This window comes from Chitinophaga parva (assembly GCF_003071345.1).
GTDB lineage: Bacteria > Bacteroidota > Bacteroidia > Chitinophagales > Chitinophagaceae > Chitinophaga > Chitinophaga parva.
The window spans coordinates 2,018,504-2,428,333 of record NZ_QCYK01000001.1 but is presented as its reverse complement, the minus strand read 5'-3'; the positions used below and the strand labels follow the sequence as shown (position 1 = coordinate 2,428,333).

Here is a 409,830-nt window from a genome sequence, read left to right as displayed (position 1 = left end):
CCGCTTTCCTGCGACTTGAGAATGCCTATAATCTGGCTCTCCGTGAATTTGCTCTTTTTCATAATTCTTCCCTTTTAAAGGTAGCACTTTTATATTTTTATGTGCTACCGTTTACAGGGAAGCTTTCCCTTCAATTACAGATTTTATCCGAACTTCACACTTTAATTATAAAAAATGGATAATATAATTACCTGGATATCTACTTGGATGAAGCAACAGTGTGATGGGGAATGGGAACACGATTATGGAGGAGTAAAAATATCCCATATTGATAATCCTGGGTGGCAAGTAGACATTGACATTAATGGTACAGACTATGAAAACATTGATATTGATGTCGTCGAGTTTAACAATGGGGATGATGACTGGTATTTCTATAAAGTCAAAGAAGGTCATTTTTTGGGATATGGCGATTTATTCAAATTGGAGACACTTTTGACCGCCTTCAAAACAATAATAGAAGGCTAAATCAATGGGGACTATTTCACTAAGTGTGTAAGTTTAAAAATCGAGGTGGATAGGATAGGTTAGATTTTCACCCTGCCATCGAAAATAGTTAAAAATTGATTCAGGATCATGCCCCAGTTTCTAATGGGCATGGTCCATTTTTTTGATGCCTACCGTAAAGCCAGGTATACAGACTTCATCACTGCTTCGTCATTGGGGAAGGAAGCTTGTTTTTCGTGTATTTTCTGATTTTACCGTTCAAATTTTCAATCAGGCTTGTGGTGTAGATGATGTGGCGGATCTCAAGCGGAAAGTCAAAAGATACGGTTAATTCCCTCATAGTTACCCCGCCAGCTTTTGATAGTATAAGCGTACTTACTAGCCTATTTGCTCTCCAAGGTATCGAGAGCAGCGATGGCCGCTTGCCGGGTAGGCGCCACGTAGACTTTCCTTAAGTCTCTGGTAACTGTTTCTTATCCTTCCAAACCACATATCGACAGCTGTTGCGGATTTGATGTACTACACATGAATCTTTTGCTGCTGCCTCCCCCCTTGCCGGGAACCTCTCTTTGCAGAACGAAAAGATTAAAGCAATGTATGAATGGTGCAAAAAGACTAATGTTACGTTTACGCCAACTTTCTTTTTAAATGGATATCAACTACCTGAAAACTATTCAATTTCCGACCTTAAGTACTTTCTTTCAGTCTAGCTGGGGGTTCAAACGCTTAAATTAAATCAGGGTTTCGAAGATCCATGGTTGAACGCATCAAATACATTAATTGGGATGATCGAGATAGCCCCCAAGCCGTTGAATCCTCACGGCAGGTTACTGTTTATTTAAAAAATGCAGGTCCGTTTAACAGACCATAGACTAGATGCAGGAGGGTGGGCATTATGTTTCACACGGACCGGAAAAGGCGATGCGCTTTGACCCGGACATCGAGCACATTATCATCCGGCTTCACTACGGGTTCCTGGAAAATGACTCCCAGGCCGGGCTAATAACCAATTGGGCCGGCAGTACGGGTTTCAACGGAATCATGGATGAAAATGCCTGGAAATTCCTGAAGTCGCTCCCCGCCCGCACCGCAACCCTCACACCCGAAATACCACTCGCTAAAGCCTCCAACCCGCTGATGGGACGGAGCTGTCATCTTGGCGAAACTGCACGATACTGTAGGCCCATCTGCGCCGCTGCTACCTTTTACAATCAATTTTGGCTATCTTGGTCCCAGATTTTTAATACACACGGATGTTATGAGATGAAAGCGATAACCGTTGATAAGAGCTGGATCCAGGAAGTCGGCCATAAAAATGAAAGGGCTTTTGAACAGCTGTTTACGTTGTGCAAAGACAATGTATACACCATTGCGCTTGCATATATGGAGGACGCCGTGGACGCGGAAGCCGTAGTACTGGAAGTATTTCTCCGCGTCTGGAAAGCTGGTGAAAAGCTGCTGGAAGTGGCCGATTTTAACGCCTGGCTGTTTACCATCACTAAGAACTGCGCCCTTACGGCCCTGAAGAAGGAAGCCCTGCGCCGCAAACGGGAGCTGGAATTTATTGATACCAACACCGGCGGAATCCACTACACGCCGGAAGACAGCATGGCCAGCGACCTGCAGGCAGTATTGCATGCCGCCATGAACAAGCTCACCCCACAGCAACGCAAGATATTTGAACTCTCCCGTCTGCACGGATATGACCGCGCCGCCATTGCCAAAAACCTGGGCATCGCCCCCGCCACCGTTAGCGCCCACCTGACCATTGCCCTCAACACCGTTCGCTCCTTCCTCGAAAAAAATGCAAAGAACATCTCATCTGTAGGCCCCTTGTTAATCCCGCTTTTAAAAATTTTTTACAACAACTAATAATCGGCCCATTCAACGTAAGTCTATATGTACAATAGTTTATGCGACATATGGATCAAGAACGAATTTCCCTGCTGCTCCGGAAATACCTGCAAAAGACCGCCACGCCTGCAGAGCGGGCCGAGTTCTTTTCGCTGCTGGACAGCCAGTCAATAGAGGGCTTTGAGGATGGCATTACCCCGGACGACTTTCCGGACGAACACCTTATTACACTCTCTGAAGCATCATCCAGGAAAATCCTGAACCAGGTCCTGGAACACCACCAACCGGGCCGCATCCGCAAAATGCGCTGGTGGCGTGCTGCCGCTGCTGCGGCGGTACTGGCGGCATTAGCCGGCAGTGCTGCTTACTTTATCCATCCCAACACATCTACCGGAACACTGGCCGCAGGCCAGATAGGCGGTGCCAACGACCGCCATCCTGGTCACACTGGCGCCACGCTCACGTTGTCTAACGGCCACACCATTGTGCTGGATACGGCCCATAATGGCCAGCTGGCCAGCGGCTTCACCAAAACAGCCGATGCGCTGCAGGTGAATGATGCCACGCCTTTATATGCCACTTTAACCACCCCTGCCGGTCGCCAGCAAAAGGTGGCCCTCAGTGATGGCACCATTGCGTGGCTGAATGCGGGTTCTTCGATCACGTTCCCGTCGTCTTTTGGCAAAGGGGAGCGCCGCGTAACTATCACCGGCGAAGTATTCTTTGACATTGTCCGGGATGCATACCATCCGTTCATTGTAAACGCCGGCCACGACGAGATCCGCGACCTGGGCACCCGCTTTAATGTGAACGCCTACAGCGATGAGCCCAGCATCCGCACCACGCTGGTGCAGGGAAAGGTACAGATCAATGGCCGGTACATTCTGCAACCGGGTGAGCAATACAGCGAAGGCCAGATCAGGAAGGTAGATACTGACGCCGCCACCGCATGGATGGCCGGCTACTTCCATTTTGAACATGACGACATTACCACCGTGATGCGCCAGATTGCCCGCTGGTACGATCTTTCCGTATCCTATGAGGGAAAAATGCCTCCGCAGAAATTTGGTGGCGACATTCAACGCAATCTTATGCTCTCTGAAGTACTGGAACTGCTGGGCGGCACCGGCATCGATTACCAACTGCAAGGGAACAAGCTGATCATCAAATCCCGTTAGAAAGGAACGGTACACCACTGGTAACATTCTATATCTATTTTATTAAACCAAACATCTTCGATGTATGCTACGAAAAGGACTACTGCTCGTTTGTCTGCTGATCTACTATTTGCCAACCATTGCCTGGACACAAGTCAATGGCATTACGTATTCCGTAAAAAACGAACCACTCGAAAAGGTCCTCAATGACCTCCGCAAACAAAGCGGCTATGTATTTTTCTACACGTATGCCGCGCTGGAAAAGGCCGGCCAGGTAACGCTGAACGTAAAGGACGCCGATCTGAAAGACGTGCTGGACCTATGTTTCAAAAACCAGCCCCTTACCTACACGATCAAGGACAAAACGGTGCTTATTCAATTAAAGGAAAATGAACCGGTTTCCGGGCACCTGCAACAACACCCGGTGCACGGCAAGGTGGTAGATTCCACCGGTGCGCCACTGGCCGGCGTTTCCGTGACAATCAATGCATCCAAAACAGGCACCATCACCAACATGGATGGTGAATTTGACCTGGAAGCCGATGCCAATGACATCCTCCATTTCTCGTATGTGGGCTTTGAAAGCCAGTTTGTGAGTGTAGGTAACAACACGAACATGTTCATTCACATGCAACCGCACACCGCTGCTATCAATGAAGTGGTAGTACTGGGTTACGGCTCCGCTCGCAAATCGCAGGTAACTTCATCCGTGTCTACCTTAAAATCGAAAGATGTAGCCAACAAGCCCATCCCCAACCTGAGCAACAGCCTTATTGGGCGCGTGTCCGGCGTGATCACCACACAGGCCTCCGGCGAACCGGGTTTTGATGGTGCGGGCATCCACATCCGCGGCATCGCAACCACGGGCAATAACGGCCCGCTGGTGATCGTGGATGGCGTACCCAGGAGCTTCTCACAACTGGATCCAAACACGGTACAAACCATGACCATCCTCAAAGATGCATCCGCCGTGGCTCCTTATGGTGTGGGCGGCGCCAACGGCGTAATCCTGATCACCACCAAGCAAGGCGCTACCGGCGCGCCACAGATCACCTACAATGGTTACGTGGCAGCGCAAGCGCCTACCCGCTTACCCAAGATGGTGAACGCTTACCAATACGCACAGATGCGCAATGAGGCCAATAAGAATGATGGCAATCCACCGGCATTTTCTGACGACGACATCCGCAAGTTCCAGGATGGCTCTGATCCGGACGGCCACCCTGATTCACAACCGCTCAAAGAAGTGATCCGCGATAACTCCCTGCTCACGTATCACAACTTCACCATTTCCGGTGGTAGCGAAAAGATCAAATATTTTGCAAGCGGCGGCTACCTGTACCAGGGTGGTATGTGGGCTACTGATTATGTGAAGAAATTTAACGCCAGCCTTAATTTACAGGCCAAAGTAACCAACACTACCGAGGCTACCGTAAGTGTACTTGGCTGGGAGCAAAATGGCTACTACCCTACGTATAGCGCGGATTTTATGCTGGGCCAGGCATTCCGTACACCGCCCACCTCCGCCGTGTATTACACCAATGGCCTGTGGGGTAGCTACATTGGCCAATCGCTGGTGGGTGAGATCTTCCACAGCGGCCAGCAGGTGAACCAGAACAGCACCATGCAAACACAATTGTCCATTGAGCAAAAGCTCCCGTTCATCCCGGGATTAAGTATCAAAGGCGTAGCCGCCTATGATCCCACGAAAAATTTTGTGACCATCTGGAAAACAGGTCCCATCTTTTATAACGTGGACACCACCAAGCATCCATACACCTACAACCAAGGGCAGCAAGACAATGCACAGCCTACGTACAACCAGACATACAACCAGAATAAAGCATTCACCTACCAGTTTTACCTGAACTACCACAATACCTTTGGTAAACATGATATTACAGCGGTGGGCGTAGCAGAATCGCGCAAGCAGCTGTACAATACTTTCAGCGCTGGCAGGATCAATTATGCACTGGACCTGCCCGGGCTTGACTATGGCAGTTCTGACCCGGCAGACCTTTCCAACGGAGGTTATAATACAATGGCAACCCAGCTGGGTTATGTATACCGTGTAGCATATGCCTATGAGGGCAAATACCTCCTGGAGGCAGACGGCCGCTATGACGGCAACTACTATTTTGCACCCGGTAAAAAGTTCGGTTACTTCCCTGCCTTCTCTGCCGGTTGGGTACTTTCCAAGGAGCATTTCGTGACGGAAAACCTACCCTGGGTAGACCTGCTGAAACTGAGAGGTTCCTGGGGACAATCCGGTAACCTGGCGGGGGCCGACTTCCAATACCTGAGCGCTTATGGCCTGTATGGCAATGCTGCCGCACTGGATAAAAAAGCTACTTCCGGCCTGTATGAACTCACACAGGCTAATCCCAACATTACCTGGGAGAAAGCCCAGAAATCAGATATTGGTTTAGACGCCTCCTTCCTCCACAATGCGCTGGGTTTTGAAGTGGATTATTTTTACGAGAAGCGCAACAACATGCTGGTGAGACCCGCTACCACGGTATCCAATGAATATGGCATTTCACTACCGTTTGTGAACGCCGGTATTATGAGTAACCATGGGGTGGATCTTTCTGTGAACGTAAACCACCGCTTCTCAAAAGACCTGAACCTGAGTGTGCTGGGGACTTTAACTTATGCACACAATAAGCTGCTACAGACGTTTGAAACAAATGCCACTTTCAATAATCCCAACCGCCGCCGGACTGGCCGCCAGCTCGGTACACAGTTTGGCCTCAAAGCACTGGGATATTTCAAACCGGAAGACTTTGATGCCAGCGGCAACCTGAATGCCGGCATACCCGCGCAATCCTGGGGCCCCGTGCACCCTGGCGACCTGCGTTATGCAGATGTGGGCGGTCCTGATGGCAAACCCGATGGCGTGATAGACAGCTATGATGAAACCAAGATCGGTAATCCCAGCACCCCTGCTTTGATTTACAGCGTGGAGCCAAAAGTTTCGTTCAAACAGTTTGACCTGGACCTGCTCTTCCAGGGCGCCGGCATATCCAGCACCACCATGTATAGCTCCATCGTATGGCCATTTTACGCCTCCGGCTCTGCCACTGAACTGGAATACCGCGACCACTGGACGTTGGACCACCAAGATGCCCTGTACCCACGCCTTACTGGCACCCCCAGCAGCAACAACACGCAAGGCTCTTCCTGGTGGCTGCGCAAAACCAGCTATGTACGCCTGCGCAACCTGGAACTGGGATACGCATTGCCCAGCCGTTTGATCGATCACCTGCACATCCATGGCGCGCGTTTCTATGTATCCGGGCAGAACGTGTGGACCTGGACGCCCCATATCAAAGAGACCATTGACCCCGAATCGGTGAATGGCCAGTACACCAACTACTACCAGCAAAGAGTTTGGTCTTTTGGCGCCAACATTACTTTCTAACATCAATGCATTGACGATATGAAATTATATAGCAAAATGATCCTGCTCGGCGCACTGGCGTTTGGTATGGCATCCTGCAAAAAGAATTACCTGGAAGTGGTACCCGGTGGCGAGGTATCCGACGCCACCGTATGGCAGAACTCCAACAACGCCGACCTGTTCCTGAACGACGTGTACAACCAGCTGTACGATATGAACAACACGTACCAGTCGCTCGAAGAATTTACCGACAATGTCATGTGCGGCGCATCCTGGTTTGATGCGCAGGGCATCCTAGGCGCGGGTGCGCTGGCGCCCAACAACCTGCCCGGCGAACCGGCAAACCTATTCAGCTGGACGGCCAACTACCAGTACATCCGCAAATGCAACCTGTTCATTACGAAAGTACGCGCCAACGCAGCCAATTTCCCGGCCGACTGGGTGAAGGAGCGCCTGGCGGAAGCCCAGTTCCTGCGCGCTTATTATTACTCATCGCTATGGGCAACATACGGCGGGGTGCCCATCATCACCGTACCGCTGAACAACCTTACGCAAGGCGATTCCATTTATTATGCACGTAGCACTTTTGAAGAAACCTACAACTTCATCACTACGCAATGCGATTCCGCCGCTGCCGTATTGCCCCTCACTGTAGATAAAGGCACCGGCCGTCCTACCAAAGGCGCAGCGCTCACGCTGAAAGCCTGGTGCGCGCTGTTTGCCGCCAGTCCACTGACCAACGCGGCGCAACCGCCCACCGGCAATGACCCCAATCACCTGCTGACCTTTGGTACGGCTGACAATGCCCGCTGGGCCACTGCGGCCGCTGCCGCCAAAGCTGTAATGGACCTGAACACCTACAGCCTGTTTCCTGACTATAGCGGTATGTGGCTGGGTGCCAACAACGATAACCAGGAAGATATCTTCTCCAAACAATACATTGCCCTTACCAAAGGTGGCCAGCGGGAAGGCTTCTGGGGCCCCTGCATTGTGCATGGCACGGAACAATCCTGGTCCAGCGCCGTACCCACGCAGGAGCTGGTGGACTGTTACTACATGGCCAATGGCAAACGCATTACCGATGCGGGTTCCGGCTACGATACGGCCCACCCGTACCTGAACCGCGAACCCCGCTTCTACCAGTCTATTGTGTTCGATGGCGCACCCTGGCAGGGTGACACCATCTTTACCCGCATGGGAGGGAACAACCAAATAGATTTGGGTTCTACCAGCGATATCACCAATACTGGGTATTATATTCGCAAAACGGTGGATGAGAGCATAACCGGCCAGGCCAGCCGGGCAGACAAACACCCGGGTGGCGAGAACTATAAGATCTTCCGCTACGCAGAAGTATTGCTCAGCTACGCCGAAGCCCAGAATGAAGCCGCAGGCCCCGATCAATCGGTATACGATGCGGTGAACAAGATTCGTGCAAGGGCCTCCCTCCCTCAGCTGGCCACCGGCCTTAGCCAGGCAAAAATGCGCGATGAGATCCGCAATGAACGCCGCGTGGAGCTGGCCATTGAAGACAAACGCTGGTGGGACATCCGCCGCTGGAAGATCGCTGATGGCACTACCGGTGTCATGAACACGCCCAGCCATGGTATGCAGATCAGCCGCGCCGGCAACAATCTTACTTATAAACAGGTAAAGGCAGTTGACCGTATTTTCTATGCCAGGAACTACTGGATGCCGGTACCGCAGGATGCACTGGACACCAACTCAAAACTGGTGCAAAGCGCCGGCTACTAATTAAACCAACAACCGTTAAAAAATAATGTGGAGGAAACTATTCTTTGTAGCGGCCATTTGCGGGCTCTCCGGCATTGCCAGGGCCCAGTCAAATGACCATATGTTTACCGGCGCACCGGCAGCCAAATCTTTTATAGACGTAGATGCACATGGCTTCACGATCAATGGCAAACGCACCTTCCTGGTGTCAGCTGGCCTCGAATATGCACGCATTCCGCATGAACTGTGGAAAGACCGCCTGTTGCGGCTCAAACGCGATGGTTTCAATTGCGTGGAAATCTACACCTTCTGGAATTTCCACGAAGCGCAGGAAGGCCAATTCTCCTTTTCCGGCGATCATGACCTGGATGCCTTTTTAAAGCTGGTAAAGCAGCTGGATATGTACTGCATTGCGCGTGTAGGCCCTTATTATTGCGCGGAGTGGGACTTTGGCGGCTACCCGCACTGGCTGCGCTTTAAACCCGGCATGGTGGCCCGTACTGCCGATACGACTTTTGTAAAATACGTGGACCGCTTTTTTGATAAGCTGCTCCCCATTGTAGCAAAAAACCAAATTCACAAAGGCGGCGCTGTAATATTGGTGCAGTTGGAAAATGAGCATCCTTCTTCCTGGGGCTCTTACCTGGCCAACGATTACTTTAAACACCTGCAACAAACCGCGTTGCGGCTGGGCGTGGAAGTGCCCTATTTCTTTAGCGGCATGCACCACGGCCACGATCCGGCGGAGGATAAAAAGGACCTGTTTGATCCCAAGCGCCCATCGCCATGGTTTTCCTCGGAGTATTGGAGTGTTTGGTTCGATAAATACGGTTCCGGGCAGGCAGAATCCGATGTTTTTGGCAGGCGTACGTGGAAGATCATTACCCGTGGCGGTAATGGCTACAACGTATACATGGCGCATGGCGGCACCAACTTCGGTTATACCAATGATGATGAAGATGCGGCCTCTTATGATTACGGCGCTGCCCTTGGTCAAACCGGCGACCTGCGGCCGATGTATTACCAGTTCAAACGCAATGCGCTCTTTGCCCGCAGCTTTGAAAGTATTTTGGAAAACAGCCACGCTTCGCATCAATTTGACGATATCGCTGGGGAACAGGAACTGGGCATTACCACCCGCAGCAGCGACGCCGGCGATATCATTTCGTTGGACAATAATAACGCGGAAGAATCGCGAGTAACGTACGTAAATATCAACGACAAGGCTTACCCTTCTGCCGGCAAGCTGGTACTGGATCCTATGGAAATACTGCCGTTGGTGCACCAATTCAGGCTGGGCAACAACGTTACCGTGGATTGGGCCATCACCCGCATACTGGGCGTGCAAAAAACAGGGCATACCACAACGATAGTGGCGTATGGAAAACTGGGCAGCTATGGCGATATCCTTTTCCAGGTAAAAGGTAAAGTCACGCTCCAAAATAACGCGGCTGATTTTCACGTAACCGGCCAACAGCTGGCCCTACAGCTCACCTATGCCGCCGGCAAGCCCAATGTGTACAGCTTCCATGCAGGCGATGAAACCATCCGCATAGTAGCCCTGGACACGCAACTGGCAGACCGCACATGGTTCATCAATGAAAACGGCATCAACGCCGTGGTGACAGGCCCGGCCTACCTGGCCGATATCTGGAAAGCGAACGGCCAGTTACACATCACAGCAGAACAGCCATGGTACGGTACCGTAGCACCCTCAGCCCATACATGGGTGTATGATGACGGGGGTGAAACAACCTTGAACAACGGCCCCCTGCCCACACAGTTCCCCAACCAGCTCCCCCTTACAGCTGATTGGATCGCGCACGATGCCACCATTCCCGCTGCCGCTGGTTTCAATGACAAAACATGGCTGGCCAGTGAAACGCCCCTGCAAATGGGCGCCGATGGCGACACCAGTGCGTATGCCTGGTACCGTGTCAGGAAGCAACTGCCCGCAGCGGGCTTGTACACCGTGGATATCAGCAAAGGCAACGGCCGCTATATTGCCTTCCTGGACGGTGAAAAAGTAGCGGAAGGAAATGCATCGGCTTTATCCTTCACCGCTAAAAAAGGCGCACACACGCTGGCTATTTTCGCTACACACGATGGCCGGGATAAATTGGTGAGTTACGTGGGCAAACTGGATTTGGATGTAAAAGGTATTGCCGGTACGGTGCTACTGCACTACGGCGCTATTCCCATGCTTTCGCAATGGAAATTCCTGGCGGGCGGTGATTCCGCGCAGCTGCCGGCCTCCTACCTGCACGCCGTTAACTACCGGGCCGGCAAAGATGCATTTGACGGGCACAAAGGCAATGGCTGGTTTCATACCAGCATCGCCGCTGGTGCGGATGCCATCTTCTTCAACAGCGTCGATGACAATGCCGTGGTATACATCAATGGCCGCAAGGCCGGTACACAAAACGGGTGGGGCGTACCCTTTTCCGTAGCAGTGCCCAAAGACTTGAAAACAGACAGCATTGCTATTGATGTTTTTGTACGCAACGACGACGGCCGCGGCGGCCTGGATGCAAAGATTAAAGCGGTATACAAGGCAGACCAGGTACTCACCGGCTGGCGCATGCGGGGCGGCCCTGGTACGTTTGAAGCCTTTACGCGCACGGTGCCCACACCTCCAAAAGGCAGTACCACTGGCACACCGATATTTTACAAAACCACTTTTAAGCTGGATGGCATTCCCGCCGGTGTGCATCCCATGTGGCGGGTTACTTTCAAAGGCCTTAGCCATGGTTTCATTTGGGTAAATGGCCACAACCTGGGCCGTTACCCGGAGGTACTCCCGGTGGATGGCCTGTACATCCCGGAATGCTGGCTGCGTGAAGGACAAAATGAACTGGTAGTGTTCGATGAATATGGAAACAGTCCTGCCGCCGTGCAAATAAAAGCAGAACAGCAGGCGTCGCGCGCTGCATATGATATCAGCGAAGCGACCTATTAATTTATCATTGCATAACGCACCTGAAAAAGGCCGTCTCCTATGTTTGCAAGAACATGGAGACGGCCTTTTCTTTTGGAAGCTTATTTAGATACCTGTAGATCTGATTTTCAAGGTGAAAAAGGGTGAGAGCAGCGGGCTGCTTTTAAAGTATGTAGTTTTTGAGACACTGCCTCCTCCTTTTTTAGCTCTTCGAGTTTGAACAGCATGTTAGGAACACCGCACGGCGGCTTATCCAGAATTTCCAATCAGGAGACAGAACGAAGCGAGATTTTTCACCTTTTAATTTAAACTATCGCAAAGTTTGGACCCGGAAGGAAATCAGACAATTGGCGTGAACCTGATCCTTTATTCAGGAAATGAGGCAGTGACCCGGGAACGCGACCAATTGGTGCAGGAAAGAACTATTGTAAAAAACCAGCTGCATGCTGAACTCTCAGAAGCAGAACCCAATCGATCCAGCATTAACAGCATAACGTGGCTCCAGAGTTAAATACCTACCCTTTAGTAATAATTGATCTTGTTCATCTTTGCATTCCATATCGTGAATAAGCAATCAGCTTACACTTCCTGCTTATTCCTGCCCTATTTTGGTTAATAGTATAGCTACAGAGTCAGGTTTGGAGAGGAACGGCGAGTGGCTGGTGTTCAGTTGGTAAGTTGTTTTCAAACCGGCAGCATTGATCATCTTATCCTGCAGATAAGGTGATACCACGTGATCCTGCAGGGTCTTGATATATACTTTCTCAACAGAACCGAAATTGGCGCCAGTCAAAGTAACCGGGTTTGTAAAAGGAATCGCCGGTTCTGACCGATAGTTTTGCAGTACAAGGTTCTGGACCTGGACAGAGCCGTCCTGTATAAATGCATTTATGATCTGGTCGTGCTTAACATCAAAGGTACCATCGTTATTGGAAATAAGCACCCCGTCAACCCCCAATTCCGAGTCCTTATCCACGGAAGCAAGATCATACAATGACTGTCCCGAAGCCGGTAAATAAGCCGCGATGTAAACAAGCTTTTCTATCTTTGAAGGTACCTGTTCAGCCACAGCTGAAATAATCATCCCGCCCAGGCTATGCCCAACAAGGATCACTTTTCCGTCTACTTTTGATACCGCATCGATAACTTTGTCCCGGTAAATGTTTAAAGTCAGGGTGGAGGGAACGGTAGAATCGCTTCCGTGGCCGGGCAATTCCACAACGGTCACATGGTTGCCCTCTTTAATAAGGCTGGCCTTTACGGCATCCCATACGTATGGGGCCTGCCAGGCGCCATGAACCAATACATAATTTTTCCCAATGGGTTTTACCTCATCATTCTTCTTTGAACAGGAAGTGAAAATAACAGCGGCGGAGGCTACAAGCAGTAAGGCCAGTATAATATTTTTCATAATTTTAGGTGCGTTTTTTCTAGCACACCACAAAACTCGAACTAATCAGGGTGAATAATTTTAACCCGGGTTAAGATCGTAAAGCGTATTTAAAATTGAAGAACATTTCTGCCAAAGGCCATGGCCAGCCAACCAACTAATATCGATGTCGGGTACAACACTCATCTAAACCACAACTATTCATATGTCAAACAGCACTTCAGAGATCACTTTACTGCGCACCGTCCTTTGCGCTTCCGGCATGAAACCTGAAGCATTCGAGCTGTCACTCCCCTACTGGAGCCTGAAGCAATACAAAAAGGGCGAGTTTTATAATGAGTATAAAAACGTGTGCAAGCACCTGGGATTTGTCATCAACGGTGTGTTCAGGATCTACCGGGTAAACCATGAAACAGGGGAAGAGAAAAACATGCTTTTCTTTACAGATCACCAGTTCGTAGCTTCCTATAAAAGTTTTTTAACCCAAACCGCATGTGACTATTATACAGAGGCAGTAGTTGATTCAACCATATTGTATATCCATATCGACCAGCTGAATGCGTTGTATGAGAAGTCGCATCAGTGGGAACGGTTTGGCCGCCTGGTTGCCGAAAAGGCCTTTTATGAGGTGATGGTGAACACAGAAGGCTTTTTATTTAAATCACCGGAAGACCGCTACCGTGAGATGCTGGAGAAACACCCGGATATTTTTAATGCGGTGCCGCTCTATCATATTGCTTCTTATTTGGGCATACAAGGCCCATCCCTAAGCCGGATCCGCAAAAGAATGGTGGGTAAATAAGCAAGCACTTTTCCGGAGATGGCCGTCAATATTGCGGTTTCACGCTGTCATTAGCGAAAGGCCGGGTACAAAATCCTGCTTTAAAATCCGATTTTAACCTGGGTTAAAATTATTCCTTCTGAATAGTTCGAGTTTTGTGGTGTGCTAGAAAAAAGGCACCAACATCATGAAAACAGCAATATTACTCCTGGCTATGAGCGTATTTGGTTTCACTACGCAAGCCCAAAACACTATCTCCAAAAATTCAAAAACTATTGTACTTGTTCACGGCGCATGGTCCGATGCATCTTCCTGGGATGCGGTGATCCCGTTGCTGAAAGCACAAGGCGAAGAAGTGATCAATGTAAACCTCGCCGGCCACGGGAAGGACACCACGTCCTTTGCAGCCATCACTTTTCAAACTTATGTAGACCAGGTAAAAGCAGCCATCGGCAACCGCACCAATATCGTTTTGGTGGGACACAGCTTTGGTGGTATGGTCATCAGCCAGGTGGCAGAAGAAATGCCCTCCCAGGTGAAAGAACTGGTATACCTCGCCGCGGCGTTGCCCGGTGACGGCGCCAGCTTGTTGTCGCTCGCCAAGCAGGATTCCGGGTCCCATATCGGGAAAGCCCTCACTATTGACCAGGAACATGGTGCAGCTATCATCGCCCAAGATGCTGTAGCAGATATCTTTGCCGCCGACGCGCCCCAGCAAGTGCAGGACTACCTCTCCGCTAATATCAAGCCTGAGCCCCTGGTACCCCTTGCCACACCGGTTCGCCTGACCGACAAGAATTTTGGTAGCGTTAAAAAGGTCTATATCCATACTATGGATGACCATGCCATCAGCTACCCTGCACAGCAGTTTATGGTGAAAGCCGGTGAAGTGGCCAAGGTTTATAGCCTCCCCAGCAGCCACACTCCATTCATTTCCATGCCCGGCAAGCTGGCTGCTATACTCTTAGCCGAGAGCAGATAACAATCTATTGAACATCAGACCAGGCACCAGCCGGACAATCGAAAGATCCTCCACTGGCTTTAGTGATACATCAGGCATAAGCCAACTTAAATGCTTATGCTTGATGTTTAAATAACATCCACTCCATTCACTCCATCAACAAAAAAATAAAATGAAAAATATAATGCTACTGCTCCTGTTAAGTGTAATGGCCCTGGGCACCTCAGCACAGCAACCGGCCGGGCAGGTATACCAGGACACCGCCAGACTCCATGGTGATAGTATCGTGTTTCCTTTAACCCTGGTGAATGCGTACCCGTTCGTGTCAGTAGAGGTGAATGGTGTTCAGGGAAAGTTCATGTTCGATACCGGGCTTAATTCAGATCTTGAAATCAATGACAACGCGGTGGACCTGCCGGGCAAAAAAGCGGTTAAAACTGGACAGGTAGGCAGCGGCCAGTCCTTTATGCTAAATATCAATGACACCATCGCCCAGGTCAGGTTCAAAAATGGATTGACGTACCAGCATCTTCGTCATATCACCAGTGCTAATTTCGATTTTCTGCAACGTAATATTACCCCGGACTGTATCGGGTATATTGGCCACCATTTCTTTGACGGGTATATATTTAAGCTTGACTATTTAAAAAGAAAGCTTACGTTTTACAAAGCCACGGATCAAAGAAAAACGGTAAAAGATTTTTTAAACGGCGAAAAGGTGTTGGCCATCCTTCATTTTGAAACCAGGCGGCTGCCCAATCACCCGATGGTCCGCGTAAGAATTGGAAACGTTGATTTACTGGGATCTTTCGACACCGGCCAATATGGTTTGATCCAATTGGACAGCGAGGCGGCGAAAACACTTGAAGCAAGCTCCCTGCTGATCCAAGACGGAAACGATAGCAATGATGACCCCATTGTTAATGTGAACGACATTGTCCTGGATGGGAATTTTCAAACAAGCCTGAAAGGCATTTACCCGTTCACCTATGAACAAACCGCTCCATTCCGGAAAGGCATGCAAATAAGGGAGGCCAGCTACATCTGCTTTGGATACCGGTTCTTTGAACAGTACAAAACGGTTTGGGACTATGAAGAAAAGAAGATCTACGTTTTGGCGCAATGATAACGCTGTTGACAAATCGCTCAAACCTGGTCAACGGTTCAAAATACGTCCCATCCCGGGTATTGAACGGAACCTCCCCGTTTTTTTGAAAGGGCTCATCGAAATCGATGCGCCCTTTTTGTAGCCCGGAAACGGCCACACTGACCGGGTGTTCCAAAAACAGAATGCCACCAGAATCACACAATATCATTGCCTCCAAAAATTAACAGTTATGATCAGGAAGATTGCCGGCCTTTGCGCCGGCTGGATGATGCTGGCAGGTATGGCAATGGCACAAGACAATTATGAAATACAGGTGTATGGCTCCCAAACGGTAAACAAGGGTTATACCATGGTGGAGCTGCACAGCAATTATACTGCAGATGGAGAGCGTACCTACAAAAACGATGTACTGCCTACACAACATATGTTGCATGAAACCGTAGAGATCACCCATGGCTTCACCCCCTGGTTTGAAGTAGGCTGTTATTTCTTTAACGCCATCGGCGATATGAACCGGACCAATTATGTAGGGAGTCATATCCGTCCGCGCGTACGGGTACCAGACAGCTGGCAATGGCCCGTAGGCGTAAGCCTCTCCCTGGAAGGCGGCTTTCAGAAAAGAGCTTACAGTGAGGATGACTGGAGCATGGAAATACGGCCCATTGTAGACAAGCAACTGGGCGATCTGTACCTTTCTTTTAATCCCACTTTCGACAAATCCTTCCATGGTATCAATAAAAACCAGGGCTTTGAATTTGCACCCAATTTCAAGGCCGGCTATAACGTCACCAAAACCATCGCACCCGGTATTGAATACTATGGCGGCTGGGGTGCCCTGAACAATCTTCCCCCGTTCTATAGGCAGGAGCACCAGCTCTTCGCAGCGGTAGACCTGAACGTATCACCCGTCTGGGAGATCAATGCCGGCTTCGGGTGGGGCCTTACCAGCGGCACAGACGACCACATTTTTAAATTAATACTTGGCCGCCGTTTTCATTAGTTGATCATTATCGTGTGAAAAGCTAGTTTCTGGCAGAAATCAATATATGTGGCGGCCCCATGTTTACTGCGGGCCATGGCTATTGCTTTATCCTACTCCATGAAACGTAGGTCATTGGCCGCTGCAGTTAAATCCCACTTGGGATAAAAATGAACCCACTCACCGCCCCTGCCGGGTCTCCCGGATGCGGCCCGCACCAAGATCACACCCCCCGTTGACCACCGTCATACCTGCTTCGCTCCACCGTAATTAGCTTTACCCTAAATTCCAACCCATGGCCAGAAACATTGGGACGCTCGATCAGGCCATCCGCCTGTACATAGCGCTCATGATAGCATATGCCTGCTACATGCACCTGCTTACAGGTACCGCCGGCATCGTATTGGGAAGCTGGGCTACCGGTATGGCAGCCATTACCCTTACAGGCTATAGTCCATTTTATCACTGGTTAGGCATTAATACTTGTCATCAGGTGTGAACCTGGTTTAAAAATCACTAAATCTTGTATCATGAAAAAAGCACTCCTGGTGACTGATGGAATGCATAACATCAGCAACGCCTTTGATTTCATCAGCCGCATGCACGCCGTAAGCCCACTCATGCTGGCGGGCGCCTTCCTGGCCCAGATGGATGTGGCCAATACCTGGACCTATGCATTCCCCGAGGGGGCCATTTACAGCCCTCCTATTGACGATGATGAGGTAGCCATTATAGATGGCAACATCGAAGATTTTAAGCACCGGTGCGATGCCCGTGGCATCCGCTATCGCGTGCACCGGGAGCTCTACAAAGAAGCGCTTCCCACGCTCCGGCTGGAAAGCCGCTTTGCGGACATCCTGTTTATGTGCAGCCAGGATTATTATAACAGCCTGTCCAATAATGTACCCAGCGACTACATGCGTGACATCCTCCATGATGTAGAATGCCCCGTGGTTTTAGTGCCCGAGCAGGCCCATTACCCTGAATCAATTGTGCTGGCATACGACGGCAGCCGGTCTGCAGCTTATGCCATCCGCAGTTTCGCCAATCTCTGCCCACAATGGACCAAACTCCCGGCATTCCTGGTGTATACAACCCGCGACAAGCCGGATGAAATTCCTTTCCAGGAGTACGCAATGGAACTGGCCCATGCTCATTTCCCCCAATTGTCCACTTACAGGCTCACGGGTGAAAGCGGGGATGATTTTTCCGACTGGCTGTCACGGCGGGAAAACCCGATCCTGGTAACCGGGGCCTTTGGGCGATCTGGCCTGTCGCAGCTGTTCCGGCGCAGCTTTGCCGCGGCAGTAGTAGCGAATAAAAAGATCCCGGTGTTCATTGCACATCAATGATTAAGATGGATATGTTGTCTCAAAGGAAGCTTGTTAAACAGCAGGCTTCTTTTGCTTTTATCAAGTCCCTGCCAGAGGCTTGTATTAAAAAGACCTGGAAATGATATCCGTCAAATACCGTATTGACCGGCATCACTTATACATCACTGGCAAGTCATTGGGCACATAGCCATCCCAATTTAATTTACCAAAAAAATTTCTGATCATGAAAGCACTTGTATATCACGGTCCCGGCCAGAAGGCATGGGAAGAAAGACCAAAACCTGCGCTGCAGGCCCAGACAGACGTTATCGTAAGGATCTCCAAGACCACCATCTGCGGCACGGACCTTCACATCCTGAAAGGCGATGTACCGGAAGTAACGGATGGCAGGATACTGGGGCATGAAGGGGTAGGCATTATTGAAGAGGTAGGTAATGGCGTAACGAACTTTAAGGTGGGTGACCATGTATTGATCTCCTGCATCACATCCTGCGGGAAATGCGGCTATTGCAAGCGGGGAATGTACTCCCATTGTGAAGATGGTGGCTGGATATTAGGCCACCTCATAGATGGCACCCAGGCAGAATTGGTGCGTATTCCCCACGCAGATAACAGTCTCTATAAGATACCGGCTGGCGTGGACGAAGCGGCGCTGGTAATGCTGAGCGACATATTACCTACGGGCTTTGAGTGTGGTGTACTGAACGGGCAGGTAAAGCCCGGCGACACCATCGCCATAGTAGGTGCAGGGCCCATCGGCCTGGCTACGTTGCTCACTGCGCAGTTCTATGCGCCTGCATCGATCATTATGATAGATATGGATGTACACCGGCTTTCCGTAGCGTTAGATTTTGGCGCCACGCATACGATCAACGCCACCGGTACGGATGTACTGGCCGCCATAAAGAAACTCACGGATGGCCGGGGAGTAGATGTAGCGATAGAAGCCGTAGGTACCCCGGCCACGTTTGAACTTTGCACGACGCTCATTGCACCGGGTGGCCATATCGCCAATGTAGGTGTACATGGCAAGCCGGCTACCCTTCACCTTGAAACACTCTGGGCACAGAATGTCACTATTACCACGCGCCTGGTAGACACGATCACCACGCCCATGTTACTCAAGTCTGTAACAGCCCAACGGTTAAAGCCGGCCCAGTTGATCACACACTATTTTGCGTTGAACGATATCCTGCGGGCTTATGATACCTTTGCCAACGCCGCGCGCGAAAAATCCTTAAAAGTGATCTTGACAGCCTGATAAAAAAAAGCGGGCCTGAGCGGCCCGCTTCCCTTTACTTTATGCAAATAACCGGTGGGCGTTCCCCAGCCTGTTCAGGTGTTCTTCCGATAACAAACTACCATACGGATGCAGTGCATCTGCCACCGCGCAGCGCATACCAAATTCAGCCGCCTGCAGCATGTCAGCGCCTTGTTCCAGCCCATGCAGCAAACCTGCCAACAGGCTGTAAGACTTTCCAGTGATCTTGCCCGGTGCCACTATAGCGGGTGGCAACAATAAGCCCACATGAGCACCTGTAAGCAACACCCCTTGTGTGCCGAGCGTTACCAGCATCCATTCCGTCATACCTGCCTCAATCAGCGCATGGCAGCTCCTGCTGATCTCATCCGGGGTAAGGGCACTTGCGTTAGAAAAGCCGCAAAAGGAATGATAATCCGTTTGAACCAGGAAACTGCCGGCATGCAATGCATCCTTCAATCCCGGGCCGGTTACCTGCAACATAAGTTGCGCCCCTTTGCGGCATGCCATATCCTGTAATTGCAGCCATATGTCATCCGGTAGCCCGGAAGGCAGATCACCACTAACCACCAGCCGTTTTATCTTCGCCAGGCCTTCCAGGTATTGCAGCAGCTGCGTACATTCACCGGGGTACACCATCGGGCAGGGTGGCGCCAATATAAACTGCTCATGGCTGTCATGCACATTAATGATCTCCCGTTGTTGGGTGGCATTTCGCTGATGGACAACGCGGCCGCCTAAACGTTCTGCCTGCAACAGGGACGTCAGTAATAACGCATTTTCACCACCTGCCAGGTAAACGGCATGAGATGGCGAGCCTAAAAGCCGGAGGGTGCGTGACACTTTTATTCCACCACCACCGGCATTGTAACTGGCTGTACTGCAGTGTAGTACACGGCCTCCCTCCATCCGGTTCAACGTGGTGCGCTTTTCAATGTAAGGAGCCCATGTTAGCGTGACGATATCAGACATAAATACGCAAATTAATGTGAGGCACGTGGCAGTTCCGGTGTTAAGTTTTTAACCGGTTGTTCCACCGGGGGTTGCGCGGTACACTGGTGGCTCCTCCCGCCTATTGCATTTTGTTCTCTTAGCGGCAGGTAACAGGTATCCTTGGTACTGAAATAGCAATTTTTCCCCTTCCGGAATATTTCGACGGTCAAACCAAATAACTCCATGAATTCCCGCTCCAATTGTTCAACAGTCTTACTATCATCCACGTCTATCCAACCGAAACTATGCTGCATGCGGATATCATCAATAGGCGTTTCCGGGGCCACCTCGGAACCCACCTTCTTGTCTGCGCCCATAAGAGGGAAATGGATCTCCAGGAATGGAAAGGCTTCCCGGAAGCGCTGCTGGACATTTTGCACCAGGTCTTCTTCGCTGATATAGATTTTCATAACCTTCTTTTTAGAACATTACTAGGTGAACATCCTAAAGGTAACCAGCAGCAAGGCCTCCTGGCAATGACGTTGACCACTTACCCACCTGATGCATATCACTTATCTCACCTGTACGCGGCACCGCATGGGAAGCACAGGCATATTTCCCCAGGGCAGCCCAAAAGCGCCTTTCCGTGCGGCTAAAAATTATACCGGCCAGGCTGTAAGGAGGTTTACAGGATCTGTCCCTGCTTACCAGTGCCGTCTTTCCATCTTTGCAAACGCGGCAACATGTCCATTGCCTGTTTTATTACATTCCCGGGCAGCTGTTGCTTTTTCATCTCCTCTTCTGCTATCTTCTTCATACGATCCAGTGTCATATCAGGATCGGTGAAATGTCCATTCTGATAGCAGTATTTGCAATAGAGATCGCTTTTTGATCCATTTGCTTCAGTCCCCCTGTCTTCCGGGTTCTCAATCGGGAGCGTACAGCTCTGGCAAAATCTTTGAAGGTTCATGTGAGTAGAGTTTTAGCTGAAAGAATCACTTGCTTCATAAGTCAAGTTCACGATTAAAAACGCTCGGCACCGCACGTGTAATCTATCTCCAGTTCGCCTGAAAAATAATAACCGAGAAATATACCTGAACTCCCCTTTCCACCAATGATGGTGGGTAACCCAAAGGAATTATAGGCCACTGCCGCCTGGCGGTTATTAATACTATAATCCCGGTCGATCAACTGCCAGATGGGGTGCATACGGTGCGGGTTCGTATGTGTGTCATAGGATGTATAGGTTACACTGTCCACTCCCCCGGTACCCGTAAGAGACGTCGCCACCAGGTTTCCCTGCGGGTTATAATAATATAAATCTGTGTAGACGGCCGGATAGGGACGAACATCAGTTTCGATCACTTTTATGATCCTGCCATATATATCGAAGGTGAAATCTGAAGCCCTTACGCCAAAAAAAACCGAATCTGGTAACGGTCCGTTACCAATAATTCCGAAAAGATAAACAGAATCCGTCCTGGGCAGATAGCTGTAATTGCCATCATTATACTCATAATGATGCCATGTTTCAAACGTAGCGTTATCGCTATATGCCCCGATAATGTCCGTGAGCCTATCTCTTTTATCATACCTGAAGAAATAATTGGGAGCGCCGGTTCCAACCCGCGTCCTGGTCATGCTAATAGGATTGCCCTTACCGTTGTACGAAATCATAACGGAATCTTCTCCAAGTATCTCTCCTTTCAACCCGGTGATCTGACAACCGGTTGGATGCGGGTAGGGAAAACGAACCTTCTGGCAGCCATCTAAAACAAGTGCGCACAGTAATAATCCGCAGACCGGGGTAAATAAACTTTTCATAACCATCTTTTTTCAAGGTTTAAAAACAACGATTACCCATACCATAAACCCTGTCTTCCACTAGGGCTTACGTTTATTTTTCCGGAAGTAACCTTTCAACAGGAAATTATGACGGACCGCTTCAAGGTCCTCTTCCAGCTTACTCCCGGAGTTTTTGAGATGTTGTATGATCACACGTACGTCGCTGGCCGTGCTTTCATCGTTTAATATCAGCCCGGCCACACTGGTAGTATCCAGCAGGCGGCCACCAACCTGCGCCAAGCCAGCAGATAAAGGGCTTAGCTGTTCAGCGAAACTGTTTGCCCTGTTTATGACCGATTTCAATTCGATAACGGCAACTCTTACAGAATCATACAGCGTAGTATCCGCCAATAACCGATTAAGAGAAGAGCCCTTATCATTGGCCCTTGCGGCAAGGCTTTCAATGTTTGTCACCGCCCGGCGCCCATCGGCCGACAGTAACCGGAAGTTCGTCAGGGCAACCCGGAGATCACTGGCCATTCCAGAATCGTTCACCAGCGCTGCAATCGTCCCTTTTCCATCCTTTACCTGCCTTGACACATCCCTGATGTTGCTCGTGATCTCCAGCAGGTTCTTGTTGCTCATTTGCAAGGTCGCCAGCATATCTTCATTTGTAATCGTATCTTTTTGCACCGCGAGATATGCATCGTTCTCAATGCCTGCTGCCTGAACCGATCCGCCCTCTATGATAACGATCTTATTCCCTAACAGGCCATCGCTTCCGATCTTTGCCGTTGCGTCCTGTTTGATAAAAGACTGGGCTTTTCTTTCAACACTGAGGGTAACCTGTACCCTCGAAGGCGCCAATAATTCAATGCGCTTCACCGTGCCTATTTTCACTCCATCGAACCACACATTGTTGCCTTCCTTTAAGCCGCTTACCTCTTTAAACTCAAGCCGGATGTAACATTTCCGTCCAAAGGCCTTTCGCTCGCTGCCCAGTGTAAGCACCGCCAGCACAAAAATCACAATTGCCAGCATCACAAATATCCCGACTACAAATCCGTGTCTATGTTTCCTTGCTTCCATTTCAATCCTGTATAAAATTATAGGTATAGAAGCCCGCTATATCCGGGTCGTTTGTTTCAAAAACCTCCTTGAAGCTTCCAATGCGTTTAAATACACCATCTACCAGGACAGCAATACGGTCCCCGGTGTGCTTTGCGCATGTAAGGTCATGTGTTATAATAATAGAACTGGTCTGTCGCTTCTTTTGTACCTCATTTATAAGATGTATAATTTCTACGCTTGTAATGGGATCGAGCCCGGATGTAGGCTCATCGTACAGCATGATTTCCGGCTGTAACATTAATGTACGCGCAATACCTGCTCTTTTGCGCTGCCCACCCGACAACTCCGCCGGCATCTGGTCGATGGCGTCGAGCAACTGTACATCTGACAATACAGTTCTTATTGCCTCGTCCACCGTCTTTCTATCTATATTCTTCCGGCTGCGCACAAAAGGAAATTCAAGGTTCTCCCGTAGGGTCATACTATCATACAATGCACTTCCCTGGAACAGGAATCCCATTTTTAACCGCAGGTCATCCAGCTCCCTGATTGTCAATGCGGATATATCCCGTCCCAAAACATCCACTTCGCCGCGGTCAGCAAACATTAGTCCTGCTATGATCTTTATCAGCACCGATTTCCCGCTCCCCGACCTGCCAAGCACCACCACATTCTCACCTTTCTTAACATCCAGGTCAACACCTTTTAACACACCATGTTCTCCAAATGACTTAACCAGGCCTTTGATAGAGATCTCTACCTTCCCCGGATCGATGTATGGCGCTTCTTTTCTCATAACGAACGTATTGCATCAACGATTTGAACAATGATCATTTCTTCAATGAAAACAAGGAACATCGACACCACCACGGCCGAATTTGCGGCCTTCCCCACTCCCTGCGTCCCCTGTGTGGTATGATATCCTTTATAACAACCCACGACCCCAATTGTAAACCCAAACACCAGCGATTTTACGACGGAGGCAGAGATATCCAGGAATGAAATGCTACTGAATGCATCGCTGATATAGTTCCTGAAACTGGTCATCTCATTATTGTACACATTGAGGAAGGAGCCGAGAATACCTACAAAGGCATTATAGATCATCAGCCCAGGCAACATAAGTGTAGTAGCTACGATGCGACTGACCACCAGGAATTTAAACGGCTTTACACCGGAGACCTCCATTGCATCAATCTGCTCTGTAACATTCATTGATCCCAGTTCCGCCCCAATGTTGGAGCCTATTTTACCGGCAGCAATCAATGCGGTGATCAATGGTGCCAAAGCACGGATAATAGCAATACCGATGAGGGAAGGCAGCCACGATGTTGCGCCAAACTCGGCAAGCGACGGGCGTGATTGTTTAGTAAAAACGATCCCTGTAATAAAACCGGTAAGCGAGATAAGTGCTACGGACTTGTATCCAATATTATAGCACTGCCTGATAATCTCTTTAAACTCGTAGGGCGGCAGGAATACCTCTTTAAAAAAACGTGCAATGAAACTATAAACATCATACACATCTTCAAATTTTGCCCTTATTTTTTCCAGCGATATCGCAGTGTTGCTCATATGGGTCCGATTTAAGCGTCTATCCGGCAATAACAAAAATAAGCGACTGATATGGGCATTTGAATGACCCACATCACTTGAATACATGATGGTAATTTCGGCATCACCACAATACCCGGCCCCTGGCGTCAAGGTCATATGGAATGCTGACGATCATCATCGGCGGCCAGCCCTCATCCGGTTAACTTTACTTAAAAATCATCCATATGCAAAAAATATTATTTGTCACAGACGCTCTTTGCCTCCGCGAAAAGTCGGTTGAATTTGCGGCCTATCTCTGCAAGTTGTCCCACTCCAGCCTTACTGCCATATTCCTGGAGGACACCCTTTTTGATACGCGCACGGAGCATACAATCCGCGCCTGCGCAATGGAAGCCGGCGTCACCCTGGATGACGCGCCGGTGGAAACCATGAAAAGGAGGAGTTGCGCACAAAATATAAAACGGCTGCGCGCCGCCTGTGCAACACAGGAGATCACCTGCAACATTTACCGTGAATGTGGGGAACCGGTAAATGAAGTTATCCGTGAAAGTGTCTGCGCGGACTTTATCCTTGTAGATGCGGATACTTCGTTCCGGAATTCGCCGGACCCGGTGCCTACCGGTTTTGTAAAGGAATTACTTAACTATGCCCAATGCCCCGTGATCGTGATGCCGGAAAGTTTTGAGGGTATACAGCAACTGATCTTCACTTATGACGGCAAACTGTCTTCCATATTCGCCATCAAGCAATTCACCTACCTTTTCCCGGACCTTAACCGGCTTCCGGTTACACTGCTGACCATTGACGCAGATAATAAGATAGCACCTGAGGATCTCCGGCGGCTACAGGAGTGGCTGGAAGTGCATTATACCAATATCACCTGGATAAATTATGAAACCAGTGTACGCGCCGGCCTGATGGAAGAACTGATCTACAAACATGGTGCATTCATCGTGATGGGTGCCTATGGCCGGAGTGTCTTCTCAACTGCCTTCCAGCCCAGTCATGCCAAACAGGTACTGGAACTGGTAACACAACCCGTATTCATTACACACAATCATTGATCTATGAAAAAGATCATCGTGGCCTTTGACGGCCTTAAATTTTCAGACAATTCACTGCAATACGCACTGATGCTGGCCAAAAGCATGCCGGCCCACGTGGTAGGCATTTCCCTTGAAAGCATGCTGTACAACAGCCTGGCGCCTTACGAAATCCTGCATCAATACACCGGGAACGATGAGGCAGACCGGGTTATCCAGGCAGATACCGCCTGCAGGGACGCCGCTATCGACTATTTTGAATCTGCCTGCAGGAATGAGGGGGTGACCTGCACAGTGCACCGCGACCAGCGCTTTGCCATGGATGACCTCCTGCGGGAAAGTGTATATGCAGACCTGCTGGTGATAGACAGCCGCGAAACGATGTCCGTTGAGAAAGAGAACCCTCCCACGGGCTTCATACGCCAGCTGCTCACGGAAGTGCAATGCCCGGTATTCCTGGTCAATGAACAATTCGTGGACGTGGATAAAGTGATCATGCTGTTTGACGGTTCGCCATCTTCGGTACATGCTATCAAAATGTTCAATTACACGGTACCGGCACTGAACCTCCTGCCATTGGAAATACTAACCGTGAATGCCACCCACACCGGCAACCACACACCTGACAGCCATCTCATGAAAGAATTCATGAAAAGACACCATCCTAACGCCCGCTACACCGTACTGCAGGGACATGTAGAGGAGACGATCCTGGATTATCTCAAAACCCAGCCGTTTAACACGCTCATCGTCATGGGGGCGCAACAACACGGCGGCCTCTACCGTCTTTTTCACAACCAGCTTTGCAATACGCTCATCAGGCAGGTCAAATGCCCGTTGTTCTTATCCCACTGCTAACAACTATAATCAACAGCAGGAAAGCGGCTACCTCCTCCAAGGCAGCCGCTTTCCTATTTGGTACCAGCATCCCGCACACATTGATCCACTTTAGCGGTCGTATTGATCATGATCATCGGTATTAAGAGCCTACAAGCGTACCTTTTGAGTAATTCATATCGTAATACGCTAAAAATACTATGTCATGGAAACAGAAACCTATCCCATTTACGTGGAGCACCGCGGTGTTCATTACGAACTGCCGGTAGAGATCAGGACAGACGGCGACTGCCGGAGTATTAGTGTACTGGTAGATGGTATGCATATTTTCTTTTCGCGTGATGAGCATGACGGGCTGAAACCAGCATGCCATGGCGATCTTGACCCTGACCTGCTTTACTGCATTGGCCGTGCCGTACAGGAGCAGCGGCCTACTGTAGCCCGGGACAACTTTTAAGGGATATATTCCGGCATTTCATCCACGCCTAAATTGCATAGCCATGAAAAAAGCGCTATTGGTAACTGATGGCCTTCATGACATCAGTCACATTGGAAACTTTATCATACGCTTGCACAGGGAAGCTCCGATCTGTTTAACAGCAGCCTTCCTTCCGCAAATCGTAATCGCCAACACCTGGACATATGCCTATCCGCTGAGCGCACTCTACGTGCCACCCATCGATGAAAATGATATTTCCAGCGTTGATGATACCATTGCCCACTTTAAGCAGCTCTGCGCTACCAATGGTATTGAAGCCAAAATATGCAGGGAGCTAAAAAAAGATGCATTGCCTATTGTCCGTCGTGAGAGCCGCTTTGCAGACTTCCTGCTGCTGAATAATGCTGACTATTATAACAGCCTTTCTTTCAGCACGCCCAACGACTACCTGCGCGAAACCCTCCATGCAATGGAGTGTCCCGTAATATTGATACCAGAAGAAGCGGAATATCCTGAAACCGTGATATTGGCCTATGACGGCAGTGCCTCCTCGGCATACGCCGTCCGTAGTTTTACCACGTTATTTCCTCACTGGTGCGAGCTGCCTGCCATGTTGATCTACCTGAGTGAACAAGGAGACAAGGATCTACCTTACCAGGACAAGATACTGGACCTGGCCAGGGCACACTTTCCCAACCTTACGGTACAATGTATCAGCGGAAAATCACCTAACGAGGATGAACAATGGTTAAAAACAAAACGGCCCATACTGGTCTCCGGCTCCTTTGGCCGCTCGGGGCTTTCCCAGTTATTCCGTCGCAGCTTTGCAGCGTCCCTGTCTGAAGGTAAAAAGATCCCATTGTTTATCGCCCATCAATAATACCTGTTGGTCATATTCCAAAGTCATCATTATGAAACAGCAAACAATCCGGCGTATTTTCCGTCACCAGTATAAAAAATTGCTGACCTGCCTCCAAGCTATGCACCCCGGTTATACGCCGGAAGCAGTCCATACATTCCGCGTACAGGTAAAAAAGTTCCGTGCGTCCCTTCACCTGCTATCTGCCGCGAGGCCTGGCCACCGGCCTTATAAGCTACCCAAAAAACTTAAAGCAGCCTATACCATAGCCGGCCGCATCCGGACCTATCAACTCCAGGCAACGATGATCAACGCACAACAGGGGCTGTCTGATTACGCAGCCGACATTGATGCGCATGTACTGCGGTTACAAGCCATCGCCGCCATGCAGACCTATTCTGTAAAAAAACTTAAACATGCGTTCACCCAGTTAGAGAAACGCCTTCCTCACAAGGTTTCAGGCCGAGATATGGAACGTTTTTTCAAGAAATGCCTTCAACCATTGCAAAACGATCCGGTCGCTCCGTATGCGATCCACCCCTTGCGCCAGGGCCTCAAAGACCTGCAATACAACCTGGCTGCGTTTGAACATGATCTGCCGGCGTACCGGGGGCCGGCATCGGCCATAAATGCAGCAACGCTCAGCACTTACACTGACCTGATCGGGCAATATTTAGATAGCCATGTATACCTGCAGCTCATCCATAGTGACCGGAACATTTATCCCCCTGCAGGAACCACCCGGCAGCGTTTACAGCAACTGGAAAAACATTGGCTTACCGTGCAGCGCCAGCTTTACCGGCAATTAATGGACACCTTGCCCGGCCTGGGAAAGGCCGTTGCAAACGAGCAGCCGCCTGCCACTACAGACGCGCAGCCGCCGGCAGCCAGCCAGCAACTTATTTAAAGGTTCTCAACATTTCGTTATACAGCTCCGTTCCTCCCCAGTTGCCCGCTACCATCAACCTGCGGATCGTATACAATCCCGGTGTTTCGCCTGGTTTCCCTGCCAGCTGAAATGCGGCTTTATATTCATATTGTTTTACGGCACTTACGGCAGCTTCGTTCCACGCGCCGAACGGCCATGCTAAATATACCACCGGCTTCCCGGTGATGTGCTCCAGTGCCTGCTTAGGTTTTCCAAGTTGCACTGGCCAATCCTTTACTGTCTGTGTCCGGCAATCGGGATGATCCCAGGTATGCGCGCCGATCACATGCCCATGCGCGCTCAAGGTGGCAATTTGCGCTGCAGACAAATAGCGCGGTTTACCGATCGTTACTGTCATAATAAAGAACGTGGCTTTGTATCCCATGCTGTCCAGCAGGGGCGCCACCAGGGTGGCCTGCTCCTGGTTTCCGTCATCGAAGGTCAGCAATACTGGTTTGTCCGGCAATTTTGCCGCACAGCAAAGATGATCATACAACTGGTCGGGCGATATCACATGAAAATTACTGTCTGCCAGCATCTTCAATTGTGCGCGAAAATTATGAAGGCTGATGCTGTAGGCCGGTGCGTGTCCTTTCATGTCGGTATATACATGATGATAACAAAGTACCGGAATTTGCCGGCCTTCTTCCTGCCGGATGGGGGCGTTATTTCCAGGCGCCAAGGATGTCCTGTTAATACATACCAATGAAAAAACAAGGACGGTCCACATCATGGATTGGGAGTAGCTATTCATGGGGATTTTTATTGATACTGAATGTAAATGGGTTGTGGCGTTAGCGCCAGCACCTGCTGCGGGGTCATTAATCCCGTACTTCTTTTGTCACGTACGTCGTTTATGTAGAACAACTTGAAGCCGGTGAACTGCACCGGCTGCCCGGCTATCCAATGCACATAGGTATCGATCTTCCTGCCCGGGAACCCAAATCCATCCATATTCATCACGATCTGCACCTCGGGACACGTGCGGATATTGGCGTAATTGGTGACCATTGCCTGCGTAAAACGGTGTACGACCAGGATCTTCGGTGGGATTCCCTCTTCCCGCACCAGGTTTGCCAGCCAGCCGGATGCATAATTAATATCCGCCGCATCAAATGTACCAATGCTGGCGCATGGAACACTGCCATCTTTCATAGAATACTCGGGGTCAATGCCCAGGTGCACCTGTGGCATGGCAAGATACTTTTTAAGTAACGGGATCTCATCCTGGAGGTGGCTATGTCCTACCTGGATATCCAGGAATACCAATGCATGGGCACGCGCCGCAAGCTCCAGTATCTTATCGATCTGCTGGTCCGGCATGCGAAGATTGTACCGGCCGGCAGGGCCGGGAGTTCGTTGGGCGGTAACGGCGATGTAATGCAGCGCCGGTACTACCGGCGTGGTAGTATCAGCATCTGTCCAATGCTGCACTTCCTCCTGCAACTTATCCAGCATTTGTTCCGGCGGTAATGCGCCCAGTATGCCCATTCCTCCGGAATACAGGTTTCCATAAAAAGCCACCACCCGCTTAAAAGGCAGGATGGCGCCGCGAAGCGGGTATGCCGCCTTCACCGGCCAGCGTGATGATGCCGGCCAATGCGCCAATCGTTGTAACCTGGCATTATAGGCAAGTGTATCCACCAGGATGGTGGTATCGGCCGGCAGCGGGGTTACAACCAGCCGGTCCTTCTTAAATGCCTGTTGCAGGCGCTCTGTTTTCTGGCAATCATAGCCCGGCAGCAGTATCAGGCATAAACAGGTTAGGAGATATCCCTTGTGCATAGACAACATATAAAACATGACAGATACCAATGAAAAATGAAAAAGGGACAAGCCGGCCGTCATGCTGTACAACTTGTCCCCGTATATGATCAGAGTGCGTATTCCTCAGCCGCCAGTTCAATCTGGTTATCAACGGTGCTTACTCCCGGTGCAGACCAGGCGGCAATGGCAGCATCATCCTTCTCAGCAAAAGATCTCACCTTGCCAGTCAGCGTCACATGATTGCCGATAATATCAACCTGTATCTTATCGGCGTCCAGGGCTGCGCTCCGGTAAAAGGCAGATATGATCTTGTTTTTAACATCCGCCGGTGTAGCGCGTTGCGCCACGGCGATGTAATTATTAATGTGCCGTATACCAATGAGATGTTCAATAGAATCCTTGGCTGCATTGCGTTGGAAGAACCAGTCAACCTGTCCTTCCAAAGTGACATTACCATCTTCTACTTTCACTTTTATCTTGTTTTGCGGTACGGAAATGTTCCACTTATACGTTCTCAGGATCGCATCTGCAATTTCAGTATCGGTCTTCTTGAAAAGTGGCGAAAGTCCTACCTGGATGTCTTCCGCAACCGCTTTTACTCCTGCTACTTTTTTAGCATCATTTTCCGCGGCTACTTTTTTTGCATAGGAGTCTACTATGCCGGACAGGGTAACGATACCGTCCCTAACCGAAACCCCGATCTCTGCCGCATCCAGCATGGGGTTCCATTGAAGTTGATCCATCACGTCCTGCTGGATCTGGTTATCTGTTTTCATGTTGAAAAATTTTGGTTAAACAATTGATTGTTTTTCACATGGCCGAAATTATCCCGGATATGCAACGCTGGCAATGACCGGCATCACCAACGCTGCTAATTCATGGCAACCTCAAAGCGGGCGCGCCATTGAAGTGCAAATCAGCGCGGCAACTGACCTGCATCATCATCCGTGAAAAAGGACTTGCCTACTTTTCCTGAAAAATTGCTATGAACATTCCTGCGCAAATGCCTGCAATGGTATTAACGGCCACCAACAGCGCGCTTCAATATACCATGGTGCCTGTTCCCGTGCCTGGGACGGAACAGGTATTGGTGAAAGTGATCGCCTGCGGTGTGTGCCGTACAGATCTTCACGTGGTGGATGGGGAATTGCCGCATCCCGCGCTTCCATTGATACCAGGGCACGAAATTGTAGGCCGCGTGGTAGCTTTAGGCAAGATGGTGACCAGTCTGAAAGAGGGCGACCTGGTGGGTATTCCCTGGTTGGCCTACACCTGTAACACTTGCCGTTATTGCCGGAAAGGATTGGAAAATCTTTGTGAGCATGCGCTATTTACCGGTTACACGGTTAATGGTGGATATGCAGGGTACACGGTGGCCTATGCTGCTTATTGCATCTCGCTGGACAGCGGGATGGCCGTTCCGGGTACGGCCCCGCTATTGTGTGCAGGCCTGATCGGTTTCCGCGCTTACATGATGGCCGGTGCAACTGCAAGACGCATCGGCCTTTATGGGTTTGGGGCGGCGGCGCATATTCTCGCCCAGGTAGCGGTACGGCAAGGTAAGGAGGTCTATGCATTTACACGGGATGGCGATGTAACCACCCAGGCCTTTGCCCGGGAATTGGGAGCCTGCTGGGCGGGTGATGCTTCGGCAACGCCACCTGAAAAACTCGATGCCGCCATCATCTTTGCACCAGCCGGAGAACTGGTACCCAAAGCGCTTGCGGATACAGACAAAGGTGGCGTCGTGGTGTGCGGCGGTATTCATATGAGTGATATTCCATCTTTTGCTTATAACCTGCTGTGGGAGGAACGGGTAGTACGATCTGTTGCCAACCTTACCCGGCACGACGGTGTCACCTTTTTCCACCTGCTGCCAGGTATGGATGTACATACCACTATTAAGACCTACCCCCTGCAGGAAGCCAACCTGGCTTTGCAACAACTAAGGGCAGGTGAGTTCCAGGGCGCAGCAGTGCTGGTAATGGAATGAGGCAACCTGCTGTCATACCGGTCATTGACCGCTATCATTTCTCTTGCCGGCAGCAACACCTAGCTTCGGGCAGATCCTGTTATCAATAACTTCACAGGATCTATCATGTTACTCACCTAAAAAACAGGTTATGAACAAGGTATTGTTAGTTTCAGACGGGTTACACAGCGCCAGTAACGCATTTGATTTTATTAACCGCATCAACGCCCATTACCCCGTTACAATAGCAGGCGCTTTCCTGCCCCGCAAATATGTGTATAACTGGACCTATGCCCTACCTGAAGGCGGTCTGTACAAACCTCCCATTGATGCGGGGGACGCTTATCTGGTAAACAGCCATGTCCGGGATTTTAAGGAACACTGCCGTGAGAACAATATATCATTCCGTGTACACCGCGAGCTTTACCAGGAGGCCTTACCGGCATTGAAGCTGGAAAGCCGCTTTGCGGACCTGATGTTCCTGTGCGGTGAAGACTTCTATAATGATCTTACCTTCAACACACCCAGTGATTATATGCGGGACATCCTGCATGGAGCAGAATGCCCGGTGATCCTGATACCCGAACAGGCAAATTACCCGGAATCCGTAGTGCTGGCCTATGATGGCAGCCGCGCCTCCGCCTATGCCATCCGGCAATTTGCCAACCTTTGCCCGCAGTGGAAGCAACTACCGGTGTACCTTGTATATGTAGCCTCAAAGGACACTAACGAGCTCCCTTATGAAACTTACATCCGGGAGCACACTGAAACTCATTTCCCATCGCTGAGCACTTACCGGCTCAATAAGGATGATCATGACGATTTTGCTAAATGGCTGGCCGGACCGCGTAACCCTATCCTGGTCACCGGTGCGTTTGGCCGTTCTGGTCTCTCTGAGCTTTTTCACCGCAGCTTTGCGGCCGGCATGGCCGCCGGGAAGAAGATCCCCTTGTTCGTAGCGCATCCTTAAAATCACAGGCATCCGCAGCGAAGCCTGGCTAATTCATCATCTGTTCCAGGCGTGGTATATCGGTGAGGAATATACATCCTTCCTTGATCGCCAGCAGGCGCTCTTCACGGAAGTCGCCCAGTGTACGTATCAGCGATTCCTTTGCCACGCCGGCTACCGCGGCCAGGTTGTCGCGGCTTACTTCCAGGCTGAATTGGGCCTGGCTACTGATATTATATTTTCTCCAGAGCGTCAATAATGCATCCGCCACTTTTTTCCGCAACGAGTTATAAGCGATGCTCAACAATTGTTGTTCCCTTTCAAGAATATTACGGGTAAGGATGCGGATGAATTTCTGCATCACTTCCGGGTTATGCAGGGCCAGTTCTTCAAAATCACTCCGGGGTATAACCGCCAGCTCCGTGTCATCGATCGCTTCTGCCTGATCACGGTAGACACTGTTTTCCAGCATGGGCACATACCCCAGGAATTCGCCTGCACCGAATAACCCGGTGATCAGCTCCTTTCCATTATCATTGCGACGGTAGGTCTTCACCTTACCTTTGAGTACATAAAAAAGGCTGGCGGGATGATTTCCCTCCGTATACACGATCTGCTTCTTTTTGTAACGGTTTATGTTCCGGTCCTGGTGCAAGGCGTCCAGGAGATCCTTGCCGGATACAGCTTGTATCAGGCTGCTTAGGCCGTCTATACCTATTCCATTATCCTGTTTGAGCCTCGCTGACTTCCTGAGCCGGCTCTCAATGGCGTTTAACAATTCTGTAGCATCAAATGGTTTTGTTATATAGTCATCTGCTCCCAGTTCCATGCCCTTGCGCATTTCGCTTCGCTCGGCGCTTGCTGTGAGGAAGATGAAGGGAATGTTCTCCATTGCTTCATTTTTGTGCAGCAGGTGCAACACGCCATACCCGTCCAGCACGGGCATTGTAATATCACAAATAATAATATCAGGATGATGCGCAAGCGCTAACTGGACCCCTATTTTACCATTAGCTGCAGTGAGCATATGATAATTGGCCAGCTCCAGTATTTCCGCGGTATTTTCGCGGATATCGTCGTTGTCTTCAATGAGTAAGATCGTTGCCATGACGAAATGATTATGCTTGGTAAATGATTGGACATATTCCTGGTACGGAAAAAATGCTCAAAGAGAGGCTACTGTCATCTCTGGGAATACCAATTCCATGATTGCTCCGGGCTAAATTAACACAGGATGGATGCTCTGTGACTTACATAGTCTGTTCAAGTGAAATAGAAGTGAAATGGACAGGGGTTTTGTGAAGTTATGGCTTTCGCTTAATATTTTCAACACCGTTAACACATATGCTGATCTATATGAAACTAAACTAAGGATTCCATATAAACGCTGACCATGGTCATCTTCCGCAATGATCCTGATCAGTTAAGGCCTAAGTAAATTGTATCACATGCCGGGAAATGGAAAGGCGCCCCGGATACCCGGGACTTATGCTTTGCCGGAAGGACACTACCATATGAGCGTGCTATTACAACACTGCAGCAGCATTGATCATTGTCATATGTGCGCCTGTACAGGGTCATTTGCAATGGCTTTTCTTCCGTCTAATTTTGACAGCGTAAACCGATCTTATCACCCCCGATAAAAAAGAGGATTTATGTCTACACAAGCATTAACCAAAAACAATTTCCTGCCCAGTACTTTCGATGAATTTTTCCGGCCCTGGAACACCTGGTTCGATGGCTTTGAGCTTCGTCCCAACTGGGCATCTGCCAGCCTGCCAGCGGTCAACGTAGTGGAAAGTAAAGACGATTACAAAATTTCACTCGCGGCGCCCGGGATGGAAAAAAATGACTTCAAAATAGTAGTAGAAGGAGGTAACCTGACCATCAGCGCGGAAAAAGAAGATGAAAAAGAGGTGAACAAAACCCGCTTCACCCGCAGGGAGTATAACTACAGCAGCTTCACCCGCAGCTTTACCTTGCCAACCGGTGTGAACAAGGAACATATTGCCGCCAGCTACGAAAAAGGTATTCTACAGTTAACGCTCCCCAAAAAAGAAGAGGCACGTCGTAACGGAGGCCCGGTACATGTCCCCGTTAGCTGACAACCGCCTGCAACTGCCGCTGTGCGCCCTGTAAGGCGCCAGCGGCGTTTTTTTACCCGCCAATATTTTTATATGCCTTACAGGTTATATTTCGCGGCAATAGCCTGCCTGCTGATGTTCCGTTTGCCAGGTGCCAGCGCGCAATCCGGTTTGTATGCGGCCACCGCTTTCCCGCGCCTGAACACTCCACCTGCAGCGATCAGCTGGATCAATGAGGAAGGCAGCCCACTGCTGGACACATTATACCGGTACCTGTTGCAGGCAGACAGCCTGGGCCTTCCGCCGGAAGACTACAACGTTAGCTATGTCCAGACTTTGTGTGATGGCCGCCAGCAATTACCTGACCAGAATGACACGGCTTTTGCTAACCAGGAGCTGACCTGTATTGCTACCCAATATTTTCATGACGTGGCTTACGGCAGGCCGGGCCTGTCTCCGGTAGATTTCAATGGTCTTCACTACACCCCCGAGCCTCCGCTCCCGGTCAGCGCCCAACTGGCCGATGCCGTAGCCGAAGGACGTTTCGGGCAATTCATGACCAGGATGGAGCCCGGTAACAGTCTTTACCGTGCGTTAAAAAAATCGCTGCAACATTACCGCGACATGATCACAGATACCCTGCGTGCCCCCCTCGCGGCCCGCATCCATGCTATCCAGGCTGCCATGGACCAGGTGCGCTGGGCCAGCCGGTACCTGGCCGGCCAACCGGTGATCATTGTAAATCTCCCCTCCGCCGACCTGCAATTTTACCGGAACGACAGCCTGTTGCTCTATACCCGTGTAATTCCCGGGAAACCCGCTACGCCTACCCATACCTTGTGCAGCACCATTACCAGCGCCGAGTTATACCCGTACTGGTCGGTGCCCCATCGCATCGCGGTGAAGGAATTGCTCCCGGAGCAGCGCCGGAACCCCCGTTTCCTGGAAAACAATCAATTCCAGGTGCTGGATGCCCGCGACCGCATTGTTAATCCCCGGCATATCGCATGGCAACAACTTGGCCCTGGCCATTTCCCCTATCGCCTGCGCCAGTCTACCGGTTGCGATAACGCCATGGGCATTATTAAATTCAGCTTCAATAGCCCATATGATATTTACCTTCACGACACGCCCTCGAAAACCCTGTTCATGTTTGAACGGCGCTTCTACAGCCACGGCTGCATACGGGTGGAAGAAGCCATGGCACTGGCCCGCATTTTACTGGCGGACAAACCTGAAGTGGCAAAATCCCTTTTATCCAACGAATGCCTCAAACACCAGGCCCCCGAGACGATCATGCTCAACCAGCCGGTATACATAATGGTGCTTTATAATACCGCCTGGCCCGATGCCTTCGGCAAGGTGCATTTTTATCAGGACATCTATAATTTGCAACATTTTAACATTTAGCCCCCGGGACGGCCAGGGGCGCCTCAAACCGGCCACAGGCAGGCGTTACCAAGGGTACAGATTCAATACAGAATTTAAGCTTACAGCGATACCAGCCAGTCCTGAGAGGCGGCGCTCACACAATAAAATTGCCGCCACGGTGTTAAATTACAGGCAATAATTACGCACCAGATGAAATTAATTACGATTGTCCTGTTTATGATGTTTGGCCCGGGTCTTACCTGGTCCGGCGATTTTGAGGCAGCCCGCACGGACGCTGCCAGTTCCCACAAATATCTGCTTGTAAACTTTTCGGGTTCCGATTGGTGCGGCCCCTGCATCCGACTGCGCAGTACCATCCTGGAAGCAAAAGACTTTGAGGCTTACGCGGCAGATCACCTGGTGCTGGTAAGGGCCGACTTTCCCCGCCAGAAAAAGAACCAGCTGCCCAAAGACCAGGTAAAACGCAACGAGGCACTGGCAGATAAATACAACCCTGACGGTAAATTTCCATATACTTTGCTACTGGACAGTAATGGAAAAGTGATCAAAACCTGGGAAGGGTGCCCCGATGAAACACCTGCGCAATTTGTAGGAGAAATAGAACAGCAATTACATGCCAGCCACTAAAGCCGCTACCAGTCTTTATAAGGAAGTGCTCCGGCTCATGGGCAACCGGTTTGAGATCACGGTGGTCAGTGGGAACGAAGCCTGGGCCAGGGCCCGCATTGCTGCAGCCATCCGGGAAATACAGCGCATTGAGACGATGTTAACCACCTTCCGCGACGACAGTGAAACTGCCGCCGTTAATGCGATGGCGGGTATTGCCCCCGTGAAGGTATCACAGGAATTTTTCCAGCTTGTAGAGCGCTCCATTAAAATATCCGGTCTTACACAAGGCGCATTTGACATTACTTACGGTGGTATCGACAAAAGCCTGTGGAATTTTGATACCAACATGACCTCCCTGCCAGATCCTGCAGTGGCCAGGCAATCCGTACGGCTTATTAATTATCGGAACGTACTGCTGGATGCAACGCACTGCACCGTGATGTTGAAAGAAAAAGGCATGCGGATAGGGTTTGGAGGCATCGGCAAGGGGTATGCGGCAGATAAAGCACGCCAGCTATTGCAATCACAGGGCGTGGAAAGCGGCATTGTGAACGCAGCCGGCGACCTAACCTGCTGGGGCACACAACCTAACGGAGCGCCCTGGACCATTGGCATTGCAGATCCGGACCAGGCAAGGCAACCCTTCTCCGCATTGCGCATCAGCAACATGTCTATTGCCACCTCCGGTAATTATGAGAAATATGCCACCATCAACGGCAAACGGTACGCCCACACGATAGACCCTGCCACCGGCCTGCCGGTTACCGGTGTAAAGAGCGTCACCATACTTTGCCCCAGTGCAGAACTGGCAGATGCCATGGCAACCCCGGTAATGGTGATGGGCGCAAAAGTGGGCCTGCACCTGGTGAACCAATTGCGCAACATTGCCTGCATTATCATAGACGACCAAAATCATCTCTCTCATACAAACAACATACATGTTACACAATAACAGCAGGCTCCGCACCTGGTTGGTGATACTTGCCTGTGCAGGTTTCTCAGCCTGTACCACGGTAAAGGCCTACCAAAAAAGCAAGATCAACGATTCTGAAATGGAGTTATCCGCACGCAGGTCGCAACAATTTGAACAGAACTTCCAGCTATACCGCGAAGGCGGCTCCGGTGCCAATGGCGGCAAGAGCGGCGGCGGATGCGGTTGTAATTAAATGTAAAGGAAGCAAGTAATGAAAAAAATATCCCTTTCCATACTGGCGCTATGGGCAGGCATGCTCACCACGCATGCACAAAGCCCGGCAGACAGCAGCCACTATGTAGCGCGCACCCTGCACCTGGATGAGATCAATTTTGTATCCGGCTACTATCACCAGGATGGTAATAACTCCGCCGTAACAGGGGGCATTGGTACGGAAAAACTCACCGACTTTGCCAACACGATCAACATCCAGGTGTCCAAGTTCAATGCGGCTGGTTTTAAACACACTTTCCAGTTTGAACTGGGCATTGACCACTACACATCGGCTTCTTCTGACAAGATAGATCCGCACACCATTTCATCTGCATCATCTGCAGACACCCGCGTCTACCCTTCTTTACACTGGACACGCTCCAATGAGAAAACAGGCAATGCTTTTGGTGTAAGCGCATCTTTATCCTCTGAGTTTGATTACCAGTCGCGCGGCATCGGCTTCCTTCTTACCCGTCTTTCAAAAGACAAGAACCGGCAGTTTGACTTTAAAGCACAGGCTTTCTTTGATACCTGGAAAGTGATCCTGCCCATAGAACTGCGCCCGCCGGGACAAGAAGGAGGGCCCTATGAAAACAAGCCACGCGATTCTTACAGTGCATCTTTTTCATTGTCGCAGGTGATCAATACCAGGCTACAGGCAATGATCATCGCGGAGCCTTCTTATCAACACGGGCTACTGGCCACCCGTTACCAGCGCAACTATTTTACAGACGGATCCGAACGGGCGGAAAACCTGCCGGACAACCGGTACAAACTGCCGATCGGTGTACGTTTCAGCTACTTCCTGGATGATCACTTTATTGTGCGTGCTTTTTACCGGTATTATATGGATAACTGGGGCATCCGCGCACATACCGCAGAAATTGAAGTACCGGTGAAATTTACGCCGTTCCTCTCCCTCAGTCCCTTCTACCGCTACAACACACAGCAGGGCACCCGCTATTTCAAGTCATACGGCCAGCACAACCCGGCGGAAACTTACTATACCAGCGACTATGACCTGTCCTCACTGCACAGTAATTTCGTTGGGGCTAACCTGCGGTTATCGCCTCCCAAAGGGGTATTGGGCTACCAGCATTTTAGTTCCTTGGAACTTCGGTACGGCCATTATATGCGGTCCACAGGGCTTACCAGCAACATTGTAACGCTGGCCCTGAAATTCAAATAACAACTTTTTCCCGGCGCCGTTCCAGCGGCGCCTTTTTATTACCATAGAAGCGCAGCAGTGCGCGTTTCAGTAGCTCGGCGCTTACCAGGTAAAGCACTACCAGCACGGCAATGTACAAAATGACGTGCCAGGGCGGCTGGGTAAAGCCCATATACCGGCCCAATATGCTATAAGGTAGCACCCACCCGAGCAGGAGGCAAGCCAATGCGCTCCACACAAGTGCACCAGCCGGTTTACTTTTATAGAATGGCACCCGGTCCGTACGGATAATGAAAACCACCAGTATTTGCGTAGCCAGCGATTCCATGAACCAACCGGTACGGAACAAAACAGGACTTGTCTTAAAATGATGATAAAGCAGGTAAAAGGTCAACAGGTCAAACAGGGAACTTAACAGGCCAAACCACAGCATGAACCGCTGCAGGCTTGGCAGGTCCCACTGGCGGGGAATACGCAGCTGCTCATCATCTGCAGTGTCAGTAGGGATGGCCAGTTGCGAGGTATCATACAGAAAATTGTTGACCAGCACCTGCGCCGGTAACATGGGAAGGAAAGGCAGGATCATGGCGGCTGCCGCCATGGAAAACATATTACCGAAATTGGAGCTGAGGGTCATGCGGATGTACTTCATGGTATTGCAATAGGTCTTTCGCCCTTCCCGGATACCATCCTGCAACACCTTCAGATCCTTCCGGGTCAGGATCACGTCTGCCGCATCCCTTGCCACGTCCACTGCACTATTCACCGTAATGCCTATATCTGCCGTTTTCAGCGCGGGCGCATCGTTGATGCCGTCTCCAAGATAACCTACTATGGCATGTTGCTTCTTTAGTAGTTGTATGATCCGGTTCTTTTGCTCCGGCAGCACACGCGTAAATATAGTAGTATGCCGGATGCGCTGGGCCAGCGCATCGTCATTTAATGCATCCATTTCCGTCCCCTGCAGGATATGGGTTACATTCAACCCGATCTTGTCGCACACCGCCCGTGTCACCAGGTGGTTGTCTCCCGTCAGGATCTTTATCGCTATTCCCATTTCCTGTAGTGCATCGATCACCTGCTTTACGTCAGCTTTGGGCGGATCCAGGAATGCCACAAAGCCCGCCAGTTGCAGTTGGCATTCGTCTGCAATACTGTACGGGCCCGTAGTTGACAACGTCCGTGTGGCTACCGCCAATACCCTGAATCCCTGCCCGCTCAAAAGCGTGTATTGCTGATTGGCAACTTCAATAGCCTCGGGGCTCAAGCCGCATGTTTTAAAAACTTCCTCCGGGGCGCCTTTTGTGATCAGGACCATTTCATTTTTCATCCGCACCACTACGCTCACCCGCTTACGGGAAAAATCAAAAGGAATTTCATCCACTTTGGTGTAATCTGCCGGTACTGCTACCTTGCAATCGAGTATGGCCGTATCCAGCGGGCTGGTTACACCGGTCTGGAAATAACTATTGAGATAGGCTAATTCCTCCACTTCCTTACTGGCCGTGCCAGCCGGCGTTACGCTGCACACCAGGGCAATGCGGTCTTCTGTAAGCGTACCTGTTTTATCCGTGCACAGGATCTCCATGCTGCCAAAATTGGGAATCGCCGTTACCTGTTTGATGATCACGCCCAGCCGGGCCATCCGGGTGGCCCCCCTGGACATTGTAACACTCATGATCATCGGTAACAGTTCCGGGGTAAGCCCCACGGCAATAGCAATGGCGAAAAGGAATGATTGCAGCAGGTCCTGGTGGCGCCACGCATTGACCACGAAAATGAACAGCACGAGGATAGCGCTTACTTTCAGGATCAACCATCCAAAATTACGGATGCCCCGTTCAAAGCCATTCATGGGTGCACGGCGGCTTAACGTACCGGCGATCTTACCCAACTCGGTGGCTTTCCCCGTTTGCGTGATCACCATCCTGCAATTGCCACTGATCATACTCGATCCCATGAACAGCATATTGTGGAGGCTATCAAGGCCGGCACCGTTTTTAATTACCCCTTCATTTTTCTCCGCGGGGAAAGATTCCCCGGTAAGCGAAGACTGGTTTACAAAACAATCCCTGCCCCAGATCATCCTCCCATCTGCAGGAATGATCCTGCCTGCTTCCAATTGTACGATGTCACCCCGGCATAGCTGGCTGGCAGGGACTTCAATATAAACGCCATCGCGCAGCACGAGGGCTTTATTGGCCAGGGTGTGCTGCAGGTCCTCCGCCGCATTGCGGGAATCCCGCTCCTGCCAATAATCCAGCCCTACACTGGCTAAAATGATCGCCATGATGATCATAGCGCTGACCGGCTCCCCCGATGAAAAAGAGATCACCGCCGCGATGAGCAGCAGGATCACCAGGGGGTTCCTGAAGTGAGACAACAATAACAACCATTCTTTTTCCTGCCTGGCTGCATGGATCACATTCAGCCCTTCTGCTTCCAGCCGGCGCTCCGCTTCCTTTGCAGACAGCCCGCCATCACTACTTCCGGTAATGTCCCATATTGCGGGCAATGATAATCCCGCGCAAGAGAAAATATCAGCGCCTGCTTTTGAACTTGCTGTATCAGGCATGGGTAATGAATAAGGGAAGTCCAGACTGGTACGCTAACCGGTTAGCGTCACTGTGATGAAAGAAACGCGATGTATTGCTCCGCCCGTACGCCCCGAGTGTAACAATAGCCTGGGGATGCTGTGCAGCATAACCAGACAATACGGTAGCTGGCTCACCTTCCATCACAACGAAAGAAACCTGCCCGTAATAGTGATCCAGGTATTCCTTCAACTGTTTTTCAAACGGCAACGGCTGTTGCTTTTCCTTCACATACAGCACTGTTACCGGAAGGCTGTGATAGCAAGACATTAGCTGTGTAAACTCCCGGATGGCATACATGGAGGAATAACTGCCATTAAATGTAAAGATCACTTCCCTCACCGGTGAAAGCACTTCAGGCAATACCACCACCGGGCATTCGGCCCCTGCCAGCACATCCGGCAATAGACTGGGCTCCGTTGCTCTCAACAACGTGGAAAATGAAGCATCGCGATTAATAAGTAACAGGTCTGAAAACCGGGTTTCCTTCAATAAGGACGCCACCGGTAAACCCGTTTCTTCGTGCAATTCCATTTTTATATGGTTGATAAGACAAAGATCTTTCAACTTCTTAAGCCCCTGCTGCACCCGTTGCTCTAATTCGGCTTTGGAGGGAAGGTCCAGCGCTTCAAACGTATTGGCAAATACTTCAGGATTTGCCGCGGCCAGGGGATACATTTCTGCTACCGTATGCTCAAGTAATGCAATGGTAACTTCCCCGTCCACCGTCTTTGCCAACTGGTAAAAGTTGTTCAGTTGCGTCTCATTGAACTGAAGGGCATCTATGACCGCAGTTATTATTTTCATGGTGACAAATTTTACAGAAAGTTAGCCGATCCTGTAAAAGTGGTCATTGACCAGTCTTAGCAAATGCGATGATCCCTATCAGCGGCAGGTTACCGCCGTCACAGTACCTTTCAGTTGTACCTGCATTGTCAACATTCTATACGTTACGTCATGAAAATAGAACGCTATCCCATTCATGTGGAATTCAACGGGGCCCAATACGATCTGCCGGTTGAGATCAGAACAGAAGGCATCGCCTACCGTATAGCCGTAGTGCTCAATGGCACGGAAGTCTTTTATTTACGGGACCACCAGGGCAGGATGATCGCCATGTATCATACCAGTCAATGTGATCCGGCATTATTGTATCTCATTGGCCAGGCCATACGGGAGCAGCGCCCTGTTCCTGCGTGAACGGGGTGCATCGCCGGGTGCACCACCAGCTTAAATTCATCAATGAGGCCGGCCTCTATCAGCATAACAAGAGCCGCTCTCCAGCAGCTTTTTTTATTCCAGGAAGAAGTGTAACAGGCCTTCCTGCACCGCTGCTGTATTCTCCTCTACCACCCAGTGGCCGGAGCCTTTAATATCAGCCGTTTCCACATGCTCCGCCACCAGCTTGCAGTGCTCCGTTAAGAACGCCGCCGCAAAATATTCACCACCCATGGCCAGTACCGGCATTTTCAGTTTTGTTTTCGCAAATTCCTGGTTATCCTTTGCATCCTGTTCAAACGCGCCAAACCAATGGAAAGCACCGGTGGTGCCACCTTTCACGGCATATGCCCGCACATACTCATTCACCTCCGCCGGCGTGAACGGATCTTTCACGTGCGCTACCTGGGGCCAGAAATTTGTCAGGAAAAGCCTTTCGCGGCCGGCTACCAGCTCACCGGATGCCGGCCAGGCGAAGAAACCAAACCACCAGGCCGATCCTTTTACCTGGCTCCATACCGGCTCTATGCCGGGCAGCAATGCATCCATGAGTGCCAGCTTGTTCACTTCATCCGGGAACTGCGCCGCATACGCATAAGCTACCATCAGGCCTATATCATGGCCCGCCAGGTTGATATGCTGGTAATGGAGTGATTGCACCAGGCCATGGATATAGGTGGCCATCGTTTTTTTGTCGTACCCGGTGTCCGGTTTGCCGGATTCACCTACGCCCGGGAGGTCTGGCGCTATTACGGTAAAATGTTTTGACAGCTCGGGCATAAGACGGGCCCACATGTACCAGTTTTGTCCAAAGCCATGCAACAGTACAAGCGGCTCCCCGGAGCCGCCCACCACATAGTGAATATCGATACCATTCACGTGCGCATAGGCATGTTTAAATCCCCCGGGAGGGGGTGCGGGTTGCAGGGAGGGGATGGTACTGGCCGCTTTTGGGGCAGACTGGCCCTGTACCGGTTGTTTGGCCCATACCATCACGATCATCAGCAAAAAGAGAACTCCGACATGTTGTTTTTTCATATGAGTGCGTTTAGTGTTTATAATCCTAAAAAATGTTCCGTTATAATTTTTCCAGCCAGGCAATGATATAGTCCGCGTCTTCTTTCCAGGTAGCCTGGCCCAGCACAAAATGGTTCCGGCCTTCAAATGCTTTATAGTCCGTCACGGACTGGCCCTTTGCATATTTCCGGTAGTTGGCATAATTGAGCGATGCCGGTATGGTATGGTCTGTAGTGCCGGAAGTGAGCAGCAATGGGGCATGTGGCTGTTTAAAATCAACGTGTGCCGCACTGGTAATGGTATCGCGCACGATCAGCTTCGATTCAGGAATGGCGTACTGGTAATACGCATCCTTTTGTGCATCGCAGTCCATCCCGTTCGTAAACGCATACTTCCATTGGTGGAACGACATCATGAAAGACTTACTGGTAGCGGTGAAAAACCCGAGTGGCCCCCAGCCTGCTTTCAGGAATGAGAATTTGAACGTAATAATGCCTTGTGGCGGCACGGAATGAATGGCCACACCCGCGGCTCCCAGCCCACGCTGCAGCAGCAGCTGCACGATGAGCCCACCGATGGAATGACCCACCAGGATGGGCTTTTCCGGCAGTCCCTTTGCAATACCGGCATAATACTCCGTCAGTGGCGCCAGGCGGTTAGCGGCTATATCTGCATTAGGGTGACTGTTGCGCAGCATCTCCGCACTGCCTTCTTTGTGGGGCCATGGCGGCGCCAGGGTAGTGTAGCCTTTGCCTTCAAAGTAAGTTCTCCATGCATCCCAGCAACTGTGATGCACAAAAGCGCCGGTAATAAACAGCACTGTAGTGGTTTGATTCGTTCTCATGGCAGTGATTAATGCACCAATGCAGGCAACGCAAATGCCAGCAATACAATCCATTGATAACGAGCCGGATAAAAAAAACAGCAACGTTGTTACCGCGGCATACCGCGGTGGCGGTGGCAGGATCGTGACATTTCGTGAATGCCAAAAATTTCCTGTAAACGCTGGGTGGAATATGTATCTTTAATCCGCCGGCACCGGCTCTCCCCAATTCTCATGGCACTGAAGAGCATTGATTAAAAAACACACCTCATGCGTAGGCTACTGATAGCGCTGATCTTTGTAGCTGGCCTGCATTCGCGTGCCCACGGCCAATTACACCTTACCAACGATACCACCACCATAAACCGCCTGCTGCAGCAAAGCGATGATTATTACCTGCACCGGGATGACAAAGCAGGCATAGACAGCGCCTTGCTGCTCGCACAACAGGCAGCCGCCATTGCCGCCACACACAAAGATGCAGCCGGCACCGGCAACAGTGATATGGCGATCTCAAAAGCTTTATCTAAAGCGCAGCAAAGGGACAAAGCGAAAGCATATGTGGCCCATGCCATCCAAGTATTTGCAGACGCACGGCTGCTCACGGACCTTGGCTTTGCCTATTGGGAAATGTCTGGCTACTACAACATTTCAGAGCAGCAATACCCCGAGAAGATGCGCTACATCGAAAAATCTGTTGCGGCTTTTCATGCAGCAGGCAATATCCGCAAGGAAGCAGACGCACTGCGGGAACTGGCTGATGCACGGCAGATCTACGGCGACTATGCACAGTCCCTGGTGGAATTGAAGCAGGCGTTGAAACTCTACCAGTCTATCAACGCCCAGGACCTGGAGCGCATGTATGACCTGATGGGCGATGTTTCCTGCAGCCTCGGTAACCTCAACGACGCAGTACAATACGGGCTGCTGGCTATCCAGGCTGCGGAGAAGGCCCATGATACCACCCTCCAGGTATGCACCGTTTACAACCACCTCGGCATCACTTATTATTATCTCAACGAATATGTTACTTCCGCCAGCTATTATGCAAAAGCGCTGGCGGTAGCGGAAAAGTATAAATCTTACAACGACATTTATCTCATCGGCTTCAATTATGGCAATAACCTGATCCGCCAGCGGAAGTACATGGAGTGCAACCAGCACCTGGGCAACATCCTGCGGAAATACCCAAATGCAGACACGCCCTACCTGGTGCTTTACACTACCAGTTTTCTTGCCAACTACAGTGTGCTGAAAGACATACCGAATGCACAACGGCAGTTTAACCGGCTGCAACAACTCACCAAAGGCCGTACACTGGAAAATGACGCGGCCCGGAGCGTGTACGGTGCGGAAATTGACTACCTGCTGGCAAGCGGGCAGCATGCGCTGGCCCGCCAGTACCTGGAGGCAGATGAAAAACTGCTATCCACAAATTCTACTTTGATACAACTTGCCGCCAACCAGATAGCATGGGTACGCCTGGACTCCGCAGTAGGGGATTTCCGGGATGCCTTCCGCCATTTCCACCGGTATGCTATTTTGAAGGACTCTATTTTCAACAAGGAAAAAACCCATCATATTGCACAGATGAATGTGCTCTATGAAACCAATAAAAAGGACCAGGATATTTTATTGAAAGAAAAGAACATTGAACTGCTGAATCAGAAAGCCAAAGTACAAAGCAGTGAACTGGTGAGGGCCAACCAAACGCGCAACTGGATCCTGGGTGTGATCCTGCTGCTGATCATCATCACCGGGCTGCTGATCAATTATTCCAGGTTAAAACAGCGCACCAACCAGCAACTGCGCGTGCAACAGAAAGAGATAGAAAAGAACAACCTTTCCCTGCAAAAACTGGTGGCGGAAAAAGAATGGCTGGTAAAAGAGATCCATCACCGGGTGAAGAATAACTTCCAGATCGTGCAAGGCCTCCTGGGCACACAATCCGGCTACCTGAAAAGCGAAGAGGCCGTAAACGCTCTTTCCGACAGTCAGCACCGGGTGCAGGCCATGTCACTCATTCACCAGAAACTGTATCAAACAGAAAAATTATCTGCCATCAACATGGCGGAGTACATTCCCGAACTGGTGAGCTACCTGCGGGACAGCTTCAACATCAAACCGGTCATCCAGTTTAACCTGCAGGTAGCACCGGTGGAACTGGACATCGCACATTCTATCCCCCTTGGCCTCCTGCTGAATGAAGCCGTTACCAACGCCATCAAATACGCATTCCCCGGCAGCCGGGCAGGCATTATTACCATCACCCTTAAAAGGAACCGGGACCATGAACTGGTATTGCTGATCAAAGACAACGGCGTAGGCCTCCCGGCAAATTTTGACCAGGACCACGTATCGTCTATGGGCATGCGGCTGATGCAGGGCCTTACCGGTGATATGGACGGGCACCTTTCTATACACAGTAACGGGGGCACGGAGATCCAGGTTGCCTTCCCTTATCATTTTACTACCAGCGATGCATCTTATTCCGCCACCGCTGATTTAACTAACCTGATATGAAACAGAAAATTCTCATTGTAGAAGACCAGTTTGTAGAAGCGGATTATTTCCGTCTCATGCTGACAAAGGGAGGATACACTGTAACAGGCACAGCACGCACCGTTACAGAAGCGCAGGAAATGATCCGCAAAGACCGTCCTCACTTTGTGTTACTGGATATCCTGCTCAAGGGCCGGCAAACAGGTATAGACCTGGCCAGGCAACTGGCGGAAGACCATCTGCCTTTCGTATACCTGTCTGCCAATTCCAACGAAGAGATCCTGCATGCAGCAAAAGCTACGCAACCTTACGGCTTCCTGGTAAAACCCGTGCGCGAAAAAGACCTGCTGGTGATGCTGGAAATTGCCAGGTACCGCCATGAGCACAGCGTTGAAACCCAACACCGGAAAGAAGCTACCACGCAGCAAAACATTGCCCGCATCCTGGCCAGCACTGCCGGCTGGGAGCAAAAAATGCTCGATCTCACCACTACCCTTCAACCGGGTATACCGTTTGATTACCTGGTGGCCAGCCCGGATGATGCTACCCGGTTGCGATTGCCGTGGATCAGCTATTTGCGTGTGGGCCTCAATGAATATCAAAAAATAGATGCAACGGCCCTTCACAACATCACCGGTAAAACACCGGAAGCCCGGCGGCATGCACAAGACAGCGCAGCCCTGCCCGCTTTTTACAATGCAGGTGCGCTGCCTGCCGTTTATGAAACTGCTCCATTACACCGGTTATTAACGGGCACCTTCAACATGCATTCACTTTTCACCATACCCGTGCAACTGGCAGGCGGTAAATCCTTTACCCTGGACCTGTACAGCCGCAAGCCGGATGCTTATCACAATGATCATGTTTCATTGTTAACCCGGGTACAGGATGCACTGCAAAAAGGTATTGAAAAACATTTGTCCGGTGCAGTTACCGGTGCATCAAAGGCCACTGTTGCGATAACAGCACCCACGGAGGCAAAAGGTTTTGAAGGCATGGTAGGCCATAGCGCGGCCATGCTGGGTGTGGTGGACCATGTATCACAGGTGGCGCCCACAGACACCTCGGTGATACTGCTGGGGGAAAGCGGCACCGGCAAGGAAAAGATCGCAGACTGCATACACGCCTTATCACCCAGGCAGGGAAAGCCATTCATCAAAGTGAACTGCGCCGCCCTGCCGGCAAGCCTGATCGAGTCAGAACTTTTTGGTCATGAAAGAGGCGCCTTTACCGGCGCCAGTGAAAAGCGCACAGGTAAGTTTGAAAAGGCAGACAAAGGGACCATCTTCCTGGACGAAATAGGGGAAATGCCGCTGGAACTGCAGGCAAAATTATTGCGGGTGCTGCAGGAGAAAGAAATTGAAAGAGTGGGTGGTACAGATACCATCCGCATTGATGTGCGCATTATTGCGGCTACCAATAAGAACCTGGAAAAAGAAGTGGCCGAGGGGCGCTTCCGCCTGGATCTTTATTACCGGCTGAATGTATTCCCGGTAACGCTGCCCCCCCTGCGCCAGCGGTACGAGGATATTCCTGCGCTGGCACAGCATTTCATTGCACAATACAACCGCAAAACAGGCAAAAAGATCACCGGCTTCTCTGCGCATGCGCTTAAAAAAATGCTGGCCTATCACTGGCCGGGGAATATCCGGGAACTGGAGCACCTGGTAGAGCGGCATGTGCTGCTGGCAAAGGGCACGGTGATCGAAGATGTGGCGCTGCCCCACCCATATGAAACCAGCGCCCCTGGTGGCATGGAGCCCTCGCGGATGAAGACCATCCAGGAAAACGAGCGGGATTACATTATTGCGGTGCTGCGCAAATGCAACGGCAGGGTGTGGGGACAAGGTGCGGCTGCGGAGATCCTGAACCTGCCGCCATCTACCTTGAAAACAAGGATGAAAAAATTGGGGATACGGAAGGAGTACAGGGAATGAGTACGTTACCATTAAAGTGGAAAATGCGAACCGGTAATGAAATTTTCCTACTTTAGTGAGGCTATCTATCATGCACGCGGGCTTACTTGACGATAAAGACCTATTCCACCAGATTGCCGGGGGCGATGAAACTGCCTTCCGGCAGCTCTTTCACCGCTACGTGCCCGAGCTGCGCCCGCTGGTGCTCCATCTCACCCGTACCGCCGCCGTTACTGACGATATTATCCAGGAAACCTTTTTGCGTTTATGGATCAACCGGGACCAGTTGCCCGCCATAGAAAGCCCGCGCGCCTGGCTGCTGCGCATTGTTTTCAACCAGTCATTCTCTTTCCTCCGTAAGCAGGCCGTGCATCACAAAGCCCTGCATGTGCTGGCAGACGGACCCTCCGGCGCCGATGCCAACACGACGGAAGACGCCGTGGCCTACACCGCCATGGCCAAAGCAGTGGGCGATGCCATCAGCATGCTGCCGCCCCAGGCCAAACGCATTTACCTGCTCAGCCGCGAGCGCGGGCTGAAGATCCCTGAAATAGCCGCCCGGTTAGGCCTTTCACCCAACACGGTCAAAAATTCCCTGGTCCGTTCCCTCCAGTTCATCCGCAAGCACCTCGAAGCGGCCGGCCACCTCGTTTCCGTGTTGCTGGCCGCCTGGCTGTGGCCTTAAAAAAAAATTTGGGGACGATAGGTCCTAAATGTTTTGCAGCGCGTCTGTTCTCATAGACGCGGGCTTTTTTTGTGCCGGCGCAGGTCCACGTTAAGATATCCACGTTCATACTGATCTCGTCATTTAAAAGATAAACAGATTGTCCACTCAAGATCGCTTAGCATACCTGGTACAACAGGTGTTGCACGGTAATGCCACTCCCCTGGAATTACAGGAATTATCAGACCTCGTAGCGGAAGATATGACCGGCGCCACGGCGCAACAGGTAGAAATATTGCTGCGCAATATCCTGCCTGCCGCAACGGATGCCTATGATGAAGCCCGCTGGGACCAGGTAGCCGGCAGTATCCTGGCGGCAGACCACCCGGCCGGCATCACGGCGCCACCCGCCAAAATAATCCCGCTACACCATCGCACCCGCCTGGTAGCCGCTGTGGTAGCGGGTTTGCTGGTAGTGGGCGGCGGTTATTGGCTGCTGCGCAAACCAGCTTCCAAACCGGTGGCCATGGCGCCGGTAACAGCGGTGCAGGATGTGGCCCCCGGTGGCAACCGCGCCATGCTTACGCTGGCAGACGGTACGCAGGTGCCGCTGGACAGCACCGGTGGCAGCACGCTGCCCCGGCAGGGCAATACCCAGGTGGTGAGCCCCGGCGCCGGACAACTGACCTACCGGCAAACTGGCAACAACAACGCCCCCGCGCCCTTCAACACCTTGCGCACGCCCCGTGGTGGCCAGTTCCAGGTAACACTGCCCGATGGCACCCAAGTATGGCTCAATGCCGCCAGTACCCTGCAATACCCCGTTGCCTTTACCGGTACGGAACGGCGGGTAACCCTGCAGGGCGAAGCCTATTTTGAAGTAGCCGGCAATGCCAACCATCCCTTTCATGTAAATGTGCTGACCGGTGCAGATAGCATGGATGTAGCGGTGCTGGGAACCCACTTTAACATCATGGCGTATGAAGATGAGCCGGAGGTGCGCACCACGCTGCTGGAAGGCGCCGTGCGGGTAAGCAGCCATGACAATAACAAGCAGCTACACCCGGGGCAGGGCGCGCTGCTGGACAAAACGGCCGGCCATCTTACTATAGAAGAAGTAAACACAGAAGAAGCTACCGCCTGGAAAAATGGCTACCTGCAACTGGCGGGCAATGACATACAATCCGCCATGCGCCTCATTTCGCGCTGGTACGATGTGGACGTTGTATACAAAGCGCCGGTGCTGGCGCACTTTCGGGGCATCATACCCAGGAACGTACCGGTATCGCAGGTCTTAAAAATGATGGAACTGACCGGGGAAGTACATTTTGAGATCAAAGGGAAGCAACTGATCGTATCGCCCTGACAATTTTTTTCTGCCACGTTATAAAAAATTCCACGCACTAATGAGTCCCTGAAACCAAATCTTACCAGCCATACAGGCACAAAAAAGCCGGGGCGTTGCACCGCACCGGCTGAAGTCCGGGCCTGTAATCACAATCGCGTAGACAATTATCATTATTTCACCCAAACCATACAAATGTATGCTATTGACGCTTCTTTCCCAAAGCGGCCGGGGATGTTATGCCTGGCCCCGATGGATTCCACGATTATCAGCCAAAACGTTACTGATCATGAAACTAACGGTGCTTTTGATGACCATTACCCTGCTGCAGGTACATGCGGCCGGGTATTCACAAACAGTTACCCTTTCCCAACGCAATACATCTCTCGACAAGGTATTTAAAGCGATACAGCAGCAAACGGGCTACACTTTCCTGTACACGGATGAGCAACTGCAGCACAGCAAGAAAGTGCAAAGCCTGCAGCTGAAAGATGCCCCCCTGCAGGATGCGCTGGATGCCTGCTTCCAGGGCCAGCCGCTTACCTACACCATTACGGATAAGATCATTATCATCAAGCGTAAGGAAGGGCAGGCAGCGCCCGCAGATGCAGCGCCGGACAAGGAGATCAAGGGCCGCATCACCAACGAAAAGGGAGAGCCGCTGCCGGGCGTAACCGTGCAGGTAAAAGGTACCAACCATGGCGTGGTGACCAATGAGAATGGCGAGTACGCCATTAAAGTGGCAGATGACAACGCGGTGCTGGTGGTTTCTTCCATTGGTTATACCAGAACGGAAGTAGCCGTGGCAGGCAAAAGTAACCTGCCGGTAGTACTGCAACCCATGGCCTCCAAAATGAATGAACTCGTGGTAGTGGGTTATGGAGAACAGCGCCGCGGCGATCTTTCCAATTCCATTTCATCTGTAAGCGCAGCGGATTTTAAAGACCAGCCGGTAAACCGCCTGGACCAGGTACTGCAAGGCCGGGCCGCCGGTGTACAGGTGACCAATTCTGCCGGTTCACCCGGGGGCGCCGTGCGCATCCGCATACGCGGCTCCAACTCTATCAACGGCGACAACAGCCCCCTATACGTGGTGGATGGGTTTGTGGGGGCAGACTTTGCTTCCATCAATCCCAATGACATTGCCTCCATTGATGTGCTGAAAGACGCCTCGGCCACTGCCATCTTTGGTAGCCGTGGTGCAAACGGTGTGATCATCGTTACTACCAAAAAAGGCGGCAAAGGGGCGGTGAAAGTGGATTTCACCAGCCGTCTCTCCTCTTCTACCGTGATCAAAAAACTGGACCTGCTGGACGCCGGCGACTATGCCGAAACGGCCAATGCACATGCCACCGCCGTGGGCACCACCAAACCTTTTACGGACGCGCAGATAGCCCAATACCGCGCCAATGGCGGCACCAACTGGCAGAATGAGATCTTCCGCACCGCGCCCGCACAGGAGTACCAGCTGAGCCTTTCCGGCGGCACGGACAAATCCGGCTACTTTATTTCCGGTGACTACCTGGACCAGGATGGTGTGATCCAAAATTCTTTCTACAAACGCTACACGCTGCGTTCCAACATCAACGCCAACCTTTCCAAATGGGTATCCACCTTCCTGAACATCACCGGCTCTTACAGCACTTCTCAAAACACGGATATTCCCGCCGATGGCGCCAGCAGCCCATTGGCACAGGCTATCACGTGGTCTCCCACGGTACCGGTATACCAGGCTAACGGCAAGTACACCGTTTCCGACCCGGTGGGCTCCATCTTCTACAACCCGGTGGCCCTTACCACGGACCGGCTGGCAGTTACAGACCGCATGCTGGCCAACCTGATAGGCGGTTTCCGCTTCAACATCCTGGATGGCCTGAGCCTGAACGTACAGTACGGGGGTAACTATAACGAATACACGAATAAATCCTTTGGCGGTAAGACCACCAATTCCGGTACTTCCACCGCCAGTGTGCGCTCCAACAAAGAACTACGCCTGCAAAACACCAACACGCTGAACTACCACCACCTGTTCCAAGATGTGCACAGCCTGGATATCACAGCGGTAACGGAATACCAGCAGTCGTCCCTGGAATATGCAGCTGCCGGCGCGTCTAACCTTACCTATGAAAATTTCCAATGGAATAACCTGGCGCTGGGCACACCCGGCAGCCCGGCTTCCGGCTATTCCAAGGCCAGCCTGTTTTCCCTGGTAGGCCGCGTGAATTATGGATATAAAGACAAGTACCTCATTTCTGCCGCGATCCGCCGCGATGGTTCTTCCCGCTTCCAGGGCAGCAATAAGTTTGGCTATTTCCCCTCCGTATCTGTAGGCTGGGTGATCTCCAACGAGCCTTTCATGGAAAACTTACCGGCCATCAGCATGCTGAAACTGCGTGGCAGCTGGGGCCTTACCGGTAACCAGGCCGTGAGCGCTTACAGTACTTTTTCTTCCTATTCCAACCGTATTGCCTCTTTCACCAGCTCCACTTTCCAAAACGGGATTATTCTCAACAACATTGGCAATCCGGACCTGAAATGGGAAGCTACCGAACAGAAAGATGCAGGCATTGACATCGGCCTGTTCAGGGACCGGGTGAATATCACTGCTGACTATTTTGTAAAAGATACCCGTGACCTGCTGCTCACGGAGACACTTCCCCTTTACCTGGGCGGCAACAGCATTACCCGCAACGTGGGCACAGTGCAGAACAAAGGCTGGGAATTTTCCATCGAGGGAGACGTGATCACCCATAACAACTTCAGCTGGAAATCCTCGCTGAACGTGTCTTTCAACAGGAACCGCGTTAAGTACATCGGTGACAACAGGACCATGATCTTTGATCCGAACACGCGTAAAATAGGTGGTGGTATGTCGCCCCAGTCCGAGTTTGTAGTAATGCCGGGCAAATCCCTCGGCTCCATCTGGGGCCTCACTTACCTGGGCACCTGGAAGCCCGGTGATGGCAAAGCCGCTACCTACGGCGCCAAGCCCGGTGACTCCCGCTACCTGGATGTGAACGATGACGGGCTCATAGATGCAAACGATTATGGGGTGATAGGATGTGGTATCCCCACTACTTCCCTTGGCTGGAACAACACCTTTACCTACAAGGCGTTTACCCTGAACCTGCTGTTCCAGGGCCTCATGGGCTTTGACCGCCTGAACTACAACAAGGCGGCAGCCATGTACTACGGTGGCGATGCACGCGAAGCAACACTGGTAGACATCAAGAACCGCTACATCCCCGGGGTGAATGAAACCTCCGATATTCCTGCCTTCAGCAGCACTAACCGCAACTTTACCCAGAGCACCCGCTTCCTGGAAAAAGCAGATTTCGTGCGGCTTAAGAACGTGAGCCTGTCCTATGACATCCCTAAATCCAAACTGAAGAACATCATGGCCATCAAGGTATTTGTAAGCGCCACCAACCTGTTTACACTTACCGGTTACAGCGGCATTGATCCCGAGTCCAATTCATCTGACGGTGATATCCGCCAGGGCATTGACTTTGGCAGCTACCCGAATGTAAAGACCTTTACCGGTGGCCTCACCCTCAGTTTTTAAACTATAACGCAAACGACTAAACGACCTTACATGAAAAAGATATACCTGGTGGTTTGCCTGCTCCTGGCAGCTGGCTGTAAACAGGAGCTTACGGAACATCCTAAAGGACTGGTGGGCGGTGATGCTGCATTGAGCAGCCAGGCCGGCCTGGAATCTGCCCTCACCGGTGCTTACGGCAGCCTGATGGTGCCCTGGACCAGCGGCTTTACCACCGTGTCACAGATAGCCATGACCATGGGAGGCGATGACCTTACCACGCATCCCGGCTCCAACAAAGAAGAGTTCCGCGAGTTTGACCGCTTTAATGTTACCTCGCTCAACAGCAGGATGACGCCCATCTGGCTGGGTTGTTACAAAACCATCCAGTCCACTACAAATATCATCAACAATTATGACCAGGTGCAGGATGGTACGGAAACCACTATCCATACCATTGTGGGTGAAGCCTATTTCCTGCGCGCGCTTTGCTACTACTGGCTCACCCGCCTGTGGGGCCCGGTGCCCATCATCCCGTCTGAGATCTATTCACCGGATTACCTGCACCTCACCAAAAGCCAGCCTGCCGATATTTATAAGCTGATAGAAGCAGACCTGGCCCACGCGGAAGAATGGGTACCCAACACCAAACGCGATCCGGGACGGCCCAACAAAGGCTCCGTGAAAGCGCTGCTGGCAGATGTGTACCTCACAGAAGCCGGCTGGCCCCTGAAAGACAACTCAAAGTATGCACTGGCCGCCGCCAAGGCCAAAGAGGTGATCGATAACAAGGGCGCCTACGGCTTTGACCTGTACCAGGGCGGCTTCCTGAAGATCTTTGTAGGCGGTACGGTGGAAGATGTATTTGCACTGTTCACCCGCGGGCAATGGTCTACCTATAACTCTTTCTACGGCCTGTCTACCATGCCGGAAGACCAGGGTGGCTGGAGCGACTTTTTCCCGGAACTGAAGTTCTTTAACAACTTCCCGGCTGGCCCGCGCAAGGATGATACATTCTCCACGGAATTTGTAGTGAATGGCAACACCATTCCCTGGCAGTCTACTACTACCAAGCATCCCTACTATAAAAAGTTCACCATACAGCAGGCCGGCGACAAAGCCACTTATATGTCTAACAACCCGGTGATCATGCTGCGCTATGCGCACGTGCTGCTCATTTATGCGGAAGCACAGGCCAGGGCCACCGGTACACCCAGTGATGAGGCCTATGCTGCCGTGAATGCAGTGCGCCAGCGTGCCGGCCTTGCAGATCTCCCCAAAGGCCTGTCCGGCGCCGATTTTGCAGCCGCCGTGGTGCAGGAAAGGGCCTGGGAATTTGCCGGTGAATGGAACCGCTGGTTTGACCTCGTGAGACTGGACCTGGTGGCTGCCGCCAATGCGGACAAAGACCCCGCAGACCTGCAGCCCAATGGTACCATTACCCAGGCGGACTACTGGATGCCCGTACCCGGTGTAGACGCCGCCGTGAACCCAAACCTGTAGCATAAACTTTCTTTACAACAGTATCCCCATGCAAACATCCATTTATCCATAATAACCTGCCAGCGCAGTCACCCACTGCGCTGGCTTTTCTTCATCCTGATAAACGAAACGTTATGAAAAACATCGCTACACTTTTTGTGTTGCTCCTCGGCGTGCTCGTATGTGGCAGGCTGCAGGCACAATACCTCCTGCTCGATGACATGGAAGGCCACGGGCCCTGCTCCAGCAGATGGACTTACTATGCCGGCGACAATGCAACCGGCAAAGTACAATTTGGCGTGGCCAATCCCAATCCTTCCGGCCTTAATACCAGCCCGCTGGTGGCCAAATTCACCAAAGACACCACCTGCTTTGAGTACATGACCGCAGGTTGTACCCTCTCTGATTCCTTTGATCTCTCTACCAACAGTAAGTTCCGCATGCTGGTGTATGCCAGCACCCAGGATGAGATCATGTTCAAACTGCAGCACAACAACGACTACGCCACCGCGGTGTACTTTACCTACAAGGCAAGTCACATCAACACATGGGAGCAAGCCACGTACGACTTCTCCAGCGTGAAAACGCGGACCAATTTTAACCGCATAGAGGTGCATTTCATTGATGGCAAAAAAGCCAATGGCATCCTGTACTTTGACCTGGTAGAAGGGCCCAATCCTACTGCCATTACCCTCAAAGATACCAGCATAGCCATGGGCCAGGAAAACGGCGCCGTGCTTACCGCTACGGTACATGGAGGCTCGTTTGCCGATACCCTGCACCCTGCCGGCTGGACGGCCACCAACCTACCCTCCGGCGTAAGCATCAGCCATGTGACGCGGGTAAATGACACTACGGCCCTACTTTCCTTAAGCGGCAATTCACCCGTTAATTATTCGAGGGCCATCCTGAAACTCACCATCGCCGGCCAGGAACTGGACAGTGCTAACGCCAGCGCCTATACGGCAAGAGGGAACGTAGTGTTCCAGGGGAACCCTAACTGGACCATGATCTTTGATGAGGAATTCAGCATAGACGGTGTGCCGGATGTGAATAAATGGAAAATAGACCCACAGCCCAAAGGATGGATCAATGGGGAGCAGGAGGTGTACACCGACGCCACGCATGACAATGCCCGCGTAAGAAATGGCCACCTGGTGATCACCGGTAAAAAGGATTATCCCAATGGAACTACCACTGAGCCATGGTCTTCCGCCCGCCTGATCACGCAGAACAAAGTGGATTTCCAATATGGCAAAGTAGATGTAAGGGCCAGGCTGCCCCGCGCACGCGGCTCGTGGCCGGCCATCTGGCTGATGCCCACCACCAGCGCATATGGCGCCTGGCCCAAGAGCGGGGAACTGGATATAATGGAACATGTAGGCAACAACTTCGGTACAGTGTTATCCACCGTGCATACCCAAAACCGCAACTGGACCAACGGGGGCCAGGTGTCCGCATCCAAAGTAATACCCGATGTAGATACGGTGTACCACGTATACAGCATGGAATGGAATGCCGATTCCATTGAATTCAGGTACGACAACCTCCACGTGCTCACCTACCCGAACCCCCATACCGACTGGAAAGACTGGCCCTTTGACCAGAAGTTTTTCCTGATCCTGAATATCTCCATAGGTGGCGGTATGGGCGGCACCATCGTGGATGCAGACTGGCCAGACAGTATGCTGGTAGACTATGTGCATGTTTACCAGAAAGGCCTGGGCACGCCGGTGCTGGATACCGTAACCCTCACACCCGCCACGATCTCTTTCCTGCCGGGCATTACCCAGCAGTATACCGCCAAAGCGCTGGATCAGAACGGCTTTCCCATGAACATCACACCGGTATGGAGCATTACCGGAACGGGCAACAGCATTACGACAACAGGCCTGGCCACGCTGCATGACAGCGCCACCATCACTGCCACCGCCACGGTGAACGGCGTAACCAAAACTGCCGTGGCCTATGCCACGCCCAGGACCGCGACGTACAAACCCATTCCCGCAAAAATTGAAGCCGAACAATTTGGTAACAGCAATGCCTGTTGCACAGAAACCACGGCCGATGTGGGCGGTGGTGCAGATGTAAGCTACATTGGCACCGGCACCTGGTTCGAGTACGACATCGCCGTACCGGATAGCGGTGCCTATCGCATCCAGTTCCGCGTGGCGGCCAACAGCTTGTCGAGCCTCAACATCATGATGGATGCTGTAACCCTGCAAACCGTGGCACTGCCCGCCAGCGGCGGATGGCAGAACTGGGAAACGGTGACCTCCCTGCCCATCCAATTACCGGCAGGCAACAAAACCATCCGCATACAGGCCAACAAAGATGGCTGGAACTTCAACTGGCTGCGCTTTGTGCGCGCAGACTCCATTACACTGGCACAACTGGATGTACAACCCGCCACGGTGAACCTGCACACCGGGGATATACAACAGTTCACCGCCAGTGGCCGCGGACAGGATAGCAGTGTGTTCATCGTATCCCCCACATGGTCTGTATCCGGCACGGGCGCCAGCATCAGCAGCACCGGCGCATTTACCGCCACCGCGCCCGGCAATTTTACGATCACCGCTACAGAAGCCGGCATCACCGATACGGCTACCGCACATGTGACCGCACTGCCGGTGCTGACCCGCATTACGCTGGCGCCAGATACTGTAACTGTGCCGGTAGGTGCCTCCCAGCAGTTCACCGCCATTGGTTACGACCAGCGTGACAGCGTATTGGCATTCACGCCCGTGTGGACAGTAGACAATGCTGGTAATACGATCTCGAACACCGGTGTTTTCACCGCCGGCAGCACCCCGGGCACAGACAGTGTCACCGTATCACAAGGCGCCATCAGTGCCAGCGCGGTAGTGACCACGGCTTATACTTGTACAGTAGACCATAAATATGAAGCGGAAAGCGCCTCTAACAAGTCTTCCAACCCGTACCTGGAAAACTGTACGGATGTGGGGGGTGGCAAAGACTACACGAACCTGTGGACGAATGACTGGTTTGCCTACAGCACGCTCGTAGTGCCCGTGGCAGGCCGTTACACCATCAGCTTCCGCGTATCATCCACCGTAGCCTCCAAGCTGTGGGTAGGCCATAGCGGCTATAACTTTGGCGTGTATGATATTCCGAACACCGGTGGTAAATGGCAGACGATAACAGACACCATCACGTTGCCGGCGCTGAGCTATACCGGCATCCACGTGCAATCCGGTAATTTCAAATTCAACTGGTTCAGCATCAGCAACTGTGCGGTGGCACCACCCGATAGCCCTGCCGTATCGCAGGCTATGATGGCGGCTTACAGCCAATTAAAACCGGTAGTGGAAACGGCGGACAAGAACAACGTAACGTTGTATCCCAATCCTACCAACGGGCAGATCACACTGCAGGTGAAAGAGCCGGTGTATAAAATACTTTCGCTGGTGGATATGCAGGGAAAGGTGATCCGCAGATGGAATGTGAAAGGGCAGACACGGATCAGCCAGAATATTGGGAGCGTGCCGGTAGGGATGTACCTGCTGAAGTTAGAGAATGAACGGCAGGCGACAACGTTCAAGGTGATCAAGCGTTAACGAAGGCGTTTATTGACCACCCCGGCTGGTTTACAGCATATGAAGTGGCTGCATCAAAAAAGATGCAGCCACTTTTTTGTTTAAGTATACGTCGTGAAAATTTTCTGTATTGTAGCAGAAAATTTTCCACTTTGAGCAAATGGGAAACACCGGCCCAATAGGTGGACAGCTTTACAAATTGACACCAGCAAACAACGCAACTTATCATTGGTTGGGTTGGTATATGTTTTGGAAACACTGGTGATATTATGAATAATATATTATAGACTAACGCGTTGTGGCATTAAACCGCCAGAGCATGTTTGATCCAGGTCGCCTGGCCGGCAAACAGGTATTCCCAATAATGTTCCTGGTAAATTCCTGGTCCATATTGAGCTTCAGCATTGCCAGCATGTCATCCGGCGACTCGCCGAAAAGGCGCTTCCACTCCGTGGTGTAGTGCAGCAGCGCCGCCATTTTTTGTTCCAGGGTAGTCAGGATTTTAAAGAATGAGAGCCTTCCATTAACCGGCGACCGCAGTACGTAAAGATTTTCCCATTCCGCTGTCACGCCCCTGATCTTTTTGGCTTCTGCCCTGATGGCTGCCCGTAGATCTTTTTCCTCTGTACGGTATTTATGGTCGAGATCAGACATTCCCATTAAAGCGCGACGGGCGTTACGTTGTAACCGTCTGCACGAAGAAGGTTGATAAGACCGGTCGTAAAGGCAAGATGGTAAAAGCCTACCGCTACTACAGTGGGTTGCTGCTGCATATAGTGCTCTATCTTTGGCAGCCAGTTTTTATTTCTGTTGGCAATCGTTTTTGAGAATTGTTGTGAAAGTGCTGTGGGTTCTGTAGCGCTGAGCTGGTAGTCCAGCTGCAGTGTTTTGTACCGTTTTATAAATTTTGCGATGTCAGATTGCGGATTGGAAATGTCCCACTCGTCCCACTGGCTTACCGTGCTGATGTACCGGTCCAGCAAAGCCTTTGCAGCAACGGTGTCGCCCGGCCTAAAATACAGGTCTGTTGCCTTCTCCAGTGCATACGTTGCTTTCGCGGCTGCATGAAACGACTCATAAAGTTCGCGGTCCATTTGTGCAAAGGCGGCCGTACCAGACCTGCGTAACAACATTTCGCGGATGCCGCCAATGAAATCATAGACCGATATGTGCAGCACGTCCGGGTTGTCCAGGCCTTCTGTAGGGCCAGCGGTGGCCTTGAAGAAAGAATCCATGAGTGCATACTGCCGCTTGTCCAGCAGTGGCAATGCCTGGATGTCTGTAGTGGTTGTAACACCGTCGCTATTATCAGATGGATATAGTTCCGTTAACAGGCAACGCGATTGTTGTAAAATGGCTCTGATGGCAGGAATGCTGTCCAGGAAAGACTTTCCTACCGCATGGCAGGTGCCGATCAGGTAGCCGGGATGCTGCAATTGTTTACCCGTTACCTTCCAGGCGATCGTATGTTGGCGTTTAAAGGTAGAATCAACAGTACCGTTCATCGCAAACACAGAAGCGTTTATGGCACAGAAAATATGAAGGAATAACAGGACGATGCATAGTCTCATACACAAACAATATACTGTTCAGGTCCGGCATGGCCGGCGCCTGTTCAATGGTTGACATTATACAGTAAAGATACCTGAGCGTTTGATCGAAATAGGCCTGACAGGTTGAAGAATAACGTTCTCGACAGGAGCTGAACAACAACGAAACAACAGACGTTAAGAGTAACCGATGGTCTAAACAACACTAGCAAGTGCGTAATGAAGGTAGAAAAAAATTGAATAAAAAAAGAAAAATCCACTTTTTTTACAAGATAGGTTTGCCAACTACTGATTTTGCTTAATGCTATTTTAATGTGCAGAGATGTTTTGGCTGCCGCCAGTGCCCGTAATTAGTCAATATTGAATACTGCCACCTGAATGCAGTGTTAAAGATTATAGGTGTTGTATACGCTTTCATTATGTAGGCAGGATTCCTTATTTATTGTATATTGAAGGAGAATGAAGACGGAAGTCAATAAGAGCGATAATGCGCTCCGCCCTGCCTGGTTTTCCATTTACATCCATTCCTCCACTACACATGCGGAAAGCATGTGAAAAGTCGTTATTAAAAAATTTAATCCGGATCTCCGGGGGCTCGCATTGGTCAATAACACTGGCGCTCAGCAAAGTGTAAGCCTGGTATCAGGGTCTTTAAACGATGCATCCGGTTGTGTATAGGGGCATAAAATTCTTTGAGGTTATCATAGCCATGTACCGTTGGTAAGTTTCCTGTGCACTGGGCGGCACTTCCGGTTGGTACACGCTTTCATAATGAAAATGGCCAATGCTGGCCAGCGATGGAAGATCGTCCGGCAACCAGGTATCGATCAGAGGCAGCATCAACATGTTGTATTCACCAACCTGCGCCACGCAATTGCCAAAGTATACGAGCTCCGATTCAATATAATCACTACGGTTGTTGTAACCGGTCTTCTCCATCACAATGGCCCAGCGTTCTTCATCTGCAAAGAGGTGGATGTAACTGCCGGCTGTTTCAAAATAGCCGTGCTCCAGGTCCAGCATGAAGGTATGTTGGGACCGTGCCCTTGGAGGCACCAGCCAGGGTGGGCCGGAAGGCGCATGCAGATCGAGGAAGGGTTCATCCAGTTGGTCCAGTATTTCTTTTTCGGTGAACATGGGAGAGGAAATTTGCAGATGGTTAAATGTAATGCAGGATAGTAAAGTACTACATCCCACTTTATTTCGCCACCTCCAAAGCGTATCCACGACCAGCAGTGGCATCCGAAATATCGTCTACTACTCAACAATCTGTATATCAATACCTTACATCTCAGGCACGCGGGTTGTAAACCGCATGGCACAACGGGGACCTGATATGCGTTGAAGCTCAGTTCCAACGCACGGCGCCGTTTTATTTGAATGCATTTTTAAACCTGGTGTTAACGCACTTTAAACAACCAACGTATGAAAATTGTAGTAATTGGCGGAAGTGGCCGTATCGGCTCACAGGTAGTCAACAAACTCACCCAACTTGGACATGAAGCCATTGCCGCATCCCCCTCTTCCGGTGTAGACACCCTCACCGGCGAAGGGCTGGACCAGGTGCTGCAGGGAGCAGACATTACCGTGGACGTGGCCAACGCTCCTTCTTTTGAAGACAGCGCCGTTATGAATTTCTTCAAAACCTCTACCGCCAACGTGCTGAAGGCCGCACTGAAAGCCAGCGTAAAAAAACACGTGGCCCTCTCCATCGTGGGGGTAGAACGCATGCCGGACAATGGTTATTTCCGTGCCAAAGTGGCCCAGGAAACACTGATCCGCAACTCCGGTATTCCTTTCACCATTGTACACGCAACCCAGTTCATGGAGTTCATCGGCGGCATTGCGGATGCCAGCATGATCAACGGCGAATGCCACCTGAGCACGTTCCCCTTCCAGCCCATAGCCGCGGCAGATGTGGCCAGCCTGCTCACTGACATAATACTGGAACCTGCTAAGAACGGCGTGGTGGAAATAGGCGGTCCTGAAAAAGTGGCCATGTCCGAGCTGATCGGAAAATACCTCCAGCTGGTGGGCGACAAACGCCCCATCGTGGCTGGCCCGGATGAAATATACTGGGGTGAAAAGATCGATAGCCATACCCTGGTTACAAGCGAGGGCGCGCGCCTGGGCACCATCGACTTCAAAACCTGGTTCAGCCAGCAGCCGGTAAAAGCTTAAGGCTGCTGCATAGGGATTAAGTATTATGTAGCAAGTAAAACGGGCAAAATGGTGTAAATTATAAGACGTAATACCTGCTACTGATACTTAATTCCATTTCTTTCTCAAACCACGGCACATGCATAAAACCAAGAAGAGAATCCTGCTGATAGGCGGGGGATTTGCGGGCCTCAACTTTGCCCGCCAGCTCTACCGGTCACGGGACTACGAAGTTACCCTGGTGGATAAAAACAACTACAACTATTTCACCCCGTTGCTCTACCAAGTGGCCACCAGCTTCCTGGAACCTGCCAGTATCAGTTATCCCTTCCGCAAGCTGCTGCGCAAGAAGAGCGTTAAATTCCGGATGGGCGCAGTAGTGAAGGCTGATCCCGTACAACATACGGTTACCCTCAATGACGGTGCGGTGCTGGCCTACGATTACCTTGTATTTGCGGCTGGTACCAAGACCAATTTTTTTGAGAACGAAAGCGCGCGCAGGCATGCCTTTCCGCTGAAAGGTATTGACGATGCACTGTTCATGCGTAATGAACTGATCCGGGGCCTGGAAAGGGCTTCGATTGAAACCAACCCGGTGCTGCGCAAAAGAATGCTCACCACCGTGATTGCCGGCGGAGGTCCCACCGGTGTGGAAATGGCAGGTATGCTGGCAGAGCTGCGCAAGTTCATGCTCCGCAAAGACTATCCCGAGATAGATCCGCAGGAAACGGCCATCTACATCGTGGATGCCTCTCCAAACCTGCTGGCACCTATGAGTGACAAGTCGCATGAGCGGGCTTACCGTACCCTGGAAAAACTGGGTATTATCATTAAGCTGAACACAAGGGTGCTGAAATTTGAGTACGGGCAGGTGCACCTCTCTACCGGCGAGGTGATTGGTGCGCATTCCCTGATCTGGGCCACCGGCGTTACAGCAGAAGTATTTGACGGCGTGGCACCACAGGCACTGGGCCGGGGCAACCGCATGATCACCGATGCCGTGGGCCGCGTGCAGGGTTACGAAGATGTTTTCGCCATTGGCGACATCAGCATACAACTCACGGACAAGGCCTTCCCCAACGGGCATCCGCAACTGGCGCAACCCGCCATACAGCAGGGCAAAACGCTGGGCCGCAATTTTAAACGGCTGGCCAGGGGCAAACCCATGCAACCTTTTAAATATTTTGACCGGGGCGAAATGGCCATCATCGGGCGGCGTACCGCCATGGCAGACCTCTTCAAGCACCGGCTGCATGTAGGCGGTATCCTCGGGTTGTTCAGCTGGCTTTTCATCCACATTGCATCACTGGTAAACTACAATAACATGATCCGCACGTTTTACAGCTGGCTGGTAGCCTACAGTACGCGGGACCAGGTGCTGCGCATGATCTTCCGCTCCGAAAGCCAGGACCACCGGTCATAAACTATACTGCATTTTTTCACGCTTAAATTTTCATTCAAGTGCCGCAGCTAGAGGGCGCCTCTTTCCAGGAGCGCCCCTTTTGTTGTTAATGCAAAAAAGGCCGCCAGGATTGGCAGCCTTAATACATTGTATTTTCAAAATCTAAATCACTTTAATGGTTGGAAGAATGTTTTTTCAGCCAGGCACCCATCGCCCGGAGAATTTCCGGTGCAATGGTTTCATCCAGCAGCAAAGATTCGCTGACAGTACAGGTTTGGCAATGTTGCTGCAAATGATTTACCCCTGGCATCAATAGCACGGTCACATCTTTATTGCCGCCGGCTTTCGCCAGGCTGTCAATGTTGTGCAGGGACGCCGGTGCTACAAAAAGATCTTTATCCCCGTTGAGGGCCAGGATGGGCGCGCGTACGGCCTCCAGGTAAGGCGCGGGATCAAAACGGATATTGCTCCGGTACCACGCACCCGTAGCCTGGCGGATGTAAGATTCCAGCGGATAAAAGAAATGCCCGCTGGTGGTATCTTTCCGGGCAAGGGCGCTGTCCTGCACACTCCACGCCGCGTAAGCGCTACGCAGGTACTGCTCCAGGCTGTCGCTCTCCGCATAAGTGTATGCTGTCTGGAACATCACGTTGTTCAAACTATTGAAGCGTTCCTTGCGGATGGCGGGAATAGGCGCCTTGCTGATCAACGCCTGGTTTTGCCACTGCAATGATTCCAAACCTTTGGAAGCCAGTCCTGCCAGGGTGATCACAAAAGCCACGTCCTTGTTGTGGGCAGCCGCCATGAAAGCGATGGCGCCACCTTCGCTATGCCCTATCAATCCTATGCGGTGGGCATCCACCTGGGGCAGGGTTTGCAAATAATGCATGGCGGCTTTCACATCCCCGGCAAATTCCCGCTGGGTAGTGGTCTCGTATACACCGCCACTGGCGCCGGTTCCACGGTCATCACTCCGCAACACCACATAGCCACGCCTGGTGAGAAAATCTGCCAGTACAGCAAACATCGGGTGCCCGGCCATCAGCCCGTTCCGGTCCTGCTTACCGGTGCCGGAAAGCAGGATCACCGCGGTATGCGGGCCCTTACCAGCGGGTAGGGTCAGTGTAGCTCCAAAGCAGATGGTATCATGTTTATACCTAACCTGCTTTACCATGTAGGGCAGTGGCAGCTTGGGCGCCTGTGGCAACACCAGTGGTTGTATGGCATTCACCTTTACTAACGTTAAGGGATATACGCCCTCATCCAAATATAATGCACCACTCATTGCCTGCGCGCCACGCTTCAGGGCGATGCGGCCCACGTAGTGCGGGAATACCAGCACCAGGCTGTCCTTGGCCGGATGCAGTATGCTATCCGGTTGCAAACCGTTCATCTGCCGCTCCGGCATGTCTATCGTGGTCTTTGCGCCTTCATGCAGGATCATCCGCACGGCGCCTACCCGGCCCTGCCACATGTTCTGCGCATGCAGCTGGCCGCCTGCCAGCAGCAGTCCCAGTATCCATCCTTTCTTACACTTCATCATCCTCACTTTGTTGTTTTAGCCAGTTGTACCATGGCGCTGATCTCGTCTGCCAGTTCACTGGGGCTGCCCTTATAACCTACCGTGATAAATTTGAGCCGGCCATCCGCACCAATGATCAGCTTCTGCGGGATGCCGGATAAATGAAATGCTTTGCTGTACTGGTCGTACACTTGTGACATGGCATGTTTGGCCACATCCCCGTTGTCAAAAAGCACCTGGAAAGGAAAGTGCTTATCAGCCAGGTATTGTTTAGCCTTTTGTTTGTAATCCGCTACTGCTTCCTGGGTGTCTACAAAATAGAATTGTACATTTTCATCTTTTTCCCATTGCGCGCGTGCCATGTTCATACCGGGAAAAGACGCCTTACAGGGTGCGCACCAGGAGGCCCAAAAATCCAGCACCACTACTTTACCCTTCAACTTGGAGAGTGTTACGGATTTTCCATTCATGTCTTTCATGGTAAAATCCGCGAGGCCTTCGTTCATCATCTCTCCTTTCAAACGCTCCATCATAGCGGCTGTGGAGGTGTTTCCCTTCAGTGCGTCCAGGTATTTTTCAAAACCATCTTTATTGCCATGCTCTTGTACATATGCATTGGCAGCCTGTTCCAATATCCAGGGCGTGGCCTGGTTATGGCGGATGGAGGTTTCAATAGCGGCGGGCATGGCAGCCGCCTGCCGGTTGGCCTGCAGCAGGCGGATGTAAGTTTCATTGATCTCCGCACGGCTGTAGGCTGCTCCACGTTGCGCCAGGGTGGCCATTTCCAGGGCTTCCGCATAGCGGCCGTTCTCCATAAGGATGCGGGCATACAGGCTGGCGGTGCGCACCTGTTCCGGGTCAAAATGTTTTTCCTTCCATTCACGGGGAGAGAACACCCCCACCCTTACATCGGCTGTATCCCGGTATTTGAAAATACTGTGCATGATGGTATCTGCCAGCGGCATGGCTGTTTGGGCGTCCATGGACTTATGATCATCGTAGGGGATCTCTACCAGCTTGTACATCAGGTTCTCTAAAGCGCTATAGCTGCAGTCCTGCACATAGGCATACAGCGGCTTATAATCTTTCTTCACGGAGGCTATAATGATGATGACCTGGTATACTTTCTGGTAATCCACCTCTCCGAAAGCCGGTATCGCAGGGTCTTCAAACTTAGCCGGCGGGAAACGCTGCAGGAAGCGCAGGTTGCGTGCCAGGGCGGTATCCATGTTACTGCTGGCCAGCTGTCTGAATGCCTGCTGGCGGGCTATGTAGCCATCCGGGTATTGCTGCATTTCCACGGCGGTCAGGGAATCTGCCTTGTGCGTCAGTCCCATTTTGCGATAGATGCGGATGGCCTTGTCGTAATTGACATCCGGCACCTGTGGACCTGCCAGCAGGTATTGCATGGCCTTTGTGATCTGGCCGGATGTAGAATCGTGCTGGTAACGGTAGTTGGACACCACGTAGCTTTCAATCAACTGGTCGCGCCCTTCTTTATGATAGGATAACTCCTGGCTCATCCAGTAGTAGGTAGCCGTGTCGCTGATATTTGTCCCGGGCAGGTAGCCTTCTACCGTGTGGCCATAATTGGGAGAGCGCATGAGGCCATAGCCTGCATAAGCGCCGGTGGCCACGGTCGCCTTGTCACTGAACAACATCTGCACGTAGCCGGTACCTGGCTCCACGTCTACTGTATCACCTTTAAAAAATTTAAAGAACACCACGCCGCAATCCGCAGGCGGCGTAAACGTAGCTTCGTACCCGTTACCCTTGCGCTGCAGGGCCAGGTCTATGGCCTTCCAGGAAAAGTGGTTGTATTCATACACAATGGCCTGCACGCTGTCTTTCCCTGCCAGTACGGTTTTTGACGGATCGTAATGCACGGTCATGGGTTGGGCCGGGAAAGGGCGTTCTGGTGTAATTTGTATGGCGCGGGGCGCATCCTGGCCATAAGCGGCCGCCGTGCCCAAAAGCAGGGCGGCCATGGTAAAGCATTTTAACATAAACAGGTTTTATCTTGGATTTTGTACCAGCGATGGGCTGAGTTGAATGTTGTACAATGGTATCGGGAATAAATAGCGCGGGCTGTTGGGCGCCAGCGTAAAGCTTTCACCGGTCAGCAGGTTTTTACGGGTAATGGTTTCCGCAAAGGCGGTTTCCTTGTTCAGGCGTTTCTGGTCAAACCAGCGGGTACAATGGAAGCACAGTTCCCGCCTTCTTTCTTCCAGCACCATGCGCAGCGCGCCGGCGGCATTGCCAGCCGTGAAGGGCACATAATGCGCGGCAGTAAAGCGCTTCTGGCGCAGGGTATTGAGGAGGTCCATGGCCTCCGTTACTGCGCCGGCGCGGGCCGCTGCTTCTGCTTTGATCAGCATCATTTCCGGTACGGAAGGCCCTATATTACGGGCGCTCGAGGTGTTCTTATCTTTCATGTATGCACGGTAGTAGTGCACGTAGTCAAAGGTGTAATCCGCGGTCAGGTAGGAATAGCGGGCATCATTGGCATCATACAATGAAAGCAAGGTATCGCTCATCAGGAACTGGTTGCTGTAGCTGTGGTAACCACCTGCTATCTTGGACAGGATCACCTCCGGGTCGTTGATCGTGTTAGGATACCCATAAGGCTGCAGCGTGGTATAATCCAGCAGGGTGGATTGCAGTTGCAATGCACTGTCTGCATACAGCCCGGCCTTTACATACTGGCGGGTTTGCAGGCAGGCGCGCGCCAGCAGTGCATAGGCGCCTGCTTTGGAAGGAAACAGGTTGTAGTTATTGAGCGGTGGCAGGTAGGGCAAGGCGCCTTCCAGGTCTGCGAACACCTGGTCATAGGCCTGCTGCACAGTACCCCTGGTAAGCGTGGCGCTCACGTTGGGCTCCAGCAACATGGGTACGCCCAGGTCTTTGCTGGCCGTGGCACTGTCATACTGCGGCCCGTACATATTCACCAGGGTAAAGAACAGGTAAGCGCGGTGTACCATTGCTTCCGCTTTTACTTCCTGCTTCTGCGCGGTGGAACCGCCCTTGCTATCCATCACATCGCGGATGGTAAGATTACAGCTGTAGTTAGCAGCATACAGGCGCTTCCAGTCATTATCTTCCTCAAGCACGGAGTAATAGTTGGGCCCCCACATGTATGCATTCAGGAAATCGATATTGATATTGTGCTGGATCAGGCTGTCCTTGATCGTTACGTCATCGGAAGTGTAGTCCGGCATATCCACGGAAGCATTCAGCGTGTAATAATCGTTCATCAGCTCCCGGTAGTTCTCATATTCGTCCGGGGCAATGGCGCCTTCCGTCCTGATATCGGTGTATTTGCTGCAACCCGTACCCAGCGCGGTGATCAGCAGCAGTGCAGTAAGCAATTTATTGCGGTTCATGGTGATTTGGTTGAAGGATTAGAAATTAACATTCAGGGAAAAGCTGTAAGCTGCGGAAGGTGGCAGCTTGATGCTGTTCACACTGGGCAGGAAATCCGGGTCCAGGCCATCTTTATTTTTTCTCCAGATAATAAACAGGTTGCGGGCAGTGCCGGTGATGGAAATTCCTTTTACCGGTGTGCGTCCCAGTACCTTCTCCGGCAGGTCGTAGCTCAGCGATGCTTCCCGCAGGCGGATATGATCGCCCGGCAGCACATTGATGTCTGCGTTTGCAAAACGGATGTACGCACTGTTGGACCCACCCGCCAGGCCCGGCACATTGGTGATCGCTTCGTCACCAGCCTTTCTCCAGCGCTTGTCTATCAGGTTGTTCATTTCATAATTATTCAATCCATAGCGGCCGGGATAATTACCCGGTGTGGGGCGTTGTATCACGTAGCCAAATTTATAAGTGGCCAGCACATAAAGGGAGAGGCGCTTGTAGCGGAAGGTTTGCCCCAGGCCGCCAAAGTAGGGCGGTGTAGTGCGGCCGGCCATTTTCAGGTCATTGATGTTGGTCACCTGCTTCACACTTGTAAGTGTATCGCCGTTTGTTTTATCACCACCATAGATCACGGGAGCACCGTTCTTGTCCAGCCCTTTGTAGCGGAATGCCATGAAGTAATCCGAGGGTTTGCCGGCAATGGGCCCGCCTACGCCGCCGGAGTTCAGCAGTGAGCTGGTTACATTAAAGCGGGCATCTGTGATCTTATTGGTATTGTAGGAAAAGGTCACGTTGGCAATCCACTCAAAGTTGCGCTGGTGGATGATCTTGCCGTTCAGGCCCAGATCCACCCCATGACTGTTCATGCTGGCGGTATTGCGTGTCAGCGTGGAGAAGCCATAGGTGTCATCTATCGGGAAAGTGGCAAACAGGTCGGAACCCTTGCGGTAGTACACTTCTGCAGAACCACCCAGGCGGTTGTCGAACAGTGAAAAGTCAATACCGATGTTGGTCACACTGGTCTGTTCCCACTTCAATGCAGGGTTAGACGGGCTCTGGATGATGGCATAGGTTAGAAAAGGCTGCTGGTAGTCCGGGATCAGTGAGACCTTGTCGTAAGGCAATACGGAGCTGCTGATATTACCATTCACTCCATAGGTGGCGCGGAGCGTCAGGCTATTCACCCAGTTCACATCCTGCATAAAGCTTTCCTTTGCTATTGCCCAGGAAACACCGGCAGACCAGAAAGGCTTGGCGCGATACTTACGGTCCACTCCAAAATTGTTGTAGTCATCGTAACGCGCGCTACCGGATAAGGTATATTTACTATTGTACGTGTAGGCCACATTACCCAGGTAAGAGAGGAAACGGCGGTGCTGGTTGGTATAAACATCTGAATAAGGTACAGTATAATAATAACCATCCACTGTTACATAATAGCTGCTGTAATCCACTGGTTTGGAAAACTGGCTAGCCGTGTTATAACCATACAGGGTGTTAGCGCTTGACCCATCAATGGTCTGGCGCACTTCCATGCCTGCCAGGGCATTTACCTGGTGCTTTCCTTTGAAGTTCTGATCAAAGTTCAGTTGCCCGCGCGCGCTATAATTGTTCCTGTTATAGTTCAGCAGGTTCAGTACCCCGCCCATGGGAATGCCGTATACCAGCTTGCCGGTGTTGGGATCAATGGAAGTGGCGCTGTTAATGAGGTTGCGGGTATAATAAGTACTGTCGCCGGAAAAATTCTTTGTATCAGAGTTCGATTTTTCCAGCATGTACTGCACGTTGAAAGAAAGCCCTTTGTAAATGGGCACATTCAGTGATAAAGTACCGGTATAGTTAGCCTCCGCGGTGGTGTAATCAGACAGGGCCTGCTCCTGCAAATAGTTGTAGCGCCAGGGCAGGTAGCCGGCAGCTTCCAGTTGGTCCAGGCGGCCGGAGTAATAAGCACGGGCGTAGCCTATACCATTGCCCTGTGCGTCGGCCAGCATTTCATACGGCTTCAGGATGCCAGCGGCGTATACGCTCACACCGGCACCACCCCGGTTGTAGCGGAACCAGCTACCACGCAGGTTTGCATCCAGGGTTACGTTCTTAAAGAATTTAAATTGCTGGTTGGCCGTAAGGGTAATACGTTCACCGCTGTTGCCTTTGGCGCTGGTATTTTCCTTATCGTAAGCGCCGGAAAGGTAATAGGTATGCTTATCCGTGCCCCCGTTTATATTCAGGTCGTAATGCTGGTTGGATGCGGGTTGCAGCAGGTACTGCTCTACCTGGGAGCGGTTATTCAATTTACTGATGGCAGCCAGTTTTGTATCGAGATCCGCCTGCGTGATCTCCCCTCTTTTCTGCTGGAAGATCAGGTCATCCACCTCCGTGATAGCCCTTTGGGAGGCGCCGGTGTACAGGGTGGGATCATAAATATAGTTGCGGGAAATGAGCTCTTTTTCGTAATCGATCATCTGGGCAGCATTCATCAGCGGCAGGGTGTTCAGCCGGGGCTTTGCATAGATACCGGCACCAGCGGAGAAGCTGAAATGCGGGGCACCGTCACCTGCTTTACCTTTCTTCGTAGTGATCACGATCACACCGGCAGAAGCACGCGCGCCCCAGATGGAGGCGGCTGCCGCATCTTTCAGGAAGGTCACCTGTTCCACATCATTCGGGTTAATGGTGCGGATATCAATGTTGGTAGGAAAGCCATCCACTACCACCAGGGGCTTGTTGCTTACGCCCGTGGCACCGCCTGCGGGCGTGGTAGTGGCGCCGCGCACGGTCATGGTGTAGCTGCCATTGCCTTCTACTTCGCCATACAGGTTGCCATACACAAAACTATTATCAGACTCGGTGAGGTTCAGCTGCACACCGGCCACCTGTCCTTCCAGGCGGTTGAGCAGGTTGGGCACGGGGATCTTCTCCAGTTGCTTAGCCGTCATCACGCCAAAGGAGCCGGTGGCGCGCTCTTTGGGGAGGTTTACATAGCCGGTGGAAACTACTTCCACCTGCTGCAGGGTCCCTACTCTTTCTTTCAGCGTTACGTTGTATTGCTTATCAGCACCCAGCATCACATTACGATGCTGGTAGCTCACGCTGGAAAAACTCAACATGGTTTCTCCTGCGGGCACCTGGATAAAATACTCCCCGTTATCATTCGTCACGGCTACTTTGTGGGAGAGGCTGCCCATCACCGTAATACCGGGAATACCTTGCTGCTCCTCATTCAGCACGCGACCATGAACATTGCGCGGCGCACCTGACACCGTATCAGCAAGGCTTTTAGGTGCTGCCACACCGGGTTGGCGCTTCAACACTACATTATTGCCCATTACTTCGTAAGAAATGGATGTACCTTTCAAAAGCTTGCCCAGGGCGTCTTCCAGGGGCATGTTGTTGCAATCAAACTTCACTGGCGGAAGGGAGGTAATGTCTTTAGATTGGTACCCGATGAACATACCGGATTGTTGTTGCAGCTGGCGCAGGGCCTCTTTCATGGTCACTCCATCCAGGTGAAGCGTTACCGTTGGCTTGCTTTGCGCATAGGACAGGGAAATGTGCAGGCATAGCAATGCCGTGAGCACAAGCACAAATTTTTTTGTCATCTCGTACTTAAATTTGGTTGATAGAATAAAGCGCGGTGCGAATCAATACACGATGAAACCGTCCGAACGCCTGGCGTATTTAGCATCCGCCAGTTCACATATAATACTCAGGGTACGCTCAATAGATGTGTTCTTCTTAAATCCTGTGGTGAGTAAGAGGTCGGCCAACCCCGGATTTGTAAGTGTTATGTTCACGCCATAGGCGAGTTGTAAATCTTTGAGAATGTCTGCCAGCGGCTCGTCATTAAAGTTCATATCCCCCTCCTGCCAGCCGGTGGTCTGCTCTGCCGTGAAAGCATGCTGGGCTACCTGCCCGGAAACGGTGGACAGGCGCAGTTCCTGGCCTTTCACAAGGGTAGATACCGCCTGCTCATTCCGTTCTATCCTTACCTTACCGGTCATCACGGAAACAATGAGTTGCTTGTGGTCCGGGTAGGCTTTAATATTAAAAGAAGTACCCAGTACCAGCGTATTCACACCGCCGGCAGCATGCACCACAAAGGGCCATTCCGCGGCGCGGGCCACATCAAAGTAAGCTTCCCCTTCCAGGTACACTTCCCTTTTATTTTTATCAAACTGCGCGGGATAACGGAGTGTAGATCCGCCATTGAGCCAGATGCGGGTGCTGTCGTCCAGCACCACTAGGCGTTTTTCCTTGGCACTGGTATGAATATCCGTGGTGGCGGCCAGTACGGGTGCTTTTACCCCTGCCGCTACCGGAGGCTTCAAACCCGCTACTGTATTGGGTTGTAGGCTTCTGTTCATCCACCACCCGGCGGCAGCTACCAGCACCAGCACGGCGGCGGCGGCACTCCACGCCAGGGTGCGGCGCCGGCTGCGTATAGGCACCACCGGTGTTTGCGGGTGCGAGAGCAGGTCTATTTCCCCCCAGCGGTTTACGTAAGAAGGGGAATGCACCTGCAGGCGGATATCCTCGTACAGCTCGTCCAGCAAGGGTTTCAGGGCTGCTGCCTGCGCAGGGTCCTGCAGCGTGTCAAATAAAAGATCACGCTGTTCCGGGGTGCATTCCCCGGAAATATATAACCTGAATAAAGCGGTAAACTGTTCGTGGTCCAATGTCAAATACGATTTATCTCCACGCCCTTCCGGGCCCTTTCCTATAACTGACGTTTGGAAAAAGCCGGTGTCCTATCAGGCCGGAAAATTTTTTTAAAATAATTTGATGTGGCCGGAAACGATCTTGCGCAGGAAGCTAAGCGCGGCCGTGAGCTGGTTCTTTACAGTATGGGGCGAGATCTGGAGCTGGTCCGCTATCTCATTGCGGCTCAGGCCTTCCAGCTGGCTAAGCTGGTAAATAACCCGGCGCTGGGGCGGCAGCTGGCTGATAGCCTCTGCCAGGGCCAGTTCGTATTCCTTGGCACTCAGGTGGTCAAAGGTGCGGCTTTCCTCCCACTGGTGGTCCTGGAAGTAGTCTGCCCGCAGTTTGCGGTCGTTGGCCAGCTGGCGCAATACATCAATGACCTTATTACGCACCATGCGGTACAGGTAATCCTCTACATTATTAATGGTATCAAACGTATCACGGCGGGACCAGAGTTTCAGGAAAACGTCCTGCACAATATCGCGGGCCAGGAGCTCCTGCTGCAGGGTTTTGAGGGCAAAGCAGTACAGGGGATACTCAAATTCGCGGAACATTGCAGTGAATCGCTCCTGCAAGATCCGCTCCTCCCCGGTTGTAAATCTGTTACGCTCCCCCATCTCTGTTTGCAAATATGACGGCTAAAGATAGTGCATAACCCGAAAGATTTCCCGAAAATAATGTCATCCCCGTCTCATTAACGTCTTAATAACACTTAAAGCTGGGCAAGACGCCGCGGGAAAATGATGGTAGTTCCCCTTACGTTATCGCTATTGCGGGGTCACCGTCTTTAGCTTTTCAATGAAGGCCTGCACAGCACTTTCCGGGGTAGCCCAGCTGGTTACCAGGCGGATGGCGGTGTTTTGGTCGTCTATCTTCTGCCAGGGATAAAATTCAAACGCCTGTAGCAGCTGCTCCATGATGGTGTTTGGTAAGACAGGGAACACCTGGTTAGTGGTGGATTCCGTAAGCATGGCATATCCCGCTTCCTTTAACGCCGCTGTCAGTACGGCTGCCAATCCATTGGCATAACGCGCCAGCTCAAAATAAAGATCATTGGTGAACAATGCCTGGAACTGCACGCCCAGCGCACGCCCTTTTGCCAGCAGCGCGCCGCGTTGTTTCAAATGGAATTTGAAATCTTCCTGCAGCAGCGGGTTACAGATCACGATGGCTTCACCGAAAAGCGCCCCATTCTTGGTACCACCTATATAAAATACATCGGTGCAGCGGGCCACATCCGGCAGGGTAAGATCACTCCCCGCAGCACACAGGCCGCTGCCCATGCGGGCGCCATCCATGAAAAGCCACAATTGGTGCGCTTTGCAGCATTCATGCAATGCCTGTAATTCCCCTTTGGTATAGAACGTACCTACTTCTGTGGAGTTGGAAATATAGACCATGCGGGGCTTTGTCATGTGCACCGCATCTACCGTGCCCAGGAAAGCCTTGATCTGCGCGGGATACAGCTTGCCATCCCCACTGCGGATCACTTCCACTTTATGACCGGTAGCCTCAATGGCGCCGGTTTCGTGCACGTTGATATGCCCTGTGTTTGCCGCTATCACAGACTCATGGGGGCGCAGCATGGCGCCTATCACCGTGAGATTGGCCTGGGTGCCACCGGAAACCAAATGAATGTCTCCGGCAGGGAATTGCATTTGCCGGCGGATCAGTTCTATGGCTTCCCGGCTGTAACGGTCATCACCGTAGCCGGGCTGCTGGTCCATGTTGCTGGCTGCGAGGGCCTGGAGAATGGCGGGGTGGCATCCCTCGCTATAATCATTTTTAAAGCTATACTTCTTCAAGACAGTCTGGTTTTGTACACAGGCGCATGGTGCGCATGGCCCGCAAAATTACAACTCAGTCGTGGTTATTCAGCTTTCGCATTAATTCCATGTACGCCGCCATCGGTTCCAGGCCTACCGCGGCCCGGCGCTTGTCCAGGTTATCCGGGTCTTCCACGGTGTACACTTCCGTTTTGACCTTTACGTTGCCATTGGCATCCTTCACCGTTTTGTACATCATCTGTGTGCCGTATACCTGGGGCTTGCCGGCGTTCTTGCGCGTGCGGTCTGTAAGGTAAGCCAGGTCCTTGCCGGAAGCGGCGCCCCTGGCCACCGCGGGCTCCATGGCCTGTAAGAACGCAGCCTGGAAGGCGGTATCAAAGTCCGCATGCTGGGCAATGAGCCAGAGGGTATGCGCGCCCCGCTCCCCCACCTCCGGCTTCCAGAGATAGCCGTAACCTGCCACGAGCCCCTTCACAATATTTACGTTGCGGCGGAAGGCCTGTTCTGTCAGCACGTGCGGCTGCTGGCCTTTGTAAGCACCGGGATAGCGGCTCTGGAAGCTGGTCATCCACTGATACTCCTGGTCTGCATATTCCATCTTCATTAATGGTACCAGCAGTTCTGGGTGCTGCACGCGCTGGCTGCGCACCACGGAATCCTGGTTGGCCTGCAAACGCGCTGTTACGGTGGCAAAGGCGGGCACCTGCTTTAGCGAATCAAACCCAGGCACTGCCCATGTTTCATAAAAACCGGAATCTGCCATGCGGCCAAGCAGGGATTGCAGGCCGGCTGTATTTTTTGCGGCCTCCAGGTTTTGCGCCTGGTTTACCGCCGCAGGGTGACTGTAATCCTGCGCCAGCACGGTATCATAGCGGATCACCGCCAGCCGGAAGGCGCCCGCAAAATAGGCGGAATCGCCTTCATTGATGGCCCGTTGCACGGCAGGGTGTTCTGCAAAGAAAAGCATGCGCTGGGCAGGCGCCAGGATGGGCGCTGTTAACAGCAGGATGAGCAGGCAGGAACGAGTTATCATACAGTATGGATTTAATAGAACGCCGGGATAACGGCATCCTAATATACCTTTATCTCTCCTACTTTGCGATACCCAACGGGGAAAAAAGTACAAAAATCAGCACCATTACCAGGATCAGTGCGCCGCTCCACAGGTGGCGGTTTTTCCAGGGCTGCAGGTCCACCACGTTATTCCACTGCTGCTCAAAGGGCGTTTCCCGTGGAAAACGCGCACCGATGGCCAGCATGAGCAACACGGTGATCACAAACAGCAGCGCCAGTACATGCAGGAAGTGCAGACCGGTATCTATCCACAATTGGGAAATGGCGTAGGTAACAATAAAAAAGGTAAGTCCCACCTTGGCCGCGATGGCCGGCATGCGCTTGTGTAGCAATCCTACTACAAGGATGGTAAAAATGGGTACGCTGAAAAAACCGCTCACCATTTGCAGGTAAGTATAAAAACCTTGTTTGGCAAACGCGATAAAAGGGGCAATACACATGGCCGTTACGCACACCAGCAACTCAAAACGCTTGGCAGTGCGCACCAGCTGGCGCTCGGTTACCGCCTGCTGTTTCCATGTCTTGAAAGGCTTGTACAGGTTGAGGATGAACAAGGTACTGGAACTATTGAGCCCTGCATTGAACGTGGTAAGCGCTGCGCCAAATGTAATGGCGGCGATGTAACCCGTCAACAAGGGAGGGCACACATCACTTACGATCTGGGGAAACACCTCCGCGGTGTTGTGCAGGTGCGCATACAAATGCACGGCTATGAGGCCCGGGATATTGAGCAGCAGCGGGGAAATGATCTTGCCCACGCAGGCCGCGGCAATGCCCTTCTGGCTTTCGGCCAGGTTGCGCGAGGCCAGCGCCTGCTGTACAATGTATTGCTCTGTACCCCAGTAGTATAAATTCACCAGCAGCATGCCGGTGAAGATCGTGCCGAATGGCACCGCATCGTGCGGGCCGCCAATGGCGTTAAGGTGCTCCCGGTGCGCGGAAAGCAGCATATCAAAGCCGGCCTTTACCGAGCCATGCCCCAGGTAGCGCAAGGCCAGCCATGGCAGCAGGATGCCGCCGGCAAACATGCCAATGCCCAACACCGTATCAGAAATAGCTACGGCCTTCAGCCCGCCCAGCACCGTGTACAGGCAGCCGATGCCGCCAATGAGCCACACCAGGATCCAGATGGTTTCCCAATAACCAATGTGAAAGGTTTCCGATACGTGGAACAACCCGTTGAATGCAATGGCCCCGCTGTAAAGCACAGAGGGCAGCATGTTCACCACGTAACTGACCAGGAAAATGATGGATACAAAACGCTTGGTGCCAGTGTCATAGCGCTCTTCCAGGAAATCCGGCGTCGTGGAAATGCCGCTGCGCAGGTACACCGGCATAATAAATTCAGAAACCACGAGCATGGCAAATATGGACGACAGGCCCCAGGCTATCACGCTCATGTTGTTCGTATACACCAGTTCATTCTCGCCTATGAACTGTACGGCGCTGATATTCGTAAAAAATAAAGCGCCACCCACTACCAGGAAACCCAGGTTGCGGTTGGCGAAGAACAGGCCCGTGCTGGTTTGCAGGTTCTCCCTCCTCGTTTTGTACCAGGAGATAAATGCCACGGCGATGGTGAACGATAAGAAACTTAGCAGCGAGACAATGTTCATAAGATCAAAGCGAATTACGTCTGATCAGTTCTGTAGGCAGCACTTCGTGGATAGGCTCCCGGCTCAACACCGCCCTGGCGGCTTGTTTGCCCATTTCCGTAAAGCTGGCGGAATAAGTAGTGATCCCGTTGCCCACGATCTCCTTCACCGGTTCATCATTGTGCGAGAGGATGCCAATGTCTTTACCGGGCCTTATCTTCTTGCTGTTGCAGTCCTTGATCAGGTTCCAAAGCTCCGCATTCTCATTCACATAATACACCACTCCTTTTTCCACGGAGCCCGGCACATACTCTTTCAGCACCTTACCCTTGATCTTATGCTTCTGCACAAACTTGTGGAAGGAGCGCACGATCTCCGGCGGGAACAATGAGTCCGGGTTGTGAAAGAATATCATCTGGTCAAACTGTTTGATACGGTCTGCCAGCTGCTCAAAAATGGAGAAGGATGATTTTTCAAACTCCTGCACCACGTAGTTGAAATCACCGGGCAGTGGCTCGTAACGGTCAAACATCAGGAGCTTGTTACGCGGGATATTGCCCAGCAACTCCTTTGTGCGCGGGTCGTGGATGGGCGAGATCACGTACATGCCATACTTGCCCTTCATGAGCGACAGCATGGTCTCAAACACTTCAATATTACCGTGATGGAAAAATACATCCAGGTGCACGTTGGGCCCCAGTTCATTGCGGAAGCTGCGGTAAAACTGCTCCTGGAAAGTATCGATGGTGTACATGAGCAGGGCTACTTTCAGCGACTGTTGGGTATTGTCGTCTGCCACAAAATAGCCCAGGCGGTTCTTGGATTCAATGAGGCCGCGGCTTTGCAGCTCCCGGTAGCCTTTCACCACCGTTTCCCTGGCAAAGCCCAGGCCGGAGATCATGGCATTTACAGAGGGCAATGCATCGCCTACGGTAATGATCTTTTCATCGATCGCGTTGATGATGCCTTCCACAAACCGCTCGTGTTTGGAATAGGAAGGCATCTCATCCAGCTCCTGTATCTTTTCAAAAATCGTTTTCATCAAGCACTGATTATTCTACGGCATCCAGCTGCAAAATGCGGCTGTGCAATTTGGAAGTGGTAAATACATCGAGGCCTACTTTCATGAGGTAATCACCGGAATACACGGCGTCGTTGAACTCCCGGCCCGGCTTGCCTCCCGGCATCAGGTTGATCTCACGCACGCGGTATTTTTTAGCGGGGTTAAGGCCCTGGCACTGTACTGCCAGCAGGTTTTCACCATAGCGGGGATACACATCATATGCATACAGGATAGCCTGCTGCTGGTCTGTACTCACCATCATAGACGCGGAATGATTACCCTCGTACGGAGAAACCAGGCGGTACTGGTCGCCCCCGAAGTTAGTGTTTTTAATGCGATCATAAGTAGCCACTGCCTGCTGGCAGAAGGTTTGCTCCTCGGGGCGCAGTTCCTTTACATTGATGTCAAAACCCAGCTTGCACTGCATAGCCACATCCACGCGGAACTTGATGCTGGCATCATGGTTCCAGCTGGTCACATGCGCAGCAATGGCCTTGCCGGGGAAGAACTGGGAATAGCCCCATTGGATAAAGATGCGTTCCACCGGGTCGGTATTATCACTGGGCCAGAATTCGGTGAAGTAGCGCAACCCTTCATAATCTGTGCGGCCACCGCCCCCACTGCACAACATCATGGGCACGTTGGGGTATTTCGCTTTAATGCGGTCCAGTACCTTGTACAGGCCCCGCACGTAATCCACATATAAGTTATTTTGACGGTCTTTCAGGTAAGGAGAGTAAATGTTGGTAATGGGGCTGTTGCAATCCCATTTAAAGTAGGCCAGCTGCGGGTTTTCCGTGAGCAGGTGGTCTACCACGCCAAACACGTGCTCCTGCACTGCGGGGTTGCTCAGGTCCAGTACCAGCTGGTTACGGTAGTAGTAACGCTCCCGGTTGGGCAGCATGATCACCCAGTCGGGGTGTTTTTCAAACAGTTCGCTCTTGGGGTTCACCATTTCCGGTTCTATCCAGATGCCAAATTTCACGCCGGTTTGCCCTGCATATTTCACAAGGGCGGGCACGCCGTTGGGCAGCTTTTCTTTGGTCGGCTGCCAGTCGCCCAGGCCCTGGTGGTCACTTTCACGGGGATACTTGTTGGCAAACCATCCATCGTCCAGCAGGAACATATCCACGCCCAGGAATTTTGCTTCCTGCATGCAGGAATCCAGCTTGGTTTCATTGAAGTCAAAACCGGTGGATTCCCAGTTGTTCAGCAGGGTCATTCTGTCACCGTTGCCATCTTTGAGCTGGTATTCACGTGCCCAGCGCTGCAGGTCGCGGCTGCCTTTGCCGGTACCATGCTCGCTGTAAGTAAAAATAAAAGCCGGCGTGGTAAAAACCTTGCCGGGGTCTAACACATAGTCCGAAGCGTAAGGGTTGATACCACTGATCACCCTCAGGCCATTTTCGTTATCCACTTCAAAGGTGAAACGGAAGTTACCAGTCCAGGCCAGGGTGCCCATGAGCACCTGTCCTTCCGTTTCACGGGGCGTGCTGCCCAGGCCCACGGTAAAGAAAGGCGATACGTGGAGATCCGCCCTGGATCCCAGTTTGGTGTCCACTTCCTTTTTACCGAAGGTGAGCTGGGTGGTGCTCATGTTAGCTTCATGCGCCCAGTCGCCGCTGAATTCTGTGAGGAAATATTGGGAACGTTTCCAGTACAGCATGGAAGAAGCATACCGGTTAATGCTCACCGCCTGCTTTTCGTTATGGCTGATCTCTGTCCACGATTTGATCACGTTCTCTTTTGCAAACGCCTGGTAGTGCAGTTTTACCTGCACGGGATACAACGCGTCCCTGAGAGAGATCACCGTTTCAGTTACATCATCGCTGATCTTTTGCACGTTGTGCGACACATATTGCAGCACGGTGGTCATGTTACCATCGTTATGCCGGATGCCGAATGCCGGTTCAAAAAAAGTTTCTGTGCCGGATACCGCGTATGCTTCCCAGGCCTGGCCATCCGTCTTTGATTTCAGTGCGGGCGACAGGCGGGCATATTCTTCACCATCTGCCAGGCGGGGGCCCAGGTAAAGCTGGTACAGGCGCCCGTTCTGCGCGGTTTGCAATACCAGGGCTGTTTCATTGGTGGTAATGCGGATCGTTTCTGACCATCCTTTAACGTGGGCTACAACAGACAAAGCAAATAAAATGCTGAACAGTTTCTTCCTCATGGAATATGAATTTAATGGGCAGCCCGCTGGCTGCTGATTTTCAAAAAGCGTACGTCTTTTGCAGGTATTTCCAGGGCCTGTGCAGCATCTACATCGCTATGCGACCAGAGGTCACGTACGCGGTAATGCCCACCGGCATGGAGCCCCAGCCTTTCCAGCGGCAACTGCACGGTACGTGCCTCATCGCTGTAGTTAAACACGGCGTAGTAGGTATTGCCTTTACCATCCGTGAGGGTAAACTGGTCTTCAGACCTTACCCCGGTACCTTCCACCGGGCGGAAGCTCTGCCCCATTACCGCTGCATTCACTTCTGCATTGGTGAGGAATTGCTTTGCCTTTGCTTTTCCTTCTTCACTGCCACCTGCACTGAAATCATCGCCGGTGATAAACAGGCCGGTGATCACGGCAGACGTGACGCGGGCACGGTTCTCCCCTTCTGAAGCCTGCTGCAACACCACGTGATCCGCATCATTGAAGCGGTAGATGTTCGTGATCCACCATCCGTAGGAAACCGCGTTCAGCGTATATTCCGTATCCTTGATCTTGTTCCATGCATCGCAGGCAATGCGGCGCGACTGCGCATACTGGGCCGGGAAGATGGGGGCAATGGACAGGTTAATGTACATGTCTCCGAAATATTTATCGAGCAACTGCATGCCATAGTTATAAGCCTGGATGCCGGATCTCACGTTGGGGTTGTACCACTTGTCTGCATTGATAGCACCATGTGCCATAAAATCCACTTTCACATATTGGAATCCACAACGGTGGAATAACGCGGAAACCTGCTTCATACGCGCCTCGATAGCCGGGTGCGTGGGATCAATGGCATACGCGCCATCCACATCCTGTGGCCGGCCGTGCGCATAAAGATAAACGTCTTTAAAGTGATAAGCTGGTGCTTCTTTAACCAGACCTTCCGGGTTTTTACCCCAATCCGTGAACGGGGTCCAGTAAATACCGGCCATCTGGCCATTGGCCTTGCAGTGGGCCACGAAGTCCTTCAGCTGCTGCTCCGTGAAACTATCCCACCCGGAATCCAGCCCCACCACGATCTCGTTATCGCTGTTGTGAAAGTGGTGGTTTTGCAGGTTCTCCTTGAAGAAGTCGGATACTTCTATGGCCTTTTCATAATTGATCTTGAACTGCAGCACGCCCCAGCTGTTCCAGCCCATGGGCACGCCTTTCTTCCAGGCCCTGCGCGGGGTGATAGTGGCATTGGCCTTTGCATAATCGTCCATGCCATTACGCCAGTCCGTGAACACGCCCAGCAGCACTTTCGGTGATTTGATGATATGGCCTTCTTCCGCGCCGTGGGGCAGCAGGTCGCGGGTAGTGGAATCGGCCGCACCGCCATAGCAGGTGAGCGTATAACCATTACCGTTAGTAACCTTATCCATGATCACGGCAGACTTCCAGAAGCTGTGCTCTACGGACCCCACTATTAGTCCCTTGCGGGTGGTGCCATTGAACACCGCGGTGGTTTCATAACTGATAAGGGTATTAAAATCCAGCGGGTGAGACTGGAAGCGGATCCATTTGTCGTTATCAAAAGGTACAAACAGGGCACGGTGATCACCGGCGCCCAGTACTTGTGTCATGTCAGTAAGATTTACCGGCGCCATATAGTTAGACGCAATGGTGCCGGCGCTGGCTTGCAGCGTAAAGTCAGTAAGCAGGTAATCCCTGCCGGGGTATTGATAAAAGGATTGCACCAACACAGGCAACTTCGCATCGCGGTAGGTTACCTGCAGCAGCGTACCGCTGCCAAAAGCATCTTTACAGGGTTTCATGGCCAGGGTGCTGCTGGTATAGTCTTTCGTGGTAACCAGCTGCCCGTTCCATTTGTAGGAGGCAAACAACTGCAGGTCCACATTGCCTGCGGGGCGGGTCAGGTGCAGCGTTTTGCTGCCCTTGTCATACACGATCTTCCAGGCACCGGGGGTAGCCGCATGGGCTATCCGCAACATCAAAAGCACGGCCACCGTGAGTATCAGGCGGGGGGCGGTGTTACGTAACTTCATCTTCATAACTATTTGCAATAACAGGCCCGTGGCATGGTGCTACGGGCCTGCGTTTTAAAAAGATCTGCTAGTGATAACCAGGGTTCTGGTCCGCTGGTGTGATCTGGTCGTTCAGCTTCATCTCCGTATCCGGGATGGGCAACAACATGTGGTATGGCTGGATCGTGTTAGACTGCTTTGCCCATTTGTTGCGGGCCTTGATCAGCTCCACGAACTTGCCGGTGCGGATCAGGTCTATACGGCGCCAGTCTTCCGCAAACAATTCCCGGATCCTTTCATCCATGATAGCCGTGCGGAAAGCATCCTGCGACATTGCTTTCCATGCTTTGTCTACCGGCAGTGTGCCCCCCCACGCGCGGGTGCGCACTTCATTCACCACCGCCACCGCGTCAGCTCCGCGGTTCAGCTCATTCAGGCATTCTGCGTAGCAGAGTTTAATGTCGCCCAGGCGCAGCACCAGGATGTCCTTACCGGAGTTCCACATGTTATTGATCTGGTTATCAGTGTGCTTGTCTGTGCGGTAGTCTTCATACTTCTTCACGTGCGGCATCAGCTCATCATAATCATTGCCCAGGTCTTCCCAGGTAATGGGTGCCAGGGTAGGCTTCTGGCCAAAATACGTAAAATCATAACGGATAGACTCATTCCGGCGCAGGTCACCGGCTTCCCACACCCCACCACTATCGGTAGGCAGGTAGGCGTAGGCCGTGGGCAGGATCTTGTCGTAGCCAGACATGTAGCAGCCATCCCCGAAATAAGCCTGTACCGCACGGGAACCGATCTGGAACTGGAGCTTGTTGTTATTGGGCTGATTAATGTCGAACTGGAATTCCAGGATAGACTCCGCGGTGTTCTTCTTGCTATAATCCCAAAGATCCGCGTAAGGCACCAGGGAATAGCGGCCCATCATTTTCTCAAAACAGGCAGCCGCCTTGGAAAAGTCGCGCAGGCCGGTAGATACGGGGGCCGACATGTAAGCCTTACCCAGCATGGCCAGGGCAGCGCCGGAAGTGGCCCTACCGGGATCGTTCTGATCCGGGCAGTTGTCTGCCGCCCGTTGCAGGTCTTCCAGGATGAAGGTCCATACATCTTTCAGGGGCTGGCGGCGCAGGCCCAGTTCTGATTCGCGGGCCAGGTCGCGGATGGGAATTTCACCCCAGTACATGGCCAGCTGGAAATCCAGGAAACCGCGGATAAAGGAGGCTTCGCCCACCAGCTTTGCCTGGCGCGAACCTGCTACCAGGTCTGGTGTGTTGAGGCCTTTCACTACTTTGGCCGCATCGTTCACAATGGGCCAGCGCAGGTCCCACTGGTTGCCGATATGATTAAGCGTGGAGTTCAGGTTTGCATCATAGCGGTCCAGTCCTCCTTTTAATGCATCACTTTTCATCTGGAAAGCGCCCTGCTGGGTTTCATCAGTGCCCATCATCATGATGAGGCCCTGCTCATCGGTGCGGATGGCCTTCCAGTTGGCATAGTCGCCTTTGAGGGCGGTTTCTACCAGGTCCAGGTCAGAAAAAACCGTATTCTCATCCAGCTTGGTCTGGCTGGTCTGGTCCAGGAATTTCTTGCAGGATGCGGTGGACAACATCACACCACCTGCTATCATGGACATTATTATTGTGCGTTTCATAGTTTTAACAGTTGAAATTTTAGAAACCTACATTCACTCCAAATACAAACATCTTGACGGGCGGATAGCCATAGTCGCCGGTTTCAGGATCAAAGCCCTTGTACTTGGTCAGGCAGAACAGGTTGGAGCCCGTTACGTACAGGCGCAGGTTGTTCATCTTCCATTTGCCCAGGGTTTCGTCCGGCAGCGTGTAAGAAAGCGTCAATGCGGACAGGCGCAGGAAAGAGGCATTCTGGATAGCATAGTCCAGGTCTGAAGGATTGAAGCGGTTATAGCTGGTGTTAGCGATCACACGCGGGACGTTGGTATTGGTGTGCTGCGGCGTCCAGCGGTTCAGCAGGTCTGTAGACGCCATGCTTTCGCCATTGCTGTTGATCAGCGTTTCATAATAGCTGCTGATCTTGTGCGCACCGTAAGAGTAGGTGAATACAGCATTCAGGCCAAAGGCTTTGTAGTTCAGGTTTGTAGAGAAGCCACCGTAGAATTTGGGGTCTTCTTTTGCCACCACCATCTTGTCATTCTGGTCTACAATTCCATCGGGTTTGCCATTGGGGCCGGAGATATCCTTTGCGAAAAGGTCACCGGGGTTCACCGTCTTACCATTGTAGTTCAGGTTTGCCCACTGGTCGCGGTTGGATTCCTGTGCAATGCCGCCACTCACCATGGTGTAAATGGTGTGGAGCGACTGGCCTACAAAAAGGTTGCCTTCGCGTTGTACCACGTTCTGGTCTGTGTTGTAGATGTAAGTAGCATCGCCATACAGTTTTTTCACCACGTTCTTGTCGAAGGAGATATTGCCGGCTACAGACCAGTTGAAGTCTTTCTTCTCAATGATAGCGCCTGTTACCGCCAGTTCCAGGCCCTTGTTATTCACGCGGCCCACGTTCTGCCATTCCTGGGTATAACCACTGGTGGTGGGCAGTTTACGGTTCAGCAGCAGGTTGTCGTTGTTGATGTAGAACACATCCGCATTCACCGTCAGCCTGCTTTTGAAGAAGCCCATTTCCAGGCCGATGTTGCTTTGCTTTTGCTTTTCCCAGGTAATGTTGGGATTACCACGGCGGCCATCATCAATATTGCCGCTATTGGTGTTATTGGTGATGATGGCGCTGCTGTTGTCCACTTTAGAACCATAGAGCGTCTGGTAAGCGTAGTTGGAAATATCCTGGTTACCTACCACTCCATAACCGGCGCGCAGCTTCAGCTGGCTGAAGATGTTCTGGTGCTTCATGAAATCCTCATTTATGATGCTCCAGGCGGCAGACACAGAGGGGAACAGGCCCCAGCGGTTACCTTCCGCGAAGCGGGAAGAACCATCATAACGGGCAGTAGCCGTCAGGAAATATTTGTCCCTGAAGCTATAGTTCACACGGCCCAGGAAAGAGCTCAGCGTATATGCATAGAAGTCGGAGCCCAGGATAGACTTGGCCGTGGCGGCGGCGCCTCCCAGGTTGTGATAACCCAGGTCATCGCTGGCAAAACGGTCGCCCTGTGCCAGCGTGTAGTTGGAATTACGTTTGCTGGAGCTGGTACCCACCAGGGCGGTCAGCTTATGATCGCGGTTAATGGTGGTGTTATAAGTAACGGTGTTATCCCACTGCCAGTAAGTGTCGCTCCATCTTTCATGCTTGGCGCGTGCATCGCCATTGTAATTGCGGATAGCTTCCTGGATGTTGTGCGGGGTAAATTCAAACCAGCTTTGCTCGCCGTAGTCCAGTGCGTACGTAGAACGGATCTCCAGGCCTTTGATGGGCGTGAGGGCTACGTAGTTGGAAGATGTTACGCGGCTGCGTGCGCGGTCGCGCTGGATGAGCAGGGAGTTGAACGGGTTGAAGTCGTTGTTATTCTGCTCACCGTGGGAGCGGTAGTAGATGGTCAGGTAGTCGTACGTGTAGCGTGTAGAATCATTGCGGTAAGGCGCATAGTTCAGCAGCGGGTTTGCGTTCAATGCTTTTCCATACACATCATCAGAAGGCATGTCGTCATTGGTGCGGGTAAAGCCCGTATTGGTACCTACTTTCAGCCATTTCTTCACATCGTAGTCCGCGTTGAAACGGCCGGTGTATTTATCCTGCTTGGTGCCATCCACAACACCTTTAAGGCCGGCATAACCCAGGCTGAGGTAGAACACGCCGCGGTCAGCGCCACCGGAGAAGCTCACGGCGTGGTTCTGCTGCACACCCGTACGGGTTACCTGGTCCAGCCAGTTAAAGCTTTGGTTTGCGTTGTGCGTGGCAAATTCCTGTGCAGAGAAAGCCACATTGCCCTTCAGCAGCACACTGTCGATATAGGTCTGGCGGTCTGCCGTGGGGTTATCTTTCATATAGCCGTTAGCGTAAGCGTCCGTGCGCAGGTCAAACAGCTGCCGGGCGTTCATCACTTTAGGCATCTGCGTAAAGTTGGACACGCCTACCCAGGCATCGTAGGTTACCAGGCCATCCCCACCGCGGCGCTGGCCTTTCTTGGTGGTGATCACCACTACGCCATTGGCACCACGGGAGCCGTACAAAGCCGTGGCAGAAGCGTCTTTCAGCACCTGCACGGAGGCCACGTCGTTTACGTTGATGGAGTTAAAACCACCCTGGTTGTTTTCCATCACCACCCCATCCACTACATAGATAGGATTGCTGCCCGCGTTGATGGTGTTGGTACCGCGGATCTTGATGGTGGCATCGTCACTGGGGCGGGTGCCATTGCTGACAAACACACCGGCAGCATTGCCCTGCAAGGCCTGGTTAATGTTGGTGGCCGGGCGCTGGAGCAGGGTTTTGGAGTCCACATTCACCACCGCACCTGTAAGGTCCGATTTCTTCATGCGGGCACCTACTACCACTACTTCCTCCACGGAAGCGGTAGCCTGCTGCATTTTTACCTGCAGGTTACTGCCGGCTACAAAAGGCACTGACTGGGCTTCAAACCCTACAAACGTGCATTCCAGCACGCCACTTTTCAAGGTGGTATGCAGGGAAAAATGACCGGCATTGTCGGTCGTGGTACCCGTTTGTGTGCCTGTGAGCTTCACGGTTACACCGGGAAGGGGCTCACCTTTAATATCCGTAATGGTACCGGATACGGTACTGCTGCCCTGGGCCAGCGCGGGAGCGGCGCCGGTGAGCATCGCTGCAACGGAAAGGAGCAGCCATAGCATGTTGGAAACAATTCTTGTATGCATAACGTGGCGCATAAAGTGTTGAAGGTTGTTTTTGATAAGCGGTTATGTATGAAATGACAATCTGTTGTGGACGCTACGGATTGCTTATTACTGGTATACGAGCTTGTTATTGGCATAGCGGAGCTGGAAAGCCTTTTCCTCAAAGGAGGGTCCGGCCAGTCATAACGTGCTGACTGTCTTTTTCAGTCCGTGGAATTATTTGGTTTGTTCTATTCTGTTCTACTCAACAAATATAAAATTACTTCCCGGTATTTTCCAAATAAAAAAATGGGCGGTGGGAACAATGGGGGTTCTTTTTGGGGTGCGCGGATGGGGGAAATGGAAGCTCTTTTTGGTGAGCGGGTAGATGAACAGGGCCTTGCCTATGGTAAGATGGATATGTTTTCCCGCATAAAAATACCCTGGCCGTAAAGCCAGGGTTATAAGACCCCTGCACCAGGAACATTAATTCTCCCCGGGATAGTCCTTTAGCTCATGCGCTTTCTCTTTTTTAAATTCCAGTTTACCAAAGCGGTAGTTCACGCTTACGCCAAATGAGCGCAGCGGTAGTTCCCGCACGCTGTAGGCGTCGTACACCGGCGTGTGGATGGTAGTTACCTGCCGCACATCATCTCGCAGGAAGTTAGTAGCCACCAGCCCTATATCCAGCTTACTTTTACCGATCTGTTTTTTCAGCGCCAGCGTATACGTGATGAACTGGGGCGCGCGGCCCTGGATACTGTTGAACGCAGAGCGGTAGTTGCCAAATGCTTCTATGATCAGGTGTTGGGGCAGCTTGTAACTCAGGTTGGCATTGGCCCTCCAGTTCAGCCCATTGGTGGTGTTGGAAGAGTCCAGGTGGTTCACCACGTGCCGGTTAAAGACCATCACATTGCCCCGCAGGTCCAGGTCGGGCAGCAGGGGCATGGAACCGGAAATGATCAGGCCTGCGTTATTTTCATTGCCAATGTTGGCACGGCTGGTCACCGACACATTGCTATAGGTGGAATCGCCCACTTTAAAGCTGGGGTAAAAAGTGGTGTAAGGCTTGATGTCCTGGATGTCCAGGCGCTCCATCAGGGCTACGTATAAATTCCCCCCGTTGGCAAAACTGCGGTTGTACCCCAGTTCAAAGTTGTCCGCTATTTCCGGCAGCAGCAGCGGGTTCCCCGTGGTGATGTTGTAAGGATCGCTGATGTTGAGGAAAGGATTCAGCTCGTCATATTCCGGGCGTTCTATGCGGTGGGAGTAAGACAACTTCACAAACGACTGCTCATTCAGCTTATGCGAGAGCGTGGCCGATGGCACAAAGGAAGTGTAAGAGGGGATATGGGTATCCTGGTAGCTGATGCTTACCTCTGTACGCTCCACGCGCACACCAGCCTTTACATCCAGGAATTTTTGAAAGAGGGAAAAAGAGGACGATACATACCCTGCATATACATTCATATTATAACGCAGGTTGTACGATTGCAGCGGGTCTTTCACATACCCGCCGTTGCCTGCATTGAGCACCGTTACGTCCGTAAGGTTGCTGATCTGCTGGAAAGTGCCTTTCACACCGGCTTCCAGCGTGGCATGTTCCCCCAGGGGCTTTGCATAGTCCAGGGAAACAATGTGCTGGTGGTCGGTACCGGTACTGGCATTGGACGTACCGGAAAAAGGCGCAGGGGCGCCCACGTAAGTCTGCTCCTGCCGGCTTTGCAGCGCCGGCGTGCCGTAACTGGCCGTGTACAACAACTCCAGGTCACCACCTTTGCCCGGCAACGTATGCTTGTAATCCAGGTTCCAGTCAAAGGCATGAAAATCGTTGCGCGCGGTGGAGGTGCGCTGGCTGTAAACGGCGCCCAACGGCTGTTTCCCCGCATCCAGGTTGATCTCCTGCTGGTTGGTAAACCCATCGCGCACACTGCTGAAATCACTATACTGGAAGCCGGCGCTCAGTACATCCTTTTTGCTGAGATTCCAGTCAAATCCAAGGCCTGCTTCATAACCATGCCGTTTTAAATAGGTATAGCCCTCCTGCACCAGGTGGTTATAAGTACTGTCGGCCGCATTGAAAGCCGTGCGGTCCTGGCTGTTGGGTGCCTTGGAACGCAGGGTGGCATTGCCGCTGAAGAAAGCGTTCATCCCAAAATTACCGCTGCGCATGTTCAGGTTCACCGACGTGTTTTCCATGCGGGTGCCCGCCGCCGCGGTAATGCTGCCATTCACGCCCTTCATTTTATTTTCCTTCATCACAATGTTGATGATACCACCGGTGCCCTGCGCATCATATTTGGCACCCGGGCTGGTGATCACTTCAATGTGCTGGATCTGGCTGGCCGGGATGGCAGACAGTGCGTCTGTGAGGCTGCTGCCAAAGATGCTGGAAGGCTTACCGTTAATGAGAAAGCGGATGTTCGCATTGCCCTGCAGCTCCACGTTCCCGTCCGCATCTACCGATACCTGGGGCACTTTCTTCAGCACATCCAGGGCCACGCCTCCCTGGGCGGTTACATCATTGGCTGCATTGTACACCATCTTATCGATCTTATTTTCGATCACCGGCGGCGTGCCATTGATGGTAACACCGCTGAGCGACTGGCTGTTGGCCTGCAGCTTCAGTGTGCCCAAACGCTGGCGGGGTATGGCTTTGCTGAGCACCAGGTTATCGAAGACCAAGGGTTTATAACCGAGGAATGTAACAGACAGTTTGTAGGTTCCCCAGGGCACTTTCTTTAACTGGAAGGCGCCGGTAGAATCCGTACTGGCACCAGTCACCAGCTTGTTATTGATTTTATCGGTGATCGTTACGGTGGCATATTGCACAGCAGCGGCGTTGCCTGCATCTACCACCTTACCGGCTACCAGGCCCTGGGCGCCGGTTTGCAACGCCACTCCCAACAAGAGCAAAATTGGAATAATACACTTCATGATCGGTATTAAGAAAGCGCAAATAGAATACCTAAAACTGTTTTTCATCTGAAGACGTTGCAGGAAAACGGCCCGGGTGGTAGCGCGCCTTCCATCTCAGCCTGTGCATTGCATCCATTAAAAAAGCGGCCGCATCAAAAATGATGCGGCCGCATATTGAAAGTTGGATGGGTCGTTTTCCTTACTGCAGTTCTCTTACCCAGATATTGCGGAAGCTGATCGGCTCACTCTTATCACCATGGGCTTGCAGCTTGATGGGCGCCGCACCATGCTTCACATAAGCAGGCTTGCCAATGTACTGGGTGGGGCCCAGCAGCTCGGTGTGGTTCTGCACCAGCACCCCGTTGAAGAACACGGTCACATAGGCCTTGGTCTTTACGGACCCATCCTCGTTAAAGGTGGGCGCGGTCCAGATCACGTCGTAAGACTGCCAGGTACCTGCCGGCAGGGAGGGATTTACCAGGGGAATAAATTGTTTATAGATGGAACCGGCCATGCCGTTCACATAGGTCTTGTTCTCGTAGTTGTCCAGGATCTGTAGTTCATAACCGGGATCGCCCTTGCCCAGGGAAGCCAGGAAAAGGCCGCTGTTGCCGCGGGCCTGGCCTTCGCCGGTGATGGTCTTGGGCACGCGCCATTCAATGTGCAGCTGGTAGTTGGTGAACATGCGCTTGGTCTCGATGTTGCCGGCTTTCTTATTCACCGTAAGAATGCCTTTGCTCACGATCCAGTCTGCGGGCTTATCACGGTCTGCGTTGGAAACCCATTCGTCCAGGTTCTTACCGTTAAACAGTATGATGGCGTCTGAGGGCGGGGCTTCCGTGCTGGCCCCTGCGGGTGTTACTTTTGCAGGTACGGGGCTCCATACTTCTGTGTCTTCGGGTTTTGATTGTGCGCTGGCCATGAGCGGGGCACAGGCCGCCATGGCAATGATGATGTGCTTGAAGTTTTTCATTTTACATGAATTGTTTGGTATCCGTTTATGCCGGCTTAAACGAGGCCGTTCTCGCGCAGCTTTTCAAAAACCTGCAATGTCCCGATCACCTGGTGGGGTTCCCGGGCATAGGCAGCGGGGCTAAAATACGCAATTGCTTCAATTTCGTTACCAGGAATAATCGGGTGGTCCAGTGGATATAAAAAACAGTCCTGGTCTATCCACACATGTGGCTCCTCGCCAAAGGCCGGGGCCTGGATGCGGCAGAACAGCTGCAGGCGGGCCGGGTCCAGGTCTGTATTAAGCTCTTCCCGGATCTCGCGCACCAGGGCCTCCACGGAGGTTTCCCCCGGGTCTGCCTTGCCACCCGGCAGGTACCAGGCCTGCTTATGGCGGCTGTAGGCCAGCAGCAGTTGCCCGTCTTTCACAGCCACCAGGCCGGCGGTGCGTAGTGTAATAGTTGCTTCCATTCAGATCACTTTATCTTTCCAGCGCCCGCTCATCATGTACCAGAAAGAGGGCACAAAGAGCACGATCCAGTACAGCATTTCACTGAGCCAGCCAATAGCGATAGGCAGGTTCAGTACTTCCAGTGTGGTATACACGTAAATGCCGTACACCAGGATAGAGAGGGTTTCGCTGATGAGGTTTATAATTGTATTGCCCGTGCCGGTTACAGCATTGAGCCAGATGGTGGCTATAGATTGCAGCACCAGTGCCAGTGACACCACGCGCACCACCGGGATGGCTGCCTGGATGAAGGCTGGCTGCTGCCCATACACCTGCAGGAAAAAGCCGGGTGCCAGGTTGAGGATGATGCAGATAACCACGGAAATGCCGAAACTCATGCGTACGATCTTCCACACCAGGCCAATGACACGGGTTTGCTGGCCCTGGCCAATGATATTGGCCACCATGGTATTGCTGGTAGCGGCAAAGGCCCAGGTCAGGCAACCAAACAGGCCAAAGATATTGCGCATGGTGTTAGACACGGCCAGCGCCGTTTCTCCATGGTGCTCAATAAGGATATAGAAAAATTCCCAGGTGGCAATGCTGATGGCGTTCTGCAGGATAAGCGGGGTGCTCTGGTTCAGGATCAGCTTCGTTTGTGCCTTGTTATAGCGGATATTGCGGAACAATTGTAATTGCCGGGTAATGCCGGTCCACCGCATCACGCCAAAGATGATGACCAGCCCCGCCGCTTCCGCGATGATAGACGATACGGCCGCCCCGTTGAAACCCAGCGCAGGCATGCCCCAGTGGCCTTGTATGAGGCCATAGTCCAGTACAATATTCACCACCGCTTCCGCCAGGGTGCCCACCACAAGAAAACGGCTGTTATTAGTGCCTACCAGCAAGGCATTGCGCATCTGGTAAATGTACAACAAGGGCAAACCCCAGATACGGATGTAGAGGAAATGCAGGGCCATTTCCACGTGCCGGGGATCGTGTAACGCGCGCGACAGTACGAAAGGTGCAATGCAATATGTCAGGAAAATGCCTGCCAGCGCTATGCCCAGGGCAATGCGCACACCCTGGTGGAAAAGGGTGCCAATTTCTGCAATGCGGTTCTCCCCCGCCCTGCGGGAAATGAGGGCCTGCAGGCCGCTGTTGAGCCCCGCTCCTATCACGGCAAAAATGAGGTAGTACACCCCCGTAATGCCCGCCACGCCGAGGGATTGCTCCCCCAGGCGGCCCAGGAAAATATTGTTGGTAATGAAATTGATCTGGGGCACCACGATAGAAGCCGCTATGGGCAAGGCTATCTGGAGGATCTGTTTATTCGTGACCTTGAGCTGTAAGTTGATATCGCGCGGATGCTGTTCCATGGTAATTGCCCGGCAAAATTACAGGGAATGGGGGAACTGGCAAGCGTCCATGGCGGATCAGGCCTGGCATACCCAATGTACCATATGCGGAAAGGGTGGCACGCCGCGCAGCGCCGCCTGGCGCTCATCGAAGCTCATGCCGTAATACTGCAGCATGGGCAGCCCTACTGCCCGGCCGGCCGCAAATTCAGCCACCAGGTGCGCGCCGCCACTCTTATAACCGTGCTCGTGGAAGACCACCTGCGGCGGCATATCCAGGTGCAGGCATACCGCGTAACTCCAGGCCAGCGCCATCAGTTCGCCACCACGGTGCAGGTCTGTATCAGGCAGGTCACCATCCATGTTCCCACGGACACCGGCGGGCAGCGTAAGCAGGTGGCCGGCTTCATGCAGCACGTCACCGGGATACAACAATTGTGCTTCATCAATGGTAAGACCGCCCTGCGTAATGCGGACACCCGGCAGGAAGGTAGGCGCTTCCAGCGGCGCAAAATCGATACGCAGGCCTAATGACAACAGGAAATCCGTGATACGAGGCAGGTAGTTCATAAACAAAAAAACGGAAAGCACAAACATACGCAGCAGGATGTTTACCTGCAAATGGGATTTGTAATAAAATGCGGTATGTCAACAGGTTTATTCAAATGGGGCATTTACATGGGTTTACACCGGCCGCAAAAAATAAAGAAAGGGCTGCATTCATCTGTAAGATGAAACAGCCCTTTTCTTGCTTTATACCTACCGCACGATCATGCGCCCAGTAATTCCTTCAATTTTTTATCCATTGCGTCATCATCTTCTCCCCCGCCACCATAACGGCCAATGATCTTTCCGTCCGGGCCGATCAATATCTTGGTGGGCAGGCTGTGGATGCCAAAATGATCGCTGATATCTTCAGGATTGGGCAGGTGCTTATCCCTTTTTTTCATATCCAGCCCACGCAGCACATGGCGCCAGATGCCAATGCCGTCCTGGTCCACCGCCTTTTTCCAGGCCGCAGGGTTACTGTCATCGTCAGACACACCAATGATCTCAAAGCCCTTATCCTTATACGCCATGTACAGTGATTTCAGGTGCGGATTTCCCTTGCGGCAGGGGACACACCAGCTGGCCCAGAAATCCAGCATCACGTACTTTCCTTTATAATCCGCCAGGTTAACGATTTTGCCGTTGATATCCGCCCTGCTGAATACATACGCCACCGCGCCGGGAGAGCCCATCTTCAGGTCATGCAGTTCTTTGGCTACAGACTTACCGTCCATGCTGGCGCGGATGCGGGGTGTCAGTTTGTTGAACGCCGCTTCTGCTTCCGGCAGTGTCAGCACGGAGACCAGCCAGCGCAGGTTCTGCACAGACACATAAGAATCGGGATGCTTATCAATGAAGGTGCGCGTGTTGCGCTGCATTTCCTCGTAGTAAGGTTCCATGCGTTCCTTGATGCCTTCGAGCGTTTCCTTGTAAGGCTTCAGCTCCGCTTCACTTTTCTTGGCGTGGATGGCCGCAATGTATTCCTCATTCAGCGTGTTGAAAGAATCGGAGTGCGGCTTTAAGCGGGCCTGTACATCCGCATTCATGGCCGTCAGTACATCCTGGTCCTGTTGTGCTTTGGAACCGGTGAGCTTTGCGTTTTTCAACGTGCCGTCCGTGCCTTTCAGTTGCAGGGCAGCAGGTTCCAGGAAAACGGAGCCCAGGTCACCCTTGCCATACATGGCTTCCTGCTTATCCAGGTACAGGCGCGCTTCTACGGGCTGGGGCACATTGCCTTTGAAAACAAATTTGCCATGCTTTGCCATCACGCTATCGGTGCCGTAAGTATCCGGCCCTTTGGGATAGCTCATGTATACGTACCGGTCTGCCAGGCCGGGAATGCTGGCCGTGAGGGTAAATGGTTTCGACGTTTGCCCTTGGGCGGCCAGTGTAATGAACAAAGGCAGTGTGAACAGTGAATATCTGATATGCATATGTGTCAGGATTTAGATCATTGAAGTACAGCAGCTAATTTTTCTTCCAGTGCGGCCCCTCTCAGGTCCCTGGCGATGATAATACCGTTGGGATCAATGAGGAAATTGCTGGGAATGGCGCGGATGCCGTATTGCGCCGCCACTTCATTCTTCCAGCCTTTCAGGTCAGACAGTTCCATCCAGGGCATGTTGTCATGGGCAATGGCTTCTTTCCATTTGGCATCGCTTTCATCCAGCGACACGCCTACCACGGTGAAATTCTTATCCTTGAACTGGTTGTAGTTTTTCAGCACATTCGGATTTTCCGCGCGGCAGGGACCACACCAGCTGGCCCAGAAGTCGAGCAATACATACTTGCCTTTAAAGTCAGACAGCTTCACCGGCTTGCCATTTACATCGTTCTGGGTAAAGTCCATGAAATGTTGTCCCACGGCGCTTTTGCGCAAGATCTCCAGTCTTTCCGCCAGTGCAGTGCCGGTGTGGGTTTGCTTCATGGCGGGGCTCAGTTGCTGGTACATGGCATTTATCTTTGCATACTCGCCCATAGTCGCGGCCTCTGCCACCAGGTCAAGGCTTACCACGCTGTTGGGATGGGCGGCAATGTACTTGGCGGTGCGGGCTTGTTTTTGTTCGCTGAGTGCATTCAGTTGCTTTTCCCACGCAGCTTTCGCAGCTTCATCGTTCTTTACAGATTCATATTTATCGTATAGTGCGTATTGTTGTTTGGTGATGTCTGCTACTGATGCTTTGTAGGCATCATATTCCGCCTGTGCTTTGGAGCCTTTGATTTGCAAAGCTTCCAGCGAATCTGCTTTACCATGGATGGTCACATGCGCATTTTCCATGAACAGTTCGTTATAGCGCTGTGCCATCATGATGTAGATCTTCTGTGGCTCGGGTACATTGCCTTTCCAGGAAAAGTGGCCGGCTGTCACTGTTACGCTGTCTTTCTGCGCGTCATCGCCTTTGGGGATGATGATGTACACTACGCTGTCTTTAAGGCCGGTGATGGTGGCATCAATACTGGCCCTGGGCGCCCCCTTCTGGGCAAATGCACTGGCTGCGCTGAGACAACCGGCAAGGAGAAGCAAACGTTTCATATTGTTTAGGTTTTGAATGGTGAAAGTTTATCGTTGATAACCCGGGTTTTGTTCGCCAAAGCCAGGGTTGTACACAAATTCCGTATGCGGTACCGGCAGTACCAGCTGGATAGGATCTTTGATGGTAGGCCGTACCTGCTTAATGGTGGACATGGGCAGGCGGGCCAGCGCCATCCAGTCCTGCCCGTCTTCGCCTACCAGGCTGCGTTGTATTTCCAGGAACACCTGGTTACGCATTGCCTCCGCGGTGGTGGCGTTGTTGATGGGGGTAAAATCCGTTACGCCGGCGTGTGATTGTATCAATTGCAGGATGGCACGGGCCTCGGCCAGGTTGCCGCCGCTGCGCACAATCGCTTCCGCTTTCAGCAGGTACACTTCTGATAAGCGGAAGGCATAGGCCGTTTCAGAGACCTGGGTGGAGGTGGTACCCTGCGCGATGTACTTCAGGAAATAATAGGTATCATTTGCGTAACGGTTGGTATCACCTATCATCCAGCTGGCGCGCGGATCGCCGGCCAGCAGGTTTTTCAGCGCCCCTTTAGCTACGTAAAGCGAGGAGTGGCCCGGCCAGTACTGGCTGCTTACATTGTAGTAATATAGTTCCTGATTGGCTTCCGGCTGTATGCCCAGGATCACTTCCTTGCTGGCAAGTCCTTTCAGGTAAAAGAGATCCTTTATGTTTGCTTCCAGCGCATAGCCACCATGCGCAATGATACTATCCGCCAGCGTGATGGCCATAGTAAAATCTGCCGCCTGCCCATGACTGAGCAATATGCGCATCTTCAGCGCCATGGCGGCATAGCGGTTTGCATAGTAATTGGCGTTCGTGGCCGGTGCGTGGGCAATCGCGTCATCCACATCCGCAAAAATGCTGTCGTACGATTCCTGTACACTGCTGCGCGCCTTGGAAATATTATTTACCGTTACAAAATCACTGCGCAATAAAATGCCATACTTGCTGCCCAGGTCAAACCACTGGCCATAATAGCTCAGTAATTTAAAATTGCTGTAAGCCCGGAGAAACCTGGCTTCCCCTATCATCTCGGCTTTGCGGGTACCGGTAAATTTATTGTCTGGCAGGCCCGTTACGCCATGGATCACGCCGTTGGCAGCATTGATCACATCGTAGGCCTCCGTCCAGTAAGGGTCTGCAAAAAAAGAATTACTGTACAGGTTATCTTCCGCATCATCAGCCCCATAGCCGTAGCCCATAAAGCCTGCATACACGGATGGTGCCACTTCGTGTTGCTGCCAGGTGGTATAGTTGTTATCACTCTGCACGTTGGCAAAGCGGTAATACGCCCCGTTGAGCGCTATCTGGGCCGTGTGCTGGTCCAGGATGGTATTGCCATCCACTTTGGCGTTTTCCGGTAGCTTGCCCAGCTCTTTTGCGCAGGAGGCCATCAGCAAAAAGGCCGCGCCCAAAGCAATATTGATAGTACTTTTCATGACTTATTTATTTTAGAATCCTACCCGGATGCCCAGGTTATACTGCTTCACCGTGGGGAAAGTGCTCACATCCGAACTGCCATCAATGGCGCTGTAAGGATTGTTGCTCACTTCCGGATCGGGGCCGGGATACTTGGTGATGGTAAAGAGGTTGGTAGCAGAGACATAAGCGGAAGCCGTACGCAGGTGCAGGCCACTGGCCACTTTGGCCGGCAGCTCATACGTGAGCGTAACAGATTTCAGCTTGATGTAAGAACCGCTGTAAATATTGTTGCTGGCGGTATAAGTGTAACCATTCTCACCCAGCAACAGGCGGGGGCGGTCGCTGCCGGGATTTTCCGGTGTCCAGCGACCTTTGATCCGCACGCCTTTATTCGTGTAGTCGGTAAAATACATGTCGGTCACATCCTGCAGGTAAAGGATCTGCCCGCCATAAGAGTAGGTCAGCAATGCAATAAGGCTGAAGTTCTTGTAGGTGAATGTATTGGCAAAGCCACCATAGAATTTGGCCTCGGAATTACCGATCACGCCCTGCGCTGCAAAGCCCGTGCTGTCCAGCTTATACATCGGGTCACCAATGCCCATGTAAGGCTCAAAGTACTGGTAATAGGTATACCTCGACTTGTAATCATTCAGGGTTTTTTCATCCTTGATGATGCCCTGGAACTGCTGGCCCCAGAACATACCCAATGGTTTTCCCTTGCGCACTACCGTGTTGCCAAAATAAAAGGCATCCGGGTTAGCTGGATCGGAAAAATCCTTGCTGATATCCAGCACCTTTGACCGGTTGCCGGAGATATTCATAGCGCCGGTCCACTGGAAGTTCCGGTTCCTGATGAAATCCGCACGCAGGTCTATTTCCAGGCCTTTGTTATTAATGGTGGCCACGTTTGCGATCACATTGCTGTAAGACGAACTGGGCGCCAAAGAACGCGGCAGCAGCAGGCCGGTGGTATTTTTGGTATAATAACCGATGGCGCCTCTCAGGCGGGAGCCGAACATTTCAAAATCAAGGCCCAGGTCTTTTTGCAGGGTATTTTCCCATTTGATATTCTCATTGCCCAGTTGCGTGGGCACCAGTGCGTTCGTCCGGCCGTAAGAACCCGGTGTGTATAGCGTGTAATACAGGTTATCCCCAAAGTTCTGTGTACCGGTGTAACCCGCACTGGCGCGTAGTTTCAGCTCATTGATCCAGCGCACGCCCTTCATGAAATGCTCTTCCTTCATGCGCCAGGCCACACCGCCGGAGGGGAAATAACCCACGCGGTTCTTTGACGGGAACTTGGAAGAAGCATCAGAACGACCGGTAAAAGTGAGCAGGTATCTTTCTTTAAACGCATAGTTGGCGCGGGCATAAAAACTCAGCAAGGTGTTCTGGCCGGAAATACCGGTAGATGGCAGCGTGAGTGCGGCGGAGGAGAGGTTGTTCAGGAACTTGTCATCGGGGAAACCCTGTCCCTGCGCGGAAAAAGAGTTGTAACGGTATTTCTGCCAGGAAGTACCCACCAGTAAGTTCAGGCGGTGATCACGGCTGAATTGCTTATCCCAGGTCAATGTATTTTCGTAGAAAGAATTGATATCTTCCGTTTGTGCCTGGCCCCCCACGCCACCATTAGAGTCGTCCACCCCGTTGGGCGATGCAATCACCGCGGTGCTGGGTACATAATTGCGCTGGTGGTAGTTGTTATAATTCACGGAGGCCGTGCTGCGGAATTTCAGGTCTTTCAGGATGTCATATTCCAATGACAGGGAACCCAGCAGGGACGCGGTTTTACCTTCATTGATCCCACCCAGCAGGGCCATGGGGTTCTGCACCCCTTCATAGTCATAGCCACCAATGCTGGAAGCCAGGAACTGGTGCACACTGCCATCAGGATTGAAAGCCGGCAACGTGGGTGGTGCGGATAACGCCGCCGCATACACGCCGTTGGTGATACTGTTCTTGGTGAAGCCGTAATCCAGGTTGGTGATGATACGCAACTTAGAACTGATCTCGTTATCCAGGTTGATCTTACCGGAAATGCGGCTGAAATCAGTTCCCTCCACGGCGCCCTTCTGGCCCGTGTAAGAGAGGGACGTGTAATAACGGGAGCCGCTGCCACCGCCGCGCACGGAGATATCTGCATTCTGGGAAAGCGCATTGCGCAGCACCAGCTTTAACCAATCCGTATTGGCGGTACCCAGGAAATCCGGGGTGTTCAATACGTTGTCCGCTTTGGAACTGGTTCCAAGGCCCTGCGCGGCGCGGGCTTCGTTCAGGTTCTTGGCCGCTTCTTTCAGCAGGGAGATGTAATCTTCCCGGCCCAGTAGCTTTTGGTGGACGGGGCTCGACACGCCTGCATAATAATTGGCTTCAAGCACCGGCTTCTGGTTCAGCTTCCCTTTTTTGGTAGTGATGATCACCACCCCGTTGGCCGCCTTGGAGCCATAGATAGCGGTGGCAGATGCGTCTTTGAGGATGTCGATGCTTTCAATATCACTGATGTTCAAACCCGCCAGGCTATTGAGGCCGCGGGAGAAGGAACCGCTCACGGCAGAATTAGGGTCATCGTTCCCATAACGTTCAATGGGGTTCACGATCTCCGCCTGGTTCTGGATGTACCGGTTCTGGATGGTTACCTGCACCCCGTCAATGATATACAGCGGGTCATTGCCGCCCATGAGGGAAGTACCGCCACGGATGCGGATCTTGGCCACCCCGCCGGGTGAGCCGTCTGCCTGCACCACCTGCACGCCGGCGGCCTTGCCAGCCAGGGCCTGGTCTATGCTGGCATAAGGCACATTCTTCACTTCTTCAGGATTCACCGATGCTACAGAACCGGTGAGGTCTTTTCTTTTAGTACTGCCATAACCTACTACTACATATTGGTTCAGGTCGTCCACCTTGGCCCTCAGGGTGATCTCTACCGTCACTTTACCGGCCAGGGGTACGCTCTGTGATTCAAAGCCAATGCTGCTCACGATCAGCGTAGCGCGGGCATCCACGTTGTGCAGCTGGAAGTGCCCTTCTGCATCCGTAATGGCGGCCCCGGTATGGCCTTTCACACGCACGGACACACCCGGTAATGGCGTGCCTTTATTGTCCACCACCTTACCACTGATCTCATCGCCCGGCAGGGTAAAGGCAGTAGTATGGTTGTCAAGAATAGACACCGGTTTGCGCGATACCACGATGGTATTGCCCTGGATGTCAAAGTTCAGCGGGGAGCCTTCCAGTACCTTTACCAGGGCTTCTTTGAGTGGTGTGGCGTGCAACTCGGCGTTCACCGGTTTGGCATCCGTAAGGTCCTGGTTCTTGTAGAAGAAGACATACCCCGTTTGTTGTTTGATCTGCTGGAATACCTGTTGCAGCGGTGTATTCCGGAAAGTGATGCTGATGTTCTGGGAAGTACCCTTGGCACATACGTGCAAGGCCAGTGCAGTCAGGAAAAATGCGGTCAGTCTCATAACTCGCCAGATTTTGGTAACAGGGGCAGGCCGTGGTTGAGCGGGCTGCGGAAGCCTGTGATCGCCAGGCTGGTGCATAGGGATGCCCTTCCTGTTGCGGACAACATAAATTTTCATACCTTTCGTTAGGTTTTTGGTTGACAATAACGCGCGGCCGCCTTTGGCGGCTACACCGTTGACTTGAAAAAAGGGGTTAACCAACTTGCCAAAACCTGGTGCGGACGCCAATCTGGACACCAGGTTTTTTTATGGACAAAACATGAGATACCCGTGTCCGGTGGACCTTATCAAATTTTCATAACCTAAAAATTACGGGGTATCGACTGGTTGGTTTTTAGTCGCGTGTTTACTGTGTGATGATCAACCGGTGACCATCGGCTTTAAAGTGAATACCGGCTTTTGTCAGTACATTGAGCAGCTGTTCTTCGGTAAGGCTCCTGCCTATCTCCCCGGTGAATGTAAACTCCGGCAGCTTCCCTTCATACATTACATCTATATTATACCAGCGCGCCAGTTGGCGCATTACGGCCGGTATATCCGCGTTGTCAAAAGAAAAATACCCGTTCTTCCAGGCCAGTACATTGTTCACATCTGCTTTACGCTCCAGTTCAATATCACCGGAACCTTTTGCCACGCGCGCCTGCTGGCCGGGGCTCAGCAACTGTGCAATGGTGGCGTTCTTCACCAGCACCGCACCTTCCGTGAGCGTGGTATTGATGCTCTGTTCATCATCGTATGCGTTGATATTAAAATGGGTGCCCAGCACCAGTACTTCCGTACCGTTTGTCTCCACGATGAAAGGCTGGGACGCGCTGGCGGCTACTTCAAAGTAGGCTTCGCCAGTGATGGTCACCCGGCGCTCTTTCCCTATAAACGCGGCAGGGTAAGTGATGGAGGAAGCTGCATTGAGCCATACCTCCGTACCATCTGCCAGCACCACGTTGTACTGCCCGCCCCTGGGGGTTTTCAGCGTATTATATTCCACCGTTTCATTGTTAGCTAACGTAGCCGCATATACGATCTTACCGTTCACCGCCTGGGTGATCTGGCTCTGGCCCTGTTGCCACTGCTGCCCGCGGTGCAGGCTGTCCAGCGCCACTACACGGCCATCTGCCAGGGTAAGCGTGGCCTTATCCGTACCGGCCGTAATGGGGACGTACGGTGTTGTTACCACGGAGGCTACCCTGGTGGCAGGCTGGCGCAGGTACCAGGTGCCCCCTACGCTGATAAGGAGGACGATGGCGGCAGCAGCGGCCACCCAGGCCACACGGCGGCCTTTTACGGCACGCATGGGGGCGGGTGCAGTAGCAGCCAGGATGCGGTGCTGCAGGCGGGCTTCCAGAATTGCTTCTGTTTCCCCGGCATCTGCCTGCGGGTACACGGTCAGCTCCTGCTCATCATAGGCATTGTACCAGGCCAGCAGGCGAGCCCGCTCTGCCGCGGTGGCAGTGCCATCCAGGTATTTGCGTGATAATATGGCCAGGTCTGTCTTATCCATCCGTGGTGGTTTAGTGAGGTGCTATAAAATGGATGTATCAAAAAAGAGGAGGAACCCTACCTCATCCTTAAAAAAATTTCCGGGTTGTGAAAAACGGGGTCAGAAAAAGCCATGCAGGTAGTTGCGGAACTGCAGGCGTAGGCGCTGCAGTGCTTTGGTGATATGCTTTTCCACTGATTTTTCAGAGATGTCCAGGTGGCGGGCAATTTCCTTGTTAGACAAGCCCTCCTGGCGGCTGTAGTTAAATACCAGGCGGCATTTTTCAGGAAGGAGTTGTAGCTCTTCCTCCATGGATTGCTGCAGGAAGCGCAGCTGGGCCGTTTCATCTTTCGTAGCCTGCATGGCTTCCGGCACGGTGTCCATACCGGCCAGGGGCTGGCGGCGCGAGAGGTGGGTGAACACCGCATAACGCGCCGCAGTGGCCAGGTAAGCCCCCAGGGAGCGCACCAGGTCTGCTTCCCGGCGCTGCCACAGGCCGGTGAGCACATCCTGCACTACATCCTCCGCCTGCTCCCGGTTATGCAGGCGATGGTAAGCAAGCGCGTACAGGCGCTTCCAGTAACGGCGGTATATTTCCGTGAAGGCGGCATGATCCCCTGCACGCATGCGTTGAACAAGTTCAGCATCTGAATGGTCGGCATAATTGTTCATCTCTACAGCTTGTGCGTAACGAATAATCTCTGGCGGCGGCAAACAAGGGTGAGCGATTTAAAATTTGGTTGCGGTGGTAAATCTGTAGTGTGGTAAATCTAGGGCTAAAATAGTACAAAAACAATAGGCTGCCACCTTTATTCCTGTCACCTTGCGGCCGGTGGCATTGCTATACCGGTAAAGATTTTGATGATTGCTAATTTGTTTATGCTTAGGAAAGGCCGCGTCTTGTCTAAGACGTGGCCTTGTCATTTTACTGCAAACGAAGAGGCGCCCTGTTTCCAGGTACGCCTCCACCACGTTATTACGAAAAGAATTAATCACGTCTACTTCATCCACCAAACCTTTGTAGTACGGGCATCGCCGCCCATGGCTGCTACCTGGTGGTTGTAATTGTCCGTATTGTTCACAGACTCTGATGCAGGATAAGTAAGCCTGCTGAAGCCTGTGTAGGCCGCGGGCTCCCCGTCCCGCGGGGTCTGGCCGGTGCGGCGCCACAGGTTAAAGGCCAGCCAGGGCTCGCGGTAGAAGCTCAGCCACTCCTGTGCGTAGATCTTCTTCAGGTTGGCTGCATCATCAGCCGTAAAGGCCACCTTGGGGTTGGCGAGCAGGGTGTTCAACTGCGCGTCTGTAGGCGTAGCGGGGGCTACGGCGGCCCAGTTGTCGTTCGTCACATTGGTATTGTGGGCAATGTTATACCAGAAATTCACGGATGATTTGATACCGGCAATGTATTCGGCCTGTGCCTGGGTGGCATCTTTGCCTACGCCCAGTCCGCGCGCATAGGCCTCTGCTTTCAGGAAATGTACTTCCGATGCGGTCATGAACAGTTCCGGCTGATAGTACAGGTCACGCACCAGGTACCAGTTGAAGGAAGAATACAGGCTGCCGTTCTTGTCTGTCACATCCGCGTCGCGGTTTTGCTGGTAAGGGTTTGCGTTGTCCACCACCCCGCTGCCTACTTTATAAGGTGCCCATTTGCCAGCCTGGTTGGTCTCAGCAAAGAGCCATGCGCGCGGATCAAAGATGCTGGCATCGGTGGTGCCATCTGCCATGAGGTTCCATACCGTGGTGCTCACACGTTCAAACCTATGGGAGCTAAAGGCCCAGAAGCGGCTGTCGTTCAGTATCCAGCCACCCATTTTTTCCGGCCACATGCCCACGTCATTGCCTTCCGTGATCACCGGCAGGTTATTGCTGATCACGTCTTTAATGATAGGCGTAGCCGTGGCAGGATCTTTTTCCACCATCTGTATTGCATAACGCAGTCGCAGTGAATTGCAGAGCGATAACCATTGGTCCATTTTACCCCCAAAGAAGGTATCGCCGGTACCGATGGCCACATAAGGCTTCCCGGCCGCGGTGGTCGGATTGGCATTGGTGTTGATATGTTGTGCGGCCCAGGCCAGGTTGGTGAGCAGGCTGTCGTAGATCAGTTGCTGTGCATCGTACTTGGGACGGTAGGACGCCGTGTTGCCTGTGTAGGCACGGCCGGCTTCGGAGAACGGCATATCCCCAAACTGGTCGGTGACCCGGAAGGTTTTGTACGCGCGCAGGATGTAAGTGATGGCCTGCACATTGTCCATCTCCGTTTTATCACCGCTGTAGGCATTGATCATGTCCTGGATCAGCTTCAGGTTTTGCAGGGCGCCGTAGTAATCATTCCAGACATCCTGTGCCCCATTTTCTATCAGGTAACCGGAGCTGCCGCTGAGGCCTCCCAGCTGGGTAGCGGGGTAGTACCATTCATTATGGATGGCTGCCTGCTCCTGCCCTTTCAGGAACAGGGTTTTGATCACGCCGTTTGTCAGCGGCGGTATGGTAGTGGTCGTGGGCTCACCTGGTGTAACGTTGAGGCCCTGGAAATCTTTGGTGCAGGCGATGAACAGGAGCGAAACACCTATGAGGGATGCGATTATTTTTTTTGTAGGCTGCATGTACACTTTTTTAAGCAATGAAAAAAATGCGGGTATTGGTTAGAACGACACCCTTACCTGGAAACCCATGGAGCGCACGCTGGGCAGGGAGGCAAACTCCAGTCCCTGGCCATTACCCGCGCCATTGCTGCCTTCGGGATTAATATGATCCGGCAGGGATGAATACAGGTAGAACAGGTCGCGGCCCACCAGTGATACGGATGCCTGCTGGAAGATCCTTGTCTTTCTTACAATGCGGTCCGGCAGGTTATAGTTCACCGTGATCTCGCGCATCTTCACCCAGTTGTCTTTGAGCACAGAAATTTTATCATTCCAGTCCGTGCCTTTCACGCCGTTCACCGTGGTGCTGCTCCATACGCCGTACTGCATGTATTTGTAGTAGTAATGCACCACGTTGGTATTTACCGTTCCGTCTTCAAACACCCCTGGCAGTACTACCCCCCAGTTGGTCTTGGTGCCGTTGGGCGTGGTGTAGGCCAGGCCGCCACCATCGCGTTCTTTCAGCGTTTCCGGCGCCTGTCCCTGCTGCATCATCGTAGCATAGGACCCGGACCAGATCTCACCGCCAAACTTACCATCCACCAGCATGCTTACAGAAATGCCGCCTTTGAAAGTGAAAGTGTTGGTAATGCCACCTATTACTTTAGGCGTGGCATTGCCAATGGGTACCGGCTGGTCTGTGCTCTGGTACAGGGTTCCGTTCATGGCCGGGTTACCAAAGGGATCCTTGATCATGAGGGGTAAGCCTGTCTTTTTATCATAGATGTGGTCATACCCGTAAATAGTACCAAACTGGTCGCCCACCTTTACAGAGATGGTGGGGCCATGGCCACCGCCGTCATTCCATACGCTGCCCAGGTCCACCTTGTTGGTGCCTTCAGACAGGGAAAGCAGGCGGTTGCTGTTGTGCGCCAGGTTCAGTGCCACGCTCCACTTGAAGTTGCGGGTATCGATGGGGCGCGCATTCACGATCAGTTCTGCGCCGGAGTTTTCCATCACGCCGGTATTCACGATCACAGAGCTTACGCCGGAAGAAATGGGCAAGGGGGAGGATACGATCTGGTTGTCGGACCGGCCATGATAGTAGCGCATGTCCAGGCTCAGTTTATTGCCCCAGAAACCCAGTACCAGGCCAAAATCTGCCGTTTTATTGGTGGCCGGTTTGTAGTTGGGAGCCTGCAACACGCCCGGAAGATTGGTAGCTGTTTGGCCCGCAAAAGTGGTGGTGGCAAAAGTGTAGTTCACCTGGTAAGGCAGGGGATCTACCGCCGCTTCTGCATACGCCGCGCGGATCTTACCAAAGCTCAGTACAGAGGGATCAATGTGAAATGCATCCGTGAATACAAAGCTGCCGCTCACAGACGGGAAGAAGTAAGACCACTCCCCTTTTGGTAAAGCGGAAGACCAGTCGTTACGGCCAGTTACATCCAGGAAGAGGTAGTCTTTGTAAGCCAGGTTAAGGAACCCGTATACAGAGTTCATTTTTTTCTGGAGAATGCTTTCGGTAATGGGATGCGGGTTGCCCAGGTAAGAACCTTCTTTCAAAGAATACAGGAAAGGCACCGCCCACGTATCATTATACCCAAGATCGCCATAGGCATCGCGCTGGTAAATGGTACCACCGGCAGAGAATTTTGCACTCAGTGTTTTGTGCAGCAGGTTCTCCTTGTGGAAGGTGGCCAGGAAGTCGAAGTTGGAGGCGTTATCCCGCTCCAGCCCGTGTGCATAGTAGCCCTTCAGGCCCAGTACATCCGTTGGTTTGTTCTTCGTGGTAAGCTCATTGCTGTTGTTATCCAGGCCCCCGCGGAACATTACGTCCAGGAAGGGAGTAGCCGTATAATTCAGCTGCACGGAGCCCAGCAGTTTGCGGCGTTCCATCCAGCTGTTGTTTTCATATATGTTCCATACAATGGCGCCACCGTTGCCAATAAAGGGAAAGCCGGTGAGCGGGTTCTGGGAACCATCTGCATTTTTATAGATGGGAATATCCTCTCCTTTGTAATCGCGGGCTACGTTGTAGAGCAGGCGTTTCTGCCAGGAGCTGCCATCATCGTTGCCCAATTGCGGTGCGTTGTGGTATTCATTGGTGAAGTAAGAAGTATTCACCTGCATGTTCAGGCGCTTGCTCAACTTGATGTTGGCCCCCACGTTAAAGCTGTTCTGGTTATAATCACTGTTAGGCAGGATGGCCGTGTTATCCAGGCGGGTGTAGGAAGCACGTACGGTGCCCCATTCATTACCGCCGCTCACAGAAATGTTGTGACGGGTCTGCATGCCATCGCGGTACAGCAACTTCAGGTTGCCCGGCTGGGGATCATCCGGGCGCATGGTCCCATCCCACCATTTGATCACGGTGCCGTCCATTTTATGGCCCCAGGAAAGGCCGGTGCCGGGCCATCCTACCTGGTCATAAGTATTTTGCCCATAGGGGCCGCTGCCGGTTTTCTGGTCTACAAAAAGACCGGTCCACGCATCGTTGGACATCATAGGCTTCCCATCCGAATCAGTAAGATACTGCGGCGGGTCCAGTGACACCATACCACCGGAGCCGTACTCGTTCTGCATTTTCAGGTAACGGTAAGGTTCCATCATTTTATACCCAAAGGAATAGTCAATGCCCAGGCCGGGACGGGCGCTGCCTTTTTTAGTGGTGATGAGGATCACGCCATTGGCGCCCTTACCACCGTACAAAGCCGCTGCGGTGGGGCCTTTCAGCACACTCATACTTTCAATATCCTCGGGGTTGATCAGGTTAATGGGGCTGCCCCAGTCTTTGGGCGCGCTGGTGTTAGACGCATCTGCATTGGTATACAGCACGCTGCCTGTGCCCAGGGTGCCATGCGTGTTATAAGGTTGCGGAACGCCGTTGGCCAGGGGCATACCATCCACGATGATAAGGGGTTGGTTATCTCCCTGGATCGTGTTGTTACCACCAATGATGATGCGGGTGGTACCACCATCCACACCATTGGGAGAGGTCACGTTCACACCTGCCATTTTACCCGCCAGTGCATTGATCACGTTGGGCGCATTGCTGCGGGCTATCTCGGCGCCTTTCACGGCTTCCTGTGAGTAGCCAAGGGTGCGCACACTACGCTGGATGCCGAGGGCCGTAATAGCCACAGAATCCAGGGAATGCACGGAAGAAGAGAGCACCACGTTCATGGTACCAGAGCTGCCCACTACCATTTTAGCCGTGGCAAAGCCCACGGAGGAGAACAACAGGGTTTCGCCTTCGTTGGCCTGTATTTCAAAATAACCTTTGGCATTCGTCACCGTGCCACGGGTGGTACCGGAGATCACGACAGACACGCCGGGAATGGGCGTGCCGTCGCTGGCGGTAACGGTACCGCTCACCATCTTGAACATTTCGCTGGCGCTTACGCGCAGCAAGGGTTTACCGCGGTGCAGTACGATCTGCTCGTGGATCACTTCAAAAGAAATATCAAGTGGCTGCAGGAGGCGGGTCAGCACGTCACCCAGCTTTTCATTATTAGCGCTTACGGCTACCTTTTGCTTGTCCGGCAGGGTACTGTTGCTGTACGTAAAGTTCACGTCCGCCTCGCTGGAAATGGCCTTGAGCACTACTTTCAGCTCACGGGCGGGCATCTCCAGGGTTAGTTTTTTATCAAGGATCTCCTGTCCATGTACCGTATGGGCAAAGGAGCAGGTAAAAAAGGCAGTCACCAGCAGTAAGGGAAGCAGCGCAACTTTCATAATCAATATGACAATACGATTTGATTTTGCATTTTTGTGCATAACTTCAAGGTGTTTTGTTAGATGAATAGAGCGTTTATCGGGCAAAACAAGCCCAGGCAACGCGTTGTATCAGAACGCTTGCAGGGAAATTACAGGGCGGTGATGTAGCAGCATCACTGCCTTTTTTTTAACGTGTGCTTTGTTATTTTACACCATAGGCGGTCTTTATTTTGGTTGATGATCTTTGGTTGTGGAATGAAATTGTACAGCGTACAACGTACAACGTACATTGGCGCGGAGGTAATGTTTTAGATCTCAGCTATTCTTGCTGTACTGTTACTGTGTTTAAATACGTAATGATTATCGAGGATTATCCAGGGAATAAGTTGTTTTAGATTTTGGCGGGCTTTTACGCGGTACGCTGTACGTTGTACGCTGTACGCTGTACGCTGTACGCTGTACACAACTATCCACAGGGCTTCCCTTCCAGCGCCATCGTCACCTGGCCGTCACTGATCTTGTAAGTGGCGTTAATGGCCGTGCAGATGATACGCAACTTATCTTCAAATGTTTCTGCCTGCAGGGAAGTGGTTAAGGTGCAGTGAGCAAACGCTTTTTCATCTGCATGGATGGGAATACCGTAGGCGCGTTCCATGGCCGCCAGGATGTCCAGTACCGGGGCATCTTCAAAGGTGAAGGTGTTTGCAGGGACCACCGGTTGTTCCAGCAGCCCAGGCTCATTCCGGCTCACGGCATCGGCCCGGAAGCTGTTATGCGCTACGTCGTAACGCACCCGGTCACGTGCCTTCAGCACACACAGTGGCTGCTGCAGGTTACCGGGGCGGTACACCGAGATCTTGCCCGTGCGTACGATCACTTCCGTATTGCCATTGGCCGCGGTGCTCACCCCGAAACTGGTGCCCAGTACGCGGATCACAAGGTGGTCTGTGTACACGGTAAAAGGACGGGAAGGGTCTTTGGCCACCTCAAAGAACGCGTTGCCTTTGAGATGCACCTCGCGGCGGTCCTGCTGTAAAAAGGCCGGGTGCTCAATGGAAGCCCCGGATTGCAGTACCACACTGGAGCCGTCTACCAGGTAGGCCATTTGGTTCTCCCGGCTGTTATTCATCCTGGTAAGGTTCTTTACCGCGGCCACCACACCACCGGTAGCAGCCGGCGTATGGCGGACCCGGAAGGTGTACCCCCCTATGAACAAAGCTACGGCCGCAGCCACGCCGGCAGTCCAGCGCAGCAGGTAACGGGAACGGCTATACGTAATAACCGGGGCGGCTGCAGTGTCTTCCCGCAGGGCGTGGTTCAACCGCTGGTAAAAGGCTTCCAGGGTGGTGTGAGGGATGGCAGGTTGTTGTGATGTATGCAGCTCCAGGACCAGTGTGCGGGCCTTTTCCAGCAGGGGGGCCTGCCCGGGATGGGATGCCACCCAGGTGGCCCAGTAACGCTCGTCAGCGTCGTTGGGGGCCAGCACCCAGCGGATAAACCGGTCGTCCCGTACATAGGACCATAACGCTTCATCGAATTGCTCCATGCGCTTAGATTATTGGCTTGTATAACAGTATATGCACAGAATGCCGCTTTTATACTCAAAAAAAGCAGGAAATTTTTAAAGAATTTTTGAAATGCGCGCTGGCAGCGGATCCAGGGGGAGGAAGGGATCGTTAGAACATCATATACAATGCTTCAATGAGCCGGAAGGAAGGAGTGGCCTTCAGGCATTCGCGGATGCGGCACAGGGCGGTATATTGCAGGTTGCTCACAGACTGGTATTTCATCTGCATCAGGTCTGCGATCTGGTGGTTACTGAAGCCCATGTAAAAACGGAGCAGGACGATCTCCTGCTGGCGGCGCGATAATTTGCTGATGGCGTCCAGCAGCAGGTGGGCGCGGGAATCATTGGTTTCCGCGTGGATGATGTGTTGCTCCACGGTGCTTTCCTCGTGGGGCTGGCAGGCAACAAGGTCACGCAGCTTTTCAGTGGTGTAGCGCTGCACGTGGTGGCCCCGGGCCAGTTTATTTTTGAGACACTTGCAGAGGTAGAACTTAATATTGTCCGTGGCGGCTATCTGCTGACGGCTATTCCAAAGCTCTATGAACAGGTCGTGCAGCAGGTCCTGCAGGCGGGTGGCATCTGCACAAAGGCGGGCACCGTATTGCAGCAGGCATGCGGTATACTGCCGGTACATCCCGGAGAATGCCTCGGCATCGCCCGCCCGGAAGCGCGCCCAGAGGGGATCTTCTCTTAGTTCATTGGTGTTGGTGGCTGGCATTGGCCTGTTATTAGTGGTAGCTAAGCTGCGATGTTTTAGATGTTTTGTTAGACCCTGGTTGAACTTATTATACGTGGAATTAAGGCATTGACTAAAATCAATGTTAATGTAAGTCTTTTTTTATACCGGCGCATGGTATTGGTGAAAAAAACATTTGTATTTCGATAAAAAGTATCAGCCTGGTGGCAGTACCTTTGCGCCATGCAGGAAAATTCATTACCACTCAGAACGGTGCAGGTGATCCGTTATGTAACGCCCCTGCGGGAAGGCGGCTCCCTTCCGGCCATCGCGGAGGCGGATGACGGCTTTTTGTATGTGCTCAAATTCCGCGGTGCAGGCCAGGGCGTAAAGTCGCTCATTGCAGAACTGGTAGGCGGTGAAATAGCCCGCACACTGGGCATCCGCATTCCCGAGATCGTATTCGCACAACTGGACGAGGCCTTTGGCCGTACCGAAGGCGATGAAGAGATCCAGGACCTGTTGCGGGCCAGCGAAGGCCTGAACCTGGGCCTGCACTACCTCTCCGGCTCCATGACCTACGATCCTTCCGTGGGCACGGTAGACCCGCTGCTGGCATCCAAAATAGTATGGATGGACTGCCTGCTCACCAACGTAGACCGCACCGCGCGCAATACCAATATGCTGATGTGGCACCGGGAACTATGGTTAATAGACCATGGCGCATCCCTGTACTTCCACCACTCATGGGATAACTGGGCCGAACGCGCCCTCAGCTCCTTCTCGCAGGTGAAGGACCATGTGCTGCTGCCCCAGGCTACCGAACTGGCCCAGGTGGATGCTGCATTTAAACAACTCCTCACGCCGGAACGCATCCGTACCATCGTAAACACCATCCCGGATGAATGGCTCACGGGCGATGCCCAGCCGGAACCACCCCAGGCCCTGCGCGACGTGTATTACCAGTTCCTCGTCCGCCGTTTAGAAAATTCTGAAATTTTTATAAAAGCCGCTAATGATGCAAGACAGACACTTATTTGAGTACGCCGTGATCCGCGTGGTGCCCCGCGTAGAGCGCGAGGAGTTTCTCAATGTGGGTGTGATCCTGTATTGCCGGCAAACACGCTTCCTGCAAATGCGGTACACCATTGATGAGCACCGCCTGCAGGTGTTTTCCTCCCATTTACAGATCGGCGAGCTGCGGGCGCTGCTATGCGCCATTGAACAGGTGTGCCTGGGCACGGCACTGGGCGGGCCTATTGCCCGGCTGGACGCGGCATCGCGGTTCCGGTGGCTTACGGCCACGCGGAGCACCGTGGTGCAGATGTCTAAAGTACACCCGGGTTTTAGCGTGGACCCGGCAGCCACGCTGGAGCGGTTGCACGGGGAACTGGTGTTATAGTTTATGTCCAGAATCCCCCCTTCGATAGTCATGTATGCACCCTGAAAACCAGCCATAATTACAGGAACTTGCTATCATAAAAAAACCACCTTGTTTATGGAAACGCAAGTACCTGTACACCCCGCACTGGCCGCACTGCCCGCACAGTTTGACGAGATGCGCATGCGGCTGCTGGCCACCGCAGCGGCCATACCCGACCCGGTTTATAACCGCAAGCCCACCAATGGCGGCTGGAGCGCCGCCCAAACCATGGAGCACCTGTTGCTGAGCGCGTCTGGTGTAGCCAACCTGCTGGCAGGGGCCCGCACCGCCCCTGCGCAAAGGGAGCCTACCCGCCAGTATGGTATCCTGGAGCAGGTTTTCAATAATTATGACCAGAAGTATCCTTCCGCGGAAAACCTGCTGCCGCAGGGGGAGCATTTTGAAAAAGCCACCCACCTGGCCGCCATGCAGGCATCACTGGAACAGATCTACCAGCACATCGGCCAGCCGGGGATCTTTGATGAGCTCGTGGAAATTGACCTCCCTGTGTTCGGGGTGATGACCCGCATTGAATACATTTACCTGGTAGTGCTGCACAACACCCGTCATATCCGCCAGGTCCGGGAAGCGGTCGCGTAACTGAAATTGAACAGCATGCTTTTTTAAACCTCCGGGGCGTCACAAGGGCGGCGGCCTGGAGGGTATTGGCGCTCCCCCACTCTCTCCCACCCCATTTTTTTCCTTTTTCTCCCCGTTTTTTACTACTTTTCACCGTCCGCAAGGAAAATGGTCTGATAAGGAAATCTCCATGCTGCCAACCCACGTTTAAATGTATGATGTTATGAATGTCTCCAGACGAGCTGCGCTCAAACAATTTGTGATCATTGCTGCGGGAGTGGCGCTGCTTCCCTCCTGTTTACAACACAGCAAAAAAAAGATCGCCGGGTTTGAAAAAGTACCCATCGACGAAGACCAGCTGGCCCTTATGAACGGCGTAGCACAGGTCATCATCCCCGATACCGGCACGCCCGGCGCCAAAGCCGTACAGGCCGATATGTTTGCCCTCACCATGCTCAATGACTGCTATAAACAGGCAGACCGGGAACGCTTCCTCAAAGGCATGCAGGCCTTCACCGACCAGGTGAAAAAACAATACAACAAGTCCTTCACGGAATGCACGCCTGAAGAACAAACCGCCATCATCAAGGCGGCCAACGGCGCCAGCGACCCGGAGACCAACGATGCTACCTACTTCTATAAAACGATGAAGCATCTGACCATGCAGGCCTATACCCAGTCTAAATACTTTATGACCGAAGTACAGGTATACCAGCAGATCCCGGGCAAATACATTCCCAGCCAGGCCGTATAATTTTTTATTCCCACCAAATCTTCCAAGCTACTACCATGGCTAACGACTCTATACAAAACAGGACCTTTGACGCCATCGTGATCGGTTCCGGCATCAGCGGCGGATGGGCCGCTAAAGAATTTTGTGAAAAAGGCTTAAAGACACTCGTGCTCGAACGCGGGCGCAATGTGGTGCACAACAAGGATTATCCTACCACCAACATGATGCCCTGGGAATTCACCCACCGCGGCCAGCCGCCCATCGAGATCACCGAGGCTAATCCTTCCGTGGCCCGCTGCTACGCATTCCGCGAAGACGCCATGCACTTTTTTGTAAAAGATAACGATCACCCCTATACGCAGACGAAACCCTTCGACTGGATCAGGGGTTACCAGGTGGGCGGCAAGTCTCTCCTGTGGGCCCGCCAAACCCAGCGCTGGAGCGACTTTGACTTTGAAGGCCCCGCCCGAGACGGCTTTGCCGTGGACTGGCCCATCCGCTACAAAGACCTGGCGCCCTGGTACAGCTACGTGGAAAAATTTGCCGGTATCAGCGGTGACAAAGACGGCCTGGACATGCTCCCCGATGGTGAGTTCCTGCCTGCCGTAGGCCTCAATGATGTTGAAAAATATTTCAAAGGCGTAGTGGCCAAGAACTACACCGGCCGCCACGTGATCTACGGCCGTTGTGCCCACCTCACTGATCCGCAGGAGATCCACAAACAACAGGGCCGCGTACAATGCCAGAACCGCACCCTGTGCCAGCGCGGATGCCCGTTTGGCGGCTATTTCAGCAGCAACGCCAGCACCATTCCCTGGGCCATGAACACCGGCAATATGACCCTGCGCCCCGACAGCGTAGTGCAGGAGATCATTTATGACGATGCCAAAGGCAAAGCCACCGGCGTACGCGTAATAGACGCCCACACCAAGGCCGTGACCGAATACTATGCAAAGGTGATCTTCGTGAATGCCGCTGCCCTCAATACCAACCTGCTGCTGCTCAATTCCAAAAGCAGCCGCTTCCCCAACGGGCTGGGCAACGACAGTGGTGTGCTAGGTAAATATGTGGCCTTCCACAACTACCGTGCACACATCAACGCCACCTGCGAGGACTTCAAAAATGTGCAGGACGTAGGTCGCAGACCCACCAGCGCCTACATTCCCCGCTTCCGCAACGTATACAAACAGGAAACCGACTTCCTGCGTGGCTATGCCGCCGGTTTCGTAGCAGGCCGTGGCCATCATATGGACACCAGCGGCTTCGGGCAAGACCTGAAAAACCAGCTGGCATCCAAGGAACTGGGCCCCTGGTGGGTGGGTTCACACATGATGGGCGAAACCATCCCGAAAGAAACCAATACCGTAAGCCTGGACACCCAGAAGAAAGACGAATGGGGCATGCCCCTGCTGGACATCAACATCGCCTACGACGATAATGATGAAAAGATGATCAAAGACTTCCAGGAGCAGATGACGGAAATGTACACCAAAGCCGGCTTCACCAACATCCGCGTGGACGATTCCAAACAAGCCCCCGGCCTGGATATCCACGAGATGGGTGGTGCACGTATGGGCCTGGATCCTAAAACCTCCATCCTCAATAAATGGAACCAGATGCACGCTGTAAACAATGTGTTTGTAACAGACGGCGCCTGCATGACCTCTACTTCCACGCAAAACCCGTCCCTCACCTACATGGCACTCACCGCCCGCGCGGTGGACTATGCCGTGCAGCAGTTGAAGAAGGGGGAGATCGCGTAAAATTGTACAATGTACAGCGTACAACGTACAACGTACGATCCCTTTACCAGGACCAATCTTGCGCCAATGATCGTTGTACGCTGTACATTATACGCTGTACAAAAAATAATTGCCCGCCGCCAGCGGGCAATTATTTTTCCCCCACACAGGATACCACAGGATGGCCGCACGGAAGCGGCTTTTTATTTTAGGAACCATTGCTCTTCTCATGAACCGATTTGTATTGTACACCGCGGCGCTTTTATTGTCCGCTACCTCCTATGCCGGCGCGCAGGCGCCCGCCGCGGCCACCTTGCGCTGCGAATACCTGGAAAGGCCCCTGGGCATTGATGCACTGCACCCACGGCTGTCCTGGCGCATGCAGGACGACAGGCCCGGCGCCCGCCAAACGGCTTACCTGGTACGGGTGGGCACAGATTCCATGGCTTTAGGAAAACAAAGCATATGGAACAGTGGCCGTATAACGGGAAGCGATATACGATGCACTTACAATGGGCCTGCACTGCAGCCTTTTACTAAATATTACTGGAGCGTAACCCTGTGGGACCAGTACGGGAAACCCGGCACCACGGCCGTTTCCAGCTTTGAAACCGGCATGCTGGATGCTCACCAGTGGCAGGGCGCCTGGATCAGCGATCATGCGGATGTGGACCTGAAACCGGCCGGCGCTTTCCGTAAAGTGTTCACTGCAAAAAAGACCATCCGCACCGCCCGCGCTTACCTGGCGGCAGCCGGCCTGTATGAGCTTTATCTCAACGGCCAGCGCATTGGTGATCACCGCCTGGACCCGATGTATACCCGGTTTGACCGTCGCACGCTTTATGTTACGTATGATGTAACGGCCCAATTGCAGGCGGGTGAAAATGCCATTGGTGTATTGATGGGCAATGGCTGGTATAACCACCAGAGCACCGCCGTGTGGGACTTCCACAAAGCGCCCTGGCGTAACCGGCCGGCCTTCTGCATGGACCTCCGCATTACGTATACGGATGGCAGCACGGAAGTAATTAAAACGGATGAAAGCTGGAAAACATCCCTGAGCCCCGTGGTGTTCAACAGCATTTATACCGGCGAACATTACGATGCCCGCAAGGAGCAAAACGGGTGGAATACCCCGCAGTTCAACGACAGCGCCTGGCATCATCCCTACTACCGCTCCATGCCTTCCAACCACCTGGTGGCGCAGGCACTGCCGCCGGTAACGCAGGCGGAAACCCTTATCCCTGTGGGCTTACAGCGCTTCAATGATTCCGACTACGTATATGACCTGGGCCGCAATATCGCCGGCGTAAGCCAGATCACGCTGGACGGCCCTGCCGGCACAGTGGTACGCCTGAAGCATGGAGAAAGACGGTATGCCAGCGGGCACGTGGACCAGTCCAATATTGACGTGCACTACCGTCCGAAAGATAGTACCGATCCTTTCCAGACGGATATTTACATCCTCAATGGCAAAGGCCCGGAAACCTTTATGCCCCGCTTCAACTACAAAGGTTTCCAATACGTGGAGGTCACTGCAAACCATCCGCTGCACCTGCAGCAGCAGGACCTGCGTGCTTACTTCATGCACAGCAACGTGCAGCCGGCAGGCCACATCAGCAGCTCAGATACCATGATCAATAAGCTGTGGTGGGCCACCAATAACTCTTACCTCTCCAACCTGTTCGGCTATCCCACAGACTGCCCCCAGCGCGAAAAGAACGGCTGGACAGGGGATGCCCACATTGCTTCTGAAACAGGGCTGTACAACTTTGACGGCATCACTGTGTATGAAAAATGGCTGGCAGACCACCGTGATGAACAACAACCCAATGGCGTACTCCCTTCCATCATCCCTTCTAACGGGTGGGGTTATGAGTGGGGCAACGGCCCGGACTGGACCAGTACCATCGCCATCATTCCCTGGAACATTTACCTCTTTTACGGTGATAGTAAACTGCTGGCAGACAGCTATGAAAACATCAAACGTTATGTGGACCACATCACGGAGATCAGCCCGGATGGCCTGTGCAGCTGGGGCCTGGGCGATTGGGTGCCGGTGAGATCAAAATCACCGGTGGAGTTCACCTCCACCTGCTACTATTATGCGGATGTGACCATCCTGGCCAAGACCGCCAAACTGCTGGGCCACCCGGCAGACTATGCACAGTACAGCGCATTGGCCACAAAAATTAAAAATGCATTCAACAATAAATACCTGCACAGGGATACCCATCAATATGCGGACGGTTTTCAAACGGAGTTAAGCGCCGCGCTGTACTGGGGCCTGGTGCCGGATAACGAAAAACCCGCCGTGGCAGCAAACCTGCAGCAGCGGGTGGCAAAAGACAGCTTTCACCTGGATGTGGGCCTGCTGGGCACTAAGAGCATTCTCAATGCGCTAAGTGAAAACGGCTATGCACAGGCAGCCTGGCAGATCGCCTCCCAGCGCACCTTCCCGTCGTGGGGATGGTGGATCCGGAACGGCGCCACCACCCTGCTGGAAAACTGGCCCCTGGACGCTGCATCCGACATTTCCCGCAACCATATCATGTTTGGCGAAATAGGTGCCTGGCTGTACAAAGGCGTGGCCGGCATTTACCCGGATGAAAAAGCACCCGGCTTTAAGAACGTATTACTGCGCCCCCATTTTGTGCAGGGCCTCGACCATTTTGAAGCGCAGCATGAAGGCCCCTACGGCAATATCATCTCATCCTGGAAACGCACGGATAACGGTATCGCCTATACGGTCACCATCCCGGCAAACAGTACCGCTTCGATTACATTGGAGCTGACAAACGGGCAGCAGGTGTATGAGCACGGCAAGGCACTGGGCAGTGCATTTAACAAGCCCGCGGGCACTTATACATTCGATATTCATTAGGTTAACGACTGTACCCCTACAAAAAGGCCTGCGTCTGTAAAAGACGGCAGGCCTTTTTATTGAAAATTGCAATCATGCTTTCCGGCTGCAGGCATACTCACCTTGTATTGAATTGTACCCCCACCTGGAAACCCCGTTCGTGCGCACTCCGCTCCAGGATGGTGTGACCGGGAAACGTTTGGCCCGGCACACCAGGCAGCGTTCCTTTTATATAGATCTCCGTTCCCGCATTCAACAGGTTAGCAGCCTTGGCAAAAAGCTGCCAGCGTGTACCGATCATCTTCCGAACAGTAAAGTCCAGCGTAGTATAAGCACGCTGCCAGTTATCCAGGTTATACCAGCCGGATATTTCCGCGATCCGGCGCCCGGTATACACCCCCTGCAACTGCATTTGCCAGCCATGCTGCGGGGAGCGCCAGCGCAGCCCCAGGTTGCCCAGGTGGGCAGACTGCCCCTCCAGTGGGCGCTCCTGTGTGCGGGTCACAGTAACAATGCCCGATGCAGGATCATCCGGCTTTTCCCGCTGTTTAAACTTCTTGGTTTGCGTAATGTGAGAAGCCGTGAACGTATAATTAGCCTGGATACCAAAAGCGCCCCACTGCTTTATTACAGCCAGTTCAAGCCCGTAATTGTTAGCGGTGGCATAATTACGTAACTGTTCGGTAAGCCGCGCGGCCGGCACATAAGACAGCCCGTTTGCAGGAATGGGATACAGCGTGTCCGTGGCGCCCAGCAGGGTTTTTTCGTAAGGATCTGCAATGCGCTTATAAAAGGCAGTTACCTGGAGTAATTCCAGTACGCCGGGCCGGTACAGGTCATACCGCAGGTCAAAGTTGCTGGCCGTACTTCTTTTCAGGAAAGGATTGCCTGCTATGTTATAATCATCATAGTTCATGTTGAAAAACGTGATGTCGTACAGGGAAGGCCTGCCCAGCGACTTGTACCACGACAGCTTTATGGCCTGCGCATCGCTCAGTGCATACCGGATGCTCGCCGAGGGCAGCCAGTCCCTGTAATGGATACCGATCCCGTTATAGCGCGAAGCGTCTGGGCTGGCGGCGGAATGCACGTGCTGCACCGTGGATTCTGCCCGCATGCCTGTTACCGCATTCAGCTTACCGGTATGGAAGGTTGCCTGGAGAAAGAACGCGCTGATATTTTCTTTAGCGGTATAAGTGCCTGCTGTGTTCACACTTCCCCTGGGGTTTTGTGGGCCGTTGTCATTCAGCCATACAGCATCGTAAATGCCAGTGAATGGCTGGCCATTGCCACTGGTAATGGCGGGGTTGAACAGGTAATCGTTGAAGAAATTATCCCGGCGGCGGTATTGCAGCAAGGTGCCGCCTTCCAGGTCCAGCTGCTGTTTTAAGAGGGCAGGTTTGAAACGCAGGCTCACGTGCAGGTCGTTCTCCCATTCTTTGTTGTGCATCCAGGTACGTTCCAGGGGGGCCAGCAGGAGGGGTGTTTGGTGTACCTGGCCATCAGCGCCCAGTATGCGGCCGGTATTGGCCGTAAGCTCCGCGCGGTCCGGGGCGTTTCCCCTGGCAGTGGAATGCACGCCGGCCCAGTCCAGGGTGAAGCCCTTTGCCAGCAAATGGTCTCCCTGCAGGTCCAGGTGTTCCAGGGATTGACGCAGGGTGCGCGCTCTCTGCATCACGGCAATGCGCCCGGTACCAGGGCCCGTGCGGCCTTCCGCCAGGCTGGTATCTACCGCGTTGCGGGTTTCCATATCTGTCTTATCCAGGTAAAGCTGGTACAATCGTAATTGGTGCCTGGGATTGAAACGGTAATCCAGGGTGGTATAAAAATACTTCCGGCTGCTGGTCTGGTAATAGGTGCGTTTGATGAAATCCGTGATGCCCGGAACATTGTTGACCTGGGGTTCATTGTTTTGCAGCACCAGGAATCCGTCGGCAGCGCTGTGGAGGGTTTGCACGCCGGTGGTGGCAAATATGCCCAGCTTCCCGGATACAAACCGTTTGCCCCAGCTTACATGGCCCTGCAGGTCCGGTGCAGCGGTATGGCGCTTGAAGGAGAGATTGCCCTTGCTGAAATCATTGCCGGTAGCATTGTAATCCGGCCCAAACCGTTCGTAGGGGGATTGCCGTTGTACGGCTTTATTATCGAAGCCGGTATAAGCCTGTTGCAGGTAAAACTGGTTGTAGCCGGTGGCTACCTGGAAAGAAAGTTCCTGCTGATCGGGCGCGCTGCGGGTTACAATGTTAATGCGCCCCCCGGTGGCGTCTCCGGCCATGGCAGGGCTCAGCGTCTTGTATATTTCCAGGCGGTCTATGATGGCAGCAGGAAAAAAATCCAGCGACAGGTAGCGGGTACGCTCATCCGGGCTGGGAATAGGCATCCCATTCACCGCGGTATAGCTATACTTGGGCGCCATGCCGCGGATGATCACATGGCCAGGTATGCCGGTCTCATTCTGTAACAGGGATACGCCGCTCACACGCTGCAGGATGTCTGCCACTGTGATGTCTGCCGCCTGCTCAATGGATGCCCGCGAGATCACGTGTACCAGCTGGGTGGATTGCTTTTCCTCTATGCGGCCGTGCACTTCGGAAACAAGGGCTGTACGGCCGGAAACATGCACGGTATCCAGCGTTACCTTTTGCGCAAAAGCAGCGCAGGGCATTCCACACACTGCTATTGCAAAAGGCAGGAGCCAAAAAAAGATCCGTTGTCCCATCAATACGGGTTGCCGGTATTATCCAGTTGGAATGCGCCAATATCCTTCCCGGGCGCCATAATGCCGGTAGCGCCATATACAGCATCCACCTTCACAGCAGCATTGGGGCTAAAGCCGGTAAATCCTTTACCTGCAGCCGGTGAACCGGGCCGGAGGTGGAAATTATAGCTACCCAGAAAACTGGCAGTGATAAAATCAAACCCCGCGCTTACCGGCAGCGGGTAATTTACAAACAGCGGGTTGTTGGCACCCGGTACGGTGTTGTTACCGCCATTGATATCCGTAGCCTGCTGTTGCGTAATATAGCCGGCAGGCAGGAACTGGGAAGTGATGCCGGTGTTATCACCATAGTTGTAGGTGTTGCCATAGCGGATGTTAGCCGTATCTGCCGCGGGTACACTGCCACCGCCGCCCATGATGGCAAGGCCAAAGGCACAGTTCACCAGCAGGTTGTTGTAACATTTACCACGCCCGCCGTTCTCGAAATCCAGCGAACCGCCCTCACCTACTTTGGCCTGGCGGTAACCGGTATTAATGATAGTGTTATTGTAGATGCAGGCATTGGCTTGCGGCGAAAGGCCGCCGGCATTGGCAGACTTAAAAGCATTGCCGGTACCACCTATCACCAGGTTGTACGCGATATCGCCTTCGCCACCGCTCTTTACGTTTACACATTCTCCCGCCTGGAATCCTACCTTTTCAAACGTGTTGCCAAAGATGGCGAACTTGCCACCCGCTACGCGCACCATATCATCAAAAGAACCATAAAGCTGGCAGTTTTCCAGCACCAGGCTTGCCTTGGGGTTCTGGGTAAAGATACCGTAGCGCGCTTTGTTAGGCCTGGCCGGGTCGGTAGCCGGTGCCAGGCCGCCCAGGTATTCCAGGCGTGCCCATTTGAGGATGATATCACCTGCGGTAACCCCGCCCTGTATGCCGCCCCAGTAGCCCTTAAAGGCGGGATCAGTATTGGGGCTTTGCGGGTCTTTGGAGGGATCCGAACGGAGGGCTTCATCTTTCACGGTGAACAATACCGGGTGCTGCTGTGTACCAAGTACCAGCAACGAACCGTTCAACACCAGCCCGGGTGCATGCCCCTGGGTGCCGATCGCATTGGCGCCACTGGACGGGCCGGTGAACAGGATCTTCACCCCACTTTGCACCACCAGGGTATCACCGGTATTGATCACTGCATCGCCGTAATCGCTATGCAGGTAGTAAGTGCCATTTGCTTTCAGGGTGCCTTTAATGCTGCGGCCATTGGACCCGTTCTTTGTATTAAGGGTATCGCCTTCGGCTATATAGCTGCCCTGCGTGGGCTCACCGGGTGTAATGTCCACGTCTGTTTTGGATTTGCTGCAGGCGGTCAGCAGCAGGGCAATGGCCAATACCAGGTTTCCGGTCTTGATTTTATTGATCATCATCATCAGATTTCACGGTGTTTACAAATGCGGCGTGCACAATGGGCGGCACCACCGCGTGCTCACCTTTTACGGCTTTCCAGGTGATGAGGTTCATCAGCTGGTCAGGGATCACGTCTTCTTTAGAGAAATCCAGCTTGCTGGAAATAGCTGCCAGCTTTGTGTTTGCCGGGTTTACATCCAGCAGGTTCACGTTGGCGGGCAGTGACTGGAAGGCAGTTGCATCCGCCTGGTCCGTGAAGCTGTTCCACATGGGCATGGCGGCAGCATCGTATTGTGTCATGGGCGGCATGCCGAGGATCAGTTCAATGGTGCGGATCACGGAGGAAGTAGTGTACATCGTGTGGTCCACGAAATGCCTTTTCACATAACCGCCTGCAATGTAAGCCGGGGAGCGGTGGGCATCCACGTGGTCCGGGCCGTTCTGGGCATCATCTTCCAGGATGAAGACCACGGACGCTTTCCACACCGGGCTTTTGCTGAGGTATTCCAGGAACATGCCTACTGCCAGGTCGTTATCCGCCACGTGCGCGAAGGGAGTGGGACGGCCGGCGGCCAGGCCCTCGGTGTGGTCAGTGCCAAAACGGATGGTCATCAACTGGGGCAGCGCATTGGCAGCCATCAGTGAATCAAAGTCCGCTTTCCAGACCGCAAACCGCGCCGTATCCGGGATATGCAGGTTAAAGCCTTCAAAGTTCTTTGCATAGTGGCCTTCCAGCACGGGGATGGCAGGTCCTTTTTTGCCGGCAAATTCACCATACGTGCGGTAGCTCACATGGGAAGCGCTGGCACGGTCCCAGATATATTGCTTATTGAGTGCAGTAGCGCCCCTGGCTCCCACGCCACGGTTACCGTAGCTCGTGGGCCAGTTCTTTTCCATGTAATCCGTGGCGTAAGCGCCCATGCTCCAGTTATGCCCGTCTGCACTCACTTCCCCGTCTACATAAAAATTATCCAGCAACACAAATTGCTGTGCAATGGCGTGCTGGTTAGGTGTGATCTTTTGTCCAAAGAGCACCAGGCTTGTGTCCCCATTGCCGCCGGGCATATCGCCCAGCACCTGGTCATACGTGCGGTTCTCCTTGATGATATAAAAAACATGCTTGATGGGCGAAGGTGCTCCTATTTTCATGGGAACGGGATTGCCCGGCATGCCGGCAGCTGCCTGCTCTTGTTCTTTATTGTAAGGTGTGTTATGATACACGGCCTGGGAGTACGCCGCACGCAGCTTTTCATCGGGTACGGGGATAATGCTCAGGGTGCCCATCAGCAGGCCACCGCCAATGTATTGTACCTTTTTAGGTTGCTGATCGTCCCCGGTATGGATACCTACGTGCTCCTTTTTATCTGTAGGATTGGGGCCCTGCGGGTTGGCGAAGGAAGAGAACCCTTTACCATTGGCCACGTACAATTTTTTGCCTAATACCTTTACAGCCGTGGGGTACCAGCCCGTGGGAATAAAACCTTTAGATGTGCCGGCGCCGGGTTTGCTTACATCAAACACCGCAAGGCAGTTATTGTCTGCATTGGCAATGTACAGCAGGCGGTCATCATTGCCCAGTGCCACTGCATTGCTGGTAGAGCCACTCAGCTTAGTAGGATACAGCGCGGCGTTCAGTGTTTCCAGTACTTTCCGGGCTTTCACGTCCAGGACGGAAACGGAGTTATCGTTGGCATTGGCCACATACAAATAGCGGCCATTGCGGGAAATGCAAAGGTCATTAGGATTATCGCCTACGGCAACGCTATCTGTCAGTGCCAGCTTGCCGGTGTTATAGACCATCACCTTATCACCTCCCCAAAGGCTGATATACAATTCTTTTTTATCAGGGCTAAGCAGGCAGGTGTAAGCCTCCGCATGCAGGGGCAGTTGCTGCAGGATCTCTTTGCTGTCTGTGTTGATGACATACAGGCTGTTGTTTTCTTTGGTCACCACGTACATACGGTGGGCTTTATCATCCAGCGCAATGCCCGTGGGCGATACCGTTGCCGCCGGATAAGGTGCTCCCAGCTTAAAGGTATCGGTTATGACCAGCTTATTATTGGTGATGGTATACCGGAGAATACAGTTGTCATTGCCGCCGGAAGCATACAGGTATTTTTCATCTGCGCTGAAGGCAATACCGCCCCACGCACGGTGTATCTCCACCTGGTCCAGCGCCTTATCATTACGGGCGTCCAGCAGCTGGATGGTCTGGGTGCTCTGGCCGTTGTTGGTAACGGCAGCATAACGCCCCGTGTTGCTGACGGCAATGTTCAGCGGGAGATCGCCCAGGGGAAGGCTGCTGCCGGCCGGTGTAAGCGACCAGCCATTGGGCAGGTGAATGCGTTTGCGCTCCAGGGACAACAGGTCCTGGGCCTGGATGCTATTGCCCAGCAAAGCCAGGCAGGCAGCCGCAAATAAGATTTTACGTTTCATCTTGATGATGGTTTATCAGCAGTAGTTGTTTCCGTTTTGTTTCCGTTGGTCTCAATGGACAGTAATGGCAGCCGTTAAAGAGGTGAAAACTATAAAAAAAAGCAGGGTGTTCATGTTATCAAATTATGAACCGGCCGTATTGCAGCCACCGTGGGGCAAAAACAAAGCGGCACCGCATCATAAGATCTGATACAGTCCCGCTTTATGGGAAATGCAGGTATGTTTTACAGGTCCTGCATACTTTGAATTTTATCCGGGTCCAGCAGGCTGCAGATCTCCGTAATGTGGCTGCCGTCTTCAGAAAGGGTGAACACCTGGCACACGACCAGGCGCCCGTTCACATAATACAGGAGGGCCGGCTGGTGGTTAAAGGTGGAAGGCACTGCTTCCATGTTACGCTGGAACTTACTGTAGATGTACACCATGAGCGGGCCCACTTCTGCCACACCATGACAGATCTTACGCACCAGGGATACTTTGCCGCCACTATCTGCGAAGAAGGTAATATCGCGCGACAGCAGTTGTTCCAGTGTGGCGGTATCACCCCTGCGGATGGCACCTATGTAGTTTTCCAGCAGGACGGCGCTTTCGGGGCGTGGCCTGGCAGCCTGCGTTATTTTGGCGGAAGGATTGATCTTTTCGCGGGCGCGGCTTAGCAACTTGCGCGAATTTTCCACTGTACTGGAAAGCACTTCGGCTATTTCTTCGTGGCTGTAGGCAAAGGCTTCTTTGAGGATGAACACTGCTCTTTCCCTGGGATTGAGCTGTTCCAGTAACAGGAGCATGGAGTAAGACACGATGTCCTGCATATTCAGGTTGGTATCGGCCCGCTCCGTGGCCACCGGTTCCGGCAGCCATACACTATCTGCAGGCACTGTTTTACGTTTTGCCCGCATGTTGATCGCCTGGTTCACTACACTTTTAATGAGGTAGTTCCTTTCATCTGCAATGCCCTCCCTGGGCGAGCTCACGTAACGTGCATATACTTCCTGTACCGCATCCTTGGCGTCTTCTACAGAGCCGAGGACATTATAGGCGTATGGAAATAAAGCGGCCTGGTAATCGTTCACGGTGTACATTTTAAGTAAAGGTAATGGTTAGGCGGCTTGGTAGGCCCCGGGCTTGTAATTCCCGGGTGTGGTCTTAAATATCTTGTTCAGGCGGTTCCAGACATTGATCTCTCCCACTGCCAGGGCCAGGTTGGCAATATCGTTCTTGGTAAAGTGCTTCAGCAGCTCATTATAAATATCGTCCCCTACTTCCTGCTGATTCGCATTGGTCAGTGCGTCTGTGAGGGCCAGGGCTGCTCTTTCCTTGTCCGTGTAGTAAGGGCAATCGCGCCAGGCAATGAGGCTGTGCAGGCGCTGGGGTGTTTCACCATTCGCTATGGCATCTTTCCAGTGCATATCCAGGCAGGGCGCACAGTGATTGATCTGGGAAGCGCGGTATTTGATCAGCTCCCGCAGGCTGGGTTCCAGGCCGGCGTTCTGCAGGTAGTTGCTCATATTGAACATAGTAGACAGCAGTTGCTGGGGGATCTCGTTGAAAGCAAAACGTTGTGACATCTTATTACAGTTTTTACGGTTTAGTAAAATTGGATTACGGTAATAAGACCGGGCAGGGCCCCGGAACGTGACAGGATTTTTAATTTTTTCGGGGGCCTGCGGCCAAAGGCAATGTGGGCGCAGATCTCCGGCGGGATTTTTTCCGGGCGCCAGCAGCAAACAAAAGCTGGCTAAGCCGTGTTTATTATGATGAATGATCCGGTTATAAAATCTTTATTTGGCAGCAAATAGTACAAATAAGAATGCCAGGCGGGGCGTTTTCGCCCTGCTTCTTTTTATATCCCCTGCCGGTCGGCCAGTGCGTCATTCTAACACAAACCCATTTTTTTCCACGTTAGGCGCCTTAAAAGAACGTTAAAAGCGTTATCTTAAAAAAATTAATATATACTTTTGTAAAAACCATATCCCCCAAGGTGCAGCGGTGCCCGGAAAATGCCAGGTTTCCGTACCGTTTGGCACGATTTCGGCAAAATGGGCCTGGGCAGCTACTCAAACTAAGGGCCTCCGGGCCATCTGGCACAGGGATAAAAAGAACGCATTACCAATTTTAAAACATTGAAAAACATCATATATAACCTGCTATAGCAAGATCTGCCATCTAATTACCAAAAATTGCAGCCCAGGCGTGTAACATTCTGCCAGTTAGGGCCGTTTCACCAGCGCTGCGAGGCAAATGATCCGGTTGTTGTTCCTGTATCTTCTCCGCAGGGGCCGCATACCAGGGAGTGCCCTTAAAACGTTCATCCTGGAAAGCCAGGCGTTTTACAGTACCAGTGCAAACATTGCATACACATTGGACATGAAGATTGCCGGCCAGTTGCACTATTCCTGAACACGAGACTAACAAATGAAGACATACTTTCGACTTTTATCTTTTGCCAAACCGATTGGAAAATACGCGATACCATATATCATCTTTACCCTGCTGGCAGTATTGTTCAGCACTCTGAACCTGGCGCTGCTGGCGCCTTTGCTCACGGTTCTATTTGATAACAGCCACCCCGTAGTGGTGCAGAAACCCGAGCATCTCTTTGATTTTATGAAGATGCTGAACTACTACGCCTATGTCATCAAGACACAGGGCGACATCATACAGGCTTTAAAGTTTGTATGCGGCATCATTCTCATATCAGTAATCCTGGGAAACCTGTTTCGTTACTTATCAGAACGTACGATGGAGAACCTTCGCATCAATACATTGCTGAACCTGCGCCGGACCGTTTTCAATAACGTCATGGACCTGCATTTGGGTTACTTCAGCAATGAGCGCAAAGGTGATATTATTTCCAAGATCGCATCAGACGTACAGGTGGTGCAGTTTTCCGTAACCGGCACCCTCCAGGTGATCTTCAAGGAGCCACTTACCCTCCTTTTCTACCTGGTGACGCTGATCGTGATCTCGCCCCAGCTTACGTTATTTTCCATCCTGGTAGTGCCTGTGGGCGGCATTATCATTGCCCGCATTGTAAAGAACCTGAAGAAGCAGGCCAGGGAATCGCACGAGACCTATGGCATGATGATCAGTTACCTGGATGAATCACTGAACGGTATGCGCATTGTAAAGGCCTTTAATGCCTCCCGGTATATGAAGAAGCACTTTGATGATGAGAACCGCCGCTATTCCGATATCATGCGCGCCATGGCCCGCCGCCAGCAGCTCGCCTCCCCGGTGTCTGAAACCCTGGGTGTGGCCATGGTGGCCGGTATAGTGCTCTATGGCGGCTCGCAGGTACTGGCCGGTAAGAGTGGCCTTACAGCTGCCTCTTTTATCACCTACATTGCCATTTTCTCCCAGCTGATGCGCCCCGCAAAGGCCATTTCCACTTCTTTCAGCGGCATCCACTCCGGCATAGCCGCCGGTGAGCGGGTACTGGCCCTCATCGATGAAAAACCGCAGATCGTGGATGCCCCCGATGCACAGGCCATCCATACCTTTGAGCGCGATATCCGTTTTGACAATGTAAGTTTTGCCTACGGCGATAACGAAGTACTGCACAATGTGAGCGTTACCATTCCCAAAGGCAAAACGGTAGCACTGGTAGGCCCTTCCGGTGGCGGTAAATCCACCATGATGGATCTCATCCCCCGCTTCATTGTACCCAGCAAAGGCCGTGTGCTGATAGATGGCCATGACCTGGAAAACCTGCAAACAGACCCCGTGCGCACGCTGATGGGCGTGGTGAACCAGGAGTCCATTTTGTTTAACGATACCATTTTCAATAATATCGCATTTGCCCGCCCCACCGCTACCATGGCGGAAGTGGAGGCAGCCGCCCGTGTGGCCAACGCCCACAACTTTATCATGGATACCGAGCACGGTTACCAGACCAACATTGGGGATAAGGGCTCCAAACTTTCCGGCGGCCAGCGGCAACGTATCTGTATTGCCCGCGCAGTGCTGCGCAATCCACCTATCATGCTGCTGGATGAAGCCACCTCCGCCCTCGATACAGAATCTGAAAAACTGGTGCAGGATGCGCTGAACAATTTGATGAAAAACCGCACCTCACTGATCATTGCGCACCGCCTTAGTACCATCCAGACCGCCGATCTTATCATTGTGCTGGAACACGGCCGGGTGGTAGAACAAGGCACCCACCAGGAACTGGTGAACCAAAACGGGCTTTATCGAAAACTGATAGACATGCAAACGTTTGCCGCTAATTGATGCAGCATAACTCTTGCATGATTTTAGCTGAAAAAATTTTACATATCGCTTAAAGAGACTAGCATGGAAAACAGAAATATCACCGTTGGTATTTTGATTTCAACCTACAACTGGCCCAGGGCATTGGATTGTGTGCTAAACAGCTTGTTACATCAAACCCGCCCCGCACATGAGATACTCATTGCAGACGACGGCTCCGGAAAGGAAACGGAAGAGGTGATCAATAAATACAGGCGCCTTTTCAAAGTGCCGGTAAAGCACGTATGGCACGAAGACAAAGGCTTCCGCAAAAGTACCATCCTCAACAAGGCCATGCAGCAGGCAGAGTCGGATTATATCATCCAGATAGACGGCGACATCATCCTGCACCATCGCTTTGTGCACGACCACCTGGTGAATGCACGCCCACAGCGCTTTGTGCAGGGCAGCCGCGTACTGCTGGACGATAGCCGCACCCGCGAAGCCATTGAACATAAATTGTGCAGCTTTGCCTTCTTTGGCAAAGGCATCAACAACCGCCTGAACGCACTGCGCATCCCTTTCCTCTCGGCCCTCATCAAAGCCGATCCCGAAAGCTCTAACAATATTAAAGCGTGCAACCTGGCCTTCTGGAGAAAAGACTACGTGGCGGTAAATGGCTACGACAACCTCTTTACCGGCTGGGGCTTTGAAGACCATGAATTTGCAGCAAGGCTGATCAATTCCGGTATAAAAAAAGAAAGGCTCAAACTGGCGGCGGTGTGCTACCATCTGAACCATAATATCAATTCCAAGAATTGGGTGGAAAGCAATGAACGCATCTACCACGAAACCCTGATCAGCAAAAGAAGAATGTCCGCAAATGGTCTGGCGCAGTGTTAACAGGCGCGCCAGGCCATCCACCATAACAAGGGATACATCACCCACTTGATGATACGGTACGTATTGGACCGGTAGAAATAAACCTTGTTGATAGCACCATCATAATGAAAGCGCTGCCCCATGCGCCACCACTCCCCTCTTTTCAGTATTCCCACCAGCATGCCCGCATCGTGCGCAATGCGCAACGCGGTCACGTAATAACAGATCTTGATGCTGGTAAGCCCCCGGCGCTTGAACACCTGCACACTGCTGGCAACCAGTTCTACCACCAGTATACCCACTATCAGCAGCAACATACTTTTTATGCAGGCCGGGCGTACCACGCTAATTATGACACCCAGTAAAACGGCCAGCAGTAAGGTTTCCGGCGTATTGAGCAAATCGTAATAGGCATAACGGGGATTGAGCTTCGGCAGCCAGCTGTTGCCAATACCATAGCGGTAAGGACGCTGGTAACTTACTTTATCATTGTTCCACCAGGGATGCTGCACCACCGCGGTGGGCAGGCTGCGGAAGTTCCGGTAGCCATTCCGCTGGCGCACGTTGATGAAGAAATCCACGTCTTCCCCGCCACCGGATTTAGGATACGCTGTAGAAAACCGCACATCGCCAATGGCGCTGCGCTTTACCATAATGTTTGCCGTGGCGCCCCAGGCAAAAGCATCGCGGTCCAGTGATATGCGGAAAATGTCCATGGAGCCGCTGGCCTCAATGGCTTTGGTAAAATCTGCCACCGGCTCGGGGAAAGTGATCAATCCCAAAAAACCAATTTCATCGCTGTGTTCCAGGGCTGCAGTGGCATACACCTGCAGCAGGTTTTCCTGCACAATTATATCATCGTCCAGGAACAGGACCCACTCCCCGGAGCCCGCTTCCATGCCGGTATTGCGGGTAATGGCCGCCCCGCGGTTCTCCGGGTTCACATGCAGGAAAACACTTTCATTGTCTATCAATGCACGGATGGCCATTGAAGGCTGTACGGCAGGATTGTCCACCACCAGGTAAATGCGCACGCGCGCACCGGCCGGGCGGGGCAGCTGGAGGATAGGGAGGATATATTTTTCTTCCAGGCGGAAGGATGGAATAACAATATCTATGCTGGTATTCATACGATCAGAAAAAATCCTTGTGCCCGTATAGATGACGGAGTTTAAAACGCTTGATCAAAAAATGCAGGTACATCACCGGCCCCATGCTGCGCAGGATAATGCCGGCCTTGTCTTTTTTAAACACCGTATCATTGAAATGTGCAGACAGGCCACCCATGTAATAGCCGGCTATATCCACCGGGAAAAAAACTTTTGGAAACCGCTTATCGCCCCACACACGCAGGTTCAGCGCATAGTCGCCATACACGCGGTATTTCAGCGGGTACTGGTATTTGGCAAACACGGTTTTGGGATAAAGGATCTGCTGGTGGTTCATGCAATACTGGGCCAGGCGCCAGGGCGAAAACGCTCCAACGCCCAGGGTGTAAGCAGGTTTCTCCGGCCCGTAAATGGGAATGGTATTGCCGTAGTACACCGTGTTCTCATCCTGCAGTTTACTGCAAAGCTCCACGAAGCCCGGCAACAGGCGGTCATCCGCGCCCATGAAATACAGCCACTTGCCACGTGCCATGCGGGCGCCTTTGTTCAATGCATCGTAAATACCTTTGTCCGGCTCACTTACCCATTGCAGGGGCACGTCCCTGAAGGCTTTCAGCAGGTCTACCGTATGATCTTTACTGCCGCCGTCTGCCACCACGATCTCCAGCCCCGGCATGTGCAGTGCCGCTATGCTGGCAAAGCAATCCGGCAAGAGCCGGGCCGCATTGAACGTAGCCAGGATGACACTTACTTTGATCTCTTCCATTTGCCGGCAAAATTACGTATTCCATGCCAGCTTACAATTGCTCAAAGATGTAAAAAAGCGGCGCTTCTTCCAGCACCATCCGCTGTATGCCATGACCTTCATCTTTCCATTTTACCAGGCGGATAAAACCATCCGCGATCTCAATGCCGGTGCAATCCCCATCACTGAAACAGCAGCAGCCGGTGTTGAAATAGCTGGGATGTGCCATGGTCTTTACCAGCTGCTTGCCGGCATATTCATGCTTACGCTTATCCAGCTCTGCCAGCAGCTGGGAGCGCACAGCGGGATCAGTGGTCTTTTCCAATTGTTTGGTAAGCCGGTCTATGTGATCCAGCGAAGCAAATACCGGTTTATGCGTATGCCCGGAGATCAGTAAAATATCCCGGCGGGTAGCACTCCACTCGTACATGATGATGTTGTGGGCATCTGTCAGTTCAAAAGAATCGGAAGGGGTGTTAAGGCTGATCTCCAGGTAGCGCTGAATGGGCGTCCAGATGGCGGCTACGATCCATTTGCTGAAAGCATTGCCGTCACTGCGCTGGTCGCCCTGGTGACCATGGGTGAGAAAGATGGAAATGGGCTTGCCGTTGGTGATGCCTTGCAGGATATACCCTTCCCTCACTTCCAGCGAGGAGCCGAAGACCGGCTTCAGGTACAGGTTCTGCGGCACTGCGTAGCCCCATTGCAGGTCGTGGTTGCCAAACACGCGATAGTACCGTTTAGCCTGCAGGAATTTCACTTCCACGGCCAGCGCGGCCTTGTTGGCGCCCATGCAAACGGTGGGTGTGTTCTCCCACAGTTCTTCACAATCACCCAGGTTGATATAAGTGTAATTTTCTGTGTAATAATGTTCGAGGGCCTGTATATAATTTTTCTCTGCCGGCATGAAGTCATCTGCAGCATCGCGCCCACCTTTGTGCTGGTCGGAGAAGATGATGAACCGGTCCGTATCAGGATGGAAGGGCAGTATGCTGCCGCGGGCCGATTTACCGTCTACAATGTCCTGGCGCAAAGCGGTGAGTGCCTTGAATACCGCATTTTTGTCCGGCTGGGACGAAAGCTTATCCGCGATCCGCATCATGGGTTTGCGGAACAGGCGTTGCAGGAGTTGACGCATGGGGAGAGTGGTGTGTTTGGTAAAAGATACTGCTTTTCCGGAAACCGGGCAATCCGATACCGGCCAGCAACAGGAGGCCCATATTCATCCCCATCACCCACATATAAGCTACTGCCCACCCGGCCCGTGCCGTCACGTCAGGGTCCACCACCACGCAGATGCCCAACGCAATGACCGTTTGCCGGAACGCAGTATACATGCGATACCGGTGATGGAGAGTTGTATAAACCTACTCCTACATCACAAAGGCCCCGATGGAAATCGGAGCCTTATTTCTTTTTGTACACCACTTAATCCTTTAACTTTATTTCACGGTCACGGACGGACCGCCGCGCCCATGAAGGGCAAATATTATTGGGTAACTGCTTAATTCTTGAGGTGGCCGGGCTGCTTCTTCCTGTTGTGATATATGTCAGCCGGCTACCCTACAAAGGTGCGCCAATCCAAGGGGCTGCACAATGGCAGTTTCTTTGGATTTCTTGTATAAATCACGGCGGAAGGCGGGCTGCTGGCTTTTCAGGCTAAAATTCCGATCTTCGCTGCCCTCATTTTTTAAACATCGTCATGAAAGTTTGCATTGCAGAAAAACCAAGTGTGGCCAGGGACATAGCGGAAATACTCGGTGCAAAGCAACGGAAGGAAGGCTATTACGAAGGCAACGGGTACCAGGTAACCTGGACCTTCGGGCACTTCTGCACCCTCAAGGAACCGCACGACTACTTTGACCGGTGGAAGTACTGGCACCTGGAAGACCTGCCCATGATCCCTGCTAACTTCGGCATCAAACTGATAGACAACGCCGGGGTGCAAAAACAATTCAAGGTGATTGAAACCCTGGTACAGGCCTGTGATGAGGTGATCAATTGCGGGGATGCCGGCCAGGAAGGAGAACTGATACAACGCTGGGTACTGCTGAAGGCACAGAACACCAAACCGGTGAAGCGCCTCTGGATCTCTTCCCTTACGGAACAGGCCATCAAGGATGGTTTCAATGCCCTCAAGGATGCTGCCCAATACAATAACCTCTACGCCGCCGGCAGCGCCCGCGCCATTGGCGACTGGCTGCTGGGCATGAACGCCACCCGCCTGTTCACCAAAAAGTTTGGCACCGGCAAGATCATCCTGTCCATAGGCCGCGTGCAAACCCCTACACTGGCCATGATCGTGGCCAGGCAAAAGGAGATCAACGCCTTTGTGTCTGAAGAGTACTGGGAACTGAAAACCATTTACCGGGAAACTGAATTTACCGCGGCCATAGACCGCCTGAAAAGCGCGGACAAAGCCGGCAAAGGCCTGGAATACCTGAAGCAGCACCCGTTTGAGATCACCTCTTTTGAAAAGAAGGAAGGCAAGGAAGGTAATCCCCGCCTGTTTGACCTCACCGCCCTGCAGGTAGAAGCCAATAAGAAATTTGCCTATTCGGCAGACGATACACTCAAGTACATCCAGAACCTCTACGAAAAAAAACTGGTCACCTACCCGAGGGTGGATACCACTTATCTTTCTGAAGACCTGCATCCCAAGGTAGCCGGCATTCTCCAGGATATGACGCCGTATGCCGCGCTCACAGCATCCATCCTGGCCAAGCCCATTCCAAAACTGAAATCTGTTTTTGACGATAAAAAGGTGACAGACCACCATGCCATCATTCCCACCGGCATGTACCCCCAAGGCCTGCCATTGGAAGAAAAACGCGTGTACGACCTGGTAGCCCGCCGCTTCATTGCAGCCTTTTACCCGGAGTGCAAGGTATCTAACACCACCGTGCTCGGTAAAGTAGGCCAGGTACCTTTTAAAGCCACTGGTAAACAGATCCTGGAGCCAGGCTGGAAGGAGGTGTATGCCAATGATGTACCGGAAAAAAAGGAAGGTGAAGAAGAAGAAAAAACGCTGCCCCTGTTCGTAGTGGGTGAAAGCGGCCCGCATACGCCCAAGATCCACCAGGGCAAGACCACCCCGCCCAAACCCTACACAGAGGCTACTTTGCTGCGGGCCATGGAAACCGCGGGCAAGCAGGTAGAGGATGAAGAAATGCGCGAGCTGCTGAAAGACAACGGCATTGGCCGCCCCTCCACCCGCGCCAATATCATTGAAACCCTCTTCCGCCGCCGCTACATTGAAAAGCGCAAAAAGAACATCTTTGCCACGCAAACCGGCATGGACCTGATAGATACCATCCAGAACGAATTGCTGAAAAGCGCTGAACTAACGGGTACGTGGGAACGAAAACTGCGCCTCATTGAAAAAGGGGAATACCAGATGGACACTTTTAAGCAGGAACTCATAGAAATGGTGCAGGCCCTCACCAAAGAAGTAAAGAACAATGCCTACAAGGTGATCACCCTGGCCCCGGAAACGCCGCCGGAGCCGGAAAAAGAGGCCAAACCTAAAAAGGAGCCAAAGCCGAAAGAACCCAAACCGGAAGTAAGCATGGAAAGCCTGCAATGCCCCAAATGCAAAAGCCATCCCCTGCGTAAGGGCAACACCGCTTACGGCTGCGCAAACTTCAACGTATGTGGTTTTAAGCTGCCTTTTGAGTTGATGGGCAAAAAGCTAACAGATAAACAAGTGATTGACCTCATCACCAAAGGCAAAACCGGTAAGATCAAAGGTTTGAAAATGCCCGGCAGTGAAAATGAAGTGGAAGGAAAACTGGTGCTCAACAAGGATTTCAATATTGAACTGGGATAAAACAAAAGGTGCACCGCTCATGGCCGGGCACCTTTTCTATGATGAGGAGTGCCACCACTAGTCTGCTTTTAAACTTTTTACCGGGCTTACCGTGGCTGCACGGATGGCCTGGAAACTGATAGTGGCCAGGGCAATGCATATGGCGGTAATGCCCGCCACCACAAAGATCCACCAGCTCAGGTGCACATGGTAGGCAAAGCCTGCCAGCCAATGTCCCATCAACCAGTGCGCCACCGGGAAGGCCACCAGCAATGCCAGTGCCACCAGTGCTATAAAATCTTTGGTAAGCAGGGCCACGATGCCGGCTTCTCCTGCGCCCATCACTTTACGGATGCCTATTTCCTTCACCCGCTGCTGTGTGGCAAACGTGACCAGGCCAAATAATCCCAGGCAGGAGATGATGATAGACAGGGCTGCAAAAATATTTACCAGGCTGCCCATACGCCGTTCACTGGCGTAAAGCCGGTTAATATCGTCCGCTACAAACCCGTAGTTGAAAGGATAATCATGGTACACCTGTTTGAACAGGGTCTGCACCCGCTCAATGGTGGACTGCAAAGCCGCGCCACTGGTGCGGATCACGAAGAAACCTCCAAAACGGTTGTGCCGTAAAAAAAGCGGTTCCACCGGTTCCTGTACCGGTTTAAAATTAAAGTCCTGCACCACGCCCACGATAGTGCCATGCTCATCACCCATCCCGATGGACTGGCCCAGGGCCGTAGCGGGTTGCATGTGCATGGCCCGCAGGGCGGCTTCGTTCACCACGAAGTTGCTATCGTCTGCCGGGCGCCCGTCTTCGAGGAAACGGCCGGCCAGCAGGCGCACGCCGAAAGTGCGGGTAAAGTTGCCATCCACGGAAAGCATGCCGGCCAGCATTTCCTGGTCCGGCGTTTTGCCAGGCCATTGCAGCTGGTTCACTTCATTGGTGAGCCACACCGGCAGCTCACTCACAATGCTATAATCTGCAAGGCCTGTTTGCTGCTGCAGGGCCGTTTTCAGGGCCTGGCTTTGGTTAAACAGGTCTCCTACCCGGGGCATCTCCACGTACAGGAGGTTGTCTTTATTAAAGCCCATATCCCGCTGGCGGATAAACTGTAACTGCTTATACACTACCACCGTGCACACCATCAGGATCACTGAAATGGAAAACTGCAATATCACCAAACCATTGCGCAGCAAGGATCTGCGGCCGGCGCCGGTCTTTTGTCCCTTGAGCACCTGCACGGGGTTGAAACGGGACAGGAACAATGCCGGGTAAGCACCACTCAACAGCCCCACACCCAATGCAATGCAAAGCAGTATGCCCAACAGCCGTGTATCCGTAAACTGAAGGTGCAGTTGCTTATCCGCCAGCTGGTTAAAATACGGCAGCAATGCATACGCCAGCCCGGAACCCAATATCAATGCCAGTAAGCAGGTAACAAAAGATTCTGCGATGAACTGCAGGAATAGCTGCCTGCGCAAGGCCCCCACCGTTTTGCGCAGGCCCACTTCCTTGGCCCGCTTACCCGCCACCGCGGTAGAAAGGTTCATGAAATTAATGCAGGCGATCACCAGCACAAAAATGCCCACCAGCAGCATGATGCGCACATACTGCGCATTGCCCTGGCCAGGTACATCCATCATCCGGTCCGACTGCAAATGCACGCTGGTCAAGGGTTGCAGGGAAAAAGTGGCGGGGGTGCGGCCATTGTCATGCTCCTTGTACAGGTCATTTATTTTGGACACCAGTTGCTTCAGATCTACGCCAGGCTGCAATTGCAGGTAGGTAAATGCAGCAAAGGTGTTCCACCTGGCAGACATGCCGGTCTCGGAAAATGGCAGCAGGAAGTCAAATTGCAGGTGGGAATTGTGGGGAATATCTTTCAATACACCGGCCACCTGTACATCCACGCCGGTAATGCTGTTATCGATATGAAGGGTTTTGCCCACCGGGTCCTCCTTGCCAAAATAACGCTGCGCCGCCGCCCTGGAAACAAGCACTACGTGCGGCTTTCCAAGCACGGTTGCCGCATCGCCTTCCAGCAGTGGATAGTTGAACATTTGCAGGAAATTGGAATCGGCATACAGTACATTCTTCTCTTCAAACTTACGCCCGCCGGCAGATACCAGGCGCTTACCCTGCTGCAGGTTTACCCGGGTTACATGCTCCACCCCGGGCAGCTGCCGCTGCAGCTCCGGTCCCATGACCCAGGGAGTTACCGCTGCCTTTGTACCCATTACATCACCTACCAGCCGGTAGGTTTGACCAGCGTTTGGATGAAAACGGTCATAGCTGTTTTCATCCTGTACCCACAAAAATATAAGGATGCTGCAGGCCATGCCGATGGCAAGGCCAAAGATATTAAGACCGGCAAACAGGGAGTGGCGGCGCAGGTTGCGGAGTGCCATCTTGAGGTAGTTCTTAAACATCAGGCGGGCAAATTTTTATGGAAAGCCTGCCGCCAAAAAGGTGCCACCCTTCGCCAAATAATGGTTATCAAATAGTTAAACACGATTTATTACTCCGTCACTGTTCGGTTTCGTACAATAGACGTCCGTCCCCGCTCACAGCCAGCCCCGGTGATGGGCGTACTGGATGGCCACAAAACACATGGAAATCCACACTACGGTAACGCAAAAACCGCCTATCACATCACTGGCAAAGTGCACGTGCAGGTAAATGCGGCTGAGCCCAATGGCCACTGCCAGCAGGAAAAAAAATATGGTACCTAACACCCTCGCATATACGGAAATGCGGGCATTCCACAACAGGTAGATCATGATACCACTGAATGTAAAAGCAGCCATAGTGTGCCCGCTGGGAAAGCTATAGCCGATCACCGGGTCCAGGTGTTTCAGCAGGGGGCGCTGGCGGTGGAATGCTTCTTTGAGTACAAAACCCAGCAACAGGCTCAGCACACTGATCACTCCCATGGTAATGGCATAGCGTCTTTTCTTTTTCAGTGACAGGTAGATGCCAATGCCCAGGTAAGCGGGCACCAGGAAGAGGAAAGTGCCCAGGGACGTGATGAACAGGGCAATGCGGTCATGCGCGGGGGAGCTGAACTGCCAGGCATATTCAAACACACGGCTATCAAACAGGTCTTCCTTTTCCATCACGATCTCATCTGCTATAAACATAAAGGCGCTGAGCGCTATCACGAAAAATACGATAGCGGTCAGCACCTCGATGGACAGTAATTTTACCAGGAAGTTCTTTTCTTTCGTAGTGGTCATGCCCCTAACATAGCACAAAAACCCGTTTTATTTGCGCTTCCGGAAGTTAAAGTTGCGGGAAATGTTGAACCCGAAGAAGATGTCGCCCTTGCCCCAGCTACCGTCAGCCTTTGCCAGATAATAAGGCGCTGCCATGCCGCCGGCATTCGTAAACACCAGCTGGAACACGTGCCCGCCGGTTTCAATATCCAGGCCGAGGGACAGGGTGTTGTACACTTTGTAAGACACCACCTGGTTCGGCAGGAGGTAATTGTACTCGGCGTCTATGCTCATGCGTTTGGTGATCTTCATGCGGCCCCCGGCAGACATCACAAACACGTTTGTTTTATCATCCGGTGTGGGCGTAAGATTGTAGTGGACCCAGGAAGGCATCAGCTCCAAAGACAGGTTGCGGCTGAATTTGCGGGCAATGAGCAGCTGCGAGGTGTAGCTGGTGCGGTATTTTGCATCCAGGTAAGGCTTGTCTGCATACTTCTGCGTGTAGTTGTTCACCACTTCGTTAAGGCTTACGCTGATGGGCATGCCGGTATTATACTGCTGCAGGATCTTCCATTTTACAGACCCGTCAAAAGCCTTGTCCAGTGAGCTTCTGCCGATACCTACAGACAAGCGGTCGCTGATGCCATAGTCCAGTCCAAAACGGATGGAAGCATTATCCAGCCCGAAAAGCTCATAAGCGCCCTGGTTCAGTTTACCAAACCGGTGCATGATCAGGAACTGGAGGTTTTGCCTGGCAGGCGACTCTATAGTAGGCATGTTGACCAGTTGAGTAGCCTTAAACGTACCGGTTACCAGTTCCTGATGCTGGTCTGCACTGGCACTGTCATTAAGCATTTTCAGCAGGCTGCTGTCCTGCGCCAGTAATGATTGGAAAGGCAGCAGCAGCGCGGCCACCAGGCCGTAAATATGTTTCTTGTTCATGGTCTTAAATTATTTAACTGCCTGGCAGGCGGCATTTACCTTCACATCAATTTTAGCGGCGATCTTTTCTCGTACCAGCGCGGGGATTTTAATATTATAATCATTGGGATCTACGCTGAACTGGGTTTTGCCCGTCAGCTTATCCCCCTGTACTTCCAGGGTGGCGGGCATCTGCACGTCTTTGGTAACCCCGTGGATGGTGAGCTTACCACTCACCTGTACAGGGTAAGTACCCGGCGTGGCAGGCACGTCGCCGGTATAGGTACCGGCAAATTGTGCACGGGGAAATTTATCGCTCTCTGCGTAGTTCTCATTGAAGTGGTCCTGCATGAGTTGTTTTTCAAACAGGAAGTTGCGCATGAGCAGGGTGAAGGCCACTGTTTTCTTTGTGCGGTCTATAGCCGCATACACCTGCTTGTTCTCTGCTTTGATATCTTCCATCGGCGTCTTGGAATAAAAGCCGGCTTCCCCGTTACGCGTCATGTAGGTCTGGGCTTTTGCGGGTGCCGCGGCCACACCGGCCAGCAGCACCATATACAGGTATTTCATATGGAGTTGTTTAGAACGTGATGAGATCAATTGTTTTGCGCACCGCGGTTGATCCAGTCCTGGATCTTGTTGATATCACAGTCAGATAACTTGGCGCCGCCTTCCGGCATGGCAGGATAGCCGGATGCGTGGGTGATCACACCATACAGGGTACCGTTATGCGCCAGTGTTTCCAGGGTGGCAAAATTATCCAGCTGCACACCGCCCATGTTCTGGCCGTTACCATGGCAGGGGTAGCAATTGTTTTGCAGGATGGGCAGCACATTGGCGGTGTAGGTCATGTTCACCGTATCACAGGTGTTTCCATTCCCATTCCCATTCTTTACCAGGTCCGATTCATGTGCTTTGGAGCAGGCCACGAGGTAAAGGCAAAAAGCTGCCAGGCCCATGGCGGGCAACAATAGTTTTTTCATAAAGATGTGTTTTACAAAAAGTGTCTGTGTTTTATTGATGTGGGCTAATGCCGGACCACTACGGCGTCTACCACGCTTACATCCATCAGGAACCCGTTGCAACGGCCTTTGATCTCCACGTCCTCTCCCGGTGAGGGCAGGTTACCTTCTTCACCCGCCGCCAGGGTACAGTTCACCCCACCGGTAGCGTCTCCTCCGGCAGAAAGCAGTACGGACGCATCTTTGCCTTCATGCTGCACGGAAAGCACGGTGCCGCTGATGGCGATCACCTTGTTCACATACATGGCAGTAGCTGCCTGCTCTTCCTTCATGAAGCCCAGGTACAGGTCTTTTGCTTTTACATGATAGGCTGCCTGTTCGCCGGCAGCGTTGTCGCGGGGCTTGTTATACAGGTAGTACCCGATACTGAAACCGAGCAGGCACAGGAGTAACCCTGCGAAAAGGAGATACTTTTTTCGCATGACGCGTGTTGATTAAAAAAAATGAAAATGAAAAAGTGTGCCTGCGGCGCTACCAGCGGATATTGCGGGTAATGCCAATGTTGATGCCTACACTGGTCACCGGCAGGCTGCCGATGCCGATGCCCCCGGCCAATGGTACTTTCACATAAGGCTCTATCCGCACGTTGCCAATACCGCCCACCTTGTGCTCATAGCCCAGGCCCAGGTTCAGCACGGAGAACCAGTTCTGCGTGGCAGTGTTATACCCTACCGCACGGTCATAGTAAGCGCCGTTGTTCTCAATGTCGTACTTGTACCATTCCCGGCTCATGAAGTAGGACGAGAGGCCTGCATTTGCATACCAGCTATGCTTTTGTGTGATATTAAAGTAATAGCGTACGTTCACCGGCACATCCACCATCTGGCAGTAGCCGTCCACGGTGAGGATGTTGATATCCGGGTTCTTCAATTTGCTTTTATCAAAATACTGGCCTTTGGAATAGTAGTTCTTTCTTTCCCAGGCCGCCCCCGTTTCCACCGCCCAGTGTTGGGAAATACGGTAGCCTACCACGGCGCCAAAGCTATACCCCAGGGAGCGGGCCTGCTGCATTTTCACCGTGCTGAAGTCCGGCGCCACCACGATCCCTGCATAAAAACCGGTAGGCACTTTACTGCCCGTACCTTTAAACGCCTGCACCGGCAGGGAGTCTGTGGGCCTGGAAAGCCCATCCGGCGCGGGATTAAAGGCAGGCGTTTTCCCACTCACGGCACTGATGGTTACCGGTGCAGCTACGGTGTGGATGCTGTCTGCATTAACAGGTGCAGCGGGCACGCTTTCCGTCACGCTGGCATCCGCCGCAGGCACGGGTACTCTTACCGGCACCGGGTTAATGCTCCAGCTATCCGGGCCGCTGCCGGCGGTGGCTGTGTGCACGCCTATCATCCAGCTTTTAACAGTGGTGTGCACGGGGTGCAGGTTTGCCTGTGCTGCCCGCGGAGTTATCTTACTTATTTTCGTAGGTTCGTTACCGTTAGTCACGCCGGTATTTGCCACAGGCGTCACGGTGCGACCTGCTGTTGCTTCTCCGGCCGGTGCTGCAGGCCGGTGTGCGATGGTGGCATTCGCCGCAGGCGCATTATCCTCCTTATTTTCCTGGTCAGCGGCTACGCCATGCTGTTGTATGCTATTGCCCGGCTCATTACCGGTAGCCGCTGCGGAGGAATTTGAGGTTGCTATATGGCTGCGTGTATCCGTAGCAGTGATATGTTCATTTTTGGCGGTCCCCATTTGCGTGGTTACCCAGTAGATCCCCCCGGCCAGCAGCAACGCAAGGAGGCCCAGGCCCCTCCACCAGCGCGTTTTGCGCGGAGGCGCCGGCGTGTCCGCCGGGGGCGGCGGCACGGCCTCATTTTCCGGGTGCAGCCTGCGGCTGAGCGCATCCCAATCCGCCCCGTCTGTTTTGAGGGGGTACCGGGACGCCGCGTTCCGGAACAGTTCGTCCATATCGTCGTCTAAAAGCTGCATACGTCTATTTCAGAGATATCGGTATTAAGTTTCTTGCGCAAATGTGCGCGGGCCTTTGCCAGGTTGGATTTAGACGCGCCTACGGAAATACCCAGTTCCTGGGCTATTTCCGGGTGCGTAAACCCATCTATTACGTACATATTGAAGACCACCTGGTAGGATGGCGGCAGTTCCTTTATGAGAATGATCAGTTCTTTGTAGTAGAGCCGCTGCTCTGCAGATACTTCTGCCGTAGGCTCCTCTTCCCACACGTATTCCGGGATGCCTCCTATTTCCGGCATCATGTTCTTGCTGCGCAGGGAGTCTATGGCCGTATTGACCATAATCTTCCTGATCCACCCCATCAGCATCCGCTGCACGTCCTGGCCGGGCGCATACTGGAACTTGTCGAAGTGGGTGAACAGTTTTACAAAGCCATCATTTACCACGTCCACGGCCTTATCGTACCGGTAAATATACCGGAAAGCGATCTTGCACGCGTAGGGATAGTACTGTTCGTACATCGCCCGCTGGCTCATGGGTTGTTTAGCTTTGCAACCCTCGATTATGGTCGTAAGATTTTCCAAATGAAATAAATGAGGCCGTCTCTTGTTTACAACCTAATAATACGACGGTGGGCCCGGCATGGTTGCCTGGGCCCTGAAAAAAGATATAATTGGCAGGAGAATAATTGACAATCAATGCATAACACTTGCCACACCCCTGCCGTCCAATACCGGCCCGGTAATGTAGCGGCGGCCGGAAACCAGCGCCAGCACCGCCAGCAGGGCCGCTGCACACATGGTGGCGGTCATTGGTAATGCGCCCGCCATATGGATCATGCTCACCGCCACAGACGCCAGCGCCCCTATGCCCATTTGCAAAGCCCCCATCAGGGCGGCCGCGCTGCCGGCATGCTTCTCAAATGGCGCCAGTGACAGGGCTGCCGTGTTCGGGTTGGTAAAGCCCACGCCACTAAGGTACACAAATAGCAGCACGATCAGCAGGGGCAATGACAGCCAGCCCTGGTAAGTACACAGCAACAGGCCCAGGCCTGCGGCCGACTGTACCGCGAGGGCCACCGGTACCACCTGCTGGCTGGTGAAGCGGCGCAGGGCCACGCTATTGAGCTGGTTAGCCCCGATGAAGCCGGCTCCCAGGCCGGCAAACATCAGCCCAAACTGGTCTTCCGTTAAATGATACAGTTGCATGAGCACATGGGATGAGCCGGAGACATACACAAACAGGCCCGCAAACCCCAGGGCACCGGTGACCGCGTAGGTGTAAAACTGGGGTTCTTTTAACACCTTCCAGAAGTTTTGCAGGATGGGCGCGGGTTTCAGGGAAAGCTCCCGGTTGGGCTCAAAGCGGGAAGGCAGCCATAAAATGCTGGCCAGCAGCGCAAGCACGCCCAGTGCACAGAGGATCACAAAAATATAACGCCATCCCAGCACACTGGTGACCCGTGCGCCCACCGTGGGTGCCAGCATGGGCGAGGCACCCACCACCAGCATGAGCAGGGCAAACACCCGCGCATTGTCTCTCACAGGGAAAAGGTCCCGCACCATGGTCATAGCGGCTACCGTAGCGGCACAACTGCCCACGGCCTGCACAAAACGCCAGGCCACCAGGCTATCCAGGGAATGTGTGGCCAAACAGCCCAGCGAGGCAATGATGTACACACCCAACCCAATGTACAGCGGGCGCTTGCGGCCAAATTTGTCCAGCAGCGGCCCATACAGCAACTGCCCCGCGCCAATGCCAATAAAGTAACTGGAAAGTGACAGCCCCACTTCACTGTCGCTAACGCCCAGGTCTTTACCAATGGCGGCAAAACCAGACAGGTACATATCTATTGAAAAAGGCCCTAAAGCCGTGAGTGCCCCAAGAATAAAAATGAGAAATGACGATTGGGATCTGCTACGTTCCATGCTAGAGTTTCCTAAGTTTCCTGTAAAATTGAACATATAAATCTGCATATAAAAATGCGTGACGGAGAATTGACAAGCCTTGTGTAATGTCAATGTCATACCCGGAAAAATTTGCGTATTACACACGCATATAAAAGCAACATGGAACAAGCGTTCCATACAAATCATACCGGAAGTTATCAAGACAAATACGCACCGCTATTTTTTTGATGAGCAGGCATAAAAAAGCCCGGCACCAGGGCCGGGCAAATGCAGTATCGCCGGGGAAACTTACTTGTACTTGGCCATGCGCACATTGCCAAAGAACACCTTGGCATCATTGTCCAGCCGCAGGGGACTACTGAAGTAAAAGTACTTCTTCACCCCATCCCTGAACACCTGTGCATCCAGGATCTTCTGCTTTTCCAGGTACACCTTCATGTTGTTGCCATTGATCTCGATAGACACATGCATCTTGTCATTGGCATAAGGCTCCAGGTCAAACTTCAGGGAATTATATTTATCCGTGGGGCCGGCAAAGGTCACCACCTCGTCTTTGTTGTAATACTCCAGTTGCACATTGGAAATATCGCCTTCGTTCCAGCCGGCCACACTGTTATTTTCCGCAATGCCGAACTGCACGGGGTAGATGTCCTTGATCTGGTCCACGCTGTTGAGAATATCAAACTCAATGCTGCAATGGCTGGGCAGGTAGAGGTTCTGCTTCAGTTTATAAGTGGAATTTACCTGTACCTGCAGCCAGGCGCCGGGGAAACCGGAGATATTCACCAACTGCCCGCTGCCATTGGTTTTCCATTCGGCCGGCAGGGCCCCCGCGGGCTGCTTGTCAAAACCGCTGGCATAGAGCACCGTATCGCCGGGCACAAAATCAAACACGCTTTCTACGTTGAGGCGTTTCCGTGGCTGGGTGCCGGCGGTAGTGCTCCCGGTACTGGCCGTAGCATTGTCCGTGCCGGTGCCGGAAGTAGGGGTGGATGAGGAGGAGGACATTTTCTTATCGATGGCGTCCTGGGCTTTTTGTGCGGCTTTGTCTTTAGCCTTTTGCAATACGTTCCCAAACTGGGCGTGTACAGTTACACTACAAACTACAGCGGCTGCGAGCAGCAGGCCACGCTTTACAAAGATATCGCTCATATGCGCTTTCCAATGCCTGCCATGCGCAGCAGGCTTCATTTTTATGGTGTTAAACAATAAAAGGTCTACGGTAAATGCCGGTTAAACAGGGGATAAAATTACTATATCCTGTTTAAAAAACGTCAGCTGCCCTCACCATATCAAAGATTTAACGTGCAAAAAATAGGCCGCGGCAAAAGTACCGCGGCCGTTTCCTTAACCTATATTGTTACACTTTAGAGTGTCCATTGAATGCCCGCTACAGCGCCCACAAAGAGACCCTGCCTGCCTTCACGGGTGTCATCGCTCCACACGTAGTGGTGATGTACATCTGCCACATCGCGGCGGTAGATGGTGTAATTGAAAGAAGGCCCTGCAAATACATCCAGTTGCTTCCATACCCGCAGGGTAGGATACAGCAGCAGGCCGGATTGCAGGTTGTGCGCCCCTTTGAAATCGGTGAGTTCCAGGCTGCTGGCCTCCAGGTTCAGCCGGAAAATGGGCGTGTTGATCAGGTGTGCACCTATACCGGCCTGCATGGCGTAAAGGTTACGGTCTGCATGTTTCAGGTTATAACCCGCGCCTATAATGCCATAAAGACGGTTACCACCGGAGCGGAAGGTCACCATTGTATTGAGCGACTGGTCTGTGCTCAGGCCAATGGTCATGTCACCATTGCGAATAATATTGATCAGCGCAATGGGATAATCACTGCTATCCGCAATGTTGACCAGCCCTGCGATCTGTGCACCTTTCACTTTCTTTGCCACGTTAATGAGGCCTCCAATCTGCATGTTCACCTCGTGGGCCTTGTTCACGATCCCACCTATCTGCACAGTGGCGGTATCGGCGGTGTTGGCAAGGCCGGAGAGCTGCAAGCCCTTGGCATTGCCATGGTTCACGTTTGCAAGGCCGGCTATACTCAGGGCATCTGCACTTTTGCTGGCATTTACCAGCCCGGCTACCTGCACACCTCCCTGTTTGTGGCCTATCGTGTTTACCAGGCTTGCTATCTGCACGCCCCTGGCGGTATCCTTTACATTGGTCACCAGGCCGGATAGGGTAAAGGCGGTCTCATTCGCAGAAATGCCCTGGAACAGGTTGAAGGAGAAATGATTCGTAAAAAGTGGTGCTTGTTTCCCGTTGGTACTGATGGGGTAAAAAATGCCCACCTCCCCTGTGCTCACATGTTGCTGGGCTATTGCGCCAGCCCCCATTATCACCAGTACAAAAAATATAAAGAAGGATCTCATTGCATAAGTTTTTAAAAGCGTAGGTAAAATGGATCTGCAGATCTGTTTTGTGTGCAGATATGACAACCATACCTACGCTTACCCCTATGCATGTTGATCTAAAAAATACAAATACCTGCGTGGAAGCCAAACCACCCGGAAGTCTTATCTGTGTAATGCGTGGCAAAGCTCACCGGTAATGATTTATACCCCTCTGCTCCCTGCAGCGCGCGGTAGCAAAAAGAATACGAAGGCCCTATGAACAACCCGAATTTCGGGGTAACCTGCCATTGCAATGATGGTTCCAGCCGCAGCAGGGCGGCGTTCTGCTTGTCTTTCTCCGGCTGGTCTTCATTATCCTTGCCCAGGTGGTAGATCTCGTTGGTCAGCTGCACCGGCAACACCATGCCGTGCTTCAGGTTGAACACATATCCCATCCCGAAACCATTATAAAATGCACGGTGGTGGGCAAAATCCACGCCGCCGCTCACCACGGTGTAAATGTGCCGGGCGCCGGATTGAAAGGCCACATTCAACGGCATCAGTTCCGTAGTGTACACCGATAATTTATGATAACCGGTACGCACATAATTCACGACACCAATGCTCACTCCATCCAGGGTGTCGGCTACGTTCACCACGGAGACCTGTACCCCCTTGGCCTTGCGCGCATAATTATAAATTCCTGCTATCTGCACGCCATCCATGGTTTTGCGGGTCTGGTTAAAAATGCCCGCTATCTGCACGCCATGGGTAGAATCTTTTACAATATTCATAATGCCCGCAGCCTGCATGCCGCTGGCCCATCCCAACGTAAGGTTCATAATGCCGGATAAAGACGCACCATAAAAATTCTTCCGGTTAAAGGCGCCTACACCATTCACCTGCATGCCACTGAAATTGCCGATGTCTGTATTAGTGATACCTGCCAGCTGCAGGCCACTGGCCTCACTGCGCACCACGTTAGATACGCCGGCTATCTGCACCGCCCGCGTAGTATCAAATACGTGGTTGAACACTCCCGCCAGCTGCAGGCCTTTCACACGGCCACCTACGGCATTGAACACGCCGGCTATCTGCACATCCCGCACATCCCCTTTGTCAATATTAAAAACCGTGGCAAACTCAAGCCCATTGAGCCCCGCACTGTACCCGCCTATGAGGTTGAACGAAAAACGGTTCACCACCTGTGAGCTCAGGTGCCCGTGCGTGCCCAGGCCCGGCACCAGTGAGTACTGGTAAGGCTTATCCATGAGGAACTTCAGGTTCAAGCTCTGCATGCGCGCCCGGGAGGAGAGGAAAAAGTGGGCCATCCAGGTTTTTTCCACATCGTTGGTCACATCCACCGGCTTCAGGGTGATCATGGGCGCGGGACGTATGGAAACAGTGAAGTCCTGCGCCATGGCAGGACTAGCAATGATGGTGGTATCCAGGTAAAGTTCTTTACTGATGCTGATCACGGGCATGGGCGGCTTATCCCGCGTGCGGATGCGGATGCGGAAATACCCCTGCTCATTGGTGAGGGTAGAGACCAGTTGCTCTTTTTCATACACGCTCACATTGGGCAAGCGGTGGCCGGACTGCTGGTCTATCACATACCCGCTGATGGTAAACACCTGCCCTGCGGGCGGCCTTTGCAAAATGAGGTAATTACCACTTTCCTTGTACAACAGGTTTCCCTGGAAAAGCAGGTCCAGCACCTGTTTCACCGTTTTGCGCGGGGCGTCCAGCGTTACCAGGCTATCGGCCGGTACCAGGTTACTGTTATACGAAAACACAAAATGTGCCTGTGCGCTGATGAGGTTCAGCACCTGTCCCAATGGCTGTCTTGTAACATTGACAGACACCACGCGGGACTGTATACTCTGTGCGTTGATAGAAGAGGCCAGGCAAAGCAGGCAGCCCAAAAGCAGCCACCAGCCGCCTTGCCGGCGTTTTATATATTGCATGTAAATTATTCTAAGACGATCTCCTTCCCTTGCTTCGTCACTTTAATGTTGAATGACTCTCCTACGATCTTCAGGACCGTGTCCAGCGGTGCCGCCTGGAAAGTGGTCGTAAGCGGCAGGTTGCGCAGCTCGGGATTGGCGATATGGATGTTTACATTATAGGCATCGTTCAGCGCATCCACCAGTTTGTAGAGCGGTGTATTATCACATACAAAGCTGTGATCACTGTAATAGCGGTACAGCTGATCCGTGTTGGAAGTCTTCACTGGCACGGATTCGCTGGCCGTCACCGTGGCCATTTCGTGGGCGGCCAGTTCCACGCGGTGGGTTTCCTTGGTCACCTCCACCCTGCCGGTTTCCACGATCACTTCCGTGGCGTGTCTGGTGGTCTTTACATTGAGCGAAGTACCAAGAATGCGCACGGCCACATCACCGCTGTGGATGATGAAAGGTTTCTGCGCATCCTGCGCCACCTCAAAGAAGGCTTCCCCTTCCAGCGTGATCTCGCGGGTGCTGCCCGAAAATGCAGGCTTGTAGCGGGCTTCAGAATTCTTATTGAGGGTGATCACGGTGCCATCCGGCAGGGTATCCCGCAGGGTGCTGTTATCACTGCGGAGGGCTATCTGCCTGGGCTGGCTGCCCATTATCCACCAGGCTGCGCTGCTCACTACCAGCAGGCCTATAACGGCAGCGGCTATACGATATATTTTATGCAGGGGTACCACACGGGTAGCCTGCAGCGGCGCGGGCTGTACACCCTGCACCCGGTTGCGCAACCTTTGCCAGGCAGCGTCTTCACTGATCATGACGCGGGGAGCCAGTTGCCGGCTTTCTTCCCAGATAAGGCGGAGATGCTCAAAGTAGCGGGCATTTTCCTCCTTCCCCACCCAGGCCTGCACGGCCGCCCGTTCGTCCGGGCTGGCCTCTGCCAGTAAGTATTTTACCAGCACATCGTCGTTTACTTGTATATTCTTTTTCACAGGGAAGGTTTAAAGATTTAAGAACAATAAGAGCAGCAGTGGCAAAAAGTCCACCAGCTCCGATCGCAAAATGCGCAAGGCCTTGCCCATCTGGTTCTCCACCGTTTTCACAGAGATCTGCAGCCGGTCTGCTATCTCCTGGTAGCGCAGTTCTTCAAAACGGCTCAGCTGGAATACCACGCGGCATTTCTCCGGCAGTTTTTTCATGGCCGCTTCCAGTTTCACTTGCAGCTCCCTTAACTGGACACGTGAGCCACCGCTATCCCCTACGGGCGATTGATGATGTTTTACAAACGACTGGTGGGCAGCCCGCACTTTCAGGTGGCGGATATAATTGAGGCACTCATGGTATACCGCACGGTACAGGTAGGCCGTAATGGACTGCTGGATCTTCAGGTCCGCCCCCTTTTCCCAGAGTTTGCAGAACACGTTCTGCACCATTTCCTCTGCCATCATCTCATCGTGCAGCATGCTGCAGGCATAGGCATACAGGCTTTTGAAGTGCTGGCGGAACAGCGCTTCAAACTCTATCTCGCCCCGGGTTTGCCCGGCTGGCGTTCCTTGTGGCTCATGTACTTGCATTCGTGTGGCTTGAACGGGGTCCTCCCAAACCGCAGCCCGCATGGAAAGTGGTATCATAGCGGTATGACACTCCATTTTCCGGCTACCCCTACCGGAAAAGTAAAAAACTTTCAGGCAGGGGCGGGTTTCCGTACCAATTAATTTTTCATGACAAATTTATTCAAGGGTGGCTGCGGATGAAATCCAGGGCCCTGCGCTCCGTCCAGTAGCTGGATACGCCAAAGTTCACGAAGCCCACATGTCCGCCATAGCGGGGCGTTTCCAGGTAAAACAGCGGGTGATGCTCCGCCATTTCATAGGGAAAACATTTGGGCCCCAGGAAAGAATCATCCTGGGCATTGATCAGCAGCGTGGGGATGGCCACCTGGTCCAGCACGCGGATGGCGCTGCTCTGGTACCAGTAGGTGTCTGCATCCGGAAAACCATGCAGGGGTGCGGTGTAGCGGTCGTCAAACTGGCGGAAGGTGGTAATATTTTCATAGCCTTCCAGGTTAATAGCGTCCGGGTAAAGCGCCTGCTTGGCCTTCAGCTTGGCCCCCAGGGAACGGATGAAGCGCTGCATATAAATGGCATTGTGTTTTTTCTCCAGTTCAATGGCGCTGTTGGCCAGGTCTATAGGCACAGAAATGGCCACCGTGGCGTGTACCAGCGGATGAATGTTCTTTCCCTGCTCACCGGTATATTTCAGGGCTACGTTACCTCCCAGGGAAAAGCCTACCAGGTAAAGCGCTTTATATTTCCTGCTGGCGGCCACGTGTTGCACCACTGCATCCAGGTCGGCTGTTTCGCCGCTGTGATAGAAGCGCAGGGCCTTATTGGGCTCCCCGCTGCAACCGCGAAAGTTCATGCCTGCCACATCGTATCCCTGCTGGTTAAAGAGCTGTACCATGCCTTTCACATATTTGCGGTGCGCGTCGCCCTCCAGGCCATGCAGCACCAGCACCAGCAGATCACTCCCCACCGCGCTGAAATCCAGGTCCACGAAGTCGCCATCCGGCATGGTCATGCGTGCCCGTGTGTACTGCACCCGCTTCACACGCCGGCACAGTGTAGGGTAAATGGTGAGCAGGTGTCGGTTGCGCATCCAAACGGGTGGCTTATAATCGGAATGATGAACAATTGGCATGGTACAAATATCCGTATATTAAGAGAAACTGTACCAAGTAGTGCCTGCAGCATATCCTGGGCACCCCACCGGAATCTGATTTTGATGGGATCCTGAAACCGGCCGCCAATATCTGTGACGTGCCCATGTCCGTGTTCTTCCTGCCGGATACCAACCGGCAGTATTGCGTTCCCGATAAAAACAAAAAGGCCCTACCTGTCCCAGACAGTAAGACCTTTTTTCGGGTAAAGCTGTGTGTCTAATATATTCCCGGTATCAGCAGTTTTCTGGAGTTAGCGGATGAAAGGCCACTTTCAGGGCAACGGCCTGCTGATATACCGTGGTGATGATCACATTTTAAAAAGAAAAGACCCCGCCTCGACAGGCGGGTTCTGTTGTTAATTGTTCTACATTTTACAGTATACACAATCTTTGTGCAAGGTTCCCAAACGCACACGCCTATACGACGGTGCAACTACGACTAATGATGCATGTTTTTATGTTTTTGCATAACCTGGTCTTAAAAATTTTTTACTCATCCCACCAGGTCCTGCTGGTCATCTTATCCCCGCCGGGGAGGGCCGTTTGCGCCGCCTTGTAGTTGGCTGCATTACTGCTGGCTTCAGACAGCGGGTAAGGAAGCCTGCGGGGGATGGTGCCGTGGGTGATATTGCCCGGGTAATTTACCGGCACAAGGGCCGGGAGCCCGGTACGGCGCCAGTTGCACCACGCCTCGTATTCATTGAACAAGGTGGCTGCCCAGAACTGGGTATTGATCATTTCCAGTCCTTTGGCCGCATTATATGGATGTGCGTTATAATAAGCTTCAGCGGCATCTTCCCCGATCACACCCGCTACTCCATAAGCTGCCAGTTCCCTCATTGCGGCCACCACGCCATTGTGGTAGTGGCTTTCCGCATTGCCCATGCCCCAGCGGGCGGCGGCATCTGCCAGTAAAAATTCAGACTCCGCATAGGTGAGCACAAACGTAGGCGCATCCAGCTTCACCACCAGTGCACTGGGCTGGCTGTAAGCATCCACCGTGTCCGGGAAGTCCGGCCGGCTATAAATACCGTAAGGACTTAGCCTGTCAGTATTATAGCCATTGGGCAGCCCCTGTTGCTCGCCGGCATTATGATGCCCGTTGATGCGCACTTCCGAAAGTACCGGCAGGCGGGGATCATCATTGCTCTTCATAAAATCCACGAAGGTCTTTGACAGCTTGGCCTTTGCGCGGATGGAAGCCTGCAGGAAATCCAGGCTTACGCGGTTCTGCGTAAGGCCCTGGCCTGCTTCATCGTGCATTACAATGGCATTATCTGCATTGCTTTGCATGGTATGACCACTTGTTTGTCTTACATATTCTTGCGCCGTGGCCGGGTCCCGTTTGGTAAGGCGCATGGCCATGCGCAGCAGCAACGTATTGCCAAATCGCTGCCAGGCAGCGATTTGATCGTCCCGGTCATGGAAAAAAAGATCTGTTGCAGGCTTATCACCGGCAGGGTCCAGGGCTGCGGTGGCCTCGCTCACTTCCTTGAGCAGGTCTGCATAGATGGCCTGCTGCGCATCGTACCGGGGGTAATACACTTTATCGTAGTACCCGCGCCCCGCCTCAAAGTAAGGCACATCGCCATAGATGTCTGTTACGCGCTCCATAATCATGGCGCGCATCATGCGGCCCATCTGGTGCAGGTTGTTATACTGCGGCTTGTCCCCGGTAAGTGCCACCAGGTCTGTAGCCATCTTCACCTGCTCACCATATGCCGATTCAAAATAATCCCCGGTATTGGCACTGGAGAAATACTTATCCCCGTAAAATTCATACGTGTCCAGCGCGGCCAGGTGCTGGATGAAAGCCCCGCATCCTCCCAGTTCCACGTGCGCCGCATCGCCCCCGCCCCGGGCACTGCCGGTATAAGTGAGCTGCGCGGCAGACAACAGGTTTTCCGGCGCATATTGTCCCGGCCCCGTGGAATCGGGATCTGTATTCACACTGTCAAAATGTTTCTTACACCCCATAAGGCCTATCAGCAGCAGTATATAGAGCATGATCCGTTGTTGCATGGGCTTCAGAATTTTATATTCAGGTTAAAGCCCATGGAACGGAAAGCCGGTACTGCTGCCAGTTCCAGTCCCTGTACATTGGAATTGCTGTAATTGGATTCCGGGTCTATGTTTGGCGTATGTTTCATGACCGTCCACAGGTTGCGGCCCACGGCGCCGATGGTCATACTTTTAATTTTATGATGAAAGGCATTTACCGGGAAACTGTAGTTCAACTGCACCTGCCTTAATTTGATAAAACTTGCATCATACACAAAAAGAGCGCTTTCCGCATAGGCTTTCTGTGAATAATAATCCGGGGCCAGTATTTGCCCGGTGCCATAAGTAAGCTCCCTGCCCGGCAGCGTCGCTTTAGATAATCCGTACGTATAGGCGTAATAGTTAGTAGCGGAAAAGATCTTACCTCCAAATTTGCCGTCTACCAACGCTGACAATGTAAAGCGTTTATAGCGCAGGTCATTGGCTACACCGCCCGTCCATTTATGAATACCGGAGCCCCAGGAGCGCAGCTCACCACGGCTCACGTTGTTGTTATACGGATCAATGACCACCTTGCCCTTTTCATCGCGGGCTACGTCAAACGCCATGATCTGCGAAGCCGCCTTGCCCACCACGTGATGAATGAAGGCCGTTTCCTCCACCTGGGAAGTGCCGATCTCCAGGTCCGTTTGTCCCGGCGCCAGCCGGTCCACCACGTTCTTATTCACTGCGCCGTTGAACGTCACCGTCCAGTCGAAATGCCTTGTTTGCACTGGTATACCCTTCACCAGCAACTCCACTCCGCGGTTGTGCAGTTCCCCTATGTTAAGCACTGCCCCGCTATACCCGGAGGTGATGGAAGCCGTTGCATAAATGATGCTGCGTGAAATGCGCTTGCTGTACACCGCTGCATCCAGGGAGATGCGTTTATGCAGGAAAGCCATTTCCACGCCCGCTTCCAGCTCCTTCACCGCAGAAGGTTGCAGGTCTTTATTAGGTATATATTCATTGACGATGGTGCCAATGGGAATGCCGTTGATACTGCCCGCCTGCCTGTAATTGAGCAAGGTCTGGTAAGGGTCTTCCGCCTCCCCGCCCACCGCTGCATAACCCAGGCGCACCTTGCCAAAATCCATCCAGGGCATGTGCCACCGCTCGGTGAATACAAAAGAGCCATTCACGGATGGATACAGGTAGCGGATCTTGCCAGGTGCCAGGGTACTGTACCAGTCGTTCCGCCCGGTGATATTAACGTAGCACATATTGTGATAAGCCAGGTCTGCCGCGGCATATACAGAAGCATTTTCCACCACCGGGTCAGAGATCTCCGGTGTTGCATATCCCCTCACATTGTTCATATTGTACACGTAAGGCGTTACAAAATCGTAACCCACCAGGCGGTGCATGCTGGATGCTGCCTTGCGGTAATTGGCCCCGGCATTGACATTTACCACCCACTGGCGCCAGTGCAGCTGCCTGCCTGCCAGGAGGTCCAGGTTGCGTTCTGTGGCCGTGTAAGACTGGTCTACCATGGTGCCCGGGTTGTAATAAGCCGTGCCCGTAGGGGTCACCGAAATAAAGTGGTCCGACAGGTAATCCTCGCCTATCCTGCCTTGCAGGAACCATCCATTGTTAAATGTATAACGGAGGCTGGCCATGCCAATAAAGCGGTTGCGGCCCATGGTATTGTAAAACTTACTCGTCGTAAAAAAAGGGTTGGTGGTATACTCCTCCGTGGAGATGAGTTTCTCATCTCCCGTAGCAGTGTACCCCGGCTCCCAGTTCCTGATGTCCACCGTGGTAGGGATGAACAGGGTGGCATAGTTGGGATTGGCCGGTGCGTCAGACACGCTGGGCGCATTGTTGATCCGCTGCACAATGTAGTTGGCTTTAAGATCAAGGCTCAGGTGCCTGTCCAGTTTATAATGAGTGGTCAGGGTAAAACTCTGGCGGTTAAGCCCGGAGCGGGGCACAATGCCGGCCTGACCAAGATTGCTGGCAGCAAAACGGATGGCGCCATCACTGCCCAACCCTTTGGTAAAGGCCAGTGTGTTCGTATAGGCGCTGCCGGTGCGGTAAAAGTGGCTGATATTATGCCTTACCGCGGCATAGGGCCTTTCCACGCCGTCAAACTGGATGGCGGGTTGTCCGTCCACCCGGGCGCCCCAACTGCTGAAAGCCGTTTCCAGTGCGTTTTCCAGGCTGGTGGGCTTGTGATTGTTTTCCCCCTGCCCGTATGCGTATTGATAATCGGTGTTGTCTATCACTTTTTCCAACACCGCGTTGGAATTTAATTCAATGTCCAGGTCTTGCCCGTTCTTTCCCCGCTTGGTGGTGATGAGCACCACGCCCTTGCTGCCTCGGTAGCCGTACAAGGCGGCGGCAGCCGCACCTTTGAGTACAGAAACGGTTTCAATATCATCCGGGTTAATGTTGCCAATACCATCCCCGCTGTCGTACCCACCCCAGTTGTCTGCATGGGAATAGGTGTTGTTCACAATAGGCGCACCATCTATCACATACAGTGGCTGGGAGTTGCCGTTGATGGAAGACACGCCGCGGATGATCACATTAGCAGACGATCCGGGGCCGGTGTTCACCGGGCTCACATTCACACCGGCCACCCTGCCTTCCAGGGCGTCCATCACGTTCGTGGTGCGGGCGGTTGCCAGGGTTTTCCCCGCTACTTCCGTTACGGAATACCCGAGGGCCCTGCGCGCTTTTTCCACACCCAATGCCGTTACCACTACTTCCTGCAGGCTCCGGAAATCCGCTTCCATGCGGATCTCCAGGGTATGCTGGCCTTTTACGGCCAGGTGTTGTGTCTGGTAGCCGGTGAGGGAGCAAACAAGGCTGCTACCTTCACCGGCATGCAAAAAAAAACGGCCATCCGTATCTGTGGAGGTGCCGTTGGCGGAATCAGCTACCCGCACAGATACATTCATTAACGGTACACCGCTGGCCTGGTCTACCACAAGGCCGCTGATCTCCTGGCCAGGATGTTGTCCTGCCAGGGGCTGCGCCTGCCGTAGCACAATATGATCACCTTTCACCTCGTACACGATATGAAAGGGAGCTAACAATTCATTGAGCACATCCCGCAATTTGCGGTGGGTGATGTGCAAACTTACGCGCTGCCGGTTCGCATCGGGGTCCATGGCATATACGAATTTTACGCCGGCCGCACTGCCTATGCGCTTCAGTGCTTCAGACAGGGATACCTGCTCCATATCCACTGTAACGCTACGTCCCAGCAGATCACCGGGTGCTGCTGTATCCTGGCGGAACACGCGGTACCGCATCTCAGGAAACGCCGGCAGCCCACAGCTCAAGATGCAAATGACGAATACTAATCTGCGTTTCATGGTGTAGCCCAAACAGGGATGAAAGGCCCGGATCGGAAAAAGATATAGGTTAAATGGAAAAATGTCTTTTCCATCATAATACGATTCATAAAGGCATGACTACTAGTGGCAGGTAAACTTTTTTTGATTTTTTTTTCCGCGGCGGGGAGCCAGGGTGTCAGAAACAGCCTTTGCCGTCAATGTACCAGGTACCGTTGGCTTCCCGGGCATGACCGTTGAGCGCTATTGCCATGCTGGAAAGGATCTCCGGCAGGGTTTCCTGTGTAAAATCGCCATAGAACACACATTGCTGCAGGGCTGCATTGACCACAATCTTTTTATTGAACCGGGTTTGCAGGATGCGTACCACCTGTTGCAGCGGCGTTTTATGAAATACCAGTTCCCCCCGGGTCCAGGCAACGTTGCTACTGTCTTCCACGGTGGACACGGTAAAGGCAGCCCCCTGGTAAGTGGCCTCCTGGAGGGGGCCCAGCGTGACAGGCTGGTTTGCAGGCGCGTCCTGCACCGCTACTTTACCGGAAAGCACGGTAACGGCTATACGCCGGTCTGCGGGATAATTGCTAACATTAAAACGGGTGCCCAGCACGCGGGCCTGCACGGCTCCAGCGGCTACAGCAAAAGGTTTGGCAGGATCGCTTGCCACATCAAAGCAGGCTTCACCCTCCAGTTTTACCAGGCGCTCGCGGCCTGCAAAGTCCTGCTGGTATTGCAGGGTGGTGCCGGCGTTGAGCCACACAGTACTGTGATCGGGCAGCTCCACGCGGCGCGGGGACTGTCCGGCGGCATTGCTTTCTGTATGCCATGCCAGCACGGGGGCCGGGTGGGGCCTCCATAAAAAGTAAGCGCCTGCGCCCATGCAAAGGGCCAGGATCGCGGCCGCCATACGGGGCCACCATCGCTTCATTGGGTGAACGGGCGGCTTGCTGCCGGCTCCTGCTGCTACCGCGGGTTGCTCGTCCCAGGCATTGTCCAGCATTGCTTTTAATTGCTCATCGTGCTCATGTGACTGCAGCCATTCAAATAATCGGTGCAGTTCTTCTTCCGTCAGCTCATTCTTCCTATACCGTTGGAAAAGGGCTTCCAGCTCTTTGTTGTACATAAACCGGGTTGTTTACGGGCGCTCGTTGTGCCTTGGCACTGCAATGGATAAAAAAATGGCCCAGTAGGAGAATGGACATTGGTCACAATAATAGGTTTGTAATAATAATACGCCAATTCGTATTATAACTACCAGTGTGCTCAAAAAAAATATTTGCCGGGGGAATAAACCGGCTGGTACTCAACCTGTCAGCTACAGATCAGTACCAGCAGTAAGGGCAGCCAGCAACCCGCGTGGGTTTTAAAATAACGGCGCACGGCCACCAGGGCAGCCGCCATATGATTGCGCACGGTATTGGCAGAAATGCCGAGTTCCAGTGCAATTTCATCATGGGTAAGGGCGTGGGTACGGCTCAGGGTAAATACCTTTTGTTGCTGTGGTGGTAAAATGGAAATAGCCTGTTGGTAAAGACGGTGATACTCTTTAAAATGTATAGCGCTATCAGCAGGTTGTCCTTTATGGAATTGCACGGCGTGCCACACCTCATTTTGCAGGGAGCGGTCGCGGGCTATTTTCTTGAGATGGTCAAAGGTAGCGTTGCGGGCAATGGTGCGCACCCAGTGGGCAAAAGGCTTGTCCGGGTCTATCTGTGCGCGGTGCAGCCATACCTTGGTGAGTACATCCTGTACGACCTCTTCGGCGGTGTGGCGGCACTTTACAATGCTGCCCACAAAATAGCAGAGTTGGTGATAATAAGATGCATATACCGTTGCAAAGGCAGCTTCATCGCCGCTGCGCAAGCGTGCGATAATATCCGGTGCAACAGTTGGTAACGTATCCATGCGTGATAACTGAAAAATGTTGGATGTGCAGTACAGTGTCATGTTGTGGTTCGTCCGGCGGCTTGCGTATACCAGGTGTCGGGGGACGGATCAGATTGCGTACGGCATGTTTGTATAAAAATAAAAAAATTAATATGAACTAATACAATTTTAGGATGTTTCAGGAAAAAAATAACGTTATTCCGTATAAACGGCCCCTATTTTACCGCTGGTCAGGGCGTTTTCATCTGCGAATGTGGTGGCTGGTTTGTGGCGGGCTAAAAAATCTTGCAAAAATATTTGGAGGATTGAGACAAGTCATTATCTTTGCAATCCCAAAACGCAATACAGCACTGCGTTTGGAGCCAAAAGGGTTCTGTTTTATTTGGGATAAATGCGGAAGTAGCTCATTTGGTAGAGCACGACCTTGCCAAGGTCGGGGTGGCCGGTTCGAGCCCGGTCTTCCGCTCCAGTTTTTCAAAAAGCCGTCTTGTTTAAAACAGGACGGCTTTTTTGCTTTTTGCCGGGTGAAAAAATTTATTTGCCTGAAACATACTACTGGCAAGCATTTGCAGCAGAAGGTGTGAAAAATTTATGTTTAAGATTTGGCAGTTCAATGCACTTTCCTATATTTGCACTCCCGAAACGCTTTACAGCAAAGCGTTTGGAGCCGAAAGGGTTCTGTTTTATTTGGGATAAATGCGGAAGTAGCTCATTTGGTAGAGCACGACCTTGCCAAGGTCGGGGTGGCCGGTTCGAGCCCGGTCTTCCGCTCCAGTTTTTCAAAAAGCCGTCTTGTTTTAACAGGGCGGCTTTTTTTGTTTTCCGGCAATGACCGCCGCGGGGCGGGGTTGTTGTCACCATTCCGGGCACGGAAAAAATTACACTTATATAAATCGCATTCCTGCCTAATTATTTTCCAGCTTCAGATCAATTTTCCAGATATCCTTTAATGCCCGCCTGGCGGCATGAAACCCACACATGCCATGCACGCCCCCGCCGGGTGGTGTGGAGGCAGAGCAGAGATACAGGCCTTTTTTGCCGGCGCGGTAAGGAGAAGCGCGCAGCGCAGGTCTTGTAAACAACTGCCAGATGTCCAGCAGTCCACCGTTAATATCGCCACCGATGTAGTTGGGATTGTAGGCCTGCAATTCCTGCGTATTGAAAGTGTGGCGGTTAATGACCAGGTCTTTGAAGCCGGGAGCAAAGCGTTCTACCTGGTTTTCGATGGCGGCGGTGCGGTCTGCGGTGCTGCCGGCGGGTACGTGACAGTAGCCCCAGAGCACTTCGTGGCCTTCGGGGGCACGGGTAGGATCAAAGCGGCTTTGCTGTGCCAGGAGCACAAACGGCTGATCTGCCAGGCGGCCGGCATTTACCGCTGCTTCTGAGCGGGCTATTTCGGCCGCGGTACCACCCAGGTGCACCGTACCCGCACGGCGGCAGGCTTCATCTTTAAAAGGTACCGGCCCGCTGAGAGACCAGTCTATCTTGAACACACCAGGGCCCGTACGGAACTGTTTTAACTGCCAGCGGTAAAAAGCGGGCAGGGACGCGCCGGCTATGTCTACCAGGTGCTGTACGGAGGTGTCGAAAAAGACTGCCTTGGCTGGCGGCAATTCATCCAGGGAGCGCACGTAATGGCCGGTTTGCAACTGCCCCCCGAGCGAGAGAAAGTAGGAAGTCATCGCGTGGGCAATACTTTGGGAGCCCCCCTTCGGAATAGGCCAGCCACCCAGGTGCCCATTGATCAGGAGCACCAGGGCCACCGCCGCCGTGGTGGCCTGGTCCAGCGAAAGGAAACTGTGGGCGGCCATGCCGGCAAAGAGTCCCCGGGCCGCGGGGGTTTGAAATGGCTTCATCAATTGCTGCACAGCGGGCAGGCCTTGCAGGCCAAAAGCCGCCATGCGCAGGGGATGCCGGGGAATGGACAACGGCCCCAGGATGCTACCGGCTATAGACGGCCACCGCTGTACCAGGGGCTCCATCAACCGGCGATAGGCCGGGCCGTCTGCCCCCAAAGCAGTAGCGGTGGCTGCCACGTCGTGCAGGAGCACGCCCGCGGGGCCATCGTCCAGCGGGTGGGCCGCCAATACGGGGGGCTGCAGGTACTCCAACCCAAAATCGGCCAGGGGCAAGGTTTTCAGGAAAGGAGAGCCAATGGCCAGGGGATGGATGGCAGAGCACACATCTGACCAGTAACCGGGCCCGGTAAGTTCCGCCGTACGCAGGCCTCCGCCTGGCTGGGCATGCCCTTCCAGGATGAGCACAGCAAGCCCCTGCTGCTGTAATGCTATACCGGCGGCCAGCCCATTGGGGCCTGCCCCTATCACGATCGCATCGTATGCCATTGCCTCGTTTTTTTGAAACTGTAAAATAAGAAACTAAAGGGTAGCAGCTGTCCTTTTTACACCGCCAGGAAGGCCAGCATGCCCTCCCTGTCATCCATGGATTTTTATTTATTTCGTAGCAAATCTTCTGCTATGCAACACTACCCCGATGTGGATACTTACATTGCCAGCTACCCCACCGCTACCCGGCGCCTGCTGGAACAAATGCGTACCACGATCCGTAAAGCCGCGCCCCAGGCAGAGGAGGTCATCAGCTATGGCATGCCCGCTTATTCCCTGGGCACCAAACTGGTATACTTCGGGGGCCACCAGCAGCACATAGGCTTTTACCCCACGGCATCCGGCATCCGGGAGTTTGAACAGGAGCTTTCCCGTTATAAATTTTCAAAAGGCGCTGTGCAGTTCCCGTTGGATAAGCCTTTGCCGCTGGCCCTTATAACCAGGATCGTAAAAATGCGGCTGAAGAAAGTAACGGAGCAACAGGCCCTGCCGACAGCTGCGGCCCCTTCACCTTTTGCCACCCTCGCCGCCCCGGCGCAGCGGGCGCTCCTGTCGCACCACATCAAAACATTAAAGCAGCTGGCAAAACACAGCGAGGCAGAGATCCTTGCCTTTCACGGGGTAGGTCCCGGCAGTATCCCATCCATGCGCAAGCTGCTGGCGGATGCAGGGCTGCATTTCAAGGCCTGACCTTCATCCATGCACATAAAAAAAAGCCACCGCATTTACTGCAGTGGCTTTTTTCAATATGTTTATATGTGCTTATTTATACTTCGGATCGTAGAGGGTGTTGTCCGGCACATTCACACTGGGCTTACCTTCGTAGTGGTGGGTATACAGGTTATAGCAACCAGCCAGCGCAAAGAAAAACATGCAGAACAGGCTTACATAAAACAGGAAACGGGAAGATGCTACCCAATTGCGTGTAAAATCTTTTTTATTCTCTACGGTATTTTCCATATCTATTTTTTTCGCACTGCAAACTTACATGATGTCATGTAAAAATCAAAGTAATTTCCTATTAATATATGTACCTGTCACTGCCGGGTCAGCTCAGAAAAGGTTTTCCGGCCTAAAAAATAATAGCGCCAGATCATGATCCCATGAAAAACGCCCTTCAGGTCAAAGAGTTTCAGGCGGGGCAACGTATCACCCGAGGCATCGTAATCCCGGCGCCAGTGGCGGAAATGCCGGTAGGCCAGGTAAATGGCCTTCATATCCCGGGGTTTGCCGGACACCAGGCTTTTGAGCCCGGCCAGGATATCCAGGAAAAAGCGCTGCAGGAAAATGATATTGCGTTCCGCCGGGTGCAGGTTCTTGTGCAACATGATCAGGTTGTTGCGGAAATTGAGGTACAGTTTCCGGGGATTGCCCTGGGGCAGGCTGCCCCCGCCCACGTGGTATACCAGCGACTGCGGGCAGTAGGAAATGCGGTAACCGGCCCTTTGGAGGCGCCAGCACAGGTCCACCTCCTCCATATGGGCAAAAAAGTAGGGATCAAACCCGCCCACCCCGTGAAAACACTCAGCACGGATGAAGAGCGCCGCCCCCGTGGCCCAGAAAATATCCTGGACGGTATCGTACTGGCCATGGTCCTCCTCCGTACGGTACAGGATACGCCCCCGGCAAAAAGTGTAGCCGAGGATGTCCATCCACCCACCGGCGGCGCCGGCGTATTCAAAACAGGCTTTATTGGCATAAGCCCGCAGCTTGGGCTGGCAGGCACCAATGGTCTTGTCGGCCTCCATCTGGGCTACCACCGGCTCTATCCAGCCGGGCGTTACCTCCACATCCTGGTTCAGGAGCACATAAATGTCCGCCTTCACATGTTGCAGGGCCTCGTTATAGCCGCCGGCAAAGCCCGTATTGACCGCATTCCGGATAATGCTGACCTGTGGGAAATGTGTCCTTGTATAGTCCACGCTGTCGTCGGAAGATGCATTATCCGCCAGAATAAGCTGTAAATTACCGTAGGTAGACCGGCAAACGGACGGAAGGAACGCTTCCAGGAATTTTCTGCCGTTCCAGTTCAGGATAACGACCGCTACGGATGGCAATACCGGCAATGATTTTTCGTTTATGCGTGAACAAATGTTTTTGCGTTGCAAATATGCAACAAAGACACAGATAATTTAGCTTTACGCAAAATGCTTTTGCCCCGGCATCCGGCTTTTTCTTAATTCGCACTATGTTCAAGCAATACCTCGGCGGTAGACTTTTTTTATATGCCAGTGCCATATTCATTATCGCGGTCACGATCTGGTTTGTCAATAACCTGAGCGCCCGGATAGAACAGGAAGAAACCAAGAAAGTGGCTACCTGGGTGGCTGCTACGCGCACCCTCTTCGTTTCATCGCCTACCGATGCCAATTTAAACCTGGCCATCGAGATTGTGACGAACAATAATACGATCCCCCTCATTCTCACCGACCAGGATGGCAATATCATCGACAGCCGCAACCTGGACTCTACCCGCATCATGCGGGATCCGCACTATCTGGCCCATGAACTGGCCGACTTCAAAAAGCAACACCCGCCCTTCCGCATGGAGATAGATCATAACCTGAAGCTCTATAACTCCATCTACTACGGTGATTCCTATATCCTGAAAATGGTTCGCTATTACCCCTATATACAACTGGCCGTGGTGGCGGTTTTCATTGGGGTGGTGCTCCTGGCCCTGTCCAGCACCAACCGGGCCACGCAGAACCAGGTGTGGGTGGGCTGGGCCAAGGAAACGGCCCACCAGCTGGGCACCCCGCTGTCCAGCATAGAAGCCTGGCTGGAAATGCTAAAGACCAACCCCGATAACGATCCTTTTGTGAGTGAGCTGCAGAAGGACCTGGACCGTCTCAAACTCATTGCAGACCGCTTTTCCAAGATAGGCAGCGTGCCCCGCCTGGAAGAAACGGAAGTAGGCCAGCAGATAGAATACATGGTCAGTTACATGCGCAAACGGGCCTCCCAGAAGGTACAGTTCTATGTAGAACCGCATGAGCAGCCCGTGATGGCCATGCTATCCCCACCCCTGTTCGACTGGGTACTGGAAAACCTGCTGAAAAACGCGCTGGACGCCATGGAAAGCGGTATGGGCGAGATCTCCGTGCGCATGGAAGAGCACCCGGGCCACCTCATCATTGATGTGCATGATACCGGCAAGGGCATTCCCAAAGCCAATTTTGAAAAAGTGTTCAAGCCAGGTTTCAGCACCAAGAAAAGAGGTTGGGGGCTTGGCCTGTCGCTGGCACGCAGGATCATTGAAGACTATCACAAGGGCAGGATCTACGTGAAGTCGTCCGAAGCCGGGAAAGGCACCACCTTCCGCATCTGGCTGAAAAAATAATTATACCCGTGGTATCACCTCCACCGGCCGGGGTTGATCTTTATAGAACGCTTCCAGTTCCTTCAATCGCAATACCTGCATGGCTGTGGGCCGGATAAAGGTCCTCACTTTCTGCACCAGCGCAAATGCATCTTCGTACGTAAGCCCGGTGTACAGCAGGTAAGCAATGGCCATGCTGGGTCCCCGCCCCTGCCCCTGGCGGCAATGGATGTATACTTTTCCACCCCCGCTTATTTCATCGTGCGCAAATTTTGCCCCTGCCTGCAGGGCTTCCATGGAAGGGGGCGTGTTGTCTGACGTGGGCAGGTGCAGGTAACGCATACCCATATACTGGGCCTCCGTGTAAATGGAGGTAATGCGCATGTTGATGATGCCGGTGATGCCCATGCGTTTCAGTATTTGCAGCCCGCGCAGGTTGTACTGGCCACCCAGGTAAAGATTGGCGGTGATCTGGCTGCGTTTCAGCGTGGGAATGCCAGCCAGGATGCGATGGCTCTGATCATACACCTTTTGCACAAAAATGACCAGGATGAGCCAAAGACTTTTGCTTTTGCGGGGCAGGTTATGGTTGCTCATGCGGAACGATTACGTTTAAACAATGCGGTGCCACCTTTACATGCCACAGCCGGGCTTCATCGGTTTCATCATCGCGGATGTAAGTTTGTTTTTCTTCCGTCCACAGGCGGATCTCTTTGCCGCGCCAGTGGCGCAATACCTTTGACTCCGTTTGCAAAGCGGTGCTGGTGGTGGCTTTCAGCAGGGTAAAGATGTCCGCATCATCCAGCATCACCACATCCAGCAGGCCATCTGTAACGCTGATGCCCGGCAGCATGGAATAACCCTGGCGGCCAATATTGCCCGCGTTCATGATGGTAACGGCCACCGCATCCTGGGTGAAAGTTTCCCCATCCACCTCCAGCCCATAGCTTACCGGCGTGGCCTTTTGCAGGGTTTGCAGGGCGGTGATGCCGTAGGCCCATTGGCCCCAGCGGTCTTTCAGCTCGGTACTGGCCTCGGTTACCATGTCCGCAAAAATGCCCATGTTGATGCGGATGAGGAAGGGCGCATCGTTTACCAGGGCCATGTCAATGGGCAGGATGCGGTAATCACCGCCAGCCAGCAGGGCAATGGCCGCCTGCGTGTCTACGGGGATGGAGAGCTCCTTGGCCATTACATTGGCGGTGCCACCGGGGATGATAGCCAGGGGCGTGTTTGTTTTGTAGAGGCCGCGGGCTACTTCCATTACGGTGCCGTCTCCCCCGTAAGCGGCTACGGCGCTGGCTTTGCCGGCCAGGTCTTTTGCCAGGGTGGCGGCCTCGCCTATGGTGTTGATGACATGGGCTTTCCAGGTAACGGGGGATGGATCGAGGGCTTTTGCCAGCCAGGAGAGGATGGGCTCCTCCTTACCGGAGCCGGGATTGATGATGATATCGAGGTGGTTGAGCATCTTTAGCGGGTTGAGTTTTGTGGGGAAGGGTTGCTAAAAATGTGCCGGGGGGCGGCAGGGACAGGTTATTCCTTAAACGCCGCCCTAAAAGATTGCCCAGCCTGGGGCAATCTTTTAAGCCCGTCCTTTCCGCTGCTTTCTTCTCAATAGTTTATACAGCTCAAACCATAATACTGAAGCAACTGCTATGATCAGCGCCTGTCCCAATTCTGCCAGGCTTAATCCGGTAACTTTAAAAAAGACGGAAAGCGATGGGATGTACAAAAGCGCAAAAAGCAATATCAAGGTTAAGGCGGTAACGGCAACAAACAAGATATTACGGTTTTTGAAGCTCTCCAACAAGCTATAATAAAAGGAACGGTTCGTCAGGCTCAAGAGGATATTGGCAAAGATCAACGTGGTAAAAACCATTGCTCTTGTTTGCTCCTCGCTACCTCCTTTTTGTGCCATAAGCTGGTAAGCGAATAATACGCCCAGCGTGATGACTAAACCCTGCACAATACTTCTTCCAAGCTCTTTCCGGTTCAGGAATGTATCGGTCATTTTCCTTGGTGGCTGCAACATGGTATTCTTCTCCATCGGCTCGTTTTCATACACGATAGAGCAGGTTGGGCCCATGATCAATTCCAGGAAAATAACGTGCACAGGTGTGAATATCTGCGGATATACCCAACCTAAGAACAAAGGCAGGGATACGGTAAGGATAATGGGAATGTGAATGGAAATGATGTATTGAACCGCCTTTTTGATATTGGCATAAATCCTTCTTCCTGCTGCTATTCCGGTAATGAGTTTCTCCAGGTCATCGTTTACAATGACCAGGGATGCGGCAGCCTTTGCAATCTCGGTTCCCTTATTGCCCATTGCCACCCCGATATGTGCGGCCTTCAGGGCGGGCGCATCGTTTACCCCATCTCCCAGCATCGCAACCACTTCCCCGTTTTGCTTCAACGCATTTACTACCATCAGCTTTGCATCCGGGAACATCCTGGTGAACAAGACCTTTTCCTTCACTTCCTGCAATAATAACGCCCCGGAATGTTCTATAATTTCCTTTCCTTCTATGACATTATCAGCATTACTAATCCCGGCTTGCGCTGCAATGCTCTTTGTAGTATCCGTATTGTCGCCGGTGATAACTTTAACTTTGATCCCGGCATCATAAATATGCTGAAACACTTTCTGAATGCCTTTTTTAGGGGGATCATAAAACACCACCAGGCCCAAAAAATCAAACCGGAAATCCTGTTGCCTGCCGGGAAAATCATCCCCTTCAAAATGGGATCCTGCCACGCCCAGTATCCGGTAGCCACGTTCTCCAAATTTTTTTACCAGTGCCCGAACTTTATTCTTCTCCTCCTCCGAAAGCAGGGAGACCTGGAGAATGGCTTCGGGTGCGCCTTTTGCCGCTACGATCCGGTCCTTTGCTGCATTTTCAAACAAATGCGTCATCATGGGCGGATTGCCATCCAACGGGTATTCGTGGAACAAGGTATAAGCTCCCCTAAGGTCATTTTTTTGCGTTTGTTCATATACCTGGTGCAGGGTTTTCTCCATCGGGTCAAATGGAACCGGTTCACTGCTCCACATGGCATAGCCGATGAGATTTGACAGCGCCGCCTCTTTAAAGTGCTCTTCATCGAAAGTCTTGTCCGAACGGTAATCATACAAATGCTTCAGGTGCATGGTATTTTCGGTGATCGTGCCTGTTTTGTCGGTACAGATAACAGTAGTGCTTCCCAGGGTCTCCACTACGCTGCTTCGCTTGATAATGATGCCTTCCCGCATCAGCTTCCATGCACCTAATGCCATGAAAGTGGTAAATGCAACCGGAATTTCTTCCGGCAGAACAGACATTGCCAGGGTCAGCCCGTTCAGCAGGCTTTTGAGCAGGTCCCGGGTATGGTAATAGTTCACCACACAAACCAGCAGAAAAACAATAACACCAATAACCGCCATTGTTTTTACAAACTTCCTGATCTGGAGCTGTAACGGAGACGCTTCCTCCTTTATGCCGGACAGGGAAGTTCCGATCTTCCCCAGCCGGGTTTCCTTGCCAATTTTTTCCACCTCGAAAACTGCCAGCCCTGATACCGTAACCGTTCCGTTATACACTTTATTGTCTTCGTTTTCACTGCTTTTGAAGACTGATAGGCTTTCGCCGGTTAAAGAAGCCTCATTTACTGAGAAATCGTTGCTATGAATAATATGCCCGTCAGCATTGATCATCTTACCTTCTTCCGTAAGGCACAAATCGCCCACGACAATTTCATTTGTCGGTATCTCGACCACATGCCCGTTCCGGATCACAACGCTTAATGGTTCATTCAGCTTTTCCAAAGCTTCCAGGGCCTTTTTACTCCGGTTATCCTGGTAGAATGAAATTGCCGACACGGCCACAATGGCTATAAACATAAACAACGCTTCCGCGTGATCTCCTATAATTACGTATATAGCCGAGATGGCGAAAAGCAGGATCAACATGGGCTCTTTCAGTATGTCAACGAGCAGCTCCAGCGCAGTACTTTTATGGGCAGCGTCTATACGGTTGTAGCCATACTTCTTTCTCGAAGCGGCTACCTCCGTATTATTAAGGCCTTTCAAGTGACCGGGAATATTATAAGGCATAAAATAGAATATAAATTATAAAATACACTTTTTCTGTGACCTTGTCAAAGATGGGATCATCTGTGAGCCACCGCAAAGGGGAAAAGTATTCCCTTCATTTCAGTTTGCCTTTAACCGATTTATTAGTTTATCATTGGGATTTGGCCACAGCATCTACCCAATCTATCAACGTCTTTTTATCCGCTTCCGTAAGTTTGGCGTTATGATGAACCAGGGTGTAAGAAGACAATGGCATCTCACCATCCTTTACCGTCTCTGCTATCTGTTTTAGTTTCTTTTTTTGTTTTTCAACTGGATACGCATTGAACTCATCAAAATTCAGGTGCCTTTTTCCGTCGTTAATATGGCTGTTAAGCCAGGAAGCCACCGGTTGAATATTACTGTACCAGGGATATCGGGTGTTATTGGAATGGCAGTCGTAACAACTGGTTCTTAATAAAGCGCCCACATGCTGCGGCACGTTATAATGAAGTTCAATGGCGTTGGCGTCCTGTTTTTCAGCGATATTCCTGGCAGGGCGGTAAAACTGTATAAGGATTAAAAGCACCGCAAGCACCCATAGTATTCTCTTAATTGCTGCAGGTTTTGAGTTTTTAGATCTATTATTCATGGCTGTTATTTTTTTGGATCATTAAAGGATTACAGGTTCTCTTGGTCACAACATGCAGATCGGCAAGCTTTCCGGGATTGAAAATGCCGGTAAATTCAGTTAAACAGGTACTTACGTTGCCATCCGTTCAAACAACATACCGATGGGTTGACATGCTTTCCCGGTGTTTACCTTCAGGCCCGTTTAAGGTTTGTTCTATGCATATCCTGAACGAATTCCGTCGATCAATGCCGCTGTTTTGCAGATAAGCAATACTTGTGTTTACGGAATCGTAAATGGCTGCCAGTATAACATTCCTTTCTGAAGCAATGTTGTTCCATAGCCATCATGTTGCGATGTATGCCGTCGATAATGGAATTTCTCTTTCCGTAAAGGGTACTAACAGGACCGGGGCGGTTGCCAGATGGAAGAATGGAAATTATAGGAATAGCCTGGGTTGGTATGGGGCAATGGTTGCCTTTCCCCGATAAACTGGGCCTTACGCCCGAGGAAAAAAATAAGGGATGGTATTACAAAACTGGCTGCAATGACAGTAGAATGGATGGGCGTTTTAAATGGCAGCTGCATATCCCTGTCGTAATCTGCATCATGGGGAGAGCCATGCATATAATGGATGTCCAGAAATTCGAGGATCGTCAGATCCTTATTAAGCTGTCTATGTTCCTGGTAATGCTGGAAAACCACCGGGAGCTTAAGCAACTCCACCGCCACTGTTGTTGAAAACAGGTATAGTGTTAAGAAAAATATGGAAATGGCTTTCCTCACCCGGTAAATCTACAAAAAATAATACATCCGTTCGTGGCGGTTCAATTGGGGAGAAGGGCTTGATGTGGAGTATTTATTGGCTGGCGCAACAATTATCTAAACGCTTACTTTGTCAAATGAAGTGTTCAAACGGGTAAACATAAAAAGAGAGCTGTAGCGGCCGTGCTTTTTTAAAATAATGGACGGTGGCGCAGAAAACAGGTAACAAATTTCTTATTATATCCCCCGTTTTGCCCCCGTAAGGCAATATAAACAGCAAACCCGCTCTGAGAGCGGGTTTGCTGCGATTTGTGCGAAGGAGGAGATTCGAACTCCCAAGCCCTTTCAGGCACTACCACCTCAAAGTAGCGCGTCTACCAATTTCGCCACCTTCGCGTTTGGTAAGGAGGTGCAAAAATACACGGATTTTCAACATAGACAAATTTATCTGCCCGCCTGCCCTAAAAAAATTTCTTAGCCCATTCTTAACGCCCCCCTCCCGCCCTTATCGTATATTACATTCCTAAAATCAGGCTTTATGCAGAAAATCATCATCGTTACCCTCGCACTGGACCAGCTCTCCTCCCAGCCGGGCAACGCTCCCAAGGGTGCTGCAACCGTTCATGAACTGCCCGAGATCGACACCCTCCTGGAACAAGGCTGGCTGGTCACCGAGTACAAAGTGCTCCACACCGACCCTGCCAAAAATACCCTGTTCCTCTCCGTATTGCTCGATGACGGCGCAGATCCTGACGATCCCCTCTATGAATTTGATGAAGAAGAACTGGACATCGAATAGTCCCACAATACCAGGAAGGGCCCAGCCCTTCCTTTTTTAGCCCCGCCCAGCCCGCTTTCCGCCCACTACTGCAGTTTTATTACATTTGCACATCGCAGATACATTGCGCAGCGTACTGCTACTTTACGGCAGTACAAAATCTTGATCATATGGGAACATCAATCACCTGCCCCAGCTGCAAACACCAGTTTGTGATGGAAGACGCGTTTGCCGCCGATATCGAACGGGATATGCGCGGCAAAATGGAAGTAGAATGGCGCAAGCGCATGGACGCCCTCCAGGCGGAAAAGAACCAGGTCGCTTCCCTGCGTCAGCAAATTGAACAACAGAAAAACCAACAGGAAGAGGAACTGCAAAAACGCCTCACCGCTGAGCGCGCCCGTCTCCAGGAGTCCCTGGCCGAAAATATCCGCCGGGAAATGACCGGCGATTTTGAAAACCGCCTCCGCCTGGCCCAGCAATCGCAGCAGGACGCCGAAGAAAAACTCCGCGGCGCCCGCCAGAAAGAACTGGAATTCCTTAAAAGAGAGCAGGATTTCCTTAATAAAGAACAGGAACTGGAGATCCAGCTGCAAAAGCGCCTCCTCGAGGAACGCAACCTCCTGGCCGAAGCCATCCGCAAGGAAGAAGCGGAACGCAGCGCCCTCAAGGACACCGAATACCAACTCCGCCTCCGCGAGATGGAAAAGAAATTTGAGGACCAGCGCCGCCTGGCCGAAGAAATGCGCCAAAAAGCCGAACAAGGTTCGATGCAGCTCCAGGGCGAGGCCCAGGAACTGGCCCTGGAAGAAATGCTGCGCGCAGCCTTCCCCTTCGATGAGGTGGTGCCCGTGGGCAAAGGCGTGCGCGGCGCAGACTGTGTACAATTGGTCCGCAACCAGTTTGGCCAGGAGTGCGGCAAGATCATGTACGAAAGCAAACGCACCAAGGAATTTGGCAAAGACTGGGTGGAAAAACTAAAAGCAGACATGCGCAGCAACGGCGTTGAAGTAGCCGTACTCGTTACCCAGACCATGCCAAAGGACCTGGACCGCTTTGGCGAAAAAGAAGGGGTGTGGATCTGCACCTTTGCCGAAGTAAGAAGCCTGGCCGCTGTGCTCCGTGACGGTATTGTGCGCATAGCCGGCGCTATGAAAACCCAGGAAAACAAAGGTGACAAAGTGCACATGCTGTATGCGTACCTCACCAGCGGCGAGTTTGCCGAACAGTGGAAAGCCATCCGCGAAGGCTTCATGGCCATGCGCACCTCTATCCAGAAAGAAAGGGAAGCCATGGAAAAACTCTGGAAAGCCCGCGAAAAACAACTGGAAAAAGTATTGCTCAACGCAGCCCACATCAAGGGCTCTATTGAAGGCATAGCCGGCACTGATTCTGTAGACATGCAGCTCCTGGAAGACGCAGCAGACCTCCTGGAAGAATAACGATTAACCTTTAACCTGATAACAATTAATTAGCCACATGCAATATACCTCCATCATCTTTGACCTGGGTGCCGTGCTGATAGACTGGAACCCGCGACAACTTTACCGGAAGATCTTTGATACCGAAGCGGAGGTAGATCACTTCCTCACACATGTTGCCACGTCCGAATGGAATGAGACACAGGATGCAGGCCGCTCCCTTGCGGAGGGTACGGAGCTGCTCGTGCAAATGCATCCCCAGCATGAAGCGCCCATCCGCGCATATTACGGCCGCTGGAAAGAAATGCTGGTAGGCCCCATTGGTGGCACCGTGGAGCTACTGCATCAACTCAAAAAACAAGGCCATATAAAATTATACGCCCTCACGAACTGGAGCGCTGAAACCTTTCCCATTGCCGTGGAGGAATATCCCTTCCTGGACTGGTTTGATGGCATCGTAGTATCCGGCAGGGAGGGCATGCGCAAACCTACCGCCGCTTTTTATGAACTGCTGCTGGAACGTTACCAGGTAGACCGCAGCCAGACTTTATTCGTGGATGATAACCTGCGGAATATCAATGCCGCGGCGGCTTTGGGCATTGAGAGCATACAGTTCACCACCCCGGAGGCTTTTGCGGAAGTGCTGTATGAAAAAGGCATCCTGCAAAGACCTGCGTAAATGATCAATGAACTTTCAGGGGAGCCTGCGATTGTGCAGGCTCTTTCTGTTTTCAGCAATAACCACATTGGCTGTTGTAAAGTCCTGCCTTGGAAAATTCCGGTCAATTTGGTTCCTTTGTATGTTCTTTACCGAAAATAACGTCCTCAGGTTGCCAGTGTAATAACTGGTAGTAAAAAGGAACCGTGTGCAAATCACGGGCTGTTGCGCAACTGTAAAACCGCACCCAGTGCGGTAAGCCAGATACTTACCTTGAAGACGGACCAATGCTTTCGCAGTTTAAAGCGGCCGTCAGGAACCTGCATACCAGGCATCCTCTCTCCTGGGCACATGTGTTCCTTTCTTGTCATTTACACCCGAAAGCATACTCATTAAACGTAAGGGCATTTAACATTTTTTAATGCTTAAAAGCAGTTTTATGCGTATGCTGAAAAACAACCTGGGCTACCCCCGCGTAGGCCCCCGCCGTGAGCTCAAAAAAGCCTGTGAAGGCTACTGGGCCGGTACGCTTTCCAGACAGGCTTTGTTCCTCGCCGCCACGCAGGTGCGGGAAGCCAATCTTCAATTGCAGAAAGACGCAGGCATAGACCTGGTACCTTGCAACGACTTCAGCCTCTATGACCAGGTGCTGGATATGTCGCTGCTGCTGGGCGCTATTCCTGAGCGCTACACCCCGGTGGTAACAGATGTGGCCAACAATGCGGAAGTGGACCTCTACTTTGCCATGGCCCGCGGCTACCAGCGCGATGGGCTGGACATTACCGCCATGGAGATGACCAAGTGGTTTGACACCAACTACCACTACATTGTACCTGAATTTAAAAAGGACCAGGCGTTCCGTATTTTTTCCAGCAAGGTATTCGCGGAAACCGGCGCTGCACGCCATTTCCTGGGCAAAGTGCCTAAACCGGTGCTCATTGGGCCCGTTACGTATCTGCTGCTGGGTAAAGAGAAAGAAGCCGGCTTTGACCGCATCCAACTTATCCAAAAACTGGTACCCGTGTACGTGGACATCCTTAATAAACTGCAGGAAGATTACCAGGTGGAATGGGTGCAACTCGATGAGCCTTTCCTCGCCATGGACCTCACGCCTGCACAACAGGAAGCCTTCCGCTACGCGTATGCTGCCATCCAAAAGCAATGCCCCCACATCAAGATATTGCTCACTACTTACTTTGATGCCCTGGGCGATAACGCCACGCTGGCAGCGGGTTTGCCTGTAGCCGGGCTGCATGTGGACCTGGTGCGTGCACCACAGCAACTGGAACTGCTACTGGAACTGCTACCCCCGCATGTGGTCCTTTCCCTGGGGGTGATAGACGGGCGCAACATCTGGAAAAATGACTTCGAAAGATCCCTGCACCTGCTGGACCTGGCCATCAAAGAACGCGGGCGTAATAACCTGATGATCGCGCCCTCCTGCTCATTGCTGCACACCCCGTTCGACCTGGAAGCTGAAACAAAACTGGCAGGGGAAGTACGTAACTGGATGGCCTTTGCCAAACAAAAACTGCAGGAGCTCAATGACCTGCAGGCCATCCTGGAAGGCAATACCAGCCTGCTTGCCGCAAACCGGCAGGCCATGGAAACCCGCCGCACCTCCGCTCTTATTCACAACCCGCAGGTAAAGGCCCGCGTGGCCGCGCTCACGGAAAAAGATGCTACCCGCCATCAACCCTTTGCCCAGCGCCAGATCACACAACATGCCCGCTTCCAGCTACCCCTCTTCCCTACTACCACCATCGGGTCATTCCCGCAAACGGCAGACATCCGCCAGCTCCGTGCCCGTTGGAAAAAAGGAGCGCTTACGCAAGCACAGTACGAGGATGCGCTTGAAAAAGCAACAGTGGACCTCATCCGCTGGCAGGAGGTATGCGGCCTGGATGTGCTGGTGCATGGGGAATTTGAACGGAACGACATGGTAGAATACTTCGGTGAGCAGTTGCAAGGTTTTCTCTTTACCAGCAATGGCTGGGTACAGAGCTATGGCAGCCGCTGTGTAAAACCGCCTGTGATCTTCGGCGATGTATGGCGCCCCGCAGATATGACCGTGCGCTGGAGCCGCTTTGCACAAGCCCATACGGAAAAATGGATGAAAGGCATGCTCACAGGCCCTGTTACCATCCTGCAATGGAGTTTTGTGCGCGACGACCAGCCCCGTAGCGTCACCGCCAACCAGCTGGCATTGGCTATCCGCGACGAAGTAGCTGCCCTGGAAAACGCAGGCATTGCCATGATCCAGATCGATGAACCAGCCATCCGCGAGGGCCTGCCCTTGCGCCGGAAAGACCGGGCCATGTACCTGGACTGGGCCGTGACGGCCTTCCGCATTTCCGCCAGCTGCGTGCGCGATGAAACGCAGATACACACGCACATGTGCTACAGTGAGTTCAATGACATTATTGCCCACATAGCGGCCATGGATGCGGATGTGATCACCATTGAAACATCCCGCTCCCAGATGGAACTGCTGGAAGCATTTGCCTACTTCCATTACCCCAACGAGATAGGTCCGGGTGTATATGACATCCACTCGCCCCGTGTTCCTTCAGTGGCAGAAATGGAAGTCCTGCTGGAAAAAGCAGCGGCCTTACTGCCTGCAAAAAATATATGGGTAAACCCGGATTGCGGCCTTAAAACCCGCAACTGGCCGGAAACAAAAGCAGCGCTTGAAAATATGGTCGCTGCCGCAAAAGCAGCCAGGGAAAAGGTTTCTACAGGCATAAATGTGTAATCCCCCTTCTTCTGTTTAATGAAAAAGCCGCGCATGGTCTATGCGCGGCTTTCGTCTATTTTCAATGTTTACAACCGTTATGAAATGGCACTGATGCCGGTAATGTCCTGCCCTGTGATCAGTAAATGAATATCATGGGTGCCTTCATAGGTCACCACGCTTTCCAGGTTCATCATGTGGCGCATGATGGAGTATTCTCCTGTAATGCCCATCCCACCCAGGATCTGGCGGGCCTCCCGCGCAACGTGCAGGGCCGTTTCACAGGCATTGCGTTTGGCCATGGAGATCTGGGCCGGCGTGGCCTTGTTCTGATCACGCAATACCGCCAGGCGCCAGTTCATCAGCTGCGCCTTGGTGATCTCCGTGATCATCTCTGCCAGCTTCTTTTGCGTGAGCTGGAAACCTGCAATAGGCCTGTCAAACTGGATGCGTTGTTTGGCATAACGCAATGCGGTGTCATAACAATCCATAGCGGCACCAATAGCGCCCCAGGCGATGCCAAAGCGCGCAGACGACAAACAGCTCAATGGGCCGCGAAGGCCCACCACATTCGGCAAAATATTTTCTTTAGGTACGCGTACATTGTCAAACACCAGCTCTCCGGTGGCGCTGGCGCGCAGGCTCCATTTACCTTTGATCTCCGGCGTGGAAAAGCCTTCCATGCCCCGCTCCACAATCAGGCCCCGGATCTTGCCTTCTTCATCCTTGGCCCATACCACGGCAATATCCGCAAATGGCGCATTGGAGATCCACAGCTTACTGCCATGGAGGATCACATCATTGCCTGCATCTTTAAAATGGGTGAGCATGCCCGCAGGATTGGACCCAAAATCCGGCTCCGTAAGGCCAAAACAGCCCATCATCTCGCCGGTGGCCAGCTTGGGCAGGTACTTGTGCTTCTGTGCCTCACTCCCAAAACCGTAAATTGGGAACATCACCAGCGATCCCTGTACAGACGCCGTAGAACGCACACCACTGTCGCCCCGCTCCAGTTCCTGCATCATCAGTCCATATGACATGTAATCCATTCCACCGCCCCCGTACTCCACAGGAATGGTGGGCCCAAAGCAGCCTACCTGGCCCAGTCCTTTGATGATCTGTTTAGGGAAAGTGGCCCGCTGGCAGGCATCTTCAATAATGGGTGAGATCTCTTTCTTCACGAAATCGCGCACGGCTGTGCGCACCATGATATGCTCGGTGGTCAACAGTTCGTCAATGTTGTAGTAATCAGGGGATTGAAACAGGTCCTGCATAAGCTGCGATTGTTGTAACGTGAAACCAAATCCGTATGAAGATCACAAATTATTCCAAGACGGCCAACAACGAAACAGCCCGGCACTATGGCCGGGCTGCTAAAAAAAAGGTGGTGGCGTACTGCTTACACACCCACCGCGGGTGCGGGGGCAATGCTGGATAGCAGGCTGGCCATTTCTGACTGGTATTGGAGGGCGGCAGTGCGGGCGTCTGCGGCAAAGTCTTCGCCATTGCCGGCGTAAATGATACCGCGGCTTACGTTCACCAGCAGGCCGCAGTCTTTGTTCATGCCGCGTTTGGAGATCTCGGCCAGGTCGCCACCCTGGGCACCTACGCCGGGCACCAGGAAGAAATGGTCCGGCACCAGGGCGCGGATGCGGGCGATCTGTTCTGTTTGGGTAGCACCTACCACAAACATCAGGTTATCCGGGGTACCCCAGCCGGCGCCGGTTTTCAGTACTTTTTCATACAGGTATTCCCCATCTTCCATGCGCTGCAGCTGAAAATCCTTACTGCCTTCGTTGGAAGTGAGGCCCAGCATAATGGCCCACTTATCTGTAAAGGCCAGGAAGGGTGTAACGCTGTCCTGTCCCATGTAGGGAGCCACCGTTACGGAATCAAAATTATAGGTGTCGAAAAAGGTCTTGGCGTACTGGGTGGCGGTGTTGCCAATGTCGCCCCGCTTGGCGTCTGCAATGGTGAAAATGCCCTCGGGAATGTACTCAATGGTACGCTGGAGGGATTCCCACCCGCGGATGCCCATGCACTCATAAAAGGCCGTGTTGATCTTGTAAGATACACACAGGTCTTTGGTAGCATCAATAATGGCTTTGTTGAATGCAAACACAGGGTCTGCATGCGTGTGCAGGTGACGGGGAATGCGGTGCAGATCCGTATCCAGGCCGATACACAAGTAAGATTGTTTTTCCCTGATCGAATGCACGAGTTCCTGACGATTCATATAGCAGTGTATTTTGGGGCGCAAAAATAAGCATTCTATACGCCTTTTTGCGGGTAAAAGAAAAGAATAAAATCCAGCAGAGGACCGAGCCCGCTTCAACTAAAGTTCTGTCTTTTTCCGGATAAAAACCGGGAAAATATTTGAATGTCAATGCAATACACGAGCCCGGCCGTAGCCCGCCACAGGCGTGGGTCACGGGTTATATATGCTCCTGGAATAAATATATGTTTTTTACGTATTTATTCGTGGCTGCGTTCCACCGGGATGGTTGCGGGAACGGGAAGTGAAGCAAAAAAAATTTAATGCATAAAAAAAGTTATGCCAAAGTGTGATGTTTGAATTGCAAGCCTGGTAAAGCGGCTTGCTCTTGCAGCAACGTAACCAGGTAAAGATAATAGGGGTTCGTTCAGTGCCTATTTTTTGCCGCCGTCCAATGGAACGGGCAGTAGCGCCTTGATCTCATTTCCGCTGCAATGGTCCGTTCCTGCTGGTCTTCACTGCGTTCCAGCTCCAGGGGCAGGTGGGCGGCCTTGGGCTTGCCTTCCAGCACATGTACCAGGGTTGCAAAGGAGTACTGGTGGATAAACCCGGCTATCACGTCCCAGTTCTTTTCTTCATTGATCTTGGGCAAATGCATCGATGACGTTTTTAAATTAAAAGTGCTACAGGCCTCCGTTGTCACGGACACCTGTAGCACGAAATAGATTTCTTTCTCCCAATCCCTTACACCACGATCTCCACGATCTTGGACGGGGCAATGTTGGCATTGCGCATCGCCACGCTGCGGGCCACTGCACCTGCTACGTCCATGAAAGCCTTGCGGGTGGCGGGATCTTTGCCTGCCAGGGCCGGTACGCCCTCATCGCCACCTTCGCGGATGCTCTGCACCAGCGGGATCTGGCCCAGGAAGGGAATTTCCAGGTCGTCTGCCAGGTGGCGGCCGCCATCCTTCCCGAAAATATAGTATTTGTTCTCAGGCAGTTCCGCGGGGGTGAAATAGGCCATGTTTTCCACCAGGCCCAGGATGGGTACATTCACCTGGCTACCACTAAACATCGCAATGCCTTTCTTCACATCGGCCAGGGCTACGTCCTGGGGCGTGGTTACGATCACCACGCCGGTTACCGGAATGGTCTGTACCAGGGTCAGGTGCACATCGCCGGTGCCGGGAGGGGTGTCTATCACCAGGTAATCCAGCTCGTCCCAGTATACGTCTGTAATGAACTGGCGCAGGGCGCTGCTGGCCATGGGGCCACGCCATACCACGGCCTGGCGCTCATCTATCAGCAGGCCGATGGACATGAACTTGATGCCGTATTTTTCCATGGGAACGATCATGCCCTTGCCTTCCACTTCCACCATCATGGGGCGCTCACCGCGCACGCCAAACATGGTAGGTATGGACGGGCCGTAGATATCGGCATCCATGAGGCCTACGGAGGCGCCGCCTTCTGCCAGGGCCAGGGCCAGGTTGGTGGCCACGGTGGATTTACCAACGCCCCCCTTGCCGGATGCCACTACGATCACATTCTTCACCTTGGGCAGCAGTCCTTTACCGTCCGTACGGGCGGTGACTACATTGGCCGTCAGTTTTACGTTCACTACGGCATCCTTGCTCACCAGGTGGTGCACCGCGTTCACGCAGGCGTTATGGATCATATCTTTCATCGGGCACGCGGGGGTAGTCAGTACCACCGTAAAGCTCACATTATTGCCATCAATCTCCACGTCTTTCACCATGTTCAACGTCACCAGGTCCTTTCCCAGATCCGGCTCTTCCACATTGCTGAGGGCCTTTAAAATCTGCTCTTTCGTTATCATAATTTCGTGTTAAAGTTGATATTCGGGAACCAAAGTTAACCTAATTGGAGGTTATTTTACCGGCGGCTTTTTAAGAGGTCTCTATACTATCTTTTTTATGAGCCTGCTTCTTGGCGTAAACCTTGCGGCTTTCAGGCAGACGGACCACAAATCGCATTAAACATTTCACTATATTAGCGGGGTGATGCTCAGGAAAATCTACATACTGTTAATTGTTACACTGTTTCCACTGTTTCTTAAAGCCCAGATCACGGCTTTTAAGGACAGCATTATTCAAATTTCCGGTATTACCATGACGGCAGACAGCCTCCGGGCCATTCCGGCGGTGAGCGTAGTGGTAAAAGGGCAGCACCGCGGTACTATTTCCAACAGCCAGGGTGTATTTTCCATCGTAGCATTCAAGGGTGATACGCTGGCGTTTACGGCTATCGGTTTCAAAAAAGTGTTGTACCAGATCCCTGCAACCCTGCCGGGCAACAACTATTCCCTGTTGCAGCTTCTTACGGAGGATACCACTTACCTGCCGGTGACCATTATTCACCCCTATCCCACCAAGGAAGAATTTGACCACGCCTTTGCGTATGCCGATATACCGGAAGATGCTTATGAGATAGCCCGTAAGAACACGGAAGCTGCTAAAATGCATGCCTTGTCGCGCTACACACCGGCAGACGCCCACGAAGCGTCCAATGCTTATTTTCAACGCCAGGCACAGTCACTTTATTACGCAGGACAGGCGCCTCCGCAGAACATCTTTAACCCCCTGGCCTGGGCCCAGTTTATCCAGGCATGGAAGCGGGGCGATTTTAAGAATAAAGATGATTAGGCCTTCGGCCAATGACATAATGGATTGCGCCATTTTCCGTACCGGGGAATGGCGCAATTGTTTTATGGTTATATTGCTTTTCTAAACCTCGTTCATACACCATGAAACAAATTGCCGTAATCGGGGCAGGCACCATGGGCAACGGTATTGCCCACGTATTTGCCCAGCATGGATTTACCGTTCATCTCATCGACGTATCGCAGGCCGCACTGGATAAGGCCCTGCAGACCATTTCCAAAAACCTGGACCGCCAGCTCAGCAAAGGCGGCATCACCGAAACGGTGAAGCAAAGCACCCTGCAAAACATTACCACCTTTACAGACCTGGCAGCCGGCGTGCCCGCAGCCGAACTGGTGGTAGAAGCCGCGACGGAAAACGTGGCCCTCAAACTCAAGATCTTCCAGGACCTGGACGCCCACGCCCACCCGGACGCCATCCTGGCCACCAATACTTCTTCCATTTCCATTACCCGCATTGCGGCCGCCACCAAACGTCCTGGCCAGGTGATCGGCATGCATTTCATGAATCCCGTACCGGTGATGAAACTGGTAGAGATCATTAACGGTTACGCCACTACGAAAAAGGTGACGGATACCATTGTGGAGCTATCCAAGCAACTGGAAAAAGTACCCTGCGTGGTGAACGATTACCCCGGCTTCATTGCAAACCGCATCCTGATGCCCATGATCAATGAAGCGATCTATTCCCTGTATGAAGGCGTGGCGGAAGTGGAAGCCATTGACACCGTGATGAAACTGGGCATGGCACATCCCATGGGGCCTTTGCAGCTGGCGGATTTCATAGGCCTGGATGTGTGCCTGTCTATTTTGAACGTGCTCCACGATGGGTTTGGAAACCCGAAATATGCACCTTGCCCTTTGCTGGTGAATATGGTCACCGCGGGGTACCTGGGCATCAAAAGCGGGGAAGGATTTTATAAGTACACCGCGGGCAGTAAAGAACTGGTGGTAAGCGAGCGGTTCAAGGGATAATGTTATTTTTTCTAACCAAGTTTCCCTGGGGGAAGCGCTTTAAATCAACACTAAAAAACTGGTTATCACTCTTTTACATCAACAAAAATAAAGAAAGTTACCCTTTAGGGAAACTTTTAATAGTTTTGTAATGAAAGAGTTATGTAGGAAGGTTACCTTTTACAACGGGCACTTCCAAGAGTTTTATAATAAGCAGCGGGCTGCGGTACGTAAGAAGATAACGTGGACATTGGAAATAATAGAGAGGGTAGAAATAGTCCCGGAAATTTATCTGAAGCACATTGAAAATACCCGGGGGTTGTATGAAATAAGAGTGCAGCAAGCCAGTGATATCTTCAGGATCTTTTGCTTTTTCGATAAAGGAAAGGTAATTGTGTTAGGAAATGGCTTTCAAAAGAAAACACAAAAAACGCCGTTGGCTGAAATTACAAAAGCGTTAAAAATTAAAGAAGAGTATGAAAAAAATAAAAAATAGTATAACAACCCTTGGCGAATTGCTTGACTACGAATATGGCAAACGTGGTACGCCCAAGCGGGAAGCATATGAAGCAGGCTTTGAAGAATTCAAACTCGGCGTGCTCCTGCAACAGGCCCGGCTGGCCCAGGGCCTTACCCAGGAAGAACTGGGCGCCAAAGTAGGCAAGAACAAATCCTACATTTCCAAAATTGAAAACAACATCAAAGAAACAAGACTTTCTACCTTAAAACATATCGTGGAAGTAGGCCTTGGCGGTACCGTCCATATTTCCATTACCTTCTAAGCTTTACCGGGCGGCTGCAATAGCCGCCTCTTATTTTGCCTTCACCTCCACCCCTCTCAGATCCTTCAGCTTCAGCAGGCATAACTCCAACTGCGACTTAGGCACCCCGATTTTCATGGAACAAAACAACTGCAGGTCCTGTGATATCACGGTGCAATTATGCGCCCGCACCACTTTCATAATATCATTCAGCATGGTATAATCAAAGTCCAGCGTCAGGGTTGCTTCCACGTTCTTCTGCACGGATGGTACCAGCTGCAACACCAGTGCCGTAGCGGTCTTATACGCATTGATCAGTCCCGGCACCCCCAGCAGCGTCCCCCCAAAATAGCGCACCACGATCACCAGTACGTCCGTAAGGTCTTTACTATCTATCTGGTTCAGAATGGGCTTGCCGGCACTACCCGAAGGCTCCCCGTCATCGTTGGCCCGGAAGGCCAGGCCGTCTGTGCCCAGGCGGTAAGCATAACAGTGATGGGTGGCTTTGGGGTGCTCTTTCTTTACTTCCTGCAGGAATTCCTTTACCTGCTCGGGTGTTTTTACCGGGTAAGCGTAAGATATAAATTTGCTGCCCCTGTCCTTGAATGCCGCGGTGGCGGTCTTTTCTATCGTAAAATAAACTTCCATGTAAAGCTTGGGGTAGTGTTACCCATGACGGTAAAAAAATAAGCGGTCTGTTTCCAGTAAAAGCGTGTCCTCCAGCACCGCACCGTGCAGGGTAGGCGCTACAACGCCTGTTGGCAGCGGGTTTGCGCCGGTGATCACCCGGGCTTCGTCCCAGAGGCCATCATTGATGAAATGCTGCAGTGTATAGGCCCCTCCTTCTACCAGCACACTTTGCACGCTGCGGGCATGCAGTTCCTGCAATAGCTGTGGCAGTAGGGATTGCACGCCATCTACCAGGATATGGTCCTGGTCCGGCTTTGCCTTCGTGGTTACAAATACAGTAGGTTGTGATTTATCGTACACCTGGTGGGAGGCGGGTACTTTATCGTTCAGGTCAATGATGATGCGCAGGGGCTGGCGGCCACTCCAGAGGCGGTTATTCAGCCGGGGATTGTCGCCCTGGGCGGTTTTGGCGCCCACCAGGATGGCAGCTTCCTCGCTCCTCCACTTGTGCACCAGCCGGTCTGTAACCGGGTGGGAAATACGCACCGGGCGCCCACCTTCCGCTGCAATAAAACCATTGGACGATTGGGCCCACTTCAGCACCACGTAAGGCCGCTGCAGCCCGTGAAACGTAAAAAAGCGGCTGTTCAGGGCCTTGCATTCCGCTTCCAGCACACCGGTCTTTACCCGCACGCCGGCCGCTTCCAGCCTGGCAATGCCTTTACCGGCCACCTTGGCAAAGATGTCTATACAGCCGATCACGCATTCGGGAATGCCCTCCGCCACAATCAGATCTGCGCAGGGTGGGGTTTTACCATGGTGGGCACAGGGCTCCAGGCTTACATAAATGGTGGACCGGGGAATGAGGTGACGGTCTTCCGTACGCACGCTGGCTATGCAATTCACTTCAGCATGTCCCTGCCCGTAATGACGGTGGTAGCCCTCCCCGATAATGCGCCCTTCGCATACCAGCACGGCACCCACCATAGGATTGGGGGCTACATGGCCCGCTCCCAGCCGCGCCAGTTGCAGGCAGCGCGCCATAAAAAATTCGTCCCGGCCCTGTTCCATGATCAAGAAATAATGAAGTGATAAGGCTGCAAAAATATCGTTTCGCCGGCTATTTTCCTTACTACCCTTACATTTGCTGCATGTTTAGCACTGTACAATCCGCTTTTGCCCAGCTCCTTACCCTGTTGCAACGCCAGTATGACGAGCGGGAAGCCGGCAATATTGCCCATATGACCCTGGAACACATCACCGGCCTCTCAAAGCTGGACCGCATCGTGTACAAAGACCGGGAGCTTACTGCGGAGCAGGACCAACAACTGGCAGCAGCCCTCCTCAGCCTGGGCCATGGCTACCCCGTGCATTACGTAATTGGGCGCAACTGGTTTTATGGTATGGAGCTGCTGGTAGACCAGCGCGTACTCATTCCCCGCCCGGAAACGGAAGAACTGGTGGAATGGATGGTAAAGGAAGTGAAGACCGCCGGCAGCAAGGCATTGCGCATCATAGACATTGGCACCGGCAGCGGTTGTATACCCATTGCCCTGAAAAAAGAATTGCCTTACGCAACAGTACATGCCATTGACATAAGTGAAGGCGCCCTGGAAGTAGCGCGTGAAAACGCCCGCCTGCAGCAGGTCCCCGTGGAATTTGCACAGGTAAATGTGCTGGACGCCCAGGCCACAGCGGCCCTCCCTGCGTTCGACATCATCGTTAGCAATCCACCTTACATCCTGGAAGCTGAAAAAGCGGAGATGATGCCGCAAGTAGTGAACTTTGAGCCTTCCATTGCCTTGTTTGTACCGGATAATGACGCTTTGTTATTTTACCGCACCATTGCGCAGCTGGCCCTGCAAAAGCTCGTGAACGGGGGCAAACTATTCTTCGAGATCAATGAAGCAAAAGGCCCGGAGACGGTAGCTCTCTTAACCAGCCTCGGTTTCACCCGGGTCACCTTGAAGCAGGATATCTTTGGGAAAGACCGCATGGTAATGGCGATAAAGGATTAACGGTCACTCCCGCCGGAGACAAAATAAAAAGGCGCATCCATGACGGTGCGCCTTTTCTATGTGCAATACGTTGTATCAGCAGTTAGTGCCCTGCGGGCGGAATGCCCTCCCCTGCAGGTTTGGAGGTGGCCAGCACCACCTTTGCATTCAGTTCCCTTGCCACTTCCATGAGGCTCACCACATCTTCTACCGGTACAGATTTTTCGGCATTGATCACGATGGTGGGATCAATGTTCTCCCGCTGCAATGCCGGTACCAGCGCAGTTTTCAGGTCATTGAAAGGTACTTTGGCCGTGCCTACAAAGAACTCCCGGTTGGCATTGATGCTCACCACCACGGTCTGTTTTGCCTTGGTATTGGTCTTGGCCTTGGGCAGGTTCAGTTTTATTACATTCGGATTGGCCAACGTAGACACAATGAGGAAGAACAACAGCAGGATGAACAGGATATCGTTCAACGCTGAGTTGTGCATTTCCACTGTTTTTTTACGCCTGCTTTCTCTCAGGTTCATGGTACAAATTTGTAAGAATGATTAGCGGATCGGTTCCTGCAGGATGTCAATGAAATCAGCAGAAGCCACTTCCATCTTGTTGAGCACCTTGTCTATCTGCGCATTCAGGAAGCTGTAGGCAATATAGGCCACCAGGCCGATGATCAGGCCGGAGGCGGATGTCACCATTTTTACATAGATCCCTTCTGCAATAGTGCTGAGGGTAATATCGGAAGTCTGGGAGATATTGAAGAAGGTCTGGATCATCCCTGCAATGGTGCCCAGGAAGCCAAACATGGGCGCAATGCCTGCAATGATGGAAAGGATGACCAGGTTCTTTTCCAGTTTGTACATTTCCAGCTTGCCTACATTCTCCATGGATTTTTCAATGGCATCTATCGGCTTGCCAATGCGCTGTACACCTTTGTCGATCACGCGGGCAATGGGACTGTTTGTATTCTTTGACAGGGAACGGGCGGCCGTGATATTGCCCTGGGAAATATGATCGCGGATCATGGCCATAAAGTTATCCTGGAGGCGGCCCGCCTTTGCAATAGTGATGTACCGCTCCATGAACACAAACACGGCGATCACGAACAATACACCCAAGGGTATCATCAGCACGCCCCCCTTTTCCAGGAGGTCCAGGATGCTCAGGTGCTTTTCCACCACGGTGGCAGCACCGGCTGAAACAGCCGAAGAATCAGGCTTGGATTGTAAAAGTGTGTCAGTGATAAAGGATAGAATTCCTAGGAACATGAGATGCATTTTAGCCTTGCAAAAGTATCAATAAGCAATTAAAGTACTAATAAAAACGAAGCCTCCCGAAAATTATTTTAGCAGTGGGCACAAACTATGCAGGTTATCTAAACCCGCTTAGCTATGTGCTTCCCAGGTTTGGGCCAGGTATACAATGGTTTGCACCGCCTTCTGCATATCCTGCACGCTTACGTATTCCTGCTTGCCATGCAGGGCCATCTCGCCGGTGAAGATATTAGGGCAGGGCAATCCCATGAAAGACAGGCGGGAGCCATCCGTGCCACCACGTATCGGCAGGCTTACCGGTGCTATCATGGCCTTGCGCATGGCGATAGCCGCATACTCCACCACCTGTGGGTATTGGTTCAGCACCTCTTTCATATTACGGTATTGCTCCTTCACCTGGAAAGTGGCGCTGGCGGCAGGATAGCGGGCCATCACCTGGTCCAGTACCGCCTTCAGGAACGCCTCATGCTCCTGCAACTTTGCCGTTTCAAAATCGCGGATGATGAAATCTATCTCTGCCCTTTCCACCACACCTTCCACGCGCACGGGATGCACAAAGCCCTCCCGGCCCTCGGTAGTTTCCGGCGACAACCGGTCTGCCGGCAAGGTGGCCAGCACTTCCGCGGCTATCTTAATGGCGCTCACCAGGGTTCCCTTTGCGGTACCGGGATGCACGCTCACCCCTTCGATCACGATCTTCACGCCATCGGCAGAAAAGTTCTCATCTTCCAGCGATCCCAGTTCTCCCCCATCCAGTGTATAGCCAAACTGTGCACCCAGCTTTTCCATATCCAGGTGATTAACGCCGCGGCCCACTTCTTCATCCGGGGTAAAGAGGATACGGATGGCACCATGCTTTACATCCGGTTGTTGCAGCAGGAAGCGCACGGCGTCCATGATGGCAGCCACGCCAGCTTTATCATCGGCACCCAGCAGGGTAAGGCCACTGGCGGTAATGATGTCGTCTCCCTTTTTTTGTTCGAGGTAAGGGTGTTCCGCCACGCGGATCACAACAGACGGATCGTCCGGCAGCACCAGGTCCTGGCCCTGGTAGTTAGGATGAATGATGGGTTTTACATGGGTGCCACTGCAATCACTGGAGGTGTCCATGTGGGAGCAAAGGCAGATCACCGGCACCTGCTTATCCGTATTGGCAGGCAGGGTAGCATATACATATCCCCATTCATCCAGGTGGGCATCGGTAATGCCCATGTCCTGCAATTCGGCCACCAGCAGGCGCCCCAGGTCTTTTTGTTTTTCAGTGGAAGGAAAAGTACCGCTCAGCGGGTCAGATTGCGTATCGATCTGCACATAGCGCAGGAAGCGTTCCGTAACGGAGTAGGCGTAGTTGTTGAACATGGTTTGAAATTATCTTAGTACTTACCGCTTTCCAAATTGCCGCATCACCTGCTCCCTTTCTTCCTGCTTGCGGGCATTGCGCAGCGTTTGCAGGCACTGGGCACAAAGGCAGCCCTCGTACCGGCCGGCTATGAAAGTGCGGTCTTCCCCGGTAAGGGCTACCGACTGGCACTGGCATTGGGTAATGTTGCCCACTTTGCATTCAAAATAAATACCACAGCGGGGGCAGGCTACGTTTTCGTGCATGGCGTGTGTATAAAAGAAGTTCCGCTTTACTTTCCTGCTGCATATGCCGGCAAAAAAGTGAAGCGGAACCTTGTTATGCGTAAAATATCTTAAACGATCTCTACGAGCTCAATATCAAAGTTGAGCGGCTCGCCAGCCAGCGGGTGGTTTGCATCCAGGGTGATGAACTCCTCGTTGATACCTACCACTTTCACCTGGAACACCTGGCCTTCAGCATTGCTCATTTGCAGTTCCTGGCCAATTTCAGGCTTCATATCCGGGGGAATATTGGATTTCGGGAAATCCAGGACCATTTCCTGGTTCTTCGGACCATAAGCTTCATGAACCGGGATATGTACGGTCTTCTTCTCACCCACCTTCATGTTCAGTACACCGTTGTCGAAGCCCGCAATTACCATACCTGCACCTACTGTGAACTCCAGCGGCTGACGGCCTTCTGAAGAATCAAAAGTAGTACCATTGTCCAAACGGCCATGGTAGTGCACGCGTACGGTATCGCCCTGCTTTACTGTTTGCATAATGTAATTTTAAATCGTTTATTAATGTACCCGCAAGGTAAGTAAAAATGACATTAGCACCGTTTTTAGGGGAATTTAATCCAGGTTGCATTAGCAGTATTTCACATATATTTTTACTACGCCTGCACTTCCCGATTTGGAATTTGCACAAGGGAATTTGACCTTTACAGTCTATGCGTAACCTGTTCGTCTTACTCGCCTGTTGCCTCCTGCTTTGCAGCCGTATGCATGCCCAAACCGTGATACCCGGCGCAGCACGCACCGGCGCTTACCTGCCCCTGCTTAAAGGCAAGCGGGTGGCCCTCCTGGTAAACCAGACCGCCACCATCGGCCCGGTGCACCTCGTGGATTCCCTGCTGGCCCTCCACGTTAAAGTAGTGAAGATCTTCAGCCCGGAACATGGCTTCCGGGGCAATGCAGACGCGGGTGAGCATGTAGGCAACAGTACAGATCCCAAAACGGGTTTGCCCATCGTATCGCTGTATGGCGCCCACCGCAAAGCCACCGCAGCCGACCTCGCAGATGTGGACCTCCTTATTTTTGACATACAGGATGTAGGCACCCGCTTTTACACTTACATATCTTCCCTGCAGGAGCTGATGGAAGCTGCCGCGGAAAATCACAAGCCCCTGCTGGTGCTGGACCGGCCCAATCCCAATGGCAGCTATGTAGATGGCCCCATCCTGGATACGGCCTACCGCTCCTTTGTAGGCATGCAGCCCATCCCCATTGTACACGGCATGACCACCGGCGAATATGCCAACATGCTCAATGGAGAAAAAATGCTGGACAAGCAGCTTCACTGCAAACTCACGGTGATCCCCTGCGAACATTATACGCACCACACCCGGTTTGAAATACCGGTGAAACCCTCGCCCAACCTGCCTAATGCCAGCGCCACCTACCTGTACCCATCGCTCTGCCTTTTTGAAGGCACGCCCATCAGCGTAGGACGTGGTACGGACAAGCCTTTCCAGCAGTTTGGCTCCCCGCTTTTCCCGGACAGCTTATATAAGTTCACGCCCCGCAGCATGCCCGGCGCTAAAACACCGGTGCTGCAAGACCAGGCCTGCTACGGCTTTGACCTGTCTGGCCCCGCCGCGGAAGTGTACAATAAATATGGCCACCAACTGCAGTTGCAATGGCTCATTACTGCCTACCAGCTGTATCCTGATAAAGCAAAATTCTTCACGCCTTTCTTTGATAAACTGGCGGGTGGCAGGCAGCTGCGGGAGCAGGTCACCGCTGGCAAAACAGCCGCTGAGATCCGCGCCAGCTGGGCCTCCGGGCTGGAGCACTTTAAAGCGGTACGCAAAAAATATTTACTTTACGCTGAATAAAAGACTGGAACTATGGCAGACAACCTTCGCATTGTATTCATGGGCACTCCCGATTTTGCGGTGGCCTCTTTAGATATACTCGTTAAAAATAATTACAACATAGTGGGTGTGGTCACAGCCCCGGATAAGCCCGCGGGGCGTGGCTTACAGCTGAATGAAAGCGCCGTGAAAAAATACGCCGTCGCGCATAACATTCCGGTGCTGCAACCAGAAAAGCTGAAAAACGAAACCTTCCTGGAGGAACTGCGTGCACTAAAAGCAGACCTCCAGGTGGTAGTGGCCTTCCGTATGCTCCCGGAAGTAGTGTGGGATATGCCCCGCCTGGGCACCATCAATGTACATGCATCCCTGCTGCCGGATTACCGGGGCGCTGCGCCTATCAACTGGGCGGTGATCAACGGTGAAAAACAAAGCGGCGTTACCACTTTCAAATTGCAGCATGCTATTGATACCGGCAATATCCTTTTCAGTGCCGCCGTGCCCATTCGTGATGATGAAACAGCGGGTGAGCTGCACGATGACCTGATGCACACCGGCGCCTCCCTGCTGCTCCAAACCGTGGAAGCCCTGGCCAGTGGCAACGTTCAGGAGATGCCCCAGCCCGAAGTGGCCGATGCCAAACATGCGCCCAAGATCTTCAAGGAAGATTGCCAGGTCAACTGGGAAAAGCCGGTGGATGCGGTGTACAACCTGGTGCGTGGCCTCAGCCCCTACCCCACCGCATGGACCCTCCTGCACGATAAAACACTGAAGATCTTCAAGGCCGGCAAAGAACATGGCCAGCCCAAGGAAGCTCCCGGCACGCCGGTTTCCGATAAAAGGACCTTCCTCAAATTTGCCACCCCGGATGGCTATTTACAGGTGCTGGAACTACAGCTGGAAGGTAAAAAGCGCATGGGCGTGGAAGAGTTCCTGAGAGGGTACCGTTTTGAATGAGCACCTTTACCGGCGGGCTTTTCCACCGGCACATAAAAAAGCCGCTGCACAGGGATGCGCAGCGGCTTTTTCGTTTATACCTGACCGTGAGCTATTCTACATAAGTAAGCTCACAATAGAACTTCGCATCGTTGGTAGAGAGGGCCTGCATGGAGGCGTCGCTCAGTTTGATGATAAGGCCTGCGTTCTGCTTCAGCTGGGGAATGGCATCCAGCACTTTGGCGTAGATGAATTTACCGTTCAGCGGGTTGGTCACCTTAATGATGGTGCCACGGGGTGCGGAGTTGTGGAGGGCATAGTATTTACCGGAATTCAGTACTGCATTGCTCTTAAACCAGCCAGCAGGGCCCTTCTCCGTTTTAGTATCCTTACCGGCGGTTTGCTGGCTGTAGATGGTTTCAAACGGTACATTAGCAGGGGTGCTTACTGCCGGAGGGGCAGTGGTATGCGTGCTTTCAGCTACCGGCTTTGTGGATGCGGCGGCCGGTGTTTCTTCCGGCGTGTTGCTGGCTTCCGCTGGCGGAGTGGCAGGAGGTGGCGTGCCTTGCTGGGGCTTAGCCACCGGCGTGCTGGCGGCTACAGGCGGCGGTGTGGATGCCGGTGCAGTGGCAGCAGGTGCGCTGGCAGCAGGATGGCCCAGGGCTGCGCCGTTAGCGCTGCCTTTTACAAAACCTACGATCACGTAGCTGTCTTTTTGCAAACCATCGCCGGAAAAATTATTCCAGTGGCGGATGTTGTCCAGCGGCACTTTATTGTAGTTCTGGCTTACGCGGTACAGCGTTTCCTTTTCTGCTACCCGGTGGTACACGGGGTGAAGGTTGGCACCCGGGGCTGCATTGGCTGCCTGGGAAAAGTTAGCCGCGGTAAGCGGGATCTTCACGGCGGCACCTATTTGAACGCCCTTTTCAAAAGGCAGTTTATTAGCTGTGGCAATATCTTTAGCCGGTACACCAAAAGAGCGGCTCAGGCTATAAAAAGTTTCTCCCTTCCTGACGGTGTGCTCCAGGAACAGATTGGGCGTGGTTCCCTGCACCTGCAGCGTATCCTGTGCATGTGCCACCGTTACGGAGCCCACTGCCAGTACTGCACATGTCATGATCGATTTTAACATACTACTTGTGATTTTCTTTTTACGGGAACGAATATAGGCGTTAAAATTGATAACTGCCAATGCCACTCCCGTTGTGTATTTCGCCTTAAACGTTGAATTTGAGTGCTTATTGCAGCAACGTATCCTCCCCGCTTCAAAAATCATTCCGTGCTCCACTATTCCAGGTCCCGCGGAGAAATTTCTTTTAAGATGCGCAATCCTTTCGGGTAATAATTGTTCATGCGGTTGGGCAGTAATTTAGCCCAGCCCAGGGCATGCCCTTCATATTGCATAAGGGCCCAGCCCTTCAGGTCCGTGCCCGGCCGGAAGTCTTCCTTACGCAGGTACTGCAACGCTTCCAGCTTACTGAGGCTCACGGCTGGCAAGGCTTTGGAGGCAATGGTGCTCAGCGCCAGTTCGTGATCCGGGATCAGTTCTTTCGGGGTGGGCTGGCCTATTTTTACGCCAGCCTTGCGCAGGTATAGCTGCTGCTGTAATAAGGCTACGTCACCTGCTAAAGCACTTGGAACAGCCAGTACCTCCTGCTGGAAAGGCAGCAGGAAAAGATCCGCCCCTTCCTGCAAATACGGCATGATCACCTGGCGCTGGGCAGGTGACAGGCTGACCTCCTTTTGCTTTTGTTTCTTTGGCTGGAAAGTGGCGCCATCCGTTTTGCGGAAACAGGCCAGGAACAACCCCTCCCCCTGCACCTGGTCCGGGTAGAAGCGGTAGCCCACCGCTTTTCGTACACGCGACTCCGTAGTGACCACCTGCCATTGTGCCGGCACTTCCAATGGTACAGATTCCAGGGGAAAATTTTCCAGCAGCCAGTCCATGATGTCCTCGTCTTCCTCGCGGGAGTAAGAGCAGGTGCTGTAAATGAGGGTACCGCCAGCTTTCAGGGCCGGCAGCACATCGGCCAGGATCCTTTGCTGGCGCTGGCTGCAGAGCACCACATTGCCCGGTGACCATTCTTCCACCGCTTCGGGATCGCGCCGGAAAAGACCGGAACCGGAGCAGGGCGCATCGGTAACAATGAGGTCAAAGAAGCCTTCCAGCTTTGCAAAATCTTTGGGATCGTTATTGGTCACCACCACATTGGCAGCGCCCCACTTGGTCATATTATCCGCCAGCAGGGCGGCTCTTGGCTTAATGATCTCGTTGGTCACCAGCAGGCTGCCGGGTGAAAGTGTGGCCTGCAGCAAGGTGGATTTACCACCCGGCGCCGCACAGAGGTCCAGTGCACGCAGGGGTACATCCACTGGCACCAGGCTGCGTACCGCGTGCTCCAGGAACATGGAGGATGCCTCTTGTACGTAGTAAGTGCCGGCATGGAAAAACGGGTCCATGGTAAAGGAAGGGCGCTGGGGCAGGTAATAGCCGTAGCGGCTCCAGGGCACAGGGAGTACATCCGCGCCGGATAAGGCTTCCAGCACCGCTGCGGTGGCGGCGGTAGCAGGCAGTTTATTAGGATTGAGCCGGATAGAGGTAGGTGCAGCGCCGGCCAGGTGCGTGGCCAGGAAAGCAGCGGCATGGTAGCCGGGCAAACCTTCCAGGGATTGTAGCAATGCGGCCGGTAAGTAATTGCTGTCGCGAAATTCCATGCCGCAAAATTAGGGGAATGACGGGAAAAGAAGCAGCTGCCATGAAGACACTGGCGCGGACAAATCGCCCGCGCCAGTGATGGATACTTTTCTTTGCTGCCTTGTCATGGGGCGGATGCCCCGCCAGTGTTGCTGTAATGGCGATGCTATTGCTTTTCTTTGATGCGCAATGCCAAATCATCCGCCTTGCGGATAATGGTGGGCACTGCCACGCCCGTGCTGTAATTACCGGCAATGTAAAGCCCCGGGTGCGCTGCTTCAAAGCGGGCCGTCAGTTGCCTTACGGCATCAAAGCCTGTGTTCAGCTGTGGAATAGCATGCGGCCATACCTGGAACTGCTGCATGACCGGCTGTGCGCTGATGCCCAAAAGCTCATTCACCTCCGTAATCACCTGCCGTTGCAGGTTTTCGGGTGGCTGCTGTAACACGGACTGCTGGTTGGCCCCACCAATAAATACGGTGAAAAGGGCCTTGCCTTCCGGTGCTTTGAAAGGGAAAATGGCGCTGTTATAGATCATGCCCAGGAAATGCTTCTGCTCTGCGGCTGGCACCAGGAAGCCAAAACCATCCGGCACTTTGCCCAATGCAGCCCTATCATATCCCAGGTGCAGCACACCCATAGCGGGGTATTCAATATTGCGCAGCGCCGCTGCCAGCGGGTGGTCCATCGATTCCAGCGCGTTCGCGGCGGCATAGGCCGGTGTGGTAAACACCACCTGCGATGCCTTGATCACGCTCACCAGCCCATTTACAGAAACACTGAGCTCATAGCTTTCATCTGCTGCATTCTGCCACACACCGGTCACCTTGGTGTTCAGCTGGAGATCACTTCCCAGCACGGCGGCCAGCTTGTTGGTGAGGGAGGCATTGCCACCCCTGAGCGTCACAATCTTGCGCCCGCCCATGGCTCCTTTGTTTTTCATGAGGCCCTTCACCACGCTGCCGTATTGGTTCTCCCAGCTTACCAGCATGGGCATCACCTCTTTAATAGACAGCTTGTTGATATTACCTGCGTAAACACCCGACAGTACGGGCTCAAACACGTAAGTAGCGATCTCACGCCCAAAGCGGCGGGCTACAAAATCGGCCACACTTTCATCCGCACTGGCGGGTTTGCTTTTGCGGAAAGCCTCGGTAAATAATTTCCACTTTGCACCGCCGCTCAGGAATTTGGAGCCCATGATCTTGAAGGGATGCGGGGAAATGGCGTGCAACTGGTTATTGCGCACAATGTAACGGTCCTTGCTGGCGGCGGCCGCCTCCACGATCTGGTCCTGCAGGCCCAGTTGTTCAAAATAGGTGCGCAGTTCCGGCGCCATGGCAATGCTATTGGGCCCTGCATCCAGCTCAAAGCCGTTGCGGTGCAGGGATTCAACCACACCACCGGCGCGGCCGGAAGCTTCTAATACGCGATAGGGAACACCTTGTTGCCGGAGGGCGTATCCAAGGCTTAACCCTGAAAGGCCGCCACCCACAACGAGTACAGGATGTTGCTTGTTCATAGTCTCTTAAAAATTAAACACCATGGGCAAACGCTGAACAATGAATGATGGATGAATGCCCCGCATTCCACCCGCTCAAACATTTGTTGGCAAACGCTGAATATACTTCTATTTGAGGCCGTCCAAGACAATGCTGCACTTAACTTGCCCAACATCGTGATGCTACAGGATCAGGCTTGCTTCGCAGGCAAGTGTTATGCAAAGAGAGCGTTGTTTTTATGCGTGGATGATCTGGCTGCACCATTTCCCGATGGCCTGTACCCACAGCGGGTGCAGGTTCATGCAGGGGATCATGGTAAAGCTTTCGCCCCCGCTTTCCAGGAAGCTGTGCTTACCTTCCATGCCGATTTCCTCCAGGGTTTCCAGGCAGTCTGATACAAACGCAGGGCAGGCTACCAGTATTTTCTTTTTACCCTCCGCCGGCAGTTCGGTGAAACGGCTGGCGGTGTAAGGCAGCAGCCATTGCTCCTTTCCCAGCCTGGACTGGAAAGATATGCCCCATTTTTCTTCCGGGATGTTCAGCGCGGCGGCCACTTTTTCTGAAGTAACGAACACCTGGTGGCGGTAACAGAACGCATGCGCCGGGGAGTCCACGTGGCAGCAATCCGCTACCTGCAGGCAATGCTTGTGCGTGATGTCCCCTTTACGGATATGCCTTTCCGGTACACCATGGTAGCTGAACAATACATAGTCGTAGTCCTGCTCCAGGTAAGGCTGCATACTGGCGGCCTGGGCCCGTATGTAATCTTCATTACCGAAGTAAGGGGGTATGGTGGTAAGTTTGAAAGCGTATTTGCCTTTTTGATGGATCTCTTTGGCGTAATCTACGGCCGTCTCGTAGGAAGACATGGCGTAATGCGGGTACAGCGGCAGCAGGATCACCTCTTTGAGCTGGGGGTGCCGGGCCAGCAATTCATCATAAGCGGCTTTGGGAGAAGGATTCCCGTAGCGCATGGCAATGGTCACCGGTACATCAGGCAGTGCATGTTGTACAGCCTCCTGCAATTGTTGGGTGAGCACAATGAGCGGAGAGCCTTCCGGCAACCAGACGCGCTTGTAGGCTTCTGCACTCTGGGGGGCGCGGCGCGGCACAATAATGCCGCCTACCAGCAACAGGCGTAGTAAATATGGATAATCGATAACCTTCTTATCCATCAGGAATTCCATCAGGTAACGCTTCACATCCGGTACTTCCGTGCTGTCCGGCGATCCTAAGTTCATTAAAATTATGGCCTTGTGTGTAGTAGCTCCCATATTAGATGTCTCCTGAAAATGCTGCAAATGTAAACCCTTGCACACGGGTTTCCCGGGCGGCAAATGTCATATAATTGTTGAATAACGGCATAAATGTAAAGCTGACGAAAATCATTTTTCCGCGTACTTGATTTACAGGGGTAGAAATGACATACAAGTGACAGCCTCCCCGTTGGCATTGCGTTGCGTGCAAGTACATTTGCATCCGGAAGCTTTATTCAAGTTAAGACAATGCAGGTCAGCCATTCAAGAGATATAGCCAATTTTTACGTCGTTGGGATCAATTACAAGAAAACAGATGCGGCTATCCGTGGTTTATTCGCGATCAATCCCTCGCAGTATGAACAACTGTTGTCCCACGGCAAAAGTGCGCAGCTGAACGACCTCTTCGTACTTTCCACTTGCAACAGAACAGAAGTCTACGGCTTTGCCGATCATGCCCATGATTTTATGGCATTGCTTTGCAAAGAAACCAACGGCGACCTGGAACAGTTCAAACAGATCGCTTACTCCAAGAGCGGCGAAGACGCCATCCGCCACCTTTACCAGGTAGGCACCGGGCTGGATTCGCAGATCCTGGGTGATTATGAGATCGTGGGCCAGATCCGCAACGCCGCCAAGTTCGCCAAACAACATCAAAGTCTTGGCGGTTTCCTGGAGCGCCTTGTGAACAGTGTGGTGCAGGTATCCAAACTCATTAAGAACGAAACATCCCTCAGCTCCGGCACCGTATCCGTGGCCTTTGCCGCCGTGCGCCTGCTGGAAAACCGGGTGCCCGGTATAAAAGATAAGAAGATCGTACTGCTGGGTGTAGGCAAGATAGGCCGCAACACCGCCAAGAATATGGTGGACTATCTCGGTACTTCCAACATTACCCTGGTGAACCGTACCGCCGCTGCCGCCGAAGAATTTGCCAGCGCCCACGGGCTGCAACATGCGCCCATTGAGGAACTGGACCCCGTGCTGCAGGCAGCGGATGTAGTGCTGGTGGCCACTAACTCACCGCAGCCTACCGTACTGGCCCGCCACTTTGAAAATACCTCCCCCAAGTTCGTGATAGACCTGTCTATCCCCTTCAACGTGGAAGAAAAAGTGCGGGACCTGGATCATGTGGAACTGGTGAACGTGGACGAGCTTTCCAAAGTACAGGACGAAACCCTGCAGATGCGCCAGCACGAAGTGCCCAAGGCCATCTCCATGATTGATGAGCACATGCAGGAATTCCTCTACTGGTACCGCATGCGCAAACATGCCGTGGTACTGAAAGCCGTGAAAGACAAGCTCACAGAAATTCATAGCAAAGAAATACAACAACAAAAAAACAGCGCTGGTTTTCAACTGGAGGATATAGAAGAGGTTTCTTCCCGCATTATCCAGAAAATGATCAACCTGATGGCAGGCAAAGTGCGCCGGGATACAGAGAAGAGTGACCAGTACATCGCGTTGATCAACGATATTTTTGAAGCCGGCGTGAACCAGGAATAATACATGCAACAACCAATTCGGATAGGAACCCGCGAAAGCCAGTTGGCACTATGGCAGGCGCACCGGGTGCAGGATTTACTGAACGCCGCCGGTCATGAAACCGTGCTGGTACCCATTAAAAGCGAAGGCGATATTGACCTGGTGACACCCCTGTACGAGATCGGCGTAACGGGTATTTTCACGAAAACACTGGATGTGGCCCTGCTCAGTGGCCGCATTGACATAGCGGTACACTCCCTCAAGGATGTGCCCACCCAAATGCCTAAGAACATTGTGACCGGCGCCGTCCTGGAACGCGGTCCTGTAAAAGATATCCTGGTCTATAAAGATGACGTGCGCTGGATGCAGCAGGCTGATTTTGTGGCAAACATTGCCACGAGCAGTACCCGCCGAAAAGCCCAGTGGCTGCGCCGCTTCCCGCAACACCAACTACACAACCTGCGTGGCAACGTCAACACCCGCCTGCAGAAACTGGCGGATGAGAACTGGAACGGGGCCATCTTTGCCGCCGCCGGTCTGGAACGCATTGGCCTGCGCCCGGCAAATTCCATTGAACTGGACTGGATGCTGCCCGCCCCCGCACAAGGCGCGGTAGTGGCCGTGTGCCGCGAGGACGACAAGGCCTCCCGCCATGCCTGCAGTACGCTGAACCATGCCCCCACACGGCTTTGCACCCACATTGAAAGGGATTTCCTGCGCGCGCTCATGGGCGGCTGTACCACACCGATCAGCGCTTACGCATATGTAACCACGAATAATATCATTCACTTCAACGGGGAAGTATGCAGCCCCGATGGCACCCAAACCCTCACTGTAGCCCTCAACGCCCCCGTGGCAGATGCTTACGACCTGGGTAAGACCGCCGCCGATGAGCTGCTGGCACAAGGGGCGCGGGACATCGTAAACCTGTCGCGCAATGCCCAGTAAACCGTTCCGTATATTAAGCACCAAAGTACTTTCTGAAGGAGTGGCCGCCCTGGCGGCCCGCGACCACGTAGTGCTGGATATGCAGGACTTTATTGACATCACTTTCTTACCTGCCGCAGCGGTGCATGAATTGATGGCAAGCATCCCGGAAGATGCCTGGGTGGTATTTACCAGTGCCAATGCCTCCAGATCCTTTGCCAGTACGGGTTTACAACGCCCCCACTGGCGGGTGGCCAGCCTGCAGGGCGCTACCAAGGCTGCATTGCCGGAAGGCATGCACCTGGCACGCACAGCCCCGGATGCCGCCGCCCTGGCTGCTTTGCTGGTACAGGAGCCCGGCCTGCAGGAAGTATATTTTTGCTGCGGGGATATGCGCAGGGATACGATCCCGCAACAGTTACAACAGCACAACATTCACGTATTTGAAAAAGTCGTGTATCACAATACAGCCACGCCGCACCGCATCCGTGAAACCTATGATGCCGTACTTTTCTTCAGCCCCACGGCAGTGAAAAGTTTTTTTGCGGTCAATGCATTGCCTGCCACCACCATTTGCTTTGCTATAGGAAGCACTACCGGCGCAGCTTTGCAGGCATCCACTCACAATAACATCATCACGGCCGATAGCCCGGCTGCCGCTACCCTGCTGCAAACGGCTATTGACCATTTAGAACATTTATACAACAGCAAAGCATGAGCGCCTTACAGAACGATCTTTTGTTAAAAGCATTACGGGGAGAAAAAACCAGTCGCACACCGGTATGGATGATGCGCCAGGCCGGCCGTTTCCTGCCGGACTACATCAAACTGCGCGATAAATACTCTTTCTTTGAACGCTGCCAGACCCCTGAGCTGGCCACGGAAATCACGGTGATGCCGGTAGACCAGGTGGGGGTAGATGCCGCCATCCTCTTCTCCGATATCCTGGTGGTGCCCCAGGCCATGGGACTGGAAGTGCAGCTGATCGAAAAAACAGGCCCGCTCCTGCCTCATCCCATCAAAACAAAAGAAGACCTGCAGCGCATACAGGTGCCAGATGTGAACGACCGCCTCAGCTACGTGTTTGAAGCGTTGAAGATGATCAAACAAACACTGAATGGCCGTGTGCCCCTGATCGGCTTTGCCGGCGCACCCTTCACCATTCTTTGCTATATGGTGCAGGGCAAAGGCTCCAAAACCTTCGATGAGGCAAAAAGTTTCTGCTACCAGCAACCGGAAGTAGCCCATGCCCTGTTGCAAATGGTTACAGACACCACCATCGCTTACCTGCGCGAGCAGATCAAGGCCGGTGCAGACACCGTACAGATCTTTGATTCCTGGGGTGGCCTGCTCAGCCCTGAAGCATTTGAAACTTTCTCTTTACAATACATCCGCCAGATCGTGGCTGCGCTGAAAGATATGGCGCCCGTGATCGTATTTGCCAAAGGTGCCTGGTTTGCACTGGAGGAAATGGCCGCCACCGGGGCGTCCGGCCTGGGTATAGACTGGTCTATCAAACCGCACCTGGCCCGCCAGTTTGCCGGCGCTGATGTAACGCTGCAGGGTAACTTTGATCCCGCCGCACTGCTGGCGCCCATCCCGGAAATTGAACGCATGACCAAACAAATGCTCAAAGACTTTGGCCCCCACCGCCACATCGCGAACCTGGGCCACGGCATCCTCCCTAACGTACCGGTAGACCACGCAAGGGCGTTTATCGAAACAGTGAAGGGGTACCAGCATTAAATTATACAGGGTGCGCGGGAGCGAATATCCCGGTATATGATCACCGTGAACACAATGTGCATTGTACCTGATACACCGTACGTTGTACAGAATTTATAACATGGCTATTAAAGAACAATTCACAGACTTCATACATTCCCTGCAAGACCGCATCTGCGCTGCATTTGAGGAGATTGACGGGCGGGCTGCCTTCCGGGAAGATGCCTGGCAGCGGCCTGGTGGCGGCGGGGGCAAAACGCGCGTGATAGCAGATGGTGCCGTGTTTGAAAAAGGCGGCGTGAGTACCTCCGTGGTGCATGGCGCCCTGCCGGAAGCCATGGCACAGCAGTTTGGCGTAACGGACTCTAATTTCCTGGCAGCCGGCATTTCACTGGTCATGCACCCGGTAAACCCGTTTGTACCCACTGTACATGCTAACTTCCGCTATTTTGAATTGTATGACGCCAGCGGTGACCTGAAAGACAGCTGGTTTGGCGGCGGGGCAGACCTTACGCCTTACTACCTGGAAGAAAGTGATGGCATCCATTTTCACCAGGCCTATAAAAATGCCTGCGATCCTTTTGGGAAAGACCTTTACCCGAAATACAAGCAGGTGTGCGATGAATATTTCATCAACAAGCACCGGGGCAATGAAGCCCGCGGCATAGGCGGCATTTTCTTTGACTACCTGCGCCCGGATGCAACAGTAGATGCCCCCACCCGGCTTGCATTTTCCAAAGCCAACGGCGAAGCCTTCCTGGAATCGTACCTGCCCATTGTGCGCCGCAACAAGGACAAGGCTTACACAGACGCACACCGCAACTGGCAGGCGTACCGGCGTGGCCGTTATGTGGAGTTCAATCTTATCCACGACCGCGGCACCCTGTTTGGACTGAAGACCAACGGGCGCATTGAATCCATTTTAATGAGCCTGCCCCCCGTGGCCCGCTGGGAGTACGACTACCACCCGGAGCCGGATAGCCCGGAAGCCCAGCTGCTGGAGTATTTGAAGCCAAGGGACTGGGCCCGGTAATTTAGATTTTTCACAGCGGACAGCGAAAGCCGCCCGTGCAAAATAGACGAGTATTATGATCAGACGTAACAGGATCCTCAGAACATCACCGGCCATCCGCAGTATGGTGGCGGAAAATATTTTGAAACCATCCGATTTTATTGCACCCTTGTTCATCGTAGAGGGCAGCAATGTAGAAGAAGCTATCCCATCCATGCCCGGCTACTACCGCCGCTCCATTGATGGCACTATTAAAGAAGTGAAAGTATTGTGGAGCCTGGGTATTAAAAGTGTGCTGCTCTTTATCAAATGCGCTGACGAACTGAAAGATAACAAAGGCACCGAAGCCGTGAACCCTGATGGCCTCATGCAACGCAGCATCCGCGCCATCAAGAACGCACTGCCGGAAATGGTGGTAATGACAGACGTGGCGCTGGACCCCTACTCCAGCTACGGTCACGACGGTATTGTAGAAGGCGAGATCATTGTCAACGATGCCACCGTGGAAGTGCTCACCCGCATGAGCCTTAGCCATGCCCAGGCCGGTGCGGATTTTGTGGCACCCAGTGATATGATGGACGGCCGCATCCTCGCTATCCGCCAGATGCTGGAAGCACATAACTTTGTAAATACCGGCATCATGGCCTACAGCGCCAAGTATGCCTCCTGCTTCTACGGTCCCTTCCGCGATGCGCTGGACTCCGCGCCCGGTTTTGGCGACAAGAAGACCTACCAGATGGACTACGCCAACAGCAAGGAAGCCATCAGGGAAACCCTGATGGACATTGAAGAAGGAGCCGATATTGTAATGGTGAAACCGGCCATGGCCTACCTGGACATTATGCGTATCATCAAAGATCGTGTAACCGTTCCCGTTAGTGCCTATCATGTAAGCGGTGAATATGCCATGATCAAGGCCGCCGCAGAACGTGGCTGGCTCAATGAAGAAAAGGCCGTGATGGAAAGCCTGACCAGCATGAAACGCGCCGGCGCGGACCTCATTGCTACCTATTTTGCGAAAGACGCCGCTAAATTGATCAATGGTTAAATTGCATACCACCACCAACAATCTATCTATGTTTACCAACAGCCAGATACTTTTCGACAGGGCCCGCCAGGTGATACCGGGCGGCGTAAACTCACCGGTGCGCGCTTTCAAGAGCGTAGGCGGCAGTCCCATATTCATGAAATCTGCCAAAGGAGCCTACATGTACGATGCAGACGGCAACGCGTATATCGACTACATCAACTCCTGGGGCCCTATGATCCTGGGCCATGCTTATGAGCCCGTGCTCAAGGCCATCCAGGAGTACGCCGCTTACTCCACTTCCTTTGGCGCCCCCACGGAACTGGAGATCAAGATGGCGGAGCTGATCATCAGCATGGTGCCCAATATTGACATGGTGCGCATGGTAAATTCCGGCACCGAGGCGTGTATGAGCGCCCTGCGCGTGGCCCGCGGCTTCACCGGCCGTAATAAGTTCATTAAGTTTGAAGGCAACTATCATGGCCATGCAGACAGCTTCCTGGTAAGCGCCGGCAGCGGTGTGGCTACCCTCGATATTCAATCCATCCCCGGGGTAACACAGGCCGTAGCCAACGATACCCTCACGGCGCCTTACAACAACCTGCCCGCAGTGCAGCAACTCATTGCAGATCATCCAGACAGCATTGCGGCCATCATCGTAGAGCCGGTAGCCGGCAACATGGGCTGCATCCTGCCACAGGCGGGCTTCCTGGAAGGCCTGCGGGCACTTTGCGATGAACACGGCATCCTCCTCATCCTCGATGAAGTAATGACCGGCTTCCGCCTGGCCCGCGGTGGTGCACAGGAGCGGCTGAACATCAAGGCAGACCTGGTGACCTTTGGTAAGATCATCGGCGGCGGCATGCCCGTGGGTGCCTTTGCCGGCCGCAGGGAGATCATGGAATGGGTAGCGCCAGTGGGCAAAGTATACCAGGCCGGTACCCTGAGCGGCAATCCCATCGCCATGATTGCAGGTTACACCATGCTCTCCACGCTGGACAACAATCCAGGCATTTACGAAGAGCTGGAACAGAAAGCCACTTACCTGGTGGATGGCCTGAAAAAAGTATTTACCGAAGCGGGCATCGTGCACCAGGTAAACCAGCTGGGCTCCATGATGAGCGTGCATTTTGCGGAATATCCCATCATCGACTTCTCCGCCGCCGCAGGGGCTAACAATGAGCTCTTCAAACGCTTCTTCCATGCCATGCTGGAACGCGGCGTTTACCTGCCGCCCTCTGCATTTGAAAGCTGGTTCCTGTGTAATGCACTTACGCAGGAAGACCTTGATAAAACGATTGCTGCCGCGAAAGAAAGCATTGCGGTAATTGCCGGGTAAGCAAATAACGGTGATCTATAAACGAAAAGGGAAGACCGCATGCAGGCGATCTTCCCTTTTCGTTTTGATACAGGAAGCGTTAATACTTCAAGGTATAATGTTGCTTCACTTTCACATCGTTCTTAAAAAACACCAGCCCTATAAAAAACAGGTCAATTGTCACTGTCACGGCCGGGTGGTCCTTGATATGTTCCCAGGCCTGCTCCATATCTTCTGTCCAGTGAATATCATCGAAGATAAGGAGGGTGTCGTTATGCACCCTGGGCAGGCAGGCTTCAAAATAAGCGATGGTGGGTGCTGCACGATGGTTGCCGTCTATAAACACCCAGTCCAGGGAAGGAATGGACGCCAGCACTTCCGGCAGCACATGGTCAAAATTGCCCGTCACCTGGCGGATATTCTGTAAGCCCAGGGAGGCAAAGTTCTCACCAGCCTGTTTTGCGATGTTAGGGCAGCCCTCAATCGTGGTCACGGAGGCCTGCGGGTTGGCGCTGGCCATGTAAGCGGTGCTCAGGCCCATGGAGGTGCCCAGTTCCAGCAGGTACGCGGGCTTGAAATATTCCGCGGCCCGGTAAAAGAACTGGCCATACTTGGGCGGCTTGGCCGCATACTTTGTAATGTCACTGATGCGGCGCACCGTGCCGCCGGATACGAGGGAGCCAGCCCCCAGGTCCGTCACATTCACCGTGGCGGTACTGGCCAGCAGGCGTTTGCGCAGGGCTTCCACCTGCTTAAAAGCCGGGCGGGGCCTGTGATCGCGAAGCAACTGGTCTGCAATGGCATACACAAAGGGGGAATGCACATCATGCCGGTTGCCTGCGCCAAAGCGGTAACGGATATATTTTTTAGCAAATTGCCACTGGTCTTTTCTATTCATGGACATCGGTAATCAGGCCGCAATCTACGCATAGATTTTGTTCTTTACCCACCCCCACTTGTGCAACCGGTGCTGGAGCGATACCCGCAATACGCCCAGGCCATAAATGCTGCTGCGCCTGAAATTGATGCTGGAGGCCTCTTCAAAGTACTTGGTAGGGCAGGTGATCTCCGCGATCTCGTAGTTTTTCATGAAGATCTGCGACAGCATTTCGTTATCGAAAACGAAGTCGTCATTATTGGCGTTAAAATCGATATTCCGGAGCACATCTGCGCTGAATGCGCGGTAGCCGGTGTGGTACTCACTGAGCTTCTGGCCAAGGAGGATGTTCTGGAAGAGGGTCAGGCAGCGATTGAATACATATTTGTAATAGGGCATGCCCCCTCTCAGGGCGCCCCTGCCCAGGATGCGGGAGCCTAACACCACGGGGTACACGCCATTGGCAATGATGGAGCACATGGGCTGGATAAGCAGGGGGGTGTACTGGTAGTCCGGGTGTACCATGATCACGATGTCTGCGCCCAGTTCCAGGGCCTTGTTGTAGCAGGACTTCTGGTTGCCGCCATAGCCCTTGTTATTGTCATGACGGATGATATGGCGGATGCCGAGCCTGCGGCCCACCTCCACCGTCTCGTCTTTGCTGGCATCGTCTACCAGCACCACCTCGTCCACGATGTCGAAGGGAATTTCATGATAGGTCTTTTCAAGGGTCAGTGCTGCGTTGTAGGCCGGGAGCACGACAATAATCTTCTTGTCATTAAGCATTGATGTGGCGAAAATTTCAGGACAATGTAAGGCATTGCCCCCATACTTATATGTCATTAATGAGAATATAATGTTTAGACAACATGCAGGGCCTGCTGATACTTAAGAACTATTAGTTATGTATATTACACATTCCTCAAATACATTGTTATATTTGCTGTCCTATAGTTTGGCATTATATTTTCTTTAACACCGTGTTCAAAAAAAGCTGACACATCATGCAAACAAACCTACAAACGACCCTGTTGGACCATGCCCAACAAGTGCCATTTAAGGGTATCTTTGCTAAAAAACTGCGGACCATGCGCTTTAAAAGCCTTTTTATCCTGGCCCTGCTTATGGCGGCGGCTGTATCCTCCACCTATGCCCAAGACCCGGACGTGCCCAAAACCCTGGTAAACAAGCCGGGACAGGACACCACGATCAAGAAACTGATGGACCAGATCCAGCAGGTGCAGGACAATGACCGGCAGAATTCCAACGTAATCCAAAGCCTCCTCCAGGGCCGCGAGATCGACAACATCACCAAGTACGAGCTGATAAAGAACAATATCATCAATGCCAGCGAAACGTACTACCTGATGAACAAGAAGATACTGGACCTGAAATCCCGTACCACTACCAACAACCTGGACATCTTCATCACCTCCCTGAACAACCCTGAAAGTAAAGCCCTCGGCTTCTCTTACAGCGACCGTATCAGTGACCTGGTGGAAAAGGTGATCCTCAAAGGCAAGGCAGACAAGAACGACCGGGACGGCAAGATCATGGAATCCACCAAGTCCATTATCAGCAGCCCTATTTTCCAGAGCTTCGTATCACTGACCCCTCCCCTGGCCATCGCCAATTCCATCATGAACTTCCTGCACAGCGTGAGTGTAAGCAATAAAGCCATCACCAAAGAGGCACTGGCCAGCTTTGAAAAGGAGCTGAACAAATACGTGATCTATTACACCGCCCTCAATGACGCCAACCAGAAGTTTGAGTATGGCCTGAACTTCAACAAGGACCAGCTGAACCTCCTGCAGGACAACCTCTACGACCACCTGATGTTCACCGCCAGCGTATTGAAATTCAAGCTGCCGGAAAGAGGCAACAAGTCCCTGGGCGAAACCATGAACACCTTCTTCTTTGATTTCAAGAAAGACAAGGTGATAGACTTCTTCTCCCAGCTGGAAGACAAATACACTACCGGCAAGAAGATCGACTATGAAAAGCTGCTCCGCGAAAACCCGAACCTGAAGGAAGTGAACAACCAGATGGAAGACCTGGTGCTGCAGAGCAAGCGCTTTGAAAACCTGTACAACGAGTATTTCACCCTGCTGGATTCTTACTACTCCAAGGTGAACAACTCCCTGAAACTGGCGCTGGATAATGGCCTGGCAGACAAGTCCACCATTGACACCAAGCAGGCAGAGTTCCGCGACCTGAAGACAGAAGCTGTAAACGAGATCCAGGCATCTATCAACATCAAGGAACTGTACATCAACACGGATAAGATCAAGTACCGCTACAGGGTGATGTAGTACTGAACTGACTTCAAATTATTTCAATAAAAAAACGCAGCAACCCGCTGCGTTTTTTTTATGCCTGGCAACAACTATCCGGCTAACTGGCTAACAACTTTTCAATAGTACCCTGCAGCCTGCGTTCCCGCGTGGCAGCCTGTTTGGCCGTCTCTATCCAGATCAGGTATTCCCTCCGGCCGGAAAAGGAAAGGGTGTCAAATTTCTTTTTAGCCTCCGGCCATTTTTTGAAAAGGGCTACCAGGTCCGCAGGCGGGGTGATGGTGCGGTTCACCATGTCCACGCCCGGCACTTCAGGGCTACCTTTGCGCCGGGCTTGCGCATCCTCCGCCGTCATAGGCTTCAGGCGGAAGGCCGACCAGGTATCGTCCAGTGAAATAAGGGACACCCGTTGCCAGCCTTTACCCGTCATGGGTTCCCAGCCTTTATCGCGGGTGATGTCTGTTTTAATACCGGAAGATATTTTGGGATAGGACACCCAAAGTTTTCCATCGGGCGCCATGGCCTTCACTGCTTTGGATGCAATTGCCTCCAGGCTGGCCACATCCTCCACAAACAGGAGCAGGAAGGGCGCCTGCTCTTTGGCTGGAAATGCCGTATGCAGGCCTTTTCCTTTGAAGGCAGCCTGCAGGGAAGCCGGCAAATTAACGACAAAATACGGCGCATCCGCCTCTTTAAATAACAGCTTTTTAGCCAGATCTGCGTCCATAGTTGCAGGGGATTAGGTAGGCGTAAAGTAACGGCAAAAAGCCCGGATTTGATGCAGCATACCCTCATTTGCCAACATTTTCCGGGCATTGATCGGATCGGGAATATATTTATAAGAAAGCGACTATTGATAGATTTTATCAATACCTTTGCAGGGTTAATTTTTGGGCTTATGACAACCGTACAACTGGAATATATCGTGGCAGTGGACACTTACCGTAGCTTTGTCGTAGCCGCTGAAAAATGTTTTGTGACGCAGCCCACGCTGAGTATGCAGATACAGAAGCTGGAAGATGAACTGGGCATCAAGATATTTGACCGTAGCAAACTGCCCGTAGTACCCACGGAGATTGGCAGCGCCGTGATTGCGCAGGGCCGCGTGATCATCAAGGAAAATGCCCGCATCCGCGAGATCATTTCTGACCAGAAAAAAGAGATCCAGGGCAACCTGCGTGTAGGCATCATCCCTACCCTGGCACCTTACCTCCTTCCCCGCATCCTCACTACTTTCATGAAGAAATACCCGAAAGTGAAGCTGGAGATCTGGGAATATCCTACCGAACAAATCATACAACACCTGAAACAGGAACTGCTGGACTGTGGCGTGCTGGCCACTCCCCTGCACAACCAGCACATTGAAGAGCATCCCCTGTTTTACGAAAGCTTTGTGGTGTACACCGCCAAGTCTAACAAACTGTTTGAAAAAAAGGTGATCAAGCCGGAAGACCTGGATGTAAAGGAAGTGTGGCTGCTCAATGAAGGCCACTGCATGCGCAACCAGGTGCTGAACATCTGCAAGGATAAATTCACCATGGGCGACTATAAAAACCTGGAGTACAACACCGGCAGCGTGGAAACCCTTAAACGCATGGTAGACCTCAATGATGGCTTCACCATCTTACCGGAGCTTTCCCTGCAGGACCTTTCCCAACGCCAACTGGGCATGGTACGTTACTTCAAATCACCGGAGCCCGTGCGCGAGATCAGTTTGGTAACACACCGCTATTTCATCAAGCAGGCATTGATAGATGCTTTCAAAAAGGAGATCCTTTCCCAGGTGCCGGAGAAAATGAAAATACAAAAGACACGGAAAGTGGTAGATGTGCTGCCGGAAAAAGCAGCCAGTTAAATGGTTGCCTGCCGGTAACTATAAAAAGTTCCGATAAATAGAAAAGCCCGCAGACCATTGGTTTGCGGGCTTTCTTGTATATAAGATGTGCTGTTATTTTTTATAATAACGCAGCGCTTCCGGCATTTCCTTTTGCAGCTCGGCAATGCGTCTTTCATCGCTGGGGTGTGTGCTGGTCAGCTCATTGGGCTTAGTGGTATTCTGCGCAGCCATGCGTTGCCAGAACGGTAGCGCCTGTTGCGGATCGTAGCCGGCCATGGCCATGAAGATGATGCCAAGGTGATCCGCTTCCAGTTCATCCTGGCGGGAGAAAGCCAATTGGCCCAGGGGGCTGGCCACACCGAAAGACTGCATAAAGAGATTTTGCGCTGTGGGGTTCTTGTTCAACGCTACTGATCCGGCAATTTCAATGCCCTGTGCAATAAGACCGTTGCTCATGCGCTCATTACCATGTTGGGCAATAGCGTGCGAGATCTCGTGCCCCAGTACGCAGGCCAGCGCCGTTTCATTCTGGGTAATGGGCAGCAGGCCGGTATACACCACTACTTTACCACCCGGCATGCACCAGGCATTCACTTCCTTACTGCTCACCAGGTTAAACTCCCATTTGTAATTAGCGATCTGGTTTTGCAATCCCTGGCTGGTCATGTATTGGGTAACGGCATTGGCCAGGCGCTGGCCCACACGCTGCACCATCTGTGCATCGCCACTGGTAGCGGAACTTACCGTCTTGTTCTCTGACAGGAAGCTTTGGTATTCCTGCAAAGCCATAGAGTTCATGGTACCTTCAGGGATCAGTGCCAGGTGCTGACGACCTGTGATGGGCACCCTGGTACATCCGGCAGCCAGCACGGCTACGCCGGCCAGCAACATGTAAAACTTTTTCATATCAGTACAGTATGTGAATTGTGTAAATGCTATGCAAAGAAAATGAATTTCCAACGGCCGGGAGCAGGAAGTTTTCAGGTAATGTAAAACATGCCCTCCCAGGCTTTCATTACCAAAATCATTCCGTTTCATGCCCGGAACCACCATTTGCCGGAAATATAAAATAAGAAAGCCACCCGTTCCTGGGTGGCTCTCAAACAATATGTTTCAAAAACTATTCTTCGTGATTTCTGCGGAACACGCTGCGGTTGCGGAACAGCGGTACTTTGTTTTCGTTACCGTTAAACAGGCGTACGATGTTCTTTTGATGCGTGAGCACCACCATGAGCGCCACGGCGATGGCAAATACACGGTAGAACTGTTCACGCTCGTTGAAAATATAGAGGATCAGCACCGGGAATGCAATGCTGGCAATGATGGAGCTCAGCGAAACATAGCGGGTAAGGAAAAGGATCAGGATGAATACACCCACGCAGCTCAGGGCTACTGCAGGCTGGATGGCCAGTACGAGGCCAAAGAGGGTGGCAATGCCTTTACCGCCACGGAAGCCTGCCCAGATAGGAAAGATGTGGCCTACCACCGCTACCAGGCCAAGGCCTATCTGGAAATTAACCAGTGCAGTAAGGTGGTCAGGATTGTCGTAAAAATTCAGGAGATAGGAAAGTCTAACGGCCAAAACTCCTTTGAGCATGTCTATCAGCATCACAAAGCTGCCGGCTTTGGGACCAAGGACACGGAAGGTATTGGTGGCGCCAGCGTTGCCGCTGCCATATTCACGAATATCCATCCCGAAAACGCCCTTACTCACCCACACAGCAGTAGGGATAGAGCCAATTAAATAGGCACAGATCAAAAGCAGAAATTCAGTCATCACGATAAGTTAGGAAAACGAAGTTAAGGAAAAAAGTGTTAAAATTTTGCCAAAATGTAGTCTAATAGTGCTCCAAAAAATGGTCAATCAACGGTTTTCATAGTATAGTTTTTTCATATTTATGCTTTAATCCGCTATGAGCTGTATGGCCAGCCAGTTATCCTTTTCTACTTGTTTTTGTTGTTTAAATCCGTGTGCTGTGGCAGATTCCAGTATTGCAGGTGCGTCTGTCGTTAGTATACCGCTAAGCAGGAGGGCGCCGCCTGGTTGTAGCATTTTGCGCATTGCTCCCATGAATGCCAGTAAAATATTACGATTAATGTTTGCCAGCAATACCTCGTACGTGTCATTTATTCCATCCAGGGAGTCTGATTGCCACACTTTTATGCGATGGCAATCGTTTGCCGCGATGTTCTCCCGTGTATTGTTCACCGCCCATTCGTCAATATCGATCGCGTCTACCCGGGCTGCGCCCAGCTTTTCCGCCAGGATAGCCAGGATGCCCGTACCGGTACCAAAGTCAAACACCTGTTTGTTTTCCAAAGGAAGATCCCGCATCAGGCGGATCATGGAAAAGGTGGTGGCGTGATGGCCGGTGCCAAAAGACATTTTTGGCGTGATCACGATCTCATGCTGGGGCAGGGTAGCAAAAGACGGGTGAAAATCTGCGCGGATGCCACAAAAATCATCCACTTGCACGGGTTGGAAATTACTTTCCCAGAGGGCGTTCCAATTGGTATCGGCCACCCCTTCTGCCAGGTATACCAGCCCATACTCCTGCAGTACTTCCTGCAAGGCATTGGCATCGTAATCTGCATGCGGAATAAAGGCTATTAACTCCTGGTCCCTTTCTTCAAATCCTTCATAGCCTATATCCACCAGCCGGGCGATCAGTATTTCCGCCAGCTCAGCAGATTGCGAAATGGTAATTGCCATGTAAGTCATACCGGCAAATATACCGTTTTGATTGTTAACGGCTTCCATCAGTGCGGCAGGTTTTTCTCAAAGATCGCTCAAAAACAAGTATAGGATACGGCGTCATAAAGACTTAGCAGGGCCTTCATACCGGTTTAATGCAAACATAATTCAAATTTAATATATTTGTTGAAATTTTAATGCATATCCTATGAAAAAATCCCTGATTGCCCTGTTGCCGCTCCTGTTCCTTGCGCCGGCACTGTTTGCCCAGCAGGACGAGGAAAAGCCTAACATCATCAAAGTCCAGCCTTTCCAATTCCAGGATTCCATTGTTTATAAGCGGGAGAATGGCGTGCTGGTAGTAGACCGCGCCGAGCTCGACCTCTATTTGAAATCGCTGGATACCACCCTGAAACAACACAAATACAGCCCGAAAGTGTATCAGAACGTGCAGTTTGCCCACCTGACCGAGCAGGATGTGCAGCGCCATTATGAACAGGCCCTGGCTTACTGGAACGCAGCTGCCGGCCAGCCCCTGTCATTTGACGTGAATAATTTCGTGTATTTCTGGGCGGAAGGCCCCGGCCTGCTGCAACCTTACCTGGATGAGATCCTGCCGCAATTGCTCCAGCAGGGCAAGGTGCACATGAGTGAAAAATATGTGAAGGCACCGGTGACCCGTTACCTGTTTGCAGACCACGACATTAATGGTAAGAATTACCGCATCTATAAGTTCCAGGACGGGAAGGAGATCCTGAGAGAGCAGGATATTTATACAGAACCGGTGATCAATACTACGAGGAAGTAACTATTTTGTTTCACCCGAAGGCCTCGCTGGTGTTGCCGGCGGGGCTTTTTATTCCCCAAGCTGATGTCATTTAAAACAAAAAGCCCGCTGGCATAACACCAGCGGGCTTTTTCATTATACTCAAATACGCTTAAATCTCCTATTCATCAAAGCTCGGGCTGTCAAACACCGGACCACTGTCCTGTGTAGTGTCAGACGGGCGGTTGAAACGATCTTCGCGGGGGCCACGGTCTTCACGCGGACCACGATCGCCACGGTCACGGAAACCACGGTCATCACGTCCACCCCGGTCATCACGACGGCCACCACGGTCGTCACGACCACGGCCACGGTCATCGCGACGGTCACCACGTCCACCGCGGTCACCCCGGTCTTCACGCTCTTCGCGCTCTACATAACCTTCCGGCTTGGGCAGCAACACCTTGCGGCTCAGTTTGAACTTGCCGGTCTTGGGATCGGTGCCTACCAGTTTTACCTTGATCACGTCCCCTTCATTCAGTACGCCTTCCAGGTCATCCAGGCGTTTCCAGCTCACTTCGGAGATATGCAGCAGGCCTTGTTTGCCTGGCATGAACTCTACGAAGGCGCCGTAAGGCATGATCGATTTCACGGTAGCTTCGTAGGTTTCGCCTACTTCCGGTACAGCTACGATGCCCTTGATCCAGGCCATCGCTTTCTGCAGTCCTTCTGCCTGGGCAGAGAACACGCTTACTTCGCCGGTTTCGCCCACTTCTTCGATATTGATGGTAGTACCGGTGGTACGCTGGATCTCCTGGATGATCTTGCCACCCGGGCCGATCACCGCACCAATGAACTCGCGGTCGATGATCAGTTTTTCCATGCGTGGTGCATGCGGTTTCGGTTCGGGGCGGGCTTCGCTAATGCAGGCATACATCTGTTCAATGATGTGCAGGCGGCCGCGCTTAGCCTGTGCCAGTGCTGCGCGCATTACGTCCATGCTCAGGCCATCTACTTTGATATCCATCTGGATACCGCAGATGCCATCGCGGGTACCGGTTACTTTAAAGTCCATATCACCCAGGTGGTCTTCATCACCCAGGATGTCTGTCAACACGGCCCATTTACCATCGCTGGCGCGTGCAATGAGGCCCATGGCCACACCGCTCACGTGCTTGGGAATGGGAACGCCTGCGTCCATCAATGCCAGGGAACCTGCGCACACGGTAGCCATAGAGGATGAACCGTTGGACTCCAGGATATCAGATACGACGCGCACGGTGTAGGCGTAATCGTTACCGGGCATCATCTGCTTCAGGGAGCGCATTGCCAGGTTACCGTGGCCCACCTCACGACGGCCGGGGCCGCGCATGGGCTTCACTTCGCCGGTAGAGAAGGGCGGGAAGTTGTAGTGGAGGATAAATTTGGAATAAGCGGACGTAGCGGCGCTTTCGATCAGCAGCTCGTCGTCGTTTGTACCCAGGGTCACCGTGGTGAGGGACTGGGTTTCACCGCGGGTGAAGAGGGCTGCACCGTGGGGAGAAGGCAGGTAATCCACCTCCATAGCCAGGGGGCGCACCTGGTCCAGGGAACGGCCGTCCAGACGAACGTTATCATCCAGGATCATGTTGCGTACCACTTCTTTTTCCAGGTCGTGCAGGTATTCCTTTACGAGGGGCTGGTCTTCTTCCGGCAGTTCTTCGCCCAGGAAGGTTTTCAGCTCATCACCGATCTTGGAGAAAGCATCGCTGCGGTCATGTTTGCTGAGCGCAGATTTTGCTACCTGGTAGATCTTATCCTTTGCAAAAGCCTCGATCTTGGCTTTCAGTTCTTCGTTCTTGTGGGGTGCTTCGATAGCGCGTTTGGCCGGGCTGCCGATCAGGGCGTGAAGCTCCTGCTGGGCTTTTACCTGTATGCGGATAGCGGCGTGTGCAGCCTCGATCGCGGTGATCAGGTCTTCTTCCTGGCATTGCTTGCTTTCGCCTTCCACCATCATGATGTTCTTTTCAGTAGCACCAATGATGAAGTCCATGTCGGCGGTAGCCAGCTGGCTGCGGGAAGGGTTGATCACGTATTGACCGTCAATGCGGGCCACGCGTACCTCGGAGATGATCTCCTGGATGGGCACGTCAGACACGGCCAGGGCAGCAGAGGCAGCCAGGCAGGCCAGGGCGTCCGGCATCACTTCCGGATCGGAAGAGATGAGGGTAACCAGTACCTGTACTTCGCAGAGATAATCATCGGGGAAAAGCGGGCGCAGTGCGCGGTCTATCAAACGGGAAATCAGTACTTCGTAGTCGGAAAGGCGGCCTTCACGCTTGAAAAAAGAGCCGGGAATACGGCCAGCGGAAGCAAACTTTTCCGTGTAGTCCACCGTGAGGGGGAAGAAGGATTGACCTGGTTTCGGCTCCTTTGCCGCTACCACGGTAGCCAGCAGGATGGCGTTGCCTAAGCGAACAGTCACAGCTCCATCGGCCTGGCGGGCTAACTTGCCAGTTTCGATAGTCACTATACGACCGTCTCCTATATCGAATTTAACGGAAACAGGTGTCAGATTCATAAAATTTGGGAAATTAAAATGGTCTACATAAAAAAACTATTCCCAACCTGGAACAGTTGGGAATAGCGCTATACTTCGAGTATTGATTACTTTCTGATACCTAATTTCTCGATCAGGGCACGGTAGCCTTGCAGGTTAGTTCTGGACAGGTAAGAGAGCAGACGCTTGCGCTGACCTACCATTTTCATCAGACCACGGTTAGTAGAGAAATCCTTTTTGTTTTGTTTCAGGTGACCGGAGATGCTGGTGATACGCTCGGTCAACAAAGCGATCTGCGCTTCTATAGAGCCGGTGTTCTTCTCGCTACCGCCGAATTCTTTAAAAATATTAGCTTTCTTTTCAACAGTTAAATAAGACATCTTGGAAATAAATGAATTTTATTAAGTCGGTATTTTACCGTGCAAAAGTAGGATAATATTTCCAAACACCAAAAACCAATACAAATTACCGGCAGAACCGGCCAGAACCGCCATCCACAAGCCTTTTCACCATATACTGGCATACAGGCAGTTGTATTGTTACATTATATATAAACGATATACATAATCATCAGGAGAAGTTCACCGCGGCATTGTCTATCACCTGCCCGTTCTCCGTGCGCAGCACCCGGCTGGGGAACTTCTGCAGCACAATATAGTCATGAGTGGCCATTACAATAGCGGTATCATCTTCCCGGCAAATGCGGAACAACAGCTGCATAATCCCGTCGGAGGTTTCAGGGTCCAGGTTACCGGTGGGCTCATCCGCCAGGATCAGCTTCGGGGAGTTGAGCATGGCACGGGCAATATCCACACGCTGCTGCTCTCCACCGGAAAGCTCATACGGCATCTTAAAACCCTTGGTGCCCAGGCCTACCTTATCCAGCACGTCATGGATCTTGTCTTCCATCTCCTTGTTGCTCTCCCAACCCGTGGCCTTGAGGGCAAACTTCAGGTTGTCGTGCACATTGCGGTCATTGAGCAACTGGAAATCCTGGAACACCACACCCAGGTTGCGGCGCAGGTAAGGCACTTTCTTCCAGTCCATCTTTTTCAGGTCAAAACCCACCACCTGGCCGGCACCCTCCCTGAAAGGCAGGTCGCCATACAGGGTTTTCAGCAGGCTGGACTTGCCAGTGCCGGTTTTGCCGATCAGATAAACGAACTCTCCCTTGTTTACAGCGATGTTCACATCTGACAGGATCAGGGACTGGCCCTGGTAAATATTGGCATTGGACAATTGTATAATGGGCTGGTCTGCTATCATCTTTAGGCTTTTAGCTGTGGGAAACAAAAATAATTGTTTCAACCCCAATTTTTGAAAAACTAAAAAAATAGTTTTTCAACTAAGAAATTAGTTTATATTTGAGTCGCAATCTTCCAGGGTTATTTTATCGCGGCCCGGGAGAAGCAACACAAAACAATTTTCATGAAAACACTTACCAAGGCTGAAGAGCAGATCATGCAGGCTTTATGGAAAACGGGCCCCTCCTTTGTCAAAGACCTGATAGACGAGCTGCCCGAGCCCAAGCCGCATTACAACACGGTATCCACCCTGATCAAGATCCTGGTTGAAAAAGGATTCGTGGATTTTAAATCCTTTGGCAAATCGCACCAGTACTTTCCCCTGGTAAGCAAGGAAAGCTACACCAGTAAGACCATGAAGCAGTTTGTAAAAGGCTATTTCAACGGGAGCTTCAGTAACATGGTGTCTTTCTTCGTAAAGGAAAAAGACCTGGACGTAAAGGAACTGGAGCAACTGCTGCAGCAGATCAAGGAACACCGGGAAGGCGATAAAAAAGAATAGCACCATGCGTTACGCGGCTCTCCTTATTATGATCACCGCGCTGCTGGGAGGCTGCGCAAAACCGGCCTACCAGTATAACCGGGAAGGCATGGTGGTGAACAGCCAGCGGGCCTATTATGTGAATGAGCCACTTTGGCTGGTACTATCCATGCCCGGCGACTTTCACTACCAGCCGGCAGATACCGGAAAGGGCGTACAGGTAGGCTACAGCAGGCCGGAAGACAAAGCCGTGCTGCGGCAGCTGGGTATTGCCCCGGAAAAGGCCACTATCCTCTACAATGCCACACCGGTGAAGCCACCTTACTATCACCTGGTGGCGCTGTTGCACCACGATAGCAGCGGGCTTTCAAAAGGGATGGCCCGCAAATACACCCACGCGGCCCCCTCCTACTGGTACCGCAAGGTGGAATATAAAAAACGGGAGATCTACCAGGCCCTGCTCCCCTACCGCGACGGGGCCATCTCCCTGGTATACTACGCAGCGCGGCAAAATGATTGCCATTACTGCGATATCGAAAACATCGCCACGTTCAATTACAACTGGCTGGTAAAAAACGCTGGTGGTGGCAGTGACTCCACCTTGCGGGAAGTAGCCCTGGAAGTGCCGTCAGACAGCCTTTCTGCCAAAGAGATGGGGGTAATGCTGGTACACCGGCTGGACAACAGCGGCAAGGTGAACTACCAAACCTTTGTGCCAATGGCCGCGGGTGAGCACCGCTTCAACATGAGCCTTCAAAAAGGGCTTTACCGATTCAGCTACATGGACCGCCAACAGCATATCCGCTGGTCCAGGCAAATGCACGTAGATTAAAAACGAAGCATCATGACACCTTTGATCTTTTATTTGCTGAAACAAGCCGCCATTGCAGGCCTTTGCCTTGCTTACTATGGCCTGGCGCTGCGCAACAAAGCCCAACACCGGCGCAGCCGCTGGTTCCTGGCGGGTAGCGTGATGGCAGCTATCCTGCTACCACTGGTACCGGTATACTGGCCGGCATCACAGGAAGGTGGTCTTACACTACCAGTGGCCATGCAGGCCATCCTGCTGCCCACCGTGCAGGTAGGCGCTCCGCAAAGCGCTGCCAGTGTGTCCCTGCTGCGTTTTGAAACATTGTACGCCGGCATTGCCCTGGTACTATTGCTGCGGGTGGGCTACAATTGCTGGCGCCTGTGGCGGTTACGGCAGCAAAGTCAATTAAGCAGGGATAACGAGGTCATACTTGCCCGCAATGCCAATGTAGGCCTGCCTTTCTCATTCTTTAACGTGGTGTTCTGGAACACGGCCATGCCCACCGGGAGTGACGCCGGATCGCAGATCCTGCAGCATGAAATGGTACATGTGCGCCAGCGCCACTCACTGGATAAACTGCTGCTGGAGCTGGTTTGCGCCTGCTGCTGGATCAACCCGTTCTTTTATTTGTACCGCCGGGAAATGGCGCTGGTACACGAGTTCCTGGCCGACGAAGGCGCCGCACATGACAAAGCGCATTACGCGGAAACCATTCTCCACACGGTATTCCAGCCGGCATGGGCACTGACCAACAGCTTCTTTCATCCGCCCATACAACGCCGTATTCAAATGCTTTTTTCCAAACCCACTAAAATTTCATTTATGAAAAAACTCGCCCTCCTTCCGCTGGGATTGGCCCTCGCAGCCGTGATGAGCTGCCAGCAGCAAAGCGATACGTCGCCCCGTATCCCCCCGCCCCCGCCACCGCCCGCTAACCCGGCCGACCAGCTGAAAAACATCACTTGGGATGACCTCAACAAAATCCCGGCAGACCGCCTGGAGTCGATGAATGTACTGCCACATGATTCCATCATTGTCGCCCTGAAAGATGGCACACGGTACCTGTGCATGCATCACCACGACAAGGTTGAGTTCAAGTCCGGTGATAACAAAGAGGTATTTACGGTCGTAGAAAATCCGCCTACCTTCCCGGGTGGAGAGAATGCGCTGAACAATTTCCTGAGTAAAAACATAAAGTACCCTAACGCGGCGGTTGATCAAAACCGCGAGGGCACTGTGTTTGTGCAGTTTATAGTAGACCAGGATGGCCACATCCGTGATGCCAAAATTGTAGGCAATCCCCACCCTGATCTGGACGAGGAAGCGCTGCGCGTAGTAAACATGATGCCCGTCTGGAATGCCGGTACACAGGCTGGCAAAAAAGTGTCGGTGCAGTTTAACTTACCGGTGCGCTTCACACTCGGCAAGAAAGTGGCCGCAGAACAGGCTTTCTTTGCTTTGCCCTGGCTGGAAACGGCCACCAGGCAGCCCACCGGCTGCTAATCGAAGTGTAATAGATGTACACGAAGACGTTGCCCTGGGGGCAGCGTTTTTGTGTTGAGGAAAGTGCCATTGTTTGTGGAAAAAGGCGATGGCAGCATCTCCTGGCGGCAATGATGCGGTTATGCAAATAGTTTGTTCCCTGTTTTTACTTCATCACCCCACATAAAAAAGCGGACCGCTTGCAGGCGATCCGCTTTTTCTATTGGACCAAATACTTAATGATAAATGAACGTCCCCGCCGGTGCCTTCACCGTTACCTGTTTGGTTGCCGCCGCTTCCACGCGTCCCACGATCTGTGCGTCGATGTTAAAGCTCTTGGAAATAGCAATAATATCCGCCGCAATCTCTTCCGGCACATAGATCTCCATGCGGTGGCCCATGTTAAATACCTGGTACATCTCCTTCCAGTCCGTGCCGGATTGCTCCTGGATCAGCTGGAACAGGGGCGGAATGGGAAACAGGTTATCCTTGATCACGTGCAGCCTGTCAATGAAGTGCAGCACCTTGGTCTGGGCACCACCGCTGCAATGCACCATGCCGTGCACTTTAACGCGGAACTGCTCCAACACTTTTTTGATCACGGGTGCATAGGTGCGCGTGGGAGACAATACCAGCTTGCCGGCATCCACCTGGCCAAAGCCGGGCACCTCTACCTTGTCCGTCAGGGATTTGCTGCCGCTGAACACCAGGTGGGCGGGAATGCCGGGGTCAAAGCTTTCGGGATATTTTGCCGCTACGGATTTATTGAATACATCGTGGCGGGCGGAGGTAAGGCCATTGCTGCCCATGCCGCCATTGTAGGCTGTTTCATAAGATGCCTGGCCGTAAGAGGCAAGGCCTACCACCACGTCGCCGGCCTGGATGCGATCATTGGAGATCACTTCGGCGCGGGGCATGCGGCAGGTCACGGTGCTGTCTACGATGATGGTGCGTACCAGGTCGCCCACATCGGCCGTCTCGCCACCGGTGGAGTGGATGGAAATGCCGTGCTGGCGCAGCGCTGCGAGAATTTCTTCTGTTCCGTTGATGATGGCGGCGATCACTTCACCGGGCACCAGGTGCTTATTGCGGCCAATGGTGGACGACAGCAGGATATTTTCCGTAGCGCCCACGCAAAGAAGGTCGTCAAGGTTCATGATGATAGCGTCCTGGGCAATGCCTTTCCATACGCTGATGTCGCCCGTCTCTTTCCAGTATGTATAGGCCAGGCTGGATTTGGTGCCGGCGCCATCCGCATGCATGATGTTGCAGTAGGCGGCATCGCCACCCAGCACATCGGGCACTATTTTGCAGAAGGCTTTGGGGAATAATCCTTTATCGATGTTTTTGATGGCATTGTGCACATCTTCTTTACCCGCAGACACCCCGCGCTGGTTGTACAGATTCTGATCCATAGACGTTAATCGTTAATGGTTAATCGTTAAAGGTTAATGATTAACCGTGTTCTTCTCCCACGACTAACTGCTAACAATTAACCAATCACCTTTTTAGGAGGGACAAAATTAACAGATTCTGCCCAAAACCTTTAGATTTGCCCATCGTTTTGTACAGGATCAGATAAATTATGCAGGTTCACCGGGATTTGGGGCAATTGCCTGACTTTCATCGCGCAGTTATTACTATCGGCACTTTTGACGGGGTGCATACGGGCCACCGTTTTATTTTACAACAGCTGGAAGTGGCTGCCAGGGCCTGTAACGGCGAGAAAGTGATCATCACCTTTGACCCGCATCCCCGGGAGGTGCTGCGCCCACAGGACCGGCCCATCCACATCCTGACCACCCTTCCCGAAAAGATAGCCCTGCTGGAGCAGTGCGGTATAGACCACCTGGTGGTAGTGCCCTTCACGCCTGCCTTTGCGGCTATGAGCGCCAGCGATTATATCTCGGATTTTCTCATTGCAAAATTTCACCCCCACACCATCATCATCGGTTACGACCACCGTTTTGGGCACAACCGCGAGGGTGGCCTGGAGCTGCTGGAACGCGAACAGGCCCGCTATGGCTACCAGCTCCTGGAGATCCCACAGCAGGTGGTACACGACCTGACCGTAAGCTCTACCAAGATCCGTAGCAGTCTTGAATCCGGTGACATAGCGCTGGCTGACGAACTGCTGGGCTACCCCTACTTCCTCAGTGGCACGGTGATGCATGGCGATAAAATGGGCCGCCAGCTGGGCTATCCTACGGCCAACCTGCAGGTGACAGACAGCCGCAAACTCATTCCTTCAGAAGGCATTTATGCCATCCGCGTACAGCTGGCCCATGAAACCCAGTGGCGCAATGGCGTGATGAGCATTGGCACCCGGCCCACGTTCAACGGTTCAGACCTCCGCCTGGAAGCGCACCTCTTTGATTTCAACGGCGACCTGTATGACCAGGTAATCACCCTGCAGTTCATTGCTTACCTGCGAGGCAACCAGAAGTTCAATGACGTGAACGAGCTGATTGCACAGATGGATAAGGACTCCGCAACAGCAAAAGAAATATTAGCTGCTTTATAAGCATTACTGCATAAAAAAATCCGGCAAGCGAATACGTTTGCCGGATTTTTTGTGTTGACGCATTGCGTGCAGCTAAAACATTATTTTAAAAAGCAACTCTTTCATCAGTTCCCCATCCTCTACGCCACTGTCATTGATCCCGATGCTGCGCAGGTTATAATTGTGCAGCAGCAGAATGGCGCGCTCACTGCCTTCCGGGCCATAGGCACGGGCCGCAGCAGTGTAGTCCTTTACGAAGAAAGGATGCACACTGAGGGCGGAGGCGATCTCTTTTTCGCCGCCTTTTACACCAAAGATCATGTTCACTTTGGCAAAGAAATTATAGAGTGCGGGGATCACCATCTGGATAGGGCCCGCTTTGGGATTGGCGGCAAAGTATTTTACAATGCGCATTACCCTGGCACTGTCTTTCTGGCCCACCGCATTCTGCAGTTCAAATACGTTGTACTCTTTGCTGATGCCTACGTATTTTTCAATGTCTGCCTCGTCTATCTTTTTGCCTTCGGGCAGGTTTACCAGCAGCTTATCTATTTCGTTGGCAATGCGGGAAAGGTCGTTGCCAATGTGGTCTACCAGCATAAGGCAGGCCTTCTGGGAAATGGCCAGTCCGCGGCCGCGGGTATAGGCCTCTACCCAGTTGGGCAGCTGGTTGTCGTACATCTTTTTGGTGGTGAGCATGACGCCCTTCTCCTTGATGAGTTTTGACAACTTGCTGCGGCCATCGATCTTGCCTTGTTTATGCGCCACTACAAACACCGTGCTGGCCAGGGGGTTTTCAATATAGGCTTCCAGCTTCAGGAGGTCGCGCATGCCCTGCGCTTCTTTGAGGATCACCACCTGGCGCTCTGCAAACATCGGGTAGCGGCGGCATGCGTTCACCACAGCGCTCCAGTCTGCATCCTTGCCATAGAGCACCGTGAGGTTAAAACCTTTCTCTGCTTCGTCCAGCAGTTTATCTTCCGCATAACCGGTCACCTGGTCAATGAAGAAATCCTCTTCCCCTTCCAGCCAGTAGAGCGGCTTAAATTTTTTATTCTTCCATTCCTGGATAATATCGGTGTATTCCATAGATCGTTGTTGTTACTCAGGCCAGCACCACGTCTTCCGGTGCCATGAGCGGCAGGCATTTAAAGCGGAGCAGCAGCTGGGCTACGGCTACCACGTCTTTCTGACAATAGTCTGCAATGCGCTGGAGGTTACGTTCTTCCCAGTACACTTTGGCCACCATGCTGCCGTCTATGTCATCTTTGGGCGTAGGGATGTCCAGGATGGCGGTAAGCAGGCGCAGGGAAGTATAATTTTTAAAGTCGCCGAAGCGCCAGAGCTGCATCGTATCCAGCATGGGCAGTTCCCAGGGCTTGAAGCCGTGGAGCTGCAGGGCCTGTGGCAAAGCACATTGCAGTACTACGCTGCGGCGGCAAATGTAAGGAATATCAAATTCCTTGATATTGTGCCCGGCAAACTGGAAACGGGGAAACCTTATATGAAATTTTTGTACCAATTGTAAAAAATCATGGAGCAAAGCCGCTTCATCGTCACTGAAGAAGGATTTCACACGCAATTGATAACGACCGTTTTCTGCATGGAAAAAACCTACCGAAATGCACACTATTTTACCAAATTCAGCAAAGATCCCGGCCCTGTCAGCGTATGTTTCAGCCCAATCGGTTGAATCTGGCAAAGTTTTTGTCATTTTGTCCATCCATAGTGACTGCAACGGCTCCGGGACCTGGGAAAAGTCTTTATATGCAGGGGTCGTTTCTATGTCTAACAGGAGTAATTGATCTAACGCAACGTTTTGCAGCATCCTGGGAAATAATTTTAGGAATTGTTAGGAAATTACGCGCAGAACGCATTTTATTTGCATTATCTTTTTTAACCATACAACAAACATAAAACGAATCATTTATGACAGAAAACACGTTTAATGCGCCCGCGCCCGGACCTTCTTCTAATTCTGGCGGGCCTGAAAAACCTAAAAGCAATAAAAACGGCATTATTTACGGTGTTCTGATCGCACTGTTGCTGGGTACCTGGATTTACATGTTATATGATAAGCATAACTCCAATACAGTGATCACCGAGAAGACCACGCAGATAGATTCTATCTCTTCTTCCCGCGACGCACTGCAGCAGGAATATAACGCCGCCAATGCGCGCCTGGATGACCTGATCTCCCAAAACAGCCGCATGGACAGCCTGGTGAAAACCAAAGATAAGGAAGTGAATGATATGAAAGCACGTATCCAGAGCATCCTGTCTAACAAGAACGCCACGGCTGCACAGCTGAAAGAAGCGCAGGAACTGATCAACAAACTGAAAGCAAACATTGAAGATTACCAGGCCACCATTGAACGCCTGGAAGGTGAAAAAGTAGCCCTGACCGGTGAAAGGGATGTAGCCCGCAAACAGCGCGATTCTGTAGGCGTAGTGAAAGACTCCCTGAGCAAAGTAACCGAAGTAGGTTCCGTGCTGCATGCTTCCAACATCAAGATGACACCCATCAACCTGAAGAAAGGCGGCAAGGAAGTAGAAACTTCCAAGGCAAAACGTGCTGACCTGATGCGCGTAAGCTTTGACCTGGACAACCGTATTGCTACCAGCGGTCCGAAAGACATCTACGTAGCCATCACGGCTCCTGACGGTACGCCCCTGGCAGTAGAAGCCCTGGGCAGCGGCCGCTTCACCCTGCAGGACGGCACTGAAAAACTTTACACTGCCAAGACCACCATCGACTATGTATCTGGTACTACCAAAGAAGGTCATGTAGATTGGAAACAAAATTCCGACTTCAAACCGGGCGAGTACAAGGTAGATATTTATAACATGGGCTACCTCATCGGCAGTGGCAATGTGACCTTGAAAAAAGGCGGTTTGTTCTAAACAAACACCCCGTCTAACGTATTCATATAGAAGGCGAAATCTGAACGGTTTCGCCTTTTTCAATCGTTAACAGGTTGTAAATTTTGTTAAATATTGGTTATTGATAAAAATATATATATAAAATAAAATAAAATTAACTTTCTTTGCCCATCATTTATACGGAAAGTGGAAGGGCGCGCTAAAGCGATTCAGTGATAGAGCTTGCAGAAAGGGCCATAACTGAACTGTACACCTAGCAAAGCAAGAAGAGATGAGGGAAGATTAACCCAGTTTTGCTTAAATGAAGACCATATTAAAAACCAGCATTAATGTTGCCGCTCCTAAATTTAACAAGTATGGAAGATACGCACAAGCTCGTGTACGTAGTTGATGATGATGAGATCTTTCATTTCATTATCAAGAAAATGATGGGTCAACAGTTCGGGCAGGTCTCTGTTACTTCTTTCTTGTCTGCAGAAGACGCCCTGGAAACCCTCATTGCCCCCGTGGGCGAGGATTCCCTGCCATCCCTCATTATCCTGGACATGAATATGCAGCGCATGAGCGGTTGGGATTTCCTGGACGCCTACCGTGATATCAAGACCAACATTCCCAAACAAATACCCATCGTGATGTGCTCATCTTCCATCGATATGCGTGACATGCAGAAGGTGCAAACCATCCCGGAGCTTACCGCTTACATTACCAAACCGCTGGACAAAACGAAGTTGAAGGTGCTGGAAGATTATCTTTGCTAGAAAATGTACAACGTACAGCGTACAACGTACAGCGTACTTTGACGAATGCCGTTAAATGTTTCTTACGGATACCATCTGAAAAATATTGAAGATTGTTATGACCAACATAGCAGCGCCGCAGGCTCACTACCTGCGGCGCTTTTTTTGTTATCATATCCATAAAACCCTTATGGGTACTGTATTCCAGCGCCCTGCTATTGGCCGCAGGATATAAAAAACCACGGACAACTGCTGCTGCCCGTGGCTATGTAAAATACCAAATGTAATAATCGACTTGCTGTGCCTGAACATTGTATACGCAGGTTGTATGCTGCATTTGTACGTTGTACGTTGTACGCTGTACGTTGTACAATTTCTATGCGTACATCTCTGCTCTCAGCGTTTTCACGCGCTCGTCCGCCAGGTATTCATCGAAGGTCATGAGGCGATCGATGATGCCTTTGGGCGTAAGCTCAATGATGCGGTTGGCCACAGATTGCATGAAAGTGTGGTCATGCGTGGTGAAGAGCACAATGCCTTTGTAGTTGATCATACTTTCGTTGAAAGACTGGATAGATTCCAGGTCCAGGTGGTTGGTGGGCTCGTCGAGCACCAGCACGTTGGGGTCCTGCAGCATCATGCGGGAGATCATGCAGCGCACTTTCTCACCACCACTCAGCACGGAGGTCTTTTTCATGATCTCATCGCCACTGAAAAGCATCTTACCCAGGAAACCGCGCAGGAAAGGCTCATCCACGTCGGTGATGTGGGGCGGTACAAACTGGCGCAGCCAGTCCATCAGGTTCAGGCTGTTCTGGAAGTACTGGGAGTTATCGTTGGGCAGGTATGCATTGGTAACGGTGGTCCCCCATTCAAACTTACCGCTGTCTGCCTGGGCCGCGCCATTGATGATCTCAAAGAAAGTGGTGATGGCCAGGTGCTCGCGGGACAGGAAAGCGATCTTATCGCCCTTATTCACGGAGAAGGTCACGTCGGCAAACAACTTGTTGCCATCCACGCTCTTTTCCAGTTTTTCCACGTTGAGGATCTGGTTACCAACTTCGCGCTGCTGGCGGAAGATGATGCCGGGATATTTACGGTTGGAAGGCTGGATATCTTCGATAACCAGTTTTTCCAGGGCTTTCTTACGGGAGGTGGCCTGCTTGCTCTTGGAAGCATTTGCAGAGAAGCGCGCGATAAAGTCCATGAGGTCTTTACGCTTGTCTTCCATTTTCTTGTTCTTATCCGCGATCTGGCGGGCCATCAGCTGGGACGATTCGTACCAGAAGGAGTAGTTACCGGTAAAGATCTGGATCTTGGCGCGGTCTACGTCTGCCACGTGGGTACATACCGCATCGAGGAAGTGACGGTCGTGCGATACCACGATCACGATATTTTCATAATCGGCCAGGAAGTTTTCCAGCCAGCCGATGGTTTCCACGTCCAGGTCGTTCGTCGGTTCGTCCAGTACCAGGATGTCGGGGTTGCCGAAGATGGCCTGGGCCAGCAGCACGCGTACCTTGAGGTTGCCGCTGATATCGCGCATCAGGGTGCCGTGCAGTTCTTCTTTCACGCCGAGGTCAGACAGCATGGAGGCTGCATCGCTTTCCGCGGTGTAACCACCCATTTCACCGTATTCCGCTTCCAGCTCACCGGCGCGCATACCGTCTTCTTCGGTAAAATCGGCCTTGGCATAGATCGTATCACGCTCCTGGGCAATTTCCCAGAGTTTCTTGTTGCCCATCATCACGGCATTAAGCACGGTCACGTCATCAAACGCAAAGTGGTTCTGTGACAGCACGCTCATACGCTCACCGGGCGTGATCTCCACCGAACCCTTGTTTGGCTCGATCTCACCGGATAATATTTTCAGGAAAGTGGACTTACCGGCGCCATTGGCACCGATGACACCATAACAATTGCCCTTGGTAAAATTCAGGTTAACTTCATCAAACAACACTCTTTTGCCGTAAGACAGAGAAACATTTTTAACGCTGATCATGCTCTAATAAATGGATTTGAAGCCGCAAAAGTACGAATTAATTGCCAGTTTGCCACCGGCCGCTGATTGTTAAACTAGCGTTAAGGGAATGCTCCCCCGCCAGCGGGAAATTACAGGTTTCAAAAATTGGGCTTTGGGCTTTACCTTTACGCCATCCTCAAACGACAACCCATGACCAAATACGAACAGATCTTTGAACATAACCGCCGGTGGATAGCCGAACAAAAGGCAGGCGACCAGCACTATTTTGAGCATTTGGCCAGTGGCCAGCAGCCGGACTACCTGTACATAGGCTGCGCAGACAGCCGGGTACCTACCAATGAGATCATGGGCCTGGGCGCCGGCGAGGTGTTTGTACACCGTAATATTGCCAACCTGGTGGTAAATGCAGACCTGAACGTAATGTCCGTGATCAATTATGCAGTGCGCCACCTGGGCGTAAAGCACATCGTGGTGTGCGGCCACTACCAGTGCGGGGGCGTAAAGGCTGCCATGCAAAGCGAAGACCTCGGCATCCTCAATCCCTGGCTGCGCAATATCCGCGACGTATACCGCCTGCACAAGGAAGAACTGAACAGCATTGAAGATGAAGGCGCCCGCTATGACCGCCTGGTGGAACTGAACGTACAGGAACAGTGCATTAACGTGATCAAAACTGCCGCGGTACAACAATCCTACATTAAAAATGGCTATCCCACCGTGCACGGCTGGGTGTTTGATATCCGCAATGGTGAACTGAAAGACCTGAAGATCGATTTCGAGCATATCCTGCACGAGATACAGGAGATCTACGACCTTACCGGTCACGGAGTGAAATTCTTCAAGTAGCCGTTGCCTGATTTGTTTTTTTGGAAATTGAACCTTGGAAATTGCCTTATATGACAGGACCTATCGGCGTGTTTGACTCCGGCTACGGGGGGCTTACCGTGCTGAAAGAGATCGTAGCTGCCCTGCCGCAGTACGACTACCTTTACCTGGGTGACAATGCGCGCGCGCCATACGGCAACCGCGGCTTCGACGTGATCCATGAATATACGCTGGAATGCGTGCAGTACCTGTTTTCCCAGGGATGCCCCCTGGTGATCCTGGCCTGCAACACCGCGTCTGCCAAGGCTTTACGCACCATCCAGCAAAAGGATCTTCCTTACATGGATGATCCTACCCGGCGGGTGCTGGGCGTGATCCGGCCTACCTCCGAAATAGTGGGCACCCTTACCCAAACCGGTAAGGTGGGTATACTGGCTACCAATGGTACGGTGAATTCCCATTCTTACCCGATAGAGATCAACAAGTTTTTCCCGGACGTGACCGTGTACCAGGAGGCGTGCCCCCTGTGGGTACCCATCATTGAAAACAATGAGCACGAGGGCCCCGGCGCAGATTACTTTGTACAAAAGCACCTGAATAATATCCTGGACCATGATGCCAACATTGACACCCTGATCCTGGGCTGTACGCACTACCCGCTGCTGATGCACAAGATCAGGAAGTACCTGCCGGGCGGCATTACCGTGATCTCCCAGGGCAAGATCGTGGCGCACAGCCTCATAGACTACCTGCACCGGCACCCGGAAATGGAGCGGCGCCTGAGCAAGGAGCAATCACGCGCCTTCCTCACCACGGATGACCCGGGGATCTTTGAAAAGATGGCAAACATCTTTTATGGTGAAGCGGTGATGTGCGGGAAGGTGGAATTTTAAATCACCTTCATTTTATCTGCATCCCATTTGATCTCCTTTCTTTCAAAATAACTCTGGTTTGTTAAAATGGCCGGGCCGGCGGCTCTCAGCCCAAACGTGGCGTCTTCCACCACCTGCTTGCCCGTGCGCACGGACGCGAAGAAATTCTTAAAGTGATCCAACCGGTCGTCATAGCCTTCCGGCACGGTAAACATCTCTGTGACTGGTGCAGGCCTTGCCTGGTCTGCCGCACTGTAGGTTTTATTGTATTGCTGGATGTAGGCCGCCTGTTGTTCCTTGGTAAAGGTGTTAAATGAATCCCAGCCGCCATAACCGGGCGCTTTAGGCAAGCCACGTTTTTGCAGGCGCACGCCGTTGTAGGTAAGCTCCAAAGCCCCTTCGGAGCCAATGAGGCGGGTGGACTCCCCTCCTCCTCCACCGTCTGCAAAATTTACACGCAGGGTAAGCTGGAATGTAGGATGTTCGGGCGTTTCAGGGTATTCAAAGATAGCGGTGATCACATCGGGCACATCGCGGCCATCTTTCCAATAAGATAAATTACCGCTGGCAAAAATGCGGCTGGGCCCCTTGGCGCCGGTGATCACGTGCAGGCCGGAAATGAGGTGCACAAAGAGATCGCCGGGAATGCCGGTACCATAGGCCTGGTAATTGCGCCAGCGGAAAAAGCGCTTGGGGTCCCAGGGCAGCTTGGCCGTGTCTTTCAGATAAGTATCCCAATCCACGGTGCCGGGCGATGCGTCTGTGGGAATCGAATATTGCCAGGCCCCCAGGGCATCGTGGCGGTCTATGTGTGCCTCTACGATATTGAGCTGGCCGATACTTCCTTTTCTATAGTATTCCTGCGCCTTGGCAAAGGCCACACTGCTCACGCGCTGGCTGCCCACCTGGAAAATGGCCTTGGTGCGGCGCTGGGCCTCAATAACCTGGTGGCCTTCGGCAATCTGCTGTACCATAGGCTTTTCGCAATACACGGCCTTCCCCGCTTCCATGGCGGCAATGGAGATGGTATCGTGCCAGAAGTCAGGGGTGGCAATGATCACCGCGTCTATATCCTTGCGGGCCAGGAGTTCCCGGTAATCCCGGGTGGTAAAGAGATGGGGGCCATACAATTCTTTGGCGTGGGCCAGGTGACCGTCGTACAGGTCTGCCACGCCAGCCAGTTCTACACCGGGTACCTGGAGGGCGCAGGCTACATCGCCAAAGCCCATGATCCCCATACCGATGCAGCCAATGCGGATGGTGTCGTTAGCAGAAAATGGTTTGGTAAAAGCGGCCAGAGGGCCGGTGCCCAGGAGAATGGCCGCGCCGCCTGCCTGGCGGATAAAGGTCCTGCGGGATTGGGTAGACATGATGGATCCGTTTTTACGTGGAATAATAACGTTAATGGCCACTTGTTAAAAATGATGCGGCGGTTAATTATCAAACCGGTATTTCTAACAAATTATAACAGAAAATAAGGAATTATTCTGGTTGGGGCAAATATGAAGGAGGAATGGTGATACCGGAAAACAAAAAGGCCCGCGCACGGAGCGCAGGCCTTTTACCTTCTCTATTTAGAACAGTTACATGCTTATTTGGTGCTGGACAGGCCGGCGCCGAGGAACTCGCGGTTCAGGCGGGCAATGTTGGTCAGGGAGATCTCCTTGGGGCACTCTGCTTCGCAGGCACCGGTGTTGGTGCAGGAGCCAAAGCCTTCTTTATCCATCTGGGCTACCATGTTCAGTGCACGGGTCTCTCTTTCCGGGTGTCCCTGGGGCAGCAATGCCAGCTGGGAAACCTTGGCAGAAACAAAGAGCATTGCGGAAGCATTCTTACAAGCTGCCACGCACGCGCCGCAACCAATGCAGGCTGCCGCTGCAAAAGCAGCATCTGCCTTTTCCTTATCCACGGGGATGGTGTTTGCGTCTACCGCGTTACCGGTATTCACAGAAATGAAGCCACCTGCCTGGATGATGCGGTCAAACGCGCTGCGGTCTACGGTGAGGTCCTTCACCACCGGGAAAGCGCCTGCCCTCCAGGGTTCTACGGTGATGGTATCGCCGTCTTTGAAAGCACGCATGTGCAGCTGGCAGGTAGTGGTGCCGGCCCAGGGACCATGTGCACGGCCGTTGATATGCATAGAACAGGCACCGCAAATACCTTCGCGGCAGTCATGATCAAAAGCGATGGGCTCTTTGCCTTCGTTGATCAGGCGCTCGTTCAGTACGTCAAACATTTCGAGGAAAGACATTTCAGAAGAAATACCAGGTACCTGGTAGGTTTCAAAACCGCCTTTGTCGTTTGTGTTTTTCTGTCTCCAAACCTTAAGGTTCAGGTTCATGTTATAGTGTTCCATTGTTCAAATGGTTTGTAGTAGTGATAAAAAGCTCCCTTCTTACTTGTAGTTACGCTGGGTGGGTTTGCATTCCACAAACTCCAGCTCTTCCTTGTGCAGTTCATACTGGCTGTCGCCTTTGTACTCCCAGGCAGATACATAGGAAAAGTTTGCGTCATCGCGTTTTGCTTCCCCGTCTTCTGTTTGGGACTCTTCGCGGAAGTGGCCACCGCAGGATTCGCGGCGGTTCAGCGCATCAAGGCACATCAGTTCACCCAGTTCCAGGAAGTCCGCTACGCGGCCGGCTTTTTCCAGTTCGGGGTTAAATTCATTGGCAGTACCGGGGATGCGCACATCTTTCCAGAACTCCTTGCGCAGCTGCTGGATCTCAGTGATGGCTTGTTTCAGGCCGGCTTCGTTGCGGGCCATACCGCATTTTTCCCACATGATCTTGCCCAGCTGTTTGTGGAAATGATCCACAGACTTGGTGCCCTTGATGTTCATCAGGGTGCTGATGGTATTTTGCACCGCTTTCTCTGCGGCTTCAAATGCAGGGTGTGTGGTGGGGATCGCCTTGGTGGAGATATCGTCCGCCAGGTTGTTACCCAGGGTGTAAGGAATTACGAAGTAGCCGTCTGCCAGGCCTTGCATGAGGGCGGAGGCCCCCAGGCGGTTAGCACCGTGGTCGGAAAAGTTGGCTTCACCGAGGGCGTACAGGCCGGGAACGGTGGTCTGCAGTTCGTAGTCTACCCAGAGACCGCCCATGGTGTAGTGTACCGCGGGATAAATGCGCATAGGCACTTTGTACGGGTCTTCACCGGTGATCTTGGCATACATGTCGAACAGGTTGCCGTATTTCTCTACCACGACTTCCACACCCAGTTTATAGATGGTGTCTGCGTCTGCGTCGTGGATACCGCGTTTGCCGGCTTCAATGTGGCCGTAGCGGTTAAAAGCTTCTGCAAAATCCAGGTATACGGCATGTTTGGAAGAGCCTACACCGTAACCGGCATCACATCTTTCCTTGGCGGCGCGGGAGGCCACGTCGCGGGGCACCAGGTTACCGAAGGCCGGGTAGCGGCGCTCCAGGTAATAGTCTCTTTCTTCTTCAGGAATTTCGTTGGGCTTGCGGTTGTCGTTTTTCTTCTTGGGCACCCAGATGCGGCCGTCGTTACGGAGCGATTCAGACATGAGCGTGAGCTTGGACTGGTGGTCGCCGGAAACGGGGATACAGGTGGGATGGATCTGCGTGAAGCAGGGGTTACCGAAGTAGGCGCCCTGCTTGTGGGCTTTCCAGGCTGCGGTTACGTTAGAGCCCATGGCATTGGTAGACAGGTAGAACACGTTGCCGTAGCCACCGGAGCAGATCAGCACTGCGTGGCCAAAGTGGCGTTCCAGCTTACCGCTGATCAGGTCACGGGCAATGATGCCGCGGGCCTTGCCATCGATCTTCACGACTTCCAGCATTTCGTGGCGGGAGAACATCTCTACGTTGCCCAGGGATACCTGGCGCTGCAGGGCGGAATAAGCGCCCAGGAGCAGCTGCTGGCCGGTTTGGCCGGCGGCGTAGAAAGTACGTTGTACCTGTGTACCCCCAAAAGAGCGGTTGCTCAGCAGGCCGCCATATTCGCGGGCAAAGGGAACACCCTGTGCCACGCACTGGTCAATGATATTGGCGCTCACTTCTGCCAGGCGGTGTACGTTGGCTTCGCGGGCGCGGTAGTCGCCACCTTTTACGGTGTCGTAGAATAAACGGAATACAGAGTCACCATCATTCTGGTAATTCTTGGCGGCATTGATACCGCCCTGCGCTGCAATGCTGTGTGCACGGCGGGCGCTATCCTGGAAGCAGAATGCTTTTACTTTATACCCCAGCTCACCGAGAGCGGCTGCTGCGGAGGCGCCGGCCAGGCCGGTACCGATAACGATCACTTCGAGCTTACGCTTGTTAGCCGGGTTTACCAGCTTGCAGTGACCCTTATAATCGCTCCATTTATCGTTTAATGAACCGGCAGGTATTTTTGCGTTCATCATAATATCCTTGCTTTACAGATTATTTTAAATAAATGATCACCGGGATGATGGCAAAACCAACGGGAATGGCTATCCCAAAGATCCATACACCGATGAAATTCAGCAGGCCATTGTATTTCACGTGGTTAAGGCCAAAGGTCTGGCACGCGCTCTTAAAGCCGTGTACCAGGTGGAAGCTCAGCGCGATCATGCCGATCACGTACAGCACCACCAGCCACAATTCCTTAAAGGCCACCTGTACCGTGTAGTAGAGGTTCTTCAGTTCCACACCGTTGTAAGTTTCTGTAGGCACGTCACCATAGTGGAACTTGAACCAGAAATCTTTTAAGTGGATGATGATGAAAATGAGCAGGATGCTGCCCATGATCGCCATCTGGCGGCTGAACCAGGAAGAGGTCTGGTTACCGGGGTTCACCGCATAGCGCACGGGGCGTGCGGAACGGTTGCTGAAGGTGAGCTGCAATGCAATGATGGCATGTACCAGGATGACTATTTTAAGTCCCCAGGCAATGAACTGGATCAGGTGATTATGACCCATGAATGCAGCGTAGGTGTTGAATGCCTCGCCATTGTCGTTGTAAAGCAACTGTAAGTTGCCCACGAGATGTACCAGCACAAAGCTGCAGAGGAAAAAGCCGGTAGCGCCTACCAATAGCTTCTTTCCTATGGAGGTACTGAAGAATTGTGACCACTTCATAGTAGAGTATCTAAGCTTCCTTGAGTGACGTGATGAATTATAAATGACTAATAACCGGGCAAATTTAAAGCAGGAAAAATTAAAACCAAATGATATTTCTCAGGTATTGCCCATTAGATGCATTCACTTTGTCGAATATACGCTTTAAAAATTATATTAAATTGTAGGAGGTATTATACAGCAGGTATTAACTGGCGCGAAGAAAACATCACAACCTGCGCCCGGCGTTAAGATATAACAAAAAGGCCTTACGTATGTTGAACGGGCAAGAAAAATAATTGCTGGTACAATATAGAAGGCCTTATAATAAATGCGTATGCTTTACTTTACTCCAGTCTCCGGAGCATGATATTATCCACCAGGTTATACAAATGCTGGGGTTGAAAGGTTCTCCACTTGTCCACATTAAGCAGGTGCACGTAGTTGTCCAGGTGGGCCTTTTCAAATTCCTGACGGGTTTGCTCCGGCATGTCCACGCTTACGATCCAGCCGCCATCGTCCTTGATGTCGTCCCACCATTCTTCGTAATAGCAATCATCAGAGGAGTGGAAATTGAGCACGTTCTCGGTGATGAGGATGAATTTGTTAATGCCCTGCTGGATGAGGATGTCCACCACATCCCGCTTGAGGGTCTCGATGTCGTTCTCGATACAGTCGTTCCACTCACCCATCAGTTCAATGATCACGTAGTTGAACTGGTAATCGGCAAACAGGATCTTCATGTAGAGGTTGCGGGAGCCGAACTCGTCCCACTGTGGATGGATGTAGTAATTATAGACGGTGTTGGAATATTCAAACTCACTGTATTCCCTCCCGTAAAATGGCGACAGCTCATCCTCCTCTGCTGTATATAAATGCCGCCAGTTATAAAAAGGTTCAATGTCATGCATAACTTTCCGGTAAAATTGGGTCCTTAAAAGTTGGTTGCGGTGCAGGGTAGCACCTGTTTCAAATGTCGCGGTTTTGGGTATAATTTTAAAATCGTTTGTTATAAAAAAAACCGCTACTTTGCAGCAGCGGCTTGCCTTTCACCTGATTTACCGGTACGATTTGTGCTGTTGGCCCATGACCTGTACAGGCAGTCTTTTTATCCCCGTTAGGGTTTATAATTTTCAGCGGCCTTTTTCACACTTCCATATTGCAGCAGCAGGGCCTTGGCCTGTTCATAATCTGTGATGCCGGTATTGTCCATCAGCATTTTCACGCCCCTGTCCACCAGCTTTTCATTGCTCAGCTGCATGTTCACCATTTTATTGTCTTCCACGCGCCCCAGCTGGATCATCACGGAGGTGGTGAGCATATTGAGCACCAGTTTCTGTGCGGTGCCGCTCTTCATGCGGGTGCTGCCGGTCACAAACTCCGGTCCTACCACCACTTCCACGGGAAAATCGGCCGCGGCAGATACCGGTGCGTCCGGGTTGCAGCTGATGCTGCCCGTGGTAATGCCATGCCGGCGGCAGGCTTCCAGGGCGGCTATCACGTAGGGGGTAGTACCGCTGGCGGCAATGCCTACCACTACATCCTTGTCAGAAATATCAAAGGCCTGCAGGTCTTTCCAACCCTGATCGCGGCTGTCTTCTGCAAATTCCACGGCCTTGCGGATGGCGGTATCGCCACCGGCAATGATGCCTATCACCAGTCCATGTGGTACACCAAAAGTGGGCGGGCACTCGGAAGCATCCACAATGCCCAAACGCCCGCTGGTACCGGCTCCCAGGTAAAAGAGGCGGCCCCCGGCCAGCATTTTATCCGTAACTGCCGCCACGAGTTTCGTGATCTCCGGGATAGCCTGCTGCACGGCCATGGGCACGGTCTGGTCTTCTTTGTTGATATTTTCCAGCAGCTCAGGAATACTCATTTTTTCCAGGTGATGGTAGTGCGATGGCTGCTCGGTGATGCGTTGGAACATTTTTTAAATTGTATTAGGTCTTAGGTCCTAAGTCCTAAGTACCATGCTTTGCGTAATGATAAGATTGTTAACGGATCAGTATTATACCTAAGACCTAGGACCTAGGACAACATACTATGATACCTCACCAGCCCTTCCAGCGGGGAGCGGGCGATGGTGCCCAGCTGCAGCTCGTACAGGTTGCAAAGTTCCTGGAGCACATCCTGGAAGCTGGAGGCCACGCCACCGGTGAAGTGCAGCGGGAAGGTCCAGCTTTCGCGGTATTTGTAAAGGTGGTTGAAGAAAAATTCGTTGAAACCGTCTTCCAGGATATTCTCTACGAGGAAATGGCCGCGGTTTTCGGAAAGGAAGCTGGCAAAAGACGCCAGGTAGCGGTTAGCTAACGGTTTCCGGTATACGTTTTCCAGGATCTCGTCGCGGGAGGTATTGAACTTTGCTTCAAATTTGAATTTCAGTTCATCATCAAAGCTGTTGTATAAATAGTACTGGAGAATGTGCTTGCCCAGGTAAGCGCCACTGCCCTCGTCGCCCAGGATGTAGCCCAGGCCGGGGTTGTTCTTTACAATAGCGGTGCCGTTGTAGTAGCAGGAATTAGAGCCGGTACCCAGGATGCTCACAATGCCCGGGTTATGCCCACAGAGCCCACGGGCGGCGCCCATCAGGTCGTGGGTGACAGAGATGTTGGTGTTGGTAAATACGGCTTGCAGCGCGTCTTCTACCATGCGGGCATTGGCTTCGGCCAGCAGGCCGGTGCCATAAAAGTAAAGCTCTTCCACTTTCAGCAGGGCCGGGTCCTGGCTTACCAGCTCCGTTTGCAGGATCTGCTGTACCTGGGCCGGCGTCTGGAAATAGGGACTGATGCCTTGTGTACGGAATGTACGCTGGTGGCCATTTTCCACCAGGCACCAGGCGGTTTTGGTAGATCCGCTGTCTGCGATCAATATTGTTTTCACCTGCATGCTCCGGTCTTTTAGGAAATAAATGCTGCCAATTACCTTTTGCTGTGATTTATCCTATTTTTGCCACAATTTAATTAAAACGTATCCATTTAAACAAATCGGTAGCAAGGCGTATGTCGAACAACAGGAAGTTGCAGGTATTTTTACCGCTTTTAATGGCAGGAGTACTGGCCCTGGGTATGTACCTGGGACATAAAATGCCCGGAGGTCAGAACGGTGACCTGGGCGCCAGTCTTTTCAATCGCCGCCAAACCGCGCTGGAAGAGGTCATGAACCTGCTGAAAGCCAAATACGTGGATACCCTCAAGGTAGCCGACCTGCAACAGGAAGCGATCGACGGCCTGCTCTCCCACCTGGACCCTCACTCCGTATACATTCCCCCGGCCAATGTGGCCGACATCAACGATAACCTGGAAGGCAACACCCAGGGCATTGGCGTGGAGATCAGCCTCATCGCGGATACCGTGCATGTAGTGTCTGTACTCACTGCCGGCCCGGCAGATAAGGTGGGTGTGCGCACCGGCGACTGCATTATCCGGGTGAACGACAGCACCGTGGCCGGCAACGGCATTACCGTGGAAGGTATGCGCCGCCTGCTGCGCGGACCGGCAGACACCAAAGTGAAGGTGACTGTACTGCGCGGGCAAAAAACGCTGGACATGAACATCACCCGTGGCCTCATCCCGCTTTATAGTATAGATGCGGCTTACATGACGGCGCCCGGCATTGGTTATATCAAGATCAGCAAGTTCTCTGCCAGCACTTACCGGGAATTTATGGATGCCATGACCGCGCTGAAAAAGCAAGGGCTCAAATCCCTGATCATAGACCTGCGCCAGAACCCCGGTGGTTACCTGGAAGCCGCTACCAACGTAGCAGATGAGCTGCTCTCCGGCGATAAGCTCATTTTGTATTCCAAGGGATCCAATTACCCGAAAGCAGAATACCGCTGCAATAAACCCGGCGAGTTTGAAGACGGCAAGCTGGCCATCCTTACAGATGAAGGCTCTGCCAGTGCCAGTGAGATCCTGGCCGGGGCCGTGCAGGACTGGGACCGCGGCACCATCATTGGCCGACGCACCTTTGGCAAAGGGCTGGTGCAGGAACAGTACCCGCTGAGCAACGGTGGGGCCCTGCGTCTTACCATTGCCCGCTACTACATTCCCAGTGGCCGCTGCATCCAGAAGCCTTATAGTGATGGACGCGAAGCGTATGATGAAGATATCCTGAACCGCTTTAACCATGGGGAGCTTCTGAACCCGGACAGCATTAAGCCCACGGACACCGTGCCTTACCACACCATGATAGAAGGCCGCACGGTATATGGCGGCGGAGGCATTACCCCGGACATTTTCATTCCGCTGGACACCAGCCATTACACCCCGCTGATCACCAAACTTTACATCCGTGATGTGCTGAACCAGTTTACTTCCCGCTACTACAGTGCGCACCTGCCGGAGTTTGCCAACTACCATGATGCAGCAGCGTTCAATAAAGGTTTTGAGGTAAGTGAACCGATGTTTACCGAAATGAAAGCATTTGCCGTGGCGGATAGCGTACCCGGTGTAAATGATATGAAGGCAGATGAAGCCGTGCAGGTGAAGAAGCGCATGAAGGCCTTGTTTGCCCGGTTGTTATTTAAGAACGAAGGCTACCTGATGATCAATAATACCAATGATCCGATGGTCATGAAGGCAATTGAAACGCTGAACAAACAGTAGGTTCATTTTACGGAAACACTGAACAAATTATCAACGCACATAGAAAAGGGGCATCGTTTTACTGCGATGCTCCTTTTTTGTGCCCTGCCGGGCAAAAAAAATCCCCACACCAGGGGTGCGGGGAAATAACTTTCTGAAAAAGACAGAAGAAATTATTTTTTCTTTTCTACTTTCTTTTCAGTCTTAACTTCTGTCTTTACAGAGTCAGCTTTAACTGCAGCGGAATCAACTTTAGCAGCGCTAGAGTCAACAGCAGGAGTAGCAGCAGTTGTGTCTACGGTAGTAGTTACAGCAGAATCAGCTTTAACTGCAGTAGAATCAGCAGAAGAAGAACCGTTGCCGCTGTTGCAAGCTGCGAACATACCGCCAGCCAGCGCTAATACGAATAATTTTTTCATGTTCAAGTTTGGTTTAAACGCCGCAAATATAGGTATTTTATTCAATTTCGCAACACACTTTTTAATAATATGTGGGTTTTGATGATATTTTGCCTGGATTTTAAGGAGAATTTAATTTTTCATGGTGATGTGGGTGGCGGGGGGGCAATAAAAAGCCCCCGCTTGTGCGAGGGCTCTTTACATCAAACATTATTTCACTAGTGAAATAATTATTTTTTCCGGAAGAACAGGCGGATGGGTACACCGGAGAAGTTGAATTTACTTCTCAGCTGGTTTTCCAGGTAATTCTTGTAAGGTTGTTTCACATCATCCGGGAAGTTACAGAAGAATGCGAAGGTAGGTGTATGCGTGGGCAGCTGTGTTACATACTTGATCTTGATAGCATTGCCACGTACTACCGGCGGTTTGTAAGATTCGATGGCCTTCAGCATCACGTCGTTCAGCTTCGAGGTCGGGATCTTGCTGATGCGGGCTGCATATACATCCAGTGCTATTTCAATGGCCTTGAAGATGCGCTGCTTTTCAGTCACGGAGGTGAAGAGGATGGGCACATCTGTGAAGGGGGCAAAGCGCTCCTTCAGCATAGCTTCATAATCACGGGCGGTATTAGTTTCTTTTTCAACCAGGTCCCACTTGTTTACCAGCACCACGATGCCTTTACCCTTGCGGGCGGCGAGGCTGAAGATGCTGAGATCCTGGCCGGTGAGGCCTTTCTCTGCATCCAGGAGGAGCATACAAACGTCTGCTTCGTCCATGGCCTTGATGGCGCGGATCACGGAGTAAAATTCCAGGTCTTCATGCACTTTTGTCTTGCGGCGGATACCGGCCGTATCGATCAGCATGAAGTCTTTCTGGAACAATTTATAATGCGTGTGAATGGTATCACGGGTGGTGCCGGCGATGTCGCTCACAATGTTACGCTCCTCGCCTACCAGGGCGTTGAGCAGGGAGGACTTGCCTACATTTGGCTGGCCAATGATAGCGATCTTGGGAATTTCTGTTTCCGGGCGTTCAACCACCAGGTCGTCTGTGATATACTTGGTCACTTCATCCAGTAGTTCACCGGTGCCACTGCCGCTGATGGAAGACAGGAAGAACAAGGGATCCAGGCCCATCCCGTAAAACTCATTCGCATCCAATGCACGCTGGGGGTTGTCTACCTTATTCACCGCGGTGATCACAGGCTTGTCAGACCGGCGCAGGATATCCGCCATGGAAGCATCCAGGTCGGTAATGCCGGTGGTTACGTCTGTGAGGAAGAGGATGAGGTTTGCTTCCTGCATGGCGATCACTACCTGTTTGCGGATCTCTTTTTCAAAGACATCATCGCTATGGGGTACAAAACCGCCGGTATCAATTACGTTGAAGGTTTTACCATTCCATTCAGCCACGCCGTACTGACGGTCACGGGTTACGCCGCTCACGTCGTCCACAATGGCTTTGCGCTGTTCTATCAGTCGATTGAACAGGGTTGACTTGCCTACATTCGGGCGTCCTACTATTGCTACGGTAAATCCGGCCATACACTTTCTTTTAAAGTTGTTGTCACTATTTGTTTAATATCCGTATTCCTTGAGATAGAGATCGCTGTCGCGCCATTTGTTCCGCACCTTTACGTGCAGCTCCAGGAATACTTTCTGCCCGATGAACTTTTCAATGTCCTGGCGGGCTTTGGATCCGATCTCGCGGATACCTTTGCCGCCCTCGCCCACGATGATGGACTTTTGTGTTTCACGGGTAACGATGATCTCTGCGGAGATCTTTACCAGGGTATTCTTTTCCTGGTATTGGGTCACTACCACAGCAGTGTGGTAGGGGATCTCTTCACTATATAAAAGGAAGATCTTTTCCCGGATCATTTCCCCTACGAAGAAGCGGGTGGAGCGATCGGTCAGGGTATCTTCCGGGTAAAAGGCCTCGCCTTCCGGCAGCAATGTTACAATGGCGTCCATCAATGTTTTCACGCCTTCCTGTTTGAGGGCGGAGACAGGCACCACTTTTTTTGCTTTGCCCCAGGCGGTCCATTTTTCCTGCAGGGCAGCCAGGTCGGCGGCGGGCAGCAGGTCTGTTTTATTGAGGATGAGGATGATGGGGACTTTCAGTTTCAGGGAATCAAAGAGTGATACGTTCTCTTCAAAGTCTGCACGGGCATCAGCGATGAGCAATGCCACGTCTGCGTCTTCCAGGGCCGATTTCACGGCGCCCATCATTTTCTCGTGTAATTTATATTTCGGGTCAATGATGCCGGGGGTATCGGAAAAGATGATCTGGTAGCCCGGTTCGGTCACTACGCCGGTAATGCGGTGGCGGGTGGTTTGCACCTTGTGGGAGGTGATGGCGAGCTTCTCCCCGATGAGCGCATTGAGCAACGTGCTTTTTCCCGCATTGGGCTTACCAAAGATATTTACGAAACCGGCTTTATGCATATGTCTGCTTTCGAAAGCGCCTTTCGAAAGCGAAAAGCACTTATGAGGGATGATGCGCAAATTTCCTGAAAAATCAGGAACGGCCGGACAAGGCCTGCGATCCATAAAAAAAGCCGAATTGCTTCAGCTTTGGTTCATTTTGCAGGGGCCTGCGGGTGTGCCGCGGGCTTTAACTACAGATTATCAACAACTTACGCTAAAATGGCGTGAGTTTGTCCAATATTGCTAAGGGCCGCAAAGGTAGGGATTTTATTGGAGATGGCAAGGTAGAATTTGGGGGGCATTGATTGGTTAAAAGCAAAAGGCTAAAAATGAAAATGCCTTCAGGTCAAGTGACCAGAAGGCGTTTCATTTACTGTGTAGCGAGGAGCGGATTCGAACCACTGACCTTCGGGTTATGAGCCCGACGAGCTACCTCTGCTCTACCTCGCAATGTGGGTGCAAATGTAGGACAGTTTAACTTACAGGCCAAACTTTTTTAAAAATAACTTAACATTCAAAATACCTCCCCTCTCCAAAACCAGCCATGGGTAGGCATTACAGCAAATATTCCCTGTAAAAAAACTTCCACTGGCAGGGCTTGCGCGCTCCTGCCAGCAGGGATCATACCACACAAATAGTGCCGTAGCACATAAGCCGGGGAATACGTATCTTCATATCTCTAAACGTACTCACCCATGCACCTCATCTCCACCCGCACTACCCTACTCATCGGTATCACATCCCTGGCCGCAGGCCTGTTCATCAGTTTTGCCTTTCCCCTGCACGACCGCATCGGTTCCCTGCTGCTGGGCTTCGGCGTAGCCGCCTTAGCCATTGCCATTGGTAAATTGATCAGCCGTAAACGCCCCGCATAAAATATTATTACAACTATTTATAAGGCCGCTCTGTTACTGAAACGGAGCGGCCTTATTTTTTAATCCCTTTTTAATCCAAACTTCACCACCCCATAACGCGCAATTAAAATTAATATAGTAACTTTGTAAGGTTACTTTACAAGTTTACCTAATAATATGAGCAGCAAACAACAACAGCAACTCGTCACAGACCTCCGCACCGTGGTAACACGGCTGGTGAAGAAACTCCGCACCAAGTCCTCCCTGGCCACGCGGCTTTCTCTCACGGAACGTTCCGTGCTGAGCCAACTGGATCACCAGCATTCACTGCTGCCCAGTGAGCTGGCTGCCATGGAAAAGGTAACCACCCAATCCATGTCGCAGATACTGGCACGTTTGCTGGAGATGAACCTCATCGTGCGCACCCCCTCTGCTACGGATGGACGCAAGGTGATCATTTCCCTCTCCGCAGAAGGTAAAAGGATGATCCAGGAAAACCGCAACCGCCGCGAGGAATGGTTAACGCAGGCCCTGGAACGCGTTACCACCGCGGAAGAACAGGCCCACCTGCGCTCCGCCATCAATGCGATGGCAAAGATCATCGAGTACGACGAATAAATTTTTAAGACTGACCAGGGAACCATCTAGCCGCTATGAACATTACCACCTTCACTGCATTCCGCAGCCGTAATTACCGTCTCTACTTTGCAGGACAGTCGGTATCACTCATCGGCACCTGGATGCAAAAAACCGCTGTAAGCTGGGTCGTGTACGACCTCACGCATTCCAAATGGATGTTGGGTGTATCCCTGTTTGCCACGATGTTCCCATCCTTTCTCTTTTCCTTTGCCGGCGGTGTAGCGGCCGACCGGTACGACCGTTACAGGCTGCTGCTGCTCACACAGCTCATTTCCATGATACAGGCCATCGCGCTCACCGCCTTGGTTTTCTTCAAGCATTATAATGTATGGGAAATACTGGGCCTCAGCGTGCTGCTGGGTATTGTGAATGCATTTGACGTGCCCGCCCGCCAGTCGCTGGTATATGAAATGGTGGACAACAAGGAAGACCTGCCCAATGCGCTGGCCCTGAACTCTTCTATGGTGAACCTTTCCCGCCTTATAGGCCCTGGCCTGGCAGGACTGGCCATAGAATACCTCGGCACCGATGTATGTTTTGGGCTCAATGCTGCCAGTTTCATCGCGGTGATCGGTTCCCTGCTCATGATGCGCCTGCCCAAACGCCCCCCTTCCCTGCGCAACAGCCGGGGACTGGACCAGTTGAAGGATGGTTTTGCCTACATCAAAGCTACGCCTGCCATCGCTACGGTGCTGCTCCTGCTGGCGGCCAACAGTTTTTTTGTCTTGCCTTTTGCAACGCTCATTCCTGTATATGCGCGCGACATTTTCCAAGGCAGTGCTTCTACTTTTGGGGCAATAGACAGCGCCATTGGCGCGGGTGCTATCTGCGGCGGTATTTACCTGGCATCGCTGAAACCAGGGCATGATATGCGCAAGATCATGGCCATTAATTCCATCATCTTTGGCATAGGGCTTATCTTATTTTCCCACAGCACCATTTATGCCGTTGCCCTGGCATTCGCTGTAATAGCGGCTTTCGGGATGATGGGCCAAACTACTTCCGGCAATACCATCATACAAACCACAGTGGCTCCTGAAATGCGGGGCCGCGTGATCAGCTTCTATGCCATGGCTTATTTCGGTTTGCAGCCCATAGGCGCCCTGATCATTGGTGCCCTGGCGCAGTACACCGGCGTGCAGAACATGGTATTAGCCGAAGGCGTCATCTCTTTACTCATCGGTTATTTTTATTTTCAATTTATACGGAAACAATCACCCAGCGAAAAGCCACAGGAAACGGTGGTCACCTCTTAATCTAAATCAAATTTTGTAAAATGGTAACAGCACTCGACGAACGCACCGCACTGGTGATCATTGACCTGCAGAAAGGTCTCCAGGGCTACCCGACCGTAAATCCCCTGGCCGATGTAGTGGCCCAGAACACCAAGCTGGTAGCGGCCTTCCACAAAGCCGGCCTGCCCGTGGTAGCGGTGAACGTAGACCCCCACCAGTTTAAAAACCACCACACGCGTAGAGATGCCAAGCAACAAGGCGGTGGCGGACAACTGCCCGCGGATTTCATGGAGATCGTGCCGGCACTGGGCATCCTGCCTACAGACCATATCGTCACCAAGCACACCTGGGGCGCGTTTCATGAAACCAACCTGCATGAGCTGCTGCAAAGCAAGGGTGTAACGGGTATCGTACTTTCCGGCGTGGCTACCAGCATTGGCGTGGAAGGCACCGCACGGCAGGCGCAGGATCATGGTTACAACCTCACCTTTGCCAGTGATGCGATGACGGACGTGGTGGCCAGTGCGCAGGAAAACAGTTTACAGGCAATTTTTCCGAGAATGGGAGAAGTGGACACTACAGATGCAATTATTGCCAAACTGGGTTAATGCAAGCCAACAAACAATTTTAAAGGAAGCAGGCATGGAAACGTGCCTGCTTTTTTTCTATATCGCTATTTGTTCACAACTGCTTTGACGGCAGGATATATTCTATCACCCCCTGGCTTTTAAACCAATTGTCACCGGTGATGAGGCTCAGCACCTCTGCAATTTTTTTATGGCGTTCCGTTTTGCTGAGAAATGAATATTTGCTGCTGATGGCTTCTATACACCCCAGCTCCTGCAGCAGCACTACTTTCTTTTCAATACCGGCCGGTATGGGCGTCACCGGCTTTGTTTCCGATGCATCGTTAAGGATCGCTTTCAACGCTTCCTGGTAGCGGCCAAAGGCAAAGCCCATGGCGTACAGGTACAATTCTATCATTTTCTTCTTCCGGGAAAACAAGTGCGGCTGCTCTTCTTCACTGGCATCTACCATCCCTTTTACAAATACGGTAAGGAACTGGTTCTTAAAATTCAGCTTGTACTCCAGGCGGAAACGGGCCTGCAATACGCTCAATGCATCTGCTGCTTTTTCGAGCTGCAGGGCCGGTGCAACGCCGGCTTGCTGCTGTGCTGCAATGGCATCCAGCAAGGTGGTGCGCAGGTATTCGGGACTGCCCAGGAATTTGGAAATGATATATTTGTTCAGCACCAGGCCATTGTTGTGAAACGGGCGGATGCTAAAGCTGAACAACTCATTGCCAATAGGAAAATTGCGGATCAGTGTGTTTTCCGTGCGTTCGTAATGCAGGATCTCGTGCAGGCGGTACAGGTTCTCATCGGAGAAAAACGCGTACAGGTCTGTCTTAAAATCGGGGAACTGGAAAGGAACGATGGAAAAATGTTCGTCGAAGAAACGCACTTTATCCTCATACTTTACCAGCGCATGGAATTGCAGGTAATATTTCTTGATCCTGGCGGTAGTGTAGTTCATTCTTTCGTTATTTAAAATACAGGGAGCCGCAAACCGGCTCCCTGTCTGCCTTCCGGCCGTTATTTCTCCCACCATGCCTTATAAGTGGTCACTTCTTTACCACCCATTTTCTGGATCTCTGCATTGTAATTCACGCTATTGATGGTTTGCTCCGTAGTGGGGTACAGGAAGCGGGAAGGAATAGCGCCGCCATTCATGTTAGCGCTGCCGCCTGCCTGGAACACGGGGAAACCAGTACGGCGGAATTCGATCCAGCCTTCAAAACCATTGTTGATGTTCACCAGCCATTTCTGGGTGATGATCTGGTTTTCATCGCCTGTGTAAGCAACACCAGCGTGGCCCAGGTAGTTATTAGCCTGTGCGGTGGTAAGGCCTGCTTCTGCATAAGCGCCGATCACACCGGCGTTATAATAAGTGGTAGCCGCTGCATGGCCACCGGCAATAAGGCCTTTCTCCGCTGCTTCTGCCAGGATAAATTCCTGTTCTGCATACGTGATAACACGCGCCTTGATCAGTGCGGGTGCACTGCCTTTCGTAAAGCTGGCGTTGAAGTTGGAAGCATTGTTCACCTGGTCGGTGGTGGCATCTACTACCAGCGGCATGCCCCCATAGTTAGCAAAGGCAAAAGGTGCACCAGCCGCTGTTTTTGCATTGGGTGCAAAGTAAGCAGTCATACGGGCGGTATCTGCGGTAGCTACAAACGCATTGTACAAAGTGCTATTCATAAACTTCACGGCAAAATCGCCGGAGCGTTCTGTGAGCGACACAAAGTTGTAGGGCGTTACCGTGGGCAGGGCCAGGGCACCGCTTTTGGAGGCATCAGCCATCAAAGCGTTGTCTGCTACGATGGCAGCCATTTCTGCCTTCACATCCGTTTTGCCGGATACCCGCAGCAGGTAGCGCAGGCGCAGGGCATTGATAAAGCCTCTCCAGGAAGCCACGTTGGAATTGAACAGCATGTCGCCGTTGAGCAAGCCGGTGGAATTGGCTTTCAGCAGGCTGTCGGCGCGTTTCAGGGAAGCCAGGATACCGTTGGTACCATCCATGTACACGGTCTGCTGGTCATCGTAAGCGGGTGTATAAGTGCCGGTGCTCCCGTTCAGTGCTTTATTAAAAGGAATATCGCCCCAGAGCTCCGTGAGCTGCGCAAATGCGTAAGAACGCAGGGTGAGCGCAGCCGCCTGCAGCAAGGGATTGCTTTGTTGCTGGCCCAGGGAGTACAGTGTATTGGCATCGCGGGCAGATTCGTACATGGGGATCCAGTACGGTTCATTGGTCACCGGTGAGTAGCGCGTGGGCTGGTCGTAGTAAGACTGGCTGAAGGTCATGTACTGGTTGTACCCATTACCCAGTGTCCATACAATGTTAGCGTTGTTATAAAATTCCGCCACAATGGTGTTGGACAGCAAGGTGGTAGCATCCGGTTTTTCCAGCGCGTTCGGGTTGATATTGGTCCGCGCCAGTTCTTTCTTACACGCACCCAATACCAGCGCGAGCGAAAGGGAGGAAAGTATGAGCAGTTGTTTTTTCATGGCAATTAGCAATTGGAGATGTTTGATTAGAAATTAAGACCCAGTGAGAAGCCGAGGCTCTTTGCAGACGGGATGCTCAGGAACTCTGTACCCGGCAGGATCTGTGATCCGCGCAGGGCCAGGGTCTCGGGATCTACGTCTTTATTTTTAGTGAACTCCAGGAAGTTTCTGCCTACGAAAGAAAGATTCAGTTTTGCCTTGGAAGTAAGGCCAAACACGTGCTGGAAGGTATAACCCAGGCGCAGTTCACGCAGCTTCAGGTAAGTGGCGTCGTACATGAAAGCTTCGTTGTTGGAAGCATTGTAGTAAGCGTTGTAATAAGTAGCCGCATCCACTTTCACATTGTTGGCCACGTATTTACCGGTACCATCGTCCATTACACCTTTACCGATCAGGCCTGTTTCACGGCCTGCCAGTGTTTGGGTGGACATACCACCGGAAAGCACGCCCAGCTCTGTGTAAGAGAAGAATTTACCGCCCTTGTGCAGGTCCCAGAGGAAGTCCAGGTTAAAGCCACGGTAAGTCAGGTTGTTGGCCCAGGCCAGTACAAAGTCGGGGTTGTAGTTGCCCAGCAGGGAGTTCTGGGTGGAAGTGAACTGGGGCACACCATTTTTATATACGATGTTGCCCTGCGGGTCCCGTACAAAAGCGTTGCCATACATGTTACCGATCTTCTGGCCCACCTTTGCATCATACTGGATAGCGCGGTAGTAGCGGTCGTACTGGGTTACCTGTGCATATACATAGGTGTTGATACCTTCCGGCAGTGCCAGTACTTTACCCACGTTGCGGCTGAAGTTGAAGTTCATATCCCAGTTAAGGCCACCCGCGTGTTTAGAACGCACCGGTGCAATGGTCAGCATTAGTTCTATCCCCTTGTTGTCGATCGTAGCGCCATTCACAAATGCGTTGGTATAGCCGGATGATACGGGGATAGGGAGCTGCACTACTTCATCCTTGGTTTTGGAGTGGTACACCGTTGCATCAATGCCCAGGCGGTTATCCAGGAAATGTGCTTCCACGCCACCTTCCAGGGTAGTGGTCTTAGATGGTTTCAGGTTTGTATTTGCCAGGATGGGGCTACCCGCAGTGAGTGGGTAAGAACCAAAAGGCGTGTTGGTGATATAGGTATTGTAAATAGAATACGGATCTGCATCGCGGCCTACCTGTGCAGCAGAAGCTCTTACTTTCAGGAAAGAGATCGCTGAAGGCATTTGCACCATGTCGGAAATAATACCGCTCAGTGATACAGAGGGATAAAAGAATGAATTCTTGCCAGCGGGCAGGGTGCTGGATTTATCATTACGGCCGGTAACGTTCAGGAACAGCAGGCCTTTGTAATCCAGGTCAGCAAAGGCGTAAGCGCTGTACACCACTTTATCCAGTTTCTGGAACAGGGTGGGCAGCTGGCTTTGTGCATTGGAGAAATTATACAGGTTTGGAGAGATCAGCGTGTTTGCAATGTCACGGGTGTACGTGATGTTCTGCATGAAGCGGTTACCTCCTACAGACACGTTTGCATTAAACAGCTTGCTGGGTGCTTTGTGGTAGCTTACCAGGAAGTCGGTGTTGTTCTCAAAGTAGTTCACATTATCCGTTCTGAAACCACCGCTCGGGAAGCGTACGCTGGTAAAGGAGCGGTGACCTTCGCGGTTATCCGCATAGAAGTCGCTACCGGTGCGCAGCATCACGTCAAAATGCGGATCCACCGTGTATTTCAGCGAAGCATTGCCGATCACGCGGTTCTTGTTAAAGCTGTTGGTATTGTCGTACAGCGTTACATAAGGGTTGTCATGGTTATTCCAGTAGCGGAACTGGTTCAGCTGGTCGCGGCCTTTCTGCCATTGTTTATTCTTCAGGGAATTGATATCCACATTGATAGGCATTCCATACACGCCAAAGAAAGTGTACATCACACTTTCAGAACCATAACCAATGTTGGGACGGTTATCAGAGCTGCTGTTAATGTAGTCAATGAAGAAATCGGAAGTCAGCTTATCGCTGAAGTTATGGTTAGCACGCAGGGAAATACCATAGCGACGCAGGTCTGTATTAGGCAGCAAACCACGGTTATACAACTGGCTGATGCCAAAACGGTAGCTGCCATGATCAGATACGCCACCAAAACCCAGGTTGTTCTGGGTAGTGATACCGGTTTGCAGGAAATCCTTGAAGTGATCGGAATGGCCTACCCAGGGAGTAGCTTTCGGCACCAGGGTGGGATCCACACCGCGGGCCACCAGGTCGCCCGCCTGGTAACCATTGCCGGCGGGGCTGTCAAACTGTATCACATCCGTGGAAGGATTGAATTTCAAACCCCAGTTAGGAATGTTGTTCTCGCTGGAACCGCCACCATTCACGAAGGAATAAGTATTAGGTGTACCAGACAGCGGGTAAGCATTTACACCTGCGCCATATTCATTCTGCAGGTGCGGCAGTTTCAGGGGTGTTTCAAAGGTAGTGGTAGAATTGAAGGTAACACCGGAAAGGCCTTCCCCGGAAGTGCCTTTCTGGGTGGTGAGCACGATGGCTCCGTTTGCAGCGCGGGAACCGTAAAGCGCCGCAGCGGTGGAGCCTTTCAGTACCGTTACTTTGGAAATATCATTGGGGTTTACCTCTGCGGCACCGTTGCCCCAGTCAGTCTCTGCCCAGGTACCCTGGTTGGAAGAATTTTCGATCGCATTGTTGAAGAACGTTTCGTTGTTGATGGGCACACCGTCTACTACGAAGAGGGGCTGGTTAGTACCGCTGAAAGAGTTCTCCCCACGGATAACAATGCGGGCTGTAGAGCCTACACCGGCACCGCCATTGGTGATCACCACGCCGGCCACTTTACCGTTCAGGTTATTGATCAGGTTGGGGTCCTGGGACTGCACCATCTGTTTGGTGCTCACGGTTTGCACCGCGTAGCCCAGGGATTTGGATTGTTTACTGATACCAAGGGCCGTAACCACCACTTCGTTCAGTGATTTGTTGTCTTTGTGCAGTGTAATCTCAAACGCAGCCTGGCTGCCGGTTTCAAGGGTTACCGGCGTGTAACCGATGAAAGACACGGTGAGTTGACCGTTTGCAGGGATGGTAAGTTTAAAGCTACCGCCCGCATCGGTTACGGTGCCTTTCTGGGTGTTGGAAAGCATGACGGCAGCGCCGATGATAGGCGTCTTGTCGTCCGCATCATATACCTTACCGGTAATGGTCTTGTTTTGTGCCGACAATTGCATTGCGCAAGCCAGCATCACAAATAGCAGTGTGAAAAGTTTTCTCATATTGTAGCGATATTGAAGAAAAATGCATAGAGGATACCCCCGTTACACCCTCAATGGGGCCGGATCGCAGGGAAAATCAGGTGCAAAGGCACGCCACACCGCATTATAGCGGCATGCTGGCGTGGGCGCACAAACGGTTAAATCAAAGTCGTAAAACCCGGTGTCTCAGGAAGAGGGGGCAGGAAAAGGGAGTACGTTGGCCAGGGAAGAGAGGGGCAGCAAGCGCAATGCACATACCGGCGATGAGGACCGCTACCAGGCGCAGGATAATACGCAGCTGGTGTACCTCGTTTTCATTGATAAGCGCTGCGGCTGCGGCAGTGTCGTCCAGGAAACTGGATCTTCTTTTGTGCAGGCGTACGTGCTCAAAAGTGGTTTCTGGATTGCGTGCTTCCCCGATATGTGCGGCTACCCAGGCGGGTGCAACGATCACCCGGATAAAGAGCAGCAACATGAAAATGGAGAAACGCAACGGCATAACGGGGCAAATGTATACTGCGGCGGTTTACTCCCCGCCGCCTGTCGCGTTAAGTAATTATGAACAAAAAGTAAAGGAATTGTTAAAACAAAGCAGCTTCCTGTGGAAATGGAAGCGGGCCGCGGGATGTTCTGTTGCAGTTTTTTGCACCGGTTCCCCTCAGAATCCGGACCTTTGCGGCAAAATATAAGAACGATGAACTGGATCTTACTGGTAATTGCCGGGCTGTTTGAAGTGGGCTTTACCTTCTGCCTGGAAAAAGTAAAAGGACAAACCGGCATGGCCATGGTGGGCTGGTACAGTGCATTTGCCATTTGCCTGGTGATCAGTATGCTGCTGATGATGAAAGCCATCCAGACCTTGCCCATCGGTACTGCTTACGCGGTATGGACCGGCATCGGGGCTGTAGGTTCTGTGATCATGGGCATCGTGGTGTTCAATGAGCCCGCTACTTTCTGGCGCCTGTTCTTCATTACCACGCTGATCTCTTCCATCATAGGGCTAAAGCTGGTATCACATTAAACTGGCACTTTTCACCCTGCAAATTGCCGCATATCCCCCCTGCCGGTGAACATATTTTGATTGAATTTTGGGTAAAACATAATCGCCATGACTGTTACCGCAAATCAAAAAATTGTACCGTTCCTCTGGTTCGATGGGCAGGCAGAAGCCGCCATGAAATTGTATACTTCCATTTTCCCCGGCTCAGAGATCCGCCAGCTGCAACGCTGGGGAAACAATGCACCCGGCTTTAACGCTGATTGGGTAAGAACCGGCGTGATCGAGATCAACGGCCTGCGGGTTTTCCTGTTTGATGCAGGCCCGCAATTTAAGTTCAATGAATCCGTATCCTTCATGGTCACCTGCAAAACGCAGGCGGAAATTGATGACTACTGGGCCAAACTGACGGCCAATGGTGGTAAGGAAAGCGAATGCGGCTGGTGCAAAGATCCCTTCGGCTTCTCCTGGCAGATAGTGCCGGAGCTGGTGACTAACGCCCTTGACCAGGGCGGAGATCCTACACGCATCAGTAACATGATGCAAGCGCTGTGGAAGATGAAGAAGCTGGATATTGCTACACTGCAGGCAGCATATGATGCCTGAGAAATTTTGTCTTAGGTCTTAAGTCTTAGGTCTTAGGTCTTAGGTACCTCTAAATGCAAAGGACCATACGTCACAGATCATGACGTATGGTCCTTTTTTCCATTGAATGTTTAGGCTGAAGACAGGTACCTAAGACCTGAGACTTAGGACCTGAGACAATTTCTACTGATTCACCCCAAAGGCTTCCCAGCCGGACACCGTAGCCCTGTTACAGGTCATGGGCTGGGTGCCGTTCTCACTGCTTACATACTTGCCGTTATTGCCCTGGAGGGTGATCTTCCCGTCTGGCGTGGTGCCCCAGGTAAAGCTTTCCCAGTCTCCGATGGTAGTGCGGTTGCAGGTGATGGCCTGCGTGCCATTCTCACTGCTTACATACTTGCCGCCATTGCTCAATGCGATCTTGCCATTGCCGGCATCTACTACTACAAATTGCTCCCAGCCCTGTGCAGTGGCACGGTTGCAGTTCATCGGCTGGGTGCCGTTCTCACTGCTTACATACATGCTGTTGAAGCCTTTGAGGGTAATGGTCTGGCCAATGGGAGCGCCGGTAGAGCCACCACCGCTGCTTGGGGTACCGCTCCATTTGAAAGTAACCGCCGCGCCCGCGGCCAGTGTATAAGTGAAGGATTCAGCCCCCCATTTCACTTTGAAATTCTGGGTGCTGCTACCGCTGTTCAAGGCTACCAGGACTTTGCTGCCATCCGCATTTTTGAAAGCCACATTCTGGATATTACCGGCCACGTTAGAAGCAATGCGAACTGCGCCAGGTCTTACAAATTTAGCGGCTTGGCCCACGATGTAGTAAGCAGTATTGCGGGTTACAGTCGTGCCGCTGATGGTGATACCACCCAGGCAGGTGCTGCAGCCGCCGCTGGTATGGGGATTGTAATTCGGATCGGAAGCCAGGTTCCATTCCAGTGCATTGCGGCTCCAGTTGCGGGTGGCGCCAATGATCACATTATTTACATGCCAGGTGAAGTCGCCCCCAAAATTACCGGGGCCGCCTATCCATTGTTCCGTGAAATAAATGTTCTTGTTGGGATATGCGTTGTGCACATCGGTGAGTGAGCCAATGCTGCCTGCATACAGGTGAAAGGCCGAACCATCCGTGTAAGAACTGGCCGTAGCATCGGCCAGTACCGCTTCGGGGTATTCAATGTGATCGGGATTATGATCATAGGCAATGATCTTCGTATTGAGGCCAGCACCCCGCAGCTGGGGGCCCAGGTTGTTCTTAATGAAGTTTGTCTGCTCCGTGGCGGACATGCTCATGCTGGGATTGTTGTAAGGATTAAGGGGCTCATTCTGTGGGGTCACCGCATCAATGGTAATGCCTTGTGCCGCCATGGCCTGGATGTACTTTACAAAGTAGCGTGCATAGGCATCGTAGTAAGCGGTGTTCAGACTGCCGCCGGTAAAACCATTGTTGCCGGTGGTATTCACCTTCATCCATACCGGCGCGGTCCAGGGGCTGGCGAAGATCCTGATGGAAGGATTGATGGCTACGATCTTTTTGAGTACCGGCACCAGGTCCGTCATTTCTGCATTGATGCTGAAGTTAGTGAGGTTCACATCCGTTTGCCCGGAAGGCCGGTCGTCATAAGTGAAGTCAGATGAACTCAGGTCGGATGCACCGATGCTCACGCGCAGGTAACTGATACCGATCTGGCCCGTACCAGTGCCGAAAAGCTCACTGAGCAAGGCATTCTGGGCAGTGCCCATGCCATTGATCAGCTGTGCGCTGCCACCGGTAAGGGTAAAGCCAAAGCCGTCTATCCCCTGGTAGGTAACGTTTTCGTCCACTGTAACGGTAGTAGCATTGGTGCCGGCATCCGCGGCAAAGTTTAGCGTGGATGGTGCCAGGAGATTGGCCTTGTCCGTGGTGGTGAGCCATGCGCTCACCGTTTCATTGGCGGCGCGGGCCATGGTAGATTGACTTCCCTGCTGCCGGAAATCCTTTTTACAGGCATACAATAAAGCTGCACCAAACAGCAACGTGGTGGCGGCTTTCAACGTGGTTTTAAAATGGGTGTGCATAACTATGGTTTAATGTTGGACAAACAAAAAGATATGGGCATACCGCTCCCACCGGGCATGTAAAGGCCGGGTGATGTGGGTAAAATAAAGGAGCCTGGTACGCCGGGTTATGCTGGTAGCGACGGACCTGGATGCTTGGAAATGCGGGCGCACCGGGCGTTTGGTAGCGGTACCCCTTTAGGTGTGTGGATGGATATCAACGGCGCCGTAATGTGGTAGTGGCGGGGTTGACCGTGGAATAACTAATGCGTGCTGTATGGATCTGCCTGAAGGATCGTAAAATGTACTACGCTGAAAGATAGGGAAAAGGATCGGAAAAATAAAATGCGAACGGGTGCAGGCATATTGCAGGAGTCCGGGTGAGATCCGGGAAAAAGGCCGGCATGGGAAACCGGCCTTCAGGGTATATTATTTTTCGTTATAAGCTTTGTAACCTTCCCAGTCCCAGGCGGTGTAAATATCACCAATAGCGGCTCCCAGCAAGGGTTTGTAAATACCAGTACCGTAATCACTATTGGTCAGGATCACCACCGCCAGTCCCTCATCCGGGTAACCAATGCTGTAGTGCGACCATCCCTCACTATGCCCTTCCTTAAAGAATGCTGTTCCATAAGGAGTCCTCAACAACCCTACGCCCAATCCATAAAACAGGTTGGTCTGTTGTGCCGTTTTATCATCCACCAGCGCATCCGGGCCAAATTGCCTTTTGGAAAGAATGGCCACCTGCGGGGTTAGCATCTCCTTAAAACCCTTCCCTGATAAACCTTTCCGCTGCATCATCGCTGTCATGAACTTTGCGTAGTCGTCGATATTGGTATACATGGAGCCGGCAGAATGAGGTAGGGTACGGCGGTCAAATTCATATACTTTCTGCGCACTGTCGTGCCCCTCTGCGTGATTGGCTTCAAATGCATCCTGCCAGATATAGCTGCTGTGCGTCATACCCAGGGGCCTGAAAACATATTCCTGGGCCAATTCTTCGTACCCTTTGCCAGTCACTTGTTCCAATACAAATTGCAGCAGGTACATCCCTTCACCGGAGTAGCCATAGCGGGTGCCGGGATCCGTGCGGATGAATAATTTACCATTGGGCTCAAAGCCGCGGTAGTTGGGCAATCCCGTGGTATGGTCCAGGCACATACGGGCAGTTATTTTCTCATAGCGTTGATCATTGCGGATATCCTGGTAACCGCGGGTTTTCTTGGTAAACACATAATCCGGCAGTGGTTTTTTCAGATAATGCTGTAAAGGCGTATCCAGGCTGATCACCCCCTGGTCTACCAGCTTCAATACACAATAGCCAAACACGGCCTTACTGAGTGAACATGCCCAGAAAATAGTGGAAGTATCCAGCATCCGTTGTTTTTCCTTATCCGCATACCCGAAGGCATGCACGTACACAGGCTTGTTGTGCTGGAACACGGCTATTTCCAGGCCGGTTACCTGGGCACTGTCCATCAGTGCAGTGACGCGGTGCTGCAGGGCCTGGGTGCTGATGCGGGATCCATCCAGGCGGATGATCTGTTGGGCCGGTAAGCGCAGGGTGGCTATGATCAATAATAAAAGGGTTAAATGTTTCATATTGCTGGTTTGATTGGGATTTCAATCAAAATACAGAAAATATACGTTACCAGTATACATAACAACACGCCAACCCACTTCCCCCCGAAGCGCCTTGTACTCCCGGAAAAAATATTTGGATAACATAAATATAATGCATTTACTTTGTAACACAAAGTACTTTTTAAGCTATAAAAAACAACTCATGCGTACCTCCCAGGAATGGATCACCCACTTCCGCCAGAACGCCACCCAGCACCGGGTGAACTGGCAACACACTCCCACCCTGAGCCCCGCGGAGCGGCAAGCCATCATTCCCTCCCTCCGCGCCTGGCAGCTGGGCGAAACCTCTGATGGCAAGCATCTCCTGCATGCAGCCGGTAAATATGCAAATGCCATCGGCGATGCACATTACGTGGAAGCCGTACAGTTATTTATCTACGAAGAACAAAAACATGGTAATAACCTGGGGCGCTACCTGGATGCACTACAGGTACCACGCGCAAAAAAAGACTGGGGAGATTCATTGTTCCGCAAGGTGCGCTATTTCAACACCAGCATGGAGATCTGGACCCTAGCCGTGATCGTGGTGGAAAGCACGGCGCAGATCTTCTACCAATGCATGAAAGACGCCAGCAACTGCACATTGCTGAAACAGATCTGCACAGACATCCTGATAGATGAAGCCTATCATATCGATTTCCAGACAGAGCGGATGGCCATCATCTTCAGCAGTAAAACCAATGTGGGCAAAGCATTGCGACAAGTGGTATATCCAGCGTTCTTCCTCTTTGTATCACTGCTGGTATGGGCGGGCCACCGCAAACTGTTCATGGCCGGGGGAAAGGATTGCTGGTCTTACCTGCGGAAGATGCAATACAAATACAACAAGACATTGCAACGAATTATGCAGGGGCACAGCAACGAAGTGCAGCCGGCAATGCCGGGCAGGTAAACGCTACCAGCGGTATTTTGCCAAAATACCCAGCGCCAGATCCGCCAGTTCATAGCGTGGAAAATCGCCGGTATTGTTTAATAGTACAATGCAACTGTTTGTATCCGGCACGCGCAGGTACATGGTGAAAAAACCGAGGTCTGTGCCAGGATGGTATTGCACGGTATGTTTGCCGGGAAGATTAAAATAGCTTTCATCTGTCATCCAGCCATAGTCATACCAGGCGCCGTACTCCTTGAATGCTACCCTTGGAAGGAACATGGTATCTGTGGCAGCCTTGCTTAGCAATGTATGTTGCTGCAATGCTTCATGCAGGTGCAGCAGATCAGCTGCAGCCGCGGAAATGCCGCCGGCCCCGGTAGTGTTGCCAGGATCATAGCGCGGCTCCGGCACGTCGTCAATATAACCCATTGCCTGGCCAGGATGACCGGCTGTAGCGCCCCAAAAAGCATCTGTCATACCTGCAGGAACAAAAATGCGGTCACGGAGCAGGTCTGCAAAAGGCACTCCCGTTACCTGCTGTGCTACCAATGCCAATACCGTATAATTAGTGTTGCTATAACCAAAGGCGGTACCGCTTTTGAACTCCAGGGTATCACTGCAAAAATTGCGGACCACCGTTTCCAGGTTAAACGAATGCTCCAGTAACTGCTGCTTGTATGCATCACGGTTAAAATAATCCGGTATACCCGATTGGTGCGTAAGCAGTTGCTCAATTGTTACGGAGCCATGCACATACCATGGCAGATATCGTGATACCGGAGCATGCACATCCACCTGTCCTGCTGCCATCAGCTGGTTAATGATCAATCCAGTGAATGATTTAGACAGGGAGCCAATGCGATAAGTGGTATGCCTGTCAGCAACGGTATTCTTTGTCCTGTCTGCCCAGCCATAACTTTTATCCAGCAACACTTCACCATGATCGTATATCAAGGCTGTGCCATTGAACGCACCCTGGCGGTGATAGAAAGAAAGCAGGGAATCCAGTCGCAGCGCGGCGTTCCGGGGTAGTCGCTGCGCCATCGTTTCAAAACGGGCCTTTAACTGTTCCTGCTGGTTGATGGTGTGTATTTGTCTGATAAGCGCTTCCGTGTTGCGGTCCGGAAGCATAATATTGTAATCCTTCCAGAAAACAGCTTCTCCCTTGGAATCATGATCGTTGATATGTTCGTCCGTCCGCATAACTTCCGTGAAGGGTGTTTTCCGGGAAGTGTCCACGCTTGTAACCACGTAGTTGAAACGCATTACCGCGGGATAGTCATAATGCCTGCGTGGCCATTTAATATACACCTTGTAATCACCCACATCACCTCCAAAGACCCATTTATTCCCCATGCGCTGGTAACTGATGCGGTCGCGGTCTGCCAGCACGTCTAGTTCCACGCCCAGCATTTTCATGATGATGCGCTGGCTGGCGGTACCCAGTTTAAATGCCTGCCGTGCGGCGGGGCTCATCCCAAAGTCAAAATATACGAAGGCATAAGTAGCCGTATCTACCAGGAAATGTCCCCTGAACGTATGCTCCTTTTCACCCAGTCTTTCTGAAAAACTGATCTCATAAGCCGGCCGCCCGTTGTGATCAACTACGCCGGTAACTGCGTAGCGATGCCGCTTCATGCCTTCCCTGCCAAGGATATCCGAATTTGCCACGCGTTTCACAATATCATCCTGGAAAATACTGCCTGGGCTTTGCCCAAACTCAATGCCGTGAAAATCGCGTTCGTTCTTATCATCCCGCGCTTTAACCAGTTGGAAAATATCCTGCCTTGGATCGGCATAGCCGTAGTTGAATAGGTCGAACACTGCTTCCGAAAGTTGCAGGGGCGTATTACCCTTCATGGATGTTTGGCGGTAAAAGCCACGGAGCACGTGGGGCGTTGTAATATAGTTCTCCGGGATGCGGCTGATAGCCTTGGCAATCACCTTCAGCGGATCGTAGTAAGTAACGGTGACCTGCCTGAGTGTATCCGCATTGACAGGCATCATTACCGTTACATTTTCCTGCGCATGCTGCACTGTCACTTTGCGGGACAGGTAACCAATGGCCGATACCTCCAATGTATCCACCTTCTGCGTCATGGGAAAGCGAAGCACGAATTGCCCGAGCTCATTGGCTGCCGTGCCAATACCCTTGCCGGAGAGCCGGATAGTGGCATACGCTATGGGTTGCTGATCAGCACCCGTCACGCAGCCCTGGATGGTGCGTAGGGGTGATTGCGCCCGGACGGATATTGCAGGCAATAATAAAATAAAGACAAGGAAGCGCAGGGGCATAATGGATGTTTCAGGTTTCCCGAATTTAATATACAGGAAAATGAAACCGGCCAATGGCTTACAGTTTTAACAGCAAATTAGCAGGCAAGATCACTTTATCGAGATACTTGCAAGTCCACTTTCCAGCGCTGCCTCCTGCCCTACAATCGCCTGCCCTTCTGCCCTGAAAACAGCTACCACCTCCATCCCGATCAGCGTCAGGAAGAAATGTACCAGGGGTGTTGCAAAGTCATATTGTTTCAATTCTCCTGTTGAATAAATGCCGCCGGAGCTTGTAACAATGTAAGCCTGCTTGTTTTTCAGCAATCCTTCGGGGAGCAGTCCATTCCCGGTGTAGCGGAAGGTAATGCCTACCCTGGCCAGGTGATCAAAAAAAGCCTTCAGTGTTGATGGAATGGTGAAGTTGTACATGGGCGCTTCCACTACAATGATGTCTGCTGTTTGCAGGGCGGCAATCCATGCGTCAGAATAAGTTACGGCGTCTCGCTGTGCCGGCGACCGCAGGTCCTCTGCCGTAAAAAACGCGTCTATGTGAAGCTTTTCCAGGTGCGGTACTGGTTGTATTGCCAGGTCGAGCTCTTCCACCAGGCTGCCGGGATATTTGTCTATGATCTTGCTGATGGTTGCGTGCCCCAGTTTCCTGCTTGCGGAACCGGTGGTTCTTGGGCTGGAGAGAATGTGTAATATCCTTTTCATACTGTTCATTGTTTATGATTGCAAACTTATTTACATTCACTAACTAAATATTACTAGTTACCCAAAGGTTAGTAGTAATCTACAGGTAAGTGGTTTAAATTTGGTAGTTATGAAAAGTCAAAATGTTTTGTACACGGAGGTAGAATGTGCCAGGAACCTGGCGGCTGTGGAAGACGCTTTATATGTGTTGGGAGGCAAATGGAAGTTGCGGATCGTGATTGCGCTGGTGAGCGGGCATCACCGGTTTAACGAGATCCAGCGGACCATTGATGGCATTTCTGCGCGATTGCTTTCGAGTGAATTGAAATCGTTGGAGATGAACGGGCTGGTAAAACGGGTGGTGCATGCAGACAAGACCCCCGTGGTGGTGGAATATTTACCAACGGCTTATACGAAAACGGTGAAAGAGGTGGTGGCTGTTTTGGGAAGTTGGGGCCGCAGGCATAAGGAGCGGATCACGAAGAAGGAGTAGCTGATTTTGAACCACCCAAGAATGTACTTTGCCAACGCGGATGACCAGGCCTATTACGGCTTTGCAAGCACTAAAACAAGAAATGGCCATCAAAACTGATGGCCATTCCGCTTATGTAGCGAGAAGCGGATTCGAACCACTGACCTTCGGGTTATGAGCCCGACGAGCTACCTCTGCTCTATCTCGCAATGTGGGTGCAATATTAGAACAGTTAACCCTTCCCTCCAAATTTAATTTTCAAAATTTTGTAAGATCCGCACTGGCAAACGCTTTCAGCCAGCAAAAAGATACGCGCGTTCCAGAACGCGCTTAAAAACAAGCGTTTCCAACAGACAAAAAAATGCTTCCAGCCTAAAATTGCCTGAAAAGAAACCTTCCAGCCAACAAAAAAACGCCCGTTCAAAAATTGCGTAAAACAAAGGCTTCCAGCCGGCAAAAAATGTTCACATCCTAGCATTATCTAAAAAACAATTCACCGCTTCCATGTTTACCCACACCAAACAGCTGTAGACTGAAACCGCCAGCAACACCTCTATCTACAAAAAGCTGCACGCTCCGGAAACGTGCAGCCCTATCGCGGTTTAGAAAAAATTGCATGCTAACAGTGCCTCGAAAAACTACCAGCATTACCTAAAACGGCATATCCGCCGCGGCTTCAGCTTCCTCCGCAGACACCGGCTCCGGTGTAAGAGGTGCCGTGGCATCCCGTTTACCTAGCAACTGCAGGTTCGTAACCCGCATACGCAATGTGGTGGCCGTTTCGCCCTTCTTGTTGACATACTGGTCCAGGTAGGGCTGGCCCTCAATAAACACCTGCACACCTTTCCGCAGGTAGGGGCCCAGCGCTTCCCGCTCCCAGTAAGAACACTCCACCCAGGTGGTACGCTCCACTTCCTGGCCTTGGATGTTCTTGTACTTTTCCGAATGGGCTACATTGAAATTCAAAACGGATTTTCCATTCACCTGACCTTTGAGCGCATCTTTCCCAAGATGGCCGATCATCTGTAGTTTAATCATAAGACTTGGTTTAAAATATTAAGGTTAACGATTCCGAGTTAACAAAAAAGTATAGCGAGGTTATGCATCCGGAGAAGTCTAAATTAGCTAAAATTCTTAGCAAACCAAAAAATTTTTCTGGGGATTGTTAAAATGCAGGTTACATTTGCAACTGGAAACTGGTAGCCAACGCTATTCATCTAACATACAGTTTCACCTCGGGGTGCCTTACTTTCAGGCTGAGATCAAACCCGTGAACCTGACCAGGTAATGCTGTTTAGGAAAGGTAAGCGATCATTTCCTTACCTGTTATTGGACCAAACCTGCCGCGCCTCCACCGCGCGTTTGCCTGCATGCGGCAAACCCCGTACTATGGCCGGCCGGGTGATTTGATTGACCATTTTAAAACAGGACAAATTCATGAAACACTGGATGCTGCTGCTGTTCACAGGTATATCCCTGCCCCTCAGCGCGCAAACCATCGTCACCGGAACGATCACGGACAACGTGCACCACCGCCCGCTGGAAGGCGTGAGCGTAAGTCTTCAATCCCGCCAGGTAAGCGGCGTGTATACCGATGCCGCCGGCCACTACCGCCTCTCTGTACCGAAAGGGAATTATACCCTGCGCGCTACCTACCTCGGCTACGCCCCCCATGCACAGGCCATCTCCTTGCAATCCAATACCAGCATCGACATTACCCTGGAAGAAAAAGGCCTCTTCGTTTCCCCGGTGGAGATCTCCAGCCTGAGAGCCGGCAAGAACGCGCCTTTCGTGACTTCCATGGTCAATGCAGATGATATCAAAAAACAAAACGTGGGCCAGGACCTCCCCTTCCTCCTGGGCCAGGAAACCAGCGTGGTCATTAACTCCGACGCGGGTAACGGCGTGGGCTATACGGGATTACGCATCCGCGGCTCTGATATTACCCGTATCAATGTTACATTGAACGGTATTCCCGTAAATGATGCCGAAGGCCAGGGCGCCTACTTTGTAGACCTGCCGGACCTTGCATCTTCCACCAGCAGCATACAGATCCAGCGCGGTGTAGGCACTTCTACCAATGGCCCCGGTGCTTTTGGCGCTACGCTTAATATCAGTACTAACGAACTCAGAGATAAGGCCTACGCGGAAACCGACAACAGTTATGGCTCGTTCAATACCTGGAAGCACACGGTGAAAGCAGGTTCCGGCCTTATCAACGATCACTTCACCATCGATACCCGCCTGTCTATGATCACCTCTAACGGCTACATAGACCGCGCCACCTCCGACCTGAAATCATTCTACACTTCTGCTGCCTATATTTCAAAGAAAACGGCTATCCGTTTCAACATCCTGTCTGGCAAGGAAAAGACCTACCAGGCCTGGTATGGCGTACCGGAAGACTCCCTGTCCACCCACCGTACGCTGAACCTCGAAGGCATGGAAAAACCGGGAACACCTTATAACAACCAAACAGATAATTATCAGCAGGACTACTACCAGTTATTCCTGAACCAGTCTATCAACGATCACTGGAACTTCAACGTGGCGGGCTTCCTCACCCGTGGCCGTGGTTATTACGAAGAGTACAAAGCGGGCCAGGCCTATGCAGACTATGGCATTACCGCGCCCGTGTATGGCACCACCACGGTGGATACCACGGACCTGGTGCGCCAGCTCTGGCTGGACAACTATTTTTATGGCGGTATCTTTTCGTTAAATAATACCGGCAACCGCTTCAACTGGAGCCTGGGTGGCGGCTTTACAAAGTATGACGGCCAACATTATGGCCTGGTGAACTGGGCGCAAAATGGTGGACTGGATAACGAACATACCTACTACGACAACTTTGCGCATAAGACAGACCTGAATGTATACTGGAAGGGTGATGCCAGGCTGGTAGGCCGGTTACACGGGTTCCTGGACCTGCAGTACCGCTATGTGAAATACGACATCCTTGGTTTTGACGACCTGCCGGACCTCGTGCAGCACAACAAGTACAACTTCTTCAATCCCAAGCTGGGCTTCACTTACAACATTAATACACAAAGCAACGTGTTTGCTTCCGTGGCGCTCAGCAACCATGAGCCCAACCGGGATGATTATGAAAACAATGTAAAAAACATTGCCCGCCCGGAAAAACTCACGGATGTGGAAGCCGGCTATTCCTTACGCACACAGCGTTACAGCTTCCAGGGCAACTTATTTTATATGAACTATAAAGACCAGTTGGTGCAAACCGGCCGGCTTAATGAAGTGGGTGCATACACCCGCATCAATATCCCGAAAAGCTACCGCGCAGGCGTGGAATTGCAGGGCAGCGCGCAGTTAGGTGCTGTGTTTTCCATCGCCGCCAATGCAGCATTGTCACGTAATAAGATCAGGGAATTCACCGCTTTCATTGATAATTATGATGATGGCAGCCAGACCGCCAGGCAGTACCGCAATACGGACATAGCCTTCTCTCCCTGGTTGGTGACGGGTTACACGGTTACTGCAAAGCCTTTGCCGCGACTTGAAATAGATTGGATTGGGAAATATGTGAGCCGCCAGTATATGGACAATACTTCTGCCCGGGATGCCAATACAAAGCTCAATGATTATTTTGTGAGCAACCTGCGTTTTAACTATACGGTGCCGCAACGCCTGTTCAAGGAAGTAGGGCTGCAGCTGATGCTCAATAACCTTTTCAACCGCCTGTATGAGCCCAGTGGTTCTACCTATGCATACATTGCAGACGGGAAGATTGCGGCCGACAATTATTACGCTCCCATGGCGGGTTTCAACGTAATGGCGGGTGTGCATCTTGCCTTCTAGGATATTACGGGATCATGCAATTAGAAAGCCGCTGCCTTATGCAGTGGCTTTTTTTGTGAATGTAAATTTCTTGTTAATGCTAATTTTTTTAGCAATTAATTCAGGACATCCATTTACATTTGAATAGTTCGAATGGCAAACGATGATCAAGTTCCCCAAAGCTATGCATGCGGCGCTTGCTGCTCCTACCATTAGCAAGCGCTTGTCATGTGTAGAACGGGAACAAATGAAAAAGCCCGCCACAGGGAGCGGCAGGCCTTTTCAGTATTTACAAACCTTTCTTCTTCAAAACCGGAAATGCATGACCGGGCCTTACCGCCCATGACTGCATCATTTAATCTTCCAACAACCTGGCAAACGCCTCGTGTACATCGCGGAAGAGGAAGGCAGCTACTACTTGGTGCATGAGTTGCTTGATCTCTGCGGTGTTGAGGTGGCCAATGCTACCCTCGTGCGTATGCTGCACGTGTGTATCTGGCTGGAAAGTACCCTTTTCAATGTCCATACCCACCTGCTTGTAAGCCTCGCGGAAGGGCACGCCTTGCAGGGCCAACTTGTTCACAACTTCTACGCTGAACAGGTATTTATATTTTTCGTCTTTCAGGATATCGGTTTTCACGCGGATATTCTCCAGCATGAGACGGACCATCTGGAAACAATCTTTCAGCGTTTGAAAAGCCGGAAAAAGATTTTCTTTCAGCAATTGCAGATCGCGGTGATAACCACTGGGCAGGTTGGTGATCATCATGGCTATTTCATTGGGCAATGCCTGCAGTTTATTGCCGTGTGAGCGGATCAGCTCCCATACGTCAGGATTCTTTTTGTGCGGCATGATGCTGGAGCCCGTAGTCAATTCATCGGGGAAGCTGATGAACCCGAAGTTCTGGTTCATGAACAAAGTAGCGTCCATGGACATTTTAGCCAGGGTAGCCCCCAGGTTACCCAGGGCAAAGGCTACGATCTTTTCTGTTTTACCGCGGCCCATCTGCGCGTACACCACGTTGTAGTTCAGGGTTTCAAAGCCCAGCAGGTTGGTGGTCATGGTGCGGTTCAGCGGGAAGGAAGAACCATAGCCTGCGGCAGAGCCCAGGGGATTTTTGTTCACTACCTGGTAAGCGCTGTGCAGCACGGTAAGGTCATCCACGAGCGCTTCCGCATAGGCGCCAAACCATAAGCCAAAAGAGGAAGGCATAGCCACCTGCAGGTGTGTGTAACCGGGTAGCAGTACGTCCTTGTGCTGTTCACTCAGGGTTTGCAGCAGGTCAAAGGTTTGCTGTGCTTCCGCTACGATCTGTTCTATCTCGTAACGCAGGTACAGTTTCAGGTCTACCAGCACCTGGTCGTTGCGGGAGCGGCCGGAGTGGATCTTTTTACCTACTTCACCCAGGCGTTGCGTAAGCAGCAGTTCTACCTGGGAATGGATGTCTTCCACGTCGTCAGCCAGTTTGAACTGGCCTGATGCTATCTCTTGGTAGATATTGCGCAGTTCTTTTTTCAGCGTGGCCAGTTCATCAGCGGTGAGCAGGCCAATGCTTTCCAGCATCGTAATGTGTGCCATGGAGCCTAGTACATCAAAGGGCGCCAGGTAAGCATCCATTTCACGGTCCTTGCCTACAGTGAATTTCTCCACTGATGCAAGTGCTGTTTTATCTTTTTGCCAAAGTTTCATATGATCGGAGTTTGATCTTCTAACTAAAAATTATACTTCGCAAACACCCGTTGTTTCACCTCCGGCCATTCCGCAGCCAGGATGCTGAAATAAACTGTGTCGCGCACAAAACCGCTGCTGGTGATGGCATGCTGGCGTAAGGTACCTTCATACTGCGCGCCTATGCTACGCATGGCATGCTGGGAAAGCTGGTTGCGGGCGTCTGTTTTCAGCTCCACGCGGTTGAGGCCAGCTGTTTCAAATGCGTATTGCAGCATGGCATACTTCATCGCCTTGTTTAAACCGGTGCCTTGCAGGGCAGGATCTATCCAGGTAGACCCAATTTCCGCGCGCTTGTTGGCCAGGTCTATGGCCATGAAGCGGGTGCTGCCGGCTACACGGTTCTCCTGCTTGTCAAAGACCAGGAAAGGGATAGCCACCTTTTGCTCCCGCTCCCGCGCTGCCTTTTCCAGGTACCGCTGCAGGTCTGCTTCGTTGTTGATAGCAAAGAGCGCCACCTTCCACAGCTCCGGTTGCAGGGCTACCGGTTTTAATACTGCCAGGTCCTCCGGTTGTAGCGGCTGCAGGCGTACAGGGTTATTTTCAAGTGTAATATTAAAATCCATGGATCATGCTTTTACAGGAAAAAATCTCATTGCCGGCTCACAAACCGGCACAGGACTGTTTATCACTGGATGGCGGTCACCAGGCGGATGTAAGTGTCAATCCCGTCTCTAATCTCATGCAGGTAGATGAATTCATCCGCCGTGTGCGAGCGGGCAGAATCCCCGGGGCCTATTTTGATGGAGGTGTGCGGGATGAGCGCCTGGTCCGACGTGGTAGGCGAGCCATAGCAGGTTTTGCCCATCGCTATACCGGCCTTTACCAGCGGGTGTTCCAACGGAATGCCCGAAGGGCGCATCCGGATAGATCTTGGCTTCACCTCGCATTGCACATTTGCCAGCACTGTATCCAGCACTTCTTCCAGCGTGTACATTTCAGTAACACGCACATCCACCACGAAGCTGCAATCAGCAGGCACCACGTTGTGGGCCTTGTTGGAAGTATTGATCACGGTAACGCTCATCTTCACAGGTCCCAGCACTGGCGACACCTTGTCAAAACGGTAATCCTTAAACCACTGGATGTCTGGCAGCGCCTTGTACAGCGCGTTTTCCCCTTCCTCGCGCGCCGCATGGCCCGCACGTCCATGACTGATGCAATCGAGCACCATCAGCCCCTTTTCCGCTACCGCCAGCTGCGTCAGTGTAGGCTCACCCACGATGGCCAGTTCCAGCGGGGGCAATTGATCCAGGATGCTTTCGATGCCATTAACGCCACTGATCTCCTCCTCGGCCGTAATGGCCACGATGATATTATATTTTAGATCCTCCTGCGCGTAGAAATGCCGGAAAGCAGCCACCAGGCTTACCACGCAGCCGCCCGCATCATTACTGCCCAGGCCATAAAGCTTGTCGCCCTCTATCACCCCGTCAAACGGGTCGCGGGTGTACTGGGGATTAGGCTTTACGGTATCGTGATGGGAGTTGAATAAGATCGTCGGCTTGGCCGGGTCAAAGTATTTATTCTTTGCCCACACATTGTTCAGGTGTTGCTGGAACGGGATGCCATGGGCCTGCAGGAAAGCGCCCAGCACCGCGGCAGTGCCTTGCTCTTCCCGGCTGATGGAGGGCGTCCGGATCAGTTGCTGCAGCAGCTGTACTGCGTCGGCATACAATTGTTCATTCCACATAGGTCAGCAGATTAAAGTGCCGGCCACATCACCGGTGGTGTTACGTAACACATCATCGGCATGGCCAATGAGCACTTCGGTAACGCCGCTTTCAATGGCCGAAAAAGCATTTTCCAGTTTAGGTAAAATGCCGTCTGTGAGAATTTTCTTTTCAAGCAGATCCTGGTAGATCTCCCGGTTAATGAGGTGGATCACCGCATCATCATCGCTGGCATCGCGCAGTACGCCTTTTTTCTCAAAGCAGTAGATCAGGCGCACCTTGTAAAAAGCAGAAAGCGCAATGGCCAGGGAAGCTGCAATAGTATCGGCATTGGTGTTGAGCATCTGCCCGTTCCCGTCGTGCGTGAGTGGGGCAAATACCGGCGTAAGGCCCGCATCCAGCATGGATTGCAGTGGCTTTACGTGCAGGGCTTCCGTGGTGATATCGCCCACGAAACCATAGTCGATCTCTTTCACGGGGCGCTTACGGGCAGGGATGATATTGGCATCCGCTCCGGTCATCCCGATGGCGTTACAATGCAGGGCTTGCAACTGTGCTACCAGTTGCTTGTTTACCAGGCCTCCGTATACCATGGTCACCAGGTCAATGGTGGCAGCATCGGTAATACGGCGGCCGTTAATATAATTCGATACAATACCCAGCTGGTCTCCTATGCGCGTGGCGATCTTGCCGCCGCCGTGCACCAGGATCTTCTTACCGGGAATGGTGGCAATATTCTCGAGGAACTGCTGCAACAAGGCAGGATTATCCAGCACATTGCCGCCTACTTTTATGACAAACAGATCGATCATTATTTTCCGTGTTTCAGAATTTCACTCAATACGGCTTGCGCAGCCCATACCCGGTTGCCCGCTTCCTGGATCACGATGGAGTTAGGTCCGTCCAGTACTTCATCCGCGATCACTACGTTGCGGCGCACCGGCAGGCAGTGCATCACCTTGGCATTATTGGTATGCTGCAGCTTCGCATTGGTAAACTGCCAGGAAGGGTCCGTGCAGGCGATCTTGCCGTAGTCCTCGTAGCTGGACCAGTTCTTCACGTACACAAAATCAGCGCCTTCCAGGGCTTTATCCTGGTTGTGCTCAATGTGTGCGTTGCCGCTGAACTTCGGGTCCAGTTCATACCCTTCCGGGTGCGTGATGGTGAAGTCCACTTCACCCCAGGCGTTCATCCATTCTGCAAAAGAGTTGGGTACCGCCTGTGGCAGGGCTTTTACGTGCGGGGCCCATGTCATTACCACCTTGGGTTTACGCGGCTGGTTCCAGCGCTCACGGATGGTGATCACATCGGTAAGGCTCTGCAGCGGGTGCAGGGTGGCGCTTTCCAGGCTTACCACCGGCTTGCCGGCATACTTGATGAACTGGTTGATGTATTTCTCCGTGTAATCTTCTTCTTTATTTTTTAACCCCGGGAAAGTGCGGATGGCAAGAATATCGAAATACTGCCCCATCACTGCCGCGGCTTCTTTTACGTGTTCGGAAGTGTTACCGTTCATGATAACACCGTCGGTCATTTCCAGGGCCCAGCCTTCCTTATCGATATTGAAAACGATAGGCTCCATGCCCAGGTTCTTCGCAGCTACCTGTGTGCTCAGGCGGGTGCGCAGGCTGGGATTCAGGAAGATCATGCCGATGGATTTGTTTTCACCCAGGCCTTTATCCTTGAAAGGATTGCTTTTATAGTCCAGTGCTATGTCCGCGAGGCGCGGGACGGAGGGCACATCCGATACAGAAATGAATTGTTTCATTCTTGGTAAAATGTTAAACGTTAATTGTAAATCGGGCAACGTGGAATGACAGCGTAACAGACAAATAACAACGGCGGAACAGAGAGATCAGTGCCGGTCCCGCGTGGCAACGGGAGGTTTGACAACCAATAGCATCAGCGCCGGCCAGCGCCGGCGCCGATGCCTTGCAATGATCTTTCCAACAACGCGCCGTGCGTTGCACTTATTAACGCTTAGCTATTTTTCAATATCGTGTGGAGCGCCTGGAGGAAAATATCCACATCCTGCTGTTTCAGCGCGAGGCTGGGCAGTAAGCGGATCACATTGGGCTTGGCTTCGCCCGTAAAGATCTTATGTGTGAACAGCAGCTCTTTCCTCACATGCGACAGCGCCTCCGGCAGCTCGATACCGATCATCAGGCCACGGCCTCTCACCTCCTTCACTTTGGGGAAAGTGCGAACCTGGTCCATGATGTATTGGCCCAATTGCAGGGCGTTGTCAATGAGTTTATCCTGTGCTATTACTTCCAGCACAGCCACCGCAGCGGCACAGGCCAGGTGATTGCCACCAAAGGTGGTGCCCAGCATACCATAAGAGGGTTGGATGTGCGGTGCAATGATGATACCACCGATCGGGAAACCATTGCCCATGCCTTTGGCCATGCTGTAAATGTCTGCATTTACACCGGCGTAGTCATGGGAGAAGAATTTACCGCTGCGGCCGTAACCACATTGCACAGCGTCCGCGATGTACACGGATTTATAAGTATCGCAAAGGCTGCGGATCTTTTGGAGGAAGGATGTACTGGCTACGTTAATCCCCCCCACACCCTGTATGCCTTCAATGATCACAGCGGCAATCTCGTGCCCCTGTTCTGCGAAGGTCTTTTCCAGCGCGGCCTGGTCTTCCCAGGGCAGGAAAATGATATTGTCCGTCTGGTTAATGGGGGCTACGATCTTGGGATTGTCGGTGGCGGCTACTGCCAGGGAAGTGCGGCCGTGGAATGACTTGCGGAAAGCAATGGCTTTCTTGCGGCCGGTGTGGAAAGAAGCGAGTTTCAACGCATTTTCATTGGCTTCAGCGCCGGAGTTGCAGAGGAACAACTGGTAGTCTTCCTTGCCGGATACTTTACCCAGCTTGCTGGCCAGTTCTACCTGCAGGGGAATGCGCACGGAGTTGGAATAGAATCCTACTTTGTGCAGCTGCTCTTCCAGGCGTTTTACGTAGTGCGGTTGCGTGTGACCAATGGAAATCACGGCGTGGCCACCGTAGAGATCCAGGTATTGCTGGCCCTTGTCATCCCAGACATAGGAACCCAGGCCCTTGTCAATAACGATGTCATTGATCGGGTAAACGTCGAAAAGCTTCATAACTTTAAATTGCGCCGGAGGGCTTCCTGGCGACATTTTTAAGTGTGAAAAAAGAACTTTTTACGCAGCCGCAATCGCTTGAGGCCCCTTACCTAAAACACGATCGATTTCAACTTCAGTCCTGCAGTTTCTTCCAGTCCGAATAAGAGGTTCATATTCTGGACTGCCTGTCCTGAAGCGCCTTTGAGCAGGTTGTCTTCGATCGTATGGATGATGAGCTGGTCGTCTTGTTTTTCCAGCTGCACCAGGCACTTGTTCGTGTTGACCACCTGTTTCAGGTCGATCTGTTTTTCGCTCACATGCGTAAAAGGATGTGAAGCGTAGTATGCTTTGTAAAGGCTCACGGCCTGGTGCAAAGAGAGATCACTCTGTAAATAAGAGGTCACCCAGATGCCACGGGGATAGTCGCCCCGCACGGGCACAAAGTGCACCGGGCTGTTAAATCCTTCCTGCAGCTGTGAAAGGCTGCGGCGTATTTCTTTCAGGTGCTGATGGTTCAGCACTTTGTAAGTGGAAATGTTATTGGCCCTCCAGGTAAAATGGCTGGTGGCCTGCAGGCTCTGGCCTGCACCAGTGCTGCCGGTAATGCCTGTAGTATGTACAGTGGTCAGCAGTCCTTCTTTTGCCAGTGGCAACAGCCCAAGCTGGATACCGGTAGCAAAACAGCCCGGGTTGGCTACGTTGCCGGCGTTTGCAATCGCATCGCGCTGCAACTCCGGCAGTCCGTATACGAACGCCCGTCCGTTTACGGTTTCACCCAGGCGGAAGTCCTGGCTCAGGTCAATCACCTTTACGTGATTGGGAACCGGTGTGCTTTGCAGGAACTTCACGGATTCACCGTGGCCCAGGCAAAGGAAAAGTACGTCAATGTCATCCTGCAGTTCATCTGTGAAGTTCAGGTCAGTATCGCCCAGCAGGTCCGCATGCACGGCAAATACCGGCTTGCCCGCATTGCTGCGGCTGTGAACGAATACCAGGTGTACATCGGGATGGTTCAATAATAAACGGATCGCCTCGCCGCCGGTATACCCCGCGCCACCTATAATACCTGCTCTGATGACTTTATGACTCATTGACTTTAAACTTAAAATTTTCACATTGCCGGATCGTCCATGACTTCAAAACCACGATGATCTTTAAACACTGGATGATGATCTTACCAGAAAATCTATCGCAAATGAAAATTGATTCAACTTAAAAGTAGCACTTGCCCGGTATCCGGCCCATTGCACGGTGTTAAACCGGGTAAAGCTTATTTTGTGCTTTCGCTGATCTGGTGCCAGATCATGGTCTGGTTGCCAAAGATCTTGCTGAAGCCACGCACGTCTTCACCACTCCAGCCGCTGTTCATTTCTCCGTATTTACCAAACTTGCTGCTCATCAGGTCATACGGAGACTGGATGCCGGTCACCTGGAAGCGGTAAGGCTGTAGGGTCACGTACACTTCGCCACTCACGTGCTGCTGTGCATGTTCCAAAAAGGCTTCGATATCGCGCATCACCGGGTCCAGGATCTGGCCTTCATGCAGCCAGTTGCCGTAGAACTGCGCCAGCTGGTCTTTCCAGCTCAGCTGCCATTTGGTGAGCACATGTTTTTCGAGGGCATGGTGTGCTTTCAGGATCACCATGGGGGCAGCAGCTTCAAAGCCTACGCGGCCCTTGATACCGATAATGGTATCACCCACGTGGATATCGCGTCCGATCGCGTAAGGACCGGCCAGTGTTTGCAGGTATTGGATAGCCTCCGCAGGATGTGCAAAGGTTTTGTCGTCCACTCCTTTCAGCTCGCCCTTGTCAAACACCAGCTTCACGGAGGAAGCATCGTGTTTGGTGAGCTGGGTGGGCCAGGCTTCTTCCGGCAGGAATCCGTTGCTGGTCAGGGTTTCCTTGCCACCTACGGAGGTACCCCAGATGCCTTTATTGATAGAGTAAACAGCCTTGTCGAAGTTCATCTGTACCCCTTTTGACTTCAGGTAGGAGATTTCTTCCTCGCGGCTCAGCTTCAAGTCGCGGATGGGCGTAATGATCTCTACACCGGGGATCATGATGTGGAAGATCATGTCAAAGCGGACCTGGTCGTTACCCGCACCGGTGCTACCGTGTGCTACGGCATCGGCGCCCACTTCCTTCACGTAATCGGCAATGGCCAGTGCCTGGCTCATACGCTCCGCGCTTACGCTCAGGGGGTAAGTATTGTTCTTTAAGACATTACCGAAGATGAGGTATTTGATCACCTTGTCGTAGTAAGACTTTACGGCGTCAACGGTCTTGTGCGTTTTCACACCCAGTTTATAGGCACGCTTTTCGGTTTCCTCCAGTTCTTCCTTTGTAAAACCGCCGGTATTTACAATGATGGAATGTACTTCATAGCCTTTCTCCTCCGTCAGGTACTTCACACAGTAGGAAGTATCCAGTCCGCCGCTAAAGCCTAAAACAACTTTTTTCATGATAGTGATGCGTATAGATGGTTGTGAAAATCTTTAAAACTAGAAAATGTTAAACAGGAAGAACCTGCGTTTGTGGTGTGCATCGCCACCTTCCTTGCGGGAATTGAGCAACACATATTTTTTGTAACGCAGCCAGCGTTCAAACAGTTTGAAATCCTTTTTGTAGCCGCGCTTACGTTTGGCTTTTTCAATGGTACCGGTAGTGGTCACAGAGAATTGTGTGTCTGCCGTTGCCATCTTTTCTGCAGGTTCTGCTGCCCTGGCTTCGTCCTTTGCTTTTTCAGCGGGATCGTACAGCATAGCGGTGCAGAGGCAGTTCTTGCGGTTCTTGGCAGTGAGGATATCAAAATTGACGCAGCTCTGGCAGCCTTTCCAGAACTCATTATCGTCTGTGAGCTCGGAATAGGTTACCGGCTCGTAACCCAGGTCGCTGTTGATCTTCATGACGGCCAGGCCGGTGGTGAGACCAAAGATCTTAGCGTCAGGATATTTTTCACGGGAAAGCTGGAAGATCCTTTCCTTGATGGATTTGGCTACGCCATGGCCACGGAAATCAGGATTCACGATCAGGCCGGAATTGGCTACAAATTTCTCGTGTCCCCATGCTTCGATATAGCAAAAGCCTACCCATTCACCCTTATCGGTGAGCGCAATCACGGCTTTGCCTTCCGTCATTTTCAGGACCACATAATCGGGAGAACGTTTGGCAATACCAGTCCCACGCGCCTTGGCAGACGCTTCCATCTCATCGGTGATGGTTTTTGCATAGTGCGCATCGTCAGAAGTGGCTACCCTGACAATAATATTCGGATTTTCCAACTTACTCAAAAATTGAAAACGGTGAAGTAATAATGAAAAAGAGTACAATGGGTATAAAAAATCGTTCCAGTTCCGGGGGGAATGCCGCCACGAAGAACGGTTCGGAAGGAAGATTTATGATAGCTTGCCGGAAGTGCAGCAACTATCAAATGCGAGGTCGTCGGCAGAGATAGCTAAAGAGATGGAACCCAGGAGTAACCACACCGGATTGGAGCACCGGGTGGAAAGCAGAAATGTAGTTATGGGTTGCAAAGTTTTTCAACTTCAGTTCATCATTTAAATGTGAATTAAATCATCTTTAGTTTAGGAACGCAAAGTTATAACATTATTATTTATATAGGTCCAACTTTTTTGTAAGCGAACCGTTAAAAAAATTGGGGCGCCCGGCTGGCAGCGCTTTGATTTCCAGGAAAATACGTTTTATAGTTTTCCAGGGGCCTGCAAAACTTAACATTGCAAATGTACAAGGTACGCCCGCAGGAGGCTTATAGCCGCGGCAGGACAGGGCCGGCGGGTGCTTATAGTGCGTCCGGGCGGCGGTTCAGTGCAAGGTAAACTGCCTGGAAATGAATGGGTGGATAGATCGCTGGGAATTACCGTGTAACAGCCGCTACCGGGTACCTGACGCGGCGCTTATAGAGCGCCCGGGCGGCGGTTCAGTGCAAGGTAAACTGCCTGGAAATGAGTAGGGTGGATAGATCGCTGGGGAATTACCGTGTAACAGCCGCTACAGGGTACCTGACACGGCGCTTATAGGTTCCCGTTTATTGAACTGCTGAAGCTACTGAAAAGCTGCTGAAACTGCTGAAAAACTGTTGAAACTGCTGAAGATGAAAGGTAGTCAAAACCATTGGCGCGAAAACAGAAATGCAGCGAAGCCCCGCCCGCCAAAGGTGAAAATTGTGTCGTAGCATTCACCCCGGCGCAGCGCAGTAACCCGCAGCATTTCCGCTCGTATCAACTTGCGGCAATACCCTTAGCATCCGGTTCATCTACCTGGAGCAGACCGGGAAAGCAAAACTATTTACGCCTCCGCTTTCTGGTGCACCACCGAAGTGCCATCCTGTATCGTGGTCACATATACCTCCGGTTGCTTGCTGGTCTCATGGTGGTAGTGTTCCTTAATATATTGTACAAAACTATCCACCGCCCCGGCTTCCACCAGGTTAATGGTACAGCCGCCAAAGCCGCCGCCCATCATACGGGAGCCAGCTACTTCCGGCCTTACCTTCGCCAGTTCCACCAGCAGGTCCAGCTCAGGGCAGCTTACATTGTAATCCTTGCTAAGCCCCTCATGGGTTTCAAACATCAGGCGGCCAAATTCAGCCAGGTCCCCCTTGGCCAGCAGCGGGCCGGCTTTCTGGGTACGGGCTATCTCGTCTATTACAAACTGGCAGCGCTGGTATACCTCGGCACTGATCTTATCGCGCACCTGGTTCAGCTGTTCCAGGGATGCATCGCGCAGGGAAGCCACACCCGGGTACAGTTCCTGGATAGCCGCCACACCGGTTTCGCACTGCTGGCGGCGCACATTGTATTCAGAGCTGGCCAGGGAGTGATGCACCATCGTATTGCACAGCACAATTTTATAATCCGGAAATTCAAACGGGTAGTATTGATATTCCAGGGAGCGGCAATCCAGCAGGATCACCTGGTTCTTTTTACCGTGCAGATTGGCAAACTGGTCCATGATACCGCATTTCACCCCGGGGAAGGTGTGTTCCGCCTTCTGCCCTATCAGTGCCATATCTATACGGCTTAGTCCCAGGCCCATCAATTCGTTGAGCGCCATCACCAGGCCACCTTCCACCGCGGCGGAGGAGCTCAGGCCTGCGCCTACAGGAATATCGCCATCCACTACGCAGTCAAAACCGGGTACATCATACCCCCGTTTCTGCAGCTGGTCCACCACGCCCATGAGGTAATTGATCCACCCGGGAGTAGGTTTCACGTCATCCAGGGAGAAGCTTACAGTCTCATCTACATACACCGCGTGGGCAGTGCAGGTACGCGTACCGTTCAGCTGTACTCCATATATAATGCGCTTATCAATAGCGGCCGGCATTACAAAACCATTGTTATAGTCGGTATGTTCCCCGATCAGGTTAATACGACCCGGAGAGCTGACAATGAGCGGCGTTTTTCCAAATAACGAGTGGAATTTCTCAGAAACTTGCTGTATCATTCAAAAAATAATAAGGGTAATTCTTACACCTAAAAGTATAAAAAAATTCAAATAACCTAGTACAAAAGCTGGTATTGCCCACAAAATTTTATACCCGGCCCCGGCATTCAGCCCAACGGAAACCATTTGGGGTTTTAAATATTATTCAATGATAGGGGCAAATGGCAGCAAAGATTTCCAATTTTGAAAGCTTTATAAAAAAATAATTTCTACATTTAGCACCTAATTTTACTGAAATCTATCATCTATCTATGTCGCAGCAACAAAAGCAAGGCACACATCCCTCCTTTTTTGTTTTAATCTTAGTTTTCTTCTTTTGGGGATTTCTGGCCGCATCCAACAGTATTTTTATTCCGTTCTGTAAATCGCACTTCAACCTCACCCAGCTCCAATCTCAGCTGATCGACTTTGCGTTTTACAGCGCGTACTTTATCGGATCGCTGATCCTGTACTTCCTCTCCGCTGCACGCAAGATCGATATCCTCAACAAGATCGGTTATAAGAAGGGTATTATCTATGGCCTGCTGATCTCTGTTTTCGGGTCTATCTTGATGATCCCGGCTGTAAACAAAGAACGGATCGTTTCCATCCAGGAAACTGCTGCCGACATTACCAGCTTTGTTACTGACCAGCAACTGCAGAGCACTGACCGCACCGTGAAGATCCGCAAGGACAAGCACGATGTGTACCAGGTAGTAGTCCCTTTTGATAAGGATGACACTAAAGAAAAAACTGCGGACAAATATCTCAACGACGTACAATTGCTTGCCCTGGTAAAAGGTGGTGCATTCACCGCTTTCCAGGAAGACAAAGAATACCGCGCTCCGTTTGAACCGGCGAATATCACTCCCATCGTTGCAGAACTGGGCACCGTGCATAACCAGACGGTGACTTTCGGCTACTTTGGCCTCATCCTCGGCGCTCTTTTCATCGTGGCCCTTGGCTTCTCCCTCCAGCAGACCGCTGCCAATCCCTTTGCCGTATTACTCGGTAACCCGGAACAAGGCGCTAACCGTCTGAGCCTGGCCGGCGGTATCAACTCCTTCGGTACCACCATCGGCCCCATCCTGGTAAGCTACCTCCTGTTTGGCGCTAAAGGCGGCAGCGTGGATAATGCCAGCATCAACAGCATCAACACCCTTTACATCCTGCTCATCGTGCTGTTCCTCGTGGCAGCCGGTATTTTTGCCATCACCAAAATGCCAGAAGCCACCGATGCGGACGAGCATTTTGAAAGCTCTCCCAAAGCCAGCCGCAGCCTCACAGTGATCACCGGTATGTTTGTGCTCATCCTGCTGGGCCTCGTGTTCAAGATGGAGCTTATCTGCTTCGTCGTGGGTATCGTTGGTATCATTGGCACCATCCTCTATTCCAAATCTGCAGCGCAATCCGGCGAAGGCTGGGGCGCTATGAAATATCCCCAGCTGGTACTGGGTATGCTTGCCATCTTCATTTACGTGGGGGTGGAAGTATCCATCGCCAGCAATATGGGCGCACTCCTGAAAACACCGGGCTTCCTCACTGCCCAGGGCCTCAAGGAATCTGAACTGGCACCTTTCATCTCCCTGTTCTGGGGTAGCCTGATGATCGGCCGCTGGACCAGCGCCATCAGTGTGTTCAACGTATCGGCCTCCACCCGCAAGGTGCTCTCCGTGATCGTTCCGTTCATCGCTTACGGCGTGGTCCTGGGCGCAAACGTGATCCAGGGTACTGATGTAAGCATGCTGTATCCTTACGCCATCTGCATCGTGATCCAGATCATCGGTTTCCTGGCTGCACAGGACAAACCGGCCAAGACCCTCATGATCTTTGGCATACTTGGTGTAGCTTTTATGCTGGTTGGTATTTGTACTACCGGATATGTTTCTACCTTTGCCTTTGTAAGCGGTGGCCTGTTCTGTTCCGTAATGTGGCCCTGCATCTACGCACTGTCCATCAGTGGTCTGGGCAAGTACACCGGTCAGGCTTCTTCTTTCCTGGTACTGATGATCCTCGGCGGTTCGCTGATCCCACCGGTACAGGGCGGTCTGGCAGATATTCCGGCTATCGGCATCCACCTCTCTTACATTATTCCAGCGTTATGCTTTGCTTACATTGCATTCTTTGCATTCCGCGTAAAATCTATTTTAAAATCTCAGGGTATCGATTATGAGTCAGCAGTTAGCGGTGGGCATTGATATTGGTGGCACCAACACCGTGTTCGGCATTGTAGACCGTCGTGGCAATATCTTGTACGATGGCCGCATGTCTACCAAAGCACATGGTGACATTACTTCCTTTTTAAATGAACTGAAAGAACGCCTCGATGTACTCATCGAAAAAGTAGGTGGTAAAGATAACATCCGTGGTATCGGGGTGGGTGCGCCAAATGGCAACTACTACACCGGCACCATTGATTACGCTCCTAACCTCCGCTGGAAAGGCATTATTCCGCTGGCCAACCTGCTGCAGGACTACTTTGACCTGCCCGCAGTGCTGACCAACGATGCCAACGCAGCTGCCATTGGTGAAATGACCTATGGCGCGGCCCGCGGCATGAAAGATTTCATCACCATTACCCTGGGTACCGGCGTAGGCAGCGGCATTGTGGCCAATGGCCAGCTGATCTACGGCCACGACGGTTTTGCGGGTGAACTGGGCCACTGCATCGTGATCCCCGGTGGTCGCGTGCACGCCGGCACCGGCATGCGCGGCTCCCTGGAAGCATATGCATCCGCCACCGGCGTAGCCCTCACCGCCCTGGAATTCCTGGACCAGCGCCCGGACCAGGAAAGCATCATCCGCCAGACGCCCCGCGACCAGGTAGATTCCAAAGTGGTATTTGAAGCCGCCAGGCAAGGCGATCCCCTGGCAATGGAAGTGTACGAGTACACCGGCATGGTACTGGGCGCCGCCCTGGCTAACTTTGTGATGTTCTCCTCCCCCGAAGCCATCATCCTCTTTGGTGGCCTCACCAAGGCTGGCGACATGATCATGAAGCCCGTGCGTCACCACATGGAGATCAACCTGCTCCCTATTTTCCAGAACAAGGTGAAACTCGTTTTCTCCGAGCTTAAGGAAAGCGATGCCGCCATCCTCGGCGCCAGCGCGCTGGCCTGGGAAATGAAAACAGACCAGAAAGCAGAAGCACACCTCGAGTAGCGGTATGTTATAAAAATAATGGAAGCCCCGCAGTGAATGCTGCGGGGCTTTTTTATTATCCATTCCTGATACTGTTTTCACCCCGCTCCCACCCGCTCAATCCGGCCCTACACTTTTCAGAAAACCTTTTGTAGTTTTATCAGGTTACAACTGCTACATCCGCTTATGCACAACAGAAGAAATTTTTTAAAGCTGGCCACCACCGCGGCCGCCGCATTTTCCTGGAAAAGCGCCGCCCGCGCGGCTTCCGGCGCTGCACCCACTGCTAACAAACCGGTTGTGATCTCTACCTGGGATTTTGGCCTGCCGGCCAATAAAGCCGCCTGGGAAGTACTGGCCGCAAAAGGCCGCGCCCTCGATGCGGTGGAAACCGGCGTAAAAGTGCCCGAAGCAGATCCCAGGATATCCACCGTAGGCTACGGCGGCTTCCCCGACCGCGACGGCCGCGTAACGCTGGACGCCTGCATCATGGATGAACTGGGCAATTGTGGCTCCGTAGCCGCCCTGGAACACGTAACACACGCCATCTCCGTGGCCCGCCTGGTAATGGAAAAAACCCCGCACGTAATGATCGTGGGCGACGGCGCTTTCCAGTTTGCCCAGGCACAGGGTTTCAAAAAGGAAAACCTGTTGACGCCCGAAGCAGAAAAGGCCTGGAAAGAATGGCTCAAAAAATCTGAATACAAACCGGAGATCAATATCGAGAACAGATCGTACAATGGTAACGATGCCACCACCTTCAATCCCCTGCGCCTGCCCGGCAACCAGTATAACCATGACACCATCGGTATGCTGGCCCTGGATGCCCAGGGCAACCTGTCCGGCGCCTGCACCACCAGCGGCATGGCCTTTAAAATGCACGGCCGCGTGGGTGACTCTCCCATCATCGGGGCGGGCCTGTATGTGGACAATGAAGTAGGTGGCGCCACCTCCACCGGCGTGGGCGAAGAGGTGATCCGCATTTGCGGCAGCCACCTGGTGGTAGAGCTCATGCGCCAGGGCTACCCGCCGGAAAAGGCCTGCCAGGAAGCGGTGGAACGCATTGTGAAAAAGAACAAACAACGCGCTTCCCAGCTGCAGGTGGGCTTCCTCGCCCTCAACAAAAAAGGTGAATACGGCGCCTACTGCCTTCAGAAAGGTTTCAGCTACGCAGTATGCACCAGTGCGGATAAGAACGTGCTCCTCGATAGTAAATTCTATTTCAAAGAAAGCTAATGAACATCACCCTGGAAATATGCGCCAACTCCCTGGCATCGGCCATTGCGGCACAGCAGGGCGGCGCACAGCGCGTGGAATTGTGTGATAACCTGCTGGAGGGCGGCACCACGCCCAGCTATGCCACCATTGCGCTGGCGCGGGAGCAGCTGCACATTGACCTCTATCCCATCATCCGGCCCAGGGGCGGGGATTTCCTGTACGATGCGCAGGAGTTTGAGCTGATGAAAAAAGACATCATCCTCTGTAAACAGCTGGGTTGCAATGGCGTGGTGATAGGCCTGCTCACGGCCGATGGCCGCATAGACAAGGAACGGACCAGTGCCCTCGTGGACCTGGCCTGGCCCATGGGCGTTACCTTCCACCGCGCATTTGATATGACGGCCGATCCCGTGCAGGCATTGGAGGATATCATTGAAACCGGCTGCGAGCGCGTGCTCACCAGCGGCCAGCGTAACACCGCCGAGGAAGGCGCCGCACTCCTGGCCCAATTGGTACAGCAGGCGGATGGCCGCATTGCCATCATGGTAGGCGCCGGCGTACGGGCACATAACATTGCAGCACTGGTGAAGAATACCGGTGCCACAGAGTTCCACACCACGGCCAAGGCTTATGTGGAAAGTGGAATGACCTACCGCAATCCCAACGTGAGCATGGGTGGCATTCCCGGTGTGCCGGAATACGGCATTGCCCTCACCCAGGCCAGTGAAGTGAAAAAGATCCGGGAACTGGCCGTACAGGCCCTGCAGGAGCGCAACGCATAACCCGGCGCCACCCTGCGGACTTCCCGGCCCGGCAAAATATTTTTCTACTTATACAGCATTTTTTTACTATTTTTCAACGCATTCATCCACGTTTTATTCGTTACACTGAGGTTGTTTCTATTTCACCATCTGTACTAACAATTAGCACGGAACCTTTTTTTGTTTGACTATGCTGACCTTGCGAACAGGCAGTGCTTAAATCTTACCGAATGAACAAAAACCTTTTGCAACGCCTTTGTTGCATGTTGCTGCTGTGTGTTGGCACGGCCTCTTTTGCCCAGGCACCTAAAGCCGCCAAAGGGCAGATCGCCATTATCCCGCAACCCGTGCAGGTGACCGCAAAGACCGGCTTTTTCCTGCTCACGAAACACACGGTGATCGTTGCCACCAACGAAGCCGACAAAACCACTGCCGCCCTCTTTAACGCATGGCTGGAGCCCCTCACCGGCTACGCCCTGCCCATCCGTGAAAGCGGCGCTTCCAATTCCATCATCCTGGAAACCGGCCATGACACCACTCACCCTGAAGGCTATACGCTCACGGTAGACAGGACCCGCATTAAAGTGCGCGGGAATGATGCCAGCGGCACTTTTTACGGCATACAAAGCCTCATCCAGATGCTGCCCGTGGAGAAAGCCACGGCCATGGAGGTTCCCGCCGCCACCATCGTAGACTATCCCCGCTTTTCCTACCGCGGTATGATGCTGGACGTGGGCCGTCATATGTTCCCGGTAGACTTCATCAAAAAATACATAGACCTGCTGGCCATGCATAAGATGAACACCTTCCACTGGCACCTCACGGACGACCAGGGCTGGCGTATTGAGATCAAGCGCTATCCCCGCCTGCAGGAAGTGGCCAGCCAGCGCAAGGAAACCAGCGTAGGCCATTACCGCGACAACAAATATGATGGCACACCCTACGGCGGCTACTACACGCAGGAGCAGGTAAAAGACGTGGTAAAATATGCGGCAGACCGCCATGTGACCGTGATCCCGGAAATTGAAATGCCCGGCCACGCACAGGCTGCACTGGCGGCCTATCCCTACCTGGGCTGCACCGGTGGCCCGTATGAAGTAGCTACCCACTGGGGCGTACTGCACGATGTGTACTGCGCCGGTAACGACAGCACCTTTACTTTCCTGGAAAATGTACTGGATGAAGTGCTGCCCCTCTTCCCTTCCAAATACGTGCACATTGGTGGCGATGAATGCCCCAAGGACCGCTGGCAGGCCTGCCCCAAATGCCAGGCCCGCATTAAAGCAGAAGGCCTGAAGGACGAACATGCCCTGCAGAGCTACTTTGTACAGCGCATTGAAAAATACCTGAACAGCAAAGGACGCCAGATCATTGGCTGGGATGAGATCCTCGAAGGCGGCCTGGCCCCCAACGCCACGGTGATGAGCTGGAGAGGCATTGAAGGTGGCATTGCCGCAGCCCGCCAGCACCACGATGTGATCATGACGCCCGGCAAATACCTGTACATTGACCACGCCCAGTCTAATGATAAAAACGAGCCCCTGTCTATCGGTGGCTACCTGCCGGTAAGCCAAGTATACAGCTATGATCCCGTGCCCACAGATTCCCTGAAACCGGATGAATACAAATACATCAAAGGTGCACAGGCAAACCTGTGGACAGAGTACGTTGCCAGCACAGACTATGCGGAATACATGGCTTATCCCCGCGCCTGCGCAGCTGCAGAAGTAGGCTGGACGCCCATGAACCGCAAGGACTACAACAACTTCCTGGAACGCCTGAAGGTCCATGTTAAACGCCTGGACCTGAAAGACGTCCACTACGCCAGGCACGTACTGGACTCCACGTCTGTAACGCCGCTGATACAGCACTAGCGCTTTGTATACCACAATAAAGAACGCCTGCCACTAAATGGGCAGGCGTTCTTATTTTATAGCAATTACGAATATGTGCACGGTCATTCTGTACCCGCATGCTGGAAAGCCGTATCCACAGGGTATCCTGCGGTAAGGCCGTTGACCACGGGCCACCGTCATGTGCAGCACATTTCCCGAAATTCAACCATAAAAAAAACCGGCACGTTTACACATGCCGGCCTCAGCCGAAGCTGCTTTTTATTGACTCCTACACCAATAAAAGTCATGGACGCGTTGCCGCGGGATCATCCTGATAAAATATAAAGGGTAGCAAAGATAGAACAACGGGACGTATGAAACACTTCCACAAAAGGGTTTCCTCACGGGTTTTTTGAGCAACCTTTTGAAAGGCATTTTGACCGCCCCACCCACATTTATCTACGCAAAACCGGTCGAAACAGGTTTTGATCCCTTTAAAAATTTCCAATTAAGCGTAGATCATACTTTTAATTAAAATGCTGAATAATAGCAGCTTAGTAATTGGCTTAAGCGAACTCCACCAGTTTTTCTTGCACAAATTTAAAAAGTAGGCCAATCTTTTTAAAAATACATACAAGGTTTGGGGATTTGTTTTAATTTTCCATTTCCATTTTTAAAGCATCAAACAAAACTTACTTATGACTATTCACCACCAGGAAATTGAACTGATCGACAGTTTCGAGCAGATCGCCGTGGAAATACACCCTACTGCAAAAGCGGGTGCCAAGGCCGTAGCCGCCGAAATTGCAGCGCTCATCCGGGAAAAACAAGCCGCTAACCAACGATGCGTATTGGGGTTGGCTACCGGCTCTACCCCTAAATCACTGTACGCAGAGTTGGTACGCCTCCACAAAGAAGAAGGCCTCAGCTTCAAAAACGTGATCACCTTTAACCTGGATGAATATTATCCCATGGAGCCGGACGCCCTGCAGAGCTATCACCGCTTCATGAAGGAACAACTCTTCAACCACATCGACATCCCCGCAGGCCAGTACTTCATCCCGGATGGCACTCAGCCTAAAGACAAAATGAAGGCTTATTGCGAGCAATACGACAAACAGATCGAAGCAGCAGGCGGCATTGACCTGCAGGTGCTGGGCATTGGCAACAATGGCCACATCGGCTTCAACGAGCCGGGTTCTTCCATCGCTTCCCACACCCGCCTGGTGACCCTGGATAACTCCACCCGCCTGGCAAATGGGTACGACTTCTCCAATATGAGCCAGATGCCACGCCTTGCTATCAGCATGGGCATTGGCACTATCATGAAGTCCAAGAAGATCATCCTGCTGGCCTGGGGCTCCCACAAAGCCCGCATCGTGGCCCGCAGCGTGGAAGGTGCCAGCTCCGAATCCGTACCGGCCTCTCTCCTGCAGCAACATCCCAACACCAAGTTTGTGGTAGACGAGCAAGCCGCCGAAGAACTGACCCGCAACAAAGAGCCCTGGCTCACCGGCGACTGTGAATGGACCCCCAAGCTGATCCGCAAAGCCGTAACCAGCCTGGCGTTAAAGCTGAACAAGCCCATTCTCATGCTCACGGATAAAGACTACAATGAGAACGGCCTGAATGACCTGATCGTACAATACGGCTCCGCCTATGAGCTCAATATCATGGAGCTGAACAGCATCCGCGATACCATCACCGGGTGGCCCGGCGGCAAGCCCCACACCCACCTGCCTAACCACCCGGAACGCCCGGAACCGGCCAGCAAGCGGGTACTCATCTTCTCCCCCCACCCGGATGACGACATCATTTCCATGGGTGGCACCTTCATCCGCCTGCACGAACAGGGCCACGATGTGCACGTAGGTTACCAGACCTCCGGCAACATTGCGGTAACGGATGAATTTGTGCTCCGCTTCGTAGACTTTGCCGTAGGTTTTGATACCATGTTTGATGTGGACCGCAGCAAGAGCGCCCAGATCCTGGCAGACGCCAAAGCCTTTATCAGCACCAAAAAGCCCAGCCAGAAAGACACACCCGATATCCGCGCCATCAAAGGCCTGATACGCCGCTGCGAGGCTAAGGCCACCTGCCGCTACGTAGGCATCCCCGAAGAGAATGTACATTTCATGAACCTGCCCTTCTATGAAACCGGCCTGGTGGAAAAGAAGCCCCTGGGCGATGAAGACATCCAGTTAACAGTAGACCTCATACGTAAAATAAAACCGCACCAGATCTACTGCGCCGGCGACCTGGCCGACCCGCATGGCACCCACAAGGTGTGCCTGGATGCAGTGTTTGCCGCCCTCCAGATCCTCAAGCACGAAGCATGGATGAAGGATTGCTGGGTATGGCTGTACAAAGGCGCCTGGCAGGAATGGGACATCCATGAAATTGAAATGGCCGTGCCCATGAGCCCTGACCAGGTAATGCAGAAACGCCTGGGCATCTTCATCCACCAGAGCCAGAAAGACGTGGTACCCTTCCAGGGCTCCGACCTGCGTGAATTCTGGCAGCGTGCAGAAGACCGTAACGCTAACACGGCCGACCTGTACGACCGCCTGGGCCTCCAGAAATATGCCGCCATGGAGGCTTTTGTACGGCACCATTTTTAAAATAGTCAACCGTTAACAGTTAAAGGTTAATTGTGAACCGTTAATCGTAGAGGGTTTAAGGTAAATGCCATTGCCGCAAATTGCCTGTGAACCGCTTCCCGCTATTAACGATCAACAATTAACCTTTTTCCTTTTACAGCCCGGTGCACGGGCTTTTTGTTTTTGGGGTAAAAATTTTGTTGGCCCGGAATGCTTATCTTTAAAGGAATCTTTTATAGCTTAGCCATAACACTATTTTAATTTCAAGGACCGGAAACCTTATCCGCACGCATGATGACACTGGAACGAGCCATGGAAATTGCTGTAGCGGCCCATGCGGGCCAGCAGGACCGGTACGGGGCCCCTTACATCGGCCACGTAATGCGGGTAATGAATATGGGCAAAACAGACGCTGAAAAAATAGTAGGGGTACTGCACGATGTGGTGGAAGATACTCCCTGGACCTTTGAACGCCTGGCGGATGAAGGCCTGGAACCCGCGCTGATAGCCGCTTTAAAAGGCGTCACCAAACTTTCTGACGACGAAGATTACGACCATTTCGTGGAGCGTACCCTGCAGAACCGCCTGTCTTGCTGCGTAAAACTGAATGATCTCACCGATAATATGGACCTGCGCCGTATACCCGAGGTAAGTGAAAAAGACATCAGCCGGCTGAATAAATACCTCAAAGCCTACCGGAAAATTTCCGCCGCCATGAATGAATAACGTTTATTTGCAAAGGCAATACCCACCTCTTACTCCGCCTTATAACAAGCCAGCATAAACTGACTAAACCTAGTGATATGGATGAAGACATCTTAATCGACTTTAAATTCAAACAGGACAAACCCGGCTTCGGCGATCTTTTCCTGATCACCGGTACCGAACACCCGAAGTTCCCGGCTAAAACACGCAACTTTGAACAGCTGGCCCACCTGGGCTTTGAGCAACTGGACGACTTCTTTGGCATCCTGAATGAAGACGAAACCGGAGACGATGTGATCGTTTGGCTGTTTCCCATGGTGCGCGGGGAAGAAGCCCTGCACCAGCCCGGCCCCTTTGACGCCGTACGCCTTTCTTTTGATGCACTGCGCAACGTACCCGGCAAATCCGCGGAAGTGCTGCAGGAATGCTACGACCTGCTCCGCGAGAACTTTGATGTACAGGTGTTCCTGAACGACCAGCCGATTGAAAATTTTGAACCGGTCATCAACAAGATCAATAACATCGTGGAGTACTGGCGCGCAGAAGGCATAGAGCCCGGCTCCGAGGCGGCACTGCTGCTGGAAGATGACGAGGACTGGGATGATGACGATGAAGAACTGGAATACGACGGCGAAGAAGACCGCTGATCGGGTTATACATTTGTAACATATGACCTTACTTATTACTGGCAGAAAGCTCCCCTGTGGAGCTTTTTTGCATTAATAGCACCCGCGCACCGCGGCAGTGGTGGCGGCCTGCGGCCGATGAACGCCTGCAACCGGTTGCAAATCTCCCGCAAAAGATTTTGATGGTATATTTTTAACCCTTAATTTAACAGCACCGCCTTTTACGTCTGCTAACGGTAAAGTATATACGAACATAGGATATAACGTAACAGATACAGCCACGACAGGGATTTCAACTCCGCTAACTCCATTATTGCTACCATTACAACACGTATAACACAGCTCTTTTTCCACGAAAAACCACTTACCAGGCACTACATCGCTTAAAAATGGAACATATGACCCTCCTGCACCGGTTATTATACCTTTTTAAACAATTTGAACTGAAAATAGGGCTTACCAATGAAGGCGTGCCCCGCAGCCCCGTGACCGGCACTGCCCGGCAGCTGGTGCAGGAGCGCTGCTGGACCGGCGCCCTCACCCTGGCCTTTGTGGCCCACAATGCAGAAGAGGCCCTCACGGAAACCCACCTGCAGGGCACCCTCCTCCAGGCCTACAGCAACAACGCCCTTACCCCATCGGAACAAGTGATGGCCAGCATGCTGCTGTCGTGCATGGCCTTATTGTGGCTGGGCGTGGCCCTCCGTGCCCGCCAGCTCACCTATGTGAGCGGCATCAACACCGCGCTGGCAGGCATCCTGCTGTTCAATGCGCTGGTGCCCCACCTCCTGTTGTTCGGCATCCTGCACCACTACACGCCCGGCGTTATTACCGTACTGTTATTTAGCATACCCCTGGGCATTTACCAGCTGGTGCGCCAGCGCCGCCTGGGCATCCTTACACTGCCCCTGTTCATCAAATGCCTTTGGGCAGGCCTGCTAATGGGGCTGGTGAGCATCACCCTGGCGCTCGGGCTCAGCAAGCTGCTGGTATAGATACAGGGCACTGCCGTTAACAACCCGCTCACTTCCTGTTGGGAAAAAAGCAATATATTCAGTGCCATTCTGATCCCAAAACCCGCATGCTACTATGGCATTGGTGAAAGCCAGCAAAACCGCCGCCTATATGGCCCTCTTCCGCGCCATTGAATCTGCGCAGGGCCCCGGCCGGCGATTGTTTAATGATCCGTTTGCCCCCTGCTTCCTGGATGGCTGGCTCAAACTGGGCAGCCACTTTGCCCGCCATGCCTGGAGCCGCCGGTTAGTGCAGTGGTACATTGAAACCCGCTGGCCCGGAGCGCTCACTGCCAACGTAGCCCGCACCCGTTTTATAGACGATACGATTGCCGAGGCCGCGAAAAGTGGCATTAACCAGGTGATCCTCCTCGGCGCCGGGTACGATTGCCGGGCTCACCGCCTGCTGATGCCCACTGTGCAGTTTGTAGAAGTAGACCACCCGGAAACCCAGCAATTCAAACAACTACAGCTGGCCCGCTTTTATGAGCAGGACAGCCGCATGCCACTAAAACCGGTAGATTATGTAGCGGCAGACTTTAACCAGGAGCGCCTGGCCGCCATTGCCCCTGCCCTGCTGCAACGCGCGCATTACAAAACCCTGTTTGTACTGGAAGCAGTTACCAATTATATCACGGATGCCGCCGTGGATGATGTGCTGCACTACATCCAGGGCTTTCCGCCGGGCACACGCGTGGTATTTACATACGTAGATAAACGGGTGATTACAAAGGAGAACAATGGCATGTTTATTGGCACCAGAAAGTTGTTCCGCAAGCTGGCCAGGGACCAGGAGGAATGGACCTTTGGCATACTGCCCGGCGAGTTTGAGACCTATCTGGAAGACCGCAATTTCCATCTCCTGTATGACGGGGGAGCAGATGACTACCGTTATGCCTATTTTGGCAAACAAAAAGCAGCGGCCATGAAAGGTTTTGAGTACTCGCGGATTGCCGTGGCAGAGTTGATGCCTGGCCGGTGAGCACCTGTAACCTTATCAAAAAACCAAGGTCATGGACGTAGAAAAAAACCGGCTGCTGCAAGACCTCGATACCAATACGACCCTCTTTCTCGACATCCTCGATACGATCCCCGACAGGAAACTGCATGCCAGGAATGAGAAGACCGCCTGGAGCATCATGGAAGTGGCAGCGCACATGCTGATGATAGAGGAAACGGTGTGCCGTGCCCTGCAGGGCGAAACACGGCCCCTGGACGGCCGCGAACCGGACGCCAAACTACCCCAGCTGGAAAGCGTGTTCCTGGACCTGCAGACCCGCACCCAATACCGCGCCCCGGAAAACAGCGCGGTTACTTACGCGGATGTGCGTAAATTTGCAACAGACTTCCGGGCCAACCGCGAGGCCATTAAACAGGCCCTGGCAAACAAAGACATCCACCAGGAATTTGCCGGCTACGAGCACCCCCACTTCGGCTTCCTTACCGGCCTGGAATGGCTGCACTACCTGGTAGCGCACACAGAACGACATTTACATCAGATCAACCGGATAGAATCGGTTCTCAACAACCGCCCGGCATAAGGACTTTTCAGCTATGGATCAATCAACTTCCGCAACCAGCACTTACGACCTGCTTATCATTGGCGGCGGCCCAATAGGCCTGGCCACTGCCCTGGCAGCCCAGAAAGCCGGCCTCCGTTACGTGGTGATAGAAAAAGGCACCCTGGTAAACTCCCTCTATAATTATCCCGTGCACATGACCTTCTTTTCCACCTCGGAAAGACTGGAAATAGGCGGTATCCCCTTTGTATCCATCAACCGCCGCCCCACCCGGCTGGAGGCCATGGAATATTACCGCCGCGTGGCCAACTCCCACCAGCTGAATGTACACCTCTTTGAAACGGTGGAAAAAGTACTGCCTAACGGTAATGGCTATACGGTAAAAACAGGCAAAGCAACTTACAACGCCGCCGACGTGGTGATAGCTACGGGTTTCTTTGACATAGAGAACCGCCTGGACATTCCCGGTGAAGACCTGCCCAAAGTGACCCATTACTATAAAGACCCACACTACTACACCATGCAGAACGTGGTGGTGGTAGGGGCCAATAACTCCAGTGTGGACGCGGCTTTGGAGACCTTCCGCAAAGGTGCCAACGTAACCATGGTGATCCGCGGGAACGAAATAGGCAAGCGGGTAAAATACTGGGTACGCCCGGACATGGAGAACCGCATCAAGGAAGGCAGCATCAAGGTGTATTACAATTCGCACCTCACCGCCATCCACGCCCACAGTGTAGACATCCAGACACCGGACGGCCTAGTGACCATCCCTAACGACTACGTGCTGGCTATGACAGGCTACCGCCCGGACCTGCCTTTCCTGGCGGAAACCGGCATTGAAATAGCGCCCACCGCCAATCAATGCCCCACCTACAACCCGGAAACCATGGAAACAAACCTGCCCCACCTCTACCTGGCAGGCGTAGTGTGCGGCGGCCTCGATACCCATGTATGGTTCATCGAAAATTCCCGGGAGCACGCCGATAAGATCGTGGCAAAAATTATGAAGGACAGGGCGAAAGACTAGCCCTTAAATGATATTCACTTCCCGCTCCAGTGTTACACCAAACTTCGTTTGCACGCTTTGCATGATCTTGGAAGAAAGGCGGAACAGCTCATCGCCGGTGGCGTCGCCGTAATTTACCAGCACCAGGGCTTGTTTTTCGTGCACACCGGCGTCGCCCTCGCGGTAGCCTTTCCAGCCACATTGTTCAATAAGCCAGCCGGCCGCCAGTTTAAATTCACCGTGTTCCAGCGGATAAGCCACTATTTCCGGGAAAGTGCTCTTCAACACACGGTATTGCGATTCACTCACCGTGGGGTTCTTAAAGAAGCTACCTGCATTCCCTACCTTTTTAGGATCAGGAAGCTTGGAAGAGCGGATATTGATCACCGCCTGGCTGATGGCCTCAATAGACAGGTCTTTTATGCCCATGTGCTCCAGTTCCGCACTGATGGCGCCATACGTGGTATGGAACACCGGCTTTTTACGCAGCCGGTAGGTCACGGAGAGGATCACAAATTTGTCTTTGAACTGGCGTTTGAAGGCGCTCTCGCGGTAGCCGAACTGGCAGGCCTTTGCATCAAAGCTTACCAGGAATTTGTCTTCAATATGCCAGGCTTCCAGCGATTCAAATACATCTTTGATCTCCACCCCATAAGCACCAATGTTCTGCATAGGGCTGGCGCCTACGTTGCCCGGGATGAGGGACAGGTTTTCCAATCCACCCACGCCCATGGAAATGGTATGTTGCACAAAGCTGTGCCAGTTTTCACCGGCGCCGGCTTTCACATATACAAATTCATCGTCCTCTTTTACAACGCTGATGCCTTTCAGCTCGTTTTTCAGCACTATCCCATCAAAAGGCCGGGTAAGCAGGATGTTGCTGCCGCCGCCCAGGATAAGCCGGGGCTGGCCCTCTGCCCCTGGCCATTGCAGCAGTTCCTGCAGCTGGTCCAGGTGGGCGAACGTACCAAAATAGCGGGCCGTTGTATGAATACCGAAAGTGTTATAGGGTAATAAGGAAACGTTTGTTGACACCTGCATAAATAACTGTAAATAGAATTAATTTGTAGCCTCGTTCAATAGCTAAGATATGCCATTCACTGCAATTGTATTAGGTGGCTCCGGCCTTACCGGGCACCAATTGCTCCTCCAGCTCTGCGATACCGCGGCCTGTACCCACGTGCGCGCATTGGTACGCAAGCCGTTAGGCCCGCAACATCCCAAGCTGGAAACCGTGGTGGTGGACTTCAATAACGATGCGGCTTTCCGGCAGGCCATCCAGGGCGATGTGATCTTCTGCTGCATAGGCACCACCATGGCCAAGGCAAAGACCCAGGCGGTGTACCGCTCCATCGACTTTGATATTCCCGTAAAGGCCGCCCGCTTTGGCGTGGCAAACGGGGTGCACCAGTACCTGCTCATTTCCTCCATTGGTGCGGGCATAGGCCGGGCCTCCTTTTACCAGCGCCTCAAGGGCGAGGTGGAAAGGGCCGTACAGGATGCAGGCCTGGCCAGTGTACAGGTATTCCGTCCTTCCCTCATTATGGGCCAGCGCGGGGAGCGCCGCGTGATGGAAAAGATCTTCCAGGCAGTGTGGCCGGTAGTAAGCCTCTTTTTCTGGGGCCGCGCCAGGAAGTACCGGGGCATCAAAGCCAGCACCATTGCCAGGGCCATGGTACGGGTGGCACAGAAAGCAGCGCCGGGTATTCATGTGTACGAATCGGATGCCATTGAAAAACTGGGGAAGGCTTAAGGCTAAATACAATCCACGTCCGGCACAATGAACACAGACCGGAAGCGCTTTTCCACCGTGAGCTGGACAAACAAGTCCTTCAGCCGCAGTTTAATGTCTGCCAGCACCCTGGCCTCCCGTGGTAATTTCAGCAACATTTCCTGCAGGTAATAATTGCGCACCCGCCCCACCAGCGGGGCGGCAGGGCCTACCAGATGCACGCCCATAGGCTGGATCCAGCCGGCCAGCAGCTGCGCGGCCTGCTCTACCACTTTCTGGTCTTTATGTTTCAGGGTAATGCGAAGTAAACGGAAATAAGGCGGGTAGCCGAAATGCTGGCGCTCGGCCAGTTCCGTATCGTACATGGCGCGGTAATCATGCGCTATCACATACTGCAAAATAGGATGCTGGGTGTTGCTGGCCTGGATAAGCACTTTGCCTTTCTCATGCTTGCGCCCCGCGCGCCCGCTCACCTGCTCCATCAACTGGAACGCGCGTTCATTCACCCGGAAATCAGGATAGCTCAGGAGACTGTCTGCACTCAATACCCCCACTAAGTTCACGTGCTCAAAATCCAGCCCTTTCACCACCATCTGCGTGCCCACCAGCAGGTCTATTTCCTGCTTTTCCAGTTGCTGGATCATTTTATTATGACTGTCCTTGTTGCGCACAGAGTCCATGTCCATGCGGGCTATGCGGGCATCGGGAAATACCCGGATCAGGTCATCTTCTATTTTTTCCGTACCAAAACTTTTGGGCACCAGGGTCTGGCTGCCACAGGCAGCGCAGGTATAAATATAGGGATACTGCGTGCCGCAATAGTGGCAATGCAACTTGTCCCGGTGCTTATGCCACGTTAGCGATACATCACATTGCTTGCAGTCCGGTATCCAGCCGCAGGTGGTGCAGAGTAAGAACGGTGCATAGCCACGGCGGTTCTGGAAGAGGATCACCTGTTTCTTTTCTTCCAAAGTCTTGCTGATGGCCGTTTTCAGCACAGCCGAAAAATTCCCGTCCACCGTTTTTTCCGCCATCTCTTTCTTCATATCCACGATCTCAATCTCCGGCATTTGCATGCCGCCAAAGCGCTCATTCAACGTCACCAGGCCAAACTTGCCCTGCTGCGCATTGAAATAAGACTCCAGGGAAGGCGTGGCAGAGCCCAGCACCACCTTGGCTTTGAACAGGCTGGCGTAATAGATGGCCGCATCGCGGGCATGATAGCGGGGCGCAGGGTCCTGTTGTTTGTAGGAGCTGTCATGCTCTTCATCCAGGATCACCAGGCCCAGGTCGCGGAAAGGAAGCAGCAGGCTGGAACGCGCGCCCACTACGAGTTGGATCTCGCCGGACTTCACCTTGTTCCAGATCTCTACCCTTTCGTTATTGCTGAATTTAGAATGGTAAATGCCGATCTTGCCCCCGAAGTGTTTTTGCAGGCGGCGGATGATCTGCGCGGTGAGTGCAATTTCAGGCAACAGGTATAGCACCTGGCGTGCCTGCTGCAGGTACCTTTCGATCATGCGTACATAGAGCTGGGTCTTACCGCTGGAAGTAACGCCATGCAGCAGTGTCACGGCCTTTTGCTCCGTTTGTTGCTGCAGCTCTTCCCAGGCCTTTTGCTGGGCAGGGCTTAGTTCCACGTCCAGCTGCATTTCCTGCCTGCCCATGGGCACACGGTCTACCGTGCGCTGCTCTACCCGCACCACACCTTTCTCCACCAGGCCTTTCAGCTGGGCGGCACTGGCGCCGGCTTTTTTGAGCAGTTCACTTTGCAGCACATTGCCCTGTGTTTTCAGCAGGTGCAAATAAGCCAGGAGCAATTCCATCTGCTTGGGCGCGCGGCCCATCTCGTTAAAGAGGGCAGACAGCGCTGCATCCCCGCTATACTGCTCCTGCAGCACCACGTAGTTTTCCTTCTTCTCTTTGTATACTTCGCGCAGCTCCTCGTAGATCAGGCACACCTTTTTTTCGATGAGCTTTTTGATCACGCTGTACACATCGCTCTTGTCCAAGATGAGCTGCACCTCGCCAATGCGCAGCTCCTTGCGGAGCTGAAGGGCTTCGGCAATCAAATATTCATCATCATTCAGGTCGGAGAAATCTTCTCCATAGGCTTCATTGAGCAGCAGCACAGATTCACTGGAAAGTTTCAGGTGTGCGGGCAGGGCGGCATTGAGCACCTCTCCTTCCGTGCACATGTAATACTCCGCCAGCCAGGCCCAGAAGGCTAACTGTGTGGGATATACGACAGGATCTTTATCCAGCAGGTCCAGTACAGGTTTGGTCTTGTACTCGGGCGCCTGTGCATGCACAGCGCGGATAATGCCGGCATACTTCTTTTGCTTGCCCAGCTGTACCGCCACGCGGCTGCCGGGTTGCAACTGCCCTTCCATCCTGGGTGGAATGCTGTAAGTATAGATCCTGGGTAGTGCTAGTGGTAATATGACATCTGCAAACATCAAGCCTGTACGGGGATTTCCGGGTAAGTGCGGTACTGGCGCAGGGCCGCTTCCATTACATCATAGACCTGCTGCTTCAGGGTGTTCTGGTCTGCTATCGTGAGGCCTTTCACGGAAATGGCCGGCAGGTATACAATGCGCACCCGGCCAGGGTTCAGGGCCAGCAGGCCTTTCCCTTCGGGGAAACGGTCTATGTTGTCCAGGAAAAGAATGGGTTTAATATCGGTTTGTGTTTCAATGGCAATTTTGAACGCCCCATTGTGAAAAGGCATCAGCGGCTGCCCGGTAGTATTGGTACTGCCTTCCGGGAAAATGAGGATAGACACACCCTGCTTCAGGGTATCTATCATCTTGCGCACGCTCAGCACACGGTCGCGCGCGGAAGAACGGTCCACCGTTACCACGGCGTGTTTATAAATGAACCCGAACAGGGGGATCTTCTGCATTTCAATTTTACCCAGCGGGCGGAAAGGTAATCTTACCTGGCCTACGGCCAATGCGGCATCCAGGTAGGAAGTATGGTTTACCGCGTACATCATCGAAGACTTATCGCTATGGTCGCCCACGTAGGTTTTCTTCACAAACATACCCACCAGCGGGAACCACGTGCGGGACCAGAACCACAGGAAATAATAGATCACATTGCCACCGGTAATGCGCCCCAGGAAAGAGGCCAGCACGATAAAGGGCAGGATCAGCAACATGATTCCAATAAACCAGCAGCTGGCCCAGATCACATACAGCACACGGATAACTTTCGATAAAAAACGCATCATCAGGATTAAGTTGAAACCTGCTCCGGCAGGCCCTTGGAATATTTGTTAGCCCGGATGTCTTTCAAAAAGGGCGATCCGGGGCTGAAAATTACGACAAAATTGCGAGTTCCCTCTTCTCTCCCCGTCAGTCACACGCACAGCTCCACTCCGCATCCAGGTCTATGCACGTCACCACCTTGGTATCACGGTCACAGGGTGCAAACACGATGCGCAGGTGCTGCCCTTCGTGTGTGTGGCCTTCCAGTGCAAACGAAGGACAAGGTTTATCATTCGGGTCAGATTTCTTGGGATTCACTTCCCCGTATTCCAGGATCTCCTCCACTTCTTCTTCGGTAATGTGGCGGCAGCCCATGCGGCAGCGGGCATGCCGGGTATACACCAGGTGGGCGTGGCGGTCCAGCCCGTCCGCGCTGGCGGGATTAATGCGCTTTTTGAAGTCGGAATCCTGCCCCGGATGCGTGGTTTGCTGGCAGGCGGCAATGAAAAACAGGCTGGCAATAAAGAATAAAACAGTAGGTAACTGCTTAGCGCTGAGCGCGTAGTGCTTCATATGGTCAGGTTTGAAAGGCAACAAATGTAGAAATTTATTATTTGTAATAAATATGATGAAATTGTCATTTTTAACCAGTGCCTTTTCATTGCCGCTGGGAGCGGGCAAAATCCGTAACTTTGCGCCCTTATGACAACGGCCAAAACAGTAGCATTTCATACCCTGGGTTGTAAGCTCAACTTTTCCGAAACCTCTACCATCAGCAGGTTACTGGAAAATGACGGCTTCATCAAAACGGACTTTGAGTCCGCCGCAGACGTGTATGTTATCAATACCTGCTCCGTGACCGACAACGCGGACAAAGAATGCCGCCACCTGGTACGCCGCATCCAGCGCCGCGCGCCGGAAAGTATGGTGGTGATCACCGGCTGCTACGCGCAGCTGAAACCGGAGGAAATTGCCAGCATTGAAGGCGTAGACCTGGTGCTGGGCGCCGCGGAAAAATTCAACATTGTACAACACCTGAAAGAGCTGACCAAAGGTGACAGCGCCAGGATCTGCTCCTGTGATATCGAAGACGTAAACACCTTCCACTCCTCCTACTCCGTAGCCGACCGTACCCGCACCTTCCTGAAAGTGCAGGATGGTTGCGATTATACCTGTGCTTTCTGCACCATTCCCATGGCCCGCGGCAAAAGCCGCAGCAACAGCGTGGAGAACGTGGTAGCGCAAGCCCAAGAACTGGCCGCCAATGGCGTGCGCGAGATCGTGCTCACCGGTGTGAACCTGGGCGATTTCGGGAAAGGCTTTGAAGGCGGCAAAAAACGCGAAGAAACTTTCTTTGAGCTCATCCAGGCACTGGATGCACTGGAAGGCATAGACCGTTACCGCATTTCTTCCATTGAACCTAACCTGCTCAGCGATGAGATCATTGACTTTGTGAGCACCAGCCGTAAATTCATGCCCCACTTCCACATTCCTTTGCAAAGTGGCAGCAATGATATCCTGGGCCTCATGCGCCGCCGGTACCGCCGCGAGCTGTACGCGGAAAAAGTAAAACGCATTAAAGAAAAAATGCCGCATTGCGCCATCGGGGTGGATGTGATCGTGGGCTTCCCCGCAGAAACAGATGCACACTTCCAGGAAACCTACGATTTCCTGCACGGCCTGGATGTAAGCTACCTGCACGTATTCACCTACTCAGAACGCGCTAACACCACTGCATTGGACATACAACCCGTAGTGCCCGTGCACGTACGCAATGAGCGCAATAAAATGTTGCGCAACCTGAGTCATAAAAAACAGCAATTCTTCAACGAGCAGCATGTAGGGCAGAAACGCCCCGTGCTGTTTGAGATCTTTAACCGCGATGGTTACATGGATGGCTATACGGATAACTACATTAAGGTGACCACTAACTTCCGGGAAGACTGGAAGAATGAAATCGTGGAGTGGGAACTGCGATAGGATCATGTGGGGTCAAGTTGAAAACCTGGGGGATTGACTCACGCATATAGTTTGGCTAATCTAAAAAGGAAAAACTCCACGTCCCGAACGCCCCTCAACGCATTCCTAAAAGATTTCACCTTCGCATTGAATGACTCTGCGGCAGCATTAGTGGCCCTGTTATTGAAAAAGTTTAATATGCCTGGATAATGAGTTTGCACAGTCCTGGCAAGGGTTTTAAAGGATGACAGCTCCGACGATTCCACATCATTGTACCATAAAGCCAAGCGCTTAAAAGCCTGTTCCTTGCTCGTACATTTCCTGTATACGTCCCCCAGCCCGATTGATAACCGATAAGCCTTCTGTATTACCGGATACCGTGTAAAGAGCAATTCAGCGCGCAGTTGCTGCTCCCTGCTCCATAAGCGAGGGTGTTTAAACAATAAATACCGACTTCGGGCCAATAGTTGCTTAACGGTATCCCCATTGGGCAGGATTTCCGGTTGATAAGCCTGCTTAAGCGTTTTTGCCTGTTCGTATGCTGTATTTTCTGCTTCCAACGCTTCCCATCTATATTGTATCCGTGTTTCCTGAACGGCGTCAAAAGCCAGTTGTTGTACATGAAACCGGTCAATTACCCGGTCTGCATTAGGGAAGCAGCGCTTTATTGCCAGATTCAAACTGGCAGACATATCGATGGTAACTTCGGTGACCTTGGCGCGCAGACGCCTGGGGATTTTCTTTAAGATCTCAATTAAGTAGTCGGCCTGTGTTCCCCTTATCATGGCTACTATGGAGCCTTTGCGACCTTTTGCCGCTTTGTTGGTCACGATAGTATATAACTCGCCGCTGGAAAAGGCGGTTTCGTCTATACTTAAATAAGGGCTGATGTTTTTTTCAAACAACATCCATTGGGCAGCATGTTCTTTCTGCCCCCATTGCTGGTAGTCACTGAGGTAATTTTTGTATTGCTGCTGCAATTGTTTGCCATCAACCTGAAAGAAATGGCCTAGTTGCACGGGATTAATGGGATGATTATCCAAATATTCCTTTTAAAAAAAGCCCGAACTCCGTAGTCATCCGCGCACCTGCTCTAACAAGGGTCCAGTTTCTGGTAATAATCTGGCCACTGCCTACTACCTCCCAACGCCGCCGCTTGATACATAGCGCCACCTTTTGACCGCGGATAGGAAAATCCTGCACTTGTATTTCGGGTAGAAAACCTTTAGAGTGTAACGTCTGATCCCTATATTCTTCCGGGACTATATTTTTCTCTTCCAGGAATATGTTAATTCCCTTAGAATCCTTTGTGGTATTGGTTAATTCAAAATATTCCAACAGCCCTGCGGGCAACAGCAATTCAATTAACTGGCGGTAAGTCTCTTCCAAAATCTTCGTTTATGTCACAAAACAACATCTTTCCGACTAATCCCCCAAGATTTCGACTTGATCCATCATGTGCCGGGGCGGGGCACAGACACGGAAGGATACGGTTGCTTCCCTACCGCTATGAGCCGGGTGAAGAAAACAATAAAGCCCCGGCATTTCTACCGAGGCTTCTGTGGGAGTTGACGGGGTCGAACCGCCGACCCTCTGCTTGTAAGGCAGATGCTCTGAACCAACTGAGCTAAACTCCCTTTCCTGAAAGTCGTTTCACTTGTCCCGCTTTGCAGCGTAAAGTGTGTGTTGTGGGAGTTGACGGGGTCGAACCGCCGACCCTCTGCTTGTAAGGCAGATGCTCTGAACCAACTGAGCTAAACTCCCCTCTTTTTCATTGACCACCGGCGCTTTTCGTTCGATGGGATTGCAAAGGTAGAAAGTATTTTTATTCTGCCAAATATTTTTTCAAATTTTGAAAAGCTTTTACCTCAAACCCGCCAGCCCCAAGGCTTGCAGCTTACCAGGAACTTTAAAGAACTTGCAAAACGGGCGATGAAGATAGTAATTTTTAGCATACAAAATCAGGCCTTAGCCTTGCGTTTAAAGATCCTGCGCAACGCACGTCCCAGGCGGCTCAGATTGGCCAGTTGTTCCTGGATGGGCTCCAGCGTCAGGTCTTCCGGCCGCAGGCCCGGTTCGTTATAGTCCAGCGCGGCCTGCTCGGGGTACAGCAGGATCATATTGTTGTTCTTGAAATAGCGCGCCAGGCGGCCGGGTAAGTTCTCCAGGTATTTGCTGTAGGACAAGGTGCCTTTGCGCGCGGTAACCATTACCAGCAGGTCATCATCGGCTATCTCCTTGCCCAGCACCAGCAGGTCCTCTGCTTCATCAAAAGAGCGGTAAGCCAATTGCACACTGTTTCGCGTTTGGCGCAGCCACTCTTCTACACGTAGCTTCGTTTCCGCTGTGCAGGCAATCACCATCCTGGCGCCGGCCTGCTTGCTCAGCATCACCATCTTCTGCATGTAATGCGCAAAGCCCGCTTCATAACAGGCATTGTGCGGCAGCACCAGCACCAGTCTTTGCATCACATTTAACGGCTGGTGGAAGGCGCATACATACACGGTTTCCCACACTTCATGCAAAATATTATCCAGCGTGGTACCAAAAATGGTCCCGAAGAAACGCTCCGTAGTAGAAGAACGTTCCGTCCACCCCAGCACCACATCTGTAATCAGCAGTTCTTTGGTGGCGCGGGCAATGCCGTCGGCCACGTTGAGGTCTACCCGTGTTACCACCTGCACCGCGCTTTCCGTGGCTGCAGCATGTACCACCGCCTTTTCCATCATGCGGCTGGTATGCAGGATCTGGTCTTTAGCCTTGTTATCATCCTGCACTACTGCCAGCGGGTACAAGGGCGTAGCTGCCGCAGGATCTTTGATCATCACGGCAAAGTCCAGCAGTGATTCTATACGTTGCGGATTAGATACCGGCACCAGGATGCGTTCAGGTTCCTCTCTTTTCACACTGGGCTCGTTTGCCGCTGCCACGGCCAGTTTGCGGCCGGCACTACCCGTTACAAAAGAAGCCACCAGGCAGGTAATGAGGATCAATATCACGGTACCATTGAGCACATTCCTGTCAATGATGCCCATGTTAAAACCGATCAATATCACGGCAATGGTTGCCGCGGCATGTGCGCTGCTGAGGCCATACATCAGGTTGCGTTGCGCGCGCGTGTAGCCAAATACCAGTTGGGTAAAGAAAGCTGCCAGCCACTTGCTCACCAGTGCCAGCGTTGTCAGCACGCCTGCAATGATCAGCGCTTCCGGGCCTTCCAGCAGCACACGCAGGTCTACCAGCATCCCCACACTGATGAGGAAGAACGGAATGAAAAGGGCGTTGCCCACAAATTCAATACGGTTCATCAGTGGCGAGGTATGCGGGATCAGTGTGTTGAGGGCCAGGCCCGCCAGGAAGGCACCAATGATGCCCTCCACCCCTGCCAGTTCCGCCAGGAATGCCGCCAGGAACACAAGGCCCAGCACAAAAATGAAATGGGAGGTTTTATCGTCCTTGATCTTTTTAAAGAACCAGCGCCCCAGCAATGGAAAGGCCCACAGGATGGTCACGGAAAACACCACCATGGAAATACCCAGCTTTATCCAGAACGCAGTATTGAGATTGCCTGCCTGGGCGCCGGTGATCACCGCCAGGATGAGGAGCACGGCGGTATCAGTAATGATGGTGCCGCCCACCGCCACGGTTACCGCTTCATTTTTGGTAATACCCAGGCTACTGGCCAGCGGGTAAGCCACCAGCGTGTGCGTGGCAAACATGCTGGACACCAGTGCCGTGGCAATGAAGTTGAAATGCAGCACATAGGTACATACAAAGTACCCTAGGATAAGCGGTATAAAAAAAGTGAAGCTGCCAAAGACGAGGCTACGGTGGCGGTTTTTGCGGAACTCTCCCATATCCAGCTCCAGTCCCGCCAGGAACATAATATAAAGCAGGCCGGCCTTGCCAAACAAGTCGATGCTGCCGCGTTCTATGATCTTAAACCCATGATCGCCTATGAGCATGCCCGCCAGGATAAGCCCTACAATACTGGGTATGCGGAACTTGCGGAGGATGATAGGCGCCAGTAAAATAATGAACAACACCAGTGAATAAATAGGAATAGGATCTGTAAGCGGCAGGTGCGTGTTCAGTGTGAGTAAAGTGCCAGTCAAAACGATCATTGCCAGTTAGGTTGTTAAATTGTTAAGTGGTCTGCGTGTTAAATGCCTTGGTTCCCAGGTATTGTGCGGGCGGCAGTGTAATGTTAAGCAGTATGCCCCCCCGGCCAATCTAAACAATTTAATCATTTAACGTCACCCTTTATCCCATAATCTGACAATTTAACAATACTGCGGGCAAACAATCTACTATAAACAATGCCCAATATGGCTTAATTTTGTGGTCAAACACGTAAGTAGAAAATGGGACAGCAACCGGAAAAAGCGTTTAGCCCCCAGGAGTGGGAAGATACAATGGTAGCGGAAGAGATACAGCTTCCCTTTCAGCTCATTGTGTGGAATGATCATGTGAACACCTTTGACTGGGTAATCCAATCCCTTATTGAAGTGTGCGGCCATTCCTTTGAACAGGCCGAGCAGTGCGCCCTCATTATCCATCACAACGGTAAATACGCGGTGAAGGAGGGTAACTTCAACCAGCTGCGCCCCCTCTGCGAGGCCCTGCTGGACCGCGGCATCAACGCCACCCTGGAAGAAACCGTGGGTAGCTGACCCGCCTTGTAAAATGCTTAATTTCAATTCCAAACCACGCAATCATCCGGCGGTTTGGAATTTCTTTTTTAGATAGTGCTGTGACAGCCAGCTTTTGCCTGCTATGATCTACCGCCTTCCCAAACAATTTGTATTTCCTCCCCTGCACGAGGCCGATGAAGACGGCCTCCTGGCCGTAGGCGGCGATCTGCAGCCCGGCCGCATCCTGGCCGCTTACCAGCAGGGCATTTTCCCCTGGTATTCAGAAGAGCCCATCCTGTGGTGGAGCCCCGACCCCCGTTTTGTGCTATTTCCCGGTGAGCTGAAAGTATCCGCCAGCATGAAGCAGGTGCTGAAGAAGCAGCTGTTCCGCATTTCCGTGGACGAGGCCTTTGAAGCCGTGATCACCGGCTGCAGTGGCGCACCCCGCCCCGGGCAGGACGGCACCTGGCTGAACCCTGACATGCAGCAGGCTTACACCGAGTTGCACCGGCTGGGCTATGCCCACTCAGTGGAATGCTGGCAGGACGGCGAGCTGGTAGGCGGTCTGTACGGGCTGCAACTAGGCCGCACTTTTTTCGGGGAGTCCATGTTCTCCCGGGTGAGCAATGCCTCCAAAGCCGCTTTCATCACCTTTGTGCAGCACAGCGCCGCCGCGGGATTGCAAATGGTGGACTGCCAGGTGTATTCAGAACACCTGGAATCATTGGGCGCGCGCTTTATCCCGCGCGATGAATTTGTAAAAAGGATTCAGGAAAATCAGGGCTAGAAGCCGCCCATAGGTTGCCACAGCTCTATTTTGTTTCCTTCGGGATCCAGGATCCATCCAAACTTGCCATAATCGTAGGTTTCCACTTCTCCCACCATCTGCACCCCTTCCTCCTGCAATTGTTTCAGGAGCCCATCGAGGTCTTCCACGATATAATTGAACATGCAATGCTTATCGCTGGGCGAAAAATAATCCGAATCCGCCGGGAACGGGCTCCAGACCGTATGCCTGGATTTACCGCTTTCCAGCTCTTTCCAGCTGAAGGTGGCGCCCCACTCTGTGATGGGCAGTCCAAGGTGTTTGCCATACCATGCTTTCATTTTATCGGGATCTTGGCTCTTAAAAAAAATCCCGCCTATACCGGTAACGCGTTTCATGGGCAGATGTGTTTGATAGTAAGAATTGAACCGATAATCTGGTGTACTTCCAGGGCTGATTAACTAATATACGTAAAATTATGGGTTGGCGCCCGGGCACAGGTACCGCAAAGCAAAAAGGCGGCGCTTTGCAGCACCGCCCTTCCATATCGTGAGACCTTCCGGCTTTATTTCTTTTTCTTTGGCTCCGCCTTCTTCACGTACACACCGTCAAAAAAACATTTCACCCCCCGGTATGCGCCGCACCCACCTTCTTCCTTGATGCTCAGTGAACCGGCAGAGAAATGGAACACAATGCCGCAGGAAGAAGATTTATCCCTGTACTCACCCTTGTTAGTGCCCGTGAAAGTGCCGGTACCATTGAGTTCCCCGGTACAGTTGCCCTTGTCTTTGGAGAAGCTGATGAAGAACAGGAACGTCTTCGGATCATGCCCGTCGCGGATGGAGATGATGCCCGTGTTGCCGGCGGTATAGTCGCCGGAGAGCTTGTTCCTGCGGGGCAGGGTATCTATGGGGTTGAAAGCCTTTTCCGGCGCCACGGGGCCACTGCTGTTGGTCATTACCAGGTTCAGCTGGCCATTGCTGCCAATGCCGTATACCTCTTCCTTGGTGGTGGTCTGGCTGTTCACCAGGTCTTCCGTTACCACGCGGAGGGTGCCGCGGCTGTCAATGCTGAAATACTGCGTTTGCTGCTCACCGGTGGTTACGCGGCCCACAGGAGCGCTGTTGAGGAATTTCCCTTTCTTATCCGCCAGGCACAGGTAAGCGCGGCTGGTATTGCCGCCGGTCACCTTCAGCACCAGGCACTGTACCAGGTTATCCTTGTTACCACTGTTGAATGCGTACAGCGGGTAGTAACGGCGTTTTACCCCCGGGGCAAATGCATGCAGCGCTATGCTGTCGCTCAGGAACTGCTTTACCACAGCGGGCTTCAGCGCCAGGCTGTCGGCAATTTTCAGGGCCAGGGTGTCTGCCGGCAGCTTAAAGGGCAGGCTGGTGGGGGTAAACAGGCTCTTGAACTCATCGAAAGTCTGGGGATCGCCGTTCAGCGCTTTGTTTTGCTTGGAATGACAGGCGCTCAGGCATACGCCCAGGGCAAGGATGGCTACGAGGATTTGTTTCATGCAGTGTTTAAATTCGGCCGAAAAGTTAGATATAAATTTGATATGATTATAGTAAACCGGCAATGGTACCTACAAAATTCCGGCCATGCAGGCGCCTGCCCGCGGCAATCAAACGCATTTTTCCGGGGAAACACGCCTGGCGGGCTTTGCAGGTCCACCAAAAATTGTTAGATTTACCTAAATTAATATTTAGTACATCCAAATAATGTCCGAACATCAGCATACCGCCTCGCTCAGTGATGTGCACCAGAGCGTTGATACCACCGCCAAGCCAAAATGGAGTAAGATCTTAGCCTTTTTCGGTCCCGCTTACCTGGTGAGCGTAGGTTATATGGACCCCGGCAACTGGGCCACAGACCTGGCCGGGGGTAGCCAGTACGGCTACACCCTCATCTGGGTACTGCTCATGAGCAATATCATGGCCCTCCTCCTGCAAAGCCATGCTGCCCGCCTGGGCGTGGTGCGGGGCCGCGACCTGGCCCAGGCCAACCGCGATACGTATCCCAAAGCGGTCAACTTTATCCTCTATGCATTTGCAGAAATCGCCATCGCCGCCACAGACCTGGCAGAAGTGCTGGGCATGGCCATCGGCCTGCAACTGCTTACCGGCCTTCCCCTCATCTGGGGCGTATCCCTCACTACGCTGGACACCTTGCTGCTGCTCATTTTACAACGCTTTGGCATGCGCCGCATGGAGGCCTTTATCGTAGCCCTGGTAGCCGTGATCGGGGTTTCGTTCCTCTGGCAGCTGGTGCTGGCCAAGCCGCGCTTTGGCGAGGTGCTCACCGGCTTTGTGCCCCGCCTGCCCGATACCAATGCCCTTTACCTGGCCATTGGCATCATTGGCGCCACCGTAATGCCGCACAACCTGTACCTGCACAGTGCCCTGGTACAAACCCGCAAAATAAAACGCAGTGAAGAAGGCATCCGCCAGTCACTGAAAATGAACCTGTGGGACAGCGCCATTGCCCTCAACCTGGCCTTCCTGGTCAATGCGGCCATCCTCATCCTGGCGGCCACCGTGTTCTTCAAAAGCGGGCATCATGAAATAGCGGCTATCCAGGATGCGTATAAACTGCTCTCGCCCAAACTGGGCAGCCTGGCGCCCATCCTGTTTGCCGTGGCCCTCATTGCCGCGGGCCAAAGCTCCACGGTAACGGGCACCCTCGCCGGCCAGATCGTGATGGAAGGTTACCTGCATTTGCGCATCAATCCCTGGCTGCGCCGCATGCTTACCCGCCTGCTGGCCATAGCTCCCGCCCTGCTCACTATCTGGCTGTTTGGCGAAAAGGAGATCAACAACCTGCTGGTGTTCAGCCAGGTGTTGCTGAGCTTCCAGCTGGGTTTTGCGGTGATCCCCCTCATTCATTTTGTGAGTGATAAGCAAACGATGGGTAAATTTGCCATAAGCCCCCTCACCCGCTTCATCAGTTGGGCCGTGGCCACCATCCTGGTGTACCTCAACCTGCGCATGGTGGGCGACGCTGCGGTAGCATATGTACGGCAAACTGGCCATACCATGACAGATATCCTCATCATCATCGCGTCCGTCCTGTTCATTGTGCTGCTGGCGGTAACCATTGCCTACCCGCTGCTGCAGCGCCGGCGGGCCCGCCAGGCTACCAACATCCACCCCGAGCAGCAGCCCTGGGGCGAACTGCAGGTCCCCGATTACCATTGCATTGGCATTGCCCTGGACTTCAGCCGCCATGATGAAAAAGTAATGGCCAGCGCCCTTCGTAACGGTAACGGGCACACGCAGTATGTGCTGATCCATGTAGTGGAAAGCGCCCCCGCCGGCTGGCTGGGCCGCGAGTCAGATGACTTTGAGACCCGTAAGGACCGGGAACAACTGGAAAGTTATGCCGCCGTGCTCACCCGCCGCGGCCTCCAGGCCAAAGCCATACTGGGTTACCGCCACCGCGCCAAAGAGATCACCCGCATTGTTACCGAAGAAAAAATAGACTTCCTCGTCATGGGCGGCCATGGCCACCGGGGGCTGAAAGACTGGATCTTTGGAGAAACAGCCAACCAGGTAAGGCACTCGGTGAAGATCCCGGTGCTGGTAGTGCAGTAAGGGGGTTGAAGCATGGTGAGCCATTAACTTATTTACAGTCCCAACGCCCCCTTGAGCTTCGGGTACCCCGTTTTGCTCACCGGTATCCTTGCACCGGACTTCAGGATCGCCAGGTGGTTTTCCTTTTCGTAAGGATCAATGCGCGTTACCTGGTTCACGTTCAGGATATAAGAGCGGTGCACGCGGGAGAACTGCGCAGGGTCCAGCAATTGTTCAAAGAAGGACATGGTTTTATTCTTCAGGAAGCTACCTTCTTCTGTAACGATCTTTACATAATCATCCGCGGCTTCCAGGTAGTGGACATCCTGTACCGGGATGATCTTGATCTTGCCATTGATCTTTACCACGATGCGGTTATGCTGCATGGGCAATTGACCTACCGCCTCCACCACCTGTTCTGTAGCGGCTTTGCGGGCGGTATCTGATTTATCCAGCCACTTTTGCAGGGCTTTATCAAAACGCTCTTTGGAAAAGGGTTTTAAGAGATAGTCCACCGCGTTCACTTCAAACGCCCGGATGGCGTGTTCTTCAAAGGCGGTGGTGAAGATCACGGAAGGCAGTTGTTCTACCAGTTCCAGCATTTCAAAACCATTGATCTTGGGCATTTGCACGTCCAGGAACACCAGGTCCGGCTGGTGCTGCTGGATGGCCTTCAGTCCTTCAAAGCCATCACCACATTCCTGCAGTACGGTGATCTGTGCGTATCCCGCCAGGTATTCCTGTACTACAGCGCGGGCCAGTGGTTCGTCGTCAATGATGATCGCTTTTATCATAAGGTTGTGGTACTTTAATGAGGGTCTTAAAAATATTACCGCTGGCGGAAGTTTCCAACAGGTCCTGGCGGGCAAAGAGCAGGTACAGCCTGCGGCGGATGGAGCTAAGGCCAAAGCCCGTGCCCCGGTGGGGCTGCTGTTGCAGGGAAGCATCAAAAGGATTGGTCACTTCCACGTATAGCATGCCCTGGTCCCGCCAGCCTTTTATGCTGATGGTGATATCATCCAGTGTATCATAGAGGCCATACTTGATGGCGTTTTCCACCACGGGTTGCAGCAGCATGGGCGGTATCATGCTTTTGCAGGCTATTTCATCACAACTTACGTCCGTGGAGAGGCGGTGCCCAAAGCGCACCTTTTCAATATCCAGGTACAGCTCCAGGTATTGCAGCTCATCCGGGAGGGCTACCCATTGCTGGTCTTCGCGCTTCAGGGAGCCCCGGAAAAAATCGGACAATTTCAATACCATCTGCCTGGCTTCCTGCGGGCGGATGGCAATGAGCGCATTGATGGAATTGAGACTGTTAAACAAAAAGTGCGGCTGCAATTGCTGGCGCAGTTTAAAGAGCTCCGCTTCGCGGGAAAGGTCTTCCAGGGCCTTGCGCCGGGCCTCCTGTTCGCGCTGCGCCTGCAGGTCGTACCAGAGCAGGCTGCGGTTGCCCGCGTTGGTGATCACCAGCCAGCCTATCACCATGCGGATGGGCAGGCTGTAATTGAGCCACGTCAGGTAGTTTTTTTCTTCCGGGAAGAACTTCTTCATGGCCAGTGCAAAGGCGTAGCAGTACAGTAACGCCAGCACCGCGGCCACAAATTTTACATACAGGAATTTCTCTTTCTGGGGGCGGTAATATTTCAGGTTGTACCGGATGGCCAGCGTAGCACAGGATATCCAGGCAACGAACACACTTTCCCATACTGCGATGAAGGCTGGCATTTCAAACCACTTCCAGATAATGAAGTAGTCAATGCTCATGATCACCAGCAGACTGGCAATGAATGAAAGGCTGATGGGCTTTTCGGCGAGTGGGCGCAAGGCGGACGTTTTGTGTTTAAGAATGAGCGAAAGCTAATACAGTACTGGCTTCCAGCTGGGATGATTTCATCTGCAACCAGGCCAGGTAAGTATCCGGGTTGCCCGGTTCTTCTATCCGGGAGTACAGCTCCATGCCGTCTTTCAATTCACTCAGCGGGTATACTTCAGGTACATTGACGAATTGCCATTTTACCAGCTCCTGTTTCTGGTTTTTGAAAGCATACTGGCCCTGCTCACCCAGCTCACCGGCCTTTTCCCAGGCGTCGCCTATGTTGGCGGCGCTCACCAGGCGCAGTTGCTCGTCGAACTGGGGGGCATGTGTGCCGGGCCCACAGATGATCTGGTACACGACTTTTGCTACAAACCAATTCATACAGTCTTTATTTTGATTGTTGGTGAAAAGCCGCATCCAAAGCACATGGCGGTGGGCGATGGACGCGGGCCCTGATGGATATAATCTGATTAATAACTTTTCACTTCCAGGCCTCCAAATACGCAACTACCGCGGATCACCAGCACTTTATTCGGATCAGGAGAGAGCAGGGAGGCGGGACGGGAATCTTCAGAACCGCCAAACATGGTGGTCTCTTCCAGGCGCACAGTCCAGTTGCCCGGCACAATGATCTCTGTGCCACCGCAGAAGGTATTCACATGCAATACGGCTGTCCCGTTGATATCTGCCTGCATCAGGTTCACCTCCAGGCCTCCAAACATGGCGGTGAGGTTACCCCCCTGGAAATTCTTGGACAGCACCGTCTTCTGGGTGCCGCTGAATACGGCGGAAGCATAGATAAAATCATCGTCTGTGGTGCTCTGCTGCTTGGCAAAAGCATGTGCAGGGCCCATACCCATGTTAGGCAGCGGCGGAGGAGGCGGCATCTTGCTGTTGTAATAAGCCTGTTCCCAGGTGTTCCGGGCCTCGCGCTTTACCCGGCGCTTCCAGTCGTCCCGCGCGCAGTCGTAGCGGTCGGGCCAGAAGGTATGGCGCAGGTAAATGAACAATCCCACGAGGATGAGCATAATGGGCCAGATCAGTTCCTGGCGGATGTTAAAGAAGTGGGGATCAGCTTCACGCACCAGGAATACACTGCCCACTACGATAAGGGCAATCCAGTTTCCCCCGCGGAAATCATTGCGGATGGCGATGACGATACCGATGAGGATGAGGAGGCTGGGCCACTGGAATAACCATTCGGGCAGGCCCAGGTCCAGCTTGTCCAGCAGGAAGAAAGTGCCCACGGCAATGAGCATCAGGCCCGCAAAGTTGCGGTTCCTGCCCCGGGGAGCGGGTGTGGGTGTGGGAGCGGATGCTGGTATATCTTGCTTTTCCATTTTTCTGTTCTTTGAATTTGATGTAACAAAACTACAGCACTCAGCTCCCCGGAGAAAGCCCATTTAGGCAAAAAAATGCAGGGTCCCGGTGAACGGCGGAAAAAGGGCGGTGAAAATCCTGGGGTGGAAATTGTTACCAGGAAATCCCTTCCCGCAGGGCCTGCTCCATCAGGGGTACGATGGCCTTTGCCCATGCTTCATACGCCTTCCCTGACGGGTGCAGCCCGTCTTCCGCCACCAAATCCGCATCCAGGGCAGCGCTCCGGGTGCCAGGGGTAATGTCCGCATACTGCGCGCCCAATTCAGCGGCGATGCGTTGATTGGCCGCATTGTAAGCATCTATTTCCCGGGCTATCTTTTGCCCGTCCCGGTCCCTGGCAAAGGGGGTTACGCCCCAGTCGGGGATAGAGAGTACGATCACGTGGCTGGCGTGGCCGCCGGCAAAGTGGATGGCCTGGATCAGCAGCCTGCGGAATTCCGGTGCATAATCCTCCACGGAACGGCCGCGGTACTGGTTGTTGACACCAATGAGCAGGGTCACCAGGTCATACGTGTCCGTAACCCGGGCCTCGCGGATGGCGCCGGCCAGTTCATCGGTGGTCCAGCCGGTGCGGGCTATGATGCGGGGCGGGTCCATGGGGATGCCCGCTGCGCGCAGCAGGGACGCGGCTTGTACGGGAAAGCGCTGGTCTTCGGGCACCATTTCACCAATGGTGTAGCTGTCGCCCAGGGCGAGGTAAGTGTGGTGGATAGGTAATGTAAGTGACATGTACAGTGGAAATATAATACCTGTACAAAATAATAGTAATCTGCCCATTATACTCAATATGCTTTGTTAATAATGATAAGCAGGCCAATTATCTGAAAACGGAGTGCTGAAAAGGCCTACCTTTGCGCTCGATTAATCTATTTACGTAACGCATAAAGTAAAATGTTTATGCCGGCAGCAAAAATCTCCATCAGCAACGGTCAATTACAGGTACCTTCTCATCCCATCATCCCCTTTATCATCGGCGACGGCATTGGCCCGGACATCTGGAACGCCAGTGTGCGCGTGTTTGACGCCGCGGTGAAGAAAGCGTATGGCGATGAAAGGAAGATAGAATGGAAAGAAGTATTAGCAGGAGAAAAAGCATTCCAGCAAACAGGCGAATGGCTGCCCGCAGCCACCCTGGCGGATCTGAAAGAATACCTGGTGTCGATCAAGGGGCCTTTGACCACGCCGGTGGGTGGCGGTATCCGCTCGCTCAACGTGGCCATGCGCCAGGAGCTGGACCTGTACGCCTGCGTACGCCCGGTGCGCTGGTTCGATAAAGTGCCTTCTCCCGTGAAGCACCCAGAACGTGTGAACATGGTGATCTTCCGCGAGAACACCGAAGATATTTATGCCGGTATTGAATATATGGAAGGCACGCCTGAGCAGCAAAAACTGCTGGCTTTCCTGCAGAACGAAATGGGTGTGAAGAAGATCCGCTTCCCGCAAACTTCTTCCCTCGGCATCAAGCCCGTGTCTGTAGAAGGTACAGAGCGCCTGGTGCGCGCCGCCATCAAGCACGCCATTGAACACAAGCTGCCCACCGTGACCATCGTGCACAAAGGCAACATCATGAAATTCACGGAAGGTGGTTTCAAGAACTGGGGCTATGCACTGGCGCAACGCGAGTTTGGCGACCAGGTATACACCTGGGAACAATGGGAAAAAACCAAGGCCGCCCAGGGCGAAGAAGCTGCCAAAAAAGAAATGGCAGTGGCCAAGGCCCACGGCATGATCATTATCAACGACGTGATTGCCGATAACTTCCTCCAGCAGATCCTGCTGGCACCCCAGGAATTTTCCGTTGTAGCTACCCTGAACCTGAACGGTGACTACATCTCCGATGCACTGGCTGCCGCTGTAGGCGGTATTGGTATTGCCCCCGGCGGTAACATCAACTACATTACCGGCCACGCAGTGTTTGAAGCCACTCACGGTACGGCGCCCCGCTTTGCCAATACAGACACCATGAACCCTTCCTCCGTGATCCTGAGCGGTGTAATGATGCTGGAATACATGGGCTGGAAAGAAGCGGCAAACATTATCACCAAAGGCCTGGGCACTGCCATCGCGCGCAAGCGCGTTACCATCGACTTCTACAACCTGATGGACGACGCCACCCTGGTAAAATGCTCTGAATTTGCCGACGAGATCATTAAGCATCTCTAACCGGTACCGTATAATTTTAAAGGTCCCGGGGTGTATATCGCCCCGGGATTTTTTTTGCCACACCTGCCCGTGACAAACTTCCTGCATCCTTAGGGTATCCATCTAAGGATCCCTTAACCTAAGCTTAATGTATCCCCGCCTTGGCACGAAGGGCAGCACCCGGCGGGAACCACCGATACCGTTATCGTAAATTGTTATTTGGAAATTCTACCCGGAACCCTATATTTGAATTTTGGAAACGAAGACGTTGTGAAAACATTTGGCGCGTCCACGCGCAGAAACCTAAAATAAAAACACACAAATGGCTGCAAAAATTAAAGTTGCCAACCCCGTCGTAGAGCTGGACGGAGACGAGATGACGCGCATCATCTGGAAATTTATCAAGGACAAACTGATCACGCCATACCTGGACCTGGACATCAAATATTATGACCTGGGCATTGAGCACCGTGACCAGACCAATGACCAGGTGACCATTGATGCGGCCAATGCCATCCGCCAGTACGGCGTAGGTATCAAATGCGCCACCATCACACCGGACGAAGAGCGTGTAAAAGAATTTAACCTGAAACAGATGTGGAAGTCGCCCAATGGTACGATCCGCAACATCCTGGATGGTACTGTGTTCCGTGAGCCCATCGTGACCAGCAACGTACCCCGCCTGGTGCCCAACTGGACAGCACCCATCTGCATTGGCCGCCACGCTTTTGGTGACCAATACCGCGCCACCGACTTTGTAACCAAAGGCAAAGGCAAGCTCACCATCAAGTTTGAAGGAGAGAACGGCGAAGTGATAGAACACGAAGTGTACAACTTCAAAGGTGATGGCGTAGCCCTCGCCATGTACAACACCGATGAATCTATTAAAGGCTTTGCCCACGCGTGTTTCAACCAGGCCCTCCTGAAAAAATGGCCGCTGTACCTGAGCACCAAGAACACCATCCTCAAAAAATATGATGGCCGTTTCAAAGATATCTTCGAAGAAATTTACCAGAACGAATTCAAGGCTGCTTTCAAAGAAGCCGGCATCACTTATGAGCACCGTCTCATTGATGACATGGTGGCCAGCGCCCTGAAATGGCACGGTAACTTTGTATGGGCCTGTAAGAACTACGATGGCGACGTACAGTCTGACACCGTAGCACAGGGCTTTGGCTCCCTGGGCCTCATGACCTCTACCCTGATAACCCCGGATGGCACCGTGATGGAAGCAGAAGCAGCCCACGGCACCGTAACCCGCCACTACCGCGACCACCAGGCTGGCAAGCCCACATCCACCAACCCCATCGCGTCTATCTTTGCCTGGACCCGTGGCCTGGAGTTCCGCGGCCGCCTGGACAACAACCAGGAGCTGATCAACTTCTGCCATGCCCTGGAGCAGGTGTGCATTGAAACCGTGGAAAGCGGTAAGATGACCAAAGACCTGGCCATTTGTATCCATGGCAACAAGGTGGAACATGGTAAAGACTTCCTGTACACCGAAGAGTTCCTCCAGGAACTGGATAACGCCCTGCAGGCAAAACTGAAAAAGTAAGCGAAACCCGCTGCATGATAAGATCCCGGCCAGTGTGCCGGGATTTTTTTTGGCTCAATTTCAAGGCCTTATAACACCGGCCACAGGCCCCATCCCTATTGGCTTTACCATTTTTGGCATATTTCATCTTTTCCGTAATTTTTTCCCTCCAAGTGATGCCAATAACACTTATATTTATAGTAGCAGCCGTGCCTACAAACGGCCTTACCCCAAAAACAACGATCAGGACTAGGACAGTATATTAAATAGAAAGAAATGGAAGGCCCGCACAGCCTGAAAAAATCAATGCATTTTACCCCGCTCCGGTCTTATTGCCCGGAGTCAAAACAACGTTATGACCACCAGGGAAGCAATTCTTAAGGACAAAGCCTACTGGCTTGCACAATTCCAGTCGCAGGTTCACCAACTCCTTGAGCATTACCGCATAGAAAACCAGCTCACCAAAACACAGCTGGCGGCCAAACTCGGCGTATCCAAGGGTTACATCACCCAGATCCTCAACGGCGAGTTTGACCACAAAGTGAGCAAACTGGTAGAACTGGCACTGGCCTTCGACAAAGTGCCCTTCTTTGAATACACAGACCCGGACACTTACCTGGAAAGGATGGGCGATGCCTTCCCGGACAAGAACGTAGTGTACCAGCTGCACCCCTCCGAACCCCAAGACCTCCCGGCAGCCGCTGATGAAGGCGCCCTTTTCAACGCAGACAGGAAGAAGAAGAAAAAGGAAGACGATTAATATCCACTCCGCATAAAAAAAGCCTTGCCGCTTCACAGTGGCAAGGCTTTTTTGGCTGTATGCGTTATACGCTACTGGCGTTCCAGCCAGCGGCGGGCAATGCGGTCTTCCCCGTAAATATCTTCATTGAAAAGCAGCTTGCCTTCGGGGCTGGCTTCCGCCGTGAAATAGCGGAAGTATACCGGGACGCGGTTGCGCACATCCACCTGCTTGCGCTCCTGCCTGGCCAGCCATACCTTAATGCTGTCTTTCAGGTAAGGGCGCGCGCTGTCACTACTCACCAGGTAATTGGCCAGGCTATCCCACTGCTGCACGCGCACACAACCATGGCTCAGGGCGCGGAAGGCTGCGCGGAACAGGCCGCGGCTATTGGTATCGTGCATGTACACGCTGTACTTGTTAAAGAAGTTGAACTTCATTACCCCCAGTGAATTGTCTGTACCGTCCATCTGGCGCAGGGTGTAGGGGAAATAGTGCTGGCCCATCTTGTTCCAGTCTATCGTAGTGGGATCTACTTCCTCCCCGTCTTTGTCTATCACCTGCAGGTTCTTCTGGGCCAGGTAATTGATGTTGCGGCGGATGGCCGGGATCATCTCCTTCACTGTAATGCTGAATGGCACCCGCCAGTAAGGGTACAGCTGGAAGTTAGTCAGGGAGGAGGTGAGCAAGGGAGAGCGGGTCCTGGGTGCACCCACGATCACGCGGGAGCTGAGGATCACCTGGCCGTCTTCCACCACGTGCAGCCAGAAGCCGGGCAGGTTTACAAAAATATAGCGGTTAGGCAGCGTATCCGGCAGCTTGCGCCAGCGGTCCAGGTTCACGGCTGCCTGCTCCATCCAGTCTGCATAGGAGCGGTTCAGGGCCTGCACGGTCTTTTTGCCGGCTTTACCATCCACGTACATATTAAATTCCTGCTGGAACTTCTTGATGCCCGCCGCCAGTTGCACGGTGTCCTGGTCTGTGCTCAGGGTGTCCATCTGGCCGGTCTGGATAAGGCGGCGGCGCAGCTGGCTGCGGAAGGCCACCGTGTCCGTTACATTTACCGGCAGGGTATCCCAGGTGAGGGAGCTATATTTTTCCTTGAAGCCTTTTACCGCAGCCTTCAGGTTCTGATAGGCTTCACTGGTGGGCTGTACTTCGGTGAGCACCACGCCTATACTGTGGTTCTTCAGCGCCTGGTCCAGCAACTGCACCAGGGAGGTGTCTGTGTACATAGAATCCGGGCGCAGGGTGATGCTGTCACGCGGCGTCACGCCAAAATGCAGGCCGGAGGCCATTTTCATAAAGGCATCCGTCATCATCACGTCTACCCGGCCCCAGAGGGCGGCATCACGGCGGGCGGAGTCGCTGTTATTTTTAAGGCGGTCTACGGCCTCGCTAAGGGCCTTAAAGTGCAGGCGCGCGGGCAGCAGGCCTACTTCGTCCGCATTGGCTATCCAGTTGTACATCGTGTCAAACACGGGCAGCACGCGGCCGTCGGCGCTCCATTGCGCCTCATTGCTATGTTCCTGGTAAAATGCCTCCAGGGCGGATACACGGAAGGCCTTAATACTGTCTTCCATCTGGCCTTTGTTATCGGCCAGGTAGTCCAGGCGGTCTTTGATGTTGGCCGGTACCACCGTTTCCAGTTCCACTACATTCCTGACAATCTCTTTCTTTTTGGGGGCGGGAGCAGTATGGCAGGCGCCTGCAAAGAGCACCAGGCATAACAAGCTGTAAGTAACACTATATTTCATGCTGTAAAATTCTCAATGGTGCGCGGAGATAATGAGGGATAACCTTTGCACATGCATGTACCGCTTTTTTAAATACACCAGTAACACTGTGTTGTGGCCGCGGGACAGCTGCTGGCTTCCCGGGAGCGCATTCGATCAATTTAAAAATTATTTGCAGCAGTTCTTTTTTACAAATAATGATTGTACAAACTTCAGCACGGATACGATCACTTTCATCTTCATTCGTTTTAAAGGACCTCGACTGCTAATATACTACTTTGGGGAAAATCCGGATGTTATGAAAAGGCCAATTTTCCCACATCCGGTTATGCACAGGGGTTTCCCGCGGGCCGTTAATTTACGAACGCCCAGCGCAACCCTATGCGCAGCACGAAGTTAGGGTCAGCGTACATGGGCGCAGTATAGTTGTTCTTGGCAAAAAAAGTGTTGAGATTTTCTCCACGGATATAGGCCCAGAAGGACCTGATCCGGAAGTTTACAAAAGCGGCCACCTCCGGGCTGTTCAGGTTGATCTTCGTCGTTTCCTGTGGTACAAAAAGGCCGTACAGGTTAGAGTAAGTATCTGCATAATACGGGGAGAAGTACTTTGCCTCAATACCCGTTACCAGGTTCAGGTTCAGGTACAGGGTCTTCTCAAACGTAAGCCGCTGGCGGGTCCACGCGGCCGGCACGTGGAAAGGCGTATTGCCCTGGAACTGCTGGAAGGCATAATCCATGTACCAGTTAAACCGCTTCGCGATCACGATCTGCTTGTTGAAGGTAACCTGCAGCAGGTTGAAAAGCGGGGCCTGGGCCGGGTGGTAAAAGTCTTTCAGGTAAGTGTAATTATTAAAGATATAATAATTCACCTGCAGGTTATACATCAGTTTAGGATTGTCCGCAATGAAAGACAGCTGCGAATAGTTTTGCTTTGTAAGCCCGTAGTTATACCACGTCTGGCGCGTGCTCTGGAAGAAGCGGTAGGCATAGCCCGGCTCAGTGTTCACGTTGCGGAACAGCAGCTGCACATTGCCCAGCGTGCGGCTCAGGTACCGGCTCAGGCTCCCGGTAATGGAGTAATCGCCCGTGTTCACACCAGCCGTGTAGAAGTCGCCCTTTGCCTGGAAATCCCACTTCTGGTTGCGGGTAAGATTGCGGTACTCCCCGTGCAGCATCAGGTTGGTGAACTTCATCTCAATGTCAGGAAAACTACCTTTTATCGTTTCAAAGGTGGCCCCCAGTTTTATGAACTGTGACTGGCTGCCCCGCAGGGGAAACTGCATCACACTCAGGTCGTTTGACAGGGTGCTCCATTTATGCATGGCATCCAGCTTGGTGCCGGTGTACACCGGTGCAAAGTCGTAATGCTCGCTGTAGTATGCCACCGCGGAATCCGGCTGGTTATCCACGTACTCAAACTGGCTGCTGCTGTAACTAAAGGTGTGCTGTATGCGGAACAGCGGGTCAAACTTGTAGTAGTCCGTACTGTCGTTAATATGGATGGTATCGCCCTTGCCCCAGTCGTACCCGTGGGAAAACAGGATGCTGTTTTCTTTGTAGGCCGATTTCACGTTCATGGTGCTGCTGCCAAAGAGGGTGTTCTGCTGGCTGGAGGGGCCGCCCACATTCACCGGGATGGTAAGGCGGTCTTTGAAGCGGGAGTTGGTGAGGAAGGTATCGCTTTTAATACCGCCATTCTCCCCGCTGTTGATCTTATTACTGTACCAGCTTACCTCCGTGTGATAGCGCTTGTTCTGGCTGAGCGTGCGCACGGTGGCGCGGATCATGTTATGGTTAGTAGACTGGTTCTGGTAATACCCGGGTGAGTTGATCTTGCGGTATTCAAAAGAAAAGTTGATACGCTCCCCCCGGTCCTGCGTGTGCAGGGCATCTATGATCTGTTCCTGTTTGGAGCCCACGAGGTACTGCAGTTCCGTGTAAGGGCGCGTGGTATGGTACAAACGCGCATTGTCATGGTTAAACTGGTAGATGTCGTAGCTGTGGAAGCCGGGATCAAAGCCATCTTTCATGCGGGGCGTGAAGATGAGGTTCTGCGCGGCGTTGCCGTTGTTGCCCAGGGTATGGTAAGAGGCGGGCATCTGCAGGTATTTTGAAAAATCGTTGGCGGAAGAGTCGATGGTATGCGGGGTGGGATCTCCCAGGAAATAATACCGGAGGGTAAGGGTATCCGGGGGCATGGAGTGCTGGGACGTGTCGGGCTTATTGGTGGCGCCTCCGCGGCCCATTCCACTAAACCGGCCCGTGTTGATCTGCGCCTTCAGGGAAAGCGCGGAGCATATCAGCAAACAGCCTATCAAACATATTTTCCTCATGCGGCGGATACTCTAAGAATTAAATTTGTTGGATCAGTTCCCGGATTATTGTTGTCAGCTTGGGTTCCGCTGCTTTGGCGGCCGCCAGCACTTCTTCGTGCGACACCTTGTTTTCCTGCCCTTCCGGCACAATGCCCACATCAGTGATCACGCTCATGGCAAACACTTTCATGCCGCCATGCACGGCCACGATCACTTCCGGTACAGTGCTCATCCCTACAGCATCGCCACCTATGATATGCATATAGCGGTATTCTGCACGGGTTTCAAAGGTAGGACCTTGCACGCCCACATAAACGCCTTTATGTACAAAAATATGATGGCGGTCTGCAATGGCCTGCGCAGTTTTAACGAGTTGTTGGGAATAAGCCTCGCTCATGTCGGGGAAGCGGGGACCCAGTTCCGGTATATTTTTGCCGTGCAGGGGGTGTTCCGGCTGCAGGTTAATGTGATCCGTAATGATCATCAGGTCACCCACGGAAAAGGCGGGGTTCATGCCACCGGCCGCGTTGCTGATCACCAGGGTCTCCACCCCCAGGGCCTTCATCACGCGCACGGGGAAAGTGACCTGCTGCATGGTATAGCCTTCATAATAATGATAACGGCCGGCCATGGCTATCACGTACTGGCCGCCCAGGGTGCCCAGGATGAGGGTACCGGAATGGCCTTCCACGGTGGAAGGCGGGAAATGAGGGATCTGCCCATAGGGAATTTCCTGGCGGTCTTCAATTTCACTGGCCAGGTTACCGAGGCCGCTGCCCAGGATAATGCCCGCTTTGGGCACTGTTTTCAGGAAGGGGCGCAAAAAATCACGGGCCGCCTTTATCTGGCTTAATAGATCACTCATTTATATTGTCAGGTTGTTATATTGTTAAATGGTCAGGCTGTTGGATCGTTGGGATTGTCAGATAGCTGCATGGAAAATTGATTGACGATTAACATTTAACCATTAACTATTAACAATTTAGCAATCTGGCAATTTAGCAATTTAACCCTGTCCCGGCGCAAAGTTATTTTTTAATAAGGCAATATGCGCTAAATTAGCGCCAAATTTTATTCCGATGAACTTACACGAGTACCAGGCCAAAGAACTGTTGAAAAAATACAACGTACCGGTGCAGGAAGGCATCCCGGTAGATACGCCAGAACTGGCGGCTGAAGCTTACAAGAACCTGAAAGTACAGTTCGGGACCGAGTTTGCAGTAGTAAAAGCCCAGATCCATGCAGGTGGCCGTGGGAAAGGAACCATCGTAGGTAAAGACCAGCGCGGCGTAGCCGTTGGTAAAAACGCAGAAGACATTAAAACCATCGCCGGCAATATCCTGGGCGGCACCCTGGTAACCATCCAGACCGGCCCCGCAGGTAAGCTGGTAAATAAAGTACTGGTGGCCCAGGACGTTTATTATCCCGGCCCCAACCCCATCAAGGAATTCTACCTGTCCATCCTGCTGGACCGCGCCAAGGGTGAAAACGTGATCATGTACTCTACCGAAGGCGGTATGGACATTGAAGAAGTAGCCCACAAAACCCCGGAGAAGATCTTCAAGGAATGGGTACACCCCGCAGGTGGCCTCCAGGCCTTCCAGGCACGCAAGATCGCCTTTAACCTGGGCGTAACCGGCAATGCCTTCAAGAACATGGTGAAATTTGTGACCAATCTTTACAACGCATACATAGGCGTGGATGCCAGCATGCTGGAGATCAACCCCCTGTTCAAAACCAGCGACGACAAGATCGTAGCCGTGGATTGTAAACTGAACATCGATGACAACGCCCTGATGCGCCACGCCGACCTGGAAGCACTCCGCGACATCAGCGAAGAAGATCCCACCGAAGTAGAAGCAGGCAAATACAACCTGAACTTCGTGAAACTGGACGGTAACGTAGGCTGCATGGTGAACGGTGCCGGCCTGGCCATGGCCACCATGGACATGATCAAACTGAGCGGCGGCGAGCCCGCAAACTTCCTGGACGTAGGTGGCACCGCCAATGCACAGACCGTAGAAGCCGGTTTCCGCATCATCCTCCGTGACCCGAAAGTAAAAGCCATCCTCATCAACATCTTCGGCGGCATCGTACGTTGCGACCGTGTAGCCCAGGGCGTTATTGACGCTTACCAGAGCATTGGCAACATCACAGTGCCCATCATTGTGCGCCTGCAGGGTACCAACGCTGCTGAAGCCAAGGAACTGATTGAAAAAAGCGGCCTGAAAGTACAATCTGCCATCCTCCTCAGCGAAGCCGCTGAACTGGTAGGTAAAGCAGTGAATGCCTAAGCCCTTTTGAAAATACAGGGGACGGCCGCCCGCTAAGGACGGCCGTTTTTTTATTCCTCCCTTTTCAACTTTCCATGTTTATCCCCCGCCCGCTCCTTTTTACCCCAGCAACGGGCCCTTCCACCATTTAGTTCCCACCTGCTATCACAAATTCCTTACCTTCACGGAACCCTCCTTCCTTATATACCCTCGCAAGTGCTGCACTTTACAGCACCAAACTTTTTTATCCATACTTATATGCAACGCATCCGCCAATTCTTTTTGTTCTGCTCCGGCGCACACCCGTCTATGCTCCGCCGCGCACCTGCCGAAACCAATAAATACGCCGGCATAGGTGGTACCATTTTCTTTACCGGCCTGCTGGCCGCACTCTCCGCAGGCTATGCGCTCTGGACCGTATTTGAGGAAGCCTGGGCCGCTGTGCTCTTTGGCCTGATCTGGGGCCTCATGATCTTTAACCTGGACCGCTACATTGTGTCCGGTATGAAAAAACGGGACAAAGGCTGGCAGGAATTTCTCCTGGCCCTGCCCCGCCTCATCCTGGCCCTGCTTATTGCCATCGTGATCTCCAAGCCGCTGGAGTTGAAAATATTTGACAAAGAGATCCAGGCAGAACTGCTCGTCATGGAGCAGCAGGTGTACAAGCAGCAGGAAGACCAGGTAAAAGCCCGCTACACCGCCCGTAGTGCGGAACTGCGCAAAGATATAGACACCCTGCAAGCCGCCATCAACACACAGGCAGCCCGCCGCGATACCCTCATGCTCATTGCCCAGCAGGAAGCCGATGGTACCGGTGGTTCCCGCGTGAAGAACCTGGGCCCTATTTACAAAGCCAAGAAAGCCGATGCCGATAAAGCTGCTGAAGCCCTGCTGCAGCTGGACAGTGCCAACACCGCCCAGATCCGGGACAAGCAACACCAGCTGGCAGCCATCGACTCTTCCATGAAAGCAGATATCACGGCCATGGGCCGCGGCCGGCTCAATGGGTTTGCTTCCCGCCTGGATGCCCTGGGCCACATCACCGAAAAAAGTGCGCCCATCCGCTGGGCCAACTGGTTTATCATGCTGCTCTTCATTGCCCTGGAAACCGCACCCGTGTTCGTGAAACTCATCTCCCTCCGCGGGCCTTATGACGACCTGCTGGAACAACATGAATACCTGTACGAAATGGAACGCAAAGACCGGATGGCCCACCGGAAACAACAATCCGAAGAAAAGCAAACCATCCGCGAAACCACGAGGGAACAACGCGTGCAGGCGGCCATTGACAAAGAGCACCTGCGCCAGCAGGCCGGCTTAAACGTGGAGCAACATAAAATACAGCAGTGGGAAGAGGATCAGATGGCTAATTAGAAATTATTCCCCCGCACTTATGGAATGTGACTCCTGTGTTGCATCCTGTTGTCAAACAGCAACCCATGAGATACATACTGATCCCCGCATTATGCTTATCGCTGGGCGTAAGGGCGGAAGAGGCCAGGAAGCCCGTCCCAACTACCGTTCAGCAGGTTACCGTGTTTATAAAAGGCGCGCAGGTAACACGCAATGCCACCGTGGCACTCACCCCCGGCACCACTACGCTTGCATTCAATGGGCTGGCGGCGGATATCGAGGAAAAGAGCATCCAGGTGCAGGGCGATGGCGCTTTTTCTATTTTATCCGTGAGCCGGCAAAAGAATTATTTACACGAACAGCAGCAGGCAGACGATGTAAGCAAATTAAAAGCGCAGCTGGACGACCTGGATGAAAAAATAAAACACGAGAAGAACCAACTGCACGTGTACCAGGAAGAAGCCACCATGCTGGGCAAGAACCAGTCCATAGCCGGTGCGAACACCACGCTTACCGTGGGAGCGCTGAAAGACGCTATGGACTTCCACCGCGCGCGGCTTACGGAGATCACGGATAAAGAACAAGCCATTGAAAAGAATATCCGGTCCTTGACAGAAGCGCAGGAAAAAATAGTGAACCAGCTTACGTCGCCCCAGAAAAAACAGGACCCTACCAGCGATATAATAGTGACAGTGAACAGTAAAACGGCACTGACCGCAAAGTTCACCATCCGCTACCTGGTGAATGAAGCCGGCTGGTACCCTAACTATGACATCCGGGTGCAGGACATCAGCCACCCGCTTTCCCTGCAATACAAGGCCCGCGTATTCCAGCACTGTGGCGAGGAATGGCAGCGGGTAAAACTAAGCCTCAGCACCGGCAATCCCAATGACCGTACGGATAAGCCCACCCTCTCGCCCTGGCGGCTCTACCTGTATGACGAGCCGGTGCAGGCCCGCTTCCAGGATGCTACCGCGCCGGTAAACCAGGCCCGTGGCCGGGTACTGGACAACAACGGCGCCCCCGTGGCAGGAGCCTCCGTGCAGATCGTGGGCCGCACCATTGGCACCGTTACAGATGCATCCGGCAACTTCTCATTGAACCTCCCCGACGGCCCGCAGCGCCTCAGCATCCGCGTGGTAGGATTTGAAGACCTGGAAGTAATAGCCAATGGACGGGATTATAATAACGTGGTGCTGCAACCTTCTGATAAAAAACTGGACGAGGTAACAGTAACAGGTTACGGGGAAGCAAACAAGGATACCTACGCCCTGGAACGCCGCGTTACCGGCAGAGTTACAACCAGTAAAGTCCGGATCAGGGGCCTTGTCAGCGCTCCCACCACTACCCCGCTGGCCATCACGCAAAACTTCAGCTCCACCACCTTCACCTACGATATTGAGCTGCCCTACACCATTGCCAGCGATGGCAAACCTTACACCGTGGACATCAAGGAAGTGCAGGTACCGGCCGCCTATCAATATTTTGCCGTGCCCCGGCTGGACAAAGGCGCTTACCTCACCGCCAGTGTGGTGAACTGGGAAGACCTTAACCTGCTGGAAGGGGAAGTGAGCATTTACTTTGAAGGCACCTACCTGGGCCGTTCCCTGCTGGACCTCCAGCACACCGGCGATACGCTGCAACTCTCCCTGGGCATGGATAAGCAGGTGATCGTAAACCGCGTATTGCAAAAAGACTACAGCAAAAAACAACTGCTGGCCAATGCCAGCCTGGCCTCCCGCAGCTATGAACTGCGCGTGAAGAATAACAAAGGAGTGCCCATCCACATCACCATCCAGGACCAGGTGCCGCTGCCTGCCAGCGGGCAGGTAGAGATCATGCGCAAGGAATTTAAGGGCGCTAATTACAATGAACAAACCGGGGAGCTGGATTGGCTCTACACCCTGGCCCCCGCGGAAGAGCAGAAAATGAATTTGTCTTATACGGTGAAATACCCGAAAAATATGTACCTCAGCCTGGACTAAGTAGCATTGCATCCAAATAAAAAATCCAATCCGTTACGGGATTGGATTTTTTTATTAAGGAAGGAATCCTGCTTATAATTGAATGGTTTTGATCACCATGACGTTCCGTTTCATGGAAAATGCATACATCCAGTTGTACTCCCAGTTCATCCGCAGCACAGGCCCGTATTGCGGGTGAAAGTCCGTAGGGTCCTGCAATAGCAGCAGACCGCTGAGGTCCTTGTTCATCAGGGCGCTCTGCCGGCTGATGGAGTTGGTGAACATGAGCTTATCCCGGAAAGGCCTGATCATTTCCAGGGAGCCGGGGTCGGTAACCCCTTTGATCTCTTTGATGTACTTCACAAAAGTAGCCTTGGCGTCCTGCAGGCGCAGCAGCCCGTAACCATCGTAGATCACCTGGTCCGGCCGGCCATGGCGGCCCTCCAGGATGCGGTAAAAGCGCAGCAGGCAATTGTTCTTATTGGCATCCGTACTATCTGCCGTGAAGTACACCACGCGGAAGCGCATGTCTTCCACGGAAACACCGGTGGAATCTTCCTTGAGGATATTGCGCAGGTCATCCATTTTCACAAAACCGCCGGCGCCCTGGTACACTCCGGTGGTATCAAAGTTCAATACCTTGAAACCCGTACTGTCAGGCAGTTTCAGGTAGCCCATTACTTTCAGCTGGTTGCGGAAGATCACGGCGGTGTTGAAGACAAAAGGATATTCTGCTTTCTTTAAAATGAGGCCTTCTTCAAAACTGCTCTGGAAGGCCACGCGGCCGCTGTCATTCACAAACACAATGTTGTAGCGCTTCTTCACTGAGTCCTGGTAGCGTTCCTTCACATCGTGCAGGCGGCCAAACATATAGAGCAGGCCGCGGTAGCGGGCGTGCTCGTCATATACAAAAGTGGGCAGCGTGGGTTGCCGGTTCACGGGAAAACGTACAGAATCCGTGCGCAGCACATGTCCCTTGCGGTCTACCTTCACGAAATAGAAATGCTTGTACAAACCATACGGGTCACCGGGAATGGGTACACCCAGCACCTGGGTCAGCGTGCCATCCGGGGAGATCACGGCGCTGTCGCAACCAGGGCTTTTCTGCAGGCCTTTGGGCAGGCTGTCCAGCTCCAGCCGGTGTTGCAGGTTCACCTGCTCCGGTTGTTTGCCATGTAACATGCCGCCCAGGGAAAAGTCTACATTGAAAGCGGTGTAAATAAAGCTATCGCCCCGGGGCTCTATTTTACGGTTCATCAGCGTGTCCCACTTCTGGTCTTTGAACAGCTGGGGCACGTGCCCTTTCAGCAGCAGGAACCATTTTTCATTATTGTAACTAAAGCCGCCCATGTTGCTGAGGGGCCATTCTTTTTCCGCGATGAGGTTCAGGTCCTTGTCCAGGTACTTTACCAGCAGGATCTTATCCAGATCGCCCATGGGCAGGTTTAGCCCTTCTTTTTTGTGTTTGATGATGCCTACCACCAGCTGGTGCAGGGAGTCATCCCAGTTTGCCGCCACGGGAAAAGCATAGGAGTTTTGGCCATTGAACTGGTTGTCTTCGCGGATATCGCCATTGTCCAGCAGCCTGAATGCTTTTTGGTTAATGAGGGAGTCCTGTGCGCGCAGGCCCAGGCACAGGCCACAGAGGGCCAGGCAGGAGAGCAGGAAGGCTTTCATAGGTCTTTGGTGTTATGGTTAGCACAACCAAAAATGGAATAGGATACGGGACTAAATTACAAATTATTTTAATACGAATACATGTTGATTTATGCACCCAAGTGCGGCGCTTCAATCATGGCGTAAGTTCATGCCCATGCGATTGCAGCGCTTCAATGCCGGCCTGCTATCTTCAACGCCGGTGCGCACATCCGCTCCTGCTATTCTCATCCCTCCTGCGCCAGCTCCACTTCGTACACCGGGCTAAAAAGATACACCCGTTTTGTAGCCACTTCCTCACAGCGGAAGCGCTTGCGGATGCGCTCTCCCTTCCGGAACACGCGCCCGTCCTTGGTTTTGAACAGCGCTCCTTCCGGCAGTTGCTCCACGAAATAATGATTGGCTTTCTGGGGATCATAGCGGCGCAGCACCCGCATAAGGTGCTCATCCGCACAGGAACTGGCGGCGGGGTTGTCAATACTCTTCATGATGGCAGCTTCCACATCGGGGGGCATGTGGCCCTGGCCGGTGAAGCGGCGCAGGATCTCGGAAAACTCCTGCTTCCACTCCTTCCCGTGCGAGGCCACGCGGTTGGCATATTTCACCCAGGTGACCAGGTGTGCAATTTCGTGCAGCAGGGTAATGAGGAAAGCGTATTTATTCAGGTTGCCGTTAATGCTGATACGGTGGCCCGTTCCACCGTGGGGATGGCGGTAGTCTCCCAAAATGCTCTGGCGCTCGCGGGTAATGGTAAGGTGCACCTTGTATTCCAGGATATAAGGCATCACCTGTGGCGAGGTACCAGGCGGCAGGTAGGCCGCCAATGCATGTAAAGGAGCTTCCTGTTTGGCGGGCATCGGTTTAGCTGCGGGATTTTTGGAGCCGGAACGTGCTGGCGGTTTCCAGTATCATGTAAACAATGTAGAAACCCAGCAGCAGAAAGATCGTGGGTTTGCTCACGAAGGGGCGGTAGGCCAGTACATAAATGAGCACACCCACCAGTACAAACATCATCTTCAGCAGCATGGCTCCCATCACCAGGCGTACAAACACGCCTGCGTTCTCCGCGGTGCGGCCCTTCACGTTCATACGGTAGGTGACCAGGGAAATAAGCGCCAGCAAAAAGTTGCCGAGCAATAATACATTAAAATGCAGGCCGGCGGCTACCAGGGTTGCCTTTTCAAAAAACAGGATGGCCATGATGCCGAGGCATACTACAAAAAGCAGGATGGAAAATTTCTTCATTACGTTGGTCCGGAACTAATGTTCTTTTGCACAAAAATACAGCGGATTCCGCTCATTTCCGCTTGCTGGTATCCTTCACCACCTGGTACAGGATAGCGACCAGCGCCAGGAGCGGCAGCAACATAATGAAAAGCGGAAAAGACCAGCCCGTCCAGCGATCCAGCCGGATGCCGGCGAAAACCGCCAGCCCCAGCAACCCGATCATCTGGAAAGCCAGTCCCGAATAATATAACAGCTTACTATCAGGCTTCGTTGCCTGCTTCGGCTCCTGCTGTGACGATGGATCTTCCATTTTTCGCATTTTCTATCGGTGCCTCTTCATTGGCATCCATGTAGCAACGGCCGTTGAACTTGGCTGAAGGCTCCATTTCAAAGTGCTGTGTGTACACATCACCTTTTACCAGGGCATTGCCTTTCAGGAACAACAGGTCATCCACCTTGATAATACCCGTTACCTTACCCAGCACGTCTGCACTGCCGCAGACCAGGTCGCCGGTGATCTCTCCTTCCGGGCCTACCACGATCTTCGCTTTGGTAGACACCAGGCCGGTCACCGAGCCGTCGATACGGATATCGCCCTCACACACAATATCACCCTGGATAGAAGTACCACTGCCAATGATGTTGATATTGCTGGTCGGCAGGGTAATCTTGTTTTCATTCTTCGCGTTGCGGTTGTTGTTGCTAAACATAGATAGGTCTTAAAAGGTTCTTCAATTGGATGTAATATAATAAAAAATTGGAATATTTAATAGGTACTGTTGTCTACTTTAGGGACTTTCATCATCGTTGTGTCTAACTGTTTCGGCACATCCCCTGTGATCATTTTCTTCAGGCCATCCAGGTATTGGTCGTGCTCCCGCAGGGCTTTCTCCAGGGAATCTGTGCGCAGCTTCAGGTGAATGAACTCACGGCGTTGTTTCAGGTCGCCGTAACCTGGTATATAATAACGTAACGGTGTGAACACGATCGTGGATACGGTAATGGTTACCAGCAGCACGAACAATGTACTCAAAGCAATGTAAACACTCTTGCGCGACAGACGGAAAGCCGTTACTTCTTCATACGTGTCGTCATTCATGATCACCAGCCGGTACTTATGGTTCAATCGCTGCAGGTTACCTGCCTTTTTGTTGCTCTTCTGGTCGCGGCTTGACATATGGTATTTTACGGCTTAGGGGCTGTAAGTTATACATTCAAACACGAAATAACAATTACGAATTTCGGATATGTGACCAGCAGCCTCCCTAACGGAAGGTACTGCGTTTTATTGTGATTAGATTAATAAAAATTTTAATTTATCTTTCCGGAGCCCCGGGCCGCCATGCCGGCGGAACTGATACACAATTCCTTTCGGAGAAATAAATATCCTATCTTTAAAAATATTTTTGCCTCCAGTCAGTTTATATATAGATTTTACTACCCTGGCACCCATGAAGCGTCACAGCCTTATTTCTTTACTTTTTTTTACGGTGTTATTTTGTTGCTTGGCAGGTGTACAGGTGCTGCATGCGCAGGTTACATACCCCACCCCCACGCAGCCTACCCAGCCTAATACCACCCCCATCGTACCGAATGCCCCGGTGACCGTACCGGGCAATAATACGCCTACTGTGATCCAGGCCCCCACCCTGCCCGGGCAGGTGCAGCAACAGCAACAGCAACAAAACGGACAATATAACAACGGCCAGTACAACAACGGGCAATACAACAACAGCCAGTATAACAATAACAACGGCAAGTTTCCCAACGCCATGCCCAATGCCCCCGCAGGCGGCACCCTGGGCAAGCAGCGCCCCGGCACCCAGCGTAATAATATGCCGGTGCTCCATAATGATCAGCGGCTGCCCTCCGAGACCATGCTCTCCAAGAAATGGAACTGGAAACGCCAGTTCTTCCAGAACATGGAAACCCGCTACAATTATTACTACCACGCCAAACAAAAACTTAATAACGCGGTGCGCGGCATAGGCCTGCAATGGCAGGATGATTACAACCACCTTTTACCATTCTACCCTTACAATATCAAGAACCTGGGCGTGAATAACAATGACCTGGATTCCGTGATCATCAAGGCTTCTACCGGCATCCAGCTGCACGATCCCCGTGGCAAATGGATCCCGGATTCCTACCTGCTCATTGGCCAGGCCAATTATTACCTGGGCAGCTACCAGGACGCAGACAATACCTTCCGTTTTATCAACACCAAGTACGCACCCAAATCCAAGAACCAGTACAAGGCTATTGTAGGCAGTAATGAAAACAGCAAGGCTGGCACCAATGCCATTTCCGTAGCTACGAAAGAAAAGACCAAGGGTGTGTTTGCCTTTCTGCGCCACAAACCGGTGCGCAACGATGCCTTCATCTGGCGCGCCCGCACCCTCCTGGAAGAAGAGAACTATGACGAGGTGCGCTCCCTGGTAAACCTGCTGAATAATGACCCTAACTTCCCCAAACGCCTGCAGGGAGGACTGGCGGAAGTGCAAGCCTACAGCCTTTACCGCCAGGAAAAATATGCGGAAGCCATGGCCCCCCTGGCCAATGCCGCTGGCGCCCAAAGCAATAAATATGCAAAGGCCCGCATGTATTTCATCCTGGGCCAGCTGCACCAGCGCTTTAAGCAACAGGATTCAGCAGTGATGGATTTCAAACATGTGATCCGGCTGAAACCAGATCCTATCATGGATTTCCAGGCGCGCCTGGCCATTGCCGGCATGAACGCCGGCACGCAGGGCGGCTCCCTGGAACAGGGTATGGCTATCCTGCAAAGCATGCTGAAAAAAGACCGCTTCGTAGCCTATCAGGATATTATTTATTATAACATGGCCCTCCTGCAATCGCAGTACGGGCACCAGGATGAAGCCATTAATTACCTCCAGAAAAGCCTCAAGGCCGGCGGCGCCAATATGTTCCAGCGCACCATGAGCTTTAAGGCCATCGCAGATATTTATTACACCGGGAAAGACTACGCCCAGGCCCGCAAATACTACGACAGTACCGCCACTTTCATGTCGCCGGATTTCCCGGAGGCCAAGATGGTGAACACCCGCAAAACAGTGCTGGATGAGGTGGTGAAGAAGAAAGCCCTCATCCGCCAGGAAGACAGCCTGCAGCGCATTGCGGCCATGTCTGACCAGGACCGCACCAAGTACCTGGAAGTACTGGCCGCCCAATTGCGCCAGCAGGCGGCGGCCCAGGAAGCGGCCAACAATGCGCCGGGCAATAACTATAATTACAATCCCAACCTGCCCGGGCAGCAACTGCTTTCCGGTGTACCCATGCCCGGTATCAACAACACAGACCCGAACCAGGCAGAATGGTATTTCTATAACCCGAACAGTAAATCCATCGGCTTCACGGAATTTAAAAAGCGCTGGGGCAACCGGGCACTCACGGACAACTGGCGCCGCGCCAACGCCGGTGGGCCTGTTTCCATAGCACCCCAGCCAGATGAAACCATCGATCCTACCCTGCTGATAGCCGGCAATGCATCACCTGACAGCATCACCGGTAAATCATTGCTCAAGAACCTGCCCCTCACACCCGAGAAGGTGCAGGCCTCCCGCGTGAAACAACAGGACGCCATGTTTGACCTGGGCAAGATCTACCACGACCAACTGGAAGACGCCCCCCTGGCCATTGAAACCTACGACTCCCTGCTGATCCGCTACCCCGGTCATCCCAGGAAAGAAGAAGTATTATACTCTCTTTACATCTGGTACGGGCAGCTGAATAAACAGGACATGGCCAACAAATACAAGAACCAGGTCCTGCAGCAATACCCCACGTCCAATTTTGCCAACATTATCCAATACGGCAACAAACCCACGGATAAAAATGCGGGCAAGATCCGGGAGATCTCCACGGCTTACGATACGGCTTACATCCAGTACCTCACCGGCCGCTATCCCGAAGCGCTCGACCAGATCAACCGGATAGACTCCACCTACGGCTACAGCAGCCTGCAACCCAGGCTGGACCTGCTCCAGGCCATGACCTACATTAAACTGGACACCTCCGCCACCCGCGGCACCGCAGCCCTGCAGCAGGTGGTGAAAAAATACCCACTGGACACCGCCATTCAAAAACAGGCGCTGGCCATCCTGGACGCCCTGGGCCGCCGCCAGCAGGTGACAGACTACCTGACCAACCTGCAGTTGCAACAACAGCAGAACGGCAACCAGGTAGATGAGCACATTGATATCATTTACCCCTGGCAGCGCCAGCAAAGGCACCTGGACTCCCTGCGCATGCAACACCTGCAGGATTCCATTGCCCGGGTGACCAATGATTCCATCGCCAGGTTCCGCGCAGACTCCATTGCCAAGGCCAACCTGCCGCCACCCAAGCCGGTAACACCTTACAAACTGCCCAAAGCGGACGCCCAGGTGCCGCACTTCGTAGTACTGCTCTTCAACCGCGTGGATAAGACCATGACAGAAGACGCCCTGGCCCAGTTTACCCGCTACAACGGCGTACAACACGAGAAGGACAAAATAGAGGTGAGCAGTTTTGTATTGACGCCCACGGATATCATGCTCATATTCCGGCTCTTCCCCAATGAAAATACCGCGCTGGACTACTACGACGAGATCCGCAACGCCGCACCGGATAAGATCATCCCCCGTGTGCGCGAAACGGACTACAGGCTCTTCGTGATCTCCCGCGACAATTTCATCCTGCTGAACTCTTCCAAAGACCTGCAGGGATATGTTAAATTCTTTATGGACAACTACGCCACCCAGCAGTAAATTGTCTTAGGTCTTAGGTCTCAGGTCTCAGGTCTTAAGTCTTAAGGCCCGGGCCTTAAATACCTGTACTAGAAGTAAGGCTCCGCGCGTTATGAAAGATAAATCGTGCGGAGCCATTCTTTTTGCAGGGTAGTGTACCTGGGACTTAAGACCTAAGACCTAAGACATAGGACCTTTTTTACATCAAATTCAATAGCTTTGTACCATCACATTTATTTAATATGATACTTGGACTGATTGTTGCAGCGCAAGGCGGTCCCTACGGCGCAACACATTCCTTAACGCTATAACCAAAGCCAAACAACACGCATCAATGAAACGTTCGGTGAAAATATTGTGGATCACAGTATTCAGTGGCATCGGGGCTTTTGTGCTTCTTTTGCTCCTGTTTAATTTCAGGATCATCGGCAGCATCCCGGCCCTGGAAGACCTTGAAAATCCGCAAGCCTCCCTCGCCTCTGAAGTGATTGCCGACGACGGCACCATTCTCGGTAAATACTACATGGTAGACCGTTCCAACAGTGATTACAAGGACATTTCTCCTAATGTGATCAATGCCCTCATTGCCACGGAAGACCGTCGCTTTTACGACCACTCCGGCATTGACCCGTGGGGCACGGCCGCCATCCCGTTTTACCTGGCCATCGGTAAGAAACGCGGATCCAGCACCATCACCCAGCAGCTGGCCCTGAACCTCCAGCTGGACCAATCCGGCAACACGCGCTCCAAGAGCATCTGGACCCGCTCTTTCCAGAAACTGCAGGAGTGGATCATGGCCGTGAAACTGGAACGCAACTTTACCAAGCAGGAGATCATCACCCTTTACCTGAACACCGTAGCTTTTGGCGATAACGTATATGGCATTGAGAACGGCGCCCGCACCTTTTTCAGCAAGGATGCCGCCCACCTCTCCGTGGCCGAAGCAGCTACCCTGGTGGGCATGCTGAAAGGCAATACCCTCTACAATCCCCGCCGCAACCCGGTGTCATCCCTCAACCGCCGCAACACGGTGATTGACAACATGGTAAAAGCCGGCTTCATTACCCCGGCCCAGGGCGACCAGGAAAAATCGGCCCCCATTGCCCTGCACTACAATAAAATTGATCACAACAACGGTATGGCCCCCTATTTCAGGGAAGTGCTGCGCGATGAGATCAAGGACTGGGCAAAGAATAACAAGAAGAACGATGGCAGCCCCTATAACATTTACCGCGACGGCCTGAAGATCTATACCACCATCAATCCCCGCATGCAGCTGTACGCGGAAGAAGCGGTGGCACAGCACCTGAAAGACCTGCAGAAGTCACTGTTTGCACAGGGCAATATCAAATCCGGTAAAGTGTGGGACAAACGGGGTAATGACCTGGACCGGTTCATGAAAGAATCTGACCGCTACAAGAACATGCCGGACGATGCCACGGATGAAGACATTAAAAAGTCTTTCAACACCCCCACCAAGATGAAGGTGTTTGCCTGGAGAAGCTCCACAGACCCCAGTCTGAACGAGATAGATACGGTGATGACGCCCATGGACTCCATCCGCCTTATGCGGGAGTACCTGCAAACGGGTTTCATGGCCATGGACCCCGAAAGCGGGGAAGTGAAAGCCTGGGTGGGCGGCCCGGATTTCCGCTACTTCAAGAACGATCACGTGAAGAATACCCGCCGCCAGGTGGGCTCCACGTTCAAACCGTTCCTGTACACCTTTGCTATCATGAACGGCATGTCGCCCAATACGATGCTGCCCAATGAGCCCATTACCATTGGCAACTGGACCCTGAACCATAACGCAGAAGGCGGCGTGGGCGGCAACATTACCATGGCCGGCGCACTGGCGCAATCACTCAACCTGGTGTCTGCTTACCTCATCAAACAGCTTACGCCCCAGGCAGTGGCAGACTTTGCGAACAACAAGATCGGCTTTGGTGGCAAAGTGCCTCCCTATCCTTCCATTGCGCTGGGTACACCGGAACTGTCGCTGTTTGAAATGCTGCAGGCCTACACTATGTTCCCCGGCCGCGGCGTGATCACGAAACCGATCTATATTACCCGCATTGAAGACCGTAACGGTAACATCCTGGAAACCTTTGCACCGGAAAAACGCGAGGTGATCAGCGAAACCGAAGCCTACACCATGGTGAAAATGATGGAAGGCGTGGTAGCTCCCGGCGGTACCGCCGCCCGCGCCCGTTTCCGCTATAACCTGAAAGGTGAAATGGCCGGCAAAACCGGTACCACCAACGATAATACCGATGGCTGGTTCCTGGGCTACACGCCCCAGTTGCTGGCAGGTGCCTGGGTAGGTTGCGAAAACAACTACATCCACTTTGCCACCACGGCCATGGGCCAGGGCGCCAATACCGGCCTGCCCATCTGGGCCTATTTCATGCAAAAGGTGTATGCAGATAAATCCCTGAAAATGGACGATGGTTCCACGTTCCCCATGCCCCCCGGCATGCATACGGACCTGAACCTGAACGTGGAAAGCAACGTGCCCGCTGATGCGGAAGGGAACGACCAGGGGAACGGCACCACCGAAGAATACCTGGACGTAAGTGGCTACGGGGAGGCTACCCAGCAGCCCGCGCCCAAACAGGAAGACAAAAAGCCGGAAGATAAAAAACCCGCCACGCCGCCCACCACGCCGGCTCCCAAGGCGGTAATGCCTGGAAAAAAAGACCAGTAAAACCGGCAAGCCACATATCATTCAAAAAAAGCGCACCATCCCCGGTGCGCTTTTTTTATGCCGGTCAGTAACCTCCGCAAGTCTCATCCATATGATAAACCAGCCACCGTGCGCTGCCACATAGCATATTAAATATTTGCGCCTCTTCAGGACACCGCCCGGAGTAATGATATTGTGGAACTAAGGGTGCATTCCATGAAGCTCCGGGAAGTGATGGAGGTGGATCATGTAACTTCTATAAACACAAAAAGGGAAGATCACGCATAATGATCTTCCCTTTTTGTGTTTATAACTATTTGTGTTGTGCAGTGGAGGGCTTATTTCCTTCCTTTCTGCATGTCTTGCTGTTTCTTTTGCATTTCTTCCAAACGCTCTGCCCACTTGGATTTGGAGGCAGGCTTCTTTTTATTTTCCTGGATCTGCGCGTGGATCTTAGCATGATCGATCACCAGGTTTTGCAGCACCCATTGCAGGATGATGCTGATGGTGTTTGACAGGAAATAGTAGAAGGTCAGCGCCGCGGCCAGCTTGTTAAAGATACCCAGCAGCATGATCGGGAATACGAAGGGCATGTACTTCATTACCGGGTTGCTCTGGTCGGCCATACCACGGTTGTAGAAGGCCAGTATAAGGCTGGTGGCGGTCATGAGCAGGGTAAAGAGGCTCACGTGGTTGCCGTAGAAAGGAATGTTGAAGCTGAAGTTCAGGATAGAGTCGTAAGTGCTCAGGTCCTTGGCCCACAGGAAGCTTTGCTGGCGCAGCTCAATAGACGATGGGAAGAAGCTGTACATGGCCACCAGGATGGGCAGCTGCAGCAAGGCGGGTAAGCAACCACCCAGGGGGCTTACGCCGGCACTTTTGAAGAGCTTCATCTGTTCCACACCAAAGGCTTGCTGGTCATCGCCAAAACGGGCACGCAACTCATCCAGCTCGGGTTTCAGCACCTTCATCTTGGCCTGGCTTACATAGCTCTGGTAAGTGAAGGGGGAAATGAGCAGGCGGATAAACACGGTAAGCAGGATAATGATCACCCCGTAGTTGTGGATAGATCCGCTGAGGAAGTTAAACACGGGGATGATGATCCACTTGTTCACGTATTTCACCCAGAAGAAGATACCGGAGCCCAGGGGAATGATGTTTTCCAGCCCTATATCAAAGGATTTGAGGGTTTTGTAGTGGTTAGGCCCATAATAGATCTCCATCGGGAACCGGAAATCGTGGGTATGGTTGTAAGGCAGCGCCAGGGTAGCATAGGAGATCCCCACAATGTTGCCGCTTTCCTGTACCTGCGGGTTAAAGTCACCGCCGGCAAAGTTGTTCTTGTCTTTCGCGATCAGGGACACGTTGAAGAACTGCTGCTTGAAGCTCACCCATTTCAGCGGCTTGTCCAGCTGCTCATGGCTGGTGCGGCTCAGGGTAAAATAATCGTGCTTACCACCTTCTGTTTCGTAGTGCACCTGGTTGTTGGCCCGCTCGTTCTGCATGTCCTGCTCCTGCTTGTTAGCCTGGGCATTCCACTGGAGGGTAAGGGTGTTGGTACCCGGGGCCAGCAGGTTTTCCAGTCCTACGGCGCGTACGGTATAATCCACCAGGTAGCTGTTGGGCTGCAGGGTGTAGATATACTCCAGGTACTGCCCGGGATTGGAGGTGGGCAGGTGGTAAATAAGGGTTTTTACGCCGTTTGCCTCGCTGAGGGTGGGGGTAAAATACAGGTCGGAAGTATTGAGGGTCTTGCCGGCTACCGGGAGCTGCAGGGCAATGCGGTTTGTAGAACCATCCTGCAGCATGAGGGGGCCACCATCATACGTTTTAAAGTTTTTCAGTTGCACAGTCTGGGCATCGCCCCCTTTGTTGGTAAAAGTGATCTTCACCACTTCGTTTTCCAGGACGGTGGTCTGCTCGGTACCGGCAGCCGCGGCGGCAAAGGAGCCGAACTGGCCGGCCAGGGCCGCAGAATCCAGGGTAATGCTAGTGCCGTGCGCGCTATCCTTCAGCGGGGTGGCGGCTTTGGGCATGTTGGCCAGCGCAATCGAATCTTTGCGCTGCTTTTCAAGTTTGGCAGCAGCTTCCTGGCGGCTGGTAATGCCCATGTAGGCAACCAGTAATACACCGATCAGCACAAAGCCGATGACCGAATTTCTATCCATGAAATGCAATTAAAATTTAGGCAGCAAAGGTAAGCATCTAATTACGATTTATACCCCGGATCCCCGGATTTTAGGCAAACACCAGGTTATTTTTCGGTGAAACCCGGCTGAACGCCGTATATTGCATTATAAATTTATACTATATAACTCCTACCAGATGAAACACCCCCTTACCATGATCGGGTATTGGCAGAGCGTCTACGAGACGGACTACCCCGACCCCGCCTGGTTTACCGATGCCAACTGGGACCCCAACATCCGCCAGCGGGTGATCCAGCACCTCCAGCAGGGCCGCCGCATGCCCTACACTTACATGGGCCAGGCCTTTTGCCGCTTCCACTGCGATGGGCCCCGGGCCGGCCGCCTGGGCAGCATGGAATTTACCGATGGGCGCTACGTATGGCCGGAAGGACTGGTCCATTACCTGGAAGCCCACCACCTGCGCCTGCCGGCGGATGTGGTAGACCATATGCTCCAGGGGACGGAAGATTGCTACGAGCCACTGCCCCATTCCTACGAGATTGACTATGAATGGTGGAAAACCCAGAAAGGCTGGAACCGCGAAGCCTCCACTTACAAAGGCGTAGACATCGGTTACGTAGTGATCACCGTGACCAACCAGACCTACCGCGCCCTGCAGGAAGCGGCGCTGCTGCATTTTCTTAGTAAGTCCGGCGGTATCCGGGGTAAGCTCAAGGCGGTAGAAACCATCATGAAGGGTGAAACCGTGGCTATCATGGGCCGCTTCCCCTACGTGCAGGATTTCATTGCAGAGAATACCCGCATCGGGCTGGAGATCCGCTTCCGCGAGATCCCTTACATGCAGTACCAGGAGCTGGAAACCCTGGGTGGCGACGAGCGCTCCGCGTGGATGCAGCAACAGCTGGAAAGGCAAGCCTGATCCGCGCCAGGCATTGGCCCCAGGCCTGCCCATTACCCCATAAAAAAACGACCACCCTTTGCAGGATGGCCGCCTTTGTATTTTTATAACTTTCCGCTTACTGGTGCTCTTCCACCAGTTGCTTGTTGCTCAGTTTATTTTCCGCGTACTGCTTGGCCGCTTTTACAAAGCTGACAAACAGCGGGGCGGGTGCTTCCACCGTGCTTTTCAGCTCGGGGTGGAACTGGCAGCCCACGAAGAAAGGATGGTTAGGCAGTTCTATCATTTCTACCAGGCCACTTTCAGGGTTCCTGCCGGAGAGCACCATACCTGCCTGTTCAAATTGCGCTGCAAAGTCGTTGTTGAATTCATAGCGGTGGCGGTGACGCTCACTGATGTGGGTGCTGCCGTAGATCTCTGCCGCCTTAGTACCGGGTACCAGGTCGCAGGCATAGGCGCCCAGGCGCATGGTACCGCCCTTGGAGGTGATCTTTTTCTGCTCTTCCATGAGGTTGATCACCGGGTACGGCGATTCCGTGTTCATTTCATAGCTGTGCGCATCTTTCAGGCCTACTACGTTGCGGGCGTATTCTACCACGCTCATTTGCATGCCCAGGCAGATGCCGAAGAAAGGCAGATTGTTCTCACGGGCATATTTAATAGCCGTGATCTTGCCCTCAATACCGCGGTGGCCAAAACCCGGTGCTACCAGGAGGCCATCCAGGTTCTTGAGTTTTTCGTACACATTTTCCGGGGTGATGTATTCGGAGTGGATATTTTCCACCACCACCTTGCATTCATTTACGGCACCGGCGTGTACAAAGCTTTCCAGGATGGATTTGTAGGCATCCTGCAGTTCCACGTATTTACCGATCAGGCCAATGGTGATCTTGGATTTCGGGTATTTCAGCTTGTCGAGGAACTCACGCCATTTCGCCAGCTCAGGGTCTTTGGTGATGGGCAGGTTCAGCTTTTTCATGCAGATGACGTCCAGCTTTTCGCGCAGCATTTCCAGGGGCACTTCATAGATGGTGCCCACGTCGTTGGCCTCAATTACGGAGTCCACGGTTACGTTACAGAACAGGGCGATCTTCTTTTTCAGGTCGGAGTACATGGGCTCCTCGGTGCGGCACACGATGATGTCCGGGTGTACGCCATACTCGCTGAGCAGGCGCACGGAATGCTGTGTGGGCTTGGTTTTCAGCTCCTTGGCAGCGCGCAGGTAAGGAATGAGGGTGAGGTGGATGACCAGGCATTCTTCTTCCCCCAGCTCCCATTGCAACTGGCGTACGGCCTCAATGTAGGGCAGGGACTCAATATCGCCCACGGTGCCACCCAGCTCGGTGATCACAATATCGTATTTGCTGTCTTTGCCCAGTAGTAAAATGCGGCGTTTGATCTCGTCGGTGATATGCGGGATCACCTGAACGGTTTTGCCCAGGTAGGCCCCTTCGCGTTCTTTATTGATAACGGTCTGGTAAATGCGGCCGGTGGTCACGTTGTTAGCCTGGGAAGTAGGTTTATTGAGGAAGCGCTCGTAGTGGCCCAGGTCCAGGTCGGTCTCGGCGCCGTCTTCAGTTACATAACATTCTCCGTGCTCATAAGGGTTCAGCGTACCCGGGTCCACGTTGATATAGGGGTCAAACTTCTGAATTGTCACACTGAAACCGCGGGCCTGCAGCAGTTTTGCCAGCGAAGCCGCAATAATTCCTTTACCCAAAGAGGATGTCACACCTCCCGTCACGAAGATATATTTTGCCATAATAAAAATGAAATTGAAAGCAAATCACAAAAGCTACCTGACCAATAGAAGAATGAAAGAAGTGCAGATTATGTTGTAGTACCTGTCAAGTATCACTTCCGAAGGTCATGCAAAACTACAGCAAAAAGTGCAAAAAATGAAAATCCGGTGGCAGGCTGGCCGCCGCCGTATCCCGAACTTTCCGCTACAACCCGCCATGGTGGGCGGTTTCATAAAACGTAAAGTGAACGCAAAAAAGTAGCGACCGCTATGGCGGCACCGCCGGTAAGTGTACCTGGTTTTATTATAAAATATGCAAAGCCGGCGCATGATTTTTAAAGATTACAGCATGCGGAGCCGGGAAAAAGGGCTTTTGGTTAATGCCAGCCCCTGGTTTTTAAACAAACGAATGATGCCGGCTGCCGTCCCTAACTTGCTTTTCCGTAATTTTGCGCCCGGAAAACAATCAATATGACGCTCACGCCTAAGAAGGCGCAGGACTCCCTCATCCAGATGACGGAGCTGGTGCTGCCCAACGATACGAATACTTTTGGCAACCTGATGGGGGGCCGCCTGATGTACTGGATGGACATTGCCTCTGCCCTGGCCGCCATGAAACACTGCGCAGCGCCCACGGTAACGGCTTCTGTGGATAATATCTCTTTTGAGAACCCCATTAAACTGGGCAACGTGGTGCATATTGAAGCCAAAGTGACCCGGGCCTTCAATACCTCCATGGAAGTGCACATGAAAGTGTGGGGGGAAGACCCCGTGCAGCAGTACCGCTACAAAAGCAACGAGGCTTTTATGACCTTTGTGGCCCTGGACCCCAACGGTAATTCCCGCCCCGTGCCGCCCGTGATCCCGGAAACGGAAGAAGAAAAAGTGCTTTATGATGGCGCCATGCGCCGCCGCCAGCTTCGCCTGGTGCTCAGCGGCCGTATGAAGCCCCACGATGCCACAGAACTGAAGGCGCTTTTTTACGAGCAGCTCTGACCTCACTGAATATATACGTGCGCCGGCAACGGGTGCATGTACAAAAAAAGCTGCACCGTGCTCACCACGATGCAGCTTTTCTGTTTATAAAATACGATCTATCGTTTTCGTCTGATGGGCAGCGCCTCCAGGTCTAAACCCAGCAGGGGAGCCACTCTCACAAGTATCTTGTCAAATTCCTTATCAAACCCGATGCATTCATCATACCAGCTTTGGTCAAAGAAGCTGGTATCCAGGGGTGCATCTTCCCCCGCCTCTTCTTCTTCCTCCTCGCCCCAGTGCAGGCTGCGTTCCATCTCCCCTGCCCAGAATTCCACGCGCTCTTCAAAGCTCATATAGGGATATACTTCTATCCGGAAACGTTGCAGCTCCCGGTAAGCCGCTTTACTCTTCTCCTGTAGCTGGCGTAATGCTTCCAGGTCTGCGTCACTCAAAATTTTATCTGCCATGGTTTGAAAAATTGTACAATGTACAATGTACTACGTACAACGTACTTGTTTTTACAAATATATTCGCAGCAGGCATACGTTGTACGCTGTACATTGTACGCCGTACGGATTTACTCCTCCCCCTCCCACTCTTTATAAAACCGCTCCAGGTACTGCTCCATGAACTGGTGGCGGGCATTGGCCAGCACCTTGCCGGCGGCCGTGTTCATGCGATCTTTGAGGAGCAGCAGCTTTTCATAAAAATGATTGATGGTAGGCGCCGTGCTGCTGCGGTATTGGGCAGTATCCATGTCCAGGTCTGGCTGGATGGCCGGGTCGTAGAGGGCGCGCCCCTTGAAGCCGCCGTAATTGAAGGCCCGTGCTATACCAATGGCCCCGATGGCATCCAGGCGGTCTGCATCCTGTACCACGTCCAGTTCTTTGGAGTTGAATTTGCGTGCGGCCTTGCCGCCCTTGAAAGACACATTTTCTATGATGGCCACCACGTGGTAGATCACTTCCTCGGATACGTTTTGTGCCAGCAGGAAATCACGGGCCTTTGCGGGACCAATGGTGTCATCGTTATTGTGAAATTTGGCATCGGCAATATCGTGCAGCAGGGCTGCCAGCGATACCACGAAGGCATCTGCTTTCTCTGCCCCGGCAATGTGCAGGGCCTGTTTCCATACCCGGTAAATGTGCCACCAGTCGTGCCCACCCTCTGCCTGCGCCAGTTCCTGCTTCACGTAGGCTACCGTGTTATCAATGATCTGTTGTTCGGCGTTCGTCATGGTCCGTGAATTAAACTATAAAATTAAAACCTTTTCTCTACACTGGTATTGGCATTACCAGGCCCATGCCCTATTTATTTCAGGCGGGCCGTCCCCAATAAAAAATGCCCGCCGCGGGGAAACCGGGACGGGCATTTTTAAAAAGTTATTGGTTGAAAGGTTGGTGTAAATGCAAAAACCGGAGAGATCAGTGTTTGTGCGTTTCTTCTTCTACCAGCACATCCGTCAGGGCGTTCAGCTTGGCCACTTTGGCGGCAAAATCGCCGGAAAGGCGGTTGCGGATCAGGTGCAGTTTTTCCAGCACGGCATCCAGTGAATCCGGCAGGCATTCCTGCAGTACCTGTTTCAGGCGCTTGGCAATGGTGGGCGATTTACCGTTTGTGGAAATAGCGATTTTGAGGTTGCCTTTCTGGACGACGGAACCCAGGTAAAAGTCGCAGAGGTCGGGCGTGTCCGCCACATTGATGAGCACCTTGCAGGAGCGGGCCTTTTCCCAGATGGTCACATTCAGATCATGATCATTGGTAGCGGCTATCACCAGGTCTTTACCAAAAAGATCCCCGCAGGAAAAGGGCTTTTGCACCATTTCCACGTGGGGGTAGTCCTTTACAAGGGCCGTGAGCTCCGGGCGGAATTCAGTGGCCACGATGGTAAGACTGGCGGTAGGACAATTACTCAACAAAGCGCTTACCTTTTCGTGCCCCACATGGCCCCCGCCTACCACGAGCACGTTGAGGCGGTCTACTTTGAAAAAAACGGGAAACAAATGATTATCACTCATCACAAGGTATTTAGAGTTTGTTGCAACGCTGCTACACTAATGTATTAATTTAAAGGGTCATATACAAGTTTTACCGGTTATTCCTGTAAGATCTGCCAGCATTAAAGGGAAATAGCCGATTTATACCGCCATTTTGATCTCTTTTACCACCTGTTGAAAAGCCTCGTGAAATCGTACCACCTCCCCGACCACGATGATGGCAGGGTTGCGCAGGTCCTGTTTCAGGGCAATATCCCTGAGGTCGGAGACATTACCCACGCCTATTTTCTGGTGGGGCAGGGAGCCGTCCTGGATGATGGCCGCCGGTGTATCACCTTTGCCCTGGGCCTGGTAAGCAGCCGCAATCTCTTCCAGCTTGCTCATGCCCATCAGCACCACCACCGTGGTATTAGAACGGATGGCATGGTCCAGGTCGCGCGACATTTCCCCGCGCTGGGTAGTACCGGTGATCACCCAGAAGCCTTCACTTACATTACGGGCGGTTACCGGTATTTTATTGATGCCGGGTACGGCAATAGCAGAGGTGATACCAGGGATCACTTCCACGGCAATGTCAAACTGCTGGGCAAATGCCAGTTCTTCCTGTCCGCGCCCAAACACGAACGCATCGCCACCCTTGAGGCGAACCACGCTGCCGTAAGTGAGTGCGTACTTCACGATCATCCGGTTGATCTCGTCCTGTGTATACACGTACATCCCTGCACGCTTGCCCACAAAACGTTTCAGACAGTTGGCCGGTGCATGCTCCAGCAATTCGTTGTTAGACAGCGCATCGTATAAGATCACGCGGGCCTGCTGGATGGCTTTGAATCCCTTTACAGTAATGAGCTCCGGGTCACCGGGACCGGCTCCTACCAGGGTGAGTTTAGGTTGAATGTTCTGCATACGTCCGGCTTTAAAATGTCAGTTAAAAAAAGAATTTCCAAAAAACAATTTCCAACATCACGCAATTCCAAACTTTCAGATTTCAATTTCCAGGCCTAAGCCATTTTTTATTGAAATTGGAAATTGTTCTTTGGAAATTTCCGCGGTCCATAATGGCTTTTATTTCAGGACTGCCGGCGCTCCCGCATTCGCTTCGCGGAAGGCCTGGGCCTGTTTATAAAACGCCTGGGCCTGTTGATAATATTGTTTGGCAAAAGCCTCGGAGGGCTCGTGCGTATTGATCTGCAATACCTGGTCTTTAAATTCGGCAGCGTCAAAACGGCCGGTAGCTACCAGGTGTTTTTCAAAATCGTTAATGATGCCGATCTGCGTGTTGCAGGCTACGCCTTCGCCCAGGAGAAGGGCTTTGGCAGATTGTACAAACACAGCGTAAGCGTGGTAAATGCCGTCAGCATATTGTTTATTGCCAATGGCTTCCATACCCAGTTCCAGCTTTTCTTCCACTTCATACAGCAGGGTGGCCACCAGGTCTATCACCACGCCAGCGCACTCGCCCACGCCAATGGCGGTGGCATAGTTTTCTGCCTGGCCCCAGTCTACAAAGTCCTCGTCTGTCAGGGCCTGCAGGTCTGCCAGGGGTTTCAGCAGTTCGTAGAAATATTTTTCTGTTCTGCGGTCGTAGTAATCGTTGAATTTCTCATCGGCAGCGGCGTTGTTGCTATAATCATCCAGCAGGGCGCGCAGTACATCAGGCCCACGTTTGCTGGGCACTTTGATCACCTTGTCGGCTACACGGCCTTCACCGTTGCCCAGGATACCGCCGCCCAGGAGCACCTGGAGGGCCGGCAGCACTTTACCGCTGCTTTTCAGGGAAGAGCCATGGAAGCCAATGCTGGCAATGCCATGCTGGCCGCAGCTGTTCATGCACCCGGAGATCTTGATCTTAATGTCTTTGTTGAACACCAGTTCCGGGTATTCTTCTTCGATCACCTGTTCCAGGGCCGCGGCAATGCCGGTGCTGCTGGAAATAGCCAGGTTACAGGTATCCGTACCCGGGCAGGCGGTAATGTCAGACACGCTGTCAAAACCAGGGGTGGCATAGCCTACTTCTTCCAGCACGCTGTACACGTAAGGTAAGTTAGCCGGGAGGATATATTTCAGCAGCAGGCCCTGGTTGGCAGTTACGCGCACATCGTCCGCGATCACGCCATGCAGCTTACCGATCAGGAGACGGGATTCATCAGAGGAGATGTTGCCCAGGGGCACTTTTACGTAAGCAGCCAGGTAGGCGGCCTGCTTCTGCTGGAATACGTTGCTGCGTTTCCAGGCTTCGTACTTCACCGGGTCCTTGATGCTGTAAGCAGCGCCGGGCATGCCTTTGGGGGCTTCCGTTTCCGGCCAGGCGGCCGTGTCTACCGGGTAGCGCTTGGATTTCAGGGCCAGGTGCTCTTCATGTACCAGGCGTACAAATTCTTCCATCCCGATCTTCTGGATGAGGAATTTCATACGGGCTTTATGGCGGCTGGAGCGTTCACCATAGCGGTCAAACACACGCAGTACGTTCTCGATGTAAGGGATGAGCAGGTCAGCTTCCAGGAATTCAAAAGCTACCTTGGCCAGGTAGGGCTGTGCGCCCAGGCCACCGCCCACCATTACTTTAAAGCCACGGGTAGGCACGCCATTCACGTCCTGGATCTTGGGGATCACGCCCAGGTCGTGCATGAACGTCCAGGCGGTATCCGCATCAGAAGAAGAAAAAGCGATCTTGAATTTACGGCCCATGTCCTGGCACACAGGGTTGCGCAGGAAGTAGCGGAATGCCGCGTCAGCGTAAGGAGTTACGTCAAACGGCTCTTCCGGGTCAATCCCGGCCTTATCAGAGGCGGTGATATTGCGTACCGTGTTGCCACAGGCCTCACGGATGGTGATATCGTCCTGGTCCAGTTTAGACCACAGTTCCGGGGTACGGTCCAGGCTTACAAAGTGGATCTGTACGTCCTGGCGGGTGGTCAGGTGGAGGTTGCCGGTAGAAAATTCGTCCGATACGTTGGCAATGCGTTTCCACTGCGCCAGGGTCATTTTACCATAAGGCAGTTTAATGCGTACCATCTGCACGCCCTGCTGGCGCTGGCCATATACGCCGCGTGCCAGGCGGAGGCTGCGGAACTTCTCGTCAGCGATCTTGCCTTCGCGGTATAAGCGTATTTTTTTCTCCAACTCGATGATGTCGCGTTCTACAACCGGGTTTTCGAGTTCGGTTCTGAAACTTTGCATGATAAACGATTTCGGTGGTAAATTTTAGTTCGGTTTGATTTGACCTAGTAAGCCTCTATTTCCCATCTATTTAGTAGACTAATACAAATGTAAGGAACCGGGGGTACAATCCAAAAGAAAGTTGATCAAAAAAAGGCCCCTGTTTTTGCAAATCCGCGAAGCAGCCGGGATGGGGGGAGCCCCGGGATGGAGCCCGGTTCTCCCGGGGCCTTTACCACGGCGGCTTACAGCCGGTTTCCGGGCAATGCCTGGCCGGGGCCTGCCCTACATTCAATTTGGTTATGGTATATAACCTGGGGTTATACCGTCCTCGCCCGGTTGCCGGAACTTGCTAAAATGACAAAACGCGGAAAAACTTCATAGTATCTTTGCGGCGGCAAAAAACGATACAATGATCAATACGGTAATTTTTGACATGGATGGCCTACTGATCGACTCAGAGCCGCTCTGGGCCGAGGCCATGCAGGAAGTATTTGCGAAGCTCGGCGTAAACCTGACCAAAGAGCAGTATGCCCAGACCACCGGCCTGCGCACGCAGGAAGTAGTGACCTACTGGCACAATCATTTCAAATGGGAAAGCGACTCACCGGATAAGGTGACCAATGATATCCTCGACACGGTGACCCGCAAGATCCTGGAAAAGGGCAGGCCCATGGAAGGAATGCAGTATATCCTGGATTTTTTCAGGCAGCGTCCTTTCAAGATCGGCCTGGCCTCCTCCTCTCCCATGCGCCTCATTGATGCGGTGCTGGATCATTTCAATATCCGTTCTTACTTTGATGCGGTGACCTCTGCGGAGTTTGAGAGCAATGGCAAGCCCCACCCGGCGGTGTACATTTCCTGCGCCAAGGCACTGGGTAGTGATGTGCTGCAATGCCTGGCCTTTGAAGATTCTGCTGCCGGGATGACAGCTGCCAAGGCCGCCAGGATGAAGGTAGTTGTGGTGCCGGATGAGCATGTGCGGGCACAGCCCAGATTTGGGCTGGCGGATATTCGGTTGAAAAGCCTGCTGGAGTTTAATGAGGAAACGCTGGCGGGTTTGCAATAGGGAGCGCGCATGTTTTTGTAAAAAACAGGAAGGCCTGTGCGGGAAGCGCGGGCCTTTTTTATTGCCCCTCCTCCACCATTTTTTATCCTTCACATTCCCCCACAAAAAAAGCCCCGGGCTTTCACCCAGGGCTCTTTATTATTTTAAAACAAACGGGGCGCTAATTACTCAGCAGCACCTTCTGTTTTTTCGTCGCCTTCGTTCTGTTTCAGCTTCTCACGCAGTTCTGCCAGGGCGCCCAGGTCACCGAGGGTAGTTTTTTCTACCTTGGCCTGGATGTTCTTAACAGCCTTACGGGTCTTGTCTGCCTCAGCACGTTTTTCCTTCTGAACGGCTTCTTTTTCTTCGTGTTTAGCCTGTTCCCAAACCTTGGTGTGAGAAACCAGGATGCGTTTTTCGCTGCGATCGAATTCGATGATCTGGAATTCTTTCACGTCTTCAACGTTGATCGGCTTTTCATCTTCCGTGCGCAGGTGGCGGGCGGGAGCGTAAGCTTCCAGGCCGTATTGCAGCTGCACGGTAGCGCCTTTCTCATCCTTCTTCACAACAGTACCTTCGTGGATGGAACCGATCGGGAAGATGGTTTCAAAGGTGTTCCAGGGATCTTCTTCGATCTGTTTGTGACCGAGGCTCAACTTGCGGTTGTCCTTGTCAATACCCAGGATCACTACGTCGATCTCGTTACCAACCTTGGTGTATTCGCTCGGGTGGTTAAAGCGTTTGATCCAGCTCAGGTCGGAAATGTGGATCATACCACCGATACCGGTCTGCAGCTCTACGAACACGCCATAGGGAGTGATGTTCTTCACGATACCTTTATGACGGCTTTCCAGCGGGAACTTGGTTTCGATAGTAGACCAGGGATCTTCTGTCAGTTGCTTGATGGAGAGAGACATCTTACGCTCTTCCTTGCTCAGGGTAACTACCACTGCTTCGTACTCTTCGCCCAGTTTGAAGAACTCTTTGGCGTTGATGGGGGTGGAAGCCCAGCTGATTTCGGAAACGTGTACCAGGCCTTCTACGCCGGGCAGGATTTCCAGGAATGCACCGTAATCTTCGATGTTCACTACTTTGCCTTTCACCTTGGCACCTTCTGCAATGGTTGCAGGCAGGGTATCCCAGGGGTGCGGGGTCAGTTGTTTGTAACCCAGGCTGATGCGTTTCTTCTCGTCGTCGAAGTCCAGTACCACCACGTTGATCTTCTGATCCATGGAGAGCACTTCGCTCGGGTGAGAGATACGGCCCCAGCTGATGTCGGTGATATAGAGCAGACCGTCCAGGCCACCCAGGTCGATGAACGCACCGAAGTCGGTGATGTTCTTGATGGTACCTTCCAGTACCTGACCTTTCTCCAGTTTGGAGATGATGTCCACACGCTGCTGTTCGATGTCGCTTTCGATCAGGGCTTTGTGAGATACTACGGCGTTGCGGATAGCTTCGTTCACCTTCACTACCTTGAACTCCATCGTTTTGCCTACGAACTGGTCGTAGTCGGTAACCGGTTTCACGTCGATCTGGGAACCAGGCAGGAAGGTTTCCATGCCGTAAACGTCCACGATCAGGCCGCCTTTGGTTTTGCTGGTAACGGTACCAGTAACCACTTCGCCGGTACGGTATACTTCCACGATGCGCTCCCATGCACGTTGCTGACGTGCCTGTTTGCGGCTCAGGTGCAGGTTACCATCTCTGTCTTCTTTCTCTACCACGAGTACTTCCACTTCGTCACCGATGCGGATACCACCCTGCAGATCACGGAATTCATTCAGAGAGATCAGGCCATCGGATTTGAAACCGATGTTGATCACCACGTCGGTCTTGGTCAGACCTACGATGGTACCAGACAACAGGGCGTTTTCTTCGATCACTTTGAAAGTGCTGTCATACGTCTTGTCATACTTGGCTTGTTCTTCTTTGGAATAAGAAGAAACGTTTCTTTTGTCTACGCTCCAGTCAAAATCATCATGAGCGGTTTCTACAACAGGTGCTTTTGTTGTCGCTGTAGCTTCCGGGGCGGTTGCCTGCGGCTGTTGTTCAGCGTTTTCAGTGTTAGAAATATTGTTTTCTGCCAAAATATTTGCCCTTTGAGAGTTTTAATTCAACACGGTTTTGTCCGTATTGGGTTTCAAAAGGTCTGCAAAGATACGCCATTCCCCCCGAAATTCCATCACTTTTTTGCAGGATAAGCATATTGAAAAACAGGGCTTTACAAAACATTTTAACTTTTAATGCCAGGGGCATATTGTTTTGTCAAACTGGCTTCGCCCGTCACCTTTTACAAAATTTTCACATCCGGGGCTGCCAAAAAATTCGTAACTTTTCAAAATGCTGGCAGCCCCGGAGAAAACCGCTCCTAGCCCCATTTTACGTTGTACAAACCCGTGAAAACATGGCAGCTTGTCTGGCTTTCCGGGCCCGAAGAATGCCAATAAAAAGTTGGCATTTTTTTAGCCGCACTCCGCATTAGAATCAAAGTTATTTATGCTAATTTCCCATGTAATATGAACGGGACCTCTTTTCAATCTGACATAAAGTATTGGCTTAAACAGGGCAATACCGTCAATCACCTGCTGTTTTGGAATATCGTGGTATTTTTAGTGCTGGGCATTATCAGCCTCATCGCCTGGGCCTCTGCCTCCCCTGCCATGGAAGCGGCGGAGAACTTTGCAGATACCCAACTGGCACTCCACGCCTCCTTCCCGGTTTTACTGCGCCAGCCCTGGGGTTTGTTTACCTACATGTTCACCCACGAAGGATTGCTTCACCTCTTTTTTAATATGCTGAACCTTTACTGGTTTGGAAACCTGTTCCGCTCCTTCCTGGGTAACCAGCGCGTACTGCCCCTCTACCTGATGGGCGGCCTGGCAGGTGGTCTCGTGTTCGTACTGCTGTTCAATTACCTGCCAGCCTTACGGCCCGCCGCCGGTGCGGCCACGCTGATCGGGGCATCTGCTTCCGTGATGTGCTTACTGGTGGCACAGGCCACGCTCACACCTAACTATGAAATAGGGCTCCTGCTCATAGGCCCGGTGAAGCTGAAATGGCTGGCACTGGCCATCGTGGTCATTGACCTGCTCACCATGTCCGGCGGCAATCCCGGCGGCCTTGGCTCTCACCTGGGTGGCGCCCTGCTGGGCTTTGGCTACATAAAACTGTTACAGGCCGGCCATGACATCTCCACCCCGCTGGTATATATTTTCGACAAACTGGGTAACCGCCCCCGCATTGCCCTGAAGCCCAAGGTGCAGGCAAAGCGCAGGGCGGGCAATTTCAAACCTAAAAAATCGCCCCTGCGGGTAGTGAAGCGGGAGGAGAATCCCCAGCTCCGGGTAGATGAGCTGCTGGACAAGATCAATGAAAGGGGCTACCAGAGCCTGAGCAGCGATGAAAAGGCCTTCCTGGAAAAATTCAGCAAAGAAAACTGATATAAGTTATTGGCCTGCGGCCAATGTGGAAGGCGCCAGGTACATCCCGGCGCCTTTTTGCTAAACGCGTGTGTCCACAATTCGTATCTTGCAACCCTATAGCCATTAAGATGAAAACATTTGAAGTACCCGTAATATACCGCAGCCCGCTCATTAGCGCCATCAAGGCCCGCCGCAAGGAGCAGGACCGGATGAAGAAGGACTTTACCCCCACCATCCTGGACCTGGGTGCTGTGCGCATCCTGCTGGCCCGCCACTTCGGGTTTTGCTACGGCGTGGAAAATGCCATTGAGATCGCTTTCCGCACCATCGAAGAAAACCCGGGCAAACGCATCTTCCTGCTCAGTGAAATGATCCACAACCCCCATGTGAACAGTGACCTGCTGAGCCGGGGCGTACAGTTCCTGATGGACACCACCGGGCGCCAGCTCATTCCCTGGGAAACACTGAAAGCAGACGATATCGTGATCATCCCCGCCTTTGGCACCACCCTGGAAATTGAAGCCAGGCTCACCGCCCTGGGCATTGCACCGCTGCAATACAATACTACCTGCCCCTTCGTGGAAAGGGTATGGAACAAGGCCGGGCAGATTGGCCAGAAAGATTATACCGTAGTAGTGCATGGTAAGCCGGGTCATGAAGAAACCCGCGCCACCTTCTCCCACAGCCAGGCAGGTACGCCCACCGTGGTGGTAAAAGACATGGCGGAAGCCCGCCTGCTGGCCGGCTTCATCACCGGCGAACACGCGCCGGAATTGTTTTACGAGCGTTTCAAGGGCCAGTACTCCACCGGCTTTGATGTAACCAAACACCTGCAGCGTGTAGGCGTGGTAAACCAGACCACCATGCTGGCCACGGAGACCCAGGCCATTGCAGACTTCATTAAGGAAGTAATGCAACAGCACTTCCAGCCGGAAAACATCGGTGAGCGCTTTGCCGATACCCGCGATACGCTGTGCTACGCCACCAATGATAACCAGAGCGCCGTAACCGGCATGCTGCAGCAGCCGGCAGACCTGGCCATCGTGGTAGGTGGTTATAACAGTTCCAACACTTCCCACCTGGTAGAACTGTGTGAAGAACAACTACCCACTTACTTCATTTCCTCCGAAGAAAAAATACTGTCAAAAAACGAGATCCTGCATTACGATTTCCACCATAAGCAGGAACTGCACAGCAATAACTTCCTGCCGGAACAAGGCCCGGTAAGCATCCTGGTGACCAGCGGGGCCTCCTGCCCGGACGCCCTGGTAGAAGGCGTGATCCGCCGGATTGCCCGGTTTTATAATGTAGAAGAACAACTGGAAGCAGCGGTGTAGCGCCTGCGTTTGTGCAAGGTCTTAAACAAAAAAGACACCCTTACAGGTGCCTTTTTTCTTTGGGGTTATTTGCTGCAGATATGCAACTTAAAAATCTTTTATACAGAGTGTATTGAATTCCTGTTCAAAAGTATACTTTGGAAAAAGCTAGTACAACACCTAATTAATAAGTGGCGGTTTATTAAAGGTAAACGGCAGCATCTACCGGATAAATGGCGGCTAAAAATGCATGGCCTTTTTCAGGAATTCTGCCTTTCTGCGCCGCGATACTTCTACCTGTGTGCCATCACTCATCAGCGCAAACCCGCCCTCACCCTGGATGTATGACTGCATCTGCTGCAAGTTGATGAGGTGACTATTATGGATCCTGAAAAAATTTATGTCCGTGAGCAGCTCTTCAAATTCCTTCAGGGGCTTTGATACCATGAGGTGTTTCTTGTCTGTAAAAAAGATCTTGGTGTAATTACCGGTAGACTCACAGCGCACAATATTCTGCACCGGCATGAACACCAGGCCATTGATGGTAGGCAGGGCTATCTTCTTGTGGTTTTGCTGCAACGTCTTCATGTTCTGCAGGAACACTTCCAGCGGGGAATCGTTGGCCTCCCGGGGCAGGCTGCCACTCCGCTTCTCCCTGAACTTTTCAATGGCATCCTGCAGTTCCTTGATGCTGAAGGGTTTCAGCAGGTAGTCCAGGGCGTTGAACTTGATGGCTTTCAGCGCATACTGCTCATAGGCCGTGGTGAAGATCACATCAAAATTGATCTTATCAAAAAGCTTTAGCAGCTCAAAACCGTTCTGGTGCGGCATTTCCACATCCAGGAACACCAGGTCCGGCTGCAGCTCCTCCACCAGGGTGCGGGCTTCCTTTACGCTGCGCGCCCCCGCCACTACCGTTACGCCGGGGCACTTTTTCTGCAGCATGGTTTGCAGTGCTTCAATACAATGCTGCTCGTCGTCTACAATAAGGGCTTTGATCTCACTCATGGGTAGCATAAAAATGATTAAAAAATAAACTCCACGGGTAGCACTACCACAACCTCAGTACCAGCGGCGTTCCCCTGGGCATCTTCCAGGTCATTGATCTTTACGTTGGTCTCTTTGGAATTGTTCATCTTCCGGATCAGTTCTATCCTGCCCATGGTCACTTTCATGCCCATGGAATTATGCGCTTTGCCTTTCTTTTCTTTTATATCCATGGCCAGTTTACGGCCTATTCCATTATCGGTAACGGTGCAGGTCATCAGCCTGCCTTCCACCTTGATCGCTATGTCCAGCCGGCCTTTTTCCGGGCGGTGCACCAGGCCATGCCAGATGGCGTTTTCCACGTAGGGCTGTATGATCATGGGCGGTATCAGCACCTCTTCTCCATTAATATCATCCGCTACGTTGATGTGGTATTCAAAAGCGTGGCTGCAACGCAGGGACTCCAGGTCCAGGTATAGCTGCAGCGATTCCAGTTCCTTGTTCAGCGGGATGAATGTATGCTGGGTGTTATCCAGGATCATGCGCATCAGCCGGGAAAACTTGGTCAGGTAGTCCGAGGCCTCTTCCTGGTTATTGCTCCAGATATAGCGGTGAATGGAACTGAGCGAATTAAAGATAAAGTGAGGGTTCATCTGCGCGCGCAGGGAGCGGAGCTCCAGCTGCAAGGTACGCCGATTTACCTTCAGGTTGCGGTGGCGGATGTAAAAGAAACCGCCCACAATGAGCGCAATGGTGAAGATCACCAGGGAGAACACCACGATCACATTCCGTTTGCGTTTCAGCTCACTCACCTGGTTGTCATGTTCCAGGCTTTTGATCTGGTTATCTTTCTGGTCCACTGCGTAAATGGTATGCATCTGGGCCAGTGCTGTAGCAGATTTATCATCAATGAGGCTATCCTTGTACGTAAGGGAATGGTTCATGGCTTCCAGGGATCTTTCAAAATCCCGGGTGGCCTTGTATTCATCTGCCAGGGCCTGGTAAGCATCCACCAGCATGGATTTGAAGCCCCACTGCCGGCTGATGTTCACAGATTGCTGCATATTGGCCAGGGCCTCTTCATGTTTGCCCTGTTTGGCCAGCAGCTTGCCTATGCTAAGGTAACTTTCTGCCACGTGAATTTTGTCATCCACCTGGTCATTCACGGCCAGGGCCTTTTGCAGGTATTCCATGGCCGTGGTGTAATCCTTTTTGTCCTGGTAAGCAGCGCCCAGGGCGTTGTAGCAGATCACGATACCGGTATTGTTCTTCATCTCCTCGTTGGCCGCGAGGGAACGTTTGAAATAGTCGATGGCCAGGTCCGTTTTGTGCAGGGCCTGGTACGCGTACCCCAGGTTTCCCAGGTTGATGGCGATGCCCAGCGGGTTATGGGCTGCTTCTTCCAGGCGCAGGGAGCGGTTGAACTGGGCGATAGCGTCTTCATTTTTACCGTCCGTAAGTTCTATGTTCCCAATGCTGTTGGTGGCCACGCAGATATTGCGCAAGTCATTGATCTTCTCCGCCAGCTGCAGGGCACGGAAGTGGTAGTCAAACGCTTTTTCAAGATTGTCCAGGCGGCGGTAGTCCACCCCGGCGTTATTGAGCGACTGGGCCAGCAGGTGGTCGTCCCTGGTTTCTTCGGCGTACTTGGCGGCCTTCTCGTGGTAGTCTGCCGCCAGGATGTACTGGGAGCGGTTCCTTTTGGAGGTGCCCAGTTCATTGTACACATCGGCCAGGCCGCGGTAGTAGCGGAGTTGCTGGGACAGGGAGATGGCCTCCTGCCAGAAGCTGTTGTCTGTTTTCTTATGTTCAAAATATGCGGACCATTCCCGCCCATGGCTGATGAGGGCCCGCACACGGTTAGTATCGGCCGGCATCTTGTGGATGGAGTCGATACTACGCATAACAGTGGCATCATCCTGGGCGCTGGCGCCTGTGGCGGCGGTCAGCAGTAACCCGAACCATAGTAGGAATCTAGCGGACATGAAAGGGTGTATAGTGCATTCACAAGTTAAATTTTTTATTGATACGCGCATAGCGCTTCCTGGCGCAGTTTTGCGGGGTTGCATTCACGATGGGTACTACTTTGACGGTAACGTGCTCCCGGCCACCCGGTTACAAAAAGCGAAAGGGCGAAAGAATTCGCCCCTTCTTCCTATTAACCGAATACACCTACTGAAAACATGGAAAGGACGTCGTCCATTTCCACATTGATTTTAAACTGCGCATGCAGATCAGTGCGCGCAGCTACTTCTTTATAAAAAAAGTTAAATTCAAATCGGTTAATAGCAAAGGGTCTTTGTTGGATATAGTAGTCAGGATACGGCTTCAAATCACTTGAAGAATATCATGATCGATACTTTCGATGTCATACTTCACAGGGCTATCGGGACACTATATCACACGGCTCACGTAACAAATTATTAAGACCAGTGCTTAACGGACGGTTGGTATCATACAAGTGCTGCAACTTCCGGTATACGGTCGTTCCAGGGCATCACATTCAATTACAGACTTGAGTACTGAGCAAGTTTTTTCGAGAGGATGTGGGAAAACTATTAGGTTGCGTCTCACCATCGCATGTGCGGGTGACCTGACAAATGTAAAAACTTCTTTTTACAAATCAAGAAATAAATTTCAGGAACGCTGTACCAGCAGGATGTCGTCAACCCATTGGATAGCAAGGTCCAACTGCTCATCCATTGTTAAGTTGCTGTTATCCAATATGATAGCGTCCTCAGCCTTTCTGAGAGGGCTTATTTCACGGTTGGTATCAATGTAATCGCGGCGTTCCAGGTTTTCTTTTACTTCCTGGATGGTGATCTGGGGATTTTTGGCGTACAGCTCTTTAAAACGGCGTTCCACGCGCACGGCGGTATCGGCGGTCATGAAGATCTTGAGCTCTGCGTGGGGGAACACGGTGGTACCAATGTCCCTCCCATCCATGATGATGCCTTTCTGGGCCCCCATTTTCTGTTGCTGGGCCACTGCAAATTCGCGCACGGCGCCAATGGCAGCCACGTCGCTCACTTTATCGGCCACCAGCATTTCACGGATCTGGTGCTCCACGTTCTCGCCATTCAGATGCATTTCAGAAAAACCGGTCTGCTCGTTGGGCACAAATTCCAGCTCAATGTTGGACAATGCTTCCGCCACCGCTTCCGGCAGTTCCCATTGCACCCGGTTGTAAATAAAATAGAGGGTAATGGCACGGTACATAGCGCCGCTATCGATGTACACATAATTCAGCTGGCGGGCCAGTTGGCGGGCCAGGGTGCTCTTTCCGCAGGAAGAGTAGCCGTCTATCGTAATTACAATCTTTTTCATCAGCAGGTACAAAAGTAGAGAAAAATGTACAAGGTACAATGTACAGGGTACAAGGCACCGGGTACGATAATGCCTGCCAGGTGCAGTGTCCAGTGCGATGCGTAAACTGGCGCCAGCTGAAAGCAAAAATGAGCAACGCTTGCTTACGGAAGGACCTTGCGGTTATCTTACGCAAAAGCGACACTCATTTTTATGCGGGTATTCTTAGGATAGGAAAAAACTACTTTAGCGACAGTGTACACTGTACCTTGTACAATTCTAATTCCCATCATTGTCAATCACAATCACCTTCGTAGTATAGATCACGCGGGAAGTGGGCTGGTCATAGAGTACCAGGAGGTAGGTGGCCTTGGCCAGGTTCTTCACCTGTACGTCAGTATCGTTCTGGAAGTTGTATTCCCGTACAGTTTGTCCCCAGACATTGATGAGGCGCAATGTTACTACGTGGTGGATGCCGCGCAGCTTCACTTCAAACTGGCCACGGTTCGGGTTGGGGAATACTGTTACAGATACCATGGGCGGCACAGCCTTGATGGCGGAGAAAGTCTCCTTGCCTGCCTTGCTCACCGCCTTTACGCGGTAGTAGCTCCAGTCGTCATAGTCGTTGTTGTCCTGGTAATCATAATCCAGGCGGTGGCTGCTATTGCCGCCGGGAGCTTTGGTAGCCACGGTAGCAACTTCCCTGAAGTCTTTTTCATTTTCCAGCCTGCGTTGCAGGGAGAAGTATTTGTTATTGCGTTCCTGGGAGGTGCGCCATTCCGTGTGCACCAGGTTCTCGTCTATGCGCCAGGCGTTAAAGATCAGGTCTGCCGGGATGCCGGTGCCATCTACCACGGACTTGGTGAAGTATTCTTCGCTACCCAGTGCTGTAAAATTGCGGTGGTGCAGTGTAGCGTCCGGGAGGGCGGCGCCCTGCGTGAGGGTACCAGACTGGCCCAGGCTGGGCACTGCACCCAGCGAATCGTAACTGGGGGCTATGTAACGGCTGATGTAGCCATTATCGCGGCTGGCGGCATACAGGTCGCCCTCCCGCAGGTTGAAGTGCTGCAACCAGAGGTTCACATCTCCTGAAACGCCGCCGTCGTGGCCTACGTTCCAGGTTTGTGTTACGTGCGGCGGATTGATTATGGGGCCGGTGATGGCAGCGGTGTACACGCTGTCGAACACCCGCACGTTGAAGTCCATGGTATTGCCGGCATTTTCAATGGCAGCGGGGGCGTAGTTGTCATCTGTGGTACCTACGGGAAATACCACCTTTCCATCCGCACTGCCCACCTGCTCCCGGTAAAGGCGGCCACCGCTTACATCAGTGCCGGTCACCACAAATGCTTTATCACTGTAGCCGGTGATGGAGCCGGGGTTTTGCTGTCCTACACTGAGGTTCCAGCCGTTCAGGTAAATGAGGCCGGTATTAAAGCCCAGGGTGCGGCGGATCTTCAGGTCACTGAGATCAGCCAGCAGCAGGCCACCGGTGTTATTGAGCGTGAGGTTCGGGAAGCTGGTACCGGATTTGGTGCTTACGTTGTAATTGCCGTATACCAGCTGCTGGCCTGTGCCACGCATGAAGAAGAAGGTACCGCCGGTGCCGGTCAGGCCGTCTGCGCTTTCATCCGGCAGGGTGGCGTTGTTGCCATTGTTCCATTGCCGGCCCAGGAAATCCAGGATCGCATTGGGATTGGAGCCGAGTATACCATTGTGTTGCACATCGCAAAAAACAGCCACCGGCTTATTGCTGCCTATCCAGGCCTGGCCGCCGGCAGGGATGTAAAAGCCCTGCTGGGCAGCTGCCGTAAGCGAGAGCAGGCAACAAAGTATTATGGAGTAGATATAGCGCATGTGCGGAAAATATCGGATCGCTTGAATGAGTAATGATTATTGAATGATGGTAACGTCAATGGTATTAGCCGTGAACTTGGCAGTGTTACCTGCGTTAATAATACCGATGGTGATCTTTTGGCTGGCATTGCGAAGCACGTATGCCAGCGCCATGCCATTGGGCAACCCATTTTCAAAATTGACGATGATATTGGCATTGCTGCCGATGGTAGTGGATCCCATCTTGGAAGACAGGTCTACTGTAAACGTGTATGTCGTAGTACCGGTAACGTTGCCACCGGAAGCCGCTACCGAGATGTTCGTATAGTGCAGCATCTGCGGGCCTGCCTGCCATTGCGTGCCGTTGTACTGTAACACCTGGCCGTTGGAAGTGCCGGATACACTGGTTACATCTCCATTGTTATCTTTAGCCAGGACGTTGGCGGCGTTTGCGCCGGAGGCATCATTGACCAGGCGCATGTCGCCATTTACATGCAGCGTACGGGCGGGCTCCGTGCCAGGTGTATTAATCCCAAACTTTCCTTTCTGCACGCGGGCCCATTCTGTGATTGTACTAGAAGAATAATAATAGTTCCGGAACACGATGGGCTCATCGCCGTCATCACCGGAAGTGATGTCAAACTCACCGGCATTATCCTTGCCGCCTGCGGCAAATTCAAAATAGTCGGTACCGGCCATGGGCCCCATCATGTGAAAGTTCCCCAGGGAATCTGTCCACATTTTAGGTTTATAGAAAGACGCGGCATCTGCCTGGAACTGTAGTGCGGATTGCACGTAAGTCACTTTTTCCAGTGCATCCTGGTAACCCGGGTAGCTCTGTGTCAGGCCGGGAATCAGGCCACGTTTACCAAAAGTCAGGAAAGGCAGGTTACTGGAACGGATGTTCATTAAGTCGTCAGTAATCGTACCCAGGAAAGCGTTTGCATCCGGGCTGCTGTTGCCCGTGGTCAGCCAGTTGTTTGTAGCCGGGTTCTTCGCCAGGATCACATTGCCGGAGGCATCCAGTGTCAACATCACGTTATTAGCGGTGGCCGGTGTAGTGCTGCTGTTGATGCCGGTAAATTTCAAACCGGTAGTAGACCCGCTTGTGCCCCCCACTTCCATGGTTCCACCCGTTTTACCGTTGCCGCTGATCCAGAAGTTGCTGGTAGCTTGCGCCGCGGTGAACTGGTTCTGGATATAGCCACCCAGCGTAGGGATATCCGCTACGGTGAGTGCGCGGAAAGTGGGCGCAGCACTGGCTCCGGAAGCAGGACCTGCAAATACCGTATTGGCAGCCTGTGTAGCCAGCGACGCAGTAAGCGTACCGGTGCCGGTCACCGGAGAATTGGTCACGGTAAAGATACCTGGCATGGATAAGCCTACACTGGTTACCCCGGAAGCGGCAGATGTGGCCCAGGAAAGATTGGTGCCGTCATACTTCAGGTAACTATTGGTACCACTGGGAGCAGGTACTGCAACCCCCTGTATTTTGTTGGCATTCCAAAGTGCCGCGGTGTTGTTGATGTTTAAAACGTTGGCGGCTAATGACCATGTAGGAACAGGATTGGCAGGAATTACCGCCGGCGGTGTAACGGTTGTTACATCCCCGTTTGCATCGCGGCCCATTAAACCGGTGGCGGTAGCACCCGTTACATCGCCGGTGAGGCGCATGGTGCCCTGTACATGCAGGGTACGGGCGGCGGCGGTGGTACCCAGGCCCAGGTTACCTGCTTTATCAAAGATGCTCAGCACATTGCCGGAGGCATCTCTCCATTCAGTAAGATTGGCGGTTTGGGTGGCACTTTTGGCCTGTATTCCCAAAGGCACGCTGGCATCCCGCGCAGCGGGAATAAGCACACCGGTACCGCTAGTACTGCTGGTTGGAAGCGCCAAACTATTATTATTATCGCCGGAAAGCACGATGCCTTTGTTGGCCCCCAGGGCCAGGTTCAGCGCACTCCCACCTTGTATCTGGAAATCATTCTGGTCATCCGCGATGCGCATTACGCCACCGGTAGAGGCCTTCGTGAAAATAAGTTCATTGTTGGAACCGGTACCATTGCCTTCAATGATCATCCGGTTTTTTACCATCAGGTTTGCAGTCAGATACTGCGCGTTTGTGTAATCCACACCACCAAGTTCCAGGCGTCCGTCGCTGAGGAAACGTCCGCGTTCTGCATTGTTTGTTTTGAAGATAATGTCTGCGTTGTTGGTAGTACCAAAGAATTTGCCGGCAGTGATATTGTTGCCGTTCACGCTCCATGCACCTAATTGTGCAAGGTCTGGTGTCCAGTTGGTCCACTTGGTGCCGTTGTAATACAGCACATCACCGGTTGTAAGGGTGCCCAGGGCTACATCGCCCAGTTGGCCCAGGTTATAATCACCGCTGGCAGGCGTTACGTTGCCGCTGCGGCCATTGAATTGCAGCACCCCCGTATTGCTGATCACACCCAGCGGGCTGATAGCGATACCTGTGCCGGCGCTGATATTGTCTCCCAGCTTGGTCCATATACCTCCCTTTTTCAGGTAAAGGCAGCTTTCATCTGTTACATATACCACCAAACCATCTACCGCGCCAAACAGGCCGCCCCCGGCCACGATCTGTGCTTTCAGTACGCGGGGGAACAACAGACCCTGGTGGTCGCTGTTTAACTCCAGGATCGCATCCTTGTTAATACTGGTGGGATTATCACCCAGCTTTAACTGGGCCTTTGCAGGTGCAAATGCGGCAGCAGCGATGAGCAATAAAAGGCTATGACGTAAAAATGGTTTCATGGATAAGAGTTGGCAAGGACAAAATGCTATCAGGGATAGGGAAGTAAGCAGGAATGCCCGGAGGCACTCCTGCCATGATAGGATAGTAACAAAAAATTAGTGCTTGATGATGTACCAGGTACCGGCAAGTGCCTGTACGGTTACAAAGCTCCAGTCGTTATAGATGCTGTAAGAAGTAGCACCATCTTCGATCTTATTGGAATTGATGGTTACAGTAGCGGTATAGCCACCACCAATTTTCTTGATGGTATACATGCGACCGTCGATGGCAGCTGTTGCGTTGGGCAGTGTAACGGTCACCGTGGCGCCGGCAGCAGGATTAACCAGGATGGTATTATCTGCGTCGGTGGCGGTGTAGTTTGCGGCAGTGCTTACGATCTTGGTAGCCATGGAACCTTTCACATCCAGGGTAGATGTGGCGGCGGCAGTGGTACCTACTGCTACGGTGTTAGCGAAGCTCTTTTCGCCACCAAAAGCCTGGATGCCATTGGTCACCAGCCCCCTGTTAGCCGTGCTGGCAGAAGGAATATTGAAAGTGATCTTTTCAGCACCGGCGGTAGCATCAAATGCGAGGTTGAAGTTGGCACCTACAGAGTCTGTAGCGAAAGTGATTGCGGAATCTTTTACTGCGGTACCGCTAACTTTATCTACCAGGGCGCGAATAGCACCGTCAAATGCAGCGCTGTTCAGCGTTTTGTACTCTACCTGGTTAGTGGTGCCATTCTTGATCAGCACATCGATGTTGCTGGTTTCACTGGTGGCCACAACGCCAGGCAGTGTTACATTTTTATCCAGGGTAGTGTTGCCGGTTACATGCAGGTCGCCGGTTTGAAGGTGGTTACCGGTGAAGGAAGTGTTGCCATTCACGGTAGTGGCGCCGGTGATATTTGCGCCGCCGTTGGTTACTGTTACACCGTTATCCAGGGTGGTAGCACCAGTGGCGTGCAGGGTGTTATTTACAGTGGTGGCACCATTCAGTGTGGAGGTACCGGTTACTGCCAGGCTGCTGTTCAGCGTAGTGGCACCGGTTACGTCCAGGGTGTTGCCCAGCGTAGTAGCGCCGGTTACCCCCAGGGTGCCGCCTACTGTCTGGTTGCCGCTTACAACAGCATTGCCGGTTACGTTTACGTTGTTGGCAAAGGTCTTATCACCGCCAAAGGTCTGTGCACCGGTGGTTACAATACCTACCTGTGTAGCGCTGGCAGCTACCATCTTGATCACATACTTGTTGGTAGGGGCATCGAAGGTGATCTGGGCGCCCTTGTTTGCATCAGTAGCCGCCACGCTTGCCGTGAAGTCGTCGATGCTGATGTTATCGCCAGCCAGGGTCTGGAGTTTCTGCCAGTCTGCAATGGTCAGGAATCCATACTGCTGACCTGCGGTACCGACCATGATGGGCAGGTCCACGGTGTTGGACCCGTCTGCGTTTGCAGTTACATTCACTGCGTTCTTGGTGTTGTCTGCATTCACGGTCAGGTTACCTACAGCGGTTTTAAACGCGTTGGCGCTGATGGTGCGCTGGAGGATGGTGCCATCCGCTTTCAGCAGCAGCACGGAAGTTTCCGCAGTGCCCGCAGGTACAGCGGTAGAAGATACCTGCAGGTTGCCGGCGGCAGTAGCGCGGAACACCTCTGCATTGTTTGTTTTGAAGATAACATCCTGCAAGTTGTTAGAGCCAAAATACTGGCCGGCAGTGAGGGTGTTACCATTCAGGCTCCAGTTGTTCAGGGCAGTGGCGGTGTTGGCCATCAGTTCCCAGGCGTTGTTGTGACGCACGTAGAGCCCTTCTGAAGCGGGGATGCCGTTCTTCAGGTAGATGATCATTCCATCGGGAGGTGTGAGGAGGTTGATCTGGGCAGTGTCACCTAATCGCGGTAACAGCAAACCTTGTTGGGTGCTCTCTAATTCAAGGATAGCGGAGCGTTTAATGTTGGTAGGGTTGTCACCTACTTTCAGCTGGGCTTTTGCCTCGGATACGAGCAAAGAAATAGCGGCAACCAGCAACAGGCGCCCTATCTTGCGTAGCGTTGATGTCATAGATATAAGGATAAAAGGTCAAAATACTACTACTGTTTGTCCGTTGTTATGCGGACCTGTAATCTGGAAAACTTGTAAACAGGAATACTCTTTGCGGGCCCGTGCAAGATTACGTGTATACGTAACCGTTATACCGCAGGTATACGTGGTGCCGGTTGGCATCACAGGTGTGCGCGACATAAGGATGACAGGCGGGTAACAGGATTGGATGGCATTTGGGGGCAGGGAATATCCTTTCCTTTCCAGGATATACAGCGTGTCTCAGGTAAATTTGTTTCGAAGGCACAGGGACGCTGTCTGCTAATGAAGAGTAAAACTTAATACATGAAGCCGACCAAAGGATGTCTAGAAGCGACGCAGGGAAATTTCATAGGATACTTTGACGGGGCCTTACAGCCATAAACCAATTACGCTACAAAAGTGGGGACAATTTGGATAACATTCACTTACATCATAGTACCATTTTTTATATATGAGAATCTGTGGCATTATTTTTTTCAAATCAAATTACTGTTTTTTTACTATCTATTGATTCTCAACCGGTTTTGATGAGGCTGCTACCCGTATAAAATACATTTATACATTTTACATATGAATTTCGTGTTATTTAAAAGGCTGTGTGTATCAAATTTCACAGATTGTAGCAGACTCTCCCGTAGCACGGATGTGTTATTTCTGGTAAGGGGCTCAGCAGGTGGAAAACTGTCGTATTGGTAATTTCCATGGAAGGGGCTGGATAAATTGCTGATTTTGTGAGGGTGTACACGGAAGAGGTCAGTAATAAAGATGTTGCAACTCCTGCTCCCAAAACAAAATGGCCGCCCCCAAACGGAGGCAGCCACTTGCAATGATCACTTTGTTTGAAACGCAGGTTTCTGATCGCTCAGAATTAGATTTGAGTTACCTCGCTTCCTTGTTTCTTGATGGTAAACACCAGTTTCTGGTTTTCTTTATCCAGGTCGGCAATGAGCACATCACCGTTGTGAATGTTCATGTTGAGGATCTCCTCGGCCAGGGGATCTTCCAGGTATTTCTGGATGGCCCTGTGCAGCGGCCTGGCGCCAAACTGCTGGTCGTAGCCCTTGTCTGCCAGGAAGCCTTTTGCCTCGTCGGTCAGTTCCAGGCTGAAGCCCAGGTTGTTCAGGCGTTTCAGTACACTCTGCATCGTGATGTCGATGATAGTGTAGATGTGTTCTTTGGACAAGCTGTTGAAGATGATCACATCGTCAATCCTGTTCAGGAACTCCGGAGAGAAGGTGCGTTTCAGCGCTTTCTCGATCACTGCCTTAGTATTTTCCTCTTCGTTGGCAATGCGATTGTTCGTGGAGAAACCCACCCCGGCGCCAAAGTCTTTCAACTGGCGGGCGCCAATGTTGGAGGTCATGATGATCAGGGTGTTCTTAAAGTCCACCTTACGGCCCAGGCCATCGGTCAGGATGCCGTCGTCCAGCACCTGCAGCAGCAGGTTGTAGATGTCCGGGTGTGCCTTTTCGATCTCATCCAGCAGGATCACGGAGTAAGGTTTGCGGCGCACTTTTTCAGTGAGCTGGCCGCCTTCTTCGTAACCTACATATCCGGGAGGCGCGCCAATGAGGCGGCTTACGGAGAATTTTTCCATGTATTCGCTCATGTCTATGCGGATCAGCGCATCTTCTGAGTCGAACATATAGCGGGCCAGGGATTTGGCCAGCTCGGTTTTCCCTACACCGGTAGGACCGAGGAAGATGAAGGTACCGATGGGTTTCTTCGGATCTTTCAGGCCCACGCGGTTGCGCTGGATGGCCTTGGTCACTTTCACGATGGCATCATCCTGCCCTACCACAGCGCCTTTCAGGTCTTCACCCATGCGGCGCAGCTTTTCGGTCTCGGCCTGTACCATGCGTTTTACCGGGATGCCGGTCATCATGCTCACTACCTCTGCAATGGCTTCTTCGTCGATCGGGTAGCGTTTGTGTTTCACTTCTTCTTCCCAATTGGCTTTAGCCTTTTCGAGGTCTTCTCCCAGTTTCTTTTCAGTATCGCGGAGGGCGGCGGCTTCTTCAAAGCGCTGGCTCTTCACGACCTTATTTTTTTCCTGTTTAATGTCTTCGATCTGTTTTTCCAGGTCGAGGATGTTCTGCGGCACGTTGATGTTTTTCAGGTGCACGCGGGCGCCTACCTCGTCCAGCACGTCGATGGCTTTGTCCGGCAGCAGGCGGTCCGTCATGTAACGGTCGCTGAGCTTCACGCAGGCGTCGATGGCTTCCTGGTTGTAGCTTACGTTATGGTATTCTTCATAACGCGGCTTGATGTTATTGAGGATCTGGATGGTTTCATCCACGGTGGGAGGATCTACCATTACTTTCTGGAAGCGGCGGTCCAGTGCGCCGTCCTTTTCGATGTACATGCGGTACTCGTCCAGGGTGGAGGCGCCAATGCATTGGAGCTCGCCACGTGCCAGGGCTGGTTTAAAGATGTTGGAAGCGTCCAGCGAGCCGGAAGCGCCACCAGCGCCCACGATGGTGTGGATCTCATCGATAAAGAGGATCACGTCGCGGTTCTTTTCCAGTTCGTTCATGATGGCTTTCATCCTTTCTTCAAACTGGCCACGGTATTTGGTACCGGCCACCAGGGCGGCCAGGTCCAGGCTTACCACGCGTTTGTCGAACAATACGCGGCTTACCTTGCGCTGTACAATGCGGAGGGCCAGGCCTTCCACGATAGCGGTTTTACCTACACCGGGCTCCCCGATCAGGATCGGGTTATTCTTTTTACGGCGGGAAAGGATCTGGGACACACGTTCTATTTCCTGCTCACGGCCTACGATGGGATCGAGGCTGCCGCTTTCGGCCAGCTTGGTGATGTCGCGGCCAAAGTTATCCAGCACCGGGGTCTTTGACTTGGTGTTGGCTTGTTTGGCTTTGGAGGAATAGCTTTTGCGTTCGTCTTCAAATTCTTCTTCTCCGGGATCGTCAAATTCAGCTTTCGGCTCGGAAGATTTCACAAAGCCCAGCTCATTTTTAAATGTATCGTAGTCCACGTCGAATTGTTGTAAGATCTGTGTGCAAACGTTTTCTTTGTTCTTCAGTATGGAGAGCATCAGGTGCTCGGTCTCCACGGTAGGGCTTTTGAGCGCTTTCGCCTCCAGCACCGTTACGCGGATCACTTTTTCTGCCTGCTTGGTGAGTGGTAAACTATTGATGTTCGCGATGTTCTTGCCTGTTTTATCTTTTACAGCCAGTTCTACTTCTTTGCGAAGCTCATATAAGTCTACATTCAGCGCCTGCAAAATCTTGACGGCCGTCCCCTCTCCTTCCCGGATGATACCCAGCAGGAGGTGCTCGGTACCGATGAAATCATTTCCTAAGCGCAAAGCTTCCTCCCTGCTGAACGAAATGATCTCCTTTACTTGCGGTGAAAAATTCTGGTCCATTGTAGCAATTATTAAATTATGAAAACCCTTACAGGGGCTGGTTAATACAATATTAGCGAATAAATTTGATTTACTTTATCATTAAACATTGCACATAAGGCCTACTTTTGTGCACTTGGTAACCGGGGTAATTTGACGTTCAAAGAGGGCTGTAACACGCGATCTTTTTGCGGCTCATTAAGGCGGGAATGCTTTAGAAAAAACAACCAATTGACCCATGAAGTTCAAAATTGATACCAAAGAAAAACTGGTGATTTTTAGTCCGGAAACTACGGCGATGGATGCTATTCTGGCAGACGAGCTGAGGCAACTGGCACTGGAAAATCCGGCCTATGTTGACCAAAACCTCGTACTGGACCTGCATTCCGTGACTTCGGCCTCCCCGGAAGGTGTGGAAGCCATTTTAGCAGTATACCAGCACGCTTATGCACATGCACATTCCTGCTGCCTTACCGGCGTAACGCCTGCTATTGCTGCCCAGCTACAGGCCGCGCATGCTGAATTCCTGAACATTACCCCCACCCTTTCGGAAGCTATTGACATCGTAATGATGGAAGAGCTGGAACGCGAATTGAGCTGGGAAGACGATGACACTGCAGCATCGGACGAATAGGTAAGTAAGATAAATGACTTGCCTGTATTGTACGGTACCATCGGTGCATGAAAAAGTACAGGCAGTTATGCGATTGTAACCGGGCTTGTCCCGGTTGGTTTTCATAGCATAGCGGTGTTAAAACTAATTTACGACTCCTGACGGAAATTTTTTTAACACGTACAGGTGAAACTGTAGTATTAACAAGGAATTAGGAAAAATAGTATTGTGCGAACTGTACCGTAGTGGCATCCCGCCTACATTCACACCTATGGCACATCCCTTGCAAAACCGCTGCCAGCCACCGTTCCAGCCCGTCACCATTTTTCACTGCGCATCACTTGCACGCATGCACTATTTTTCGGGATAGTACATGATGGCGGGTATTTTTATTACATTGCCGTATATGTTCGCTGTTACCATCTTAGGAAATAATTCCGCCTTACCTACACTGGACCGTCACCCTACCGCGCAGGTCATCACCTGCAATGATCAACTGATGCTGGTGGATTGTGGCGAGGGCACCCAACTGCAAATGGCAAAGTACCGGGTGCGCCGCAGCCGCATCCAGCGCGTTTTTATCAGCCACCTCCACGGCGACCATTATTTCGGATTGATCGGCTTCATTAACACCATCAGCCTGCTGGGCCGCACAGAGCCCCTGCACGTTTACGGCCCGCCGGAGCTGCTGCCCATCCTGCAACTGCAGCTGGATGTAGCCGGCACAGTCCTCAATTTCGACATGCACTTCACCCCCCTTACGCCTGAAGGCTGCGGGTTGCTTTTCCGCGAAAAAGACCTGGAAGTAAGCTACTTTCCCACCGATCACCGCATACCCTGCTATGGATTCCGCTTTGAACTGGTAAAGCGTAAACGCCGCATTGTGCCCGAACAGGCCCGCCAGTACGAAATCCCGTCTGCCTTTTACAGCAAGCTGGGAGAAGGGGCCGATTATATCCGCAAAGACGGCACCGTGGTGAAGAATGATTGGGTGACCCTGCCTCCGCCCAAAGGCAAAAGCTACGTGTACTGTGCAGACACGCGCTATAACGAGGCTTTACTGCTGCCCCATGTAAACGGAGCAGACCTGGTTTACCATGAAACCACCTACCTGCAGGACCAGGAAGCAAGGGCCTGGGACCGCTACCACAGCACGTCTGTGCAGGCAGCCACCCTGGCGGCAAAAGGAAATGTGAAACAATTACTAATCGGACATTTTTCTTCCAAGTACCAGGAGGTGGAAGGGTTCCTGGATGAATGCAAGCCGCTCTTTGCACCTACGGACATTGCGCGGGAAGGGGTTACGTACCTCGTGTGAGTTTGCGAAGGGATCTGCCCCCGGGGAGGCCCATCGTTCCCGCCCCTCCAGGGGATATATGCTACATTAACCGGTACAAGGTCTGGCGCAGCGTTTCGGGGAGGATCGGTTTGGTGAGCACATCGCTGGCGCCGGCGTCCAGGAGTTCCTGGCGCTCATTGCCCCATACATTGGCAGTGACCATTACCACGGGCACCTCGTTCAGGGCCTTTTCGTTGCGGATACGGTGCAGCACCTCGCTGCCATTCATTTCGGGCAGGTGCATATCCAGCAGGATCAGGCCGGGGTGCATCTCGTGGGCCATATCCAGCCCTTCCAGGGCGGTAGAAGCCATGCAGGCATCCAGCCCCATGATCTTCAGGACCCGGGTGAGCAGCATCTGCTCCAGGGGATTATCTTCTATACAAAGTATTTTTTTTCCATGCAAAAGGGCAGGATCGTAATTATTACTCATGGGCAAATAGGATCAGTTGTGGTTAGGATCTTCAGGATTCAAGATGGCGTACGGCTAATGGATATAGCCGGACTATAGGACTTTCTGGACACAATATACGCAAAAAAGCTTATTTAATTTTCTCAAACTAGCTATTCATACCGCAGGGCTTCGATAGGATCCAGGCGGGAGGCCTTCTGCGCGGGGTAATAGCCAAAAAACACCCCGGTGATGGCGCACACCAGGAAAGACAGGACAATGGACGACTCCGAGATCAAGGTGGGCCAGCCCAGCAACCTGCTGATGAGGAGGGAGCTGGTAATGCCCAGCAAAATGCCGATCAGCCCCCCGGTAACACTGATCACGATGGCCTCAATGAGAAACTGCATGAGGATGTCTATACCCCGGGCCCCTATGCTCATGCGCAGCCCTATTTCCTTGGTGCGCTCCGTTACGCTCACGTACATGATGTTCATGATACCGATACCGCCTATCACCAGGGAAATACCGGCAATAGCCGTGAGCAGCACGGTCAGCAACTGGCTGGTGGAGCTCAGTGTGTTGATCAGCTCTGCCATGGTGCGCACGGAAAAGTCGTTCTCATCGGAGGTCCGCAGCCGGTGGCGGGCGCGCAGGATATCCGTGATCTCGTTGGTAGCCGCATCGCTGGTTTGCTCACTGGTGGAAGAGGCCACGATGTTCTGGAAATAAATAGTGGCCAGGATGCGCTTCTGCACGGTGGTGTAAGGCGCCACGATGATGTCGTCCTGGTCCTGCCCGAAGGCGCTCTCCCCTTTTGGTACCAGCACGCCTATAACGGTGAAGGGAATACGATTAAAGCGGATCACCTTACCGATGGGGTCCTCGCCGTTGGGAAAAAGATTACTCACCACGGTTTGCCCCAGCACGCATACCTTGGCCGCCGCCTTCACGTCATTTTCGGAAAAAAGGATCCCGTCTTTCAGTATCAGCTTGCGGATGTCAAAGTAGTCAGGCCCCACGCCCTGCATGCTGGTAGGCCAGTTCAGGGCGCCGTTAATGGCCTGCCCCTTGGTAGCGCTCACGGGCGAAATAGCGCTCAGGTACTCGCTTTTGCGCTCCAGCGCGTTCACATCATCGATCGTGAGGGTTTGCAGGCTGGAAGCATCTATGCGGGCACCGCCCGTGAGGTTACTGGCCGGCAGGATGGTGATCATGTTAGATCCCATGTTTGACAACTGGTCATGAATGCTCTGCTTGGACCCCTGGCCGATGGCCACCATGGCAATCACCGCGGCCACGCCGATGATGATGCCCAGCATGGTCAGGAAAGCCCGCAGCTTGTTGCGCTGCAGGGCAATGAGGGCTATGCGGAACAGGTTTAAAACATTCATGTTACGTTGTTAGAATTGATAGATTGTTAAATCGTTCATCTGGCCATCTAATAATCTTCCGCCGAGGGCAGCGCTGCCAGGGCTTCCTTGGCGCTGCGCACGTTTTCGTTTTTAGCGTCCTTTATCACCCTTCCATCCTTGAGCATAACGGTGCGGCTGCTGAAGGCGGCAATATCCGGCTCGTGTGTTACAAATACGATGGTTTTGCCCTCGTGCTGGTTCAGCTCCTGCATGAGGGCCATGATCTCGTAAGAGGTGCGGGTATCCAGGTTGCCGGTAGCTTCATCGGCCAGGATCATCACCGGCTCATTTACCAGGGCGCGGGCAATGGCCACGCGTTGCTGCTGGCCGCCGGAAAGCTGGTTGGGCAGGTGGTCCAGGCGGTCGCCGAGTTTTACCGCTTCCAGTGCTTTGAGGGCTTTTTCCCGCCGCTCATGGTGTTTGATATCCGCATTGTACAGCAAAGGCAGTTCTACGTTTTCAATGGCAGAAGTACGCGCCAGCAGGTTGTACGACTGGAACACGAAACCGATCTTCCGGTTGCGGAGCAGTGCCAGGTCGTTGCGCGATTGCTGTCCTACATTCACACCATCCAGCAGGTAAGTGCCGCTGGTGGGCTTATCCAGGCAGCCGAGCGTATTGAGCAGGGTGGTCTTGCCGGAGCCGGAGCTGCCCATGATGGTCACAAACTCACCCGCATACACATCAAAGGTGACGCCTTTCAGCGCCCGCACGATCTCTGTGCCCATGTGAAACTCGCGTTTCAGGTCATGCAATTCGAGGATCTTCTTTCCGTTCATCGTGGCCGGCCTCCCCCACCTCTGCGTGCCGGCATAAAAGGGCTCTTGGCTGCGGGAGTAGCAGCCCCTGTTGCCTGCGGTATTTGTATCCCGTCTACCACTACATCGCCTTTATCCAGGCCGCGCAATACCTGCACGTGGGTATCGTCATTCAGGCCCGTGCGTATTCTTTTTTCCGTGAGTGTTTTGTCTTTCAGCACCCATACATACGCGGTTTCAGCCTGCTGCACCACGGTGCTGTCTTTATGTTTGGTACCGGAAGTATCGAACACGGAAGGCGCCCGCTTGTGCCCTACATCGCCCTTGTGCCGCTTGTGCGCAGTGTCTGCCGGGATGATCTTGTATTCTTTGGCCACGCTCTCGTCCGGGGTGAATTTGAGGGCTTTTACAGAGATCAGCAAGGCGCTGTCCTCCTCCTGGGTATAGATGGTCACGTTGGCCGTCATACCGGGTTTCAGCTTCTTGTCGTTGTTGCTGGCGTTGATGATCGTCGTATAGGTGACCACGTTAGCGCTTACCTGTGGCTTCAGCCGTATTTCCTGTACGGCGCCGTTGAACACGTCGTCCAGGAATGCATCCACGGTGAAGGATACCCGCTGGTCTTTCTGCACATTGCCAATGTCTGCTTCATCCACATTGGCCTGCACCTGCATTTTGGAAATATCCTTTGCAATGATGAACAGTGTGGGCGTGCTGAAACTGGCCGCTACTGTTTGCCCCACACTGATATTGCGGGAAAGCACCACCCCGTCTATCGGGGAATAGATAGTGGCAAAAGAGAGGTTCTTTTCGGCGGATTGCAACTGCGCTTTCACACTTTCCACGCTGGCTTTGGCCGCATTGATGGCGTACACAGCATTGTCGTAATCCGCGCGGCTGATGGCGCCTACCTTATACAATTGTTCCTGGCGGGAGAAGTTAGACTGCTGGAACACCACGTTGCTCTGGGCATTGGCCAGGTTGGCCTTGTACTGGTTCACCTGGGCCTGGAAAAGCGATTTGTCCAGCTCCAGCAGCACCTGGCCGGCCTTCACCTGCGAGTTGAAGTCTGCATAGATCTTGGCTGCCGTGCCGGATACCTGTGTACCCACGGCCACGGTATCAACCGGCTGCACGGTGCCAGTAGCCGTGATGCTGGTAGCAATGTAGCCCACGGTGGGCTGCTCTGTATCCAGCTGCACGGGCTGGGGCTTCTTGCGGAAAAACAAGGCCCACACGAGCAATGCGGCTGCAACGAGTATGACGATGACGATGACACGCCGGTATCTTTTCATAGTGCCTTTCGTTTATAATTTGATGGGGATGCCCCGGTAAAAATCATAGATGCGGATGCTCAGTGCGGCATTGTATTTTGCCTGGATGTAGTTCTGCAACGCCTGCACGTACAGGTTCTTTTGCAGTAAATAATCCACGGTGTTGTATTGTCCTACTTCCAGTGCGGCAGCGGCAATGCGGTAGCTTTCCTGGCTGTAGCGCAGCTGCTCCACCGCTGCGTCATACTGGCTCTGGGAGCCGGTTACATTGATATATGCCTGTTCAATGTTCTGCGCCAGTACGGTTTTCGTGTTCTGCAGGTCCAGATTGGCCTGGGCTATTTCTATCTTCGATTTTTCCACGTTGGTTTTCACCACCCGCCGTGTAAAAATGGGCACGGACAAGGTGAGGCCTATCTGCTGGTAAAAGTTATTGTCCAGTTGTTTGAGGTAAGTATTGTCCGGGTCGCGGGCGTAGTTGCTGGCCAGATTGGCACCGGCGCTCAGCGTGGGCAGGTAGCCGGCGCGGGCCTTGGCCAGGTCCAGCTGCGCGGCCTGTACATTCAGCTCACTGCTTTTCACTTCCGGTCTTTGCGCCATGGCTGTTTCCTGCGCTTGGCGCAAGGGTACGGGCAGGGCGTTGGCCATCAGGGTGTCCGGCGACTGGATGTCAAAGGTGGAGTCGTAGGGGAGTTGCAGGATCTGTTTGAGATTGAGCAGGTACTGGCGGTGCTGGTTAATAGCATTCACCAGCAGGTACTGGTCATTCGCAGCCTGGGCCTGCAGTTCCGCCAGGTCTTTCAGGGCAATGCTGCCCACGTTGTACCGGTCCTGGCTTTGCTTTACCTGCGCATTGGCGGTGGTGAGCAGGTCCTGCTGGTAAATGATGGTTTCCTTGGCCAGTAAAATATTGAGGTAAGCGGTGGTAACGGCCATCGTGATGTCATTCATGCCGGCTTCAATATTGTAGGCCGCGGCCTGCAGAACCAGTTGTTTCTGGCGGATGTCGTTATTGAGATAATTGCCGTTGAACAAGGTCACTGCGCTATTCAGGCCATAGCTGCCGGAGAAGGTGAACTGGGAGGTTTCACTGCCGCTGATGCTGAATACCTTACCGTGCTGCACGTTCTGGGAAAGACTTGCATTGAGGTTGGGCAGTTTGGCGGCCTTGGCCAGCAGCACATCCTGCTCACCGGAACGCTGGGTGAGGCGGAGGGTATTCAGGGTGATGTTATGCTGCGCTGCGTAGTCCAGACATTGCTGTAAGGTCCATTTCGCGGTATCCTGTGCCTGCAGCGGCTTTTCGCATATTGCCAGGAAGATAGCCAGCAGGATAAGACACTTGTATTTTAGTTGCTCCATAAATAAGTGCGTGAAAGGGGGATCTATGTGCTACGGCACGCGGTAGAATGGTGGTAAAAATTTTACATAAACCATGCCGCAGGCCGCTCCGGATATGTTAATTACTGTTAATCCAAAACAACGGAACGGGGGCCATTGTTGCCATACCAATTGCAATTATCCCTGCTTTTCAATATTTTGTACGCCCATGAACAAGCCTATACTCGTCATAAAATTTGGAACCGCCTCTATTACAGGGGCTAACGGGGCGCTCAACACGGCCATGATCGCGGAAATAGCCCGCCAGGCCGCCTTGCTGCAACCCCGGTATAATATTGTCCTGGTGTCTTCCGGGGCGGTAGCTGCCGGAAAGCAGCACCTGAAATCTTACACTGGCACTATCAGTGAGCGGAAAGCCGCTGCCGCCATCGGTAACCCTATCCTGCTGCAGCAATATGCAGCGCTCTTTGCGCCATTCGGCATCGCCATTGCCCAAAGCCTTTGCGAGCGTACGCACTTTTCCAACCGGCCGCAGTTCCTGCAGCTAAAAAAAACATACGAAGAATTGTGGGCAAACGGACTTATTCCCATTGCCAATGAAAACGACGTGGTAAGCGATACGGAACTGAAATTCTCCGACAACGACGAACTGGCCACCCTCATTGCAGTGGGCTTTGGTGCCGAAAAACTGCTCTTCAGCACCTCCGTGGCCGGCGTGCTGGATAAGGAAGGTAAAATTGTACCGCAGATCAACGTGATAGACGAAGCCGCCCTGGGGCTGGCCGACACCCGCAAATCGGCCATGGGACTGGGTGGCATGGTGTCTAAGCTCACCTTTGCCCGCCTGGCCACCCGCATGGGCATCGAGGTGGTGATCTTTGGCATCAATACGCCAGACGGCATCCTCAACGCGCTGGAAGGCAAGGCCGGCACCCGCTGCCTGTCCCAGGACTGCACCATGAGTGCCCGCCAGAAATGGCTGGCCAGCGGCAGCCTGGTAACCGGCCGCGTGCAGGTGGACGAAGGCGCTGCAACGGCCCTGCATAAACGCCACAGCCTCCTGGCCGTGGGCATACGCGCCGTACTGGAGCCGTTTGACTGCGGTGAAGTATTTGAAATTGTGGATGCCGATAAGAAAGTGGTGGCCGTAGCCCGCGCCAAAGTAGCCTCCCGCGCCCTGCACCTGGGCAACCTGCAGCAGGTGGAGGTGGCGCATGCGGATGACATTGTGCTTTTATAAAATTGTTATTATGCAACTCCTCTCCATACTTGAAAACGCACAGCAGGCGGCCATTTCATTGCGCACGCTGGCCGATGCGCAGAAGCAGCAGGTACTACGCCAGGTAGCCGCCATGCTGGTGCAGCAAAGTGAAACTATTGCCGCGGAAAACCAGAAAGACCTGGACCGCATGCCGGACACGGACCCAAAAAAGGACCGGCTGCTACTCAATACTGCCCGCATAGATGCACTGGCAGCCAGCCTGGTTGACATCAGTAAACTGCCCGACCCGGCCCACCAGCTGCTGTCTGAAAAGCGCCTGGATAACGGCCTGCTGGTGCAGAAGAAAACTGCTCCCCTGGGCGTAGTAGGCGTGATCTATGAATCACGGCCCAATGTGACCATCGATGTGGCCGCGCTTTGCCTGCGCTCCGGCAATGTGTGCATCCTGCGCGGGGGCTCCGATGCGTTTTATACCAACACTATCCTGGTACATATTTTACAGGAGGCGCTGAAGGCACAAGGCATAGACCCTAACGCGGTGCAACTGATGCCTGTAGACCGGGAACTGGTGCAGGAAATGCTGGAAGCAACGGGGTATATCGATATCATCATCCCGCGCGGCAGCCAGCAGCTCATTGATTTTGTGCGCACGCACGCCAAGGTACCGGTGATTGAAACCGGCGCCGGCGTATGCCATACGTACGTGGAGAAAACGGCGGACCTGGGGCAGGCTGCCGCCGTGGTAACCAACGCTAAAGTATCACGCCCTTCTGTGTGCAACGCACTGGACACGGTGCTGGTGGATGCCGCCGTGGCACCGGCTTTCCTGCCCCTGCTGGCTCCCCGGCTGGCGGCGTACAACGTGGAGATCTTTGCAGATGCCACTTCGTTGCCCATCCTGCAATCACTGGGTTACCCATATTTGCAGGCCGCTACGCCGGAAGATTTTGGCCGGGAATTCCTGGACTTTAAATGCTCCGTGAAAGTGGTGAGCGGGCTGGAAGAAGCGTTGGCCCATATCCGTAAACATTCTTCCAAACACTCTGAAGCCATCCTCTCCAAAGATGCCGGTGCCAGTGAGCGTTTCCTGAACGAAGTGGATGCTGCCGCGGTATACGTGAACGCCTCTACGCGGTTTACAGACGGGGGCGTGTTTGGCCTGGGCGCGGAGATCGGTATTTCCACGCAGAAGCTGCACGCACGCGGCCCCTTTGCCCTGGAAAAACTGGTCACTGAAAAATGGTTCGTTTATGGCAACGGGCAGGTAAGAAATTAAGCTGTTTTTTATATCACATAATTCTGAAGGATGCAGTCTCCCCGGGGACTGCATTTTTTTGCTCACACAAACGTGATATTTATACGGCTTAACAGTAAATAACAATCGCCGGGGACCTTGATTACAAATGGTTTACGCAGGCCGCATCCCGGTGAGGATCTTTTTAGCAAAACCGGCAATGATTTTGCATTCAGGGGTTAACATACAACTCCACGCTATGCATCCGCCATAACTTAAAAAGGAATTAAAAACGCCACTGTAAATGCTAAATAAATATTAAAAAGCGTTTAACCTTGTAACTTCCTTTTCCATCACAGGTCTAATAATCGTGAGCCGCCCGGCAACCGGGTCACCTCCTGCTTCAACGTGTACCGTTTAAAATTCTGTAACATGAAAAAGTTAAATATAATTCTCAGCAGCATATTAGTGCTTTCACTGGCCTTTACCGGTGCCGATGCACAGCGTGGCGGTGGTAACCGTGGCGGTGGTGGCGGCGGCCGTAGTTTTGGTGGCGGCGGTGGCGGCCGCAGTTTTGGTGGTGGCGGTTTCAGTGGCGGCGGTCGTAGCTTTGGCGGTGGTGGCGGTGCGCGCGTAGCACCTTCCGCATCCTCCCGCCCTGCTTTCAGTAATCCCGGCATGCGCCAGGCTCCCCACGATTACGTGGCACCTTCAAGGCCTACTTACAACCCGCGGACCAGCTTTGCGCCCCCGGCCCGTTCCTTTGCTTATAACCGTCCCCGTGGATTTTATGGTGGTGGCGGCTACTACCATGGAGGCGGTCATTTTGTTGGATATTACCACGGCTACCGGCCGTTCTTTTATCCCCGCCCGTATATCTATCACCCGTTCTATCATCCCTTCCGCTGGTGGGGTCCTTCCATCGGTTTTCATCTTACCGTGTTGCCGGTAGGCTTCTTTACGATCTACACCGGCTTTGGTCCTTACTACTACTATGACGGTATTTACTACCGCAACTATAACAACGTTTATGAAGTAGTGGATGCGCCGGTAGGTTCCTTTGTACCCAGCCTGCCCAGCCGCGCGGAACAGATCGACGTGAACGGCACGATGTATTATTTCTTTAACGGTACGTTCTACTACCCCAGCACAGATGCCAATGGCAACCAGGGCTACGTGATAGCCGGGAAGAACGGCCACCTGGAGCCGGCAGACAACCAGCCTGCTGTTCAGTCACAGGACGCCCAGGGCCAGTATGACCAGAACGTAACGCCTACCACACCCGAACTGCCGGAAGGCTGCCGCGAGGTGACCATCAACGGGCAAACCCTGTTCCTCTCACCGGACGGTATGTACTACCAGCAGATCAACCAGGGCAACGGGGTAGAATACCAAATTGTAGGTAAACAGTCTGCTAACTAAGGATGAATGTGAAGATGGTAAAGCAGCACGCCGCGCAAAATATTTGCGCGGCGTTTTTTTTGGCCGCACTAACAGCCGCTGTGCATACGCAATTGTTAATGCACTATAAAAATAGCCGGCGTTTAATATCTTTAAAGCCCTTACTGACACATTAAAAGCCGACACTTCTTCATGTTACAATTAATTAGGCACGCCACGCTACGCCTGGATATGCACGGCCTGAAATTCCTGATAGACCCATTCCTGGCCACCACTGCCACCTACCCGCCCATCCAGCGCACTGCCAACCCGGTCCCCATCCCCATGACGCCCCTCCCCATTGACGACGCACCACTACAGCACCTGGTACAGGATGCCACCGCCATCATCGTTACCCACCTGCATATTGATCACTGGGATGCCGCTGCTGCCGCAATGGTGCCCAAAGACAAGCTGCTGCTTACCCAGCCGGAAAGCATGGCCACCCTCCAGGCACAGGGGTTTACGAATGTGCACGACCTGCAAGGCTACACTTTTGGCGATGTAGCATTGCACCGCACCGGCGGCAGGCACGGCACTGGTGAAGTGGGCCAGCGCATGGGCCCCGTGAGCGGTGTGGTATTCCAGGCACCAGACATGCGGGTGTACGTAGCGGGCGATACCATCTGGTGCCCCGAAGTAGCCGATGTGCTGCAGATCTTCCAGCCGGATTACGTGGTCGTCAACGCTGGTGCGGCGCAGTTCCTGGAGGGTGATCCCATCACGATGACCACTGCCGACATTGTGGCTGTAACGCAGGCCGTGCCCCGTGCACACGTGATAGCGGTGCACATGGACACGGTAAACCATTGCTTCCTTACCCGGGAGCTGCTGCGCGAATTCCTGGCGGAGCAGGACCTGCTGGAACAGGTGCTGGTACCGGAAGACGGGGAAGAGATCCTGCTCTAAAAGCAAAAGCGCCCCCCGTGTGGGAGGCGCTTGAATTTTAGCCCGAAGACGCCAACGCTATTTGGAAGCTCCAATTTCTTTCATCATTTCCGCTACGGCGGCTTCCAGCTGGGCATCCTTGCCTTCCAGGAAGTCTTCATACTTCAGGGGCACCCGGATATCCGGCTCCACCTGCAGGTTTTCCGTAGGGCGGCCTTCCTTACCAATAGTGGCCACCATGGGTATGCCGAAAACCAGCGTGGGATCTATCTGGGTTTCCCACCACACAGCGGTACCGGTACCGGCTACAGGCATGCCTATCAGTTTGCCAAGGCCATTCTGTTTATAAATGTAGGGGAAGATGAAGGCATCGCTGTAGTTACCCTGGCTGATCAGCACACAACTGGGTTGTTGCCAGCGGTTCATCGGCTCACCACCTTTCAGCTTTTCACCCTGGGGTGCAAACACCAGGTATTTTTTACCACTCAGGAAGGTGTTGAGGTCATCATGCAGCCATCCACCACCATTGAAGCGGGTGTCTACAATGAGCGCCTGTTTGTCGCGGTTGCGGCCCATCACTTCATCAAATACATCGCGGAAGCTGGCATCGTTCATGGCACGTACGTGCACATAACCCACCTTGCCACCACTCAGCTTGTCTACAATCGCGCGCTGGCGGTTGATCCAGCGTTTGTACAGCAGTTCACTTTCCTGTCCACCGGTGATGGGTTTCACGGTTTCTACCCAGCGGTTGCCATTAGCAGGATCGTAGAGCGCTACCAGGGTGTTCTTACCCGCCTTGCGGTTCAGCAACTGGGCCCAATCTGGTGCATCGGCTACAGACTGTCCGTCTACCTGTTCTATCACTACGCCTTTCTTCACCTTGCTGCCGGCTTTGTCGAACGGGCCACCATCCATTACATCGGTGATCACCAGGCCTTTTGCGGCCCCATTTTCTTCAAAGAACAGGCCCAGGCTGGCCGTGGCATCGCCTTCGGGGCGCACCGGTGAATAACGGCCACCCGTGTGGGAGCCATTCAACTCACCCAGCAATTCGCTGAGCAGTTCCTGGAAGTCATAGTTGTTGTTGATATAAGGCAGGAAACGTGCGTAGTTATCACGGTACATTTCCCAATCAATACCATGGATGGTGGGGTCGTAGAATTTCTCTTTCACCTGGCGCCATGCATGCTCAAAGATATAGGCGCGTTCTTCAGCGGCATTCAGCGCCAGTTCTGCACTGACAGCGATGGGCGTGATCTTGCCGGATTCAGCATCCACCTTCACCAGTGAGCCGTGGTTGCTGGCGTAAATAAACTTGCCGTCCTTGCTGAGGGCCAGGCTGGTGCCGGTACCGCCTAGCTTTGCCAGGATCTTGGTTTCCTTGGTGCGGGGCTCTGTTACCCACAGGTCGTACCCTTTTTCAAAAGCGGCCATGTAGAATACCTTGCTGGCATCCTTATTCAACACGTAATCACTGATGCTGGCGCTATTGATGGTAAAGCGTGCCTGGCGGTCGTCCAGGCGCTCCAGGTCCAGTTTAAAGGGTTTCTTGGCAGCGGTATCTGCTTTCACTTTATCCAGGGAATCTGCCTTGCCGGATTTCTTGGCCTGTTCTTCTTTTTCCATGAGCAGGTTAAATTCATCCTTGCTCAGGTTAAAGCGGTCATATGCTTCCTGGTCAAAGAAGGCGCCGTATACATCCACTTCGCGGCTACCTTGCGTGGCCAGTGATTTGCGGCCTTCACGGGCGCTCAGCCAGGTCATTACTTTGCCGTCCTGGCTCCATTTGGGATTGCCTTCGCCAAAGCCGCTGTTAATGGGATAACGGATGGCGGTTTTTCCATCAGCGGCCACCAGTGCGGCATTGCTGCTGCCAAAATAACCCTGCTCGTCATCCACCAGCAGCCATTTGCCGTCGGGGCTCCAGGTAAAATCCCAATCGCCATCGGAGTAAGAGTGGTTGTGGCCTTTGGGCAGCAGGGTACGAGATTGCTTGCTGGCCAGGTTGTACACGCGCAGTATGTTGCGGTCTTCCACGTAAGCCACCTCTTTGCCATCCGGGGAGAACTGGGGCTGGTATTCCTCCGCGCTGGTAGCGATCAGCGGTTCTTCGTTGATCACGGTAGCGGCATAAAAATAAGGCTCGTCCGCGCGCGCAATTTTAGCGCGGTAGATGTCCCAGTTATGTTTTCGCTCTGCGGCGTACACCAATGATTTGCCATCGGGGCTCCAGGCTACCATGCGCTCCTGCTGGGGGGTATTGGTAATGCGTTTGGTCAGGGAACCTTCCACGTTGGTGACAAACACTTCCCCGCGGGATACGAAGGCAATTTCCTTCCCGTTGGGGCTCAGTTCAAATTCTGTCACATTGCCGCTCACCGGCATGTTACGTTCCACCATATCGCCGCCATCATTGCGTACCTGCACCGCCAGCTTTTTAGGCTGGGCACCGGGATTCAGCGTATATATTTCACCGTTATACGTGAAGCACAGGGTACCGTTGCCGGCAATGGAAAGGTCGCGCACGGGATGCTTGTCAAAGCGGGTAAGCTGCTCAATTCTGGTGGTATCTGCCAGTGATACTTTATACAGGTTCTGGGAAATGCCATTGCGCTCACTGAGATAGTAAGCGGCGTCCTTGCCGGCGAATACCGGGTCGCGGTCCTCCCCTTCATAGCTGGATACCTGGTTATAAGATTTCTTAGCCACGTCGTAGATCCAGATATCGCGGGTCACTGCAGAGGTGTGGTGTTTGCGGAACGGGTCTTCATAGCCTTTGCGATCCTGGAAAATGATCTGGGAGCCGCTGGCATTGTAGTGCGCTTGTTCTGCACCCGCTGCGCTTACCAGTACAGGGCTGCCACCGGTTACGGGTACCGTGTACAGGCTATTAAACACACGATAGTTAAAGCGGATGCTCTCCGCCGGCGCCGTACGGGCGCTGCCAAACAGCACCGCCTTATTATCCGGCGTAAAGTCGTAGGGATAATCCGCCGCACTGTTATACGTGAGGCGTTTGGGGGTGCCGCCACTCACCGGCATTACAAATACATCGAAGTTGCCAAAACGGTCGCTGGCAAAGGCGATGCTTTTCCCGTCGTGGCTCCATATGGGTGTCATGTCCATGGCGGGATGCACGGTCAGGGGAACGGCGGTACCGCCGGCAGCGGGCACCAGGTAGATGTCGCCTTTAAATCCGAATGCGATGGTCTGCCCATCGGGTGAGATAGCGGGGTGGCGTAGCCACAGGGCATTGTCCTGTGCAAAAGCCCCGGCCCCGAGGGCCAGGCCTGCCAGCAGTAAGAAGGCTCTCTTCATAAGCGGTTTAACAAGATTTTAGTTGACCTGAGTTTGAGATGATCGAAAGGGTAAATCTATCGGTTTCGGGTAAGAAAATGGTATGTTTTGGGATGAGTGGCTACTGCATTCCACCGGCACCTTGCATACCTTCACCCTGCATCTTCAGGTTCTTGCGTTTGAAGATGGCGGTATCGATCTTACCAAAGCGGTAAGTGAAATTCAGTTTGATCATCTGCGGGTTGTTGAGCCTTGCGTAGTTCTGTACAAAATATTGGCTGCTGGAGAACTGGCTGTTCAACCGGGTGCGGAAAATGTCGCTGAAGCTCAGGGTTACCGTGGCGGCGTTGTTTTTCAGGAAGCTTTTCTTCACGGCTGCATCCATACCCCAGAAGGAGCGGATATAACCCTGGGAAGCGCTCTGGGCGCCGCTGGGCGGACCAAACTGCTGCTGGTTGTTATTAATAGGCAGGTTAGTCTTGGACTGGTAGTCCGCGGAGATCTGCACGGTAAAGTTCTTTGGCAGTTTCACGTTGGAATTGAACTTGCCAAACCAGCTCCACATAGCATCCTGTTGTGCGGAGGCCAGGCTGTCTGCCGCTTTGATACGGCCATTGTACACGTTCACGTTCGTGGTGATGTCCAGCCACTTGGTGATGGAGTTCACGGAGGTAAGCTCTGCACCGGTAGTGTACGCGGAGTTGGCGTTAATGAAAGTGTTGATGATGTCTGCCTTACCGGTGGAGGGGTTTGTGCCCTGCTCCAGGTAGCGGGTGATCAGGTTATTGGTGTGCTTGTAATAAGCAGACACCAGGACATTGTTATTACCCTTGAAAGTCTTGCTGTAAGAGGCTTCCACGCTGGTGGTAAATTCCGGCACCAGGTCCGGGTTACCGCGGGTGATGTTCAGGCTGTCTGTATAATCCGTGTAGGGGATCAGCTGGAAGAAGTTCGGGCGGTTTACGCGGCGGGTGAAGCTGGCCTGTACTTCCTGGTTCTTTTTCAGTTTCTGGCTGAGGAAGATGGAGGGGAACAAGCTTACCGGGTAGTTGTTGCTGAATTTCTGACCGGTGTTGATCAACTTACCGTCATAGTTAGAGCTTTCCGCACGCAGGCCCACCTGGTAGCCAAAGTCTTTGAAACCGCTGGTCACAGAAGCGTAGGCGGCAAACACATTGTCATGGTTGGTGTAATCACTGGTAGCGCCGGCCAGGTGTACGGGCGTGGTGCTGCCATTGGGATACAGGTAGGTGTCGTTAAAGTTATCAATATTGCGGATCTGTGCACGCAGGCCGGTTTCCAGCTTGGTCTTGGCCGTGAAGGGCTTCACATAGTCCGTTTGGATGGTGAGGAACATGTTCTTGCCCGTGCCCACCTGTTGCTGCAGCTGGCTGCCACCTATATTGTGGTTTGCATCATAATAATTAGTGGTGTAGTCTGCATTGAAGTTGCTGTGGCCGGAGAAATAGTTTACATCCGCGGTCCAGTCTTCCCCTTCTTTAAAAGAGTGCTTAAATCCGCCCTGGAGGCCGGTCGCATTGAACTCACGCATACTGTGGGTCAGGCGCTGGCTATAGTTGCTCACGGTACCCCCGGGAAACAGGCTGTCTGTATTGATGTCGATCACTTCCCCCGGTTTGAACTTACCATGTACTTTGATGCCGGCTACAGAGAAGCTGGTATGGTTAGTCGCAAAGTAATCCACGCCCAGGTTACCGAAAATGAACTGGCCGTTGGTCTTGTTATTATTATCCTGTGTAATGCGTACCGGTGTATCGCCAAAGTTGGTACGGTCTGTATTACCGGTCAGTTTGTTGCGCATGGCATTTACCATGGCAGTGGCAGACACGTTGAACTTGCCCTGGCGCATATTGATGTTACCACCGCCATTGTAGCCGCCGTTCTTATCTACACCGGCCATGATGTTACCGTTGTAGCCGGTTTTGCGGTTCTTTTTAAGGATAATATTAAGAATGCCCGCGTTACCGCCGGAGGCATCGTACTTGGCGGAAGGATTGGTGATCACCTCTACGCTTTCAATGGCGTCTGCGGGGATCTGGTCCAGGGTGAGCGTGGTGGGGCGGCCTTCAATGTAGATCTGGGGTGCGGCATTGCGCAGCTTTACGTTACCGTCTATGTCCACCTGTACGGAGGGCACATTGCGCATTACATCCACTGCGGTACCGCCGGCGCTTACAATATTCTTTTCCACGTTGAACACTTTTTTATCAATGTCCATTCTCATCAGGGGCTTACTACCGGTTACGGTTACACCTTCCAGGGTTTTGGCATCGGATTCCAGTTTGATGGCGCCCAGGTCTTTTTCAAACTGGCTGAGGGCGGCGCTGGCGGCGGCCATGGCCTTGGCGGGGTCCTGCTGGGCATTGCCCTGGCCCTGCTTCATGCCGCCGGCGGGCATTTTCAGCTGGAAGGCTACGGGGATCTCCTTCGTTTTATAACCGATCAAAGAGATCTTGATCTTAAGGGGTGGGCCCATGATGGGCAGTTCTTCAAAGGAAAACTCACCTTTGGCAGAAGTGTTCACGCCTTTATACAGGAAGTCTTTGCGCCCGTGAGTGGCGCTGTCGTAACGGTTTTGTAATAAGATCACGGCTACTTCGGGGATGGGTTTCCCGTCCTGGTCTTCCACGCGGCCAAACACATGACCAATCTTTGGCGGCGCCTGCATGTTCTTTCCTCCACCGGCGGGTGCGGCCGGAAACTGGGCAGACGCAGCGTAACAGGTACAGATCATGCTAAGCAGTAACAACAATTTTTTCATACAGGTCTTTTAAACAGCAGCGAAGGTAATTTGCCGGTTTTGCATCCTCATGGGGTTTTAGGTGACAGGCAAAAATTCAGCGGTGAAAGGCAGAAAAATCCCGGCGGCTATATGTCATCCGGACACAAATATTTTTTGAAAACATTAACACTTTTTAACTGATTTTACTATTATTGCACCTTAGCTGCCACAACCAAGCCCCCTGGGTTAATTTAATATCAGTTTTTGGGAAAAAGGTATTAAATGAAGCTTAAAACGGCCAGGTAAGTGAGCAATAAGACATTTACAGTAAAATTTTTTGATCGATTTTATTCCATTAGTTACGAGCATTAGCACACATAGTACGTCTGAGAATTCATCAACTATTTAATCAACAAGATTCAACCAAGGGTTCTATTTACTTTTTAACGCCGCAATAACACACTAACAAAACAGGCGCCATTTTCCAGTAGCATACCTTTTAGCGTTTGCCACTTTTAACATACCGGCACATTGCCAGGCAGCATACGCCTTTCTTCTACGGAGGCTTTGCAGGCAGTGTCCTTATTCCGGGCCGGGTATGTTCCAGTTATTCACTTTGCAATTGCACCCCGGAAGGGAGATGAGAAAGCTATGCCCTTTACCATCCCACAGCAATTGAATCCCGAAAGGGAGGTGGGATTGTTATGCGTATGCCCACCTGTTTGCAATTGACTCCCGGAAGGGCAATGGGAAAGGTATGCCTATTATTCATCAGGAATACTAACCAATTATACAACAGCATCATAACCAAAATTTCAAACCAAAAACTAAAACGTTTCATGAAAAGACCGCTAATCTTACTTGCGTTCTTTTGCCTGTTTCAAAGCATGAATGCTTCGGCGCAGGAAAAGAAAACCCTTACAGGCACTGTACGGGACAGCAAAGGCAACCCATTGCCCGGTGTAACGGTATCTGAAAAAGGCAGTGCAAATGGTACCACTACCGATGCACAGGGTCATTTTAAACTGGCCGCCCATTCCGGCAGCACACTTACTTTTTCTTTTATTGGCTTCAGCAAAAAAGAGATCGTGCTGGGCGACCAGAGTGATGTAACCGTGGCGCTCTCCGACGCGGCCAAAGACATCAATGAAGTGGTGGTAACTGCCATGGGTATCAAGCGTGACCGCCGCCAGCTGGGTTACGCCATCTCCACTGTAAGTGGCGATGACATTGTGAAGGCCTCCCCTACCAACTTTGGCTCCGCCCTGTATGGTAAAGCCGCAGGCGTAAACATCCAGAGCGCGCCCGGTGGCGGTACTTCCGCGGTGATCATCCAGATCCGCGGTATCAGCTCCATCACCGGCGATAACCAGCCCCTGCTGGTGGTAGACGGTGTGCCCATCCGCAAGGATGCAAACCTGAACACCGGCGGTTTCTGGAGCGACACCCGCATCCGCGGTAACTCCCTCCTGGACGTGAACCCCGAGAACATTGCCAGCATCAACATCCTGAAAGGCGCCGCCGCTACAGCCCTTTACGGTTCTGACGGCAGCAACGGTGTGGTGGTGATCACTACCAAGAATGGCGCCGGCCGTACCAACGGTATTGGTGTGGATGCCAGCTATTCTTACGGTATTGAAAAAGTATCCGTACTGCCCGATGTACAGAACACCTATGGTCCCGGTTACGACCGCGCTTCCAACGAGGCCCTGTACGGCAGCACAGATGGTTTCATCCACCTGGGCCAGGATGCCAACAAGGACGGACAGGAGGATATACGCCCCATATTCCGCGCCTATGGCCAGTTTGGGCCTAAGTTTGACGGCCGCACCATCCAGTACTGGGATGGCAGCTTCCGCAAGTACGTAGCACATAAAGACAACTGGAAGAATTTTTACCAGACCGGCCACAGCTCCATTGCCAACGTAGGCCTGAGCAATGCCAATGAAAAGATGAACTACCGCTTCTCCTATACCCGCAACGATTACCAGGGTATCCAGATCGGCGGCAAGCAGCAGAAGAACACCTTCAACTTCAACACCACTTACCACATCAGCCCCCGCCTCACTACAGACATCGTGGTGTCTTATGTGAATGAGAAGGTGCACAACCGTCCCAGCCAGATCAACCGCATCACAGCCAACTACGACGGTATGTTCAACCCGGTGGATGACGTGCATGATTTCTTTAACCGTTACAAAACCAGCAAAGGCTATAAGTATGTACTGCCGGCCAATGCGGCACGTGATCCGCAGGAAGCACTGGTGTACAACATCCGCGCAGCCAGCTTCATGGACTTCCTGTGGCAACAGCTGGCCCAGAGCTATGACGAAAATTCCAACCGTGTGATGTCCAGCGTAACGCTGTCTTACGACATTGCCAAGCACTGGAAATTCCGTGGCCGCTTTGGTAATGACTTCACGGGTTACAATGCCGAAACCAAGAATCCCTCTGAGTACCCGCTGGCCTTTGGCCCGTCTGGCGCTTATGGTACCAACACCAATACCTATAACCTGATCTACGGCGACGCATTGTTATCTTACAACACCCGCCTGAGCAAAAGCTTTGGCCTTAATGCGAGTGCAGGCTACCAGGCCCGTAAAGAGGAAAAGCATTACACAGGCCTGAGCACCCGCGATGGTCTTTCCCAGGAAAACTGGTACAGCCTTGCCGCTTCTACCAACCCGATCACAGACTTCAGCGCTTACAAACGCTCTTACTACCTGCAGGACGGCCTGTTTGGTATTGTGAACCTGGACTACAAGAACTACCTGTTCCTGGAGCTGACAGACCGCCAGGAGCGCATTTCCACGCTCTACAGCGATAACAACAGCTACAATTATCCCAGCGCCAGCCTTTCCTTTGAACTCAGCCGCGCCCTGCATTTGCCGAAGGCGATCGATTACAGCAAAGTGCGCGCATCTTACGGTATCGTGGCTACGCCTGCAGAACCTTACGTGAGCAACGTGGCTTACCAGGGTGGTAACCTGAACGGCATTCCTTACCTGCTACCCAATACCAACTATGGTAACGCCGGCCTGAAACCGCAACGTAAAAAGGAATTTGAAGTGGGCCTGGAAGGTAAGATGTTCAACGGCCGCTTTGGCTTTGACGTGTCTTACTACACCAACACCATCCACGACCAGATCCTGAACCTGACCGTACCCGCCAGCACCGGCGCTAATGCGCTGATCGCCAACGCAGGTGACCTGCAGAACCGCGGCGTGGAAGTAGCGCTGAACGGCACCCCCTACACCAGCAGGAACCTGGAATGGAATGTGCGCGGTACCCTGGGCTTTAACCAGAACAAGATTACCCGCTTCATGGATGGCACGGATCACCTGGACCTGCAGAACATTGACAACGGCTCTCTGCTGGTAAGCGCCTACAAAGGCCGCCCCGCAGGCGATATCATGGTGTACAACCGCGAGAAAGATGCCACCGGCAATTACATCATTGAAGACAATGGTTATTACGCGGTAGACTTTACCCACTACCAGCGCGTAGGTAACATACAGCCCAAAGTGACCGGCGGTATTGGCAACACCATCCGCTACAAGAACTTTGCACTGGACTTCCTGGTGGACTTCCGCTGGGGTGGACAGATCGCATCCATCACCAACTTTTATGCAACCGGTACCGGCACCTTTGCCAGCACGCTTAAATACCGCGATGCGGCGCATGGTGGTGTAGCCTACTACAGCGATGGTACACAGAACATTGCCGTGGGCAGTGGCGCAGCACCGGGTGGTGCCACCGTGTACAATGATGGGGTGATCCTGAAAGGCAATACCCGCGATGGTAAAGCCAACAAGACCATTATTGATGCGCCGAATTACTACCTGAACACCTTCTCCTGGGGCTCTTACCCCGGTGGCAGTCCCAACTCCACCTATGCAGATGCAGTGTACAACAACAACTTTATCAAGTTCCGTGAACTGTCGCTTAACTATACCCTGCCTGTAAAACTGGGTAGTAAGATGCATGTGCAGAACCTGACCGTGGGCGTATTTGGCCGCAACCTGTTCTATTTCTATAAGAGCCTGCCCAACCTGGACCCGGAAGTGGGCATTGGCAGCACTTACTCTGCACAGGGTGTGGAAACCGGTACAGCCGCCGCATCACGCACCATGGGTGTAAACGCACGCCTGAGCTTCTAAACAATATTTGCAGCAACCCCTTCCCGGAGGGGTGTACTTAAACACACTGATACATGAACAAACGCTTTCTTCTCATAGCCACGCTTTGCGCGGGCCTTCTCGGGAGCTGTAAGAAATCGACCTTCGACCAGTATTACAACAACCCGGACCTGACCACTACCGGTACGATTGACGGCCTTTTCACCGGCATGCTCAAAAGCAGCCTGGTGTTCCCGCAATACTATACCCTCTTCACTTTCCAGGTGCCTACCATTGGCCGCTACACGCAGAGTGTGGGCCTGGTGAATGGTGAAAAAATGTATGTGCAGAGCCCTACCTACAACCAGGCGCGCTGGAATGCATTTTACACCGGCCCGATGGCAAGCTTCCGTGAAATTGAAAAGACCTATAACAAACTGACCACGGACGATGAAAAGCAGGGTTACCTCCTGTTCCTGGAAACCGCCCGCGTGTTCCTGTATGACCAGGCCACCCAGATGGTGGATTACTGGGGAGACATCCCCTTCAGCCAGGCAGGCCACCTCAATGCCACCAACCAACTGCAGCTGGCGGCTTACGACAAGGGCCAGGGGGTATACGATTCCGCGCTGACCAACCTGCAGCGCATTTCCAACTACCTGGCGGATGTACAGGTGCCTGCCCTGTACCAGACCAAGCTTGCCAAACAAGACTACCTGCTGGGCGGCGACATCCTGCGCTGGCGCAAGTACACTAACTCCCTGCTGCTTCGCCTGGCCATGCGTATTTCTTACCAGGATGAAGCCAAAGCCAAGGGCATTGTACAAACCCTGCTCGGTAACCCGGACCGCTACCCGCTGGTAACGGCTTACACGGATAATGTGCAGATCAAGGCAAACACCCCCAGCCTGATCTCCACCGACATGGAAAGCGGCCTGGCGCCCGCCTACGCCCCCGGCTATATGCTGGACAGTGTGATGAAACCGGCCACAGACCCGCGCATCCGCGTGTTTTATGCCAGGAATGTGAACGGCACGTATAACGGCATCAGCCCTACACAGTCATCTACCCAGCAGGATAATGCCATTACCGCCGGTGTGACCAGCCGTTTAGATTCGGTTACTTACATTAAAAACACTAACTTCCCGGGCATAGTGCTTACTGCGGCAGAGGTAAATTTCTGTAAAGCAGAGGCTTATGAACGCTGGGGCGGTGGCGATGTAAAAAGCGCTTACGAAGCAGGCATCCGCCAGTCCGTTGCATATTATTTCGTAATTAACAATTTGAATGGTAAATTTGGGACGCCGGCCGCGCAACCAACGGAAGGAGAAATCACCGCCATGCTGGCTACACCAACGGTTGCCCTGGGCACTACGCAGGACGACATCCTTAACAAGATAGGCTTGCAGAAGTGGATAGATTTCAACGTTATGCTCAACTTTGAGTCCTGGGCCGAGTTAAGGCGCAGCGGCTATCCAAAATTAAATTTCATCAAAGATGCCGGGGTAACTTCAGCGCCCACACCGCCCACGCGGTTGCTGTACCCGGACCAGGAGCGCACCCTGAATGCTGCCAATTACAAGGCAGTAGCTGCGCAGGACGACATTTACCAGAAGGTGTTCTGGCAGGTGAAATAAGATCTGAATTCAACTTTTGTTAGTAAATAGAAACACACATGGAACAAGGGCCGGCTTTTTAGCTGGCCCTTTTTGATGGGCGGGCGGCCGGATTGGTTATGATAAAAATTTATCGTACCTTCCCATACTATCAAAACCACGTTGACACAATGACCCTAAAACACTGTGCATTGTTCGTTTTGCTCTGCACTTCCGCCACTATCCATGCACAATCGCAGACATCCTTTGACACACCACTGTATGATAATGTGATCCCTAATTCCAATGGACATTTCCCTACAGACGAATGGACACCTGACTTCAAGGAGGTGAAGCGGGTATCACGGCCCACCATGTTGATCATAACACCGCGCCAGCATAAGCAGCGCACCAGTGCCGTGATCATCTTTCCCGGCGGCGGTTACCGCGTAGAGGAATATGAGCGGGAAGGTACTGCCATTGCGATGGAGCTGGTAAAGCAAAACGTTAGCTGCTTTGTGGTAAGATACCGCCTGCCAGACAGCACCACGATGCAAAACCCTGCTACCGGGCCCATTACCGATGCCCAACAGGCCATACAACTGGTACGCTCCCAGGCCAAGGCCCTGCTGATTGACCCGGACCGTATTGGAGTGATGGGCTTCAGCGCCGGAGGCCACCTGGCCGCCATGGCCGGCACCCAGTTTGACTCTGTGTATGCGCCCCGCATGAAGGACATCAGTGCCCGGCCCAATTTCATGCTGCTGGTATACCCGGTGATCAGCATGGAAGATCCACTGGCCCATGCCGGCAGCCGCAAAGCACTGCTGGGTGACTCCGCCTCCCCGGCCCTGCGGGAAAAATTTTCCAATGAAATGCACGTCACTTCCCATACACCACCTGCTTACCTGGTGTATGCGGACGATGATAAGACAGTATCGCCACGCAACAGTATTGTGTTCTACCAGCAACTGCGCCAGCACGGCGTGGAAGCGCAACTGGAACACTTCCCCACCGGCGGGCATGGGTTTGCAGGCGGCAAGGTGCCGGATAGTGAGTGGATGAAGAACATGATCAGTTGGATGCGGCGGAGTGGCTGGATCCTGGACCTGGACGAACCAGAGCAGGCGCCGGCAACTACTTTAAAGAATGATAAAGGTGTAGCCACCGTAAAATAATTAGTTCCGTTTTTGTTATGTCCCACCGTGGCCGAGGCAGGCTGCGGAATATATATTCATTGTTGTGTGTAAGCGCAAACAGAAACAAACCCCGGGATGGTCCCGGGGTTTGGTGTTTTATCCCGGAAACATAATGTTTTGTCCCGGCCACAAAGCCTTGCTGCTGCTGGATCTACACCCTAAAAATTGTTAAAAAGTTAACAGATGTGACCGCGTTGCAGCGCCCTATAATAATTTAGTATACATACACTACCATGCATATTGCATTTCTGAAACGAGCGGTCCGTTAACCATGATGACATTTAACATATTAGATGTACCGGCAAAGCTGGTACATCTCACGCCTGAAGTACCCAAACATTATCACGCCCTGGTATCCCCATTTGCAAAGGCTACCTGTGTGTTGTCGCCCGGTATTGACATTATAGATCAACAGGTTGAGATTGAAGGCTGCACCATCGCTACACATACCATGGTATGCAAGATGGCGTCTGTGCTGCGGCCGCATTTACAAGCCCCCATTTCTACCCTGCACTGCATGCTGCAGGGCAGCCTGCAGTGCGTACTGGAGCCGGGTATTACCGTAGACCTGGTACAGGGGCAATATAATTTCTTTGAAATTGCCCCGGGGGAACATGAAGTGACGGTGACGCCGGGGCGGTATGTCTCCTTCCACATTGATCTTTCTGAAAACCTGCTGGAGAAACTTGCTCCACTGGCGGATGTACTGCAAACCTTGCTGGAGAAGGCGCTGCATGCAGAGAGCTCACCGGTGCTGCCCGCCGCAGGCATTCTTACGCCGGAACTGTATGCCGAGATTGAAGCTATCCGCGCCTGCAATGCAGGCGAGCCCTTGTCCCGGGTGAAGCTGCACGGGAAACTGCTGCAGTTGCTTACCATGGTACTGGAATCATTGTACAGGCCCTGCCAGCCGCTTACCCATACGCAGCAACTGATGGCCACTATCCAGCATTATATTGACACCCACCTGGATGAGCTGATCACTTTATCGCGCCTGGCCAAGGGATACCCGCTGAGTGAGTCCTGCATTAAGCAGCAGTTCAAGGCGTTTACGGGAGAGAATATTTCTGATTATGTGATCCGGAAGCGGATGGAGAAGGCGAAGGAGTTACTGCAGACCACGAACTGGCCGATCAGCAATATTGCGTTTAAAGTGGGTTACGAAGAGCCGACGAACTTTACACGGGAGTACAAGAAGTTTTTCCAGCAGTTGCCCAGTGCGGAGCGGAAACCAGTGGTACGGTGATGGCTTTTCTGCCGGTTCCGGTTCCGCACGGGGTGATTTTTGAGGGGTATGTTTGGTGCTCTTACGCGGTGAGCATGGGGAAACCGAACTTGCCGGGGTGGAGATAGCGCAGGAGGAAGTGGATGATGCCGGCGTTGCCTACCATGAGGTCTGCGGTGGTGACGCGGGGGTTGTCTGTGAGCCAGAATTTGCCGCCGGCGCCGTTGTCGAGGGCCATGTAGGTGAGCGCTTTCGCGATAAAGGCGGCGCGTTTCCGCCAGGCGTCATCCTGGAATACGCGATGGGCTTCGAGATACACTTCTCCTATACCGGTGATGCCTACACTGGTGGTGAGATTGTTCATGAGATATCTTGCGGGGAGCGCATTCAGGATCGCTTCTGCGAATTGTTTGTAGATGGGGTCCTGGAGGATTTCGTAAGCCTTTATAAAGGTTAAGGCAATGCCTCCCAGGCCATAAAATATATCAACCGGCGCTTCCTGTTTGTCTATGATCCTTTTCCCGTCCTTTACCTGTACCGTGGATTGCAGGTATTTTAAAGCTTTTACAGCAGCGGTTTTCACCGCATCCTCCTTCGTTACGCCGTAACAACATAGCAGGAAATAGGTAATGCCTGCTGTGCCGGCCATGAAGCCGGCGTGAGAGATGGTTTGCTCTTCTCCGGGCATCTGGAACAGCCATTCTCCTTTGGGGGTTTGCATAGGTAGAATAGTATTTACCAGGTGAGGTAACAAGGCTGTAACTCCTGGCAGCACTCCGGCAACCGCGATGGCTGCCACTCCCTGGCCAGCCTGCCCATCGTAGATACCTGGTGAGGCGTTCACCATCGTAAAACATTTTGCGAGCGTATCCTGTACAGGCCATCCCGTGGGTAACAGCTGAGTGTTGTGGGCTGTAGCAATAGTCAACGCCACACCTGCCAAACCCTGACCCAGACCTGGAGATATAGCCTCGGGTTGATTGAGATAGTAGTCTGCAATATCCTGCCAGTTTGCGTCTATGATGGGCCGGCAGCCGGAGATATCAAAACCGGCGCTTGCAGCACGGCACAACATGTACATGATACCAGCCGCTCCCTGGTGGAAATTCAGATAGACTTTGTACTCCCCTTCTTCAGTGGGCGCCAGGTTGGTTTGTTCCTGGTCCCGGGAAAACCATTGGCCGGTAGCGCCAAACTGCCTGGCCAGGCTGTCTATACCTTGAAGGATGATACTGCGCAATCGTCCTTCATTGATATCATCTAATGCCGGATTTACGATAAGGCCTTGGGCCAATCGTGCCCTGGCGGATTCCAATGTTTCCTTTACTATATTCAGTGACGGCCTTGCACCTGGGTCTATATTCAAACAGCCTGCTACTAACGTAGCCAGCGCCTCGTCATGTACAAAAAAGATCATTTTCTCTCTCATTTCTGCGTACTCCGCGCTAAACAGCCGATAAGGATCTACGCCGGTAAACATTTTCTGCATGATGGCCCCAATGGCATAGATATCTTCCTTAAAAGTGGGAATATCCCCCCTGCGTTGTTCTGGCGACATGTAACCTTCACTGCCAACTCCGAACGGAGGATTGGGATAGTCTTCTTTCATATAGTAGGCTAGCTCCATGTCCAGCAAACAGAGTTTGCCTTTGCGGATGAGGAAATTCATGGTAGACAGATCACGATGTACCAGGCCTTCACCATGGATCGTTTCAGCAATACCGACTATCTCCAGTAGCTTATCAATCGCCGCCAGATGTACTGGCGGTGGAAAGTCGATCCAGCTTCCCTTCTCAAACGGCTGTAGTACAAATTTCCTGAATGTACTGCCGTCAATAAACTCCATTGCCAGGAATGCATCTCCGTCCTTTTCAAAATATTCATAGATCTCCGGCATTATCACCTTATTCTTTAACATGGTGCCAATACGCTGCTGCCATTGGAGGCGGGTTCTCATATCACGGCCTTCTGCGTCCGTGCACATGAAGCGTTTACCTTCTTTCACGATGACGATCTTGGTATCCAGGACTGTCTTGCGGCGGATGGCTTTGATCACTCTGCCTTTGGGGTCGTTTTTCAGGATTTCTGCGATGAGGTAGGTGCCGATGCGATTTGAGAGCTGCGACGGGGGACGGGGAATGTTGGTGAAAGGCCAGGGGATAGTACCGGGTAAGATACCGTTAGCTCCATCCTGATGTACTGCGTAAAGGCCACCACCCAAATGGAAACCATTAGTTACACTTGGGCCGTTTGTCTGCAGCGTGAGAGCAGCCAGCTCCATGGCGAGTGACGCCGCGACAGTGTCGGAGGACGGATAAACATTAATGATCCTGCCGATGTTAGCATTGCCGTAGCGGCCTGAAATGATCAAGGGGATTAATTCCTTTGTAACAGGAATTGCGAAACTAACGGCTTTCTGCTTTAAATATGGAAGTACCTTAATCAACAGTTCATCGGATTCCTGCTCTATGACGGAAATATGGAGGCTCCAAATTCCTTCCTGTTGAGCGCCTATCGTGTAATAAGGATGTTGATTAACTGGTGCAAATGAGCAAGACACCAATAGTTCCTCAAAAGTTGCAGTAAGGCTTGAGCTAGCATTCATATCAGGTCTTTCGTTCAAAGTAAACAATGGTGGGTGCAAAATAAAGGCAGTGAGGTGTCAACACCCAAAATCAATACTATTCTCCCACTATCGTGCATTGAAATGAAATGCAGATGCGGTTCTCATTTTTACTTTAGCAGCATAACATTTCCGGACCTTGAAACCATAGCAAACGAACTACCAGATCTTAGCAGATCAATCAAATAAGCTCAATAGATCACTAACCCACGAATTTTTATATCAATTTTACCAATACTATCTAATCTGGCTGCTCGCAATTTTAGAAGTAAAAAAATAATAAAATGTTCTCCCGAAAAGTATCCGACATCCTTGTTGCACCGTTAATTCTGGTTCTTCTTTATACTGCACTTATGAAAATCATTGACCACGCGGCATTTGTTTCAAATCTGGCCGATTCCCCCTGGCATTTAATTGCAGGTGAACGCATATGGTTTTCCTGGGCGTTACCAATTGGAGAACTTATAACAACCATAGCTCTAATTATACCTAAATTTAGGCTTATCGGATTTAGTATTTCAACACTTTTGTTCGCCTCATTTACTACATATTTAAGCTATTTTATACTGTCAAAAATTCACCTCCCTTGTTCCTGTGGTGGGATTATCGGCTATCTTAATTGGCATCAGCATCTCCTATTAAATATAGTACTTCTATTAGTTTCTGTATGGGGAACCTTAGTAGAAATAAAGCTACATCGACAATACGAATCAGGAGACAATCTCACTTATACAACATAACTCTCATAAAGAATTTCGCGAATAAATACTTCGGACTGATCACCCGAAAATCCTCAAAAAGAAAACAAATTCCATTACTATTAATCATTAAAACCAAGGAACATGAAAAAAGTTCTCTATTCCGCTCTGGCACTCGCTGCTGCCATCGGAGGTGTAGCTGCTACCAAAGCAAACACTCATCGCGTTGCTACTTATTATTTCAAACTGATCCCCAGCGCAAGCACTTCAGTTCAACACGATGTAACTTTGACCACCAACTGGACATTAACCAATGCAACTCCTAGCTGCTCAGGCACCGCTCAGGCATGTACTTTGGGTTCTAACACTGCCCCGACCGTTTCCGGAGTTAGACATCTGCCCACTATTCCAAGCCTGAAAAAAATCACTGCAGTAACAGGCGCACCTGGCCGTTTTGTCGTTCAGATTGATGCTACTGCCAATGTAGATGATGCAAAGGCAAAAGCTCTCTAATCTAATCATTAAGGAGGCCTCCAAACTGGAAGCCTCCTTAATTGTAAGTATCCAAACAAAATGTCTGGAATACAAAATACAAACAGCTAATTAAGATAATTTTAAAGCCCCTGTCTCAGAAAGAGGCACTACGTGTGTCTAACCTTCTGTGCCTGGCAACCGGTTTATATTCACTAAAGCATTGGTGCTGCATTCTATCTATTATAAATTTGATTTCAAACATAAAAATTTAAGATTTCCATCTCTCCCTTTCTTAGAAAATTTGACCAATCGAATTTGTAGCAAACTCCTACCCAAGACCGAAAAATTCAATTTGCAACCTAAACGAGACCAAGCCATGAAAAGTACAGTATATGCAGTGGCGGCTATACTCACTGCAACAGCAGCTATCGCAACCGTTAAATCTCATAATAGAAACCGGGCAAGTCTTTACTATTTCAAATTATTACCAGGCCTGGTACCAACAACAAAACACATTGTTACTACTACAACCAATTGGACCTTAACAAACGTCCCGGGCTGTTCGTTAGGTACAGCTCGAGCCTGCTCAATTGGCTCTAACACCGCACCAACAACAACTGGAATTGGAACTCCAGGCAACCGAAACATGCCAACTATTGCCATATTTCACACTATTCCCGCACAACCCGGTTTTCCAGGATACTATGTAAATACTGTAGACATAACCGCTAACGTAACCGAGGCTATTAGTAGACCGCTATAACTACAAGTATATAAGAATAAATATTGTACTCAATAACCACTTCACTTTCTGAAATGACTCATCTATGCAACCGGCTAATCTAATTCCTCTTTCCTAAGTTGCTTAATGGAAACATCTATAAGTGAACATCCAATATCGATCCTACCAGGATGCAATGTCGCTCTATTGATACGACAACGCTCTATAGTTTTTAAAATAACTTTAAGGCAATTTAAAATAACCTAACAACAGTCAAATACGTATACCAGTTACTAGTGTATCCAGGAGTAGGGATACGAACAAAGGGGGCTACCTCAAGTTGAAGTGCCCCCTAAATCACTCAATACCTTTTATATAGCTATCTTGGATTCTGTTGCATGCCACTAATTGTTATTTCCCGCGCCGGTATTGCAATTGCAAACCTATTTTCATTTGGCTTCAATACCAACGGCTGATTGTTAACCATCCGACTAATGCCAATATTCTCTCCATCCAGGTTCAATCTTTTAATGTCGCTCCATCGTAGATCCCTGAATACGAGTTCCTTTCTTCTTTCCTGTAATACCAGAGATAACGACGTTGAAGCATCAGTTGCCTTGTAGGGAGTAAAGGTCCCTTCAATATACCGCTTAACCAATAGTGTATTTAGGTCATCAATCCCATCTTGTACTTTACCAAGTCGAATCCGACATTCCGCTCTTATTAAATAAATCTCATCTACAGCAATCCCGCTAAAAAAATAGCCCGACGCATAGTAGCTTCCCTTAAAAGAAAATGTAGAATCACTTGTCCGCTGAAAGAATAATTGCTTTCTCAAATCTGTGACATCATAAGATTTAAGCAATGATGTATCTACATCGTAGTATCCTGTATAAAATCCTTGAACGTCCGATAACAGATTAATAATCACCTCGTCGTTATAGCTAGGAAAGGGAACATCTGAGGTGGTGTCAAATTGATTATAATCAATCAGCTTACTTCCAATTTTCAAGCAAGAATCTGCATACAACTCGGCTTTCTCGTACTGATGCATTACAAGATATACTTCCGCCAATGCTCCAAAAGCTGCACGTCTAGACGGCCGTTCAAACACGCTTGGCTTCCCTTCAGACAACAGGCTTGCTGCGACTGTCAAGTCAGACACAACCTGTTTATAAGATTCTGAAACACTGGATCTAACTGACACACTGTTAAAATCCGAACTTAATCTTAGTGGAATTCCCAAGTCCTGTTCTTTTGTAGCCTCATTATAACCCTTTGAATACATTGACAGCAATTTCAAAAAAACATATCCTCTAAAAAACAATGCACTTCCCTTCACATTATCAAACGTAACCGAATTAGCATTATCGCGCCTAACATTATTTAACGTCTCCAAAACCACATTAGATTGAAGGACCGCTTTATAGAGGTTCCCCCATACGTTCTGAGTAGGCTTTGAAGCATAGACATCAGGCTGCCATAAATACAAACTAAGAAAAGGGTAGCCGCTAAAAATAGAGATTTCAGTTTCATCCAAATAAAAATTGTCGGCTGAGGCTTCTCCATCAGCGCTGAACCCCGTATTCATTGTTTGTTCATCGTCCATTAACGACTGACAATCATCCAACGTAACCGGCACCTCAAAAAAATTACTTGGTTTCGCGTCCAGGTACTTGTTACAGCCCGTCACACCAATCATCAATCCGCCAAATACCAAAGTATATAATATTCTCATAATGTACTTCATAATTAAAAAGAGGCATTAATACTAAATGAATATGCTCTGGGAGGAGGCACGCTTGCACCATATTCTGGATCGATACTCGCTTTATTAGCATGCCATATTAGTCCCAAATTACTTATGTTGACGCCCAGATTGAGAGACTTAAGCTTGCCTTTCCTTTTGGCTGTCGAAAGCAGATCGTAGCCCACATTAACATACTCAAAACGGAATAATCCACCCTTTTCCAGTAAAGTGGCAGAATATTTATAAAATTGATCTCTGCCAAAAGGATTGGGGTAAATCATCGATGGAACATTTGTAATTTTCTCATCCCCTGGCTTCTGCCACCTCTTGCTGTAATCCGAATGTCCCGCAGCAGTTGCAAAAAGGGCAGAATAGTCAATTGAGGGACGAAGAAAATAATAGGATAGCTTATAACTGATGTTAAACTCCAAACTTATCCCATGCCAATAGAAAGAGTTTGACAGACTTCCGAATATTGATGGAAAAGCGGATTTCTTAAACACAAGGTCAGATAACGATGTATCCTGCAATATAGCATTATAGTCCTTGCTTGGCTTACCGTTGACTATACCTACTGGATCCCCGGTCTGAGGATCAAGCCCAACCCACTTATAAGCCCCAACCTGATACAAAGGGCTTCCCACGATTGGCGCGGTAGTACCGCTACCCACATAAACAGAATTATTTACGTTTGCCAAATAGTAATCCGTCACTTTACTTGCAGTTGTTGAAAACAAAAACCTAGTTTGCCATTTAAATTCCCCGTCAATGTTCAAAGTGTTGATTCTGAGATCTACGCCATGTCCCTTCATACTTGCATAGTTCTTAACCATGTTGCCTCCAGATACCCCTGTAGCTAATTCGACGGGTACAGTCCCTATCAGGTCGGTCCCTTTTTTTCTATAATATTCAAGAGCACCAGTTACCGCATGCTTAAAAAAAGCGAAATCAACGCCAACGTTTAACATGGCGCTGGACTCCCATCTAAGCTGTGGGTTACCTAGCGCAGTGATTGAAGCAAAGGGCAGTGGAGTAAGATTTAGAAAAGAAGACCCGTATTGAATTACTGTTTGGGCATATTGCTTATTATTAATATTGCCGCTAACGCCATAAGTAGCTCTCAAACGCAAAAGAGGTAAAATTGGAACATTAAAAAACCCTTCCTTGCTTATATCCCAGCTCCCTCCAACGGACCACAGAGGTTTCCATCTATCATTAGTTTTTACCCCAAAGAGATTGGACGCATCCCTTCTTCCACTTACACTCACAACATATTTATCATTATATGAATAAGATGCATTCCCATAATATGACACAAATCTATTCAACGTGTACGGAGATTGGGTAACACCACCCGGTATTGTTTGTTGAGCACCTGTGATGTAAGTAGGATAATAAATATTATTGCTGACCTGAGTTGACTTGTACGGATCCAAATTATATCCGTACAAAAAATAACCTCCTCCTTCAGATTTGGCCTGGCTTATTTCCATTCCAACAATTGCCGAAATCATATGCTTGTCCCATCGATTATCAAACCCCAGTTGGGCTCTTCCGTTGTGCGACACAATTGATCCTGTAGATGTTTGGTAAACGCCGCCAATTGGAACGTTATTTGTGACATTCCCAGATTCATCCACGTTGGTAAATAGGTTCATCAAATTTCTTGCATAAAAACTTGATGTATCACTCAATATATACGAATCAGACTGCCCTTTTAAATATTGATAGTTAACAGATGCGTTGAACATCTTCAAAAATTTGTATCTTATTTCACCTTGAAGAGTTAAATTTGTTCCGTCGCTTGTCTGCTTAACATGTTTCCAATCTGTTAGCGGATAGTAATGCCAGTCCCGTAAAATGCCCCGACCAACGGTATCAACATAACTCATGCTATAAAGGTAAGGCACAGCAAGTGGCTCACCTTTATTATCTGCTAATCTAGTATAAGCTGCAAATTCGTTCATTGAATATCCACTGCTTCCAGACTTCGCATCATTGTATGCATAATTTATCCCTGCATTAATATCCAAGTTTGGCAACACTTTAAATCCGTATATTGAATTAACTGTAATCCTTTGCGCCCTAGCTTTCACCGAACTCAAATCGTTCACATAACCACCCGAAAAAACATAATTTGAATTTGCATTACCACCAGACACGCCTAGTGAATATTGTTGTGTTAAAGCAGTCGAATAAACATATTTCAAATAATCATCCCGAACATCGTGATTATCTAATAAAGCAAGCTGCGCTTCACTTTGTTCAGCAGTTATTGACCCATCCCGCTGTTTTATAAGAATTTCGACAGCTTGAGGAAGCGCTGGCTTACCTGGGTTTCTCTCTGCTCCTGAATAATAACCATTGTCAAAAAGTTGCCTCTGGACTGCCACTAAGGCTGACGAAGCAATCTGAGGTGCGTAATACAGATCAGGTTTACCCGTTGTCGACAACGTAGTATTAAATGATACCTTTAATGGCTGATTATACTGACCCTTCTTTGTAGTAATAACAATAACACCATTTCCAGCTCTCGCTCCCCATATCGAGGTTGCAGCGGCATCTTTTAGTACAGTAATGCTCTCAATATCATTGGGATTAATTGAGTTAATATCACCTGCATATGGAAATTTATCTACAACGATTAGCGGAGATATATCGCTTTCTATAGTGCTAAACCCTCGAACAATAAATTTGTTGGCAAATCTTTTATCAAACAGCAAGGCTGTTGAAACATTTTTCAGCCTGTCAATGATATTTGTACTTACCTGCTCGTTCAAGACCCTATTACTAATCTTTTCGAACGATCCTGTCGCTCGCTCCTGCGGAATATTTTGGAACCCATTAGAAAAAACCGCGATTTCATCGATTTGATTGGCCTTCGCGACGAGCCTGACCTCCAAAACAGATTCCGCATTCCGTGGCAATTCAACGCGCTGAAACCCAATACTCGAAACAACAATCACTGAATTATCAGGTACAGATTGCATTGTGGCAATTCCTTGCATATCAGTAACGGCACCAGTGGTAGTTCCTTTTACAACTATAGTAGCCGATGGTATTGGATTCCCATTTGCATCAAGAACCTTCAAAGTAAGTCTACTAGTGGTAGTATCATTCAGCTTATTAAATTTAGCACCATCGCCTTCCTGTTGTATGTGACGATGCACATAAATAATGCCTCGTTCTATTTTCCAGGTACAGCCCCTTGCATTGAAAATGTCTGTCAAAACTACGTCTAATTCTACGTTACTCCATTTGTATGTCACAACCTCCTTAAGGCCAACTACCGAAGCATTTAGTTGAAAACGCAAATTGGTTTGATCCTCTATTTGATGTAATACCTTGTCAAGCGGTACATTCTGGACGGCAATAGTTATCTTTTTAATAGCTGATTTCCCTTGAGCAAATGAGCACATAAGCACATTTACCAAAAAGAAACAAACAGTCAGGGTGCAGATGACGTGACTTTTTATTAATACTTTCATAAGTGAGTGACTTGGTCTTGGGCTTATCTTTGTTCCTTAATAATAAAACATTCTATTTCACATTGCTTCTGTTTCAATGAATATCCATTCCGCCGGAGTATCTTCTCAACATCGCCAAATTCCAATTTATACAGATTTTCTATCGATTGATTTTCGACTAACAAAAGCGCATCTTTATCATTATCTCCCAATAAATAGCTATCAGAACCACTGTTCAACCGTTCAATAAAATCACCCAATGCAATCCGTTGCATACCAGTTTCATTCAGCGAGCCTTTATTATAGTATTTATGCTCTAAAACTACTTCATTACAATTCACAATTCGTTTCTCAATACAGCCAGTAAGACCAAACGCTTTGTACAAGTCTAACTTGATTAAATTCTTGACGGCATCAGCATTCAGCCCATCCTGCGCCACCAGCTCAAAGCAATAAACCGGGGGAACGCCACCTTTGCCTTCGAATAATGTAGTATCGCATTCAAAAATCCATCTCACCGGGGGAATTCTGACATCGTAACCATATTGAAAGAACCTCAATAGTGGTTGATTAATTATTCTACGACCGGTTGTTTCATATTTATTATTCGATACACTCCCATCTACCGAGTAGTCCATCTTTAATGCCTTCGTAAAAATTGATATAGGCGTTGACCTGTTTTCGCTACCAAGATTATATAATTCGAGAGCTGCTTTATCGTCTACTAAAACACCTTCTGTTTTATCCCCGGCAGACAATAAGTATGGTTTGGAATAATCACCGATTACATAATCATCTTTTACCAACCAATTCAATCTTTTTCCTTGTAATGCGATAACAATATGCTCTTTGTCTATTTCGCCAGCAGATGTAATCGCAATGACTTGGCCATTTTCATTGATCCACACACAGTGAGGAACACCGGTATGCGGAAACAACTCCTTCGCCACAGAATCCCTTACCACCATCGGCAAGGTAAGCTTCACTCCCTTCTTCTCCGCGAACGATTTTAGAAAATCCTCCACCTTTTCCTTCTTCTCGTAACTATTAACAAGCAATATCTCCACTTTATCGCCAAACTGCCTCTTCAATTCCATCTCCTCCGGAAATGTAGCTATACAACTTGTACAAAATGTCCCCCAGAAATCGAGGATTACCAGCTTGCCCCTAAAGTCAGAAAGTTTTGCAGTAGATTTAGGGTAATTGATCATCTCAAAGGAAATATCCGGCACTTCATCCCCAACAGACAAAGGCTTCACAGGACTATCCACAGCCCCATCTCCGTTGCCATCCGCACTAACAACCGGTATAGAATCACGCCCATCTGTACTTCCATAAAAAAAGCAGCACAAAAATGCTGCAAGCATAAAACGCCTCGCCACCGCATAACATCGGCCATACAGCGCACAGTTGACATTCACTCTCATGACAATCAGTTGTAGTTAGTAAAATACTAATGAAGGATAAAAGGGGACAATAAAGTATGGATGAATCGATCTCACACGTGCACGCGCACGCATCAGCAATAATGACTTAATTTGGAGGTAATAAAAGCATGGATGAGATACTACAATGCGCACACATACGCGCCAGTAGCAATCCTTCGGAGAAACAATAAACATGGACGAAACACCCAACACGCTTAACCCGCGTCAGCATCTGTGACAACCCAGACGATAAAGTATAGATGAAACAACCCACGCGTTTACCTACGCATCAGTATTGACAATCCGGAAAACAATAAAGTATGGATGAACTGAGTACAACATACGTACGCAAAGGTATAGCCCCCAAATCAATGCGCATACCCCATGTAGCCGACCATAAGCCCACACCCAGTACGCCACATAAATCTCTCAAAATCATAAGCTAAAGGAACCCATCCTACGCGCAAAAAGCGGCGCAGAAACATCTTAATCGATCACCCCTCCTGAAGAGGCTTTCATCCACGCGACAAGGAAACTACTGTTGCAGAAAATGACGACGATGACTGACTGTATCCTTTTTAATACACTCCTGCACTATGTTAAACTTTGACCATTCCGTTCCTTCCGTCAAACGTAACAACGAGAACATCTATTTATTTAAACCGTAAAACCCACGGCCTTTTTAAGCACTGATTTTTGTCTTTAATGGCACTTGAGAAAGCGAAGCTTTCACCCTCCGCTCCGCGGCCAAAACCGCTTTAAATTAATCTCAGCCTAGACAAGCCGAGATCTCTGGTTTATTGATCGATTTATGTTTTCGTACTGACAAAAGTTGGTATTTGACTTCGGGCCTCGCCGGACCGAAATGAGCTATGCCAGTTTAATTTCGATAACAAAAACCGTGGTTAAAATAGGATAGATAACACAACCTTTTTAGTGTCAACAATTATGACGATGAAAAACTGATCATTGTGATGTTCCCTTCTCATTTCTACAGCAGCACTTTCGCACCGGTGAACAAATACATTACATCCAAAACGCGAGATGGTAACATCCAAAACACATAATTTTCCGGGCGACACCGACTTTTTTTTGCAGTGCCCCCGTTCACAACCGCTCCCTCTGTTCGGTATCGGCCACCACGGCCCGTTTCCATTCGTCCAACTCCGCTGCATATTCCTCCTCCGCGCGGGCAAATAATTCCCGGAACATCGTGGTAGCTACCTGCTCCTCGCTGTTATTACCCAGGCCGACCAGCCAGAAACTCCGCCACAGCAGCTCCACAGCCTTTCCGAACAACGCCTGCCGCAGTTGCCTGGAATTCCCCGGCAAATGCTGCATCTCACTGATCAGCGTACCTATCCGGTCCGTAACCACCTGCTGGGGCTTGTCGTACACAATGGTCTCATGCCGGCGGCCATACTTGCGCAATGCATGCAGTAACGGGGAGTTGCGGAATTGGGAACGCCCCTCCAGCGCTGCCAGCGCCCTCACCGGCAGCAGCAGGTAGTAAAACACCGACAACCGGTCCTCAAACAGGTACAGGTGCGCATCATTCCTTAACAACAACAATTGGAAATGACCTTCCTGCAATTTCAGCACCGGTTCACCTACGATCTGGCAGTCTGCCCCACCTTTCAGGCAGTACACTACCGCCATATAGTACTCGCTCATCCTGGGCGCAAACTTCAACCCGTCATCGTTGTAAATCACCAGGTGCCCCACTTCCAATCCTTGCAGGTTATATGTGCTCTGCATGATCACAGACCCCTTATCTACCACACAATATGTTCTTGCCGTACGCTGGGTAAGTGGTTGCAGCGGAGCCGGGCAACCGCCCGCCGGAAATCGCCCGGTCAGAAAATCAAGCCCTTCTACTTTCAGGGGCACTTTGCCTGCCGCGCCCCGGTTTCCCGCCTTCCAGTTGTGGGCGAGCCGTTTAAATTTTTGCATCTTAAATGAGGTTGAGGAAAATTTGCCAGCTGTACCACAGCCAGCGATGACAATGACAATCCAACCAGCGCACCGCATTTTCATGCCGTGGCCTAACGCATCAATGCTCTTTAAAAGTTTGGGTAACCTGCCGGGATAGCGCCCGGCTACGCAGGGTTAAAAGATGGCAGATAAAAGTTATAATATCATTGTGGTACAATGTAACTCACAATGATCAGGGCGTTCAGGTAAATAACCCCTGGTAGGCATATTGCAATGATCCCGGATGATCAAAATGATCATTAAACGATCATTTTGATCATCCGGAACTTAACTACTATACACGCATCACGTCGAAAAGTAACACGGGATTGCTAAAATTCTTCAACTGTTTAGCGCTTTTCATTCACCCCCACAAGCCGGTCCCACAGCCACAAGGACCACGCAGGGAACCTTGCCCTCAGGGCAGCCCTCCGTATTTCCCTTGCATACTGCTCCTCGGCCTCTCCACACAGCTCCCGGAATATACCCGTGGTCGCCGGTATATGTGCGTTCCCATTCCGTGCCTGGCGCAAAGCCATTTTCAGCAGGTCCATGGTTTTGCGAAACAACGCCTGTTCCAGCGCAGGCCCGGTTACCGGCAGGCGGCGCAGGTCGTTCAATAAGTGGCCCATAGACTCCGTGATCACCTGGTGGGGCTCGTCTATGAGGGTGGTAGCGCTGCGCACAGATGCATCGTACAGGATAGCCAGCACACCGGAATCCCGGAACTCTTCCTCCTCCAAAAGCTGCTCCAGGAGCCAGTCCGGGAGCAGCAAGTAGTAATAGGAAGAAAGCCCGGCGTGGAAAGCACACTCGTTATGGTCGTTCTTAACCCGCGTAAAATAGTAACGGCCTGGCCTGAAGTGTAAAGGGCCTTCACCTACAATATTACAATCTGCCCCTCCGTAGGTACAGAATACCAGGGCCACCAGGTCGTGCAGCATGCGGGGTGCCTGGTGCGGAAGCCCGGCATTGTATACATGCATCACGCCGATGGGCAATCCCTGGTTCTCGTAATTACTTTGCATGAGCAGGGAATTGTGCATGCCCACACATTGCGTTTTTGCCATCCGGGGCAGCAACCCGGTCAAGGCAACCGGAATAGTGCGCTCGTCCAGCCGCTCGGTGAAATTGATGCTGTTTGCCTCCGCCGCCGGCCTGCTTAAAAACTTAGCCAAGCGATGCAAGGCCCCGGACCGCTTGCAGGTCTTGTCATGTTTAATCATAAGAGGATCCTCTGATTGGTGATGGGTACAGGAATAACAGGATACTTGCTACAACGCGATAAAGCTGCAAAGCATTTGCCTGCAGCCTACCGGTTGGTGATACATAAGATTGTTGAACAATGCGGATCCCTTCTTCGTACCGTATCTTCACCATATTTGCAATGCCCGTTCACGTGCTGCATGTACAGCCAGGTTATTGAATAAAGACAGGGTTAAAAAAACATCCAAGCCTGGATAAGCCCGGAAAACGCATCTGCTTACTGTATGCTGCTTAATTTGCAACAGTCTATAATGAGCAGCAACAGTATAAGCTGGATTGTCAGTGCAGGATTTGTCATCATCCTCACCAGGGGTTTTCAAAGGATACAAAAAGCTTTGGCTGGCATGGTCCGTCCCCCTTTGAAGGGGCTGGGGATGACCTCCCCGGGAATACAAACCATCCGGAATTATAGTGGCCCCGGACGGTAACGGCCTGTGGGTAGTCTGTTGTGCTTGTGTTCACTTGGGAAGCCCAATTACAATCAACAGGTAAAGGGGGTGCAACACGTACAATGCAAAATGAATACAGTATCAATACAACAGCCGCCGCTGAAAGTAACACTGGATTATCATTTTTTTCTTTCTATTCTTATAATGACTGTAATCCTGCAGCACCGTCGTCAATACCGGGGCAGCCGCATCCGGCTGGACGGACGGCGCGATTGCGAGGGCAGCATGTTAAAATGTTCCTGGTAAGCCTTCGTAAAAAGCCCCCGTCTTTTATATCCCACCTGCTGCAGGATCTCTGCAATGCGCAGCCTGGTATTCTCCAGCAACTGCCTCGCCATCTCCATGCGCTGGCTGAATACAAACACTTCTACTGTGTTCCGGGAACGGCGCAGGAACATCTCCTGTACCTCCAGTGGCTGCAGCCCAAAACGTCTTGCAAGCGATTGCAGGTTCAATGGTTCAAACAGGTGAAAATTGATATAATGCTGCACGCTATATAATACAGACTCATCGATCATCGTGCGGGAATCTGCTATGCCCCTGCCCCGCTTCCGGTCCACCACCAGCAGCAACATATGCTCCATCACATTGATCAGGCGCTGGTCGTTGTCCCTGGAATCGGCCGTATCATTGCGCAGCTCATCCATGCATTCATACAAAGGATACCATAGTGACCCGGTAAGTGCCGCTGATTGCTGCCGCTGCCACGCCAGCTGCAAAACAGGATCGTGCGCCGGCGCTATCTCCGCCAGGAAATGCGGGGAAAAGTTGATATAAAAAGACTGGTACACACCCGGTTCAAAGAATGCACGGTGTGTGCCCTTGCTCACACAGAATAAAAAATATTGCCCCTGGACAAACCACACCGGCTGTGGAAATCCTTCCATCGCACATTCGAGGTTGCCCCTCAACATGCAGTACAGGGTGCAGGCGCTTTCATCGGTGTGCAGGTCCAGCCACACGGGCTCCTTCACCACCACTACATGACTGGCAATGAGGAAGTGCTGCACTTTACGTTCCTGTACAATGATGTCCACGAAAGGATGGGAGGCAAAAACGGGATCGGCAAAGGTGTATACATACTCCTGGTAGCACCCGGGCACCGGCAGTCCCGTGGACCCCAGCATTCCTAAAGCCTCAGCAAGTTGAAAACGCATGGTGATTAGTTAGTAATGGAGCAACTTTTTTAAGACCTACTCAATATAGGGTTCATTTCAACGGAGAATGTTAACTAGTTGTGAATGGCTGCCTAGCGCTTATGATTTTTCAGGATTCAATTTGAAAAGTTACAGATCAGCATGTTACTATTTTGTCGCACGGTTGTATTTGTTAGTGAGTTTGCAAAGCGCATTATCACTCCGCTCATTCATAGCACCTTCCTTGTGCTGCCATGCGCCGAAGTCTGTTCCCCCTCATGTTCCATTCCTGTTGTTGATCCTGTTCTCCAAGTCTCTCGCATTGAAAGACGACTATTTCAATATTTTAAACTGATTGCCATGAGAATTAATGCAGCCAACGGCTATTATAAGGTTCCATTTATCAGCTTTGCCATCGGGAAAGAGATCTTATGCCATCTGCGGCCGCTGCAAAGCATCCAGATCCCGTTAGCGCCGGCAAGGCAATACCGGTTGAGCAACATCTACATCCAGGAAAGCGCTTATATGAATGATCCGGACATTTCCATCATCAAAGCCGATATTTATTGCGGCCATGAGCACAATTTTCCACCACTTGCCAAAGGGCATGTGAATGCGTTCGTGATCCCACTGTGCTCGGGTGCTGCCTGTGATGTAGAAAACCATGATGAAAAATATATCATGGACCCGGGCCGGTTCTCTTTTTCAAGGATCCCCCAGGGCGTGCATTCCTGCCGCTTCCCCGCGGGACTGAAGTCATTCTTCTACATCCTGTTTTCCGACCAAATGGCGGATCAACTGGCCAAACAGTACCCCGGCTCCGGCATATTGAATGCCCTGCAAACAGCCCGCTATGAACAACGTGCGGAAGTACTGGCCGGCAACGAAAACCAGGAAATAGATACCACCATGGAACAACTGTTGGTAGCGCTTACCCGGATGCGCCCCGACGAGCCGGGCAGCTCACAAAAGATCCGCCAGCAGGCCATCAAGGTGCTTTGCTACGCCTTATACCGCTGTGCCCAACCACGGAAGCAGCTGCACAAGGCCCTGCCATTTTACCGGGAATGCAGGAAGGCCAACCTGGGCATGCAACGCCTCCTGGAACGCCAGCACAGGTACGGCCGCTTTATGAATGCCATCCACAGCCTGGTGCAAAAAGTCCGCGCGTCCTGGAAACGATTGCGCCTGGTATAAGCCACCCGCACCAGGCCCGGCACGATTTTGTTATCTTCGTCCCTGA

At 52.1% G+C, this 409,830-nt stretch carries 321 protein-coding genes, 7 tRNA genes and 1 riboswitch; of the genes, 132 read left to right on the top strand and 196 right to left on the bottom strand.

Annotated features, from left to right (window positions below):
• From DCC81_RS25700 to DCC81_RS10110, 7 genes are all read left to right on the top strand, one after another.
• Positions 1-182 (top strand): hypothetical protein (locus tag DCC81_RS25700; RefSeq protein ID WP_205686288.1); only part of this gene is annotated, 182 nt, incomplete at its 5' end.
• Positions 175-468, top strand: coding sequence for an immunity 53 family protein (locus DCC81_RS10145; protein ID WP_108686411.1), 294 nt, complete (start codon positions 175-177; stop codon positions 466-468). The genes DCC81_RS25700 and DCC81_RS10145, both read left to right, overlap by 8 nt.
• Positions 469-1,710: 1,242 nt before the next feature.
• On the top strand, positions 1,711-2,319 hold the full coding sequence (locus DCC81_RS25550; RefSeq protein WP_165806526.1) for an RNA polymerase sigma factor: 609 nt from the start codon (positions 1,711-1,713) through the stop codon (positions 2,317-2,319).
• Positions 2,320-2,369: 50 nt separating this feature from the next.
• Positions 2,370-3,479, top strand: a complete 1,110-nt coding sequence (locus DCC81_RS10125) for a FecR family protein (protein ID WP_165806525.1) — start codon at positions 2,370-2,372, stop codon at positions 3,477-3,479.
• Between the two features lie 64 nt (positions 3,480-3,543).
• Entirely contained in the window at positions 3,544-6,882 is a 3,339-nt protein-coding gene (locus tag DCC81_RS10120; RefSeq protein ID WP_108686407.1) for a TonB-dependent receptor, read from the top strand.
• A gap of 18 nt (positions 6,883-6,900) precedes the next feature.
• Positions 6,901-8,616: a RagB/SusD family nutrient uptake outer membrane protein gene (locus DCC81_RS10115; RefSeq protein WP_108686406.1), complete on the top strand. Its 1,716-nt coding sequence runs from the start codon at positions 6,901-6,903 to the stop codon at positions 8,614-8,616.
• A gap of 25 nt (positions 8,617-8,641) precedes the next feature.
• On the top strand, positions 8,642-11,554 hold the full coding sequence (locus DCC81_RS10110) for a beta-galactosidase (RefSeq protein WP_108686405.1): 2,913 nt from the start codon (positions 8,642-8,644) through the stop codon (positions 11,552-11,554).
• A 571-nt stretch (positions 11,555-12,125) separates the two neighbouring features.
• Here the strand turns inward: DCC81_RS10110 and DCC81_RS10100 are convergent.
• Positions 12,126-12,944, bottom strand: coding sequence for an alpha/beta fold hydrolase (locus DCC81_RS10100; RefSeq protein ID WP_108686403.1), 819 nt, complete (start codon positions 12,942-12,944; stop codon positions 12,126-12,128).
• Positions 12,945-13,128: 184 nt separating this feature from the next.
• On the opposite strand from DCC81_RS10100, the gene DCC81_RS10095 reads away from it, so the two are divergent.
• From DCC81_RS10095 to DCC81_RS10065, 7 genes are all read left to right on the top strand, one after another.
• Entirely contained in the window at positions 13,129-13,725 is a 597-nt protein-coding gene (locus tag DCC81_RS10095; RefSeq protein ID WP_108686402.1) for a Crp/Fnr family transcriptional regulator, read from the top strand.
• Between the two features lie 166 nt (positions 13,726-13,891).
• Entirely contained in the window at positions 13,892-14,686 is a 795-nt protein-coding gene (locus tag DCC81_RS10090; RefSeq protein ID WP_108686401.1) for an alpha/beta fold hydrolase, read from the top strand.
• A 163-nt stretch (positions 14,687-14,849) separates the two neighbouring features.
• A complete protein-coding gene (locus DCC81_RS10085; protein ID WP_133177626.1) occupies positions 14,850-15,791 on the top strand; it encodes a hypothetical protein in 942 nt (313 codons plus the stop codon).
• Positions 15,792-16,002: 211 nt separating this feature from the next.
• Positions 16,003-16,773: a hypothetical protein gene (locus tag DCC81_RS10080; RefSeq protein ID WP_205686286.1), complete on the top strand. Its 771-nt coding sequence runs from the start codon at positions 16,003-16,005 to the stop codon at positions 16,771-16,773.
• Between the two features lie 274 nt (positions 16,774-17,047).
• The gene (locus DCC81_RS10075; protein ID WP_108686399.1) at positions 17,048-17,251 is read left to right on the top strand and encodes a YgaP family membrane protein; all 204 of its coding nucleotides are present in this window, start codon (positions 17,048-17,050) and stop codon (positions 17,249-17,251) included.
• Between the two features lie 31 nt (positions 17,252-17,282).
• Positions 17,283-18,104 (top strand): adenine nucleotide alpha hydrolase family protein, encoded by an 822-nt coding sequence (locus tag DCC81_RS10070; protein ID WP_108686398.1) that lies wholly within the window; start codon positions 17,283-17,285, stop codon positions 18,102-18,104.
• Between the two features lie 205 nt (positions 18,105-18,309).
• On the top strand, positions 18,310-19,347 hold the full coding sequence (locus DCC81_RS10065; protein WP_108686397.1) for a zinc-dependent alcohol dehydrogenase family protein: 1,038 nt from the start codon (positions 18,310-18,312) through the stop codon (positions 19,345-19,347).
• Positions 19,348-19,386: 39 nt separating this feature from the next.
• On the opposite strand, the gene DCC81_RS10060 is transcribed toward DCC81_RS10065, so the two are convergent.
• From DCC81_RS10060 to DCC81_RS10030, 7 genes are all read right to left on the bottom strand, one after another.
• The gene (locus tag DCC81_RS10060; protein WP_108686396.1) at positions 19,387-20,319 is read right to left on the bottom strand and encodes a 1-phosphofructokinase family hexose kinase; all 933 of its coding nucleotides are present in this window, start codon (positions 20,317-20,319) and stop codon (positions 19,387-19,389) included.
• A gap of 11 nt (positions 20,320-20,330) precedes the next feature.
• Positions 20,331-20,750, bottom strand: coding sequence for a hypothetical protein (locus DCC81_RS10055; RefSeq protein ID WP_108686395.1), 420 nt, complete (start codon positions 20,748-20,750; stop codon positions 20,331-20,333).
• Positions 20,751-20,965: 215 nt separating this feature from the next.
• Positions 20,966-21,250, bottom strand: a complete 285-nt coding sequence (locus tag DCC81_RS10050; RefSeq protein WP_108686394.1) for a zinc ribbon domain-containing protein — start codon at positions 21,248-21,250, stop codon at positions 20,966-20,968.
• Positions 21,251-21,303: 53 nt separating this feature from the next.
• Positions 21,304-22,104, bottom strand: coding sequence for a hypothetical protein (locus tag DCC81_RS10045; RefSeq protein WP_133177625.1), 801 nt, complete (start codon positions 22,102-22,104; stop codon positions 21,304-21,306).
• 60 nt (positions 22,105-22,164) lie between these two features.
• On the bottom strand, positions 22,165-23,154 hold the full coding sequence (locus DCC81_RS10040) for an MlaD family protein (RefSeq protein WP_108686392.1): 990 nt from the start codon (positions 23,152-23,154) through the stop codon (positions 22,165-22,167).
• A gap of 1 nt (position 23,155) precedes the next feature.
• The gene (locus DCC81_RS10035; protein ID WP_108686391.1) at positions 23,156-23,932 is read right to left on the bottom strand and encodes an ABC transporter ATP-binding protein; all 777 of its coding nucleotides are present in this window, start codon (positions 23,930-23,932) and stop codon (positions 23,156-23,158) included.
• Positions 23,929-24,711: an MlaE family ABC transporter permease gene (locus DCC81_RS10030; protein ID WP_108686390.1), complete on the bottom strand. Its 783-nt coding sequence runs from the start codon at positions 24,709-24,711 to the stop codon at positions 23,929-23,931. The genes DCC81_RS10035 and DCC81_RS10030 overlap by 4 nt, the downstream gene beginning before the upstream one ends.
• Before the next feature lie 206 nt (positions 24,712-24,917).
• Here DCC81_RS10030 and DCC81_RS10025 point away from each other — a divergent pair, with 206 nt between their 5' ends.
• The 5 genes from DCC81_RS10025 to DCC81_RS10005 all read left to right on the top strand — a co-directional run bounded on the left by DCC81_RS10025 (position 24,918) and on the right by DCC81_RS10005 (position 28,778).
• The gene (locus DCC81_RS10025) at positions 24,918-25,757 is read left to right on the top strand and encodes a universal stress protein (protein ID WP_133177624.1); all 840 of its coding nucleotides are present in this window, start codon (positions 24,918-24,920) and stop codon (positions 25,755-25,757) included.
• Positions 25,758-25,760: 3 nt separating this feature from the next.
• Positions 25,761-26,594, top strand: a complete 834-nt coding sequence (locus DCC81_RS10020; protein WP_108686388.1) for a universal stress protein — start codon at positions 25,761-25,763, stop codon at positions 26,592-26,594.
• A gap of 184 nt (positions 26,595-26,778) precedes the next feature.
• Positions 26,779-27,030 (top strand): hypothetical protein, encoded by a 252-nt coding sequence (locus tag DCC81_RS10015; protein WP_108686387.1) that lies wholly within the window; start codon positions 26,779-26,781, stop codon positions 27,028-27,030.
• Positions 27,031-27,142: 112 nt separating this feature from the next.
• The gene (locus DCC81_RS10010; protein WP_165806524.1) at positions 27,143-27,892 is read left to right on the top strand and encodes a hypothetical protein; all 750 of its coding nucleotides are present in this window, start codon (positions 27,143-27,145) and stop codon (positions 27,890-27,892) included.
• A gap of 31 nt (positions 27,893-27,923) precedes the next feature.
• Entirely contained in the window at positions 27,924-28,778 is an 855-nt protein-coding gene (locus tag DCC81_RS10005; RefSeq protein WP_108686385.1) for a CHAD domain-containing protein, read from the top strand.
• On the opposite strand, the gene DCC81_RS10000 is transcribed toward DCC81_RS10005, so the two are convergent.
• The 3 genes from DCC81_RS10000 to DCC81_RS09990 all read right to left on the bottom strand — a co-directional run bounded on the left by DCC81_RS10000 (position 28,771) and on the right by DCC81_RS09990 (position 31,342).
• The gene (locus DCC81_RS10000) at positions 28,771-29,397 is read right to left on the bottom strand and encodes a polysaccharide deacetylase family protein (protein WP_165806523.1); all 627 of its coding nucleotides are present in this window, start codon (positions 29,395-29,397) and stop codon (positions 28,771-28,773) included. The genes DCC81_RS10005 and DCC81_RS10000 overlap by 8 nt on opposite strands.
• Before the next feature lie 164 nt (positions 29,398-29,561).
• Positions 29,562-30,584, bottom strand: coding sequence for a hypothetical protein (locus DCC81_RS09995; protein ID WP_108686541.1), 1,023 nt, complete (start codon positions 30,582-30,584; stop codon positions 29,562-29,564).
• Between the two features lie 89 nt (positions 30,585-30,673).
• Positions 30,674-31,342: a BON domain-containing protein gene (locus DCC81_RS09990; RefSeq protein WP_108686383.1), complete on the bottom strand. Its 669-nt coding sequence runs from the start codon at positions 31,340-31,342 to the stop codon at positions 30,674-30,676.
• A 209-nt stretch (positions 31,343-31,551) separates the two neighbouring features.
• Between DCC81_RS09990 and DCC81_RS09985 the strand changes: the two genes are divergently transcribed.
• Entirely contained in the window at positions 31,552-32,559 is a 1,008-nt protein-coding gene (locus tag DCC81_RS09985; RefSeq protein ID WP_205686285.1) for a zinc-dependent alcohol dehydrogenase family protein, read from the top strand.
• 130 nt (positions 32,560-32,689) lie between these two features.
• Positions 32,690-33,508 carry a universal stress protein gene (locus DCC81_RS09980; protein WP_108686382.1) on the top strand — a complete coding sequence of 273 codons (819 nt, stop codon included), beginning with the start codon at positions 32,690-32,692 and terminating at the stop codon, positions 33,506-33,508.
• A 28-nt stretch (positions 33,509-33,536) separates the two neighbouring features.
• Here the strand turns inward: DCC81_RS09980 and DCC81_RS09975 are convergent, their stop codons facing one another.
• On the bottom strand, positions 33,537-34,595 hold the full coding sequence (locus tag DCC81_RS09975) for a response regulator (RefSeq protein WP_108686381.1): 1,059 nt from the start codon (positions 34,593-34,595) through the stop codon (positions 33,537-33,539).
• 547 nt (positions 34,596-35,142) lie between these two features.
• On the opposite strand from DCC81_RS09975, the gene DCC81_RS09970 reads away from it, so the two are divergent.
• From DCC81_RS09970 to DCC81_RS09945, 6 genes are all read left to right on the top strand, one after another.
• Entirely contained in the window at positions 35,143-35,592 is a 450-nt protein-coding gene (locus DCC81_RS09970) for an Hsp20/alpha crystallin family protein (protein WP_108686380.1), read from the top strand.
• Between the two features lie 72 nt (positions 35,593-35,664).
• Positions 35,665-36,981: a L,D-transpeptidase family protein gene (locus DCC81_RS09965; protein WP_108686379.1), complete on the top strand. Its 1,317-nt coding sequence runs from the start codon at positions 35,665-35,667 to the stop codon at positions 36,979-36,981.
• Positions 36,982-37,152: 171 nt separating this feature from the next.
• Complete coding sequence (locus tag DCC81_RS09960; RefSeq protein ID WP_108686378.1) at positions 37,153-37,590, top strand: thioredoxin family protein; 438 nt, start codon at positions 37,153-37,155, stop codon at positions 37,588-37,590.
• On the top strand, positions 37,577-38,524 hold the full coding sequence (locus DCC81_RS09955) for an FAD:protein FMN transferase (RefSeq protein ID WP_108686377.1): 948 nt from the start codon (positions 37,577-37,579) through the stop codon (positions 38,522-38,524). Before DCC81_RS09960 ends, DCC81_RS09955 begins: the two co-directional genes overlap by 14 nt.
• Positions 38,511-38,738: a DUF4266 domain-containing protein gene (locus DCC81_RS09950; RefSeq protein ID WP_108686376.1), complete on the top strand. Its 228-nt coding sequence runs from the start codon at positions 38,511-38,513 to the stop codon at positions 38,736-38,738. Before DCC81_RS09955 ends, DCC81_RS09950 begins: the two co-directional genes overlap by 14 nt.
• A gap of 18 nt (positions 38,739-38,756) precedes the next feature.
• Positions 38,757-39,947: a DUF3570 domain-containing protein gene (locus DCC81_RS09945; protein WP_108686375.1), complete on the top strand. Its 1,191-nt coding sequence runs from the start codon at positions 38,757-38,759 to the stop codon at positions 39,945-39,947.
• Here DCC81_RS09945 and mgtA read toward each other — a convergent pair.
• Both mgtA and DCC81_RS09935 read right to left on the bottom strand, forming a co-directional pair.
• Positions 39,940-42,501 (bottom strand): magnesium-translocating P-type ATPase, encoded by a 2,562-nt coding sequence (mgtA, locus tag DCC81_RS09940; RefSeq protein ID WP_108686374.1) that lies wholly within the window; start codon positions 42,499-42,501, stop codon positions 39,940-39,942. The genes DCC81_RS09945 and mgtA overlap by 8 nt on opposite strands.
• Positions 42,494-43,327, bottom strand: coding sequence for a universal stress protein (locus tag DCC81_RS09935; RefSeq protein ID WP_108686373.1), 834 nt, complete (start codon positions 43,325-43,327; stop codon positions 42,494-42,496). The genes mgtA and DCC81_RS09935 overlap by 8 nt, the downstream gene beginning before the upstream one ends.
• 150 nt (positions 43,328-43,477) lie before the next feature.
• On the opposite strand from DCC81_RS09935, the gene DCC81_RS09930 reads away from it, so the two are divergent.
• Positions 43,478-43,720 carry a hypothetical protein gene (locus DCC81_RS09930; protein ID WP_108686372.1) on the top strand — a complete coding sequence of 81 codons (243 nt, stop codon included), beginning with the start codon at positions 43,478-43,480 and terminating at the stop codon, positions 43,718-43,720.
• Between the two features lie 93 nt (positions 43,721-43,813).
• Here the strand turns inward: DCC81_RS09930 and DCC81_RS09925 are convergent, their stop codons facing one another.
• Both DCC81_RS09925 and DCC81_RS09920 read right to left on the bottom strand, forming a co-directional pair.
• Positions 43,814-44,776 carry an alpha/beta fold hydrolase gene (locus DCC81_RS09925; RefSeq protein WP_240612945.1) on the bottom strand — a complete coding sequence of 321 codons (963 nt, stop codon included), beginning with the start codon at positions 44,774-44,776 and terminating at the stop codon, positions 43,814-43,816.
• A gap of 40 nt (positions 44,777-44,816) precedes the next feature.
• Complete coding sequence (locus DCC81_RS09920) at positions 44,817-45,599, bottom strand: alpha/beta hydrolase (RefSeq protein ID WP_108686371.1); 783 nt, start codon at positions 45,597-45,599, stop codon at positions 44,817-44,819.
• A gap of 249 nt (positions 45,600-45,848) precedes the next feature.
• Here DCC81_RS09920 and DCC81_RS09910 point away from each other — a divergent pair, with 249 nt between their 5' ends.
• From DCC81_RS09910 to DCC81_RS09880, 7 genes are all read left to right on the top strand, one after another.
• Entirely contained in the window at positions 45,849-48,101 is a 2,253-nt protein-coding gene (locus DCC81_RS09910) for a histidine kinase dimerization/phosphoacceptor domain -containing protein (RefSeq protein WP_108686369.1), read from the top strand.
• The gene (locus tag DCC81_RS09905) at positions 48,098-50,017 is read left to right on the top strand and encodes a sigma 54-interacting transcriptional regulator (protein ID WP_108686368.1); all 1,920 of its coding nucleotides are present in this window, start codon (positions 48,098-48,100) and stop codon (positions 50,015-50,017) included. Before DCC81_RS09910 ends, DCC81_RS09905 begins: the two co-directional genes overlap by 4 nt.
• 70 nt (positions 50,018-50,087) lie before the next feature.
• Positions 50,088-50,681 carry an RNA polymerase sigma factor gene (locus DCC81_RS09900; protein ID WP_108686367.1) on the top strand — a complete coding sequence of 198 codons (594 nt, stop codon included), beginning with the start codon at positions 50,088-50,090 and terminating at the stop codon, positions 50,679-50,681.
• Between the two features lie 139 nt (positions 50,682-50,820).
• Entirely contained in the window at positions 50,821-52,026 is a 1,206-nt protein-coding gene (locus DCC81_RS09895) for a FecR family protein (RefSeq protein ID WP_108686366.1), read from the top strand.
• A 268-nt stretch (positions 52,027-52,294) separates the two neighbouring features.
• Positions 52,295-55,570: a SusC/RagA family TonB-linked outer membrane protein gene (locus DCC81_RS09890; RefSeq protein ID WP_165806522.1), complete on the top strand. Its 3,276-nt coding sequence runs from the start codon at positions 52,295-52,297 to the stop codon at positions 55,568-55,570.
• A 30-nt stretch (positions 55,571-55,600) separates the two neighbouring features.
• Positions 55,601-57,049 (top strand): RagB/SusD family nutrient uptake outer membrane protein, encoded by a 1,449-nt coding sequence (locus DCC81_RS09885; RefSeq protein WP_108686364.1) that lies wholly within the window; start codon positions 55,601-55,603, stop codon positions 57,047-57,049.
• 113 nt (positions 57,050-57,162) lie between these two features.
• Positions 57,163-60,609, top strand: coding sequence for a carbohydrate-binding protein (locus DCC81_RS09880; protein ID WP_108686363.1), 3,447 nt, complete (start codon positions 57,163-57,165; stop codon positions 60,607-60,609).
• A gap of 267 nt (positions 60,610-60,876) precedes the next feature.
• Here DCC81_RS09880 and DCC81_RS09875 read toward each other — a convergent pair whose 3' ends face one another.
• The 3 genes from DCC81_RS09875 to DCC81_RS09865 all read right to left on the bottom strand — a co-directional run bounded on the left by DCC81_RS09875 (position 60,877) and on the right by DCC81_RS09865 (position 63,275).
• The gene (locus DCC81_RS09875) at positions 60,877-61,242 is read right to left on the bottom strand and encodes a hypothetical protein (RefSeq protein WP_108686362.1); all 366 of its coding nucleotides are present in this window, start codon (positions 61,240-61,242) and stop codon (positions 60,877-60,879) included.
• Positions 61,243-61,247: 5 nt separating this feature from the next.
• Positions 61,248-62,093: a TraB/GumN family protein gene (locus DCC81_RS09870; protein WP_165806521.1), complete on the bottom strand. Its 846-nt coding sequence runs from the start codon at positions 62,091-62,093 to the stop codon at positions 61,248-61,250.
• A 696-nt stretch (positions 62,094-62,789) separates the two neighbouring features.
• Positions 62,790-63,275 (bottom strand): DUF7003 family protein, encoded by a 486-nt coding sequence (locus tag DCC81_RS09865; protein ID WP_108686360.1) that lies wholly within the window; start codon positions 63,273-63,275, stop codon positions 62,790-62,792.
• A 288-nt stretch (positions 63,276-63,563) separates the two neighbouring features.
• On the opposite strand from DCC81_RS09865, the gene DCC81_RS09860 reads away from it, so the two are divergent.
• Together DCC81_RS09860 and DCC81_RS09855 are read left to right on the top strand one after the other, a co-directional pair.
• Positions 63,564-64,319: an SDR family oxidoreductase gene (locus tag DCC81_RS09860; RefSeq protein ID WP_108686359.1), complete on the top strand. Its 756-nt coding sequence runs from the start codon at positions 63,564-63,566 to the stop codon at positions 64,317-64,319.
• 118 nt (positions 64,320-64,437) lie between these two features.
• Positions 64,438-65,721, top strand: a complete 1,284-nt coding sequence (locus DCC81_RS09855) for an NAD(P)/FAD-dependent oxidoreductase (RefSeq protein ID WP_108686358.1) — start codon at positions 64,438-64,440, stop codon at positions 65,719-65,721.
• 151 nt (positions 65,722-65,872) lie between these two features.
• Here the strand turns inward: DCC81_RS09855 and DCC81_RS09850 are convergent, their stop codons facing one another.
• The 29 genes from DCC81_RS09850 to DCC81_RS09705 all read right to left on the bottom strand — a co-directional run bounded on the left by DCC81_RS09850 (position 65,873) and on the right by DCC81_RS09705 (position 113,495).
• Positions 65,873-67,243, bottom strand: a complete 1,371-nt coding sequence (locus DCC81_RS09850) for an alpha/beta hydrolase family protein (protein WP_108686357.1) — start codon at positions 67,241-67,243, stop codon at positions 65,873-65,875.
• A 2-nt stretch (positions 67,244-67,245) separates the two neighbouring features.
• On the bottom strand, positions 67,246-69,228 hold the full coding sequence (locus tag DCC81_RS09845; protein WP_108686356.1) for a TlpA disulfide reductase family protein: 1,983 nt from the start codon (positions 69,226-69,228) through the stop codon (positions 67,246-67,248).
• A 9-nt stretch (positions 69,229-69,237) separates the two neighbouring features.
• On the bottom strand, positions 69,238-70,605 hold the full coding sequence (locus tag DCC81_RS09840) for a RagB/SusD family nutrient uptake outer membrane protein (protein ID WP_108686355.1): 1,368 nt from the start codon (positions 70,603-70,605) through the stop codon (positions 69,238-69,240).
• A gap of 18 nt (positions 70,606-70,623) precedes the next feature.
• Positions 70,624-74,187: a SusC/RagA family TonB-linked outer membrane protein gene (locus DCC81_RS09835; RefSeq protein ID WP_108686354.1), complete on the bottom strand. Its 3,564-nt coding sequence runs from the start codon at positions 74,185-74,187 to the stop codon at positions 70,624-70,626.
• A gap of 42 nt (positions 74,188-74,229) precedes the next feature.
• The gene (locus tag DCC81_RS09830) at positions 74,230-75,264 is read right to left on the bottom strand and encodes a FecR family protein (RefSeq protein WP_108686353.1); all 1,035 of its coding nucleotides are present in this window, start codon (positions 75,262-75,264) and stop codon (positions 74,230-74,232) included.
• Positions 75,265-75,357: 93 nt separating this feature from the next.
• Complete coding sequence (locus tag DCC81_RS09825; protein ID WP_165806520.1) at positions 75,358-75,864, bottom strand: RNA polymerase sigma-70 factor; 507 nt, start codon at positions 75,862-75,864, stop codon at positions 75,358-75,360.
• A 192-nt stretch (positions 75,865-76,056) separates the two neighbouring features.
• Positions 76,057-77,094, bottom strand: a complete 1,038-nt coding sequence (locus DCC81_RS09820; protein WP_108686351.1) for a threonine aldolase family protein — start codon at positions 77,092-77,094, stop codon at positions 76,057-76,059.
• 55 nt (positions 77,095-77,149) lie between these two features.
• A complete protein-coding gene (locus DCC81_RS09815; protein ID WP_108686350.1) occupies positions 77,150-78,109 on the bottom strand; it encodes a DUF6624 domain-containing protein in 960 nt (319 codons plus the stop codon).
• Between the two features lie 58 nt (positions 78,110-78,167).
• Complete coding sequence (locus DCC81_RS09810; protein WP_108686349.1) at positions 78,168-79,766, bottom strand: solute:sodium symporter family transporter; 1,599 nt, start codon at positions 79,764-79,766, stop codon at positions 78,168-78,170.
• Between the two features lie 4 nt (positions 79,767-79,770).
• Positions 79,771-80,787 carry a GntR family transcriptional regulator gene (locus DCC81_RS09805; RefSeq protein ID WP_108686348.1) on the bottom strand — a complete coding sequence of 339 codons (1,017 nt, stop codon included), beginning with the start codon at positions 80,785-80,787 and terminating at the stop codon, positions 79,771-79,773.
• Positions 80,788-80,797: 10 nt separating this feature from the next.
• Positions 80,798-82,981, bottom strand: coding sequence for an alpha-galactosidase (locus DCC81_RS09800; RefSeq protein ID WP_108686347.1), 2,184 nt, complete (start codon positions 82,979-82,981; stop codon positions 80,798-80,800).
• 11 nt (positions 82,982-82,992) lie between these two features.
• Positions 82,993-85,005, bottom strand: coding sequence for an alpha-galactosidase (locus DCC81_RS09795; protein ID WP_165806519.1), 2,013 nt, complete (start codon positions 85,003-85,005; stop codon positions 82,993-82,995).
• Positions 85,006-85,072: 67 nt separating this feature from the next.
• Complete coding sequence (locus tag DCC81_RS09790) at positions 85,073-86,638, bottom strand: RagB/SusD family nutrient uptake outer membrane protein (protein ID WP_205686284.1); 1,566 nt, start codon at positions 86,636-86,638, stop codon at positions 85,073-85,075.
• A 19-nt stretch (positions 86,639-86,657) separates the two neighbouring features.
• On the bottom strand, positions 86,658-89,810 hold the full coding sequence (locus tag DCC81_RS09785) for a SusC/RagA family TonB-linked outer membrane protein (RefSeq protein ID WP_108686345.1): 3,153 nt from the start codon (positions 89,808-89,810) through the stop codon (positions 86,658-86,660).
• Positions 89,811-90,254: 444 nt separating this feature from the next.
• Positions 90,255-92,705: a TonB-dependent receptor domain-containing protein gene (locus DCC81_RS09775; RefSeq protein ID WP_165806518.1), complete on the bottom strand. Its 2,451-nt coding sequence runs from the start codon at positions 92,703-92,705 to the stop codon at positions 90,255-90,257.
• Positions 92,706-92,886: 181 nt separating this feature from the next.
• Positions 92,887-93,660 carry a 3-keto-disaccharide hydrolase gene (locus DCC81_RS09770; protein ID WP_108686342.1) on the bottom strand — a complete coding sequence of 258 codons (774 nt, stop codon included), beginning with the start codon at positions 93,658-93,660 and terminating at the stop codon, positions 92,887-92,889.
• A gap of 35 nt (positions 93,661-93,695) precedes the next feature.
• A complete protein-coding gene (locus DCC81_RS09765) occupies positions 93,696-94,109 on the bottom strand; it encodes an NUDIX hydrolase (protein ID WP_108686341.1) in 414 nt (137 codons plus the stop codon).
• On the bottom strand, positions 94,110-95,468 hold the full coding sequence (locus DCC81_RS09760; RefSeq protein ID WP_108686340.1) for an MATE family efflux transporter: 1,359 nt from the start codon (positions 95,466-95,468) through the stop codon (positions 94,110-94,112).
• A 57-nt stretch (positions 95,469-95,525) separates the two neighbouring features.
• Entirely contained in the window at positions 95,526-96,017 is a 492-nt protein-coding gene (locus tag DCC81_RS09755; protein WP_133177622.1) for a hypothetical protein, read from the bottom strand.
• A 200-nt stretch (positions 96,018-96,217) separates the two neighbouring features.
• On the bottom strand, positions 96,218-97,429 hold the full coding sequence (locus DCC81_RS09750) for a TlpA disulfide reductase family protein (protein WP_108686338.1): 1,212 nt from the start codon (positions 97,427-97,429) through the stop codon (positions 96,218-96,220).
• A 17-nt stretch (positions 97,430-97,446) separates the two neighbouring features.
• The gene (locus DCC81_RS09745) at positions 97,447-98,529 is read right to left on the bottom strand and encodes a TlpA disulfide reductase family protein (protein ID WP_108686337.1); all 1,083 of its coding nucleotides are present in this window, start codon (positions 98,527-98,529) and stop codon (positions 97,447-97,449) included.
• 27 nt (positions 98,530-98,556) lie between these two features.
• Entirely contained in the window at positions 98,557-99,978 is a 1,422-nt protein-coding gene (locus DCC81_RS09740; RefSeq protein ID WP_108686336.1) for a RagB/SusD family nutrient uptake outer membrane protein, read from the bottom strand.
• 12 nt (positions 99,979-99,990) lie between these two features.
• On the bottom strand, positions 99,991-103,425 hold the full coding sequence (locus tag DCC81_RS09735; RefSeq protein ID WP_108686335.1) for a TonB-dependent receptor: 3,435 nt from the start codon (positions 103,423-103,425) through the stop codon (positions 99,991-99,993).
• A gap of 346 nt (positions 103,426-103,771) precedes the next feature.
• Positions 103,772-104,923 (bottom strand): FecR family protein, encoded by a 1,152-nt coding sequence (locus DCC81_RS09730; RefSeq protein WP_108686334.1) that lies wholly within the window; start codon positions 104,921-104,923, stop codon positions 103,772-103,774.
• A 99-nt stretch (positions 104,924-105,022) separates the two neighbouring features.
• The gene (locus DCC81_RS09725; protein WP_108686333.1) at positions 105,023-105,574 is read right to left on the bottom strand and encodes an RNA polymerase sigma factor; all 552 of its coding nucleotides are present in this window, start codon (positions 105,572-105,574) and stop codon (positions 105,023-105,025) included.
• 326 nt (positions 105,575-105,900) lie between these two features.
• The gene (locus tag DCC81_RS09720) at positions 105,901-107,511 is read right to left on the bottom strand and encodes a SusD/RagB family nutrient-binding outer membrane lipoprotein (protein WP_133177621.1); all 1,611 of its coding nucleotides are present in this window, start codon (positions 107,509-107,511) and stop codon (positions 105,901-105,903) included.
• A 39-nt stretch (positions 107,512-107,550) separates the two neighbouring features.
• Positions 107,551-111,228 (bottom strand): SusC/RagA family TonB-linked outer membrane protein, encoded by a 3,678-nt coding sequence (locus tag DCC81_RS09715; RefSeq protein WP_165806517.1) that lies wholly within the window; start codon positions 111,226-111,228, stop codon positions 107,551-107,553.
• A gap of 448 nt (positions 111,229-111,676) precedes the next feature.
• A complete protein-coding gene (locus DCC81_RS09710) occupies positions 111,677-112,756 on the bottom strand; it encodes a FecR family protein (RefSeq protein WP_108686330.1) in 1,080 nt (359 codons plus the stop codon).
• 130 nt (positions 112,757-112,886) lie between these two features.
• Positions 112,887-113,495 (bottom strand): RNA polymerase sigma factor, encoded by a 609-nt coding sequence (locus DCC81_RS09705; RefSeq protein ID WP_108686329.1) that lies wholly within the window; start codon positions 113,493-113,495, stop codon positions 112,887-112,889.
• A 201-nt stretch (positions 113,496-113,696) separates the two neighbouring features.
• Between DCC81_RS09705 and DCC81_RS09700 the strand changes: the two genes are divergently transcribed.
• The 6 genes from DCC81_RS09700 to DCC81_RS09675 all read left to right on the top strand — a co-directional run bounded on the left by DCC81_RS09700 (position 113,697) and on the right by DCC81_RS09675 (position 120,814).
• A complete protein-coding gene (locus DCC81_RS09700; protein ID WP_108686328.1) occupies positions 113,697-114,494 on the top strand; it encodes a HipA family kinase in 798 nt (265 codons plus the stop codon).
• Positions 114,469-114,855, top strand: a complete 387-nt coding sequence (locus DCC81_RS09695; protein WP_240612944.1) for a DUF3037 domain-containing protein — start codon at positions 114,469-114,471, stop codon at positions 114,853-114,855. Before DCC81_RS09700 ends, DCC81_RS09695 begins: the two co-directional genes overlap by 26 nt.
• A gap of 96 nt (positions 114,856-114,951) precedes the next feature.
• A complete protein-coding gene (locus DCC81_RS09690) occupies positions 114,952-115,476 on the top strand; it encodes a DinB family protein (protein WP_108686326.1) in 525 nt (174 codons plus the stop codon).
• Between the two features lie 202 nt (positions 115,477-115,678).
• A complete protein-coding gene (locus DCC81_RS09685) occupies positions 115,679-116,209 on the top strand; it encodes a gluconate 2-dehydrogenase subunit 3 family protein (protein WP_165806516.1) in 531 nt (176 codons plus the stop codon).
• Between the two features lie 35 nt (positions 116,210-116,244).
• Positions 116,245-117,951, top strand: a complete 1,707-nt coding sequence (locus DCC81_RS09680) for a GMC oxidoreductase (RefSeq protein ID WP_108686324.1) — start codon at positions 116,245-116,247, stop codon at positions 117,949-117,951.
• A 208-nt stretch (positions 117,952-118,159) separates the two neighbouring features.
• Complete coding sequence (locus tag DCC81_RS09675) at positions 118,160-120,814, top strand: alpha-L-rhamnosidase (RefSeq protein ID WP_108686323.1); 2,655 nt, start codon at positions 118,160-118,162, stop codon at positions 120,812-120,814.
• A gap of 97 nt (positions 120,815-120,911) precedes the next feature.
• Here the strand turns inward: DCC81_RS09675 and DCC81_RS09670 are convergent, their stop codons facing one another.
• The 5 genes from DCC81_RS09670 to DCC81_RS09650 form a co-directional block, all read right to left on the bottom strand.
• Positions 120,912-123,458, bottom strand: coding sequence for a TonB-dependent receptor domain-containing protein (locus tag DCC81_RS09670; protein WP_165806515.1), 2,547 nt, complete (start codon positions 123,456-123,458; stop codon positions 120,912-120,914).
• Between the two features lie 53 nt (positions 123,459-123,511).
• Entirely contained in the window at positions 123,512-124,930 is a 1,419-nt protein-coding gene (locus DCC81_RS09665; RefSeq protein ID WP_133177620.1) for a hypothetical protein, read from the bottom strand.
• Complete coding sequence (locus DCC81_RS09660) at positions 124,920-127,349, bottom strand: bifunctional YncE family protein/alkaline phosphatase family protein (protein WP_108686320.1); 2,430 nt, start codon at positions 127,347-127,349, stop codon at positions 124,920-124,922. The genes DCC81_RS09665 and DCC81_RS09660 overlap by 11 nt, the downstream gene beginning before the upstream one ends.
• A 224-nt stretch (positions 127,350-127,573) precedes the next feature.
• Positions 127,574-128,419, bottom strand: a complete 846-nt coding sequence (locus DCC81_RS09655) for a sigma-70 family RNA polymerase sigma factor (RefSeq protein WP_240612943.1) — start codon at positions 128,417-128,419, stop codon at positions 127,574-127,576.
• 27 nt (positions 128,420-128,446) lie between these two features.
• On the bottom strand, positions 128,447-128,914 hold the full coding sequence (locus DCC81_RS09650) for a carboxymuconolactone decarboxylase family protein (protein WP_108686318.1): 468 nt from the start codon (positions 128,912-128,914) through the stop codon (positions 128,447-128,449).
• An 847-nt stretch (positions 128,915-129,761) separates the two neighbouring features.
• On the opposite strand from DCC81_RS09650, the gene DCC81_RS09645 reads away from it, so the two are divergent.
• Together DCC81_RS09645 and DCC81_RS09640 are read left to right on the top strand one after the other, a co-directional pair.
• Positions 129,762-131,582, top strand: coding sequence for an ABC transporter ATP-binding protein (locus DCC81_RS09645; RefSeq protein WP_108686317.1), 1,821 nt, complete (start codon positions 129,762-129,764; stop codon positions 131,580-131,582).
• A gap of 63 nt (positions 131,583-131,645) precedes the next feature.
• Positions 131,646-132,443, top strand: a complete 798-nt coding sequence (locus DCC81_RS09640) for a glycosyltransferase family 2 protein (RefSeq protein WP_108686316.1) — start codon at positions 131,646-131,648, stop codon at positions 132,441-132,443.
• Here the strand turns inward: DCC81_RS09640 and DCC81_RS09635 are convergent.
• From DCC81_RS09635 to DCC81_RS09625, 3 genes are read right to left on the bottom strand one after another with little or no spacing between them, the layout of a single operon-like run.
• Entirely contained in the window at positions 132,440-133,552 is a 1,113-nt protein-coding gene (locus DCC81_RS09635) for a glycosyltransferase family 2 protein (RefSeq protein ID WP_108686315.1), read from the bottom strand. The two genes, DCC81_RS09640 and DCC81_RS09635, sit on opposite strands and share 4 nt — an antisense overlap.
• Before the next feature lie 4 nt (positions 133,553-133,556).
• Entirely contained in the window at positions 133,557-134,297 is a 741-nt protein-coding gene (locus DCC81_RS09630; protein ID WP_108686314.1) for a glycosyltransferase family 2 protein, read from the bottom strand.
• Between the two features lie 31 nt (positions 134,298-134,328).
• On the bottom strand, positions 134,329-135,414 hold the full coding sequence (locus tag DCC81_RS09625) for a metallophosphoesterase (protein ID WP_108686313.1): 1,086 nt from the start codon (positions 135,412-135,414) through the stop codon (positions 134,329-134,331).
• A 564-nt stretch (positions 135,415-135,978) separates the two neighbouring features.
• Between DCC81_RS09625 and DCC81_RS09620 the strand changes: the two genes are divergently transcribed.
• Positions 135,979-138,105: a type IA DNA topoisomerase gene (locus DCC81_RS09620; RefSeq protein ID WP_108686312.1), complete on the top strand. Its 2,127-nt coding sequence runs from the start codon at positions 135,979-135,981 to the stop codon at positions 138,103-138,105.
• A 57-nt stretch (positions 138,106-138,162) separates the two neighbouring features.
• On the opposite strand, the gene DCC81_RS09615 is transcribed toward DCC81_RS09620, so the two are convergent.
• The 19 genes from DCC81_RS09615 to DCC81_RS09525 all read right to left on the bottom strand — a co-directional run bounded on the left by DCC81_RS09615 (position 138,163) and on the right by DCC81_RS09525 (position 161,332).
• Positions 138,163-140,517, bottom strand: coding sequence for an ABC transporter permease (locus DCC81_RS09615; RefSeq protein ID WP_108686311.1), 2,355 nt, complete (start codon positions 140,515-140,517; stop codon positions 138,163-138,165).
• 135 nt (positions 140,518-140,652) lie between these two features.
• Entirely contained in the window at positions 140,653-141,324 is a 672-nt protein-coding gene (locus tag DCC81_RS09610) for a phosphatase PAP2 family protein (protein ID WP_108686310.1), read from the bottom strand.
• Between the two features lie 27 nt (positions 141,325-141,351).
• Positions 141,352-142,245, bottom strand: a complete 894-nt coding sequence (locus DCC81_RS09605; protein WP_108686309.1) for a DUF5777 family beta-barrel protein — start codon at positions 142,243-142,245, stop codon at positions 141,352-141,354.
• A 9-nt stretch (positions 142,246-142,254) separates the two neighbouring features.
• The gene (locus tag DCC81_RS09600; protein ID WP_108686308.1) at positions 142,255-142,794 is read right to left on the bottom strand and encodes a YceI family protein; all 540 of its coding nucleotides are present in this window, start codon (positions 142,792-142,794) and stop codon (positions 142,255-142,257) included.
• Between the two features lie 26 nt (positions 142,795-142,820).
• Complete coding sequence (locus DCC81_RS09595; RefSeq protein WP_108686307.1) at positions 142,821-143,207, bottom strand: c-type cytochrome; 387 nt, start codon at positions 143,205-143,207, stop codon at positions 142,821-142,823.
• A 44-nt stretch (positions 143,208-143,251) separates the two neighbouring features.
• Complete coding sequence (locus DCC81_RS09590) at positions 143,252-143,668, bottom strand: OB-fold protein (protein WP_108686306.1); 417 nt, start codon at positions 143,666-143,668, stop codon at positions 143,252-143,254.
• A gap of 49 nt (positions 143,669-143,717) precedes the next feature.
• Positions 143,718-145,172: an outer membrane beta-barrel protein gene (locus tag DCC81_RS09585; RefSeq protein WP_108686305.1), complete on the bottom strand. Its 1,455-nt coding sequence runs from the start codon at positions 145,170-145,172 to the stop codon at positions 143,718-143,720.
• Positions 145,160-145,690: an RNA polymerase sigma factor gene (locus DCC81_RS09580; RefSeq protein ID WP_240612941.1), complete on the bottom strand. Its 531-nt coding sequence runs from the start codon at positions 145,688-145,690 to the stop codon at positions 145,160-145,162. Before DCC81_RS09580 ends, DCC81_RS09585 begins: the two co-directional genes overlap by 13 nt.
• A 159-nt stretch (positions 145,691-145,849) precedes the next feature.
• Positions 145,850-147,082 (bottom strand): multidrug effflux MFS transporter, encoded by a 1,233-nt coding sequence (locus tag DCC81_RS09575; RefSeq protein ID WP_108686538.1) that lies wholly within the window; start codon positions 147,080-147,082, stop codon positions 145,850-145,852.
• A 270-nt stretch (positions 147,083-147,352) separates the two neighbouring features.
• Positions 147,353-148,255 (bottom strand): hypothetical protein, encoded by a 903-nt coding sequence (locus DCC81_RS09570; protein WP_108686303.1) that lies wholly within the window; start codon positions 148,253-148,255, stop codon positions 147,353-147,355.
• Positions 148,256-148,431: 176 nt separating this feature from the next.
• Positions 148,432-149,448: a hypothetical protein gene (locus DCC81_RS09565; protein WP_108686302.1), complete on the bottom strand. Its 1,017-nt coding sequence runs from the start codon at positions 149,446-149,448 to the stop codon at positions 148,432-148,434.
• Positions 149,449-149,546: 98 nt separating this feature from the next.
• Positions 149,547-151,376, bottom strand: coding sequence for an STN and carboxypeptidase regulatory-like domain-containing protein (locus DCC81_RS09560; RefSeq protein WP_108686301.1), 1,830 nt, complete (start codon positions 151,374-151,376; stop codon positions 149,547-149,549).
• 5 nt (positions 151,377-151,381) lie between these two features.
• Positions 151,382-152,356 (bottom strand): FecR family protein, encoded by a 975-nt coding sequence (locus tag DCC81_RS09555; protein WP_108686300.1) that lies wholly within the window; start codon positions 152,354-152,356, stop codon positions 151,382-151,384.
• A 9-nt stretch (positions 152,357-152,365) separates the two neighbouring features.
• The gene (locus DCC81_RS09550) at positions 152,366-152,938 is read right to left on the bottom strand and encodes an RNA polymerase sigma-70 factor (RefSeq protein ID WP_108686299.1); all 573 of its coding nucleotides are present in this window, start codon (positions 152,936-152,938) and stop codon (positions 152,366-152,368) included.
• Positions 152,939-153,098: 160 nt separating this feature from the next.
• Positions 153,099-154,022 (bottom strand): YheT family hydrolase, encoded by a 924-nt coding sequence (locus DCC81_RS09545; protein ID WP_205686282.1) that lies wholly within the window; start codon positions 154,020-154,022, stop codon positions 153,099-153,101.
• Between the two features lie 552 nt (positions 154,023-154,574).
• Positions 154,575-156,107 carry a SusD/RagB family nutrient-binding outer membrane lipoprotein gene (locus DCC81_RS09540; protein ID WP_108686297.1) on the bottom strand — a complete coding sequence of 511 codons (1,533 nt, stop codon included), beginning with the start codon at positions 156,105-156,107 and terminating at the stop codon, positions 154,575-154,577.
• Positions 156,108-156,112: 5 nt separating this feature from the next.
• Positions 156,113-159,451: a SusC/RagA family TonB-linked outer membrane protein gene (locus DCC81_RS09535; protein WP_133177619.1), complete on the bottom strand. Its 3,339-nt coding sequence runs from the start codon at positions 159,449-159,451 to the stop codon at positions 156,113-156,115.
• A 157-nt stretch (positions 159,452-159,608) separates the two neighbouring features.
• Positions 159,609-160,550: a FecR family protein gene (locus DCC81_RS09530; RefSeq protein WP_108686295.1), complete on the bottom strand. Its 942-nt coding sequence runs from the start codon at positions 160,548-160,550 to the stop codon at positions 159,609-159,611.
• A gap of 188 nt (positions 160,551-160,738) precedes the next feature.
• Positions 160,739-161,332, bottom strand: coding sequence for an RNA polymerase sigma factor (locus DCC81_RS09525; protein ID WP_165806514.1), 594 nt, complete (start codon positions 161,330-161,332; stop codon positions 160,739-160,741).
• Between the two features lie 375 nt (positions 161,333-161,707).
• Between DCC81_RS09525 and DCC81_RS09520 the strand changes: the two genes are divergently transcribed.
• Together DCC81_RS09520 and DCC81_RS09515 are read left to right on the top strand one after the other, a co-directional pair.
• Positions 161,708-161,783, top strand: a tRNA-Gly gene (locus tag DCC81_RS09520).
• Positions 161,784-162,012: 229 nt separating this feature from the next.
• A tRNA-Gly gene (locus tag DCC81_RS09515) sits at positions 162,013-162,088 on the top strand.
• 131 nt (positions 162,089-162,219) lie between these two features.
• On the opposite strand, the gene DCC81_RS09510 is transcribed toward DCC81_RS09515, so the two are convergent.
• Positions 162,220-163,659 carry a phytoene desaturase family protein gene (locus DCC81_RS09510; RefSeq protein WP_108686293.1) on the bottom strand — a complete coding sequence of 480 codons (1,440 nt, stop codon included), beginning with the start codon at positions 163,657-163,659 and terminating at the stop codon, positions 162,220-162,222.
• Between the two features lie 132 nt (positions 163,660-163,791).
• On the opposite strand from DCC81_RS09510, the gene DCC81_RS25695 reads away from it, so the two are divergent.
• Positions 163,792-164,349, top strand: a complete 558-nt coding sequence (locus DCC81_RS25695) for a DUF1801 domain-containing protein (protein WP_108686292.1) — start codon at positions 163,792-163,794, stop codon at positions 164,347-164,349.
• Positions 164,350-164,421: 72 nt separating this feature from the next.
• Here the strand turns inward: DCC81_RS25695 and DCC81_RS09500 are convergent, their stop codons facing one another.
• Both DCC81_RS09500 and DCC81_RS09495 read right to left on the bottom strand, forming a co-directional pair.
• Complete coding sequence (locus DCC81_RS09500; protein WP_108686291.1) at positions 164,422-164,619, bottom strand: hypothetical protein; 198 nt, start codon at positions 164,617-164,619, stop codon at positions 164,422-164,424.
• A gap of 77 nt (positions 164,620-164,696) precedes the next feature.
• A complete protein-coding gene (locus DCC81_RS09495) occupies positions 164,697-165,725 on the bottom strand; it encodes a glycosyltransferase family 2 protein (protein WP_108686290.1) in 1,029 nt (342 codons plus the stop codon).
• Positions 165,726-165,847: 122 nt separating this feature from the next.
• Between DCC81_RS09495 and DCC81_RS09490 the strand changes: the two genes are divergently transcribed.
• Positions 165,848-167,002 (top strand): sensor histidine kinase, encoded by a 1,155-nt coding sequence (locus DCC81_RS09490; protein ID WP_108686289.1) that lies wholly within the window; start codon positions 165,848-165,850, stop codon positions 167,000-167,002.
• Here the strand turns inward: DCC81_RS09490 and DCC81_RS09485 are convergent, their stop codons facing one another.
• The 5 genes from DCC81_RS09485 to DCC81_RS09460 form a co-directional block, all read right to left on the bottom strand.
• The gene (locus tag DCC81_RS09485) at positions 167,003-167,578 is read right to left on the bottom strand and encodes a protein-tyrosine phosphatase family protein (RefSeq protein ID WP_205686280.1); all 576 of its coding nucleotides are present in this window, start codon (positions 167,576-167,578) and stop codon (positions 167,003-167,005) included.
• Positions 167,565-168,449 carry a diacylglycerol/lipid kinase family protein gene (locus tag DCC81_RS09480; RefSeq protein ID WP_108686288.1) on the bottom strand — a complete coding sequence of 295 codons (885 nt, stop codon included), beginning with the start codon at positions 168,447-168,449 and terminating at the stop codon, positions 167,565-167,567. Before DCC81_RS09480 ends, DCC81_RS09485 begins: the two co-directional genes overlap by 14 nt.
• Before the next feature lie 114 nt (positions 168,450-168,563).
• Positions 168,564-171,077, bottom strand: a complete 2,514-nt coding sequence (locus DCC81_RS09475; RefSeq protein WP_108686287.1) for a cation-translocating P-type ATPase — start codon at positions 171,075-171,077, stop codon at positions 168,564-168,566.
• Between the two features lie 130 nt (positions 171,078-171,207).
• Complete coding sequence (locus DCC81_RS09470) at positions 171,208-171,687, bottom strand: heme-binding domain-containing protein (protein ID WP_108686286.1); 480 nt, start codon at positions 171,685-171,687, stop codon at positions 171,208-171,210.
• A gap of 1,056 nt (positions 171,688-172,743) precedes the next feature.
• Positions 172,744-172,827, bottom strand: a tRNA-Leu gene (locus DCC81_RS09460).
• Positions 172,828-172,969: 142 nt separating this feature from the next.
• On the opposite strand from DCC81_RS09460, the gene DCC81_RS09455 reads away from it, so the two are divergent.
• The 4 genes from DCC81_RS09455 (at position 172,970) to metE (ending at position 178,043) form a co-directional block, all read left to right on the top strand.
• Positions 172,970-173,230, top strand: coding sequence for a hypothetical protein (locus DCC81_RS09455; protein WP_108686284.1), 261 nt, complete (start codon positions 172,970-172,972; stop codon positions 173,228-173,230).
• A 149-nt stretch (positions 173,231-173,379) separates the two neighbouring features.
• Positions 173,380-174,651, top strand: a complete 1,272-nt coding sequence (locus DCC81_RS09450) for a DUF2130 domain-containing protein (protein ID WP_108686283.1) — start codon at positions 173,380-173,382, stop codon at positions 174,649-174,651.
• Between the two features lie 37 nt (positions 174,652-174,688).
• Positions 174,689-175,309 (top strand): HAD family hydrolase, encoded by a 621-nt coding sequence (locus tag DCC81_RS09445; RefSeq protein WP_108686282.1) that lies wholly within the window; start codon positions 174,689-174,691, stop codon positions 175,307-175,309.
• 133 nt (positions 175,310-175,442) lie between these two features.
• A riboswitch (cobalamin riboswitch) is annotated at positions 175,443-175,577 on the top strand.
• A gap of 150 nt (positions 175,578-175,727) precedes the next feature.
• Positions 175,728-178,043, top strand: a complete 2,316-nt coding sequence (metE, locus tag DCC81_RS09440) for a 5-methyltetrahydropteroyltriglutamate--homocysteine S-methyltransferase (protein ID WP_205686279.1) — start codon at positions 175,728-175,730, stop codon at positions 178,041-178,043.
• A 77-nt stretch (positions 178,044-178,120) separates the two neighbouring features.
• On the opposite strand, the gene DCC81_RS09435 is transcribed toward metE, so the two are convergent.
• The 4 genes from DCC81_RS09435 to DCC81_RS09420 form a co-directional block, all read right to left on the bottom strand.
• Positions 178,121-179,296, bottom strand: coding sequence for an acyl-CoA dehydrogenase family protein (locus DCC81_RS09435; protein ID WP_108686281.1), 1,176 nt, complete (start codon positions 179,294-179,296; stop codon positions 178,121-178,123).
• Positions 179,297-179,421: 125 nt separating this feature from the next.
• The gene (pyrF, locus tag DCC81_RS09430) at positions 179,422-180,258 is read right to left on the bottom strand and encodes an orotidine-5'-phosphate decarboxylase (protein ID WP_108686280.1); all 837 of its coding nucleotides are present in this window, start codon (positions 180,256-180,258) and stop codon (positions 179,422-179,424) included.
• 406 nt (positions 180,259-180,664) lie between these two features.
• Complete coding sequence (locus DCC81_RS09425) at positions 180,665-180,895, bottom strand: FMN-binding negative transcriptional regulator (protein WP_108686279.1); 231 nt, start codon at positions 180,893-180,895, stop codon at positions 180,665-180,667.
• An 86-nt stretch (positions 180,896-180,981) separates the two neighbouring features.
• Complete coding sequence (locus DCC81_RS09420) at positions 180,982-182,079, bottom strand: Mrp/NBP35 family ATP-binding protein (RefSeq protein ID WP_205686278.1); 1,098 nt, start codon at positions 182,077-182,079, stop codon at positions 180,982-180,984.
• 184 nt (positions 182,080-182,263) lie between these two features.
• Here DCC81_RS09420 and DCC81_RS09415 point away from each other — a divergent pair, with 184 nt between their 5' ends.
• From DCC81_RS09415 to DCC81_RS09400, 4 genes are all read left to right on the top strand, one after another.
• Positions 182,264-182,905, top strand: coding sequence for a carboxypeptidase-like regulatory domain-containing protein (locus DCC81_RS09415; protein WP_108686277.1), 642 nt, complete (start codon positions 182,264-182,266; stop codon positions 182,903-182,905).
• Between the two features lie 101 nt (positions 182,906-183,006).
• Complete coding sequence (locus tag DCC81_RS09410; RefSeq protein ID WP_108686276.1) at positions 183,007-183,897, top strand: 3-hydroxyacyl-CoA dehydrogenase family protein; 891 nt, start codon at positions 183,007-183,009, stop codon at positions 183,895-183,897.
• 130 nt (positions 183,898-184,027) lie between these two features.
• Complete coding sequence (locus DCC81_RS09405) at positions 184,028-184,372, top strand: type II toxin-antitoxin system RelE/ParE family toxin (protein WP_108686275.1); 345 nt, start codon at positions 184,028-184,030, stop codon at positions 184,370-184,372.
• Positions 184,353-184,658 carry a helix-turn-helix domain-containing protein gene (locus DCC81_RS09400; protein ID WP_108686274.1) on the top strand — a complete coding sequence of 102 codons (306 nt, stop codon included), beginning with the start codon at positions 184,353-184,355 and terminating at the stop codon, positions 184,656-184,658. The genes DCC81_RS09405 and DCC81_RS09400 overlap by 20 nt, the downstream gene beginning before the upstream one ends.
• Positions 184,659-184,688: 30 nt before the next feature.
• Here the strand turns inward: DCC81_RS09400 and DCC81_RS09395 are convergent, their stop codons facing one another.
• Together DCC81_RS09395 and ribD are read right to left on the bottom strand one after the other, a co-directional pair.
• Positions 184,689-185,285, bottom strand: a complete 597-nt coding sequence (locus DCC81_RS09395) for an IMPACT family protein (RefSeq protein ID WP_108686273.1) — start codon at positions 185,283-185,285, stop codon at positions 184,689-184,691.
• 18 nt (positions 185,286-185,303) lie between these two features.
• A complete protein-coding gene (gene ribD, locus DCC81_RS09390) occupies positions 185,304-186,338 on the bottom strand; it encodes a bifunctional diaminohydroxyphosphoribosylaminopyrimidine deaminase/5-amino-6-(5-phosphoribosylamino)uracil reductase RibD (protein WP_108686272.1) in 1,035 nt (344 codons plus the stop codon).
• A gap of 80 nt (positions 186,339-186,418) precedes the next feature.
• On the opposite strand from ribD, the gene prmC reads away from it, so the two are divergent.
• The gene (gene prmC / locus DCC81_RS09385; protein WP_108686271.1) at positions 186,419-187,285 is read left to right on the top strand and encodes a peptide chain release factor N(5)-glutamine methyltransferase; all 867 of its coding nucleotides are present in this window, start codon (positions 186,419-186,421) and stop codon (positions 187,283-187,285) included.
• Between the two features lie 82 nt (positions 187,286-187,367).
• Here the strand turns inward: prmC and DCC81_RS09380 are convergent, their stop codons facing one another.
• The 5 genes from DCC81_RS09380 to DCC81_RS09360 all read right to left on the bottom strand — a co-directional run bounded on the left by DCC81_RS09380 (position 187,368) and on the right by DCC81_RS09360 (position 190,663).
• The gene (locus DCC81_RS09380) at positions 187,368-187,796 is read right to left on the bottom strand and encodes an ExbD/TolR family protein (protein ID WP_108686270.1); all 429 of its coding nucleotides are present in this window, start codon (positions 187,794-187,796) and stop codon (positions 187,368-187,370) included.
• Between the two features lie 21 nt (positions 187,797-187,817).
• Entirely contained in the window at positions 187,818-188,534 is a 717-nt protein-coding gene (locus DCC81_RS09375) for a MotA/TolQ/ExbB proton channel family protein (protein WP_108686269.1), read from the bottom strand.
• A gap of 117 nt (positions 188,535-188,651) precedes the next feature.
• Positions 188,652-189,899 (bottom strand): peptidase T, encoded by a 1,248-nt coding sequence (gene pepT / locus DCC81_RS09370; RefSeq protein ID WP_108686268.1) that lies wholly within the window; start codon positions 189,897-189,899, stop codon positions 188,652-188,654.
• 21 nt (positions 189,900-189,920) lie between these two features.
• Positions 189,921-190,145, bottom strand: coding sequence for a cysteine-rich CWC family protein (locus tag DCC81_RS09365; protein ID WP_108686267.1), 225 nt, complete (start codon positions 190,143-190,145; stop codon positions 189,921-189,923).
• Positions 190,146-190,234: 89 nt separating this feature from the next.
• Positions 190,235-190,663 (bottom strand): FKBP-type peptidyl-prolyl cis-trans isomerase, encoded by a 429-nt coding sequence (locus DCC81_RS09360; protein ID WP_108686266.1) that lies wholly within the window; start codon positions 190,661-190,663, stop codon positions 190,235-190,237.
• A 173-nt stretch (positions 190,664-190,836) separates the two neighbouring features.
• Here DCC81_RS09360 and DCC81_RS09355 point away from each other — a divergent pair, with 173 nt between their 5' ends.
• On the top strand, positions 190,837-192,003 hold the full coding sequence (locus DCC81_RS09355; RefSeq protein WP_108686265.1) for an exo-beta-N-acetylmuramidase NamZ family protein: 1,167 nt from the start codon (positions 190,837-190,839) through the stop codon (positions 192,001-192,003).
• Positions 192,004-192,015: 12 nt separating this feature from the next.
• Positions 192,016-192,939: a methionyl-tRNA formyltransferase gene (gene fmt / locus DCC81_RS09350; RefSeq protein WP_240612939.1), complete on the top strand. Its 924-nt coding sequence runs from the start codon at positions 192,016-192,018 to the stop codon at positions 192,937-192,939.
• Between the two features lie 91 nt (positions 192,940-193,030).
• On the opposite strand, the gene DCC81_RS09345 is transcribed toward fmt, so the two are convergent.
• The 4 genes from DCC81_RS09345 to hemH all read right to left on the bottom strand — a co-directional run bounded on the left by DCC81_RS09345 (position 193,031) and on the right by hemH (position 198,389).
• Positions 193,031-194,050 (bottom strand): LysM peptidoglycan-binding domain-containing protein, encoded by a 1,020-nt coding sequence (locus DCC81_RS09345; RefSeq protein ID WP_165806513.1) that lies wholly within the window; start codon positions 194,048-194,050, stop codon positions 193,031-193,033.
• 155 nt (positions 194,051-194,205) lie between these two features.
• Entirely contained in the window at positions 194,206-195,633 is a 1,428-nt protein-coding gene (locus DCC81_RS09340) for a methyltransferase RsmF C-terminal domain-like protein (protein ID WP_108686263.1), read from the bottom strand.
• Positions 195,634-195,779: 146 nt separating this feature from the next.
• Entirely contained in the window at positions 195,780-197,135 is a 1,356-nt protein-coding gene (hemG, locus tag DCC81_RS09335) for a protoporphyrinogen oxidase (RefSeq protein ID WP_108686262.1), read from the bottom strand.
• A gap of 216 nt (positions 197,136-197,351) precedes the next feature.
• Positions 197,352-198,389 carry a ferrochelatase gene (gene hemH, locus DCC81_RS09330; RefSeq protein ID WP_108686261.1) on the bottom strand — a complete coding sequence of 346 codons (1,038 nt, stop codon included), beginning with the start codon at positions 198,387-198,389 and terminating at the stop codon, positions 197,352-197,354.
• Between the two features lie 231 nt (positions 198,390-198,620).
• On the opposite strand from hemH, the gene hemA reads away from it, so the two are divergent.
• The 7 genes from hemA (at position 198,621) to hemL (ending at position 205,883) form a co-directional block, all read left to right on the top strand.
• Positions 198,621-199,874, top strand: a complete 1,254-nt coding sequence (gene hemA / locus DCC81_RS09325) for a glutamyl-tRNA reductase (RefSeq protein WP_108686260.1) — start codon at positions 198,621-198,623, stop codon at positions 199,872-199,874.
• A gap of 3 nt (positions 199,875-199,877) precedes the next feature.
• Positions 199,878-200,801 carry a hydroxymethylbilane synthase gene (gene hemC / locus DCC81_RS09320; protein WP_108686259.1) on the top strand — a complete coding sequence of 308 codons (924 nt, stop codon included), beginning with the start codon at positions 199,878-199,880 and terminating at the stop codon, positions 200,799-200,801.
• The gene (locus DCC81_RS09315) at positions 200,791-201,498 is read left to right on the top strand and encodes a uroporphyrinogen-III synthase (protein WP_108686258.1); all 708 of its coding nucleotides are present in this window, start codon (positions 200,791-200,793) and stop codon (positions 201,496-201,498) included. The genes hemC and DCC81_RS09315 overlap by 11 nt, the downstream gene beginning before the upstream one ends.
• Positions 201,495-202,526: a uroporphyrinogen decarboxylase gene (gene hemE, locus DCC81_RS09310; RefSeq protein ID WP_108686257.1), complete on the top strand. Its 1,032-nt coding sequence runs from the start codon at positions 201,495-201,497 to the stop codon at positions 202,524-202,526. The genes DCC81_RS09315 and hemE overlap by 4 nt, the downstream gene beginning before the upstream one ends.
• Positions 202,527-202,626: 100 nt before the next feature.
• The gene (hemF, locus tag DCC81_RS09305) at positions 202,627-203,538 is read left to right on the top strand and encodes an oxygen-dependent coproporphyrinogen oxidase (RefSeq protein WP_108686256.1); all 912 of its coding nucleotides are present in this window, start codon (positions 202,627-202,629) and stop codon (positions 203,536-203,538) included.
• 55 nt (positions 203,539-203,593) lie between these two features.
• Entirely contained in the window at positions 203,594-204,565 is a 972-nt protein-coding gene (gene hemB / locus DCC81_RS09300) for a porphobilinogen synthase (RefSeq protein WP_108686255.1), read from the top strand.
• Positions 204,558-205,883, top strand: coding sequence for a glutamate-1-semialdehyde 2,1-aminomutase (hemL, locus tag DCC81_RS09295; RefSeq protein ID WP_165806512.1), 1,326 nt, complete (start codon positions 204,558-204,560; stop codon positions 205,881-205,883). Before hemB ends, hemL begins: the two co-directional genes overlap by 8 nt.
• Before the next feature lie 79 nt (positions 205,884-205,962).
• Here the strand turns inward: hemL and DCC81_RS09290 are convergent, their stop codons facing one another.
• Together DCC81_RS09290 and DCC81_RS09285 are read right to left on the bottom strand one after the other, a co-directional pair.
• Positions 205,963-206,760 carry an O-methyltransferase gene (locus DCC81_RS09290; protein ID WP_108686533.1) on the bottom strand — a complete coding sequence of 266 codons (798 nt, stop codon included), beginning with the start codon at positions 206,758-206,760 and terminating at the stop codon, positions 205,963-205,965.
• 24 nt (positions 206,761-206,784) lie between these two features.
• Entirely contained in the window at positions 206,785-207,525 is a 741-nt protein-coding gene (locus DCC81_RS09285; protein WP_108686254.1) for a glycosyltransferase family 2 protein, read from the bottom strand.
• A 302-nt stretch (positions 207,526-207,827) separates the two neighbouring features.
• Here DCC81_RS09285 and DCC81_RS09280 point away from each other — a divergent pair, with 302 nt between their 5' ends.
• Positions 207,828-209,051: a hypothetical protein gene (locus DCC81_RS09280; RefSeq protein WP_165806511.1), complete on the top strand. Its 1,224-nt coding sequence runs from the start codon at positions 207,828-207,830 to the stop codon at positions 209,049-209,051.
• Between the two features lie 82 nt (positions 209,052-209,133).
• On the opposite strand, the gene DCC81_RS09275 is transcribed toward DCC81_RS09280, so the two are convergent.
• Positions 209,134-209,760 carry a YdeI/OmpD-associated family protein gene (locus tag DCC81_RS09275; protein ID WP_108686252.1) on the bottom strand — a complete coding sequence of 209 codons (627 nt, stop codon included), beginning with the start codon at positions 209,758-209,760 and terminating at the stop codon, positions 209,134-209,136.
• A 171-nt stretch (positions 209,761-209,931) separates the two neighbouring features.
• Between DCC81_RS09275 and DCC81_RS09270 the strand changes: the two genes are divergently transcribed.
• Positions 209,932-210,888, top strand: a complete 957-nt coding sequence (locus DCC81_RS09270; RefSeq protein ID WP_108686251.1) for a hydrogen peroxide-inducible genes activator — start codon at positions 209,932-209,934, stop codon at positions 210,886-210,888.
• 93 nt (positions 210,889-210,981) lie between these two features.
• On the opposite strand, the gene DCC81_RS09265 is transcribed toward DCC81_RS09270, so the two are convergent.
• The 3 genes from DCC81_RS09265 to prmA form a co-directional block, all read right to left on the bottom strand.
• On the bottom strand, positions 210,982-211,776 hold the full coding sequence (locus tag DCC81_RS09265) for a M48 family metallopeptidase (RefSeq protein ID WP_108686250.1): 795 nt from the start codon (positions 211,774-211,776) through the stop codon (positions 210,982-210,984).
• A gap of 214 nt (positions 211,777-211,990) precedes the next feature.
• On the bottom strand, positions 211,991-212,647 hold the full coding sequence (gene plsY / locus DCC81_RS09260) for a glycerol-3-phosphate 1-O-acyltransferase PlsY (RefSeq protein WP_205686277.1): 657 nt from the start codon (positions 212,645-212,647) through the stop codon (positions 211,991-211,993).
• Positions 212,648-212,773: 126 nt separating this feature from the next.
• The gene (gene prmA / locus DCC81_RS09255; RefSeq protein ID WP_165806510.1) at positions 212,774-213,592 is read right to left on the bottom strand and encodes a 50S ribosomal protein L11 methyltransferase; all 819 of its coding nucleotides are present in this window, start codon (positions 213,590-213,592) and stop codon (positions 212,774-212,776) included.
• A 181-nt stretch (positions 213,593-213,773) separates the two neighbouring features.
• Between prmA and DCC81_RS09250 the strand changes: the two genes are divergently transcribed.
• Complete coding sequence (locus tag DCC81_RS09250; RefSeq protein WP_108686247.1) at positions 213,774-214,373, top strand: hypothetical protein; 600 nt, start codon at positions 213,774-213,776, stop codon at positions 214,371-214,373.
• 139 nt (positions 214,374-214,512) lie between these two features.
• Here DCC81_RS09250 and pnp read toward each other — a convergent pair whose 3' ends face one another.
• The 3 genes from pnp to DCC81_RS09235 all read right to left on the bottom strand — a co-directional run bounded on the left by pnp (position 214,513) and on the right by DCC81_RS09235 (position 218,136).
• Positions 214,513-216,891, bottom strand: coding sequence for a polyribonucleotide nucleotidyltransferase (gene pnp / locus DCC81_RS09245; RefSeq protein WP_108686246.1), 2,379 nt, complete (start codon positions 216,889-216,891; stop codon positions 214,513-214,515).
• A gap of 86 nt (positions 216,892-216,977) precedes the next feature.
• Positions 216,978-217,250 carry a 30S ribosomal protein S15 gene (gene rpsO / locus DCC81_RS09240; protein ID WP_108686245.1) on the bottom strand — a complete coding sequence of 91 codons (273 nt, stop codon included), beginning with the start codon at positions 217,248-217,250 and terminating at the stop codon, positions 216,978-216,980.
• A 190-nt stretch (positions 217,251-217,440) separates the two neighbouring features.
• On the bottom strand, positions 217,441-218,136 hold the full coding sequence (locus DCC81_RS09235) for a cell division ATP-binding protein FtsE (protein WP_108686244.1): 696 nt from the start codon (positions 218,134-218,136) through the stop codon (positions 217,441-217,443).
• Between the two features lie 162 nt (positions 218,137-218,298).
• Here DCC81_RS09235 and DCC81_RS09230 point away from each other — a divergent pair, with 162 nt between their 5' ends.
• The 3 genes from DCC81_RS09230 to DCC81_RS09220 are packed head-to-tail and all read left to right on the top strand — an operon-like array spanning position 218,299 to position 220,969.
• On the top strand, positions 218,299-218,676 hold the full coding sequence (locus DCC81_RS09230) for a BlaI/MecI/CopY family transcriptional regulator (RefSeq protein ID WP_108686243.1): 378 nt from the start codon (positions 218,299-218,301) through the stop codon (positions 218,674-218,676).
• A 4-nt stretch (positions 218,677-218,680) separates the two neighbouring features.
• Complete coding sequence (locus DCC81_RS09225) at positions 218,681-219,487, top strand: hypothetical protein (RefSeq protein ID WP_133177618.1); 807 nt, start codon at positions 218,681-218,683, stop codon at positions 219,485-219,487.
• A gap of 12 nt (positions 219,488-219,499) precedes the next feature.
• Positions 219,500-220,969 (top strand): M56 family metallopeptidase, encoded by a 1,470-nt coding sequence (locus DCC81_RS09220; protein WP_108686241.1) that lies wholly within the window; start codon positions 219,500-219,502, stop codon positions 220,967-220,969.
• 215 nt (positions 220,970-221,184) lie between these two features.
• Here DCC81_RS09220 and DCC81_RS09215 read toward each other — a convergent pair whose 3' ends face one another.
• On the bottom strand, positions 221,185-222,363 hold the full coding sequence (locus tag DCC81_RS09215) for an AIR synthase related protein (RefSeq protein ID WP_108686240.1): 1,179 nt from the start codon (positions 222,361-222,363) through the stop codon (positions 221,185-221,187).
• Positions 222,364-222,533: 170 nt separating this feature from the next.
• Here DCC81_RS09215 and DCC81_RS09210 point away from each other — a divergent pair, with 170 nt between their 5' ends.
• Positions 222,534-223,472: a bifunctional riboflavin kinase/FAD synthetase gene (locus DCC81_RS09210; RefSeq protein ID WP_108686239.1), complete on the top strand. Its 939-nt coding sequence runs from the start codon at positions 222,534-222,536 to the stop codon at positions 223,470-223,472.
• A 72-nt stretch (positions 223,473-223,544) separates the two neighbouring features.
• Here the strand turns inward: DCC81_RS09210 and holA are convergent, their stop codons facing one another.
• Both holA and DCC81_RS09200 read right to left on the bottom strand, forming a co-directional pair.
• The gene (gene holA, locus DCC81_RS09205) at positions 223,545-224,540 is read right to left on the bottom strand and encodes a DNA polymerase III subunit delta (RefSeq protein WP_108686238.1); all 996 of its coding nucleotides are present in this window, start codon (positions 224,538-224,540) and stop codon (positions 223,545-223,547) included.
• A gap of 16 nt (positions 224,541-224,556) precedes the next feature.
• Positions 224,557-225,165, bottom strand: coding sequence for a ribonuclease H-like domain-containing protein (locus DCC81_RS09200; protein WP_240612937.1), 609 nt, complete (start codon positions 225,163-225,165; stop codon positions 224,557-224,559).
• Between the two features lie 350 nt (positions 225,166-225,515).
• On the opposite strand from DCC81_RS09200, the gene DCC81_RS09195 reads away from it, so the two are divergent.
• Both DCC81_RS09195 and DCC81_RS09190 read left to right on the top strand, forming a co-directional pair.
• A complete protein-coding gene (locus DCC81_RS09195) occupies positions 225,516-226,355 on the top strand; it encodes a coiled-coil domain-containing protein (RefSeq protein WP_133177617.1) in 840 nt (279 codons plus the stop codon).
• Between the two features lie 335 nt (positions 226,356-226,690).
• Positions 226,691-227,092, top strand: coding sequence for a response regulator (locus tag DCC81_RS09190; protein ID WP_165806509.1), 402 nt, complete (start codon positions 226,691-226,693; stop codon positions 227,090-227,092).
• Between the two features lie 355 nt (positions 227,093-227,447).
• Here the strand turns inward: DCC81_RS09190 and DCC81_RS09185 are convergent, their stop codons facing one another.
• A complete protein-coding gene (locus DCC81_RS09185) occupies positions 227,448-229,073 on the bottom strand; it encodes an ABC-F family ATP-binding cassette domain-containing protein (protein WP_108686234.1) in 1,626 nt (541 codons plus the stop codon).
• 171 nt (positions 229,074-229,244) lie between these two features.
• Between DCC81_RS09185 and DCC81_RS09180 the strand changes: the two genes are divergently transcribed.
• Together DCC81_RS09180 and murI are read left to right on the top strand one after the other, a co-directional pair.
• Positions 229,245-229,901: a carbonic anhydrase gene (locus tag DCC81_RS09180; RefSeq protein WP_108686233.1), complete on the top strand. Its 657-nt coding sequence runs from the start codon at positions 229,245-229,247 to the stop codon at positions 229,899-229,901.
• Between the two features lie 50 nt (positions 229,902-229,951).
• On the top strand, positions 229,952-230,773 hold the full coding sequence (gene murI / locus DCC81_RS09175; RefSeq protein WP_108686232.1) for a glutamate racemase: 822 nt from the start codon (positions 229,952-229,954) through the stop codon (positions 230,771-230,773).
• Here the strand turns inward: murI and DCC81_RS09170 are convergent.
• From DCC81_RS09170 to DCC81_RS09140, 7 genes are all read right to left on the bottom strand, one after another.
• Positions 230,770-232,122: a Gfo/Idh/MocA family protein gene (locus DCC81_RS09170; protein WP_108686231.1), complete on the bottom strand. Its 1,353-nt coding sequence runs from the start codon at positions 232,120-232,122 to the stop codon at positions 230,770-230,772. The genes murI and DCC81_RS09170 overlap by 4 nt on opposite strands.
• Positions 232,123-232,343: 221 nt before the next feature.
• On the bottom strand, positions 232,344-233,108 hold the full coding sequence (locus DCC81_RS09165; RefSeq protein ID WP_108686230.1) for a succinate dehydrogenase/fumarate reductase iron-sulfur subunit: 765 nt from the start codon (positions 233,106-233,108) through the stop codon (positions 232,344-232,346).
• A gap of 39 nt (positions 233,109-233,147) precedes the next feature.
• Positions 233,148-235,121 (bottom strand): fumarate reductase/succinate dehydrogenase flavoprotein subunit, encoded by a 1,974-nt coding sequence (locus tag DCC81_RS09160; protein ID WP_108686229.1) that lies wholly within the window; start codon positions 235,119-235,121, stop codon positions 233,148-233,150.
• A gap of 19 nt (positions 235,122-235,140) precedes the next feature.
• Positions 235,141-235,818 (bottom strand): succinate dehydrogenase cytochrome b subunit, encoded by a 678-nt coding sequence (locus DCC81_RS09155; RefSeq protein WP_108686228.1) that lies wholly within the window; start codon positions 235,816-235,818, stop codon positions 235,141-235,143.
• 326 nt (positions 235,819-236,144) lie between these two features.
• Complete coding sequence (locus tag DCC81_RS09150) at positions 236,145-236,708, bottom strand: hypothetical protein (protein WP_108686227.1); 564 nt, start codon at positions 236,706-236,708, stop codon at positions 236,145-236,147.
• Positions 236,709-236,914: 206 nt separating this feature from the next.
• Complete coding sequence (murQ, locus tag DCC81_RS09145; RefSeq protein ID WP_108686226.1) at positions 236,915-237,727, bottom strand: N-acetylmuramic acid 6-phosphate etherase; 813 nt, start codon at positions 237,725-237,727, stop codon at positions 236,915-236,917.
• A 101-nt stretch (positions 237,728-237,828) separates the two neighbouring features.
• Positions 237,829-238,686 (bottom strand): BadF/BadG/BcrA/BcrD ATPase family protein, encoded by an 858-nt coding sequence (locus tag DCC81_RS09140; protein ID WP_240612936.1) that lies wholly within the window; start codon positions 238,684-238,686, stop codon positions 237,829-237,831.
• A 155-nt stretch (positions 238,687-238,841) separates the two neighbouring features.
• On the opposite strand from DCC81_RS09140, the gene DCC81_RS09135 reads away from it, so the two are divergent.
• Positions 238,842-240,407: a S41 family peptidase gene (locus tag DCC81_RS09135; RefSeq protein WP_240612935.1), complete on the top strand. Its 1,566-nt coding sequence runs from the start codon at positions 238,842-238,844 to the stop codon at positions 240,405-240,407.
• A 152-nt stretch (positions 240,408-240,559) separates the two neighbouring features.
• Here the strand turns inward: DCC81_RS09135 and DCC81_RS09130 are convergent, their stop codons facing one another.
• The 4 genes from DCC81_RS09130 to DCC81_RS09115 form a co-directional block, all read right to left on the bottom strand.
• Complete coding sequence (locus DCC81_RS09130; RefSeq protein WP_108686531.1) at positions 240,560-240,805, bottom strand: hypothetical protein; 246 nt, start codon at positions 240,803-240,805, stop codon at positions 240,560-240,562.
• Between the two features lie 209 nt (positions 240,806-241,014).
• Positions 241,015-242,328 carry a ribosome biogenesis GTPase Der gene (gene der, locus DCC81_RS09125; protein ID WP_108686224.1) on the bottom strand — a complete coding sequence of 438 codons (1,314 nt, stop codon included), beginning with the start codon at positions 242,326-242,328 and terminating at the stop codon, positions 241,015-241,017.
• A 33-nt stretch (positions 242,329-242,361) separates the two neighbouring features.
• On the bottom strand, positions 242,362-243,231 hold the full coding sequence (gene era, locus DCC81_RS09120; protein WP_108686223.1) for a GTPase Era: 870 nt from the start codon (positions 243,229-243,231) through the stop codon (positions 242,362-242,364).
• A 360-nt stretch (positions 243,232-243,591) separates the two neighbouring features.
• Positions 243,592-243,663 (bottom strand) — tRNA-Met (locus DCC81_RS09115).
• Positions 243,664-243,908: 245 nt separating this feature from the next.
• Here DCC81_RS09115 and DCC81_RS09110 point away from each other — a divergent pair.
• From DCC81_RS09110 to DCC81_RS09095, 4 genes are all read left to right on the top strand, one after another.
• Positions 243,909-244,088 (top strand): hypothetical protein, encoded by a 180-nt coding sequence (locus tag DCC81_RS09110; protein WP_108686222.1) that lies wholly within the window; start codon positions 243,909-243,911, stop codon positions 244,086-244,088.
• A 156-nt stretch (positions 244,089-244,244) separates the two neighbouring features.
• Positions 244,245-244,685: a MarR family winged helix-turn-helix transcriptional regulator gene (locus DCC81_RS09105; RefSeq protein WP_108686221.1), complete on the top strand. Its 441-nt coding sequence runs from the start codon at positions 244,245-244,247 to the stop codon at positions 244,683-244,685.
• 35 nt (positions 244,686-244,720) lie between these two features.
• Positions 244,721-245,962: an MFS transporter gene (locus DCC81_RS09100; protein WP_108686220.1), complete on the top strand. Its 1,242-nt coding sequence runs from the start codon at positions 244,721-244,723 to the stop codon at positions 245,960-245,962.
• A gap of 20 nt (positions 245,963-245,982) precedes the next feature.
• The gene (locus DCC81_RS09095; protein ID WP_108686219.1) at positions 245,983-246,549 is read left to right on the top strand and encodes an isochorismatase family protein; all 567 of its coding nucleotides are present in this window, start codon (positions 245,983-245,985) and stop codon (positions 246,547-246,549) included.
• Positions 246,550-246,622: 73 nt separating this feature from the next.
• Here DCC81_RS09095 and DCC81_RS09090 read toward each other — a convergent pair whose 3' ends face one another.
• From DCC81_RS09090 to DCC81_RS09075, 4 genes are all read right to left on the bottom strand, one after another.
• Positions 246,623-247,477, bottom strand: a complete 855-nt coding sequence (locus DCC81_RS09090) for a hypothetical protein (RefSeq protein ID WP_108686218.1) — start codon at positions 247,475-247,477, stop codon at positions 246,623-246,625.
• Positions 247,478-247,536: 59 nt separating this feature from the next.
• A complete protein-coding gene (locus tag DCC81_RS09085) occupies positions 247,537-249,009 on the bottom strand; it encodes a SusD/RagB family nutrient-binding outer membrane lipoprotein (RefSeq protein ID WP_108686217.1) in 1,473 nt (490 codons plus the stop codon).
• Between the two features lie 26 nt (positions 249,010-249,035).
• Positions 249,036-252,275, bottom strand: a complete 3,240-nt coding sequence (locus DCC81_RS09080; protein WP_108686216.1) for a SusC/RagA family TonB-linked outer membrane protein — start codon at positions 252,273-252,275, stop codon at positions 249,036-249,038.
• 142 nt (positions 252,276-252,417) lie between these two features.
• Positions 252,418-252,753 carry a hypothetical protein gene (locus tag DCC81_RS09075; RefSeq protein WP_108686215.1) on the bottom strand — a complete coding sequence of 112 codons (336 nt, stop codon included), beginning with the start codon at positions 252,751-252,753 and terminating at the stop codon, positions 252,418-252,420.
• Positions 252,754-252,948: 195 nt separating this feature from the next.
• Between DCC81_RS09075 and DCC81_RS09070 the strand changes: the two genes are divergently transcribed.
• Together DCC81_RS09070 and DCC81_RS09065 are read left to right on the top strand one after the other, a co-directional pair.
• Positions 252,949-253,275: a DMT family transporter gene (locus tag DCC81_RS09070; protein WP_108686214.1), complete on the top strand. Its 327-nt coding sequence runs from the start codon at positions 252,949-252,951 to the stop codon at positions 253,273-253,275.
• An 87-nt stretch (positions 253,276-253,362) separates the two neighbouring features.
• The gene (locus tag DCC81_RS09065; RefSeq protein ID WP_108686213.1) at positions 253,363-253,857 is read left to right on the top strand and encodes a VOC family protein; all 495 of its coding nucleotides are present in this window, start codon (positions 253,363-253,365) and stop codon (positions 253,855-253,857) included.
• A 162-nt stretch (positions 253,858-254,019) separates the two neighbouring features.
• Here DCC81_RS09065 and DCC81_RS09060 read toward each other — a convergent pair whose 3' ends face one another.
• Entirely contained in the window at positions 254,020-255,894 is a 1,875-nt protein-coding gene (locus tag DCC81_RS09060) for a glycoside hydrolase family 30 beta sandwich domain-containing protein (RefSeq protein ID WP_108686212.1), read from the bottom strand.
• Positions 255,895-256,302: 408 nt separating this feature from the next.
• Positions 256,303-257,475, bottom strand: coding sequence for a serine hydrolase domain-containing protein (locus DCC81_RS09055; RefSeq protein ID WP_108686211.1), 1,173 nt, complete (start codon positions 257,473-257,475; stop codon positions 256,303-256,305).
• 184 nt (positions 257,476-257,659) lie between these two features.
• Here DCC81_RS09055 and DCC81_RS09050 point away from each other — a divergent pair, with 184 nt between their 5' ends.
• On the top strand, positions 257,660-258,409 hold the full coding sequence (locus DCC81_RS09050) for a ferritin-like domain-containing protein (RefSeq protein WP_108686210.1): 750 nt from the start codon (positions 257,660-257,662) through the stop codon (positions 258,407-258,409).
• A gap of 3 nt (positions 258,410-258,412) precedes the next feature.
• Here the strand turns inward: DCC81_RS09050 and DCC81_RS09045 are convergent, their stop codons facing one another.
• Complete coding sequence (locus tag DCC81_RS09045; RefSeq protein WP_133177616.1) at positions 258,413-260,686, bottom strand: serine hydrolase; 2,274 nt, start codon at positions 260,684-260,686, stop codon at positions 258,413-258,415.
• 90 nt (positions 260,687-260,776) lie between these two features.
• A complete protein-coding gene (locus DCC81_RS09040) occupies positions 260,777-261,382 on the bottom strand; it encodes an FMN-dependent NADH-azoreductase (protein WP_108686208.1) in 606 nt (201 codons plus the stop codon).
• A 109-nt stretch (positions 261,383-261,491) separates the two neighbouring features.
• On the opposite strand from DCC81_RS09040, the gene DCC81_RS09035 reads away from it, so the two are divergent.
• Complete coding sequence (locus DCC81_RS09035) at positions 261,492-261,854, top strand: winged helix-turn-helix transcriptional regulator (protein ID WP_108686207.1); 363 nt, start codon at positions 261,492-261,494, stop codon at positions 261,852-261,854.
• A gap of 116 nt (positions 261,855-261,970) precedes the next feature.
• Here DCC81_RS09035 and DCC81_RS09030 read toward each other — a convergent pair.
• Positions 261,971-262,042 (bottom strand) — tRNA-Met (locus DCC81_RS09030).
• A gap of 442 nt (positions 262,043-262,484) precedes the next feature.
• Positions 262,485-262,871 (bottom strand): single-stranded DNA-binding protein, encoded by a 387-nt coding sequence (locus DCC81_RS09020; RefSeq protein ID WP_108686205.1) that lies wholly within the window; start codon positions 262,869-262,871, stop codon positions 262,485-262,487.
• 399 nt (positions 262,872-263,270) lie between these two features.
• On the opposite strand from DCC81_RS09020, the gene DCC81_RS09015 reads away from it, so the two are divergent.
• The gene (locus tag DCC81_RS09015) at positions 263,271-265,652 is read left to right on the top strand and encodes a TonB-dependent receptor (RefSeq protein WP_108686530.1); all 2,382 of its coding nucleotides are present in this window, start codon (positions 263,271-263,273) and stop codon (positions 265,650-265,652) included.
• Between the two features lie 334 nt (positions 265,653-265,986).
• On the opposite strand, the gene argH is transcribed toward DCC81_RS09015, so the two are convergent.
• From argH to galK, 10 genes are all read right to left on the bottom strand, one after another.
• The gene (argH, locus tag DCC81_RS09010) at positions 265,987-267,321 is read right to left on the bottom strand and encodes an argininosuccinate lyase (RefSeq protein ID WP_108686204.1); all 1,335 of its coding nucleotides are present in this window, start codon (positions 267,319-267,321) and stop codon (positions 265,987-265,989) included.
• Between the two features lie 23 nt (positions 267,322-267,344).
• Positions 267,345-267,926 carry a GNAT family N-acetyltransferase gene (locus DCC81_RS09005; RefSeq protein WP_108686203.1) on the bottom strand — a complete coding sequence of 194 codons (582 nt, stop codon included), beginning with the start codon at positions 267,924-267,926 and terminating at the stop codon, positions 267,345-267,347.
• A gap of 62 nt (positions 267,927-267,988) precedes the next feature.
• Complete coding sequence (locus tag DCC81_RS09000; protein WP_108686202.1) at positions 267,989-269,053, bottom strand: M20 family metallo-hydrolase; 1,065 nt, start codon at positions 269,051-269,053, stop codon at positions 267,989-267,991.
• 3 nt (positions 269,054-269,056) lie between these two features.
• Positions 269,057-269,845 carry an acetylglutamate kinase gene (gene argB, locus DCC81_RS08995; RefSeq protein WP_108686201.1) on the bottom strand — a complete coding sequence of 263 codons (789 nt, stop codon included), beginning with the start codon at positions 269,843-269,845 and terminating at the stop codon, positions 269,057-269,059.
• Positions 269,845-270,801, bottom strand: coding sequence for a Rossmann-fold NAD(P)-binding domain-containing protein (locus DCC81_RS08990; RefSeq protein ID WP_108686200.1), 957 nt, complete (start codon positions 270,799-270,801; stop codon positions 269,845-269,847). The genes argB and DCC81_RS08990 overlap by 1 nt, the downstream gene beginning before the upstream one ends.
• Before the next feature lie 212 nt (positions 270,802-271,013).
• Entirely contained in the window at positions 271,014-272,150 is a 1,137-nt protein-coding gene (locus DCC81_RS08985) for an aspartate aminotransferase family protein (protein WP_108686199.1), read from the bottom strand.
• Between the two features lie 92 nt (positions 272,151-272,242).
• Complete coding sequence (gene argC, locus DCC81_RS08980; protein WP_108686198.1) at positions 272,243-273,223, bottom strand: N-acetyl-gamma-glutamyl-phosphate reductase; 981 nt, start codon at positions 273,221-273,223, stop codon at positions 272,243-272,245.
• 179 nt (positions 273,224-273,402) lie between these two features.
• Positions 273,403-274,596: an argininosuccinate synthase gene (locus DCC81_RS08975; RefSeq protein ID WP_240612934.1), complete on the bottom strand. Its 1,194-nt coding sequence runs from the start codon at positions 274,594-274,596 to the stop codon at positions 273,403-273,405.
• Between the two features lie 39 nt (positions 274,597-274,635).
• Entirely contained in the window at positions 274,636-275,415 is a 780-nt protein-coding gene (locus DCC81_RS08970) for a GNAT family N-acetyltransferase (RefSeq protein ID WP_108686529.1), read from the bottom strand.
• A 1,024-nt stretch (positions 275,416-276,439) separates the two neighbouring features.
• Positions 276,440-277,600 (bottom strand): galactokinase, encoded by a 1,161-nt coding sequence (gene galK, locus DCC81_RS08965; protein ID WP_108686196.1) that lies wholly within the window; start codon positions 277,598-277,600, stop codon positions 276,440-276,442.
• Between the two features lie 251 nt (positions 277,601-277,851).
• Here galK and DCC81_RS08955 point away from each other — a divergent pair, with 251 nt between their 5' ends.
• From DCC81_RS08955 to DCC81_RS08900, 12 genes are all read left to right on the top strand, one after another.
• A complete protein-coding gene (locus tag DCC81_RS08955; protein ID WP_205686276.1) occupies positions 277,852-279,777 on the top strand; it encodes an MFS transporter in 1,926 nt (641 codons plus the stop codon).
• Entirely contained in the window at positions 279,749-280,741 is a 993-nt protein-coding gene (locus DCC81_RS08950) for an ROK family protein (RefSeq protein ID WP_108686195.1), read from the top strand. The genes DCC81_RS08955 and DCC81_RS08950 overlap by 29 nt, the downstream gene beginning before the upstream one ends.
• Before the next feature lie 165 nt (positions 280,742-280,906).
• A complete protein-coding gene (locus DCC81_RS08945) occupies positions 280,907-281,956 on the top strand; it encodes a N(4)-(beta-N-acetylglucosaminyl)-L-asparaginase (protein WP_108686194.1) in 1,050 nt (349 codons plus the stop codon).
• A complete protein-coding gene (locus DCC81_RS08940; protein WP_108686193.1) occupies positions 281,956-282,720 on the top strand; it encodes a copper homeostasis protein CutC in 765 nt (254 codons plus the stop codon). The genes DCC81_RS08945 and DCC81_RS08940 overlap by 1 nt, the downstream gene beginning before the upstream one ends.
• A gap of 209 nt (positions 282,721-282,929) precedes the next feature.
• Positions 282,930-284,573 carry a beta-N-acetylhexosaminidase gene (locus DCC81_RS08935; RefSeq protein WP_165806508.1) on the top strand — a complete coding sequence of 548 codons (1,644 nt, stop codon included), beginning with the start codon at positions 282,930-282,932 and terminating at the stop codon, positions 284,571-284,573.
• A 659-nt stretch (positions 284,574-285,232) separates the two neighbouring features.
• A complete protein-coding gene (gene nagB, locus DCC81_RS08930; RefSeq protein WP_108686191.1) occupies positions 285,233-287,155 on the top strand; it encodes a glucosamine-6-phosphate deaminase in 1,923 nt (640 codons plus the stop codon).
• Positions 287,156-287,425: 270 nt separating this feature from the next.
• Positions 287,426-287,860 (top strand): phosphohydrolase, encoded by a 435-nt coding sequence (locus DCC81_RS08925; protein WP_240612933.1) that lies wholly within the window; start codon positions 287,426-287,428, stop codon positions 287,858-287,860.
• A 77-nt stretch (positions 287,861-287,937) separates the two neighbouring features.
• Entirely contained in the window at positions 287,938-288,486 is a 549-nt protein-coding gene (locus tag DCC81_RS25545) for a hypothetical protein (RefSeq protein WP_165806507.1), read from the top strand.
• A gap of 377 nt (positions 288,487-288,863) precedes the next feature.
• On the top strand, positions 288,864-289,460 hold the full coding sequence (locus DCC81_RS08915; protein WP_165806506.1) for an HXXEE domain-containing protein: 597 nt from the start codon (positions 288,864-288,866) through the stop codon (positions 289,458-289,460).
• 94 nt (positions 289,461-289,554) lie between these two features.
• Positions 289,555-290,460 carry a class I SAM-dependent methyltransferase gene (locus DCC81_RS08910; RefSeq protein WP_108686187.1) on the top strand — a complete coding sequence of 302 codons (906 nt, stop codon included), beginning with the start codon at positions 289,555-289,557 and terminating at the stop codon, positions 290,458-290,460.
• Positions 290,461-290,491: 31 nt separating this feature from the next.
• The gene (locus tag DCC81_RS08905; protein ID WP_108686186.1) at positions 290,492-291,019 is read left to right on the top strand and encodes a DinB family protein; all 528 of its coding nucleotides are present in this window, start codon (positions 290,492-290,494) and stop codon (positions 291,017-291,019) included.
• A gap of 13 nt (positions 291,020-291,032) precedes the next feature.
• The gene (locus DCC81_RS08900; protein ID WP_108686185.1) at positions 291,033-292,028 is read left to right on the top strand and encodes a YpdA family putative bacillithiol disulfide reductase; all 996 of its coding nucleotides are present in this window, start codon (positions 291,033-291,035) and stop codon (positions 292,026-292,028) included.
• Positions 292,029-292,031: 3 nt separating this feature from the next.
• Here the strand turns inward: DCC81_RS08900 and murB are convergent, their stop codons facing one another.
• On the bottom strand, positions 292,032-293,048 hold the full coding sequence (gene murB / locus DCC81_RS08895; RefSeq protein ID WP_108686184.1) for a UDP-N-acetylmuramate dehydrogenase: 1,017 nt from the start codon (positions 293,046-293,048) through the stop codon (positions 292,032-292,034).
• 49 nt (positions 293,049-293,097) lie between these two features.
• On the opposite strand from murB, the gene DCC81_RS08890 reads away from it, so the two are divergent.
• Positions 293,098-293,760, top strand: a complete 663-nt coding sequence (locus DCC81_RS08890) for an NAD(P)H-binding protein (protein WP_108686183.1) — start codon at positions 293,098-293,100, stop codon at positions 293,758-293,760.
• 2 nt (positions 293,761-293,762) lie between these two features.
• On the opposite strand, the gene priA is transcribed toward DCC81_RS08890, so the two are convergent.
• From priA to DCC81_RS08875, 3 genes are all read right to left on the bottom strand, one after another.
• Complete coding sequence (priA, locus tag DCC81_RS08885; RefSeq protein WP_165806505.1) at positions 293,763-296,198, bottom strand: replication restart helicase PriA; 2,436 nt, start codon at positions 296,196-296,198, stop codon at positions 293,763-293,765.
• Positions 296,198-296,974: a lysophospholipid acyltransferase family protein gene (locus DCC81_RS08880; protein ID WP_240612932.1), complete on the bottom strand. Its 777-nt coding sequence runs from the start codon at positions 296,972-296,974 to the stop codon at positions 296,198-296,200. Before DCC81_RS08880 ends, priA begins: the two co-directional genes overlap by 1 nt.
• A 124-nt stretch (positions 296,975-297,098) precedes the next feature.
• Entirely contained in the window at positions 297,099-297,524 is a 426-nt protein-coding gene (locus DCC81_RS08875; protein ID WP_165806504.1) for a DUF4258 domain-containing protein, read from the bottom strand.
• A gap of 129 nt (positions 297,525-297,653) precedes the next feature.
• Here DCC81_RS08875 and mtaB point away from each other — a divergent pair, with 129 nt between their 5' ends.
• A complete protein-coding gene (gene mtaB, locus DCC81_RS08870; RefSeq protein WP_108686180.1) occupies positions 297,654-298,931 on the top strand; it encodes a tRNA (N(6)-L-threonylcarbamoyladenosine(37)-C(2))-methylthiotransferase MtaB in 1,278 nt (425 codons plus the stop codon).
• A gap of 38 nt (positions 298,932-298,969) precedes the next feature.
• Here the strand turns inward: mtaB and DCC81_RS08865 are convergent, their stop codons facing one another.
• From DCC81_RS08865 to DCC81_RS08845, 5 genes are all read right to left on the bottom strand, one after another.
• A complete protein-coding gene (locus tag DCC81_RS08865; RefSeq protein ID WP_108686179.1) occupies positions 298,970-299,953 on the bottom strand; it encodes an ISAon1 family transposase in 984 nt (327 codons plus the stop codon).
• Positions 299,946-300,299: an ISAon1 family transposase N-terminal region protein gene (locus DCC81_RS08860; protein ID WP_240612931.1), complete on the bottom strand. Its 354-nt coding sequence runs from the start codon at positions 300,297-300,299 to the stop codon at positions 299,946-299,948. Before DCC81_RS08860 ends, DCC81_RS08865 begins: the two co-directional genes overlap by 8 nt.
• Positions 300,300-300,472: 173 nt before the next feature.
• Positions 300,473-300,547 (bottom strand) — tRNA-Val (locus DCC81_RS08855).
• A gap of 52 nt (positions 300,548-300,599) precedes the next feature.
• Positions 300,600-300,674, bottom strand: a tRNA-Val gene (locus DCC81_RS08850).
• Between the two features lie 197 nt (positions 300,675-300,871).
• Positions 300,872-303,034 carry a cation:proton antiporter gene (locus DCC81_RS08845; protein WP_108686177.1) on the bottom strand — a complete coding sequence of 721 codons (2,163 nt, stop codon included), beginning with the start codon at positions 303,032-303,034 and terminating at the stop codon, positions 300,872-300,874.
• Positions 303,035-303,274: 240 nt separating this feature from the next.
• Here DCC81_RS08845 and DCC81_RS08840 point away from each other — a divergent pair, with 240 nt between their 5' ends.
• Both DCC81_RS08840 and aat read left to right on the top strand, forming a co-directional pair.
• A complete protein-coding gene (locus DCC81_RS08840) occupies positions 303,275-303,583 on the top strand; it encodes an ATP-dependent Clp protease adaptor ClpS (RefSeq protein ID WP_108686176.1) in 309 nt (102 codons plus the stop codon).
• A 103-nt stretch (positions 303,584-303,686) separates the two neighbouring features.
• On the top strand, positions 303,687-304,331 hold the full coding sequence (gene aat, locus DCC81_RS08835; RefSeq protein WP_108686175.1) for a leucyl/phenylalanyl-tRNA--protein transferase: 645 nt from the start codon (positions 303,687-303,689) through the stop codon (positions 304,329-304,331).
• Here aat and DCC81_RS08830 read toward each other — a convergent pair.
• Together DCC81_RS08830 and DCC81_RS08825 are read right to left on the bottom strand one after the other, a co-directional pair.
• Positions 304,328-304,708 (bottom strand): VOC family protein, encoded by a 381-nt coding sequence (locus tag DCC81_RS08830; RefSeq protein ID WP_108686174.1) that lies wholly within the window; start codon positions 304,706-304,708, stop codon positions 304,328-304,330. The two genes, aat and DCC81_RS08830, sit on opposite strands and share 4 nt — an antisense overlap.
• 167 nt (positions 304,709-304,875) lie before the next feature.
• A complete protein-coding gene (locus DCC81_RS08825; protein ID WP_133177615.1) occupies positions 304,876-305,832 on the bottom strand; it encodes a hypothetical protein in 957 nt (318 codons plus the stop codon).
• A 205-nt stretch (positions 305,833-306,037) separates the two neighbouring features.
• Here DCC81_RS08825 and DCC81_RS08820 point away from each other — a divergent pair, with 205 nt between their 5' ends.
• Positions 306,038-307,909, top strand: a complete 1,872-nt coding sequence (locus tag DCC81_RS08820) for an Nramp family divalent metal transporter (RefSeq protein ID WP_108686172.1) — start codon at positions 306,038-306,040, stop codon at positions 307,907-307,909.
• A 32-nt stretch (positions 307,910-307,941) separates the two neighbouring features.
• On the opposite strand, the gene DCC81_RS08815 is transcribed toward DCC81_RS08820, so the two are convergent.
• The 5 genes from DCC81_RS08815 to DCC81_RS08795 form a co-directional block, all read right to left on the bottom strand.
• The gene (locus DCC81_RS08815) at positions 307,942-308,682 is read right to left on the bottom strand and encodes a LytR/AlgR family response regulator transcription factor (protein ID WP_108686171.1); all 741 of its coding nucleotides are present in this window, start codon (positions 308,680-308,682) and stop codon (positions 307,942-307,944) included.
• Positions 308,660-309,715, bottom strand: coding sequence for a sensor histidine kinase (locus DCC81_RS08810; protein WP_108686170.1), 1,056 nt, complete (start codon positions 309,713-309,715; stop codon positions 308,660-308,662). The genes DCC81_RS08815 and DCC81_RS08810 overlap by 23 nt, the downstream gene beginning before the upstream one ends.
• Before the next feature lie 16 nt (positions 309,716-309,731).
• Positions 309,732-310,088 carry a DUF4288 domain-containing protein gene (locus tag DCC81_RS08805; protein ID WP_108686169.1) on the bottom strand — a complete coding sequence of 119 codons (357 nt, stop codon included), beginning with the start codon at positions 310,086-310,088 and terminating at the stop codon, positions 309,732-309,734.
• A gap of 89 nt (positions 310,089-310,177) precedes the next feature.
• Complete coding sequence (locus tag DCC81_RS08800; RefSeq protein ID WP_165806503.1) at positions 310,178-311,047, bottom strand: LiaF transmembrane domain-containing protein; 870 nt, start codon at positions 311,045-311,047, stop codon at positions 310,178-310,180.
• Between the two features lie 133 nt (positions 311,048-311,180).
• Positions 311,181-311,816 carry an SGNH/GDSL hydrolase family protein gene (locus tag DCC81_RS08795; protein WP_108686167.1) on the bottom strand — a complete coding sequence of 212 codons (636 nt, stop codon included), beginning with the start codon at positions 311,814-311,816 and terminating at the stop codon, positions 311,181-311,183.
• Between the two features lie 168 nt (positions 311,817-311,984).
• On the opposite strand from DCC81_RS08795, the gene icd reads away from it, so the two are divergent.
• From icd to DCC81_RS08775, 3 genes are all read left to right on the top strand, one after another.
• Positions 311,985-313,250 carry an NADP-dependent isocitrate dehydrogenase gene (icd, locus tag DCC81_RS08790; protein WP_108686527.1) on the top strand — a complete coding sequence of 422 codons (1,266 nt, stop codon included), beginning with the start codon at positions 311,985-311,987 and terminating at the stop codon, positions 313,248-313,250.
• A 301-nt stretch (positions 313,251-313,551) separates the two neighbouring features.
• Entirely contained in the window at positions 313,552-314,784 is a 1,233-nt protein-coding gene (locus tag DCC81_RS08785; RefSeq protein WP_108686166.1) for an NADP-dependent isocitrate dehydrogenase, read from the top strand.
• A 334-nt stretch (positions 314,785-315,118) separates the two neighbouring features.
• The gene (locus DCC81_RS08775; RefSeq protein ID WP_108686164.1) at positions 315,119-315,523 is read left to right on the top strand and encodes a helix-turn-helix domain-containing protein; all 405 of its coding nucleotides are present in this window, start codon (positions 315,119-315,121) and stop codon (positions 315,521-315,523) included.
• Positions 315,524-315,594: 71 nt separating this feature from the next.
• On the opposite strand, the gene DCC81_RS08770 is transcribed toward DCC81_RS08775, so the two are convergent.
• The 3 genes from DCC81_RS08770 to DCC81_RS08760 form a co-directional block, all read right to left on the bottom strand.
• A complete protein-coding gene (locus DCC81_RS08770) occupies positions 315,595-317,259 on the bottom strand; it encodes a L,D-transpeptidase family protein (RefSeq protein ID WP_108686163.1) in 1,665 nt (554 codons plus the stop codon).
• 332 nt (positions 317,260-317,591) lie between these two features.
• The gene (locus tag DCC81_RS08765) at positions 317,592-319,544 is read right to left on the bottom strand and encodes a putative porin (protein WP_165806502.1); all 1,953 of its coding nucleotides are present in this window, start codon (positions 319,542-319,544) and stop codon (positions 317,592-317,594) included.
• A 46-nt stretch (positions 319,545-319,590) separates the two neighbouring features.
• Positions 319,591-320,418 carry a purine-nucleoside phosphorylase gene (locus DCC81_RS08760; RefSeq protein ID WP_108686161.1) on the bottom strand — a complete coding sequence of 276 codons (828 nt, stop codon included), beginning with the start codon at positions 320,416-320,418 and terminating at the stop codon, positions 319,591-319,593.
• Positions 320,419-320,632: 214 nt separating this feature from the next.
• On the opposite strand from DCC81_RS08760, the gene sucC reads away from it, so the two are divergent.
• The 3 genes from sucC to DCC81_RS08745 all read left to right on the top strand — a co-directional run bounded on the left by sucC (position 320,633) and on the right by DCC81_RS08745 (position 325,164).
• Positions 320,633-321,847, top strand: coding sequence for an ADP-forming succinate--CoA ligase subunit beta (gene sucC, locus DCC81_RS08755; RefSeq protein WP_108686160.1), 1,215 nt, complete (start codon positions 320,633-320,635; stop codon positions 321,845-321,847).
• 237 nt (positions 321,848-322,084) lie between these two features.
• The gene (locus tag DCC81_RS08750) at positions 322,085-323,200 is read left to right on the top strand and encodes a DUF4407 domain-containing protein (RefSeq protein WP_108686159.1); all 1,116 of its coding nucleotides are present in this window, start codon (positions 322,085-322,087) and stop codon (positions 323,198-323,200) included.
• 65 nt (positions 323,201-323,265) lie between these two features.
• Positions 323,266-325,164, top strand: coding sequence for a DUF4139 domain-containing protein (locus tag DCC81_RS08745; protein WP_108686158.1), 1,899 nt, complete (start codon positions 323,266-323,268; stop codon positions 325,162-325,164).
• Between the two features lie 72 nt (positions 325,165-325,236).
• On the opposite strand, the gene DCC81_RS08740 is transcribed toward DCC81_RS08745, so the two are convergent.
• The 6 genes from DCC81_RS08740 to DCC81_RS08715 form a co-directional block, all read right to left on the bottom strand.
• Positions 325,237-326,820, bottom strand: coding sequence for a hypothetical protein (locus DCC81_RS08740; protein ID WP_108686157.1), 1,584 nt, complete (start codon positions 326,818-326,820; stop codon positions 325,237-325,239).
• A gap of 206 nt (positions 326,821-327,026) precedes the next feature.
• Entirely contained in the window at positions 327,027-327,656 is a 630-nt protein-coding gene (locus tag DCC81_RS08735; RefSeq protein ID WP_108686156.1) for a SprT-like domain-containing protein, read from the bottom strand.
• A gap of 4 nt (positions 327,657-327,660) precedes the next feature.
• Entirely contained in the window at positions 327,661-328,044 is a 384-nt protein-coding gene (locus DCC81_RS08730) for a hypothetical protein (RefSeq protein ID WP_108686155.1), read from the bottom strand.
• 52 nt (positions 328,045-328,096) lie between these two features.
• Positions 328,097-328,336: an AtpZ/AtpI family protein gene (locus tag DCC81_RS08725; protein WP_165806501.1), complete on the bottom strand. Its 240-nt coding sequence runs from the start codon at positions 328,334-328,336 to the stop codon at positions 328,097-328,099.
• A complete protein-coding gene (locus DCC81_RS08720; RefSeq protein WP_108686153.1) occupies positions 328,287-328,736 on the bottom strand; it encodes a bactofilin family protein in 450 nt (149 codons plus the stop codon). The genes DCC81_RS08725 and DCC81_RS08720 overlap by 50 nt, the downstream gene beginning before the upstream one ends.
• Before the next feature lie 56 nt (positions 328,737-328,792).
• Positions 328,793-329,203, bottom strand: coding sequence for a hypothetical protein (locus DCC81_RS08715; protein ID WP_108686152.1), 411 nt, complete (start codon positions 329,201-329,203; stop codon positions 328,793-328,795).
• A gap of 328 nt (positions 329,204-329,531) precedes the next feature.
• Between DCC81_RS08715 and porW the strand changes: the two genes are divergently transcribed.
• Both porW and DCC81_RS08705 read left to right on the top strand, forming a co-directional pair.
• A complete protein-coding gene (porW, locus tag DCC81_RS08710) occupies positions 329,532-332,795 on the top strand; it encodes a type IX secretion system periplasmic lipoprotein PorW/SprE (RefSeq protein ID WP_165806500.1) in 3,264 nt (1,087 codons plus the stop codon).
• Positions 332,796-333,108: 313 nt separating this feature from the next.
• Entirely contained in the window at positions 333,109-335,481 is a 2,373-nt protein-coding gene (locus tag DCC81_RS08705) for a penicillin-binding protein 1A (protein ID WP_108686150.1), read from the top strand.
• A 317-nt stretch (positions 335,482-335,798) separates the two neighbouring features.
• Here DCC81_RS08705 and yidC read toward each other — a convergent pair whose 3' ends face one another.
• Entirely contained in the window at positions 335,799-337,628 is a 1,830-nt protein-coding gene (gene yidC / locus DCC81_RS08700; RefSeq protein WP_108686149.1) for a membrane protein insertase YidC, read from the bottom strand.
• A 157-nt stretch (positions 337,629-337,785) separates the two neighbouring features.
• On the opposite strand from yidC, the gene DCC81_RS08695 reads away from it, so the two are divergent.
• Complete coding sequence (locus tag DCC81_RS08695) at positions 337,786-338,529, top strand: hypothetical protein (protein WP_108686148.1); 744 nt, start codon at positions 337,786-337,788, stop codon at positions 338,527-338,529.
• A 97-nt stretch (positions 338,530-338,626) separates the two neighbouring features.
• On the opposite strand, the gene DCC81_RS08690 is transcribed toward DCC81_RS08695, so the two are convergent.
• Positions 338,627-340,270, bottom strand: a complete 1,644-nt coding sequence (locus DCC81_RS08690; RefSeq protein WP_108686147.1) for a CTP synthase — start codon at positions 340,268-340,270, stop codon at positions 338,627-338,629.
• A gap of 450 nt (positions 340,271-340,720) precedes the next feature.
• On the opposite strand from DCC81_RS08690, the gene DCC81_RS08685 reads away from it, so the two are divergent.
• Positions 340,721-341,245, top strand: coding sequence for an acyl-CoA thioesterase (locus tag DCC81_RS08685; protein WP_108686146.1), 525 nt, complete (start codon positions 340,721-340,723; stop codon positions 341,243-341,245).
• A gap of 98 nt (positions 341,246-341,343) precedes the next feature.
• Here DCC81_RS08685 and DCC81_RS08680 read toward each other — a convergent pair whose 3' ends face one another.
• From DCC81_RS08680 to DCC81_RS08660, 5 genes are all read right to left on the bottom strand, one after another.
• Positions 341,344-341,694 (bottom strand): hypothetical protein, encoded by a 351-nt coding sequence (locus DCC81_RS08680; RefSeq protein WP_108686145.1) that lies wholly within the window; start codon positions 341,692-341,694, stop codon positions 341,344-341,346.
• A 110-nt stretch (positions 341,695-341,804) separates the two neighbouring features.
• On the bottom strand, positions 341,805-342,464 hold the full coding sequence (locus DCC81_RS08675) for an HD domain-containing protein (protein WP_108686144.1): 660 nt from the start codon (positions 342,462-342,464) through the stop codon (positions 341,805-341,807).
• Between the two features lie 187 nt (positions 342,465-342,651).
• On the bottom strand, positions 342,652-343,245 hold the full coding sequence (locus DCC81_RS08670; RefSeq protein ID WP_108686143.1) for a precorrin-2 dehydrogenase/sirohydrochlorin ferrochelatase family protein: 594 nt from the start codon (positions 343,243-343,245) through the stop codon (positions 342,652-342,654).
• A 120-nt stretch (positions 343,246-343,365) separates the two neighbouring features.
• On the bottom strand, positions 343,366-344,130 hold the full coding sequence (gene cobA, locus DCC81_RS08665) for a uroporphyrinogen-III C-methyltransferase (protein ID WP_108686142.1): 765 nt from the start codon (positions 344,128-344,130) through the stop codon (positions 343,366-343,368).
• A gap of 159 nt (positions 344,131-344,289) precedes the next feature.
• Complete coding sequence (locus tag DCC81_RS08660; protein WP_108686141.1) at positions 344,290-346,404, bottom strand: nitrite/sulfite reductase; 2,115 nt, start codon at positions 346,402-346,404, stop codon at positions 344,290-344,292.
• A gap of 391 nt (positions 346,405-346,795) precedes the next feature.
• Between DCC81_RS08660 and hxpB the strand changes: the two genes are divergently transcribed.
• Positions 346,796-347,452, top strand: coding sequence for a hexitol phosphatase HxpB (gene hxpB, locus DCC81_RS08655; protein WP_108686140.1), 657 nt, complete (start codon positions 346,796-346,798; stop codon positions 347,450-347,452).
• A 164-nt stretch (positions 347,453-347,616) separates the two neighbouring features.
• Here the strand turns inward: hxpB and rpsA are convergent, their stop codons facing one another.
• Entirely contained in the window at positions 347,617-349,521 is a 1,905-nt protein-coding gene (gene rpsA / locus DCC81_RS08650) for a 30S ribosomal protein S1 (RefSeq protein ID WP_108686139.1), read from the bottom strand.
• Positions 349,522-349,950: 429 nt separating this feature from the next.
• Here rpsA and DCC81_RS08645 point away from each other — a divergent pair, with 429 nt between their 5' ends.
• Both DCC81_RS08645 and DCC81_RS08640 read left to right on the top strand, forming a co-directional pair.
• A complete protein-coding gene (locus DCC81_RS08645) occupies positions 349,951-350,874 on the top strand; it encodes a rhomboid family intramembrane serine protease (protein WP_108686138.1) in 924 nt (307 codons plus the stop codon).
• Between the two features lie 110 nt (positions 350,875-350,984).
• Positions 350,985-352,193, top strand: coding sequence for a 4-hydroxy-3-methylbut-2-enyl diphosphate reductase (locus DCC81_RS08640; RefSeq protein WP_108686137.1), 1,209 nt, complete (start codon positions 350,985-350,987; stop codon positions 352,191-352,193).
• Positions 352,194-352,412: 219 nt separating this feature from the next.
• Here DCC81_RS08640 and DCC81_RS08635 read toward each other — a convergent pair whose 3' ends face one another.
• From DCC81_RS08635 to DCC81_RS08605, 7 genes are all read right to left on the bottom strand, one after another.
• Positions 352,413-353,180, bottom strand: coding sequence for a LytR/AlgR family response regulator transcription factor (locus DCC81_RS08635; RefSeq protein ID WP_165806499.1), 768 nt, complete (start codon positions 353,178-353,180; stop codon positions 352,413-352,415).
• 17 nt (positions 353,181-353,197) lie between these two features.
• The gene (locus tag DCC81_RS08630) at positions 353,198-355,144 is read right to left on the bottom strand and encodes a tetratricopeptide repeat-containing sensor histidine kinase (RefSeq protein ID WP_165806498.1); all 1,947 of its coding nucleotides are present in this window, start codon (positions 355,142-355,144) and stop codon (positions 353,198-353,200) included.
• Between the two features lie 652 nt (positions 355,145-355,796).
• Positions 355,797-356,486 carry a (d)CMP kinase gene (gene cmk, locus DCC81_RS08625; RefSeq protein ID WP_108686526.1) on the bottom strand — a complete coding sequence of 230 codons (690 nt, stop codon included), beginning with the start codon at positions 356,484-356,486 and terminating at the stop codon, positions 355,797-355,799.
• Positions 356,487-356,744: 258 nt separating this feature from the next.
• Positions 356,745-358,322 carry a T9SS type A sorting domain-containing protein gene (locus DCC81_RS08620; RefSeq protein WP_108686134.1) on the bottom strand — a complete coding sequence of 526 codons (1,578 nt, stop codon included), beginning with the start codon at positions 358,320-358,322 and terminating at the stop codon, positions 356,745-356,747.
• Between the two features lie 36 nt (positions 358,323-358,358).
• On the bottom strand, positions 358,359-361,079 hold the full coding sequence (locus tag DCC81_RS08615; protein ID WP_133177614.1) for a hypothetical protein: 2,721 nt from the start codon (positions 361,077-361,079) through the stop codon (positions 358,359-358,361).
• 96 nt (positions 361,080-361,175) lie between these two features.
• Positions 361,176-363,116: a beta strand repeat-containing protein gene (locus DCC81_RS08610; RefSeq protein ID WP_108686132.1), complete on the bottom strand. Its 1,941-nt coding sequence runs from the start codon at positions 363,114-363,116 to the stop codon at positions 361,176-361,178.
• 889 nt (positions 363,117-364,005) lie between these two features.
• The gene (locus tag DCC81_RS08605) at positions 364,006-366,528 is read right to left on the bottom strand and encodes an ATP-dependent Clp protease ATP-binding subunit (RefSeq protein ID WP_108686131.1); all 2,523 of its coding nucleotides are present in this window, start codon (positions 366,526-366,528) and stop codon (positions 364,006-364,008) included.
• A 217-nt stretch (positions 366,529-366,745) separates the two neighbouring features.
• On the opposite strand from DCC81_RS08605, the gene DCC81_RS08600 reads away from it, so the two are divergent.
• Both DCC81_RS08600 and DCC81_RS08595 read left to right on the top strand, forming a co-directional pair.
• A complete protein-coding gene (locus DCC81_RS08600; protein WP_108686130.1) occupies positions 366,746-367,141 on the top strand; it encodes an STAS domain-containing protein in 396 nt (131 codons plus the stop codon).
• Between the two features lie 385 nt (positions 367,142-367,526).
• Complete coding sequence (locus DCC81_RS08595; protein ID WP_108686525.1) at positions 367,527-368,438, top strand: ribonuclease Z; 912 nt, start codon at positions 367,527-367,529, stop codon at positions 368,436-368,438.
• 61 nt (positions 368,439-368,499) lie between these two features.
• On the opposite strand, the gene DCC81_RS08590 is transcribed toward DCC81_RS08595, so the two are convergent.
• The 5 genes from DCC81_RS08590 to DCC81_RS08570 form a co-directional block, all read right to left on the bottom strand.
• Entirely contained in the window at positions 368,500-368,892 is a 393-nt protein-coding gene (locus tag DCC81_RS08590; RefSeq protein WP_108686129.1) for a response regulator, read from the bottom strand.
• Between the two features lie 131 nt (positions 368,893-369,023).
• The gene (locus DCC81_RS08585) at positions 369,024-370,244 is read right to left on the bottom strand and encodes an ABC transporter permease (protein WP_108686128.1); all 1,221 of its coding nucleotides are present in this window, start codon (positions 370,242-370,244) and stop codon (positions 369,024-369,026) included.
• Positions 370,245-370,291: 47 nt separating this feature from the next.
• Positions 370,292-371,044, bottom strand: coding sequence for an ABC transporter ATP-binding protein (locus DCC81_RS08580; protein WP_108686127.1), 753 nt, complete (start codon positions 371,042-371,044; stop codon positions 370,292-370,294).
• Entirely contained in the window at positions 371,041-372,318 is a 1,278-nt protein-coding gene (locus DCC81_RS08575) for an efflux RND transporter periplasmic adaptor subunit (RefSeq protein ID WP_108686126.1), read from the bottom strand. The genes DCC81_RS08580 and DCC81_RS08575 overlap by 4 nt, the downstream gene beginning before the upstream one ends.
• Positions 372,319-372,330: 12 nt before the next feature.
• Complete coding sequence (locus DCC81_RS08570; protein WP_108686125.1) at positions 372,331-373,659, bottom strand: TolC family protein; 1,329 nt, start codon at positions 373,657-373,659, stop codon at positions 372,331-372,333.
• Positions 373,660-373,846: 187 nt separating this feature from the next.
• Here DCC81_RS08570 and proB point away from each other — a divergent pair, with 187 nt between their 5' ends.
• The 4 genes from proB (at position 373,847) to DCC81_RS08545 (ending at position 378,443) form a co-directional block, all read left to right on the top strand.
• Entirely contained in the window at positions 373,847-374,878 is a 1,032-nt protein-coding gene (gene proB, locus DCC81_RS08565) for a glutamate 5-kinase (RefSeq protein ID WP_108686124.1), read from the top strand.
• A gap of 10 nt (positions 374,879-374,888) precedes the next feature.
• On the top strand, positions 374,889-376,136 hold the full coding sequence (locus DCC81_RS08560; protein WP_108686123.1) for a glutamate-5-semialdehyde dehydrogenase: 1,248 nt from the start codon (positions 374,889-374,891) through the stop codon (positions 376,134-376,136).
• 390 nt (positions 376,137-376,526) lie between these two features.
• Positions 376,527-377,516, top strand: coding sequence for a DUF6515 family protein (locus DCC81_RS08550; protein ID WP_165806497.1), 990 nt, complete (start codon positions 376,527-376,529; stop codon positions 377,514-377,516).
• Positions 377,517-377,687: 171 nt separating this feature from the next.
• On the top strand, positions 377,688-378,443 hold the full coding sequence (locus DCC81_RS08545) for an MBL fold metallo-hydrolase (protein WP_108686120.1): 756 nt from the start codon (positions 377,688-377,690) through the stop codon (positions 378,441-378,443).
• A 57-nt stretch (positions 378,444-378,500) separates the two neighbouring features.
• On the opposite strand, the gene DCC81_RS08540 is transcribed toward DCC81_RS08545, so the two are convergent.
• Complete coding sequence (locus tag DCC81_RS08540) at positions 378,501-381,743, bottom strand: S41 family peptidase (RefSeq protein ID WP_108686119.1); 3,243 nt, start codon at positions 381,741-381,743, stop codon at positions 378,501-378,503.
• A 100-nt stretch (positions 381,744-381,843) separates the two neighbouring features.
• Positions 381,844-384,504 (bottom strand): outer membrane beta-barrel family protein, encoded by a 2,661-nt coding sequence (locus DCC81_RS08535; RefSeq protein WP_108686118.1) that lies wholly within the window; start codon positions 384,502-384,504, stop codon positions 381,844-381,846.
• Between the two features lie 800 nt (positions 384,505-385,304).
• Between DCC81_RS08535 and DCC81_RS08530 the strand changes: the two genes are divergently transcribed.
• The 4 genes from DCC81_RS08530 to DCC81_RS08515 all read left to right on the top strand — a co-directional run bounded on the left by DCC81_RS08530 (position 385,305) and on the right by DCC81_RS08515 (position 392,623).
• Complete coding sequence (locus DCC81_RS08530; protein WP_165806496.1) at positions 385,305-388,625, top strand: SusC/RagA family TonB-linked outer membrane protein; 3,321 nt, start codon at positions 385,305-385,307, stop codon at positions 388,623-388,625.
• A 53-nt stretch (positions 388,626-388,678) separates the two neighbouring features.
• A complete protein-coding gene (locus tag DCC81_RS08525; RefSeq protein WP_108686116.1) occupies positions 388,679-390,220 on the top strand; it encodes a SusD/RagB family nutrient-binding outer membrane lipoprotein in 1,542 nt (513 codons plus the stop codon).
• A gap of 149 nt (positions 390,221-390,369) precedes the next feature.
• Positions 390,370-391,356: an alpha/beta hydrolase gene (locus DCC81_RS08520; protein WP_165806495.1), complete on the top strand. Its 987-nt coding sequence runs from the start codon at positions 390,370-390,372 to the stop codon at positions 391,354-391,356.
• Positions 391,357-391,648: 292 nt separating this feature from the next.
• Positions 391,649-392,623, top strand: a complete 975-nt coding sequence (locus DCC81_RS08515; protein ID WP_108686114.1) for a helix-turn-helix transcriptional regulator — start codon at positions 391,649-391,651, stop codon at positions 392,621-392,623.
• 61 nt (positions 392,624-392,684) lie between these two features.
• On the opposite strand, the gene DCC81_RS08510 is transcribed toward DCC81_RS08515, so the two are convergent.
• Complete coding sequence (locus DCC81_RS08510) at positions 392,685-395,207, bottom strand: lanthionine synthetase LanC family protein (RefSeq protein WP_108686113.1); 2,523 nt, start codon at positions 395,205-395,207, stop codon at positions 392,685-392,687.
• 302 nt (positions 395,208-395,509) lie between these two features.
• Between DCC81_RS08510 and DCC81_RS25370 the strand changes: the two genes are divergently transcribed.
• A complete protein-coding gene (locus DCC81_RS25370) occupies positions 395,510-395,965 on the top strand; it encodes a MauE/DoxX family redox-associated membrane protein (protein ID WP_394337118.1) in 456 nt (151 codons plus the stop codon).
• 102 nt (positions 395,966-396,067) lie between these two features.
• The gene (locus DCC81_RS25365; RefSeq protein WP_133177612.1) at positions 396,068-396,436 is read left to right on the top strand and encodes a hypothetical protein; all 369 of its coding nucleotides are present in this window, start codon (positions 396,068-396,070) and stop codon (positions 396,434-396,436) included.
• Positions 396,437-397,497: 1,061 nt separating this feature from the next.
• Here DCC81_RS25365 and DCC81_RS08505 read toward each other — a convergent pair.
• From DCC81_RS08505 to DCC81_RS08480, 6 genes are all read right to left on the bottom strand, one after another.
• Positions 397,498-398,856, bottom strand: a complete 1,359-nt coding sequence (locus DCC81_RS08505) for a RagB/SusD family nutrient uptake outer membrane protein (protein ID WP_165806493.1) — start codon at positions 398,854-398,856, stop codon at positions 397,498-397,500.
• Positions 398,857-398,870: 14 nt separating this feature from the next.
• Entirely contained in the window at positions 398,871-402,356 is a 3,486-nt protein-coding gene (locus tag DCC81_RS08500; protein WP_108686111.1) for a SusC/RagA family TonB-linked outer membrane protein, read from the bottom strand.
• A 23-nt stretch (positions 402,357-402,379) separates the two neighbouring features.
• A complete protein-coding gene (locus DCC81_RS08495) occupies positions 402,380-403,762 on the bottom strand; it encodes a TlpA family protein disulfide reductase (protein WP_108686110.1) in 1,383 nt (460 codons plus the stop codon).
• Positions 403,763-404,869: 1,107 nt separating this feature from the next.
• Complete coding sequence (locus tag DCC81_RS08490) at positions 404,870-405,715, bottom strand: hypothetical protein (RefSeq protein WP_108686109.1); 846 nt, start codon at positions 405,713-405,715, stop codon at positions 404,870-404,872.
• A gap of 371 nt (positions 405,716-406,086) precedes the next feature.
• The gene (locus DCC81_RS08485) at positions 406,087-406,764 is read right to left on the bottom strand and encodes a hypothetical protein (RefSeq protein WP_165806492.1); all 678 of its coding nucleotides are present in this window, start codon (positions 406,762-406,764) and stop codon (positions 406,087-406,089) included.
• Positions 406,765-407,621: 857 nt separating this feature from the next.
• Positions 407,622-408,608 (bottom strand): helix-turn-helix domain-containing protein, encoded by a 987-nt coding sequence (locus tag DCC81_RS08480; RefSeq protein WP_108686107.1) that lies wholly within the window; start codon positions 408,606-408,608, stop codon positions 407,622-407,624.
• Positions 408,609-408,947: 339 nt separating this feature from the next.
• Here DCC81_RS08480 and DCC81_RS25540 point away from each other — a divergent pair, with 339 nt between their 5' ends.
• Complete coding sequence (locus DCC81_RS25540; RefSeq protein WP_165806491.1) at positions 408,948-409,784, top strand: hypothetical protein; 837 nt, start codon at positions 408,948-408,950, stop codon at positions 409,782-409,784.
• The last annotated feature ends 46 nt before the right edge of the window (positions 409,785-409,830 follow it).

Bases quoted from the DNA above. Each gene is read 5' to 3' on its own strand.
- DCC81_RS09535 (WP_133177619.1), bottom strand. From the start codon at position 159,451: ATGAAACGCAGATTAGTATTCGTCATTTGCATCTTGAGCTGTGGGCTG.
- DCC81_RS09615 (WP_108686311.1), bottom strand. From the start codon at position 140,517: ATGTTTAAGAACTACCTCAAGATGGCACTCCGCAACCTGCGCCGCCAC.
- cmk (WP_108686526.1), bottom strand. From the start codon at position 356,486: ATGAAAAAGATTGTAATTACGATAGACGGCTACTCTTCCTGCGGAAAG.
- DCC81_RS08910 (WP_108686187.1), top strand. From the start codon at position 289,555: ATGGCATTGGTGAAAGCCAGCAAAACCGCCGCCTATATGGCCCTCTTC.
- murQ (WP_108686226.1), bottom strand. From the start codon at position 237,727: ATGTTCCAACGCATCACCGAGCAGCCATCGCACTACCATCACCTGGAA.
- DCC81_RS08670 (WP_108686143.1), bottom strand. From the start codon at position 343,245: ATGAGTGATAATCATTTGTTTCCCGTTTTTTTCAAAGTAGACCGCCTC.
- DCC81_RS09925 (WP_240612945.1), bottom strand. From the start codon at position 44,776: ATGAAAAAACAACATGTCGGAGTTCTCTTTTTGCTGATGATCGTGATG.
- DCC81_RS09630 (WP_108686314.1), bottom strand. From the start codon at position 134,297: ATGGAAGAGATCAAAGTAAGTGTCATCCTGGCTACGTTCAATGCGGCC.
- DCC81_RS09090 (WP_108686218.1), bottom strand. From the start codon at position 247,477: ATGAACTACACTACCGCCAGGATCAAGAAATATTACCTGCAATTCCAT.
- DCC81_RS08570 (WP_108686125.1), bottom strand. From the start codon at position 373,659: ATGGAGCAACTAAAATACAAGTGTCTTATCCTGCTGGCTATCTTCCTG.
- DCC81_RS08520 (WP_165806495.1), top strand. From the start codon at position 390,370: ATGACCCTAAAACACTGTGCATTGTTCGTTTTGCTCTGCACTTCCGCC.
- DCC81_RS09425 (WP_108686279.1), bottom strand. From the start codon at position 180,895: ATGCATTTGCCCAAGATCAATGAAGAAAAGAACTGGGACGTGATAGCC.
- DCC81_RS09150 (WP_108686227.1), bottom strand. From the start codon at position 236,708: ATGCATGACATTGAACCTTTTTATAACTGGCGGCATTTATATACAGCA.
- DCC81_RS09395 (WP_108686273.1), bottom strand. From the start codon at position 185,285: ATGGAAGTTTATTTTACGATAGAAAAGACCGCCACCGCGGCATTCAAG.
- DCC81_RS08955 (WP_205686276.1), top strand. From the start codon at position 277,852: ATGTCGCAGCAACAAAAGCAAGGCACACATCCCTCCTTTTTTGTTTTA.
- DCC81_RS09200 (WP_240612937.1), bottom strand. From the start codon at position 225,165: ATGACAAAAACTTTGCCAGATTCAACCGATTGGGCTGAAACATACGCT.
- argH (WP_108686204.1), bottom strand. From the start codon at position 267,321: ATGAAACTTTGGCAAAAAGATAAAACAGCACTTGCATCAGTGGAGAAA.
- DCC81_RS09635 (WP_108686315.1), bottom strand. From the start codon at position 133,552: ATGAATACCAGCATAGATATTGTTATTCCATCCTTCCGCCTGGAAGAA.
- DCC81_RS08580 (WP_108686127.1), bottom strand. From the start codon at position 371,044: ATGAACGGAAAGAAGATCCTCGAATTGCATGACCTGAAACGCGAGTTT.
- DCC81_RS09920 (WP_108686371.1), bottom strand. From the start codon at position 45,599: ATGAGAACGAATCAAACCACTACAGTGCTGTTTATTACCGGCGCTTTT.
- DCC81_RS09650 (WP_108686318.1), bottom strand. From the start codon at position 128,914: ATGTCACAACGTTTTGCTTTCAACGAGATCCCCCAGCAACTGCTGTCT.
- DCC81_RS08615 (WP_133177614.1), bottom strand. From the start codon at position 361,079: ATGAAACCATTTTTACGTCATAGCCTTTTATTGCTCATCGCTGCTGCC.
- DCC81_RS09875 (WP_108686362.1), bottom strand. From the start codon at position 61,242: ATGTCTGATCTCGACCATAAATACCGTACAGAGGAAAAAGATCTACGG.
- DCC81_RS09080 (WP_108686216.1), bottom strand. From the start codon at position 252,275: ATGAGAAAACTTTTCACACTGCTATTTGTGATGCTGGCTTGCGCAATG.
- DCC81_RS09765 (WP_108686341.1), bottom strand. From the start codon at position 94,109: ATGGAAGCAACTATTACACTACGCACCGCCGGCCTGGTGGCTGTGAAA.
- DCC81_RS09545 (WP_205686282.1), bottom strand. From the start codon at position 154,022: ATGCGCAACCGACACCTGCTCACCATTTACCCTACACTGTGCCGGCGT.
- DCC81_RS09550 (WP_108686299.1), bottom strand. From the start codon at position 152,938: ATGCAAGTACATGAGCCACAAGGAACGCCAGCCGGGCAAACCCGGGGC.
- DCC81_RS09955 (WP_108686377.1), top strand. From the start codon at position 37,577: ATGCCAGCCACTAAAGCCGCTACCAGTCTTTATAAGGAAGTGCTCCGG.
- DCC81_RS09725 (WP_108686333.1), bottom strand. From the start codon at position 105,574: ATGAACAATTATGCCGACCATTCAGATGCTGAACTTGTTCAACGCATG.
- DCC81_RS09210 (WP_108686239.1), top strand. From the start codon at position 222,534: ATGCAGGTTCACCGGGATTTGGGGCAATTGCCTGACTTTCATCGCGCA.
- mgtA (WP_108686374.1), bottom strand. From the start codon at position 42,501: ATGCCTGATACAGCAAGTTCAAAAGCAGGCGCTGATATTTTCTCTTGC.
- DCC81_RS09020 (WP_108686205.1), bottom strand. From the start codon at position 262,871: ATGATTAAACTACAGATGATCGGCCATCTTGGGAAAGATGCGCTCAAA.
- hemL (WP_165806512.1), top strand. From the start codon at position 204,558: ATGGTTAAATTGCATACCACCACCAACAATCTATCTATGTTTACCAAC.
- DCC81_RS08760 (WP_108686161.1), bottom strand. From the start codon at position 320,418: ATGAGTGATCTATTAAGCCAGATAAAGGCGGCCCGTGATTTTTTGCGC.
- DCC81_RS09785 (WP_108686345.1), bottom strand. From the start codon at position 89,810: ATGCATACAAGAATTGTTTCCAACATGCTATGGCTGCTCCTTTCCGTT.
- DCC81_RS09890 (WP_165806522.1), top strand. From the start codon at position 52,295: ATGAAACTAACGGTGCTTTTGATGACCATTACCCTGCTGCAGGTACAT.
- DCC81_RS09595 (WP_108686307.1), bottom strand. From the start codon at position 143,207: ATGAAAAAACTATTGTTGCCCGCCATGGGCCTGGCAGCTTTTTGCCTT.
- DCC81_RS08795 (WP_108686167.1), bottom strand. From the start codon at position 311,816: ATGTCACTTACATTACCTATCCACCACACTTACCTCGCCCTGGGCGAC.
- DCC81_RS08745 (WP_108686158.1), top strand. From the start codon at position 323,266: ATGAGATACATACTGATCCCCGCATTATGCTTATCGCTGGGCGTAAGG.
- DCC81_RS09870 (WP_165806521.1), bottom strand. From the start codon at position 62,093: ATGAACGGTACTGTTGATTCTACCTTTAAACGCCAACATACGATCGCC.
- hemG (WP_108686262.1), bottom strand. From the start codon at position 197,135: ATGAACAAGCAACATCCTGTACTCGTTGTGGGTGGCGGCCTTTCAGGG.
- DCC81_RS09365 (WP_108686267.1), bottom strand. From the start codon at position 190,145: ATGCACGAAAACGTAGCCTGCCCCCGCTGTGGTATTTATTTTGAATGC.
- mtaB (WP_108686180.1), top strand. From the start codon at position 297,654: ATGACAACGGCCAAAACAGTAGCATTTCATACCCTGGGTTGTAAGCTC.
- DCC81_RS10020 (WP_108686388.1), top strand. From the start codon at position 25,761: ATGAAAAAGATCATCGTGGCCTTTGACGGCCTTAAATTTTCAGACAAT.
- DCC81_RS09665 (WP_133177620.1), bottom strand. From the start codon at position 124,930: ATGATCAATAAAATCAAGACCGGAAACCTGGTATTGGCCATTGCCCTG.
- nagB (WP_108686191.1), top strand. From the start codon at position 285,233: ATGACTATTCACCACCAGGAAATTGAACTGATCGACAGTTTCGAGCAG.
- DCC81_RS09950 (WP_108686376.1), top strand. From the start codon at position 38,511: ATGTTACACAATAACAGCAGGCTCCGCACCTGGTTGGTGATACTTGCC.
- DCC81_RS10060 (WP_108686396.1), bottom strand. From the start codon at position 20,319: ATGTCTGATATCGTCACGCTAACATGGGCTCCTTACATTGAAAAGCGC.
- DCC81_RS09945 (WP_108686375.1), top strand. From the start codon at position 38,757: ATGAAAAAAATATCCCTTTCCATACTGGCGCTATGGGCAGGCATGCTC.
- DCC81_RS08525 (WP_108686116.1), top strand. From the start codon at position 388,679: ATGAACAAACGCTTTCTTCTCATAGCCACGCTTTGCGCGGGCCTTCTC.
- DCC81_RS09605 (WP_108686309.1), bottom strand. From the start codon at position 142,245: ATGAACAAGAAACATATTTACGGCCTGGTGGCCGCGCTGCTGCTGCCT.
- DCC81_RS09180 (WP_108686233.1), top strand. From the start codon at position 229,245: ATGACCAAATACGAACAGATCTTTGAACATAACCGCCGGTGGATAGCC.
- argC (WP_108686198.1), bottom strand. From the start codon at position 273,223: ATGAGTCATAAAGTCATCAGAGCAGGTATTATAGGTGGCGCGGGGTAT.
- DCC81_RS08900 (WP_108686185.1), top strand. From the start codon at position 291,033: ATGGATCAATCAACTTCCGCAACCAGCACTTACGACCTGCTTATCATT.
- DCC81_RS09250 (WP_108686247.1), top strand. From the start codon at position 213,774: ATGAAAAAATCCCTGATTGCCCTGTTGCCGCTCCTGTTCCTTGCGCCG.
- DCC81_RS09510 (WP_108686293.1), bottom strand. From the start codon at position 163,659: ATGGCATACGATGCGATCGTGATAGGGGCAGGCCCCAATGGGCTGGCC.
- DCC81_RS10095 (WP_108686402.1), top strand. From the start codon at position 13,129: ATGTCAAACAGCACTTCAGAGATCACTTTACTGCGCACCGTCCTTTGC.
- DCC81_RS08500 (WP_108686111.1), bottom strand. From the start codon at position 402,356: ATGAAAGTATTAATAAAAAGTCACGTCATCTGCACCCTGACTGTTTGT.
- DCC81_RS09415 (WP_108686277.1), top strand. From the start codon at position 182,264: ATGCTCAGGAAAATCTACATACTGTTAATTGTTACACTGTTTCCACTG.
- DCC81_RS08840 (WP_108686176.1), top strand. From the start codon at position 303,275: ATGGGACAGCAACCGGAAAAAGCGTTTAGCCCCCAGGAGTGGGAAGAT.
- DCC81_RS08530 (WP_165806496.1), top strand. From the start codon at position 385,305: ATGAAAAGACCGCTAATCTTACTTGCGTTCTTTTGCCTGTTTCAAAGC.
- DCC81_RS08605 (WP_108686131.1), bottom strand. From the start codon at position 366,528: ATGGACCAGAATTTTTCACCGCAAGTAAAGGAGATCATTTCGTTCAGC.
- DCC81_RS09275 (WP_108686252.1), bottom strand. From the start codon at position 209,760: ATGGACGCAGATCTGGCTAAAAAGCTGTTATTTAAAGAGGCGGATGCG.
- DCC81_RS08715 (WP_108686152.1), bottom strand. From the start codon at position 329,203: ATGTCAAGCCGCGACCAGAAGAGCAACAAAAAGGCAGGTAACCTGCAG.
- hxpB (WP_108686140.1), top strand. From the start codon at position 346,796: ATGATCAATACGGTAATTTTTGACATGGATGGCCTACTGATCGACTCA.
- DCC81_RS09135 (WP_240612935.1), top strand. From the start codon at position 238,842: ATGGCAGGAGTACTGGCCCTGGGTATGTACCTGGGACATAAAATGCCC.
- DCC81_RS08495 (WP_108686110.1), bottom strand. From the start codon at position 403,762: ATGAGAGTGAATGTCAACTGTGCGCTGTATGGCCGATGTTATGCGGTG.
- DCC81_RS09340 (WP_108686263.1), bottom strand. From the start codon at position 195,633: ATGGAATTTCGCGACAGCAATTACTTACCGGCCGCATTGCTACAATCC.
- DCC81_RS09690 (WP_108686326.1), top strand. From the start codon at position 114,952: ATGGAAACGCAAGTACCTGTACACCCCGCACTGGCCGCACTGCCCGCA.
- cobA (WP_108686142.1), bottom strand. From the start codon at position 344,130: ATGCAGAACATTCAACCTAAACTCACCCTGGTAGGAGCCGGTCCCGGT.
- DCC81_RS09865 (WP_108686360.1), bottom strand. From the start codon at position 63,275: ATGTTCACCGAAAAAGAAATACTGGACCAACTGGATGAACCCTTCCTC.
- DCC81_RS09100 (WP_108686220.1), top strand. From the start codon at position 244,721: ATGAACATTACCACCTTCACTGCATTCCGCAGCCGTAATTACCGTCTC.
- sucC (WP_108686160.1), top strand. From the start codon at position 320,633: ATGAACTTACACGAGTACCAGGCCAAAGAACTGTTGAAAAAATACAAC.
- hemE (WP_108686257.1), top strand. From the start codon at position 201,495: ATGAGCGCCTTACAGAACGATCTTTTGTTAAAAGCATTACGGGGAGAA.
- hemH (WP_108686261.1), bottom strand. From the start codon at position 198,389: ATGGGAGCTACTACACACAAGGCCATAATTTTAATGAACTTAGGATCG.
- DCC81_RS25540 (WP_165806491.1), top strand. From the start codon at position 408,948: ATGAGAATTAATGCAGCCAACGGCTATTATAAGGTTCCATTTATCAGC.
- DCC81_RS10005 (WP_108686385.1), top strand. From the start codon at position 27,924: ATGAAACAGCAAACAATCCGGCGTATTTTCCGTCACCAGTATAAAAAA.
- DCC81_RS10125 (WP_165806525.1), top strand. From the start codon at position 2,370: ATGGATCAAGAACGAATTTCCCTGCTGCTCCGGAAATACCTGCAAAAG.
- DCC81_RS09230 (WP_108686243.1), top strand. From the start codon at position 218,299: ATGAAAACACTTACCAAGGCTGAAGAGCAGATCATGCAGGCTTTATGG.
- DCC81_RS09805 (WP_108686348.1), bottom strand. From the start codon at position 80,787: ATGAAAACGATTTTTGAAAAGATACAGGAGCTGGATGAGATGCCTTCC.
- DCC81_RS09755 (WP_133177622.1), bottom strand. From the start codon at position 96,017: ATGAACTACCTGCCTCGTATCACGGATTTCCTGTTGTCATTAGGCCTG.
- DCC81_RS09095 (WP_108686219.1), top strand. From the start codon at position 245,983: ATGGTAACAGCACTCGACGAACGCACCGCACTGGTGATCATTGACCTG.
- DCC81_RS08985 (WP_108686199.1), bottom strand. From the start codon at position 272,150: ATGAAGCTTTTCGACGTTTACCCGATCAATGACATCGTTATTGACAAG.
- DCC81_RS09610 (WP_108686310.1), bottom strand. From the start codon at position 141,324: ATGACCACTACGAAAGAAAAGAACTTCCTGGTAAAATTACTGTCCATC.
- DCC81_RS09035 (WP_108686207.1), top strand. From the start codon at position 261,492: ATGAAAAGTCAAAATGTTTTGTACACGGAGGTAGAATGTGCCAGGAAC.
- DCC81_RS09835 (WP_108686354.1), bottom strand. From the start codon at position 74,187: ATGACAAAAAAATTTGTGCTTGTGCTCACGGCATTGCTATGCCTGCAC.
- DCC81_RS10030 (WP_108686390.1), bottom strand. From the start codon at position 24,711: ATGAGCAACACTGCGATATCGCTGGAAAAAATAAGGGCAAAATTTGAA.
- rpsO (WP_108686245.1), bottom strand. From the start codon at position 217,250: ATGTCTTATTTAACTGTTGAAAAGAAAGCTAATATTTTTAAAGAATTC.
- DCC81_RS08640 (WP_108686137.1), top strand. From the start codon at position 350,985: ATGAAAACATTTGAAGTACCCGTAATATACCGCAGCCCGCTCATTAGC.
- DCC81_RS08990 (WP_108686200.1), bottom strand. From the start codon at position 270,801: ATGAAACAATTCATTTCTGTATCGGATGTGCCCTCCGTCCCGCGCCTC.
- DCC81_RS10040 (WP_108686392.1), bottom strand. From the start codon at position 23,154: ATGGAAGCAAGGAAACATAGACACGGATTTGTAGTCGGGATATTTGTG.
- DCC81_RS08705 (WP_108686150.1), top strand. From the start codon at position 333,109: ATGAAACGTTCGGTGAAAATATTGTGGATCACAGTATTCAGTGGCATC.
- DCC81_RS09750 (WP_108686338.1), bottom strand. From the start codon at position 97,429: ATGCATATCAGATATTCACTGTTCACACTGCCTTTGTTCATTACACTG.
- murB (WP_108686184.1), bottom strand. From the start codon at position 293,048: ATGCAGGTGTCAACAAACGTTTCCTTATTACCCTATAACACTTTCGGT.
- pyrF (WP_108686280.1), bottom strand. From the start codon at position 180,258: ATGAATCGTCAGGAACTCGTGCATTCGATCAGGGAAAAACAATCTTAC.
- DCC81_RS09590 (WP_108686306.1), bottom strand. From the start codon at position 143,668: ATGCGAAAAAAGTATCTCCTTTTCGCAGGGTTACTCCTGTGCCTGCTC.
- DCC81_RS08890 (WP_108686183.1), top strand. From the start codon at position 293,098: ATGCCATTCACTGCAATTGTATTAGGTGGCTCCGGCCTTACCGGGCAC.
- DCC81_RS09160 (WP_108686229.1), bottom strand. From the start codon at position 235,121: ATGATGAACGCAAAAATACCTGCCGGTTCATTAAACGATAAATGGAGC.
- DCC81_RS08610 (WP_108686132.1), bottom strand. From the start codon at position 363,116: ATGACATCAACGCTACGCAAGATAGGGCGCCTGTTGCTGGTTGCCGCT.
- DCC81_RS25695 (WP_108686292.1), top strand. From the start codon at position 163,792: ATGCAACACTACCCCGATGTGGATACTTACATTGCCAGCTACCCCACC.
- DCC81_RS09680 (WP_108686324.1), top strand. From the start codon at position 116,245: ATGGCTAACGACTCTATACAAAACAGGACCTTTGACGCCATCGTGATC.
- DCC81_RS09965 (WP_108686379.1), top strand. From the start codon at position 35,665: ATGCCTTACAGGTTATATTTCGCGGCAATAGCCTGCCTGCTGATGTTC.
- DCC81_RS09355 (WP_108686265.1), top strand. From the start codon at position 190,837: ATGCGTAACCTGTTCGTCTTACTCGCCTGTTGCCTCCTGCTTTGCAGC.
- DCC81_RS09775 (WP_165806518.1), bottom strand. From the start codon at position 92,705: ATGAAGTGTATTATTCCAATTTTGCTCTTGTTGGGAGTGGCGTTGCAA.
- ribD (WP_108686272.1), bottom strand. From the start codon at position 186,338: ATGGAACAGGGCCGGGACGAATTTTTTATGGCGCGCTGCCTGCAACTG.
- DCC81_RS10080 (WP_205686286.1), top strand. From the start codon at position 16,003: ATGATCAGGAAGATTGCCGGCCTTTGCGCCGGCTGGATGATGCTGGCA.
- DCC81_RS08600 (WP_108686130.1), top strand. From the start codon at position 366,746: ATGAAGTTCAAAATTGATACCAAAGAAAAACTGGTGATTTTTAGTCCG.
- DCC81_RS09800 (WP_108686347.1), bottom strand. From the start codon at position 82,981: ATGAGGAAGAAACTGTTCAGCATTTTATTTGCTTTGTCTGTTGTAGCC.
- DCC81_RS09990 (WP_108686383.1), bottom strand. From the start codon at position 31,342: ATGAAAACAGATAACCAGATCCAGCAGGACGTGATGGATCAACTTCAA.
- DCC81_RS08845 (WP_108686177.1), bottom strand. From the start codon at position 303,034: ATGATCGTTTTGACTGGCACTTTACTCACACTGAACACGCACCTGCCG.
- DCC81_RS09290 (WP_108686533.1), bottom strand. From the start codon at position 206,760: ATGAATAGAAAAGACCAGTGGCAATTTGCTAAAAAATATATCCGTTAC.
- DCC81_RS09445 (WP_108686282.1), top strand. From the start codon at position 174,689: ATGCAATATACCTCCATCATCTTTGACCTGGGTGCCGTGCTGATAGAC.
- DCC81_RS25370 (WP_394337118.1), top strand. From the start codon at position 395,510: ATGTTCTCCCGAAAAGTATCCGACATCCTTGTTGCACCGTTAATTCTG.
- DCC81_RS09960 (WP_108686378.1), top strand. From the start codon at position 37,153: ATGAAATTAATTACGATTGTCCTGTTTATGATGTTTGGCCCGGGTCTT.
- DCC81_RS09740 (WP_108686336.1), bottom strand. From the start codon at position 99,978: ATGAAAAGTACTATCAATATTGCTTTGGGCGCGGCCTTTTTGCTGATG.
- DCC81_RS10100 (WP_108686403.1), bottom strand. From the start codon at position 12,944: ATGAAAAATATTATACTGGCCTTACTGCTTGTAGCCTCCGCCGCTGTT.
- DCC81_RS09850 (WP_108686357.1), bottom strand. From the start codon at position 67,243: ATGATGAAGTGTAAGAAAGGATGGATACTGGGACTGCTGCTGGCAGGC.
- DCC81_RS09015 (WP_108686530.1), top strand. From the start codon at position 263,271: ATGAAACACTGGATGCTGCTGCTGTTCACAGGTATATCCCTGCCCCTC.
- DCC81_RS08875 (WP_165806504.1), bottom strand. From the start codon at position 297,524: ATGAAGCACTACGCGCTCAGCGCTAAGCAGTTACCTACTGTTTTATTC.
- DCC81_RS09790 (WP_205686284.1), bottom strand. From the start codon at position 86,638: ATGAAACGCACAATAATAATGTCCATGATAGCAGGTGGTGTGATGTTG.
- DCC81_RS09565 (WP_108686302.1), bottom strand. From the start codon at position 149,448: ATGAGATCCTTCTTTATATTTTTTGTACTGGTGATAATGGGGGCTGGC.
- DCC81_RS09840 (WP_108686355.1), bottom strand. From the start codon at position 70,605: ATGAACCGCAATAAATTGCTTACTGCACTGCTGCTGATCACCGCGCTG.
- DCC81_RS09280 (WP_165806511.1), top strand. From the start codon at position 207,828: ATGCGCTTTAAAAGCCTTTTTATCCTGGCCCTGCTTATGGCGGCGGCT.
- DCC81_RS09055 (WP_108686211.1), bottom strand. From the start codon at position 257,475: ATGAAACATTTAACCCTTTTATTATTGATCATAGCCACCCTGCGCTTA.
- hemF (WP_108686256.1), top strand. From the start codon at position 202,627: ATGGCTATTAAAGAACAATTCACAGACTTCATACATTCCCTGCAAGAC.
- DCC81_RS09345 (WP_165806513.1), bottom strand. From the start codon at position 194,050: ATGTTAAAATCGATCATGACATGTGCAGTACTGGCAGTGGGCTCCGTA.
- DCC81_RS09285 (WP_108686254.1), bottom strand. From the start codon at position 207,525: ATGCTTAATGACAAGAAGATTATTGTCGTGCTCCCGGCCTACAACGCA.
- DCC81_RS09045 (WP_133177616.1), bottom strand. From the start codon at position 260,686: ATGCCCCTGCGCTTCCTTGTCTTTATTTTATTATTGCCTGCAATATCC.
- DCC81_RS09815 (WP_108686350.1), bottom strand. From the start codon at position 78,109: ATGATAACTCGTTCCTGCCTGCTCATCCTGCTGTTAACAGCGCCCATC.
- DCC81_RS08740 (WP_108686157.1), bottom strand. From the start codon at position 326,820: ATGAAAGCCTTCCTGCTCTCCTGCCTGGCCCTCTGTGGCCTGTGCCTG.
- DCC81_RS08590 (WP_108686129.1), bottom strand. From the start codon at position 368,892: ATGAGTAATAATTACGATCCTGCCCTTTTGCATGGAAAAAAAATACTT.
- DCC81_RS08680 (WP_108686145.1), bottom strand. From the start codon at position 341,694: ATGGCAGATAAAATTTTGAGTGACGCAGACCTGGAAGCATTACGCCAG.
- DCC81_RS09435 (WP_108686281.1), bottom strand. From the start codon at position 179,296: ATGCAGGACCTGTTTCAATCCCCTGATTACTACAACATTGACGAACTG.
- DCC81_RS09170 (WP_108686231.1), bottom strand. From the start codon at position 232,122: ATGTCTACCCAATCCCGCAGGACCTTTATCCGCCAGGCAGGCGGCGCG.
- proB (WP_108686124.1), top strand. From the start codon at position 373,847: ATGAACAAGCCTATACTCGTCATAAAATTTGGAACCGCCTCTATTACA.
- DCC81_RS09625 (WP_108686313.1), bottom strand. From the start codon at position 135,414: ATGCGTCAACTCCTGCAACGCCTGTTCCGCAAACCCATGATGCGGATC.
- DCC81_RS08905 (WP_108686186.1), top strand. From the start codon at position 290,492: ATGGACGTAGAAAAAAACCGGCTGCTGCAAGACCTCGATACCAATACG.
- aat (WP_108686175.1), top strand. From the start codon at position 303,687: ATGATCTACCGCCTTCCCAAACAATTTGTATTTCCTCCCCTGCACGAG.
- DCC81_RS08575 (WP_108686126.1), bottom strand. From the start codon at position 372,318: ATGAAAAGATACCGGCGTGTCATCGTCATCGTCATACTCGTTGCAGCC.
- DCC81_RS09530 (WP_108686295.1), bottom strand. From the start codon at position 160,550: ATGTACAACAAAGAGCTGGAAGCCCTTTTCCAACGGTATAGGAAGAAT.
- DCC81_RS09585 (WP_108686305.1), bottom strand. From the start codon at position 145,172: ATGCAGCTTTTAGACGACGATATGGACGAACTGTTCCGGAACGCGGCG.
- DCC81_RS10050 (WP_108686394.1), bottom strand. From the start codon at position 21,250: ATGAACCTTCAAAGATTTTGCCAGAGCTGTACGCTCCCGATTGAGAAC.
- DCC81_RS09620 (WP_108686312.1), top strand. From the start codon at position 135,979: ATGAAAGTTTGCATTGCAGAAAAACCAAGTGTGGCCAGGGACATAGCG.
- DCC81_RS08820 (WP_108686172.1), top strand. From the start codon at position 306,038: ATGTCCGAACATCAGCATACCGCCTCGCTCAGTGATGTGCACCAGAGC.
- DCC81_RS09190 (WP_165806509.1), top strand. From the start codon at position 226,691: ATGGAAGATACGCACAAGCTCGTGTACGTAGTTGATGATGATGAGATC.
- hemA (WP_108686260.1), top strand. From the start codon at position 198,621: ATGCAGGTCAGCCATTCAAGAGATATAGCCAATTTTTACGTCGTTGGG.
- der (WP_108686224.1), bottom strand. From the start codon at position 242,328: ATGGCCGGATTTACCGTAGCAATAGTAGGACGCCCGAATGTAGGCAAG.
- DCC81_RS09675 (WP_108686323.1), top strand. From the start codon at position 118,160: ATGAACCGATTTGTATTGTACACCGCGGCGCTTTTATTGTCCGCTACC.
- DCC81_RS09375 (WP_108686269.1), bottom strand. From the start codon at position 188,534: ATGTTCCTAGGAATTCTATCCTTTATCACTGACACACTTTTACAATCC.
- DCC81_RS08880 (WP_240612932.1), bottom strand. From the start codon at position 296,974: ATGATGCGTTTTTTATCGAAAGTTATCCGTGTGCTGTATGTGATCTGG.
- DCC81_RS08750 (WP_108686159.1), top strand. From the start codon at position 322,085: ATGCAACGCATCCGCCAATTCTTTTTGTTCTGCTCCGGCGCACACCCG.
- DCC81_RS09480 (WP_108686288.1), bottom strand. From the start codon at position 168,449: ATGCTCAACCACCTCGATATCATCATCAATCCCGGCTCCGGTAAGGAG.
- DCC81_RS08925 (WP_240612933.1), top strand. From the start codon at position 287,426: ATGATGACACTGGAACGAGCCATGGAAATTGCTGTAGCGGCCCATGCG.
- pnp (WP_108686246.1), bottom strand. From the start codon at position 216,891: ATGAATCTGACACCTGTTTCCGTTAAATTCGATATAGGAGACGGTCGT.
- hemB (WP_108686255.1), top strand. From the start codon at position 203,594: ATGATCAGACGTAACAGGATCCTCAGAACATCACCGGCCATCCGCAGT.
- DCC81_RS09885 (WP_108686364.1), top strand. From the start codon at position 55,601: ATGAAAAAGATATACCTGGTGGTTTGCCTGCTCCTGGCAGCTGGCTGT.
- argB (WP_108686201.1), bottom strand. From the start codon at position 269,845: ATGATCGATCTGTTTGTCATAAAAGTAGGCGGCAATGTGCTGGATAAT.
- DCC81_RS10045 (WP_133177625.1), bottom strand. From the start codon at position 22,104: ATGAAAAGTTTATTTACCCCGGTCTGCGGATTATTACTGTGCGCACTT.
- DCC81_RS09475 (WP_108686287.1), bottom strand. From the start codon at position 171,077: ATGCCTTATAATATTCCCGGTCACTTGAAAGGCCTTAATAATACGGAG.
- DCC81_RS09580 (WP_240612941.1), bottom strand. From the start codon at position 145,690: ATGAGCCAGCGGGCGATGTACGAACAGTACTATCCCTACGCGTGCAAG.
- DCC81_RS09570 (WP_108686303.1), bottom strand. From the start codon at position 148,255: ATGAAGCCTGCTGCGCATGGCAGGCATTGGAAAGCGCATATGAGCGAT.
- DCC81_RS09540 (WP_108686297.1), bottom strand. From the start codon at position 156,107: ATGCAACAACGGATCATGCTCTATATACTGCTGCTGATAGGCCTTATG.
- DCC81_RS25550 (WP_165806526.1), top strand. From the start codon at position 1,711: ATGAAAGCGATAACCGTTGATAAGAGCTGGATCCAGGAAGTCGGCCAT.
- DCC81_RS09700 (WP_108686328.1), top strand. From the start codon at position 113,697: ATGCAGGAAAATTCATTACCACTCAGAACGGTGCAGGTGATCCGTTAT.
- DCC81_RS09225 (WP_133177618.1), top strand. From the start codon at position 218,681: ATGCGTTACGCGGCTCTCCTTATTATGATCACCGCGCTGCTGGGAGGC.
- DCC81_RS08545 (WP_108686120.1), top strand. From the start codon at position 377,688: ATGTTACAATTAATTAGGCACGCCACGCTACGCCTGGATATGCACGGC.
- DCC81_RS08975 (WP_240612934.1), bottom strand. From the start codon at position 274,596: ATGAAAAAAGTTGTTTTAGGCTTTAGCGGCGGACTGGATACTTCCTAC.
- DCC81_RS08550 (WP_165806497.1), top strand. From the start codon at position 376,527: ATGAAAAAGTTAAATATAATTCTCAGCAGCATATTAGTGCTTTCACTG.
- DCC81_RS09900 (WP_108686367.1), top strand. From the start codon at position 50,088: ATGCACGCGGGCTTACTTGACGATAAAGACCTATTCCACCAGATTGCC.
- DCC81_RS09140 (WP_240612936.1), bottom strand. From the start codon at position 238,686: ATGCAGGTGAAAACAATATTGATCGCAGACAGCGGATCTACCAAAACC.
- DCC81_RS10035 (WP_108686391.1), bottom strand. From the start codon at position 23,932: ATGAGAAAAGAAGCGCCATACATCGATCCGGGGAAGGTAGAGATCTCT.
- yidC (WP_108686149.1), bottom strand. From the start codon at position 337,628: ATGGATAGAAATTCGGTCATCGGCTTTGTGCTGATCGGTGTATTACTG.
- prmC (WP_108686271.1), top strand. From the start codon at position 186,419: ATGTTTAGCACTGTACAATCCGCTTTTGCCCAGCTCCTTACCCTGTTG.
- DCC81_RS10115 (WP_108686406.1), top strand. From the start codon at position 6,901: ATGAAATTATATAGCAAAATGATCCTGCTCGGCGCACTGGCGTTTGGT.
- DCC81_RS09845 (WP_108686356.1), bottom strand. From the start codon at position 69,228: ATGTTAAAATGCTTTACCATGGCCGCCCTGCTTTTGGGCACGGCGGCC.
- DCC81_RS09220 (WP_108686241.1), top strand. From the start codon at position 219,500: ATGACACCTTTGATCTTTTATTTGCTGAAACAAGCCGCCATTGCAGGC.
- DCC81_RS09450 (WP_108686283.1), top strand. From the start codon at position 173,380: ATGGGAACATCAATCACCTGCCCCAGCTGCAAACACCAGTTTGTGATG.
- prmA (WP_165806510.1), bottom strand. From the start codon at position 213,592: ATGACTTACATGGCAATTACCATTTCGCAATCTGCTGAGCTGGCGGAA.
- DCC81_RS08775 (WP_108686164.1), top strand. From the start codon at position 315,119: ATGACCACCAGGGAAGCAATTCTTAAGGACAAAGCCTACTGGCTTGCA.
- DCC81_RS09660 (WP_108686320.1), bottom strand. From the start codon at position 127,349: ATGAAACGTAAAATCTTATTTGCGGCTGCCTGCCTGGCTTTGCTGGGC.
- priA (WP_165806505.1), bottom strand. From the start codon at position 296,198: ATGTTTGCAGATGTCATATTACCACTAGCACTACCCAGGATCTATACT.
- DCC81_RS09710 (WP_108686330.1), bottom strand. From the start codon at position 112,756: ATGGAGCAATTCGATGAAGCGTTATGGTCCTATGTACGGGACGACCGG.
- DCC81_RS09795 (WP_165806519.1), bottom strand. From the start codon at position 85,005: ATGAAGTTACGTAACACCGCCCCCCGCCTGATACTCACGGTGGCCGTG.
- DCC81_RS09500 (WP_108686291.1), bottom strand. From the start codon at position 164,619: ATGGAAAATACCGTAGAGAATAAAAAAGATTTTACACGCAATTGGGTA.
- DCC81_RS08815 (WP_108686171.1), bottom strand. From the start codon at position 308,682: ATGATAAAAGCGATCATCATTGACGACGAACCACTGGCCCGCGCTGTA.
- DCC81_RS10145 (WP_108686411.1), top strand. From the start codon at position 175: ATGGATAATATAATTACCTGGATATCTACTTGGATGAAGCAACAGTGT.
- DCC81_RS09975 (WP_108686381.1), bottom strand. From the start codon at position 34,595: ATGGCAACGATCTTACTCATTGAAGACAACGACGATATCCGCGAAAAT.
- DCC81_RS09215 (WP_108686240.1), bottom strand. From the start codon at position 222,363: ATGGATCAGAATCTGTACAACCAGCGCGGGGTGTCTGCGGGTAAAGAA.
- galK (WP_108686196.1), bottom strand. From the start codon at position 277,600: ATGATACAGCAAGTTTCTGAGAAATTCCACTCGTTATTTGGAAAAACG.
- DCC81_RS08510 (WP_108686113.1), bottom strand. From the start codon at position 395,207: ATGAATGCTAGCTCAAGCCTTACTGCAACTTTTGAGGAACTATTGGTG.
- DCC81_RS09165 (WP_108686230.1), bottom strand. From the start codon at position 233,108: ATGGAACACTATAACATGAACCTGAACCTTAAGGTTTGGAGACAGAAA.
- DCC81_RS08915 (WP_165806506.1), top strand. From the start codon at position 288,864: ATGACCCTCCTGCACCGGTTATTATACCTTTTTAAACAATTTGAACTG.
- DCC81_RS09670 (WP_165806515.1), bottom strand. From the start codon at position 123,458: ATGCCCTGCGCTGCTTTTGCGCAAAAGGTAACGCTGGATACCGTGCAT.
- hemC (WP_108686259.1), top strand. From the start codon at position 199,878: ATGCAACAACCAATTCGGATAGGAACCCGCGAAAGCCAGTTGGCACTA.
- DCC81_RS09470 (WP_108686286.1), bottom strand. From the start codon at position 171,687: ATGAATAATAGATCTAAAAACTCAAAACCTGCAGCAATTAAGAGAATA.
- pepT (WP_108686268.1), bottom strand. From the start codon at position 189,899: ATGTTCAACAACTACGCCTACTCCGTTACGGAACGCTTCCTGCGCTAT.
- DCC81_RS08515 (WP_108686114.1), top strand. From the start codon at position 391,649: ATGATGACATTTAACATATTAGATGTACCGGCAAAGCTGGTACATCTC.
- DCC81_RS09685 (WP_165806516.1), top strand. From the start codon at position 115,679: ATGAATGTCTCCAGACGAGCTGCGCTCAAACAATTTGTGATCATTGCT.
- DCC81_RS09405 (WP_108686275.1), top strand. From the start codon at position 184,028: ATGAAAGAGTTATGTAGGAAGGTTACCTTTTACAACGGGCACTTCCAA.
- DCC81_RS08935 (WP_165806508.1), top strand. From the start codon at position 282,930: ATGAACAAAAACCTTTTGCAACGCCTTTGTTGCATGTTGCTGCTGTGT.
- DCC81_RS09600 (WP_108686308.1), bottom strand. From the start codon at position 142,794: ATGAAATACCTGTATATGGTGCTGCTGGCCGGTGTGGCCGCGGCACCC.
- DCC81_RS09235 (WP_108686244.1), bottom strand. From the start codon at position 218,136: ATGATAGCAGACCAGCCCATTATACAATTGTCCAATGCCAATATTTAC.
- DCC81_RS09640 (WP_108686316.1), top strand. From the start codon at position 131,646: ATGGAAAACAGAAATATCACCGTTGGTATTTTGATTTCAACCTACAAC.
- DCC81_RS09155 (WP_108686228.1), bottom strand. From the start codon at position 235,818: ATGAAGTGGTCACAATTCTTCAGTACCTCCATAGGAAAGAAGCTATTG.
- DCC81_RS09770 (WP_108686342.1), bottom strand. From the start codon at position 93,660: ATGAAAAACTTCAAGCACATCATCATTGCCATGGCGGCCTGTGCCCCG.
- DCC81_RS09270 (WP_108686251.1), top strand. From the start codon at position 209,932: ATGACAACCGTACAACTGGAATATATCGTGGCAGTGGACACTTACCGT.
- plsY (WP_205686277.1), bottom strand. From the start codon at position 212,647: ATGACTGAATTTCTGCTTTTGATCTGTGCCTATTTAATTGGCTCTATC.
- fmt (WP_240612939.1), top strand. From the start codon at position 192,016: ATGGCAGACAACCTTCGCATTGTATTCATGGGCACTCCCGATTTTGCG.
- DCC81_RS09560 (WP_108686301.1), bottom strand. From the start codon at position 151,376: ATGCAATATATAAAACGCCGGCAAGGCGGCTGGTGGCTGCTTTTGGGC.
- DCC81_RS09185 (WP_108686234.1), bottom strand. From the start codon at position 229,073: ATGATCAGCGTTAAAAATGTTTCTCTGTCTTACGGCAAAAGAGTGTTG.
- murI (WP_108686232.1), top strand. From the start codon at position 229,952: ATGACAGGACCTATCGGCGTGTTTGACTCCGGCTACGGGGGGCTTACC.
- DCC81_RS09860 (WP_108686359.1), top strand. From the start codon at position 63,564: ATGAAAATTGTAGTAATTGGCGGAAGTGGCCGTATCGGCTCACAGGTA.
- DCC81_RS08945 (WP_108686194.1), top strand. From the start codon at position 280,907: ATGCACAACAGAAGAAATTTTTTAAAGCTGGCCACCACCGCGGCCGCC.
- DCC81_RS09760 (WP_108686340.1), bottom strand. From the start codon at position 95,468: ATGGAACAGCATCCGCGCGATATCAACTTACAGCTCAAGGTCACGAAT.
- DCC81_RS09075 (WP_108686215.1), bottom strand. From the start codon at position 252,753: ATGCCGTTGCGTTTCTCCATTTTCATGTTGCTGCTCTTTATCCGGGTG.
- DCC81_RS10075 (WP_108686399.1), top strand. From the start codon at position 17,048: ATGGCCAGAAACATTGGGACGCTCGATCAGGCCATCCGCCTGTACATA.
- DCC81_RS09970 (WP_108686380.1), top strand. From the start codon at position 35,143: ATGTCTACACAAGCATTAACCAAAAACAATTTCCTGCCCAGTACTTTC.
- DCC81_RS09050 (WP_108686210.1), top strand. From the start codon at position 257,660: ATGCGTACCTCCCAGGAATGGATCACCCACTTCCGCCAGAACGCCACC.
- DCC81_RS08830 (WP_108686174.1), bottom strand. From the start codon at position 304,708: ATGAAACGCGTTACCGGTATAGGCGGGATTTTTTTTAAGAGCCAAGAT.
- DCC81_RS08535 (WP_108686118.1), bottom strand. From the start codon at position 384,504: ATGAAAAAATTGTTGTTACTGCTTAGCATGATCTGTACCTGTTACGCT.
- DCC81_RS09000 (WP_108686202.1), bottom strand. From the start codon at position 269,053: ATGTGGAATGAACAATTGTATGCCGACGCAGTACAGCTGCTGCAGCAA.
- DCC81_RS09810 (WP_108686349.1), bottom strand. From the start codon at position 79,766: ATGAACATTGTCTCGCTGCTAAGTTTCTTATCGTTCACCATCGCCGTG.
- DCC81_RS09905 (WP_108686368.1), top strand. From the start codon at position 48,098: ATGAAACAGAAAATTCTCATTGTAGAAGACCAGTTTGTAGAAGCGGAT.
- DCC81_RS08630 (WP_165806498.1), bottom strand. From the start codon at position 355,144: ATGTCCGCTAGATTCCTACTATGGTTCGGGTTACTGCTGACCGCCGCC.
- DCC81_RS08660 (WP_108686141.1), bottom strand. From the start codon at position 346,404: ATGCAAAGTTTCAGAACCGAACTCGAAAACCCGGTTGTAGAACGCGAC.
- DCC81_RS09575 (WP_108686538.1), bottom strand. From the start codon at position 147,082: ATGGAACGTAGCAGATCCCAATCGTCATTTCTCATTTTTATTCTTGGG.
- DCC81_RS09195 (WP_133177617.1), top strand. From the start codon at position 225,516: ATGTTATATGATAAGCATAACTCCAATACAGTGATCACCGAGAAGACC.
- DCC81_RS10065 (WP_108686397.1), top strand. From the start codon at position 18,310: ATGAAAGCACTTGTATATCACGGTCCCGGCCAGAAGGCATGGGAAGAA.
- DCC81_RS09490 (WP_108686289.1), top strand. From the start codon at position 165,848: ATGTTCAAGCAATACCTCGGCGGTAGACTTTTTTTATATGCCAGTGCC.
- DCC81_RS09745 (WP_108686337.1), bottom strand. From the start codon at position 98,529: ATGAAACGTTTGCTTCTCCTTGCCGGTTGTCTCAGCGCAGCCAGTGCA.
- DCC81_RS09420 (WP_205686278.1), bottom strand. From the start codon at position 182,079: ATGATAACGAAAGAGCAGATTTTAAAGGCCCTCAGCAATGTGGAAGAG.
- DCC81_RS09040 (WP_108686208.1), bottom strand. From the start codon at position 261,382: ATGAAAAGGATATTACACATTCTCTCCAGCCCAAGAACCACCGGTTCC.
- DCC81_RS09880 (WP_108686363.1), top strand. From the start codon at position 57,163: ATGAAAAACATCGCTACACTTTTTGTGTTGCTCCTCGGCGTGCTCGTA.
- DCC81_RS10120 (WP_108686407.1), top strand. From the start codon at position 3,544: ATGCTACGAAAAGGACTACTGCTCGTTTGTCTGCTGATCTACTATTTG.
- DCC81_RS08485 (WP_165806492.1), bottom strand. From the start codon at position 406,764: ATGCAAAGTAATTACGAGAACCAGGGATTGCCCATCGGCGTGATGCAT.
- DCC81_RS09735 (WP_108686335.1), bottom strand. From the start codon at position 103,425: ATGAGACTGACCGCATTTTTCCTGACTGCACTGGCCTTGCACGTATGT.
- DCC81_RS08490 (WP_108686109.1), bottom strand. From the start codon at position 405,715: ATGCAAAAATTTAAACGGCTCGCCCACAACTGGAAGGCGGGAAACCGG.
- DCC81_RS08585 (WP_108686128.1), bottom strand. From the start codon at position 370,244: ATGAATGTTTTAAACCTGTTCCGCATAGCCCTCATTGCCCTGCAGCGC.
- DCC81_RS09315 (WP_108686258.1), top strand. From the start codon at position 200,791: ATGCCCAGTAAACCGTTCCGTATATTAAGCACCAAAGTACTTTCTGAA.
- DCC81_RS09715 (WP_165806517.1), bottom strand. From the start codon at position 111,228: ATGAAAGTTGCGCTGCTTCCCTTACTGCTGGTGACTGCCTTTTTTACC.
- DCC81_RS09065 (WP_108686213.1), top strand. From the start codon at position 253,363: ATGACTGTTACCGCAAATCAAAAAATTGTACCGTTCCTCTGGTTCGAT.
- DCC81_RS10090 (WP_108686401.1), top strand. From the start codon at position 13,892: ATGAAAACAGCAATATTACTCCTGGCTATGAGCGTATTTGGTTTCACT.
- DCC81_RS10070 (WP_108686398.1), top strand. From the start codon at position 17,283: ATGAAAAAAGCACTCCTGGTGACTGATGGAATGCATAACATCAGCAAC.
- DCC81_RS08480 (WP_108686107.1), bottom strand. From the start codon at position 408,608: ATGCGTTTTCAACTTGCTGAGGCTTTAGGAATGCTGGGGTCCACGGGA.
- DCC81_RS09410 (WP_108686276.1), top strand. From the start codon at position 183,007: ATGAAACAAATTGCCGTAATCGGGGCAGGCACCATGGGCAACGGTATT.
- DCC81_RS09360 (WP_108686266.1), bottom strand. From the start codon at position 190,663: ATGCAAACAGTAAAGCAGGGCGATACCGTACGCGTGCACTACCATGGC.
- DCC81_RS09105 (WP_108686221.1), top strand. From the start codon at position 244,245: ATGAGCAGCAAACAACAACAGCAACTCGTCACAGACCTCCGCACCGTG.
- DCC81_RS09720 (WP_133177621.1), bottom strand. From the start codon at position 107,511: ATGCAGCCTACAAAAAAAATAATCGCATCCCTCATAGGTGTTTCGCTC.
- DCC81_RS10055 (WP_108686395.1), bottom strand. From the start codon at position 20,750: ATGAAAATCTATATCAGCGAAGAAGACCTGGTGCAAAATGTCCAGCAG.
- DCC81_RS08785 (WP_108686166.1), top strand. From the start codon at position 313,552: ATGGCTGCAAAAATTAAAGTTGCCAACCCCGTCGTAGAGCTGGACGGA.
- DCC81_RS09110 (WP_108686222.1), top strand. From the start codon at position 243,909: ATGCACCTCATCTCCACCCGCACTACCCTACTCATCGGTATCACATCC.
- DCC81_RS09645 (WP_108686317.1), top strand. From the start codon at position 129,762: ATGAAGACATACTTTCGACTTTTATCTTTTGCCAAACCGATTGGAAAA.
- DCC81_RS09980 (WP_108686382.1), top strand. From the start codon at position 32,690: ATGAACAAGGTATTGTTAGTTTCAGACGGGTTACACAGCGCCAGTAAC.
- DCC81_RS08940 (WP_108686193.1), top strand. From the start codon at position 281,956: ATGAACATCACCCTGGAAATATGCGCCAACTCCCTGGCATCGGCCATT.
- DCC81_RS08825 (WP_133177615.1), bottom strand. From the start codon at position 305,832: ATGAAACAAATCCTCGTAGCCATCCTTGCCCTGGGCGTATGCCTGAGC.
- DCC81_RS09485 (WP_205686280.1), bottom strand. From the start codon at position 167,578: ATGAGCAACCATAACCTGCCCCGCAAAAGCAAAAGTCTTTGGCTCATC.
- DCC81_RS10025 (WP_133177624.1), top strand. From the start codon at position 24,918: ATGCAAAAAATATTATTTGTCACAGACGCTCTTTGCCTCCGCGAAAAG.
- icd (WP_108686527.1), top strand. From the start codon at position 311,985: ATGCCGGCAGCAAAAATCTCCATCAGCAACGGTCAATTACAGGTACCT.
- DCC81_RS09985 (WP_205686285.1), top strand. From the start codon at position 31,552: ATGAACATTCCTGCGCAAATGCCTGCAATGGTATTAACGGCCACCAAC.
- DCC81_RS08720 (WP_108686153.1), bottom strand. From the start codon at position 328,736: ATGTTTAGCAACAACAACCGCAACGCGAAGAATGAAAACAAGATTACC.
- metE (WP_205686279.1), top strand. From the start codon at position 175,728: ATGCGTATGCTGAAAAACAACCTGGGCTACCCCCGCGTAGGCCCCCGC.
- DCC81_RS09060 (WP_108686212.1), bottom strand. From the start codon at position 255,894: ATGCACACCCATTTTAAAACCACGTTGAAAGCCGCCACCACGTTGCTG.
- DCC81_RS09995 (WP_108686541.1), bottom strand. From the start codon at position 30,584: ATGCACAAGGGATATCTCCTAACCTGTTTATGCCTGATACTGCTGCCG.
- DCC81_RS09930 (WP_108686372.1), top strand. From the start codon at position 43,478: ATGAAAATAGAACGCTATCCCATTCATGTGGAATTCAACGGGGCCCAA.
- DCC81_RS08685 (WP_108686146.1), top strand. From the start codon at position 340,721: ATGACGCTCACGCCTAAGAAGGCGCAGGACTCCCTCATCCAGATGACG.
- DCC81_RS08950 (WP_108686195.1), top strand. From the start codon at position 279,749: ATGAGTCAGCAGTTAGCGGTGGGCATTGATATTGGTGGCACCAACACC.
- DCC81_RS08800 (WP_165806503.1), bottom strand. From the start codon at position 311,047: ATGGAAAAGCAAGATATACCAGCATCCGCTCCCACACCCACACCCGCT.
- era (WP_108686223.1), bottom strand. From the start codon at position 243,231: ATGCATAAAGCCGGTTTCGTAAATATCTTTGGTAAGCCCAATGCGGGA.
- DCC81_RS09910 (WP_108686369.1), top strand. From the start codon at position 45,849: ATGCGTAGGCTACTGATAGCGCTGATCTTTGTAGCTGGCCTGCATTCG.
- DCC81_RS08770 (WP_108686163.1), bottom strand. From the start codon at position 317,259: ATGAAATATAGTGTTACTTACAGCTTGTTATGCCTGGTGCTCTTTGCA.
- DCC81_RS09400 (WP_108686274.1), top strand. From the start codon at position 184,353: ATGAAAAAAATAAAAAATAGTATAACAACCCTTGGCGAATTGCTTGAC.
- DCC81_RS08695 (WP_108686148.1), top strand. From the start codon at position 337,786: ATGAAACACCCCCTTACCATGATCGGGTATTGGCAGAGCGTCTACGAG.
- DCC81_RS09005 (WP_108686203.1), bottom strand. From the start codon at position 267,926: ATGGATTTTAATATTACACTTGAAAATAACCCTGTACGCCTGCAGCCG.
- DCC81_RS09935 (WP_108686373.1), bottom strand. From the start codon at position 43,327: ATGAAAATAATAACTGCGGTCATAGATGCCCTTCAGTTCAATGAGACG.
- DCC81_RS09855 (WP_108686358.1), top strand. From the start codon at position 64,438: ATGCATAAAACCAAGAAGAGAATCCTGCTGATAGGCGGGGGATTTGCG.
- DCC81_RS09455 (WP_108686284.1), top strand. From the start codon at position 172,970: ATGCAGAAAATCATCATCGTTACCCTCGCACTGGACCAGCTCTCCTCC.
- DCC81_RS09695 (WP_240612944.1), top strand. From the start codon at position 114,469: ATGATGCAAGACAGACACTTATTTGAGTACGCCGTGATCCGCGTGGTG.
- DCC81_RS08505 (WP_165806493.1), bottom strand. From the start codon at position 398,856: ATGAGAATATTATATACTTTGGTATTTGGCGGATTGATGATTGGTGTG.
- DCC81_RS25545 (WP_165806507.1), top strand. From the start codon at position 287,938: ATGGATGAAGACATCTTAATCGACTTTAAATTCAAACAGGACAAACCC.
- DCC81_RS09380 (WP_108686270.1), bottom strand. From the start codon at position 187,796: ATGAACCTGAGAGAAAGCAGGCGTAAAAAAACAGTGGAAATGCACAAC.
- DCC81_RS09525 (WP_165806514.1), bottom strand. From the start codon at position 161,332: ATGGATACGTTACCAACTGTTGCACCGGATATTATCGCACGCTTGCGC.
- DCC81_RS08730 (WP_108686155.1), bottom strand. From the start codon at position 328,044: ATGAAGAAATTTTCCATCCTGCTTTTTGTAGTATGCCTCGGCATCATG.
- DCC81_RS10000 (WP_165806523.1), bottom strand. From the start codon at position 29,397: ATGAAAGGACACGCACCGGCCTACAGCATCAGCCTTCATAATTTTCGC.
- DCC81_RS09130 (WP_108686531.1), bottom strand. From the start codon at position 240,805: ATGAAAAAATTATTCGTATTAGCGCTGGCTGGCGGTATGTTCGCAGCT.
- DCC81_RS08725 (WP_165806501.1), bottom strand. From the start codon at position 328,336: ATGGAAGATCCATCGTCACAGCAGGAGCCGAAGCAGGCAACGAAGCCT.
- DCC81_RS25365 (WP_133177612.1), top strand. From the start codon at position 396,068: ATGAAAAAAGTTCTCTATTCCGCTCTGGCACTCGCTGCTGCCATCGGA.
- DCC81_RS08595 (WP_108686525.1), top strand. From the start codon at position 367,527: ATGTTCGCTGTTACCATCTTAGGAAATAATTCCGCCTTACCTACACTG.
- holA (WP_108686238.1), bottom strand. From the start codon at position 224,540: ATGGAATACACCGATATTATCCAGGAATGGAAGAATAAAAAATTTAAG.
- DCC81_RS08690 (WP_108686147.1), bottom strand. From the start codon at position 340,270: ATGGCAAAATATATCTTCGTGACGGGAGGTGTGACATCCTCTTTGGGT.
- DCC81_RS08635 (WP_165806499.1), bottom strand. From the start codon at position 353,180: ATGAGTGAGATCAAAGCCCTTATTGTAGACGACGAGCAGCATTGTATT.
- DCC81_RS08645 (WP_108686138.1), top strand. From the start codon at position 349,951: ATGAACGGGACCTCTTTTCAATCTGACATAAAGTATTGGCTTAAACAG.
- DCC81_RS08735 (WP_108686156.1), bottom strand. From the start codon at position 327,656: ATGCCCGCCAAACAGGAAGCTCCTTTACATGCATTGGCGGCCTACCTG.
- DCC81_RS10110 (WP_108686405.1), top strand. From the start codon at position 8,642: ATGTGGAGGAAACTATTCTTTGTAGCGGCCATTTGCGGGCTCTCCGGC.
- DCC81_RS08675 (WP_108686144.1), bottom strand. From the start codon at position 342,464: ATGACGAACGCCGAACAACAGATCATTGATAACACGGTAGCCTACGTG.
- DCC81_RS09085 (WP_108686217.1), bottom strand. From the start codon at position 249,009: ATGAAAAAACAACTGCTCATACTTTCCTCCCTTTCGCTCGCGCTGGTA.
- DCC81_RS08540 (WP_108686119.1), bottom strand. From the start codon at position 381,743: ATGAAGAGAGCCTTCTTACTGCTGGCAGGCCTGGCCCTCGGGGCCGGG.
- DCC81_RS08620 (WP_108686134.1), bottom strand. From the start codon at position 358,322: ATGCGCTATATCTACTCCATAATACTTTGTTGCCTGCTCTCGCTTACG.
- DCC81_RS09070 (WP_108686214.1), top strand. From the start codon at position 252,949: ATGAACTGGATCTTACTGGTAATTGCCGGGCTGTTTGAAGTGGGCTTT.
- DCC81_RS10015 (WP_108686387.1), top strand. From the start codon at position 26,779: ATGGAAACAGAAACCTATCCCATTTACGTGGAGCACCGCGGTGTTCAT.
- DCC81_RS08805 (WP_108686169.1), bottom strand. From the start codon at position 310,088: ATGAATTGGTTTGTAGCAAAAGTCGTGTACCAGATCATCTGTGGGCCC.
- DCC81_RS09705 (WP_108686329.1), bottom strand. From the start codon at position 113,495: ATGCCAGCCACCAACACCAATGAACTAAGAGAAGATCCCCTCTGGGCG.
- DCC81_RS10085 (WP_133177626.1), top strand. From the start codon at position 14,850: ATGCTACTGCTCCTGTTAAGTGTAATGGCCCTGGGCACCTCAGCACAG.
- DCC81_RS09730 (WP_108686334.1), bottom strand. From the start codon at position 104,923: ATGGATAAGACAGACCTGGCCATATTATCACGCAAATACCTGGATGGC.
- DCC81_RS09265 (WP_108686250.1), bottom strand. From the start codon at position 211,776: ATGAAAAAGTTTTACATGTTGCTGGCCGGCGTAGCCGTGCTGGCTGCC.
- DCC81_RS08560 (WP_108686123.1), top strand. From the start codon at position 374,889: ATGCAACTCCTCTCCATACTTGAAAACGCACAGCAGGCGGCCATTTCA.